Raw genomic sequence first — 461,373 nt, forward strand, 5'->3', positions numbered from 1 at the left:
TTGGTCTTTGAATTGTACTGTTGACGATAAGAAAAAGCAAGCTTGTTTTTTATCACAGCAGATTAATAATACTGTTAAAGGTAAAGAGCAAGAAGTTTTAGCTCTGTATCAAGTCGGTAATTTCGGTCAAGAAAAAGAAGTAAAAATAATTGAAACGTTACCTACAAATATTCTAATCGCTCCCGGTACTTCAATTATTAGCGGAACACAATTAATAGCATCCGGTAAATACGTTAATTGTACCTTAGGTAACTGTCAGGCTGTAGCCTCGATTTCTCAAAGTGATTTGAAAACTATTTTGTCAAATGATAATAACTTCGTTGGAGTAATGACGGCGGAAGGTAAGCAAGTAAATTTTCCGCTTTTCAAAGAGGGTTTAGAAGAAGGGTTGAAAGCTTTAAAAAGTAAAAATTAATTAAGTTTAGAGTTCTAAACTTAATTTTAAAATAGCAAAAATAAAAAGTGAGAAAAATAATTTTTCTCACTTTTTTTATGAGCATCGTCAAATTAAGTGAGTGTGTAATGTATAGCAAAGCTTATTAAGTCTATATATAAAATTTCGCGAGTCTTGATTGTACTTATGTACTATTTGCGGCGTTGTTGCATGGCTCTAAAAAAGTGCCGTATGTCATTCCCGCGCAGGCGGGAATCTAGAAAAAACAAAAAAGTCATCCTGAATTTATTTCAGGATCTACTAAAAAAAGATGCTGAAACAAGTTCAGCATGACAAAGCTAGAAAGCCTGGATTCTAGCCTTTAGCCATAACTGTCCGAAGTTACATAAAGAAGTAGAAAGAAATATAGATTTTTACTGTATTTAATGGCTATATATAGTAAAAATTCTTAATATTGATGCTCAAAAATACTATTTTTAACCTTAATTTTTTTAACTTCGGACAGTTATGGCCTTTAGCTAGAATGACATACTGCTGCTTTTATCGAGCCATGCAACAACGCCCAATGACGGTTTTTATAAGGATTTCGACCCATGCAACAACGCCCAAACTTTCTGAATTTAGCTGTATAAAAATTATTTGTTACCAAATGAAGATACTAACTTATTAATTAATGATTCCACATTAATGGCCGGCTGAGTATATTTTATTTGATCATTGGCGGCAAGGTTTTCGTCTTCGCTACCGGGAGTGATAGAAATATATTTCCCGCCGAGTAATCCGCTAGTAACCACCGATGCTCTTGAATCTTTAGGCAATTTTATATCATCATTTATACTTAAATATACTAGAGCAAAAAAATTATTCGGGTCTAAGGTAATTTCTTTTACCACACCTATTTTTATACCGGCGACCATTACGTCGCTTCCCATAACTATCCCCTCGACGCTTTGAAAGCTAGCGGTTACTTGATATCCGTTAGAGTTATTTAAAGAACTGCCGGTTTTATAAGCAAAAGTTAAAAATAATACTGCAATAATTAGTACCGTAAAACCGACCATAGTTTCTATAATATTTTGTTTCATTGTTTTAATTCGTTATTTTGTATTTAAAAATTTACTATGGTTTCCATCTATTATAGCTAGAATTTACTATTTTATCCTCAGCGGCAGTATTAAGTATATGATTTTTTTGCCATGGAAAGTTATTAATATGCGGCACTTCATTAATCATATGATGTAGCCAAGCATGCCACATGGGAGGAATTTTTGCAGGTTCACTTTCTCCTTTATAAACAATAAATCTTTTATTACGCCCTAGATAATTAGGCTTTTTGCTTTCATAATATTTATTAAAAAGCGCATCTTCTCCAACTTTTTTATAAAAAAAAGAGATAAAAAAACTATTCATCCTTGAACTATTCATTTTGAGCATTTGAGCATCTTTATAGCTAGTTCTTTTCCTTTCACGGCTAGTTTATCGGCGATAATATTACCTTGATTATCGGCATGTCCTTTTACCCATTTCCAGATAATAGTATGCTTATCGAGTTCGGCGTATAAATTTTGCCATAAATCGGCATTTTTAACTAGTTCATTGTTGTTTTTGTACCAGTTATTTTTTATCCATTTATAAATCCATTCGGTAATTCCCTGCTGGAGGTATTTACTATCGGTATGGATTTCAACAAAACACGATTTTTTCAACGACTTTAATGCTTCAATTGCGGCTTTCATCTCCATGCGATTATTAGTTGTATGTAACTCATAACCGGTTATTTCTTTATTAAGACCGTTAAATTGTAGTAAAGCTCCCCATCCTCCGGGACCGGGATTGCCTGAGCAAGCGCCATCGGTGTAGATAATTACGTGTGATTTATCTTTTGTCATTTACTAAAGGTTTAGTTACTTTGGCTTAGAGGGCTTAGCTTTTGAAGAATTCCGAAATTTATCTAAAATTATTACATTCGGTGATAAATTAGTTTCGTCATCATCTTTATTTCTTTCTTCTAAAAGTTGTTTTTTTATTTTTAATATTTCGTTTTGAGAATTATTATATGAATTTAGCTGCTGATTAAATGTTAAACTATAATTATTACTAGAATCAACAAAGCTAATAAGTGAATTAAACGGTATATAAATTGCCTCTTTTATTCCGTCAAAACTAACCGTTAAAGAAAATCCTTCATCTTTTACTAGCAAATTTTCAAATTGATGTTGCAAAACTATCGTTATTTCTTTCGGATAGAGTTGTTTCACTTTAAGCGGCAATACTACTAACGGGTTATCGGTTCTATATGAGATATATATTAGTTGATCCCAATATAAATTTTCGCTTTGAATTCTTGTAAGAATTTTTTTTACGAATTCTAACATAGATTCATTAAGAAATTTTTGATATTTAATATTCATATTTTAAATTAAGAATTTAAATTAGCTAAGTATACTGCAAGAAGATGTTGCCCGCATGGATCGGATTTTTGAGGTCATTCCCGCCTAGGCAAGGCGTTGTTGCATGGCTAATAATTTACCGTATTAATTATGGTTATTATAAGTACGGTGTCATACCGTGGCTTGACCCACTACTGTACGAACGTTGAAAAAAGGTTGTGTCATGCCGTGACTTGATCACGGCATCCAGGAAAATAAAGCCATATTAGACTTATTTTAGAATCTTTTTATGATATTATAAGCTGGACTGAAGTGGTCGTAGCCACGGAATGACAGAATTTTTACCTCTTTATTTAAACGTTCGTACAGTAGTGGGCTTGACCACGGTATCCAGAAAAATCTTAATAAAAAGACTGGATGCCGTGGTCAAGCCACGACATGACACCGGAACACTTTGCAAAAATTCGAGCCATGCAACAATGCTTTCTCGCAATGACGGTTTTCTTCTCTCCTATATAACTACTATAACTGTCGGTATATGGGGCTTTTTCTGTTGCCCGGTAAAACCCCAAACCGCGCAAGTTTAAGCTACAGCTAAAGCTGGGCTACTTGCGAAACGTTGATTATTATTTGCGTTTCTTTTGTTTGACCCAAACGGCAAAAGCCCGGCGGAATCATCCCGAGTAAAAGCAATTTTTTTATTAAGTACGTCGATCCTATTTCGCCCCCATAAATATACTACTTATAAATGGTGAGTTGTCATACTATGGCTTGTACCTGCGTTGTTGCATGGATCATAATTTACCGTATTATGGTTATTACAAGTACGATGTCATGCCGTGGCTTGACCACGGCATCCAGAAAAATCTTAGTAAAAAGACTGGATACCGTGGTCAAGCCCTCTAGTGTACGAACGTTTAAATAAAGAGGTAAAAATTCTGTCATTCCGTGGCTACGACCACGGAATCCAGCTTATAATATCATAAAAAGACTCTAAAATAAGTCTAATATGGCTTTATTTTCCTGGATGCCGTGATCAAGTCACGGCATGACACAGCCTTTTTTCAACGTTCGTACAGTAGTGGGTCAAGCCACGGTATGACACCGGCTTGCTTTGCAAAAATTCGAGCCATGCAACAAAGCTAGTCAAGTCACTAGGTGACACTTCCCAATTTTTAAAATACAAGCAGTATTTGCATTATATATTATTTCTGGTGGAAGCGCCGGGTACCGCCCCCGGGTCCGCAACTTCTATTCTAAATTACGTTTATTACTATAGCTATTACTAGCCCTACTATTATGCCTTAATTTTAATAAAATGTAAAGTTTACTTTTAAGAATCCTAGATTTATGTTTAAAATACTTTTATACTTTATACCAATGTCCGAAATTAAATGTACGGAAGTAATTTTGAATTCGACTCGCGTCCTCACCTATTAAGTTATAGGCTGCGGGTACTCGCCAATCAAATTACTTCCGTACAGTTTAATTTGGGAATTGGTATAACACATACATTAATAATAAAAACATTTTATGCTCCCAAGAATCGGAATTATAGCCGGCAAAGGTTTGTTACCTTTTTCAATAGCTGATAGCTACACAAAACAAGGCGGCGATTGTTATATAGCAGCATTAGAGGGTGAAGCTAACTTAAAATTAATCGAAAATTTTAAATATAAGACTTTTAAAATCGGTATGGCTGGTGCAGTAATTGAATATTTCCGGCAGAGTAACGTACAAAATTTAATTTTTGCCGGCGGTATTAATCGACCTAATATACGGTCTGTAGGAGTAGATAGAACCGGTAGCGTATTACTTGCTAGAATATTAAAACAGAAATTTTTAGGAGATGATAACGTTTTACGTATAATTGCTAATTTTTTTGAGGAAAGAGGTTTTAAGATAATTGCTAGTAATGAAATATTTAAAAATCATGATTTTGGAAGCGATGTTATAACAACTTTGTATCCTTCTGCTTCCGATATGATTGATATCGAACTCGGTATAAAAGTGCTGGAAAGTTTAAGTGACATGGATGTCGGTCAGTCGGTTATAATGGAAGATGGTTATGTGCTTGGTATTGAGGCAGCAGAAGGAACGGATAATTTAATAATTAGATGCGCCTCTTTACGCAAAAAAACTAAAGGAGGCGTACTAGTTAAAATTATGAAGCTCGGACAGGATAATAGAATGGATATCCCGACTATCGGTCCTGATACTATACTAAATCTTGCTAAATATAATTATAACGGTATAGCAATCGAAGATACGGTCATTATTATTGATCAGGAGCTTACTGTAAAACTTGCTAATAAACATAAAATTTTTATAATTAAGGCAAAATGTTAGCAATAGGCATCACGGGTAGTTACGCATCGGGAAAAACATTTGTTGTAGATTACTTAGCAAGTAAGGGGTATAAAACTTTTTCCGCCGATGAATGTGTAAAAAATTTGTATAAAAACATAGAAATACAAAACCAAATTTTAAACTTATTGCCTAGTTTAAAAATATTTGATCGAACAGAAATTAGTACATTAATTTATAATGACGATAAGGCCCGACAAAAATTACAGGATTTTATTTATCCGCTTTTAATAAAAGAATTAATCTTTTTTAAACAACAAAATAAAATTGCTGAATTTATTTTTGCAGAAATCCCTCTACTTTTTGAAGCCAATTTTAAAATATATTTCGATTTCGTAGTAACAATATTTTGCTCGGAAGAAACAAGAATAAAGCGCGCAATCGGTCGCCCGTCATTTGATCCGCAAATTTATAAAAAAATAGAAAAAATCCAATTATCTCAGGAAGATAAAATAACAAGAGCAGATTTTGCTATAAATAGTGACTGTGATATGTTAAAGTTAGAAAAACAAATAATGCAATTAATAAAGAAATTAGAGTGTCACAAGTAAGAGAAGTAATTTTAGATACCGAAACTACAGGCTTAGAGCCGCGAGACGGTCACCGGATCGTAGAAATCGGCGCTATCGAAATGATCAATAAAGTATTAACCGGCAAGCATTTTCATTTTTACATCAATCCTGAACGTAACATGCCGACGGAAGCATATAGGATACACGGTATCTCCGGAGAATTTCTTAAAGATAAACCGATTTTTCGAGATATTGCCGATGATTTTTTAGAATTTATTGCAGATAGCAAACTTGTCATTCATAATGCGCCTTTTGATATAAAATTTATTAATCACGAATTATCTTTTCTCAAAAAATCTACAGTTAAGCCCTTAGAGCTTTCAAGTGCTATCGATACCCTCATTATGGCAAGAAACATGTTCCCGGGAAAAGGTGCTAGCCTTGATGCCTTGTGTAAGAGATTTAAAGTTGATAATTCTTCTCGTCAATTACACGGTGCTTTGAAAGATGCAGCTTTACTTGCCGAGGTATATGTCGAATTAACGGGAGGCAGGCAAGCCGCCTTTAATCTCACTAAAGAGATATCTATAACAAATAGGTTAACAGTGAGTCCACTAAGTCATTCGGTAAACCGTACTAAAATAGTTGCACCCACTAAAGAAGAATTAAAAAAACATAAAGATTTTTTAGCTACAATTCTCTCCCCCGCTGCTGCTTCATAGGGCTTTGTTGCATGGCTACCAGAATCGTCATTGCGAGGAGGCATTTATGCCGACGCGGCAATCAAGTATAAACATATTTTTATACTAAACTTGTTTGTGAGCGTTCACGCCAATTTTAGTAAATGGCAGAAAGGGTTAATGCCTTGGAGTTTAGAAGTAGCATAAAGTGACTTAATCCTTTCTAAGAATCTGTCGCCCCTTAGAGGCTATCAGTAAATAAGTGTTAACAAATCAGTTTATTAAGGTGAGCGTTCACGGATATAAATAAATAAAAATAAAAGTTGAAAAAGGTTATAGAATTGTATAGAAATAGATAGGACAAGAATAAGTAGCAGCATCAATGAATAATGTTCTATCCGATCGAATTATAGAGTTAGAAAAGCTAGTAGAATTACTAGAAGTAACCAATCAACGGCTTTTACAAGAAAATAAAGAATTAAAGATTAAGCTAATAGAGTTGGAAGATAGGCTAAATAAGAATTCTAGCAACTCTGGTCTTCCTAGCTCTAAAGATATATACCGGATAGAGAAGAAGACTAGACCAAAGAGTGATAAAAATCCCGGGGGACAAGCAGGTCATAAATATAACGCTTATCAAATAAAAACGTCAGATATCAATGTTGATATTATGCCCGATGAAGAGATTTGTAAGTGCGGTGGTTCATTGTTATTAGAAGAAAAATATAGAACCCATCAAAAAATAGAAATTCCTGTTATCAAACCTGTTGTTACGGAATATAGGTTGTATAGGAAAGTATGCTCTTTATGTAATAGAAGATATAAAGCAAAACTAGATAATTACCGATTATTAGGGAAGAACGCTGAAAGTATAATTAGTTCTTTAAGTGGATTCTTTAATAATAGTAAGAGAGAAGTACAATCAATATTAAACCAAATATTTAACCTTGATATTAGTCTTGGCTTGATCTCAAATACGGAGAACAGAATATCAGTTAAGTTAGAAGATAAATATAATGAATTATTGAATAAAATTGAAGAAAGCAGTTACCTTCATTTAGACGAGACAAGTTCTAGTAATAAAGGTAGTAAACATTGGTGCTGGGTAGCTACGAACAAAGCTTTTACGGTATTTAAGCTAGCTAATTCAAGAGGACAAAAGATATTAGAAAGTTTTTTACCTGAATATGAAGGGAAAATAATAAGCGATAGATATGCGGCTTATAATATGTTTGACAGCAGCAATCGTCAAATATGTTTAGCTCATTTGCGTAGAGATTTTAAAAGATTCGCTCATAGTCACAATGCCTCTCTTGCTAAAATTGGTTCAGACCTTCTTTGCGTAACTGATACGATATTTAGGCTTTATAATTTACATAAAGAAAATAAGTTAGATAAACCTCGATATTTAACAGTAATGCAGAAAATTAAAAAGATTATGCTGTATTACTTGCAAGATGTCGCTAATACTGAATACTTACAAGCCCAAAGAGTAGCAAATAATATACTAAAATCATTCGATATGATATGGCTCTTTTTAGATGATTCACAAATAGAGCTAACTAATAACTTGGCAGAACGACAGATAAAGCATTTTGTTAAATATCGAAAGAATTCTTTTTTTACATGGTCACTAAGGGGCGACAGATTCTTAGAAAGGATTAAGTCACTTTATGCTACTTCTAAACTCCAAGGCATTAACCCTTTCTGCCATTTACTAAAATTGGCGTGAACGCTCACTTATTAAGCATTAACCGAATCATAGCAATATAAATCTGATTAGTAGCAGATTTGACAGTATGTTCGTAATGTTTACTTAACCTTCTGAAATTATTTAACCAACCAAAAGTACGCTCTACTATCCATCTAATCGGTAAGATTTCAAATTTTTCTGATTTTCTCTTTACTACAGATAACAATGATTTTGTATTCAAAAAACACCAATTTTGTAAATTACCACTATAGCCTCCATCTGCAAAAAATCTTTCAATTGATGGATATTTATTCTTTGCTACAAGCAAGCTTTCTTTAGCACCGTCCCTATCTTGTATACTTGCTGAATGTACATTAACAGCTAGTAATAAACCATTTGCATCTGTTACTATATGACGCTTTATTCCTTTTATCTTTTTACCGGCATCATACCCTTTTACTTCACTTCTTTGCGTATTCTTAATTGATTGCGAATCAATTATTCCAATTCTCGGATTTGCTTTTTTTCCCCATTGATTCTAGGCATCTTGAAACCAGTTCTTCATTTATCTTTTGCCATAATCCTCTACGATTCCATTTATTATAATATTCATTAACTATTTTATAATTTGGATATTCTTTTGGTAAATATTGCCACTGACACCCTGTACGGCTCTGATAAAATATTGCATTTACTATTGATCTTCTATCTATTTTTATTTTCCTGCCTTTCTTCTTATAGGCAAAATATTCTTTTATTATTTCCCACTCTTCATCCCGTAATTCACTTGGATAGCTCATAGTTCTTTTGCTTTTTTGCTACCTTATATAACATTTCTTCTTCTATTTTTCTACTCTTTATTCTTTAATTTTTATTTACTGATAGGCTCTAAAGAAGATTTAGTATTTATTGATGAATCCGGCATAGAAGATAACGCGTGCTTAGAATATGGTTATAGTCTAAAAGGTAAAAGATGTTACGACAAGAAAATTTACCAACACAAAACAAGAGTGAGTATGGTAGCAGGGCTTTGTAATGGCAAAATAATAGCGCCGGTAGTTTTTGAAGGGACTTGTGATACTCTAATTTTTAAGGCTTATATTGAAGATTTTTTGATCAAAGAGTTAAAGCAAGGTCAAGTAGTTGTGATGGATAATATTAATTTCCATAAAAATTCTAAGGTCAAAGAGCTAATAGAATCTGTAGGTTGTAGTATTTTATTTTTACCTACTTATTCTCCTGATTTAAACCCAATTGAGAATTATTGGTTTAAATTAAAAAACCAAATTAGAAAAACCGCAAAAGATTTTGAACATTTTTTTGACGCTGTTTGTTATAACATGTCAATATCTTAGTTAATTATGCTGTACCATAAGGCAGGAATTGATCCAGCCACTTTATGCTCAAGTGGAACAATTGTATAAAATCTTTTGTATGGGGAAAAAAGTCTTTGTTCTTTTATAAGTCTTTGAACCATAGACAATAGTGATTTACGAGAGGCATAAGCTTTAGTTGGAATTTCATCAAGGCTAAAACTATATTTTCCTCTCATCTGAAGAAATGCAATAAATTCTGGTAATGATAATTCAGTATTTTCCATACCAAGTAATATATCATAAAAGATAGTTTAAGCAATTAAAAATGCCTATTAATTATGATTTGATACTATTAGGATACCATTCAGAGAGTATTTTTTTAACTGTGTCATAGTAAAAAAGTCACTGTTTAAAATTTAGTCTATCCGGGAAGAAAATATCGAGTTGTGATATAGTCAAAGCCCAGTTTTGCAGAGGCTGACTCCATTTAGCAGTTATCTGTTTTATAGCACAAAAAACTAGCTTAAATAAAGCATTTTCTGAAGTAAAAGCTCCCTTGGTTTTGGTATATTTTCGTATCTGCCTATGGAATCCTTCCACTACATTAGTCGTATAAATTAGCCTCCTGATGTCGCTAGAATACTTAAAATAAGTAGATAAATTTCCCCAATTTTGTTGCCAAGATTTTATTACCATTGGGTATTTATTGCCCCATTTTTCATCCAATCTTAACAAGTTATATTCAGCTAAATCCTTTGTTTCCGCTTTGTAAATTGTCTTTAAATCAGCCATAAATTCTTTTTGGTTCTTACTTGCTACATACCTTAAAGAATTACGAATTTGATGTATAACACAAAGTTGTACTTCAGCCTCAGGAAAACAAGCATTTATTGCCTCAGGAAAACCCTTTAATCCATCAACACAGGCAATCAAAATATCCTTTACTCCTCTTGCTTTTAAATCATTTAATACTGATAACCAAAAGTGCGATGCTTCGCTTTCACAGCTATAAAACCCCAATATATCCTTATGTCCAAATTCGTTTATACCCATTACATTATATAACACTTTAGTACTTACCTTACCGTCCTGCCTTGCTTTAAAAAACATTGCATCTAAAAATAATATTGGATAAACAGATTCAAGCGGTCTATTACGCCACTCGGTTATTTGCGGTAATAACCTATCTGTTATCGCTGCAATGGTACTTGTTGATACGTCTACTCCATATATTTCCTGTAAATGAGCGGTAATATCATCATAGCTTGTGCCTAAACCATAAAGGGCTAATATCTTATTATCTAATTCTTCGTTTAATATTGTTTGACGCTTCTTAATGATTTGCGGTTCAAAACTCGAATTGCGATCCCTTGGTACTTCTAAATCAAATGAACCGCTACCGCTTCGAATTCTCTTACTGCTTATTCCATTACGCCTGTTCCCGCCTTCTTCTAAGCTATTCTCCTGAAGATGAGCAGACATCTCTCCTTGTAATGCTACTTTGGTTAAATCTTTTACCAAGTTTGTAAGTAAACCTTGATTCCCAAGTAATGGCTTCCCTTGATATATACCTTTTATTATTTCTTCTAATGCTCCGTTTTGTATCGATGGCAGCACTTTTACTTGCTGCTCTATCCTTTCTAATTTTCTTTCTTCTGTCATTGTCAAACCTTTTTTTATCTGTATTTTTTATTTATTCTAAATACTTTTTTTCAGTTTGACACAGTTTTTTAAACACTACCACAGATCTTTAGAATTAGCAAAAAAACACCTTGGGCAAGATTCTTCTTATTCTATTAGAATAAATACTAAACTAATAGAAAGCCATAATGACTAAGTTAGCTTCTATCTAATTAAAAGATACACCATCAATTTGATATTGCAAAGCTACTTCTTTACCACAAAAAGCCATAGCAATTTTGATAACTTTCTGAACATGGCTATGTTCTTTTATTTTAGTATCGTATTGTAGATTGTTAATTTGAGCAAGCCCTGATTCTGCAACCAACTCCAAATCTTCCTCTTTTTTTGCTATTTTATATTCTATAATAATCGCATTAGTCCCTAGGTTAAACCGAGATATTAATATATGATCACATCTTCCATAACCTGATTCCCTATTTGATTCTATCATGTACCTAGACGCAAGAGGCGATATTATCCCGCCTATTAAATTATGATAATCTTTCTCATTGATTAGATCGTGATAACTAGTTGAGTTTAATAAATATTCTTGAAATCTTATCTTAAAATTGTCTATTTTACCTTCTACTAACAAATTGATGAAACTATCATAATCGCTAACATCAATATTTAATTTTCTAGATACCCATTTTATTACTCTTGCAACATAAATTCCTCTTATTTCTCGATTCGGAATTGTTAAAAGGTAGCTAGGTTCTTCATTATCATTATTTGTTAAGATAGGATTTAAGTAACCTGCAAATACTAATAAACTATAAAATGTATTTTTATCGTTCTCTATTTCTTCAAAAGATATTTGCTTATATAATTTCTTAGTTATTCCCTTTCCTTCTAATAACTGCTGTAAATCTTCCTGTATTTCATCTGACAATAACACTTTATCAATAAGCCCTGTACCACCGCTATCTAGCCAATAATGATCAAGTGTTCCTTCGCTAGATAAGCAAAGCATTATTGACCATGGATTATAGATTATTTCACCGCCAAAATTATAACCGTTATACCAATCCTTGATTTTTTCCGGTTCTGTCTTTGTAGGGACTTTTGTCAATAGCTCATCAACTTCTTTTTGTGTAAAACCATAGAATTTAGAAAATGGCTTATCAAGTAATGTATATTCACGAACATTATTCAAATCTGAGAATAAATTAGCTTTAGCTACACGGAGTATTCCTGTTATAACTCCTTTTTCTAAATAAGGATTACTCTTTAGGCTGCTACCAAGAATACCACGAAATAGTTTTAATACATTATTAAACTCTTCTTGTTTATTACCAAATTCTACATAAGCACTATTAATTGGCGTATCATATTCATCAATTAGAATATACACTTTTTGGTTAAAGTGCTTGAATAGTAACTCACATAAAAAACGTAAACCATCTTTTATATCTTCTAGTGTAAGTTCTCCATTAAAATATCTCTCTAACTGTTTTTTTTGTACATTATCTAATAAATCATTATCGTTTATGATATAATACTTTTTTAAATAACGCTGATTAATGAATAAGTTTATTATCTGTTTTTCTATTCCTTTCTCAATTTCTTGATAACTACTACCTTTAACATCTTTTAAATTAAGTAGTATTACAGGAAATTGACCTTGTTGATCCATAGCATATTTTTCATTGCTAATTTTCAAAGGCTTTAATATTTTGTTTCCTTTAATTCCTAAATCAACCTCACCGCCAATAAAAAGCTTATGATTTACTTTATCCTCTTCAAATAAAACGACTCCATTCTCATCGGCTTCAATTTCAAAAAACTTCTGAAGCATACTCATATTTAGGCTTTTGCCCCAGCGTCTTGGTCTGGTAATCAAAATTACCTCTCCACTATCCTCCAGTAATTCATTGATCATTAAGCTCTTATCAACAAATATATCGCTATTTAGCAATAAGGTCTTAAAATCGTCTGTTCCAGTCCTCATTCTAGGTAACTTATTACCTTGCATAAACCTAATCTTTTTTTATTATTAAGTAGTTATTATAAATCATTTTGCTATTTATAAATATATAATTTAAACTTAAATTTAGCAAATTACTCCTTTTCAAAACATACTTTATTTTAAGAATTCGAGGGTGCTTGTCAATTTTTGTCAAAAATTTTATATATTATTATTTGTTATTTCTAATCTCTTAAAATAATAAAGTCCATATTTATACCCTAAAAGTACCGGAAAAATAATTAGTAATAAACCTAGGCTGCTCCAATAATTAGTCGCAATAATACTACCAAAAAAAGCAATTATATACATTAAAGTTCTAGCTAAATTAAAGATCAAATTAATTTGCTTATAACGCTGAAAAACCGAAAAGCTTCCGTAAAATATAGCAAATGCAGGAAACGATGTAGGAGCTAATAAACAAATAAATATTTGAAAAACTGCTAGCTCGTAAGGGGTTGAAATATAATTTGATCCAACACAAAAAATTGGAATAAAAATGCTAAATATAATTAGCTTTATTTGCAATAATCTTAGAGGCTTTATCCTATTAGCTAAACAAGTAATTATTACCACACCTAGAAACTCAATTATACTAATAATCAAATTATGAAATATTATTCGCTTAAAAGTATAGCTAAATAGATTCTTTAGAATATTCCCGCTATAAATATAAATTATATAAAACCATAATGGAGTAGCCCATTCAATTAAAAAATAAGCTATAGAGGTTTTCTTATTAACTATATTATTTTTTAGTAAATTATGTACTGCTTGGGAATTATCGTATTGTTTTACTTTTTTTTCTATTTCCGTAATTTCTAATCGTTGTTTAGAAACCATATTTAAAACGTTTCGTATTTCTCTTAATTTAATTCTTGCCGGTCTTCCGATAAAAGCAATCATTGCTCCTAACAAAAAAATTACACACCAATCAGGAAGAAAATAATTTGCAAAAGAAATTATTGCTAAAACAAATATACCGCCAAACATGCCGAAAATTAGCATTAATGCTACAATTTTATTACTAAACGGTAATGGTATCATTTCTGATAAAAATAATTCTGCTTCTATAGTTTGTCCTATTCCAAATATACCTTGTAAAATATAGCATATTGTTATTATTAAAAGTTGCTTTTATTCCTATTTCATCGTATGAAAGTAAAATTACAATCGTCATACATGAAGCAATTATAGCAATTGTTCTGATATCATAAAATGATTTAATACCTAATCTATCCTTTATTTTATTAGACAATAAAACACCTAAAGGTTTAACTAAATATATCGAACTAATTACTATAGCTAGATAAACTTCTACAAGCTTAAAATTAGTTTTTGAGAAAAAAATTTCATTTAAAAATGAAGCTGTATAAATATATAATAATAAATCAAAATATTCTAAGAAATTACCTATACATAATAAACTTATGATTTCTAGTTAATTTTATGTTATTCATTCAGAAAGAGCTTAGATAAAGAATAAAAAAATGCGAATTTATTTTTTTCCGGTAAAAGGAAATTCTATCCATATTCCATCATCAAAATCATCTTCATCGTCTTCATCATTATATTCTCTAATAAGCTTTGCATTTGGAGGAATCTCACCTATTAGTTTTTTTATTTCTTCTATTTGGTTTAAAATGTTTTGAAAATTTATATCTGTATTTTTTCCAAAACCTAATATTCTTGTTTCTAATGAATTCATAAAAATATTCTCCGTGTATTTACTTAATATTATATTTCTTTGGTGCTTTAGGTATGCCTTAAGTAAGAGCCTAAGTTACCTAAAGCATGATCTGTTAATCTCTAGACTTTTGGTATGATCTAGAAGAAAAACTAACTAAAAAGCATGATGCAAAATAATAAGGTAATATTATATGGGATAAAGCTAGTAGAGTACTTGAATGAAGATTGTATTGTTTTAAAACAAAATATACTTATACCTAAGGTATATTTTGGTATAATTATAATCTTGCCTTTTTTAAAGCATTTTGATATGTTCATAAATCGTACTATGTCTTATCCACATTACATTAAACCGGTAAATATATTAACTTTGGTCGGTGAAATATTTATCGGTTTTTTTATAGTTTGTTAAGTTTGCACTGTTAAGGTTATTATTATTTTGTAAAAATATAAAGAGGCTTGTTTATATTTTTACTTTATATATAAAATATATTGTTTATATATAAACAAGTCAACAGGTTATTTATTTTTATGACAAATTTAAAGACTAAAATTAATAAGATTATGACTCAAAGGAAGATAAGTGCTACGGATATTGAAAAAGCCACGGGATTAAGCAGGAATACTGTTACTAGCATACTAAACGGTAATTCCAAAAATCCAGGTATTTTAACTATTCAACAACTTGCAAAAGCTTTAAACGTTAAAGTAGAATCCTTAATTTCTGATGAAAAAGAAGTTCAATTAGATATTTTAGAACCTAATCAAATAAAGCTATTTGCTGAAGTTACAACTCTTATTGCAAATATTATTTTAGAGAAAAATGTACGTTTATCTATGCATAAAATTAGTTCTATTGTACAAGAAGTTTATGACTGTGCATTTAAAGGTAAGTCATTAGAAGTTCAAAAACATTTTGCAGAATATTTAATTGATAACCACATGTAGAATGCATTTTAGTATATTATTATGATTTACTAACTATAGTAATTTTCTATTGATTAGTTTTACTTTCTATATACGCTCTTCTCTTGGTTAAATGCATATCATGTGCGTCACAATACTTAAACATTTCAATTGTATTAGGGTTTTTTAAACCGAATTCCATAACTTGCGACTCGCCAAAAGCTTTATACATAAGTGTGTCTTTGTTCGTGCAAGCAACTTTTGCTCCTTTAAGATTTAAATCACTTACTTGTGCAACGTTCTTACGATTTTTTCTATATAAATTAAAATATATACTTTGAGCTTTCATATAACTTTCTAGAGCATTTTCAAGCTGATACATAGCAGCTAATATATCCCCTTGTACAACATATGCATGAGCTATCCTAGGGTTAGTTACAATAGGCATTTGCCCTTCTGCAAAATTTTTATCATTATTTTTAAAAATTTCTATTGACTTATTTATATATTCCAAAGCTTGGTTTTTTTCACCTAAACCAAATAAAGCCCATGCTTTTTGGGTATATATTCTGCCAAATATTTGGTTTGTTTCCTTTTTAACACGCTTTTGCATATTATATACTTGCTCTATTTGTGTTAAAGAATCTTTATAATGTTCCAAAGTATTTAATGCTTCAACTTTTACCAAATAATCTCCTGTAAGAAGTAACGCATCAGGAGATAATCCATTTAAAATAGCAGCTTGAATAGATTGATTAATTTGATCCAACGCTTCATTATATTTTCCCTCTATTAAAAATAATCTTGCTTTAGAGTGAAACAATATTGTTTGATCAGAACTATCAACTAATTTATCATCTAATTTTTTTTCAATAATTTTAATATTTTCTTGAGCTTCCTGCACATTACCTACTGAAATATATGCAAGTGTTAACCCATAAATTACATTAACTTTATATGTTTCATAACCTTTAATATCATTATATGCTTCTTTAGATTTAATAAAATATTCTATGGCTTTTTTATAATTAGCAGATTTGCTATAATACCATCCTATCATATTTAAATAACCGGCATATACTCTCTTTTCCTCACTATTCATTAACCATAATTTATATTTTCCTTTGTTATCATTATCCTCAAACCAATTAACCAATTTTTTTCCACCATCTAAATCGTAATAATTATCACATTGTACTAATTGTTGTAATTTTAATTCCGTCAATTTGTATAAATTTAAATTATATTTATCAGCATTTTTTAGCATTATTTCAATATTCTCAGGTACAGTTTTAGCGTTTCTATACATAAAACCTTTTAATAAGCTTTTCGGTTTAGCCTCTAAAAACTTAGTAACTAAATCTTCTAAATATTTACTATTATTTACACTATTTTGTTCTAATATTTTCAAAGCAATAACGTCATGCATTTCAAAAACAGGATTATCCTCACTAGAGTCTATATTTGTTATTAAGGCAAATTTTGATAATTGGAAAATATCATCATCAAGAGTGCTTTTGTTATCGGTAATAATATCAAGTAGATCTTTTGAAAAGCTTTGCGTATTTAACAAAGCTATTTTATTTAGAAGCTGCTTGGCAGATAGTTCTAATTGCTCGGTTACTAACGATATATTTAAGTTTATTTTGTCATTAGATTTTTGTATTTTATTTTTATATTCTTCTTTCTTTAAGCCAGGAACATTATTTAATATTTGAGCTCCTTGTACTATTAATACCGGATAGCCTTTAAACTCCTGCACAAGGAATTCTATTAAGCTATTATCCTTTTCTTCTAAAATAGCGTTAGCAAGTTCAACGGTTTCCTGTCTTTTAAAAGGTGTAACCTTTACTATATAAGGTAATAATTCGCTATCCTGTGAACAAAATATGACATTACCGTTATGCTCCCAATTAATAAATTCTTCTATCTTTTTGTTCTCACCTGCTTTCAGATTATCAAATACTAATAACCACTTATCATTTTGTCCTAAATATTCGATTAATTCTTTTTTTACAGTTGAGGCTTCTTCAGATATTATAGGCTGTTCTTCTGCTTTATTAATTGCTTTTGCAAGTTTTAAAAATTCATCGTTAATATTTAAATTACAATCAATAAACCAAATTAAATTATACTCATCTTTATTTTCATAAGCATACATTCTAGCAAGCTGTGTTTTACCCATGCCGCTAATGCCCACAATACTTGTTTGCCTATATTTATCTAAATTAGTCTTAATTTGATTTAATTGCTGGACATGGTTAATAAAATAACTTACCGGTGCAACAATGTTGTTTGCTTTAGGTTGGGCAAATAGATTGAGAGGTGTAATAAATACTAGAAGTAATAATAAAAATTTTCTCATTTCTTTCTCTTGAAATTATTATTAATTAATTAGTTAGCTGTTAATACATTTTATATTTAATGTCAAATAATTTTAATCAACTAATCAAGAAAGAGCTTAATTTTCTTATTATTATGGGAGGTAATTATAAATAATTCATTATATTTTTTTATTCTTGTTTATCCCAGTCAGCTAAATATATGAGATTATCTCCGTTATACTTTTCTACTTTATTTTTTTTCATTGTTTTCTCGCTTATTTCTATAATATTTGATTTATCATAACCTACTTTATAATTAAAACCGTGTAACTTTAGTAGCTTAAATACTTGTTCTATACTTAATATAAAAGGATTAGGATGTGTTCTTGCAAATTCGTTTGATATTTGAAATAAGTCTTTTTCCTTTTCTATAGGTACACCGCTATAGCTAAAGTTAAACACCAACTTACCTACCATATTAGTTATAACTAAATTGATATTATGTTTACCGGTAGAAAATTGCTTTTTGAGGAGAAAGAAGAGATAACTTATTATACTATATATAATTTGATAAAATGCTGCTATAGAAGAAAAGTGTACTTGTTTTTCAAGACATAATATGCTAAAGGAAATATTCTCATCTTCTTTTTCAAACCTACCAATAAAAATTTTAGTTAACTTTTGTACATTAACTTCTTCCTGAGTAAGCGGATTATATAAAGCGATAGAGCAATGTAATTTTTCTTGCAAATACTGCTTTTTAAAACTTATAACGTTATCCTTTTTATTAAGCAAATTATTTTCACTTAAAAACATTACCTTAGCTGCTTCTTGCCTAAACAAATAGTTAATCTCAGCATCTTGTGTTTTACTTAAATCACGATCCCAAAGCTTTATCATCCATAGTTTTTCAAAATTTTTAATCGCAGTTTCATGATTTTTAACTGCAATATCATATTTACCTTTATACTCTCTATCATACTTCTTTAGTAAAGCACTGTATAAATAGCATAGAACAATAAAACTAAACGATAAGAAAGCGATCATAAACCAAAAAGGTTTCATTATGTCTTTTACTACTTGTTTCCAGTAATTATTATCGATACTAGTACTTATTAATAATTTATTATCTTGATTTAAATAATATATTTTCTCTATTTCGTAATTTTCAGAAATAGAGTTTGAATAAAGTAAACTGTTATTTAGTTCTATTTTGAAATTATTAAAGTTAGGTATAGATTGCTCTAATAATGATTGAAATTTATGTAACCTATAATTTATACATTTTTCATTTTCACAAATTTTAATATAATTATTATTTAAAGAGATATGAGAAGTTTTTAAATTAGTATTTAATTTAAAAGTTAATGTTTGAAGTTTATTTAAACTAGTTTCTAATATTAACTTATAATTGTTATCTAAAAATAAAGATTTTGTATTTGTTATTTTTTGATCATAATAGTTAAAAAGTAATAACCCTATAACAAAATAACCAATAGCAATAGAGATAATAGTGGGAAATTTAATCCTTTGTACTTCAGATAAAAATTTAAAAAAATTGGAATACATTATTTTAAACTTATTTTTGGCATATATTAATGAGTACAGCACTTATTCTTTTATAAATCTTAAGTTAAATTATAGAAAGGAAAACTTGTACTAAAAAGAATTATAATTTTTCAATTAAAAGTCAATAGGAAATTTTGTAGTATATGAAAAAAGAATGAAGAGGATTAGAGGGATCAACATCATTAAAAATATTTATATTTTCCACTAAAAGTTCTGAAGTTAATATTTGATCTTTAGAATACTTGGTTGCATTAATCCTACAAATATTAGCATATTTGCATAAAATACTCTTTTAAATTGTGAAGTATCAATAGAAACGCTACAAAAAATAATTTTAAAAAAAGAGAGGATGTAGTAGATTATGTGGAATTGTGGGTAACTTGAAAAGTTATCCATCAAATCCACATAATACAAAACAATGATCAGTAAACTTCGTAAAATTAAAGCTCGTACTACTTGGATACAAACATATGAACAATTAGGTTCAATTAGTAAAACCGCAAGACGTTGTGGTATTCCTAGGTTATAACCCTATATCGTTGGATCACAAGGTATAAAACGCAAGGATTAGAAGGTTTAACAGATAAGTCACAAAGACCAAATAAGCTAGGTAAGTTAAAGGTTACTGCAGATATAGAAGAACTTTAGGTCCGCGTAATAAGTTTACGCCAGAAGCATAAATATTACACTAGTACGCAACCATAATATTAACTTATCACCATCTACTATTTGGCAACTTTTAAAAAAGCATAATATACCAGCAATAAAGAGATATAGAAAACGTGATGATTATAAAAGGTATAATAGACCAATTCCAGGCGATAGAGTGAGAGTATTTTTTTAACTGTGTCATAGTAAAAAAGTCACTGTTTAAAATTTAGTCTATCCGGGAAGAAAATATCGAGTTGTGATATAGTCAAAGCCCAGTTTTGCAGAGGCTGACTCCATTTAGCAGTTATCTGTTTTATAGCACAAAAAACTAGCTTAAATAAAGCATTTTCTGAAGTAAAAGCTCCCTTGGTTTTGGTATATTTTCGTATCTGCCTATGGAATCCTTCCACTACATTAGTCGTATAAATTAGCCTCCTGATGTCGCTAGAATACTTAAAATAAGTAGATAAATTTCCCCAATTTTGTTGCCAAGATTTTATTACCATTGGGTATTTATTGCCCCATTTTTCATCCAATCTTAACAAGTTATATTCAGCTAAATCCTTTGTTTCCGCTTTGTAAATTGTCTTTAAATCAGCCATAAATTCTTTTTGGTTCTTACTTGCTACATACCTTAAAGAATTACGAATTTGATGTATAACACAAAGTTGTACTTCAGCCTCAGGAAAACAAGCATTTATTGCCTCAGGAAAACCCTTTAATCCATCAACACAGGCAATCAAAATATCCTTTACTCCTCTTGCTTTTAAATCATTTAATACTGATAACCAAAAGTGCGATGCTTCGCTTTCACAGCTATAAAACCCCAATATATCCTTATGTCCAAATTCGTTTATACCCATTACATTATATAACACTTTAGTACTTACCTTACCGTCCTGCCTTGCTTTAAAAAACATTGCATCTAAAAATAATATTGGATAAACAGATTCAAGCGGTCTATTACGCCACTCGGTTATTTGCGGTAATAACCTATCTGTTATCGCTGCAATGGTACTTGTTGATACGTCTACTCCATATATTTCCTGTAAATGAGCGGTAATATCATCATAGCTTGTGCCTAAACCATAAAGGGCTAATATCTTATTATCTAATTCTTCGTTTAATATTGTTTGACGCTTCTTAATGATTTGCGGTTCAAAACTCGAATTGCGATCCCTTGGTACTTCTAAATCAAATGAACCGCTACCGCTTCGAATTCTCTTACTGCTTATTCCATTACGCCTGTTCCCGCCTTCTTCTAAGCTATTCTCCTGAAGATGAGCAGACATCTCTCCTTGTAATGCTACTTTGGTTAAATCTTTTACCAAGTTTGTAAGTAAACCTTGATTCCCAAGTAATGGCTTCCCTTGATATATACCTTTTATTATTTCTTCTAATGCTCCGTTTTGTATCGATGGCAGCACTTTTACTTGCTGCTCTATCCTTTCTAATTTTCTTTCTTCTGTCATTGTCAAACCTTTTTTTATCTGTATTTTTTATTTATTCTAAATACTTTTTTTCAGTTTGACACAGTTTTTTAAACACTACCGATAGAGTACAAATTGATGTAACCAAAATCCGTAAAATTTTAATTATGTCTTTCAAGAAGAATTAATGCAGCATTTTATAAAATTTAGACCTATTAAACCTAGAAGCCCCCACTTGAATAGAAAAGTAGAGCGGTCACAGCAAACGGATAAAGTAGAATTTTACAATCTTTTAAATTTAAAAGACTCTAAGCTTGAATTGACCAAGCTCTTAGCTGAATGAGAATATTTTTATAACCATAAAAGATTGCATTCAGCTTTAGAAGGTAAAACACCTTGGGGAAAATTTGAAGAATTAGAATCTAAAATACCTATTCAGCCAGAGGTAACCGGAAATTATTGGGACAGTAATGAAAAGATTTTACCTCGTTCTTCTAAATTCCTAAAATGGCAAAATAAATTGTCTCTAAAGAAAGCTCTACATTATTCTTTTTAAGATGCTCAGCATCTCTAATAAATTTTTCTTTTTCCAAAAACTCTATTAATTCTTTCATATTTTTCGCTACAGTTAAAAATTTTTATATTACTCCAATTTACATAAATGCACTATCCACACCCAATATAATTGCATCATAATTTATATTTTGGTAGTCTATCACTTCATTAAGCTGATCTGCTAAATCTATAATATTTCCTTTAGTAATTTTACTTTTACTTAAAAGTTCCTGCATATAATTTGTTATTTGTTCTATGCCGGCCTTATATATTAGAGCTTCACCTTTATATGCTACATTTTTTATTATATCTTGCATCATTGGTTTATCATTATCATTAATAGTTTTACTATCAACTATTTTAGTATTTATATCTTCTACTATTGTTTGAAATATATTTTGCTCCTCTCTGAAGCTTTTATTTCTTTGTAGATAACCTTCAATTATTTCTGTGTTTTCATGATCTATATTATTTTCTCCTAAATCTAAATCTGTAATATTAATATTTTTTTGCAGAGCCTCAATAACTGCTCTCGCTCCTTCATTGCTTATATTATTCATTGCGAGATCAAGATATATTAAACTAGTATTTGTTTTCAGGAGTTCAGCTATTAATCTTGCTCCTTCATCCCCCATCTTATTATTGTGAAGGTCAAGATACAAAAGTAATGGAATGGACCTCCCTATATACAGAATCAATAACAGTAGTTATAGTTCTAGAATAGGAAATTAATCCTAGACAACAATAAGGAGGTCCAAATGGAAGTTAACACAATTGGCATAGATATTGCAAAAAGAATTTTTCAAATACATGGAGTAGATAAAAACGGCAAGACAATATTAAAGAAAAAATTGATTAGGGATCAAGTATTAAGCTTTATAGCTAATTTACCAAAATGTTTAGTAGGAATGGAGGCATGCGGCGGAGCTAATTATTGGGGAAGAGAAATAACAAAATTAGGACATGAGGTTAAATTGATAGCACCACAATTTGTAAAACCATATGTTAAAACTAATAAGAACGACCAAGCTGATGCAGAAGCAATATGCGAAGCAGTAGCGAGACCAAATATGAGATTTGTACCAATCAAAAGTGTAGAGCAGCAGGATATTTTATCAATTCATAGAATAAGAGCAAGGCTAGTAAGAAATCGTACTGCACTAGCTAATGAGATTAGAGGATTATTGTATGAATTTGGCTTAATTATTCCACAAGGGATAAATAAAGTTATCAGTAAATTAACAGAGATTTTAGATAGTGAAACTTTAAGCCGTCTTAGTTATCAAACGTTTAGCGAGTTGAAAGAAGAATTTGTAGATAATGATAAAAAAATAATAGAGTTAGAAAAAAGATTAAAAATACTAGCAGGTGAGTTAGAAGAATATAAACGATTAACAGCTATACCCGGTATAGGTTTAATTACTGCTACAGCATTAATAGCTTCGATAGGTAATGCAAAAAATTTTAGTAATGGTAGACAATTATCAACTTGGCTTGGTTTAGTACCAAAACAATATTCGAGTGGAGGTAAAGAAAGGTTACTTAGTATAAGCAAGAGAGGTGATACTTATTTACGTACTTTATTAATTCAAGGAGCAAGAGCGGTATTAAATGCTAAGCTAAGGTTTACAACTGAAGCACAAAAAAATAAAAAAGATTTTAGTAAATTTACTAAATGGATGTTTAATTTATTAGAACGATGTGGGCATAATAAAACTACTGTTGCAATAGCGAATAAATTAGCACGAGTAGTATTTGCAGTATTACGCACCGGCAATGATTATAATGAAACTAAAGTTTGTAACTGATAAGTTAACAAAATTTAGTAAATAAAATATTAATAAGTATTACTCTAAAATAGAGACTAATATATTCCAACCTGAAATATGCGTGAGATAATAATATTGATGGTAAATAAGACAAACCTTAACCTACAAAAAAACTGATTACCGCACAGGCTCTAATGAAGCCGGAAAAGTGATAAGTAAAAGTTAGTAGGTAGCGAATTCCATCAGGGCTAATTGATAAATTTAAAGTGATAAATTTAAAGTAATTTATCAATTATAAGCCGAATACATGACTGCATTTGCTTGTTGACTATTAAATATTATTTTTTTCTTGCATTATTGGGGAGGTCCATACATGTGGTAGGATTTATTTTTAAAGCGTCACTTATTGCTTTTATTCCTATAGCTCCTATATTATTTTCGCTAATATAAAGATGAGTTAAATTAAGATTTACTTTTAAAACTTCAGCAATTAATCTTGCTTCTTTATCCTGTAGATTAGCTCCTCTCAAGTCAGCCCTGACTATAGTATTATTTATTTCTAAAGCTTCAATAATTAGCGTTAAATTTTCTTCACTTATTTGATTACCTGAAAGGCTAATACTAGTCAGTGTAGTACTAATTTTTATATTATTTGCAATGAGTTTTATATTCTTTGCAATAAAGTTTATTTGTTCCTCATTTAGATTTTGAAAGTTAAAATTAAGGGTAGTGCCTCCGTTCTCTAACTCATTAGCTTGTTGTATTAAGTCCTTATCTTTTAAAACATTTATTAACTTTTGTTTTTGTTGTTCTTCATATTTCTTTTTTGCCTTTTCGTGATTAGTAATATATAAAGGCTTACTATTTAACTCTATGGCTGCACTATATTTTTCTATTGCTTTTTTATATTCACCTTGATCTCTTAAACTATCACCTTCACTATTTAACTCAATTGCTTTTTTATTGTTTTCTTCTTCTAATATACGATTTCTTTGCAAAATTTCTTGAACTTTAGGCGGCTGATTTATAGAAAGGTTACAATAAGTAATATGAGTATTTTTGTTTAAATCTTCTATTATTGATTTTATGCCTTCTGGGCTTATATTGTTACCCATAAGCTCAAGAGAAGTAAGAGTAGTATTTTGTATTAAAGCTTTAACAATTGCTTTCAGCCCCTCATCTCCTATTTTATTATTCATAAGGTCGAGCACTTTAAGGGTATTATTTATTTGTAAAGCTTCTGCTATTGCTATTGCTCCTTTATCTCCTATTTCATTATTATGAAGATAAAGCTGAGTTAAAATTTTATTTGTTTTTAAATTTTGAGCAATTTTAATGGCTTGCTCATCATCTATTTTTTTAGCCTCAAAATTAATAATATTTTTTTGCGGAGATTCTTTTATTTGCAAGTCAATATTAAAATCAGCAATTCTATCATTAATATTTGTAGCGGTAGTATTAGCACTGTTAGGATTTAAATTAGCATTAGGCGAAGGAGTATGTTGTTGTGTATCAGCGGCTCTATGTGATGCGTGCTTTGACGTATGCTTCATAACACGATTTGCTTGACTTACAGGTCGTACTGAATTGTTTAGATGCTGTGTTGAATGATTTATAGTTTGATTTACTCCATGTTTCATCCCATGGTGTGCTATTGAGCTAGCTACTTGTCCCATATTTACCTTCCTAAATATTAAATTTTTGTTTTAATTATATTCTATTTCCGCTATTAACTTTTGTGCTTCTATTTGATTTTTTCTTTATCAGTTCTACTAATCTTAATATAAAGCGTTTGTATTAATTTTTTATAATCCTTAAGTCTTCATTAAGGAGAATAGCAAAATAAATAATTTAAAAACATCCGTAAAAATTACTAGGTTTGTAAAAATAAACTTTAATAAGCTTTTGGTAAAAATAAGGAATAAACACTGCTAATAAAATAGGTTATATGAAAAAAAGAATAAATAATTAAATAGTAATTTAAAAAATAGGTAAAAATTATGGGATTTCGTAAAGTAAAGTGATAGCGTGTAATTCTTTTTAGGAATGCAGAGGAGAATTGTTATGAAAGAAAAATCTAGAAAACATAAAACAAAATTATTATTTAAAAAGTGATGCAGGAGCGTTTTTAAGAAATTCACTAACTAATTGAGATTTATATAACAACCCTGTTTTTTGTTTAACATTATTAAGGTGATGTTCTACGGTTCTAGGAGATAGGTTTAAAATTCTTCCTATCTCTTTCATACTATTTCCTAAAGATAAATGATATAAACAATCAATTTCTCTAAGAGAGAGTTTACTATTATTATTAAATTTAGTATTTAAGGCGAATTGTTTAGATTGTTGTAAAATTAATTCTTCTTGTTCTACTATATTGAAATTAAGTTTTTGTTTAAAGTAAGCTAATTTTTTTTTATCACTAGTATCAATAAGATCTTTGGCTTTGCAATTAAAGTAATCTATTCCATGTTCTAATAAAGGCATATTATTTAAATAAAAATTAGTAGCTTGAGCCGTATTACCTTCTACACCAAACATATAACATTCTATAAACTCTAAATTAGTAAGTTTATATATCATTAATATGTTCTTCCAAAGGTTAAAATCATACATAAGGTACATAATTGGATCTTTTCTTTTGTCAAAACAATTTATATCATTTGAAAAAAATACGTAATTACATTTTGCATTAGTTGTTTGATTAATTATATTAGTATAAGTAAACCCGTTGTTCTTTATAGTGGAAAAATATATTTGTAGGAATTCTGCTGCAGTATTAGTTATAAGCGGTAAATATGTACCATTTTTAAAAATCTTTCCATATGCCATAAATGGAATTCCTAAATTCTGTAGATGATTATGTATTTGTAATAATCTCTCTTGAGTATACAAATAATATTGATAAGCAGATGCATTAATTTCAATTAAACTAGCCATAAATTTACTCGTCCTAATTATAAATGTTATTCATTATTTAAAAAGTGAAGGAGAAGCATTTTTAAGAAATTCACCAATTAATTGTGATTTATATAATAAGCCTGTTTTTTGTTTAACCTTATTAAGGTGATGTTCTACAGTTCTAGGAGATAGGTTTAAAATTCTTCCTATCTCTTTCATACTATTTCCTAAAGATAAATGATATAAACAATCAATTTCTCTAAGAGCCTATCAGTAAATAAAAATTAAAGAATAAATAGTAGAAAAATAGAAGAAGAAATGTTATACAAGGTAGCAAAAAAGCAAAAGAATTATGAGCTATCCAAGTGAATTAGGGGATGAAGAGTGGGAAATAATAAAAGAATATTTTGCCTATAAGAAGAAAGGAAGGAAAATAAAAATAGATAGAAGATCAATAGTAAATGCAATATTTTATCAGAGCCGTACAGGGTGTCAGTGGCAATATTTACCAAAAGAATATCCAAATTATAAAATAGTTAATGAATATTATAATAAATGGAATCGTAGAGGATTATGGCAAAAGATAAATGAAGAACTTGTTTCAAGATGCCGAGAATCAATGGGGAAAAAAAGCAAGTCCGAGAATTGGAATAATTGATTCGCAATCAATTAAGAATACGCAAAGAAGTGAAGTAAAAGGGTATGATGCCGGTAAAAAGATAAAAGGAATAAAGCGTCATATAGTAACAGATGCAAATGGTTTATTACTAGCTGTTAATGTACATTCAGCAAGTATACAAGATAGAGACGGTGCTAAAGAAAGCTTGCTTGTAGCAAAGAATAAATATCCATCAATTGAAAGATTTTTTGCAGATGGAGGCTATAGTGGTAATTTACAAAATTGGTGTTTTTTGAATACAAAATCATTGTTATCTGAAATTTTAAGTTTATCAAGAGTTTTATATATTTTTTGATGGTTAAAAAGTTATTAAATTTCCATTTTCACCTAATAAAGAATCTTCATATAATAAAGAATGCATTACTATAGCACTTTCTTGATCTACTCTATGACCTGTTGCCTCAAAAACAAGATTTTCAACTACTTCGGAACCGCAATTATTAGATTTTTGTAATTCTAAGACTTTTTCAGATAAAATAACCTCGCAATTAGGATATGCAGTAGCTATTTTTTCTGTTAAAGCATTTTTAAGTAAAACGGGTACTTTATTTTGTTCAGAATCTAGATAATTTATTTTTATTTCCTTATCGGTTTTATTTATTGATATTCCTACCCAATGCTTATTATGTAAGTTTAAAAATATTAGAACCTGTTTTGATACTTTCAATAGATCAGTTAGGATTTCTTTACTCAATTTTTCAGCTGTATTTTCATATCCATCCCATACATAATTAGGACTCATTATTTTAAAATTTTCTTTTTCTATACCAGTAGCTTCTAATCGAAGTTCTAATATTTTATCCATAGCTACTTTGCTATATTCATGCCAATAACTCTCATGCTCATGTACACCTAAAGAGCCACCTGTGATATTCTTCAGCAATTCAATAATTTTTGAGTAATCAGAATCTTTAGTAAGACTTAGTAGTTCAGCTAATATTAGTGGCTTATTATTATTGTGATCTTCAACACTGATTAAACTCGGATTCTTCTTTAGTAGGATCGCCACTATTTTTTCATTACACTTCTCAATAGCCCAATGTAAGACAGTTCTACCTTCTTTATCAACTTCATTTAATTCCTTTTCTGTCATTTGAATAATTAATCTTGCTGCACTTTTTGTATCCTCGGATTTAATTGCAAAAATTAGTTGCTGAAATTTAGAAATTTCAATTATTTTGTTAGGCAATTCTTTAATAATTTCTTCTTCAGTAATGCTACTAGGATTAATTGAAATTTCAGGTTTGGTGTTCCCTTTATCTTTATTACTTGTAAATTCCTTATTTTCGTATTCTTGAGGAGGCTTTATAATGGGTATTATTCTAATATAACCTTTTGAAATTGCTATATCCATAGCAGTATAACCTGCTTTGCCAAGGCAATTAATAGACTGTTCACTCATTCGAGGTATTAACAGCTCGCATATTCTTTCCAAACCTACACCATCACCTGCACCAACAGCCAAAATTAACGCTGTATTACCGTCTTTATTAACATGGTTTATAGCTTTTTCACTCATTCGAGGTATTAATAACTCGCATATTTTTTCCGAGTACTTGCCCTTACTAGCTGCTAAAATTAATGCTGTCTCACTGTTATAATTAATAGCACTAATAGCCTGCTCACTCATTCGAGGTATTAACAACTCACATATTTTATTTGAACCTGTATGTGCGGCTCTCATTAATGCTGTATAACCATCTTCAGCAATAACATTAATAGCTTTTTCATTCATTTTAGGTATTAATAGCTCACATATTTTTTCTGATCCTTTAGCGGCTGCCCAAGTTAAATTCGTATACCCATTGTTAGAAACAAAATTAATAGCCTCACTATTCATTTTAGGTAACAACAGCTCAAATATTTTCTCTGACCCTCTCGAAGCAGCTGGAGTTAAAGCTGTAAAACCTTGTGAACCCACAGAGTTAATAGATTGATCATTCATTTTAGGTAGCAATAGCTCACATATTTTCTCTAAGCCATTCATACTAGCGAATATTAGTGTTGTATTACCATTTGTTGCAATGGCACTAATAGTTTGCTCACTCATTCTAAAAATTAATGGCTCACATATTTTTATCCATCCTGCAGAAGCTGCCCAAGTTAATGCTGTATAACCATCTTTAGCAACAACATTAATAGCCAGGTTACTCATTTTAGATATCAATAATTCACTTACTTTTTCTAAGCCATTCCAATGAACCGAATTATTCTTAGTAATCCCACATGAGGCATTCTTACCTGCTAACATTAGTACTGTATTGCCATCTCTATCAACCTTACTTAACTCACTCTGATTTATAGATGTGATTAAATTTTGTGCTTCTGTTATGTTTTTTGCATTTATAGCTGCTGCTAATTGTTCCCACATAAATTCCCCTATAGTTTAAACCGCATTAATAAATTAAACTTTATAAACATATAGAAATAAGTCAACTAAAATAAAGTAATTTTAGTTATAAAGCTTAGCAATAAGACCTCATAATAACGTTAAGTAAGTTTCCAACTATGTGTGTCGTTCAAAAAAAATAGATGGGGACTATTGAAAAAGGTAGGAAGGTAGTAGAATTTAGGTAGTTGATGTTGTATAATGCTTTTAAGATTCTAGAAAGAGTAAGGCCTGCAAGGGTTTAAAATATATCAGCCTCAATTATTCTACTGTGTGGATATAGGAAAGGTTATACCGCAGAATCATATTTTACGAAAAATTGATAAGGTTTTTGATTTATCATTTGTGCGCAAATTAACGGAATCCAAATGTATACTGCAGATTTAGGAGATAAAAGGCTTAAAAAACGTTATCAATTAATAAATAACAAAATTGATACGATGTCCTTACGTTAGAAATTTAACAAAACTTATTACTTAACCAAAAATAGATAATTCAATTTGTATAAAGTAAATTATCTATTTCTATTATATTTTATAGCCTACTATTATTAATAATAAAATTATTACACTATATGCCACTAGAATGTAATCCTTCTGTAGCTTTATTTAAAAAGCTTCTAATTGAACCCTTAGCAACTCAAGAATTTCTTAAGGAGTATCTTGAGAACAATTGCACAAAAATATATAAAAGAAGGTAAAGCAGAACTAATAAAAATGATGTTAAGAAAACGTAATAGAATAAAAACTATTTCTAGAGTAACTGGGCTTAATAGAAAATCAATTTGTCAATTAATTGATTTTTGCCTGGATTATGATCTTATCCATGAAAGAAGTTAAGTAATAAATAAGAATATTTCATCAAAGGTTTCAAGGTATTCGTAAGGTTAAATGCATGTACTCAGAGATTTTTACAATTCTTCTTAAGATATATTTTTTTGTAATTTCTCTAAAATCTTTTTCCTCCTAAAAAGCAGTAATTTGCTAAATTTAAGTTTTGAGTGTATAATTACAAATAACAATATTATTAAAATGATAATTAGTTGTATCTTCTAATATTGATCCAAAAATAAAAAGATTAAATTTATGCAAGGTAATAAGTTACCTAGAATGATTGTAGGCACGGATGAATTCTATGATTTAGTAGTTAATAGTGATGTATTTGTTGATAAAAGTTTAATGATTCAAGAATTATTGGAAGATAATGGCAAGGTAATCTTAATTACTAGACCAAGGCGCTGGGGCAAAAGCCTAAATATGAATATGCTTCAGAAGTTTTTTGAAATAGAAATAGATCAAAATGGTGCGGTCTTACCTAAAGAAGATAAGGTAAATCGTAAACTTTTTATAGGTGGAGAAATTGATTTAGGCATTAAAGGCAAAAAGATACTAAAGCCTCTGAAGATTAGTAATCAAAAATATGCCATGGCTCAGCAAGGTAATTATCCTGTAATATTACTGAATTTAAAAGACGTTAAAGGTAGTAATTTTAAGGAAATTGAGAATGGAATAGAGAAGCAGATAGTAAAGTTATTTAGTAATCACCGCTATTTAAAGAAATATTATGTCATAAGTGATAATGGTTTACTGGATAGTGTACAAAAAAAACAGTTAGAGAGATATTTTACTGGAGAGCTTACAATAGAAGATATAAAAGATAGTTTACGTTTTTTAAGTGAATTACTTTTCAAACATTTTAACCAGAAAGTATATATATTGATCGACGAGTATGATACTCCGATCAATAGTTCTTACTTAGAATTTGGTAATAAATCAGAAGAGTTTGATAATGTATTAAAATTATTCCGTGGTATGCTTGGCAGTAGTTTAAAGAGCAATCCTTATTTAGAAAAAGGAGTCATAACTGGAATATTACGTATAGCTAAGGCTAATTTATTTTCGGATTTGAATAATGTCCGTGAATATACTTTACTAGATAAGCAATTTTCTAAATTCTATGGTTTTATACAAGAAGAAGTTGATGAATTACTAACAAAAGTGCCGACAAAAACTACTCCTGATCATATCAAGGATTGGTATAACGGTTATAATTTCGGTGGAGAGGTAATCTATAATCCATGGTCAATAATGCTATGCTTATCTAGCGAAGGTCAGCTGGATCATTACTGGCTCGATAGCGGCGGCACTTCGCTTATAGATAAAGCGTTATTATCGGATGAAATACAAATAGATCTACAACAATTAGCTGTCGGCAAGAGTATAGTGTCTCCTATTACTAAACAAATAAGTTTTTCCGATATAGATAAACCTATAGGGTTATTTAGCTTGTTATTATTTAGTGGATATTTGAATCCAGTTGTTAAAGAATCGGAAAAGAATATATATGAATTATCTGTGCCTAATAAAGAGGTAAAATATATATACGAAACAAGAGTACTGAGGTGGGTCACTGATAAGTTAAAAATTGATAGTTCTAGATATTATTCTTTCATTGGTTTACTGGCTAACTGTCAAATAGAGGAATTTAAAGAAGGGCTACAAAGATTACTACGGGGTGCAACTAGCTTTTACCAAACTGGCGAAACAAAAGCTGAAGTATTTTATAGTGGTTTTATGTTAGGTTTAATAAATATGCTAACAGTAAGCCATATAATAGATAGCGAAAAAGAAACAGGTAGTGGTAGAGCAGATATAGTTTTAATTCCTAAAGCAGGTAAGAATAATAACGCAATTATTATAGAATATAAAATAGCATCTAAGGAAGAGAATTTAGAAACCATTGCTAAAGCAGGACTTGAACAAATTAATAATAAGCAATATGACGTCAAAATAAAAGAATATACTCATGTTCAGAAAATTATCAAAATTGCCATGACTTTTTACGGTAAGGAAGTGTTCCTACAATATCAAATTGATCAGCTTACTAAATTTGATTAAATATAAACTAAAACTATGACAGCAATTTTAGATAATGAAAACCATAAAACTATAGTTTGTACTTCCACTTATGAACCTTTTATGTCTGTAAGATTATATTATAAACTTCATAGTCAAGAATTATTAATAGAAGCTTTGAACGAGCTTAAAAGTGTAGAGTTTATATCGAATAATGCGAAATTTATCGTTTCATACTGTAAAGAAGAACAACGTAAAGATTTTTTTACATTTAATAGTAAAATTTTTGAAAAACTTTTTAAAATAGATTTAACAACTATAAATTTAGGATGCGGCTCTATTAGGGGACACGCTGTGAAACGGATAATATCCTTGTATCTTGGTATTGTCTTTAGTTAATAACTATAAGATACTTAAGAACACTTAAGTAGAAGGCTAGTATACTGAGAATATCCTAAGGACTTATGATCCTGTAGCGTAGATCTTGATATATTTACTTATATTTATACTTTTTATAACCAAAAAAGACGGCATTCTACTTTGAATTATAAAACTCCAAATGAGTACGAGTTAAACTATAAAAAAATTAAAAACGCCTCTCTTTAATCTGTCCTCTTTTTTGTTGCAAGATCAGTATAACTAGGGTAAATATTCTATTATATTTTATTATGTAACTAATAATTTTAAAGAGCCATGAAAAAACAAGAATTTTTAGAAGTTTCTCCTAAGAGTACCAAGGAGCAAATTTTATCAGCTTATAATGCGGTATTAGCAAAATTTAATGAGAAACAAATAACAACGCCTCAAGACCGGAAGCAACAGGAAGAAAAAAGTGCGGTTGTAGTGAAAGCCTCAAATAATTCTGCCGATACAATTTTAACAGACCTTGGTGTTTTGAAATCAAAAACCATTAAACAGATTGATAATTTATCAGAGCAATTGCTTGATGAGTTTCAGAAGCTTGCTACTTTACGTGAAGCTATTACGTTAGAACAAAAGCATCTTCAGGAATTATATCAAATTAAAGAGACAGTACATACATTGTCGGTTTTACTACAAACGCAAGCGGAACAAAAAGAACAATTTAAGTTAGAGACGGATAAAACCAAACAGACTTTTGAACAAGAGATGTTAACGCAGAAATCTAATTGGCAACAACAAAGAGAACAACTCGAGAAAGATTATAAAGAACAAAAAGAAGAATTAGAGAAAACAAGAAAACGTGAAGAAGAAGACTATGCGTATAGCTTGGAATTAAATCGTCGCAAAGAAATGGATGAGTATAATCATAAAAAAGTAATTGCCGAGAAAGAATTAGCTGATTTACAGAATAGTTTACTAAAACGTGAGGCTGATTTAGTAGCAAAAGAAGAAATTTATCAGTCTTTAAAAATACAAGTTGAGCAGTTTCCGGTGATTATAGAAGAAAAAATAAAGAGTGCGGAAGAAAAACTGCATCTTCAAATGTCACAACAATATGATTTTGCCAGTCAGTTAAAGCAAAAAGAATATGACGGAATATTAACGCTAAAAGAACAGAATATTAAATATTTAGAAGAAAAAATAAAGCATTTGGAAGCTTTAATAAAAGATCTGACTGAAAAAGCAGATGCGGCAACGCATCAAGTACAATCAATAGCATGTCGAGCTTTAGATACGTCTGCCCAACGTTTTATGACTTTAACAAATAATGAGAAAGAAAAAAATAGTGCATAATAGTTGCTTTGCAAAAGGAGGTTTTAGCAATGAGAAATAATAAGGATAAACATACAGCTCAACCGTTTTTGTGTATTAAACAAGCTCCTTCTGCCAAGGCAGAAATGCTTATTCGCAAATCGGTTGAAGAAGTATTTGAAGCTTTTGTGAATCCCGCTATTACAGCCAAATTCTGGTTTACTAAAGGTAGTGATAGATTACAAGTAGGTAAACAAATTCGGTGGGATTGGGAGATGTACGGTCATTCCGTACAAGTTAACGTCAAAGAGATTGAAAAAAATAAGAGAATAGTTATTGAGTGGAGCTTATATAAGACTACATTGGTAGAGTGGCAGTTTACTTCTCTAGCAATTGACGAAACTTTTGTTAGTGTTACAAATACAGGATTTATCGGCGACGGTGATGAGATAATAGAGCAAGCCCTCTCTTCAACGGAAGGTTTTACTATAATGCTTGCCGGGGCAAAAGCTTTTCTTGAACACAATATTATTTTAAATCTGGTAGTAGATCGCTTTCCTGATAAAGTTAATAAACACTAAAGAAAATACCTAAAAATAGGAGAAAATAAAATGAAAAAAACCTTACTCAACCAGAATATAATTGCTTTAAAGTACTGCAGCAATCAAATAAGCCTTTAATATTATATATTACATCTGAAGTTTATAATACATCTGTACGTCTAAGAAATGAACTATATGATTTAATTTTTGCTTTTAATGATCTAAAAGATAAAGCTATACATAATAATAGAACATATTCACATAAAAATTATTATCGTAGATGAAGCTGATAGACTTCAATCAAAAAGCCTAGAAGAAGTAAGATATATATATGATAGATTATGCCCATTTTATTATGAAAACAACAAGGTAGCGCTAATCTTAATAGGAATGCCTAGTATAGAAGAAAAACTAGCACGTTTTCTACAATTATACTCACGTGTTGGGTTTATGCACATTTTCAATCCTCTAAGTCGAGAAGAAATAGGATTTATAATTAAAAAGCATTGTAAGACGTTAGATATAAGAGTTGATGAGAACGATTTTACAGATAACGAAGCTATATCTGTTATAAGCCGTATTACACAGGGAAATTTTAGGCTGATAAATAGATTACTCAAACAGAGTATAAGAATTATGAAGTTAAATAAACAATCTTATATATCTAAGGAAGTAATAGATACCGCAAGAGAATGTTTAGTTATTGGAAATGTCTAAAAGGCTAAAGTGCTATTTATTTCTGCAAGTGATAAATTATACGATAAGTTTATTATTAACACATCGCATAATTATAGTTATACGATTACTTTATAATCTGCTAAATTTTCAAAAAATGAAAAATTATATTAGCATTTTCTATAAAAATTCTATTTTTAATTAAAAATTATACAATAACCGTCCAAAATAAATCTCAAAATATCTAATCACCTTCATAATCACAGTTGTTAAATATCAAGTAACTAAAAAAGTTACAGTTTGTTAAATTATATTACTTTTTATTTATATTACATTTGAAAATATTTAATTTGAATGTTAACTTATTTAAATAATCCATGATTTATTTTCAAACTAAATACTCATCTAGCTTAGCTTCCTAGTAAAGTATGAAGTCAGGATAAATTATTATTTTTGTTGTTACATTATGATTAATTATAAATTGTAATAGTAGCAATATTTATAGTTATACCTGGCTTGTTAGTACTCAACGGGGAGTCTTATCATGAAAAATCAATTTTTAACAGTATTGCTACCTGAAACATATTTCTTATACATTACAAAATTAAAATTTTCATACAATTCTCAAAATATACTCAATAAATTATTTGAAGGTAATTAGGAGAAATTATTAGTATTATGTTGTAAAAATAAAACATAACTTGAAAAAAAGTTAAAAATTTAGTAATTTATTAGTAATCCTAAACCAATAATAATGATTTAGAAAAATATTATAAAATTAACATTAAGATAAGAGTTTAATATATGAGAGAAGATTTAAAACGTCCTTTGGAACAAACAACTTTACCAAATTATAATAGCAATAAAGGTAAGAAACAAAAGATTAATAACAATGATTTATTAGTTTTCAATGATTTTGACAGCGATAATTCAGATATTGATACAAATCCAACTAATTTAGTAGAAGGAGATACAACAATGGAATTAAAAAAACTTAATACTCGAATGATTATAGATGATATAAATAAGTTTAAAGAAGAATATGTTAAAGGAGAAGAAGCAGAGGAAAAATTTATCCAAGATTATGTAGAGGCACATAGACAAGATAATGTATCAACTAAAGATGATGTTTATAGTTTATTGCTTAGTCGTGCTATCCCAGCGGAAGATACCTTATTGATAAAGCATATTCTTAGTTTACCTCACGAAAGTAATATATTAACTAATGTTAACTTAATGAATCTCAGTCCTATCTCTGTCACTATTTACTCGAAAAATAAAGAAGTTCTGAATTTAATGGCAAAATATATAGAAAGCATATCTGGAACTATAGAAAAAGTTAACCTAACAGGATCGAATTATAATCATATATCGTCAATAACTCGTAATCCTCCTAATAATATGGATCCGATTAATTGTTTTAAGAAATTTCTAGCCCCGCTGTATACTGAGAAATCATTAGAAAAATTAGCGGATTTAATAGGTGTAAATGATATTGAAGAAAATTTTGATTTCACAGCATAGCTTCTTAAAAATAACTAAGAGAAAATTACATGAGCAAATATCAGCATTATGGTGTTCATCCCGAAAATCCTGCAAATCCTGCAGGTCGTACAGATCCTCGAGGTGCGAGAGGAACATATGGTCAAGAAATTACTGACCATACACAACAATTAGATGCTTTCGCAAGAATATTTTCTGAAATTCCTTATACGGCAATTATTGAATCTAGAAATAATAGTGATGATCTATATATTAGTTTTCCTGAGCATAGCGTTAACGATAATAACAATAGTATGGCGCAGCCTGAGGTTCAAAATTTACGCAATGATCTTCAGGCGGTACTGAATGCTAGAAATGGAAATGCAGATGAATTGATTCGTAGAAAAAAACAACTACTATTACGTGCGTGCGATGCTGACAATGAAATTTTAAAGAGTATTATAAGAAATGAATTGACTGAAAATTCGGATGCTTATTCAGATAGAGATATTGGCTATCTTAATGAATTAGTTGATAGACATCATAATCTTCAGGATTTCACTGGCCATGGTATTTCTACTGAACGTCGTAATTTTATAAACCGATTTGTTCAGGAGCATTTTGATGATTTTCTAAATGAAGAGGAATTAAATTGTATTCAGAACCTTAATGTTTCAGCTAAAACCTTAAGAATAGTTCCATATCAGAATAATTATAATGGAGTACATGTAGAAGCAAAAGGTGTACATTATATAACCACTCATATACCGGCACAAGGTCAAGAATTTTACACAGGTTTAGCAAAAAGTGATGGTAATAGGCAGGTAGGGTGTTGTGCTTGTTGTTGTCTAGAGTTTAATATCTTAGAAACTCGCAGACCTGATGAACAAAAAATAATTGTACACAGAACTGCCGATTATCCTGAAAACGCTCCTCCGGGATTGTATAATCCTTCTCCAAATATACACGGAAATGAGCGTGAGTTTTTTAGAAGAGCCATAATACAACAAAATAGTCAACCAGGCCAATTAATTGGTCTACCAATTGGAGCTGTTAGATATTACATTCAAGAAGAGAGAAGATTAAACGATGAGGTAATAAACCTTACCCAGACACGAGATAATTTACAGCAAGCAAATCAAGGCTTACAAGACCAGCTTAGTGACATTCAGCAGCAAAATACAGAACTTAGTACGCAGATAAAAGAACGAGATAGCATTATTGAACACGAACGTGCGCACAAAGAGAAATTACAAACGAAACTTACTGAAACAGAAAATGATCTTAATACTCAGATAGAAAATAATACAATACTGTCAAAAGAGTTTACTGAGGAAAAACAAAAATTCCATACCCAGATAAAAGAACTAGATAGCACCGTTGAACAAGAACGTACGAACAAAGAGAAATTACAAACAAAACTTACTGAAACAGAAAATAATCTTAATACTCAGATAGAAAAGAATACAATACTGTCAAAAGAGTTTACTGAGGAAAAACAAAAATTCCATACCCAGATAAAAGAACTAGATAGCACCGTTGAACACGAACGTGTGAATAAAGAGAAATTACAAACAAAACTTACCGAAACAGAAAATAATCTTAATGCTCAGGTAGAAAAGAATACAATACTGTCAAAAGAGTTTACTGAGGAAAAACAAAAATTCCACACCCAGATAAAAGAACAAGATAATATCATTGAACAACAGCGTGAGAACAATACACAATTACAAACAAAACTTACCGAAGTAAATAAGAATAATATAGAAAATTGTTTTACGGAATCATTAGTTACACAGTTATTAAATCGTAGTGATTTTGATATAAGTGAATTGATATATAATTTACAACAAAAACAAAGCTCTTTAATTACTCAAACGCAAACCCAAGAACAACAGTTATCTGAACCTGAAGCTACTGAACCACCAAGTAAAAAATTCAAATCTGATGATGAACATCTTAAACGCTCTGAAAAAGAAAAACTTATAAACATACTATTACAAGAAGAGCGTGAAGAAAATGGTAAATATAATTTAACAGAACGTTTTGCTGCCGTAAATGATAATCAAGAGCTACTGAATAAACTTGATAGGGAAGCAGTAATTACGGCAAATATCAATTTTAAAGCAATTGATGCAAAAAAAATCTGCAGAAACCGAAAAGACCGGTTCCGTAGAAATTAGACCGGAGCATAATCATTTAACCGACCATAATAATAACAATAAAGCTTTAATTGCAGAAATTCAAGCAGGTACAATTGATAAAAATACGGTAATAGCTATTGAGCGTAAGCAATATGGCGAAAATCTGGGTATGAAGGACGTAATTAAAATAGCTAATATACTAGAACATAACGAAAAAAATCCTGATAATCCTTTAAAACTACCTGAAGAGTTAGAGAATACTCCTATATTCCAAGATGCGCTTTTATATAAAGTAGCTAAAGAAAAAGGGATTAAGGTAATTAGTTTAGAAGGTAGGAATTTAGAGCATACAAAAGGTTCTGCTTTGTATAAGGAAAATCGTGAACAATATATGACTGAAGTAATTAGTGAAGTTCGCAGTAAAGGGTATAATATAGTTGCGAGTGTCGGCTCCAGCCACGTAGCTAATCTAGAAAACGCCTTAGAAATTACTAAACAAAACAACAACATTATTGGTTTCGATAAAATACCTAGAAAATTACAAAAAGAGGAAAGCATTATTGATAAGCAGACAGAAACAGGAACATCTATTGAGATATTACCAAAAGAAATAAAACAAACAGCTTTAAATATTGGTAACTCAATATCACAACAAATAGATAGTAATCCTTCAGTAAAACAAACTAAACCTTCAAAAACATGGGTAGAACAACTTACAGAATCAAGTAAAATTAACAAAAATAGTGTTGGGAGAGAGGCATAAAGCTTCTGACTAAATAAAAAAAGTAATATTTGGTTACAAATATATTAAAATCTCACGTAACTTAGTCATAATTTAGCTTTGTCCGATGAAAACCATATTTAGAGTTAAATCATACTATAAACGTCCAAATTAAACCTTAATAAGTATACGATAGTTACCCAGCTAAAAGGATCGTTTTTCTAAGATACTAAAATCTTGTAATTTGGGGTTACGTTGTAAAAAGGGTCATTAAAATAATCCTTTTTATATACGTAAGTAATATACTTAATATATACAATTACCATTTTAAGTTGAAATAATTAATTTTGATTTATATAGTAAACTCAATTAAACACAATTTTTAAAGGTAAACATGAAAGAAAAAAAGAGAAAAGACGATATAGAAAAATTGTTAAAAGAAAAAAAGAGTTGGTGTAATATTGTTTGGGGTAAGCCAGGTATTATAGAAACAATAGAAAGGCCTGAAGACGATTTTGTTTTTCCTGGAAAAAGTCCAGAAAAAACAATTCATATTCCTTTTACTGCAATACACTGTAAATTAGCTGAATCTAATTCAATTATGTTGAAAAATGTAGAAGATTCATCCTATCCAGATGCTAATCACTTAGTAGCTCATATAATGTTTGTTGTTTCAAAACAAACTTATATTAAGAATATGGGAAATGAGAAACAAGAATATAAGGGGGGCAGAATGTTTATAGATTTTCCTATAATAGGGGATTATAGAATTTTGCAAAAAATACAAGAAGGTAGTCAAAACTCAGCAAGTTATAATAATGTTATTAAAGAAAATAAAACTATTGGGATTGGGCAATATTATTACAATAGGTCTAAAACTTACGAGCAAAATGGATATAGAGGGCATAGTGAGGAGCGCTTAATCGACTTATTACAGAATAGGGAGGTAGGTAACAATGAATATATTAAAAATATGGTATCTTGTCTTAAAGGCAAGATAAAGAAATTACACCCTAACTATGATTCCTCATCTGGTCAAAAGTTCAAAATATATGCTGTTAATCTTTTTATTAACTCTGAAAATAATATATGTCGTGATTGTGAAAAAGATTTGTATTCTTTAATGACTTCACAGAAGGAAGACTCTTTTTTATATATATTAAAAAATGAACTCTGCAATGTAGATAATGCAATATTTGAAACTATAAAGAACAATAATAATTTTCCATATATGTTTGTAAGTGTTTCAGCTTCTAAACATACCGATAAAAAAGGATGTAAAACTTTTAACAAAATTGATGCAGAACTAGCATTTAATGGTACAGTGACATTGGCGGGTGGTATAAAAAAAGAATATAATGAAGAATTTCTCAATTTAAGTATAGATATAAAAGATTTTTCAAGTAATAAACTAATTTTGAGTACAACAGTAAAATGGTTGTATTCTTCTCCAGAAGAATATTCAGAAAAATATGAGAAAATTAATAGTACTAAAAATAGTACTAACTGTTTTTATGATATAAAACTTTCAAATTTTAGGAATTTAAATCTTAATGAGGTTAAAGCTCCTGATGATGTTGTTAGCACAACTACAACAACAAGAGAAGCTTTAGAAAATGAAAAATTAGTACAAAAATTAACTCAAGAAAATCATCAAACAGGTGACTTGACGGATTCACATTTTGATATATTAAGTTTACAACCTGTATTATTGCCAGCAAGTTCCCAACAATGTAATCTTCCTGAAAAAGAAGAAGTTTTTGTAACAGGAAGTAATCCTGACGTTGAATGATTATTATAGTGTATACTAAATTATAAATTCGTAGACACCTCAAAAAGTACCTAAAATACTGTATATTAAATCGATTTAATTATATTAATAGACAAAAGTGTCTATTAATTGATTTAGTATACAGTATTTTAGAAACGTTAAACTTACAACTTATTTATTCTTAATCATGCTCTCCAATTAATTGACAATTAAGATCACTAAATAATTGTCGTGCTACTATATTTTCTTCTGGAAGAGAAAATGTTGATTCCATTGTTTTTACAGCAAATTCATATAATCCGCTTTTTTCAACATTTTCTTCCAAATAGGTTTTTGCCTCTTTTATGCCTACTAAGACATTGTCTATGTTATTTCTATGATTAGCAAAAATCTCTCTAATAACTTTTAGCTCGGTATCTGTTATGCTTTTTCTTTTCATATAAGCCTCTTATATAATTATATATTCTAAATATTTAGTACTTTAAGATAATAAACAAGTCTTTAACATAATACTTTCTACCCCCGAAAGATCAATTTGTCCACTCATGTTAAAGTTCCTAATGTCATTAATAGCATCTAATACGTTCCAATTATCTGAATTAGTTGGTACTATTCCACATAATGAAGGTCCCATTTCATAATCAAATATATGAACCCGACCGTTAGTGCTGGAGGTTATTGAACACATATGACCTCTACCTATATTAATACGCTTTTAAATGATGCCAATGCTTTGGGAGAAACTACACAAATTAAGATCGGGCTTACCATGTATAATGAAAAAGAAGTAGAAATGGTAAATAAATTTTGTGAGTTTTTTGATAATCTATGTAATGAAGAAATAGGTGGAGAAGAGCCTGATATAGCTTATTACGGTCACCAGCAATGGCAAAAGATTATAGATGATGCAGCTGAGTTGGTTAAAATAATGGATAAAAATAATAAAGCCAATAATTTTAGCGATTGTTTAGCACAGTTCAACTATTTTGATGTAGATGGATACGAAGATTACGACGACTTTGCTGACGATGAAAATATCAAAAATGGTTATAATTTATGGTAAAATTTTAAAATATTACTTATATCGGAGTAAGTTTTAGAAAGAGTCCATATAGGTTTTGATCAAGAATATAACGTACACAACTTTGGCGGCGGCGGTGAGAGCGGTTATAAAAAAGCTGCTTGGACAAATCAGATAGCGAATATAATCGGTAAGCAAATAGTAAATATTACGGTTAAGGATACACTAGAGATAACAGGCGTGTTAATTGTCAATGCCGAAGAAAGAATAAGAGCGACAACGTTCCGTAACACCTCGCCAAGGAGGAAGAAGATACCACAGAAATAAACTTTGATCATGCACCGCTTAAAGTTCAGCTAAAAGATAAGCGTCGAGAAATATCAGCAACTATCGGGCAAGGAGCTATTGCGGTTGGTGAAATTACCGGATATCCGTTAAACCGTAACATTACAGCACAAACGAAGGTAATACATAACGAGGAAGGCAGTTTTGATAGTGTTATTCATGCGGATACGTTTGATAGGCTAAGCGGTAATCTGTCTAAGCGTCCAGTGAGCGTAAAGAAGATAGATACGGAAGCAGTACGTAGCGGGCTTGATCCTGATCCTAGCTTAATCACTCGCACTGGATATTATTTTAGCGATATAGCCGAGAATGTTAAAGATGCTGTAAAAGGTTTAGCTAGCGGCGGTACACATGCGTAAATTTCCTCGAAGCTGGAGTAGATATAGATAAGCTAAACGCTAGAATATATAAATTATTAGGCTAAGCTAAAATATTACTAGTAGTAAAAAATATGTTTAATCAAACAAATATTGTATATTCCGTATTATTTGCTGCTTTTCTTGCTACAATAATTAGCTTAATTATTCAATTATTGGGTTATAAAAAAGAGTTAACGGAATTCGAGAAGAAAGAGATGAGATTAATGGGTTTTTATATGGATAAAAAATTCCTGAACGCTAGTCTTGTTAAAAATTTCGAGTTTCAGGATTCAGAAAAATATTCTGATTCTTTTTTAGAAAGTGTTAAATTGTATTATAAATTAGAAGAGCTAAAAATAATTTCAATACAGGAATTAGAAGAGGATAAAGAATTAAATTTTTTATTTAAGGAATTATTAGATAATACTATTAAAGAGTTTTTATCTCATCCAATAGGAGATGTTGTTGGATTATACAAAGAATTAGACATGGGATTAAATACTGAGCTTACTCATGCTCATCGGTTATATGTATTTTTACCCAAAAATAAGATAAATCAGAAGAAGCAAAAAACTTTGATTTATGCTAAAATTCCATATACTATTTCCAAAGACGAGCTTGAAAGCTTAAGTGTATGCATGCATTTAATTAAATTACTTTCGGTTAAGAAATAGGATATACTCCTAATATAGCTGACTTGTAAGAGTGTCAGACATTTGCACGATCATAATTTTCATTGTCAATTCGGTTCTGAAATTGTCTGCTACGCCCCAACTACAAATATAAAAAAGTGGGAATAGTATTGAAGGTACCCCTGGGTTGGACTAGAGGACACCTCCAGAAGAGGGAAAAGCATATACTTCATTTATTATCTGAAAGCCCTTAGTGGGAATGATGGGTACCATCCTACTGCTATAACTGATAGCAAATTTGCTATTAGAACGCTAAAGATTATGCGAAATTTCTGGCATAAGGGAAGAAATCCCTCGCCCCGTTTTTCTTTGCTGCTAGGTACCTAGTACTTTCAGGTAGCCATTATTTGCATAAATTCTATATTTTTTAACAATTTTATAGTAGAATGTTTACTATAAAAAATAGTAGTTAAACATTAATAAAAATAAACTATGGTCGATAAAGAGATTAGTAATAGAGCTAATTTAGCAATTTTTGAAGATTATGCTATACGTCGTATATACGACAAAAAAACAAAAACTTGGTTTTTTGCTATAGTCGATGTGATTCGTGTACTTACGGGTGCGGCAGATCCTGGTAACTATTGGCGTGTGTTAAAAAATCGCATTAAGAAAGAAAATGGATATGAAACCATTACAAATTGTAATGGTTTCAAGTTGAAAGCTCCTGATGGAAAAATGCGTCAAACAGATTGTGCTAATACAGAAGCACTTTTGCGTATTATTCAGTCTATACCTTCACCAAAAGCAGAACCCTTTAAACTGTGGTTAGCTAAGACCGGCTATGAAAGGATTCAAGAAATTGCTGATCCAGAAAAATCAATTGATAGAGCAAGAGATAACTGGAAGCGACATGGTCGTAGTGATAAGTGGATACAGCAACGCATGATGGGGCAGGAAACTAGAAATAAATTGACTGATTACTGGAAAAGTCATGAAATAACAAAAGAGAAAGAATTTGCCATATTAACTAATATTATTCATGAAGAATGGGCTGGTATAAGTGTCAAAGAACATAAAAATATAAAAGGTTTAAAAAATCATAACTTACGTGATCATATGAATGAAGCAGAATTAATTTTTACTGCACTTGCTGAATTATCTACTCGACAAATAGCAGAAACTAGAGACGCTACGGGAATGACAGAAAATAAGATAGCAAGCAAAATAGGAGGAGATATAGCTAAAAAAGCTAAAATAGCTTTAGAACATAAAACAGGTAAAAAAGTAATTTCAACAGAAAATTATCTACCATTAAAAGATAAGCCTACAAAAAAGCTTACTCCCACAGTTAAATAAATTGCTTTCGTCTAATGTAGTAACACTAAAAGATAGATTAATCAGAACAAGCAGAAATGGTAGACCATTGCGCTTACAAACAAAGTGAGCGTTGTAAGTTAAAAATATGATATAACAAATTTTGAAGTCAGTATAAAAGAAGTTTATACTGGCATTAAGAGGGTTGAACTTACCTCTTATTTATGAGCAGAGGTAAGATAGGGGCGTGAGATACCGTGTGAGCGTAGGTTTTAACGACCGTGTGAATCAAGGTACTCTAGCCCTGACTCTCGAGACGTTTGAATAGTTGAAAGGGATAATGTTTTCATACTCCCGTTTACAATCGCAAATATAAAATCTCGAGGTAGTTATGTCCTTATTACTCTTACCCAGGCTTTACTGTTACAAAGCTCAGGTAAGTATCCGAAGCACAAGTGCTAAAACACAAGGCTTTGGACATGGTATGAGGATGGCTGAGTCGGTTGTAGTAGTGATGAAACTTCGTAATAGGAGTGGAGCGAAGGGCTGACAGAAAAGTAAGAACGTGAGAGGGAAACAATGACCGTACACAGCAAAGACGGAAAGACATGGTTAACAAAACTTGAGCGTATAAAGTTGTTATCATCGCAAAATGAAGAGATAAAGTTCAATAATCTTGGAGATATCATAGACTTAGGGATGTTAGAGGAACAGTATAAGGAACTCGATAGTAAGAAAGCTGTAGGAATAGATGGTATAACTAAAGCAGTTTATGGAAAGGATATAAAGGCAAATTTGCTTGTACTACTTACCAAAATCCGTCGAGGTCAATACCGAACTAAACCTGCAAGAATTACTATGATTTCAAAAGAAGATGGAGGCAAGAGACCGTTGGTAATATCATGCTTTGAAGATAAGATAATCGAGTCTGCAGTAAGCAAGATATTAAATGCGGTGTTTGAACCAATATTTCTAAAATGTTCTTATGGGTTCCGCCCTAAATTAAATGCCCATGATGCACTAAGAGAATTAAATAGACTTACGTATAACTTTAATAAAGGAGCAATAGTTGAAATTGATATAACAAAGTGTTTTAATACAATTGGACATAACGAGCTGATGGAGTTTCTAAGCAAGAAAATATCAGATAAGAAATTTCTAAAGCTAATGAAGAAATTGATAGAAACACCGATTATAGAAAATAATACTATAGCTCTTAACAAAGAAGGTTGTCGTCAAGGTTCGATGGTTTCACCAATTTTAGCTAATATATTCTTACATTACGTGATTGATAGCTGGTTTGCAAAAATCAGTAAAGAAAACATAGGAGGACAAGCAGGTATGGTGAGATATTGTGATGATATGGTATTTGTTTTTGAGAATGAAGAAGCTGCAAGAAAGTTTTATGAGGTTTTACCGACAAGACTAAACAAGTACGGATTGAATATCAATGAGGCAAAATCGCAAATGATCAAATCCGGCAGAAACCATGCTGAAAATTTAGCTAAACAAGGTAAGAAGATTGAAAGTTATAACTTTCTTGGATTTACTTGTTACTGGGGTAAATCAAGGTTTGGCACAACATGGAGACTAAAATATACCACAAGAAAAGATCGATTTACTGAGAAACTTAAAGGACTGAAAGAATACCTGAGAAGCAAACTAAACGAGCGAAACAAAACACAGGTATTAGTGCAAGTCATCAAAGTAGTTAAGGGATGGGTCAATTATCATGGTATATCGGATAACCAAAGACGAGTAAGTTCATTTATTTATCATAGTAGACGTGCAATATTCTGATTATTTAAGACTATTTTACTTTCTATTTTTTGCACTAGCTCACCGGAAGAATGCGGTACTGTTCCCCAATTTATATTACCGATAAAATTATTATTTTGTATTTTACTAGCTATTTCCTCTAATTGTTGCGGTGTTAAATGTAACTCCCTAAGGTCTAAATGAACAAAAGAAGGATCATTTTCTATTATTTTATTTAAAATATTTTGATAATTATCTTTAGAATTAAAAGAAGTAGTAGCAGTAGCTGTATATTGTGCTTTCATAAATATCCTATAAGTAATTAATTTTATACTTTAGGTTAGAATGCTTAAAAGATAAGGTTTATAATGAGCTTAAAATTAAAAATATTTACTTTTAAAAATATCAAACCAATGATTGCTAAAAAACTAATATATTAAATTTAGTTTTTCAACTAATATTTAATATATTTTCAACTATTACACATATAGTTAATTATTCTTTCAACAATTTAATAATTTATTTTGAGTAGTGCGGCAGAATTATAAAATTTGAGAAAAGATATAAACAAAATAATCTAGTTTAGAGGTTGTTAAATTATAGCGTCGAAAACAAAGGATCCTTTATTTGGCTCTGTTGCAAATAGCAAAATACTACTAAAATTTATATAAATTTTTATGACAGCATGCGGCTTCAGGATGAAATTTTTTAATTAAATTAGAAGATTTTGCTATTTGCAACAGAGCCGAAGATATTATAATTAAAAACTGATGGGCGGGGGGCAATAGTTCATTACAATTTACAATTTTTCTCGCAAGAGGTGTTTAACCATTTACTTATAAGGTTTTCAAATTAAAAGTTGCGATAGTGTAAAAAATTCTTTAGAATTGAAAAAATATTCAAATTATAAGTACTCGATAATAAAAAACCGGCAATAGCAAGTTTAGTAGAGCGTCAAGAAGTTGTAAACAGCTTACAAAATGTATTAAAAGAAAGCTGTTATCCTTATCAAAGTCTAGTGCCGGAAGTATTGGATTTTGTCAAAGCATCGGCGGAAGGCGGAAGAGTTAAAATCAGGTAAGGTTACGATAAACTGTTAAATGTAATCAGCTATTGACCCCTTTAGAGGTAAAATTGTAATAAAAATTTACTCTGCCTCTGATCACCTAACGAAAGGCTTTATAGTAAACAACGATTTAATTAATAGGAAAAGTAAAATTATGGTTACAGAATTGACCAAAGGTCTTTATGAGAAATATGAGTTACTTAAAAAGCGTTATAAAGACGTTTTTCAAGATAGTACAATGAGTCCACAAATTCGAGTAAAAAGCCTCAAGGATATTAATGATAAAAGCAGTAGTAGTAATGCAGATTTGGGGAGAAATATTAACGAATTACTAAGTGAAATAGCTCTAGCTGACAATGCTAAAGACTTACTTAAGGGGCAATATAGCAGGGTACAAGATTACTATAGGTATGTCCAATATTATACAAAAGAGCAGATATTCAATAAAGCAATAGAACTAAAGGGAAGTATAAATCTAGATATATATTTAGTTATTGCTTTAATGAATAAAGCTAATAAAATTGCTACTGGGTACGAATTAAGACCGGTACAAATTTTATCTACATTAGAATTTTTTAGAGAAAATGGTGCTTTAAATAAATTTTGTCAAGTTAATACTGGTGAAGGTAAGACTACGCTTACTTCGTTGATAGCTGTAATAAAAGCGTTACAGGGAGAAACTGTAGATATTATAACCAGCAATGAAGTATTAGCACAAGATGCTGTAAGAGATAGAGAGGATTTTTACTCTCTGTTTGGTCTTAGCGTTGCTCATAATAATGCAGACCATAGCCATGAGAAAGGTACTCGAGATTGTTACAAGCACGATATAGTGTATGGTACTATAGGCAACTTTGAATTTGATTACTTAAAAGATCGAATTAAATTATCTGAGGCGAAAGGAAGCAGAGGATTTGGTTCATTAATTATCGATGAAGCTGATAATGTTGTTTTAGATAATGCGGCTCATGTAGCTAAAATTTCTGGACCGATAGCCGGCATGGAATATTTGCAATATGTTTACCTTAATATATGGCAAGCACTGATTAAGGTGGAACAAATTTTAGGACTACAAGATATAGAAATCGATCAGGTTACTATCGAAGATAAAAGATTAATCCAAGAAGTAATGAGTATTTGTGTAAAGGCTAATATAAATAATAGTTTGATTCCTAAGTTTTTAGAAAGCTATGTTGATAGAAAGCTAGATGCCTGGATTAGCAATGCTGTACATGCAAGGTATGATTATTACCAATATCAACATTATCTTATTGGTAAGAAGGATACCGAGCGAAGTGATATAAGTGCGGAAGAGAATGTTATTCCTTTACTGGATATCTAGGAAAGGAATTAGAGATTTTTGAAGGATATTTAAGTTATAGAAGCGGGCTTGGGATAATAAATCGAGAAAAGGTAGAAGAAGATATAACCAATAAAAATTATAATGAAGCAATAAGGAAATTAGAGGAAGTTATAAACTTATATAAGATACTAAAAATAGATCCAACAAAATATAAAAGTGAGTATAAACCTGGCGTAAAAGAGTATAAAGAACTCACCTCAAAGGATATTTATAATCAAATAGAATGTAATGAGCAATTAGCAAAATGCTATGAGAAGCTAATTATGCTTACTGATGATAAAGTAAAACAGCAAGAATATCTACAAGAAATATTAAATCAGTATATAGGGACAAACGAATTACCTGGGATACTAAGTCACTTAAGCGAATTAGAACAAATATCCACTAAAAAGGTGGCTGTAATTTATAATAATTTAGGAGCTATATTATTAAAATTATACGATAAAAAAATTAGTTTTAATGAATTAAAATCTGAGTTGGTTAAAATTTGGAATGAAAACAAAGTAACAATTCACAGTGATCCTATTCAAGAGGAAGAAAATCTAGCAATTATACAAAAAATATTTATTTTAGCGAAGCAACATAATGAAGATAATAATTTTGCAATGGCAGATTCATATAATGGTCTAAAAAACGTATATGAAAGACAAATTCAATTAGTTACCGAAGAAACTCAAAAAGAAAACCTGCGTGAATGTATCTCTAAAAATAAAGAAGAGCGAGATAAAATAAACGAACGATTAAATAGAACAGTTAAATACGAAAATAGTTCTGAAGAAAACAACGTTGATAAAAGTAACGATATTCCTATTACACAACCGGAAATATTAGAGATCATGAAAGAGTCTCAAATTTTAGCTGAAAACCTAATATCTGATGAAATATCTATAAGCGGTAATTTTGCTGGATGGAATCCATTTAGTTGATTTTTGGTTTTAAAGAATCTTAGATCTAAAGAAAAATATGTCAAAAATAAAAAGCCTTGGTAATGTAAGTGAGTCAAGATGTAATAATGCTTTTAATAGATACGATGATTTAGAATATCAATACCAATACGATGATATTATATATATAGGAAATAAATTGATTGAAGAATACAATTTATCATCATCTACTAAACCTATTATATTTATAAGTCCTCTAGGACAGGATAGAGATTCAGAAGGTATTAAAATTGAAGCATCTAATCTCTTAAGAAAAGCACAAAGTAATTTAGAGAATGAGCAAAAAGCAGTAGGTATATTTAATACAGGCGGTAATCACTGGATAGCATATCTATTATTTAAGATAGAAGATTCGATTCAATGTCTTTATAAAGATTCTTTAGGAACTAAACGTAATGATTTTGAGCAAATTTTTGAAGAGGATTTTTATAAGGATAAAGATTATGTAGATAGTTCTATTCGATTAATAAATACTGAAGTTGAACAAATTTTAGAGTTTGAACCATTAATTGATAGTACTCACCAACATGTGAGCTGCGGAATATTTGCTTTAAAGAATATGCTAGTATTAGCAGGAATTAATTCTTCTATACAATTCGAAAGTGTTCTGCAATTTTTTACTCCAGGAAATACAGAAGAAAGTTATACTCATTCTATAGTTGTTGCACGAAAAGAATTAGCGAAAAAATATTTTGGGGCAAAAATTGAAGAACTTAAGGCGGATTATGTTAGAAAAATAGTAGTGGATCATCATAATACTGAGGCAAATAAGTTAGCAGAAGTTATTGATATCTCGGAGAGAGAAATCGATGTTCGTTCATTATTACAAAATCCTTTAGAATACAGTTATGGAATTAATTATCCTGTTGCTGATAAGAAATTTCTAATAAATAAATTACAAAAGCTAGGAATAAAATACAAAGAAATAGATAACGTATTTATAATAAAACCTATGGCATTTAGAATTGGTGCTAATGAAAAAATCAACAACCTAGTGACGATAATTCAATCTAATAATAGCGATTTTAATCCAGCTCAAGAGATTAATCATTCCTCGTTCACCACGTTAATTTTCTTGCAATGTAGTGTTGAATCAAAGCTAAAACCCTTAGCAATAGAGATTTTGCAAAATTATGATATTGCCGTACCTGATTCCTTTAAAGTAACACCATCTCTAGAAATACTACCTGAACCAATAATAGAAAATGTTAGCGGTAACATAGAGGAGATAAGAGCTATTGTAGAACAAGTGGTAAAATCAAAAGAATCAAATACTTATAAAATTGAAAAACTACAAGAAATAGAAAGCACTCAGTATAAGCCTTTAATAAAAGAATTAGCTTATAAGACAGATAGTAATGAAACAAGCAATTTGATTATTATACTAAGCGATTTAGGTAAATTACATATAGAACTAGGTGGTTTAAGTGGGGAAGTAAAGTACTATACAGATGCAGCTGTTCTTTATAATTACGTTATAACTATCATGAATGCAGATAAAAGTTTGCAAAAGTTTCCTACTGTACTAGCTTCTTTAGAGCAAGGGGTCTTTCCATATTCACAGCTAAATATTATACAAAGTAAACTATTGAAAGCAGTTAAAGGTATTGAAGTTGATAGTATAAAAGAGAAAAGAACCAAGATTATAGATAAGAATAGCATAGACCAAATATCGCATAAAGAGTTATTAGCGGAACTGCGAACTAAAATAAAAGCAAAAGTTACTGAAATAGAGGAAGTAAGATCAGCAAATTCTAAAGTAGAGACTAGAGAATATATAGAAATATCAAGAACTATATTTGAGGAAATAGCTACGGAGATGAAGCACTATCTTGCTTTACTATACAAAGAAGCAAAAGAAATATTAGAAGTGCCGCCATGTCAATATGCAATAATAGGATTGGGTTCAATGGCACTAAAGCAGATGACACCTTATTCTGATTTAGAGTTTGCAATTATCATTGAAAAATATACACCGGAAATAGTTACTTACTTTAGAAACTTAAGTCATTTAGTACATTTTAAGATGATCAATCTTGGGGAGACTATAATTCCTACTAGCAAGTATGGGGTTGACATGAGTCACTTAGTACATCAAGCAGTAAACTTTGATCTTGGAGGAAAGACTCCACTCGGTAGGGTTGACAAAGATAAACCGTATGATCTGATAGGTACAATTGATTGGTTAATACATTACGTACGTAATGATCAAAACAAAGCTATTCACATAGATAAAAACCTTCCTTATATTTTAGAGAAAGTCTGTTATATTTACGGGAATGAACAACTGGTTACAGCTTACAAAGCTGAAGTACAAAAGTTTTTACAACAAGACTATGAAACTACAGAAAAAGAATATCACGGCTTAAAGAATTATCAAGTTAGAGCACTGAAAGTACTTAAAGAAGGAGCTATAGAAATAAATTATCTACAAAAAGGAAATTCAGAGTTAAAGGATGTATCTTTTAAAGGAGATTTGCTGAAGTTAAATCCAGTTTTTAGTGATAGAGCGGAAGGAAAATTATTTGATGTCAAGCAGGAGATATATCGTTTACCGGACAGGATGCTTTATAATCTAGGAATGTATTATGGAATTGATGGAGATAGTGCCTGGGATACAGTTGATAAGTTGTATAAACAAGGTATTATCAATCTAGAAGCTGCTAATAATCTACAAATGGCAATAACCTTTGCTACTACGCTCAGGCTTACCACCTATAGTCATAATAACTGTCAAAGGGATGATATGTTTACATATCACCTAGCACTGGAACATTTGAGTGAAGAGGAAAGAGAAAGATATACAGAAAAGACGTTCTATATTGAGGATACGAAAGTATTACATGATTTTTACTATGTAATGCTGAGAGTAATAGAAATGGTAAAAGGCTTATGTGATGCTGAATCTCGTGAAAGCATAGAAGAGTTACTAAGACAGGATAAGCTATATGACGATAACAATTATAACAAAGCTATGGTTCATGCTAGATTCTTAGAATATGATAGAGCTCTAGAATGCATGGAAGCTGCTAAAGCAAACAATCCTGAAGATTTAATGTTATTATATGATTTATATTTTTTATATCGAAAAACATCAAAATTAGAAAAAATTGATGAAATTATGGAAAATATAATAAAAATACAACTTTATTCACGTATGCATGGTAATGGTAATATTGGCGGAGATGATCTTAGTATTGCTAATAGTTATGCTAATTTTGCTTTGGCAAACCAAGCTCAAGGAAAATTAGATCAAGCAATTAAGTGCCAAACTCTAGCATTAAATGTACAAAACAAAATTTACGAATCGAACCTAAATAATGCCGATATTGCTGCTAGCTATAATAATTTAGCTAATATGTACGAAGCTCAAGGAAAATATGAATTAGCAATTTTCTATCAAAAAAAATCACTAGATATACATTTAGAAATTTTCAATCATGATTCTAACCATTTTGAGATTGCAGGTAACTATGATAGTTTAGGAAATATTTATTTAGATATAGAAAAATCAGATAACGCAGTTGAATGTTATACTAAAGCACTTAATATCAGACTTAAGATTTATGGAAATCATCCTAATCATCCTGAAATAGCTGCTAGCTATAACAATTTAGGAAATGCATATCGCAGTCAAAGTAAATATGATTTAGCGTTGATTTACTTTCAGCATGCATTACAGATTCATCTTAAACTCTATGAATACAATCCAGAGCATCACGGAACTGCCATTATCTATAATAGCTTAGGAAATGTGTATACAACTCTAAAGCAATATGAAAAGGCAATAAATTGTTACAATAAGGCCTTAGAGATAGATCACAAGGTTTACAAATACATTCCAAACCATCCTCACCTTGCTTGTGATTACTATACTTTAGGAGCATATTATAAAGATATAGGAAATGTTTCTAAAGCAATTGAATGTCATTATACTGCTTTAAGGATGCGGCATGAAGCGTATCACACTAATCCTAATCATCCTGAGGTTGCAAGTAGCTATACCGCATTAGGATCAATGTTGGAATATACTGCTGCAATTCAATACCATAACAAAGCATTAACAATATATAAGGAATGTTATAAGCAAAATCTAAATCATCCTAATATTGCTGGAGTTTATCATGATTTAGGAATTGTATTTTCGCAAAATGGTGAGCATATTAAAGCTGCTGAATATTGCGAATTAGCACGAGAAATTTTCTTAAAAGCTTATGATACAAACCCAAACAATATAAATATTATTAATGTATGTAACAGTTTAGGTATTATATATGACGACATGGGTATGCAATATAAAGATAACACAAAATTTGACCAAGCAATTCGTTATTATCAAGAAGCATTAGATATAAGGCTTAACATTTATCAAGACACTCCACACCTTGATCTTGTAAGAAGTTATAGTAATTTAATGAGAGTATATAAAAATAGTGATCAGCGTGATAAAATGTCAGAGTGTATTAAGAAAGCATTAGATATTACTACTAAACTTCACAGCGATAATATAACTACACCTCAAGACACTTTTATTAACAATAATTTACCTTCTCCCTCTTTAAAACAAATTACAGATGAAGAAACAATAGCAACACCCTATAATCAGTTGCAGATGTTAGAACTGCCGGATGATAATACTAACACTGCTAATGATTACAATAATTTAGGAGCAGATTATTTTCAAAAAAATCAATATCAGGAAGCAATTATTTACTTTAACAAAGCATTAACGCTACCTACAACTTCTCCTCAAGAAAACTTACAGCAAGTGGTTAGTTGTAATTATTTAGGCATGGTATATCTAGCTACAAAGCAGTATGACAAGGCGTTAGAATGTTATGGTCGTGCATTAAACATACAAAATAATCATAATCAACCTCATACTGCCGCTAGTTATTGTGGTTTAGGAATGGCTTATTTTAGTCAGCATAAATATCAACAATCGATTGAATATTATCTAAAAGCATTAGACATACAACAGAAAATTCATACATCTTCCTCAGATTATATGCATATTGCAGGTACTTATCATAAATTAGGAGACGCATATGATCAGAGCGGGAATTATGCAGCAGCAATCGATTGTTTCCAAAAAGCAATTTTCCCTAACCCTTCGTTTCTTATATTCTATAAATTAGGATTATCATTATTACGTAATGGAAATTTTGAATTATCTAAAGATTACCTTGAGCAAGCTTTAGAAACCCCTAACATCTATATATTTCCCCAAAAAGTTCAGGACGTGCAAAAGCTGCTATCTTGCAATTTAGTACAATTAGGTAATATAGCATTACTAGAAGGCAATGTAGAGAAAGCAATAATGTATTATAATGAGATAAATGAGAAATATACAAATATTAATTCTAGTGATTTTATAAGTTTACAACTTTCACATTCAGCTGTGGCTTATGAAAATTATGCGTTATTAGCTGCAATAAATTGTCAGCTAGTACTACTAAAAGTTGATTCTAAATTGTGCCATGGAAATCATTATCATAATTTAGCTTGTTTTTATGCTGCCATAGATAATATAGAATTAGCCAATGAAACTTTTATTAAAGCTTTAAATCATCGTGAAGTAAAAGGAAGTTTGTATGCAGAATATGCTCAGTTCTTGATTATTAACAAAGAAAATAAAGCTTTAGATATTAAAACTCATCTTATATCAAAATATCTATATACAGCTATGAGCAGCGATAATACTGAGGGCTTAGAATATGGTATCTTAGAAAAAAACTCTATCTGTACTATATTAAAAAGTATTATAGAACAAGAAAATAAAGCTGTTAGGGTAAACCCTAAAATACTAGCGTATTATTTACTGATTAAGTACCCCGAATATATATTTGAAAATGATAATATAAATACTCTATTAAAATCACTGCATGATTATTGTGATAGGCTACAAGATGAAGTATCATTCAAACTTCTTGCGGATTGTTATAATAATATTGATAATGAAGAGAGTGTTATATTAGCCGGCTTAATAAGCTTAGAAAATAATTGGTAGACAATGTTGTACTTCTCATTGAAAGAGATCTATTTTCCATAAGGTAGATTATCTATTTTTAATAGAAAGATTATGCAAAACTCAAATTAATATTTAATATTATAGTAAAGTTTATGTTTGTAAGATACCATCTAAATTTTCTGTAATTTTTGTTGGTTCCTCTAAAATATTCAAAATTTCGGTAGCACAATAAATCTTATCTCTTTTTCCAGTAGAGGTTTGTAAAATAATTCCTAATTTTTCTAGTTTATTTATTGCTCGTTGAGCAGTTGTAAATGCCACTCCAAATTTTTTTGATGTATTGTTTATGGTGCAAAAAGGTGATACTGCCAAATTTTTTATGATTTCTTGACCTATACTGTTAAAACGATTATCGCCTACTTTAATCTGCCATTTTACAATTAATGCATTAATACGTTCAGCTCGTGACAATACATCTAAGCCTTGAACAATAACACCGTTTAAAAAATATATAAGCCATTCATTCCATGTACCTTTACTACTTAGGGTTTTACTGCATATCTGGGCCAAACTGGCAATGAGCTACAAATTACAAGTTTGAGGTAGGCACTTATAAGGTAATATATCTATAAAAGCTCGCTCTAGATATTTTCAAAGTTTCACAAATATCGCCTATACTCATACCATGATTTTTATGCATCTTCTTAGCAGTAAGCACCTTAGGATTAGTGTTTTCAATTTTCTTGCGTCCACCTTTTCTACCTCTCACTCTAGCTGCATCAAGTCCAGCTTTAGTTCTTTCCTGGATAAGTCTTCGTTCAAATTGAGCGAGTGATGAGAATATATTAAAAATTAGTTCTCCAGATGCGGTGGTAGTATCAATAGAGCCATCACAAATAGACTTAAAACCTATTTTTTTTTGTCTTAGATATTCAACAAGTAATACCAAATGATGCATAGAGCGACCTAATCGGGGTCTAGGGTGAGTAGGACGACTGGATCACTCCAGCCGAACCCTCCTCAGAACCGGACTTGCAGAACTACCGCATCCGGCTCCCGATAAATCAGCGTCCCCACGCATTTTCAGTGATTATTGAAACATCGATTTTGTAACCCACTTGGTAGGAAATCCCAACGCTTTTACCGTTCTTAGTACTACCTCCCATGTAATATGCTTCCTTCCACCTCTTCGATTTAGCCACTTGTAAATTAAGTATTTAGACTTTTCAAGAAATTGGCGTATGCTATGCTTATTGTCGGATATACCGTGATAGTTAACCCATCCTCTGACTCCACTAATAACTGCTAGAAGAACTTGATTCTTACTTTGCGCATTAAGGTTGTTCATTAGGAATATTCTCATGCCCTTGAGTTTTGCTGAGAAGCGGTCTTTGCGGCTTGTATATTTAAGCCTGTGTTTCCCACTCCTCGACTTACCCCAATAACATGTGAAGCCAAGAAAATCAAAAGTCTTTAACTTGGGTGTCTGACGGGAAACCCCAGATTTTTCCGATGGCTTTAAATGCCTGTTACCCTTAACCTTTAACCAGTTTACTGGTTGGCAAATTGCTTATAATTTGTTCTTTAATCTTCCTTTTATTTAAATATTTATTTAAAGATAGGGAATTCATATACCCCATATAATTTGCTATTTTACGTACAGACAAACTATAAGATAACAGTTCTTTAATTTTCTCTAAATCTTTATCAAATTTACTTTTCTGTATGGTACCTAAAGGTTTCCCAAGCCGAATACCACTAGCCTTTTTAGCTGCCAAAGCATCTTTTGTTCTTAGGCTTACCATGTCACGTTCCAACTCAGCAAATAAGGAGAAAAAGGTAACCATAATTTTAGACGTAATATCGTATTCAGTACCTTTAATTATAATATTTTGCTTTATAATTATTAGTTTGATTCTATTTTTTATCAGGTTATTTACCAAATCTATTACTTCTGAAGTGCTTCTACCTAATCTGCTAAGTTCAGTAACTATTAATGTATTGGCAGAACCTAATTTTTGGATTAGTTCATCTATGCGTCTTTGCTTTGGAGTTTTATGTGAAGATAGCTGAACCTCAATAAATTCATCAACTTTAAGATTATTCTGATTTGTATAAGATAAAATCTCGTGTCGTTGATTTGTTAAATCCTGTTTATTAGTTGAAGTTCTAATATAACCGATGGTTTTTGCTGTATTTTGAACCATAATTACTCTTAACCTTAAAAACGTCATAAATGGTATATAACATATAGTATTATATATTAATATTTAATATATTTAATTCCAGTATGTGATAACGAACGTTATCGGGCATAAATAATACAGGCTAAAATAAATTATGCCTACTAAAGATAGAAATTTGGTTCTTTTCTCAGAAACCGAAAAATTTGCGTTGTATGCAGTACCTGATTTTGATGACAAACAACGCCGTGAGTATTTTAGTTTTTCTGAAAATGAATTACATCTTATTATGCACGGTCAACATCTTCATGTTAATATTTATTGTGCACTACAAATAGGTTATTTCAAAGCCAAAAAAATATTCTTTCAACTATCTTGGAAAAAGATAATATCAGAAGATTTACAATTTATTCTAAGCCATTACTTTCCAGGAATGACCTTTACTGGGATGGATATAACCAGATACCAATACTATAATCAACGTAAAGAAATTGCCAACTTGTTTTGTTATAGACTGTGGTCTAAAGAATTCATGTCAATGCTCCACAAACAAGCCATTCAAATAATAAAACGTGATACTTCCCCTAACTTTATAGCACATGCTTTGGTAATTTTTCTGGATAATATTAAGGTTGTTCGACCTGCCTATACTACGCTGCAAGTTATAGTCACCAAAAGCCTTGTAGAGGAACGTAGGCGTATCAGTGCTATAATTGATAAGGAGCTTGGTACTGAGCATAAAACACAACTGGATCAGTTACTGATACATGAAGATAACGTCTCAAAGTTGGCTGGTTTTAAGCAGGATGCCAAGAATTTTGGCTTCAAAATGATGCTAAGGGAACGGCAGAAGCATAATACCCTGGAACCATTATACCAAATAGCTATAAAGCTCTTACCCAAACTGGAAATTTCAAGGCAGAATATAGATAACTATGTTAATCTTGCCAATCATTATACAATCCGCGACTTACGTGAATTAAAATATAATCAGGGTTACTTATACATTTTATGTTATGTTCTAAAACGTTATCAGCAATTAAATGATAATTTGATTGAAGCTTTTATCTATCATTTCAAGAAGATTAACAAAACCATTCAGGACAGGGTAAGTGTTCATTTTACCGATGACGTTACAGAATCTCAGGAAAAAATTGGCGATCTACTACTGCTTTACGTTGATGAGCAGTTTAACGATACAACCTTATTTACTGAAGTACAGGATTGTGCTTTTAAAATTATGCCCAAGGATATAATCCTGGATCTTGGGAACAAAATGTTAAATAAGCCTCGCCGGAAAAAAGAATTTAAATGGCAGGAAGTTGATAAATTACATAAAACCTGTAAAAAGAATTTACGTCCTTTATTTATGAAACTCGGTTTTTCCAGCGAAGACGCCAATAACCCATGGCTTAAATCAGCTTACTGGTTACAGGAAGTATTTGCAAATAACCAAAAGCTTCATGATCGGCCTTATCATGAATGCATTGAAGACACAATACCCAAGCATTTACAGCGTTATCTTCTGAACAATGATACTCCAGAAAACAGAAATCTTAATAGCGGACGTTATGAATATTGGATTTATTCTCAAATTAGCAAACAAATCTATAATGGCGGATTGTATATTGAGAATAGTTTTAATCACCGCTGTTTTAACCATGAATTAGTACCTGTTGACCAAAAGAGAGATATTTTAAATGACTTAAATATTCCATGGCTGCAACTGCCAATCCAGCAGCATTTAGATGATCTAACAAAAGAATTACATGATTTATGGCTGCTCTTTAATAAAAACCTCAAACAGAATAAATTTTCTCATTTAAAATACGATTACAGAAAACAAAAGCTTAACTGGAATAAAATTAAAGCTAATAAAAATGAAAAATTACAAAATAAATTCTTTAAACAACTACCATTCTGCGATATTAGCGACCTGTTGATCTTTGTTAATGATAACTGTCGATTTATGTCAGCTTTTACTCCCCTGCAACCTCGTTACTTTAAACACGATGCAGATAATAAGGAAAAACTAATAGCTACAATCCTTGCTCAGGCTTTTAACCATGGTAATTACAAGATGTCTCAAGTTAGCGATGTCTCTTACCGTTCGCTTGAGACAATTTATCAACAGTATTTACGTTTATCGACACTAAAAAAAGCAAACGACATAATAAGTAACTCTATTTCAAGGCTACCGATTTTTCCTTACTATTCTTTAGATTTAGAGCTGCTTTATAGTAGTGTTGACGGGCAAAAATTTGAACTAGATACACCAAATATCAAAGCTCGCTACTCACGTAAGTATTTGCGTGAAGGTCAAGGAGTTAGTGCTTATACTATCCTGGCAAACCACGTACCTTTGCAGTGTGAGCTTATTGGTAGCCACGAACATGAAAGTTATTATGCTTTTGATATCTGGTACAATAATACTTCAGACATAATCCCAGATACAATTACAGGGGATATGCACGTTACAAACAAAGCAAATTTTGCCATAACCAAGTGGTTTGGGGTACAGTTAAATCCAAGGTTTACAAACCTTAATGCTCAACTAAAGAACCTTTATTGTGCAGACAATATTGTAAAATATTCAAACTGTTTGGTTAAACCTGTATCCCAAATTAATCTTAAGGTTATTGTTGAGCAAAAAAGTAATATTGACCAGTTAGTTGCAACTTTAGCTCTTAAGGATATAAGCCAGGCCAATCTAATTAAAAAATTATGTCATTTACCATCAGAAAATCCATTAAGAAAAGCCGTGTTTGAATATGATAAACTAATACGAAGTATTTATACTTTAAAATATATGATGAATGTCCAACTACAAAAAAATATACATAAATCCCAAAATAGGATTGAGTCATACCATAAACTACGGGCTGCTATTGCAAAAGTCGGAGGGAAAAAGCAATTATACGGCAAAACCGATATTGATATAGAAATAAGTAATCAATGCGGTAGACTTATTGCTAATGCAATTATTTACTATAACTCTATAATTTTATCTGGAATTCTTGGGAAATATGGGATTCAACCCGGCAATAAAAAAGCATTAACAATCATTAGAAAAATATCGCCGGTTGCCTGGCATCAACATATTCACTTTCTTGGTCAATATACCTTTCAAAATAAAAGTAGCACCATAAATATAAAACAAATATTAGAAAATATTGATCTATTATGACTGCAAAGTATACTGGCTGCTCTAACTCAAGCATAGCTATAATAATAGATATGAAACGACAACCACCCCCTAGAAAAATATATACTAGTTAAACAGCAGAACCTTTGTACAAAACAATTCAAGGTAATCTAATACATAAAGATAAACTAGTAGCCGTTATAAACAACCGGCATTACCTATATTTGTGGTATGCTATATTATATTTTTGTGGGAGTCAATAATAGTAAGCCTAATCAACTAAGTTGTTCCGGCGATTATCAGAAAAACCTGAGGTCTCCCGTCAGATACCCTATAGCTAATAGAAAAGGAGGAGCTGGTAAAAGTACATGTGCAGCTCATCTTTCCCTTGAAGCAACTAAAAAAGGATTCAAAACTATTTTAATAGACCTTGATCCTCAAAAAACATTAGAAATTTGGTGGAAAAAAAGAGAAGAAGAAAACCCATTTTTGACTGATATTGATCCATTAAAAATAGAAGAATTAATAACAAATATCGATGAACATGGATTTGATTTATGTATAATAGATACACCAGGTGATACTAGTATTAATGCTATTAATGGAATAAAAGTAGCAGATTTGGTATTAATTCCCTCAAAACCTACTTCACCAGACTTAACTGCAATTGGTCGTACTATTTCTATGGTTAAAAATTTAGAAAAAAATTATGTATTTGTTATCACACAAGCCATTGCTAGAACTAAGCTTGCTTTACAAGGTGTAGCAGTTTTATCTGAATTTGGAGTTGTTGCTCCTTCTACTATAAGTAATAGAATTTCTTATGCTAATGCAATGAATATTGGTTCTTCTGCTTCTATAGAAGATAAACAAGCAGCAGAAGAATTAAAAGAAATTTGGAATTTTATAAGCTTAAAATTATTTGATTTAGGAGAAAAAGATGCAAAAGAAAAAATACGATTTAACCTCTGATTTAGTTAAAGTTAGTGAGGGAAAAAATGTTATTCAAGAAAAGAAAGAAGATGTTAAAATTATTCTTTTGACTATGTCTATCGAAGAAGAATTAAGAGCAGAATTTAAATCGTGGTGTGCTAGGCATCGTCTTAAAATGAACGAAGCTTTTATAAAAGGATTTAAATTATTAAAAGAAAAATATGGACCATAAATATATTTAACAAGAACTTTTTAATTACTCACTGTATATTAAATCGATTAGTAGACATTGCTGTCTACTAAATATATTTTTACGATTTAATATTCATTATATTATAATTTTGTAATCCAAGTAATATTTCTTGACTTAGCATTAATTAATACATTAAATTATAGAATATATTTTCAATTTTAATATTTTTAATATGAGGAACATTTGTGAGTAATTTAGATTTAGACCATAACCCTCAAGAGGGAATGCTTGAATTAAAAGATGATAATGAATTTAGTACGACTGCTTGTAAAGATTTAATTAATAAAAAGCTCCATAAAATTGATAGTAGTCTGCTAAAATTATTAGCAGAAACATTAAATCACAAAAAAGATTCTCATGAAAAAGGCTGGCAGAAAGCTTGGGCTAACGCTTTTGTAAAAGCGGGCTGGCATAAAGCTTTATAAATATAAGTCAATATGTTATTGGATAATTTAAAGTTATTTGTATTACAACCAACATCCTTCTGTAATTTAAATTGTAGATATTGTTATGTGCCTGATAGACAAGATAAAACCTATATGTCTAGAGAAATACTTGAACATGCAATTAAAAAATTATTTATAGACAAAACTGAAGGGGGAATAGATTTTCTTTATCACGCTGGTGAGCCCATGGTAGTAGGAAAGACATTTTATGAAAACACACTTGAGATAATTAACAAATATAAACCTAAAAATTTAGTGGTAAATAATGTAATACAAACAAATGGGGTGTTAATAAATGAGAATTGGGCTCAATTCTTTATTAAGAATAATTTTAAAGTTGGTATTAGTCTTGATGGACCAAAATCTTTACATGATGCTAATAGAAAAAATTGGAATAATAACGGTAGTTTTGATAAAACATTGAGAGGATTTAAGCTTTTAAAAGAATATGGTCTTACTGCTGGAATCTTGACAGTAATAACTTCATTACACTTGGAATATGCTAAGGAATTAATAGATTTTTATATCGAAAACGGGATTGAAGATGTAGGTTTTAACATTGAAGAAATAGAAAATACTAATACATCTTCTTCTTTGGGTACATTAGATAACTTGAATACTGATAAATATACTGTTTTTATGAAAGAGATATTTGATCTTTCTATGAAATATTCGGATAGGATTAGAATAAGAGAGCTGTCCGATGCATTAAATATACTATATAGTAGAAAAAAAGATTCATCTTATTGTGCAGTTTCTCTTGAAGCTCAAGATTTAGGGATACTGACAATCCAAAAAAATGGAGATATTACCACTTATTGCCCAGAATTTGCAGGCATGAAAAGTAAAGAATATAATAATTTCATTATAGGTAATGTATTAGCTTTAGATAAACTATCTGATATAGTAATAAATCCTAATTATATAAAAATAAAAAGTGAGTATGATAAACGAAAACAGAATTGCAAGAATAGTTGTGAATATTATTCTATTTGTGGAAGTTCTTACTTATCTAATGTATTTTCTGAGACCAAAACATTAACAGCTACTAAAAATTTAGCATGTATTTTACAGAAACAAAAGTTATTTGATTTAGTACTTGAGAAGCTTATAGAACATAGCTAAGTGTTTATTGTGATAAGTAATAGTATAATACCTGGTATTAAAGTCCTTAGTGACTATGATATAAATAATAGAGTATTTTTAAGTTCAGGTACTTATTGGGAAGTTTATGATTTTTCTATCAATGAGAATAAATCTCAATCTAGGTTTCAAGGATATATTCCAAAAGGAGATTGGAGAAACTGCAATCAAATAGAAACACAACATTTATTTAGTAAATCAAAATCCTTAAATCATAGTCAATATATTAGAATTTCTAAAATACCTTATGAACTTTTTAATAATAAAGAAATATTAAGATTAAACGATAAAGAACGTTTTAGCATTCAGTTAAGAGAATTATTTGTACAAGAAATTACTTTTAAAATTGAACAGTATTTTTATAAGAAATTTTTAAAGAAATCGCCTGCATATTCTTTAGGTCTAAGATTTATTGACAATATTAATTTACCGACTATCACTTTTGATGAAAATAGTAACCTTTTTATCGGTTTGCACATAGATTGTTGGGATAACGCAAATTCTTATCAAGATGAAAAGTACTTAAGAAATCGCGTTTGTATAAATTTAGGACAAAGCCCTAGATGTTTTCTTTTTATAAACCTTACTTTAAAACAATTAATGCAATGCCTTAAATATATAGATAAAATAGAGGAATTAAAAAATGCAATAGCTCAAAATTTTTGTAAATTTTTTCCTAATTATCCTGTAGTTAAAATAGTGTTATTGCCTGGGGAATATTACGTTGCACCTACTGAAAGTATAATACACGATGCAACAATTCCGTGAGCGTTCACGCCAATTTTAGTAAATGGCAGAAAGGGTTAATGCCTTGGAGTTTAGAAGTAGCATAAAGTGACTTAATCCTTTCTAAGAATCTGTCGCCCCTTAGTGACCATGTAAAAAAAGAATTCTTTCGATATTTAACAAAATGCTTTATCTGTCGTTCTGCCAAGTTATTAGTTAGCTCTATTTGTGAATCATCTAAAAAGAGCCATATCATATCGAATGATTTTAGTATATTATTTGCTACTCTGTGAGCGTTCACGGATATAAATAAAAAATAAATAAGGAGTTGAAAAAGGTTATAGAATTGTATAGAAATAGATAGGACAAGAATAAGTAGGAGCATCAATGAATAATGTTCTATCCGATCGAATTATAGAGTTAGAAAAGCTAGTAGAATTACTAGAAGTAACCAATCAACGGCTTTTACAAGAAAATAAAGAATTAAAGATTAAGCTAATAGAGTTGGAAGATAGGCTAAATAAGAATTCTAGCAACTCTGGTCTTCCTAGCTCTAAAGATATATACCGGATAGAGAAGAAGACAAGACCCAAGAGTGATAAAAATCCCGGGGGACAAGCAGGTCATAAATATAACGCTTATCAAATAAAAACGTCAGATATCAATGTTGATATTATGCCCGATGAAGAGATTTGTAAGTGCGGTGGTTCATTGTTATTAGAAGAAAAATATAGAACCCATCAAAAAATAGAAATTCCTATTATCAAGCCGGTTGTTACGGAATATAGGTTGTATAGGAAAGTATGCTCTTTATGTAATAGAAGATATAAAGCAAAACTAGATAATTACCGATTATTAGGGAAGAACGCTGAAAGTATAATTAGTTCTTTAAGTGGATTCTTTAATAATAGTAAGAGAGAAGTACAATCAATATTAAACCAAATATTTAACCTTGATATTAGTCTTGGCTTGATCTCAAATACGGAGAACAGAATATCAGTTAAGTTAGAAGATAAATATAATGAATTATTGAATAAAATTGAAGAAAGCAGTTACCTTCATTTAGACGAGACAAGTTCTAGTAATAAAGGTAGTAAACATTGGTGCTGGGTAGCTACGAACAAAGCTTTTACGGTATTTAAGCTAGCTAATTCAAGAGGACAAAAGATATTAGAAAGTTTTTTACCTGAATATGAAGGGAAAATAATAAGCGATAGATATGCGGCTTATAATATGTTTGACAGCAGCAATCGTCAAATATGTTTAGCTCATTTGCGTAGAGATTTTAAAAGATTCGCTCATAGTCACAATGCCTCTCTTGCTAAAATTGGTTCAGACCTTCTTTGCGTAACTGATACGATATTTAGGCTTTATAATTTACATAAAGAAAATAAGTTAGATAAACCTCGATATTTAACAGTAATGCAGAAAATTAAAAAGATTATGCTGTATTACTTGCAAGATGTCGCTAATACTGAATACTTACAAGCCCAAAGAGTAGCAAATAATATACTAAAATCATTCGATATGATATGGCTCTTTTTAGATGATTCACAAATAGAGCTAACTAATAACTTGGCAGAACGACAGATAAAGCATTTTGTTAAATATCGAAAGAATTCTTTTTTTACATGGTCACTAAGGGGCGACAGATTCTTAGAAAGGATTAAGTCACTTTATGCTACTTCTAAACTCCAAGGCATTAACCCTTTCTGCCATTTACTAAAATTGGCGTGAACGCTCACGCTACTCTTTGGGCTTGTAAGTATTCAGTATTAGCGACATCTTGCAAGTAATACAGCATAATCTTTTTAATTTTCTGCATTACTGTTAAATATCGAGGTTTATCTAACTTATTTTCTTTATGTAAATTATAAAGCCTAAATATCGTATCAGTTACGCAAAGAAGGTCTGAACCAATTTTAGCAAGAGAGGCATTGTGACTATGAGCGAATCTTTTAAAATCTCTACGCAAATGAGCTAAACATATTTGACGATTGCTGCTGTCAAACATATTATAAGCCGCATATCTATCGCTTATTACTTTGCCTTCATATTCAGGTAAAAAACTTTCTAATATCTTTTGTCCTCTTGAATTAGCTAGCTTAAATACCGTAAAAGCTTTGTTTGTAGCTACCCAGCACCAATGTCTACTGCCTTTATTATTAGAACTTGTCTCGTCTAAATGAAGGTAACTGCTTTCTTCAATTTTATTCAATAATTCATTATATTTATCTTCTAACTTAACTGATATTCTGTTCTCCGTATTTGAGATCAAGCCAAGACTAATATCAAGGTTAAATATTTGGTTTAATATTGATTGTACTTCTCTCTTACTATTATTAAAGAATCCACTTAAAGAACTAATTATACTTTCAGCGTTCTTCCCTAATAATCGGTAATTATCTAGTTTTGCTTTATATCTTCTATTACATAAAGAGCATACTTTCCTATACAACCTATATTCCGTAACAACAGGTTTGATAACAGGAATTTCTATTTTTTGATGGGTTCTATATTTTTCTTCTAATAACAATGAACCACCGCACTTACAAATCTCTTCATCGGGCATAATATCAACATTGATATCTGACGTTTTTATTTGATAAGCGTTATATTTATGACCTGCTTGTCCCCCGGGATTTTTATCACTCTTGGGTCTTGTCTTCTTCTCTATCAGGTATATATCTTTAGAGCTAGGAAGACCAGAATTGCTAGAATTCTTATTTAGCCTATCTTCCAACTCTATTAGCTTAATCTTTAATTCTTTATTTTCTTGTAAAAGCCGTTGATTGGTTACTTCTAGTACTTCTACTAGCTTTTCTAACTCTATAATTCGATCGGATAGAACATTATTCATTGATGCTGCTACTTATTCTTGTCCTATCTATTTCTATACAATTCTATAACCTTTTTCAACTCCTTATTTATTTTTTATTTATATCCGTGAACGCTCACACTTGTTTAGTATTCTAATTAAATCCCTCATTACATTCGGGATAGCCTGGATTGCCGCAGCCACTTCGTGGCTTCGCAATGACGAGTTTTTTATTAATTTTTGAGCCATGCAACAATGCCCCGCCTTTAGCTAGAATGACATCAAAAATTCGAGCTATGCAACAACTCCCGAAAGTGGGAATGATACCGGCGATAGACTACATTAAATAAATTTATCAGCTTAATTAGCTCCCGTATTTTCTTCCTCTTTATTTTCTCCAAATTTCAGCTCAAGCAAATTAATTGAACCGATATTTATTCCTTTATCGGAAAATTCTATATCAAATTTTGCTTTTTCAATTTTATTATATGATATATTTACTTCAGCTACCGTATCAGGATTTATAACGGGAGGCTCTAAAGCCGAAGATTCTGATGAGGTCGTACTAACGGCTTTTGCTATAATTGCTTTAATAATTTTTTTAGAAAGAATAATATTATTTGGCACTAACTTATCAATAATAGTATGATAATTTTCAAGTTCTAAAGATAGTTTACCCTGCGGTAGTCTACCGGTAAAAAACTGTAACCCTCCTTTTAAATCAATTTTTGAATCATTATCGCAAGTAAAAATAAGGCGTTCTATAGTAAAATTATTTAAAGTAGTTGCTTCATTATTATCCTGAACAAATTTTAAAGAGGTAGCTAAATCTAGACTAGCATTTTTAAAATTAAGGTGATTTTCCGGCGAATCATAATCTACGTTAAGTGATAAAAAGATATTCTCACCTTCTAAATTATTTGTTTTTCTTAATAAAAAACCTGAATTTTTAATATTAAAAATTTCTTGATCTTGACCATGATCTTGCTTAAATACCGATAATAGTTTATTACTTAATTGAATAGATTTAGTAATAGATTTTAAATCATCATCTTTAGCTATTTTATATAAAGGCTTATTCAGTTTGACTGTGCCTTTTATATCTTCATCTCCGCGCATTAGATAATCTAATGATTTATCGCCGTAATTCTCAATTTTCTTTATATAAGGCCCTAAATCAATAGTCGCTTTTTTAACGCTAAAATCCACGGTTAAAGTAATATTTTTACCGGAGAATTCCTTAGAATTCACATGATCGATAAGCTTTACTTTTGGTTCGGTTATAAGTATTTTCCAATTAAAGGGATAGCCGGAAATTTTAATATTATCATAAGATATTTTAATATTATCCGACTCGGAATTTTTAATTAAATTTACCACATTATCCTTTATGGTATAGGCAATCGCAAACCATATTACGGTAAAAATTAAAAAGGTAAAAAGAAGAGCTTTACGTATCACGGCTTAAATCCATTATAATTTGATATTACGGGTAGCAGAAGGAAGACGAACTTTTATACCGTCAAGTTCTTCGGTTATAATAATCTGACACCCTAATCTAGAAGTATCCGTAAGACCAAAAGCTAAGTCAAGCATATCTTCTTCTGCTTCGGAAGGTTTTTTTAATTTGTGGTAAAATTCTTCATCAAGGATAACGTGGCAAGTAGCACATGCTAAGGAACCTTCACAAGCTCCTTCAAGGTCAATGCCGTTTTGATGGGCAATTTCCAGGATTGAAAGCCCCAGCGGTGCCTCTACTATTTTTTCTGCTCCGCTATTATCTGTAATAAAAATTACTTTTGGCATTATTATGGTTCCTTTTTATATTTAATTTGATTGATATTTTGACCATTTTTACAACGCATTCCGGTGTCACGCCGTGGCTTGTACCTGCGTTGCCCGCATGGATCGAAAATTGCTATATTTTGGGTATTCTTTAAAAGTACCGCGATGTCATGCCGTGGCTTGACCACGGCATCCAGTCAGGCTTTTTAATTTTTTCTGGATACCGTGGTCAAGCCACGGTATGACAAGTTTTAAGCGATTTTAACCATCCATGCAACAAAACCGGTCAAGCCACGGTATGACACCATACCGTAATCCATAATACGATAATTACGTTCTACACAACAACGCTTTTGCGGGAATGACATACTGTCTTTAATATTCCAACCTTTTAACGAAATCTGAGCCTTTGCGCAATAAAATCTTTTGCAATAAATTCAAAATTTTTGGTTAATTTTATAATTAATTCACGATCTTTTAAAGCTATTGCGTTTTTTAAATCTTTCATTGCCTGATATATTTTTTGTATTTCATTTTCTGATAGCAAATCCGGTAGTTCTTTAATAGTATTTTCTACGCTAAAAATTAAAGATTCCGTATTAATTATCGTTTCTTGTAATAACCTAGTAGTATAGTCGTTTGCAGCATTTTTATAAGCATTTTCTAACGATTTAGTAATTTCTTCTTCATTTAAACCGTGAGTCGGTTTTACCTCTATAGCATGCGACTTGCCGCTAGTTTTTTCAAGTGCCGAAACCGATAATATCCCGTCGGCATCGATAGCAAAAGTTACTTCTACACGAATGCCGCCCGCCTTCATTAGCGGCAAATTAGTTAACTCAAATCTAGCAAGCGAGCGGCAATCTGCTACCGTTTCTCTCTCTCCTTGCAAAATATGAAATTGAATACCGGTTTGATTATCTGCATAGCTAGTGAATTCCTTAGTTATCGACATAGGTAACGGGCTATTTCGTAGGATAATTTTCTCAACTAATCCGCCGTATAACTCCATGCCGAGCGACAGCGGCACGACGTCGATTAATAAAGAATTTATACCTGCGGAAGTTAAATTTTCTGCCTGCAGAGCGGCGCCGAATACTACGGCTTTATCGGGATCGATGTCAGAAAAAATATTAATCGCAAATACTTCTTTTAGCTTATTAGTAATTAACGGAATGCGAGTCGTGCCGCCTACTAAAATAATTCCGTCAATATTGGGATTTTCTGCTTCTAGTAATGTATCTTTTACTATAGTAATCGTTCTCTCTATTAACGAAAAAATTAATTGCTCAAAAGTTTGTCTATTTAATGATAAAATACCTCTATTAAAATCATTTTGATAAGATAATATTTCCTTAGCCTCTTTTGCCGCCTTCAAGATTTGCTCCGAATACGGTACATTAAATTTATTACAAAAATATTCAGCAATTAAATTATCGATATCGTCACCGCCGAGCATATTATCGCCGCCGGTAGCAATAACCTGAAAAACACCTTCTTGCATATTAAGAATCGATACGTCAAAAGTTCCTCCTCCCAAATCATATATAAGATAGCAACCGCTTTGTTTTTTATTTAGTCCGTAAGCATAAGCGGCAGCGGTCGGCTCGGCGATTAATCTAAGAACTTCTAAACCGGCTATTTTAGCAGCCCACATAACTTCGCCTCTTGCCGCATCGTTAAAATGCGCGGGGACGGTTATTACGACCTTGGTAATTTCAGTCATTAACTCTTTTTCTGCTTGCTGTTTTAGATACGTAAAGATTTTGGCGGCAATATCGGCAATAGTCATTAGCTGCCCGGCGAAATCTAGTTTAAGCTCTTTGCTATCTACATCAATATAATCTTTAATCAGCGAAAAAAGTACTGCATTATTTAATATTTCTTTAAATGACTTGCCGAATAATCTTTTAATTGAGCGAATCCCTTTATTACTGCCTATAATAAAATTTTCATTCTTAAATTCTATAGTCGAAGGGATTAGTTCCTGATTATTTTCGGTCTTGATAATTTTGGTTATTCCACCGTTTGAAACAGCGATTAACGAATTAGTCGTACCGAAATCAATACCGACGGCAATTTGCTTGTCATTTTCATGAATAGACGAGTCCGGTTCTTGAATCTCTATTATTTGCATAATTTCATTTTATCTTGAAGATTAGTAAGTAAAGTTTTAAAATATTTAAGCTTGATAGTTATATCGCTTGCTTCCCTTAAATTTTGTTTTTGAAAAGCTTTAATTAACTGCTCAATTTCACTAATTTGCATTAATTTGTATTTATTATATATTTTTTCTAAAACGACAAATTCTTCCGTATTTTCTATGATTTCCAGCTCATCCCAAAACATGCTTAACTCCGCGCTACTTAGCCTTTTACGTGCCTCTTCGTCATTTAAATCTATATTGTTTAAGCTAAGCAGATATTCTGCGCGCTTTAGCTCGTCTTTAAGCGCGCCGTAAGCCTTATTTAACTCCATAGAAATAACAAGCTTACTCTGTTTTTCATCGATATTTTTTGCTCTATCGGGATGGTATTTTGCTTGCATAGCGAAATATTGCTTTTCTAATATTTTTAAATCAATATCATAAGCTTTTTTGATGCCTAGCAATTCAAAGTAATTTTGCATTTTTTCACTTTATTTTTGTATATTATACATTAAAAACTAAAAAGAAACAATTATGGAAAAAGACATACTGCACTTCGAGAAAAAATATAACCCGCTTATCATAGCCGGAGTAGATGAAGCGGGTAGAGGTCCCCTTGCCGGACCGGTGGTAGCTAGTGCCGTAATAATAGATCAAACAAATATTATAGCCGGTATTAAAGATTCCAAAAAACTTAGTTTTAACAAAAGAGAATTTTTATACAAACAAATTACCGAGAATTATATTTGGGCGGTTGCTATAGTATCCCATCTAGAGATAGATGAAATTAATATTCTTGAAGCTACAAAAAAAGCTTGCATAGAAGCAGTCGAAAAACTTGGTACTAGCCCCGATATAGTATTAGTTGACGGTAATATGAAATTTTTCGACGAACGATTTATTAGTATTATTGACGGTGATAATTTATCCTTATCAATTTCCGCCGCATCCATTATAGCCAAAGTAACCAGAGATCGTTTAATGCTAAAGCTTAGCGTCGAATTTCCGGAATATAATTGGCATAAAAATTTCGGTTACGGTACTAAAGAGCATATAAACGCCATAAATTTATACGGTCAGTCGCCGTATCATCGCAGAAGTTTTAAAGTAAAAATATCTACTAAGCCTGGAGAAAAATTAATAGAGAAATTATCAGGTAAAGCTACTGTACACATGTCTACCGATTCTATAATGAAGTTAACTAGATCATGATTTTAATAAATAACGCGAACTATGGATAAGTTTTTAAGCTAAAACTTATCCATAGTTGGGGTTAAATAGTAATATACTTCTTGCATAACTCTACTTCTAAGATAATTTGTACGTTAATCCTAGTTCCTCACCCTCACGTACTTTAAGTATGGTGCGGTTCACAGTTTCAGGTTTCCTTCAAATTCCTCTTTGTAAGCAATAAAAGTTATCGAATCATATAAATCATCTAGACAAATATAGATTAATCAATTATAAGAATTTAAACCATGTTCTATATGCTAACAATTCATTCAAACAAATGGCCGAATAGCTCAGTTGGTAGAGCAAAGGACTGAAAATCCTTGTGTCGCTGGTTCAATTCCAGCTTCGGCCACCACTTCTATATTAAATTTCCTTTAGGTTTTATGGTAGGTATACTGTTTGTATTTCGGAAATTGGATTTTATTTTGAGGGGCGAGTACACGAAGCTTATACTTAATAAGTGAGTACGCAAGTCCCCGATAAAATGAAAAAACAATTTTTGAAAGATGAACAGTATAATCGTTTTTATAAAAACCTAGGTCCCCATAAATTATCGGCAATTATTGAATTTTTGCAAGATAGTATAGAAGCGCCTGAAGTCAATTATGACGATATAATTATTCATGATATAAAAATCCTTGAAGAAGCTTCCCCCTGTGATATTACTTTTTTAAGTAACCCTAAATATGCAAGTTTGCTAAAAAATACTAAGGCTGCGGTTGCAATAATTCCCAAAGATTTTGCTGAAGAAGTCAATGATCAAACCATTTTATTAAAAGCTCAAAATTCATATTTTGCTTACGGCAAGTTAATTGATTTTTTTTATAGCCCGGTAAAATCTCGCTCGCCGAAAATAATGAAATCGGCATATGTTGCAGATTCAGCAATTATCGGCAAGAATTGTTATATAGGTCATAATGTTATTATTGAAGATAATGTTGTTATAGGCGATAATAGCGTAATAGAAGCCGGGACTTTTATAGGGGGCGGTGTAATAATCGGTAAAAACGCTTTAATATATTCAAATGTTTCGATAACTTATAGCATTATCGGCGATGATGCGGTAATCTTATCGGGGGCGCGAATCGGTCAAGACGGCTTTGGCTTTGCTACCGAGAAGGGAGTACATTATAAAATATTTCATACCGGAATAGTTAGAATCGGTAATAATGTTGAAATAGGCGCTAATACTACTATCGATAGAGGTTCGATAATTGATACGATAATAGAAGATTTATGCCGTATAGATAATTTAGTACAGATTGGGCATTGCGTAAAAATAGGCAAAGGATCGATTATTGTGGCGCAGGTAGGAATAGCCGGCAGTAGCGTAATCGGTCAATATTGCGCCCTTGGCGGACAAGTCGGTGTCGCCGGTCACTTAACGATAGGCGATAAGGTGCAGATAGCGGGGCAGAGCGGCGTAATTCAAAATATAGAATCCGGTCGCATTGTCGCCGGATCTCCGACGGTATCAATGAGAGATTGGCATAAACAAGCGATAATTATGAAACAATTAACAGAGCCTAAAAAAGAGAGAGTTAAATAATGACTATTGAGATTGTCGAAATTATGTCGATGCTACCGCATCGTTATCCTTTTTTGTTGATAGATAGAGTAAAGGGATTTGAGCTTGGTAAGTCAATTACCGGTATTAAAAATATTACGTTTAACGAACCGCAATTTATGGGACATTTTCCGACAAAACCGGTTATGCCGGGTGTTCTAATAATTGAAGCTATGGCGCAGCTAGCAGCTATTTTAGTAGCAAAATCTTTAGATTCAACTAAAGATAAAGAAGTTTTTTTAATGGCTATTGAAGATTCTAAATTCCGGAAAATTGTTCAGCCCGGCGATACCATGCATATTTATGCGCAGATTGACCAACAACGGGGAACGGTGTGGAAGTTCTATAGTAAAGTCACGGTTGACGGGGAGCTAGTCGCCGAAAGCAAATTTACCGCAATGGTTAGATCAAACCAGTTAAGTTAGCTAAAAATGAAGTAAGAAAAAATGATAACTAAAGGCTCACCGATGTTATTCCTGTGTGGCATTGGCGTTGTTGCATGGCTCGAATTTTCGATGTCCTTTTAGCTAAAGGCGGGAATCCAGAAAAGTATTTAAGCGAATTATATAGTAAATTTTTATATAAGTTTGTTTATTTTTAGTATTTTTTCTAGATTCCCGCTTTCGCGGGAATGACATACGGCACTTTTTTAGAGCCATGCAATAACGCCTGTGGCCAATTGCCCGCGTGGATCAAAAGCGTTGCAAAAAACACCGTCATTGCGAGGAGGCACATCGTGCCGACGCGGCAATCAAGTATAAACATATTTTTATGCTAAACTAGTTTAGCATTCTAATTAAATCCCTCATTACATTCGGGATAGCCTGGATTGCCACGCTGCTTGCAGCGGCTCGCAATGACGTAGAGTTTTCGAGCCATGCAACAATGCCTTCTCGCAATGACGGCTTACGTTTTTGCTCCTTAAATTGACACTCATGAGCGAAGGCGGGAATGACATTTTGGGGCGTTATAACTCTTAAAATAGGTTAGTAGTGGTAATATCTAATATACATCCTACCGCAATAGTCGCTAAAACAGCATCTCTTGGTAAGAATGTAAAAATCGGTCCTTACTGTATTGTCGGACCGGAAGTAATGCTTGCCGATAATGTAGAATTAAAATCTCATATAGTGATTGAAGGGATAACTAAAATCGGTGCAAATACGGTTATTTACCCTTTTGCATCTCTCGGTCAACCTCCTCAAATTTTAAAATATGCCCAAGAAAAATCAGAAACAATTATAGGCGTTAATAATGTTATTCGTGAGTATGTCACTATCCAGGCGGGTAGTAAAGACGGGGGAATGGTCACATCGGTAGGCGATAATTGTTTGTTTATGGTAGGTGTTCATATCGGTCATGATTGCCGAGTCGGTAATAATGTGGTATTTGCGAATTACGTAAGTTTAGCCGGGCATGTTAAGGTCGGTGATTATGCAATAATCGGCGGGCTTTCTGCAGTTCTTCAGCATGTGCGAATCGGTGCGCATTCGATGATAGGGGGCATATCGGCGGTAGTTGAGGATTTAATACCTTTCGGGCTTGCTAGCAGTGAAAGAGCAACGCTTGAAGGCATGAATTTAGTTGGAATGAAAAGACGGGGTTTTGAAAAAGAAGAAACTTTAAGAGCAATAAAAGCACTTGAAGAAATTTTTTCCGGTGAAGGAATATTTACCGATAGAGTTAAAAAAGTCTCGGAGAAATATAAAAACAACTCCATCGTGCAGCAAATTATTGAGTTTATTAATCAAGATAGTACCAGAGCTTTTTGTTTTCCTAGGAAGAAAAATTAATAGAATTACTTAAAAGCTAGGTTCTGTGAACAAAATTTAAATTATTTATATTTTAAGGTATTTTTATACGAAAATTAATAAGATTTTTGCCGGAAGAGCTACTCCTATTTCAAAAAAATCTTATAATTTGTAGTTAAAAATAAAATAGATTAATTTAAATTTTGTTCACAGAACCTAGCTAAAGAATCCCTGAAAAAAATAAACAAAACGATTAAAGTATTTCAAAAAATAGAAAATAGAAGTAATTAAAAATAATATTTGACTTTATACGTCAGTGACGTAATAATATACTCATGGAATATATAGAATCGCCTTTATTTAATAAATTATTAAATTCGTATTTTACAGATGACGAGTATGCAAGTTTTCAATGGCATTTAGCACTGTATCCTAAATCAGGCGATATTATACCAGGTAGCGATGGCCTTAGAAAAATAAGATGGACAGCTAAAGGACAAGGTAAGCGTAGCGGCGTTCGTATTATTTATTACTATAAAAATAAAGAAGAACAAATTTGGTTGTTAACTATTTATGCAAAAAATGAAGCTGACAACATACCGGCTTCTGTTTTAAAGAAAATTAAAGAGGAATTAGATTTATGAAAGCAAAGAGAAATATTGGAGCAGAAATTTTACAATCTATTCAAGATATAAAAATAGGAAAGGGAAATGTAAAAAAAATAGAAACAAGAGATGATATAATAGATATTAGAAAACATTTGCACCTTTCTCAAACAGATTTTGCTGTTCTTATGGGAATTAGTGTCCGAACGTTACAGGAATGGGAACAAGGAAGGCGTAAACCTAGAGGTCCTGCTATATCCTTATTAAAAATAGCATCTAAACATCCTGAAATCTTTATTAACCATTTTCATAATTAAGTGTAATAAGGTAAAAAATAAATAATAAATAATAGAAAAGAATAGAAGCAATTAACTAAGCTAAGAAAAGTATATTAGCACTACAAATCCTCCAAACTCCATCTTGCTCTTGGACAGAAATTTAAAGGACTGAATAAGTTATTATTAAAACGCTCAAGGCCGGCGTAAGCAATCATTGCCGCATTATCGGTACATAGCTGAGTAGGGGGGGCTATAAGCTGGTAACCGTACTCTGCTAGCTGCTTTGTAAGTAGTGTGCGTAAATACCCGTTAGCGGCAACTCCGCCGGCAATTACTATACTCTTCTGCTCTTCCAAATCGGCTCCGCAAAACTTCGGGGAATTCACGTACTCACCTAGTTTATCTAGGCTGCGCTCGCTCACCCCTTGTTTTACGTTCCAATTTGAAAGATCATTTGAGTATAATGAGTACTCGGCAATAATTTTCTCATATACTTTGATAGCTTCTAAGGTTTTTATAGTAAGGATTTCTCCGATCGTATATTGAAAGCTGGCGGCTATGTCGTTAATTTCCGTTTCCCCTATCTTTTTAAGCTTTATTATTAATGAACGCACAGCGGTTTTAAGACCGGAAAAAGACATATTACAATCACCGCTATTAATAATCGGCTTCGGTAAAACATATTTATACGGATCGCCGGATTTTGCCCTTTTTTCAATTTCCGCTCCTCCGGGAAAGGGAAGCCCTAGCATCTTAGCGACCTTGTCAAATGCTTCACCGACCGCGTCGTCGATAGTTTGCCCTAGAATTTTATATTTACCTAAAGCCCTAACTGCCACAAATTGACAATGTCCTCCTGAAACTAACAAGAGCAAATAAGGATATTTTACGCGGTGGGTTAGCCGAGCGGTCAGAGCGTGACCTTCTAAATGATTAATTGCAATAAAAGGTTTTTTTAAAACGGTTGCAAGAGCTTTGCCGAACATTGACCCCACTATAACGCCGCCTATTAATCCGGGACCGGAAGTTGCGGCAATGGCGTTAAGTTCTGCTAATGTAAGTTTGCTCTCATCTAATACCTGCCTCGTTGCTTTTTCCAAATTAGCTAAATGCGATCTTGCGGCAATCTCCGGCACTACTCCTTGAAAAGCTTCATGTTCTTTATTCTGCGAGATAACTATATTAGCAAGAATTTTATGATCCGAGGTAACTATTGCTACTGCCGTATCATCGCAACTTGATTCAATGCCTAATATTTTTATTGAATTATCCAAAAAATTTCCTGTTTGGTTATTTTGAACAGTAGAGTATTCCTACTTTCGAGCCATGCAACATGCCCCGCCTTTAGCTAGAATGACATTGAGTATTTTGAATATAACTTATACCGCGAATGAATTACCGCATCCGCATTTTGCTTTAGCGTTTGGGTTGCTAACGTTAAAATATGAACTGCCGAGTTCCTCTATAAAATCTAAAATACACTCGGCTATAATTTTTTTAGATATCGGATCAATAACGATCATAGCACCGTTTTTGGTAGCAATATAATCATCTTCCTCAATAGTTGCCTTTTCCACAAGTTCATAATTATACATAAGTCCGGAACAGCCGCCGCTATCAACAGAAACTCGGAGAGCTAAATTTTCATTTTGCTCTAGCTTAATTAATTCGTGAACTCGATTAAAAGCGTTATCGGTTATTGTTATGGTCACTAAAATACTCTTGTAAAAATCTATTTAGATTATATAGTGTATGCATGTTATACTCGGTTAACTTGAAAAACTGTCATACCGTGGCTTAACCATCCATGCAACAACGCCGACTTGACCACGGGGTGACACTTCAATCTTTCATTTATGAGTATATATACACTAATTTAACAGTTCTTTCAAGATGGAGGGCAAAATGCTTGCTTCATACGCTTGTGATCCGTTGAAAAGTAAGGGTAGGTTATACCCTGAATCTCCGACGTCTTATAGGAATGAGTTTGAACGTGATCGTGATCGCATCATTCATACCAATGCTTTCAGGCGTTTACAATATAAAACTCAAGTTTTTATAAATCATGAAGGGGATCACTATAGAAATAGGTTAACCCATTCTTTAGAAGTTGCAACGGTTGCAAGATCAATAGCGAATACTTTGAATTTGTCAAGTGATTTGGCGGAAGCGATCGCACTTGCTCACGATCTTGGGCATACGCCTTTCGGTCATGCAGGAGAGATTGCTTTGAACGAATGTATGAAGGAATATGGCGGTTTTTCCCATAATGCGCAATCTCTAAAAATTTTAACAATGCTAGAAAAAAGATATGCTACTTATAAAGGAGTAAATCTAACTTGGGAAGTTTTAGAAGGAATTGTTAAGCATAACGGGCCATTAATAAATAATATAAATGAATATATAGCAGAATATAATAAAGAAAATGACTTACGTCTTGGAACTTATGCAACCGCAGAAGCGCAAGTAGCTTCCCTTGCCGATGATATTAGTTATATTTCTCATGATTTAGAAGATAGTATCGGAGCGAAAATTATTGATTTTAACCATTTAGCGGAACTTAAATATCTTGATCAACATATTTTTGAACTCAAGGCTAAATTTAAAGATATAAATTCTTCGTGTTTAATATATGAAATAGTCCGCAGACTGATGAATGAATTAATTACCGATTTATTAGGGCAAACAAAAGATAATTTAAATAAAGAGCAAATCAAAAGCGTTGACGAAATACGTAACTTAAATTATCAAATAGTTGATTTTACCGATAATGCCAAGGAGCGTATTAGTGAAATCAAACAATTTTTATTTCAGAAAGTTTATAGAAATAATAGGATTACGGCGATTAGCCGTAAATGTCATAAAATCGTGGAAGGCTTGTTTAAGGTGTATATGGATGATATCAATTTATTACCTTTTAGTTGGAAAGAATTGATAAAATCGGAAGATACTAAATCTAAAGCCAGAATAGTTGCCGATTATATCGCCGGTATGACTGATCGCTTTGCGATCCAAGAGTATAACGAGCTTTGCTCGGTAAATTTTAACAATATTTGATTTATGCCAATTTTGACTTATGAATATATTTAACCAATTAAAACGCGACATAATTACTGCAGGTGAGCGGATATATAGCAATCACGATATATCGAAAATTGCTAATATTGAGATTCCTAAGGATAATTTTAACGGTGATTTATCAAGTAATATAGCAATGATTATTGCCGCTAACGAAAATATTTCCCCTCGCGAAGTAGCAATAAAATTTAAAGAAATCCTTATATCGCTGCCTTATATTGCTAGTATAGAAATAGCCGGTCCGGGCTTTATTAATTTTACTATTAAAGCCGAAAATTGGCATAGTGCTATTAAAGACATCTTGCAAAATGAAGAAAAGTTTTTTGCAATTGATATTGCCGATAACAAAAATATTAATATCGAATATGTTTCGGCAAATCCTACCGGTCCTATGCATATAGGTCATGCAAGGGGTGCGGTATACGGTGATGCGCTTGCCGGGATTTTACAAAAAGTCGGATATAACGTTACAAAAGAATATTACGTTAATGATGCCGGCTCGCAAATAGATGACTTGGTTAGTACCGTGATATTGCGTTACAAAGAAGCTTTGGGCGAAGAAATTCAAATAGCTGAAGGGATATATCCGGGAGAGTATTTAATTCCCCTCGGTCAAAAGCTGGCAAAAGAATATGGCGATAAATTACTTACCATGGATGAGGCGCAAAAATTTAAGCTAGTTAAAAATTTTGCCGTGCAGGAAATGTTGCTGTTAAATAAGGAAGATTTAAAAGAACTCGGCATTAAACATGACGTGTTTTTTTCGGAACAATTATTGCATGATAACGGTAAAATAGACGAGATCGTTAAGTTATTAACCGATATGGGGTTAATTTATGAAGGAGAATTGCCGGCTCCTAAGGGCAAAATTCATGAAGAATGGGAAAATAGAACGCAAAAATTATTTAAATCTACTGAGTTCGGCGATAATCAGGATCGACCTATAGAAAAAGCTGACGGTACTTGGTCATATTTTGCTGCCGATCTTGCTTATGCTAAGGATAAAATAGACCGAGGAGCTAATCACTTGATTTACGTACTCGGCGCTGATCATAGCGGTTACGTCAAAAGAATTGAAGCCGTGGTAAAAGCTTTAGGATGCGATAAAGTTAAAGTTGACGTAAAAATCTGTCAGCTAGTAAATTTCGTCGAAAATAACGTGCCGATAAAAATGTCGAAACGTTTAGGTAATTTTACCAGTGTTAGAGACGTGAATAGGGCAGTAGGAAAAGATATAATAAGATTCATGATGCTAACACGTAGGAATGACGCTACCATTGATTTTGATCTGATAAAAGTAAAGGAGCAGTCAAAAGAGAATCCTATATTTTACGTACAATATGCTTATGTACGAACGATTTCGATATTATCGAAAGCTAAAGAGATGATGCCCGAAGCTTATGATAATTTTAAAGCTAATGAATATGATTTATCGTTGCTTTCTTCGGAAGAGGAAATAGAAATAATTAAGCTTCTTGCATCCTGGCCGAAGACGCTCGAAAGTGCCGCAAAATATTTTGAACCGCATCGTATAGCGTTTTATTTAATAAATTTGGCTTCTAGATTTCATACTTTATGGAATTTCGGTAAAGAAAATAATGATTATAGATTTGTAATTGAAAGTAATAAAGAACTAACTAGCGCTCGGCTGGCACTGGCTAAATCTATTCAAAAAATTATAGCTAGCGGTTTAGAAGTTATAGGGGTAGAGCCTATGGATAGGATGTAGGTATACTCGATGAACTTCAAAAATTGGCTACGTCGTCTTACAAAAGCTCCGGTTCTCACGTATTAAGTATACGCTCCGATCCTCGCTTTGTAGACTCCTTGCTCTTTTTGAAGTTGATCTTCGTATACCAATACTTCAAAGCAGAAAAACATACTTCACGTATACTTTTTTTAAGGCTTCTTCGATGTCATTCCCGCGTAGGCGGGGCGTTGTTGCGTGGCTCAAATTTTTGATGTCATTCTAGCTAAAAGCGGGAATCCGGAAAAATACTTTTAAAGTCATCCTGAATTTATTTCAGGATATTTCTTTATAGATGCTGGAACAAGTTCAGCATGACAAGGTAAAAAAATCTGGATTCCTGCCTTCGCAGGAATGACATAAGGGGCAGCGGGAATAACATCAAAATTTTGCAAGCAATACCTAAATAAAAACCCTTCAACTCATGACTAACAATATTTTATTTAAAATTTTTATTATAGTTATAATATTGTTAACTACCGGCTATTTCACATATCATTACTATTATAACAACAAACCGGTAATTACTATTTATCCGGATGACTCGCCTGCGAAAATTAAACCTCAACAAATAGAAACTATAAAATCTTTCGGTATCGGCAGCACAATATATGAAAATCTTACCTCGAAAAAAACTTTAATCAAAGATGCCACGTTTCTTCCGGAACCGGAAAAACCTATCAATATAGAATCTCGCAAGCAAATTAAGGAAAAAATAGAAGATTTAATAATCGATTTTTCTAGTCTAGATCAGAAAATGGCTCGGCTTGATAAAATTTCTGATTTGATATCGTTAAATGATATGTCTAGTGATATTTCCGATTCTCCTAAAATAGAAGAAAATAAAACCGGCTTAAATATAATAAAAGTTAGCCGAGACGACGAAAAAGTCAAGAAGGCACAAAATTATGATGAGGTAGGAGGTTACAAAGTACAACTTGCTTCAGTAAAATCAGAAGCCGAGGCAATTGCAGAAGGGGAACGCATTAAAAAGAAGTTTATAAAAATTCTTAAAAATGCCGATATTACCACTAAAAAAGTTAAATATGATGACGGTAAATTTTTCTATTTAGTGTTAGCGGGTGACTATAAAAGTCTTGCTCAAGCTAAAGCGATTTGTAAAAAGCTATCCTATCAACAACAAAGCTGCGTCCTGAAATAGTAATAATATAGTGCTAGCGGGCATTGTCCGGCTGGGTCGATAAATAAAAGCGTTCTCTTATGTCATTCCCGCGCGGCATTGTTGTGTGGAATAATATCCGGAATCGTTATTGCGAGGAGGCGTAGGCGTTGTTGTGTGGCTACCGGAATCGTCATTGCGAGCGACCAAAGGGAGCGCGGCAATCTAGAAAATAATAATTTTCATAGCATTTTTTGCTATTTTTTCCTGGATTGCCACGTCGGGACTACGTCCCTCCTCGCAATGACGGGGTAAGCTCGAGCCATGCAACAACGCCTTACGCGGCTCGCAATGACGTTTTGACTATCTTGATCAATATAAATTCTTATTTTTATAGATTATTTTTAAAATAGTGTTTGACATGGTAGAGAATAATAGATATAAAAATCCTCACACAAGGTTTGCAAAAACTTTGCTAGCTGTTTAAAAAGTTGATAAAGCTGAAAAAAACTAAATACACACCGCGAATAAATAAAAATTTATATCGTGAGTAGATACTGAATATAGAATTAGTTCTGTATACATCGTGTAATCTCAAGTTATATAGCAAAGCTTTATTTGATATAGGCGTTAAATTTTAGAACTAGCTTGCGCAGCGTACACTTAGTACGTGAGCACAAGCGAAGTCTAAAATTTGATGTATATATCGAATAAAGGGAAGCTATAAAAGTAAATAAAATAAGAGCATTTGGTGAATGCCTTGGCACTAGAAGGCGATGAAGGACGTAATACGCTGCGATAAGCTTCGGGGAGCTGCGAATAAGCTTCGATCCGAAGATTTCCGAATGGGGCAACCCACCTACTTTGTAGGTATCATATAGTGAATACATAGCTATGTGAAGCAAACCCGGTGAACTGAAATATCTAAGTAGCCGGAGGAAAGGACATCAACCGAGACTCCGTTAGTAGTGACGAGCGAACGCGGACCAGGCCAGTGGCTTCAAAAAAATAACTAAAACAACATGGAAAGGTTGACCATAGAGGGTGATAGTCCCGTATAGGTAAAAAGTTTGAAGTCCTTGAGTAAGGCGGGACACGTGAAATCCTGTTTGAAAATAGGGGGACCACCCTCTAAGCCTAAGTACTCTCTAGTGACCGATAGTGAACAAGTACCGTGAGGGAAAGGTGAAAAGTACCCCTAACAGGGGAGTGAAATAGTATCTGAAACCAAATGCTTACAAGCAGTCGGAGCAAGCGTATTTATATGTCTTGTGACGGCGTACCTTTTGTATAATGGGTCAGCGACTTAGTTTATCTAGCAAGCTTAAGCCGTTAGGTGTAGGCGTAGCGAAAGCGAGTCTGAATAGGGCGTTTTTAGTTAGATGAATTAGACCCGAAACCGGGTGATCTAGCCATGGCCAGGCTGAAGGTGGAGTAAAATCCGCTGAAGGGCCGAACCCACTACTGTTGAAAAAGTAGGGGATGAGCTGTGGTTAGGGGTGAAAGGCCAATCAAACTCGGATATAGCTGGTTCTCCGCGAAATCTATTTAGGTAGAGCGTCATAGCATTACCATCGAAGGTAGAGCACTGAATGAGCTAGGGGGTCCTACAGACTTACCAAACTCAATCAAACTCCGAATGTCGATGAGTACAGCGTGGCAGACAGACTATGGGTGCTAAGGTCCATAGTCGAGAGGGAAAAAGCCCAGACCGCCATCTAAGGTCCCTAAATCATGACTAAGTGTGAAAGGATGTGAGAAGACCAAAACAACTAGGATGTTGGCTTAGAAGCAGCCATCATTTAAAGAAAGCGTAACAGCTCACTAGTCTAAATAAGTTTTCTTGCGCCAACAATGTAACGGGGCTCAAGTCATGTACCGAAGATGCGGATTCACGCTAAGCGTGAGTGGTAGCGGAGCGTTCCGTAAGCCTGTGAAGGTGAACCGTAAGGTTTGCTGGAGGTATCGGAAGTGAGAATGCTGACATAAGTAGCGATAAAGAATGTGAGAAACATTCTCGCCGAAAGTCCAAGGGTTCCTGCGTAAAGTTAATCTGCGCAGGTTTAGTCGGCCCCTAAGGTGAGGCTGAAAGGCGTAATCGATGGGAATCAGGTTAATATTCCTGAACCTGAGGGATGTGACGAAAATAGAAAGTTGTGCAGACTTATTGGATTGTTTGTGCAGCGAATATTTTCCAGGAAATAACACCCTCGCATAGGTCTCTTACATAGCTTGGCTTATTAAAGAGGAATTTGAAGGAGACACGGAGCGCAAAACCGCAGCGTACTTAAACGTACGTGAGGATTTGAGTACCGGATCGACGTACAAATTACCTTTAGAAGTAAGTTATGTAAGAGACCTATAAAGACCGTACCCCAAACCGACACAGGTGGACAGGTAGAGTATACCAAGGCGCTTGAGAGAACGATGCTGAAGGAACTAGGCAAATTGCATCTGTAACTTCGGGAGAAAGATGACCTATAGATGGGCAACCATTTGTAGGTGACACAAACTAGGGGGTAGCGACTGTTTATTAAAAACACAGGGCTCTGCAAAGTCAATAGACGACGTATAGGGCCTGACGCCTGCCCAGTGCTGGAAGATTAAGAGGAGGGGTGCAAGCTCTGAATTGAAGTCCCAGTGAACGGCGGCCGTAACTATGACGGTCCTAAGGTAGCGAAATTCCTTGTCGGGTAAGTTCCGACCCGCACGAATGGCGTAACGATTTCCCCACTGTCTCCAGTATCGACTCAGCGAAATTGAATTCTCCGTGAAGATGCGGAGTTCCCGCGGTCAGACGGAAAGACCCCGTGAACCTTTACTATAGCTTTGCACTGGTGTTAGGAATCAGATGTGCAGGATAGGTGGGAGACTATGAAATAGTGACGCTAGTCATTATGGAGTCATCCTTGAGATACCACCCTTCTGGTTCTTGACATCTAACCGCGATCCTTGAATCAGGATCCGAGACAATGCATGGTGGGTAGTTTGACTGGGGCGGTCGCCTCCCAAAGAGTAACGGAGGCGCGCGATGGTTAGCTCAGGTTGGTCGGAAATCAACTTTTAGAGTGCAATGGCATAAGCTAGCCTGACTGCGAGTCTGACAAGACGAGCAGAGACGAAAGTCGGTCATAGTGATCCGGTGGTCCCGCGTGGAAGGGCCATCGCTCAACGAATAAAAGGTACTCCGGGGATAACAGGCTGATGATTTCCAAGCGTCCATAGCGACGAAATCGTTTGGCACCTCGATGTCGGCTCATCACATCCTGGGGCTGGAGAAGGTCCCAAGGGTTCGGCTGTTCGCCGATTAAAGTGGTACGTGAGCTGGGTTTAGAACGTCGTGAGACAGTTCGGTCCCTATCTGCCGTGGGTGTAGGAAGTTTGAGAGGATCTGCCTTTAGTACGAGAGGACCGAGGTGGACGTACCCCTGGTGGACCAGTTGTCATGCCAATGGCATAGCTGGGTAGCTAAGTACGGAAGGGATAACCGCTGAATGCATCTAAGCAGGAAACCCACCTCAAAACTAGACTTCCCTATTAGAGCCGTGGAAGACCACCACGTTGATAGGTCAGGTGTGGAAGTGCGGTAACGCATGTAGCTAACTGATACTAATAGCTCGATTGATTTACTTTGCTGAGATTACACATGTATACAGTGTTAATTCTGTAGATACGGTAAGGATCTCACAAATAAATTTTTTAAGATATTGCTCAAAATTATTATTTTTAGTAAGTTATTGCTAAACTTTTTAATCTATCTATAATGGGTAAATTAAGAAGCAAAGCAATAATGATGAAATTACTAAAAACTAATTTTAAGTAGTTCTTTTATGGTACTGTTAACAAAATTTTTTAATTGATAATTAAATGGATTTTTTAGCGAAAATTAATAAGATTTTTGATGGAATAGTTATTCATATTTCAAAAAAATCTTATAATTTGCAGCAAAAAAGGCTTTAATTAGCTTTAAAATCAACTTTGTTAACAGTGCCAGAGGCAATTTTTCAGCTTTATCGACAAACAACCCAGCAAAAAAATTGTCATTGTTGCACTTCTTGTAGTCGGCAATGACGATTCTGATACTTTAAAAAAGTTTGTATTGCTGGCTTGGTGGTTATAGCATGAGTGAAACACACGATCCCATCCCGAACTCGAACGTGAAACCTCATAGCGCTAATGGTACTATGCCCTGAGGCATGGGAGAGTAAGTCGCTGCCAAGCTTGCAATACAAATTTTTTTTGATTATTTAAAACGCTAAACTTAAAACTTTATTTTTTTGAGTTGTATTCAACTAGTAATTCCCAATTTATTTTTCCATTATTGCAAAATTTTGAAATAAATCCTTTCACCAAATTATTTATAATTCTTGCATACTCAATATTAAATTCTTCATTTCTTTCTTTTGCTTTATGACCCAACGGCTCTATAATTTTTGTATATAACTCAAGGTCACCGGAAATTAATTCCCAAAATGCTTGACCACAATATTTAAAATAATAACCTTTGTCAGGTTGATTATCAATACCATAACAACAACCATTTATTGCTATTATATTTTCTGTTCTACTTCCGTTTGTTCTCAAAATACGTTGTGCTTTTTGAAAGTTATCTTTCATTTTTTTAATCTGACTACTATTACCCCAATTTGGACCAGATTTAATTGAAACAATATATTTTACATTATCTTTTATAAATTCAAGATCAATACCTTCAGCACTTGATTTAAAGCCATTATAAATTTTAGTGTTGATAAAAATTGCTAAGTTTCCAAGAAAGTTACCAAAGATAGTTTCCTCTTGAGAAGATAAATGAGCGTCTAGAATGAATTTAACCAATTCATCAGCAAGTAGTATATCTTTACATCTAAACAGGTATGGATTTTTTCTTTTTAGAAGTTTTTCTATTTTTAATAATTGTAAACTTTTTAATCTTGCATTATGAAAAAAGTTAATATTTTCTTCTATGAATTTTATAATTTCATTGTTTGTTATCATGAGCTTTCAAACTGTTAAATATTAGATCAATATAGTCTTCATTAGTATCAATTCCGATTGCCTTTCTTCCAAGTTTATTTGCAGCGATTAAAGTTGTCCCGCTTCCTGCAAAAGGATCAAGAACTAAATCATTTTTTTCAGTAAATAATTCTATAAACCAAATAGGCAGTGTTTCAGGAAAAGTTGCACTATGGTTCTTATTATTACATTCGGTTGCTAAGTGCAATACATTTGCCGGGTAAACTGTATCTTTTTCAAGCCAATTAGATATATTTTTTCCAAATCCACTTCCGACTTTTGATTCGTCTCTAATCATATCTTTTTCGCTTAAATTTTTAAGTCTTTGTTTAGCCCAGTTACCCATAGGAATTTTAACATTATCTTGAAACATTTTAAATTTTTTTTGTTTATTAAAATGAAGTAATCGCTCCCAAGAATCTCTAAATCTGTTAGGCCATTTTCCAGGGTAACAATTTTTTTTATGCCATATATATTCTTCTGTCCATAACCAACCTTGTTTACGCATTTCTAGTATTAATTCTAATACATATACATGTCTTTCTCCCTCTAATACGCGTTCTTTTATATTTAGAATGAATGAACCTGTTGGATTCAAAACTCTTTTGAATTCCTTTGATCGCAACAAAAACCATTCAACATATTTATTAGGATGTATTCCACCATAAGTGTTTTTTCTCTGATCTGCATATGGAGGAGATGTTATAATTAGATTAACAGAGTCATCTGGAATTTGTTTAAGAATATCAAGGCAATCACCAAAATATATATCAGAGTTTTGAGTAGAAAATTTTGACATGTTTGCTTTTTTACTATTTCTTTATGCTAAATAATATATTATACCTTAAAAACTAAAAAAAACATTTATTATTTTATGCAAAATATAAATATCACTTACCCCCTTCTTGTTATCACAATAATAACATCTTTATTTGTTAAAAACAAAAAACCGATTTATATATTACTCATTCTTACAAATCTATTAGCTTTATATCAAGGTGTAATAAATATTGTCGGTTTCTTTTCCTTAAGTATATTTGCCGCTCTAACTTATTCCTATTTTAATTTTCAAAACCTTCATAAAACCGTAAAGTTTTTATTATTTTTAGCAATTTCCATTTGTATAGCAGCCTTTGCTTTTCATAAAGTGCCGGGATTTTTTAATATATTGGCTATTAAATCGATGAAATTATCAGAATTATCAACCACGTTTTCAATGTATTTGAATTTTGATAAAGTTATGCCGGCTTTAATAGTTTTCTGCCTTAGTGATTTATATATTTTAGAAAAAAATAGCAAATCAACACATATAAAATATACAATTACTTCTTTATTATTATGTATTATAGTAATCCTAACTCCGGCTTTTATAAGCGGTTATGTATTATTTGATCCTAAATTACCCGCTATATTACCGATTTGGGCAATTAACAATTTCTTTTTTGTTTGTATGAGCGAAGAAGTATTTTTTCGTGGTTTTCTACAGAGAACATTACAGAATCTTCTAAAGAAACAGCAAATATTAGCTATTATTATAGCTTCTTTAATATTCGGCGTAGCTCATTTTCAGGGTGGGATTATATATATAGGTCTTGCTACTATTTGTGGTTTCTTCTATGGCTATGCTTATTATAAAACCGGTAAAATATTATGCTCTATGATAGTGCATTTCGGTTTGAATTTGTTTCATCTAATATTTTTTACCTATCCTGCGGCAATTATTATATAGCTTCGTTCATTAAGATATATGAGTAGTATAATTATTTTTATATAATATATAATAATTAACTAGTAATTGAATTAATTATAGTGTATGTTCGCATAAATTATAAAAGGTTGAATATTATGGGAGCTTACTTAACTACCGGGGTAGTACAAAATATTATTATTTATAAAAAGCAGTTGGTAAATTATGACATAACAATTGATAAAATTATTGCGAAATTAAGAGAAGAAGTAAATATTGATTATTATAGCTATAGTGAAGATTCAAACGGTTATTATTGGCACATTGATCCTAAAATGCTAGAAGGTAATTTTGTAGAATTTTTAGAAACTCAATTTCAAATGTATAGCAATAAAACGTCTAGTAGTAGAAAATATCAAGAGATAGAAGAAGCTATTGACAAAGTAAAAGAGGCTAAAACCGGCAATGAGTTAATAGAATTAGCTGCCAGTATAAGCCTTCAGTACTTCCAATTAGTTGATTATACAAATAAATATATAAGTGTATTGCATAATAATAATTTTAAGTTAGATATTTTAGTAAATTTCCATCTAATAGCTTTTTTTATTGACGGAAAAATAATTATGGAATGTTACTATGATATTTTAAGATATTTTTCTCAAAACATCCATCTTCAAAAAGAAAAGTATCCGGTAGCAGATTGTATAATAGTTCTGATTACTGATTGAAGATATAGGCGTTGTTGTATGGCTCGAAATCCTTATAAAAAAACACCGTCATTGCGAGGAGGGACGTAGTCCCAACGTGGCAATCCGGGAAAAAACACTTTTCTGTCATCATGAATTTATTTCAGGATCCACTACAAAGAGATGCTGAAACAAGTTCAGCATGACAAAAGAAAAAGCTGGATTCCCGCCTTTAACCATAACTGTCCGAAGTTAAAAAATTAAGATTATTAAATAGTACTTTTTTTGCCGTTAATGCTAAAAATACTACTATTTTGATATATAATAGAGTGAAAAACTCAAACAGTTTCTCTATTTATTTTTCAACTTCGGACAGTTATGGCCTTTAGCTAGAATGACATACGGCACTTTTTTAGAGCCATGCAACAAAGCTGCGACTGGAAGGAGTGCGGCAATCTAGAAAATAATAAGTTTCATAGCATTTTTTGCTATTTTTTCCTGGATTACCGCGTCGGCATAAATGCCTCCTCGCAATGACGATTCCGGTAGCCATGCAACAACGCCAAGCTTGATACAAGCGAATTTTTCTGAATTTGCCTGTACTCACGTATTATTAACGGCTAGCGCAGGCTTGTCTTTAAATTTATCTTGTCTAGACCTTTCTGAATTTAGCTGTAGTAAATAAAAATCATTTCTTTAACGGTAAAATTATTATCAACTATGTATAAGTTTTTAAGCTAAAACTTATACATAGTTGGGGTTAACTTAATAATCTTTGCTATATCTCACAATTCCCTTAAAAAAAAGTTTTATTATTAACACTATCTTTAAACTAATATTTAAGGATAAAGGTAAAAAACTTGCTTAATAAATAATGTTATCTTAATCTTTTATTAATTTATAGAATTATAAAGGTTATGAATCAGGTCTCTATCTTACTCTTTATATTACTATCGGTATCATTATTTAGTTGTCAATTAGCACCTAATTATAAAAAGCCGGCGATAGAATTACCCGATAGCTTTGATAAATCTTATATTGAAAAGAAAGAAGTTATAGTCCAACAAAGTCAGTGGTGGGCTAAATTCAATGATCCTGATCTAGAGGCTTTAATTACCGAATCGCTAAACGCCAATTCCGATATACTTATCGCCATGACGAATGTCGCGCAAGCTCAAGCACAATTAAATCTTAATAATGCTCAAAGATTTCCGCAAATTAATTTGCAAGGTTCGGCTAATAGGACAAAAAACAGTAAGCAAGTCAATTCTAAAAATAATAATATCAATCACAATATAGTTAATAATTTTAGCTTAGCTAGTGTATTAAACTATGAAATTGATTTATGGGGTGCAGCGGCAAATGCCGATAAAGCTGCGCAGGCTTTATTAGTTTCAGCCGAAGAGAATAAGCAGGCAGTACGGCAAAGCGTCGCTACCAACACGGCGATAGCCTATTTTAATTTGCTTGCTTTGCATAAACAAATATATCTAACGAGTCACTTAATTACTATACAAAAGAAAATATACGAACTAAATAACAAGCTTTTCTTAGCAGGAACTAGCAACGAAATAGATTTAAGTCAGGCACAATCGTTACTAACGGTTACCGAATCTGAATTACCGATTTTGCAGCAGCAATTACAGGAGCAAAAACACGCTCTGGAAATTCTATTAGGGAGAACTCCTAAAGATATAGTTAACGGTAGCTTTAATCATAATCAAACTATTGATAAATTAGTTGCTCCGATGGTTCCGGAAATACTACCGTCAAAGCTGTTAGAGCAGCGTCCCGATATACGAGCGGCTGAGCAGAATTTAATTGCGGCGAATAGCAATATCGGTGTAGTGCGGGCGACCTATTTTCCGAATTTATCATTAACGGGATTATTGGGGTTAGGGAGTAATAAAGCTGCTAAACTTTTTAACGATTCGGCGCATAGTTGGCAAATCGGGGGCAGTTCCGCTATGCCGATAATTGATTTCGGTCGAACTAAAGCAAATGTTCAAATTGCTAAGATAACGCAAGAACAATATGTAATCCAATATCGGAATATTGTCGCTGTTGCTTTTCGGGAAGTTATGGACGCTCTTTCGGCGCAGAAAACTTCGGAAGATAATTTTAATATTTGGCAAAGAAACGAGAAAGCCTTAGAGACTTCCGCAAGGCTGATAAAACAACGTCAACGCCGGGGTATTGCCAATTACTTAGATGTATTAAATGCCGAGCAAAGCGTGCTGCAAGCACAAATTAGCGGGGTAACTATTAAGCTTAATCGCTTAAATGCGGCAGTGAATCTTTTTCATGCGTTAGGAGGTGAGTGGTGATGGAGAAAAGCCGTGAGAGGTCGATCGTCATTGCGAGGAGGGCGTAGTCTAGAGCGGCAATCCAGGAAAAAATTAGTACAAAAATTTACTGTATTATGGTTATTACAAGTATGGTGTCATCTAGTTGCTTTGCAAAAATATTGAGCCATGCAACAAAGCCCGAAGGCGGGAATGACATACGGCACTTTTTTAGAGCCGTGCAACAAGGCTTTTGGTCGCTCGCAATGACGATTTTTATAGGGTATAATTATGATCAAACTAATAAAACAAAGTTTATTGCTAATCTTATTAGCTTTGCTAATACTGACCGTAATTATCTGGTTTATTCGTGATCATATCACCGGTAAAAAAATCATTTCGGCAGGGGCGCCGGTTGATATTGTGCTAGTCACAAAGAAAGATATGTTACATATGATAGAGCTAGCGGGTCTTACTGAAAGCTATAAAAGCGTAGAAGTAAAACCTTTAGTTACGGGGCAAATAATCAAAGTAAATTTTAAAGACGGGGAATTAGCACAAGCCGGAAAAATTTTATTTGAAATTGATCCGAGGAGTTTTCAATATAATTTAGAGGAAGCGGAAGCAAATTTATTGCGAGATCAAGCTCAATTTGAAAATGCCCAAAAAGAAGAGTTGCGTTATCGTAATTTATTTGCTGAAAACGCCGTATCTGAAGAGCAATATATGCAGATGCTAACCAATATGAATGTCTTTAAAGCTGCTACCGATGCCGATGAAGCCTTAATTGAGGATGCTAAATTACAAATTGAATATAGCAAAATAACTGCCCCTATTAGCGGGCGACTCGGTGAAATTCTGCTTGATGAGGGCAATTTAGTGCAAGCAAATATAACAAATTTGGTAGTAATTAATACAATTTCCCCGATCTATATAAGTTTTTCAGTACCGGCACAATATTTAAGCTTGCTGCAAAAATCCAAAGTGCCTATTACGCTTAAAACCGCACTAGGCGAAGAAATTACCGACGGCGAGATTGTATTTATCGACAATACTATCGATATTTTGAGCGGTACTATCAAGCTAAAAGCCCTATTTCCCAATAGTGAAGAGCTGCTATGGCCGGGTCAGTTTGTGCGGATATTGTTAAATATTAATAATAAAACCGATGCTTTAATAGTTCCGAATAAAGCCGTGCAAATAAACGACCAAGGGTCATATGTGTTTGTTGTCGGGGAGGATAATAAAGCTAATATCCGAGATGTAACAATAGATTTTGCCGACGATAATTATACGGTTATTTCGTCCGGACTAGCAGAAGGGGAACGGATAGTTATCAATGGGCAGTTACGTTTATTTGATGGTACGCAGGTGAATGCTAAAGTTATTCAGGAAGAAGAGGAGTAATGCCTGAAGATGCCATTCTCCGAGATGTTGGGCATTGTTGCATGGGTCAAATTTTCGATGTCATTCCCGTGAAAACGGGAATCCAGAAAAATACTTTTAAGTCATCCTGAATTTATTTCAGGATCTACTAAAGATGCTGAAACAAGTTCAGCATGACAAAGAAAAGCCTAGATTCCCGCTTTTAGCTAGAATGACACACGGCACTTTTTTAGAGCCATGCAACAACGCCTGCAGTTGCTCGCAATGACGATACCCATGCACCGTTACTAAGAACGACATCGTTTTTTAAAAAATTATTTGGTTATTGCTGTGAACATATCCGAGTTCTTTATCAAGCGTCCGGTATTTACTACTTTATTCATGTTCACAATTTTATTATTTGGCGTGTTTAGTTATAGGCTGCTGCCTATTAGCGTGCTACCGGATATTGATTTTCCGACGATTCAGGTTTCGGTAAGCTTGCCCGGTGCCGATCCGTCTACTATGGCTTCTTCTGTTGCGTTGCCTTTGGAAAAACAATTTTCCAATATTGCTAATATTGAGTCAATGAACTCAATTAACACCTCCGGCAATACGCAAATCACCTTACAATTTTCCTTAGATAGAAATATAGATGCTGCCGCGCAGGACGTGCAGGCGGCTATTTCATCGGCAGCAAAGCAATTACCTACCGATTTGCCTAACCCTCCTTCTTATCGCAAGGTAAATCCGGCTGATGCTCCCATATTTTACCTATCTTTAACTTCCGATACTATGCCGTTATACCAAGTTGATTATTATGCGGAAACAATCATTGCTCAACGATTTTCAATGTTGGCAGGTGTGGCGCAGGTACAAGTATACGGCTCGCAGCAATATGCAATAAGGGTACAGCTTGATCCGAGTAAACTAGCCGCTAATATGATAGGGATCGAGGAAGTAGCGAATGCGATTATGCAAGGTAATGTTAACCAGCCGACCGGAGCTTTATACGGGAAAGATATTTATTCGACGATTTTAGTCCCTGGGCAATTACAAAATGCTCAAGAATATAATGATTTGATATTAATGTATCGTAATGGCAATCCTTTATTTCTTAACAATATCGGCGTGGCAATAGATAGTGTTGCTAACAATAAAATAGCAGCTTGGTATAATGATAAACCCGGAATAATTTTGGCTATTCAGAAACAGCCTAACACTAATACTTTGGAGATTATCGATTCAATCAAAGAAATATTACCTTCATTACGTCAGCAGATTCCTGCCGGAGTTGATATAAATATTTTATTTGATCGATCAGACTCTATTAAAGAATCGGTACATGATGTACAATTTACGCTACTCCTAGCTCTTTTGCTGGTGATAATCGTTATATTCATTTTCCTCCATAATTTTTCTTCGACTATTATACCGGCCCTGACATTGCCTTTGTCGATAATAGGCAGCTTTTCGGTTATGTATATTCTAAATTTTAGTATAGATACCCTATCTCTTATGGCTATGACGTTAGCAGTCGGGTTTGTTGTCGATGATGCTATAGTAGTGCTAGAAAACATAACAAGGCATATAGAAAACGGGCAAAGTAAATTACAAGCGACGATAGACGGCACCAAAGAAATTGTTTTTACCGTAATATCCATGACTTTATCGCTAATAGCAGTTTTTATACCTTTATTATTAATGGGGGGAATTTTAGGCAGGTTATTAAATGAATTTGCGGTAACTATAACCTCGGCTATATTATTTTCAGGAATTATTTCTATCACAATTACCCCCGTATTATGTAATATGTTTTTAAAAGAAGGTAGGAATAACGAATCATCCGAGAAAACTGAAAGAATAAGTGAAAAAGCCTTTGAATATATCAAAGAGAAATATCAAAAAAGTCTGGTAACGGTTATAGATTACGGCAGAGCTACGATGCTGGCGTTTATTATCATGATTTTAGCAACTATTTATCTTTTTACTATCGTCTCTAAAGGCTTCTTACCGGATGAAGATTCAGGACAAGTATTAATTTCCACGGAAACCGCGCAAAGTATTTCTTTTGACGCGATGGTAAATCTACAAAAACAGGTTGCGGATATAGTGCTGCAAAATCCTTATATTGAGGCGCTTGCTTCTTCGGTCGGTGCATCGGGGAGAAATTCTTCGATGAATCAAGGAACGGTGTTTATAAGCCTCAAGCCGAGAGATCAAAGACCCGGCTCTAATAAGGTAATTAATGAACTTCGGGCAAAGCTCAATAATCTAACGGGCATAAAAGTTTATATACAAAATGTTCCGACGCTAAGTATTGGTGGGCAGTCAACAAAAAGTCAGTATCAATATACGATGCAAGGCATCGATCAAGATGAGTTATTTAATTTTGTGCCGAAGCTCCAAACAAAACTTAGCAAAATAACGGGTTTTCTTGACGTGACCTCGGATTTACAAATCGCGCAACCGCAAACTAAACTAGAAGTCGACAGGTATAAAGCGGCGCAGCTTGGAGTATCGTTGGAACAGATACAAACAACTTTATATAGTGCTTACGGCGCGCAACAAATTTCTACCCTCTATACTCCGACCGCTCAATATTTTGTGATTATAGAACTCGCGCCGGAATATCAGACGGATCCATCCATGCTATCTTTACTTTATGTTAAATCATCTAACGATGTCCTAGTGCCTTTAGCTTCTGTTGCCAAAATAATTAATACCGTCGGACCGCTTAGTATTTCTCATTTCGGGCAGTTACCTTCCGTTACGGTTTCTTTTAACCTCAAGCCGGGTTTTTCTTTAAGTTATGCGGTGCCGCAAGTGGAGGCGGTTATAAAGGAGTTGCAAATGCCCGCCAGCATAACGGGAGGCTTTCAAGGAACGGTTCAGGCTTTTCAGTCCTCTCTGTCTGATATGGGGCTATTGATGCTGCTTGCCGCTATATTAATTTATATAGTTCTTGGCATGTTATATGAGAATTTTTTGCACCCGATCACTATTCTTGCAGGCTTACCGACTGCAGGTTTCGGCGCTCTTCTCACATTAGTATTATTCCGTAAAGAACTTGATATTTACGGGTTTGTCGGTTTGATTATGTTAATCGGTATCGTCAAGAAAAACGCTATCATCATTATTGATTTTGCCCTAGAAATTCAAAAGACTAGTAATAAAACTTCTAAAGAAATTATTTATGAAGCGTGTTTAGTTAGATTTAGACCGATTATGATGACGACGCTTGCGGCTTTAATGGGGGCGTTACCGATCGCTTTAGGACTAGGAGCCACCGGCGGCGAGCGGCAATCTTTGGGTCTTGCGGTGGTTGGCGGATTACTAACCTCGCAATTATTAACTTTATATATTACGCCGGTAATCTTTTTATATTTAGAAGCGGCAAAAAACAAATGTAAATTTTATATTTTTAGCAAGTAGTATTTCGTTTAATATATAAGCTTTGTTGCATGGCTCGAATTTTTGCAAAGCGTTCGGGGTCATGCCACGGTATGACACCGTACTTGTAATAACTATAATGCGGTAAATTAGGAGCCATGCAACAACGCCACTAAAATCTTATCCGACAATATATTTTTACTTATAAAATTTAGCATAAAGTGAACAAAAAATTTAACAATTCAAGATTTAATTTTATAGATTTCTTTACTTTATGTACGGTTATTATATTGATAACGCTTGGCTTTTGGCAGCTTAGTCGTTTAAAAGAAAAAAAACTATTTCTAGAGGCTATGGATTATAATCTGACTAGCCCTGCCGTAGATTTAAATGCTTTAGAGGATAATTTAATTTATCGTAAAGTAAAAATTACCGGACATTTTTTAGCCGACGCAGATATGCATTTATACGGGCGTAGATCAATGTCGAAGGAAAAAGACGGTTATTATTTAGTGACGCCTTTTAAGACTATGAACGGTAAAATTATTTTAGTAGCTCGCGGCTGGTTTAGTAATCGCCATAAAAACGCTATTTCTAGTGCCGCGAATGAGCAAATGCACGAAATTATCGGTGTAACGTTGCCTAGCGAAAAAACACGCTCTTTTATCCCCGATAATGACATAAAAAATAATGTCTGGTTTACTTTGGATTTGGCAGGCGCTTCTAGCATTTTAGGGCTAAAGTTAGAAAATTTTTATGTAATTTTGGACGGCAAAGATATTAGTGATTTAGATATTCTTATTCCTTTATCGATGAATCATTTAGCAAATGTTAGAAACGATCATTTAGAATATGCTTTAACCTGGTTTGGACTCGCTATTTCTTTAATCGTGATTTATTATTTGCGTAAAGCTAAATTCAAATCTTGAAGTATACTGCTCTTGGGTGATATCTTTTGGGCGTTGTTGCATGGATGGTTAAAATCGCTTAAAACTTGTCATACCGTGGCTTGACCACGGTATCCAGAAAAAATTAAAAAGCCTGACTGGATGCCGTGGTCAAGCCACGGCATGACATCGCGGTACTTTTAAAGAATACCCAAAATATAGCAATTTTCGAGCCATGCAACAACGCCTATCTTTTGGGTTAATGTATTACCCTTGATTATTCAGCTTTTGAACCGAATTTAGGATAAGTTCTTATCCTAAATTCGCGTTATTATCACCGGTTATTTTAACAAAATTCAAGTCTCTCTCTGCTTTATCTATCTCAGCAACGTGAATATTACCATAATCAATTATAGGTGCGGGTTCTGTTTTAGATATCTCGAATTTTAGTATTTTAAGTGCTATATCATTCCGCTTAAATGAGTTATCTGTTATATCTTTAGCGGCAGAATAAGCCTTTAAAGCATCGCTATATATTTTTTTTGTAAGTAAATAATCTCCTTTTTGAATATATAAATCAGGGTCTTTCGGATTCTTTTTTATTAGTGCTTCAAAACATTTCAAAATGCCGGTATCATAGTCGGCAATTTTATAATATTTTATTGCTAAATTTAAAGTTACCTTATAGTAATCATCGTTTTTGTTAGGTTTTATTGCTAGTTGCTCTAATATATTACCGATTTCTTTGTACGGTAAAATTAGTTTTTTATTATAATTAAGAGCCTGATTAAAATTATCCCATGCGTTTCTAAGCTCTCCTTTCTTACTATAAATCGTGCCGATATTGAAACGGGCTAAAGCTTTAGTTTCGCTTATTTCTTCAGGAGGTTTATATTTATTTAACCACCATATAGCTTCTTCGTAATATTTATCATCTATAGATTTTTTTAGTTTTATGTCTTTAATAAAAGGCATGAAAATTTTATTTACTGTTGTTTTGCAATGCTTTATTACGCGGTTAAATAAATAATCTGAATCTGAAGGAGCGGCTTTTAAAATTTCTCCGAAAAATAATAAATATTCGGTTTGTTGTTTAAGAATATAGCTATAATTATGTATTTGCTCTTGCTGCTGCGGCTCTTCTGAAAATTTTTCGATAATATCTAAAAGCTCAATAACCAAGTTTTTAGGATTATCATTATTTTTTTCCATTAGCTCATGAAATTTAAATATCTGCTGTAACCCTTGAAAATATTTAGGTTTTGCGGAAGGCAGAAGAATATAATTTTTATCCGACGGTAATAAAATTTTTTTAATAAAACTGTCATAATCATCAAAAAATATACGACAATTGACAGGTTTATAATAATCAAAATTTTTTTCATCAAAAGTACGGGTTATGATACCACTTATTTGAGCAATATTAAGTTCTATTTTAGTGTATAGCTCACTTATAATATTTTGATGTCCGTTAAGGCTAAAATTTAAAGGTCTTAGTTTTACGTTAACGGCCTCCAACTTAAAATCTTCAAATTTTATTTTAGAAGTAAAAAGTCCGGTTTCTTGAGGAATTTTATGAAAAATTTTAATAAATGAAGACCCGGACAAAGACAAATTATTAAAAAACTTCTGAATAGTTGGATCGCTTTTGTTTATAATATTTCTTACTGATTCATTAATATTCTCTGATTCTGCTTCCCCTTTAGTTATAACTAACGCCACACTATTTTTTAATTTTTCTAGCTCTGACTTTAGAAAAATATTAGTAAATTTTTCAATTATGAGATAGAATCCGCCGCTTTCTTCCGTTATTGAAGATTCGGGAGTGACGATTATAAATTGCAACTCGTTAGTAACTTTAAACAATCTCTTTAGAGAAAAAAGATTAATTAATATTTGAGTTATATTTCTCGGTGAATACTTATTTATCTCAAAGCCCGGACAATCCCAAATTACAGTATCGCCAATTTTATATTTATTAAGAATATTGGGCGTTGTAGAAGGGTTGTTATGTATTTTTAAATCAGAATTACTAAAATTTTCTAATTGATAGACTTTTTTATCGGAATTATAAATAATTTTCAGTTCATGATTAATTAATGACGCTACCAAAGCGCTTTTGCCGCCGCCTATAGCTCCTAATACTAAAATCCCTTTTTCTGTTATTTCTTCAGTTTTGTTATAAATTTCCGTCAATGAGGTAAATATAGTATTAATTTGCTTTATTAATTGTAATCGTTCCTTTGTTATATGCTTCATGTTCTTAATCTTTAAAATTAATTCTTGCCGCATCGCTCTCACCGTTATTGTCAATAACCCTTATAATATATTCTCCGATTTTTGCTTGCCATAATAATGGTTCATCGGCTTTAACACTATTTATTAACTCATCGTTAACAAACCAAAAAATATCGGAAACGCCAGGATCAACGGTTGCCGCAAGGATTATCCTATCACTATTTTTAATTGAATAAACAGAATTTTTTATAGGAGAGGTAATTTTCGGTTTTTGATAGTGTTGATTTACCAAATTACTACAACAATTATCGCAATAGCTTTTGCCTAAAGGTTTCGGTAACAAATGAATACCGGCTTTTTTATATACCGACAGTAAATCGGTCGGCCAAAAATTTACTATTCTATATTCGGTTTGTCCTTCTATAAAGCTACAAGCCGGCATACCGGTATTGATATCTATTAAAATTTTCCTATATATTCCCGACGGTTTTATCGGTGATTTGCCTTTAATAAACCAAGTATCGGTTTTACTTGGACACATACCGTTATAAATATCACCGGTATCGGCACATACACTAACCTTAGTAATATCAAGCTCCTTTGCTTTATCAAGAATCAAATCTTTATCTTCGGTTTTATTTATTACCGCATTTATAATATTAAAAAATAAAGGAGCGGCAGTTTCTACTCCTGTAAACGATCCTCTAACTTGACCTTTAAAATCTCCGATCCACACGGCAAGCACATATTTGCCGAATATACCGACCGCTAAACCATCCCTAAACGAGCTAGAAGTACCGGTTTTCCAATATATCGGCAAGCTTGGTTCTATATTATTATAAGCATGCAGGCGGGCGGTATCTTTTAAAATATCGAGCGTTAAGTAGCTTGCTTCTTTGGACAACAGTATACTCTTCTGCTCCTCCAAATTGGCTCTGCAAAACTTCGGGGGATTCGCATGCTCACCTATTAAGGATAGGCTGTGCGTGTTCACCTCTTGTTTTACATTCCAATTTGAAGGATCATTTGAGTATATAAATTCCTGTCTCGGCGCTATTAACTTTTTTAACGGTTGATATGAACCTAAATTGCCGAGCATGGCATAAAGTGTAACTAGCTCTTCCATATTTACCTCTACTGCTCCGAGTACTATAGATAAGCCGTATATTTCCGGTTCTCGTAATTTAGCAATTTTTGCTTGTCGTAAAAATTCGTAGAAGTTAGGGTTTTTTAATTTAGAGGCAAGAAATATTACCGGTATATTACGGCTTTTTATTAACGACTCTCCGGCACTTACCCCGCCGGTAAAACTACTATCAAAATTTTCCGGCTTATAGCTATCGTAATTAATAGGAGAGTCTTTTAATAAAGTTAAAGGATGAATTAAGGATTGATCAAAAGCCAGAGCGTAGACGAAGGGCTTTAAAGTTGAGCCTGGGGATCGGTAGGATTTAGTACCGTTTATTTGCCCGCTTATATCAGTATTAAAAAAATCACCGGAGCCGACGCTTGCTAATACCTCCATATTAGTAAAGTCTACTAGCATAGCTGAGGCATTTGTTATGCCGTATTGCTTGTGAGCATTAATATATAGTCGAATTTGTGTTTCTAAAATAGTTTGTAAATTCTTATCTATAGTGGTGAAAATATCTTTAATGCTATTAGACCTCTTGCATAACTCTACTTCTAAAGGTAATTTGTACGTCGATCCTAACCCCTCATCCTCACGTACATTTAAGTACGCTGCGGTTCTGCGTTTCGTGTATCCTTCAAATTCCTCTTTATAAGCGAATTCTGCAAGAGGTCTATTATTTTGTGCTAATATATCTAAAGTAAAATGCGGTGCTATAAACGGTAAGTTTTTGGCTTGATTAAATTTTATGGGTAAGTTAAGTAATTTATCGTAAATAATATCTTGTGGATGAGTTTCTAGCCATTTAGAAAATAGATAGAGTCTAGCTCTTTTTATGTTATTTCTGCAATTCTTTATGTCATTCCCGTTGCCCTCTATATCCTTCCCGTTGCCCTCTATGTCATTCCCGCGAAGGCGGGAATCCAGGCTTTTTTTGTCATGCTGAACTTGTTTCAGCATCTCATTAATAGATCCTGAAATAAATTCAGGATGACTGTAATGTTCTGGATTCCCGTTTTTACGGGAATGACATAGAGGGTAAGGGGAAGGATATAGAACTTTTTGTGCCATCGATTGTAACAAATTACAGTTTCCTCCCCTTTTTACCGGATTTTGCGGTATAACGGCTAAACTTAAAATATCCAGTAAATTTAAATCTTTAAGTTCACGTCCGAAATAAATATAGCTAGCAGCTGCGACACCTTCAATATTACCGCCGTAAGGAATTAAATTAAGATACGCTTCTAAAATTTCGTTTTTTGAATAATGTAACTCCAAATGTATTGCTTTAATAATTTGGTATAATTTGCCGAGTATAGTGCCGGAATTTATCCCGAACCTTATACGCGCTACTTGCATGGTGATAGTGGAAGCGCCGATTTTTCGACCGTTTTTTAAATAGGTAAAGTAAAAAGCTTCAAATAAAGAAATAGGGTTAATTCCGGGATGGAAATAAAAATATTTATCTTCATATAATAATACCGCTTCTATGAATTGAGATGGTACAGCGTCAATCGATGTATATATTCTATATTTATCATCTTTTGAGAGAGAAATACGCATTAACTGCCCGTTCCGATCAAATACTTTTTGTGAAAAGCTGACCTTGTCAAGCAGCGGTATAGGGGGGACTATGAAATATATTATAACGCAGATTGTTAATAGCGTGATAATTAGCTTTATTTTAGAGAACAAAATATATACCGTTTGTTGTTATCTTTGTGTGGATAGGTTAGCATGCTCTGGTTATTACAAGTATAGTGTCATACCGTGGCTTGACCACGGTATCCAGAAAAAACTTAAAAAAAGACTGGATACCGTGGTCAAGCCACGGTATGACACCGAACGCACAACAATGTTTTTCTGCCTTGCAGGATTCATATACCAAAATAATACAATAAAAGCTCCCAGTATTAAATATATTAATAATATATTGACTATTTAATTTATCTTTTGTATAATGCATTTTAAGTTAGTTAATATGTTAACTTTATATAAATACAACTAACCCTCACTTCTTTCATTTACTTATGTAAATCATAAATAAATCCACAATATCCGGTATAAAGGCTGAAAAGTCTATCTAAATTACTTCATGCTACGATAAGTTTCTTGACTTTAATTTTTTATCCTGTATAATGGTCTCTAATTATATAATAATTTATTAACATTTTAAGGAAAAGGTTAAATTATGCAAAATAGTAAATCTAAGTTTGTTAGAAATTTAATGCTTGTCGGTGTTTCAACTATTGTGTTAAGTGGTGTGACATTAGAGGCTATGGCGAATGGGGCAGCAATAGCTCCGCAAATAGCCCCGCTTCCTCCGCCCCCACCACCGCCTACTGTTAGGGTAAACCCTGCACCTGTTGTTGCAGGTGGTCATAATGCTTTATTTGATCAAATTAGACAAGGAAAAGGTCTTAAAAAGGCCCAAGTTGCTATTAAGCAACAAGCACAACCCGTAAACCAAAATTTAGCTCGATTGAAAAAAACAGGTGTAAGTTTCGATGCTAACGGTAATATAATTATAGTAAAAAACAATGGTCCTGTGATGCGTACAGATCTTACGCCCGTGGAAATGCTTGCAGAAAAAAAGCGTTTAGCTGCAGAACAAAAGCTTAGAGATGCTGAAACAAAAAAGATAGAAGAGAAGCAGAGGATAAATAAAGAGAAAGCTGAAGCGTATTGGAATGATCCAGTTAACAAAGCCAGAAAAGAAGCAGAAGAAAGAAAAACTCGAGAAATAGTAGCAAAACGAGAAAAAGAAGTACGTGATAAACTAGCGGAAAAAGGAAAAGAAAAAAGAGCTGCGGAAAATGGTAATAACATTGGGACCGGTAATGGAAATAATACGGATAATTCTCATTATCAAATGTTAATAAGTAGTTTAAGGCAAGAAAAATTAGATTTTTTACAACGTATAAATTTATTACAAGAACAACTTAATAACAGTATCATTAATAATGGCGAAAATGGTGATGGTAATGGTAACTATTCCTTTGAGCGCGAGGAGATAACTCGTTTAAATAATGAAATATCTTCATTAAAAGCATCATTAGGAGAAAAACAACGGAACGAAGAATTTTTGGATGTAATCGAATTCCTAAAGCAGTATATTAGCGAAGGAGGGAGTATACAAGAAACTATTGAATTTTTAGAGGAGCAAAGGAAAAAGGGCTTGAGTCTTAGTGAGGCAATAGACTTTCTTGAAGAAAAAGAAAATATGGAAGCTATGTTAGAACTTCAAGAACAAGAGAAAGCTATTGATGCTCAACTTGAACAAAAAGCAGAAGAAAAAATAACTGATGCTGAAGAAATGCTATCTGCTACGTCCTCTATACCAATTGAGATAATGAATTCGGTAACTGATCTTATTAAAAGTAGAATATCTAGTACAGCCGGATTAGGAGCTGTAGCAGCAGGTGATGAGGATACTTCTATAACAAAAGGTGTTTGGATTGCCGGACTATACGGTGCTAACAAACAAGGTGTACAAAAAAATATGTCGGGGTATAAAGGTAATACATACGGTAGTACCATCGGGTTTGACGTAGAATTTAATGATAACGATCTAGTCGGAATAGCGTATACTAATATGCGGTCAAATTTTAAGGCTACTACCGCTACTAAAGGAAAGACTGCCGTTAATAGTCATGTGCTAGCTTTATACGGTCAGAAAGAATTACCGGAGAATTTTTCTTTGCAAGGAATGTTTGCGGCTGCTCGTAACTATATTAAAAATAAAAGCGTTTATTCGGGTAGTAATGTTATCGGTAAATATAAGAATGATAGTCTCAGCTTTGAAACATTATTAAATTATAAATATCCGACTAATTACGAATTAACTATTATACCGAATATCGGTATTAGATACGGGAGTTCTAAAGACGGAATTTATAAAGATAGTGATCTAGGTGTACAACATTTAACGGTTGCTGCGAAATCTCAAAACTTATGGACCGGTATTGTCGGTACTAAAATATTATTTACTCCGCAAAGAGTTGCTGAATCTATAACTTTAACTCCGGGCTTGCACGTCTCTATAGAAAACCACTTTAATAATAAAAACAAAAAAGTAGAAGCGCAAGTAAGCTGGGAAGGTAGACAGATTAAAGAAACTATTATTTTACCGAAACAACCTAAAGCCGGTTATAATATTGGTGCTAGTGTTCTTGCACAAAAAGGTAATGTTGATGTACTAGTTGAGTATAACTGTCATTTACAAAAGAAATATCAAAGCCATCAAGGTTTTGTTAAGTTAAAAATCAGTTTTTAAAAAAATCGTCATTGTGAGGAGATACGGGCATTGTTGCATGCCTCGATAAAGCAGCAGTATGTCATTCCCACGCAGGCGGGAATGACATTGATCCAAGCTCTTCAAGTTATATTTCTTAAAATAACGCGAACTATGGATAAGAATTATCCATAGTTGGGGTTAAACTAGCCTCCTTGATTATCTTCTACTATATTTCCCGTAATGGGCGTAACCTCCTTATCATTTAGAGTTTCTTGATGATGGTCTGTCATATAAATAGCAAGGGCAAAAAGTAACTTTATAGGTTCTACTATTTTCTCAAGCGTTGCGACAGTTTGCTGCAAATTTTTTATTGATTCAATTACTTTGAAAAGTAATTGTTTCAGAATATGAATATTATTTTGCTGTATTATATCTATATTAGCGTGAAATTTTTTGGCCATATTTTTTCCCTCATATTGTTATTCGATTTGTGTTGATAGTAAAGAAGAGATATACTACTCATAAATGAAGAATTGTCCTACGAGTCTCGCCAAGATATTTAGATTGTTATTTCCTAGGTTCCGTGGTCAAGCCGGCGTTGCTGCATGGCTCGAATTTTTGCAAAGTGTTTCGGTGTCATGCCGTGGTCAAGCCCACTACTGTACGAACGTTGAAAAAAGGCTGTGTCATGCCGTGACTTGATCACGGCATCCAGGAAAATAAAGCCATATTAGACTTATTTTAGAATCTTTTTATGATATTATAAAACTGGATTCCGTGGTCGTAGCCACGGAATGACAGAATTTTTACCTCTTTATTTAAACGTTCGTACAGTAGTGGGCTTGACTACGGTATGACACCGTACTTATAATAACCATAATACGGTAAATTATTAGCCATGCAACAACGCTGATCAAACCGTAGAGTGACAATTCCCAATTAAAGATTTTTTTGTCAAGTATGAAGAAGAGTTAAATAAATTAAACATACTTGTTTTTCGACATAATTTACTTTTAAATAAATTACTGCAATATTAATTTATATTAATAAAATAGAGAAATCAACATTAATTGTTGCTAATAAAAAATAAATAAATGAAAATTATTTATAAATACTTGCAAAGTTAAATTAGATAAATATCATATAAAAAAATACAATAGAGAAAAAATATATGCTTAATATAAGTTTTACTAAAGAAGAGTCGTTACACAATCAGGCAATAGTAGTTTTTATTAGCGATCAATTAAAGCTTGATAATAATTTGATGGCGCTTGATCAGCAACATCATGGTTTGATTTCTAAAACCATGCAAAATAAACTGAAATTTACCGGCAAATTCGGGCAGGTGAAAATCATTACTTCCGTTATTAAAACCGGGGAAATTAAATATTTAATTCTAGTCGGTTTAGGAGAAGAGAAAAAATTAAAGGATGCAAAGATTGAAGAACTAGGTGGTAAAATTTTATCGCAAAGCACTTGCGCAAAAATTAGCAGTATCGGGCTAAAATTAACCGATAAAATCGGGAATTACGAACCGCATATTTTTACTTCTCTGATAGCTAGCGGCGCTCTTCTTGCATCTTATCGGTTTGATAAATATCGTACCACTTTAAAAGAAGAAGAAAAATTTGCAGTTGAGACTTTTGAAATTGTTACTAACGATCAAGATGAAGCAGAAAAATTATTTGCCGAGAAAAATTTAATCGCTCAAGCAGTATTTTTTACCAGAGACATTAGTAATGAGCCGGCAAATATCAAAAGCCCACAAGTTTATGCCGATAGAGTAGCAGAATACCTTGAAGAATTAGGCGTAGACGTGGCTATTATCGGTGAGCGAGAAATGAAAAATCTCGGTATGGGGGCGCTTCTCGGCGTCGGTCAAGGCTCACAAAACGAATCTAAATTGGTAGTTATGGAATATTACGGCAGCGATAAAGATACCGCTCCTATTGCCTTAGTCGGTAAGGGGGTTACTTTTGACACTGGCGGTATTTCTATTAAGCCTGCCGGAAATATGGACTTAATGAAATATGACATGGCGGGATCGGCTGCGGTAGTCGGTGCTATTGCGGCACTTGCTTCTCGTAAAGCTAAAGTTAATGTAATCGGTGTTATTGGGCTTGTTGAAAATATGCCTTCAGGAAACGCGCAAAGACCCGGTGATGTGGTAACTACCATGTCGGGACAAACTGCCGAGGTACTCAATACCGATGCGGAAGGGCGGTTAGTTCTTGCCGATGCTATTTGGTATGCACAGGAAAAATTTAAACCCGAATGCGTAATAAATCTTGCCACGCTTACCGGTGCTATCGTGGTAGCTTTGGGGCATACATATGGCGGGTGTTTTTCAAATAACGATGAGTTAGCGGAAAGATTAATTAATACCGGCGATAAAGTTAACGAAAAATTATGGCGGATGCCTCTGCATAACGATTATGATGAAATGATTAATTCCGATATTGCCGATGTTGCAAATATCGGTAACGTACCGGGGGCAGCAGGCAGCTCGACGGCCGCGCATTTTATTAAGCGTTTCATAAAAGATGAAACGGCTTGGGCGCATTTGGATATTGCCGGCGTCGCTAACAGTAAAAAAGCTTCTTCTCTCGGTCCTAAAGGTGCTGTAGGGTACGGCGTAAGGCTAATTGAGCAATTTGTTAAGGATTATTATGAACAAAAGTAATTCTCCTTATATATTTATAGTCGGGAATGAAAAAGGCGGAGCAGGGAAAACTACCTGCTCCATGCATTTAATAATCGCTTTGCTTTATCAAGGATATAAGGTTGCAAGTATTGATATCGATTCACGCCAGGCCTCTTTAACAAATTACCTAAAAAATAGGGAGTTATATAATAAGCAAAATCCTGATCAACAAGTAGTGAGTCCTTGGCATTTTCATTTGTCTGAAACTCTTAAAGAAAATAAAGGCGACGAGGAAGAAGAGCAGAAAATACTATTTGAAAAAGCCCTAGTTGAAGCAAGTAGCACTGATTATATAATAATCGATACGCCCGGTAGTCATACATTTTTATCAAGGCTTGCTCATTCTTATGCCGATACGATCATTACGCCGATTAACGATAGTTTCCTTGATTTAGACGTAATAGCTAAAATTGACGATAAAGACGAAATTATCAGCCCGTCAATTTATAGCCAAATGATTTGGGAGCAGAAAATGCAGCGTGCTAGCCGTGACGGCGGTAGTATTGAATGGATTATTTTACGTAATCGTTTAAGCAATCTTGATGCAGTAAATAAACGTCGAGTCGGTAACGTTTTAAATAAACTTGCTAAAAGAATTAGCTTTAAATTAGCCGACGGTTTTAGCGAGCGAGTAATATTTAGGGAATTATTTTTGCAAGGTTTAACTTTACTTGATTTAAAGAATGCAAAATATGACAAAGTATTTAGTACGTCACATGTTTTAGGGCGTCAAGAATTACGAAATTTTTTAAGTTTTCTAGGTATAAAGCCTGTTTTCTAGTTTTTAATTGCAGAATCGTAGTATTTTGTATATATTACGTAGGTTAACTTGAAGACGTCATTGCGAGGAGACCTCGTTGTCATACCGTGGCTTGACCACGGTATCCAGAAAAACAACTTACGATGGTAATTGTTTTAGATTTTTAACTGGATGCCGTGATCAAGTCACGGCATGACATCAGTTTGGTTGATCCACGCAACAATGTCATTCCCGCACCTAAAGCAGGAATGACATAAAAGGTTGCTGGAATGGTATAAAGAGATGCAGGAATGACATAAATTACCATCATCATCAAATAAAATCAAAACAAAAAATGCATAAATATAGAACTCATAATTGCAATGAATTACAAATTACTCATGTTGAAACAGAAGTTAAATTATCCGGCTGGGTACATCGAAGAAGAGACCACGGTAATCTAGTTTTTATCGATTTACGAGATCATTTCGGCGTAACGCAATTAGTATTTACCGATCAAAACCCGGAACTGATGGATGAGGCAAGTCGTTTGCGTTATGAGTCGGTAATTACTGTCACCGGCAAAGTTGTAGCGCGGTCTGATGATACTGTCAATAATACGCTGACTACCGGGCAGATTGAAATATTAGTTAAAGAGTTTATTATTGAATCAGCGGCGGAGACTTTACCTTTTGTTATTAACATTGAAAAGGAAGCACCGGAAGATGCTAGACTTAAATATCGTTTTCTTGATTTAAGACGAGAAAAGCTACATAACAATATTATGCTTAGATCGCAAATTATTTCTCATATTCGTCATTTAATGGTGCAAAGAGGTTTTACGGAGTTTCAAACACCGATTTTAACGGCAAGCTCGCCCGAAGGTGCTAGAGACTTTTTAGTACCGAGTAGATTACATCCGGGTAAATTCTATGCGCTACCTCAAGCACCTCAGCAATTTAAACAGTTATTGATGGTTTCAGGGTTTGACCGCTATTTTCAGATCGCGCCGTGTTTTCGTGATGAAGATGCAAGAGCCGATAGATCACCGGGCGAGTTTTATCAATTAGATATTGAAATGTCGTTCGTCACGCAGGAAGACGTGTTTAACACGGTCGAACCCGTTATGTATGAATTATTTACTAAATTTTCCGATAAGAAAATATCATCATTGCCTTTTATCCGTATTCCTTACCATGAAGCGATGTTAAAATACGGCTCGGATAAACCGGATTTGCGTAACCCGATTATTATTGCCGACGTAACTGAAATATTTAAGGATTCTAATTTTACTATTTTTAGAGAAAATATTAAAAAAGGTTCGATAGTTCGAGCTGTACCGGCGCCCAAAGCTGCAAGTTTGCCTCGTAGCTTTTTCGATAAAATGATCGATTTTGCTATAGCGGAAGGTGCGGGCGGTCTTGGCTATATTCAATTTAGCGATAGCGGTGAAGCCAAAGGACCGGTAGCAAAATTTTTAACGAAGGAGCAACTAGAAACTTTAAAAACTACTGTTAATATTGAGAACGGTGATGCGGTGTTTTTCTCAAGCGATAAAAAAGATAAAGCAGCAAAATTAGCCGGAAAAGTTAGGATAAAACTTGCAGAGGAGTTAGATTTACTGAAAAAAGATTGTTTTGAATTCTGCTGGATTACCGATTTCCCGTTTTATGAGTTAAACGAGGATACCGGCAAAGTGGACTTTAGTCATAATCCGTTTTCTATGCCGCAAGGTGGCTTAGAAGCCTTAGAAAATGCTAAAACTATTGAAGAATTGCTCGCAATTACCGCCTATCAGTATGATATTGTTTGTAACGGCATAGAACTTTCTAGCGGTGCAATTAGGAATCACAAACCGGATATAATGTATAAAGCCTTTGCTATTGCCGGCTATAGCGAAGAGGAAGTAGATAAAAGATTCGGCGGCATGATTAGAGCGTTTAAATTCGGTGCGCCGCCGCATGGCGGAATAGCGCCGGGAATCGACCGGATTGTTATGTTATTAGCGGATGCAGCTAATATTAGAGAAATAATCGCCTTCCCGCTTAATCAACAAGCCGAAGATTTGCTAATGAATGCCCCGAATTATGTAGAAGAGAAAGCTTTAAAAGAGCTCAGCATAGCGTTATTGCCTTCTGCAAAAAATAATAAATAATTTATTTAGACAGAGAAATGGCTAAAAAACGATGTCATTCCTAGCTCAGCATTGTTGCATGGATAATTAAAGCACGCTCTATGTCATTCCCGCGCAGGCGGGGCGTTGTTGCATAGCTACCAGAATCGTCATTGCGAGGAGGCATTTATGCCGACGTGGCAATCCAGTTAAACATATTTTTATACTAAACTTGTTTAGTATTCTAATTAAATCCCTCATTACATTCGGGATAGCCTGGATTGCCGCAGCCACTTCGTGGCTTCGCAATGACGAGTTTTTTATTAATTTTCGAGCCGTGCAACAACGCCCGCAGGCGGGAATCCAGGCTTTTTTTGTCATGCTGAACTTGTTTCAGCATCTAATATAAAAAGATACTGAAATAAATTCAGGATGACTATTATTTTCTAGATTGCCGCGCTCCGCGCAAATGCTCGCAATGACGATTCCGGTAGCCATGCAACAACGCCTCGCCTGCGCGGGAATGACATCGAAAATTTGAGCTATGCAACAATGTCACTAAAAGCTAAAAAATAATAATTAAAGACGAGTCTGTAGTTTTTTCCCTCTTGTTCTATCTTCTAATTTGGTTTGAACCGTTTTTTTAACCGCTTCAAGCCTTTTTGTTTGGATTCCCTCTTTACCTCGATGTTTTAATAATGTATTACCAATTTTTACGCTTCCCTCTATAATACTTTCTGTTTTATAAAGCTTAGTTAAATTATCCGATGAAATTTTTTCTACAAAGTAATTTGATATGTTTGATAACCCTATTTTTTTACAAAAATTTGCCATCTTGTAATATACTTTATCTTTACCGATTAAATCGGGAGTGGTGAGGTTTATAAGTTTTGTGGTATCTTCGATATTCTTTTTATAATCTGGGTCACTTTTTATAATATTAATATCTTGATCGGTAAGATATTGTTCTTTTTTTAACTTACTCATGACTTTATCATAAAATTCTTCTACTTTTTTGTCGGATACTTCTTTACCTATCACCTGTTTTGTAAAATCATGAACTAAAGATTCTAATTTCTCTCCGACAACTTTATCTTGGGTACGCATTGCTGCTGCAGGATCAAGATTTTGTATAATTCTTGTGTTTTTTGTAACTGAAACTTCTTTTTGTTCCCATTCTCCTTTTGGATTTTTTTGCCATTGTTGTTCTTGCACTATTTCTTGTTTAGAACCCTTGGAAACTTTAATTTTATAATCATTTTCATAAGCCCAATCTAGTGCATTTTTTCCTTCGATTTGAATATTATTATGAGCTGCATATTCAACCGGGTCTTTAATAGGAGAATTCGCAAATACTTCTAACCAACCGCCTTGTTTAAATTCAGGTAGTACGTTACTAAACTTCGTTACTATTTCAGCACTTTTGGCAACTTCCTTCATGTTAGTAAGATTTTCCCTTATATTATCCTTATAGAATTTTCTTAAATCATCAAAGTTGTTAATTGTAATAGCTGCGTATTCGTTATCTTTAAATTTTGCGAGTCCGGTAATTCCTTTTGGATCAAATCCGGATTTTTTTAACTCATCAATTTTTTGATCAACTATCGCCTCCATCTGTTTTTCATCAAATTGCTTTATCATTTGATTTAGTGATTCACTATATTTATTAATACTAAATGATAAATTACCTGCTTTAATAGCAGCTCCATATCCAACACCGGGATACGAAAACATTGCGGATGTGGATTGAACCATAGCACCAAAATCTTGATGATATATTATAAAAGATCTGCCGTGATCAATTTTATTTACTGTTTTGCCGTCTTGTACCATTAAATTACCTGCGTGGTAATCTCCTTCTCCTAACATATGACAAGCCGCTATTACTTTTTCAAACCCTTCTAATTTCTTTAAATTTTTATCATCTGCTCTAACTCTAGTTGCACCTGCTAAACCTGAAAATTCGGCAAGTTGTACAACATTATTAAAGAATTTAGAACGTACATAAAGTGAATTTTGATGTTCTTTATCAGGTTTTACTAATTCTTCTTTAGGAGCTTGATCATACAATAAAAATTGATACATGGTAGAGCCTATTAACTCCTGCACACCATCTCTACGATCGTTAATAGCCTGTTTTCGTTGTTTCTGATCTTTTATTTTTAAGCACTCATTATGAGTTTTATAAAATTGTTTTAAGATAAAAATATTACCGGTTCCATCCTCTTGAGCGACATATCCCGCAGATATACCGGCTTGTTTAGCTCCTTTTTCTATAAATTCACTTTGCGAAGCAATTGTTTTATCGCGCAGCATATTTTCAACTTCATTAAATTTTGAGTTTTTAATATCTCTTTTTTTTAACTCATCTAACTCTGCTTGAAGTTCTCTTTGATTTTGCTCAATTAATTTTTGTGTAAGCAATTCTTCACGAGTTTTATTTTCAGCCATATGGATTAATATTTTATGTGATAATCTTAAGACCCTACCATAATAATTAACTCAATTCAAGTGCTGCTTCTTCTAGGGTTTTTAGTTGGTCACGTAATTTTGCCGCTTGTTCAAATTCTAGATTGCCGGCAGCGGCGTACATTTCTTTTTTAAGTTTTTCGATATGGGATTTTAATTTAGCCGGGTTGTCAAATAACAAATGGGTTTGTTTTTTATCTTGCAGTTTATTATCTACTTTCTCTAGCTCCATTAAGGCATGAATAGTGCGGTTAATAGTTTTCGGGATTATATTATTTTTCTTGTTATACTCTTCCTGAATATTCCTTCTACGTAAAGTTTCACTAAGAGCTTTGTCGATAGATTTAGTCATTTTATCGGCATAAAGTATTACTCTGCCTTCGCTATTTCTGGCAGCCCTGCCGATAGTTTGGATTAGCGACACTTCCGAGCGTAAAAATCCTTCTTTATCGGCATCCAAAATCGCCACTAACCCGCATTCAGGAATGTCAAGCCCTTCGCGGAGTAAATTTATCCCGACTAATACGTCTATCGTCCCTTGCCTTAAATCCCTTAAGATTTCAATACGCTCAAGCGTATGAACGTTAGAATGTAAATAAGATGTTTTGTAATTTAATTCCTGCAAATAGCTAGTTAAATCTTCTGCCATTTTTTTAGTAAGGGTAGTAACTAATACCCTAAAACCTTTCTGCAGGGTAGCCTGAATTTCTCCGACTAAATCCTCTACTTGATTACTTGCCGGTTTTACTATACATTCCGGATCGAGTAGACCGGTTGGTCTAATAATTTGCTCGATTAAATTGTCGCCTGACTCTTGGAGTTCAAAAGGCGACGGTGTCGCCGATACAAAAATAGTTTGCGGTCTAAAAGCTTCCCATTCTTCAAATTTTAAAGGTCTATTATCAAGAGCGGAAGGAAGGCGGAAGCCATGCTCGACTAATACTTCTTTTCGCGCCCTGTCACCGTTATACATCGCTCTAATTTGCGGTACCGATACATGACTTTCATCAACGAATAATAACGCATCTTTCGGAAGATACTCAAATAAAGTCGGCGGTGGGTCGCCGGGTTTTCTGCCGGTAAAGAGACGAGAATAATTTTCAATACCTTTGCAACTACCGGTTTCGGTTAACATTTCTAAATCATATTGCGTACGTTGATTAAGTCTTTGAAATTCTAACAATCTATCCTGGGATTTTAAGAAAGTTAAGCGTTGTCGTAATTCATCTTCAATTTGCAAGATAGCTTTTTGTACTGCTTCTTTCGGCATGACAAAATGCGAATTACCGTAAATTATAGCTTTATCAAGTTTTGCCAGCTTCTCACCGGTCAGCGGATCAAATTCGTGAATATGCTCCAACTCATTACCGAAAAATGACAAACGCCAAGCTCTCTCGCTATAGTGCGAAGGAAAAACATCAATATTATCGCCTTTTACCCTAAAAGCTCCGCGCTCAAAACCGATATCATTACGCTCATACTGCAAATTTACTAAATCATTCAGTAATTTATCTCGCGGATAGATTTCGCCGGGCTGTAAATTAATCGTCATTTGATAATAAAGATCGGGCGAGCCGAGACCGTAAATACAGGAAATAGAAGCGACGACTATTACATCCCGACGTTCAAGCAATGACCTAGTGGCGGAGTGACGGAGTAAATCTATCCGTTCGTTAATAGAAGAGTCTTTTTCAATGAAAGTATCCGTCCGTGCTATATAGGCTTCAGGCTGATAATAGTCGTAATATGAAACAAAATACTCGACGGCATTCTGCGGAAAAATCGATTTCATCTCTGAATAAATTTGTGCGGCAAGTGTTTTATTATGAGCCATAATAAGTGCCGGTCTGCCGGTTCTAGCAATGATATTTGCCATAGTAAAAGTTTTACCGGAGCCGGTAATGCCTAGTAGCATTTGAGAGCGTTCCTTAGCTGCCAGTCCTTTGACAATCTTATCTATCGCTTTCGGCTGATCACCCGCTGGTTTATATTCTGATATAATCGAAAAATTATTCATCTATTTACTTGATTTAAAAATTATCGTGCTAGATAATAACCTAAAATTATATAAAAAAATATACTATTATGAATAAAACTATTTTACATACCGTTATTATTTATACGCTTGCTCATTGCCCTTTTTGCATTAAGGCGAAAGCATTACTTGACGACAAGCATGTTGCTTATCAGGAAATAGCAGTTGAGGATTTTACCGAAGAACAACGTGAAATATTGATAAAAAAAGCCGGCGGCAAAAAAACCGTTCCGCAAATATTTATTGATAATGTGCATATCGGTGGATGTGACGATTTATTCGCTCTTGAAAAAGAGGGAAGGCTGGATAAGTTGTTAGAAGGTCAACCGAAAAAAGTTCCCTCCGCCGCTCTTGAGGGTTAATAGTTATTGTGGGAAGGCGCTGTTGCGTGGACCGGGATTAACACTTTTGATGTCATTCCCGCCTATGCGGGGCGTTGTTGCATGGCTACCAGAATCGTCATTGCGAGGAGGCATTTATGCCGACGTGGCAATCCAGTTAAACATATTTTTATACTAAACTTGTTTAGTATTCTAATTAAATCCCTCATTACATTCGGGATAGCCTGGATTGCCGCAGCCACTTCGTGGCTTCGCAATGACGAGTTTTTTATTAATTTTCGAGCCATGCAACAACGCCGCCTTTAGCTAGAAATGACACACGGCACTTTTTTAGAGCCACGCAACAATGCCCCACGTGGGAATGACATCCTAATATCTTTTTCCTTAAACCGATAAGCTCAAAAAATATAACAATAACAACCTAAATAATGACTGAAAAACCTTTAAAAAAGAATGCATTTTCTTCTCTTCTACCCTATCTATGGTCTAAAGATTTTAATATTCGCTTGCGTGTTATCGCCTCGCTTGTTTGCCTAATAATAGCTAAAATAGTCAATATATTAGTTCCGATTGTCTATAAATATGTAATAGACGGATTAAATAATAATATAGCTCTATCGGTAATTATCGGTCTGATTATTGCTTACGGCGGAACAAAAATATTTACGCAAATATTTAGTGAGTTACGTAATTTTATTTTTGCGAAAGTAGGGCATCAAGCCACACGTTTAATTGCTCTAAATGTGTTTAAGCATATGCATAATCTTAGTATGCGCTTTCATCTGGATCGTAAGACCGGCGGGCTTAGTAGATCGATAGAGAGGGGGACTAAGGGCATTGAGTCGGTGCTGCGTTATTCGTTGTTTAACATCATTCCGACAAGTGTAGAAGTGATATTAGTTTGTGCAATGCTATGGTATGTTTACGGTATTTGGTTTGCGATAACTATTTTAGTTACGATGATTGTTTATACTATTTATACTTTTTCAATTAGTCAGTGGCGGATTTCCTTTGCAAGAGAGATGAATCAGAGCGATAACGTAGCTAATAATAGAGCAATTGATAGTTTATTGAATTTTGAAACGGTTAAATATTTCGGTAATGAAGAATATGAAGCTAAAAAATTTGATGAAGCATTAGTAACATATGAAAAATCCGCTGTAAAAACTACTACGAGCCTGTCTATTTTAAATATCGGTCAAGATGTTATTATATCACTTGGTCTAGTTAGCCTTATGATGCTTTCCGCTATTGCCATCGAGCATAATAAAATGACGGTCGGCGATTTGATTATGGTTAATTCTTATCTTTTTCAATTATCTATTCCGCTGTCTATGCTCGGTTTTGCTTATCGAGAAATCAAGAATGCTATAATTAGTATGGAAGATATGTTTCAGTTACTGGATATCCCGGCTGAAATACAGGATCCTCCTACTAGTGCGATATTTGAAATATCAAACGGGGTGATAGCTTTTGAAAATGTAAGTTTTGCTTATAACTACGAGCGACCTATTTTGCATAACATAAATTTTACTATTGAAAGCGGTAAAACTTTGGCTATTGTGGGTAGCAGCGGGGCGGGTAAGTCAACAATCTCGCGGTTACTTTTTAGATTTTACGACGTAACAGACGGAAAAATTACTATTGACGGGCAGGATATAAGAGAAGTTACGCAACAATCACTGCGAGGAGCTATCGGGATCGTTCCGCAAGATACCGTTTTATTTAACGACACTATTTATTATAATATTGCTTACGGTAATAACTCCGCTTCATATGATGAGGTCTTAAAGGCTTCCGCCAATGCGCATATTCATGAATTTATTACCTCGTTGCCGGAAGGATATAATGCAATGGTAGGCGAGCGGGGGCTTAAACTTTCCGGCGGAGAGAAGCAACGCATTGCCATTGCTCGAACTATCCTTAAAAATCCGTCAATATATATTTTTGATGAAGCTACCTCTTCGCTTGATACTAAAACCGAGAAGTTAATTCAAGCTAGCCTTAAGGAAATCTCAAGCCACCGCACCACCTTAATCATTGCCCATAGATTATCGACAATTATCGATGCCGATGAAATTATCGTTATAGATAACGGCTATATAGTAGAGCGAGGGAATCACCGAACTTTATTAACACAAAAAGGTCGTTACGCCGAATTATGGTATAAGCAGCAGGAAGAGGATATATTGGACAGATAGTAAAGCGTCATAGCAAGGCGATATCAATATTATTGCGTGGATGGTTAAAATCACTTAAAATTGTCATACCGTGGTCAAGCCCACTACTGTACGAACGTTGAAAAAAGGCTGTGTCATGCCGTGACTTGATCACGGCATCCAGGAAAATAAAGCCATATTAGACTTATTTTAGAATCTTTTTATGATATTATAAGCTGGATTCCGTGGTCGTAGCCACGGAATGACAGAATTTTTACCTCTTTATTTAAACGTTCGTACAGTAGTGGGTCAAGCCACGGTATGACAGTTTCGCAGGAATAACATCGTTACTTATACTTCATAAATCATAGAGCCGTATTTGGTTGTTTTAGCGTAATTCTGCATTGATTTTGCTACAAGTTCATACCAACAATTTTCGGGTACAGTGTCATCTCGATCGCTTGATACAAGCGAATTTTTCTGGATTCGCCTGTACTCACGTACTCTAGTACGGTAGCTTAGCTCTCCCTTAAATTCATCTTGTCTGAAGCTTTCTGAATTTAGCTGTATTTTCCGTTTATTACTATAGCCGCAAATAATTAAACGGTCTTCCGCTCTAGTCATAGCAACGTAAAGTAGCCTAATATATTCTTGTATATCTTTTTGTCGTTCTTGTTCCTTTAAATTTTTGAAGAAATCAGGGCTATTACTAGTTTGCGTAGAAAAAAACATTTTTCCCTCCTCAGTCCAGATAAATTTGTTTTTGTTAATAGGCATTATAGTATTATCGCATAATATAACAATCGGGGATTGCAGACCCTTAGAGCCGTGGACGGTCATTATTCTTATTTTATCCGAATGCTCAATATCCCGTTTAATTTTAATGTCGTTATTTTCAAACCAAGCTACGAAGCCTTGTAAAGAATTATCAATTTTATGAGCATAATCAGCACTTAAAGAAAGCAATTCATTTATAGCGTCATCACTATCCGCTCCGTTGGTGATATTTAAAATTTCTCTTAAATTTAAATTATTAATTACTGAAATAAAAAAATTTCCGGCATTTGAAGTTTGATAGATGTCTATCAAGTAACTTAATTTTTCATATATATTTTTATAAAGTAAAATCTTATCAAATAAAGTTGCCCATAATGAATTATTACTGCGGCTTAAAGCAAGCTCGTATAATTGTTCTTCGCTCATACCGATTATCGGCGATTTAAGGAGGCTTGCCAGATTTAAATCGTCATCCGGTAATAAAACAAATTTAGCTATTGCCGTTAAATCCATTACCGATAAGTTTTCTTTTAGCGTTACCCTGTCACTGCCTTCTACCTTAAGCCCTGATTGTTTAAGGTGATTTATTAATCCATTACTAAACTCGTCTCTTTTTCTAACCAAAATCATAAAATCCCTTTCCGTTATTTCTTTACCGGTAGAGGGTAAAATCTTTCTACTCTCTATTTGCTCTTTTATGAAATCAGTTACCCTATGAATAAGTAGCTCGGCGGGTGATAGTGATTTATTATAATCTTGCGGGAGCGGCCAAAATAATTCTTCTTTTTTATCTGCGACAACTAACGGCCATAGTTCAACACTGCCGCTATGGGATTTATTAGCTTTACGGAATGAAGAAATAAAAGGATTATCCGAAATAAACAGCCTAGGGTTATCGATTTTTATTTGTTTTAAAACTTTGTGAACAACATATAAAATTTCTTCGGTTGACCTATATGACCATTCCAGCGTAATATTTTTAAATTTTTTATTAGCTGCAACTAGATTATTTTTTAAAATATCATTAACGCTATTAAAAACAGTAAGGTTAGACCCTTGAAAACTAAAAATTGATTGTTTTTCGTCTCCAACTATAAAAATACTGCTATTAGGTCCGGAAGCGGCATTAAATTCTGTTATGATTGCGCTAATAATTTCCCATTGCGAAGGGCTAGTATCTTGCGCCTCATCAACAAGTATATGATTTATTTCACCTTCTAGCTTATGTAATAACCATCCCTTATTATCACTATTAATTAATAATAATTTTGTATAATAAATTAAATCGTCATAATCGAGGAAGTTATTATCCAGCTTATATTTCTCATATTTTTTAAGGAAAATTTGCGCGAGTTTAGTAAGTAAATCGGAATAATAAGTTATTTCTTCTATTTTACTTAATTGATCTAACCTATAAACTTCAACGCTAATATTTTCAAGTTTTGCTAGCAACTCCGGATATTGCTTTTTTAATTCGCCTGATAAAATACTCTTCCGTTTACTGCCTTCTTTAGTAAAAAATAATTCTTTCGGGTTAATAGTTAAGGAATATTTTACCAATAAAGATTTCACAGTGTCATAAATAGTTGATAATTGCTTAAAGGCAGATAACTCATTATGTAGTTCACTGTTCGTAAATGAAGAGTTGTCATGCCGTGGCTTGACCACGGCGTCCAGTTTTTTAGAGTTTTTTCTGGACCTAGTTAGCAAGCCACGGGGTGACAACTCCAAGCCTTTTGTGTAAGAGCATACTTCCGCAGGCTCTAACGTAAATAATTTTTTAAATTTGATTTTCTGCGTTATTATTTCATCAAAAATATCTTGTATGGTCGTTTCATGAAAATTGGTAAGCAAAAAATTAATAAGAGAGTAATGTTTAGGGTTTAAATAAATCTCGCTTTTTATTTTCAGAAAAATATCTTGTAGTAAAGAGTCATCAAGAATTTGGAACTCCGGCGTTACACCGGCTTCAAGCGGAAAAGATTTAAGGATTTTTTGACAAAAGGCATGAATAGTATAAATATTTAGAGGCGATTCGGTATTTAATAATCTAGAATATAAAGTTTGAGCATTAGCTGTTTCATTAGCTGAAGGCTTTTCTCCCGTTATTAAAAAAAGCTCCTCCTCTAATTTACTTACATCTGCAAGGGCAAAATTTTTGAGTTTATTACTAATCCTTGTTTGCATCTCTAAAGCAGCAGCATTAGTAAAAGTAAGGCAGAGAATATTTTTAAATTCCGTTCCTTTAATTAATAACCGTAAAACACGATCGGTTAGGATTTTTGTTTTACCTGTACCGGCAGATGCCGCCACCCAAACAGAATATTCAGGGTCTGATGCTTGTCTTTGTAAATCACTCATATATACTCAGATAGAACTTCAAAAATTTGTATACTCTGGAGTTCATCTCTCAAAATACAAACAATTTCTATGTCATTCCTGCGAGGTGTTGTTGCGTGGATACCCCAAACGTCATGGCGAAGCCACGTAGTGGCTGTGGCCATCCAGGCTATCCCGAATGTAATGAGGGATTTAATTAGAATACTAAACAAGTTTAGTATTAAATTTATTTAACTGGATGGCCACGGCACCAAGAGGTGCCTCGCCATGACGATTTAGGCATCCACGCAACAATGCCTACAGCAACTCGCAATGACGATATCTATCTTTAATTAGCAATGCCAAATTTTTTATATTTCTTTGTTCCACCATTTTTCCCTTTCTTGTGGTAACTCTGAATTTAAGGCTTCTGTTATTTCTGTCGTTTCTGCAAGATATTTTTTGGATTTTTTCATAGCGGCAAAGCTTTTTATAATGCCGGCTTGTTCAGTTTGAAACTGAAAATTACTTAGCTCATGTATAACAGCCTGACGAATAAACTCGGTTCGAGATACTCCGAGCTTTTTAGCAGCTTCACTACTAGCTATTGCTATATTGTCCGGTAAAGTAATAGATAAATTTGTCATATTATATTCTAATATCAAATTACATATGAAATATAATACTAAATTTTTATAAAAAAGGCAACGCTAACCTTTTAAAATTTATTTTTTATATTTCATTGTTTTCTCATTTTTAATATTATATAATAATCATTATATTTATTTAAATTATATAAATCTAAAAATTATGTTACCGAAAAAAAGTTATATTGATACAAATGGTAAAATTTCTATTCCAATTAAAATTAGAAAAAAATTAAATCTTAAACCTGGTGATGAAGTTTTTATAAAATGTAAGGAACATGAGTTAGTAGTTACCACTTTTCAAGCACCTTTAGAAAAAGCCCGAAGCATAATAGAAAAATATACTAGTAAATCATTAGTTGATATACTTAATACTATGAGAAAAGAAGATGCAAGCAAAGAATAAAGTACTATTTGATGCTTCAGCACTTTTGGCTTTAATTAAAAAAGAACCGGGTTATAAACAGTTAGAAGATTTACTTGCTTCTTCGTGTATTTCTGCAGTTAATTTAAGTGAGGTTGTTAGTGTATTAATGCGAGTCGGGATACCTCAAAATAAAATTGAGGAAATAGTAACCGAAATAATTCCTGAAATAATACCGTTTACATATCAGACAGGGCTTGTTACCGGTAATTTAATTGCAAAAACTAAAGAATTTGGCTTATCTCTAGGAGATAGAGCTTGTATTGCTACAGGAATAGTTGAAAATATGGTAATTTATACTACTGACAAGATATGGCAAAAATTACAGTTAGATAATTTAACGATTGTTATAATACGTTAATTAGGCTCTGTGAACAAAATTTAAATTAATATATTTTAGTTCTTTTTATACTTCCAATTATAAGATTTTTTTGAAATAAGAATAACTATTCCTGCAAAAATCTTATTAATTATCGCACCTAAACACCTCAAAATATAAATAATTTAAATTTTGTTCACAGAGCCTAAATCTTCTTACTTAAATTAATGGAAATATGACAAATTAGCTTAACTATTTTGCTAATTACCGGTGCAAGGAAAGCTTTTTCGCTATCATTGATTATAGCAGTGTTTTTGTGCGCAATTTCGTCAGCTTGAAATTGTGTTATGTTATTTAGTAATTCCGTATCGATATTCTTTAAATAATCTATCTGCTGTTGATAATGCCCCTCTATTACTTCTTCAACCGCCTGAGTTATCAGCATTGCGGTTTTAGGACCGAATATAGCCGATCCCGCTCCTAGCAAATAACCGAATTGATGCCAGAAGAATATTAAAATTGTTGGTCTAATTTGCCGTTTTAGTAATTCATCGGTAAAATAATTTAAGTGTATTTCTTCTTGCTCAAGCATTTCTGTTATTAATGCATAATCAGTTGAGGATTTTGTATATTTTAATTGCCCTTGGTAAATTCTTTTTGCACCGTATTCGCCGGCGTGATTAACTCTAATAATTTCTTGTATACTCTTCTGCTTTGAAGAATTGGCTCCGTAAAACTTCGGGGGGTTTGCGTACTCACCTATTAAGTATAGGCTCCGTGCGCTCACTCCTTGTTTTACGTTCCAATTATCCAAATCATTTGAGTATAGTTTATTATAGGGTTCAGAAAAATCAGGTCTCGGCATATTAATAACCTCAATTACAAATTTGTCGGTATAGTTTTTGATGTCATTCCCGCGCGGCAATGGCGTTGGTTGCGTGGCTCAATATTTTTGCACAGCAATTCGATGTCATACCGAGGCCCCTCCCACGGTATGACATCGTACTTATAATAACCATAATACGGTAAATTATGAGCCATGCAACAACACTCCGCTTTTAGCTAGGATGTCATCACAACGCGCATTCTTCAAATTAATCGAGTATACAAATTTGTTGGTATAAGTCAAAACTAGCGGGTCTTAATTTAAAATCAACTTCGGCTTGCTGCAAGATTGCTAAAGTTTTTATACAATCTTGCAAACTAACTTGATTAGCGGTTTGTTTAAAGTCGTTAATATATTGGTAAAAAATCGGTGGCGAGAGCGATTTTATCGCTAAATCAAGCTTTTCGCCGTTTGCTACTTTTGATAATACTATATATAAATTTAAATAATATCTAATTAATGCCCGAATGATTAGGACTTCGTTAATATTTTGTTTTTTTAATATAGTAAGTTCATGCAAAAAATTATCGTAATCTTTTTTAGCAAAATAAATAGCTAAATCACTGCCGTTTGCCATAATCTCGCCACTAATTACAGCTTTTACGTCTTGTAAAGTAATTTCTTGTTTATCAAAAGCAAAATTTATTAATTTATCAATTTCATTACAAATTAATCCATGATCACCCTTTAAGTGAGTTTTTAAATAAATAAGTGCTTCTCCCTTGATAGTTTTCGCTGCCTTATTAAATTCATTTAATATTAGTTTTTCGATTTTCTGCTCGTTGTCATGGTAACAGGCAATAGCAGCTAATTGCTCTTCCGTTTCAAAAAATTTTTTAATAGTTGAACTAGCGGCAATTTCATCGCCGATAAATACCGGCAAATGAAAATAGTTGCCGGTAAGAACCGTTTTTAAACTTTTATCAATGGAGTTCGTTACCGATCTTATTTTGATTAATTCTTTTTGACCGAAAAAATTCCGTGAGTTAAGTAACATCTCTAAAGAAGAAACATTAAGATTTGCATACTCCATAGAGGTTTGTAACATAGCGAATTTTTTGATTAACAACTTACAAATTTTATCTATATAACCTTTATCGGGACCGTAAAGTAATATAGCTTTAATTTTACCGGTTAAGATTAACTCAAATAATTGATTCGTCTGAGAAATATATAGTTTCATGAAGCCCTTATATTCTTAGCAAAATATAAAATTAATCTACTACGAATTTCTTCGGCTGCTTGATGTGCTAGTTCTATTTGCGTTTCCTCTCTCTCGACATCAGAGGCATAAGGCATAAAAATTGTATTATATGAAGTAGTTTGATAAAATTTTTCTGAAATTAAAATTTTATTGGTTTTAATATCAATTAATTGATACTTAACGAATTGATTTATAGATTCCCGTAAAACATTAGAATTTTTTTCTATAGTTGCCGGCATACTTATATTGCTAAATTGGACTCTTAATAGATATTGTGCTTTTGTCGTTTGCGGTAGAATACTAACAAGTCGGTGATAAAATTCCGCTCCGTCAACAGATCTTATCGGCTCAACATCAATAGCATTTAATTCATTATGCAGAAATTGATTATTATAATATTTTTCGCTATATACGGGCTTTAAAGTGCAAGAACTCAAAAAAAATATTAAGCCGGAAAATATTAAGTTGATGATGACCGGTAAACAATGCATAAGTTTCAAATTATTTTTATATATATATTAATACTAGTTTCTTACGTCTACAACAATTTTCTCTATCAATATCTAAAGTTACGACAATATTATAAGAAATATTAATAATATTGTCATATATAATTAATATTTGTTGACATATGGATATATATAGCTCTATTTTGTGCATCTTAAATTAATAAGAATTTTAAATCGATAGGAAGGTGTATTAATATGTTATTTGATTCTTTACTTAATTCTCAAAGAATTAGTCGCAACAAAATTTTTAGTATTATTAAGGATGCTCCTAGGATTATTAGTAAATTGAAAGAGAAAGCTTCAAACTTATTCTCTGACAATAAAAATGAAACACCTCGTAATAAAATAGTTGATACTACCGCTACGGAATCACTTGGAAGTAAAGAGTCGGATTATTTAGTAGTGAATCACGATGATGAACCTATTTATGAGAAGATTATTGATCCTACTACGACATTACCGGCTAACACGGTAACAGGAATAGCGGTTGCCGATAATAGCTCATCTTGTGGAATAATTAATTATAGTAGACCTTCTAATTTTACTTTTTCTTTTTTTGCAGGTAACGCATATAAAAAGATTAAAGAAACATTTAGTTGGGTAAGTGATAAAATATTTCCTGATTCTAAAGCAAAAAAAGAAGTGAAGTTGTTTGAGGAAGAAGATAGTCTATTTAAAGGGTTTTTCCCGGAAGTTAAAATTGATAATGATGGATGTGTCTTAGCTGTTAATAATGATCGGGATTTTTTTGAATCACGTAATATTCCTACCGTAAAAGAAGATAAAGGCGTTAATTTAGGTACTATAGATAATGTCCTTAAAGAAGCAGAGATATTTATGTATAATAAGGGATATTATTTGATACATAACAATGATGAATTTCTAAAGCCTTTTGTACAAAACGATCTTAACAAATGTAAAAAGATTAATATAGTAGACGGTAAGATTACGGTAGTGCAGCAGGATTTAGATAATGTAAGGTATGTAGATGAGAAGATTGATATAATGCAAGCAAAATTAAATAATGTAAATGCTAAAAAGATTGCAATATATTTAGAAAGCGGCAGTAATAAATGGTATGCCTTAAGCAATTACGGTTTGAATAATAAAAATGTAAAAAAAGAGGAATTAACTAGTATTCTCAAGGAATGTGAGGTAATTGCTCACAATAATGAATTTTATATATTACCAAAAAGTATAAAAATGCCTTATGGATGTAAGAAAATTAATATGGTAAACGGTAAGATTAATATAGTACAAACGGATTTGGATAATGTTGAAAAGGTGGCAATATATTTTGAGAAGGAGACTGAAAAATGTTATGTCTTAAGTAACGGCGGCTCAAACGGCAAAAATATAAAAAAAGAAGAATTAAATATTATTCTTGAAGAATTTGAAATAATTGATGTTAATAATGCATTCTATATATTTCCAAAAAATGCAAAATTGCCTGAGGCATGTAAAAAAATCAGTATGGAAGGCGGTAAAATTAAAATAGTACCGGCAGCTTTAGATAATGTAACTGTTAAAGCCGTTCCCTCTATTGATATAAAGCAACAAGATGAAGAGGATAAAGGTTATGATTCAGATGTGGAAGAAAATGACGATCTAATAAATGAAGTTACCGCTCAACCGGTAAAATATGATAATACTCATGAAAATGAGGATAGCGATTATTTCTCTGATGATTGTGACTCTGAAAGAGAAACAATTTACTTTAATCATACTGAATATGAAGCTCCGATACAAGGCGACGTACCGATGTTGGTTACTGAACTTTAATAACGCGAACTATGGATAAGTTTTTAAGCTAAAACTTATCCATAGTTGAGGTTTTAATAATTTCCTTTCTTCTTATATTTATTCCTCTACGTCATTATTAATGCCCAGAAGTTCTAGAGCTTTCTCTTGTAGTTCTAAAAAATACTGTTCATTTATTTGATGATCGTTTGAATCCTTTCTATATTTGCCAAACCCTTCAATTCTACCTTGATCTAAAGCTGTCTTATTCCACTGATCCTTTGCATTAATTAATGTTGGCTTAGCTTCAAGTAGTATTTTAAACATTTCTAGGTCTGCTATACCTAACACTGCGGAATGTAATACTGTTAAATCTTTAATAGTTAATATGTCAATTAATTCCGGTTTCAATGTTAAAATCTTTTTAACAAATTCCTCTTTTCCCTGTTCCACTGCTATATGTAAAATATCAGGGTATTCTACAAATAATGATTCAATTGAATCTTTATTTGTTTCTTCGTTTTTAATTAAAGTACGAAATTTATCCAATATTTCATCATTATTTAATTGTTTATCTTCCGGTTTTTTAAATTCTAACACCTCATCATCTTCTGAACTTGGATAATTTAATGATTGCTTATTTTCCGGGCTTGCGGTCGATGGGTTTAAAGGTAGGATCGGTACGTGAGGTTGATTGCGCATTAATTCTCCTTAAATTTTAATTAATTATAGATACAGCGTCATCTCGATCGCTTAATACAAGCAAATTTTTCGACATTCGCCTGTACTCACGTATTCTAGTACGGTAGCTTAGCTCGTCTTTAAATTTATCTTGTCTGAAGCTTTCTGAAGTTAGCCGTATCTTAAAATTTAAGAGATTCTAAACTAAAGCAAAATACTATTATGATTAATTAGGTTGAATTTCTTATTTTAAAGTTGTTAATTTGACGCAGTTATTGCTCGCTAGGCAAATGGTGCTTGTATGTATTAGATTCTTGATGTCATTCCCGCGCAACAACGGTCTATGCCGGAATAACATCGACTACGACTTTTAAACAGCTTTGAGTTATACTAGGTTATTAACCCCTTCAATTTATATATTATTTCTAACGCCTCTTTAGGGGAAAGCGAGTCAGGATTAATATCTCTTATTTCTTCCTCTAATTTACTTAAAGGCTCTGCTTCTTTAATGGGAGGCGATAAAGTGAATAAGCTTAAATTATTTGATTCGGTAGATAAGATATTTTTTCCTTTGTTAGTTGCTGTTTTTTCAAATTTTGCTAAAATTTGATTAGCTCTATTGATAACACTTAGAGGTAAGCCGGCAATCGCAGCTACATGAATCCCGTATGATTTGTCGGCCGCTCCTTCTATAATATTATGCAAAAATAAAACATCCTTTCCCGATTCTTCAATAGCAATAGTATAATTTTGTAAAGCCGGCAGAAAATTATTCATAATAGTAAGCTCGTGGTAGTGAGTAGCAAAAAGACAGCGGCATTTTAGTTTATCGTGAATATATTCCAGCACCGACCAAGCAATCGATACCCCGTCGTAAGTAGATGTGCCTCTGCCTACTTCATCAAGTATAATTAAAGAATTCTTAGTTGATTGTGCAAGAATTGCCGAGGTTTCAAGCATTTCCGCCATAAAGGTTGATTGCCCTTTCAGTAAATCGTCCGCTGCACCTATCCTACTAAATATTTTATCTACAATGCCTATTTTAGCGCGGCTAGCGGGTACAAAACAGCCTATTTGGGCGATTACGGTAATGATTGCATTTTGTCGCAGAAAAGTACTTTTCCCTGCCATATTCGGACCGGTAATTAACCAAATTCGTTTATCTTCCGCTAAAGAGCAATTATTATTTACAAAATTCTTGCTATCGCGAAGTAGTGCTTGCTCTATTACGGGATGGCGTCCTTTGACGATCTCAAAACTTTGATCCTCGGTAAATTCCGGTTTAACGTAATTATATTCATCGGCGATATGCGCAAAATTGCAAAATACGTCGAGACCGCTTAAAGAACTTGCCAGCATTCGTAAAAATACGGTTTTATCAACTATTTGCCGACAAATATCAGCGTATAATTCTTGTTCTAAACTAATTGCTAAGCTTCGGGCATTTACCAAATCGCTCTCGAGTTTTTGTAGGTTGATAGTAGTATATCTGGCACTATTAGCCGTAGTTTGGCGATGAATAAATTTGGGGTCTAGTATTTTATTAATATTTTTGGTAGTGATATCAATGAAAAGCCCTATAACATTATTATGGGATATTTTAAGGGTGTCTATACCGGTTTCACGTCGATATTGCTCTTTTAATTTTTCTATATGTAATTTGCCGTTATTAATTAAATCGTATAATTCCTTTACGCGCGGGTGATATTCGTGTTTTATTATTCCGCCGTCATTTAAATTATTCGGCGCATCTTCCTTAATTGACTGATCTATTAAGTCATATAATTCTTCATCTCCCGATAAGGCTTTAATAATTTTTTCAATAAAGGGCGGTAAATTAAGACCGTAATGACTAAAAAATATTCCTTTAATTTGCAAAGCTGCATCTAACGTATATTTAATATTTAACAAATCACGTCCGGAGCTACGATTCATGGTAATCCGTGTTAGACAACGCTCTATATCACCGGTTTTTTTCAATATTCCCCTAATACCACTAGCTATTTCTAAGTTAGAGTGGAAAAATTCCGTAATATTAAGGCGATGATTTATTTTGGTAATGTTAGTTAGCGGGCTAGATAGAAAATTATATAATAAACGGCTACCGGGTTTAGTAACGGTGCGGTCAAGAGTGCTTAGTAAACTTCCCTTGACGTGACCTGACAGGTTAGAGACAATTTCAAGATTACGTCTTGTTGCAAAATCAATTGTCATATGTTCCGACAGATTGACGATTTTCGGCAGCGGCAAACGCGGGATATGTTCTTTTTGGGTTAAAGACAAATATTCTAAAATACTACCGATACTACTAACTTGTCGGTCGGATATTTCGCCGATGGCTTTAACATCCTTGATTTTATAAAAATCTAAAATAATTTTTTGACATTTGTTGAAGGCAAAAAAACTATCGACTTGGTAGGTGATTCTCAAACCTAATTGTTTAGAGATATTGCCGGCAAGCTCGGAAGACCTTAAATTTTCGCTAAGTAAAATTTCTTTCGGCTTTAGCCTCGCCAACTCATTTAAAATGTCATTTTGCGGGATATTAATTACGGAGATTTGCGAAGTAGAAAGATCAACGTAACAAATTGCCGCTAAATCCTTATTCTTGAGCAAAGCAAGGCTAGCCAAGTAATTCGGTTCGCTTGCTGAAATTAACGATTCTTCGATTATCGTGCCGGGCGTAATAATGCGCGTGACGTTTCTACTTACTACTGCTTTGTATCCGTCACGTTTTTTAGCTTCTTCCGGTGTTTCTAGCTGCTCGCAAATAGCAACGTTATAATTTTCTTCAATTAATTTTGTTAAATATGTCTCAAGCGAATGGTACGGCACGCCGCACATCGCAATATCTTCTTCACCGTTTTTACCTCTTTTTGTTAATGCAATGCCAAGCACGCCGCTTGCTAAAATTGCGTCTTCGTAAAACATTTCATAAAAATCACCCATTCTAAATAACAACAGACAATCCAAATGAGCAAATTTAATATCTAAATATTGCTGCATCATTTTGGTTGCAGCATCGTAATTATATTTTTGTTTAAAATCGAGAAGGTTCATTTTGTGTTGCCTGTAAGTGAAGAATTGATAAACGAAGATTAATTTGAAGAGTTGCCATACCGTGGCTTGACCCACTACTGTACGAACGTTGAAAAAAGGCTGTGTCATGCCGTGACTTGATCACGGCATCCAGGAAAATAAAGCCATATTAGACTTATTTTAGAATCTTTTTATGATATTATAAGCTGGACTGAAGTGGTCGTAGCCACGGAATGACAGAATTTTTACCTCTTTATTTAAACGTTCGTACAATAGTGGGCTTGACCACGGTATCCAGCGTTATCGTCATCCTGAATTTATTTCAGGATCTACTCAAAAAGATGCTGAAACAAGTTCAGCATGACTTTTTGTTTCTGGATGCCGTGGTCAAGCCACGGCATGACAACAAGGGTACTTTTACCTATTCACGCAATAATGATATTATATTTTGCATTCACTTTATCTTTGATAATCGCACGCTATGCCTGCCGCCTTCAAATTTAGTAGTTAAAAAATTATCGATCATCTCATAAATTATTTTAGGGTCTAATATTTTGCTTCCTAGAATTAATATATTAGCGTCATTATGAGATCGCGCTCTTTTTGCCGTAAATAGGTCAAAACAAAGTGCTGCTCTTATTTGGGAACTTCTATTAGCTGCAATCGACATACCGATGCCGGTGTCGCTAATTAGAATGCCAAGGGGAGCTAATTCCTCGATAATTCCGTCTACAACTTTTTTTGCATAATCAGGGTAATCAACTCTTTCCGTATTATTAGTACCGTAGTCATAAACAGATAAAGATTTTTTTTGTAAATAATTAATAATTTCACTTTTTAATTGATAACCTGAGTGATCGCTAGCTATTACAATATCGTAAGTTTTCATAATTGATTTTTTTGATGGAAAATAATGATAAAAATTATATACTATGCTTAATTTGTTGCCTAATAAATAATTTCGGTAAATATATGATATCTCGCGTTATATTGCTTTTTTTTGCGGTAATTTTTGTTATCGCCTGTGTTGATCAGCCTGCTGCACCTATTGAATACGGGGGAGAGGCAAGCGCATCCCGTAACCTTGTTAGTAGTAATAAGAATGAGTCTACTAGATTATCGGAAAGTGATGAAGGAATAATAGTCCGCAAAAATATTGATGAGGATATACAAGAAAAAACAGCAGGTGTTTTAAAAGAATCGGAGCAGGAGACTATAGAGGAAGCGGATGATATAATTACAGTGCCGCTCGCACGAGATGATAATAAAATAATTTATCATGAGGTTCAAGAAGGGGAAACATTAGAATCTATTGCGAGGGATTACGAACAAAATCTTAAAGCATTAGCAAGCTTTAATGATTTAACTTATCCGTATATTTTAGATGAATCACAGATTATTAAAATTAAAGTTAGTAATGAGCTGCTAAATAAAAAGAATAAAGAAAATACTGGCAATTTAAATGTGGATAATAAACTAAATTTTATCAAACCGGTGGAAGGTGAAATTATTACTAATTTTGGTGAAAACACGCAGCACGGTCAAAGTAAAGGGGTAGATATTGCGGCAAAAGAAGGTAGCAGCGTTAGATCGGTGGCTAGCGGCAAAGTAGTATATTCCGGTTATGATAAGCAATTCGGTAATTTACTGATAGTAAAACTAGATGCTAGTAATCTATATGCCGCATATGCCCATCTAAAAGAGGCGATACCTAAAAAAGGCGCTTCGGTGGTTAAAGGTGATGTAATCGGTTATGTAGGACATACCGGTAATGCTAAAACTGCTCAATTGCATTTTGCTATCCGCGCAGGTAAAATTGCCGTCGATCCGGCTAAATATGTACCGTTAAACTAAATGACGGAAAATTTTTTTACCCTTAATAGATACGGTAGCCCCCAAAGGATAGAAATAAGAAGAAGTAATAAAGCCCGAAATATCAGTATAAGGATTACTCATAAAGGGGCAGAGTTGGTTTTACCCTTTAAAGCAAATCCGGAAAAAGGTTATAAATTTTTGCTAAGTAAAGAATCTTGGATTAGGCAAAAATTACGAACAAAGGTAACTTTGGTCGATGCGGACAACGAAAATATTCCTATTTTAGGTAAAATTTACAAAGTGGTTTATACTTTATCAAATAATCATACTATAAAATTAAATTGTGATACGATAGAATTACATACTACAGAAACGCTTAAAAAAACAACTTTACAAATTTTTCTTAAAAAGAAATTATTAGAGGAAATAACTGAAATAGTAAATACCATATCTAGCAAACATAAATTAGCTTATTCCAACCTTAGAATTATGGATAATGTGACTAGGTGGGGGAGTTGTTCAAGTAAAGGCAACCTTGCTTTTAACTGGCGGATAGTTTTTGCGCCTTATGAGGTGCTGCAATATTTAGTCGTCCATGAGATGTCTCACTTGCAAGAAATGAATCACGGTAAAAATTTTTGGGACTTAGTAGCAAATATCTACCCGGAATATATAGCGGCAAAATTATGGTTAAAGAATAACGGTAAGAATTTATATAATTATTTGAAATGATGATATTGTTGCATGGCTTGATAAAGTAGCATTATGTCATTCTAGCTAAAAGCGGGAATCCAGACTTTTCTTTGTCATGCTGAACTTGTTTCAGCATCTACTAAAAGATATCCTGAAATAAATTCAGGATGACTATTATTTTCTGGATTCCCGCTTTTAGCTAGAATGACATCGAAAATTTGAGCCACGCAACAACGTCAGTCAAGCCACGGTATGACACCGAAACACTTTGCAAAAATTCGAGCCATGCAACAAAGCCCCGTTTTCACGGGAATGACATAGAACATTATAGAGGATAAAAATGAGTCAAACTAATCACACTAAAAGAGTAACTGTTCCTTCCCTAGAAGAAATATTATATGAGCCTATCAAAGTTTTAGACCACGGTTTTATCAGGGTTATAGATTATATGGGTGATGATAGTGCTATAGTGCAAGCGGCTCGCGTATCATACGGTAAGGGAACAAAACAGACTAATCAAGATAAGGGACTCATTAATTACCTAATTCGTCATCATCATACTACCCCGTTTGAAATGTGCGATATTAAATTTCATATAAAATTACCTATTTTTGTTGCAAGGCAATGGATACGTCACAGAACTGCCAGCGTAAATGAATATTCAGCGAGATATTCGATTTTAGGCAATGAATTTTACTTGCCGGAACGGGAAAATATTTCCACGCAGTCTAAAATTAATAAACAGGGTAGAGAAGAGGAAAATAGCGTACCGAAAGAAATAGCCGATAAAGTCTTGTTATTGCTTGAGCAGGATGCAAATAACTGCTATCGGCATTATACCGAAATGCTAAATATTGACGAAGAGGGTAATATTTTAGATGAAAATACTATCGGTATTACTAGGGAACTAGCGCGGATGAATTTAACTCTAAATTATTATACGGAATGGTACTGGAAAATTAATTTACATAATTTATTACATTTTCTAAGACTAAGAGCTGATTTCCATGCGCAATATGAAATAAGAGTATATGCCGAAAAAATGCTTGATATCGTAAAAGCTTGGGTACCTTTTACTTATGAAGCTTTTAATGAGCATTGCCTAGAAGGAAAAAGCATTTCTAAAAAAGGGTTTAGCGTTATAAAAAGGATGATTAACGGCGAAAACGTCACTCAGGAAACTAGCGAAATGACCAAAAGAGAATGGGAAGAGTTAAGAAGTATTTTGGGGATGAAATAAAGATAATTGTTTTGTGGATAGGTAAAGCATGCCCTATGTCATTCCCGCGTAGCATTGGCGTTGTTGCATGGATGGTTAAAATCGCTTAAAACTTGTCATACCGTGGCTTGACCACGGTATCCAGAAAAAATTAAAAAGCCTGACTGGATGCCGTGGTCAAGCCCACTACTGTACGAACGTTGAAAAAAGGCTGTGTCATGCCGTGACTTGATCACGGCATCCAGGAAAATAAAGCCATATTAGACTTATTTTAGAATTTTTTATGATATTATAAGCTGGATTCCGTGGTCGTAGCCACGGAATGACAGAATTTTTACCTCTTTATTTAAACGTTCGTACAGTAGTGGGTCAAGCCACGGCATGACATCGCGGTACTTTTAAAGAATACCCAAAATATAGCAATTTTCGATCCATGCAACAAAGCCCGTAGCATTGTTGCGTGGATACCCAAACCGTCATGGCGAGGCGCCTCTTGGCGCCGTGGCCATCTAAGTATAAATATATTTTTATACTAAACTTGCCACCTATATAAATTTTTTAGTATTCTAATTAAATCCCTCATTATATTCGGGGTAGTCTGGATGGCCACAGCCACTTCGTGGCTTCGCCATGACGGATTTTTATTAATTTTCGATCCACGCGGGCATTGCCTTCCCGCGCAGGCGGAAATCTAGAAAAAACACTTAAAATAAACAAAATTATATAAAAATTTACTATATAATTCGCTTAAATACTTTCTAGATTCCCGTTTTCACGGGAATGACATACAGACGCAGAGTAAGGTGATTTTCATAATTGATTTCCGAAATCGTTAATGAGGTACAGCTAAATTCAGAAAGCTTCAGACAAGATAAATTTAAAGACGAGCTAAGCTACCGTACTAGATAGAGTACGTGAACACAGGCGAATGTCGAAAAATTTGCTTGTATCAAGCGATCGAGATGACGCTGTAATTAACTCTCTGAATCGCTTAAATCTTCTGAATTTCCGAGAAGGGTAGCTAAGAATTCTTCTGTAACACAAATAAAGGTATTAATTATTTGTTCAAATAACGGTTTTTCATATTCTCTAGCTTTTGCAAAATATTCGTTACTTTTTTCTATTTCACCGAGCAGCTTATAACACAGTCCGATATTTGTTAAAAGTTTTTTTGCATCTCGGTCGAAGTTGTTACTGCCGAAGTCCATAAGTATTTCAAATTCAGATTTATTTATATCTAGTAAATTTTTGGCTTCTTCTTTTGTAATTTTAGTTTCTTCTTTATTGGTCATAATATAAGAGTATTCCGTAATTTAATTTTTTATTGTAATGCAAAATAAAGTTTAACCCAGAAATAAATTGAATATTTACTTTCCTAAATAATTGAGAAGAAAATAAAAAAATAGCAAAAGACTAGCTAAAAAGGGTAGAGAAAAAAAGAAATTTTTCCTAACCGGTCTTTTAATATTTTTAAAATTCGGTTGATTTTCTTCTTCAACCTTAATTACAAATAAATTTTCGTCTTTATCAACCATTTTTAACTCCCTACGGTAAATTTATGTGTTTTGTATATAAATCTGCTAGCAGTTGAAAGGTGCCAGGGGTTAAGCTCCGTCATTGAAAACAACAACCTTCCACTGCACTTCATGATTTTTGGTCACTTATAACAATGGACCCCTGGCATAACTCTAGTACCAGGCTTAACAGATTGGTTTTTGTAACAATGGAGCTTAAACATTATTAGCGGTTTTCTACATTAATGTAATAATTTAAAGAGTCAAGAGATTTTAGTTGCCGGCATAAAGAAAAATGTAATTACTAGTTACTGATTAGCTTCTAAAAATAAAAAACATGCCTAATATAACCCGAACTATGTATAATTCTTATCCATAGTTCGCATTAATATAATTAATTTTTGCCAAGATTTACTTTTAAATATATAATGAGTTAGTATTTTAAATTAGTTAGAAAACAAAGCTTAATATCATTAAAGTAAAATTATTAAATATGAGTCAGGAAATAATCTCTATTAATCAAAATTCTGAAATCAAGACCCATTTATTTCATCTTGTCGAACCGAGTCCTTGGCCCGTGCTTACCTCGTTTGCCTTACTTATTTTAGTCATAGGCGGCACAATGTTTATGCATGATTATAAATTTGGTGCTTATGTCCTAGCTTTAGGAAGCGCTTCGGTAATTTTTTGTTTATATTCTTGGTGGAGGGATGTAATAAAAGAAGGAATAATAGAACGGCAGCATACCACGCCGGTTAGAGCGGGCCTTAGAATCGGTATGGCATTATTTATTTTAACGGAAATAGTATTTTTCGGGGTATTTTTTGCTTCTTTTTTTAAATCTAGCTTGTCGCCGGTAGGTATTCTTGACGGTGTATGGGTAGTAAAAGAGGGAATTTGGCCCCCGCCTTCCATTAAAACCTTCGATCCTTTTGATATTCCTTTTATTAATACTTTGATATTGCTGTTATCCGGTAGTACCGTTACCTGGGCGCATTATGCTTTAGAAGAAAATAATCAAAAAGATTGTGCTACGGCTCTTGGTCTTACCGTATTACTCGGAATATTTTTCACCCTGATGCAAGCTTATGAATATCATCATGCGGCTTTTAAATTTACCGATGGAATATATGCGTCTAATTTTTACTTAGCAACCGGTTTCCACGGGGCGCATGTAATAATCGGTACGATATTCTTAACAGTCTGCTATTTTCGAGCAAAAAGAGGAGATTTTACTAGTAACGATAATGGTCATTTAGGGTTTGAATTTGCTGCGTGGTATTGGCATTTTGTCGATGTAGTATGGTTGTTTTTATTTACTTTTATATATGTATTCGGTAGGTGATATTTGATATTTTATTTCAGTCGTATAAAAAATTTTAATAAAAGTAGAATTAATTTAAAATTAATATTAATACTACTGTGATTATAATGTTACTTAAAAATATTTGTTTATTATAGTATTTTATTATATAAAATAAGTATGATTTGCATATATTAAGAAGTTGATTAATATAGAGATAGAGTGTAATATTAATCTTTAAAATAATTATCGAGGTAAATTTATGAATTTTAAACAGTTAAATATAGAATCGCTAGACCAAAATTTGGGGGTACGCTTATTACTTACCTTTCTTAGTATAGCTGCGATTATGATGTCGTTTGATGCATTTGCAAGTGGTGCTTCTGCTGACCCTGTCGGAGCTGCATTATGTAATATGATAAAAATATTTAGAGGTAATACGGCTAGAGGAATAGCGGTTGTCGGTATAATTGTTCTAGGAATTCAAACTCTTAGAGGTAAATTACAATGGGAAGTAGCTTTGGTTATAATAGCTGCTATTATAATATTATTTAAAGCTCCGGATATAGTAACCATGGTAGCCGGTAGTGATAATGCAACATGTGGAGAAAATAGTATTTAATAATTATTGCATTGTTGCATGGCTCGAATTTTTGCAAAGTGTTTCGCTGTCATCTAGTTGCTTGACCACGGCATCCAGTCCTTTTATTAAGGTTTTTCTGGATACCGTGGTCAAGCCCATTAGTGTACGAACGTTGAGAAAAAGGCTGTGTCATGCCGTGACTTGATCACGGCATCCAGGAAAATAAAGCCATATTAGACTTATTTTAGAGTCTTTTTTATGATATTATAAAACTGGATTCCGTGGTCGTAGCCAGCGTTGTTGCATGGATTAGAAATTGCCATAAAAAGGGTGTCATTCTAGCTAAAGGCCACAGCTGTCCGAAGTTAAAAAATTAAGATTATTAAATAGTACTTTTTTTGCCGTTAATGCTAAAAATACTACTATTTTGATATATAATAGAGTGAAAAACCCAAACAGTTTCTCTATTTATTTTTCAACTTCGGACAGCTGTGGCTAAAGGCGGGAATCCAGAAAAATTAAACTAAAGATGTAACGATAACTTACAATTATATAGAAAAAAGCCTTACAAGCTAAGGCTTTTTAGCCTGGATTCCCGCTTTCGCGGGAATGACATACTGCTTCTTTTATCGATCCATGCAACAACGCCGGTCAAGCCCACTACTGTACGAACGTTGAAAAAAGGCTGTGTCATGCCGTGACTTGATCACGGCATCCAGGAAAATAAAGCCATATTAGACTTATTTTAGAATCTTTTTATGATATTATAAGCTGGATTCCGTGGTCGTAGCCACGGAATGACAGAATTTTTACCTCTTTATTTAAACGTTCGTACAGTAGTGGGTCAAGCCACAGTATGACATTGGTGCCATTTCTCGCCTCATGTAGCAACACTATTAGCGTTTCGAGAGAAGTTTATATATCTTTGATTAACCTTGGAACTATATAGCTATGAAGCATTAATCCCTTATCGGTAAGATAGATATTGTTGTCTAATTTTATTAAATTCAATGTTTGATAATAGTTGAGCAGTTTAGTATCTAAGATATCCGTTAACTTCATACCGGTTTTTTGCTCTAAACTATTAATATTTATTCCGTCTTTAAGTCGTAGCCCCATCATTAATATTTCTTCAATCATTTCTTGCAGCGATAATTTAATTTTAGATTGAATTCCTACATTTAACTCATTAACGGCTTGAAGCCATTTTTCCGGTTTATGCCACATCATCATGCTATAAGAAGTTGCCTGTTTAGAGTCCTCAATAATTCTACTATGAGCACCGGGACCTATACCTAAATAATTATCATAATGCCAATAAGCTAAATTATGTATGCATTCGTGATTCGGCAGCGCATAATTAGATATCTCATATCTAAAATAGTTATTAGATTCTAAATAATAATTTGTCCATTCATACATTTCGGCTGCTTTATCGGAATTAGGAAGTATTAAACTACCCTCTTTGAATAATTTATAAAATAAAGTGCCTTTTTCAATAGTTAATTGATACAGAGAAATATGTCCGCTAGCTAGCTGCATTGCTTCCTTTAATTCTTGTTGCCAATCTTTTAAAGTTTGATCACTTCTTGCATATATTAAATCAAAAGATATTTTTGGAAAAATTTTACGAGCTGCTTCAATTGTTTTAATAGCTTGCGCGGCGTCATGTTGTCTGCCTAATTTTTTTAAGTCATCTTCTCTTAAGGATTGTACGCCGATGGAAACACGATTTACTCCGGCTAATTTAAATGATCGAAATTTATTAGCCTCAAAAGATGTCGGGTTAGTTTCTAAAGTTATTTCCGTCTGATCATCAATATTAGCTATTTCTTTTATTTTACTTATTATTCCTTCTACAACAAACGATTCCATTAAAGAGGGAGTACCGCCGCCGAAAAAAATAGATTTTATATATTTGTTTTGAATTATATCCGTAAAATGCTCAATTTCTTTTTCATAAGATTTAAGCCAAAGGTTATGATCTATTTTATTTGCAATATGAGAATTAAAATCGCAATAAGGACATTTTGACAAACAAAACGGCCAATGGATATAGATACTTAAATATTTCAAGGGAGTAATATATTATTTATAAATGAAAGGCGGTTAAAGGAAGGTTATTATAAACTGAGTGTTTCTTAGCATTCTGGATGTCATTCGCACGAAAGTGGGGCGTTGTTGCATGGCTCGAAAATTAATAAAAAACTCGTCATGGCGAAGCCGCGGAGTGGCTGTGGCCATCCAGGCTATCCCGAATATATGAGGGATTTAATTAGAATACCAAAAAATTTATATAGGTGGCAAGTTTAGTATAAAAATATGTTTATACTTAGATGGCCACGGCGCCAAAAAGCGCCTCGCCATGACGGTTTGGGTACCCACGCAACAATGCCTTCCCGCGTAGGCGGTAATCCAGGAAATACAAAAAAGTCCCCCTGAATTTATTTCAGGATCTACTACAAGAGATGCTGAAACAAGTTCAGCATGACAATACAAAGTCTAGATTCCCGCCTTCGCGGGAAGGCGTTGTTGCGTGAATACCCTAAACGTCATTGCGAGTGACCAAAGGCGTTAGTTGCATGGCTCTTAAAAAGACCTCAACTGTCATACCGTGGCTTGTCCACGGTATCCAGAAAAGCAACTTATAATGGTATTATTTATATATTTTCCTGGATTCCGTGAATAAATCACGGAATGACATCGTGAAATTTGCTATAAATTTGGAGCCATGCAACAAAACTGCGACCAAAGGCGTTAGTTGCATGGCTAATAATTATCGTATTATGGTTATTATAAGTACGGTATCCAGAAAAATCTTAATAAAAAGACTGGATGCCGTGGTCAAGCAACTAGATGACACCGAAACACTTTGCAAAAATTCGAGCCATGCAACAACGCCCCGTTTTCACGGGAATGACATACCTACATACAAATATGTCTGATCTAAAATCAAATCGATTCCGCAGTCGGTTTATTATTATCAACAATTTGTTTTAAAATGAATTTCTTTATTTTCTCAAAAGCGGTATTTTCGATTTGCCTAATACGCTCTTTAGAAATTTTATATTCAGTGCTTAAAATATCTAAAGTTTTAGGAGAATCTTTTAATTTACGTTCCGTTAAAATACATAGCTCTCGATCATTTAAAATTTTCATTGCTTTTGATAACAAACTTCTTTTATTAGTAAAATCTTGTTTATTAATAAGCAATGTCTCGGCACTTGGGCGAGTCTCGGGTAAAAGTTCAATTAGTTCTCCGCTGCTACTATCGTCATTATTTATAGAATTATTTAATGATAAATCAGCTCCTGAAAGTCGTGCATTCATTTCGGCCACTTCACTTGTCGTAACTCCGAGTTCAGTTGCGATTTGCGCAAAATCCTGAACTGTGATAGCTCTTGAATATAGATTAGTGATTTTATGCTTAATTTTACTAAGGCTAAAAAATAATTTTTTTTGTGCGGCGGTAGTACCCATCTTTACTAATGACCAAGATTTTAATATATATTCTTGAATCGAAGCTTTAATCCACCACATCGCATAAGTAGATAAACGAAAACCTAAATCGGGATTATATTTTTTTACTGCTTGCATTAAGCCGATATTTCCTTCTGAAACCAATTCTGTTAAAGGAAGTCCATAAGTTCTATAACTGCTAGCAATTTTTGCTACTAATTTAAGATGGCTAGTTACTAATTTATGAGCAGCTTGCAAATTATTTTCTTCAAGGTAAGATTTTGCCAGCGAAAATTCTTCTTCTTGAGAAAGAGAAGGTATTTTATTAATTTTTTGTAAGTAGCTATAAAAACCTGATTCGTTAGAAATTGCTAGTGCATTAACTTTATTAGCCATATATTATACCTATTATCATCAATATCATTAACTGTGTTGCCGTGTATATTAGCTAAAATAAACTAATTAAAGTTAAAGGTCAAGGTTGAAAAAATCTAATAAAAACTTAGCGGCTTCTTTGCTCGGACTAATGCTTAGCATGATATTACTAAGCTTTGCTTCCGTGCCGATTTATAATTTATTTTGTAAAGTTACGGGTTACGGCGGTACTACTAGCCGCGAGATAGTAAATATATATTCACCTGAAAAAGGTAGTCGTGCGATAACTATAGAATTTGATTCAAACGTCGATAAAAATTTGCCTTGGCGTTTTGTTCCTAAACAACGAAGAATTCAAATTACTCCAGGACAAAATACTTTAGTTTTTTATGAAACCGAAAATTTAAGTAATAATGATATAATAGGTACTTCCATTTATAACGTTACTCCTAATAAAGCAGGAAAATATTTTGTTAAAATCCATTGTTTTTGTTTTGAAGAACAATTATTAAAAGCCGGCGAAAAAATACTAATGCCCGTAACATTTTTTATAGATAAAGATTTTGAGCTTGATTCAGAAATGGAGGATGTTAAGGTAATTACCTTGTCTTATAGCTTTTTTAAAGTGCGAGATATTAAAACTAAATAAAAAATTTAGTATAATACTAATTTTTTTAAATAGCTTATTGTAATTTACCGAAAAATCTAATATAATGCACTGTTTATTTAGTCTATGCGTAATAAGTTTTTGAGTACACTAAATATTTTTTACTATGATGAACTTGATAAATAAGGACTCTACTATAGTTGTAGCAATGTCGGGAGGGGTTGATAGCTCTACCGTTGCCGCTATGCTGTGCGAACAGGGGTATAAGGTCATCGGTATTACTTTGCAATTATATGATCACGGTTTAGCCGTTAGTAAAAAAAACGCTTGTTGTGCGGGGCAAGATATTTATGATGCAAAAATGGTGGCGGCAAAGCTAGGTATCCCTCATTACGTGCTTGATTATGAAAGCAAATTTAAAGATTCGGTAATCGATAATTTCGTTGATAGTTATATGCAAGGGGAAACTCCTTTGCCTTGCGTGCAGTGTAACCAATCGGTGAAATTTAAAGATTTACTTAAAACGGCAAAAGAACTGGGAGCAGGGGGCTTAGCTACCGGTCATTACGTTCGGAAAGTTATGGGAGATAAAGGAGCAGAGCTACATACGGGGCTTGATCCGCTAAAAGATCAGAGTTATTTTTTATTTGCTACTACTAAAGATCAACTTGATTATTTGCATTTTCCTCTAGGCTATTTGACTAAAGAAGAAACGCGGCGTGCGGCAAATAAATTTGGATTAGGAGTAGCAGATAAACCGGATAGCCAAGATATTTGCTTTGTACCCGATGGCGATTATCGCACGGTAATTAGTAAAATTCGTCTCGATGCTAATGAAAAAGGTAAAATAGTTCATGTTAACGGTTTTGAACTCGGTACTCATGAGGGGATAATTAATTATACCGTCGGTCAGCGTCGCGGGCTTGGGATATCATTTCATGAGCCTCTATATGTGGTAAAAATCGATCCCGTAACAAAAACTATATATGCCGGACCGGAATCGGCCTTAAAAGCTTGCGAATTTATTATTAAAGACGTTAATTGGCTAGGGAAAGGGATTAAGGAAGGAGAAAAACTTGAAGTAACCGTTAAAATTCGCTCAATGAGACCGCCGACTCCTGCTTATGTAAGCAAAATAAGCGATTCCGAGATGAGAATAAAATTATTATCGCCGGAAAAAGCGGTAGCTCCGGGGCAGGCATGCGTTATATATGATAACGACAGGGTACTTGGCGGCGGCTGGATTACGAGAGAGATAGGGTAGTGTTATACTAGAATCGTCATTGCGAGGATATTCGTAGAATCGACGCGGCAATCTAGGGAAAAATAGTCATCCTGAATTTATTTCAGGATCTTTTCATGAGATGCTGAATCAAGTTCAGCATAACAAGAACTAGATTGCCACGTCGCTACGCTCCTCGCAATGACGATGTTTTTACAATGACACTATAGAATAACTAAAAATTTATCTTATAATAATTTGAGGAAATAATGAGTTTTTTAAAGAAGAAAAGTTTTGAATCGGTAAGAGAACTAGGAAGCAGCAGCGGTCTTAGTAAAACTCTTGGAGCATTTGATTTAGTACTGCTAGGGCTTGGGGCAATGATCGGTACCGGCGTATTTGTTACAACCGGCATGATTGCCGCAAAATATTCCGGTCCGGCCGTAATGGTATCTTATGCAATTGCCGGTGTTACTTGTATTTTTGTGGCTCTTGTTTATACAGAACTTGCTACGATGTTACCGACTTCGGGCAGTATTTATACTTATTCCTATGTTGCATTTGGTGAGATATTTGCTTGGTTAATAGGTAGTGTAATAATTCTTGAGCTTGGTGTGGCAGCCGGGATTGTTGCTGCCGGCTGGTCAGGTTATTTTCAAGGAATATTAGAAGCAGGCGGGGTATATTTACCGAAAATGTTAACGACCGTACCGGCGAACGGTGGAATAATAAACTTACCGGCTTTCTTAATTTCAGTATTTATTGGATTTATTTTATTTTTAGGTACTAAAGACAGCAAAAAACTAAATGCAATTTTAGTTTTCGTAAAAATGGGGGCAATATTTGCTTTTATACTAGCTGCTGCTCCGCATTTTGATGCCACGAATTGGGGAAATTTTATGCCGTTCGGCTTTAGTAATGTTTTGGTCGGTTCTTCAATATTATTCTTAGCATTTACAGGTTTTGGGACGATTGCAACTGCTGCTGAAGAATGTAAAAATCCGAAACGTGATATAATGATTGGCATTATAGGTTCACTGGTTTTGACAACTTTAGTTTATGTAGTGATGGCGGGACTTGTTACCGGTATAGCTCCGTTTGATCAACTAAATAATGATCAACCGCTTGCTTATGCTTTATCTCTTAATAATAGCAAAATCGGTTCGGCTATCGTTGCAACCGGTGCGGTTTGCGGAATGATGACCGTGCTGATGATGAATATTTACGGTACTTCTCGTATTTTTTATGCAATTGCTCGTGACGGTTTATTGCCAAAAAGTTTTGCCAAGCTCCACCCTAAATATGATAGTCCATATGTTACGATTATAATATTTTCAGCGCTTGCAGCATTGTTAGGAGGTTTTTGTCCTACCGAAATTACAATACAATTAACATCCATGGGTTCGCTAATCGATTATACTACCGTTGCTATAATAGTAATGCTTTTTAGAATTAAATTACCAAATGCGCAACGTCCCTTTAAATGTCCTATTGTATTTATTATTGCACCGTTTATTTTACTGGCTTGTTTGTATTTGTTGTTTATACAAATGTATGATGGGGAGTTTAATTTATTAATAGCAGGACGTGCCTTAATATATTGGTTTATTATAATATTTAGTTTGTATATTGTTAGATCATTCTTTGTGAAGAAAGAACGGGTGTAAGTGTACTGATTCAAATTGGATAGCTGAGATTTATGTCATTCCCGCGCAGGCGGGAATCCAGAAAATATATAGTCATCCTGAATTTATTTCAGGATCTATTATGAGATGCTGAAACAAGTTCAGCATGACAATAAAAAGTCTGGATTCCGCACCTAAAGGGCGTTGTTGCATGGCTACCAGAATCGTCATTGCGAGGAGGCATTTATGCCGACGTGGCAATCCAGTTAAACATATTTTTATACTAAACTTGTTTAGTATTCTAATTAAATCCCTCATTACATTCGGGATAGCCTGGATTGCCGCAGCCACTTCGTGGCTTCGCAATGACGGGTTTTTTATTAATTTTCGAGCCATGCAACAACGCCCACCTAAAGCAGGAATGACATACTGCTGCTTTTATCGATCCACGCAACAATGCTGTGCAGGGATACATAAAAAGTTGTGAGAATGCCATAAAATAAATTATAGATAAGCCAAAATGACCGATAAGCTTAGACCTTTACGCGGAATGAAAGACCTATTGCCGGATGATTATAAAGTGCATGACTTTATAATTAAAAAGGCAAGAGAGATTGGTGAGTTATACGGCTATGTGCCGATGAGTACGCCGATCCTTGAATATACTAAAGTCTTTAATCGCTCTATGGGCGAGAGTTCTGACGTTATCAGTAAAGAAATTTATAGTTTTTTAGATAAAAGCGATGAATCTATTGCGCTAAGACCGGAATTTACCGCGGGAATTATGAGAGCTGTTATCTCAAACGGCTTGCAACAAAAACTCCCTCTAAAGTTTTTCTCATACGGTCCTGTTTTTAGATATGACCGACCGCAAGCTGGTAGACAGCGACAATTTCACCAATTAAATTATGAGTATATCGGGGCTAACGGCTCTTATTCCGATGCTGAAGTTATAAAGCTTGCAGTAGATATCTTAACAAGTCTTGAAATCGAAAAGGACACAATTTTAGAGCTTAATTCTCTAGGATGCACGGAGTCTAGAGCAAATTATCAGCAGAAATTAGTAGAATATCTCAATGATTTTAAGGATGAATTATCAGAGGATAGCAAAATAAGGCTGCTTAAAAATCCTATGCGAATTCTTGATTCCAAAAATGAAAATGATCAAAAAATAATAGTAAACGCTCCGATTTTATCCGAATATTATACCGATGAATCTAAAAAATATTTTGCCGAACTGCTAAAATATCTAGATTTATTAAACGTCAAATATAATATAAATCCCCGTTTAGTGCGAGGTCTTGATTATTATTGCCATACTGCTTTTGAATTTACTAGTAAAAAACTCGGCGCGCAATCGACTATCCTTGCCGGTGGGCGTTATGACGGTCTTAGTAAAATTATGGGCGGGGAAAATGCCCCTGCTATCGGTTTTGCTGCCGGAATTGAAAGGCTTGCCTTAATGAAAGAATATAATATATCTTCAATAAGACCCGTATTTATTTTGCCTATCAAGGATAATAATATTGAGCATTGTTTAATAATTGCCGATAAGTTACGGGGGCAAAATATTCCCGTAATTATGGATGCTGCAGGAAAAATGACTAAAAGAATGCAGCGGGCAATTGCCGATAATGCCGGCTTTGTTATTTTTATCGGCGATACCGAGCAAGAAAATAATAACTTAAAAATAAAAGATTTAGATAAAGAAGAAGAGTATTTAATGAGTTTTGAGCAAGTAGTTAGCCTATTGCAATAAATTACCGTTGTGAGGAGGTAATGCCCATGTGGATGGTTAAAATCGTTTAAAACTTGTCATACCGAGGCCCCTCCCACGGTATCCGGAAAAACCTTAATAAAAAGACTGGATGCCGTGGTCAAGCCCACTACTGTACGAACGTTTAAATAAAGAGGTAAAAACTCTGTCATTCCGTGGCTACGACCACGGAATCCAGCTTATAATATCATAAAAAGATTCTAAAATAAGTCTAATATGACTTTATTTTCCTGGATGCCGTGATCAAGTCACGGCATGACACAGCCTTTTTTCAACGTTCGTACAGTAGTGGGTCAAGCAACTAGATGACACCGAAACACTTTGCAAAAATTCGAGCCATGCAACAACGCTATTCACAGAACCTAATGACAAAGTTAAAATAAATATATATAATTTATTAACGTAAATAACTAGTGTAATTCAATGAGTACAACTCCAAATATTCAAGAAACCTTAGAAGTCGTAACGCAAGATCATTTTTCAATTTTTGTTTTAATAAGCTCTTCCGATATTATAGGCAAATCCGTTATGCTAATGTTAGTAATTGCCTCTATTTGGTCATGGGCTATTATATTTGATAAAATTTTTCGCTTAATGCAGATAAGGAAAAAAATTACGGCTTTTGAAAGTATTTTTTGGTCCGGCGGGGTCTTGGATCATTTATATGAGAATATTAAAAGATCAGTTAACAATCCTCTTGCTTCAGTATTCGTATCGGCTATGGATGAATGTAAAAGCCTAAATACTAAGGGGCTTTCCGACGCTCTAAAAACTAGTCATAAGGAGAGAATAGTGCAATCGATGTATTTAGCGCAAAATAGAGAAATCGAAAAGTTAGAGAAAAATTTAAGTTTTTTAGCAACTGTCGGCTCTAGCGCACCTTTTATAGGCTTGTTCGGTACGGTTTGGGGAATTATGCATAGCTTCCAGTCTATTGCTACTTCAAAAAATACTTCCCTAGCGGTTGTAGCACCGGGTATTGCCGAGGCTTTGCTTGCCACTGCAATCGGTTTATTTGCCGCAATTCCGGCGGTAATTTTTTACAATTACCTTGCTGCTCGCATAACTTTTATGAACAACAAAATTGAAGATTTTATTAGTGAATTAAATTCTATACTTTCTAAAGCGATTGATCAGGAGAAAATGTAATGGCTATTAAGCTGGGAAATTCAGGCATTAGAAGAAATAAAAGGGCGTTGGTAAGCGAAATCAATGTTACGCCTCTAGTGGACGTAATGCTAGTGCTGTTAATTATTTTTATGGTTACGTCGCCGATGCTAGTATCGGGCATTAACGTTGATTTACCTGAAACAAATTCTAGTCCTATTTCAGGTCAGGATGAGCCGCTCGTTATTAGTATCAATAATAAAGGCGAGGTTTTTCTTCTTGAAACTCCAATAGAGAGAAAATCTTTAACAGCTAAGCTTGCAAATATTACTAAAGAAAAAAAAGACACAAGAATTTTTGTACGAGGTGATAAAAACGTATCTTATGGGGAAGTGGTGGAGGTAGTTGCCGAAATACATGCCGCCGGTTTTTCAAGAGTAGCTCTTATTTCAAATGTTAAGCATAATGAAAAATAAAGATATTCAAAAATCAGGTGATATACGTCAGTATAATAATTTCCTTATTTTTCTTAGTTGCTCGATTGCGCTCCATCTATTTGTGCTGTATTTTTTTCTATTCGGCGTACCTTCACTTTTTGAGAAATTACCGGAAGAGCAAATAATAACCTTTGAAATGTTGCCGATTAGTGATAAATCTAACATTATAACACAGAAAAAACAAAAAGAAAAACCTGTTGAAAATGAGGATGCTAAGAAATCAGAACAGAGTAAACCGAAAGTTAGCGAGGAGCAAAATTTACCTGATAAAAAATTAACGGAAGAGAAGCCGAAGGAAGAACCGCCTATAGAACCTAAAGTGCAAGAAGAAAAACCGATAGAGGAAGAGAAAAAACCGCTAGAAGAAAAAAAGGAAATTGAGAAACCGAAAGAGGAAAAATTGCCCGAAGAGAAAAAGCCGGAAGAAAAACCACCGGTAAAGGAAATTAAAAAAGAAGCTCAAATAAAAAAAGAAAAGCCGAAAGAAATAAAAAAGAAGGAAAAAAATACCGATGATTTAGATTCGCTGCTGAAAAATCTAGAGCAATCTTCTGAAGGAAATAATTTAAAATCAAGTAAATATTCGCGATCAAAGCAAGAGGATAAAGGAAAAGAATCTAAAGGAAACTATAGAGAAGGCTCACCGCTTTCTATTAGTGAAATGGCATTAATAAAAAAACAAATTGAAAGACAGTGGAATAATATTCCGGCAGGTGCGCGAAATAATAACAAAGTACAGGTAATCTTAAATATTACTTTAGATAAAATCGGCAATGTGGAACAAGTGAAAATTAAAGAAGCAATTTGCCCTAATATTGCCGGTAGTGTTTGCGAGGCATTAGTCGATAGTGCAGTTAGAGCGGTGTGGCAAGCAAGCCCTATCGAAAACCTTGAACCGGCACGTTTTAATTATTGGAAAGAAATTAATTTTAGTTTCGATCCGAGTAAGTTGTGAATGGATAAGTAAAAATACCTAGGGTGTCCTTCCCGTGAAAACGGGAATCCAGAAAAATACTTTTAAGTCATCCTGAATTTATTTCAGGATCTAATACAAGAGATGCTGAAACAAGTTCAGCATGACATAAATAAGGTTGGATTCCCGCCTACGCGGGAAGGCGTTGTTGCGTGGATACCCCAAACGTCATTGCGAGCGACTGCAAGGAGCGCGGCAATCTAGAAAATAATAAATTTCATAGCAGTTTTCGCTATTTTTTTTCCTGGATTGCCACGTCGGGACTACGTCCCTCCTCGCAATAACGGGGGATTTGGAACCACACAACAATGCCGCGCGGGAATGACATAAAAGATGCTTTTACTATCCAGGCATTGCCTCCTCGCAATGACGTTTTAGCTGTCCACTGTGTAGCTATTATTAAGATAAAATTACATTATAAAAATCGGAGTATTTTTAAGTGAAAAACATCATATATGGCATCGTATATTTTATATTATTACTATTTGGCTTAAATAGTTACGCTATTGAAACTATAAATATAGACCGTGGGCAAGCTAATCCGACGCCGGTGGCAGTCAATAAATTCGATGCGAATAATAGTGAAGATAATGAAATCGGGAATGAAATAGTTAAAGTTATTGCCAATGATTTAAAACTTTCGGGTCTATTTCGTCCAATTTCTTCTGTCTCTTTTATAGAAGAAAAGAGAGGGGTAGGGCATAAGCCGCTTTTTGCCGCATGGCGACAAATTAATGCTAGCCTGTTAATAAACGGTTCAGTTGAGAAGCTTTCTAACGGGAAGCTTAAAATTAGTTTTATATTATGGGATACAACGCTAGAAAAACAGCTTGTCGGTGAAATATTTGAGGTATCCGCAAATTTAAGCCGCAGAGTAGCGCATAAAATCGCCGATAAAATTTATGAAAAAATTACCGGCGATCAGGGCTATTTTGATACTAAAATAGTGTATGTTTCAGAAACCGGACCATATTTAAAGAGGGTAAAAAGAATAGCGTTAATGGATTATGACGGTGCTAACCATAGATATCTTACCGACGGTAAAACCCTTGCATTAACGCCGAGATTTTCATGTTCATCAGATAAGATTTTTTATGTCTCATACGCGAAAAAAAGAGCTCTTGTTTATGAACGAGATTTAAAAACAGGTAAAGAAAGCGTAGTAGGTGATTTTTCAGGCATGTCTTTTGCTCCGCGTTTTTCTCCTAATAGCAACAAAGCAGTGATGTCGATAGCAAAAAACGGTTCGACTCATATTTACGAAATTGACTTGGCAACTAAAAATCTTCGCCGGTTAACCGATGGTTTCGGTATTAATACTTCGCCGACCTATTCGCCGGACGGCAGCAAAATAGTATTTAATTCCGATAGAAGCGGCACGCGCCAATTATATATTATGAATTCCGACGGGACGAATGTACAGCGTATTAGCTTCGGCGGAGGATCTTATGCCGCACCGAGCTGGTCACCGAAAGGAGATCATATCGTATTTACTAAAATTACTAGAGGTGAAGGTTTTACTATCGGAGTTATGAAGCCGTACGGTGAAGCAGATGAAAATAGCGAAAGGATAATTACTAGCGGATATTTGGTAGAAGGACCTTGTTGGGCACCTAACGGTCGTGTTATTATGTTTGCTAAAGGATGGCCGTCAAGAGGTAAAGTTGCCGGTAAAAATAAGATTTACGCAATAGATATAACAGGCTATAATGAAAGGGAAATTATAACGCCGCAAGACGCTTCCGATCCTGAATGGTCGAATGTATTGAATTAATATACTGCTCGTCTTTCAAGAATTGTTTTTTTATTTTATCAGGGATTCGTGTACTCACGTACTAAGTGTACGCTCCGTGCACTCACCCTTCAAAATAAAATCCAATTCTCGAAATACTTCACGTATATTATTTTCCGATTCACGTGGCGTTGTTGCATGGCTCGAATTTTCGATGTCATTCCCGCGCGCCCTATGTCATTCTAGCTAAAGGCGGGAATCTAGAAAAAACATTTAAAATAAACAAAATTATATAAAAATTTACTATATAATTCGCTTAAATATTTTCTGGATTCCCGCTTTTAGCTAAAATGACATCAAAAATTTGAGCCATGCAACAAAGCCGGAGGTACAAAGTACCGACGTGGCAATCTAGAAAAAAATTAGCATTATATATTATGAACAATAATAAAATATCCGATATTCAAGTACTAAGAGATATATATAATACAATAAAGCCAGCTATAGGTATTAAAGCAACTCCAGTTAAAGATTATCGGCACTCAAAAAACATACAATTATATCAAAGTAAATTTGGTGGAGTACCTTATTTACCAAAAAACATAGAGTATCCTAGCACAAAGGAAGGTAAGCCTTTATATCTACTTGCACAGATTAATTTTGTAGATGCACCATTTTTAGAGCCATTTCCTAGAGATGGATTATTACAAATTTATATTGAAGATAATGAGTTATATGGAATGGGTTATGGAGGTGAAGAAAGCAGTTATAAAATTTTATATATACCTCATCCTGAAAATTATGATGATTACCAAGATTTAAGTTTTTTAAAGACACCTGAAGGTTTTCCTATAGAATATCCTCACATTTTAAATTTTTATAACACTCAAAAACCCGTCTCAGCCCTTAATCCTAATTTTTCAGAAATTTTTGAGAAGTATATCAAAGAAGATGATGAAGAACCAGATTTCTGCGATCTATATAGCTTATTAATTGATGACTTTAATTCTCATCAAATAGGAGGGTATCCTTCTTTTGTACAAGATGGTCCTTATCTAGAAAATGAAGGGAATTATGAAGTATTATTACAAATTGATTCAGATAATCATATTAACTTTGGAGATGCAGGTATTGCAACATTCTTAATATTGAAAGAAGATTTAAAAAAGTTAGATTTTTCAAAAGTAATCTATTACTGGGATTGCTGTTGATTTTTTGTTTGAAAAGTACTAATAAGAATAATATTTGCAGTTTTATAATTTACTATATTCTATAGAATTAAAATTATTTAAACATATAAATCTAACGTAGAAAAAAATATATGCCGATGTAGCTCAGCCGGTAGAGCGGCGCATTCGTAATGCGTAGGTCTGGGGTTCAAATCCCCACATTGGCACCATATATATATTTTGTTAATCTGAAGAGTTGTCGTACCGAGCCTACCACGTTATCCGGTTCTTACTTTTCCGGAGCTAGTTCCCAAGTCAGGGGCGTTGTTGCATGGCTCGAAAATTAATAAAAAACTCGTCATTGCGAAGCCGCGAAGTGGCTGTGGCAATCCAGGCTATCCCGAATGTAATGAGGAATTTAATTAGAATGCTAAACAAGTTTAGCATAAAAATATATTTAACTGGATTGCCGCGTCGGCATAAATGCCTCCTCGCAATGACGATTCCGGTAGCCATGCACCAAAGCACAAGTCGGGGGGTGACAATCTTCAATTCTCGAAATACGAGCAGTATAAAATTATAAAAATAATTTATTAATATGATATATATATTAATTGCCTTAAGTTTGACGGTTATAGTTTTAGCGATAGGTGTTATATCGATGGCTATCGGCGGGAAGTTTGGTAAAAAATTTAGCTCAAAGCTAATGTCTTTAAGGGTATTTTTTCAAGCAATTGCTATTTTACTGTTAGTTATTATATATCTTGCTGCCTGATAATATCAATTTAACGATATAGATACCTTAATAAAGATAATAAAGATGTTTTTTGACGTAAATATTATATTTTTAATCAGCATCTTCTTCGTTAAATCCTTCTCTTATTTCTTCCCATTTGTCGCGAATTTCTTCTAACGTAGCCCTTTGTACTTCTACTTCGTGATCTTCAAAATCGCTTAGAGATGTTATCATTTGCTGAAGGTCTAATAATTTCATATGCGGGACGTATTCATCATGATAATTTTCTTCTAACTGACTAGCAATTTCTTCAACATCAAGCCAATGCATTATTTTCTTCTCCATATATATTTTATGCCACTTCACTATTAGCATTTTATTTAATATTTGCCATGAAAATTTTAATGAAATATATTTAAGAAGGTAAATTATTAGCGTTGAGTGAGATTATTATGCAACTATTAAGCTATAAAATTTCGATAATTTTTTATTTAGTATCGATATTTCGCTTATTTAAAGCGACTAAATAAATTTCTGTAGATTCTTTTCTACTGGAAGAAGGTTTAAAATGTTTAACTAAAGAGAAATTGAGTTTAACTTTAGTTAAAAGCTCGGTTTCCGTACCTCCACGAAAAATTTTAGCAATAAAATGCCCGTGCGGCTTCAGAATTTTCAGAGCAAAATCAAAAGCTTGCTCGCATAAAAAAAGTGTCCTAGTGTGATCGGTAGCTTTATGTCCTGTAGTATTTGATGCCATGTCGCTCATTACTATATCGGCTTTGCCGCTCAAAGCTTCTATAATCATCTCTTCCGTTTCTTGATCAAAAAAATCTTTTTGAAAAAAATCTACCCCGGCAATCGGTTCAATCTCTAATAAATCTACGGAAATTATTTTACTATTTGAATCGCTATCTGTAGATTTTGTAAAATTTGCCGCAACTTGGCTCCAGCCGCCGGGGGCTGCGCCTAAATCAACTATTTTCATGTCGGATTTGAATAATTTAAACTTTTCATGAATCTCAAGCAATTTATATGCCGCTCTCGATCTATAACCGTCTAAGCGAGCTTTAGAAACATAAGGATCGTTTAATTGGCGTTTTAGCCATTTATTTGATGAGATTGTTCGTTTTTTAGAAGTTTTAACTCTAACGAACTTACTTCTATAACCTTTTAAATTGTCTGACATATGATTTTTTCTATTTTTCTTACTAGACCCTTACAGAACTCGCTTATAAAGAGGAATTTGAAGAATACACGGTGCGCAAAACCGTAGCGTACTTAACATATGTGAGGATTTGAGCCTAGGTGCGACGTATAAATTACCTTTAGAAGTAGAGTTATGTAAGAGGTCGAGTTTCTTTGGCTATGGTATCTAACATTGAATTAACAAAGCCTATTTCATGCTCATTTAACATATCGTTAGCGATATCCGTAAATTCATTAATTACTACTTTAGCCGGTATATCGGCAAAAAACAGTAATTCGCAGATACTAACACGTAATAATGACGAAAGTAAAATAGGCATATGAGTAATATCTTTAGTATTTGTTAGATGCGTAGAGATAATTTGCTCTATTTGTTCAGAATTTTCAATTACTAGCTTTACCAACATCTTAAAATGACTTATGTTTAACGTTATTTTTAAATGCTCATGTGAATTAGTTTCAGAATCATCGCTTGTTTTTTCATCTTGATAAAAAGCAATCATTTTTTCTACTATAGAATCTATATTTTGTTCCGAGCTTTGTAACATATATTGATAAATAGTTTGTACCGCTGCAATGCGCGCTATTGTTTTTTTATTGATTTTATTCGAGTTCATAATGTATAAAATAGATGAAGAAAAAGCAGAGATTTCGTAATGAAGTCGGTGTTGTTGCATGGCTCAAATTTTTGCAAAGTGTTTCGGTGTCATGCCGTGGCTTGACCACGGCATCCAGTCTTTTTATTAAGGTTTTTCTGGATACCGTGGTCAAGCCACGGTATGACACCGTACTTATAATAACCATAATACGGAAATTATTAGCCATGCAACAACGCCTCGTTTTCACGGGAAGGACATCGAACACGCTTCAGCCTATCCATGCAACGACGCCGATCAAATCACGAAATGACAAGATATAACAAAACTTCTTATTAGTAAACTTATAAAATTTATTTATGTTATCAATATTTGGATTTATTTTAACAATTAGTATTTTAGTATTTATCCATGAATTGGGGCATTACTTAGCAGCAAGGTTTTTTGAGGTAAAAGTTGAGGAGTTTTCTATAGGATTTGGGAAAGAACTAATAGGCATTACGGACAAAAGAGGGGTGAGGTGGAAAATTTGCCTCTTGCCGTTTGGCGGATATGTTAAGATTTACGGTTATGATCGATCAACGATTGATAAAACACAAGTTATTAATGAAAAAGTAGCTTTTTTTGCTAAATCATGTTTAGCGCGTTTCTTAATCGTGGCTGCCGGACCGATGATTAATTATTTGCTGGCCGTTATAATATTTACCGGCTTTTATTTTTGTTTAGGGAAGGTAGAAATTCCGGCGGTGATCGGGGAAGTAATAGCTTCATCTGCCGCAGAAAAAGCCGGCTTACGGGAAAATGATAAAATTATTAAAATTAATAATAAAATCGTTAAAGATTTTAGCGATTTACAAAATGAGATATTAATTACCCGCGATCAGCCTTTAAATTTACTAATCGAAAGGAAGGGAGAAGAAGTTACTATTGAGGTGACACCTGAAGAAATATTTTCTACATCTAACCAAGTAAGAAAAATAAAAAAAACTCGTATAGGGATTATAGCTAAAAATGAACCTATCCATGTTAAAATGAATATTTTTTCAAGTGGCGTAGAAGCTGTTAGCACTACTATAAATTTTTCAACTTTAACGTTGAAAGCTCTTACTCAAATGGTGATAGGGCAGCGATCTTTTGAGGAAATAGGTGGACCGTTAACTATCGCGAAGGAATCCGGCAAGTCACTAGCTCAAGGGTCAGGTGTGTTTTTATTGTTTATGGCTATGCTATCGATTAATTTAGGGCTGCTTAATCTTTTGCCCATTCCGGTTCTTGATGGAGGGCATTTAATATTTATAATTTATGAGGCAATTACCGGTAAATTACCGAATAATCGTATTAGAAATATTTTACTACAATTGGGAGCGGGAATGATAATTTTTCTTATGATAATTTCTGTTTCAAATGATATAAAAGGCTTGTTTTCTTAAGAGGATGTTATTGTTGTGTAGGGATGCCTACAACGTCATTGTGAGCGCCTGCAGGCATTGTTGCATGGCTACCGGAATCGTCATGGCGAGGCGCCTCCTTGGCGCCGTGGCCATCTAAGTATAAACATATTTTTATACTAAACTCGTTTAGTATTCTAATTAAATCCCGAATGTAATTCGGGATAGCCTGGATGGCCACAGCCACTTCGCGGCTTCGCCATGACGGATTTTTATTAATTTTCGATCCATGCAACAACGCCTACGGCTTCTTACCTCAGACGATTCCGGTAGCCATGCAACAATGCCTACTCATAATCACAATTTTCTTGTAGTAAATTATAAGTTAATGCACGATCTACTTGCTCTTATTAATATTATCTACTATAGTAGAACACGATTTTAAATTTTTATTAATTACAATCTAAAGAAGGTTTTAGGTGAAAATTCGATCAATTATTAAATTAACAATTATAGCAATAACTGTTTTCTACTGTCATTTTTTATTAGCCGACGGCACTATTCAAAAAGTAACGATAGAAGGGAATCATCGAGTAGAACGTTCTACTATCGAGAGCTATTTAAACCTTAAAGTCGGTGATGTTTATAATTCATCAAAAGAAGACGAAGCAGTTAAAAATTTATATGCTACTTCGCTTTTTAAAAATATAAATATTAAATTTTTAAACGGTGGTAATCTTGTTGTTACCGTTACGGAAACACCTTTTATAAGTAGCGTGGTATTTACCGGTAATTCTAAAATAAAAACGGGAATGCTAGCTAAAGAGATTTATACCGTGTCGGGTGAGTCACTCAGCCAGGCAAAAATTGAATTGGACCTAAAAAAAATACTGGAAATATATAAACGTTCAGGGCGTTTTTCCAGTACCGTAACACCTAAAATCGAGAATTTAGAAAATAATAGGGTTAAAGTTATATTTGATATCGCCGAAGGACCGAAAACCGGTATAAAATACATTTATTTTAGCGGTAATGAACATTATCGTGACGGTGAACTTAAAACCGTTATTTTAACTAGAGAATCTAGATGGTTTCGTTTTCTAGAAACTAACGACACTTATGATCCGGATCGCATAGAATACGATAAAGAGCTATTAAAAGAGTTTTACCAGTCAGTCGGATTTGCTGATTTTAGATTAATATCGGCAACAGCAACACTAAGCCCTACTAAAGAATATTTCACTCTTACCTATTCGCTAGATGAAGGAGATAAATATAAGTTCGGTGATATTACGATCGATAATAAGTTACCGAATATTAATATATCAGAAATTAATAAATTTATTACCGTCAAACAAGGTGATATTTTTAATATGAAAGCTTTAGATAATACGGCTGAAAAAATTGCCGGATATTTTGCTAGCATGGGCTATCCGGCTGTAAATGTTTATCCGGATATAGAAAATAAAAATTCAGATCACACTATTAACATTAAATTTATTATCGATAAAGCAGATAGAGTTTTTATAAATAAAATTAACATTAATAATAATTTAAAAACTGAAGATAAGGTTATAAGAAGAGAGTTTAAGGTTGAAGAAGGGGATATATTTAATCGCACCTATATAGAAAAAGGCGAACGTAATCTCCGAAACTTAGATTATTTTGAAAAAGTGGCTATTATCGTCACTCCGACAAAAGAAAAAGACAAATACGACCTTAATATTGACGTTGATGAAAAATCTACTTCTTCTGTCGGCTTTGACTTCGGGTATAATACCTCCGGCGGTATATTTGGGCGTTTATCCTTTTTAGAACGTAACCTAGTCGGCACCGGTAAATTACTAAATGCCGGCGTGCTAATGGGTAAAAAAAGCTCTAGTTTGTATGCCGGTATAACGGAGCCGCATTTTTTAGATAGAGATTTATCTCTTAGTGGTAATATATTTAGAGAGTATAGTGGTCGTGGTTCTACTTTTTTATCTCAAGGAGATCAAGGATATAAAAAACATTCTATTGGTTTTAAAACTTCGCTCGGTTATGAGATTATGGAAGATTTAAGCCATGAAATTGATTATTTGATTAAGCAAGATACTTTAAATGCTCCAAGTCCGTCAAATTCGATATTTTTAACCGAACAAATGGGGAAATTTACTACCTCGGCAATAGGTCAGACTATTACCTATGATCAAACGGATAGTAGAATTATTCCAAAAAACGGTTACTTAATAAGCGGTACGCAAGAATTTGCTGGCGTCGGCGGAAATAATAAATATTTAAAACATGAAGTTGACGGTAAATATTTTAAATCCTTCATAAATAATAAACTTACTTTAAAATTATCGGCATCAGGCGGTACTATCCTAGGAGTTGCAGGCAAAACTGTTCGTATTTCGGATCGTTTTAATCTTGGAGACTATACTTTAAGAGGATTCGCTAGCGGTGGAGTTGGACCTCGTGAAAAAACTACTGATGAAGGATTAGGCGGCGAAAAATATTATACCTTTTCTACAGAGCTTAATTTCCCTACTCCTTTACCTGAAGAATTTAATTTAACGGGTGCGGTCTTTATGGATTTAGGCAGTCTATGGGGCGTAGGTTTAAATAAGAAAAAATTTCAAACACCTTACGGCTTTTATAACGATAAGTCATTGCGAGCTTCAGTAGGTTTCGGCTTTATTTGGGTCACACGTTTTGCACCGATCAGAATGGATTGGGGCTTCCCGATTAAGAAAAAACCATATGATGATACTCAAACTTTTCACTTAAGATTTACAACACATTTTTAAGATTGTTGTTGATGTCATTCCCGTGAAAACGGGGCGTTGTTGCATGGCTAGAATTTTCGATGTCATTCCCGCGCAGGCGGGAATGACATACTGCTGCTTTTATCGAGCCATGCAACAACGCCTGAAAACGGGAATCCATGCTATGCGTCATCCTGAATAGATGCTGAAACGAGCTCAGCATAACTTTATCACTTTATTTGTATAACTATCCTAAAACCATGAGCAAAAAGCTTTTTATCAAAACCTACGGCTGTCAGATGAATGTCTACGACTCCATCAAAATGCAGGATTTGCTTTATCCGTTTGGTTATGAAGCTACCGAAAGCATGGCGGATGCCGATATTATTATCTTAAATACCTGTCATATTAGAGAAAAAGCTGCAGAAAAAACTTATTCAGAATTAGGACGTATTAAAAAACTTCAAGATCAACGAAAAGGGCAGGGTTTAAATCCGGCAATAATCGTGGTGGCCGGCTGCGTTGCGCAAGCGGAAGGGGAAGAAATTTTTCAAAGAACGCCGTATGTAGATATTGTTGTCGGACCGCAATCATATTATAATTTACCGGAGCTAATCGTAAAAGTCGTTAGACACGAAAAGCATTTGATTAATCTTGATTTTGTCGAAGAAACAAAATTTGATAAATTACCTGAGCAATTATACCCTCAGGGGGCTAGTGCTTTTATTTCCGTACAAGAGGGGTGTGATAAATTTTGCACTTTTTGTGTAGTGCCTTATACTAGGGGCGCAGAATTTTCAAGGAATCTAGAACAAATATATAGAGAAGCATTAAAGGTAACTGCAAGCGGTGCTAAAGAAATAACGTTACTTGGTCAGAATGTTAATGCCTATCACGGTAAAGGTCTCGATGATAAAATTTGTAGTTTGGCAGATTTAATAAAGCATTTGAGCGCCATACCTACCTTAGAGCGTATTCGCTACACTACTTCGCACCCGATCGATATGTCGGATGATTTAATAAAACTGCATGGCTTAGAACAAAAATTAATGCCTTTCTTGCATTTACCGGTACAATCCGGTTCAAATAAAATTTTAAAGGCAATGAACCGCAAGCATGAGCGGGATTATTATTTTGATGTTATTAACCGCCTGCGTGCGGAGCGTCCCGATATAGTTTTTTCTTCGGACTTTATCGTCGGCTTTCCGGGTGAAACCGATGAAGATTTTGCCGACACCTTGGATTTGGTTCGCAAAGTCGGTTACGGGCAATGCTATTCATTTAAATATAGCCCGCGTCCTGGTACGCCCGGTGCATTAAAAGAGCAATTACCGGAAAATATAAAATCGGAAAGGCTTAGCATATTACAAAAAGAACTGAGCGATCAGCAATTAGCTTTTAACGAAAATTGTGTCGGTAGTGTTATGAAAGTTTTATTTGACCGAAACGGTAAATTTGACGATCAGATAATCGGCAAAACACCGTACATGCAGTCGGTATATATAGCAAATCCCGATAAAAATTTACTTGGGAAAATTATCGACGTAAAAATTATTAAAGCAGCAAATAATAGCTTAGCCGGAGAAGTAATATAGGTAAGAGTTGTGTCATACCTGTACTCTTTTATGTCATTCCCGTGAAAACGGGGCGTTGTTGCATGGCTCGAATTTTCGATGTCATTCCCACACCCCATTCACTACTGTACGAACGTTGAAAAAAGGCTGTGTCATGCCGTGACTTGATCACGGCATCCAGGAAAATAAAGCCATATTAGACTTATTTTAGAATCTTTTTATGATATTATAAGCTGGACTGAAGTGGTCGTAGCCACGGAATGACAGAATTTTTACCTCTTTATTTAAACGTTCGTACAGTAGTGGGCTTGACCACGGTATCCAGTTCTTACTTTATAATTTCTTCGTATAAATCACACCATTCAGGCGTTGTTGCATGGATGGTTAAAAACGCCCTCGGTGTCATTCCCGCGCAGGCGGGAATCCAGAAAATTATAGTCATCCTGAATTTATTTCAGGATCTACTATAAGGGATGCTGAAACAAGTTCAGCATGACAAGGTAAAAAAGTCTGGATTCCCGCCTACGCGGGAATGACATAATGGGGTGTACTACTGTACGAACGTTTAAATAAAGAGGTAAAAATTCTGTCATTCCGTGGCTACGACCACGGAATCCAGCTTATAATATCATAAAAAGATTCAAAATAAGTCTAATATGGCTTTATTTTCCTGGATGCCGTGATCAAGTCACGGCATGACACAGCCTTTTTTCAACGTTCGTACAGTAGTGGGTCAAGCCACGGTATGACAAAACAGAACTATATGACCCGATAAATTCTATAACTTAGTTAAAATACCATAGCCTAATAAACATAAAATCATCTTAATGTACAAATCTTTATATTTTTACTTAAAAATTTTTAGCGTGCTGGCTTTAATAGGTTTTGGCGTAGTTGCCTATATAATCTATTATTATTCGAGAGATCTACCGGATTACTCACAGCTGACAAATTATTATCCTCCGTCAGTGACTCGTGTTTATTCGCGTGACGGGAAATTGATGGAAGAATATGCCTTTGAACGTCGAGTATTCGTGCCTATTAACAGTGTACCGAATTCATTGATCGAGGCATTTATTGCGGCAGAAGATAAGAATTTTTTTAGCCATCCCGGTGTGGATATTCCGGGTATAATCAGAGCGGCGATTCTTAATATCTCAAACCTTCTGCATCATCGCCGAATGGAGGGAGGCTCTACCATCACTCAGCAAGTAGTTAAAAATTTCTTGCTAACCAATGAAGTCTCAATAAAGCGTAAGATCAAAGAAGCCGTGCTATCTTATATGATTTCTAATACCTTCACCAAAGAGCAAATTTTAGAGTTGTATCTTAATCAAACATTTTTCGGTCATGGAGCATACGGCGTAGCTATGGCAGCACAGAATTATTTTAACAAATCAATCGAAGAGTTAACTATTGCCGAATCAGCCTTTATTGCCGGCTTGCCGAAAGCACCTTCAAATTTAAATCCCGATAAAAATTATGCTAGAGTAAAAGAGCGCCGCAATTATGTAATCCTTCGCATGCTAGAGGACGGTTATATAACTAAAGAAGCGGCAAAAGAGGCCATAGACACACCGATTATTTTACAAAAACGAGATCGCAATGAAACGATTACGGCAGATTACTACGCAGAGCAAGTAAGGGAAGAAGTAATTAAAATGCTAGGTAGCAAAGAAGAGTTTTATACGGCCGGTCTGACTATTATCACTTCTTTAGATGCAGAAATGCAAGGAATCGCTGAAAATTCGCTTAGAAAAGGTATAAGAGAATATGACCGGAAATACGGTTTCAGGAAACCGATCGCCAATATTACCCTTGAGAATTGGCAAGAAAATCTAAAAAATTTACCGCCTCCTCCCTCACTTCTTGAATATAAGCTAGCCGTGATATTGGACGCGGCAGATAATTACGCTGAAATTGGACTTGAAAATGGCAAAAAAGCTAAAATTCCTATTTCTGAAATGAACTGGGCGAGAAGCAATCTAAAATCCGTTAAAACTATACTAAAAAAAGGTGACGTAATAGCGGTTGAATCGGTAAAAGATCATTATGCACTTAGGCAAATTCCGGCGGTAAACGGTGCTATTATGGTTATGAATCCGAATACCGGTCAGGTACTGGCAAGTGTAGGAGGCTATGATTTTACCGCCAGTAAATTTGATAGAGTAACGCAAGCATTGCGGCAACCCGGGTCTTTAAGTAAAACTTTTGTTTATCTAGCGGCTTTAGAAAACGGCATAAAACCTAATCAAATTTTTGATGACGGACCGATAGAAATCTCTCAAGGTGAAGGTATGCCTAGCTGGCGACCAAAAAACTATGAGGGGAAATTTTTAGGTCCTATCACTATGCGCACCGGTCTTGAAAAATCTAGAAATCTTATAACTGTTCGAGTGGCTACTGCCGTGGGTCTTACAAAAATCGTTGATATAATTAAACGTTTCGGGATTAATAATGAGCCGAAAAAAGTTTACTCTATGGTACTCGGCTCTATTGAAACTACGCTTGAAAAAATGACTAATGCCTATGCAATTATAGCAAATTCCGGCAAAAAAATTTCACCGCACTTTGTGGAATTGATCAAAGATCGTAACGGCAAAATAATTTATCGCCGAGATAATAGAATTTGCTCATCTTGTAACGTCTTGGATTTTGACCTAGAAACGGCAACGCTAAACATACCGGCAGAGAATGTTTATATGGTTATAGACGAGGCTAGCAATTATCAAATTACTTCCTTTCTAACTGGAGCAGTAGATAGAGGAACGGCATACTCTGCCAAAAAGCTTGGGAAGATTATGGGGGGGAAAACCGGCACAAGTAATGATAGTAAAGATACGTGGTTTATAGGTTTTACTCCAAAAATAGTAGTCGGCAGTTATATTGGCTACGATACTCCTAAAAGTCTAGGGAAATCGGCAACAGGCTCTAACGTGGTGTTACCTATTTTTATAGATTTTATGCAAAATGCTTATAAAGATATTCCTTCGCTGCCGTTTAAAGTACCGGAGTCGATAAAATTATTAGCGGTAGATAGAGCAACCGGAAAAGTTACTCCGCAAGGTAGTGTTATAGAAGCATTTAAAGTAAATAACATTCGTATGCTCGAATCTGATGATTTTGTCGGTGATAATAATATTTTTGATTACGTCCCTACCGAAAAGGACAATTCTCAAGAAATATATTAAGTTTAAGGAATTAAAATAACGTGAACTAAGAATAAGGAATTATACATAGTTCGCGTTAGCTTTGTTGTATGGCTCATAATTAATAAAAAACCCGTCATTGCGAAGCCACGAAGTGGCTGCGGCAATCCAGAAAAACATAGTCCTCCTGAATTTATTTCAGGATCTACTAAAAAAAGATGCGCAAAACTTGTTCAGCATGACAAGGACTTGATTGCCGCGTCGGCATAAATGCCTCCTCGCAATGACGATTCCGGTAGCCATGCGACAACGCCGTTCGCGTTAAAATACTGCAATTGTATTGTTTATATAAGAGATAGCATTTTGTAAATCAGTTTGATCGACCGCAAACTCTCCCCTAAACGGTTTATCTAAGATAAATATTAAAAATATCATTGAAGCCGAAGTAATACAAACTAACATAACCAAAATTTTATGAAGATAGAGTTTAGTACCGAGCATACAAACAAGTATTAAATTAATGATTGTCATTATAAATATAATAGTCCAATATGGAATATTTAAGGAAAAATATGACATTTTAATTCTATTATATCGCACTGTATAAAGGTCTTGAATCTCGTTAAATATTTTTTGCTTAATAAATAATTGCATTGAGTCCTTTCCTTCATAAGCCTTAACTATTTTGATAATATTTTGTAGATAAGAAAGTACTTGATTATCAATTTTTTCTCCATTTTTCATTAATGTCCATTCATTTGTGATAATATCCTTTGTATAATTCTTAATATCCGGATAAATATCTGATTTTACTGAAGGCGGAAGCCAATTTATAGTATCTGCAAGCCTCATTAATATTATCGATTCAGATGCCACCGTATCTTTAGTTTTATTAAAATTACCCAGTAAAAACATTAGTACAAACCCTACCAATACTGCGTACATACTGCCGACCACTCCGGATAAAAGTCCTCCTAAACTGCCTAGCTCTTCTTTTTGAAAATTACTAGGAATGATAGATTTTGTAAAATGTAAACAAAGGGTACAAAAAATCATCAAAATAATATTTATTATTAAGAATAAAGTAATATTATGAATGCTATAGAGAAAATCAATTACGTGATCGAACATATATTACTCATTGTTGATAAATATCATTAAGTGCAGTAATGGGTTACGTATTCCAGTGTCCGCGAGGAGGTACAGCGTCATTCAGAAAGCTTGATACAAGCGAATTTTTCTGGATTCGCCTGTGCTCACGTATTATTATACGCTGCGCAGGCTCACCTTTAAATTCATCTTGTCTAAATCTTTCTGAATTTAGCTGTATTGTTGCGTGGATCGAATTTTCGATGTCATTCTAGCTAAAGGCGGGAATCCAGAAAATTATAGTCATCCTGAATTTATTTCAGGATATTTTTCAAGAGATGCTGAAATAAGTTCAGCATGACAAAAAAAAGGCTAGATTCCCGCTTTCGCGGGAATGACATAAAACACTTTTTTAGAGCCATGCAACAACGCTAGTGCCGCGCAAGAATAACACTGTCACAATATGACAACTCCAAACCTTATAATTCTATTTCTTCTAAAGTTACCGTAGAATCTGCAAGTTTAGTAATTTTTTCAATTTTTAAACGTGCCTCTTGGAGTTTTTTCTCGCAATAATTTTTTAGTAAAACTCCCCTTTCAAAACTATTAACTGCCGATTCTAAACTTTCCTGACCGTCATCTATTTTTTTTACGATATCCTCTAATTCGGCAAGTGCCGATTCAAAGCTTACATTTTCTTCTATAGATTTTATTGTTGCCATATTATTACCTAAAAATTTTAATTACATTTTTCAAATATATACTCCGTATTTTAACTCTTCATTTCACGGCAATATATTATACCTTAATTTAAGGGTTAGCGGCAGGATTTTTTACCGGAATTTCTGATATCTGAAATAATTTTTTTAACTCGCTACTATCAATAGTTTGTTTTGGACTAAAAATATTTCCTTGAAGTTTTATATTAAGATTTGTCAGAATATCCTTATTATTTGGGTCGTTTGCGTTTTGATCGTTTAGATCAGAGGTTATACGCGGAACATAAAAAGATAAAATAGAAGATAAATTCGTATCAAAATTATATATATTTATGGCCATAGACGCTCCGCCGGAACTATATTGGGTGTTAAAAGTTATATTCTTTAAGAGAGCTATACCTTTTTCTAGCTTAATATCGCCTTTTATAGTGCTAATTGTATTTTGCCCATATGATATAGTTTTTAAATCATAGTCAAGATTTTGTGGATTGTAATTTTGTGAGTTAATTTTTTCTATAAAAGAATCAATAGAAAAATTATTAACTTTTATATTATTTATTGCAAATTGCGACTCCGTAGTAAGGTTATATAATTGATTTTTTAATGTATTGCCGCTAGTTGAAAAATTGCCGTTTATACTAGCTTGACCGTTTAAAGAGAGGAATATTTTAGGTATAATAGTCGATAATCCTGTTAAATCAATCGTATTAAGGGCATAAACAAAGTTGATAGAATTAGAGTCTAGTAAAATATTCCCTGTTCCTTGAAGTTTACCTGCCAACATATTTGCTTCTATATTATTAATTTTGAATAAATTATCGTCATTTTCTATGTAAAATTTAAGATTTTCTATTATTAAATCATTTTGAGATAATTTGGTTAGTTTTCCGTAAATTTTTAAAGAAATTTTATCGATGCTATATTCGTTAAACAGCTTATTTCTTAAAGCAAGCAGTGATGCGGGAGATAAAAAATTAGCTTCAAAAACTCCGTCTTTTATTTCCGCGGTTAATATAGGCTTGAAATTCGACGCTTCTAAATCCCAACTAGTCGATAAATAATTATTACCTGCTCGAATATCTAAATTATTAATTTTGAGATGAGCCGGTGAGATATTGGCTAATAAATTTACTTTTTCAAATGAATTATCGGCAAAATTTATATTATCTATAGTAAAATCTAAATTAGCCAAACAATTTAATGTTCTGATCGGGATAAATTTATTTAGATAATCTGAATTTTTCATATCTTTCGTTAAGTCTTCAATAAATCCGATAATCGGTGAAATTATAGGGTAAGTTTGTTTAGTAAAATCCAGCAAAGAAAAATTAAGGGTGGCATTCACATGCGGAATAGACGCTATAAATTTAGTAGATAAATCACCCGTTACATTAAGATTATCGGTTTTCAATAAGAAATTTCTTAAATATAAATCTATTAAAGTTAATTTTAAATCTGAGGACAATACAAAGGGGATGGTTTCTTTCACGGTCGCGCTGCTAAACCCTAACATATCTAATAGAGAGTTTAAATCATTGTGAGTTAAGGAAATCTTGCCGTCAAACATACTTCTTACCGAATTTTGTGTTACGTCTCCCGTAAGCTTAAATTGTCCTCCCGTCCTAATGCTACCTGAAAACTCTTCTACTTTTAAAATTCCTTCCGTTAAGTTAGAAGAAAAGATTATTTTATCTAACGACTCATTATTACTTAAAACTATTTCATCAATTGTAATGTCGGTTTTTAATAATTTATCGGCAAAAATAAATCTCAAATTAGAAGGAATGCTATTAAATTGATCGGAAGTATTTGAAGTAAGAAGAGAATTTATATCTATTTTAGGAAAATGTAAGGTAATGAGGTTCGGAACTTTATTATTTTTACCGATATCCATTACCCCGTTTCCTAAAACAAAAGACGAATTTATCGTTATATCTTTTAATTGCAATATATCTTCTGCCGCTAAAATATTAAATTTAATATTTATAGGTTCAGTTTGTTTAAATTTGCTAAAAATATGATTTAACTCCGGTAAAATACTGTACAGAAAAGCGGCTAAATTTTTTATTTGATATTCGCCGGTCCCCTTTTCTAATTTAGTTCCTAGTTTAGAATTTTTATAAGCTTCCGATATCTTAAGGCTATAATTACTATTATTAATATTTAGATTGAAATCTATAAGGTCATTATTTTGCTTAACAGAACCCGAAATTTCTCCTATATTATGGTTTGCTTTAAATAAAATGTTGGACGATAAATTATTTTCTTGTCCTAAGGAACAATTAGTAAAATTCAAAATAGAATAATCTTGCTTATTAATAATATTTAAATTAGTAATATTGAGCTTTATATCTTTTAAGTTAGAATTCAGAAAAATATTTATTAATTGTTCATGATCGTAAATATTTAATTTATTGTCATTTGAATAGATTTTAGCATCTAATATATTAAGGCGGTTAATTTTAGGCTTGAAGCTTAAGAACGACCAAAATGAAAAATGAACTTCTATTTTTTCTAATTCTATTTTCCCTTCTTCGGTTATTGATTCAATAATTAAATAAGGAAAAGGAAATTTATTTACTGTTACTTTCTTGATATTCGGGGCAGTAATACCAAAATGAGCAACAAAATTTTTGTCTATAGAATTATAATTAATAAGAAATGAAGCGCTAAATATTATAAATATTAATAACGCAACGCTAATTATAGTAAAGGCAATTATTTTTTTTATCATGTTATGTAGTTTATAAAAGCTTTTTAAATATTATTACCTATAACTATTAGAATTCAAAGGCAAATTAATGACTTTATCGCAAAATTTAATTTTAGTTGGTGTAATAACATCGTCTCACGGTGTGCAAGGAAATGTTATTATAAAATCTTTTACTTATCCCGCGGCAAACATTGCCGAAATGAAATTAGTAAATAAATCGGGCGAAGATATTAATATTAAATTAATTAATCAAAATTCTCAAGGGAATTTAATTTGTAAATTTAATAAAATATCAAATAGGGAAGAGGCGGCAAGTCTAAAAGGCTATAAATTATTTTGTTTAAGAGAGGTTTTGCCGGAGTTAGAAGAAGATGAATTTTATATAACGGATTTAAATAATTTACCCGTATTTGATCAATCAATGAAGCCTTTAGGTAAAATAAAAAATATTTTTAATTTTGGCGCAGGCGATCTAATAGAAATAGAATTTCTAGACAAAAAAATAGAATTATTGCCTTTTACTAAAATTTTCTTTCCTATTATTACTAAAGATTATGTCGTTTACACTCCTGAGGTTATTTCTTCCTAAATTTAGGCGTTGTTGCATGGCTCAAATTTTCGATGTCATTCCCGCGCAGGCGAGAATGACATACGGCATTAATATCAATCATGACTATAATAAAATTTAGAGTGACAAAGCCCCTTAAATTTGTATTAATTAAGAATATGCATATATTTAGGAATAAAAGATGTCCAAAGCTTTAAAATACTCGATTTTTACGTTTGTAATTATAGTTGTTGCTTTAATTATCATACCTTTTTTTATACCTTTAAATAGTTATAAAGGAGTAATAATCAGTAAAGTTAAAGAAGCAACGGGACGTGATCTAATAATTAACGGTGATATAAAACTTAAGATACTGCCAAACCCTTCCGTGCAACTGCAAGAAGTTAAATTATCATCTATAGAAGGAGCGAAAGAGCCGGCTTTAGTTGAGGTAAAAGAAGCTAAAGCGGCTCTTAGCCTGTTCTCGCTTATTACCGGTTCAATTGAAATAGCGAGTATTGAGCTACAAGAACCGACTATTAATTTAGAGATATTAGCGGATGGACGAAAAAACTGGGAAATGACTAAGGCAGAAAGCAAAGTTGCCGCTCCCAAGAATGATATTATTGAGAATAATGTCATTGAGAATAATCCTGTAGAATTACCTATTTTTATTAAGCATATCAAAATCGTAAACGGGAAATTGACTTATATTACAGGTAAAGAGCGAAAAATATTTGATAATATAAATTTAGAAAGCAAAATCAATAGCATCAAAGGTCCGATAGATTTTACCTTGAGAGTGAACGCTTTAGGGCAACAAATTAATATTACAGGGAACATAGCAGAGCTTGCAAAAATCATCCCTATAGATGCTTTTATCGATATCGTCGGCACACAAATTAAAGTCGAGGGGAAATTTGATATCGATAATAATTCCTTTATAGCTACTGCCGCTATTAAAGGTAATAGCAAGAATTTTGGCGTTCCGTCTTTGTTGCAAGGTGATTATGAGTTAATAACCTCCCTAATAGCCGATGACAAACAAATAGTTATAAAAGATGCTAGGCTTAATTTTAAAGATATCGAGCTTACGGCTCAGGCTAATTACGATATCGGTCAAAATAATATCAAATCAAATATAGCTTTAAACCCCGGTAACATTGTAATTGATTTAACTTCTAATGTTGATAAGTCAGCTATTTTTAACGGTGATATCAAACTGCAAGCTCAAGCGATTCAACTGCTACTTACGGCTTTAAATATAAAACCGGCTAAATTCCCGCCTGTTACCAATCAAAAATTAACATTTACTACTAATTTAATTTATAATCCACAGGAAATAACTTTACAAAATATCAACTTCATTGCCGCAAATAGTAATCTGCAAGGCATGATTAAGATTAAAATGCAAAAGGATATATTAGTGTCTCATAACTTAAAAATTAATAATGCTGATTCTTTTATGAGTTTGTTTGGCGTTAACAGTTCCGGCTCTGTCGGATCGTTGCAAATTAGCGGTGAAGTGCAAAAAACCGGTGATATTTTTCAAGTAAATGATAAAATAGGCATTTTCAGCACTGACATATTAGTTAAAGGCAATGTTAACTTAAGCGGCACAAAACCAAATTTTACGCTAGATTTACAGAGTAAGTTAGTTAATTTAGATAAAATAATTGCTCCGACTCCAACGAGTTCATCAAATGTAAATGTCAGCGGTCAAAATGCTGCTAAAAATATTTCCGGTGACGCCGCGCCGTGGTCAAATAATCCAATAGATTTATCTTTTTTAAACTCAATTACCGGAAGTCTTACCGCTTCTATAGATAAGCTTACTCAAGATACTTTAGTTCTAGATAGTTTGAGAGTAAAATTAAATATAGAAAACGGCAAATTAAATATTAGTTCGATTACTTCTAATATTTACGGCGGACAGCTTAATATCAGCGGCTATGTACAAGCGAGTAAAGACCAAGAGGCTTCTTTTAAAATTGATTTAAAAAATGCTCATTTAAGAAATATCGTACCGCAAGGCGGTAAAATTAAAGTAACTGAAGGACAGTTAAGTCTAAAAGCCGATCTTAATTCTCGTGGAAATAGTAGCTATAAATATATAAGCAACCTAGGCGGAAAATTTAGTATGAATGCTTTAAACGGTAAAATAAGCGGCTTTGATTTAAATAAAATAGTTGATGCGGTAAATAACGTTAAAAATGCCGACGGGATTATCCTAGTAATTAATTCTTCTTTTGCCGGTGGAGAAACGGCTTTTAATAATTTAGCTGCTGCTGCCGATATTGAAAACGGTATCGTCAAATTAACCGAATGCCGGCTTGATGCTTCACCGGCTATTGCTACTGCTGCCGGTCAAATTAATTTACCGCAATATATGATGGATATAAATGCTAGTGTTACTATAGGAAGCTTACCGCCTTTAGGTGTTAAACTATACGGCTTTCTAAATAACCCGCAGCATAAATTAGATGCTAAAGCTCTACAAACGCATTTAGTTAAAAACGTCCTAAATAGTGTTGTTAAAGACTTAAAGAAAGGTGACGTTAAGCCTGAAAATATTATTAAGAATGCGCTAGGGATCGGTAAAAAGAAATCTACGGAAGCTCAAGATAATCAGCAAGAAAATAATCAAGAGAACAACGATAATAAAACTAACGATCCGGTTAATAAATTATTACAGAAGGGTTTGAAAAAGCTGTTTTAAGTGACGCTTGTCATTCCCGTGAAAACGGGAATCTAGAAAAATTATAGTCATCCTGAATTTATTTCAGGATCTACTAAAAAAGATGCTGAAACAAGTTCAGCATGACAAAAAAAGTCTGGATTCCTGCTTTCGCAGGAATGACATAAAAGGTTGTAGCAATTTACTACACTTTACAAAAATCCAATGCTAAGAATATGGCAAATAAATAAAATATTGAGTAAGCAAAAAGCCTTTTTGCTTGCTTATGATCAGACGTATCACGAAATAACGAAATAGAATAATATAAAAATATTATTCCCAGTATGCCGGCAATTATCAGATATGTAAAGTTACTCATTTTTATAAAAAAAGGCATAAGGGAAGTAATAAACAGGGCGATACTATAAATAAGAATTTGTTTTTTAGTATAATAAGCACCTTTCACCGCCGGCATCATCGGCACTTTACAATTTTTATAATCTTCATTACAGAAAAGAGCCAAGGCCCAAGAATGGGGAGGCGTCCAGATAAAAATAATTAAAAATAAAATAAATGATCCAAGCGATATCTTGTTAGTAACGGCAACCCAGCCGATCATAGGAGGAAGAGCACCGGCAACCCCGCCGATAACGATATTTTGCACGGTAGAGCGTTTTAACCACATCGTATAAATGAAAATATAGTAGCAAATAGTAAATAATAATAATGCGGCAGCAAGAAAATTAACGCACAAAGCCATAAAAAATACCGAAAAAAATGCCGTTATTATCCCAAAGGATAAAGCTTCGTCAGCTTCTATAGCTTTAGTTACTAACGGTCTTTTTTGCGTACGTTTCATTAGTCGGTCGATATCTCTATCATACCACATATTGATTGTTCCGGCACTTCCGGCACCAAGCGCAATACATAGCACCGCAATAAAAGCAATAAAAGGATGGATAGAAGAGGGCGCAAGCCACGCGCCTGAAAATCCCGTAAAAATTACCAAAGACATGACTCGTAGTTTCATAAGCGAAATATAGTCTTTAACGGTACCGCGGTTATGGCTATCCTTAGTAATAAGTGTTGTTGCATGGGCTATTGAATTCATAGGGATTTTTTAAAAATTTGTTTTCAATATAATCAATTGACTATAAAAATCAAGGATTGACTTTAATGTAAGAAATGTATATATTTTTTGTAATAAATAATATTGTTATAAATTACAAGGGAATACAATAGTGACAAAAATCGTTAGTTCTAAGTATAAAGCTAGTAGAAGATTGGGTGTTAGCCTATGGGGAGATAGTAAAGACGCCTTTAACACTAGAAATTATCGTCCCGGTCAGCACGGGCAAAATACCATGATTAAAACTTCCGATTATGGTTTACACTTAAAAGCAAAACAACGACTAAAATGTCATTACGGTCGTATTAATGAAAAGCAATTTAGGAATATTTTTGCTCTTGCCCAAAAAATGAAAGGTAATACCGGGGAGAATTTTATCGGGCTACTTGAAAGTCGACTTGATACCGTAGTATATAGGATGAATATCGTATCGACAATTTTTGCCGCCCGTCAATTAGTTTCACACGGTCATATCAAAGTAAACGGCAGGAAAGCCGATATTGCCAGTATGCGATTGAAAGAAGGGGATGTTGTCGAGCTTAAAGATTCTACTAAGCAAATGGCAGTTGTTTTGGAATCGGTATCAAAGCAAGGTCAGACCGCACCTAGCTATTTATCGTTCGATGCTACTTCGTTTTCCGGAAAATTTATCCGAGTACCGGTACTTTCCGATGTGCCTTATCCTTTTGAGCCTGAAGTTAATTTAGTAATCGAGTTATATTCTCGTTAATTGGTGAAAGGGGTTGCTACGTATTCGTCATTGCGAGGAGGTACAGCGTCATTCATAAAGCTTGATACAAGCGAATTTTTCTGGATTCGCCTGTGCTCACGTACTCCAGTACGCTCCGCAGGCTCACCATTAAATTCATCTTGTCTAAATCTTTCTGAATTTAGCTGTACGTAGTACCGACGTGGCAATCCAGTTTCTTTTTATTATGCTAAACTTGCTACCTATATAAATTTGGCATTCTAATTAAATCCCTCATTACATTCGGGATAGCCTGGATTGCCACGTCGGGACTTTGTCCCTCCTCACAATGACGGTGTTTTTTGTAATGATTCAGCGTTGTTGCGTGGCTCTAAAAAAGTGCCGTATGTCATTCTAGCTAAAAGCGGGAATCCAGGTTTTTTTTTGTCATGCTGAACTTGTTCAGTATCTATTAAAAAAGATCCTGAAATTATTTCAGGATGACTTTGTGATACTTTTTTCTGGATTCCCGCTTGCGCGGGAATGACATCGAAAATTCGAGCCATGCAACAACGCCTAATGATTCCGAGCCATGCAACAACGCCTCCTCGTAATGACGATTCCCCATTCCTCTCACTCAAAACTTCACATTTAATCTTCTTCATAAAATTCCGGTTTGAATAATTTAAAACTTTCACTAGGTGAATTCGGTAGTGAAATTAGATTATATTGTTCATCAAAAGCATTGCCGTATATTTTGGTAATATTATTAATATTTTCGGGATATTGAAAACCTAATAATATAGATTTTAGAATAGTAAATATTGCTATATACGGGTCGGTAATAGGTGAGGCGAGGCGATGCTCCAGGCGTTTCGGGTAAGAATCGGGTATGCGCACGGCAACTGTTCTATTATTTCCGCCGAATGATATATTAGTCGGTGCCATAAAATTTTTATCTAAACGCAAATAATCCTCTTCGTTAGGCATAAATATAAGAAAAGTATCGAGCATATAGTGGCATAAACTTTTAGCTATAGCGTCATCTCGATCGCTTGATACAAGCGAATTTCTCAGAACTCGTCTGTGCTCACGTACCTTTGGTACTGCTTGCGCAGACTCGTCTTTAAATTCATCAGCTCTTATGCTTTCTGAATTTAGCTGTACTATATAGTCAATTGATCCCCACTTGTCTACATTATCACCGGAAATAAAATTTATATGAAAATGCATACTATTACCGTAATCATTTAAAAACGGTTTAGGATAAAAATTTATATTTCCTCCCAATTTTTTAGCAATATTTTCTAAAGCAAGCTTAACATTAGATATTTCATTGATATAGTTTATTAAATCTTTTGAAGGAGGAAGATCGATTTCAAATTGATTATTGCCTTTTTCTTTTTTTATTTTTAAAATTTTTGCTCGTACTAAGTATTTGCTTGTAAGAGTTTCAAATTCAGATATATCAATATTAGAGCTTAAATAAAATTCTATTTCCGCTCCTATAACCGGAATTAAGTTATAATATTTTTGGAATTTTGCTATTATTTTCTCTAGTTGATTGTTTTTTTGTAAACTATTTGATAAGTTACTTACAAATTCATTATAGGATACTTGCATGGAAGAACTAATAAATGGATTAGTTTATTATAAAATTTTTGACAAAAGCTACAAGCATTCTAGCCATATTTACGTAAAAAAAAATGAATCTACTAATTTAGCAGAAATAGAAAAAAATAAAAAAGCTATTATTAATTATTTTTCGGTGGAGGATATTTTAATTTTACGCCAGGTTCACGGTAATAAAATTATTGACGCTGATATAAATATCAAGATTTCTGAACCTGAAGCAGATGGTGCTATCACTACTAAAAAAAATTTAATTTTAGCTATTCAAACGGCAGATTGCGTACCGGTACTACTCGCAAGTGAGGACGGAGCAGTTATCGGTGCAGCACATTGTGGGTGGAAGAGTAGCAAAGCTAATATTATTAGCAATTTAGTTGTTTCTATGAAAGAAAAAGGTGCAAAAAAATTAATCGCAGTAATAGGTCCTACTATTGCTCAAGCTTCATATGAAGTGGACGCAAAATATTACGCTGATTTTATGACTGACTCACCAAATAATTCGGTATTTTTTATCGAGTCGGATAAAAAGGGGCATTATATGTTTGATTTGCCTAAATATGTAGAGTCAAGACTTCAAGAAGCGGGAGTAGAAAATATTAAAAAAATAGAAGAAGACACCTATACTAATCCTTTAAAATATCCAAGCTGTAGGCGTTCCTGCCATTCAGGAGAGCCTTATAAGGAAAATATATTATCGGCTATTGTGATTAAATAATAAGATTAATATTGCTTTATATGGTTGACCGGTGTCAAGCCGGCATTGTTGCACGGCTCATAATTTACCGCATTATAGTTATTACAAGTATGGTGTTATACCGAGGCCCCTCCCACGGTATCCGGAAAAAGCCTTAATAAAAAGACTGGATGCCGTGGTCAAGCCCACTACTGTACGAACGTTGAAAAAAGGCTGTGTCATGCCGTGACTTGATCACGGCATCCAGGAAAATAAAGCCATATTAGACTTATTTTAGAGTCTTTTTATGATATTATAAGCTGGATTCCGTGGTCGTAGCCACGGAATGACAGAATTTTTACCTCTTTATTTAAACGTTCGTACAGTAGTGGGTCAAGCCACGGCATGACAGATAGCACTTTTAAAAAATACTCTATTTATAACTAAAATTTCACTTTAAATAAAATAAATCGTATGAATTCAAATTTATCCTTTTTTCCAATAATTTACGCGCCGAACGAAATTTTTAAAAAGCAAGCGGAGTATATAGATATCGTAGACGACAATATCCGTATTATCATCGATAAAATGCTTAAGACTATGCAGATAGAAAAAGCCGTCGGGCTTGGCGCTAATATGGTCGGTATATTAAAGCGTATAGCTATAGTTGATTTGCATGAAAATAATAAATCTTCGCCTATTATTTTGATCAATCCTGAAATAATTTATTTTTCCGAAGAGAAGCAAACTTTTATGGAAAGGTCTTTATCATTTCCTGGGATAGCAGCAAATATTACTCGCTCAAAAACGATAAAAGTGAAATATCTTGATTATGACGGAAATAAACAGGAACTAGACGCCGAAGGGTTTTTAGCTACGGTAATTCAGCATAAAGTAGATTATTTAAACGGCAAAACTTTTCTTGATTATTTATCAAAATTAAAACGCGATAATTTACTAAAAAAAATGGAGAAATACTTAAAGTTATATCCTCCGCATGTGCATGGAACAGGCTGTCGGCATTAGGGAATTTCTGGCGTTGTTGTATGGCTCGAAAAAAGTGCCGTATGTCATTCCCGCGTAAGCGGGAATCCAGAAAAAATCTTAGTAAAAGACTGGATGCCGTGGTCAAGCCCACTACTGTACGAACGTTTAAATAAAGAGGTAAAAATTCTGTCATTCCGTGGCTACGACCACTTCAGTCCAGCTTATAATATCATAAAAAGATTCTAAAATAAGTCTAATATGGCTTTATTTTCCTGGATGCCGTGATCAAGTCACGGCATGACACAGCCTTTTTTCAACGTTCGTACAGTAGTGGGTCAAGCCACGGTATGACAAGTTTTAAGCGATTTTAACCATCCATGCAACAACGCCGGTCAAGCCACGGCATGACACCATACTTGTAATAACCATAATACGGTAAATTATGAGCCATGCAACAACGCCTCCAGTCGCTCGCAATGACGATTCCGGTAGCCGTCCAACAACGCCGCGCCTGCGTGGGAATGACATCAGAGATATATTTTACAAATTAAATTAGTTTTCATATTATGCGTATTTTTCTTATTCTAATAACATTCTTCTTACTATCGGCATTTTCAAATACAAATTTCCAAAAAGATAATTTAAAATTTACTGAATTATTAAAAGATAAATCAATTACGGTTGTTGCTCCGGCTTCCGGTGCCGATAATACCGAATTATCCACTTTAAAAAATATTAGCTCGTTAAAATTAAATATACCGCATAAATGCTTTGATAATACAAAAGTGCTTTTTCACTCCAATAGCGATGAATTAAGATTTAAATGTTTAAAGGATGCACTATTTGACGACTCAAATCATATAATATGGACATTACGCGGAGGGTACGGTTCGGCAAAAATAATTCCGTATTTACAAAAATTAGCAAAACCTGCTAAAGAAAAATTTTTTATAGGGTTTAGCGATATAACAGTGCTGCATATTTTCCTTTCTCAAGAATGGGGATGGAAAACTATTCACGGTAACGGCATAGTTGAGATATTAAAGCCTGAGAAAGATCGTAATAATTTCATGAAAATAGCCCAGATAATTTCCGGCAAACTCAAGCAAGTTACGATTAGCGGCTTATCGGCAATTAACCCTACGGCAAAATCAGCTAAAGTTGTTACCGGTAAGCTTACCGGCGGTAATTTAACTATGGTGCAAACAAGTATCGGTACAAGCTGGCAAATAAAAACCTCTAATAAAATTCTTTTCTTGGAAGATGTTAATATAAAGCCTTACCAAATAGATCGTACTTTACTTCATTTTAAACAAGCGGGATTATTAAAAGACGTAAAAGCGATAATATTCGGTAGTTGCGGCTCTGGTGATAAAGATATTATGGCTATACTTAGTAACTTTGCATCTAACTTAGCTATTCCGGTCTTTAAAACGAATAGATTCGGGCATGAGAAAATTAACGATCCTATTATTTACAATACGGATAGTAAAATTATTGCTACCGATGAGGGTAATTTTAAATTAGTAATGGATATTTAATTTAGAACCGTACGAAAGAGGCATTTATGGCATATAGTATTCTTATTCCCAAGGACTTAAATAATGAACTAACGGCTTTATCTAAACTTGAAGGCAGACCAAAATCTTACTTAATAAAGGCAGCCATTAAAAATTATCTACCGGAACAAAAAGAAGATAGACAAGACGCAGAAATTGCGTTAGCAAGAAAAAATGATACAAATGACAAGATTTATACTTCAAAAGAAGCAGATGAATTCCTAAAAAAAATATATGATTTATAAAATACAATATAGATATGGTGATTATCGAATAATTTATGAAATAGATAGAGAAAATAAGTGTATTATAATAAAAGTCGGTCATAGGGGAGAAGAAATATATGACTGATCTTTTTATCTTCTTAAATGTAAATAATCGTTATATTTTAATAAATCAACATTATAAGGGAAAAATTTATTAGTTATATAATGCTCTAATAAGGATATTAATCCTTGTTTGTGTCGGCTTAAATCTTCTTTGCTTAACTTTATTTCCGTTAGTTGAAGATAAGGCTCGGAACTCGAAATTTTTACGTAAGCGATGGTTATATTATGATTAATATTAGGCGTAATCGCGAAGCCGTTTTCTAATATCATTAAGCTTTCAATAATAAGCTGCGGCGATAGCCCGGAATCAATTTCTTTTTTACTTGGAATAGCACCTGTCTTATAGTCTAGTATAGTTACTTGATTTAATTTGTTAATTTCAATTCGATCGGCTATGCCGATAATTTTTAAATTATGTCCCGCAATGTTCAGCCGTAATTCGCCTTTAAGCTCAAAATAAATATTTTTACAATTTTTTCTTTGCTCATCGTCAAATGCAATAAAAGCTTTAGCAAGCGGTAGGAGCTTTATTTGCCAGGTCTTTTTTGTGTATACCGGTAGAGCCGTGTTTTGCAAAATATTATTGCCGATATTTATTAGGAGTTGTTGCTTTATATTGGAATCGACATACTGATCATAATTTTGGGGGTCATAATTCTTTGAATATTTCTCTAATACTTTATGGATAAAATTACCGAAATCCGATATTTTAGGTTCTTCCCAGATCATATCTTTTTTGCGTAAATTTAGAATTTTTTTAGCGTAAAAACTATATGGGTTTCTTATTAGTATTTCTATATCGGTAACCGATAATATGTCCGGAAAACTATTACTATAAGCTCCTGTATCCTCGCTTAACCTGAAAAGTTTGTCATTCCGAGATCCCGCCACGGCATCCGGTTTTTTTATCGAGTCCCCTAAAATAAGCTGTAATTTCAATAAGAAGTTAGACGGGGTTGTAGATTTACCGTCCTGTTTTTTAGAGCGTAATATAATCACTTGTTTATTATGTAAAAACAAATAAAAATGATATAAAGATAAAGTAGTAGAGGTTTCATCATAATTTATTTCTAATTGTTTCCGTGCTTCCTTACTAAGCCATGGATGAATGGGGACGGGCGGCGGCCAGTTTTCACCGGTAAAGTTCGGTAAAATCACTAACTCAAATTTTGATAAGGCTAAATCTTCTGCGCAGCCGATTATTATATTAGCGGTGTCATTATTATTGGAATATCGCACGCTAGATATTAGAGAAGCAAAAACTTTCGGAAAATCTTGTTTGCTCTCAAGGGTTATATATCGGCTAAAATTCGTTAAATTAGCCAAGAATTCTAATATTTCTTTCCCTCCTTCTTCTTCCCGAATATTTGGATAAAGCTTTTCGGCGACTTCGCTAGTAGTTTTTAAAATATCCTGGATAGTATGAGCTTTAGCTTCAAATAAAATACTAATTAATTCCCTGCAATAGACTATTAGTTCTTCGTCCTCTGTTGCTTCTATTATTAATAATAAATATTTTGGAGATGAGATAAAGCGATTTTTATTTGATAACAATATCTCTAATTTTTGAATTTCCAAGGAATTTATTAAAGGATTTTTTAGCAATAAAAATAATGTTTTTAAGTCGAAGTTATTACATAATATTTTGCTGACAGTAACTAATAAATGGCTAATATTAGTAGTTGCTAAGTCATTACCGAGCAAGTCCTCGAATTTTAGCGAATATTTAAGTAAAGAATTAGCGTATATTTCTTTAGCTTGTTGATTATTTACGATAATTGCTATTTTTTTATCTATGTGCTGTTTGCATATTAAAGCTATTTGCTGCGCTTCTTCGTAAATATTTAAGGGTTCTGCATAATATATATTATCGGGTGAAGTAGCAGGGGCGGGAAAGCTTGCCTCAGGATTAATTATAGATACGGACGGAATAGGCGCTAATTCTTGTAAAAACTTTTTGGACATAGGATCCTTAGCAAATAATCCCGCTATTATCACCTCTTTATTACTATTTTTTATTTTTGTTATTTCTTCTTGTAATATTGCCAATTTATAGGCGGCTCTATTTTGCTTCCCTAGCTCCTTTATTTTTGTTTGCCATCCGTCAAAGCCATATTCTAAGAATTTATAGATTGTTTGCCAATATTTAGAATTATTATAAGTTTCAATAGATTTTATAGAAATATTATTGCTTATTAGTTCGTTAAATAATTTGCTTAAAAGCTCAGCTGCCTTTAGTGCTTCGCTCACGCTAAATTGCAACTTGTCGTAATTGATAATTATTTCCGCTAGAAAAAGTTTTTCTTCTAAAGGGGCTATTGGTTCATAATCTTCAGAAGTATTTTTTCTATCCGCAATAATAGCCGTGAAGGGGATAATGGTCGGTAAAGTTGTGATTTGATAATCTATGGTTAAAGTTTTTTTCAGCTCCGTGCAAGCAAAATTATTAGGTAATATTACCTTAAGCCGCGGCTGCAAATTTTGTTTACCGAATTCATCAACAATAAATTTAGCAACTACTTCTAAAAAAGAAAAATTAAGAGAAATTTTATATAAATTCATGGGGTTTATTTTTATAATGTGCATACTCCCAACGTCGTTGTGAGAAGCCGGAGGCGTTGTTGCATGGCTACTAGAATCGTCATTGCGAGGAGGCATTTATGCCGACGTGGCAATCCAGTTAAACATATTTTTATACTAAACTTGTTTAGTATTCTAATTAAATCCCTCATTACATTCGGGATAGCCTGGATTGCCGCAGCCACTTCGTGGCTTCGCAATGACGAGTTTTTTATTAATTTTCGATCCATGCAACAATGCCGGCTTGACCACGGTATCCAGTCTTTTTATTAAGGTTTTTTCTGGATGCCGTGGTCAAGCCCACTACTGTACGAACGTTTAAATAAAGAGGTAAAAATTCTGTCATTCCGTGGCTACGACCACTTCAGTCCAGCTTATAATATCATAAAAAGATTCTAAAATAAGTCTAATATGGCTTTATTTTCCTGGATGCCGTGATCAAGTCACGGCATGACACAGCCTTTTTTCAACGTTCGTACAGTAGTGGGTCAAGCCACGGCATGACACCGAACGCTTTGCAACGCTTTTGATCCCCACGACAATGCCGGCTCGCAATGACGTTGAGGTATCCACACAACAATCTAACTACTTGCTTTAATAAGCTCTTTAAATAAATTTAAATCTACATCGTTGTCATTTAAATATTCCGGGTGCCACTGCGCTCCTATGACGAATTTATGATTTTGTAATTCAATCGCCTCTATTATTCCGTCATTTGCCTTAGCCGATACAACAAGACCGTTCCCGACACGATCAATAGCTTGATGATGGGTTGAGTTAACCATTACCTGCGTTTTGTTATTTGTCATTTTTGCAAGTTTAGTACCCGACTCAATAGTAATTGAGTGAGAAACTATATTTTTTGGACTCGGTTGTTCGTGATTAATTATTATAGTTTGATTATTATTTTTCATATAATCCGGTATGTGCTGAATAAGACTACCGCCAAAGGCAACATTTAATAACTGCATCCCGCGGCATATCCCAAGGATAGGGATATTTCTTGCTAATGATTTTTTTAAAACCAGAATTTCAAACTCGTCACGTTCATTATTGGCAATAACAACGTCTTCTGCATATTCAGGTTCATAAAATTTAGGATGAATATCTTCGTCACCGCCCGGAATAACTACGCCGTCGATAATTGCCAATAACTCGTTGATCGTACTACTCTGATAAGGCAAAAGTAGCGGCACGCCGCCGGCTTTTATTATTGCATCGGCGTAGTTTTTGCGTAAAGCATACCACGGAAAAGCTGCATAACTATATTTTTCACAATTATTAGCCAAATCGAGAGTGAGGCCGATTATCGGTTTTTTCTGCGTCATATTAACTATTCATAAATGAAGAATTAGTTTTAATGTTATTATTTTCCTGCTTTTTCGATGTTATTTCCGCCTTTGCAGGAAGTTATTGTTGCATGGAACGTTAAACGTCATTGTGAGTATTTGCGGGCGTTGGTTGCATGGCTCGAATTTTCGATGTCATTCCCGCGCAGGCGAGAATCCAGAAAAAACAAAAAAGTCATCCTGAATTTATTTCAGGATATACTAAAAAAAGATGCTGAAACAAGTTCAGCATGACAAAGCTAGAAAGCCTAGATTCCCGCCTTTAGCTAGAATGACATACGGCACTTTTTAGAGCCATGCAACAACGCTCCGTTTTCGCGGGAATGACATCGAAAATTCGAGTCATGCAACAACGCCGGTCAAGCTACGGTATGACACTGTAGTTGTGATAACCGCAATAACGACAGAGTTTTCTTATGTTAATTTATCGCCTGACTACTCTAGTACCGCAAATCATATCCGGTATTGATGTTTTTTGCTTGGTAAAAACTATACAAAAAATATTTATTATTTCTACTATTCCAAATCCAAATATAATGATTAATATATTTACTAATAGTCTAAAAAATGACTTTAAAAAACTAATTTTTGTTTCGTTTTTGTTTATTATTTTCATATTTAATAGGTACTTTCCTGGAGTAGCTTGTAATTTAGAACTTTCAAATAAGACCCAATAAAGGATTATTTGTGCTGTAAAAAATATCATATTTATTATTATAAAAATAATAAAATTTTCTTCTATTGAAAACCAATCATAAAAACTTTTATTTAGATATGGTATTTTTAGAAAGAAATATAATATAAAAGAAATGCAAAATGTAGTAAATAGCAACGTCAATAAGTCAATAATATACGCCCCAAACCTTCGCCAAACACCGCAATATATGTAATCGCTCATAAATTAATCCTCAATCCTCGGCGGTGTTTCAAACGTATGGAACGGTGGCGGTGAGGTAAGCGTCCACTCTAAAGTGTCTGCACCTTCTCCCCAAGGATTAGCGGGGCAATTTTTACCGTATTTTAGCGTATAAAAAACGATAAACACAAAATAAAGGGCAGCTCCCATAGATATCCCTGCGCCTATGGATGAGACCATATTCCAGCCGGCAAAAGCTTCGGGATAATCGGGTATTCTTCTCGGCATGCCGGCAAGTCCTAAAAAATGCTGCGGAAAGAATGTTAAATTAACCCCGATAAAGGTAATCCAGAAATGGATTTTTCCAAGCATTTCGGGGTATTGCTTACCGGACATTTTCCCAAACCAGTAATAAAATCCTGCAAATGCCGTGAATAAAGCACCGAGCGACATCGTATAATGGAAATGTGCTACGACATAATAAGTATCGTGTAACACTCTATCAAGTGCCGAATTTGACAAAATTATACCGGTAACGCCGCCGATGGTAAATAATATAATAAAACCTATTGAGAATAACATTGGCGTCGGGAAGGTAATCGATCCTCCCCACATCGTTGCAATCCAGCTAAATATTTTTATTCCGGTCGGGACGGCGATAATCATCGTGCCGGCGGTAAAATATATTAGAGCATTATAAGAAAGTCCGACGGTAAACATATGATGCGCCCATACTATAAAGCCGACAAAGCCGATAATAACCATCGCGGCAACCATGCCTTGATAACCGAATATCGGTTTGCGGGAGAAGGTGGATATGACTTGGCTAACTATCCCAAAACCGGGCAATATTACTATATATACTTCAGGGTGACCGAAAAACCAAAATAGATGCTGGAATAATACCGGATCGCCGCCGCCGTCAGGCTTGAAAAAATTAGTGCCGAAATTACGATCCGTTAATAACATAGTGATAGCACCGCCAAGTACCGGCATAGCCAGAATTAACAGAAAGGCGGTAACTAAAATAGACCAGATGAATAACGGCATTTTAAAAAGACCCATGCCGGGGGCGCGCATATTAAAGATAGTAACGATTAAGTTAATCGAGCCGAGAATCGAGGAAAGCCCCGTTAAATGCAAGCTGAAAATAGCCATATCAACTGCTGCTCCCGGATGCCCCGTAAGGCTACTTAAAGGGGGGTATAGAGTCCAGCCCGTGCCGGGACCGCCGTCAACGAAAGCAGACAACATAAGTAATAGAAAAGCAGGGACTAATAGCCAGAAGCTGATATTGTTAAGACGTGGAAAAGCCATATCCGGTGCGCCTATTAGTAGCGGCACGAAATAATTGCCGAAGCCGCCGAATAAAGCCGGCATAATCATGAAGAACACCATAATTACTGCATGGGCAGTAATTAGCACGTTATATAATTGGAAATCATGATTTAAGAAATGACCGCCCGGCATAGCGAGCTCCAGCCTGAACAGCAGTGAGAACAACCCGCCGACAATCCCCGCAAAAATCGCAAATATGATATACATAATGCCGATATCTTTGTGATTGGTCGAGAAAAGCCACCGCCTCCAGCCGTAGGGGATGTGATGCTCATCGTGATTTAAGTCGTTAGTTGTTATATCCATAATTATTATTTTGCTTGTGTTAATTTTTCATTTTGTTTGTTTTTGTATAGCAATATATCATTCCCGCATATGGGTTTGTTGCATGGCTCTAAAAAAGTACCGTATGTCATTCCTGCGAAAGCAGGAATCCAGAAAATTACTTTATGTCATCCTGAATTTATTTCAGGATCTTTTGCAAGAGATGCTGAATCAAGTTCAGCATGACAAATAAAAAGTCTGGATTCCCGTTTTCACGGGAATGACATCGAGAGCAAGGAATGACATTAAAAATGTTGTATTATTTCCCTAAAAATCAGGAAGGTTATACTTAATCTTTTCTCTTTTAAGGTTATTTACATATAATTTTAGCATTTTCTCAAGCTTTATTTGATCCTTTTTTTTATTTTTAGTTATTATATAATTTATGAATCGTAAACCTAGGGAAAATATAGGTGATTTTTTTAAAAGAAAAATTACTTTCTTTCGCAACTTTGGTATTATAATTGCTATATCATCTAAAAGCGACTCAGCATATATATGCTCACACCCTACCGTAGAATATTTTGAAAATCTTCTAATAAATGGTAAAATAGCCTTAAAATCTATTTTTTTGAACCTAATAACTATATAGCTAAGCCCTTGAAAAGCTGCTATATTTATTTCCTCACTTTCATTTTTTTTAAGAAAATATAAACACACCTCTAAAGTTTCTTGATAATTTAAAGAATTTTGACAAAAGCTTAAAATAAACTCTATTTTTTCTTTCTCGTTTTCTAAGGAATTTATTAATGTTTTATCTGTAAGTATTTTTAATTTTTTTCCGGTAAAAAAATCAAAACCGTTTTTGAAATGTGCTAAGTAAATTTCTCTTTTTAACCTTGGTATTAAGTGGGAAATCTCTCCCAGTACCTCAGTAGTTTCTTCAAAAATACGTTTATTATTACTTTTTAAGTTTTTAAATAATAATGGTAATATTAAATCCTCTTTAATATTATAAAATCTACGTACTAAAATACCTAAAGCTTGACAAGTTGCAGCTTGTGACAATTCTTCAGGATTCCTTAAATTTTTAGCAAGATAATCTATTGCATCATCATAATCTTCATAACGCCCTACATCTATAAGATAAAAAAAGTTTTTTTTCCACTCAGGCCAATCACCTACATCAGGATGATTTTTATACTCTTCTTCACTCATTATCATATTTTTACTAAACTTCTTATTCTCATTCAGCCTGTTTTAATTTCTCAATATCTGCTCCGACTATTGCCGGGATATTTCTTGTTATCTTATCATAATCCCAATTCCACCATTTAATTTTAAGTAATTGCTTAATTATTTCGTCGGGAAATCTTTGGCGTACTATCTTTGCAGGATTGCCAGCAACAATACTATACGGAGGTACATCTTTCGTTATAACGGAGCAAGCACCGATAATTGCACCGTCACCTATATTAACTCCGGGCATGATAGTAGAGTTTGTGCCAAACCATACATCATTTCCGATAATGGTATCTCTTCTTTTATCAGGAGAAGGCGTATAATTATTCCAATTTTCAAAAATAAAGAAAGGATAAGTGGAAAAGCCGTCCATCGGATGATTCATATCATCGGTTATAAAGCTAGTATCCATAGCGATAGCACAAAATTTACCTATAATCAATTTAACTAAATAAGCCCCTCGGACATTTTTATATTCAAATTTCTCAGGATGATTAGGATCACTATAATAGGTATAATCACCTACTATTATGTTAGGATTATGAATAAAATGTTTTAAAAATATCGTTTCTTTCGCTTGCTTAGGAAAAAGATGAGGATAAGGGTTATTGTGGCTAGTCATATATTAGGATATAGTTTAATCAATTAATAAAATTTAATTTTTTAATCTGTTCTTTTGTTAAACCTGTAAGCTCAGATATTTCGTCTAAAGATTTATTCTTTTTTAGCATTGTTTTAGCTACTAAACCTATTCCTTTTTCAATTCCTTTCTCCAGCCCTTTTTCTATTCCCTTCTCCATTCCTAATTCTATACCTTGTTTCTCCCAATAATGAGCTAAGCTTGCCATAATTTTATCTCCTTTCTCTGCATTTAAGTGTGACTTTAACATTTTTTCGAGTTTTATTTTATCATTTTGATTAATTTTAGTCAAAGTATAGTATAATACTAATTCTATATAATCTTCACCTTTAATAACTTTATTTATTAGAGGTAAAAGATTTGTTATTTCTTCCCATCTTTTAAATAAATCACGTTCATGAATGTGTTTCATAAAAAATTGTAATATTCCAGACCAAGCGTTTTTCTTTAAGTCAGAATCTGAAATATTATGTACATTAATAACTTGATAATTGTTAGTCCAGATTTCTCTTGCTAAATTGTTATTTTCAAACAAATCCCATAAATTAAGAGGTACGTTATAATGCTGTTTGCCGTTATAAAATACTAGCGGATATATTAGAGGTAAGCGTTTAGATTTTGGTTTAACAGTAAGATAGTGATCAGCAATATTTAACATATACTTAAACAGGCGAAAAGCCATGTAATGGTCAGGGGTACTTTGATGTTCTAAAAGTAGATATATGAACCCATCAGTATTTTTAAATTTTGCTGAGAATAATACATCTGAAATTGAATTTTTAAGATTTTGTTCAATAAAACTCACTTTTTCCATCTTAAGTGTTGAGGGTAACAATAAAGTTTTAATTTTTTCTGGTAAATGTGTTTCTAAAAACTCTTTAGCAACAATTGGATACTCTAAAGCTTTTCGGAATAACTCATCATGTTTTAGTTTGTTTGGCATAAATTTTTATTCTTGTACCTTATTACAAGGGTTTACCCTTAGTTGCCACCCAATTATCAAAATCTTCTTTGCTTACTACTTCTATAGCAATCGGCATAAAGCCGTGATTAATGCCGCAAAGTTCGGAGCATTGCCCGTAATATACGCCTTTTTTAGCGATTCTTGTCCACGTTTCATTAACTCTTCCGGGTACGGCATCTATTTTAAAACCGAGCGACGGCACGGCAAAGCTATGTATTACGTCGCCGGCGGTAATCAGGAATCTTACGGTTGTATTTTCCGGTATCACTATTCGGTTATCGACGTCCAACAGTCTTTTCTGATCGGGTTTTAAGTTTTCGTCGGTAATCATATAGCTATCAAATTCCAGATTATTATGATCGGGATATATATAGTGCCAATACCACTGATAACCTACTACTTTAATAGTTAAGTCCGCTTCGGGTATTTTTTCGGCATGTCGCAAAATTCTAAAAGAAGGTACGGCAATTACGACTAAAATTATTATAGGTATTACAGTCCATATTATCTCTATCAAAATATTATGCGAAAATTTTGCCGGTACGGGATTATTTTTTGCCTTAAATCTGATACATACATAAATAAGCAAACCGGTAACAAATAAAACAATAGCAACAGAGATGTAAAGTAAGAAATCATGAAATTTATGTAATTCTTCCATAATCGGGCTTGCGGGGGGCTGAAAACCAATTTGCCAAGGTAACGGCTCAGAGGCAAAGCAGCTACTACTAACAATCAAAAAACAAATTAAAGCAATAATATTTTTCATAGCACATATATAGGTTATTTTTATTTAATATAAATGGATATGTATTTTTATTAAAGCAAAAATCGATATATTAATAAATTTTATATACTCTTAATGATGTTTGAGGTAGAAAGTATACCTATATGAGGATGTTGTATTAGATCTATAACTTCTATTACTTTTGCATTTATTAATTTGGCATGAGCTTGTTTATTTGTTAGCTGAGGATCGTGCTTTGTTACGGCAATTACGGAAGGACAAGTATTTCGTACTAACAATGCGTAATCATTAAAACCTTTTAGCTCAGGTAATATAAGTACTGTATCGACAAATGTAAGGGAACTTAAAATTTTTGCCCGTTGCAGTTGAGTATGAATAGGTTTACGTTTTTTATATTTAATAATCGTTTCATCCGGTTCTAAAGCAACGATTAAATATTTACCTTGCTTTTTAGCTTTACGTAAAAACTCTAGATGACCGTAATGTAACACATCAAAGCAACCACCCACTAAGACTATTTTGCTATTTATAGGACATTTTTTATCTAAAGAAACATTCTCATAATATTCTATTTTAGGCAATTTGACAGCATTATAGTTAGGTGAACAGGAGATAAGATTTGTAAAAATTAATAAAAATAGAAAAAGTCTAAGCATAATCTTTAATTATTAAGGTTAAGAAAAATTAACTTTAATAACACAAAAATTACAAAATAAAAACAAAATAATATTTTAAATGAAATAACTTAAACTAAATTATTTTATAATTTTTTATTGTAATTTGTTTTTATATAGTGCATATTAGTGGTATATAGTCAAAGTAATTTCTAAGTATAATCAATGAAAAATAACGCACTATCTTATGATCTTGATAATATATTATCAGTTCCTTATCTTAGTGTGCGATTAAAAAAAATTCTTACCCCCGCTTCCTTATTATTATTTGTAGGATTAGTTATCTTTATATCTTTTGCCGTTAATAATTATGTTAATGATACTTTATCAATAACATTGGTACATCCGGAAACCGATGAATCTCAAGAAGCACTATCCTTTAAAGAAATAACGGTTAAAAAAGGCGATACTATAAAATCGATTCTTATAGAGCAGAATATACAAAAAAATGATATAGAAAAAATTGTAAGTTTAGTAAAAGAGGGTAAATTATCTTCTACTCTTAAAATAGGGCAGCAAATTACTTTTGAATATGAAACAAAAATTACCGAAAATGATAATGAAGATTTAACTTCCGAATCGGTGTTTCTAAATAAAATTATTATAGCTATAGATAAGCTTAAGACTATTGAAGTAATAAGAGAAAACGACAATTTTAAAATTGAAGAAATTATAGTACCTTTAACAAAAACAGTTGTTAAATCATCGGTAAATATTGAATCAAATTTTATGTCCGCTCTTAAAAAGCTCGGTCTATCAAATAATAGCATAATAGAGCTAATTAATGCTTATGCTTATCAAATTGATTTTCAACGTCAAATAAAAAGCGGTGATACTGCAACCGTTATAACGGAAAAATACGTAACGGAAGACGGTAAATTTTCCCATCACGGTAAAATCCTTTATGTTTCATTAAATCTTTCAGGAAAAGAATATAATATTTATCGTTATTCACAGGATAATAATGCAAATAATCATGCATTTTTTTCTGAAGACGGTAAAAGTGTAAAAAGAAGTTTACTTAAAACCCCTCTAAAGGTTATAAAAATTTCTTCACAATACGGTAATAGAAAACATCCGATACTTGGTTATACCAAAATGCATAAAGGTGTTGATTTTGCAGCTCCGACCGGAACCCCTATATATTCTGCAGGAAACGGCGTTATAACCGAAATAGGCTGGAAATCGGGTTACGGGAAATTTATTCAGATAAAACATAGCGGTACATTATCTACGGCTTATGCTCATGCATCAAATTTTGCAAAAAATTTAAAAGTAGGAAGTATAGTAAAACAAGGACAAATTATAGCCTTTGTCGGAAGTACCGGCAGAGCTACGGGACCGCATTTACATTACGAAGTTAAAATTGACGGTAAACATGTTAATCCTGTGTCGGTTAAAACAACGCCGGGTGTAGAGTTAAACGGCAAAAAACTAGCAAGCTTTAATCAGTTTAAAAAAGAGATCAAAACGTTGAGTGTTAAGCTTGATAAGGGATTAAAGACTGACAGCAGGGCGGAAGTATCTTTGTGAGGTAGTTTTTGTAAGTATTGTCATACCGTGGCACTGCCGGTTGCATGGCTTGATAAAAGCGTCAATATGTCATTCCCGCGAAAGCGGGAATCCAGGCTTTTCATTGTCATGCTGAACTTGTTTCAGCATCTAATGCAAGAGATCCTGAAATAAATTCAGGATGACTATTATTTTCTAGATTGCCACGCCGCTTAGCAGCGGCTCGCAATGACGGTTTTGGTATCCACGCAACAATGCCTCCTCGCCATGACGAACAATGAAATCCTCTCCACAATAAAATATAGATATGCCATTATTTCAGAAATTAAAAAAATTATATCTAACATTGTGCCGCAGTAGCCGTATAATAATAACTTTAGCGATTATTGACCAAGTAACAAAATGGTGGTTCATTGATAATTTAAGGGGGATACCGGGGTTAACGTTAAAGCTCACTTCTTTTTTAGATATGGTTTATAGCTGGAATTATGGGATTAGTTTTGGATTACTGCGAAATTATTACCAATATAGTAACGGTTTTTTTATAGTAACTAATTCGGTTATCGTTTGTTATTTATATTATATGATGCTCCGCTCTGCTACTATGCTCGGTTTTGCCGGTTATAGTTTTGTAATCGGCGGTGCTATCGGGAATTTAATTGATAGATTTAGTCGCGGAGCGGTATTTGACTTTATACATTTTCATTATTACGATTATAGCTTTCCTATCTTCAATTTGGCAGATAGTTTTATTTCGCTTGGGGTGTTGGTGCTAATAAGAGATTTTTATAATAGTAAAAAAATTGTTGAAGAAAAAGCTAAGGCTGATTATGATAAAGCACAAATTGAAATTCTGGCAGAAGAAATCCGCCAAGCAAAGCATAACGATTCTAATTTATAATGTTAATTTAAAGGTAATTAAGTGCGTATAATTTTTTTATTATTTACAATTTTGATAATTACGTCTTCATGTAATAAAAAGTTTAAAGAAACTGTCGGGATATCAACGCCGGGACCGAATGAGTATCAAGTTCAGCGTAGCAAAATGCTAGAAGTCCCGCCGCATTACGATTTACCGCTTCCGGCTGTTCAGCAAATATCCGGTAATACAAGCACGAAAGCGTCAGGAGAATTTAATGACGGTGAGAAAGCTTTAATGCAAGAAATAGAGTGATTGTTTTGGGAGTTATTCCGAAAGCAAAGGGTTTAGCTTTCTGTCATACCGTGATCAAGCCGGCGTTGTTGCATGGCTCGAATAGGTTTGCTAAAAACTCGTTCCTTAAACTGACGCATATGCGTCATTGTAGGAATGACATCAAAGGGTAAAAAATAATAATATCAAATGATTACCTCATCGCAAAAACAAAATATAGGTATTTTCGGTCTTGGTAAAACCGGTCTATCAGTTTATGAAGTATTGAAAGAGGAAGCACAAATAATCGTTTATGACGATTCTAAAGATAGTAGGGATATATTTACCGATTTATACGGAGAAAAATATCTAACTAATTTAACAAATTCTAAATGGCAAAGCTGCGATAAAATCATACTAAGCCCGGGTATTCCGTTCGATCATGAAATAGTCGAGTTAGCAAGCCGTTATAACATACCGATTATTTCGGATATAGATTTATTATTTGAAAATTCTAAAAATTCCAATTTCATTGCCGTTACCGGTACGAACGGTAAAAGCACTAGCACTGCCTTAATCAGTCATATTTTAAATTTAAACGGTTTTGATTATCCCGCTGTCGGCAATATAGGGCTTCCTGCTTTAAAAGCCGGAACGGGTAGAGCGGGTTACGTGCTTGAATTATCTTCTTTCCAACTAGATTTAATAAAAATTTTTAAAGCCAATATAGCAATACTCCTTAATATTACGCCCGATCATTTAGATAGGCATAAAAATATGGATTCCTATATTGCCGCTAAATGTAAAATTTTTGACCGCATGGCTAAAGATGATTATGCAATAATTAACATTGATAACGATTATTCTAAAGAAATTTTTTTAAAACTGGAACAAGAACAAAATATAAATTTAATTCCTTTTTCGGTTACTAAAATCCTTGATAAAGGAATATCGATTGTAAAAGATAAAATTTATGATAAATTCCTTGCCGAGGCGAGTTTTACTTTGCCGTTTAACAAGAACCTTCAAGGGCTACATAATTACGAAAATATTGCAGCAAGCTATGCGGTCGCAAGAGCTATGAGCCTTGAGCCTTCGCAAATACTCTCATCCATAAAACAATTTCAAGGTTTACCGCATCGGATGCAGTATATCGGTAGTGTGGGGCGGGTTGGTTTTTATAATGATAGTAAAGCAACCAATGCCGAAGCTGCCTCTAAATCAATTAAAGCACTTGATAATATTTACTGGTTAGCGGGCGGAATAGCTAAAGAAGGGGGGATTGAAAAGATAATATCTTCGTTAGTTCACGTTAAAAAAGCCTATCTATTTGGACAAGCTAAGGAAAATTTTGAAAAAACTCTTAAAAACAAAGTAGATTTTGAAATATGTGAGAATTTAGAACAAGCTTTTAACAATGCTTATGAAGATGCTTGTAAAGATAAGGAGAAGATTAAAAATATATTACTTGCTCCCGCTTGTGCGTCTTACGATCAGTTTAAAGATTTTGAACAGCGCGGGGAGTTGTTTATTAAGTTGTGTTTGGAAAAAATAAATTAAAGTCTTAATTATGAAAAACAGTGAATTTAGAGCATATGCATTTATACAAAACTCTTTAAAAGAGCTTGGTTGGAATATAAAGAATCCAAGTATAAATAGTAATGGTCAAGTATATACTCAACATGAAGCTTTACAAAATGAAATATTAAAAAAGGCTTTAAAAAGAAAAGTACCAGAGAATGTAATTAAGCTTGCTAATAATTTATGGTGGATTATTGAAGCAAAAGCAGGTCATAAAGAATTAGAAACAGCAGTAAATGAAGCTAAAGATTATGCAACTATGCTTAATGATATTCAGGAAAATAGTTGTGTTTTTATTAGTGGAGTTGCCGGTAATAAAGAAGATTCATTCTTAGTTGAGACTTATTATTTATATAATCAGAATTGGTGCAGAATTCAAGTAAATGATTATAAAACAACAGGTTTTTTAACCCCAGAAATGATTGATAAAATTATTAATATTCAGCATTATTCAATTAATGAAGAAGTTATTGCTGATGAATTATTTTTGGAAAAAGCAAATAAGATTAATAATATATTACATAATGGGGCTATAAATAAAAGAAACCGTGCAAAAGTTATTGCTTCTATACTTTTAGCTTTAGCAGAAGATGAATATCTAAAAATTAGCAAAGAACCAACAATTTTAATAAAAGATATAAATGCAAGAGTGCATAGTATTTTAACAAAACATAATAAAGAAAATTTTGTACAAGAAATTGAATTAAAATTGCCGACTTCAAAAGATAATCATATAAAACATAGACAGGCTTTAGTCGACACAGTCCAAGAATTGAAAAATTTAAATATACGCTCTGCTATTAATAGTGGTAGAGATATTTTAGGACAATTTTATGAGATATTTTTAAAGTATGCTAATGATGCAAAAGAAATAGGAATTGTTTTAACGCCTAGGCATATAACAAAATTTGCTGTTGAATGTATTGATATTGGGTATAATGATTTTGTTTTTGATCCTACCTGTGGAACGGGAGGTTTTTTAGTTTCAGCTTTTGACTATGTGAAATCCAAAGCTTCAGAAGAGCAAATTAGTGAATTTAGAACAAAACATATTTATGGTATAGAGCAAGATGCTGAAATAGTGGGTTTAGCATTGGTTAATATGATATTTAGAGGTGATGGTAAAAGTAATGTATATGAGGGCAATACATTAAATAGTAAGTTTAGAAAAGTAAATGGAGAATATAGAAAAATAGATTTATTAACTACAAAAGACACAGGGGAAGCTTTTATGTCAAAAGTATTAATGAATCCTCCCTTTGCAATAGAAAACGAGGAAGAATATAAATTTATTGATCATGCGCTTTCTCAAATGGTTAAAGGGGGAATATTATTTGCTATAGTCCCAACCTCGACAATTACTTCAGCAAGTGATGGAAAAGGAGAAATAACATGGAGAAAGGAATTACTAAATAGGCATACGGTAAAAACGGTTATTAAATTATCTGATGAGCTATTTTACCCTGTTGCCTCAAAAGGAACTTATGCTATAATAATTGAAGCACATAAGCCACATGATTTTAATAAAGAAGTATTGTTTGCAATAATGGACGATGGCTATACCATGAGGAAAGCCAAAAGAGTTATATCAGATAATATACCTTCAAATATTGAATTAGTAAAGCAAAAAGTCAAAGAACATATTTTATTAAATAATAAAATTGATGCTATTGAAAAAGTAATAGGGCTATCAAAACTCAATATATATGATAATAGCTATGATTTAGCTCCTGAAAGTTATTTACAGGCTTTCAACGATTTTAATACTACTTTTGAAATTACTACAAATTTATTACAAGCTTTTATTAATCAAGAAAAACATAAATCTAAGCAAATCAATAAGCAAGATAAAAAAGACTTAAAAATATTTGATATTTCTGAATTCTTTATATCAATTAAACGCGGTAAATGTCCACCTATTAATTCTTTAAAAGAAGGTGATATCCCAGTTATAACTACAACTGAATCCAATAACGGTATAATCGGTTATTATGATGTTCCAAATAACATTACTCATATAGATTGTATTACAATTTCTGCTAATGGCTCTTCTTGTTGTGCATTTTATCAACCATATAAATTTACGGCAAATGCTGATGTTTTAGTGGGGAAATTGAAAGAAGAATATAATAATCTATATTTTAAAATATTTCTATGTACCGCAATAAGAAATAGTGCTTGGAAATTTACTTATTATAGAAAATGTAGTAATACAAAATTATTAAAAGATGTAAAAATTGCAATACCACTAAAAAATAACCAAATAGACTATAACTTTATTAGAGCAAAAATAGAAAATACTACCGGCTTTAATTTATTAAAAGATTACTTAAAGGAATAAAAATTTTTAAAAACTCCAAAATGTCACAAAATAATCAAATATCTAATAACTTTATTAAATCATGGTGGCGTAGTACCGATCAGCAAATCGTCATCTCGTTAATGATTTTATTTGCTTTTAGTCTAATGTTAGTTACTACGTCAGGTTCGGCGGTGGCGAACAGAATCGGCTTGGAAGAAAATTATTTTTCTTCACGACAAATATTTTATTTAAGCGTAGCTTCGGGTCTTATAGTATTATTTTCGTGTTTTAATAAAAAATGGCTTAAACGATTTGCCATATTGGGCTTTATTTTTAGTATAATATTACTAGTTTTGGTTAAATTTTTTGGCTATGAAGTAAAAGGGGCTACTCGCTGGATTAATATTGGGGGCTTATCGATTCAACCGTCGGAATTTATAAAACCGTTCTTTGCGGTGGTTATAGGTTGGATATTATCGTTAAAATTTGAAAAAGATTTTCCTAGCTTTTCTGTCGGTATTATACTCTATTTTATCGTGGCGTTATTATTAATTATTCAGCCGGATTTCGGCATGTTAGTCATGATTACGGCAGTTTTCGGCATTCAGCTTTTTATTGCCGGTATGCCGATATTCTGGATTATACTAACTAGCTTTATAGGGCTGATAGGGGTAAGTGTTGCCTATTTTTGGCTGCCTCACGTGACTCAAAGAATCAATTCTTTTTTAGACCCCGATAGTAGCGAAAATTATCAGGTTAGTAAGTCTCTTAGAGCCTTTGAGCATGGCGGTTTATATGGTCGCGGACCGGGAGAAGGTGCGGTAAAACAAGTGTTACCGGATTCACATACGGATTTTATTTTTGCGGTTGCAGGAGAAGAATTCGGGGCAATTATTTGTTTAATCGTCATTGGGATATTTGCCTTTATAGTGCTTAGAAGTTTTGTTAAAGTGGTGAATGAAAAAGATAAATTCATCCAATTTGCCGCAAGCGGGATAATTGCCCAGCTAGGTCTACAGTCAATTATTAATATCGGCGTCACACTGCATTTATTGCCGACAAAAGGTATGACGCTGCCGTTTATTAGCTATGGCGGGTCTTCAACACTTGCTATAGCGATTGCAACCGGTATGCTGCTTGGTTTTACCAAATATAAAACTCCTCTGACTTCATATAAAATTTTACAATACTGAAATAGACCTCTTGCGAAACTCTATTTCTTCTGGTAATTTGTACGTCGAGCCTAGACTCGAATCCTCACATAACGCGAACTATGGATAAGTTTTTATTTTAAAAACTTATCCATAGTTGGGATTCACGTGGCGTTGTTGCATGGCTCAAATTTTCGATGTCATTCTAGCTAAAGGCGGGAATCTAGAAAAAATACTTAAAATAAATAAAATTATATAAAAATTTACTATATAATTCGCTTAAATACTTTCTGGATTCCCGCCTTCGCGGGAATGACATACTGCTGCTTTTATCGAACCATGCAACAAAGTCGGTTCACGTACGAAAAAGTACGCTATGGTTCGAGGTAAAGTGTATCCTTCAAATTCCCGAGAATAAGCGAGTTTGGCAAAAGGTCTAATTATGAAAAAAATAATTTTAGTAGCAGGCGGCACAGGGGGGCATTTTTTTGCTGCCACGGCTATTGGCGAAGAATTAATAAGCAGAGGCTACGAAGTGCATCTTATTACTGATCTTAGATGTCAAAAATATATAATACCGCTTCCCAAATTAACATTTCATATAATAGACTTAAAAAGATATCCTACATCTTCTTTACAAAAAATTAGGTTTTTCATAGCTTTGCTAGCTAGTGTTTATAAATCTATCAGACTATTATATACTCTTAAAGCAAGTGTTGTTGTGGGATTTGGAGGGTATCCGGTTGTGTCTTCAATGTTTGCAGCTTTGTATTTAAGGATGCCGATCATAATTCATGAACAAAATTCTTATTTAGGAAAAGTTAATAAGTTTTTTGCAAAATTTGCTACAAAAATTGCTTTAGCTTATGAGCAAACAAAGAATTTACCTAATACCCTAAAAAACAAACCTGTAATTACCGGAGGAGTAGTTAGGGAAAGTATTAGAGATATAGACGAGTACGTCATTGCGAGGAGTGGCAAAGCCACGACGCGGCAATCCAGAGAAAAACTAGTATTATTAGATAATGTTTTTCCGGATAGCCACGGCGCTAAGGAGCGCCTCACTATGACGGATTCAAGAGCAGGGGATAACATCTTCAGAATATTTATTTTCGGTGGAAGCCAAGGAGCTAAAATATTTTCTGAATTACTACCTAGAAGCATAAAATTTTTAATACAAAAACATCCGGAATTAAAATTACATATTACCCAACAGGCGGCAAAGGATGATCAAGTAGAGATTAAAAAAATATATTCGCAATTAAATATTCGTTATGAGTTGGCAGAATTTTTTGAGGATATCGCTCACCGATATCAAAATACGGATTTAGTAATTTCACGAGCCGGAGCCTCTACTATAGAAGAATTAACCTATATAGGTATGCCGGCTATTTTTATCCCCCTTCCTATAGCGTCAGAAAATCATCAATTTTATAATGCAAAATTACTAGAGGATGCAGGGGCGGGGTGGTGCATGGAGCAGGTAGGCATTTCTGAAGTAAAATTAGCCGATAAAATATTAATGCTAATAAAAAACCGTAATATGTTAGCACGAGCGTCAAAAAATTTATTGAAAAGAAAAAAAGAAGGTCATAGACTTTTGAGTGATTTGATAGAAGAGGTAGTAAATTAGTATGTGATGTTATTTCCCTGCTGCATTGGCCGCGTGGATCAAAAATTGTCTCAAAGAATATGTCATTCCCGCCGTTGCTCAGCGTTGTTGTATGGCTCGAATTTTTGCAAAGCGTTCGGTGTCATCTAGTTGCTTGACCACGGCATCCAGTCTTTTTATTAAGGCTTTTTCCGGATACCGTGGAGGGGCCGGTATGACAAGTTTTAAGCGGTTTTAACCATCCACGCGGACATTGCCTCCTCGCAATGACGGACTTTATGGACCTTTACCGCTTAAATTAACATTTATGCGTGAAGGCGGGAATGAAAAATTACTATAAATAAAATACATAACTTATGACATTTTTACATTCCAATATAGATGTTATCATTTTTATCGGTTTTTTAGTCGTTAATATAGTAATAGGATTCCTTAATATTAAAGGAATAAAAAATATTCGGGAATATGCTATAGGAAAAAGAAATTTTTCCACAGGTACCATAGTTGCAACGCTTATTGCTACGTGGATCGGTAGCAGTAGTTTTTTAGTAGATAGCTCAAGAGTCTATACGGAAGGACTATTTTACCTAATACCGAGTATAGTTGGCGGCGTTGTTAGTTGGTTGTTGATTAGTTACTTTTTAGCTCCTCGCCTGGAAAGATTCCTAGGAGCGTTGTCAGTGGCAGAAATAATGGGTAATATCTACGGCAATAAAGCGCGAGTTATTACGGCTATATCGAGTATATTAACGGTTATCGGCAAGATTGCCATGCAATTCCATGTAGCTAGTCTAATATTGGAGTTATTTTTTAATATTTCAAATTTTTACGTAGATTTACTTATGGCTGCCGTAATAATAAGTTATTCGGCTTTTGGCGGTATAAGATCGGTGACTTTTACCGATGCCGTACAGTTTTTTACTTATAGTGCCGTTATACCGGTTATCGGGGTGATAGCTTGGAATGTTTTTAGTGATCCAAATATTACGGTTAACTCGGTTGTGCAAAGCCATATGGTTGATTTTCACGAGTTATTTAGTTATAAAAGTCCTAAATTTTGGATGTCACTAAGTATTTTTGTATATTTTTCTATTCCGTCCCTCGGTCCGTCAATTTTTCAACGAATTTTAATGGCAAAAGACACGAGGCAAATATCGAACTCTTTTTTCATTGCCGTTATAATATGTTTTTGCTTATCGGCACTGTTTATTTGGATTGCCATGTTATTATTGTCCCAAGCTCCGAATATTGAGCCGAATATATTATTTTTGCAAATTATTAAAAGCTATACGGGGTTTAAGGGGTTAATAGTCGGCGGAATTATGGCGATGATAATATCAAGTACTAATTCTTATATTAATGTTGCTACCGTGACTTTTTCAAACGATTTAGCTAAAAAATTTCCGCTAGCTTTTTCTTATATAACGGCAATTATTGTCGGTATATTAGGTTTTATTTTATCGCTTTATACGAAAAATTTAGTAAATCTATTTTTGATTGTAACCGGCTTTTATGCGCCGTTAGTTACTATGCCGTTAATTTTGTTAATATTCGGTTTTCGCTCGACTGCTAAATCCTTTTTTATCGGCATGGCTGCTGCAATAATAACTAACTTATTATGGTATTTATTTTCTTTAAGAGAATTTACCGGCATATATGCAATATTACCGGCAACGCTCGCGAATGTAATATTTTTTATCGGTAGTCATTATATTTTGAAGCAGCCCGGTGGATTTAATTCTTTCGAGTTGCCTTTAGCATTAAAAATATTAAGGTTGGAGCGAAAACGTCAATTAATAAAATTATATAGTTTAGCAAGAACATTTAACATTTTTAAATTTTGGCGAAATACGCTGCCTAAACAAGAAATTACTTATAGCTATGTCGGTGTATTTATTGTTGCGTCTATTTTTTCCTCTTTATATACCACTCCTGCCGGTAAAATAAAAAATCATTTAGAGATATATAATTTTATTTATCACTGTGTGCTTGCCGTTTCAACGATTCTTATAACTTATCCGTTATGGCCGGTAAGATTTAAAAAAGAAAATATTATAGCATTTTTCTGGTTTATCGGCATATTTGTTATCTTAATATTTTTTGCCGGTTTACTTGTTATCACTAGTAATTTCCATAAATTAGAAGTGATGATTTTTATGATTAATTTAATAATAGTCGCGACCCTATTTAGATGGCATATTACTTTAATTATGACTATAAGCGGTGTCTTTGCCGGCGTTGAATTTTATAAATATTTTATGAAAGAAAAGTTATTAATTGATGAGTATAATCTGCAAGCAGAGATAATATATTTGCTAACGTTATTTAGTAGTCTGTTAATAATTTTTTTAAAACCGAAACAGGAGCAGCATCAATTAATTGAGTCACAAAATACTCATTTAGAAAAACAGGTAAGTTATAGGGAAGAAGAATTAGAAAAATTATTAGATTTAAAACATGAATTTTTACGTAATATAAACCATGAAATCCATACACCTTTAACCGGCATTATTAGTTTAGGGGAAACTTTATGGGAAAAATATGACAAATTTGACGATAAGCAGCGGCGCAAGGCGATAGAAATAATTGCTAAAAGCTCTATTCGGTTAAATAGCTTAATGAATAATATCTTAGATTTTTCTAAATTATCGACGCTTAGTTATCATTTGCATAAGAAAAATTTAAATTTAAGCGAGCTTTTATATGAGAGAATTAAAGTTTGTCGAAAATTATATTTAAATAACAAAGAGTTAAATTTTGTTTTTGAGATTGATGATAATATTATATTTAAGGGTGACCTTCATTATATCAAACATACATTTGATAATTTAATTATTAATGCAATTACTTATAGTAATGAGGGTATTATAAAAATTACCTTAGAAAAAACAGAATTCGGCATTTTATTTAGCATAAAAGATAGTGGAATAGGAGTCCCTAAAGAAGAGTTGAAAAGTATATTCGGGGTGTTCGTCGTCAGCTCAAAGACTCGTACCACGGCAGGAGGAAGAGGAGTAGGGCTTGCGTTATGTAAGAAAGTAATAGAATTACACGGCGGTAAAATTTGGGCAGAAAATGATAGCAAAGGTAAGACGAGTTTTATTTTTACGTTGCCGTTTTAGCTGTTTTGCGTGTGCTGTCATACCGTGGTCAAGCCGGCGTTGTTGCATAGATACCCCAAACGTCATTGCGAGCGACCAAAGGGAGCGCGGCAATCTAGAAAATAATAAGTTTCATAGCATTTTTTGCTATTTTTTCTCTGGATTGCCACGTCGGGACTACGTCCCTCCTCGCAATGACGGTGCTTTTTTACAAGGATTTCGATCCATGCAACAACGCAGGCTTGACCCACTACTGTACGAACGTTTAAATAAAGAGGTAAAAATTCTGTCATTCCGTGGCTACGACCACGGAATCCGGCTTATAATATCATAAAAAGATTCTAAAATAAGTCTAATATGGCTTTATTTTCCTGGATGCCGTGATCAAGTCACGGCATGACACAGCCTTTTTTCAACGTTCGTACAGTAGTGGGCTTGACCGGCTTTGTTGCATGGATACCCCAAACGTCATTGCGAGCGACCAAAGGGAGCGCGGCAATCTAGAAAATAATAAGTTTCATAGCATTTTTTGCTATTTTTTCTCTGGATTGCCACGTCGGGACTACGTCCCTCCTCGCAATGACGGTGCTTTTTTACAAGGATTTCGATCCATGCAACAACGCAGGCTTGACCACGGCATGACAACGTTACTTAATGAGAGAATATTGGAATTATGATTACCTTTAACAAAGAAACAGACTTTATTTCTATTATAGCCCCTTCTTCCAGTTGTCGTGATGCTGAAAATAGATTAGAGGAAGCAAAAAAGATATTAGTAGAGCGAGGGTTTAAAGTTTTAGTAGATGATAAAATTTTTGCCGGAGATGAATTACCTTTTTTTGCTGCTCCTAAAACTGAACGGCTAAGAATGTTTAAGGAAGCAATGGAAAACTCTGAAGTTAAAATTATCTGGGCTTTTCGTGGAGGGTATAGCTGCGGCGAATTTGCCCAGGAGTGTTTTGATATAAAAATGGCAGGTGATAAAATCCTGATAGGTTATAGTGATATCACTGTTTTGCATTTATTACTGAATCAATATTATAATATGCCGAGTATTCACGGCTCGGTTTTAACATCCTTATTGCCTTCTACTAATCAAGATATTCAAGAGATAATAAATATAATTGAGGGCGAAGATAGTAAAATAGCAGTTATGCCGATTAATAAACCTAATGAAAATAATATAGTAGGAAAAGTTAGTGGCGGTAATTTAACTGTTTTAACTAAAATGATCGGTACAAAACTTTCTCCTAACCTTGATAAGAAAATTTTAATATTGGAAGATGTTAATGAAAAAGGTTATGCTATTCATCGTAATTTAATGCAGCTAAAAAATGCCGGAATGTTTGATAATGTCAAAGCTATAATTTTCGGTGATTTCACTAATAGCGATGGAAATGAAACAATTTCTATAGAAGCTTTTTGCCGTAATCATATCCCGCAACTGCCGACATATCATGCTCTAGGAATCGGTCACGGTCAAATAAATCATCCTTTTATAATGAATCATGAAGCGGTAATAGAAGGTAATTATCTTAATTTTACTAGCCCATTTCAGCTTATCGGTAGTTAAATGAAACAGCTTATTAAAATAGGGACAAGAAAGAGTCCGTTAGCCTTAATTCAAACTAATCTAGTGGTTGAGCAAATAAAGCTCAACTTTCCAGCTATTGATTGTGAAATAATCCATATCGTAACCGGCGGGGATTTAATTCAAGATAAAGCTCTGTATGACATTGGCGGTAAGGCTTTATTTTTAAAGGAAATAGAGCAAGCATTGTTAGATAAAAAAATAGATTTAGCCGTTCATTCTTTAAAAGACGTACCCGGAAGAATACCGCAAGGGTTAATAATTGCTGCCGTGTTAGAGCGAGAAGACCCAAGAGATGCTTTTATTTGCACGCGGTACAAATCAATTGAAGAGTTGCCGCAACATGCAATAGTAGGTACGTCGTCACCTCGAAGAAAAGCGTTTTTGCAAAAAATAAGACCGGATTTGCAGATAGTAACTTTTCGTGGAAATATAGATTCAAGAATCAGAAAATTAATGAATAAAGAAGTTGATGCAACGATTTTAGCCTATGCCGGGCTTGCAAGGTTTGAATGCTTTAATCCCGAATATTGTAATTTAATTGATATCAGGCAAATGCTCCCCGCTATAGGGCAAGGGGTTATTGCGGTAGAAACCCTAGAAGAAAATAACAAGATGCTTGAGATATGTAGGAAAATTAATCATTTGCCAACCTCGGAATTAATAAAGCCTGAGCGAGCATTTTTAGAGTATTTAGATGCAAATTGTCGCACGCCCGTAGCTGCTTATTCTACTTATCAAGGAGAAGAGAAAATTAAAACCGACTATATGTTAGGTAGTGTAGAGGGTAGTAAAATGGTTTTCCATACTGAAATTACTACTATAAAAAACTCTAGAGAATCAGGAATAAAAGCAGCAAAAATAATGTTGAAGAGGATAGGTTAAAGCATGTTCTATGTCATTCCCGTGCAAACGGGAATCCAGGCTTTTCTTTGTCATGCTGAACTTGTTTCAGCATCTCTTTAACAGATCCTGAAATAAATTCAGGATGACTATAATTTTTCTAGCTTCCCGTTTTCACGGGAATGACATACTGCCGCTTTATCGAGCCATGCAACAAAGCCGGCTTGACCACGGTATGACAAGTTTTAAGCGATTTTAACCATCCATGCAACAACGCCACGCGGGAATGACATTAATCTACTTTAATTCCTAGCTGCTTCCTATCCACATCCTTTTAAGAACGTTATCTTTCCTAATAAAATGATGATAAAGAGCAGCTAAAATATGAAGAATGATTAAAGCCGAGAATATAAGGGCGCAGCTTTCATGAATTTTTTTGAAGATTTTTGCTGTTTGTTTATCTTGCATGAATGATTTAATAGTAAATAATCCGTAAAAATCGATATCGTGATTTGCTAGGATCGTCATAAGAAAGCCGCTAACGGGCATAATCAACATCAAAATATATAATAAGTTAATATTGATTGTTGCGGCTTTTTTTTGCCAATTCGGTAAATCAAGAGGTAAGGCGACGGAAGCGTTATAAAACTTCCATAACAACCTTACTATTACTAACGATAATACTAATATGCCTGTTGCTTTATGAAGGGCATAAAGCTGTAGGTTCTGTTGTTGATCTGCAAGGTCACCCATCACAAACCCGACAATAATCATTATGATAATTATAACAGTCATTATCCAATGAAAGAGCTTGGTAATTAAGCCGTACGAATTTTCAGTATTTTTGATTATCATGATAGCCTCAAAATTTTAATGTCATTCCTGCGAAGGTGTTGCTTGCTTTGATATCATTCCCTGCGTCCTTTTATGTCATTCCCGCGTAGGCGGGAATCCAGTCTTTTCTTTGTCATGCTGAACTTGTTTCAGCATCTCTTTAACAGATCCTGAAATAAATTCAGGATGACTATAATTTTTCTGGATTCCCGCCTGCGCGGGAATGACACCGAGGGCGTTTTTAACCATCCATGCAACAAAGCCGCTACGACCACGGAATGACAGTACTAACGTTACTTACCTAATAGCCTCGTCAATAATTTTTTCTGCCGTCTCACCGCTAAAATTTTCTTTATCGTTTAATATTAGGTTAGAGCCTTTTAAATCTGTGCCTATATGCTCTTTTCTCCCTTTCAAAATTTTAGCTAAAAATTGTTCGGCTAAAGCATAATATGATAATCTATTTGCCGGTCTGGCAAAGCCGTGTCCTTCATCTTTATAAAGTGCATAAATCACCGGAATTTTTCTAGCCTGCATAGCTTTTACTATTTGATCGGATTCCGCTTGTACTACGCGTGGGTCGTGAGCTCCTTGAGCAATAAAAAGCGGTTTTTTAATATTGTCGATAAAGTTTATCGGTGATCTTTGTCTTAAAAATTCTTTTTCTTCTTCGGTATCCCATGGACCGATTCTTGTTTTATAAATACTAAGAAGAGGGATTACGTAAGGTGCTTTAGTTTCTACGTGAGTTAATAAATTAGACATGCCGACCACGTCGACACCGCAAGCAAATACGCTAGGCGTCATGGTCATACCGACGAGTGTGGCGTAGCCTCCGTAGCTTCCGCCCATAATAGCGATTTTATCGGGATCGGCTATATTATTTTTAATCGCCCAATTCACGCCGTCAATGAGATCGTCGTGCATTTTACGACCATATTCTAAATTGCCGGCATTAAGAAAATTTTTGCCGAAACCGGTAGAGCCTCGGTAATTTATGCTAAGCACCGCATAACCACGATTCGCCAGCCATTGATGTTCCGGATCATATCCCCAACTATCACGCGCCCATGGTCCGCCATGTACGTTAATTATTAACGGTAATGTTTTACCCGGTATATTATCTTTATCAAGCTGAACGTCATTCGGAAAAGTGATATAGCTAACTAAATCCAACTCGTCTCGTGACTTAATAATTACCGGTATCATCTTAGCTAAGTTATATTGTTCAAGGGCCTTACGGTTGGAAAATAAAAATTCGGCTTTTTTCTTTTCACGGTTATATTTGTAATATTTTACCGGGGCATTGTCGCTTAAATAAGCAACTAACCACATCTTATCGTCAAGTGTTCGGCTATTGATAATTAAGTCTCCACGATCGATATTTTGTAAATACTCAATATCTTCTTTAATTGAATTATCTAAAATTTTATAAGAAACTCTTTCATAATTAACTGCTACCGCTTGAGGAGTTCCTTTAGTCGGATGCACGGCGAATATTCCGACATCTGCTTTATCGTCTTCAGCGATTAACTCCGTCTTACCGGTAGTTAAGTTTAAAGATTTGAGTGCTGAGGTGTTACGATCGCGTCCGTCAAGTATGTAAAGAATATCGCCGCTAGCGTCAAAGCCAAGAAAAGAAGTATTAAAGGAATCTTCCATAGATATTTTAGTAAATAACTTCCATTCGCCGTTTTTCAGTTCGTGATATTCGGTATTGCTGTTTTCATCTAATAGCTCCCCGAATCTTATTTGTAAGTCATCGTCAACCGTGAAGCCGGTAAATTTTTCGTTTTTGAATATTAGTTCTTTTTCTAAACTATTAAGATTTAATTTATAAACATCGAAATATTTAGGGTCTCGATCATTTAAGGCAATTAATATCTCGTTAGGGAGCTTATGACTAATTCCTAAAATAAAGGCTAATACTTTACTTTTAGGCGTAATAAGCTTTGTTTCTTTGGTCTCGATATTATAGCTATAAATACGAAAATTTTCATCTCCCTTATAATCTTGGGAGTATAAAATATTTTTATTATTATAGGCTATGGAATATGATCTAATACCGCGTTCCTTATCATTGGTTATTACTTCTGCTTTACTTAAGTCATCTGAAGGTGCTAGCCAAATATTTAGTACGCCGTCTTTTGGCGCGATATAAGCAATATATTTACCGTCATGGGTTAAAGAAACTCTCATTTTATCAGGATTACCGAATAAAACTTGCCGGGGAATTAGTGTATTATTATCATTTTTAGCAATTATTTTAGCTTGAGCTTGGGTTTGAAACATAAAAATAATAGAAAATATTGTTAATATAGTACCGATAATACGGGAAAAATGCATAAAGACTAAATTATTTGTTATAAAAACACCGTCATTGAGAGGAGGCACAAAGTGCCGACGGTGGGGCTTTGTTGCACGGCTCTAAAAAAGTGTCGTATGTCATTCCCGCGTAGGCGGGAATCCAGGCTTTTCTTTGTCATGCTGAACTTGTTTCAGCATCTCTTTAACAGATCCTGAAATAAATTCAGGATGACTATAATTTTTCTGGATTCCCGCTTTCGCGGGAATGACATCAAAAATTTGATCCATGCAACAAAGCCGGTCAAGTCACGGCATGACACAGCCTTTTTCTTAACGTTCGTACACTAGTAGGCTTGACCACGGTATGACAGTCCTTTATGCTATACCAAATTACACTCTTTCAACGTTACTTAAAAACCAATCTACGTCGCTAGTGTTGGTGCTGCGGGTAAATGTCCATTCTTCTTTAAGGTTTTCAAGCTTATCAACAACATTTTTGCCTTGAAATAATAGCTTAATAAAAACATTATTACCGAACATATAAATCTCGGAAAATTGTGCGTTTAAACTAGTTGAATCTATAAAATCCCCGTAACTTGGTGCTATTTCTTCAAATTTTTCTAAAAATCTTTTATCTATTAACTGTGATAGCTCATCTTTTTGCTTATTAGTTACTGCTTCAATAATCATTTGAAACGCTGCTTTGGCATTATTTATAAAACTAACCGGTCTAAATGATCTAAGGCGTTTTTGTAGCATTTCCATACCGTCAACGACCGGCGTTAGATTTTGCTCGACTATCAAACCGTCTAAAGCTTTTAAATCTTCGGCAGTCGGTTCAGTTTTTTTAGCAGAATCATTTGAATTTTTTGAAGTATAAGTAACGTCTTTAACAGGCGGCTCGCCGAAATATGATTTGTTTTTAGTCGGATCGTCGTCGGAAGTAGAGCCAAGCGTAGTAATTAGCTTATTAATAATAAAAAAAGCGATACCTGCAAAAATTAATAACTCGATTATTTGAGCGGACATTGATGTTTTACTCTCAAAATATTTAAAAATGATAATAATATTCTATTACAAAAGAGAAGTTTTTAAAAGTTATTTATGTAATAGAGTCTATAATTTTAAAAAAATGATTCGAGGAAACATTGCTTGCGGAGGTTAAAATTGTTATAAAAAAGCTGTTTTGAATATATAGATAAAACAAAAAAAAATTTATTTTAGGACTTCTTTATATAATTCTAAATTTTTTCGGAGCATCAAATCAAGAGAAAAATCATTAATTACAGTATGTCTTGCTGCTTCTTCAATTTTTTTAGCTTCATCGGTATTAAGGATGGATAAACAATAATCAATTTTTTGGGCTAAATCATCGGCATCATTCGGTTTGACGTGAAAACCTGTTATATTATCGCTTATTGTTTCAACCGCTCCGCCGATATTAGTGGCAATAACAAGTTTTTCCATAGCCTGACCTTCAATAATAGTGCGACCAAAAGCTTCGGGTTCAATTGAGGCAGATATAATTATATCCGAAATGCCGTATAAATGTATTATATCGGAATCATTACCGAAAATTTGAATTTTATTTTGTAATTTTAAATTAGTGATAAGTTCTTTTACTCGATTGGTAAAATTAGGATGCCTAGACAAATCTCCAACCATTAAACAATAAAAATCTCGATGTTTTAATTTACTTAATGCCTCTACTAAAACAAGGTGACCTTTCCAGCTCGTCATACGAGAAGGTAATAATATTATAGGAACGTTGCTAGGGGCGCCGTATTTTTCTCGGCATTTCGTGAGCTTTTCTTGAGTAAGATTCGTCGGATCAAAATAATCGCAATTTACTCCGCGATCAATTACCTCAATTTTATCTTCATCAACTTTATAATTTTCTAATAAATGTTTTTTTACGAAATTAGAAACGGCGATAATTTTTTCGCCCTTAAGCATGATGCTATTATAATATTTTTTAAGCGAATTGGAAATATTATAAATACCGTGAAAAGTGGTTATGAATTTAGTATTAGTTGCTTTTGCCGCCAAGTAAGAACTCCAAGCCGGTGCTCGCGACCTAGTATGTATTAAATCCACCTTATATTTTTTAATTATGTCTGCTATTATTTTTGCATTACGCCAAATCATAAAAGGATTTTTAGTAGCGCTATTCACGTAAATATGCAAGATATCGTTATTGTCTAATTCTTTAACCAAGGTACCGCCGGCAGAAATAACGATCGGGGTATGACCGAGTAGCTTAAGATGTTTTGCGACTTCTATCGTACCTCTCTCCACTCCGCCTGAAACTAGAGCAGGAACTACTTGTAAAATAGTATATTTATTGTATCGTTTAGTTGAGTCTGATGAAGACATTAAACTATATTATTGTAATGAATAAATTATATTATACACCACAAGAGGGGTTTGTTGTCTATAATAATTATAAAATTACCGATAAAAATGTTCCGTCTGTAATTTTTTTACATGGATTAATGTCCAATATGAGCGGAGAAAAAGCTCTTTATTTAATGGATTATTGTAAAAAAAATAATTATAATTTTATCACCTTCGATAATTTCGGTCACGGCAATGCATCGGGAAATTTTGTAAATCAGACGATCGGCTCATGGCTTTCGGGGCTTGAGTTAGTGTTAGATAAATTGATAGACGATAAAGTTATTTTAATCGGTTCGAGCATGGGAGGATGGTTAGGCATACTTGCCGCTTTGAATTTTCCAAGCAAAATAAAAGCCAAGATAAAAGCTTTGATTTGTTTAGCGCCGGCGGCTGACTTTACCGAAGATATTTGGCAAAATTTATCGAAAGAAGATAAAACTAAAATGCAACAAGAAGGTTTGCTTGAAATAAGCGGGCGGAATTGCCGAGATAAATATCCGATAAGCTATAATTTAATATTAGAAGCAAAAAAGCATTTATTATTAACGCGTGATAATATTGATATAAATATTCCTATTCATTTAATTCACGGAATGCTTGATGAGGATGTGCCTTATAATATTTCTATTAAATTATTGGAAAAAATAGTAAGTAAAAAAATGGTAATGAAACTTATAAAAGACGGAAATCATAAACTTTCGAGAGAAGAAGACTTAAAAATAATCGTCAATTCCCTTGAGGAAGTAATTAAAATAACTAACTAAATTAAACTTAAAAATATTTTATGAATCAATCTAATTTTACAACAATAACCAAAATACATGATTTTAAAGAAATTATGGAAGAAGTTGAGCAAGCGAATCGTGAAAGCTTAGTACTATTTGACGTAGATGACGTCGTAGTTATGGATACGGATGAGTATAGATTAACACATAATTATAGAAAGGAATTATTGGCCGGTATTGAAAAACGACTATCAAAAGAGCAGTGTGAATTATTGCTTAGCATCATTTTAAAAGAGCGAAAAGCACGCTTTGTTAATCCCGATATTCTTGAGATATTTGAGAAATTAAAACAAAATAAAATTTCGACCATGGCTTTAACTAAACTACCGACCGGAAAATTCGGTGTTATTAAAGATATGGTAGAGTGGCGTATTAAAGAATTAAATGATCTAGAAGTGAATTTTATGGAATTAACGCCGATAACAGATGAAATTTTAATAAAAGAATTTGATGTAGGTTACGGCATTCCAACTTTAAAAGATGGAATAATATTTACGGCTGAATATGATAAAGGAAGCGTGCTTGAATATGTTTTACGTGAAAAGAATTATTACCCTAAATCAATAATATTTATCGATGATATTTTAGAAAATCTAGAATCATTACAAAAAACATGTAATGATTTACAAATTAATTATCACGGATTTGAATTTACCGGCTCGGCTATCGTGCCTGAACCTGATTTAGATGAACAGCTTGAAAAGATTAGATTTGAGATTTTGGAAAAAGAATATCGTTGGTTAACCGATAAGGAGCTAGCATTACATGTACAATAAATTTACTATTTTCTTAATTGTGACGGTGGTTTCTCTATCTGCTGCAGCTGCTAAGTCGGTAAAATCAAATGCGGTAGGAGTAATAGCTGCTAAGGTTCAAACGACTGATCTTTTTGACGTATTTAATGTGGTCGGACAATGCAAAAACGATAATAGTCGTGATTATTATGCGAATGTCGCCGGTAAGCTGGAAATAGTATCGTCAAGTCAAGGGAATAAGGTAAATAAAGGAGAAGTGTTATTTATAATCGATAAGAATATAGCGGAAACAACCAAAATGAATGCCGAAGCTTTGTTAAATACTAAACAAGATAATTATACTAGAAATAAAACATTATTTGCTAAAAAATTTATTAGTTCCGAAGAGTTAGAAAGATCTAAAAGTGATTTTGAGGATGCCAGATTTAATTATTCTAAAGCGGTAAAAACCTATAATGATATGTTAATTACGGCGCCTTTTGACGGTAAAATAGGAGTGATTAAACCAAAACCGGGAGACAATATAAAGCAAGGCGATTATCTTTTTAGTATCGTTGAAGGAGAGGGAACTCAAAGTATTTTTATTGAGTTGCCTGAATCGTTATACGGAAAAGTATCAAATGATACCGAAGCGACAATAACGGTCGGTAAAACAGACGGTAAAGACAACCAAGCTACTCCTCTTAGTGAAGAGATTAAAGGAAAAATTTCCTCGGTTTCCGGGTATTTATCCGATAACGGCACTATGGATGCTAAAATAATGTTACCGGCTAACAATAAAATGATGCATAATAGTTATGTAAATGTTACGCTTATTATCAACCCGCATAAAAATTTAGCCGTGCCGGAGCAATGTATACAAAGAAATAATCAAGGTAATTTTATTTACAAGATAGATAATAATATAGTAAAACAACTATATGTAGAAATCGGCTCGCGAACTAACGGCTTAATTGAAATCACTTCAAAAGATATTCATGAAGGGGATTTAATAGTAGCGGAAGGTATGACCAAAGTCGATGACGGGACGGAAGTCAAGTTGCCGGAAAGTGAGGGGTAGGGAGGTGTTGTTGCGTGGATTGGTTACAGCGTGTTCTATGTCATTCCCGTTTTTAGGCGTTGTTGCATGGCTCTAAAATAAGTGCCGTATGTCATTCCCGCGCAGGCGGGAATCCAGGCTTTTCTTTGTCATGCTGAACTTGTTTCAGCATCTCTTTAACAGATCCTGAAATAAATTCAGGATGACTATAATTTTTCTGGATTCCCGCCTGCGCGGGAATGACATCAAAAATTTGAGCCATGCAACAAAGCCGGCTTGGTCACGGCATGACAAGTTTTAAGCGATTTTAACCATCCACGCAACAATGCCTTGCGAGGAGCCGCGAGGCTCCTCGGCAATCTAGTTTTTGTCATGCTGAACTTGTTTCAGCATCTCTTGAAAAAGATCCTGAAATAAATTCAGTATGACTATTATTTTCTAGATTGCCGCGTCGGTACTACGTACCTCCTCGCAATGACGAAACAAAATTAACTTAAAAAGGATCATCAAATGGAATATTTATTATTAGTTTTTAGTATTATAGCTATTTTAGTTATAGTGCAAATGGTAAAAGTCGTTCCTCAACAACAAGCATGGGTTGTGGAAAAATTAGGGAAATTCGATAAAGTCTTGCAACCCGGTTTAAATCTTTTAATACCTGTAATTCAAAGAGTAGCTTATAAACATACTTTAAAAGAAGAAGCAATAGATGTTACGGCGCAAACGGCTATTTCCAATGATAACGTAACATTATCTATTGACGGGGTTTTGTATGTGAAAATTATTGATCCGATGGCGGCTTCTTACGGCGTTAATAATCCTTATTACGCAATCACCCAGCTTGCTCAAACTACTATGCGGTCGGAAATCGGTAAATTACCGTTAGATAGGACTTTTGAAGAGAGAGAAACCTTAAATGTTGCAATCGTTGCTGCCATTAATCAAGCTGCCGTAAATTGGGGAATACAATGTATGCGCTATGAGATTAAGGATATCCAACCGCCTCAAACGATACTTAAGGCTATGGAATTGCAAGTAGCTGCAGAGCGTCAGAAACGAGCGCAAATTTTAGATTCCGAAGGCAATAGACAAGCAAAAATTAACCATGCCGAAGGAGAGAAAGCGCAAATTGTTTTAAATTCCGAAGCTTCTTATATCGATCAAGTCAATAGGGCAAAAGGTGAAGCGGAAGCGATCGGATTGGTTGCTACCGCTACGGCAAAAAGTATTGAAATTGTTGCGTCTGCGGTGCAGAAAACCGGCGGCAGTGAAGCCGTATCGCTAAAGATAGCAGAGCAGTATATTAGCGCTTTTAGTAATTTAGCTAAAGATACTAATACCGTAATTTTACCGGCTAACCTTTCGGAGCCGAGCAGCTTTATAACCGGAGCATTAAGTATTTTTAATCAATTAAAAATACCCACCGAAAAGAAAGCGGATAAGTAAATCTTTATACTTGAAGAGATTGTAATTCCCGTGAAAACGGGAATGACATAGAACACGCTTTAGCCTATCCACGCGGGTATTGCTTCGGGTGTTGTTGCATGGCTCAAAAAGTAATAAAAATCCGTCATGGCGAAGCCACGAAGTGGCTGTGGCCATCCAGGTTATCCCGAATATAATGAGGGATTTAATTAGAATACTAAACGAGTTTAGTATAAAAATATGTTTATACTTAGATGGCCACGGCGCCAAGAGGCGCCTCGCCATGACGACTCTGGTAGCCATGCAACAACGCTCCGCCTGCGCGGGGCCTTGTTGCAGTAGACATCTCTCTATATTTAGTTAGAAGTCCATGTTAGGGTAAAAATTTACTGTTGTAATAATTAATTATCTTATATATCATACAAACGTATTTTATAACATTTATAAGGACATATAATATGCAAGTATTTATTGGTAAAACTGCTCCGGATTTTACGGCAAAAGCTATTATGCCGGATAATAATATAGAAAATGAATTTACCCTTAGCCATTATGCAAAAGGTCATAAATTAGTAATATTTTTTTATCCGCTTGATTTTACTTTTGTTTGTCCGTCGGAAATTATCGCATTCCACAATAGACTCGGTGATTTTACAGAACGACATACTAGAATAGTAGCGGTAAGCGTTGATTCCCATTTTGCTCATTTAGCTTGGAAAAACACCCCTCATAATAAAGGCGGAGTCGGACAGATTCAAATCCCTATGGTTTCCGATCTTAAGAAAAATATTTCTTCACTATATAATGTTTTGAATGAAGACGGTATTTCGCTGCGCGGAACTTTTTTAATTGACGAAGATTTTATAGTGCGTCATATGCTAGTTAACGACTTACCTCTCGGTCGTGATGTTGATGAAGTACTAAGAGTTATTGACGCTTTAACTCACTTCCAGCAACACGGTGAAGTTTGTCCTGCCGGATGGCGTAAAGGAGGGGAAGCAATTACTCCGTCACATCAAGGAATTGCGCATTATTTAGGTTCTCATGCGGAGAAGTTGTAACTATACTACTCATCTTTCGAGAATTGGATATATGTCATACCGTGGCTTGACCCACTACTGTACGAACGTTTAAATAAAGAGGTAAAAATTCTGTCATTCCGTGGCTACGACCACTTCAGTCCAGCTTATAATATCATAAAAAGATTCAAAATAAGTCTAATATGGCTTTATTTTCCTGGATGCCGTGATCAAGCCGGCTTTGTTGCATGGCTCTAAAAAAGTGTCCTATGTCATTCCCGCGTAGGCGGGAATCTAGAAAATACAAAAAAGTCATCCTGAATTTATTTCAGGAGCTACTATTTAAGAGATGCTGAAACAAGTTCAGCATGACAAAAGAAAAAGCTGGATTCCCGCTTTCGGGGGGGAATGACATCAAAAATTTGAGCCATGCAACAACGCCTACCGCGGCTCGCAATGACGGGATAAGATCGAGCCGTCGGCTTGACCACGGCATGACATCTAAACGCTTTGCTTAATATACCAATTAATTATCAATAAAGTTAAAGTATCGTTTAAATAATGCTTAAAGAGTTATTTTTTGGAGAAAAATCCCAAACACCTTACAGTTTTGAGACAATTAATATTTTACGGCTAATTAGAAGTGAAAATGTCGGTTCTAGAACTTTTTTCAGTTTGATAAAATTATTCGGTGATGCGAGTACTGCAATAGAAAATATTAAAGATTTTTCGGTTCGCGGCGGACGCTCAAAACCGATTAAAGTTTTTTCTCAAAGTGATGCAGAAAAAGAATTAGAACTTTTAGAGAAGAATAACGCGAAAATTATTACTTATAAATCTCCTGAATATTCAAAATTGTTACTTGAAATTTATGACCCCCCGCCGATACTAAGCTATAAAGGTAATATTGAATTACTTGGATATAAAAAATGTGTCTCTATTGTCGGAGCGCGTAACGCCTCCGTTAATGCTTAATAAACTGATTTGTTAACACTTATTTACTGATAGCCTCTTAGATATTTCAGCATATTTCGCTTGTTGATCTTGATTCTTAACTTTTTGGTCAAATTGCTCTCTTATCTTATCTTCTAATAACTTGCTATTGTTTGATATACCAACCATATCTTGTAAATATTTCTTAGCTTCTACAAAATCACAATTTTTTTCTCTTTGTACTAAGGTAAATAAATCTCCTCCCTCTCCTTTACTAAAATCATACCATCTGCCAGCTTTACTGCCACCTATCCTCATCACTATTTTGCCATCTTTCTCCCAGCGTAACACTTGACTATTTGATAAATGCTTGTTTGGACTGCCTAGCAAATTTCTACCTATTTCTTCCGCTTTAAATGATAATCGTTGCTTTAATTCTACTGCTTTTTGTTTATTAATAGAATTATAATCTATTTTATTCTTGGCCATAATATCCTCTTGTAACTTAACACTGATTGTTGTATCTTGTTTATTACAATTCGTAAGGTTATAAGAAGAGCTTTTTCGCTCTTCTTGGGCTTTATGGCTTGTGGCAAGATTTGTGCTAGTACTTCCTAGGATATCTGCTACTTTAGCAGGTGGCTCTAACTTCACTCTTAAGTGATAATAGTTATCATTACTGTGTAATCTATCCTTAATATCTTCTACTACCCCTTTAAACCAATTACCTACTTTATCTATAATATTAGGACTCTTATTTTTTTGATCTTGAATCGCTACTAATTCTTCTAAAGTTTTAAAATTAATGCTAGATAGCCTATTATCTATTTTGCTAAGTTGCGATATTAAACTGGCCATATTCCTGGTAGCCTTCCTATTATAGTAAAGTTTTACCTCTTCTATGTGCCTTGTCATGGCTACATAAGAATTTCTGCTATTTCCTGCTAGATTATGTAATACATAGACATCTTTAATTGAGGCTCCTTGAGCCTTATATACTGTAGATGCATAGCCATGTTTAAAGCTTACATCTTGAGGATTAAATTCTATTTCTTTGCCATTATCTGTTTTAGTGATAAATTTATCGTTACTTACTGAAGTAATTGTAGCAAATTCACCATTATCTATTTGTAAATCTTTATTAGTACTTTTAAACAAAATACGATCTCCTGCCATATAATCTTCGTACTTTTCAGATGATAGATAGTGTCTATATTCTTTACCGGTAAGCAAGCCTTTAGCTTTTAATAACTCCCTGATCCCTTGATTAATACTATCTACTTCAACATTACGCATGGTAATTATTAAACGCTCATTTAGAGCAAATTTGCTGTTACTCCAATCATTAATTAGTCTTGCCATTGATTCTTCTAGCGTATGATCAATCTTTAAACATTTATGCTGTGCAAGTAAACGCAGACCACCGGCAATATCTGATTTTGCAAAGCATGAAGCCATTTCTCTTGCCCATACTTTATTTTGTCTTCTAATGCTACTTAACTCATATGAGCCAAATTTACTAGCCAATACTGCAAACATTCCTCCTCGCTCAACGGAAGTGAGTTGTCTCTCATCTCCAGCCAGTATCAGATTACAATTGTTACTCCTTGCTACTTTTAGTAATTCTAAATAATCACTATTACCTACCATTCCTGCTTCATCTACTACTAGCGTAGTATTTCTTGGTAGATTAGCTTTACCATTATACAATTTAAATAAAAACCCTTTGACTGTATGACACTTCTGGTAGCCTTTACTTTTAAGCTCTGATGCTGCTTTATGAGTAGGAGCGAGTCCTATAATATTTTGCCCATGATTGGTGGCAATTTTATAAGCTTCAGCAAGTACTTGCGACTTACCGGTGCCGGCTCTACCTTGCAAGACCCTAATCCCTTGATTATTAATTAAAATATGCTGTAGACTTGCTCTTTGTGCTTCATTAACACTTGCAAGATTATCGATAGCACTTTTAAGCTTAATAACGTTATTAAAATGAATCTGGCTATTTACCTTATCTGCTATTCTTAGTATCCTTAATTCTTCATCCCGCACGCCTTTAGTAGTATAGTATTTAGTATCCGTGCCATCTTCATTATATAGTTTTATCAGCCTATCTGAATTTAATATTTCCCTTATTAGTTTTTGCTTTTCTGCTTCTTTTTTAATCTCTTTTACTGCTTTTTCTATATCCAATTTAGTAAAAATAGCTTGATGACGAATCATGCGATCAAGCACTCCATCTGCTCCTTTGATGATTTCAAGATGGGCAAGCCTGCATATGTTATTTTGCTCTGCTATTTCATTGATAATACTTCGCATTCTAGTAGGGCCGACATGCTGCTCAGGGCTAAAACTTATTGGGTCTACTCGGATTTCTAAACCTAACTTGGCAAAATATTTATTGATTACTTCTTTAGCTCTTTCATGAATAATTTTATCTTCAGGGATAATGAATGCTTTGCCCTTAACTTTGGCAAATTTAGGATTTAAATCTACTGCCTTAGCTCCTAATGTTTTACCATCTTCTGTAAATCTTCTGGTAGTCACAAGCACATGGGCATGCCAATTCTTTTCGTACGTCTGTGGCTGATGAATATCAACCTGAACTCCTAGGCCATTTCTTACCCACCCAATCTCTTCGATGATTTCATGAGTAATGGCTATTCTATCATCTAAATCCAATTCCTTATCATCAGGCAGTGCTATAACTATATCTTTTAATAATTGACTGTTTTTTCTTTTCTCTGTACGCTCTACCTCATTCATCAAGATCCTTGAGTCTTTGAATTTTTGATCTACGTGGCTAGGTAATAATACTGCATGGTAAACATTATCGCCTTTTTTGCTAAAATTATAAGTGATGTTAGTTCTCTCATCTTTAATAATCAGCCTGGCATTATAAGCAGCTTTCAAACAAGCATTTTTACCTTCACTCCTACTTACTATTTCTATTCTTGCAAACTGTATCGCCATGGTTTGTTAATTCTAACAATGTTCAATCCATCATTGACATTACCATGCAATCTTAAAATCATCCACTGAATCTCAAACATATGAACCAGCAAGCAAATAATAAACCTTTAGGTTTATATATTGCGTCTCTCCCTGTTTTTACAAACAAGGAGAGAACTCTCCTCTCTGCTACTTCTTTATAGGTCTTGAATAATGGTAATCATCTTTATTTGTTTTTATTGATCTTAGTTTGCTGGTTCGGGTAGGTATGGTGATATTTTGATTTTGAATGGCTTGCACAGCTTCATAACCAAATTGTTCTACATAAGATTTTGCATCTTTTACTATACTATTTGACTTTAGCAATAGAGTTAAATTATGTTTTAATAGTTCCTTTATCATAATTTATAAAATTAGAAAGAAAAATTTGTTATCCTTGGCATTAACTATATCTTCTTACTTGTATTATTCTTTTTTTTGTAACTCTCACACACAGCATTAACTTTTTGAACAAATGCTGCAAACTCATCAACTTTTAAGATTTGTTTTTCTTCCTTCTTATATTTAAGCCAAACCTCAATATATGGTAACGAGTTACAGTATTTATCTTCATAAATTTCTATAGGGTTTCTAGTAAGATCTTCTTCATGAAAAGATCCACGGCACACATAACAAAATTCAATTTCATACGGTATAGACGGTAAAAATAACGGTGCAGATGAGGAAGCCCTTTCGGAATTCATTATATCTAGTTCATGCATCTGAAAAAAGGCTTTACTAGAAAAATCTTCTGGGTTTTCTGCTCCCAGCATCACAAAGCTAGCTTTATCAAAATCCCATGCGTCTTCTGCTTCTAGACGTGCAAATCTGTCTTCATTTACATTTCCTTGCAATTCAGCTACCTTTTGCATCAACAACCATGTATGTTGATGATTTAGTAACTTAGAAAAATAGAGCACTCCATTTTTTATGTATACGTCACGTATATATGCCCATTCATCTTTAGCTTGGTTTAAAGGCTTTATAATTAGCTGATCACCGTCGTGCTTAAAATAAAATATTTCTAAATTAGTAGGCAAAGTGCTCCTACCATTATAAATCTCTTCATTGGCTATAGCAAATTGCTCTTTAGCAAAAGTTCCTATAAATTTTATCCGATAGCTTTCTTCAGAAGCAAGGCGACCATCTTCATATATCATACTCAGCGTTGTAACTCTTATTTCATTTGCATCACTGATTATTTCATATGGTTTTATTATTTCTCTTAGATTGTCATCTCTGATTTCTTCATAATATGCTCTTTTACTCTCTAGTTCTTTATGGCATTTTTCTAGGTCAATAATATTGCTTTTTCTTTCAATAATACAATGTGGAGATATAATTTTTCCTTTATATATAAAATCATTAGGAATTCCTAAATTTTCTTCGTTCTGCCTAGTATCTATGGTATCATTGGACACTTCTTTTGACTCTATGATAGCAAACATATCGTTAGTAATTAAAGTTACTGATACTGCAATAAGAAAAAACTTAAGCAAATTTTTATACATAATACTTCTTTAAACTTAGTGGTATAAACTTTATTTCATTATTATGCTGGACTTTGTAAGCTTAAAGGTTGTATCCAACATTGATCTGTTCAAGAAAAAATTTTGCAGAATTTCCTAGTACTTATAAATGAAGTTGACTTCCATAATTTATTGATGATTCATGATGATTATAATCATCATGAAAAAACTATCTATATGGATAATGTCATAAAACGTAGATTAAAATTAGAACAAAAAAAAGCTCAAATTATTACTGAAGAAGCAAGACTTAAAATTCAAGAAAGAAAAGCTCGTACCCGTCGTTTAATTGAAATCGGTAGCTTAGTTGTTAAAGCTAAACTTGATGATTTACCCACTAACAGTTTACTAGGTGCTTTTATTTCTTTAAAAGAAAAATTAATACAACATCCGAGTATCCAAGATCACTGGACTAAAATCGGCAAAAATATTTTTGATAATCACGAATTAAGATAATTTTATATTAATATCATATATAAAAATTTTTAATATTTAAATTAAGGAGTAGATAAATTGTATATCATCTGATACCATTATATAGTATTTAAAACAGTCAAGTAATGATAGAATATATTAAACATAATGAAGGAACATTTACTTCATTAACAACAGAACAAAAAAAAGCTGTAGGATTATTATCAATTGGAACATTTTTAGAATATTTTGATCTGATGCTATATGTTCATATGACAGTTTTATTGAATGAATTATTTTTTCCTAAGGAAGACCCTCATACTCAAGCTATTTACTTTGCTTTTGCATTTTGTTCCACTTATGTGATGAGACCTGTTGGAGCCATAATTTTTGGCTTAGTTGGTGACATAATTGGTCGTAAAGCAACTGTAATTATTACTACATTCTTAATGTCGTCTTCATGTCTTGCAATGGCCCTTGTCCCAACTTATGCTGAAAAAGGACTCATTGCTACTGTGATAGTTATAACATGTCGTATTATTCAAGGTCTATCTTCTATGGGTGAAATAGTTGGAGCACAACTATACTTACTAGAAATAACAAAACCTCCTATACAATATCCTATTGTTTTAATGACATCAGTATTTGCTAATTTAGGGGGAATGATAGCCTTAGCTGTTGCATCTTTAGTCACCTCATTTGGATTTAATTGGCGTATAGCGTTTTGGCTTGGAACTATAATAGCAATTGTTGGAGCAGTTGCCAGAACTGCTTTACGGGAAACTCCTGAATTTGCTGATGCAAAACGTCGTGTTAAGAAAAATATTACTTTAATACAAAAAACTACAGATAATCCATTAAAAGATAATCTTATTTACAATGAAAGGGTCAATCTAAAAACAGTCTCCTTTTTATTATTAATATCATGTGGTTGGCCAATATGTTTTTATTTTACTTATATTTATTGTGGTGAAATTTTAAAAAATTCTTTTAATTTTACAGCAGAAGCAGTTATTCATCACAATTTTATTGTAGCAATAGTAAATTTTTGTGCTTATTTAATATTAACTTATTTAAGTTATATTATATACCCATTAAGAATTCTTAAGATTAAATTAGTAATATTTTTTATTTTTGCTCTCATTTGTCCTTATTTACTAAATAATATTACTACTTCTGTTCATTTGTTCTTAATTCAATCATTTGTAATGTTATTTTTTCTTAGTGCCAATCCAGCTATGCCAATTTTTCTAAAACATTTTCCAGTTTTTAAACGCTTTAGAACAGCAAGTATAATTTTTGCTTTATCGACTGTTTCCATGAATATTATTATATCTTTTGGTCTTGTATATTTAACAAAATATTTTGGCCATTGGGGAATACAAATGATACTATTTCCAATAATAATAGGATTTACACTTGGATTAAATTATTTCAATAATTTAGAAAAAAATAAAACATCATGTTTATTTTAGAAACAAAAATAGAAGAATTTATTTTAAATAATTCAGATCTAAAAGATGTTCATGCTGCGACCGTATTTGTTTTTGATGATAAAAAATTAATAACATCATTTTTTGGTAAAACACGATCTGAATCAGGTAAGTCAGAAGAAAATAATAGCATTTGGATCAGTTTAGGATTTAAAAGTAATAATCATTATCAATGGACTACTCCAGAAAGAATCGTTTCACCGCAATATTTCCGTGATCATCATATCCCTCTAAAGCAAGATAATGGGATAATCAGTTGTGGAAATCCAGTAATTACTTTCTTTAATAATCAGTTACTCATTTTTAGTAAAATTGGACCTTATCCAAGAACATGGAGTGGAATATTATCTCGTTCTTATGATCAGGGATTAACATGGCAAAAACCAGAACTATTACATGGTATCCTAGGACCAGCACGTAATAAGCCACTAATTTATGAAAATAATATTTTATCTCCGTGTTCTCGAGAAAGTTGTATTGATGATTTTTCATATATAGAATATTCATCAGATTTACATACATGGAATTTAAGTAATCCTATATTACCATCCAACCCTCAAATTTTTCAAAAAGGTTACAGAGGTTTTATACAGCCAACTTTAGTTAGTAGTAATTTACCAAATAAAATCATAATGTTAGTAAGACCTAGAAAAACTGATTCCTTAATGTCTACTTACATACACAGATCAATATCCATAAATAATGGAATATATTGGAGTAATTTAGAACCAGTAAACTTATTAAACCCTGATAGTGCCATTGATGCCATTAATTTAGGTGATGATACATTACTACTTACATATAATCGAGTAATCAATAATCATAAATCACGAAATATATTAAGTGTAGCTACATCCTATGATGAGGGGTTAAATTGGCACCCTATCACTATTAGAAATTCTATCTATCCTGAAGGGGATATAGAATATAATAACATCCTGTCTGAAGAATATTCATATCCTGCTATTATTATGAGTCCTGATAACAATGAAATTCATGTAATATATACATTTAATAGAATTAACCTAAAGCATAAAGTATTTCAATTACTACCAAAATAATCTATTCTATAAATAATCAAGTAGTATGCTAAATTATATTTATAGCTTCAGTGTTGTGTTTAAAATAACTCCAAAAGTTATACTTAAGATTACTAGTTAATAATGTATTTTCCACTAATCTATTTTTATGTGTAATATTAAAACATAAACGATAAAAGTGTTTTTCTAATGATGAAATTCCAAGGTAAGGCATCAAAACAATAAAACTTATTAAAGTTTCATTTATAATTTTTTTAGCTTTTTCAGGAGATTTAGCACCTATTGTCTGTATATTATGCAGTCTATCAAATAACTTTATCAGAAGTACATCATGTTTCTTCTCTTTGTATAACATCTCTACCATTTCAGCAGAACTAATCTTTATACCATTCTCCTTAATCCTCGTCAAATCCATTACTTGATTGGCTATATTCTCTCCAAATTCTTGTAATATTTTCTCCTTGGTAAGTTCTGTATCCTCTATAGTATCATGCAATATACTAGTTACTAGTATATCTGTTCTAAATAAGTAATCTGATATCATATATGCTACTTCTATCGGATGTGAATAAAATGGTTCTCCTGATTGACGCATCTGACTACCATGATATTTCTTAGCATAGTATATAGCTTTCTTTACCTCCAATACACCCACTGGTGGTACTTTTACTACACTATTTAAATATATTACTTTATCTAATAACTTCTTAGCATAAATACATATCTCAAAATTTGTTTGATAACCTTCTATCTTTTTCATTAATGCTTATTAATTATTTTCAATACTTTTTACCTAAATTTTCCAAGTAATCCTATATCTTTTGATTATATGATTATATATATAACAGCTGTGATTTCTCCACCAGCATATGATCCAACAAAAAAGCCAGTTTTTCATACCTACCACTATGCTCGTTCAGCAACATTGTTATCAATCTCTATTTTACCATTATCTAAAAACCTCATTACAGAGTTGCCTCATTATTTAGAGAACATAAGCAATAGCTCTATTCTTGGCACTTTTTTAAGTAGTATATGATACAATATCTCCTGTTAACTCTGTTGGTTTTATAAAAAAGTTATCTTGTTGAACCGTAAAAACAAATTCATTATTAACAAAACAGTTATTTTATTGTTGTTTATCTTGTATACCAACATCATAATTATTGAGTCTTGTTAAACCATCTATTGGTATAACAGCATCAAAGGATTTTATTATTATTAGATCTCTTGCGAAACTGGAGTTTAAAGAATAAAAGTTAGTTGTAACTTCATATACTTTGATCTTACATTATAACTATGTCTATAAATCACACATTTTTTCCACTATATTCCACAATTTAACTGATACGTAAATCACCGCACAAATTGATTATACTGTCTGTCTGATCATCTGGTAACATTGTTTCTAAATTAATGTCTGCACCACCTAATATGAAAGATTTTAAAATATTACAATTGTTAAACTCCATAATACTGTTTAATACTGTTTCACCACTATTATTTTTAGTATTGACATCAGCACCATTGTGAATTAGCAATGATACTAAATCTAAGCTATCAAATATAACAGCATAGTGTAATGGTGTTTCACCACTATTATTTTTAGCATTGACATCAGCACCATAGACCATTAGCAATGATACTAACGCTAAGTTACCAGACTCAACAGCATAGTGTAATGCTGTTAGACCATCATCAGTTTTAGCATTGACATCAGCACCACGAACCATTAGCAAAGATACTAAATCTAAGCTACCCAAGCCAACAGCAAAGTGTAATATTGTTTCACCACTATTAGTTTTAGCATTAACATCAGTACCATTGTGAATTAGCAAAGATACTAAATTTAAGTTACCAGATTCAACAGCATAGTGTAATGCTGTTAGACCATCATCAGTTTTAGTATTGATATCAGTACCATTGTGAATTAGCAAAGATACTAAATTTAAGTTACCAGACTCAGCAGCAAAGTGTAATATTGTTTCGCCACTATTAGTTTTAGCATGAATATCAGCTTTATTTTTAATCAACCAATTTACTAAATTTAAGTTACCAGACTCAGCAGCAAAGTGTAATATTGTTTCGCCACTATTAGTTTTAGCATGAATATCAGCTTTATTTTTAATCAACCAATTTACTAAATTTAAGTTACCAGACTCAGCAGCAAAGTGTAATATTGTTTCGCCACTATTAGTTTTAGCATGAATATCAGCTTTATTTTTAATCAACCAATTTACTAAATTTAAGTTACCAGACTTAGCAGCAAAGTGTAATATTGTTTCGCCACTATTAGTTTTAGCATGAATATCAGCTTTATTTTTAATCAACCAATTTACTAAATTTAAGTTACCAGACTCAGCAGCAAAGTGTAATATTGTTTCGCCACTATTAGTTTTAGCATGAATATCAGCTTTATTTTTAATCAACCAATTTACTAAATTTAAGTTACCAGACTTAGCAGCAAAGTGTAATATTGTTTTAGCATTATTGACATTAGCACCATTGTGAATTAGCAAAGATACTAAATCTAAGTTACCAGACTCAACAGCATAGTGTAATGCTGTTAGACCATTATCGGTTTTAGCATTAACATCAGTACCATAGGCAATTAGTAAGTATACTAAATCTGGGCTACCATAATCAACTGCAGAACATAATATTGTTTCACCACTATTAGTTTTAGCATTAACATCAGCACCTTTATTTAATAAAAATTTTACAACATCTACATTTCCCATTGCTGCTGCATAATGTAATATTGTATAACCTCTTGTTGTTTTAGCATTAATATTAACACCATTAGTTAGTAAAGTATTAATAACAAATGTATTACCTGCCTTTGTTGCATCATATAATAATTTATATTTTTTATCACTACTATTGCTATCTGATTGATCAGTACCCTCAATACTGGGGCTAGATGCAGTACTATCACTATTAGAATGAAACTTAAAAGAATTAGGATCAAATTTTAATCCGATTTCTTTTCCTGGAATACGATAAAACTTGACCGCCTTATTATCACTCAAATTATTTACTGTATGTTTTATTGAATCGAAGTCTGGTATATATTTTTCAGGCTCAATAAATAATTTAAGAGTTCTTTGTGATAGTGCTTTTTTATTTTTTTCCCAATCTTCAGCATTATCTTTAGTGTATTCTTCTTCAGAACTAGTACTCTCATCTTGATCACTTTTTTGTTCTGAATCACTTTGTTTTTCATCCTCCTCTATATAGCCATGCTCAATTTGTGTATCATTATTGGTATTTGACTCGATATTATCTTCTTTAGTTGAGTCACTTAATAACCCATCATCTATATTCTTTAGTATTCTAGATGTTTCTTCATGATCACTAGAAGTTCTTTTCCTTTTCCGAGTTTCACTGTGAATTTTTTCTGCGTTTTCCGAAAAACTTTTTTCAGCATTTTTATCCATTTTTTTCTAATCTTGATTAATTTACATATCATTACTAACTGATCCTGTGGTATCAACACATTGATTTACCTGCTCAACACCAGTGGTATCACGAATATGAATTCCAGTAAACTGTTGTTCTAACGATACCATATTGATATCAACTGAATTTTCAACCATCATATTTTCTACATCTTGTATAACACTAGCCATTATCTTTAAATCTTTTTTCACTAAATATAAGCAACTTTTAAAGTATTCATTATATTCTTGTCCTTGCGTAAAGTAGTTTTGTGCTGCAATTAAACATTTTTCTGCTTCCTTATATTTTTCGACTGCCACGTTTATTACTTCATTTCCTACTGCTGTATTATTCTCTAATATAAGATTGTTAGCTTCATTTCCTAAAAAAATACCCTTATTAAACCATTCGTTTCCTTGTATTTTAAGTTTAACCATTGTAGATAATTTGATATATTCAGCATTATTAAACTGTAATGCTTCATCTAATTTATCTTTTGCTTCTTGAAAACATTTTTCTGCTTCTTTACATTTATTGTTATTTTTATCACTTTCATATTCCCATCCTTGCTCCCACAATCTTATAATATCTTTGTACAAAGTAATATTCTGTGGTGTTTGATTATCTACTTCTTCCATATTAATATATCCTATAATCAATTGTTTCCTATATCTTATTGTTTTATATTAAATACAAATATGACAAGTTGTAAATCAGTTTTTAATATTAGATGGAGAACTGTTATTAAAAAGTTTGGGGGTTTCCTCATAAACTACTATAACTTCTTTAACATGCCTCAAAATTTGCATAAAGGGACCGTTGAAAGATAAAAAATTGGTCTAATTTCAAAAAAAGAAAAAATCTTTTGTCCAAAAAATTACAAAAAAATCATCAACTCTGAGGTTTTTAAAAGATTGCAATTTTTTTCATAAATTTTAGCTTCTTGTTCTGCCAGATACGGAGTGTTGAAAAAGTACAGAGTGATTTAGATACTGTATAATAAAAAAACTAAAAGTTATATTTTATATATTTATTCATCAGAATTAAGGTAGTTTATACAAAGAATATGAGTATATGAAATACTTTTTCAACACTCCGGATACTTAATTTTACATAGCCAGAATGGTTAAGCGTTTCAAATTAAAACATATTGCATTCATAAATTCAGTAAATTGATTTTTTGCAATACACCTACATATCGCAGTCGCTTATTTTCTTGTGAAAACACCCTCTCAAACGGATATCTAATAAAAGTATAATATCGGTCAAGATCAAAATTCTTCTCTTTCATATTATTTTTCTTGATGGCACATAGATGAATTCCCCTACCAGCAGCAACGACCTTTGCTGTTGCAACACAATAACCTTTATCAGCATATACCGCTCCGCTAGTTGGTAAAACATGGGCTAAACCTTTTGCATCTGTAACGTTAGCAGGAGTTACAGCAACTTTATTAATCAATCCAGATTGAATATCTACACTCACATGTTTCTTGTAACCATACCAAAACTTATTGCCACCTTTGCAGCCAATCCTAGCTTGTTTATCATATGCAATTTTCGGCAGAGATTCATTGTTCAATTTCTCATATTTTTGCCTTCTAGCTTCATCTCGCTCTTCCCACAAGCTAGCTTTAGAAATTAAATGGCTTGCGTCAACAAAAGTAAATACTTCACTCATATAACCTTTTGAACGTAGTTGTTCTCTGAATAATCTAAAAATCTTAGATAACATATTTGTACCTATCTTGGTTCGAACTTTACTAAAAACACTATAGTCAGGTGTAGTTTCAGTAAGCTCAAAATCACAGAACCACTTAGCTGCATTGCTATCGTTTAAATATCTTTCTAGTTCACGATCTGATAAGTCTTCCATAAATTGTAACAGTAAGCATTTAAAAAGACGCAAAATTCCATAACCTTTATAATTAGCTCTGGATTCAATAGTTTTTAATTCTTTAGCTGCTACTTTAAAATCAAATAATTCTTTAAATTTACGATATTGATGATTTGCATTAACTAACTGATTTAGACTTACCATTGTCATTTGATTCGAGGACATTCTACTACTCTCTTTTTTCTTTTTTTCATTATACCATACCTATCTCTTCTTTCAACAGTGCCATAAATGAAATTATAAAGTTTATTGCTTTTTAAAACTAGAAATGATAATATAGTGCTTTGAATCTTTTTTAACGTTTTTACATTGAAAAGGCAAGAACTTTAATGTAGCATTATGGATAAAAAAAGTAAAAAGGAATCAAGTAGTATTATAAGTCAGCAGAGTATTATCTCCACTCAATCTTCAGGCTCATCGATAAATTTACCTAGCGGCAGCAGTGCTGAAGTATTACACTCTACACCTATAGCTTCTTCGCATATTATAAAAAAACATAAACCGTATGTTTATAAGTTTCTAGAGAATTTATTTAAAATAAACATGAGTGAAGATGCTCTAGTAGATATCATAATTAATGAGGATATAAATGATAATCAAATCTTAATAGTGGGACGCCCTAAACTATTAGGAAGTGCAACAAAACAAATGCGTCATGTAACTCCATACGCCTTCATAGAAAAAGCTATTAAGGAAAAAATTGCAACAACAGAAAAACCAAAAGGGTATAAATCTTATATAAATGATATACTAGAAACTGTAAAACCTATAATAAAAAGCAAAGATGGAATATGTTTAACCCATGATCAATATTCAAAACTAGTTACTAGTACCAGTTTACAAACTGAAGAACAAGAAGTTTTTAAATTATCTACTACCAGCAGAGAATATTACTTAATATACGATTATGCATTTATAACACAATTTAAAAATTGCAATGATTTTTCTCAAAATGAAAAAGATAAAGCCAAGTCAGATTTTAGTTCTAAATTTAGTAAGTATATTACTCATGGTATGGCATATCTTATTGAAGAAATATTAGATCCAAATGACCTTAATACTATAACAATGACCTGTGAAGGAATTGCAAGAATAATATTAACCCTATTCAATCAGGATAAGTACGCTGCGTTCCCTGAAGAAGGAAATTCTTTATTAGAGGAGATCCGTGTATATAAGAATAAAGATGAGGCAAAAAAAGCAGCAACACTAAAATTAGAACAACAGAAATATACTGTAAAAACTCATACTGAAATTACCAAAGATCCATTTCCAGAAATTAAAAAGAAATATGATGAATCTATTAGAATTGTCAATAATGAGGGAGCCATAGTCAAAAGAGCAGCAAAAGCGTTAGATATAATAAATACCTTAGTATCTGGTAAGCGAGATCCTCGCGATTTAACCGAAGAAATGTACAAGCATCAAGAGCAATATAACACTAAATATAATTTTAGTACTAAAATAGGAGGTGTAAACCTTACTAAGACAAAATATAATCCAAAAATTGATTTTGATAATAACTTATGTGACATTTTTCAATTTCACGTCGCAAAACATCTATACTCAGTATTTGATTTTAAACCATTAGAAACGAAATTATTGGCACCTAGACAAAAAACTGAGACTTATAATACTATTACAGTCTATCCTTCTGCCAGTGGTATGACAACAGCAAAATATTCAATACAAGAAGGAAATATGTATAGGGAATTACAATATAACTCCAGAAAAGGTTATAATGATAATGCAATATTTCGTTCAAATATGGAGAATAAAACCATAAAAGATATATTACAAAAAAAGATTATCAATCACATCACAATCTCATTAATTCCTTTCAAAGAGTTAAAAACAGGATGTACGGTAAATGATAGTCAAGAAGGAATGAAAGAAATATTTGATGCATTTCTAAATTTAGTACAAGATGATTATAAAGACTCTAAAGATTGCCATGGGAATGCAATAGTTCTAGACAAGCACTGGAAAAAACAAATCAATAGTGAATATGAAAAATATAATGAATCTATTAATATAACTGGTGCGTCTGAACCTATAATAGATAATTATGAGGTATAATATTAAATATGTACCTAAATTCACAATTAGCAATTATAAAATTAAAAAGTCTAATATATTTCATAACAAAAAATTATAGGAGAATATTGTATGCCTAAAAGTAATTTACAAATGGTTTTAGAGGAAAGCCATTCAAGATTTTTAATTCGTAATATTGATAACAACCTTGAAACTATTACTAAATGGGTAGAAGAAAATCTCATTAAGGATAATCCTAACACAAACGCTCAGTCAAAAATTGCATTTTATGAAGCAGAAAAAGACCTAATAATTGAGTATATTATGGAAAATAATTTTCAAACGTTAAAAAGTCTTATTAATGCCATAGATCATGAACAATTCCATAATAATCAAAAATTAAAGATAAATGAATGCAGAGTCTTAGCCAATGCCATAATAGAGGCACAAAAATACAGATGTGTACAGGAAAGTGGAAGTGCTATGCATAGTGATCTTAATAAGTTACTACGTACTAAATATCAAGAATTAACAGACGAAACTTATAAATCTAAAATATCAGGAATAGTAGAGCAAGCCTTATTAATTGTCTGTCATAAACCATCAACAGAAGTTACTACTATAGGAGATGATGGACCAAGTGGCAGTATGGTAGATACTTTATAACATTACAGCATACGGATACCTATACAGATTACAATTATTTTTATATTTTTAATAGTAACGGATAAAAAAGCCAAAAAATAATTTTAATTATCCGCTTAAAATTTTGTACTATTGCGGCCATTAAGTGTAGCGGCTTGATTTCGAAAAGACATTGGATTACTATTATATATGGGACTGTTGTGAGATGAATTTTTGTTTAAAATTTTCTAATTTTAGAACGAAAGTATCAGGGTTTCGGGGTATATATTTTATAATTTTATCAAAAATTTTTCATCTCGCAACAGTCCCATAAAATATTATTATTACTTACAACAGAATGCATAAATTGTTAACACCGGCCGAAAAATGATACAAATTATGCACCGGCTGAAAATTAATACAGGATCATAAAAAATTATTGGGTAAAATTATAATAGACTTCTTTCGAAACTAAAATTTAAAATTAAAATATGATCAAAAGATCTGAATACACTAACACGAAAGATTGATTTTTAGGATAAATCTAATAGTTGCTAGATATAATTTAAATCTCAAATATAATTAGTTTCGAAAGAAGTCTAATGCAAATATATCTCATAATTCCTAATTTTTAGTCTAGACAAATGGGACACCTCACCCCAAAAATGGTACTGTGTTATTATATAAATTTGATTTTTTGTAATTTGCAACTATATTTAAGCAATGTGTATATAATTGCCCTGCAACTCTCGGTACCTTGAGATAAGTAGCAATAGTTAAGAAAAATTGTAAAGTCTCTAAAATTATTGTCCATCCTTTCTTAGGATGTTTAGCTCCTACTGTTTGTATATTATGTAATCGGTCAAGTAATTTAATTAATAGCAACTCTTTTTTCTTCTGCTGATATAATATTTTAACTATTTCTGCTGAACTAATTTTTTTATCATTTTTAACTCGTGTTAAATCTTCAACCTGATTGGCAATTTTATAACCAAATTCTTTTATAATCATTTCTTTAGTAAGTAACGTATCTTCAATACAATCGTGCAATATGCTAGTTACTATGATATCTGTTCTAAATAAATAATCAGAAACCATATATGCTACTTCTAAAGGATGTGAATAATAAAATTCTCCTGTTTCTCGCTTTTGCCTGCCATGATACTTTTTAGCAAAATAAATTGCTTTTTTAATTTTATTAAGATCAACTTTGTGTCTAGAAATCTTATTAATAAGAATGATCTTGGTTAATAGTCTTTTACTGTATCGGCAATTTGATAGATCTATAATTTTTACTTTGTCTAGCTCAAGATCTATACCTTTAGGTAAATTTAACTTTCCTATAATAGGATCTATAGTTTTTTGATGATTTTCTTGATTTTTTGCCATCTATCTATCCCTAATATTATTTAAGTGTAGTAAGAATCATAGCATTAATCAAGAAAATCATACTTGTTAATTAATAGAGCACTTTCAAAACTTTACTTTTAGAGATAATTTGTGTGTGTATTATCATCAGAACCTTATAAGTATCAACATTATTTATCATAAATCAGATCATCAAGAAGAGGTAACTTAATTGGTATATTACAGACGATAGTAGTACTTTTACCTTTTTCACTTGTTACTTCAATCTCTCCATTTAGCTCACCAATTAGACGTTTTACAAAACTTAATCCTGATCCAAGTCCCTTATATTGCATAGCAACATCAAATTTATCAATCTTTTCATGAAGATGTTGCCTGATTTCTTTAGACAAACCAACACCACTATCATGCACCATAAGTTGGAATACCATTTCTCTGTGTTGTTGTTCTGATTCTGAAACGGCTGGACTAATAGCAAACATGTTCACTGTTACCACAACTTTACCTTCTTTAGTAAAGTTAATAGAATTATCTATTAACTGCTCTAATATTGCCCCTATTCGATAAGTATCACTAATTATAGCATTTGTTAAATCATACTGAAAATTACAAGATAAATTTAATCCCTTACGTTGAGCTATTGGCATCGCTTTATCAATAATCTTATTTACCAACTGTTTTGGATCAAACTTATTTAAAACTATAGGAGGTAGTCCAGAATTATTCTGTAGATAACTAAGTATATTGTTATAATAATCTAGTAATTCTTCAGCACAACTTACCACACTAGCTAAATAATCCTTTTTTTCAGGATTATCTTCTACTTCATAAAGAGCTGTTACTAATGAAAAAATCCCATTACATGGAATCTTTAATCCATGTACCATATTTTGAACCACATCTCTTTTAAATAACTCAGATTCTTTCAATTTATTATTTGCTTCTTGTAATTCTAATTTATATTTAATTATATCAGTATAATTTGTGATCGTCGAGTTAATGATATTCTCTTCTTGCTGATATGGTATTAATGTGACAGATATGGGAGATAATTGAAGATTCCAATTTGTTTTAGTAAGATTATGATTATCTTTTGGTTGATTTTGATTATTAATTGTCATAGCATTTCCTTGCTGTTAAAGTTAAGAAAACAGCTCAGAGGTTAAAGAGATAAAATTTTGTTGATTTGAATTTAACCTCTGAACTAGAGTTGCACCATGCAGCTCTCACAAGGACAGATATCACCACAATTCTACGAAGTACAGAGGATTTAAGAGCTTTTTTGACAGATTTTTGCACCATTAGGCAAAGAGCTGCATAAATGAGACACCGCTAAATTTCTATTGTGTGTTAGCTCAGCTCTTTGTCTATTAAACACAAATCAAAACTAGCATTAATTATGCTAGAGAAAACATCAAGAATTCCTTGAAAATCCCTTGTAATACAGCATTTTGCTGGCATTTAAGCCTATTTTATACTATAATTATAGTGTAAATATTTGAATAATAATTTCATGTCAGTAAATAACTCAAACAAAACACAACCATTTCTACAATGGGTTGGTGGTAAAAGAAAAATTGCCGATCAATTAATTAAGTTTTTTCCATCAACACTAAATAACTACTATGAACCATTCCTTGGTGGTGGGGCTTTATTTTTTCAAGTTAGAGATAAATTTAAACATTGCTTCCTATCTGATATTAATCTCGAGCTAGTGACGTCCTATAATGCGGTTAAGAAGAATCCAGATAAGGTTAGTAAACTATTAGACTCCCATAAAGAAAAACACTCCAAAGAACATTATTATCAAGTTAGAAGTAATAATGACAGTAATGACCCAGCGAAGATTACTGCAAGATTTATCTATCTTAATAGATATTCATTTAAAGGCATTTACCGGATTAATATTGATGGCAAACCAGCTCAAACTTTCTCTGGTAGGAATTATAGTAAATCTGATTTTGCCTTTAGATTAAAACAGTGTAGTCAGCTTTTAGCTGGCACATCTATTTATGCTATGGATTTTTCTTTCATTGAACCACAAAAAGGTGATTTTGTTTATTTTGATCCTCCTTATCATAAATCAGGTGAGAAATTTTATACCAGATTACCCTTTGATGAAAATGAGCAAACGAGACTTAAAGATTTTGCTACAGAACTCAATGATAAAAATGTTAAAATGATGATTTCTAATAGTGACACTCCTTTTATTAGAAACTTATACAAAAACTTTAATATTAGTACTATTAAGGTTAAATATTCCATGCCTGAACATAATAAAATATCTGATGAAGTAGTTATTACAAATTATCAATTACCACAATAGCTTAGTTATATTCAAACTTAATTAATTCAAAGCAATAATCTTGACTCTTAAAAGCTTCTTCTAGATCTTGCATATGACGATTTCTAATATAGTAATCATTAAAAGCCGTTGTTGATTTAAGGATTACCTTTTTGTTGACTATATCTTCCTCGTAAGCGTCTGGTAAAGGCGGTATAGATTTATAAGTTTAATCTAGTATAATATTCCAAGGGAGGAGGTCTGCAATTTTATTGGCTTTATAATCCTGAATGATTGCAAGAACTTTTTGCAGATATTTCCAAGGATTGATGTTATTTAACTTAGCAGTTTCGATAATGGAATAGATAATAGCGGCAGTATGACCGCCACTGTCTGATCCAGCAAAAAGCCAATTTTTTCGCCCTATGGCAATTGATCTCATAGCACGCTCTGCGGCATTGTTATCGATTTCTATTTTTCCATTATCCAAGAATCTCATCAGTGCTTTTTGATTATTTAAAGCATAAGAAATAGCTTTTGCTGTACTGCTTTTTTTGGGTAGTTGATCATATGCTTTCCTAAAACCGGTAAACAATTTTTCCACCAACACTTTAGATTTTTTCTGTCGTTCCTCTAGCCGCTTATCAGGTTCTAATCCTCTTATATCAGCTTCGATGCTATAAATTTCACCAATCTGCTCCAATATGGCAATAGCGATATTGGCTTTATCATTTGCTATTGTTACTTCATAAAACTTACGACGCATATGAGCCCAGCATGCTGCTTCTTCTATCTTGGTTGCTGATTTTTCATCATTAATATATAATTGATCATAACCAGTATAAGCATCTGCATGTAGAACTCCTGTAAAATCTTTTAAATGCTCAAGCGGTCTTGTGCCTTTCCGGTCAGGACTATAAAAATAACAAACTGCAGCTGGAGACTTATTTCCATGAGGTCTACCGTCTAATACATAGCTCCATATTCTCCCAGTTTTAGTTTTACCAATCCCAGGAGCTAACACTTTCACTGGCGTATCATCGCCATGAATTTGTGCACCTGAGAATACAAATCGTTGAATTGCTCCCGCTATCGGCTCTAGCAATCTAGCACATTGACCCACCCAGCTTGCCATTGTCGTCCTTGAAATCTCCACGCCTTCTCTATCGTAAATTTGTGATTGACGATAGAGCGGTAGATGATTGCAATATTTTTGAACTAGAATATATGCCAATAACCCAGCTCCAGCCTTACCTTTGTCAATGGCTTTTGATGGGGCATAGGCTTGAACTATCTTCTCACAATTAATACAGGCACAGCGTGGTCTTATATGACGTATCACCTTAAATGATGATGGAACATATTCTAACGTTTCTGAAATATCATCACTTATCTTGCGAAATTCTACTCCACCACAGGAGGGACATTTTTCGGCAGGATTTAATACCTCATCTTCTCTTGGTAAATAATCCGGTAATTTCCGCCGCTTTGCTAGCTGCTTGCTATCCTTATTATCTGAAACCTCTTGACTCTTATCTGAACCAAGGTTATCTTGCTCAGGTTTAAAACCTAAAATAATCTCATTTTCTTCTATTTTGAGCTCAAGCTCTTCTATTTGCTTACTTACCTTTTCTGATGACTTGCCATAACTCTTTGCTTTTAGTAACGCTAGCTGTTCTCTTAGTGATTGGTTTTCTTGATTCAATAACTCATTCTCATCGAATAGTACCTTAATTGTTTTATGTAATATAGATACATCACAAGATAAGTTGTTAAGGTCAAAAATCATATTTTAATCTTTATCCAGCATATTGAGGTCTATTAAACCATCTTGGATTACGCCAGTCAATAGCTTCTATCAACATTGCTAGCTGGGCCTTAGTAATTCCAATAGATTGCTTATTATCAACCTTGGGCCATACAAACTTGCCACTATCAAGACATTTATAATATAAACAAAAACCTTGCCCATCCCACCATAATATTTTTATTCTGTCAGCCTGTTTACCCCTAAAGACAAATAAGACACTCTTGTCAAACTGATCTGACAATATTGATTGTGCCAGTAACGATAAACCATTAATACCCTTACGCATGTCGGTATAACCAGTACAGAGATATATTCTGCTATCTGAAGCTATATCTAACATGATCCGTCCAATATTTTGACTATCTCCAAGAGCTTTGTGCTACTAATATTGCCCTCAATTAATAAAGAAAAATTACTAAAGGTTAATTCTGCTTTTTTTAATAGTGTATACTCTCTTTCTTGTACTAATAATTCTACAAATTTATTACCTGTATTATTAGATGTTTCTGCTTTTCTTCTGCTAAACTTCCCCCTACTACGCCACCCATATAATGTCTTCTCCGAAATTCCATAAGACCGTGCAACTTGTGATATAATGCACCCTGGAACACATGATTCACTAATTATTTGTGCCCTCTGTTCCGCTGTAATATTCTTCCTTCTAATATTCATCACACTATTATTCCTAATGTTATTAATACTATAGAATAATACTACAACCCTTTTGCTTTTATAGACCGCCTTTACCAGACGCTTACATTCAATATGGTATAAAGTGAGGAAATTTCTTATTGAACGTTATAACCAATATATTGATTTTGGGGTATTAAGTAAATTAGTAGTGGTAGAGGAAGATATAGTCAACAACAAGGTAATCCTTAAATCAACAACGGCTTTTAATGATTACTATGTTAGAAATCGTCATATGCAAGATCTAGAAGAAGCTTTTAAGACGCAAGATTATTGCTTTGAATTAATCAAGTTTGAATATAACTAAGCTATTGTGGTAATTGATAATTTGTAATAACTACTTCATCAGATATTTTATTGTGCTCAGGCATAGAATATTTAACCTTAATAGTACTAATATTAAAATTTTTGTATAAGTTTCTAATAAAGGGAGTATTACTATTAGAAACCATTATTTTAACATTTTTATCATTGAGTTCTGTAGCAAAATCTTTAAGTCTCGTTTGCTCATTTTCATCAAAGGGTAATCTGGTATAAAACTTCTCACCTGACTTATGATAAGGAGGATCAAAATAAACAAAATCATCTTGTTGTGGTTCAATGAAAGAAAAATCCATAGCACAAATAGATGTGCCAGCTAAAAGCTGACTACACTGTTTTAATCTAAAGGCAAGATCAGATTTACTATAATTCCTACCAGAAAAACTTTGAGCTGGTTTGCCATCAATATTAATCCGGTAAATGCCTTTAAATGAATATCTATTAAGATAGATAAATCTTGCAGTAATCTTCGCTGGGTCATTACTGTCATTATTACTTCTAACTTGGTAATAATGCTCTTTAGAATGTTTTTCTTTATGAGAGTCTAATAGTTTACTGACCTTATCTGGATTCTTCTTAACTGCGTTATAGGACGTTACTAGCTCGAGATTAATATCAGATAGGAAGCAATGTTTAAATTTATCTCTAACTTGAAAAAATAAAGCCCCACCACCAAGGAATGGTTCATAGTAGTTATTCAGTGTTGATGGAAGAAACTTAATTAATTGATCGGCAATTTTTCTTTTACCACCAACCCATTGCAAGAATGGTTGTGGTTTATCTAAGTTCTTTACTGACATAATTTGTTATTTATCTTTATTTTCTACTAAAGATTATATCAGAAAATAGGCTTAAATGCGAGAAAAACAGCATATCCAAAGGGATTTTAGTATTTATTATAGCATCACTTAGTGTTATTTTTATCTATGTATAATTGATAAAGAATAGGGCTAACAAATATTATATTTTAAGTCTGTCTCATTTATGCAGCTGTTTGCCTAATTGTATAAAAATCTGTCAAAAAAGCTCTTAAATCCTCTGTACTTCGCAGAATTGTGGTGATATCTGTCCTTACCATGAGCTGCATGGTGCAGTTCTGGTTCAGAGGTTAAGTTAAAACTGCAAAATTTAGTATTCTAACCTCTGAGCTGTTTTCTTAACTTTAACAGCAAGGAGATGCTATGATAATTAATAACACAAATCAACAACAAGATCACAATAAAGTTAAAAATATGATGCAGCAAGCTTGGATATTACAATTATCTCCCATATCTGTCACATTAATGCCATCTGACTCCGAATATAGTTTTACAGACAAACATCAAGAATTAGAGCAAGAATTACAAAAAGCAAAGCATGAACTAAAAGAATCTAATATATTTAAGATAGATTTAATTAAAAATATTAGTAATAAATTAGATATATCGTGTAATGAAATGCTCTTACAGCTGCTGACACTTTATGGAGCAGAAAAAGATCCTAATAAGAAGAACTCCTTATCTAATATTGTCATAGATTGTGCTAAGGGACTATTAGATTATTCTCATAATCTAGTGAGTTTTTTACAACAAGATACCAAATTAGTTCCCATAGATCTACAAGCTTTTGATCTAGAGCAATTAGTAAATGATACTGTTAATAAAATTATACCAGAAGCTAAGGATAAAGGTTTAGATCTTTTTTGTAATTTTCAGTACGATATAGCCAAAATTATTATTGGCGATAGTTACTGGATAAAGGCAATATTAGAACAATTAGTAGCTAATGCAGTTAAATTTACTGAAGAAGGTAAAGTTATTGTAACAGTAAATTTATTTCCTACTACTATAGAAGAAGATAATAAGGAGAGGGTGTTACAATTTATTATCCATGATACAGGTATTGGTATGTCTGAAGAAATACAGCGATATATTAGAGATAAGAATACTGAATTTGATTCTGCAACTGGGTATAAAGGATTAAAATTAGGACTTACCTTTGTTAAAAGACTTATCCATGAAATGCGTGGAGATATTAACGTCGAAAGCGAAGAAGGTAAGAGTACAACTGTTACATGTAATATACCAGTAAAATTACCTATATCTATTTATTAACAATCAATAAACAGTAATGTCTTGTAAAGTAAAATTTACAAGACTTTACTTAACTATCTATAAAACTATAGTCCTGGTAACCATGCTGTAGTAAAAATATCTTGACTATTATTAGTTTAGTTAACTAAACTTAAGAGAGGATAGTAAAGAATGACAAAATATGGTTAAAAATCTAGTAAATTATAAGTATGAAGAGTCTTTAAATTGTTATTATAGTAAAAGATTATTACACAAACTTTTACTACTAAACAAATATAAAACAAATAAGATAGATTTTAATCAAGTTACTAAGGCTATTTACTATGCCAAAAAATATCATAGTGGACAAAAACGAAAAACTGGAGAATTATTTTATACTCATACTTTAGAAGTTGCCTATATGGTTTCTGATTATTTATTTAGAACGGATATTATAGTAACTAGTATATTGCATGATTGTATTGAAGATACGTTACTTACTAAAGAAATTATTATAAAAGAATTTGGTCACAAAATTGCCAATCAAGTTGAAGATTTAACCAGAATTAAGAAAGATTATAAGATTAGTGCCGTAGAAATGGTTAAGATATTATATATGCAAAAGAAGGATGATTTATTATTAATTAAGCTATTTGATAGGTTGCATAATATGCAGACAGTTAGAGCTAAGTCTCTTGAAAAGATCTGGCAAACAACATTTGAAACTTTACAGATATTTTTAGCATTAGCTGTTTACTTAAAAATACCTAAGCTTGTAAAGCAATTAGAAAAACACTGCCTAAATGTAATCTTCAATTATGAAATCTTACCAAACAGAATGTTAGCAAATAATTAAAATAGTGAAGATTATAAGATAATCACAGTAAATAGTATACTAGATAAGTTAAGAGAGTATAAAATTTATGGCTTTATCAAGATTTCTTGATCCAAAAAATGATGTAGCGTTCGTGTGACATGAGGTCACCAATTAAATTGTTTAGCTGAGTTAAGTACATACTCTACAGAATTTTCCCTAGGTCTTGAATGCTATTCGAAACAGCTCCTCTTAGGATATCAGAGTTTTAGTATTTACGCTTTTAATCTGCGTTGCAAGTATTTTCAAAACTATCGACATATACCGGTGGTAGTTGAGAACTCGCTCTTCTCTGAATGAAGCTAAACGATTATATTCATGCATTTTCCACACATCATTGCAATACTTAGAAAGTTTGATCCTAACTTTAATGAATCTAAGATTAATAGTGCTATTACTTTTAGCCTAAAGTGTTCTAATAATAACATACCTCGGGAAATAGCAGAAATAATTACATCTATATATCCTGATAGCAATTCAGTTATTGTAGCTTTATGGTTTTTTACCATAGAAAATGCTAACTTAAAGTCAATAAAAATTGAACATTTTTTTAGTAAAGAAATATTTGACATATTTTATGCATTAACTAAATTATTTAAAATTGACAATATACATTCTGATGTTACATCACAAAAGACTATTCGGTTATTGTCATCATTAGATTCAAATATAAAAATTAAAGTATTATTAATCAGATTTGCTTACTTATTACATAAAATAATATTTAATTCTATATCACATATAGAATATGTTTGGATTAGTAAAGAGATTAGCAAGATTTATGTACCTTTATTTAAAGAAATCAAAGTAGAAAAAATTAAAGTAGCATTACAAAATGCTTGTTTTAAGAACTTACACCCAAGACTATATAAAACTATTATTTCTTTTTTGGATAGAGAATACCTGCATTATGAATTAGTTGCTCAAATAATTAATGCATTTCATAATATTTTACCTGCTACAAATATAGAATATACCATATCTGGAAGGATTAAGTCTCCTTATTCTATTGCAAAAAAGATAGTACATAAATCTAGTACCATACAGCAGTTATATGATATTATTGGTATTAGGCTAATAGTAGAGAAGGAACAAGAATGTTATGATATATTAAATGCTATCTATAAACATTATGTCTACATTCCAGAACGATATAAGAATTTAATTAAATTTCCTAGGAAGAATGGATATCAATCATTACATACAGTAATAATAAACAAAGATTTACGAAAGATAGAAGTACAAATACGTACTAAAATTATGCATTATATTGCTGAATATGGTACTGCATCACATTCGCAATATAAAATGGGATTAATAAATATATCTAATATTGCTTATAATATATTAAATAGATTAATATTAAACCAATTAACCATAATACCAATATTACATGGTAGAATTGGTGATAAAGTTTATGCACAATTGTTAACCAATGAAGTATCCAGGGATGTACTAGTACAACAATTATTAAATATAAATTTAGAAAATAAGACATTTATTAATGATAAAGTGCCAGATATAATAGATGAGTGGAATGATAATATGGTAGATAATATAACATTTAATCTAGGACAGTCTAAAGCAAGTACCCCGGTGAATACTGTAATCAATGAAGTATCTAGTAATCCATTAGAGTCATTAGACATAGCACAGGAAAGTAATATATATGCAAATGATAGTGGAATATTAGAAAGTGATGTTGATTATGTAGATAATACAACATTTAATCCAGGACAGTCTAAAGCAAGTACCCCGGTGAATACTGTAACCAATGAAGTATCCAGGGATGTACTAGTACAACAATTATTAAATATAAATTTAGAAAATAAGACATTTATTAATGATAAAGTGCCAGATATAATAGATGAGTGGAATGATAATATGGTAGATAATATAACATTTAATCTAGGACAGTCTAAAGCAAGTACCCCGGTGAATACTGTAATCAATGAAGTATCTAGTAATCCATTAGAGTCATTAGACATAGCACAGGAAAGTAATATATATGCAAATGATAGTGGAATATTAGAAAGTGATGTTGATTATGTAGATAATATAACATTTAATCTAGGACAGTCTAAAGCAAGTACCCCGGTGAATACTGTAATCAATGAAGTATCTAGTAATCCATTAGAGTCATTAGACATAGCACAGGAAAGTAATATATATGCAAATGATAGTGGAATATTAGAAAGTGATGTTGATTATGTAGATAATACAACATTTAATCCAGGACAGTCTAAAGCAAGTACCCCGGTGAATACTGTAACCAATGAAGTATCCAGGGATGTACTAGTACAACAATTATTAAATATAAATTTAGAAAATAAGACATTTATTAATGATAAAGTGCCAGATATAATAGATGAGTGGAATGATAATATGGTAGATAATATAACATTTAATCTAGGACAGTCTAAAGCAAGTACCCCGATGAATACTGTAATCAATGAAGTATCTAGTAATCCATTAGAGTCATTAGACATAGCACAGGAAAGTAATATATATGCAAATGATAGTGGAATATTAGAAAGTGATGTTGATTATGTAGATAATACAACATTTAATCCAGGACAGTCTAAAGCAAGTACCCCGGTGAATACTGTAACCAATGAAGTATCCAGGGATGTACTAGTACAACAATTATTAAATATAAATTTAGAAAATAAGACATTTATTAATGATAAAGTGCCAGATATAATAGATGAGTGGAATGATAATATGGTAGATAATATAACATTTAATCTAGGACAGTCTAAAGCAAGTACCCCGGTGAATACTGTAATCAATGAAGTATCTAGTAATCCATTAGAGTCATTAGACATAGCACAGGAAAGTAATATATATGCAAATGATAGTGGAATATTAGAAAGTGATGTTGATTATGTAGATAATACAACATTTAATCCAGGACAGTCTAAAGCAAGTACCCCGGTGAATACTGTAACCAATGAAGTATCCAGGGATGTACTAGTACAACAATTATTAAATATAAATTTAGAAAATAAGACATTTATTAATGATAAAGTGCCAGATATAATAGATGAGTGGAATGATAATATGGTAGATAATATAACATTTAATCTAGGACAGTCTAAAGCAAGTACCCCGGTGAATACTGTAATCAATGAAGTATCTAGTAATCCATTAGAGTCATTAGACATAGCACAGGAAAGTAATATATATGCAAATGATAGTGGAATATTAGAAAGTGATGTTGATTATGTAGATAATACAACATTTAATCCAGGACAGTCTAAAGCAAGTATCCCAATGAATGCTGTAACCAATGAAGTATCCAGGGATGTACTAGCACAACAATTATTAAATATAAATTTAGAAAATAAGACATTTGTTAATGATAAAGTGCCAGATATAATAGATGAGTGGGATGAGAACCTGCCTTTGCATGATGCTGTTAAGTTGAAACATAAGAGTACTGTAGAACTGTTACTATCTCAAGGTGCTGAAGTTAATCAAACTGATAAATATGGTAAGACTCCTTTGCATTATGCTGCTGAGTCGGGATGTAAGGATATTGTAGAACTGTTACTGCCTCAAGGTGTTGATGTTAATATCCTTGATCAACATTATAAAACTCCTTTGCATTATGCTGCTGAGTCGGGATGTAAGGATATTGTAGAATTGTTACTACCTCAAGGTGTTGATGTTAATATCCTTGATCAACATTATAAAACTCCTTTACATTATGCTGCTGAGTCGGGATGTAAGGATATTGTAGAATTGTTACTACCTCAATGTTTTAATATTAATCAAACTGATAACTACGGTAAGACTCCTTTGCATTATGCTGCTGAGTCGGGATGTAAGGATATTGTAGAACTGTTACTGCCTCAAGGTGTTGATGTTAATATCCTTGATCAACATTATAAAACTCCTTTGCATTATGCTGCTGAGTCGGGATGTAAGGATATTGTAGAATTGTTACTACCTCAAGGTGTTGATGTTAATATCCTTGATCAACATTATAAAACTCCTTTACATTATGCTGCTGAGTCGGGATGTAAGGATATTGTAGAATTGTTACTACCTCAATGTTTTAATATTAATCAAACTGATAACTACGGTAAGACTCCTTTGCATTATGCTGCTGAGTCGGGATGTAAGGATATTGTAGAATTGTTACTACCTCAATGTTTTAATATTAATCAAACTGATAACTACGGTAAGACTCCTTTGCATTATGCTGCTGAGTCGGGATGTAAGGATATTGTAGAACTGTTACTGCCTCAAGGTGTTGATGTTAATATCCTTGATCAACATTATAAAACTCCTTTACATTATGCTGCTGAGTCGAGATGTAAGGATATTGTAGAATTGTTACTACCTCAATGTCTTAATATTAATCAAACTGATAAATATGGTAAGACTCCTTTGCATTATGCTGCTAAGTCAGAATATAAGGATATTGTAGAACTGTTACTATCTCAAGGTGTTGATGTTAATATCCTTGATCAACATCATGAAACTCCTTTACATATTGCTGTTGTGCACAAACATAAAGATATTGTAGAGCTACTATTATCTCAAGGTGCTGATGTTAATATCCCTGATCAACATCATGAAACTCCTTTATATATTGCTGTTATACACAAACAGAGAGAGATTGTAGAACTACTTTTACAGTATCGAAGTGACCCCAACTTAATACAAAAAGGTCATACTCCTTTATCACAAGCAGCGGCAATTGAACATACAGAAATAGTAAAATACTTTATTGAACATAAAGATTCATATAAAATTTTAGTGAATAAAGTACCAATTATGAAATATTACTTACATGATATAGAAATGCAAAAATTCTTATTTAAAAATGGGGTAATACCTGAACCTGAGGAGGAGTATGACAAAGAAATACCAAAACTAATTAACGATCCGCAAGGTGTGCATAATTCTCATAGCATGAAGTATATAGGATTCTGTATTAAAAAGCTTAAAAAATTACAAAAAGATTGCATTAATGAAATAAATAACAAAGCTTTAGAGCTTAGTACAGAACTTAAAACACTATATAATTGTAAACATATAGAATCATTGAGTTTGTCAGAATCTGAGAAAAAGAATTTATTAATGCCACTACTGGAATCTGAGAAAAAGAATTTATTAATATTACTATCAGAACCTGAGATAGTTGATAATGCGTGTACTTCAACACAAGGAATAACAGAGAAGAATTATGATGATATAATGAGTTATACTCCTCAGAAATTGGTAGAAGAAATACTCTCAAAGGCTAGTAATATTCTAGATAAATGGTTAGAACAAGATGGAGAAGGCATATATATATTTCCAAAATCTACAATGCCATATAAATATAATCATAATGATGAAGTAATATTACCTGAGTTATTAGGACTTCTAAAGTTATTAATTGATCGAGAACCAAATTTAAAAGAAAAGCAAGAATTATGTGTTACACTCTTTGAAAGGAATAAAGATTCTGTACTAGCACAACTTACTAAAATCCAAGAACAATATCCATGGTTCACAGCCGATCAATTAATTAACAAACCGTCTGCCCATAGATTGTTATCATCTCTAGATGATGAACAAATAAGTAGATTATATAATATAGTAAGCAATGAGAATATAAATAAAACATTAAAAGAACAAAAATTATTTGTATTAGCAAAGGCAATATATAGTATATCAATAGTTTATGGTTATCATCAAGAAGGATGTCTCGTTGCAACTTTTAATCATTTAACAAATGCAATTCAAGAGATAGATTATACTTTTAGTGATCAATATCAAAACTATCTTATTAAAGAACAAAAAAAAATAAATGCTAATACAAGAATTGATAACAGTAATGTATGTAGTTTAGTAACAAGTATCGCAGAAGATATTCTTAAGGAAGTTGATGATAAGTCAGATAAAATTAAAGATGTATTACAAGACTATATTATCCACAATATACCTATATCAAGTACAATATCAGATACTACCAGTATAGGATTTGAACATCAGTTATTATTATCTCTTATAAATAAAAATATTTTAAAAAAAATACCTACAGTATTGCCTAATTATAGTGGTTACATACCTACAAATCAGGAATTAGCAATAATTATAGAAAACTTACATATGGATCGATCACTTCAAAAATGGACATCAGAATACTCAGGACCAGTTGAGGACAATGAAGTAGAATGCATTGGAAGCATTATGGTAAGTGACTAGGGGTTTGATTAATAAATGACCGGAATCTTGGATCCTACATTGGTATAAAAAGTTGCATTCTCTATTATCTAGTTCGTCCGCCAAAACTCTACAAGCCCCATAGGTAATAGGGTGGTCGAGTAGCCCAAGATTTGCACCTCAGGCTCTCACAGGTAGGGTCGAGCAATGGCGCGGTAGCTTTTGTTATCCCCGTTTCCATCACCCGCCTCGTCAAACGTAACGTACAGATTTCCCGTATTACGCTTTCCTGATAACTTCTTATCATTGCCTATGACCTATCCGCTGTTATTGCTTTCAAAGGTCTGTAATATCGAATTTGGTAATCGTTATATAATCCCATCTTCTCATACAAATCTCTCCTACTCCACCTTTCCCAGCCGAAGCCTTTCAATCCTCGTGATTTCATTAAATGGCGTCTTACTTTCTTCTCTACCCAGTCTCTTACATATCCAAAACAACGGCTAGAGTTACCAATCCTAAAGTAGTTTATCCAACCTCGTAATATCGGGTTGATAAGGTATGTTACTCTATCAACTGGTTGCGATATAAACTTGCGGAATATCTCTTTTAGTTTTGCTAGCAGGGCAGTTCGCGCTCTCATTCTAGGCGTCTTCTGGATTCCAATTTTACCTTGCTTAGTTTTCGCTCGTCTAAAATCAAATCCCAGAAAGCTAAATGTTTCACCATTCTTTAGATCAACTGTCTTTGTCTTCTCTTCGTTTAGTTCAACCTTTATTTTCAACAATTCTTGTCTTAGCCTTATATTGATCGCTCTCTCTAACCACTGCCATTTTCTATAGCCATCAATTAGTATGATCAGATCATCAGCCCATCTAACGTACTCTATATGGTCATAGCCATCTCTTAGCTTACTCACTTCCTTTGCTCTTTCTAGCATTTTATCTACTTCATTTAAGTAAATATTGCTTAAATGCGGTGATAGTGGCCCGCCTTGAGATATACCTCTTTTTCCACCTGCTTTGACTATCAATTTTAGTAGCTTCATAACATCTTTGTCATTTACACGCTCTGCTATTATGAAATAATGGTATGGACCTCCTGATATAGAGAATGAAAAGCAGTTGCTAATCTTCTAGGGTTAATATTTAATATATTAAAACAACAATCAAGGAGGTCCATATGGAGGTTACTACAATTGGTATAGATATTGCAAAAAGAATTTTTCAAATTCATGGTGTAGATAAAAATGGCAAGACAGTATTAAAGAAAAAATTGATGAGAGATCAGGTTTTGACATTTATGGCTAATTTACCAAAATGTTTAGTAGGGATGGAAGCTTGCGGTGGGTCTAGTTATTGGGCAAGAGAAATAACTAAATTAGGGCATGAAGTAAAACTAATGGCACCACAATTTGTCAAACCATATGTTAAAACTAATAAAAATGATCAAGCAGATGCTGAAGCGATATGTGAAGCCGTGACAAGACCTAATATGAGATTTGTTCCAATTAAAACTATAGAGCAACAAGAAATTTTATCAATACATAGGGTAAGAGAGAGATTGGTAAAAAATCGTACAGCACTTGCTAATGAAATTAGGGGGCTACTACATGAGTTTGGTTTTATTGTCCCTCAAGGCATCAATAAGGTTATCACAAAATTAATTGAGATTTTAGATGAAGGAAAATTAAGCCAGTTAAGTTATCAAACATTTAGTGAACTAAAAGAAGAATTCTTAGATAATGACAGAAAAATAAAAGAGATAGAAAAACGATTAACAATGATAGCAAGTAACCTAACTCAATATCAACGATTAAGAGCTATACCTGGTCTTGGGTTAATTACTGCTACTGCTTTAATAGCATCAATAGGTAATGCTACAAGTTTTGAGAATGGCAGGCAATTATCGGCATGGCTAGGATTAGTGCCAAGACAACATTCAAGTGGTGGGAAAGATAAGCTGCTGGGAATTAGCAAGCGAGGTGATGTATACTTACGCACTTTATTAATTCAAGGGGCTAGAGCTGTACTAAATGCCAAGATAAGATTTACATCGGAAGAACAGAAATCTAAAAAAGATTTTAGCAAATTTACGAAATGGATGTTTAATTTATCTGAGCGAAGTAGCCATAATAAAACAACAGTTGCCATAGCTAATAAATTGGCAAGAGTGGTGTTTGCTGTACTCAGATCAGGAGATGATTATGTAGAGAGTAAAGTTTGTAGATAAAGAGTGTGTAGCACAGCACTTATAAGTAAAATAAATGGTGATTTATATAATGAATAGGTAAAAGCAAAAGAATATGTAAGAGATTCCAACCCGAAATATGCTTGAGATAATAATATTGATGGTAAATAAGACAAACCTTAGCTTACAAAAAAACTGCGTTTTTCAGTGGCTCTTTTAGAAGCCGATGGACTGATAAGTATATAGTTTGTAAGCCAGCGAATTCCATCAGGGCTGTAGAATAAATTAGGTTGATTTATTAGCTATAAGCCGGATACATGACTGCATTTGTTTTTTATTATTGATGTTATTTTTTTTCTTGCATTCTACAGGAGGTCCATACATGACAGATATGATTGCCGCGGGGTGACAGGAATCTTTGCCGCTTTGGTGGTGAACAAATTATCATAAATAGTGCCTTTTGCTTATTGTTAGTTGCTATTAGTTGCTATTATTCGATTGTGTAAGTGCGTATTTTTTTCTGTAGCTTTCGGCGTTGATTTCTAAAATCGTAGAGTGATGAACCAATCGATCAATAGCTGCCACAGTCATAGAATTTGTCGCAAAAATACTATCCCATTCACTAAAAGGTTGATTAGAGGTGACAATAACACTACCGGATTCATAGCGTTGTGCAATCAGTTCAAACAAGACATGGGTTTCTGCTTCATCTTTACGAACATAGCCAATATCATCAAGAATAATCACCTCATATTTATCAAGTTTGGCAAGTTCTGCCGGAAGACAACAATCTCGGCGTGCTGCTTGTAAATGCTGGACAATTTTTGTTGTAGCAGTAAATAGTACGCTAATACTCTTCTCAACCAATGCATAGCCCAATGCGGCAACCAAATGACTTTTACCTACTCCTGATGGTCCAAAAACCAGTAAATTCTCAGCTCGCTTCACCCAAGCTATATTACAGGCCAGATCATCCACCTTAGCTTTATTCAAAGTTTGTACCTGGTTAAAATCAAAGGTTGCTAGAGACTTACCGGGTGGTAAATGTGCTTTCCTTAAGTAAGTTTGAATCCTTTTTCTATGACGTGCTTCTACTTCGTGTTCAAAAAGAACAGATAAGAATCTGGCATAATTCCATCCTTCAGTTTCTGCTTTTTGTAGCAAAGATTGCCATGACTCAAGTATGGTAAACAAACGTAACTCTTTTAAGAGTATCGGTAAGGTTGCAGTATCATGCATGGCTAGCCTCCATCGTTGTCAATGAAGGTAAAAGATGATCATATGTTTGCAGAGAATGTTGTGTTACTTGCACAGCTGGGGGCAATAATTTTGCACAAGGTTGATATTTGTTTTGTAACATACCCAAGCAAGGAATCTTAGCTTTATTTAGGGATGACAGTACAAATTCTCCTAATTGTTGCTCACAATTATGATCAGCTTGTCAACAGCGGTCGAAAAATGATACAGATTTTAGTCCACTGATCTTGGATATTAGGATTTTGTATTAATTTTTCTTTTAAAGAAATAAAAGCACCTAATAAGCTATTGCTTGGTAAATCATCAAGTTTAACTTTAGCAACTAAACCGCCGATTTCAATTAAATGATGCGTACGGGCTTTTCTTTCTTGAATTTTAAGTCTTGCTTCTTCAGTAATAATTTTAGCTTTTCTTTGCTGCAATTTTAATCTACGTTTTATGATATTATCCATATAGATAGTTTTATTTTTGATTATTATAATCATCATGAATCATCAATAAATTATGGAAGTCAACATCATAATTATAAGTGCTAAGAAATTCTACAAAATTTTTTCTAAAACAGATTAATGTTTGATACAACTTATAAGATTGCATGATCCAAATATAGTGGTAGAGTAACAAGCCATTCAAAATCAATATAATCCCCATACCTACCCGAACCAGCAAACTAAATCAATAAAAACAAATAAAGATGATTACCATTATTCAAAACCTATAAGAAGTAGTAGAGAGGAGAGTTCTCTCCTTGTTTGTAAAAACAGGGAGAGACGCAATATATAAACCTTACGGTTTATTTTTGCTTGCTGGTTCAAGTGGTTCTGGTTTCAGTGGATGATTTTAAGATTGCATGGTAATGTCAATGATGGATTGAACATTGTTAGAATTAACAAACCATGGCGATACAGTTTGCAAGAATAGAAATAGTAAGTAGGAGTGAAGGTAAAAATGCTTGCCTTAAAGCCGCCTATAATGCCAGGCTGATTATTAAAGATGAGAGAACTAACATCACTTATAATTTTAGCAAAAAAGGCGATAATGTTTATCATGCTGTTTTATTGCCTGCTCATGCAGATAAAAAATTCAAAGACTCAAGGATCTTGATGAATGAGGTAGAGCGTACAGAGAAAAGAAAAAATAGTCAATTATTAAAAGATATTGTGATTGCTTTACCAGATGATAAGGAATTGGATTTACAAGATAGGATAGCAATTACTCATGAAATCATCAAAGAGATGGGATGGGTAAAGAATGGGCTTGGAGTTCAGGTTGATATTCATAAGCCCCATGATGGAGAGAAGAATTGGCATGCCCATGTGCTTGTGACTACCAGAAGATTTACAGAAAACGGTAAAGCTTTAGGAGCTAAGGCAGTAGATTTAAATCCTAAATTTGCCAAAGTTAAGGGCAAAGCATTCATTATCCCTGAAGATAAAATTATTCATGAAAGAGCTAAAGAAGTAATCAATAAATATTTTGCCAAGTTAGGTTTAGAAATCAGAGTAGACCCAATAAGTTTTATGCCACAGCAGCATGTCGGCCCTACTAGAATGCGAAGTATTATCAATGAAATAGCAGAGCAAAATAACATATGCAGGCTTGCCCATCTTGAAATCATCAAAGGAGCAGATGGAGTGCTTGATCGCATGATTCGTCATCAAGCTATTTTTACTAAATTGGATATAGAAAAAGCAGTAAAAGAGATTCCAGAAGAAGCAGAAAAGCAAAAACTAATAAGGGAAATATTAAATTCAGATAGGCTGATAAAACTATATAATGAAGATGGCACGGATACTAAATACTATACTACTATAGATATACGGGATGAAGAATTAAGGATAGTTAGAATAGCAGATAAGGTAAATAGCCAGATTCATTTTAATAACGTTATTAAGCTTAAGAGTGCTATCGATAATCTTGCAAGTGTTAATGAAGCACAAAGAGCAAGTCTGCATCATATATTAATTAATAATCAAGGGATTAGGGTCTTGCAAGGTAGAGCCGGCACCGGTAAGTCGCAAGTACTTGCTGAAGCTTATAAAATTGCCACCAATCATGGGCAAAATATTATAGGACTCGCTCCTACTCATAAAGCAGCATCAGAGCTTAAAAGTAAAGGCTACCGGCAATGTCATACAGTCAAAGGGTTTTTATTTAAATTATATAATGGTAAAGCTGATCTACCAAGAGATACTACGCTAGTAGTAGATGAAGCAGGAATGGTAGGTAATAGTGATTATTTAGAATTATTAAAAGTAGCAAGGAGTAATAATTGTAATTTGATACTGGCTGGAGATGAGAGACAACTCACTTCTGTTGAGCGAGGAGGAATGTTTGCAGTATTGGCTAGTAAATTTGGCTCATATGAGTTAAGTAGCATTAGAAGACAAAATAAAGTATGGGCAAGAGAAATGGCTTCATGCTTTGCAAAATCAGATATTGCCGGTGGTCTGCGTTTACTTGCACAGCATAAATGTTTAAAGATTGATCATACACTAGAAGAATCAATGGCAAGATTAATTAATGATTGGAGTAACAGCAAATTTGCTCTAAATGAGCGTTTAATAATTACCATGCGTAATGCTGAAGTAGATAGTATTAATCAAGGGATCAGGGAGTTATTAAAAGCTAAAGGCTTGCTTACCGGTAAAGAATATAGACACTATCTATCATCTAAAAAGCACGAAGATTATATGGCAGGAGATCGTATTTTGTTTAAAAGTACTAATAAAGATTTACAAATAGAAAATGGGGAATTTGCAACGATAACTTCAGTAAGTAACGATAAGTTTGTTACTAAAACAGATAGCGGGAAAGAAATAGAATTTAATCCTCAAGATGTAAGCTTTAAACATGGCTATGCTTCTACAGTGTATAAAGCACAAGGAGCCTCAATTAAAGATGTCTATGTATTACATAATCTAGCAGGAAATAGCAGAAATTCTTATGTAGCCATGACTAGACATATAGAAGAGGTAAAACTCTATTATAATAGGGAGGCTACCAGGAATATGGCCAATTTAATATCGCAACTTAGTAAAATAGATAATAGGCTATCTAGCATTAATTTTAAAACTTTAGAAGAATTAGTAGCGATTCAAGATCAAGAAAATAAGAGTCCTAATATTATAGATAAAGTAGGTGATTGGTTTAAAGGGGTAGTAGAAGATATTAAGGATAGATTACACAGTAATGATAACTATTACCACTTAAGAGTGAAGTTAGAGCCACCTGCTAAAGTAGCAGAAATCCTAAGAAGCACTAGCACAAATCTTGCCACAAGCCATAAAGCCCAAGAAGAGCGGAAAAGCTCTTCTTATAACCTTACGAATTGTAATAAACAAGATACAACAATCAGTGTTAAGTTACAAGAGGATATTATGGCAAAGAATAAAATAGATTATAATGCTATTAATAAACAAAAAGCACTGGAATTAAAACAAAAATTATCATTTAAAGCGGAAGAAATAGGTAGAAATTTGCTAGGCAGTCCAAACAAGCATTTATCAAATAGTCAAGTGTTACGCTGGGAGAAAGATGGTAAAATAGCGATGAAGATAAATGGCAGTAAAGCCGGCAGATGGTATGATTTTAGTAAAGGAGAGGGAGGAGATTTATTTACCTTAGTACAAAGAGAAAAAAATTGTGATTTTGTAGAAGCTAAGAAATATTTACAAGATATGGTTGGTATGTCAACAAGCAGTAAATATCTAGCAGCAAATTTAGCAGCAAACAAAAATCAACAAATTAAAACTCAAACAGAGCAAGAGGCTGAAATAGTAAAAATTAAGAGAGCTATAAGCTTATATGAAAAATCAGACTCTATAAAATATTCTATGCCCAATAATGTAGCAAAAAGATATTTATCAGAACATCGTGGGATTAAAGAAGTATTAACAAGATACCAACTAAGTAACGATCTTAGAACCAATATAATGTGGGATAATAATAGTAAACAATATTATCCTGCATTAATTGCTTTTGCTAGAAATAAAGATGGTAATATTACCGGTGGACAATCAATTTATTTAAACAAAGAAACAAATAATAAAGCTGATATTGAGGTTAATAAACGTTCATTTGGTAGAATTAAAGGTTCTTTTGTTGAGATTAATAAAAATAACGCACAGCAGAACGTACAAAGCAGGAACGTACAAATCAGTAAAGATGGCAATAATTCAGTTAGTAATATAACAATTATAGCAGAAGGGGTAGAGACGGCTTTAAGCATTGGGGAAGTTGGTATTAAAGGCAAAATACTTTGTAGTTTAGGTGTAAGTAACATCCGAAACTATGAGCCTATCAAAGGAGAAAGAATAATAATTGCTGCTGATAATGATGGCAAAGACGCAGTATCAGTTAATACTGTAATGAAAGCTCAGGAAGAATTAATTAGCAAAGGAGCTGTGGTATCAATAATACGACCACCAGAAAAAGGCGATTTTAACGATATGTTAAAATCCCAAGGAGCAGAATCTATAAACAAGCTTATAGAGCCTGAAATAGCAAAATTAACAGTAGCTAGTAAAATAACTAAACAGTCATCCTTAAAAGCAAGTGATGATAGCAAATCACAATTTCAGTCTATAGAATTATTATTGTCAAAATTGGCAAATAACGATAATAACGAACTAAATAATTTGCAGCAACAGCAAATAACAGCTCTAGCAAAGTTTGGCACAGCAGAAAATATCGATACTGCTTTACAAATCTACAGAGAAAAAGGTATAGATTCTTGTACTGCTTATAGTAACAAGATTTGCATAGCAGCAATAGAGCAGAAGATACAGAAAGATTTACAAATTATGAAGAATAAATTTGATCCTAATTATAATCTTGGTGATAAAAAATTTTGTGATATAGTAGTACATGATTTTCAAGGCAAAAGCCATCTCGTCCCTGAAGATTACTTAAATGCCATAGGAAGAGATAAACAAATAATGCAATATATAAGTCCAAGCTCAGAAATAGCTAAAGAAATAAGAAGTAATGGAATGGACCTCCCTATATACAGAATCAATAACAGTAGTTATAGTTCTAGAATAGGAAATTAATCCTAGACAACAATAAGGAGGTCCAAATGGAAGTTAACACAATTGGCATAGATATTGCAAAAAGAATTTTTCAAATACATGGAGTAGATAAAAACGGCAAGACAATATTAAAGAAAAAATTGATTAGGGATCAAGTATTAAGCTTTATAGCTAATTTACCAAAATGTTTAGTAGGAATGGAGGCATGCGGCGGAGCTAATTATTGGGGAAGAGAAATAACAAAATTAGGACATGAGGTTAAATTGATAGCACCACAATTTGTAAAACCATATGTTAAAACTAATAAGAACGACCAAGCTGATGCAGAAGCAATATGCGAAGCAGTAGCGAGACCAAATATGAGATTTGTACCAATCAAAAGTGTAGAGCAGCAGGATATTTTATCAATTCATAGAATAAGAGCAAGGCTAGTAAGAAATCGTACTGCACTAGCTAATGAGATTAGAGGATTATTGTATGAATTTGGCTTAATTATTCCACAAGGGATAAATAAAGTTATCAGTAAATTAACAGAGATTTTAGATAGTGAAACTTTAAGCCGTCTTAGTTATCAAACGTTTAGCGAGTTGAAAGAAGAATTTGTAGATAATGATAAAAAAATAATAGAGTTAGAAAAAAGATTAAAAATACTAGCAGGTGAGTTAGAAGAATATAAACGATTAACAGCTATACCCGGTATAGGTTTAATTACTGCTACAGCATTAATAGCTTCGATAGGTAATGCAAAAAATTTTAGTAATGGTAGACAATTATCAACTTGGCTTGGTTTAGTACCAAAACAATATTCGAGTGGAGGTAAAGAAAGGTTACTTAGTATAAGCAAGAGAGGTGATACTTATTTACGTACTTTATTAATTCAAGGAGCAAGAGCGGTATTAAATGCTAAGCTAAGGTTTACAACTGAAGCACAAAAAAATAAAAAAGATTTTAGTAAATTTACTAAATGGATGTTTAATTTATTAGAACGATGTGGGCATAATAAAACTACTGTTGCAATAGCGAATAAATTAGCACGAGTAGTATTTGCAGTATTACGCACCGGCAATGATTATAATGAAACTAAAGTTTGTAACTGATAAGTTAACAAAATTTAGTAAATAAAATATTAATAAGTATTACTCTAAAATAGAGACTAATATATTCCAACCTGAAATATGCGTGAGATAATAATATTGATGGTAAATAAGACAAACCTTAACCTACAAAAAAACTGATTACCGCACAGGCTCTAATGAAGCCGGAAAAGTGATAAGTAAAAGTTAGTAGGTAGCGAATTCCATCAGGGCTAATTGATAAATTTAAAGTGATAAATTTAAAGTAATTTATCAATTATAAGCCGAATACATGACTGCATTTGCTTGTTGACTATTAAATATTATTTTTTTCTTGCATTATTGGGGAGGTCCATACATGCGGTAAAGCAAGTATCTGAGATCAAGCTAAATCAAGGAATAAGAGTTTAGAGTGTAGTGTAATAATATTTTATCAAGTTAAAAAATATAAATATATGAGTGAACAAGGAAACCTACTGGGTGATCCAGATAAAGGCACAAAGAAAGCTAAGCATGATAAGATATTTCGTAAGGCACTAGAGAATCCTCTAGTTGCCCATGAATTCTTTAATGCACATTTACCTAAGGAGATAAAAGCTTTAATAGATTTTCCTAGTTTAGCAATGGAAAATACCACATTTGTAGAAAGCTCTTTAAAAGATTCTATCTCTGATGTTTTATTCTCATGCAAATTTGATAAACAAGACGGATATTTATTTTTGCTTGTAGAACATCAATCAAAAGCAGATCATTTCATGGCCTTTAGGCTATTTAAATATATGATTAATATTTGTGAGCGATATTTAATACAAAATCCTAAAGCTAAGACTTTACCATTAATATACCCGATGATATTTTTCAATGGTCAGGAAAAATATAATGTTGCAAGGAATTTGTGGGATTTATTTACTAATAACAAATTAGCAAAAGAATTATGGATTAATGATTACCAATTGGTGAATGTCCATGAAATACCAGATGAAGAGTTTAAGCAAAGGATATGGTCAGGAATATTAGAATTTTTTCTCAAGCATATACATGAGAGGGAATTATTAAAAAGATGGCAAGAAATATCAGATATATTACCGGAATTAACAAAAATAACGATAGGCTATGATTATCTAGAAATGATATTATATTATACATTGACGAAGATAGAGCAAGATGATAAAATAAAACTAGAGAATTTATTATCAACAAAGTTGAATCCGGAAATAGGGACAAGGCTTATGAGAAGTTTAGCACAGCATTGGCAACAAGAAGGAAAAGAAATAGGTATTCTTGAAGGCTTACAAGTTGGTGAAGCTAAAGGTATCCAAATTGGAAAAGCTGAAGGAAAAGCTGAAGGAAAAGCTGAAGGAAAAGCTGAAGGAAAAGCTGAAGGGGAATATAATAAAGCAGTAGAGGTAGCAAAGAAAATGTTAGCTCAAGGTTGTAATATTGCTTTAATTTCTAGTGTAACCGGTCTTGATGAAGCTTTTATTAGTTCTTTAGAGTAAACATATTTCTTGTAAAATTTACTCTGCTGTTTGAAAAATCATTTATAAAAATTCTGAAATAACAAAAAAGTTTTTTATACGCAGCTTACCTCTAAAACTCGTAATACTAAATTAGCGATTTAAAGGGGCATTATAATAGAATATTTCTTTATAAGGTATTCCCCTCCATCAAACAATTGAAATCTTTTAAAAATGCCATTAAAATGGTTTGATATTTTTAGATTTAAATCAAGTTTGTAAATTCATTGGTAATTTAGTAATAGGGAAATTACCCACAAGTTTTACATAACAGGTAAGATCTGGTAGATTCATGATTTCAGATGGCATTACTAATAATTTCCTTTTTTCTAAGCTGTGCATATTTACTCCATCACGCATAGAGTTAGCACCATAAGAGAGATTCTCTTGAGTTTCAATAATTTCTTGCTCACCAAGCATTAAAGCTGATTTATGTGCTGTCTGCTGATCACTTACTCGAAAAATAAATTTACTGCCAAATAGATCAAGCATTGAAGCTGCTCCTGCAGAACCATATATCTCCTCTAATTGATAAATGTTTTGCATACCTGCAACAACGCAGCCACCATATTTCCTGCTTTCAGCTAAAGCTATAGGGAGTGAAGATATCTTGTGTAAAGCTGGCAGCTCATCAATCACAAACCACATATTACTATGAGTATTATTGATGTTCCTATTCATTAATGCTTTTATCGCTATGCTAATCCATGCAGCAATAAGTGGTCGAAGCATTACTCTTTGATTAGGAGTACTAGTTATAAATAACCAACCTTTGTCCGCAGTAAACCACTTTCTAATACTAAAACTACCATCAGGCTTTAAATGTTGCAGAGCTTCAATATTTTTACTAACAGTTGCTTGAATACCTGAAGAAGTCTCAGGTGCACTACTGCTAATTATACCGGCTACTGCACTATTTTTAAAGATCCTAACAAATTCTTTATTATTTGCATAAAGAATAGTATTTATTAGCTTTTTGATGTCTTTGCTATCATGATATAATCTTAATCCTTCAGCTAATACTAGCTCAGCACTTTTAGCAAAAAAATCATCTAATTTTGGATTATAATTACTAAAGTAAGCGTCTGGTAAAGGCGGTCTATAAAAGCAAAAGGGTTGTAGTATTATTCTATAGTATTAATAACATTAGGAATAATAGTGTGATGAATATTAGAAGGAAGAATATTACAGCGGAACAGAGGGCACAAATAATTAGTGAATCATGTGTTCCAGGGTGCATTATATCACAAGTTGCACGGTCTTATGGAATTTCGGAGAAGACATTATATGGGTGGCGTAGTAGGGGGAAGTTTAGCAGAAGAAAAGCAGAAACATCTAATAATACAGGTAATAAATTTGTAGAATTATTAGTACAAGAAAGAGAGTATACACTATTAAAAAAAGCAGAATTAACCTTTAGTAATTTTTCTTTATTAATTGAGGGCAATATTAGTAGCACAAAGCTCTTGGAGATAGTCAAAATATTGGACGGATCATGTTAGATATAGCTTCAGATAGCAGAATATATCTCTGTACTGGTTATACCGACATGCGTAAGGGTATTAATGGTTTATCGTTACTGGCACAATCAATATTGTCAGATCAGTTTGACAAGAGTGTCTTATTTGTCTTTAGGGGTAAACAGGCTGACAGAATAAAAATATTATGGTGGGATGGGCAAGGTTTTTGTTTATATTATAAATGTCTTGATAGTGGCAAGTTTGTATGGCCCAAGGTTGATAATAAGCAATCTATTGGAATTACTAAGGCCCAGCTAGCAATGTTGATAGAAGCTATTGACTGGCGTAATCCAAGATGGTTTAATAGACCTCAATATGCTGGATAAAGATTAAAATATGATTTTTGACCTTAACAACTTATCTTGTGATGTATCTATATTACATAAAACAATTAAGGTACTATTCGATGAGAATGAGTTATTGAATCAAGAAAACCAATCACTAAGAGAACAGCTAGCGTTACTAAAAGCAAAGAGTTATGGCAAGTCATCAGAAAAGGTAAGTAAGCAAATAGAAGAGCTTGAGCTCAAAATAGAAGAAAATGAGATTATTTTAGGTTTTAAACCTGAGCAAGATAACCTTGGTTCAGATAAGAGTCAAGAGGTTTCAGATAATAAGGATAGCAAGCAGCTAGCAAAGCGGCGGAAATTACCGGATTATTTACCAAGAGAAGATGAGGTATTAAATCCTGCCGAAAAATGTCCCTCCTGTGGTGGAGTAGAATTTCGCAAGATAAGTGATGATATTTCAGAAACGTTAGAATATGTTCCATCATCATTTAAGGTGATACGTCATATAAGACCACGCTGTGCCTGTATTAATTGTGAGAAGATAGTTCAAGCCTATGCCCCATCAAAAGCCATTGACAAAGGTAAGGCTGGAGCTGGGTTATTGGCATATATTCTAGTTCAAAAATATTGCAATCATCTACCGCTCTATCGTCAATCACAAATTTACGATAGAGAAGGCGTGGAGATTTCAAGGACGACAATGGCAAGCTGGGTGGGTCAATGTGCTAGATTGCTAGAGCCGATAGCGGGAGCAATTCAACGATTTGTATTCTCAGGTGCACAAATTCATGGCGATGATACGCCAGTGAAAGTGTTAGCTCCTGGGATTGGTAAAACTAAAACTGGGAGAATATGGAGCTATGTATTAGACGGTAGACCTCATGGAAATAAGTCTCCAGCTGCAGTTTGTTATTTTTATAGTCCTGACCGGAAAGGCACAAGACCGCTTGAGCATTTAAAAGATTTTACAGGAGTTCTACATGCAGATGCTTATACTGGTTATGATCAATTATATATTAATGATGAAAAATCAGCAACCAAGATAGAAGAAGCAGCATGCTGGGCTCATATGCGTCGTAAGTTTTATGAAGTAACAATAGCAAATGATAAAGCCAATATCGCTATTGCCATATTGGAGCAGATTGGTGAAATTTATAGCATCGAAGCTGATATAAGAGGATTAGAACCTGATAAGCGGCTAGAGGAACGACAGAAAAAATCTAAAGTGTTGGTGGAAAAATTGTTTACCGGTTTTAGGAAAGCATATGATCAACTACCCAAAAAAAGCAGTACAGCAAAAGCTATTTCTTATGCTTTAAATAATCAAAAAGCACTGATGAGATTCTTGGATAATGGAAAAATAGAAATCGATAACAATGCCGCAGAGCGTGCTATGAGATCAATTGCCATAGGGCGAAAAAATTGGCTTTTTGCTGGATCAGACAGTGGCGGTCATACTGCCGCTATTATCTATTCCATTATCGAAACTGCTAAGTTAAATAACATCAATCCTTGGAAATATCTGCAAAAAGTTCTTGCAATCATTCAGGATTATAAAGCCAATAAAATTGCAGACCTCCTCCCTTGGAATATTATACTAGATTAAACTTATAAATCTATACCGCCTTTACCAGACGCTTACATAATAAAGCTGATATTGAGGTTAATAAACGTTCATTTGGTAGAATCAGAGGTTCTTTTGTTGAGATTAATAAAAATAACGAACAGCAGAACGTACAAAGCAGGAACGTACAAAGCAGTAAAGATGGCAATAATTCAGTTAGTAATATAACGATTATAGCAGAAGGGGTAGAGACGGCTTTAAGTATTAGGGAAGCTGGTATTAAGGGCAAAATTCTTTGTAGTTTAGGTGTAAGTAACATTAGGAACTATGAGCCTATCAAAGGAGAAAGAATAATAATTGCTGCTGATAATGATGGCAAAGACGCAGTATCAGTTAATACTGTAATTAAAGCACAGGAAGAATTAATTAGGCAAGGAGCTGTAGTATCAATAATACGACCACCGGAAAAAGGTGATTTTAATGATATGTTAAAATCCCAAGGAGCAGAATCTATAAACAAGCTTATAGAGCCTGAAATAGCAAAATTAACAGCAGCTAGCAAAGTAACAGAACTTAAATCATCCTTAAAAGCAAGTGATGATAGAAAATCACAATTTCAGTCTATAGAATTACTATTGTCAAAAATGGTAAATAACGATAATAACGAACTAAATAATTTGCAACAACAGCAAATAACAGCTCTGGCAAAATTTGGCACAGCAGAGAATATCAATACTGCTATGCAAATCTACAGAGAAAAAGGCTTGGATTCTTGTACTGCTTATAGTAACAAGATTTGCATAGCAGCAATAGAGCAGAAGATACAGAAAGATTTACAAATTATGCAGAATAAATTTGATCCTAATTATAATCTTGGTGATAAAAAATTTTGTGATATAGTAGTACATGATTTTCAAGGCAAAAGTCATTTAGTGCCTGAAGATTACTTAAATGCCATAGGAAGAGATAAACAAGTAATGCAATATATAAGTCCAAGCTCAGAAATAGCTAAAGAAATAAGAAGTAATGGAATGGACCTCCCTATATACAGAATCAATAACAGTAGTTATAGTTCTAGAATAGGAAATTAATCCTAGACAACAATAAGGAGGTCCAAATGGAAGTTAACACAATTGGCATAGATATTGCAAAAAGAATTTTTCAAATACATGGAGTAGATAAAAACGGCAAGACAATATTAAAGAAAAAATTGATTAGGGATCAAGTATTAAGCTTTATAGCTAATTTACCAAAATGTTTAGTAGGAATGGAGGCATGCGGCGGAGCTAATTATTGGGGAAGAGAAATAACAAAATTAGGACATGAGGTTAAATTGATAGCACCACAATTTGTAAAACCATATGTTAAAACTAATAAGAACGACCAAGCTGATGCAGAAGCAATATGCGAAGCAGTAGCGAGACCAAATATGAGATTTGTACCAATCAAAAGTGTAGAGCAGCAGGATATTTTATCAATTCATAGAATAAGAGCAAGGCTAGTAAGAAATCGTACTGCACTAGCTAATGAGATTAGAGGATTATTGTATGAATTTGGCTTAATTATTCCACAAGGGATAAATAAAGTTATCAGTAAATTAACAGAGATTTTAGATAGTGAAACTTTAAGCCGTCTTAGTTATCAAACGTTTAGCGAGTTGAAAGAAGAATTTGTAGATAATGATAAAAAAATAATAGAGTTAGAAAAAAGATTAAAAATACTAGCAGGTGAGTTAGAAGAATATAAACGATTAACAGCTATACCCGGTATAGGTTTAATTACTGCTACAGCATTAATAGCTTCGATAGGTAATGCAAAAAATTTTAGTAATGGTAGACAATTATCAACTTGGCTTGGTTTAGTACCAAAACAATATTCGAGTGGAGGTAAAGAAAGGTTACTTAGTATAAGCAAGAGAGGTGATACTTATTTACGTACTTTATTAATTCAAGGAGCAAGAGCGGTATTAAATGCTAAGCTAAGGTTTACAACTGAAGCACAAAAAAATAAAAAAGATTTTAGTAAATTTACTAAATGGATGTTTAATTTATTAGAACGATGTGGGCATAATAAAACTACTGTTGCAATAGCGAATAAATTAGCACGAGTAGTATTTGCAGTATTACGCACCGGCAATGATTATAATGAAACTAAAGTTTGTAACTGATAAGTTAACAAAATTTAGTAAATAAAATATTAATAAGTATTACTCTAAAATAGAGACTAATATATTCCAACCTGAAATATGCGTGAGATAATAATATTGATGGTAAATAAGACAAACCTTAACCTACAAAAAAACTGATTACCGCACAGGCTCTAATGAAGCCGGAAAAGTGATAAGTAAAAGTTAGTAGGTAGCGAATTCCATCAGGGCTAATTGATAAATTTAAAGTGATAAATTTAAAGTAATTTATCAATTATAAGCCGAATACATGACTGCATTTGCTTGTTGACTATTAAATATTATTTTTTTCTTGCATTATTGGGGAGGTCCATACATGCGGTAAAGCAAGTATCTGAGATCAAGCTAAATCAAGGAATAAGAGTTTAGAGTGTAGTGTAATAATATTTTATCAAGTTAAAAAATATAAATATATGAGTGAACAGGGAAACCTGCTGGGTGATCCAGATAAAGGCACAAAGAAAGCTAAGCATGATAAGATATTTCGTAAGGCACTAGAGAATCCTCTAGTTGCCCATGAGTTCTTTAATGCACATTTGCCCCCAAATATTAAAAGTTTAATAGATTTTCCTAGTTTAGCAATGGAAAATACCACTTTTGTAGAAAGCTCTTTAAAAGATTCTATCTCTGATGTTTTATTCTCATGCAAATTTGATAAACAAGACGGATATTTATTTTTACTTGTCGAGCATCAATCAAAAGCAGATCATTTTATGGCTTTTAGGCTATTTAAATATATGATTAATATTTGTGAGCGATATTTAATACAAAATCCTAAAGCTAAGACTTTACCATTAATATACCCGATGATATTTTACAATGGTCAGGAGAAATACAATGTTGCAAGGAATTTGTGGGATTTATTTGCCAATAACAAATTAGCAAGAGAATTATGGATTAATGATTATCAGTTAGTGAATGTCCATGAAATTCCTGATGAAGAGTTTAAACAAAGGATATGGTCAGGGATATTAGAATTTTTTCTCAAGCATATAAATGAGAGGGAATTATTAAAAAGATGGCAAGAAATATCAGATATATTACCGGAATTAACCAAAATAACGATAGGCTATGATTATCTAGAAATGATATTATATTATACATTGACGAAGATAGAGCAAGCTGATAGAATAAAGCTAGAGAATTTATTATCAACAAAGTTGAATCCAGAAATAGGAACAAGGCTTATGAGAAGTTTAGCACAGCATTGGCAACAAGAAGGTAAAGAAGTAGGTATTCTTGAAGGTTTACAAGTTGGTGAAGCTAAAGGTATCCAAATTGGTGAAGCTAAAGGTATCCAAATTGGTGAAGCTAAAGGTATCCAAATTGGTGAAGCTAGAGGAAAAGCTGAAGAAAGAGTTGAGATAGCAAAAAAAATGTTAGCTCAAGGTTGTAATGTTTCTTTAATTTCTAGTGTAACCGGTCTTGATGAAGCTTTTATTAGTTCTTTAGAGTAAACATATTTCTTGTAAAATTTACTCTGCTGTTTGAAAAATCATTTATAAAAATTCTGAAATAACAAAAAAGTTTTTTATACACATCTTACCTCTAAAACTCGTAATACTAAATTAGTGATTTAAAGGGGGATTATAATAGGATTTTCTTTATAAGGTATTCCCCCTCCATCAAATAATTGAAATCTTTTAAAAATACCATTAAAATGGTTTTATATTTTTAGATTTAAATCAAGTTTGTAAATTCATTTGTAATTTAGTAATAGGGGAATTACCCGCAAGTTTTACATAACAGGTAAGATCTGGTAGATTCATAATTTCAGATGGCATTACTAATAACTTCCTTTTCTCTAAGCTATGCATATTTACTCCATCACGCATGGAGTTAGCACCATAAGAGAGATTCTCTTGAGTTTCAATAATTTCTTGCTCACCAAGCATTAAAGCTGATTTATGTGCTGTTTGCCAGTCACTTACTCGAAAAATAAATTTGCTGCCAAATAGATCAAGCATTGAAGCTGCTCCTGCATGACCATATATTTCCTCTAATTGATGAATATTCTGCATGCCTGCAACAACGCAGCCACCATATTTCCTGCTTTCAGCTAAAGCTATAGGGAGTGAAGATATCTTGTGTAAAGCTGGCAGCTCATCAATCACAAACCACATATTACTATGAGTATTATTGATGTTCCTATTCATTAATGCTTTTATCGCTATGCTAATCCATGCAGCAATAAGTGGTCGAAGCATTACTCTTTGATTAGGAGTACTAGTTATAAATAACCAACCTTTGTCCGCAGTAAACCACTTTCTAATACTAAAACTACCATCAGGCTTTAAATGTTGCAGAGCTTCAATATTTTTACTAACAGTTGCTTGAATACCTGAAGAAGTCTCAGGTGCACTACTGCTAATTATACCGGCTACTGCACTATTTTTAAAGACTCTTGCAAATTCTTTATTATTTGCATAAAGAATAGTATTTATTAGCTTTTTGATGTCTTTACTATCCTGATATAATCTTAATCCTTCAGCTAATACTAACTCAGCACTTTTAGCAAAAAAATCATCTAATTTTGGATTATAATTACTAAAACTACTGGCTATATCATTATAATCCCAAATTTCATGACAATCATTCCATGGTAACCATGCTGAACTATTCTCTTGCAAAGGATTAAGTATCTTATCACATTTGGGATCAAAAAATCGATCAGTAAAGCTACCTGTTAAATCAACAATAATTGCTCTACCTCGCTCTTTTCTAATCTGAGGTAATAGCTCATTTATCATATTGGTTTTACCGCTACCTGTAGTACCGGTAATAAGAATATGTCTTCTCTCACTATCTTTAACCAATGGTAATCCAGAAAAGCAAATATTAGCAGCTTGTTTGTTTTTATAAAGCATTTTTGCTAAAATACCTGCTTCGACAAAATCTGCTCCCCTAATCTTATCTTGAATAACAGCTTTTTTACCTCGATACATAAAAAAGATGATAGCAGTAAATATTCCAACAGTAAAAGTAATAATACCTTCTTGCCAAGCTGAATGCAATAAAAATTGCCCAAATTGATTGATATTATGCGAATGCTGTGTAACATGCCAAAATTTATGCACAAATTCTTCAGCATTACGGTAAACCCAAGCTTTTTGCTCTAAATAATAGAATTTAATACCTATTTGATCTATAGGATAAAAATGTTCTCCTATAGCAAGTTTTAATTGTACGTATCTCTCTATGATAAAATAATATAGACTTATCAAGGATAATTTCTGATATATACGCCACATTAGCCAAACTATAGTAAATATTAGCCCAGCTGTTAAAGCATTGATACTTCCTTGACTAAGCATTCGTAGCTGATGAGCAAAGATTTGTGAACCACGAGTAAAATTATTTTGATTTTGTGGTTGCATAGAATTACAAATTATCTTGCATTATCTTTAATTTTTCTTCAAACTCATTAGCCATAAGATCATTACCTAATTGCCTTAAAGCTTTAATTATTGCTTCATATTCTTCTATCAGATTAGATTTGTATTTAAGAGCTAAGTTAAAATTTTCTTTAGCTTCTTTATGTTTACCTAAATTAACTAAAGCAATACCTTTTTCTAAGTAACTTTCAGCATAATCAGATTTATACTTAATAGCTAAATCATAGCTCTTAATTGCATCTTGATATTTACCTAATTTTCTAAAAGATGTACCTTTGTTACAATATACCGATGCAAAATTTGGTTTGTATTTAATAGCTAAGTCATAATTTTTAATAGCTTCTTGCTGTTTACCTAATATACTGAATATACACCCTTTTAAATTATATGCATCTTCATTGTCACATTGATATTTGATAACTGAGTCAAAATTTTTAATGGCTTCCTGATACTTTCCTAGCTGCATTAAAGATGTCGCTTTATTATAATAGGCATTTGCATAATCCGGTTTATATTTTAGAGATATATCATAGTTTTTGATAGCTTCCTGGTGCTGTCCTAAGTTTATCAGAGATATCCCTTTATTATAATAAGCTTCTGGGTATCTCGGAGCATATTTAAGAGCAAGATCAAAATTTTCAATTGCTTCTTGGTATTTACCTAAGCTATTCAATGCATCTCCTTTATTGTTATATGCTGCTGCAAAACTTGGTTTGTACTTTATAGCTATATTATATAATCTAATTGCTTCTTGGTATTTACCTAATTTTTTATATGATACTCCTTTGTTATTATATGCTTCTGCAAAATCAATATCATATTTTATAGCTAAATCATAATTTGTAATGGCTTCTTGATGATTTTCTAACTCATTGAAAGCCTTACTTCTTGTTCTAAATCAAACTTAATAAGTCTAATTGGTGTTGGTTTAGTTTTAGTAAAATTCAGCATTAAATCTTGAATCGTACCATTTTCTCCAATTAGAGTTAGGTAAAGTTTACTGCTATTTTGCTGTGGTAAAATAAATAAACAGCCTGAATCATGTACTACTACTTCTGCAGCTTCCTCCGGATGGATAAAGATATCATTAATCTTTTCTCCTTCGATATTAATCCTAGTTGGAGCGTCTTTTGCTATTTGCAGCTCTAACAAAGAATCAGCATGTAACATATAGCTTATCCCATAAGCATTACTACTAAAGCTTGCAAGCATTATGCCAACAAAAACTACTAATATCTGCAATTCTGACTTCAAACTCTTCATTGCTTATTTACCTCTTCTTCTTTAATACCAGTAAGTAACAACAAATGATTAGCTCCTCGCTTGTAAGTTAATAAATAAGTTTTATCAGCTGCGACATGCTTATTCTCTCCAAACCAATAACGAAATGTTCCATTAATTAATACTCCATCCGCAATGACTTTTACTTTTTTAGGAAAAAATACCGATGAAATATTAGAACCGTTAACAAAATCTAAATGTTCTTTAAAAAACTTATCTAATTGCTCTGTATTACTAGATACCACCTTCATATCCGCTATTTGCCTCTCTACTCCTTCTGGCGAAGTAGTAAATAATTCCTTCATTACAAAAACTGCCCATTCTTTAAGATAGGTCTCATGATAGCTCTTGGACGATACTATCATCCGACGATCCGGCTCTATTGCCGGAATTAATAACCATTTTTCTTCCGTGCTAACTGTTTTAATCATCCCAAGAAGACTCGTAACTGCAAGCAGCAATGTGATAAACAATAATCTCTGATTATACTTAACTAGCTGCTGAATAGAGCTTTGCTTAAATAAATGATCCATTACTTACCTACCTTTTTCCCAAGTAAATTAGGATAAGAAGTAGGAGCATATAGCCATTTCTTAGCGACTAAATAACTCTTAAGTATAAAATATTCTGATATTTTCTTAAACTTCTTAAATGCATAACAAAGTACAATACCAGCTATAATGCATATCATCCCAAGCTTAGCATGTCCGCTATTTAGTAACACTATCCCAGGTACTATACCAAGTAAGATAACTAACCACTCATCTAAGCTTAAGGCCATATATTTTAGTGGAGTAGAGAGTGACCAATATAATCTTTGATTAGCACAATTATTATCCATATTAGTAAGTGATGTTTCCATTACAGATAAGTTCTCTAGTGATGACATTAACATCCTAATTTTTACATTGCCAGTGGAGTTTTAAGCCATCACAAAAAAAGCTGTAATTCATCTAAAACTGTGCCTATCTGGAGATAGAATCTATAGCTATATAAATGCATTTGTTGATAATTAGTAGTAAATTTGCTAATATTAATGAAATAAATTATTGGTGAGTTGTGTATGTTGAGAAGTGATGTAGAGTTAAAATTAGAATGTTTAAAACTTGCTATTCAGTCCTGCTGTAGTTATAATGCTGTGGATCTTGCAAAACAATATTATCATTTCCTTATAGAAAATAGTGAAAATGTGCCGATGCAATTTTCTATCAATAAGGTAAGTTTAAATTAGTATTCACAGAATATGAACATCTTTGTTACTGATATTTCTCCTATTGTATCTGCCCAAGCATTAGATGATAAGCGTGTTGTTAAAATGATACTTGAATCTGCACAATTATTAAGTTCGGCAATTTTCATCAACAGTCAATCCATTTATAATGACATATATAAACCAACTCATTTAAAACATCCTTGTACTATTTGGACTTCTGTGAATATTGCTAATTGGAATTGGCTGTTTAAACACTTCGAAGCTTTATGTTTAGAGTATAAATTTCGTTTTAATAAGTTACATAAAACAGAAATATTGTTATCCACCTTACCAAAATATAATTATTATCTTCCTAATAGTACAATAACTACATTTATTAATTGTACTAGATCAAAAATCTTAAACTTAGATTTTACTAGTGTATCTAATGTATGTATAGCTTATCAAAAATACCTTAGTGCTAAATGGTATCATGATAAGATAAAACCTCGATGGTCTAAAAGAAATATGCCATATTGGTTTACATATCATGAATCGGTAAATCTCACTACATTAATTTGAAGATAGAATACCATAATACTCTATGTGTTATTTATGAACCTGTCCTGATTTGCGTAGGTTCTTCTAGAATATTTGATATTTCAGTACACGGTAAATTTTGTCCTACTTGTTAGTATTTATCTTTTGAATAATACTAGCAATATTACTATTATCGAAAAAGTTATAATAGTAAGGATCTTTCTTATTACTAATTTATGAGAATAAGAATCTAAACTTACACATGAATTGTCATAAAACAAGATTTTAAAGTTTGGGCTAAAAATGCACCCTATGAAACTAAGGATTTATTAAAGTCTAGAGGATATCGTTGGTCTACCCATCGACAGGAAAATTATAAAGCATGGATGGTTGAAATTATTGAGAATAATATGGAATCAGAACTAAATTTTTTACAATCTTGTATTTATCATAAAAATTACGCTATCCCTATACAAACTATTTTGCCATATAATAGATTTACTTAATGATATTCAAATATTAGACCTATTTTGAAACTGGAATTTAAGATCAAAATATGATATAAATATCTTAGCAAAATAGATGACAAAGATTTATCCTTTGCTTGGCACACTGGCGGATGGACTTCTTACTGTTTAACCGTAGAGATCATTTCATTAATGGCTTTTTGCATATATTCTCGAGCAGTATCAGTGGCAAGTCTAGTATAAATTGCTGTTGATCTTGGATCTCTATGATTTAGAAGCTGTCCTATTACATATTGATTTGCTCCGGTCATTGCCATCCAGCTTGGTATTGTTCTCCTTAAATCATGGATTCTTAAATTTTCTATTCCTGCCTTTTTACAAATTCTTTTCCATGCTTTCTTTGGTTCCTGCAGGTGGCCACTATTGCTTGTCTCACTTGGAAATACCCACATGCTAGTAGATTGCTCTTTTCTTGCTTTTAATATTTCTACTACTTGATCTAGTAAAGGTAAACGGTGAGGATCGCCATTCTTAGTATCTGGAAGATATAATTGTTTATCAGCAAAACTAATCTGTTCCCACCGCATAGTAAGTATATTATCCTTACGAACTGATGTATACAAAGCTATTAAGAAAAAATCTTTCATTACTTGATTTTTCTCTTCTGCTATTGCTGTAAAAAATCGTGGTATTTCTTCTCTAGTTAAATACCTGTCTCTAGATTGTTCCTTATGCTTCTTTATTCCAATAACTGGATTTACTGTTAATAATTCCCATTCTATTGCTTTACTAAATACAGGACTTAAAACTTCAAGAAATCTATTAGCTCCATATTTACCGGTTTTAGTTAAATTATTAAATAATTCTTGAATATCTGTTTTTTGAATGGTGGATATTTTTTTGTGATATAAATGTTTTGCATATCTATCTACCGAGGCAGCATAATCCCTCCATCTTTTATTATTAATTTTACTATATTCATTAAGGTATTTGTCATAAAGCTCTTTAAATGTCAGTTCCTTAGCTAATCTAACCTTTTCTTCGACGGGATTATATCCTTTTGCAATCTCACCTTTTAATTCAGATGCTTTGGCTCTAGCATCAATAATTGATAGATCAGGGAACACACCTATTTTGATTCTATGATACTTTTTACTCAGTACTGTGCCCAAGTAAAATATTTTACTACCACCATATGAGACAATTAATAATAACCCTTTTTCTTTGGTATCTTTATATACGTCTCTTTTTTCTTGTGGAACTTTAATGTCATGTAATACTTCTTTAGTAAAAACTAGTGATTTAACTGACATAAATCCTCCCACAGCCTAATTCATATATAATTAAACTGTAGTATGCTTTACTCAGAAAAACAAATCTTATGTTAAACAGGATTATACTTTAAAACATGATAATTTATCCTAACTATATACAATTAAATAACCAATAGTTGCTATAATTTCTTATCAAATTCAAAAGGTCTAATATATTTACAAGATAAAAATTGCTCATGAATTTGCACTCACTATATGCTCATCATATCCACATGTTATTTTCAAATTTGCAATATTTTTTAGACATTGACAAATCACTGCAACTCTACTACAGTTGAGCTATAACTATTTGGTAATAGAGAAAAAGCCCTAAATACAGAGGATTGTAAGCTACAAATTAGTATATGAAAAAAGAACAAAAAAATAAGGCAAAAGAGGCTTTTAGGTTGACCTCGTAAAGGTCGGGGGTTCGATCCCCCCATCGCCCACCACCTTATCTCCAGGCTTTTCACAGTTTAGTATTGTTATCAAAAAATTTATATGCTCCTTATATTCTCCTTTGAGATTGCATTATAAGCACTATAGTTGCTTTCAAATCTCTTCTATAACTGAGATTCAGGAGAAATATTATGCATAATATATTCTCCTCTTTTTCCACCTCTAACTCTAATAATAAGTTAAATATTAACAATAGTGATAATAGCTCTGTTATATTCTACAATTTTGTCGGTAATTTTATCCCTCCTGAATGGAATAATCTGACCTCTAATAATGGTAAAATCTTAAGTAAAACCTCAAGACAGCTCTTATCCCTGATAGTCTTCCGCTTACAAATCTATTATAACAATTCTATCGACGAACTCCAGGAAACCTATCATTTCTTTGAAGAATCTCTAGGAGTTTGTCAACGAAGAGTAAGACAATGTCTACTCGAACTAGAACAATCCGGGTTCATCAATCTTTCTACCACAACAGTAATTAAATATGGTATCAAATGTCGTAACACTCCTTGTATAAAATTAGCAAAAGATTTCCAGCCTTATAATCATACATCTTCAGCTGAAAACGAAAAAATTTTCAGCCATACACAAAAAATTTTTCGCTCCAACCCGAAAGAAATTTCAGGTCAACCTGAAAAAAATTTCGCCAACTACTTATATATAGATAATAATAAAAATATATCTAATAAGTAAGCGTCTGGTAAAGGCGGTCTATAAAAGCAAAAGGGTTGTAGTATTATTCTATAGTATTAATAACATTAGGAATAATAGTGTGATGAATATTAGAAGGAAGAATATTACAGCGGAACAGAGGGCACAAATAATTAGTGAATCATGTGTTCCAGGGTGCATTATATCACAAGTTGCACGGTCTTATGGAATTTCGGAGAAGACATTATATGGGTGGCGTAGTAGGGGGAAGTTTAGCAGAAGAAAAGCAGAAACATCTAATAATACAGGTAATAAATTTGTAGAATTATTAGTACAAGAAAGAGAGTATACACTATTAAAAAAAGCAGAATTAACCTTTAGTAATTTTTCTTTATTAATTGAGGGCAATATTAGTAGCACAAAGCTCTTGGAGATAGTCAAAATATTGGACGGATCATGTTAGATATAGCTTCAGATAGCAGAATATATCTCTGTACTGGTTATACCGACATGCGTAAGGGTATTAATGGTTTATCGTTACTGGCACAATCAATATTGTCAGATCAGTTTGACAAGAGTGTCTTATTTGTCTTTAGGGGTAAACAGGCTGACAGAATAAAAATATTATGGTGGGATGGGCAAGGTTTTTGTTTATATTATAAATGTCTTGATAGTGGCAAGTTTGTATGGCCCAAGGTTGATAATAAGCAATCTATTGGAATTACTAAGGCCCAGCTAGCAATGTTGATAGAAGCTATTGACTGGCGTAATCCAAGATGGTTTAATAGACCTCAATATGCTGGATAAAGATTAAAATATGATTTTTGACCTTAACAACTTATCTTGTGATGTATCTATATTACATAAAACAATTAAGGTACTATTCGATGAGAATGAGTTATTGAATCAAGAAAACCAATCACTAAGAGAACAGCTAGCGTTACTAAAAGCAAAGAGTTATGGCAAGTCATCAGAAAAGGTAAGTAAGCAAATAGAAGAGCTTGAGCTCAAAATAGAAGAAAATGAGATTATTTTAGGTTTTAAACCTGAGCAAGATAACCTTGGTTCAGATAAGAGTCAAGAGGTTTCAGATAATAAGGATAGCAAGCAGCTAGCAAAGCGGCGGAAATTACCGGATTATTTACCAAGAGAAGATGAGGTATTAAATCCTGCCGAAAAATGTCCCTCCTGTGGTGGAGTAGAATTTCGCAAGATAAGTGATGATATTTCAGAAACGTTAGAATATGTTCCATCATCATTTAAGGTGATACGTCATATAAGACCACGCTGTGCCTGTATTAATTGTGAGAAGATAGTTCAAGCCTATGCCCCATCAAAAGCCATTGACAAAGGTAAGGCTGGAGCTGGGTTATTGGCATATATTCTAGTTCAAAAATATTGCAATCATCTACCGCTCTATCGTCAATCACAAATTTACGATAGAGAAGGCGTGGAGATTTCAAGGACGACAATGGCAAGCTGGGTGGGTCAATGTGCTAGATTGCTAGAGCCGATAGCGGGAGCAATTCAACGATTTGTATTCTCAGGTGCACAAATTCATGGCGATGATACGCCAGTGAAAGTGTTAGCTCCTGGGATTGGTAAAACTAAAACTGGGAGAATATGGAGCTATGTATTAGACGGTAGACCTCATGGAAATAAGTCTCCAGCTGCAGTTTGTTATTTTTATAGTCCTGACCGGAAAGGCACAAGACCGCTTGAGCATTTAAAAGATTTTACAGGAGTTCTACATGCAGATGCTTATACTGGTTATGATCAATTATATATTAATGATGAAAAATCAGCAACCAAGATAGAAGAAGCAGCATGCTGGGCTCATATGCGTCGTAAGTTTTATGAAGTAACAATAGCAAATGATAAAGCCAATATCGCTATTGCCATATTGGAGCAGATTGGTGAAATTTATAGCATCGAAGCTGATATAAGAGGATTAGAACCTGATAAGCGGCTAGAGGAACGACAGAAAAAATCTAAAGTGTTGGTGGAAAAATTGTTTACCGGTTTTAGGAAAGCATATGATCAACTACCCAAAAAAAGCAGTACAGCAAAAGCTATTTCTTATGCTTTAAATAATCAAAAAGCACTGATGAGATTCTTGGATAATGGAAAAATAGAAATCGATAACAATGCCGCAGAGCGTGCTATGAGATCAATTGCCATAGGGCGAAAAAATTGGCTTTTTGCTGGATCAGACAGTGGCGGTCATACTGCCGCTATTATCTATTCCATTATCGAAACTGCTAAGTTAAATAACATCAATCCTTGGAAATATCTGCAAAAAGTTCTTGCAATCATTCAGGATTATAAAGCCAATAAAATTGCAGACCTCCTCCCTTGGAATATTATACTAGATTAAACTTATAAATCTATACCGCCTTTACCAGACGCTTACTATTGAATCAGTATTTAATTGCTTGCTAAGCTGCAGTAGGTAATTTTGTTTTTCATCTTCAGTATTATTCTGCTTCGCTTTAAGTTCAGCAAATGGTATGATTTGTAACTGCCTAATATTACTGCCATAGATCATTTGTACTTGCTGTAGTATTTTATCTTTGCTATGTTCTGAAAGCGTAATAGTTTTAAGCAGTTTTATTTGATAGCTATTACCTACTACCCCAATAAATAAGCAGGAGCTTAGTAATTTATAAGCTGAATCAGGATCAAAACTACCAACAATTTTACGTTTTAGCTGAGCTTGTTTGCTAGTATCAGTACTACGTTCTATTTTATCTAGATATTGCTCCTTAACTTTATGAACATTGCTAGATTTAAACTGAAACTGCTGACAATTAGCTTGAGTAGTTTCTCTCAGTTCATGAGCTAAAGCTTTAGCCATGTAATTTAAAAACACTTTTTTATGACCAAAATGATGTTCTGGGTATTGTTCTGCTAATTTCAATAAGAGCTTGTTAATAAAAGTGAGATTAAATTCTCGATTTGATTTTACCTGTAATAAATCAGCCTCTTCTTGGGTTAAGGGATGGAAATCTGTTAATTTTTTTCTTTTGAACCAGCTTTTATGATTAACGGCATTCATTGCTACATTATTGCTATTTGATGGTGTAGAGTCATATTTTTTAGAGATTTTATTAATAACTGCTTGTAGTGCAGTATTAATCCGTGTAGCACCTGTTGTGATATTAGTACTAGATGAACTGGTATTATCAGCTTGTTGTTGATCATTGATAGAGCTTGTTGTTTTGAATTGTAAATTTGTTTCAAGTTGTTGTTCTTGTAACTGAGTTTGGTTATTATGATTAAATATATTTTTTTCATTTTGAAAAATGATAGATTCGCTATATCTAGATTTATTAGATATATTTTTATTATTATCTATATATATTGTCTCATCCAAACTTTTTTGGGGTTGAGGCAAAATTTCTTTGGGTTTCACCCCAAAGTTTTTTGGAGTTGATGCAAAATTTTTTTCATTTTCGCTGTGGATTTTCTGAGAAAATGGTCGGAAATTTCTAGCCAGCTTAATACAAGGAGTATTGCGGCATTTAATACCATATTTCACGATTGTTGCATTATAAACTTTAATAAAGCTACTTTTTTGTAATTCAAGTAAGCATTGTCGTACTCGTTCTTGACACACGCCTAGGGACTCTTGAAAGAAGTGATAAGTTTCCTGAAGTTCATCAATGCTATTATTATGATAGATTTGCAAGCGGAAGACTATTAGAGATAGTAGATGCCTTGCAGTTTTGCTTAAGATTTTACCATTATTAGAGGTAAGAGTACTCCATTCAGGTGGAATAAAATTACCAACAAAATTGTAGAAGATAGTGGGATTTTTATCACCGTCATCATGGATTACACAATCAGGAGTGAAATGTGAGCAGCATATAGTGTGCATAAGACCTCAACTTAAACATTAGGTTTAATCGAGGTAATAGAGCAATTAAGACACCATTTTTAAAAATGCGAGGAGCATATAAGCAGCATACAGAGTAGGGAGGTCAAATTAGTAGATTATGAAAAGCTAGGAGGTAAGGTGGTGGGCGATGGGGGGCTCGAACCCCCGACCTTTACGAAGTCAACCTAAAAGCCACTTCTACCCTGCTTCTTTGCTTTTTTCTCATACACTAATTTGTAGCTCATAACCCTTGTATTTAAGGCTTTTCCTTATTACCAAATAGTTATAGCTTAACTGTAGTAGAGTTGCAATTATTTGTCAATATTAAAAAAATATTGCAAATTTAAAAATAACATGTGGATATGATGAGCATATAGTTAGTTCAAATTCATGAGCAATTTTTATCTGGTAATTATATTTAGACCTTTTGAATTTGCTAAGAAATTATAGCAACTATTAATTGTTAAATTGTATATAGTCGAGATAAATCATTATTTTTTAAAGTATAATCCTATTTAACATAAGATTTGTTTTTCTGAGTAAAGCATATTACAGTTTAATTATATATGAATTAAGCTGTGGTAGGATTTATGTCAGTTAAATCACTATTGTTTACTAAAGAAGCATTACATGAAATTAAAGCTCCACAGGCAAAACGAGATGTATATAAAGATACCAAAGAAAAAGGATTATTGCTAATTGTATCATATGGTGGTAGTAAAATATTTTATTTGGGCACAGTACTTGATAAGAAATATCATAGAATTAAAATAGGTGTGTTCCCTGATCTATCAATTATTGATGCTAGAGCCAAAGCATCTGAATTAAAAGGTGAGATCGCCAAAGGATATAATCCTGTAGAAGAAAAAGCTAGATTATCAAAAGAACTGACCTTTAAGGAGCTTTATGATAAATACCTTAATGAATATAGTAAAATTAATAATAAAAGATGGAAAGATTATGCCGCTTCTGTAGATAGATATGCAAAACATTTATATCCTAGAAAAATATCTACTATTCAAAAAACAGATATTCAAGAATTATTTAATAATTTAACTAAAACCGGTAAATATGGAGCTAATAGATTTCTTGAAGTTTTAAGTCCTGTATTTAGTAAAGCAATAGAATGGGAATTATTAACAGTAAATCCAGTTATTGGAATAAAGAAGCATAAGGAACAATCTAGAGATAGGTATTTAACTAGGGAAGAAATACCACGATTTTTTACAGCAATAGCAGAAGAGAAAAATCAAGTAATGAAAGATTTTTTCTTAATAGCTTTGTATACATCAGTTCGTAAGGATAATTTACTTACTATGCGTTGGGAACAGGTAAGTTTTGCTGATAAACAATTATATATTCCAGAAACTAAAAATGATGATCCTCACCGTTTACCTTTACTAGATCAGGCAGTAGAAATATTAAAAGCCAGGAAAGAGCAATCTACTAGTATGTGGGTATTTCCAAGTGAGACCAGCAGTAGTGGTCACCTGCAGGAACCAAAGAAAGCGTGGAAGAGGATTTGTAAAAAGGCAGGAATAGAAAATTTAAGGATCCATGATTTAAGGAGAACAATACCAAGCTGGATGGCAATGACCGGAGCAAATCAATATGTAATAGGACAGCTTCTAAATCATAGAGATCCAAGATCAACAGCAGTGTATACTAGACTTGCCAATGATACTGCTCGAGAATATATGCAAAGAGCCGTAAATACTATTATAAATATAAAATCTTAAATATATGTTAATTAATATATTTATGTTATAATAACTCCTGTAAGTGAGTTCTATGAGAACAGAAAGACCAGAAGAGGAAAGTGGTAAAGCAATTATTACAATGGCTTAGAAGTTCCTCTTTTGTTTCTTCTATACTCTTAAGAGTTATTAAGTCTTTAAACGCGAGCATCTGTAATGCAAGTCAATAGTCAATTACGCAAGGTCACTAAAAATAAAAGAGTTTTTCCAAATGATAATGCTGTTTTTAGGCTCTGTTGGGCTCTGTTGAATTTATTTACACACTTATTTGGACCATACGCATCAAGTTAAGCCATAATTGTTAATAATTTTAGTGTATTTAAGGAAGATAATCTGGTTTTACGATATTTATCTTTCAAAGAAAATTTCCCCCAATCTATAATTAATTTCTTAAGGAACTGCTCTAAATCATTAAGACGTCCAGTAATAGACAGGAATAATTCTCTTGACCTTTTCTGTAGTTCAATAAATGCTTTGGTTAAACTAATTTCTCTATCATTTGCTAATTCTACACAATTCGATAATCCATGAAAAATAAGCACACTACATAATTTACCATATAATTCACACAAAACTCTTGCAGGTTTACTTCTCCCTTTAAGATTCTCAATTTTTGCATGACTTTTATATAATTTAAATAATAATTCAATTTGCCATCTTGCTCGATAAATTATCATTATATGCTCAGCATTAACCATATCCTCTGATATATTAGTGATAAATATTGACCAATCTAGTAATCTCTGGTTTCTTGAAGAAGATTTATATTTATGAGACTTAGCTAATAAATTAGCCTTCCTTCTTCTACCAATAGCCTGTTCATCAGTCAATTTATGACATATAATCCGTAGCTTAACTTTTGCTTGTTTACCTAAAAGTACATCTTTTGATAAAAAGAATTTATTATCTAATAAGTTTAATAAATCAATTTTTTCCTCAGTGATATGGTCATATATATTAGTATCTGCTTTATAACGACTAATAAAATATGCACCAAGTTCGATAATTTGAATAAATGAAGCTGGGACAAAATAACCTAAATCAGATATTAATAAGTCCTTAGTAGATATGTTTGATAAATGTTCTCTATATCCTTGATCAGCCCTTATACCTTTTGTTATATCGACTTTATCTAACGATTGATTTAAATAATCAAATACTACCTGTAATTTAAGAGAAGATTGCACTGTACTACTACGCCCCTTATAGCAAGCACCGCAACCCTTATACATATCCGCCATATTGGCAGGTAGAATAATATGGCTACTATCCAATAATTTAACGCTATGAAATTGCTGCAAAATGTTGCAATCAAGCGGCATAGTATTTCTAAATAATTTCAAGCATTGTTCATACATTGACTGCATAAATTTTACTGCTACCTTAGTAAACCTAAAGTCTAAGCCTTGGGCAGAAATATCTATAGTTTCTTCACTTAAAAAGTTACTCATTCCATCAAGACTACAATTACTATCGCTCATATTACCAAACACTATAGCTTTTAGAAAAGCTGAACCAGTTATTTTTCGTTGTCTCTTAATAAATCCTGTTGTAATGGATAAATTATTGGCTGTCTCTCCAAAAAACTCTTGGCATAGTTTTGCTAAGTTTACTATTTTCCCCATAGTACAAATTCTCACAATTTAGTTGTTAATCTTGCAAAAATTTATACCATATATTAGCTTCTTTTTAATTCATAATTTACTACCGTAATACCAGTATAACCTACTTGCTTTTCTTAACTTGATGCGTATGGTTTGTTGAACACTCCCAATTATGGCTTAACTTGATGCGTATGCTTATTTGGACAGAGCCCCTATTAACTCAAAAATTTATAAATCGAATCTTACCGTAATTGTTCCTGAGTGTGTGCTATATTTCTTGTGCATGTAGTAGTTGTAATCAAACTGTAATTTAATATTATTATTTTGAGCTATTACTCCGGCACCTATGTTATACCCTAGTCTTGAATTTCTTGTCATATCTACTTTTTTGATCTCTTTAGGAATATCCTGGTTACTTGTAAATGTAGCTGTTATTGCCTTATGACTTGCAAAAAAATTTCTTTCTATACTGCCTTGTAATGATGGAATTAGTTTAAGATGCGAATTAATATCTGTAGAATTTAATATTATCTTACTGCCTATAGTACAGTTGAACACCTTTCTAGATTTCCTTGAAATCTTTAACAAATAATCATATGCTCCTTGTTCCTTGTATAAATTATTCAGCATATTATAATATTTTAGACTAATGTTCGGAACTAATTGCATACCACTTGTAAAATTGTGATAATAGCTTAAATTACCTTCAATGCCCATACCACGAATATAGGATTTACCATGTCTCTGGGCATTGATTACATTTTTGATATTGCTACCTGATAGTGAACCAATTAATTGTAGAGAAACATTTCTATCTAAATCTTTTTGGTAATAAGCACTGACCATGTGTGAATTAATACGGCTTTTGCCTAGTGTTTCACTAAATCGTAAGTATGAATGAATATTGCCGTAGGCAATGCCTAATATATAGCTATCATTAAATGATATTTCTCCTCCTAGTATTATGGCTAGCATTCTTCCTGTGTAAGATGATATGCTGCTACCACTGTCTTGTTTACTAATAGCGTAACCACTATTATCCCAAATACTAAAACCTCTATTCTGCTCATCGCCCCCTGATATTGGTTGTGATTTACCATTTAATCCTATTAATCTGTTTTGGATTATTTGATAAAACATCTTTAACGCTAACATTACCTCATTATTACTTGCTCTGAACTGACTGATGCGGTCTAATATCCTGCTGCTTGGTTCTTTTAATTCATCTTTTAGATTAAGATCCTCAATGTTATTATTCCTATCAGATGATTCTAAGTTTTGATTACTGTTGTAACTACTATTTGGAGTATTATGATTATTCTGATTACCACCACTACCATCTACTGCATCTAGTTCATCTTTTAGGTTAAGACCCTCAATATCATTATTTCTATCAGATGATTCTAAGTTTTGATTACTGTTGTAACTACTATTTGGAGTATTATGATTATTCTGATTACCACCACTACCATCTACTGCATCTAGTTCATCTTTTAGGTTAAGACCCTCAATATCATTATTTCTATCAGATGGTTCTAAGTTTTGGTTACTGTTGTAACTACTATTTGGAGTATTATGATTATTCTGATTACCACCACTACCATCTACTGCATCTAGTTCATCTTTTAGGTTAAGACCCTCAATATCATTATTTCTATCAGATGGTTCTAAGTTTTGGTTACTGTTGTAACTACTATTTGGAGTATTATGATTATTCTGATTACCACCACTACCATCTACTGCATCTAGTTCATCTTTTAGGTTAAGACCCTCAATATCATTATTTCTATCAGATGGTTCTAAGTTTTGATTACTGTTGTAACTACTATTTGGAGTATTATGATTATTCTGATTACCACCACTACCATCTACTGCATCTAGTTCATCTTTTAGGTTAAGACCCTCAATATCATTATTTCTATCAGATGGTTCTAAGTTTTGGTTACTGTTGTAACTACTATTTGGAGTATTATGATTATTCTGATTACCACCACTACCATCTACTGCATCTAGTTCATCTTTTAGGTTAAGACCCTCAATATCATTATTTCTATCAGATGGTTCTAAGTTTTGGTTACTGTTGTAACTACTATTTGGAGTATTATGATTAGCGCCACTACTTACTGCATCCAATTCTAGGTTACAATCATTAAAAATATTAATTCCATTGTCTGATGATAAGTCTAAGGATGAGGTTAAAGCATCTAAATTATCTGATCTACTAGATTGAGATTTTTTAGGAGTTGAAGTAACAATATGACCTTCATCAAAATTACTACGTTTTGATATCATATCATTGATTTTTTTTAATTCTTTCTCTAATAATTCGTTTGAAGATTCATCAGAGCTTATAAGGCTTTGTTGGGATTTTTTATATAGTTTTTTTCTATCATTTAATTTTCTTAGTTCTGAATCTTCATATTCAATATCTTCCAACTCTTCTTTCCTTTTTTCTATAGCATGATTGATTGATCGTATTTTTTTATTAATGTTCTCCAGATGTGACATCCTATAATCTTTACGATCGTTTGACGTCTTTATTAAATCTTGCCTTTTTTCCGAAAGTGCTTCTATTATTCCAGTATGATCACTAAGGATATTTGTTGGGAGTGTATTGGAAGCAGCTATAACATTATTGCCAATGAATATTATAGTAATACTATAATTTGTGTATCTAAAAAATAGATATATTATTTTTTTTGAGCATAAGAGTAAATATGCATAGCTTAGAGAAAAGAAAATTATTAGTAATGCCATCTGAAATTATGAATCTAGAAGATCTTACCTGTTATGTAAAACTTGTGGGTAATTTCCCTATTACTAAACTTAAAATGAATTTACAAACTTGATTTAAATCTAAAAATATCAAACCATTTTAATGGCATTTTTAAAAGATTTCAATTATTTGATGGAGGGGAATACCTTATAAAGAAAAATCCTATTATAATGCCCCTTTAAATCGCTAATTTAGTATTACGAGTTTTAGAGGTAAGCTGTGTATAAAAAACTTTTTTGTTATTTCAGAATTTTTATAAATGATTTTTCAAACAGCAGAGTAAATTTTACAAGAAATATGTTTACTCTAAAGAACTAATAAAAGCTTCATCAAGACCGGTTACACTAGAAATTAAAGAAACATTACAACCTTGAGCTAACATTTTCTTTGCTACCTCTACTGCTTTATTATATTCCCCTTCAGCTTTTCCTTCAGCTTTTCCTTCAGCTTTTCCTTCAGCTTTTCCAATCTGGATACCTTTAGCTTCACCAATTTGGATACCTTTAGCTTCACCAACTTGTAAGCCTTCAAGAATACCTATTTCTTTCCCTTCTTGTTGCCAATGCTCTGCTAAACTTCTCATAAGCCTTGTTCCTATTTCCGGATTCAACTTTGTTGATAATAAATTCTCTAGTTTTATTTTATCATCTTGCTCTATCTTCGTCAATGTATAATATAATATCATTTCTAGATAATCATAACCTATCGTTATTTTGGTTAATTCCGGTAATATATCTGATATTTCTTGCCATCTTTTTAATAACTCCCGCTCATGTATATGCTTGAGAAAAAATTCTAATATCCCTGACCATATCCTTTGTTTAAACTCTTCATCTGGTATTTCATGGACATTCACTAATTGGTAATCATTAATCCATAATTCTCTTGCTAATTTGTTATTGGCAAATAAATCCCACAAATTCCTTGCAACATTGTATTTCTCCTGACCATTGAAAAATATCATCGGGTATATTAATGGTAAAGTCTTAGCTTTAGGATTTTGTATTAAATATCGCTCACAAATATTAATCATATATTTAAATAGCCTAAAGGCCATGAAATGATCTGCTTTTGATTGATGCTCGACAAGTAAAAATAAGTAGCCATCTTGTTTATCAAATTTGCATGAGAATAAAACATCAGAGATAGAATCTTTTAAAGAGCTTTCTACAAAAGTGGTATTTTCCATTGCTAAACTAGGAAAATCTATTAAACTTTTAATATTTGGGGGCAAATGTGCATTAAAGAATTCATGGGCAACTAGAGGATTCTCTAGTGCCTTACGAAATATCTTATCATGCTTAGCTTTCTTCTTATCCTTATCTGGATCACCCAGCAGGTTTCCTTGTTCACTCATATATTTATATTTTTTAACTTGATAAAATATTATTACACTATACTCTAAACTCTTATTCCTTGATTTAGCTTGATCTCAGATACTTGCTTTACTGCACTTCTTATTTCTTTAGCTATTTCTGAGCGTGGACTTATATACTGCATTACTTGTTTATCCCTTCCTATAGCATTTAAGTAATCTTCAGGCACTAAATGGCTTTTGCCTTGAAAATCATGTACTACTATATCACAAAATTTTTTATCACCAAGATTATAATTAGGATCAAATTTATTCTTCATTATTTGTAAATCTTTCTGTATCTTCTGCTCTATTGCTGCTATGCAAATCTTGTTACTATAAGCAGTACAAGAATCTATACCTTTTTCTCTGTAGATTTGCATAGCAGTATTGATATTTTCTGCTGTGCCAAACTTGGCTAGAGCTGTTATTTGCTGTTGCTGCAAATTATTTAGTTTATTATTATCGTTATTTGCAAATTTTGAAAATAATAATTCTATAGATTTAATTTGTGATTTGCTATCATCACTTGCTTTTAAGGATGATTTAAGTTCTGTTGCCTTACTAGTTGCTGTTAATTTTGCTATTTCAGGCTCTATAAGCTTGTCTATAGATTCTGCCCCTTGGGATTTTAACATATCGTTAAAATCACCTTTTTCTGGTGGTCGTATTATTGCTACCGTCGCTCCTTGCCTAATTAATTCTTCCTGAGCCTTAATTACAGTATTAACTGATACTGCGTCTTTGCCGTCATTATCGGCAGCAATTATTATTCTTTCTCCTTTGATAGGCTCATAGTTTCGGATGTTACTTACACCTAAACTACAAAGTATTTTGCCCTTAATACCAGCTTCTGCAATGCTTAAAGCCGTTTCTACCCCTTCTGCTATAATCGTTATATTACTAACTGAATTATTGCCATCTTTACTGATTTGTACGTTCCTGCTTTGTACGTTCTGCTGTTCGTTATTTTTATTAATCTCAACAAAAGAACCTCTGATTCTGCCAAAAGAACGTTTATTAACCTCAATATCAGCTTTATTATTTGTGTCTTTGTTTAAATAAATTGATTGTCCACCGGTAATATTACCATCTTTATTTCTAGCAAAAGCAATTAATGCAGGATAATATTGTTTGCTATTATTATCCCACATCATATTGGTTCTAAGATCGTTACTTAGTTGGTATCTTGTTAATACTTCTTTAATTCCACGATGTTCTGATAAATATCTTTTTGCTACATTATTTGGCATGACATATTTTATAGAATCTGATTTTTCATATAATTCTTCAGCTCTCTTTATCTTAGAGCCTATCAGTAAATAAAAGTTAAAGAATAAATAGTAGAAAAATAGAAGAAGAAATGTTATACAAGGTAGCAAAAAAGCAAAAGAATTATGAGCTATCCAAGTGAATTACGGGACGAAGAGTGGGAAATAATAAAAGAATATTTTGCCTATAAGAAGAAAGGAAGGAAAATAAAAATAGATAGAAGATCAATAGTAAATGCAATATTTTATCAGAGCCGTACAGGGTGTCAGTGGCGATATTTACCAAAAGAATATCCAAATTATAAAATAGTTAATGAATATTATAATAAATGGAATCGTAGAGGATTATGGCAAAAGATAAATGAAGAACTTGTTTCAAGATGCCGAGAATCAATGGGGAAAAAAAGCAAGTCCGAGAATTGGAATAATTGATTCGCAATCAATTAAGAATACGCAAAGAAGTGAAGTAAAAGGGTATGATGCCGGTAAAAAGATAAAAGGAATAAAGCGTCATATAGTAACAGATGCAAATGGTTTATTACTAGCTGTTAATGTACATTCAGCAAGTATACAAGATAGAGACGGTGCTAAAGAAAGCTTGCTTGTAGCAAAGAATAAATATCCATCAATTGAAAGATTTTTTGCAGATGGAGGCTATAGTGGTAATTTACAAAATTGGTGTTTTTTGAATACAAAATCATTGTTATCTGTAGTAAAGAGAAAATCAGAAAAATTTGAAATCTTACCGATTAGATGGATAGTAGAGCGTACTTTTGGTTGGTTAAATAATTTCAGAAGGTTAAGTAAACATTACGAACATACTGTCAAATCTGCTACTAATCAGATTTATATTGCTATGATTCGGTTAATGCTTAATAAACTGATTTGTTAACACTTATTTACTGATAGCCTCTTAGATATTTCAGCATATTTCGCTTGTTGATCTTGATTCTTAACTTTTTGGTCAAATTGCTCTCTTATCTTATCTTCTAATAACTTGCTATTGTTTGATATACCAACCATATCTTGTAAATATTTCTTAGCTTCTACAAAATCACAATTTTTTTCTCTTTGTACTAAGGTAAATAAATCTCCTCCCTCTCCTTTACTAAAATCATACCATCTGCCAGCTTTACTGCCACCTATCCTCATCACTATTTTGCCATCTTTCTCCCAGCGTAACACTTGACTATTTGATAAATGCTTGTTTGGACTGCCTAGCAAATTTCTACCTATTTCTTCCGCTTTAAATGATAATCGTTGCTTTAATTCTACTGCTTTTTGTTTATTAATAGAATTATAATCTATTTTATTCTTGGCCATAATATCCTCTTGTAACTTAACACTGATTGTTGTATCTTGTTTATTACAATTCGTAAGGTTATAAGAAGAGCTTTTTCGCTCTTCTTGGGCTTTATGGCTTGTGGCAAGATTTGTGCTAGTACTTCCTAGGATATCTGCTACTTTAGCAGGTGGCTCTAACTTCACTCTTAAGTGATAATAGTTATCATTACTGTGTAATCTATCCTTAATATCTTCTACTACCCCTTTAAACCAATTACCTACTTTATCTATAATATTAGGACTCTTATTTTTTTGATCTTGAATCGCTACTAATTCTTCTAAAGTTTTAAAATTAATGCTAGATAGCCTATTATCTATTTTGCTAAGTTGCGATATTAAACTGGCCATATTCCTGGTAGCCTTCCTATTATAGTAAAGTTTTACCTCTTCTATGTGCCTTGTCATGGCTACATAAGAATTTCTGCTATTTCCTGCTAGATTATGTAATACATAGACATCTTTAATTGAGGCTCCTTGAGCCTTATATACTGTAGATGCATAGCCATGTTTAAAGCTTACATCTTGAGGATTAAATTCTATTTCTTTGCCATTATCTGTTTTAGTGATAAATTTATCGTTACTTACTGAAGTAATTGTAGCAAATTCACCATTATCTATTTGTAAATCTTTATTAGTACTTTTAAACAAAATACGATCTCCTGCCATATAATCTTCGTACTTTTCAGATGATAGATAGTGTCTATATTCTTTACCGGTAAGCAAGCCTTTAGCTTTTAATAACTCCCTGATCCCTTGATTAATACTATCTACTTCAACATTACGCATGGTAATTATTAAACGCTCATTTAGAGCAAATTTGCTGTTACTCCAATCATTAATTAGTCTTGCCATTGATTCTTCTAGCGTATGATCAATCTTTAAACATTTATGCTGTGCAAGTAAACGCAGACCACCGGCAATATCTGATTTTGCAAAGCATGAAGCCATTTCTCTTGCCCATACTTTATTTTGTCTTCTAATGCTACTTAACTCATATGAGCCAAATTTACTAGCCAATACTGCAAACATTCCTCCTCGCTCAACGGAAGTGAGTTGTCTCTCATCTCCAGCCAGTATCAGATTACAATTGTTACTCCTTGCTACTTTTAGTAATTCTAAATAATCACTATTACCTACCATTCCTGCTTCATCTACTACTAGCGTAGTATTTCTTGGTAGATTAGCTTTACCATTATACAATTTAAATAAAAACCCTTTGACTGTATGACACTTCTGGTAGCCTTTACTTTTAAGCTCTGATGCTGCTTTATGAGTAGGAGCGAGTCCTATAATATTTTGCCCATGATTGGTGGCAATTTTATAAGCTTCAGCAAGTACTTGCGACTTACCGGTGCCGGCTCTACCTTGCAAGACCCTAATCCCTTGATTATTAATTAAAATATGCTGTAGACTTGCTCTTTGTGCTTCATTAACACTTGCAAGATTATCGATAGCACTTTTAAGCTTAATAACGTTATTAAAATGAATCTGGCTATTTACCTTATCTGCTATTCTTAGTATCCTTAATTCTTCATCCCGCACGCCTTTAGTAGTATAGTATTTAGTATCCGTGCCATCTTCATTATATAGTTTTATCAGCCTATCTGAATTTAATATTTCCCTTATTAGTTTTTGCTTTTCTGCTTCTTTTTTAATCTCTTTTACTGCTTTTTCTATATCCAATTTAGTAAAAATAGCTTGATGACGAATCATGCGATCAAGCACTCCATCTGCTCCTTTGATGATTTCAAGATGGGCAAGCCTGCATATGTTATTTTGCTCTGCTATTTCATTGATAATACTTCGCATTCTAGTAGGGCCGACATGCTGCTCAGGGCTAAAACTTATTGGGTCTACTCGGATTTCTAAACCTAACTTGGCAAAATATTTATTGATTACTTCTTTAGCTCTTTCATGAATAATTTTATCTTCAGGGATAATGAATGCTTTGCCCTTAACTTTGGCAAATTTAGGATTTAAATCTACTGCCTTAGCTCCTAATGTTTTACCATCTTCTGTAAATCTTCTGGTAGTCACAAGCACATGGGCATGCCAATTCTTTTCGTACGTCTGTGGCTGATGAATATCAACCTGAACTCCTAGGCCATTTCTTACCCACCCAATCTCTTCGATGATTTCATGAGTAATGGCTATTCTATCATCTAAATCCAATTCCTTATCATCAGGCAGTGCTATAACTATATCTTTTAATAATTGACTGTTTTTTCTTTTCTCTGTACGCTCTACCTCATTCATCAAGATCCTTGAGTCTTTGAATTTTTGATCTACGTGGCTAGGTAATAATACTGCATGGTAAACATTATCGCCTTTTTTGCTAAAATTATAAGTGATGTTAGTTCTCTCATCTTTAATAATCAGCCTGGCATTATAAGCAGCTTTCAAACAAGCATTTTTACCTTCACTCCTACTTACTATTTCTATTCTTGCAAACTGTATCGCCATGGTTTGTTAATTCTAACAATGTTCAATCCATCATTGACATTACCATGCAATCTTAAAATCATCCACTGAATCTCAAACATATGAACCAGCAAGCAAATAATAAACCTTTAGGTTTATATATTGCGTCTCTCTTTTGTTTTTGCAAACCAAGAGCTAACCTACCTCTGATGTTTTTAAATCGATCTTAACTAATAACAATTATTCTTGTTTATACTTATTTATTCTAGGTTTTGCTGGTTCAGATAGGCATGGGGAATTATTGTGATTTTTACTATGTATTTACTCTTGCACTTATGTTGAACTTTAAAAATTTAGACCTGTATCTATCAATTAGCTGATTCAGAGAAAAATTTTATCAAATTTTATTGATAACTATAAACAATTTGACTTCTCAAATTTTTTGAGCATTCATGACATGTGAGTAATTAATATGCTAATCTGATAATTACAAAATGAGGTTTACATCTATGGAAAATATGACCAAACAAAGACTAAAATTAGAACAAAAAAAAGCTAAAATTATTACTGCAGAAGCGAAGCTTAAGATTAAGGAAAGAAAAGCTAGAACACGCCACTTAATCCAAATTGGTGGCTTGATCGCCAAAGCTAAACTTGATTATTTACCTACTAACACTTTATTTGGTGCTTTACTTTCTTTAAAAAATGAATTAGTAAAATATCCAAGTAACCAAGATCAATGGACTAAAATCGGTAAAAGCGCCTTTGATAGTTCTAACTCTTAGTGCGTATGTACATAAAGCATTATATTAAATACTCTAAGAATGTCCCTAGCCAAGAGCAACTTTATATTTTTTTGTTCTTTTGTAAGTAAAGAAAATATACTTTCATCATGTTTATATATTTTCTTTTATCTTTTAAATTATCACTGAGTTTTTAAATTGTTCCCTCAGCGTTTGTAGGTTTTGTTACATGGCTCAAAAAATACTACAATTGAATTCTTACGTTAAACACAATTTTAAAATACAGGTAAAATACAATTTTTAATCATGTTCTCTTGGACCATGCAGCAAAGCTACATTTATACAGAGTGACTAAAACTAACTCATATCCATACTATCTCCAATTAGCTGTTGGATAACGTGCATTGAACTATGCACTACTGGGAAAGTATCAAACTCACTTCGTACTTCGATTAGTGATTCAGGAGTCGTTGCCTTTTTATGGAATACTGCCCAAAGCATTGCGGCTTCATCACCATCTGTTAAAGACTTAATGTTATTTGGTTGTTCTTTATAACGTGCTAATTGCTTTTCAGCATCGTTAGCTTTTGCTGTTATTGCTGTGTTCTTTAACATCTTTGGCTTTTGTGTGCCTTGGGTTTCATCAAATTTGAGTTCTATTCCTACAAACACCTTTTTACCAACTATTCCTATATCAACACGACATCCTCCACCAGATTGCATTTCTGGAACAACACTAATGCGTTCATTATTACCACCGCCGAATTGTACATCACTATAGTGGGTAAATATCCCTTGTACTATAGCTTGAAAATTATCCTCATTATTAATGGATTCCTTAAAGTCAAATAAATGTTTACTTATTTCTTTAAATAAATTTACATAATGTTGTGCATCTTTTGGTTCTATGTTAGGCTTCTTCATTACGTCTACTGCTCTACTTAATACGGTATTTAAAGACTCTGTATCAATATTTAACTCTGAAAATTGTCCTAGTAAATCCTGAGTCTTCTTGCTATTATATTCTTGTAAGTTACTATAAGAATTTACCTTAATATTTTGCCAATTTTCAAAACTACCTTTAACTGCTTTTTTGGTATTAAGTTTTAAATATATTTCTTCTATTTTTACATTTCTATGTCCTCCAATTATATTATCTATATTGGTTTTGTTAGTTTCTGGTATAGGATGTCTTACATCACCCCTAGCTACATTGAGTAATACTAATATCTTTTGTTCTGGATTCATAAATCCAAATGTTGCTATATCTCCAGATATATCTGATGCCCCTATTCTTGCATATTTAAACACATGCTTTTCCCACGATTCTTCTTTTGGTGTTGTAGCAATTAACTGCCCTAATAACAATTTCGTAGTATAATTATAGTAATTTGGAACTTCATTTGGTATAGCATAATAAATGTACTTTAATTGCTCTTCTATTTTTGTTTTGTCAGTAGTTTGTAGCGTAAAACGTAAAAAAGGTTGATGATCAATCTTTTTTGTACTTGCCTCAACCCATACTCTTTTGTCTTCTTCCAAATCACAATTTAATACTGAATAGACAACATCTTTATTGTTTGTTATCATTCTCTGTGGTCCATACCAAAATGCATCAGCATATTTTTTAGCCTGATCCTTATCTTGTTGAGAAATATCGCCTTTCCTACCTTTTTTAAGTTCAACAATCACAGGAATAGTATTGAGTGATCGCTCAGGTGAGCGTACTAATATAACAATGTCAGCAAAGCCTTCTCCTAGAGATAATTCAGTAGGCTTTGTTCGGAAGGGTATCTGTTGTTTTTTTTGACGTAATTATCCTATTTTTAGGGAAGCACATTTACCGAATGAATTCCATAAATTTATAATGTTGGAAATAATAATTGCTTCACGTTTTTGTGATGATATTTTTTTAGTTAATAGAGATGAACCAATACATCGCTTAATTCTTGAAATTTGAGCTTCAATTCGTGCCCTAATTCCATAACAGTATTTTTTATAAAATGCATAAATATTACCTTTCTTACTAATATAACCTACAACCTTATCATGCCATATGGTATTATCTTGACCATATATCTTAGCATTACGTGGAGGAGGAATTACTGGTGTAATACCACGATTACTTAATGTCTCAACTCCTTCAATACTATAGTAAGCACCATCAGCAATTACTCTATCTACCGATATATTCTCTGGTATTAAAGACTCTAACATCTCTATATCAGAAGTATGGCAATCAGTAATCTCAACATCATGAATATTTATTTCAGAATCCATAGCAATATGCATTTTCTGCCATGGCTTATTCTTACAGATTTTATTATATTTCATTGCGTACCAGCTACTAGCTGTATTGAATCGGCTTTGTTCGGAAGGGTAATAAATAGGTGTGAAGTATAGGGAGAATGATATATAATATTCTGGAATAGATAAGTTGTAAATTGAGAATGCCATACAAAGAAAGAGCAAAAACAGGTTTGCCAAGAAAAATAGATAAGCCGAAATATAAAATAACCAATTGGTCACAATATAACGAGAGTTTAAGAAAAAGAGGGATGATCAGCCTGTATTTCCCTGCAGGGGATCTAGAGTCTTTATTCATTAATACCAAACCTTACGTAGAGGGAGAATCTGGAAGGACAACGACATACCAAGTACCCTATATACAACTAATTTATACATTATATCGTTTATTTGGTTTCGGGCAGCGTCAAATAACAGGTTACTTTGAGGATCTATGGCGGAGCAAGGGTCTTGAGATTCCAGTTCCAAGTTTTGGTCATTTATGTAATTTATTTTCACAGATACCATTAGAGGTGAAACAGTTTTGCAATAAACTTGCTGGGCGTGTCAAGAATGGCGAAGCTATATCTCTGATACTAGATAGCACAGGTCTTAGATTCAATACAGCTAGTAGCTGGTACGCAATGAAATATAATAAAATCTGTAAGAATAAGCCATGGCAGAAAATGCATATTGCTATGGATTCTGAAATAAATATTCATGATGTTGAGATTACTGATTGCCATACTTCTGATATAGAGATGTTAGAGTCTTTAATACCAGAGAATATATCGGTAGATAGAGTAATTGCTGATGGTGCTTACTATAGTATTGAAGGAGTTGAGACATTAAGTAATCGTGGTATTACACCAGTAATTCCTCCTCCACGTAATGCTAAGATATATGGTCAAGATAATACCATATGGCATGATAAGGTTGTAGGTTATATTAGTAAGAAAGGTAATATTTATGCATTTTATAAAAAATACTGTTATGGAATTAGGGCACGAATTGAAGCTCAAATTTCAAGAATTAAGCGATGTATTGGTTCATCTCTATTAACTAAAAAAATATCATCACAAAAACGTGAAGCAATTATTATTTCCAACATTATAAATTTATGGAATTCATTCGGTAAATGTGCTTCCCTAAAAATAGGATAATTACGTCAAAAAAAACAACAGATACCCTTCCGAACAAAGCCACTTGAACTATGGCAATCGATTTTACAAAAAGCAGAGCATGAGGGATGGAATTATACTAAGTTTTTATCTATCCTTTTTGAACACGAAGTAGAAGCTCGTCATAGGAAAAAGATTCAAACTTATTTAAGAAAAGCTCATCTACCAGTAGGTAAATCTTTAGCTACTTTTGATTTTAGTCAGGTTCAAACTTTAAATAAAGCAAAAGTAGATGATCTAGCTTGTAATATTAGTTGGGTTAAGCGAGCCGAAAATTTATTAGTTTTTGGTCCATCCGGGGTAGGAAAAAGTCATTTAGTTGCTGCACTAGGGTATGCATTGGTAGAAAAAAATATCAGAGTACTCTTTACTTCCACCACTAAGCTTGTTCAAAATCTGCAAGCCTCTCGTCGAGATTGTCGCCTTCCGGCAGAACTTGCTAAACTTGATAAATATGATGTTATTATCCTTGATGATATAGGATATGTACGTAAGGATGAAGCTGAAACGCATGTTTTGTTCGAACTGATTGCTCAGCGATACGAATCAGGGAGTCTTATTGTTACATCTAATCAGCCTTTTAGTGAATGGGATAGTATTTTTGCTACAAACTCTATGACTGTAGCTGCTATCGATAGGCTAATTCATCATTCTACGATTCTAGAAATTAATTCTGAAAGTTATAGGAGAAAACATGCTTTTAAACAAACTTAATACTTACAGAAAAACAATTATAAAATCAAGTATGACACAAATTTAACGTTGTTATATCTAGAATTTAAACCCAAGTAAATATTCTAATATTATAAAACATTAACAAAAAGGAGGCTTATTTATGCAAACTTATCCACCCTCTTACCGGCAAACTTAGCTGTCATCCCCAGGCAATAAATTTTGTCGTTGCATAACTATCACCGCATTTAAGCAATATTTACTTAAATGAAGTAGATAAAATGCTAGAAAGAGCAAAGGAAGTGAGTAAGCTAAGAGATGGCTATGACCATATAGAGTACGTTAGATGGGCTGATGATCTGATCATACTAATTGATGGCTATAGAAAATGGCAGTGGTTAGAGAGAGCGATCAATATAAGGCTAAGACAAGAATTGTTGAAAATAAAGGTTGAACTAAACGAAGAGAAAACAAAGACAGTTGATCTAAAGAATGGTGAAACATTTAGCTTTCTGGGATTTGATTTTAGACGAGCGAAAACTAAGCAAGGTAAAATTGGAATCCAGAAGACGCCTAGAATGAGAGCACGAACTGCCCTGCTAGCAAAACTAAAAGAGATATTCCGCAAGTTTATATCGCAACCAGTTGATAGAGTAACATACCTTATCAACCCGATATTACGAGGTTGGATAAACTACTTTAGGATTGGTAACTCTAGCCGTTGTTTTGGATATGTAAGAGACTGGGTAGAGAAGAAAGTAAGACGCCATTTAATGAAATCACGAGGATTGAAAGGCTTCGGCTGGGAAAGGTGGAGTAGGAGAGATTTGTATGAGAAGATGGGATTATATAACGATTACCAAATTCGATATTACAGACCTTTGAAAGCAATAACAGCGGATAGGTCATAGGCAATGATAAGAAGTTATCAGGAAAGCGTAATACGGGAAATCTGTACGTTACGTTTGACGAGGCGGGTGATGGAAACGGGGATAACAAAAGCTACCGTGCCATTGCTCGACCCTACCTTTGGGAGGAAAGCACGCTAAGTGCCTACCTACCCGCTCTTCTTTGTTTATGCAACAAGTACCAACCTCCTTATTTATTCCTTTTTTACATAGCTGATAAATAACGATCATCTTTATTTGTTTTTATTGATCTTAGTTTGCTGGTTCAGTTAGGTATGGGGATATTTTGATTTTGAATGGTTTTCTATTTCAGCACTATGCCAAGACTTTGCAAGCTTAAAAATTGTATCCAACATTGATCTATTCAAGAAAAAATTTGCAGAATTTCTGAGCACTTAATAATTATAAAGTTGACTTCCATAATTTATTGATGATTCATGATTATTATAACAATCAAAAATGAAAACTATTTATATGGATAACGTCATAAAACGTAGATTAAAATTGCAGCAAAAAAAAGCTAAAATTATTACTGAAGAAGCAAGACTTAAAATTCAAGAAAGAAAAGCTCGTACCCGTCGTTTGATAGAAATGGGTGGGTTAGTTGTTAAAGCCAAGCTCGACTGTTTACCACCTAATAGTTTACTAGGGGCATTGGTTTTTCTAAAAAACGAATTAATGCAACATCCAAATATTCAAGATCAATGGACCAAAACTGGCAAAAATGTTTTTGATAACCAAATGCCTTAATCTTTGCTCATTTCACTAAAGAAATAGGGAAAAATTTAATAATCTGTTTGCTAATAAGATGCTAAAATTATAATTGCAAAATTTGTGTTGATAAAATCTAAATTGTATTTATTGCTTTTTGGAATAATTCTAAATTTACTTAACGTAGCATTAAATTCAGAATATTTATAAAGATTAATGGTGTTAGGGTGTTTATATAATTAATAGTGAAGATTCTTAATTTACTACTATGAAATTAATGATAATACTGAATAAGTATAGTATAGTAATTGAGTAGGTTTTAAAAACTACAGAAAAAATAAATAAAAAAAGTCATTGTGTTAAAGTTTAAGAATAACTAAAGTAATAATAGAGGTTTTTGTATTTACTGTAAGCTAATACAAAAATCCATAAGATGTCATGTAGTTTTATGATCAAAAAAATGAATAGGAGAAAATTTTATGCGTTCTGATCAAGTTAAAGAAGGGTTAGTGGCTTCTGTTAATCCGAATGATCCTTATAAAGGGTCTAAACAGCTACAAATAGAGAATTGGTGTCATTTATATGGTGCTCCTTTACTGAAGACAAGTTTTTCAAATAAGTTAGATTTTATTGCCCAAGTAATTAATGATGATGCTTGTTGGGAAAAAGTAGATAGTTTAGAACAAGTAAAACTCAATAGAAATGAAGTAGGTAGGAGATTACTTGCAGAAAAGACTCCAGATGGTAAAGAAAACCCTTTTGATAATTTTCAAAAATATAGGGTAGCCTGCTGGTGCTGTTTTGAAGATGATATTCGCAAGTTATTTGATGAGGCTCAATCTGATCGTGCTTGGCCGGCATCTATAGAATCTATACTAGATAGTACATATTCACGTGCGGGAGGGTTAGTATCCTTTTGGTCACATTTTATTACTGGTTATACAGACAAGTTTAAAAATAAGTTAAAACTTGCAGGAGATAATTTAGATATGCATGGTTATGAATGTGCAATGATGGGGAAACATGTACAAGCATTAGAGTTTTTTTGGAATAAATTGCAACCGGTATTATCTGCAGAGCAAAAAGAAGAACTATTAATAAACACGGCTATTTACTATGAGCTATTTAGTGGCAGAGCTAATGTAGATATGATTGATTTTTGTCTGCATCGTCTTGATGTCGATAAATATCCTGAGTTGTTAAAAAGGGACATTGAAAAGAATGGTCATTATTCTATTTTTACAGAACTAAGAGGTAATTATTATTTTGACCGTGCTCAAAAATTATTTACATATTTAAAACCAGAAGATTTATCCAATGATCAATATGATACATTAATATCCGTATCATTAACCAGAATCTCTTCAGCACCTGATAGTAGTTTTGTAAAAGCTGGCTATGATATGCTGAGTGTTATGTGGAATATGCCCGGATTTGAAGAGCATAAACAAAAGTTTTTACATGAACTAAGCTATAGTTTTGTTGCTGCAGGTAGTATAGCAAAACTCATTACAGCAGATAAATACTCAGAGATATTATCAGAAATAGTTGGCTCTCTTAACTTAGAACAAGTACAAAATCTTAAAAAACACCAATGGATTTATGATATTTTCATAAAAAATAATCTATTTAACAGTAGTTTTAATTACTTAGTTGATACTAAGCAACAAGAAGAAGGGACAGGAGATGTTGCTGTATTAGGGGCTAATTCTACTGGCATATTTACATTATTAGATGAGCATGGAGCAGGAGAATTAAGTTAATAAAGTATAAAGAAATTTTTAGTCAATCAATAAAGATAAAAGTTTATGTAATAAGTATTTATGAGGTTTATTATGCCTAATATAAATCCTTTAAAGGAAAAACCACAAGAATTTGAGTTAATAGAACTACTTTTTCCAGATATTGCTAAAAGTAGTATACCTCAAAATCCACCACTTGATTATTCTTTTCAAGCAAGATTTCAGTCATTTATAAATCAGATTCCTTCTTACTTACATTCTAGTATAAAAGAAGGTTTTTTTCCTCATTTTTTCTTAGGAAGTTTTTCTACATTATTAGATACTCGACTTGGTGTACAAAAAATTGGAATAACAAGTCTTTATTTCCGTTTTGATAGTGCAAAAACTTTAAAGGTAGTGGTAGAAATAGAAAAAAAAGTAAATGTTTTTATCTTTACTGAAGAAGGCAACAAAAAATATACATCTGAACAATTACGTACACGGAAACTTGAATTTACTACAGATGAATTAGACGAGATAAATAATTTAAGAGCAAACAATAAACAAAGTAAACTAAAAGAAAAAGACATTAAAATTCAATTAATAAAGATTAATAAATCCACAGGAGAAAACAAAATCACAGTCGAAATAGATAATAATATACCAATAAAACATGATGCAGGTCCTGCTCCTGTTAAGTTTCCATTTCAAAAAATAACTAAGAAAAGAGCAGGAGACGATTATCTAGAAAATGATATAGCTAAGCTTGCTAGTTCAGATACAGATCAAGTAAGAAATATCTTTGAAAAAATCTTAACCCACATTAAAGATACCCACACTGCTTTAAGTTTGTCAAAAGATGTTTATGGGAGTCAAGCACGAGAAGCTGATCATCATGGGTTTGTAGCTGGTGTATTTGATAATTTTAGGTATCGCGAAAATACCCGTATCTATTTAGAACAATTTGCAGGTAGAGGATATGCTGATATAATTTTATTAGTTCGTGGTCCTGATCGAGCAACAAATTCTATTCCTATCATTATTGAACTTAAGGCAGGAATTACAGGACAAATAGGATCTAGTGATGCTCTTAAACAAGCAAAAGATTACACTAAGGGATTCCAACCTAATACTATGAGGATTCTAACTATTCCAGATAATATTCTTTGTGCTGGTATGAACTTGGATAGTACAGCCTCATCATTTATACAAATGGAATTGGTAAAACGTGATGTAGAAATAACTCCTTTAGTACAGGGAATACTAGATTCTACACGAGAATGGGAAGTTAGGGATCAAATTACTCGAGAAAAAGATAAGAGCGTTTTTCAAGATAAAATCAAAGAGTACTTAGAAAATACTTATCATACCTTTCCAGGCACAGGAGAAAAAAGTGAGAATCATTACTTTAGCAGGTTTCTACTTGGACAATCGATATTATTAGAAGACGATAAATATACAAAACATATTTTTATCTATAATAAGGATGATATTGTAGCAACTGAAGAACTAAAAGTGTTGGATTCTCAGGCAACAAGAGTGCAACCTGGACGTATAGCCAAAGATAAGACTAAAGATAGTCAACAAACTGATCTCAAAGGAGATAAGAGTCATGCCATTACAACAGTGTTGTTTATCCCATCTAGTCAAAAAGACTCTGTTATTTTATTAAATATTATAGAAACTAATAGAGATGTGCAGCTAAAAAAGATTCCATTAAATCAAGCATTAATTGGTGATAGGAAAATTATTCAACTGGATTTACATTTTAGAATAGATAAAAAGCAATTTGAAGAATATTGTAATATAAAAATAATTGATCTTTATCCTTCTCTAAAATCATATAATGATGCTTATAATGAAGAATCTAAGGGAGATTTTACAAAGATTACTTACCCTGATAAGCTAAAAGAAAAGTTCGTTGATGCTCTAAATTCTCAGTTACAGGCTAATATTTCATCAGATAAATATAATAATTTATTAAAGAAAATCGGGGAAGGGATTAATCCTATTAAATCATTCATTAGTAAAGAAGCACATTTTCAAGCAATATTACATGGAGCATTTAGTCATTATAGTGATATAAAATTAGCAGGAGAAGAAAAAACCAGAGAGTTAGTATTAACAGAATTTCAAACAGGAGCTGGTGGTAGAATAGACATGTTAATTCAAGGTATTGGAGCTTCTGTTCAAGGTACTAAAGAGTACACGCCTGTAGGACTAGAATTAAAATATGATGACTCAATTAAATTAACTCACACACAGGAAAATAATCTATTAAAAATAACAGACATAGCAGAAAAAATACAAAAAGAACAAGAATTTTTAAATGATAAAGGAAAAAAAGTAGTAAAAAACTTAGTTGACGAACAAGTCAACAGATACTCCCAAGGAGCAGCTTTAAAGGCGATAACAGATAGTGATAAAATAGTTATAATGGGAGCTGTGTTTAATGCTCAAGCTAGGAATGCTGATTCTTTGTTATTAACAAGTGATTCATTTACTTCTGCTATAGTAGTGCATAGTTCTACTACTGTTGCTGATCCTAATGTAGTAGCTGGGCTGTCAAAATTATGTTTAGGTGCTGGAAGAACAAAAAGGAGTATTAATGATTGTTTGTATTCATGGGATGATGTAGATAATTTTAATGTAAACAAAAAAGCACCAAGAGATTTAGATCAGATTATGATTGATAGTAAGAAATTTCTGGAGTATACCAAAAATATTCAAGATAATAATAAAAATTCTCAACTATTAGAATTAGCTAAAGAAAGAATTGCAGCAGGTGATAACAATATTAATATTATTGGTGAGTACAAGTATTTATTGAATGATGTTATTCAAGATGGAGGATATAATAGTTATATTCAAAATGAGCGCATTAAAGATTTATCACATGATTTTTCAAAGAGTGATGCTCCAAAAATCAATCCTAAATTAAAGCAAGGGCTATTAAATGCTGCAGGTAAAGTTCAATTAATAAGAGGAATACATAGTACTATTGCTACTTGTCAAGATGGAAGTGAAGGATATTGTGCATTAAGTGTGACTGGGTTGAGTTATTCTTTTCTATCACAACCAATTGAGCATATAATGGTAAAGATTACACCTAAAATTGTCAATACAGCTGCAAATACTGCTGGCAAGTTTGTACCACGTGTTTTAGGTTATAATACAAAGTTCGTTATCCAAATAGGAGGAATGAAATATGGTGCAAAAATAGCAAAAGGTACAGCAGGAGCATTAGCAGGAGTATTTGATATTATTGATATAGCAATGTCATCCAATACTTTAGTACAATGTGCTAATAAAAAAGGCAGTAATGATCCGTGTAGTGATAAAGACATAAGAGATAACATAGCATCTATAACTTTTTCTAGCGTTTCTTTTTTTTCTGGTATTGGATTAACTGTTGCGGGTGCTGGACCATTAGCTATAGGAGTTGGTTTTGGATTAATGGTAGGTTATGGAATATATAGTGGCATTAGTAATATTATAGAATATGAAGAAAAGTATGATACTACACATTCGGAGAATTGGAGTATCTTTTGGCGTACTATGTTGTTGCAAGATATGGCACAAGACATAAAAAATTTAAAATTTAGAACAGAAGCAGTTAACAATATAGTTCAAAATGCTTGGAAAACTTTATCAGCTAGTCCTAATGATGTGGTTGCTTATGCTACAGGATTAGGAAAGATAGAATATCAACCTAAAAACTGCAAAAATAAAGAAGTATGTCATGCGTATTATATTGCAATATCATGCCATACAATATCTTACTGTGACTATATATCTACTATTAGTGGTAGTTCTGCAACTATTCATATGCATGAGAAAAACGCTAATACAAAACATCTTTCGCGTGTCTTACCTCACCCTATACAGAATTCTACAATGATTTGTTTACCAGAAATTACTGATGCAGATTATGAGAAAGGTGTTACAAAATCAGTTCCAACAGCTGTACATCATTGTGATAATGCGGTAGTTATGGTTCATAATCAGAGGAAAGCATCAAAAAACAATGATCAATGGATTATCTATGATCTAAGATATATAAATACAGGAACAATAATTGGAAGTGATAAATTACACAATGTTTTTTTGCTTTCTGAGGGGAATACAAAAATACTTGGTGGAAATGACACAACTAATCAGTTTATTTTTATAAGTGATAAATTTTTAGGTCCGCTTTCTTTGGGTAGCAATTCTACTAATATACTTAGTACAGAACAACTAACAAATGAAGTTACAGATTTTAAGATCACTAACACTTACTCATTGAATACAGGATTCTCGCAAGTAATATTAAATGATCGTAGTTTTGCAGTACACTATTTTAGATATGATGATGCTAGACTTCACTATATTGGAAGAAAAAATAAAGTAGATAATATTGTTTGTGAACCATTTCATCTTACAAACATTCATTATTCAGGAGAATATCATATACCTGCTCCTCATATTTTTATAGATAGTGGTGGAGGTTATAGTCATGGCAAAGAAGATTTAATCACTGGTTGTAATAAAGTAAATATTTATCCATATACTAAGGTTGCAGGTTATTATAGTACTTATACCTTTTTTGTCAAGACTCAGGGATATGAAAACCAGGTTTCAAGTTCAACAATTAATGTACATGGAAACGGTACTATCATTTTTTCCAAAATTAGTTTGTTAAAAGATTGTGATCAAATAACTTATTCTCCAATAAATAATACCATATCCTTCAGGATACCGTTGAGTCAAAATGGTACATTCACTCTTGACGTTAAAAACTATCTTGATAGGAACAACAATACTAACTTTGTATTGATAGATAAGCATGGTAGTAATATTGTTCCTAAGCTAGATAGTAATTCTACTATTGTTAGTAAATTTGAACTGCATGCAGGACACTCTCTTGATAATTTAAGCATTGCTAAAGATTACTATAGAAACATTTCATATACAGAAAAAGATTATAAAATTTTCGGTGTTATTAGTAGTGCATTAGAAAATGATCATAAAGTATCCTATAAGATGGTTATTGGTTCTTCTGGAGTTGATGTTATTAATCTTGATAAACAAACTGTATTTGCTGAAGGTGGAGAAGGACAGGATGTGTATATAGCCAGTAATGCACCAGGTGAAACTGCAGTAAATATTGATAATAGATCAGAAGATAAAAAACTCGATATTTTAAGTGTACAATCTATTGATGATGTTTCATTAGAACAAAAAGATGATAATTTAAGTTTATTAATTGAGAAAAAAGTTAATCATACTACTACTGAAAGAGATAATATTATAATAGAGAATTACTTTTTAGGTAATGAGTATAAACATTTAATATTAGTGGATCAAAGTAAAAATTCTTTTATACCTTTTGATGAGGATGTTAGATTGGTACCTTTTTATCATGCTAGCAGTAATAGAAATGTATTTATACTGCCAGTCAGTATTAAGCAAGTTGTAGTGGATAGTAATTTAGAAAATATAGAATTCTGCAGAAATAATAATGATCTATTATTATTAGAAAAAGACATAGGTGAAAATCCTAATCCTTTGGTTGTAATACTTAAAGATTTTTATTCTGATACTCTTAAATGGCAAGATTTTAAACTATATTCATATAGCAATGGTAGTATAAATTATAAATATAGTACTAATTTATTACAAGAATACCCTAAAGCTTTAGATTATAAAAAATATAATTATGAAAAAATTGTAAAAGAATATGTTGTAGATTTTGGTAAATCCCTTGAAATTAATCATAATCAGAAATTAGTAAATAACACCTTAATTTCTATAGAATCAGATGCACAACGTATAGGGGTGATGTTATTAAAAAATGTGCTACCTGAACAAATTAAAGTTCATATTATAGATCAAGATTTAATATTTACTGATAAAAATTCTAATAATTTTATTAAAATAAAAAATTGGTGTATTAATGAAAATTATAGAATATCTACACTAGAATTTGATTTAGGTTTAGATCCAATAAAAATTCAAAGGTTAGATAAAAACAACTGTTCTACCTCGTATTTAGAGAATAACATTTCTAACGCTTCGCAATTATATAAATTAAATAAAGAACTAGAATCTGTGATAGATTATGATATAGAACATGTTTTAAGATGTGTAATGTCAATTAATAGCTTCGATATCACCGAAGCTTACGCGATCCTAGGCTTTACTTCAGTGCAAGATGAGATTAATTTTATTGAAGATTGTGATTTTAAAGAATTTACTAGATTAAAAAGTCATATTAATAATAGTTTATTGTCTAAATATCAAGATAAATTATTATATAACGTACAATTACAAAACTATTCTTTAGATAAGACAACACAATATAGTAATATAATAAATCAGCAACTTTTTCCTGATAACGTTGTTAATAGAATAATGAAAACAATCAATCATGTTCAGAATCCAGTCGAATATGTAAAAAATAGAGATGGTTATAACATTACGATTAATAAAGTTGAGGATAATACTATTATAGATTTATGTTCTTTATCAAAACAAATAAAAGAAAGTTTATATAAAGAATTACAATCTGAGATTGTGGAGTCTGGTAATGATATATTAATGAAATTATTCTATTATAAAGATGGGGGAAGAGTATCTCCACTTACAAATGGAGAAATATATCTTTTTCCACCAGATAAAAACTATATAGCAACAATAAAATTAAAAGAAGCATTAAACCAAGATTGGTATAAGAGATTGGAAATATATTTAAATGATATAGCTATAAGGATCAGTTATAATAGCGAAGGACTATTTTTTGTTCAAGTGCCTTTGATTATGAATGCTAATAAGAATGTTATTATTATTACAGAAAAGGAGATAGAATGGAAAATGCAGTGGACCATGCTACAGACTGCTCAAAATAGCATTATAGATTATGTATCTAATTCTAGCACAGAAAACAGTGTAATATATGATCGTTATCGTCGTGAGATTGCTGAGGGAAACGAAACAGAAAATATCAGTGATCATGTAATAAGTAATGCCGCTAGTAGTATGTTATCACCAATAAATAATATGATTAATTGGCTAAAAAGTAAAAGCACTGGGATATTATTAAGCGTGCTAAATCCAATTAATAAAATAAACTGGTTTACTGCAAAAAATATTAAGACTGCATCTATAGATGCAGAACAGACAGCTGATAGTAGTACAAATAGTACCACTAAGAATTCAGCATCAATTAAATGATAGTTTAACATTAGCTGATTTAATAATAAGAAAAATTACAAAAGTAAAACCTTATATTACAAAAGAAGAACCGCTTAATTTATTAGAAGTACAAGCTCATGTCCTTAATATTATAGCAGGATTTGAGGAAATATTAGAGGAATATGCCCAAGAAAAAGATATCTTAATGGCAGAATTAGAATTTGACCCTATAACTCTACAAACGCAATTAATCAGCGAAATAGTCAATGGTAATCATAGTAATATAGTGGAAATATTATCTAAATCTTTAGAAAAAACTCAGCTAGCTACTAAGGCTACTGAACTAAAAAACCACTTGCAAGATAAAATCACAGTAATGCTAAAAAAACAACAAGATATGTTGTTAGCAAATGAGCCATTAATTGACAATAGGCAAAATAATCAATTCAATAATCAATCAAAGATAGAAAACACAGATATAGTGTATAATATTGCCGAGATAGAAAATTATGCTAATGTAACTACTAACTGTCAGCCGGATGTTGGCTTGATTGGATAAGGGAAAAGCTTGGTAACTGATAGTCAAAAATTCAAGCAAAAATTGAAATCCTACTGTTACTTTTTAAGAGAAAGGATAAAGGGTTCATCAAGACCAGTGATGGCAGCAATTAAAGAAATATTACAATCCTCAGATAACATTTTTTTTGCTATTTCAACGGTTTTGCTATATTCTCCCTCAGCTTTTCCTTCAGTTTTTCCGATCTGGATTCCTTCTTCTTTAGCATGCTGCAGTTTATATTCTTCTACAGCCCTATTATCCCAGATACGCTTTAGCTCTTGTTCATAGCTTATTAACTCCTCTTCACTCCAATTAAATTGATCAAGTGCTTCATATGCTCTTCTTATAACTAGGTCTGTACCTATTATCTTTTGTAACTCTTCTTCTGTCGTCTCTTTTGCATGCTTGAAAAAATAACACCATTTCTCTGTTATATTATTTAGTTCTTCTACCTTATCTTTCTTAAATTTTGGTAATTCTATAAAGGTAAAAGAAAAATCCTTTAAATCATGCTCATAACTATTCTTATCTAATATTACATGACGTGATATATATTCTCTCTTCTGTGGAAATAATATGCATCCTGCTATTGCTATAAAGATGATTTCTTTGAGATTAGAATATTTCCCATCTTCTTCTCTCCCCCTATTAGTCTGTCGACAATATGCCTTTGCTGCATAATATTGGGCTCTTTTCTCAAAACCAATAGAAGGATCTACCTGCATTTCTATAATATACTGCACCCCGCTCTTATCTTTACATAAAACATCCACTATTGATTGTTTCTTAGATGCTATATCAGGATCTTGAATGGTATTTAAAAATTCTATCTCTGTTATTTGATTATTACCTTTAAACAATAACATATCATTTAAGAAATGTATTAAGATATCCTTATTTTTTTCAGAACCAAAAATCTTTTTAAACGCCACATCATTTTTTGGATCAAGAAATCTTGATAAAGCCATAAATTTTATACTCTCTTAACTTATCCTATGATACTATTTACTGTAACTACCCTATAATTATATAACAAAAATCTTTGATTAACAATAAGTTACTAACTATATTATTTTTATATGTAAAAGTATACTCCTTTTCAAAGAAGTTTTAAATAATGAGTATCCAAGGTGAAAAGAGGTTTCCACCTTGAATACAATTTTAATTTATCTATTATTAGAGGTGTATATTATCAACATTTTAATAGTTCTTGTGTAATAAGTTTATTTACAGAATTATCTGATAATCTTCACTGTTTTAATTATTTGCTAACATCCTGCTTGGTAAGATTTCATAATTGAAGATTACATTTAGGCAGTGTTTTTCTAATCGCCCCGCAATCTCAGGTATTTTTAAGTAAGCAGCTAATGCTAAAAATATTTGCAGAGTTTCAGATGTTGTTTGCCAGATCTTGTCAAGAGACTTCGCTCTAACCGTTTGTATATTATGTAATCTATCAAACAGCTTAATTAGTAATAAATCATCCTTCTTTTGTATATATAACATCTTAACCATTTCTACAGCACTAATCTTATGATCTTTTTTAATTCTAGTTAAATCTTCAACATAACTTGCTATCTTATCACTAAATGCTTCTGCTATCATTTCTTGAGTCAACTCTGTATCCTCAATCGCATCATGTAATATGGCAGTAACAATAAGATCAGTTTTAAATGAGTAATCAGAAATCATATATGCCACTTCTAAAGTATGAGTGTAAAATAATTCTCCAGTTTTGCGTTTTTGCCCACCATGATATTTTTTGGCATAGTAAATAGCCTTAGTAACTTGATTAAGATTTATCTTATTTGTTGCATATTTATTTAGTAGTAAAAGTTTTTTTAATAATCTTTTACTATAACAACAATTTAAAGACTCCTCATACTTACAATTAATTTGATTTTTAACCATATTTTGTCATGCTGTACTCATCTATTCAGTTTAGTTTAGTTAACTGAACTGTCAATAATATTTTTACTATAGTAGATTACTTTTATAGATATTGAAGTAAAGTCTTGTAAATTTTACTTTACAAGACTTTACTGTTTATTGATTGTTAATAAATAGATATAGGTAATTTTACTGGTATATTACATGTAACAGTTGTACTCTTACCTTCTTCGCTTTCGACGTTAATATCTCCACGCATTTCATGGATAAGTCTTTTAACAAAGGTAAGTCCTAATTTTAATCCTTTATACCCAGTTGCAGAATCAAATTCAATATTCTTACCTCTAATATATTGCTGTATTTCTTCAGACATGCCAATACCTGTATCATGGATGATAAGTTGTAGCACCATCTCCTTATTATCTTCTTCTATAGTAGTAGGAAATAGATTGATTGTCACAATAACTTTGCCTTCTTCAGTAAATTTAACTGCATTAGCTACTAATTGTTCTAATATTGCCTTTATCCAGTAACTATCGCCAATAATAATCTTGGCTATATCGTACTGAAAATTACAAAAAAGATCTAAACCTTTATCCTTAGCTTCTGGTATAATTTTATTAACAGTTTCATTTACTAATTGCTCTAGATCAAAAGCTTGTAGATCTATGGGAACTAATTTAGCATCTTTATGCAGCAAATTAACCAGATTATGAGCATAATCTAATAGTCCCTTAGCACAATCTATGACAATATTAGATAAGGAGTTCTTCTTGTTAGAATCTGTTTCTGCTCCATAAAGTGTCAGCAGCTGTAAGAGCATTTCATTACATGATATATCTAATTTATTACTAATATTTTTAATTAAATCTATCTTAAATATATTAGATTCTTTTAGTTCATGCTTTGCCTTTTGTAATTCTTGCTCTAATTCTTGATGCTTATCTGTAAAACTATATTCTGGGTCAGATGGCATTAATGTGACAGATATAGGAGATAATTGCAATATCCAAGCTTGCTGCACCATATTTTTAACTTTATTGTGATCTTGTTGTTGATTTGTGTTATTAATTATCATAGCATCTCCTTGCTGTTAAAGTTAAGAAAACAGCTCAGAGGTTAAAGTGTTAGAATGTTGAAGTCTTGAATTTAACCTCTGAACCAGAACTGCACCATGCAGCTCATGGTAAGGACAGATATCACCACAATTCTGCGAAGTACAGAGGATTTAAGAGCTTTTTTGACAGATTTTTATACAATTGGGCAAAGAGCTGCATAAATGAGACATAGCTAAATTGTATTATTTGTTAGCTCAGCTCTTTATCTATTACATGCAAATCAAAATCAGCATTAATGATGCTACAGCAAGCATCAAGAATTCCTTTGAATACAGCATTTTGCTGGCATTTAAGCCTACTTTATACTATAATTATAGTATAAATATTTTAATCATAATTTCATGTCAGTAAATAACTCAAACAAAACACAACCATTTCTACAATGGGTTGGCGGTAAAAGAAAAATAGTTGATCAATTAATTAAATTTATTCCTGCGAAATTAAACAACTACTATGAACCATTTCTTGGTGGTGGGGCTTTATTTTTTCAAGTTAGAGATAAATTTAAACATTGCTTCCTATCTGATATTAATCTAGAGCTAGTGACGTCCTATAATGCGGTTAAGAAGAATCCAGATAAGGTCAGTAAGCTATTAGACTCTCATAAAGAAAAACATTCTAAAGAGCATTATTACCAAGTTAGAAGTAATAATGACAGTAACGATCCAGCGAAGATTACTGCAAGATTTATCTATCTTAATAGATATTCATTTAAAGGCATTTACCGGATTAATATTGATGGCAAACCAGCTCAAACTTTCTCTGGTAGAAATTATAGTAAATCTGATATTGCCTTTAGATTAAAACAGTGTAGTCAGCTTTTATCTGGCACATCTATTTGTGCTATGGATTTTTCTTTCATTGAACCACAACAAGATGATTTTGTTTATTTTGATCCTCCTTATCATAAGTCAGGTGAGAAATTTTATACCAGATTACCCTTTGATGAAAATGAGCAAACGAGACTTCGAGATTTTGCTACAGAACTCAATGATAAAAATGTTAACATAATGATTTCTAATAGTGACACTCCTTTTATTAGAAACTTATACAAGAATTTTAATATTAGTACTATTAAGGTTAAATATTCCATGCCTGAACATAATAAAATATCTGACGAAGTAGTTATTACAAATTATCAATTACCACAATAATTTAGTTATATTCAAACTTGATTAATTCAAAGTAATAATCTTGAGTCTTAAAAGCTTCTTCTAGATCTTGCATATGACGATTTCTAACATAGTAATCATTAAAAGCCGTTGTTGATTTGAGGATTACCTTTTTGTTGACTATATCTTCCTGTACCACCACTAATTTACTTAATACCCCAAAATCAATATATTGGTTATAACGTTCAATGAGAAATTTCCGTACCCTGTACCATACTGAATCACGATTTAATTGTTTGCTTAGCTGCAATAGATAATTTTGTTTTTCATCTTCAGTATTATTCTGCTTCGCTTCAAGCTCAGCAAATTGTATGATTTGCAACTGTCCAATATTACTGCCATAGATCATTTGTACTTGCTGTAGTATTTTATCTTGTGCATTTTCTGAAAGCGTAATAGTTTTAAGCAGTTTTATTTGATAGCTATTACCTACTACCCCAATAAATAAGCAGGAGCTTAGTAATTTATAAGCTGAATCAGGATCAAAACTACCAACAATTTTACGTTTTAGCTGAGCTTGCAAGCTAGTATCAAGGCTACTTTCTATCTTATCTAGATATTGTTCTTTAGTGTTGTTTAAGTCACTAGATTTAAACTGAAATGTAGCATTATTAGCTTTAGTAGTTTCACGTAACTCATGAGCTAAAGCTTTAGCCATATAGTTTAGTAACACTTTCTTATGGCCAAAATGGTGATTGGAATATTCTCCTGCAAGCTTTAAGAGTAATTTATTAATAAATTCCAGATTAAATTCACGATTTGATTTTACTTGCAGTAAATCAGCATCTTCTTGGCTTAATGGATAAAAATCTGCTAATTTCTTTCTTTTGAACCAGCTTTTATGATTAATAGCACTAATTGCAGCATTATTGCTACTTGATTCTGTAGGATTATATTTTTTAGAAATGTTATCAATAACTGCTTGCAGTGCAGTATTAATCGGTGTAGCACCTGTTGTGATATTAGCACTAGAGAAATTAGTATTATCAGTTTGTTGTTGAGTGTTGCTTGAGCTTGCTGTTTTGAATTGTAAATTTGTTTCAAGTTGTTGTTCTTGTAACTGAGTTTGGTTATTGTAATTAGATTCATTTTTTTCATTTTGAAAAATTGTAGATTCGGTAGATCTAGATTTATTAGATATATTTTTATTATTATCTATATATATTGTCTTATCCAAACTTTTTTGGGGTTGAGGCAAAATTTCTTTGGGTTTGACCCCAAAGTTTTTTGGAGTAGGTACAAAATTTTTTTCATTTTCAGATGGTATTTTGCTAGAAGTAGGTTGGAAATTTCTAGCTAGCTTAATACAAGGAGTATTACGGCATTTAATGCCATATTTCACGATTGTTGCATTATAAACTTTAATAAAGCTACTTTTTTGTAATTCAAGTAAGCATTGTCGTACTCGTTCTTGACACACACCTAGGGACTCTTGAAAGAAGTGATAAGTTTCCTGAAGTTCATCGAAATTAAAGCTCCACAGGCAAAACGAGATGTATATAAAGATACCAAAGAAAAAGGATTATTGCTAATTGTATCATATGGTGGTAGTAAAATATTTTATTTGGGCACAGTACTTGATAAGAAATATCATAGAATTAAAATAGGTGTGTTCCCTGATCTATCAATTATTGATGCTAGAGCCAAAGCATCTGAATTAAAAGGTGAGATCGCCAAAGGATATAATCCTGTAGAAGAAAAAGCTAGATTCTCAAAAGAACTGACCTTTAAGGAGCTTTATGATAAATACCTTAATGAATATAGTAAAATTAATAATAAAAGATGGAAAGATTATGCTGCTTCTGTAGATAGATATGCAAAACATTTATATCCTAGAAAAATATCTACTATTCAAAAAACAGATATTCAAGAATTATTTAATAATTTAACTAAAACCGGTAAATATGGAGCTAATAGATTTCTTGAAGTTTTAAGTCCTGTATTTAGTAAAGCAATAGAATGGGAATTATTAACAGTAAATCCAGTTATTGGAATAAAGAAGCATAAGGAACAATCTAGAGATAGGTATTTAACTAGGGAAGAAATACCACGATTTTTTACAGCAATAGCAGAAGAGAAAAATCAAGTAATGAAAGATTTTTTCTTAATAGCTTTGTATACATCAGTTCGTAAGGATAATTTACTTACTATGCGTTGGGAACAGGTAAGTTTTGCTGATAAACAATTATATATTCCAGAAACTAAAAATGATGATCCTCACCGTTTACCTTTACTAGATCAGGCAGTAGAAATATTAAAAGCCAGGAAAGAGCAATCTACGTAAGCGTCTGGTAAAGGCGGTATAGATTTATAAGTTTAATCTAGTATAATATTCCAAGGGAGGAGGTCTGCAATTTTATTGGCTTTATAATCCTGAATGATTGCAAGAACTTTTTGCAGATATTTCCAAGGATTGATGTTATTTAACTTAGCAGTTTCGATAATGGAATAGATAATAGCGGCAGTATGACCGCCACTGTCTGATCCAGCAAAAAGCCAATTTTTTCGCCCTATGGCAATTGATCTCATAGCACGCTCTGCGGCATTGTTATCGATTTCTATTTTTCCATTATCCAAGAATCTCATCAGTGCTTTTTGATTATTTAAAGCATAAGAAATAGCTTTTGCTGTACTGCTTTTTTTGGGTAGTTGATCATATGCTTTCCTAAAACCGGTAAACAATTTTTCCACCAACACTTTAGATTTTTTCTGTCGTTCCTCTAGCCGCTTATCAGGTTCTAATCCTCTTATATCAGCTTCGATGCTATAAATTTCACCAATCTGCTCCAATATGGCAATAGCGATATTGGCTTTATCATTTGCTATTGTTACTTCATAAAACTTACGACGCATATGAGCCCAGCATGCTGCTTCTTCTATCTTGGTTGCTGATTTTTCATCATTAATATATAATTGATCATAACCAGTATAAGCATCTGCATGTAGAACTCCTGTAAAATCTTTTAAATGCTCAAGCGGTCTTGTGCCTTTCCGGTCAGGACTATAAAAATAACAAACTGCAGCTGGAGACTTATTTCCATGAGGTCTACCGTCTAATACATAGCTCCATATTCTCCCAGTTTTAGTTTTACCAATCCCAGGAGCTAACACTTTCACTGGCGTATCATCGCCATGAATTTGTGCACCTGAGAATACAAATCGTTGAATTGCTCCCGCTATCGGCTCTAGCAATCTAGCACATTGACCCACCCAGCTTGCCATTGTCGTCCTTGAAATCTCCACGCCTTCTCTATCGTAAATTTGTGATTGACGATAGAGCGGTAGATGATTGCAATATTTTTGAACTAGAATATATGCCAATAACCCAGCTCCAGCCTTACCTTTGTCAATGGCTTTTGATGGGGCATAGGCTTGAACTATCTTCTCACAATTAATACAGGCACAGCGTGGTCTTATATGACGTATCACCTTAAATGATGATGGAACATATTCTAACGTTTCTGAAATATCATCACTTATCTTGCGAAATTCTACTCCACCACAGGAGGGACATTTTTCGGCAGGATTTAATACCTCATCTTCTCTTGGTAAATAATCCGGTAATTTCCGCCGCTTTGCTAGCTGCTTGCTATCCTTATTATCTGAAACCTCTTGACTCTTATCTGAACCAAGGTTATCTTGCTCAGGTTTAAAACCTAAAATAATCTCATTTTCTTCTATTTTGAGCTCAAGCTCTTCTATTTGCTTACTTACCTTTTCTGATGACTTGCCATAACTCTTTGCTTTTAGTAACGCTAGCTGTTCTCTTAGTGATTGGTTTTCTTGATTCAATAACTCATTCTCATCGAATAGTACCTTAATTGTTTTATGTAATATAGATACATCACAAGATAAGTTGTTAAGGTCAAAAATCATATTTTAATCTTTATCCAGCATATTGAGGTCTATTAAACCATCTTGGATTACGCCAGTCAATAGCTTCTATCAACATTGCTAGCTGGGCCTTAGTAATTCCAATAGATTGCTTATTATCAACCTTGGGCCATACAAACTTGCCACTATCAAGACATTTATAATATAAACAAAAACCTTGCCCATCCCACCATAATATTTTTATTCTGTCAGCCTGTTTACCCCTAAAGACAAATAAGACACTCTTGTCAAACTGATCTGACAATATTGATTGTGCCAGTAACGATAAACCATTAATACCCTTACGCATGTCGGTATAACCAGTACAGAGATATATTCTGCTATCTGAAGCTATATCTAACATGATCCGTCCAATATTTTGACTATCTCCAAGAGCTTTGTGCTACTAATATTGCCCTCAATTAATAAAGAAAAATTACTAAAGGTTAATTCTGCTTTTTTTAATAGTGTATACTCTCTTTCTTGTACTAATAATTCTACAAATTTATTACCTGTATTATTAGATGTTTCTGCTTTTCTTCTGCTAAACTTCCCCCTACTACGCCACCCATATAATGTCTTCTCCGAAATTCCATAAGACCGTGCAACTTGTGATATAATGCACCCTGGAACACATGATTCACTAATTATTTGTGCCCTCTGTTCCGCTGTAATATTCTTCCTTCTAATATTCATCACACTATTATTCCTAATGTTATTAATACTATAGAATAATACTACAACCCTTTTGCTTTTATAGACCGCCTTTACCAGACGCTTACGTTTTAAGTCCTGTATTTAGTAAAGCAATAGAATGGGAATTATTAACAGTAAATCCAGTTATTGGAATAAAGAAGCATAAGGAACAATCTAGAGATAGGTATTTAACTAGGGAAGAAATACCACGATTTTTTACAGCAATAGCAGAAGAGAAAAATCAAGTAATGAAAGATTTTTTCTTAATAGCTTTGTATACATCAGTTCGTAAGGATAATTTACTTACTATGCGTTGGGAACAGGTAAGTTTTGCTGATAAACAATTATATATTCCAGAAACTAAAAATGATGATCCTCACCGTTTACCTTTACTAGATCAGGCAGTAGAAATATTAAAAGCCAGGAAAGAGCAATCTACTAGTATGTGGGTATTTCCAAGTGAGACCAGCAGTAGTGGTCACCTGCAGGAACCAAAGAAAGCGTGGAAGAGGATTTGTAAAAAGGCAGGAATAGAAAATTTAAGGATCCATGATTTAAGGAGAACAATACCAAGCTGGATGGCAATGACCGGAGCAAATCAATATGTAATAGGACAGCTTCTAAATCATAGAGATCCAAGATCAACAGCAGTGTATACTAGACTTGCCAATGATACTGCTCGAGAATATATGCAAAGAGCCGTAAATACTATTATAAATATAAAATCTTAAATATATGTTAATTAATATATTTATGTTATAATAACTCCTGTAAGTGAGTTCTATGAGAACAGAAAGACCAGAAGAGGAAAGTGGTAAAGCAATTATTACAATGGCTTAGAAGTTCCTCTTTTGTTTCTTCTATACTCTTAAGAGTTATTAAGTCTTTAAACGCGAGCATCTGTAATGCAAGTCAATAGTCAATTACGCAAGGTCACTAAAAATAAAAGAGTTTTTCCAAATGATAATGCTGTTTTTAGGCTCTGTTGGGCTCTGTTGAATTTATTTACACACTTATTTGGACCATACGCATCAAGTTAAGCCATAATTGTTAATAATTTTAGTGTATTTAAGGAAGATAATCTGGTTTTACGATATTTATCTTTCAAAGAAAATTTCCCCCAATCTATAATTAATTTCTTAAGGAACTGCTCTAAATCATTAAGACGTCCAGTAATAGACAGGAATAATTCTCTTGACCTTTTCTGTAGTTCAATAAATGCTTTGGTTAAACTAATTTCTCTATCATTTGCTAATTCTACACAATTCGATAATCCATGAAAAATAAGCACACTACATAATTTACCATATAATTCACACAAAACTCTTGCAGGTTTACTTCTCCCTTTAAGATTCTCAATTTTTGCATGACTTTTATATAATTTAAATAATAATTCAATTTGCCATCTTGCTCGATAAATTATCATTATATGCTCAGCATTAACCATATCCTCTGATATATTAGTGATAAATATTGACCAATCTAGTAATCTCTGGTTTCTTGAAGAAGATTTATATTTATGAGACTTAGCTAATAAATTAGCCTTCCTTCTTCTACCAATAGCCTGTTCATCAGTCAATTTATGACATATAATCCGTAGCTTAACTTTTGCTTGTTTACCTAAAAGTACATCTTTTGATAAAAAGAATTTATTATCTAATAAGTTTAATAAATCAATTTTTTCCTCAGTGATATGGTCATATATATTAGTATCTGCTTTATAACGACTAATAAAATATGCACCAAGTTCGATAATTTGAATAAATGAAGCTGGGACAAAATAACCTAAATCAGATATTAATAAGTCCTTAGTAGATATGTTTGATAAATGTTCTCTATATCCTTGATCAGCCCTTATACCTTTTGTTATATCGACTTTATCTAACGATTGATTTAAATAATCAAATACTACCTGTAATTTAAGAGAAGATTGCACTGTACTACTACGCCCCTTATAGCAAGCACCGCAACCCTTATACATATCCGCCATATTGGCAGGTAGAATAATATGGCTACTATCCAATAATTTAACGCTATGAAATTGCTGCAAAATGTTGCAATCAAGCGGCATAGTATTTCTAAATAATTTCAAGCATTGTTCATACATTGACTGCATAAATTTTACTGCTACCTTAGTAAACCTAAAGTCTAAGCCTTGGGCAGAAATATCTATAGTTTCTTCACTTAAAAAGTTACTCATTCCATCAAGACTACAATTACTATCGCTCATATTACCAAACACTATAGCTTTTAGAAAAGCTGAACCAGTTATTTTTCGTTGTCTCTTAATAAATCCTGTTGTAATGGATAAATTATTGGCTGTCTCTCCAAAAAACTCTTGGCATAGTTTTGCTAAGTTTACTATTTTCCCCATAGTACAAATTCTCACAATTTAGTTGTTAATCTTGCAAAAATTTATACCATATATTAGCTTCTTTTTAATTCATAATTTACTACCGTAATACCAGTATAACCTACTTGCTTTTCTTAACTTGATGCGTATGGTTTGTTGAACACTCCCAATTATGGCTTAACTTGATGCGTATGCTTATTTGGACAGAGCCCCTATTAACTCAAAAATTTATAAATCGAATCTTACCGTAATTGTTCCTGAGTGTGTGCTATATTTCTTGTGCATGTAGTAGTTGTAATCAAACTGTAATTTAATATTATTATTTTGAGCTATTACTCCGGCACCTATGTTATACCCTAGTCTTGAATTTCTTGTCATATCTACTTTTTTGATCTCTTTAGGAATATCCTGGTTACTTGTAAATGTAGCTGTTATTGCCTTATGACTTGCAAAAAAATTTCTTTCTATACTGCCTTGTAATGATGGAATTAGTTTAAGATGCGAATTAATATCTGTAGAATTTAATATTATCTTACTGCCTATAGTACAGTTGAACACCTTTCTAGATTTCCTTGAAATCTTTAACAAATAATCATATGCTCCTTGTTCCTTGTATAAATTATTCAGCATATTATAATATTTTAGACTAATGTTCGGAACTAATTGCATACCACTTGTAAAATTGTGATAATAGCTTAAATTACCTTCAATGCCCATACCACGAATATAGGATTTACCATGTCTCTGGGCATTGATTACATTTTTGATATTGCTACCTGATAGTGAACCAATTAATTGTAGAGAAACATTTCTATCTAAATCTTTTTGGTAATAAGCACTGACCATGTGTGAATTAATACGGCTTTTGCCTAGTGTTTCACTAAATCGTAAGTATGAATGAATATTGCCGTAGGCAATGCCTAATATATAGCTATCATTAAATGATATTTCTCCTCCTAGTATTATGGCTAGCATTCTTCCTGTGTAAGATGATATGCTGCTACCACTGTCTTGTTTACTAATAGCGTAACCACTATTATCCCAAATACTAAAACCTCTATTCTGCTCATCGCCCCCTGATATTGGTTGTGATTTACCATTTAATCCTATTAATCTGTTTTGGATTATTTGATAAAACATCTTTAACGCTAACATTACCTCATTATTACTTGCTCTGAACTGACTGATGCGGTCTAATATCCTGCTGCTTGGTTCTTTTAATTCATCTTTTAGATTAAGATCCTCAATGTTATTATTCCTATCAGATGATTCTAAGTTTTGATTACTGTTGTAACTACTATTTGGAGTATTATGATTATTCTGATTACCACCACTACCATCTACTGCATCTAGTTCATCTTTTAGGTTAAGACCCTCAATATCATTATTTCTATCAGATGATTCTAAGTTTTGATTACTGTTGTAACTACTATTTGGAGTATTATGATTATTCTGATTACCACCACTACCATCTACTGCATCTAGTTCATCTTTTAGGTTAAGACCCTCAATATCATTATTTCTATCAGATGGTTCTAAGTTTTGGTTACTGTTGTAACTACTATTTGGAGTATTATGATTATTCTGATTACCACCACTACCATCTACTGCATCTAGTTCATCTTTTAGGTTAAGACCCTCAATATCATTATTTCTATCAGATGGTTCTAAGTTTTGGTTACTGTTGTAACTACTATTTGGAGTATTATGATTATTCTGATTACCACCACTACCATCTACTGCATCTAGTTCATCTTTTAGGTTAAGACCCTCAATATCATTATTTCTATCAGATGGTTCTAAGTTTTGATTACTGTTGTAACTACTATTTGGAGTATTATGATTATTCTGATTACCACCACTACCATCTACTGCATCTAGTTCATCTTTTAGGTTAAGACCCTCAATATCATTATTTCTATCAGATGGTTCTAAGTTTTGGTTACTGTTGTAACTACTATTTGGAGTATTATGATTATTCTGATTACCACCACTACCATCTACTGCATCTAGTTCATCTTTTAGGTTAAGACCCTCAATATCATTATTTCTATCAGATGGTTCTAAGTTTTGGTTACTGTTGTAACTACTATTTGGAGTATTATGATTAGCGCCACTACTTACTGCATCCAATTCTAGGTTACAATCATTAAAAATATTAATTCCATTGTCTGATGATAAGTCTAAGGATGAGGTTAAAGCATCTAAATTATCTGATCTACTAGATTGAGATTTTTTAGGAGTTGAAGTAACAATATGACCTTCATCAAAATTACTACGTTTTGATATCATATCATTGATTTTTTTTAATTCTTTCTCTAATAATTCGTTTGAAGATTCATCAGAGCTTATAAGGCTTTGTTGGGATTTTTTATATAGTTTTTTTCTATCATTTAATTTTCTTAGTTCTGAATCTTCATATTCAATATCTTCCAACTCTTCTTTCCTTTTTTCTATAGCATGATTGATTGATCGTATTTTTTTATTAATGTTCTCCAGATGTGACATCCTATAATCTTTACGATCGTTTGACGTCTTTATTAAATCTTGCCTTTTTTCCGAAAGTGCTTCTATTATTCCAGTATGATCACTAAGGATATTTGTTGGGAGTGTATTGGAAGCAGCTATAACATTATTGCCAATGAATATTATAGTAATACTATAATTTGTGTATCTAAAAAATAGATATATTATTTTTTTTGAGCATAAGAGTAAATATGCATAGCTTAGAGAAAAGAAAATTATTAGTAATGCCATCTGAAATTATGAATCTAGAAGATCTTACCTGTTATGTAAAACTTGTGGGTAATTTCCCTATTACTAAACTTAAAATGAATTTACAAACTTGATTTAAATCTAAAAATATCAAACCATTTTAATGGCATTTTTAAAAGATTTCAATTATTTGATGGAGGGGAATACCTTATAAAGAAAAATCCTATTATAATGCCCCTTTAAATCGCTAATTTAGTATTACGAGTTTTAGAGGTAAGCTGTGTATAAAAAACTTTTTTGTTATTTCAGAATTTTTATAAATGATTTTTCAAACAGCAGAGTAAATTTTACAAGAAATATGTTTACTCTAAAGAACTAATAAAAGCTTCATCAAGACCGGTTACACTAGAAATTAAAGAAACATTACAACCTTGAGCTAACATTTTCTTTGCTACCTCTACTGCTTTATTATATTCCCCTTCAGCTTTTCCTTCAGCTTTTCCTTCAGCTTTTCCTTCAGCTTTTCCTTCAGCTTTTCCAATCTGGATACCTTTAGCTTCACCAATTTGGATACCTTTAGCTTCACCAACTTGTAAGCCTTCAAGAATACCTATTTCTTTCCCTTCTTGTTGCCAATGCTCTGCTAAACTTCTCATAAGCCTTGTTCCTATTTCCGGATTCAACTTTGTTGATAATAAATTCTCTAGTTTTATTTTATCATCTTGCTCTATCTTCGTCAATGTATAATATAATATCATTTCTAGATAATCATAACCTATCGTTATTTTGGTTAATTCCGGTAATATATCTGATATTTCTTGCCATCTTTTTAATAACTCCCGCTCATGTATATGCTTGAGAAAAAATTCTAATATCCCTGACCATATCCTTTGTTTAAACTCTTCATCTGGTATTTCATGGACATTCACTAATTGGTAATCATTAATCCATAATTCTCTTGCTAATTTGTTATTGGCAAATAAATCCCACAAATTCCTTGCAACATTGTATTTCTCCTGACCATTGAAAAATATCATCGGGTATATTAATGGTAAAGTCTTAGCTTTAGGATTTTGTATTAAATATCGCTCACAAATATTAATCATATATTTAAATAGCCTAAAGGCCATGAAATGATCTGCTTTTGATTGATGCTCGACAAGTAAAAATAAGTAGCCATCTTGTTTATCAAATTTGCATGAGAATAAAACATCAGAGATAGAATCTTTTAAAGAGCTTTCTACAAAAGTGGTATTTTCCATTGCTAAACTAGGAAAATCTATTAAACTTTTAATATTTGGGGGCAAATGTGCATTAAAGAATTCATGGGCAACTAGAGGATTCTCTAGTGCCTTACGAAATATCTTATCATGCTTAGCTTTCTTCTTATCCTTATCTGGATCACCCAGCAGGTTTCCTTGTTCACTCATATATTTATATTTTTTAACTTGATAAAATATTATTACACTATACTCTAAACTCTTATTCCTTGATTTAGCTTGATCTCAGATACTTGCTTTACTGCACTTCTTATTTCTTTAGCTATTTCTGAGCGTGGACTTATATACTGCATTACTTGTTTATCCCTTCCTATAGCATTTAAGTAATCTTCAGGCACTAAATGGCTTTTGCCTTGAAAATCATGTACTACTATATCACAAAATTTTTTATCACCAAGATTATAATTAGGATCAAATTTATTCTTCATTATTTGTAAATCTTTCTGTATCTTCTGCTCTATTGCTGCTATGCAAATCTTGTTACTATAAGCAGTACAAGAATCTATACCTTTTTCTCTGTAGATTTGCATAGCAGTATTGATATTTTCTGCTGTGCCAAACTTGGCTAGAGCTGTTATTTGCTGTTGCTGCAAATTATTTAGTTTATTATTATCGTTATTTGCAAATTTTGAAAATAATAATTCTATAGATTTAATTTGTGATTTGCTATCATCACTTGCTTTTAAGGATGATTTAAGTTCTGTTGCCTTACTAGTTGCTGTTAATTTTGCTATTTCAGGCTCTATAAGCTTGTCTATAGATTCTGCCCCTTGGGATTTTAACATATCGTTAAAATCACCTTTTTCTGGTGGTCGTATTATTGCTACCGTCGCTCCTTGCCTAATTAATTCTTCCTGAGCCTTAATTACAGTATTAACTGATACTGCGTCTTTGCCGTCATTATCGGCAGCAATTATTATTCTTTCTCCTTTGATAGGCTCATAGTTTCGGATGTTACTTACACCTAAACTACAAAGTATTTTGCCCTTAATACCAGCTTCTGCAATGCTTAAAGCCGTTTCTACCCCTTCTGCTATAATCGTTATATTACTAACTGAATTATTGCCATCTTTACTGATTTGTACGTTCCTGCTTTGTACGTTCTGCTGTTCGTTATTTTTATTAATCTCAACAAAAGAACCTCTGATTCTGCCAAAAGAACGTTTATTAACCTCAATATCAGCTTTATTATTTGTGTCTTTGTTTAAATAAATTGATTGTCCACCGGTAATATTACCATCTTTATTTCTAGCAAAAGCAATTAATGCAGGATAATATTGTTTGCTATTATTATCCCACATCATATTGGTTCTAAGATCGTTACTTAGTTGGTATCTTGTTAATACTTCTTTAATTCCACGATGTTCTGATAAATATCTTTTTGCTACATTATTTGGCATGACATATTTTATAGAATCTGATTTTTCATATAATTCTTCAGCTCTCTTTATCTTAGAGCCTATCAGTAAATAAAAGTTAAAGAATAAATAGTAGAAAAATAGAAGAAGAAATGTTATACAAGGTAGCAAAAAAGCAAAAGAATTATGAGCTATCCAAGTGAATTACGGGACGAAGAGTGGGAAATAATAAAAGAATATTTTGCCTATAAGAAGAAAGGAAGGAAAATAAAAATAGATAGAAGATCAATAGTAAATGCAATATTTTATCAGAGCCGTACAGGGTGTCAGTGGCGATATTTACCAAAAGAATATCCAAATTATAAAATAGTTAATGAATATTATAATAAATGGAATCGTAGAGGATTATGGCAAAAGATAAATGAAGAACTTGTTTCAAGATGCCGAGAATCAATGGGGAAAAAAAGCAAGTCCGAGAATTGGAATAATTGATTCGCAATCAATTAAGAATACGCAAAGAAGTGAAGTAAAAGGGTATGATGCCGGTAAAAAGATAAAAGGAATAAAGCGTCATATAGTAACAGATGCAAATGGTTTATTACTAGCTGTTAATGTACATTCAGCAAGTATACAAGATAGAGACGGTGCTAAAGAAAGCTTGCTTGTAGCAAAGAATAAATATCCATCAATTGAAAGATTTTTTGCAGATGGAGGCTATAGTGGTAATTTACAAAATTGGTGTTTTTTGAATACAAAATCATTGTTATCTGTAGTAAAGAGAAAATCAGAAAAATTTGAAATCTTACCGATTAGATGGATAGTAGAGCGTACTTTTGGTTGGTTAAATAATTTCAGAAGGTTAAGTAAACATTACGAACATACTGTCAAATCTGCTACTAATCAGATTTATATTGCTATGATTCGGTTAATGCGGTCGCGTCTTTGCTCATAAAATTGCCGAAGGGTTAGTTAATAATGATTATGTAACAGTCTCAGGACTTGCTCGTGGTATCGATAGCGCCGTTCATCAAGCGAACACTTTAAGAACTATCGGTGTTATTGCCGGCGGAATTGATCATATTTATCCCGTAGAAAATAAAAAATTATTTGAAGCATTAGAGGCAGAAGGGTTAATAATAGCCGAATTACCTATCGGCTCTATTCCTTTAGGGCAGCATTTCCCACAACGTAACAGGTTAATCTCCGGTATATCTCTTGGCACCGTCGTAATTGAGGCTAGTTTAAAATCCGGCTCACTAATAACCGCAAGGCTTGCTCTTGAGCAAAATAAAGAAGTATTTGCCGTGCCTGGATTTCCGTTAGACCCTAGATGTCAGGGTACCAATAAGCTAATCAAAGAGGGAGCGCATTTGGTGGAAAATATAGATGATATAGTAGCTAATTTACCACGATATGAAAATATTATAAGAAAAAAAGACGACTCAGTAAAAGATTTTATTGATGTTAATGCAAATTTCAAAACACTAGATACCAAATATATAAAGCAAGTAACAGAAACCCATCGTACGCAAATTGTTGAATTATTATCAGCAGTGTCGCTCGATTTTGATTATTTACAAGAAGCAACAAATTTACCATTACCCATTATATATACGGTAATATTGGAGTTAGAGCTAGCCGGCAGAGTTATTCGTCATCACGGTAACAAAATCTCATTAATTTATAAATAAACATGAAATTAGTAATAGTAGAGTCGCCCGCAAAGGCAAAAACGATAAATAAATATCTCGGCGATGAATTTAAAGTTATTGCCTCATTCGGTCATATTAGAGATTTACCTTCTAAAAAAGGTTCGGTATTGCCTGATGAAAATTTTTCGATGAAATATGACATATCGGACAAAGCTAATAAATATGTCGATGCAATAACTAAGGATGCCAAAAAAGCTAAAGCAGTTTATTTAGCAACCGATCCGGATCGTGAAGGAGAAGCAATTTCTTGGCATGTGGCGGAAGTGATTAAAGAAAAAAACGGTGTTAAATCCGATGATTTTTTTAAGAGAGTGGCTTTCAATGAAATTACCAAAAAAGCAATTATCCATGCAGTTGAAAACCCTAGGAAACTTGATATTAACTTAGTTAATTCTCAGCAAGCAAGAAGGGCGTTAGATTACTTAGTCGGCTTTACTTTATCTCCCCTTTTATGGCGGAAACTCCCAGGCTGTAAATCAGCCGGTAGGGTACAGTCGGTGGCACTTCGTCTTGTGTGTGAGCGAGAAGATGAAATAGAGCGTTTTAAGACCGAAGAATATTGGGATATTAGTCTTAAAATGCAAAATAGTAATAAAGAGTCTTTTTTAGCTAAATTAACTCATGTGGAAGGTAAGAAGTTAGAAAAATTTTCGATTACTAACGAGAAAGACGCTAAAGATTTAGTAGAGGCGCTTGAATCAAAAAAATTTCATATTGAAAAAATAGAGAAAAAACAGCAAAAACGCCAACCGCAACCACCCTTTATTACCTCTTCATTGCAACAGGAAGCTGCAAGGAAATTAGGTTTTAGTGCTAAAAAAACTATGCAGATAGCCCAAAAACTTTATGAAGGCGTGGATATAGGCAAAGAAACAGTCGGGCTTATTACCTATATGAGAACGGACGGCGTTACTTTAGCGAGTGAGGCGGTTACGGAAATACGTAAGTTAATCCATAAAAATTTCGGTGATAAATATCTGCCGAACGCTCCAAGAGTCTATAAATCGAAAGTAAAGAATGCACAGGAAGCTCATGAAGCAATAAGACCGACGACAATTACTTATACCCCTGAGAGTTTAAAAGAAAAATTAGATAAAGATTATTATCGATTATATGAATTAATTTGGAAAAGAACAATAGCCTGCCAAATGGAAAATGTTATTATGAATTTGGTAGCAGCTAGCTTAGAATCTGAAAATAAAGAATTTTCAGCAAAAGCAACGGGATCGACCATAGCATTTGACGGTTTTTATAAAGTGTATCGTGAAAGTGTTGACGATGAAGCGGAAGAAGAAAATAAAATGCTACCGCCTTTAAAAGAAGAGGAAAAATTATTAACCGAAGAGATAAAACCCAATCAGCATTTTACGGAACCACCGCCAAGATATTCCGAGGCTAGCTTAGTTAAAAAACTTGAGGAATTGGGAATCGGTAGACCGTCAACTTATGCATCTATTTTATCGGTATTACAAGAGAGGAAATACGTAAGCTTGGGGAAAAAGCGTTTTATACCGGAAGAGCTTGGGCGTTTGGTTACGGTATTTTTAGTCGGCTTCTTTAAAAAATATGTCGAATATGATTTTACCGCTAGTTTAGAAAATGAATTAGATGAAATAGCTGCCGGAAAACTTGAGTGGAAGACATCGCTAAGCAATTTTTGGGGCGGTTTTAATAATAATGTAGAATCGGTTAGTGAACAAAAAATAACCGACGTAATTAGTTATGTGCAAAAAGCTTTAGATTATCATTTATTCGGCGAGAATAAAGATTCAAAAAAATGTCCTTCCTGTGCTACGGGTGAGTTGAGTTTAAAATTAGGTAAGTTCGGCGCATTTTTAGCATGTAGTAATTACCCCGATTGTACTTTTAAAAAGCCTATTACTACCGGTAACGGTAATAGTGAAACTGACGGCGATAATTATGCGGTTAATGAGAATAAAATTTTAGGTACTGATCCGGAAGGGGTAGAAATTTATTTGAAAAAAGGTCCGTACGGTCCTTATATTCAACGCGGGGAAAAAGATGCCGCTAATGAAAAGCAAAAACCCAAGCGTGTTCCCGTGCCTCCTGCGCTGCAGAAGGATATTACTTTTGAGACGGCTTTGAAATTGTTAAGTTTACCTCTTAAATTAGGTACTCATTCAGAAACGGGAGAAGAAATTTTAGTAGGATTCGGCAGATTTGGTCCTTACTTAAAATATAGCGGCAAATTTATTTCTATTCCTAAAAAATACGATTTTTTAACTATTACGCCGGAACAGGCAATAGAGCTAATTAAGGAAAATAGTAATAAGTTACAGAAGAAGGTAGAAGCTAAGGATAATAAAGATACTTATCCCGTCATTGCGAGCGAAGCTAAGCAATCTAGGAAAAAAACTAGCAAAAGTTAAAAATATTATTTTCTGGATTGCAGCGTCGGCACTTTGTGCCTCCTCGCAATGACGTTTAACGTTCCACGCAACAACACTGCGAGCGTTGTTGCATGGCTCAAATTTTCGATGTCATTCCCGCGAAAGCGGGAATCCAGACTTTCTTTTGTCATGCTGAACTTGTTTCAGCATCTCTTGAGAAATATCCTGAAATAAATTCAGGATGACTATAATTTTTCTGGATTCCTGCCTTTAGCTAGAATGACATACTGTTGCTTTTATCGAGCCATGCCACAAGGCCCCTATGTGGGAAGGCGTTATTGCGTGGATACCAGAATCGTCATTGCGAGGAGGGACGAAGTCCAGACGCGGCAATCCAGGCTATCCCGAATGTAATGAGGGATTTTATGAGAATGCCAGAAAGTTTATAAGATGGCAAGTTTAGCATGAAAATATGTTTATACTTAGATTGTCACGGCGGCACTTTGTGCCTCCTCGCAATGACGTTTAACGTTCCATGCAACAACACTGCGAGCGTTGTTGCATGGCTCAAATTTTCGATGTCATTCTAGCTAAAGGCAGGAATCCAGACTTTCTTTTGTCATGCTGAACTTGTTTCAGCATCTCTTGAGAAATATCCTGAAATAAATTCAGGATGACTATAATTTTTCTGGATTCCTGCTTTTGCAGGAATGACATACTGCTGCTTTTATCGAGCCATGCCACAAGGCCCCTATGTGGGAAGGCGTATTGCGTGGATACCAGAATCGTCATTGCGAGGAGGGACGAAGTCCAGACGCGGCAATCCAGGCTATCCCGAATGTAATGAGGGATTTTATGAGAATGCTAGAAAGTTTATAAGATGGCAAGTTTAGCATGAAAATATGTTTATACTTAGATTGCCGCGTCGGCACGATGTGCCTCCTCGCAATGACGTTTAACGTTCCATGCAACAACACTGTGAGCGTTGTTGCATGGCTCAAATTTTCGATGTCATTCTAGCTAAAGGCAGGAATCCAGACTTTCTTTTGTCATGCTGAACTTGTTTCAGCATCTCTTGAGAAATATCCTGAAATAAATTCAGGATGAATATAATTTTTCTGGATTCCTGCTTTTGCAGGAATGACATACTGCTGCTTTTATCGAGCCATGCCACAAGGCCCCTATGTGGGAAGGCCTATTGCGTGGATACCAGAATCGTCATTGCGAGGAGGGACGAAGTCCAGACGCGGCAATCCAGGCTATCCCGAATGTAATGAGGGATTTTATGAGAATGCCAGAAAGTTTATAAGATGGCAAGTTTAGCATGAAAATATGTTTATACTTAGATTGCCGCGTCGGCACTTTGTGCCTCCTCGCAATGACGTTTAACGTTCCACGCAACAACACTGCGAGCGTTGTTGCATGGCTCAAATTTTCGATGTCATTCTAGCTAAAGGCGGGAATCCAGACTTTCTTTTGTCATGCTGAACTTGTTTCAGCATCTCTTGAGAAATATCCTGAAATAAATTCAGGATGACTATAATTTTTCTGGATTCCTGCCTTTAGCTAGAATGACATACTGTTGCTTTTATCGAGCCATGCCACAAGGCCCCTATGTGGGAAGGCGTTATTGCGTGGATACCAGAATCGTCATTGCGAGGAGGGACGAAGTCCAGACGCGGCAATCCAGGCTATCCCGAATGTAATGAGGGATTTTATGAGAATGCCAGAAAGTTTATAAGATGGCAAGTTTAGCATGAAAATATGTTTATACTTAGATTGCCGCGTCGGCACTTTGTGCCTCCTCGCAATGACGTTTAACGTTCCATGCAACAACACTGTGAGCGTTGTTGCATGGCTCAAATTTTCGATGTCATTCTAGCTAAAGGCAGGAATCCAGACTTTCTTTTGTCATGCTGAACTTGTTTCAGCATCTCTTGAGAAATATCCTGAAATAAATTCAGGATGACTATAATTTTTCTGGATTCCTGCCTTTAGCTAGAATGACATACTGTTGCTTTTATCGAGCCATGCAACAAGGCCCCTATGTGGGAAGGCGTATTGCGTGGATACCAGAATCGTCATTGCGAGGAGGGACGAAGTCCCGACGCGGCAATCCAGGCTATCCCGAATGTAATGAGGGATTTTATGAGAATGCCAGAAAGTTTATAAGATGGCAAGTTTAACATGAAAATATGTTTATACTTAGATTGCCGCGTCGGCACTTTGTGCCTCCTCGCAATGACGTTTAACGTTCTATGCAACAACACTGCGCGGGAATGACATCGCTATACTTATTATAATTAAAACAAAGTTAAAACATTAAACATGAAAAAAGTTATCACACGTTTTGCTCCGTCTCCGACCGGTATGTTACATGTCGGTAATAGTAGAGCTGTCCTTATTAACTGGCTTTATGCTAGAAAAAATAACGGGCAATTTATTTTAAGATTTGACGATACCGATCTTGAGCGTAGCCGCCGGGAATATAAGGATGCTATTATAAAAGATTTAAAATTTTTAAATATCGATTGGGATCAAACATTTAATCAGTCAAGCCGGTTAGATAGATATGACGAAATAAAAAAAACACTGTTAGAAAAAAAGCGATTATACCCTTGTTTTGAAACTCCTGAAGAACTGGAATTAAAGCGTAAATTTCAGTTATCAAAAGGTATGCCGCCGATTTATGACCGTGCCGCTTTAAATTTAACCAAAGAACAAATCGAGAAATATCAAGCACAGGGCAGGAAACCGCACTATAGATTTTTAATAAATCATACGCCGATAAGTTGGCATGATATGGTGAAAGGTGAAGTTAAATATGAAGGTAAAAGTTTAAGCGATCCGATAGTTATCAGAGCGGACTCTAGCATGACTTATATGTTATGTTCAGTTATCGACGATATTGATTATGATATTAGTCATATTATCAGAGGAGAAGATCATGTAAGCAATACCGCTATTCAAATTCAGATGTTTGAAGCCTTAGGCGCAATTCCGCCGGTATTCGGTCATTTAAGTTTAATTATCAATCGCGATGAGAAAATCTCTAAAAGAGTAGGGGGATTTGAAATCGCCTCTCTTCGAGATAAAGAAGGTTTTGAGTCAATGGCTATCGCTAGTTTTTTTAGCTTGCTCGGTTCATCGACTCAAGTTTTGCCGTTTAAAACTATGAAAGAGTTGGTGGAGCAATTTGATATAAATAATTTTTCCAAAAGCCCGACTATTTATCAGCCGGAGGATTTAGAGCGATTAAATCATAAATTACTTATATCGCTAAGTTTTAATGAGATAAAAGACCGTCTTGGAGAAATCGGGGCAGGTCATATTGACGAAAATTTTTGGTTATCGGTGCGTCCTAATTTACAAAAACTTTTTGATGTAAAAGAATGGTGGGATATTTGTCATGAATCGCCAAAAATGCAAAATTTAGATAAGCAATATTTAAAACAAGCAGCGGAATTATTGCCTGCCGGAGAACTAACTAGTAATAGCTGGAGTATTTGGACAAAAAAAATTGCCGAAATAACAGGCAGAAAGGGTAAAGAGTTATTTTTGCCGCTGCGCCTCGCTCTAACCGGTAAAGAATCAGGTCCCGAAATGGCAAATATTTTACCGTTAATTGAACGTGCGGAGATTGTTCGGCGGTTAAGTTAGTATAGTAATTAAGAAGTTATAGTAAATTGATTTGAACTTTGTGCTGCGTTGCTCGTCGTCTCGCCTATTAATATATAGGCTTCGCTCTTCGCGCCTGTCACAAAATTCAACTGAATTCACTATATTTATCCGTATTTGTTCAACCTATCCGATGTCATTCCCGCGCAACACCGCCCGCGGTGGGATATCGGAATCGTCATTGCGAGGAGGCAATGCCCGCGTGGATGGTTAAAATCGCTTAAAACTTGTCATACCGTGGCTTGACCACGGTATCCAGAAAAATCTTAGTAAAAGACTGGATGCCGTGGTCAAGCCACGGCATGACACCATAGTAATAACCATAATACAGAATACAGTAAATTATGAGCCATGCAACAACGCCTTTGGTCGCTCGCAATGATGATTCCGGTATCCACGCAACAATCTATCCTCGCAATGACGGAATTTAGAAGCCTTTACAGGGAGTGACATTGAGAGTGTTTACCAAATCAACAAAAAGAATAAAAACATGACGACTAAAAAATCGGTTAACGGTAAAATATGGCAGCAAAAACTTATTAATGAAAGTAATATTTCAGAGCTAAGCCGTAATCTAGGAGTAAGTGATTTTTTAGCTAGGTTATTATCTTGTCGAGTGAGTAATTTAGATCAGGCAGAAAATTTTTTGTCACCGAAAATTAAAAATCTGCTCCCCGATCCTTTCCATTTGCTTGACATGCGAAAAGCAGTCGATAGAGTTATTGCGGCGATTTTAAATAAACAAAAAATATGCGTATTTGCCGATTACGATGTTGACGGGGCAACTTCTGCGGCACTTCTTAAAAATATATTTAGGGATTTAAGGCATAGTTGTGATATTTACGTACCTGATCGTATAGCGGAAGGCTATGGTCCGACGCCGAGCGCTATGCAAAAAATCAAAGATACCGGCGTAAAGCTGCTTATTACGGTTGATTGCGGAGCTATGGCTCATGAAGCTTTAGAATATGCTAAAGAGGTGGGGCTTGAGGTGATAGTAATCGATCATCATATAAGTGCGGAAATACTACCTGAGGCTATAGCTATAGTAAACCCTAACCGTATTGATGAAAAAAGTGAATATAAGTATTTAGCAGCTGTAGGGGTATCGTTTTTATTTGTTACTGCTTTATTGTCGGAATTAAAAAAGCAAAATTATTTTGCAGATATTCCTGTTCCCAATTTAATGCAATATTTGGATTTGGTGGCACTCGGTACTGTTTGTGACGTAATGAAATTGGTGCAGTTAAACCGCGCCTTTGTTGCCACCGGTTTAAAAATAATGATGCAAAGGCAAAATATCGGCATCAAAACTTTATATGATATTGCGGGGCTTAGCGAAGTGCCGCGCTGTTATCATTTAGGGTTTATTTTAGGTCCTAGAATTAATGCCGGCGGCAGAGTCGGAAGATCGAGCTTAGGAGCTACTTTATTATCAACGGAATGTGCAATAGAAGCAGGTAGTTTAGCAACAGAGCTTGAGAAGCATAATAATGAGAGGAAAGTAATCGAGCTAATGATGATTGAGGAAGCAACTAAAATTGCTTTAACTCAAGAAAATAATAGTTTATTATTTATTGTAAAAGAAGGCTGGCATCCCGGAGTTATCGGTATTGTTGCGGGAAGACTTAAAGATAAATTCACTAAGCCCGTAGCAATTATAGCTTTAAATGACGGGATCGGTAAAGCCTCGTGCCGATCTATCACGGGTATTGATTTAGGCGCTAAAATTATTAACGCTAAAATTAAAGATTTGCTAGTAGCGGGCGGTGGGCATGCTATGGCTGCGGGCTTTACCGTAAAAGCCGAAAAATTGCAGGAATTACAAGAATTCTTGAATGAGGATATTAAAATTGATATAAGCAAATTAGGAGATTATACGCAAGCAGAATATGATGCTGAATTAACTACCTCAAGTGTTAATATGCTGTTAATGGAAGAGCTTAATAAGTTAGAGCCTTTTGGTCAAGGTAATCCGGAACCGATATTTAAATTTGATAATCTTTTTATTATCAAAGCGGATATCGTCGGCAGTAAACATATTCGGTGTTTGCTTGCACCCACTCTTAAGGCTTACGGTAATAAAGCATTACAGGCAATTACTTTTAATGCGGTCGAAACGCCGCTTGAAGACGCAATATTTAATGTTCGAGGGAAAAATAATATTTCGGTTATAGGTTCACTCAAAACAAATAATTGGCAAGATAATTATACTATTCAGCTACATATAAAAGACATAATATTAACTTAATATACTGCTCGTATTTCAAGAATTGTTTTTTCATTTTATCAGGGGTTCGTGTGTTCGCCTATTAAGTATAGGCTGTGCGCACTCACCCTTCAAAATAAAATCCAATTCTCGAAATACGAGCAGTATACTCGTTGAACTTGAAAAATTGGCAACAACGCTTCTCGCTTTCGATCCCAACGTTACTTGCGTGTACGCTGCGGTCAAAAGCTGCGTTATTGCATGGCTCAATAAAAGAAATAATATGTCATTCTAGCTAAAGGCGGGAATCCGGAAAAATACTTTTAAAGTCATCCTGAATTTATTTCAGGATATTTTTCAGGAGATGCTGAACCAAGTTCAGCATGACATAAATAAGGCTGGATTCCCGCCTTGAGCTAGGAATGACATCGAAAATTTGGGCCGTGCAACAACGCTGTCGAAAGCTCCGAGGCGTCTTGCTCTTTTTCAAGTTGAACTTCGTATTTCAACTTTTCACTTTTAACAGGAATATATAATGACCGATTTAAAGAAAACAAAAACAAAAATTACTAATACGGCAATTTCAAAAGATTTAGCTGAAGTGAAAGATCATTATCAAGATTATCCTTATCCATATAGAAATCCTGAAGAGGAAAGAACGCGCCTGCTTTCTATTGTTGGTGAAAGTTTAGGGGAATTAAATCATTCTTTATATAAAGGAAAAGAGAATTTTAACAATGGTTTTCGTTGTTTGATAGCCGGTGGCGGTACGGGTGACTCTACTATCTATTTAGCGGAGCAGCTTAAAGATAAAAAGGTAGAAATAATATATTTAGACTTTAGCAAACCAAGCATGGAAGTAGCGCAAAAACGTGCTGAAGTTAGGGGGCTTACAAATATTAAATGGATTAATGACTCTATATTAAATATTCCGAATTTGAAACTCGGAAAATTTGATTATATAAATTGTACCGGTGTGTTACATCACTTGCAAAACCCGCCTGAAGGTCTAAAAAATTTAAAAGATTCTTTAACTCCCAAGGGCGGTATGGGATTAATGGTTTATGCTAAATACGGTCGCACCGGTGTTTATCATATTCAAGAAATCATGAAAATGGTGAATAGCGAGGCACAAAGCCGAGTCGAAGAAGTTATGAACGGTAAAATTATTATCGATAATCTTCCTGCAACTAACTGGCATAAAAGAGGATGGGAGTTATTTTCGGATTACCAAAATTTCGGTGACGTGGGACTGTATGATATGTTCTTGCATAAGCAAGATCGTGCTTATTCCATTCCTGAATTATATGAATTTGTCCAAGATGCGGGTTTAAATTTTGTCGATTATCTTGATCCGGTGGAGAAGTTATTACTAAGACCTGAAAATTATATTAAAGACTTCTCGTTATTACAAAAAATTAAGAAGATGAATAAAGTAACCCAGCAGGCAATTAGTGAGATAATTACCGGAAATATTATAAAGCATTCTTTTTACGTATCTAATCAAAAAGATAGCGTAGCAACAATTGATGATCTTGATAACGTGCCGTATTTCCATAATATTGCCAATTTTGCCAAGCAAGTTTTTGATTATATAGAGGCTAATCCAACGCTTGTAAATAACGGCGTTAATTTCACGGTGAATAACGGCATATTAAAAAACGTCAATATATCGGTTCCCGTATTTGCTTATACTAAGTATATTTTTAAATATATAGCAGAAGAAAAAAGTTTAGGGGAAATATTTGATGCTATCCGTGAAGAATTAAAGCAAGAAATAACTAATGAAGCATTATTAAATGAGGTTAGAAGTATTTTTACCCCATTATTTGAAGCAAGTATTTTATTGTTAAAGTCAAAGAAAGTGTAGTAAATTGCAGTATTGTTGCGTGGACGGTTAAAATCGCTTAAAACTTGTCATATCGAGGCCCTTCCCACCGTATCCAGTAGGCTTTTTAATTTTTTCTGGATACCGTGGGAAGGGCCACTAGTGTACGAACGTTAAGAAAAAGGCTGTGTCATGCCGTGACTTGATCACGGCATCCAGGAAAATAAAGCCATATTAGACTTATTTTAGAGTCTTTTTTATGATATTATAAAACTGGATACCGTGGTCAAGCCACGGTATGACAGAATTTTACCTATCCTCTTTTCAACGTTCGTACAGTAGTGGGTCAAGCCACGGCATGACATCGCGGTACTTTTAAAGAATACCCAAAATATAGCAATTTCTTATCCATGCAACAACGTCGGTCAAGTCACGGAATGACTCAAGTTAATCTAATATGAAAATGATAAAAAAGCGTATTGAGTCTTTACGAAAATTATTTATAGAACTCGGTATAAACGGCTACATTATCCCCTCTAACGATAAATATATGAGCGAATACGTACCCGAATATGCTAAAAGGCTTGAGTATATAACGGGCTTTACCGGCTCAAACGGACTCACGGTAATATGCGAAGATACGGCGTTATTTTTTACCGACGGTAGGTATTTAGAGCAAAGTGCTAGAGAGCTTGATTTAAGTATTTTTCAAATTTTCGATCTCAAAGACATATATTTATTTCCTTGGGGAAGTTATATAAAAGAAAATGCTATAATAGGCTATGATCCTGAATTGTTTACTTATCCGATAAAATCCAGATTTTTTGGGTCTTTAAAATCACCTTTACATAAAATTCCCGGGAATTTAGTTGATCAAATTTGGAAAGATCAGCCACAAGAACCTGCTTCTAAAGTCTATTTACACGATATTGCCTTTGCCGGTAGTTCGCATAGTGACAAAATAAAAGAATGTCGGAAAATTTTAACAGAAAATTCGGCCGGTGCAATTATTATTACAGATGCAAGTTCTATATGTTGGTTGTTAAATCTTCGAGCGAGTGACGTTGCTTATTCTCCTTTAATGTTTTCGTTAGTAATACTGACTCATTCGCAACTATATTTATTTATAAATCCATCAAGAATCGGCAAGGAAATTATTGCTGCCCGTCCCGAAATAACAATTTTCCAAGAAGCGGAATTTGAAAATATCTTATTAAAAAATAGCCAAAAAATCCTAGTTGACGATAGCTTTTTATCGATTCGTATAATGGATTTAATAGCAGATAAAGAAGAATACTCAAAGCAGAATAGTATAAAGAAAATTACCGATCCTTGTCAGCTACTTAAAGCTTGTAAAAATGAGATAGAAATCCGACATGCAATTAATTTTCATGTTAGCGATGCGGTGGCGTTATGCGAGTTTTTTGCCGAGCTTGACGGCATGAATAATTTACATGAGCTTACGGAGTATGATTTAGCGGAAAAATTGACCAACTATAGAAGTAAGCAAAACGGCTATATAAGTGATAGCTTTCCGACCATTTGCGGCTTTAAAGAAAATAGTGCAATTATTCATTATCGTGCCGATCAAAAACACGCAAAGAAAATTGCAGGTGAGGGCATTTTACTAATTGATTCCGGCGGGCAGTATCAAGGTTGTACGACCGATATAACTCGGACTATTGCAATAGGTATGCCGACAAGCGAACAAAAGAAACGTTACACGCAAGTTTTGAAAGGACATATTGCGCTAGCAAATGCAAAATTTCCCAAAGATAAAATTACCGGCGCAAATCTTGACATATTAGCACGGCAATATTTATGGCAGGATAATATTGATTATCCGCACGGCACCGGTCACGGCGTCGGTAGTTTCCTAAGCGTTCATGAAGGACCGCAAAGTATTAATCTCAGAAGTCAAATTATTTTGCAGCCCGGAATGATTTTGTCTAATGAACCGGGTTACTATATACCGGGTGAATTCGGTATCAGAATAGAAAATTTGATGTATGTTAAAGAAAATAATAATTGGCTAGAGTTTGAAACTTTAAGCTTAGTACCTTACGCTAACGAATTAGTTGAGTTCTCTATATTAAATATCGACGAAATAAATTATATAAAACAATATTACCGAAAAATTAAATCTAAAATTTATTCTTTATTGTCTATAAAGGCTAAGATATGGTTAGATAAACAAATAAAATTTTTCTTAGAATAATAATTATTATATTTGACTGTAACCGTGTTTATTGCTATAAACCTTTATACTACTCAATCTTTTAAGAGCTGGATTCCACTTTAAGGATAGTAAAAGTATTTAGGATGTCATTCCTGTGAAACGGGGCGTTGTTGTGTGGCTAATAATTTACCGTATTATGGTTATTATAAGTACGGTGTCATACCGTGGTTTGACCACGGTATCCAGAAAAGCCTTAATAAAAAGACTGGATGCCGTGGTCAAGCCACGGCATGACACCGAAACACTTTGCAAAAATTCGAGCCACACAACAACGCCCCGTTTCACGGGAATGACATCAAACACGCTTTAATCTATTCAAGCAACCAATCTGCTTGTTACACAAAGGCGAGCTTTTGTAACAACTTTAAAATGGGGCGTAGCCAAGCGGTAAGGCAACGGTTTTTGATATCGTCATTCGGAGGTTCGATCCCTCCCGCCCCAGCCATTCGCCATTTTTTGGCAAATTCACGACTGTATCGAACGGCGGACGTAGATTATAATCAAGTTTCTTGCTGTTTAATTCCAGGTTAGCAAATACCAAATTTACTAAATCCCCCAATCAAATCTTTGAATATTTTAAATATTAGAATCTAATTAGATGAAGCTTTCTGAATGATGCTGTACAAACAAGAGTTATTGCATGGCTCAATATTTTTGCACAGCAATTCGGTGTCATACCGTGGCTTGACCCACTACTGTACGAACGTTGAAAAAAGGCTGTGTCATGCCGTGACTTGATCACGGCATCCAGGAAAATAAAGCCATATTAGACTTATTTTAGAATCTTTTTATGATATTATAAGCTGGATTCCGTGGTCGTAGCCACGGAATGACAGAATTTTTACCTCTTTATTTAAACGTTCGTACAATAGTGGGCTTGACCACGGTATCCAGAAAAAATCTTAGTAAAAGACTGGATGCCATGGGAGGGGCGGTGTTGTTGCACGGCTCGAATTTTCGATGTCATTCTAGCTAAAGGCGGAAATCCAGAAAAAACACTTAAAATAAACAAAATTATATAAAAATTTACTATATAATTCGCTTAAACATTTTCCGGATTCCCGCCTTTAGCTAGAATGACATCGAAAATTCGAGCCGTGCAACAACGCTGTACAAACAAGGCTCATGAAATCTAATGTATAGACCTTAATTAAGTGAGTCATAATTGTCATTTATAAGAATTCTCTATGCCATTTAATTCAAATTCTTCTCGTTTTTTAATAATTTACTAAAATACTAACAAACTAATTATTGAAAACTATTTGACAGAATATAGAAACTAATATAACTTCTTTCTTTATTTTTTAATAAATCTTAATTATATAACTTAATATTATATTCAAATGAAAAAACTTTTTTGCCAATGTATAATTTTTATTACTTTAACTTCTTTACTTACCGGTTGTGCGCGTGATCTTTCGAGTAACGTGTATACTAGCGATTCAACATTAAATCTAACATTGGAGGGAGAAGTTCTTTCCATACGTCCCGTTATAATAAAAGAATCAGATAGATTATCTGATAATAGCGGTGGAATGCTTGCCGGCGGAGTAATGGGAGGCGTATTAGGTAGTGGAGTAGGACAAGGAACCGGTAATGCTGCAGCTATTGTAGGCGGAGCTATTGTAGGGGCAGCTCTCGGCTCTGGATTACAAGGAAAATTAGGTGAGAAAAAAGGATATGAATATTTAGTTAAAGTTGATACCTCTAAAATAAAAAGTGATTATTACGAAGGTAATTCGGCTATGAGAAACGTTATTTCTACTGCTGTTACCAGCGGCTTAATTACAGTTGTCCAAGCTACGGATTCTAATATTAAGATAGGTCAAAAAGTATATATAATTTTTTCCGAAAAACGTACGCGTGTAATTCCTGCTTAATAATGAATTAATTAATAGAGTATTCTAATGTATTTCAAAAATTTTGTATCTTTATTCTTCGTAATTTTAATAACTTCTGGCTGTGCAAAAGTAACTTCAATACGTCATGTTGCAGGATATAATAATAACATGATTCAACCTAAAGAAATATTAATTTTGCCCCCGCAGGTTGAAGTGTATACTTTAGATATATCTAGCCGTAAAGAACGTATGTATAATTATGAAGATCATTTAGAAGAACTTATTAGGAGAGAAATACCGTTAGCTATTCAAGAGAACGGTTTTAGAGTTAAATTATTACATAGAAGGGATATTAGAGATCAAAAACTGGATAATGTTGTTTCTCGTCTTCGCGACTCTTATAATTCGGCTCATAAAACACTTTATATCCCTCTATTATGGGAAGAAAGCAAAGCATTTTCAATTACGCAAAATGTCGGAGAAGCAGCGGTAACTTTAGGGCAACAAACTAATAGTGATATATTGTTATTAATTGATTATGCGCAAATAATTAAGACTAACGGAGCCCGTGCGCGTGATTTTGCCATGAGTCTTATTTTCAATAATTCTAGTGTTACGGAGAATGCAGATAATTCAGTTCTGGCTGTCGGAATTGTAGATACAAAAACCGGTAATATATTATGGACAAATATGAGTTCTACTTCTCAGGATCTTTATAGTTGTGCTATAAGTAATTTCTCTTCCCGTGATAAGGTAGAAATTGCCAATTTGCATAAACTTATAAAGGCTATTTTGATGCCGTTACGGAATAAGAACTAAAGCTTTTCACTATCCTACAATCTTTAAAATTTAGGAATTTGTGTATACTGTTCGTATTTTGAATTTGGATTTTTTATTTTGAAGAATGAGGGCGTACAGCTTATTAAAAATATAAGCGAGTACGTGAATCTTAGGATATAAATAAAAAAAATTCTTGAAAGATGAGTAGTATATTATTGATCTATTTATAAAATCTCTCAGTAACTTCCTTTATTTAATAACAGCTTTTCAAAAAATAAATAAAAACTCCTATTGACTTTCAATAGAAAAAGCATATCGTATTTGCAATTTAATTAAAAAATCGCAAAAAATGTTAGGTTATCGAGATGAGCAGAGAAGTTTAACCAGGCAACAAAAGGAAGCTATCGGGTTACTGTCTATAGGTACTTTTCTAGAATATTTTGACCTAATGCTTTATGTCCATATGGCAGTGGTGCTAAATGATTTATTTTTTCCTAAAACTGACCCCAAAGTTGCTTCACTTTTATCGGCAGCGGCTTTCTGCTCTACTTATGTGTTAAGACCGTTTGCTGCTATTACAATAGGATGGATCGGCGATAATATCGGGCGTAAAGCTACCGTAATTATCACTACTTTTATAATGGCAGTATCATGCGTTGTTATGGCTACTTTATCAACTTATGAGGAAAAAGGTATTATAGTTTCGTGTATTATGATAATCTGCCGTATGTCGCAAGGTATATCTTCAATGGGAGAAATAATAGGGGCAGAATTATATGCAACGGAAACTACAAAACCTCCTGCTCAATATTTGTGTGTAGGTATAATAGCTATATCTTCTCTTCTAGGAGGGATAAGTGCATTAGTTTTTGGTATTATTAGTACTACATACCTTTTAAACTGGCGTTACGCTTTTTGGGGCGGGGCTATAATAGCTTTAGTAGGATTTTTAGCAAGAACTAGACTCCGAGAATCAACCGAATTTGTTGACGCAAAACGTCGAATAAAAAAAACTTTAGAGGATTTTGGCATAAATACTGACAAATTACCTTATAAAGAATATGTCGATGAAAAAGTGAATAAAAAAACATGTTTAGCCTATTTTCTAATTTTAACTTTATGGCCTGCTTGTTTTTATTTGATTTACATTCATTGTGCCAATTTACTAAAAACAAATTTTAATTATTCAGCTTCTGAAATTATAAAAAATAGCTTATGTATTTCTGTCGTGCAGTTAATTTTAATGGTTATATTAGTTTTCTTAACATTAAAATTTCATCCACTTAAAATATTAAAAATAAAAGGGATAGTATTTTTATTGTTTATGCCTATTAGTATTTATTTTTTAAATAATATAATTACTGCCGCTGATCTATTTAAAGTACAATTGTTATTAGCTATAATTAGTACTAATCCCCCTACTTCTCCTATAATTTTTAAAAATTTTCCTATATTTAAGAGATTTACTTTTACTAGTCTTTTATACGCATTCTCAAAAATTTTTATATATGTAATTACCTCTTTTGGCATGGCTTATTTAGTAACTATATTAGGAAATTACGGTATTCTTCTTATTATGATGCCTGTTGGAATAGTGTTTTATTATGGATTGACGCATTTTGAATCGCTTGAAAGACTTCAAGGTAATTATCAGCATTAAGAATTTTTTCTTTTAAAGCCATTTTTTTAAAATTAGTTTGTTGTTCAATCATTTCACGGCAAAGTTTGACTAATTCGTGTTCGATGTTGTATATTTCAAAATATGCACAAACATATAGGAAATGCTCTAACGTTTCTTTTATAATCTTCTGAATTTTTTCAGGAGATTTTGCTCCTAATGTTTGTAAATTATGCACTCGATCAAAGATTTTTATAAGTGCCGTATCATGGCGTTTTTGCTGAATTAATAAATTTAAATTTTCCTCAGTATTAATTTTGCCGTATGGTTTAATTCTAGTTAAACCTTCCACATGACTTGCAATGTTTCTATCAAAAATAGCGGCAATATCCTCTTCCGTAAGCAGCGTGTCTTCTATAGTATCGTGTAATAAGGCAGCATTTAACATACTAGGGATAAAAAGTTTAGGTACTTCATAAGCCGTAAATTCTGCCACCATATAAGCAACTGCTACCGGATGGGAATAATAAGGCTCGCCTGATTGCCGCATTTGAGGACCGTGATATTTTCGTGCATAATAAAGACCCTTCTTAACTTCTCTAATATCTATCGGGTGCTTTACTAACCTGTTTAAATAGGTAATTTTATTCAATAGTTTTTTAGCATAATCGCAAATTTCAAACTTTTCTTCCCAGCAATTAATGTCTTCCATAATATAGAGTATTTAATTTTATATTCTTATACAACTTTTGATTAAAGAATTAAATATAAATATTAAAAATGAGTAGATTTTTTGTGTTTTCAATCCTCACAACAATAACATCAACACAATTTTTTATTTTAAACAGTCTTTATCTTCATTTGATTCTTGCAACTTTTGTAGTTCTATGGCATTAATTAACGATATAGAAAGATTACTTAGGTTATATTATGTTAAAAAAGTGTATTATTTTATTTTTAGGATTGTTTCTTCTTTCAGGTTGTACTGACGGATTTAGAGACTATTTTAAAAAATCTGCAAATAATAAATTAGTTGATAGTAAAGGATTTGAAGGCGGTAAACGTAGACCTTTATATAACGGTAAATATATTAATTTGGCTAAAAAGAATATTGTCGAAGATAATCTTGATGAGGATAATGACGACGACGATAATGATAATCCTTTAAGTAGCGAAACGATTAATCCATCAAAAAGAAATCGTGATATGTATCTTAAAATGATCAAGAGAGATATGACCCGTCAAAAAGCTCAAAAAAATATCGATGCTAACTATATTGATGATTCCTCCCTAACTCAAGCAAATAAAAAAGTTAGAAAAAATAATAGCGATAAAGAAGAAAAATTGCAGCAGGAACTAGCGCAGATTAAGGCCATGCTTAAGGAAACCAGGCAAGATTTATCAAAATATTCCTGTCCGGGTGCCGCGCAAGAGCGAAATTATGCTCCGCCGGTTACAAATTACGCGCCTTCGACCTATTCTCCCGTAAATGATAATAGTAAGACATATAACCGGAAATCTAAGGTAAAGCAGAAATTTATCAGAGAAGACGAGGATGATACGAGCAAAAAAGATAATGAATGTGCTATATAAATACGAGTGGTAAAAACACTCGATGTTATTTGTTGCGTGGACGGTAAAAAGTGCCTAAAGCTTTTATACCGTAGCTTGAGCGGCGTTGTTGCATGGCTCGAAAATTGCTATATTTTGGGTATTCTTTAAAAGTACCGCGATGTCATGCCGTGGCTTGACCACGGCATCCAGTCAGGCTTTTTAATTTTTTCTGGATACCGTGGTCAAGCCCACTACTGTACGAACGTTGCAAAATCGTCATTGCGAAGCCACGAAGTGGCTGTGGCAATCCATAAAACATAATAAAATTATGCTAAAATTAGCATTTTTACTGGATTGCTTCGTCAATTTACTATAGTAAATTTCCTCGCAATGACGGAAAAACAACCTGAAAGCCAACGTTCGTACAGTAGTGGGTCAAGCCACGGTATGACAAGTTTTAAGCGATTTTAACCATCCATGCAACAACGCCTGACTTAACCACGGCATGATACCGACGCATTTTTAAAAATACTCAAAATATAGTAATTTCTGATTCATACAAAAATGACATACGAACAGTATAACTTCTATGGTTCATGGTAATGATTAATAATAGTTTACTTACACTTAGTTCCGCAATTCAAACCGTTATGACTAATAAAAATGTAAGAAAAAAAATACTTGATAATATTAACCTTACTTTAAAATCTAATGAAATAGTTGCTATTCTTGGAAAATCGGGAGCCGGTAAGTCAACATTGCTTAGAATAATTGCCGGCTTAAGCAGCCCTGCTAGCGGTAAGCTAATTTACCATAACCAAGAAAAAGCTAATGATTGTTTTGAAATAGGTATGATATTTCAAACATTTGCCCTTTTTCCGTGGCTTACGGTTCTTGAAAATGTTGAACTCGGTTTAAAAGCTTTAGAAATTTCTGAACAGGAACGTCGAACTAGAGCATTAGCCGCTATAGATTTAATAGGGCTTGACGGTTTTGAATCGGCATATCCAAGAGAGTTATCCGGAGGGATGAAACAAAGAGTAGGCTTTGCTAGAGCCTTAGTTTTAAGACCGGAAATTTTGCTTATGGATGAGCCTTTTTCCGCTCTTGATGTGTTAACGGCAAATAACTTAAAGAATGACTTTCTTGATTTATGGAGTAACGGTAAAACTCAAATGAAATCGGTAGTTATTATTACTCATTCTATTGAGGAAGCTATAACTATGGCGGATAAAGTATTAATTTTTTCATCCAATCCCGGGCGTATTGTGTCGGAGTTACCTATTACGCTGCCGCGTCCAAGAGATAACCAAACTGCCGAATTTCGCGTTATGGCCGACAAAATTTATGGACTGATGGTATCCGCTTCCGATAAATCTTCAGTTAGTGATAAGAAAATTGATATTTCTAATATTAATCAAAAAATTCACTTAACTCAAATAAATCAATTAATCGGTAGTGTGGAAGCTTTATTTGCTCCTCCTTATAAAGGCACTGCTAGTCTTGCCGAATTATCTAAAATTTTTCATATTAATAATACCGAAGAAATCCTTCGTATAGTCGGGGCATTAGATATATTAAAGTTTGCAATCCTAACATACGATAATATTAAATTAAATAAAGCCGGGAAAGAGTTTGCCGCCGGTGATTCCGAAACGCGTAAAAAAATGCTAGCAAAACACTTGCTTGATAATATATCCATTGCGTCTTATATATGTGAAATTCTACATCAGCGTTTTGATCATAAAGCTCCATTATCTCGTTTTCAAATGCAACTTGAAGATAAATTATCTAAAGAAGATGCCGCTATGACTTTAAAATCTATAATAGCCTGGGGAAGATACGCGGAAATTTTTTCATATGACGATAATAAGAAAATTTTTAGTTTAGATAATCCGACCGGATAATAAATTAAATCTAAAATGATTTGGATAAATAACCTTTTTAATAGCATAACTAAAGTTATTAAAAGTTTTTATTCAAAAAAAGACAAATATAAACCAATAAGTGCCTTTTTATTTTATAGAGCAACTTAAATACTTGACTATATTTTTATTTTCATTATTTTTTAATTAGAATAATGTGATGTTTAGCTTCCATCATTATATAAAAAAACAATTTTATTACTTCAAATTAACCGGTATATTTACGTATTAAGAAAATTTATCTTAGATTAGTAAAATCGTTATATTAAAATAGTGGAAGCCGGTTTATAATTTTAGCAAAATTGTTGGTTGATTTATCTTAATAACCATATAAACGAGGAAAAAAATGAGTAATGAAGAAGAAAAAAAGTTATTAACTCCTCTGCACGAAGAGGAAGAAACAGAAGAAGAAAAAAGGCAAAAAGCTGAGGATTCAAAAAAGCAGCTCAAAGCAATATTATTTACTTTTGTTCCTTTGCTAATTGGCTTTTTAGTGTTTACTTATTATTTCCTTAATTCTATAGAAGAAAAAGCAAAAGAACAAAGAAGGCTTGAAGCTCGAGAAGCAAAGAAAATAGAAAGACAAAATAGAATTCAGCAGAACCAACAGACTCCACAGCTTCAGCAGAATCAGCAGACACAACAGTAAATAAATGTTGTTATACCTATCGATTCTATGTCATTCCCATGAAAACGGGAAAGCATTGTTGTGTGGATGGTTAAAATCGCTTAAAACTTGTCATACCGAGGCTTGACCCACTACTGTACGAACGTTGAAAAAAGGCTGTGTCATGCCGTGACTTGATCACGGCATCCAGGAAAATAAAGCCATATTAGACTTATTTTAGAATCTTTTTATGATATTATAAGCTGGACTGAAGTGGTCGTAGCCACGGAATGACAGAATTTTTACCTCTTTATTTAAACGTTCGTACAGTAGTGGGCTTGACCACGGTATCCGGAAAAATCTTAATAAAAAGACTGGATGCCGTGGTCAAGCAACTAGATGACACCGAAACACTTTGCAAAAATTCGAGCCATGCAACAAGGTCCCGCCTTTAGCTAGAATGATATACGGCACTTTTTTAGGGCCATGCAACAACTTAATCCTATCAATTTTCCTCCAATAATATACCCTAAATATATATTGTGACAAAAATGTTATAAAAAACTATTGATTTCTTTTATATTCAGCACTAACGTATATATTTACATTAATATTTTAAGGTAAACCAATGTCGCTAATCGATGTTCTTGTAGTAGATGATGAAGAAGATATAAGAAATATAGTTGCCGCAATTTTAAAAGATGAAGGATTTAATCCTAAAGTGGCGGCTAATAGTACCCAGGCTTTGAGAATACTTGCCGAAAAACCCGTATCGGCGGTTATCTTGGATATTTGGCTTCAGGGGAGTGAAATTGACGGGCTCGGAATTTTAGAGATAATAAAAAAACGTTATCCGTTAATGCCGGTAATAATAATTAGTGGACACGGTACAATTGAAACTGCGGTAAATGCTATAAAAATAGGTGCCTATGATTATATAGAAAAGCCGTTTAGTAATGATAAGCTAGTTATTTTACTTAAAAGAGCATGCGAAGTAACAAAATTAAAACGCGAAAATATTGATCTTAAATCAAAAGTTATAGATAAAACCGAACTAATAGGCGAATCTTCCGTTAGTGTAAAACATAAAATAGAAATTGAAAAAGCAGCTTTTGCTACTAGCCGTGTTATGATTCACGGTAAAGTCGGTAGCGGTAAGGAACTTGCTGCAAGATTAATTCATAAAAAGTCTAAGCGAGTAAATAATCCTTTCATTATTTTTAGCCCGATGTGTATGAGTACCGAAAAGATTCATCAAGAATTATTCGGGGAGGTAGATAAAGTAGAAAACGGTAATAAACGCCCTACCTTACTGGAATTTGCTAATAACGGTACGTTATATATTGATGAAGTTAGTAATATTCCTATACCTATCCAAATAAAATTTCTTAAATTTTTAAAGGACCAATCAATAAAAAAACCTTGCGGGAAAAATATCAAACTTGATATAAAAATAATAACCGGTACTTCTAAAAACATGCAAGAAGAAGTAAATAACGGTAAATTTTTAGAAGATCTTTATTATCGTTTTAACGTTGCTTCTTTAAAAGTGCCTTCATTATATGAACGGAAAGAAGATATACCTCTGTTAGTCAAGTATTTTGTAAAACAGCTTTCTAAATTTTCAGGGTTAAAAGAGCGTAATTTTGCCGATGAAACTATCGCCGCTCTTCAATCTTACGAGTGGCCGGGTAATATCAGACAGTTACGTAACGTAGTTGAATGGACTTTAATTATGAACCCGTTAACCTCCGGCAATAATGAAGTAATCAAGCCTTATATGATACCCTCCGAGATTTTAACGAATAGTGCTAATCTTACTAAATTGGAAGATAGCTTTGATATGTTATCTATGCCGCTTAGAGAAGCTAGAGAAGTTTTTGAACGGCAATATTTATCGGCTCAAATGAGTCGTTTTAATAACAATATTTCTAAAACTTCATCCTTTGTGGGGATGGAACGCTCGGCCCTACATCGTAAATTAAAATTGTTAAGTTTACATGTTCCTCTAAATAGACTAAATGATGAAGAGTATGAGGAAGTTAATGCTTAATAAAATCCAATTCCTGAAATATAAGCAGTATATATATTTATTATGTATAGCAAGTTTATTATTTTTAACCGCTTGTTCAGAACCGACTCGTGATGCAAACGGTTTGCTGACTGATAAGCAAAGTCTAGTAATTAAAAATTATATAGCTGCTCAAAATACTAAAAAACTTAAAGTTAATATTAAAGATAAATTCGGTTCAAATTTAAGAGGATTGAAATTAATTGGCGTAAAACTAACTAATGAAGATTTATCGGGAATAGATTTAAGTTTCTGTGAAATATTACGTGTTGATTTTTCCGGTACAAATTTACAACAAGCAATTTTAACAAATGCGATAATACAAGAAAGCGATTTCTCAAATTCAGTAATACAAAATGTATCTGCTTATAGCTCTGATTTTCAAGGTTCTATTTTTGAAGGGGCAACATTAAGAGATACAAATTTTATCCAAGCAAATTTTACCGATACCGCATTTAATAAAACCCTTGTTAAAAATGTAAATTTTGAAAATGCAAAATTCACTTCCACGCTTTGGAATAATAATAATATAGAAAATGTTAATTTTCAAAAAGCTAGCCTTAGAAGTAGTAGTTTTAAAAATACGACAATATTAAACTCTATTTTTTACGGTGCTGATTTACAGGGGATATCGGCAAGTAACAGCAATCTAAGTAATAATTATTTTGAATCAGTCGACTTAAGTAAAGCTAAGTTAAATTCGTTAGTTATTAAAGATTCAAATTTTACTCAAAGCATTTTTAATGAAGCAAGTTTTAATAATATTCAAGCTAATAACTCCATATTTTCATTTTCTTCATTTCAATCTACTATCTTTAAAAATGTTAATATTGTCGGGTGTGATTTTCAAAATGCCGCTTTTAGTAGTTCTAGTTTAGAACAGGTAAGAGTTGAAAATAGTTTGCTAAATAATACAAATTTTAATGATAACAAAATAAGCAATTTATCAATAAAAAATAGCAATATTAATTTTGCAAAATTTAATAAAATACAAGCGACAAATATTACCTCGGAAAACTCTACTTATGTTAATACGTTTTTTAATAATAATGATATCAAACAGTTAGCGTTTATTAGCAGTGACTTAACCAATAGTGGAATAATAAACTCGAATATTTCAAATAGTCAATTTACTAAAGTCAATTTTGCTAAAGCTTTAATACAAAATGTTAACTTTTTAGAAGGTAAGTTTACTTTAAGCAATTTGTCTCAAATAGCTTTAATTAATTCCACTTTAACAAATACGGTATTCGATACTTCCCCTATTACAAATTCGCAAATAAATAATACGACTTATGTAAATTCTAGCTTTGTGAATGCTCTATTCACTAAAAATATTATTTTAAATAGTAACGATTTTAATAAATTCCAGACAGGAATAATAATAAGCTCAGTTAAGGACTTACAAAAAATCAATGATTTAACGAATATGAATTTTCAAAGCCTTGATTTTAGTAATGTAACATTTGATAAAACAGATTTTTCCGGCTCAATTTTTAAAAATGCAAATTTATCAAATGCCGTAATCAAAAATTCTATTTTAGAAAATACTGATTTTACTATGGCAACACTTAATAAAACAAATTTTTCCGGCTCAATATTAACTAATAGTGTATTAGAGTCAGCAAAGATTTATCAAACGAATTTTAGTAATACCGATTTAACAAATGCCAATTTTAGTAAGGCTTTTATTGAAAATATTTTGTTGGATAATGCAAAAACCGCTAAGGTTACAGGTCTTAATCTTATCCCGTCAAATGCTAAATAATTATTCTTAAATTAACTATATTAATATTATTTATCTTTTATATTTGCTTTGTTTTGAAAGTTAAATTTCCACGGTTTAAGGTTGCCGACTTTAAAATAGACTGCTTTATTTTTTAATTTAGACGATACGGGAATTATATTAGGACTGCGTTCTAATAAAATAAAATGTTCATTATTGCCATGAGAATATATGAATTGTTGAGTAGAAAAATTACCTCTGATCATTTCTTGAATTTGGTAGGTATGAGTATCTAGTTTTTGCCATTTTTGAAATTTAATAATTTCCTGACCCCAAATTGCTAAATTCCAATCATTAATTACAATATCCTCAAAATTTTTACAGCTAATAATAAGCTTGGATATCGTATCGACCGTTACAATATTAATATTTGCGGCATTGTCAAAATTAACTACCGACCCTATATAAGTGCGTTTAGTTAAATTAGCTATTTTAACATAGTCATCGCCGGATTCGGAAATATATAAAAATTGATTGATATTGCTTTGTAAATAAACAGCTAAATAAGGTCGGTCGCCGGTACTGACAATATTAAAAGGTAAATCAAGAATAATACATTTAGCCTCATCTAAGCTGATTGATTCTACCACAGCAGTAGTACTTGCTGCCGGTAAATAATAAGAATCTGCCTCATCAATAATACCGGTAATTAGAGAAGTAAGGTTTAATAATTCAATACTCACTACTCTCACTTGATACCGGTAACTAAAATAATGTAATATTACAAAATCGCCCGGCTCATAACCATGAAATATGGATAATATTACGAATTTTATTATTTTGCTCTCTAAAGCGGCATTCTTTAGGATTAATTGCCCTAATCTCTCTGCCTCTATAGGAGATAAAATAATAGGTATTTTTAGAGCTAGCGGTGGGTTATTTGAAGAATTTTCATTATTTACGTAACAATAATAATTATTATAATTATTGAAACGATCAATAAAATTAATCGCCAGTTTACTGATAATATTTTCTTTCGGTATCTCGGTTTGTTTTAAATAACTATTATCCGATAATTTTATTAATGCTTGTTGATTTAAATTATGTAAAGAGCCGTAACCGCGTTTAATAAATTTGATTTGATCACGCTCATTTGCCAAGATATCAAAAAAATAAAATATTCTTAAAGAATTGATAATATCTATTGTTGATAAAACTTTATTTAGCACTAATCCCTCTACTGTCTCATCGATAGTAGAAATATCGATTTTGTGCATTGAGATACCGCATTTATTAGATAATTCCAAAATTATTGCCGCCAAGCTACAGCTACCGAATTTACCGTTAACCCAATGTCCCTTTTCCCATAAATGATTATCGCGCCAAATATTACCGTGCGGCCAAGCAGGATAGGGCCTAGCGTCCCAACACCATAAAAACATTTCTTCAATATATTCCTCTGCTTGCCAATATTCTAAAAAACCTTTTATCGCTGTACGTTGTACTGTAAAATCCGTAGCACCGGAAGAATATTTAGGTACTCCGCCGTCTTGACAAAAGGGATCAAAAAATACATTCGGTTGATTCGGTGCTTTATCGATTGAAGGAAAGCCAAATTCGGTAAACCATATTTTTTTCATTTTCGGCTGCCAATTTGTAACTAAGCCGTTAGGATTATAATGATGATTCTCCCACCAATATCTTAAATTCTTCCAAGCATAAGCGGCAGATAGAGGTTGCTTTTGCCCGTCGGAGTCTAGATAGTAATCATAACCTTCACTTGAATGACAACCTTTTATAATTTCTTCACCTGTTATTTGTGAGTTTAAAGTTCTAGTTATAGGAAAATAAGCATCTATACCGACAAAATCGATGTCGGGAGAGGCAAATAACGGGTCTAAATTATACCAGCCGCCGCTTGTATGATGATATTCCGACCAATCAGCGGCGTAAGTGACTAATACCCGCACGCCGACTATTTCTTTGACTAATTTAGCAAGCTTGATAAGTTCATTAACTCCGGGGAAGTTATCGGCAGAATCTTTAATACTCGTAATACCGATAAGTTCCGAACCGATAACAAAAGCGTCAACATAATCTTTAACAAGCCTTGCATAATGAAGAATAAAATTATTATATCCTTCTGCTTTATTAAAAAATTGATGGATAGAATCAGGCGAACCGGTAACGTAGCCACGCCACAGTTTGCCCGGTACATCCATAAAAAACATCGGATAAAACATAATTTTTAGATTACGCTTTTTAAGTTCCTGCAGATAACGAAGTAAACTAGCATCGTTAACGCTGCCGCCGTAATTAGGATTATTGTTATTATCTTTAGAAATAATTTTAGCGGTCGCACGGCTATAATGGCTTACTCGCCATTCCGCCGAATATTTAGTATGAGGATCGTTAAATTCTATCGCCGGTTTTATACTACATAGTTCAGTGTTTAGGTTATCGGCAAACCAAGAAACTACCGGTGCTATCCATTTTATATTTGGACAAATAGTTTGTAATTGATTAAGGCTAAATACGCTATCGGCAATATTAAGCTGATTATGTGAGTTAATTGCCGTATGGCTGATAACGCTGCCGTAAGAGCTTTCTATCGTTTTGTATTGTACTATCGTATCATAAACATATTCGCCCGATCCCGGAATCATATTTATAGCACTTATTAAATTCTCGACTATTGAATAATTAGCCTCCATAGGGATATTAGCTTTTCTTGTTACCTCAAATGCAAAATTTGGAATAGAATCGTTAAAATCTTCTAGCGGTAAATCTTCAAATACCAGATAGCTAAGAGAGCGAAAAGCGGGAGTTTTACCGAGTCCTAAGCAGCTTTCAATTAAAGGATCGGGAGTTTGAGTTTCCGAACCTAAATATAATCTAAAATTATATTTACCCAAATTTATTAATTCATCATTTGCCCAGACTCTAGTAATTTCGGTAATTTCTCCTTCACATATGCTGATAGCGCAAGATAAGTAATATTTGCATTCCGTTAAACTACCGATAGATTTAACTTGATGAAAATAAGGGAAATATTCTTTGTAGCTAGTCGTATTTTCTACTTCTTTAATTTGATTTGCCCAGATTATTTTGCCGCTAACTCTGGCAAGACCAAAAACTAGAGCTATCGGTTCGCCGTAACGAGCTGTGGATAAATGAAAACTTTCCTTAATATTTTTAAAGCGATGATATTCTTCCGGTTCATGATTTAATCGGTCTAAATAATCGCCGAAAGCCTTGCCGGCAAATCTACCTATAGTTGATAATATGCCTCCGCCGAAAGTGCTACCGAGCGTACCCCCTAACGAGCTAAAAATCTTACCGAACATATTTTTCTATATTTTGATTGATATTATTTGATATTAACACAACAATATGCTACCACTAAATATACGAGAATGACGTCAAAAAAATATAAAAAAATTATTAATTATTATGTTATTTTTGAAATTAAAATTATTTATTAAGAAATATTTTATTGCTTTAATATTGTTCGGTACCGGCATTGCGACAGCAGAAATTATTGAAGTTGATAGCTTAGATAAAATAAATCAAGATTTTGAAGAAATTTATAATAAAGACTATTTACCGCAGGATATGCTAGTAGTTATAGGACTCGATAAGCTAATATTTAAGTCCTTATTGCCTTCAGCGTCTGCGCTTGGTCAAGAGGGCTATTCTAAATTATTGCCGATTTTTAAAAAGATTAAACCACAATCAAAGCAAGTTTATATAGATCAATTACTTCTTGTTGATTATAAACAAGAGTTAGCAGATACCGCTTTACCGAACTTTATAAAAATAATTAGTAATAACAATATAGCTATAATAGCGGTTAGTAAAAATTTCACCGGTAATTTTAATAACATCCCTACGCTTGAAATATGGTTAGCCGATTATTTAAAGAAGAATTTTGATATTGATTTTTCTCGAAGTTTCTCACAAAGTAACTATATAATCTTTAATAATTTACGAAGTTTTGATAATACTTATCCGGTATTTTATAAAGGTATATTAAGCAGCAATAACACTCCGCAGGCTGAGCTAATACTTAATTTTTTAATTGAAGTAAAATTTATGCCGAAAATTCTTATAGCAATCAGTAGCGATGAAGAGCTATTAGGCTCTATGCAGGCGCAGCTTAGTAGTTATAACTCTAACATCGCTTATACCGGCTATCATTATGTTACTGCCGATCAAGAAAATGATAATGAAAAGAATTTAGCGTATTATACTAAATTTTTTAATAATTTGGTAAACAAAGTAAATAAAGTACAAAGAACCAATTCACCGACCAAAACCAACAAGCAAAATAATAAAAATCCTTATGACGGTACACTCAATTAATCTAAATATCTTGTCATATGGCTCGAATTTTCGATGTCATTCCCGCGAAGGCGGGAATCCGGAAAAGTATTTAAGCGAATTATATAGTAAACTTTTATATAATTTTGTTTATTTTAAGTATTTTTTTTGGATTCCCGCCTTCGCGGGAATGACAACTATGATTTTATCGAGCCATGCAACAACGCCTACCAAGCCACGCGGTGACATTTTTAACTCTTCATTTATGAGCAGTATACACAACAAATTATTATTATTATTTTTCTTGGTCATGCCTTTTATAAGTTACGGTCAAATAATTCCTACTTATTCCATTGATTCAATAACAATTAAAAAATTATTGCCGCAAATTGATGCTGCTACACTGGTATTAGTTAATATAGATAATACGATTATCACGCCGCAATCGAAAATGTTTCGCTATAATAATAATCCTTATATAGCTTTTGTAGATAATTTATATAACTTGGCAAAGTCTAACTATGCAATTAACGGGATAATAGCTTCGTTAATGGTGCAAAGGCAGATGATGTTAGTAGAACCGAATTGGTCTGATTTTATAAATAAGATGAAATCGCAAGGTGCAATGGTTTTTGGTTTTACTGAAGTAACTCCGCCATGTAAGTTAATTAATAATTTTGAAGGGTGGAAATATAGTCAGCTTCGAGCATTTAATATTAATTTTACGGATAAGGTTAATAATAAAGAAATGTTTAGGTTTGACGATCATGATGCAGATGCTCCTGTTTTTTATGAAGGTATATTATTTACCGGTACTGCAAGCAAACTCCAAACTCTTATTAAGTTTTTAAAAATTATACCTTCCGCTCCCCTTAAAATTGTAATTTTTGAAAATAATAAGACGGAACTAAAAAAAATAGATTCTTTTTTGAGAATGGTCGATGTAGAATATTACGGTATAGAATATTTGGGGTGGCAAAGAATAATAGGCTATCCTGATGAACATACAGCCAAATTACAGCAAGATACGCTTCTGAAGACCGGTAAGTGGTTAGAAGACGCGGAAGCAGAAAATTTTTTAAAAAGCCAACAAGAGAATGAATAAATATTAGCTATGAGTAATCTAATTAATGCCCTAAAAGATTTAATTATTAAAACCGGAGAAATTGCTTTAGATATCAAGAAAGTTGGATTAGTAGTTGAGGATAAGCTTGACGGTTCTCCTGTATCCAATGCAGATAAAGAAATCAGCGAGCTTATTTATCGAGATTTACAAATTTTAACCCCTAGCGTAACAATAATTTGTGAGGAACAACCGCTGCCGCTATTAAATAGCGATACATTTTGGCTAATTGATCCGATTGATGGAACAAAAAGTTATATAAGCGGTAAAGATACTTATACTATAAATATGGGTCTTATAAAAAACGGCATTCCGACTATCGGCTTAATATATCAGCCTTCAAATGCTAAATTATATTATACCGATGCGAACGGTAACTTAAAAATTGAACAAAATTCAGTAGAAATTCCCTTGCTTGGGGCGGCTAACCAAGAATCTAAGAAAAACGGTTTTAATGCGGTGATTAGTTTCCATCATCAAAATAAAGCAACAACGAATTTTTTGGATAAATATTTAATAAATAAGATAGAAAGTATAGCAAGTTCTATTAAATTATGCTTAATCGCGGAAGGAGAGGCTGATCTATATCCTAAACTCGGCGGGCAAACTATGGAATGGGATATCGCTGCCGGTCATGCTTTAATCAAAGCTAGCGGCGGTAATATTTTCGATCTTGACGGCAAGGAAATTAGTTACGGTAAAAAGAACTTTGCTAACCCCGATTTTTTTGCCTGTAGTTCTTATTGGTTACAAAAAAACATTGCATAATATCCTCTTTCTCTATATTTTTGTGATTTAGAGGATATTGTTGCGTAGATTGATAAAAGCAGCAATAGGTCATTCCCGTTTTCACGGGGCTTTGTTGCATGGTTTGGTTTTATCCCGTCATTGCGAGGAGAAACGTAGTTTCGACGCGGCAATCTAGAGAAAAAATAGTAAAAAATGCTATGAAATTTATATTTTTTAGATTGCCGCAGCCACTTCGTGGCTTCGCAATGACGATTTTGTTGTTAATTTTCGAGCCATGCAACAATGCTCCGTTTGAACTAGAATGACATCGAGTAAAAATCATAGTAGTATAGCTTAGATTGCCACAGCCACTTCGTGGCTTCGCAATGACGGTGTACATTACCAACTCTCCACAAATAACAAAAACACAACAAAATTTATGTTAAAAAAACTAGGTTTTTGGTCGGTTTTCGCTTTGGTAACCGGTAGCCAAATCGGCACGGGAATTTTTATATTACCGGCCAGTTTAGCCCCTTTCGGTATATATAGTATTTGGGGCTGGATATTATCCTCCTGCGGTGCTATTAGCATTGCGTTGTTATTTGCCGCTTTATGTGCAAAATTCCCGAAAACCGGTGGTCCGCATGTATATGTTCAAGAGGCATTCGGTAATTTTGCCGCTTTTTTTACCGGTTGGACTTATTGGATTATTTCCTTTGTTAGTACCGGTGCGGTGATTATTTCGGCAATAGGTTATTTAACTCCTTTAATCGGTGATCAAACTAATATGGTTTATTTGATTCTCGAAATATCATTATTAATTGCTATTGCCGCTTTAAATTTTAAAGGTCCGGGAATAGCGGCGCGTGCCGAGTTTTTTCTTACTATTTTAAAGTTTATTCCTTTATTGATAGTGGCAATATGCGCATTATATCGGTTTGACCTTAATAATTTTGTTACCGATGAAAAAGTGGTTAACTTAAGACTGCCGGAGCTTATGGGACGAGTAGCGTTACTAACTTTCTGGTGCTTTATCGGCATAGAATGCGCTACTACTTCGGCGGGTTCGGTAATTAATCCTTCAAAGACGATCCCAAGGGCTATAGTGTTCGGTACTATTTGCGTAGCGACTCTATATCTTATCAATAGCATCGGGATAATGGGTTTAATTTCCGGCACGCAATTAATGCATTCTAAAGCGCCGTATGTTGATGCGGCTCGGTTACTTTTCGGCGGGGGATGGCATTTATTAATCTCTTTGATAGCGTCGGTTATCTGTATCGGTACGTTAAATGCTTGGGTGTTAACAAGCGGGCAAATCGCATTAGGGCTTGCGGAAGACGGGCTAATGCCTCGCTTATTTGCTAAGAAAAATGCCGACGACGCACCTATATGGGGGCTTATAATAAGTTGCGGGGGGATCGTACCTTTATTGATTTTTACGGCTAATGAGAGTTTCTTTGATCAAATCACTCAAATAATGGAGATGTCGGTAGTTGCTTTTTTATTCGTTTATTTGATTTGCGGTATAGCATTTTTAAAAATACTTTTTACTTCCAAAGAAAAAGCGGCTTATTATTATCCGCTAATCGGCATTTTATCGATTATTTTTTGTGGTTGGATTATTTACGAAACACCTTTAAAAACTTTAATTATCGCTAGTATGTTTACCTTTAGCGGTTTGCCGGTATATTTCTTTTGGTATCGGCGTTGTTGCACGGCTCAATAAAAGCAGCAGTATGTCATTCCCGCGAAAGCGGGAATCCAGAAAATAATAGTCATCCTGAATTTATTTCAGTATCTACTAAAAAGATGCGCAAAACTTGTTCAGCATGACATAAATAAGACTGGATTCCCGTTTTCAGGCCATGCAACAACGTTTTTGGTATCGGAAGCAAGATACGGCATTAAATAGATTCACAAAATGCAACTAGTTTTTTAGAAACGATGTTAATATCATAATTTTCTTTTAATTTTAAATAGGCAGTTTGAGAAAATTTTTGCGCTTTATTTGGGTGATCAATAAGATACATAATTTTTTCGGCTAAATCTTCACTTGAGGCATTTTCGCAAAGTAATCCTTCTTGCATATGGGTTAAAATTTCGCTAGGACCTTCGGTGTTAGAGCTGACTATCGGTAAACTAGCCTCCATAGCTTCAAGTAATATAATACCGAAAGGTTCATGCAATGACGGAAGGCAAAAAATATCAAGCCCTGCAAAAAATTTATCCTTGTCTTTAACCCAGCCCGTAAATAATATATAATCTTTAAGTCCCAATTTGTCCGTTAAGGATAATAATTTTTTTGCCTCTTCGCCGTTCCCGCCGATAATTGCTTTAAATTCATATCTTTTTTCTCTTAAAATATGCATCGCTTCTATAAAAACATTCGCTCCTTTTTTAGGTACTAATCTAGCAATCATGCCGATCACTATAGGATTTGTATATAGTTTATGCGGAATAAAATCCTTTTTAATATTTATCATATTCGGTAGAAGGAAAATTTTTGAATCAGTAAAATTATGTGTTAACAAATGCTTTTTCATATGCTTAGTTAAAGCAATCACATAATCACATTTTTTTAAGCCTTTTAAGCTATAATTATGAGCAATCCCGATTAGTTTTATGTGTTTAGATTTAGCAAATTTACTAAAATTTATTGCCCTATTGCCGTGGGCGATAATTATATTAGGTTTGGTTTTATAGATTATATATTTAAGAATAAGGCTTGAAAAAAAATCTATGGGTGCTAAATTCGGTAATTTATAGCCCAATATAAAATTTTTTGAAGGTAAGAAGGCATTTATTTTTGCTCTAAAGCTAGTTACATTAATAACTTCAACTTTTTGCAGCCGCAGGGCGCTACTATAATCTAAAAAAGCCTGCTGAATACCGCCAAGGTCACGGCTTAGCATAATGTTCAGAATTTTCATTTATACTCTTTTATTTTTCTATGTCATTCCTAGCTGCGGCGGGGCGTTGTTGCATGGCTCGAATTTTTGCAAAGTGTTTCGGTGTCATGCCGTGGCTTGACCCACTACTGTACGAACGTTTAAATAAAGAGGTAAAAATTCTGTCATTCCGTGGCTACGACCACGGAATCCAGCTTTATAATATCATAAAAAGATTCTAAAATAAGTCTAATATGGCTTTATTTTCCTGGATGCCGTGATCAAGTCACGGCATGACACAGCCTTTTTTCAACGTTCGTACAGTAGTGGGCTTGACCACGGCATCCAGTCTTTTATTAAGGTTTTTTCTGGATACCGTGGTCAAGCCACGGTATGACACTGTACTTATAATAACCATAATACAGTAAATTATTATCCACGCAACAACGCCCCGCCTTTAAGCTAGAATGACATCGAACTTTTTATATTTTTGACACTACAACAAACAATATAGTATAATTCAAAGAAATTTGCTATAATAATGAATTCAAAATATTAGAATCCATAAAATGATAAAGAAAATTAAGTTTGTAAAAATGCATGGATTGGGGAATGATTTTGTTATCGTTGATGCAAATGATTTGCCGAAGCAATGTAACTTAGTACGGCTCGCTAAAGATATAGCCGATCACCGTCTAGGGATCGGCTGTGATCAGTTTATTATTTATGATAAACATCTCGATTATTATGAAATGGTCATTTACAATATAGACGGCTCTAGTGCTAAATTATGCGGTAATGCTTCAAGATGTCTTGCTAAGTTATTATATCTTAAATCGGGCGAAAAGAATATCACTATAACAATAGTTGATAAAAAACTATTATGTAGTGTTGATAATAACGATCAAATTAGCGTTAATGTAGGAGTAGTTAGCTTCAATGAATCTTGGATGCCTGAGCGTGAAAAGATTTGGGCGGTTGCTGAGCGTTATATGATTGATTTAAAAGAAACTATTTGTGTTGATATCGGTAATCCGCATTTGGTTATTTTTAGTAAAGTTGAGCCTCAAGATCAAAATATAATTAGTGAGAAATTACAAGATAAAGAATTATTTAAGGACGGCGTAAATGTTAATTTTGCCGAAGTTAAGGATAATAAAATTTACTTATCGGTTTGGGAGAGAGGGGCAGGGCTGACGCTTGCCTGCGGTAGCGGTGCTTGTGCAAGTTTTGCGGCAAGTTTAAAACTGGGCTTTATGCACTCTCCAAGTGAAGTAGTATTTAAACTAGGTAGCCTTATTATGTCCGAGCAGAAGGGGCATATAATAATGACGGGTCCTGCTAGCTTAGTTGCTAGCGGAGAGTTTTATTATGACTAACTCACAAGAAGTAGTGACGTTTGGCTGTCGGTTAAATATCTATGAAAGTGAAGTAATTAGGAAAAATCTAGTATTATCGGGTCTTGAGAATGTAACGGTGTTTAATACCTGTGCAGTGACTAGTGAAGCCGAAAAGCAAGCAAGGCAAGCTATCCGTAAAGCAAAAAAAAACAATCCTGATTTAAAAATTATCGTCACCGGTTGCTCGGCTCAAAATAAGCCTAAAATATTTGCCGATATGCCGGAAGTCGATAAAGTTATCGGTAATGAGGAAAAACTTTTTGCCGAGCATTACCGATTGACGGACGAAAAAATCGCGGTTAACGATATAATGTCGGTTAAAGAAACGGCGAATCACTTAGTAAGCAGTTTTGACGGCAAGTCAAGGGCATTTATTCAAGTACAAAACGGCTGTAATCATCGTTGTACTTTTTGTATAATACCTTACGGTAGAGGTAATAGTAGGTCCACCCCTATCGGTGCTATAGCAAATCAGGTCAAACATTTAGTACGGAACGGCTTTAAAGAAGTTGTTTTTACCGGCGTGGACGTTACCGCTTACGGTCCCGATCTTCCTGGGTCGCCGACATTTGCACAAATGATTAAGCGCGTGCTTGGGTTAATACCGGAACTCACCAGGCTTAGGTTATCCTCGATTGATGTGGCGGAAATTGATGACGAACTTTTTAATCTTATAGCATATTCGCCAAAAATAATGCCGCATTTTCATATTAGTTTGCAAGCCGGTGATGATATGATATTAAAGCGAATGAAGCGTCGCCATAATCGTCAAAATGTTATTGATTTTTGCCGTAAGTTACGGGCTATTAGACCGGAGGTATCTTTCGGTGCCGATATTATAGCCGGCTTTCCTACAGAAACTTCAGAGATGTTTGAGAATAGTAGGGCATTAATCGAGGAAGCCGGTTTGCAATATTTGCATGTGTTTCCTTATTCAGAGCGAGAGGGAACGCCGGCCGCTAAAATGCCGCAAGTGCTAAAGTCAGTTAGAAAAGAAAGAGCCGAAATTTTACGCCAAGAAGGGCAAAAACAATTGCATGAATTTTATAAAAGGCATATCGGGCAAAAAGTAGAATTATTGATAGAAAATAATCAACTAGCCCACACGGAAAATTTTATTCCGGTAAAGCTTGCGAGTCCCGTGGAAGTAGGACAAATTATTAAAGCTAGGTTAATTGGAATAGAAGGGGATCATATGTTGTGTGATATAAGTTAATTTGTCAGTTGGGATTATTATATGATAGGTTAAAGCGTGTTCGATGTCATTCCCGCGAAAGCTGGAATCCAGGCTTTTCTTTGTCATGCTGAACTTGTTTCAGCATCTATTTGTAGTAGATCCTGAAATAAATTCAGGATGACTATTAACTTTCTAGATTCCCGCCTTTAGCTAGAATGACACCCTTTTTATGGCAATTTCTTATCCACGCAACAACGCCCCGTTTTCACGGGAATGACATAGAGTAAAAAATCATAGGGTATTATAATTCTTAGGTTCACTAAATTCTTTTAATGTTACTGCTTTATTATCAAAAGTTATAGTAGAAATACATCCATACACCTTATTAATTTTACCCAGTAAAATATCTGAAAAATCAGCATTATATTTTTCGTAATCATTGAGAGAGAGCCACAATGTCTCAGGTTGTTCAAATACGAATTCTGTAGTTGATAATATAGCTCTTACTGCATCAGTTATTTCTTTTTTAGAATATTTGTAGCCTCGTTCCAAAACCCAAATAAGTTCACATATTACTATATTATTAATAAATATTGATTGTGCTTGATTTTCATATTGACTTATTACTTTATTTACAATAGTTGCTTGCTTTTCATCATCTTGAGTTAAATATCTAACCAAAACGTTAGTATCAATACCTATCATACCGGCCTCTAATAACTTCATCCATTTCTTCACAATTAATAATATTTTGAGGTTTTGGTAGGATACCTTGTAATTTCCTTACTGAATTATTAATAGGTATAAGTATTATATAATTATCTTGAATAATGAATTCAACTTTAACACCTGAAGATAAATCTAACTTTTCTCTTATAAAGGTAGGAATAGTTAATTGCCCTTTACTAGTAAGTGTAGAATAGTAATTTTTCATAATTACCTTACTTTAATTTATATAACATATATATTATATTATAATAAGGAAAAATATTATTCAACTTATTTTATTATTAAATGCAAGAATAAACTATTAAACTGTTAGATTAGGTTATCCAAGGGCTAGTCTAATCCGGTTTAAATGTATTGACAAAGTACTTACATAATGTAATATATTATACATTAAAACAGGTATTTATATGAAATATAAATTAGACGCTTACGAACAAGACATTGAAGATAATTATGAAAAGATGGAAATACGTAATGATGCAAAAGAGCGTGAAATGATAATGCAAGCCGCTAAGGAACATGTTGTTAGAAAAAAATCAATTACCATTAGGGTTGCCGAACATGATATTGAAGCAATGAAATTTAAGGCTTCTAAGAAAGGTATCCCTTACCAGACATATATTAATATGCTTATTCATTTAGACGCCGCAAAACTGTAATTCCTTTTATGTTCAAAAACATTGCAGTTTATGGAGGCGGTAGTTTCGGTACGGCACTTGCTTGCCAAGTTGCTAGATGCTGTAATAATGCTACCTTATTCTTGCGTGATAGTGAAATTGCTAATGAAATTTCAATAAAGAAAACTAATAGTAAATATTTAGACGAAATTATATTGCCGAATAATATAATAGCTACTACGGATTTAACTACCGTCAAGGATTTTGAAGTAATTATTATTGCTACACCCTCTATAGCTTTTGATAGTGCAATAAAGCTATTAAAAACTTCCGGTATTTCACCGACCGGTATTTTATTAATTGCAACAAAAGGCTTTGCAAATAACCCTACCGAGCTATTATCGGCTAGAGTGAAATCTATATTGCCTGATAACCCGATAGCTTTTATTGCCGGACCGAATTTAGCTAAAGAAATAGCAAATGGGTTATTAACCGGGGTAACTATTGCAAGTTCTGATAAGGATTTAGCCGATAAGCTGGCAATCAGTTTAGCCTCGGAATTTTTTGTTACCACTAGTAGTGATGACATTATAACACTACAAATAGCCGGAGCCGTAAAAAACATCATTGCCATTAAAAGCGGTTTGTATGAAGCAAGCGGACAGGGAGAAAACGCTAGGGCTTTGCTTATTACGGATGCTTTAAAAGAAATAAAAATTTTATCAAAAGCTCTTGGGGGCATGCAAAGCGATCCGAATATTTTGTTTGAGCCTTGTATTCTTGGAGATTTGATTCTTACCTGTTATTCCAAAATATCACGTAACGCAAGATTTGGCTATGAACTCGGAATTCAAGAGGATAAAAAGAAATTTTTACAAGAATATAAAGGGCTAGTAGAAGGAAGAGAAGCGGTAAAATTGGTTTTAGATTTTATACGAAAATATAATCTATTGATGCCGCTTATTTCCTCGGTAGCTTTGGAACTTGGATTATTATAATGTTCAAAATATCCTCGAAGGCAGCTCCGGAAATATTTAAAGAAGTAGCGCAAATAGTATTAAAGCTATTATTTATTTTAATATGCTTTTTTATACTATTATTTCCGGTAACGAACTTTAAAATTAATATGGAAAGCGCTATTTTTCCTGCTTGTGAAATAATCCTTATTTATTATTTTACTTCTTTTTATAATTTAAGCTTGTGGATGATATTTTTAGCCGGCATGCTGCTTGATCCGCTATATTCAATGCCTTTGGGGACAAATTCTTTAGTTTTTTTATTAGCTCATTTATTTTTTAAATTAGCCTCACGGTTTTTTCTTGCTAAAAATTATCTCACAAATTTTATTATTTTTTGTACCTATTGCTTTATTATATTAAATCTTAGATATTTATTGATATCTATAAAGAATTTTCACTCGGACGGTTATATTACAATATTATTTCAATATTTAACGACTATATTTTCATATAATTTAATTCGTCTTTTACTTGACTATCCATTAGATTATTTCAAAAAAAATGCTAAACAAAAAAATATTACATGATCAATTAGTATCGCGTCGAGCCTTTTTAATCGGCATAGGCAAGCTAGGGCTTTTATCGTTTTTAGGGGTGCGTATGTTTTATTTGCAGCTCATTAAAAGTGAAGAATATAAAACGTTATCCGATAAAAATCGTATTAATTTTGTGGTTATTCCTCCGGCAAGAGGACGAATTTATGATTTGGAAGGTAATATCCTAGCAACAAATCAAGCATGTTTTCAGTTATTAATAGATAGAAATAGCAACGTTAAGTATTTAGATGAATTAGCTTTGATAAGCCAAATTTTGAATTTGTCGTTAGAAAAACAAAGTTATATTAAGCAAAAAATCAAAAAATCCGGTAGGCATACACCTTTAATGATACTCGACCAGCTTGATTGGCAACAAGTATCTTTAATTGAAGAGCAAAAACAAAAATTAACCTCAATGTTTATTGATATAGGATATTCAAGATTTTATCCGTTCTCAGAAGTTACTTGTCATTTAATCGGCTATACCGGTCGTGTGAATGAACAAGAGAAAAAAGAGCAAGAATTAAATATTTATAATTTAAGTGATTTTAATATCGGTAAATCCGGAGTTGAAAAATATTACGAACACAAATTACGCGGTGAATTCGGTTATAAAAAAGTCGAGGTTAATGCCTTTGGTAAACAGGTAAGGGAGATTACTAACGTAGCTAGTAAATCAGGGATAGATATCCATTTAAATATTGATGCTAAGCTGCAAAAACAGATACAACCATACCTAAATCAACAAGGTTGTTCGGCAATAGTTATGGATACTACAAACGGTAATATATTAATTCTTGCTGCTTCTCCCGTATTTGAATCAAATAATTTTAGTAAATTATCGGATGATTATTGGAGTAGCTTAACTAACGATCCTTATAAGCCGTTAATCAACAAAACGGTACAAAATTGTTATCCTCCCGGTTCCGTCTTTAAGATAATTACCGTATTAGCTGCTTTAGAATCAGGCATAAAACCTGATAAAACTTTTTTCTGTAACGGCGCGTCGGTGCTAGGTACTAATAGTTTTAGATGTTGGAACCATCACGGTCACGGTACTTTAGATATGCTTGGGGCTATAAAACATTCTTGTAATATTTATATGTATGAATTATCAAGGATAATAGGGGGTGATAAGATATTAGAAACTGCTAGAAAATTCGGCTTCGGTTCAAAAACCGGTATTGATTTAACCTCGGAAAGTTCAGGATTTATTCCTTCCAAAGAATGGAAAAAACAAAAATTAAAAGCTCCGTGGACAATCGGTGATACTTTTAATTTAGCAATAGGGCAGGGCTTTACCACCGTTACGCCTATTCAATTAGCAAGATTTATCACGGCTATAGCCGGCGGTAAATTATATACCCCGCAGATAGTTAAGAATGATTCCGAGTTTCAACCCAAATTTCAACAAATTGATATTGATCCCCAAAATATTAAAATAATACAAGAAGGGTTATATAATACAGTGAATATAACCGGTGGCACTGCTTACTATAATAGAATATTAGGCGAAAATCGTCAATTAGCCGGTAAAACCGGTACTTCGCAAGTACAAGCAAAAGCAAGTGCAAAAGATGATTTAAGCCGTGAATCTATCGCTTGGGAACGACGTAACCACGGTCTATTTATAGGATTTGCCCCGTATCATAACCCCAAATATTCGGTTACTATTTTTGTCGACCACGGAGGCGGTGGCAGCAGAGCAGCAGCTCCTATCGCTCGGAAAATTATGTCCGATGTTTTAGATAAATATATGTAGTTAACGCGAACTATGGATAATTCTTATCTATAGTTGGGGTTAGTTAAGTTTTGAGATTAACGCCGCCGTTGCAAGGAGGTATTGTTGCATGGAACGTTAAACGTCATTGCGAGGCGGCTTTGACCTTGTTGCATGGCTCGATCTTACCCCGTCATTGCAAGGAGGGACGTAGTCCCGACGTGGCAACCCAGGAAAAAATAGCAAAAAAATAGCAAAAAATGTTATGAAAATTATTATTTTCTAGATTGCCGCGCTCCCTTTGGTCGCTCGCAATGACGATTCCGGTAGCCATGCAACAACGCCTCTTAACTAAAGAACACATTTAGCTGTATAAAAAATCATAAAAGTAAAAAAAATGTATATAACTCATAATTATGTTATTATATGAGTTATAACTTAAGCATTTATAACTCATGATATGGAATTGGCAACATAAGGATTGGCCTAACTTTAAATATGATCAAAAACTTATATTTGAATTAGAGAAACGTTTTATTAACAATAGCGGTATTCTTTTAGGATCAACTAAATATCTTTCAGAATCCGATCAAAATAATTTAATTGTTATGCTTGCAAGTAATGAAGCATTAAATACTTCTGAAATTGAGGGAGAATACCTAAACAGAGATAGTGTACAATCTTCTATAAAACGCTATTTTAATGTAGCAATAGATAATAGAAAAGCAACCCCTGCCGAAACCGGTATATCGGAAATGCTAGCTAATATGTATTATTCATATGCGAGGCCGTTAAGCCATAATTATTTGTTTAGTTGGCATGCAATGCTAACTAACGGTAGAAGAGATTTGGGTTCTATAGGAAAATATCGTATTCATGAAGAAGCTATACAAGTAATTTCAGGTAAGTATCATGAACCTAACATTCATTTTGAAGCTCCTCCATCTAATATTGTTCAGAAAGAAATGGATAAGTTCATAAAATGGTATAATGATAATACAGATTATATCCTTCCTCTTACTAAAGCTGCTATAGCTCATCTTTATTTTGAATCTATACATCCATTTGAAGACGGTAACGGAAGAATAGGTAGAATTATTACTATAAAAATGTTATGTCAAAATATAGGACAACCGATATTAATAGCTTTATCACATGTAATAAATCAAGAAAAAAAATTATATTATAACGCTTTAGAGCGCAATAACAAGAGCCTTGAGATTACTGATTGGATATTATATTTTGTTGAAATAATAGTTAAGGCTCAGGATTATACTTTGCGTAATATTGAGTTTTTAATAAACAAAACAAAATTTTATGATAGATTTAAAAAGATATTAAATATAAGGCAAGAAAAAGTAATTAAAAGAATTTTTGAAGAGGGAGTAGAAGGCTTTAAGGGGGGCTTAAGTGCTGAAAATTACATAAATATTACTAAAACTTCTAAAGCTACTGCTACAAGGGATCTTCAGGAATTAGTAGAAATGCAAGCATTTACTAAAATTGGAGTACTTAAGGGAACAAGATACAATATTAATTTAGAATCAAAATAATTTTTTAACTACAAAAAAGCTGCTAACTGTAGTTAAGTATAAGCAGGGGCATTGTTGCATGGCTCGAATTTTCGATGTCATTCTAGCTAAAGGCGGGAATCTAGAAAAAACACTTTTAAGTCATCCTGAATTTATTTCAGGATATCTTTTAATAGATGCTGAAACAAGTTCAGCATGACATAAGCAAGGCTGGATTCCCGCCTTTAGCTAGGAATGACACCGAGAGCGTTTTTAACCATCCATGCAACAACACCGGCTTGACCACGGCATCCAGTCAGGCTTTTTAATTTTTTCCGGACCTAGTTAGCAAGCCACGGGGTGACAGTTTTAGACACTTTTTACCATCCACGCGATAACATCTCTTCGCAATGACGAGCTTAGAGATATTACCGCTTAAATCAACACTAATAAGCTGTTGCTGAAAGAACATTATACTAAAGTAAAAGATAAAAATATTATTTATTTTTTACTATCAGCGTCTGTTGCTTCTGCTTTTTTAGGCAACATTATTTTTACATCGGCCTTGCTTTCCAATTCAGCTATATATTGCTTTAATACATCGCCCGCTAGCTTGTTGTTTATCATTGTTTTAGCTTCTTCTATAGTCGGTACGCGTACCGGTCTTTTTTCAAGCACGGTAATAACATGCCAGCCGAAATCGGTTTTTATAGGTGCCGAAACTTCATTTACTTTTAGAGCAAATGCTTTTTTCTCAAATTCCGGTACTAGCTGTCCTTGTTGATTTAAAATAATATATCCGATATCTCCACCGTTTGCTTTTGTAGAAGTGTCTGTAGAGTAAGTTTGCGCTAATTTAGCAAAATTCTGTCCTTTGCTTAATTTAGTTTTAATTTCATTAGCTTCTTTTTGGGTCTTAACTAAAATATGAGCAACTTTTATTTCTTCCTTACCTTTAAGCGACGCTGCATATTTATTATATTCTTCGTCAATCATCTTGTCGGTAATATGTGATTTTACGTAATTTGATAATAATTCCTGCTGTGCCAGTTGATTTTTAGCATTATCGAGTTTTTCTTGAAATTCTTTAGAAGATTCAATACCTGACTTTTCTGCTTCTTGCTTTAACAAAATATTATTAACAAAAATTTTTATTAATTGTTCTTGTTGTTCAGGGGCAAAATCTGCAAATGTTTTGTCCTTTAATTCGGGTTGCATACTAAGTTGTGGGGCAAGCTCCTTCATAATTTGTGATTCTCTCACTTCTCCGCCTTTATAAGTAGCAATTACTTTATCATCAGCAAACGCTACGCTAGATAACATACTGATAGATAAGAATATAACAGATAATTTTTTCATTAGATATGGCTCATAATTGTTAAATATAAGTTAAATTCTATAAAAACTAAATCCTTGCGTCAACAGCTATTTATAATATTGTTTGATAATTTTATAACAATGCCTTATTTTAGTAAAAAAGTAATAATTAGGAAGTATTACTTTTTATAAAAGGTGATACTTCTTGCTGCTAATATTTAATTTAATTCAGGATTTTAATGTTTTCTTTATTTAAAAAACTTTTCGGGACGGCAAATGATCGAGTCGTTAAAAAACTATTTTCGGAGGTCGGTAAAATTAATTCATTCGAGCCGATAATTCAAAAGCTTTCGGACGATGAGCTTAAAAATAAAACAGAAGAGTTTAAACAGAAGCTAAAAGACGGTGCCACACTAAATGAAATTGCCTATGAGGCGTTTGCGGTCGTACGGGAAGCGGCAAAAAGAGTCCACGGTACGCGGCATTTTGACGTTCAGCTTATCGGTGGCTTGATATTGCATCGCGGTATGATTACGGAGATGCGTACGGGGGAGGGTAAAACTTTGACTTCCACGCTGCCGGTATATTTAAATGCTTTACGCGGGAAAGGCGTACATGTCGTAACGGTTAATGATTATTTAGCAAAACGTGACTCCGAATGGATGGGGAAAATTTATAATTTTCTAGGGGTATCGGTCGGTTGTATTATTAGCGGTATAAGTGATAATTTAAGGCGTGAAGCTTATAATGCCGATGTTACTTATGCCACTAATAATGAGCTTGGTTTTGATTATTTAAGGGATAATATGAAGTATAGTATGCAAGAAAAAGTACTTCGTCCCTTTGAATTTGCGGTTATTGACGAAGTCGATTCAATTTTAATAGATGAGGCCAGAACTCCGCTTGTTATATCAGGTCCTGTTGATGATAATTCGGAGTTATATAGTAAAATTGATAAAATAATACGTAAGCTAGACGCCGCCGATTATGAAAAAGATGAAAAATTAAAAACAATTAATTTAACGGAAAACGGTATTACTCATACGGAAGCTTTGCTAGCTCAAGAGAATATTATAAAGCCCGAATCCGGCTTATATGATTTTGAGAATTTAAGCTTAGTTCATTATGTTAATCAAGCATTAAAAGCTCACAACTTGTTTACGATCGATGTGGATTATTTAGTACGTGACGGTAAAGTAATGATTATTGATGAATTTACCGGACGCGTTATGGAAGGACGTCGCTACTCCGAAGGACTGCATCAAGCATTAGAAGCCAAAGAATCGGTAAAAATTCAAAATGAAAATCAAACGCTTGCCTCTATTACTTTTCAAAATTATTTCCGTAATTATCCTAAATTATCGGGTATGACCGGTACGGCTATGACTGAAGCGTCAGAGTTAAAAGATATTTATAATCTTGACGTGGTTGCCGTGCCGACTAATAACAAAATCAGTAGAATTGACCTTGACGATGAAATTTACGGGACTAAACAAGATAAATACGATGCTATTTTAAAGCTTATCAAAGAGTGTTACGAGCGCGGGCAGCCGGTATTAGTCGGTACGGTCAGTATAGAAAAATCGGAAGAAATTTCTAATTTGTTAAATAAACATAAAATTATCCATAAAGTATTAAATGCCAAATTTCATGAACAGGAAGCTTTTATTATTGCCCAAGCCGGTCGGTTTAAGGCAATAACTATTGCTACAAATATGGCCGGTCGCGGTACCGATATTATGCTAGGAGGTAATCCGGAAATGCTAATAGAGCAGTTAATCAAGGAGAATGAGACTCCTGAAAATTATGAAAGCAAAATAGCCGAAATAAAGCAGCAAATAGCCGATGAAAAACAACAAGTTATCAATGTCGGCGGGTTGTTTGTGATCGGTACGGAAAGGCATGAAAGCCGTCGAATCGATAACCAATTAAGAGGTAGATCAGGCAGACAAGGCGACCCCGGTACTACTAAATTTTTTCTCTCCTTAGAAGATGATTTAATGAGGATTTTTGCCTCTGATCGTATTTCAGGAATTTTAAGGACTTTGGGGCTTAAAGACGGTGAAGCAATCCATCACCCGATGATTAGCCGCTCCTTAGAAAAAGCTCAGCAAAAAGTTGAAGGACATAACTATGAAATACGTAAAAATTTATTGCGTTTTGATGACGTAATGAATGATCAACGTAAAATAATATATGAACAACGAAACGAGATTATTAAATCTAAAGATAGTTACGGTTTCTTACGGACGACCACCGAAGAATTAATCAAAAAAATAATTTTAATATTTATGCCGACAGGTTCTTATCGTGAAGATTGGGATTTAGAAAATTTGAGCTTAGAATTACATCGTATTTTTGCTATAAAATTTGACCGGAGTCTAGTAAGCAAAAACGACGTAACCGAGGAAGACGTTATAAAAATAGTTACGCAAACGGCAAATGAATTATATAAATCAAAAGAAGAAACATATAGTACCGATTTAATGCATAATGCAGTAAAATATATTTTATTAACTACTCTTGATCAAGTTTGGAAAGATCATTTACATAGTTTAGATCATTTAAGGCAAGGTATATCCCTGCGTGCTTATGCTCAAAAAGACCCGCTTAGCGAGTATAAAAGAGAGGCGTTTAATCTGTTTGAACAGATGTTAAATAATTTAAAAGAGTTATTTGTTCAAACCGTCTATCACTTTCATATCGATACTAGCCATATTCAGAAAGAGGATTTATCGCTTGAGCATAAGAAACTACAAAAAAATATGCGTGAGAGTAGGGAAGACCCGGCATTTAGTAAATATAATGCCGGCAGTAGCGTAGAAACGGAGCTTAAACCCGTCATCTCCCGCATCGATCCGGAAGATAGAATAGAATCCGATCCGACCACTTGGGGTAAAGTATCGCGTAATGAATTATGCCCTTGCGGTTCGGGTAAAAAATATAAATATTGCCATGGGAATAATGAGTAAATAAATAATATTATATTTATGAAAACTACTTTGCCTGAGCGTCCGCTTGAAGTTCGAGACAGATTTGATTATAGATTCGGTGTCATTTTCACGCTCCTTTATGTCATTCTAGCTAAAGGCGGGAATCTAGAAAATACTTTTTAAGTCATCCTGAATTTATTTCAGGATCTACTAAAAAAGATGCGCAAAACTTGTTCAGCATGACAAAGAAAAGTTTAGATTCCAGCCTTTAGCTAGAATGACATCAAAAATTCGAGCCATGCAACAACGCCTTCGGTCGCTCGCAATGACGATTCCGGTAGCCATGCAACAAGGCTCGCCGCAGCTAGGAACGACATCGGGAACGTTTGTATCAATCGCAACAATGTTTCCTTGCGCTGATCTTTCTGAATTTACTACTCCTTCTTATTGACAAATATGTAAAAAGATTTTATATTATCTTTTAAGTTTAAACAAATATTATTCAGTATGTCAAAAGCAAAAACCGCTTCAAAAAATAACCCGACTTCTAGGGAGCAAGCTAAAGAATATTTTTATAACGGTCAGAAAATTAAGCCGGTAAAGCTTATATCTGTTCAAACTTCTTTTTTGGCAGCGGAATATGAAGGTTCCGGCGATCTAGTTTTAGGAAATAACGGCAAAGCATTAGCTTGGGGATTAGTAAAAAGTTTATCTTAATTTCTCACCTCACAAATCTCATTAATAAATAATAGGGGACATAGCTCAGGGGTAGAGCATCTGCTTTGCACGCAGAGGGTCAAGGGTTCGATTCCCTTTGTCTCCACCATTCGACATTTTCGGACAAATTTACGAAGGTATTAAACGGCGAACGTAGCTTATAATCAAGCTTCTCGCCATTCAAAGAAAGGTTAGACAATGTTAAATTTACTAAATTGCGTTTTTCTGCAATAGTCGAACTTTTAAATGACTCATAGGCGTTAGAAGCCAATATAAGATAGGAGCAAGTCATCGATCTTGATTCGGCTGTAAGAGAACGTATGAAAGAGCTGATTATTACTGATAAAAGTGGTAAGATTACTGGAATACATAATTGTGCGGATCATCATGTTGTCCATAAAGGAATTCCAGGTGCTAAAAAATTATTTGAAGATATAGGGATAGATATCGATAAATCTAAAGAAAACAGAATTACCCTTCCAGCTGATGAAGAGCTAACAAAACGTGATATTACTGATATGACTCAACATATTGGGCGGCATGATGATAAAGCAATAAGGGAAATACTTACAGAAATCAATGATATAATTGAAGCTTTAGAAAATAATACTATTTCTAAGGAGCAAGCCAAAAATGACCTATTAAAATTTATTCAAAAAGAAAAGCAAAAGCTTATTGGTGGTACAAAATCTTTAAATAAAATAGGAAGATATTAATGTCAGTACCAATAGAAAAAGCACAAAAATACTTACAACGTTTTGAAGGAAATAAGCCTTTAGTAATTTATCCTCATGGTTTTTATCCTAGTAAATGTAATCCAGATTTAGTTGAAACAGACATAAACTTAAGAAGAGGTCTCTATCAAATTCAAAATATTGGGCCTAATAAAACATATAAAATTATTGCAGGTTTTAAAAGAGCTAAATTAGAAGATTTTATCCATTTTGATTGGTTATATGGAGGTGATGGAGTACCTGATCTTTTTAATAAACGACTAGTAGAGAAAATTCTACAAATATGTCCTAACGATTTTATAGCTTTACCTGTTACTTTAATTAATTTATCAGCTCAAGTAGAACCTTACGAAAATAAAGATTTTTATGTGGTCAATGCCTTAAACACTATAGATGCTATTGATAGGAAAAAATCAATTATTGATGTTTATCCTAGTGGGAGAGAGAGAGTAGAAAAAAGAGTATATAAAGAAAGTTTATGGCATGATCATCTATTAGTTTTTGAAATTAATATTAAAGGTATGATTTGGCATCCAAGGCTTGCTAAAGCTTTATATCCAAGCAAACAATTTGATTTCCTAACTCCTGAGGAAGATAGTTATTTTATTCAATGGCAAATCCCAGAAGGATATAATAAAAAAAGCTGGTTTGAGTGGTTAAATGTAATGAAAAAAATGATGTACCCAAGCAAACGTTTGCTAAAATCTGTAGGCTTCAAAAATGATTAATTAAGAGCTTTATTAGCGTAATAGTCTAAAATAATCAATAAATACGTTGAATTATTAAGTGTTTTTGTATAGAAAAGATAAACTTTAAATACTAAAGATATATTAACATTATGCAAGAATCAGATAAACATTACGATGACGTATTACTAGATATTTTAGTACAGATATCAGAGCAGAATAAAGCAGTAGAAGCTTATTTATTACAGAAAAACTATGAAATGGCTTTAACCGAGTTGTCACAAGTAAACGAAAAGTTAGCAGAATATACCGGTATGGTAACTTTGCTTATACATATTAAAAATCATTATTCTGATAAAGAACCCAATTAACCTTAAAAATACTGAAAAAACAGGTTGAGTTTTAAATATATGTTACTATTATAAGGTTCAAGTGCATATCGCTCAATACTTCTTAATGATATTAAGTTTTACTTTAAATTAGATGAAATTAGAGTAACGCCATTGCAAGAACTTGAGGGTGATGAAGAGATAAGCTTTATGTTTAAAGATTCATTAACTTCATCTATTAATGTGTTTTACCCCTAAATACGAGCTTCCCACATCCTATAAAGCTCTTCAGTATGGTAGCGTTGAACCTAATTATAGCCATAAATTATATGTATTTCTAACAAAAGATATAATAAATAATAAGCAGGAAAAAGCCCTTATCTATATCAAAGTTCCGTATATTATGAACCGCGACGTAGAAGAAACTCTAAGTATTTTTATGCATTTAATTAAATTACTTTCGGATAAGAAATAATATACTTCTAATATAGCTGATTTGTAAGAGTACCGGACATTTGCACGATCATCATTTTCATTGTTAATTCGGTTCTGAAATTGTCCACAACGCCCCGCCAGTCTGGACAGTTAGCCAATTTTTCGAGTTCTGTGAACGGGAAAGCCGGTTGGTAATGCACCTTCTAGCCTCTCAAGCTTAGGTTAGAGAATATAAAATTTAAAAATTCCCTTTTTTCGTTAATTGTCGAACCTTTAAAAATTTCGTATGCATTTGTCGTTACATTTATAAAATCTAAAAGCTTCTTAGAAAGCTTATCATCTATGCCATCATAGCTTTTAATTAGTTCGCTAAGCTCATATTGACGCTCTTTTAATTGCGATTTCTTACATAAAAACTCCTCTCTAGTTAAGCACCGTCTGCTACTAAATCTACTAACGAATCAAGCTTATTTTGGATTTTCGTATGTTCTTCTTTTAATGCGCCGACTTCTTGATTAAACTCGTGTGCCTTACCTCGGTTAACGCATTTTAAATAATCCATAGTTTGCTTTAAAATTTCAGGGTCTTTAATCTTTAAGCTCTTAAGTATATCCTCAACTTGCTTTATTACTTCGTCCTCTCTAACCAACTGTACAGCGTCATCTCGATCGCTTGATACAAGCGAATTTTCTGGATTCGCCTGTACTCACGTACTTTTGTACGGTAGCTTAGCTCGTCTTTAAATTTATTTTGTCTAAAGCTTTCTGAATTTAGCTGTATTTACTTTTTATAACAAATTTTCGTTGATACTTACTCTCGTGTTGCTATTTGCAAGCTTTATACCGACAAAACTTCAATTACTTCATTGGAGTTATTATCATATTAAAGCTTTTCTAAAAGAGATACAAGCCGATATAATCCTATCGCCTCAACTTCCTTATTTATTGAATATTGATCGCCCTCCGAATAAACTACAAATGATTTATCAGGTTTTAAATCCGCTATAGCAGTATAAAACCCCTTTGTCGGTCTTGCGGCTAGTCCTCGTTTTATTTCGATAGCCCATAGACCATGATTATTCGGTAACTCTAACAACAAATCTATTTCTCCACCTGCTCTTGTCCGATAAAAACTAGCTTTAGTACGATTGGGAACTACCGATAAAATGTTTTCTATTGCAAATCCTTCAAAACTAGCCCCTACTACCGGATGACCGGCTAAATCATTATAAGTTTCTATACCTAATAGTGCATGTGTTAACCCACTATCTCTAATATAAATCTTTGGTGATTTTACAAGTCTTTTTCCAATGTTTAAATGAAAAGGGCTTAACCTTCTGACAAGCAATAAATCCACTAAAAGGTCAATATATTTTGTAATAGTAGGAGCACTAACAGATAACCCCGCTGCTAATCTTGATGCATTTAACATCGTACCTTGGTTGTGAGCTAACATTATCCAAAAACGCTCTAATGTGTGAGCCGGTATACGTGGTCCAAATTGGGGGACATCTCTTTCTAAATAAGTTTGAATAAAATTTTCTCTAAAAGCAAAACTATCAGAATCGCTATTTGCTAAAAAGCTATCAGGCAACCCACCTCTTAACCACAAAACGGTAAGCCCTCTTTGCTGTTCAGGAATTTCTAATATGTCTAAAGGATTCAAATTTATATATTCTATCCGTCCTGCCAAGCTTTCACTGGATTGTCTTAAAAGATCAATTGATGCTGAACCCAAAATTAAAAATCGTCCTGTGCGTTTGCCACTACGCCTTCCTTGATCAATAAGGCTACGTAAGCTTTGAAATAACTCCGGAAATCTATGAATTTCATCAAATATAACCAGCGTATTCTCATATTCTCTTAAAAATAATTCCGGATCATATAACTTATCTCTATCAGTTCGTGATTCGAGGTCTAAGTATAAAGCTTGAAATTCTTTTGCTATTTCTAAAGCTAAGGTAGTTTTCCCTACTTGCCTTGGACCGATTATTCCTACAGCAGCTTGTCGAGATAATGCTGTTTGGATAAATTTATATATGCGACGTTTTATCATCCTTCTATATTAAAAGGATTGGTTATAATATGCAAGGATAAAATGTATTTTTATGAATTTGATTTTAAACGACGGCATTTATATAATTTTATATCGAGCGTGTGTAGAATCAAACAAAGCCTTAGTAAGCTTCTACTAAATTCATATTATCACTTCCTAGCAAATCATGTTCTTGATATTTATTTAAGTTGTCAAGGGCGGTAGAATATTCATAGCAGCAATTATTTTCTGTAGAGTGTGATAATTCATTCACTAGAGGTTGCACCATCTCAATGAAGCATTTTACTTAATACTTCATTTTTTACCCCACCGCATAAAATTTCTATTGACTTTCGGTAGAAAAAATATATATCTTTTCTACATAAAACATTTACTTCTTACAGTTTAACTTAAAATTTAAAGCCTAGATATAAGTATTGATGACAAGGAATTACATGAAGGAATAGGTTTTATACTATTATATTATCATAATAATAAGTTAAAGACATGAGGTTAAAACTTATATTTTAGGCTATGTATTCTAATTTTTTTAAATCATCATCTGAAACAAAAAGGATTAAACATCCTATAATTATTTTTATTGTAATTGGTTATATTGCTACTGCAGTATTAATTTTTAAGTATTATGATGAAAAAGTAAAAAACACAAAATTTTTGCTTTTAGATAATAATTATAAATTAATATTGGAAACTAGCTTAAATAAATTTCAGTCATTAACTTCTAAGCCGAATATTAATCTGCAAGCTTCTCATATCTCTTTAGACGGTAAGAGCAATTATATTGAAATTTGTGAAAATGAAAAATGTATAAATTATAATTTGCACAAATTTCAATCATTATTAGCTAAGTCTATACCTAATTTTAATAATTTTAAAATAGAGTTAGATAATAACTTACTTTATTCAAATTTTACTGCCGATAATTATGAAATAGAGAAAATACATTATTTAAATCAAGATAATAAATTAGTAATAGGAATTAGTGTTGACAATAATTATTGGAATCAAGTAGCAAAAAATATAAGGCAACCTTTTTGGGTTATAATTACTTTTCTATCGTTTAGTTTTATCATTGTATGTTGTTTATATAGGGTTTTATTTAAGAAATTTGAAAAAGAATATCAAAATAAATATGATATTGCAGTTAAAAATTGTGAAAAGCTATGGATGACAAAAATTTGGAATATTGAATTTAATAAATCTCAAGATATCGAAATTAACTATTTATTTAGTCAAGAGGCAGCTAAAATAACATTTTTAAGTGAAAATAATCTACTGGATCAAAAAGATAATACTATAAGCTTTAAACCATATTCAGAAGAAAAATTATACTGTTCTATTGCTTTATATAATCCGAACCATAAAGAAGAAGTCGATATACCAAGATTAATTAAAATTTTTACTAATAGGTTTGATAAAGAAGACGATAATATTTCTTTTACTATATCCGGTTTTGAGAAAAAAGTATACTTCTCTTCTACCGCAGCATTTTACCAAATTATATATAGCATAATAAGTTATCTTTTTTTTATTGTTAAAAAGCAATTTTTTAATGGTCAACATCATATTGATTTATTTATAAACAATATATCAGGGAAATTATTGTTTAGTTTTAACTATAGTGGTGTGCCTATAGAAAAGGAAAAAGATTTATTTAGGATGTCAAACGAATTTGCGAAAGCACATGCTAATCCTTTTATACTTAGTATAGAACAAGTATTTAAGCTGTTAAGGTTAAATGGTTTTAATTTTAAAGTAAGTTATGATAAGTCAAATATTATAGAAATAAGTGAGAAAGTGATCAGAAGAAACAAACTAGTAAGAAATAGCCGAGAGAATATCATATATTTAACTGATTGGGATAAAGGAAGATGAGAAAGACAATAATTATAATAAATAAGAAAAAAGTTACATTAAATTATGTATAATTAATTTTTAATTTCTTCTTAATAAGAAAAATAAGCTCTTTCTTGATTAGTTGATTAAAATAATTTGACATCAAATATAAATCGTATTAACAGCTAAATACCTAATTAATAGGTAATAAATTCAAGGAAAAGAAATGAGAAAATTTTTATTATTGTTGATAGTATTTATCACGCCGTTAAGTTTATTTGCTCAAGACAAAGTAAATAATATCGTTGCGCCGGTTAGTTATTTTATTAATCATGTGCAACAATTAAATCAAATCAAGAACAATTTAAGTAAATATAGGCAAGCTAGCATAGTAGGCATTAGCGGGATGGGTAAAACTCAACTTGCTAGAATGTATGCATATGAAAATAAAGATAATTATGATTTAATTTGGTTTATTGATTGTAATTTAAATATTAACGATGAACTTTTAAAACTAGCAAGAGCTATTAATAAAGCAAAAGAACAACCTGTAATCTCGGAAGAGGCAGCAACTGTAAAAAAACAATTAATGGAATATTTAGGACAAAGTGATAAGTGGTTGCTAATATTTGATAATTTGAAGATTAATGAAAATAAAAAGATAGAAGAATTTATTAATTGGGAACATAACGGTAATATTATATTTTGTTCGCAAGATAGTGAAATCCTACCTTATATAATAAAAGTTACGCCTTTTAAGAAACAAGAAACCGTTGAGCTTGCTAATAATATTTTAGAAGAGAAAGATAATAGCTTAGTAGAATTTTTGGTACAAGAGTTTAAAGGATATCCGGTGCTGACGGTACAAGGAGCGCAAATATTAAATAATGTTAAAGGTCTAAATAAGGAAGAATATAAAAATAAAATACACAAATCTACCGATAAAATTAGTTTTAATATATCTTTAGTAATCGAACAATTAAAACCGACTGCCAAACAACTTCTGAATAAAATAGCTCTCTTAAATACGCAAAGTTTTTCAAAAGATTTACTCGGTATTATCACCGATAGTAAAAACACTCTAGATGATGATATTTTTCAGCTATCAAAATTTGCTTTAATATCAAATATAGACCCTGATGAAGCTAATCCTATTTTTGAAATGCATGATGTCATTACTCAAAAAATATTAGAAAAAAACAGCACAAGTAATAATAAGTATTTAGAAGAACTTGTTATTAAGTTTGTTGATGCTGTACCGAAAAGTTCAGTCAAATCATTTAGTTTTAGGAATGCTAAAACAATTCCAGAAAATATTGAGATGATTACTAAAAATGCAGAGAAATATAATATTGGTATTTATAAATTATTGGAATTAAAGCTACAGCAAATAACACAATGCGATAATTATTACGATTTAGTTGAAGGGAAGAAATTAGTTGATTGGTTTGATGAAAACGATAAAGCAGGAAAATATAAATTATGGTTAATGAATAATGAAGAAAAGCGAGTATATGCCGATTATTTGAATATAATAGGATGGTATTACCTAAAATCTTCTAATTATCGGATGTCTACAGAATATTTTATTAGAGCCAAAAAGACATTTGATGATGTTAAGGGGTATGAAACATTGAAAGTCGATGTAATATCTGGTTTAACCGATTTGTATATTTCAGTAGGTGATATTCAGGAGGCACAAAAAAATATACAAATTTTAGAGCAAAAGTTAGATAAAGGATTAGTAGATAATTCTGAGCAAACAATGGTATATGCCTGTAAAGCAAGATTGTTTTTTTTAAAAGGAAAATATAATGAAGCATTAGAGCAGGTTAATCAATCTATTCAGGCTGCTATTTCAAGTGGATTATCCCCTGATGCCCTATTTTTGACCGGCGATTATTTAATTAAATCTGAAACATTAAGTAAGTTAGGTAATTATAAAGAAGCTCTTGCTCAAGCAGAGCAAGTATATAATATGCAAAAGCATGTTAAAAAGGAAACTCACCCAATATTCGGTAGAATATATACTCAGATGGCAATGCCATTATTTGGTTTAGGAGAAGGATACAAAGCTTTAGATTATGTGAATAAAGCCTTAGATATTTTTAAAAATAACGATAAAAATTTTGCTGCAGGAAAAATGGTTATTGTAACTAATCCGAGGATAGCTAATGCATATGTAGTTCAAGGTGATATATTATTTGCTATGGATAAACTTGAAGAAGCTTTGAGCAGTTATAGGCAAGCGCAAGGTATATATTTTAACTTATATAAAGAAAATAGTAAGAATGTTGCACAGGTAAGTTACTTAAATCTTCAAGGAGCAAAAGCTGCTTGCAAGAAAAAAGACACACGTATGTATAAAGGTTTTGGTGAGCCACAAGTTATGCAATTCGGTTTAGAAAATCCTAATACAATCGAAATGTTTAAATATTGTGAATCTTACGATATGCACTTAAGTAAGAAAAAAACTTATATAAAAGATAAATCCAATTAGTAGAAAATAATTATAATTTATAATTATATATCAAAATTTTTTCTTTTTTTAGGGGCAGTTCTTAGTGTTTTTATAATTGTTAATTACGTTATATAAGCCTATCGATTAAATATTCTGCAAAATGTTCTTGAACTTCTATAGAATTACCTTTTAAAGCACACTGATACACTTCTTGAATTAATGAAATCATCTTATTCATGGATAAATCTATATTTTTTATAAGAATAAGTTTAGTAGTGATACTTGTCGCCCCAGAGAATGCTGTTATTTGTTCTTTATTTAAAATATCAAATTGTATTTCTTCTTCATCAATAATTAAAGATTCAACTTTAACTCCAAGTGCTTTAGCGATTTGCTGAATAGTTTGAATGCCGGGATTTTTTGAACTCCCTCCTATAATACTATAGATAGTATTTCTACTTAACCCTGTTATTTTTTCTATATCTGTCGGATTGATATCTTTTTGAGTCATTAACTCATTAAGTTTAGCTGATAAAGTTGCCATAAAATAACACTAAAATTTTATAAATAATAATAAATTTGTAATATTGTAAAAATTATGAGCAAATATCTTTATATTTTTGTCTAAAATATAAAGATATTACTTTGCATTTCTAAAAAGTAAGCATAATCTTATTAAACAAATTTAAAAATTATAAAACAGCCAGTAAATACTTCACCGACCAAAGTTAATATATTTACCGGCATAATACTAATGCAATCAAGACATAGTACGCCTATGAACATATCAAAACAGCTTGTAAAAGGCAAGGAAAGAATCGTACCTAAAAAAAGTATGTTAAGGAGAAGAAACCTCATACTTTATTCAAGGTATTACATAATCAATATATCTGTTAAATCTTATATATGGAAAAATTATTGCATTAATGCAATTAAGAAAATTCTTCAAGCTATTAATCCTTTTAAAATAATTGAATTATTTTTCTTACGAAATTATCTACTCAAATATTCCATTAACTTTATATTTCAAAATATTACCTTATTATTTTTCATCCTATTTTTTAGCTAGTTTCTCTTCTAGATAACATCAATATTACAAAAATTTTTTAAATATCGATTAAAGCACACTTTAAGTAGACATATAACAGATTATGCCTTAGGTAATTTAAACTCTTACTTAAGGTACCAACTAAAAACAAGGAGAATATTTTTATGAATAGGGTAGAAACAAGAATTTTTAACTATGGAAAAAATATAGATACAAATTTAAAAAACATTTCTAAACAAGTAGATGAAATAAAGGAATTGCTAGATGTATTTCCGGCAGAGAAAGAGTTTATAAGTGAATGGGATGATGAAGATTACTTAGATGATAAAGGATGGGTAAAATTTCCGCCGGTAAAATCAGAATGAATATATATTTTTTCATGCTTTACAAGTGCTTTTATTGAGATGAGGAATAATAGAATTAACTAGAAATCATAGCTTTATTATTCATAGGTAATTTTTTAGAATATTTTGATTTATTGTTATATATTTATATGGCTTCATTTTTGAATGAAGCGTTTTTTCCAAAGGTTGATTCATATTTATCAGAGGTTTATTTGTTATAGCAATTTGTTCAACATATTTATTTAAACCTTTAGGAGTTTTATTATCTAACTGATGTTACGCAGTAAAGTTATAAAATAGCATAATGTGATTATGAATTCTTATTTTGTAGCATCTTGAAATTATCAAAGTGGTCTTATATACCAACCTATAGACCTATCAGTAACATAGCTGCGAAAAAGATATATAAGGAATTATACGAACAATGTTCTGTAGAGGTGTATATCTATTGAATATTAATTCTAGAAGATTAGCAACTACTTTTCATTCTATAAATCGGAAAGTCCATACCATTAAGTTTAAAGAAGTATATTTATGTATAAAAATTTTCTTAAGTTTTTTCTTACTGTAATAGCAGTAACTTTAATTACTAATGATACGTTTGCCACCGTAGAACCGAAAAAAGGGAGCCATAATACTATAAATACTCAGCAGAACAGAGGAAATTTAGGAATTCCTAATGATTTTATATATAAAGGAAAAATTATATCTCCACATTGTATTATTAAAAGGAAAAGTGATATTATTGACCTAGCAAAATGCCATAAAGAACTAGAGAGCAATATAACACCAATATATGAAATAAGCAGTAATGCAAATGAAATAAGAGCTATGGTACGGTATGAAGAACGAGATGAAAATGATAATAGTACTGAAGGCTATTGGATAAAATTTATAGGAGCTTTTGCCAAAGAACAATTGGCTATAGCCAATTACGAGGTTTATAACGGCAGGCACTTTTGGCCTCCTTGTTTAGAAATATTTTATTTTAAGCGCAATGGTGATCAGCTAATTATAAAGCCTTTATTAAACCAAGAAGATGATAGTATACATGACGCATACATAAAAAATGGTGTACTCTATTTTTCTAAGTTACTAAATAATCAAGAGACATGGTTGTTGATGAAAGAGGGGGCTAAATTGCAAGGAGATGTAAATGATGTGATACTGGGAGCAGAAGGCCCAATGAATTATTCCAGTAAAGCCTTTTTTCAGATACATGAACTAGATATAATGAATTCCAGAGGAATTTTCTCATCTGCACCATTATTTTTACCCTCTATACCATATAAAATAGAGTTTTGTTATGTGTGCCGTGGATCTTTTCATGCAGAAGACCTTATCCGAAATGAACCTGTAGAAATTTGGGAAGGTAAATACTGTAGCTCGTTACCATATATTGAGGTTTGGCTTAAATATGAGAAGAAAGGAAAACAAATCTTAAAGGTTGATGAGTTTGCATCATTTGTTCAAGCAGTTAAAGCTGTGTGTGACAGTTACAAAAAAAAGACTGGTACTGAAGTAAGAAAATAAATTAATGCCAAAGATAACAGATTTTTCCTCTCTAATCAAAGTGACTTATTAGAGCTTGCAACACAAGTAGGTAGTGTTAGCCAAGCATGTAAAATTATGGGCTATTCAAGAGATAGCTTTTATCGTTTTAAAGACTTGTATGAAACAGGCGGCGAAGCAGTGCTTGCTGACATGAACACACCAAATGAGTAGGAGATAAACTACAAAAAACTAAAAAACGGATCTATTAATTTGTCCACTTTTTTATTGCAAGATCAAAAACATAAATAAATTGTAATTTAAATGAAAATGTCATATTGTAATAAATAGCAATATAATATAATAATCATAAGAGATAAAATATGGAAAGAATAATAACAAGTATAGATCAACATGGTAGAATGCTTATACCTTCCTCTATTAGAGAAAAGTTTAATATGCATCCAGGTGAAAAGATAACTATAGAAATTGATAATAAGGAAATTAAAATTATTAATGCTGATCATATAATTGAGGAAATACATGAACTTTTTATGAAAAATCAAAGTAATAGGAAAATTTCTGTGGTAGATGATTTTATTGCTAGAAAACGTCAAGAATATTTAATTGAAGAAGCAAGAAGTAGTAAAAATGTCTAAAATAGTATTTGATGCATCAGCGCTAATCGCTTTATTTGCCAAAGAAGACGGATACCAATTTATTAAGAAGTATATGAAAGACGGAATTATCTCAAGTGTGAATATTGCTGAAGTTTATAAGTATTGTATCGAAGTACAAGGTTTAACAGAGGATGATGCAAAAACCCTTATTAAATTATCAGATATCAAAATTGTAGATTTTTGTCCTAAGCAAGCACTAATTAGTGCAAAGATCATTAATAAAACTTATGGTTTATCGCTTGGAGATAGAGCTTGTGTTGCACTTGCTATGCTTAAAAATTATCCAATTCTTACTTGTGATAAAATCTGGCAGAAACTAGATTTAGATATCCGGTTTATTATGGTAAGATAATGCCTAATGGACTTACAGATAATTTATTCTATAATATTTCTTATAGCAAGATTTGCAATTGTTATTAAATTTTCATAGTTTTTCAGCTTCTAATAATAAGAATATATTAGATTTTTTTATAATACTTAGTTCTTTATCCGTAAAAGCTTGTAAGGCGATTTCATCTAGAAATAGATCACATTTTCTAACATTGGTAAAACCAATTTGTTCCATTAATTGTTTTATGGTCTCAAAATTTCTTTGGTAGGAGGTTACAATATAATTTTCTGTAATTTCTATTTGTATAGGGCAACCATCAATATATTTATTATTCTTAGTTAAAGATTTTTGTTGCATGGCTCGAATTTTTGATGTCATTCCCGTGAGGCATTGTTGCGTGGATACCTAAACCGTCATGGCGAGGCGCTTCTTGGCGCCGTGGCCATCTAAGTATAAACATATTTTTATACTAAACTTGTTTAGTATTCTAATTAAATCCCTCATATATTCGGGATAGCCTGGATGGCTACAGCCACTTTGTGGTTTCGCCATGACGGATTTTTATTAATTTTTGAGCCATGCAACAACGCCTTTCTACTTAGACCTTATCCATTATGACATATAGTATAGATTTTTACTATAATCTTAAAGTCTTAAACTTTAGTTGCTTTTTTAAACAAGTCTCCTATGGAAACAAGTACCATTGGATGTGAAAAAGTAACCATTATAGAAACTATAAATAGATAACGTGCATCACATGCCATACTCAAAGGTATAAATACTAAAACCATACATAAAGCAGAAAGATTCATAAAAATTAATGATATGCCCAGTTTATTGATATTTTTTCTCAAAATCACAAACCCTAACGCAATATATAAAGGTATAAACCAGATATAGTATTGTGCTTTTGTTAAAAACTGTCCCTTGCTAATATATTTTAAAGTAAAGGCAGTTTGCCTGCTTTCTTCGTTGTACCCTTCCGGTGCAAGTTGTCCAATAGCATTGGAAGGAGCAGAATTTTCTGCATTTACTATATTCTTCCATAACAAAAGCCTATGTTTTAAGTACGACTTTGGATATTTTAATACAGTTTCAAACCAAAATTGCCAAAGCTCATTAAGTAGAACTGAATCGGTAGTATCATTTAATATTTTATCTTCACGAAACCATAAACTGTTTATAGAATAGTTATTATATGATTCCTTAATTTTTTCTAAAGTTAAATTCGGATTATCCATAATATATTGAGGAAAGAGTAATTGATCCTGATAATATGATATACCTGCTAAATCATATAGCTTTACCATTTGCCATGAGTGTCTATTACCAGTTTTTTTATCAGTAATCAAATAGTTATTTATACTTTCCTGAAGAGAAAATATAACGGTAAAAATGACTGTAGCGGTTATAATTTTTTTTATAACGCTATCGCTTTTTATAATGATTAAGCTAATCCATAAAGCCATAACAGGCAATATAAACCGTGCTTGAAACTTTACTGCAGTTCCATAAAATAAAATTACCGAAATTAATCCAAGCCGGAAAATATTTGGTTTTTTTTCAGTAACAGTAATGTATGTTAACAAAGAAGCAACATATATATAACTATATACAAATGATATGTCTTTCCATATTGCTATTGAATAAGATAATACCCAAGGTAAAAATGGGATAATAAAATATAAAAACTTGAACTTACTAATTAGATGATTAAATGTTCTATAAAAATTATAAACAGCTCCCCATAAAAGCGCTAAATGCCATAAAAGCATAGTGCCGGGGTTATTCCATAATTTCATCATGAAATGCCAACAAAATGCCATAAAAGGTGGGTGATGATAAATATAGTTAGCTGCTATAGCTTGATTATATTGGTCCCACGTATCGGGCGTAAATCCACCCGGATACAATAACCAAAAGTTGATAGCGCCTAATAGTAAACACAAAAATAATGCTAAATTATTTGAAATAGGATTTTTTTCTTTTATTAATTCTGTCATATTTTACTTAAACCGACGTTATTGCATGGCTACCGGAATCGTCATTGCGAGGAGGCATTTATGCCGACGCGGCAATCTAGTCCTTGTCATGCTGAACAAGTTTTGCGCATCTTTTTTTAATAGATCCTGAAATAAATTCAGGATGACTATGTTTTTCTGGATTGCCGCAGCCACTTCGTGGCTTCGCAATGACGAGTTTTTTATTAATTTCCGAGCCACGCAATAACGCTACTTAAACCTGTTAATTACTATTTAGAATATATAGAATTTGCCGGGAAGTAAAATAAAAATTTTAGGTTTAGAATATGGTGTGCTAAGCACAAATCCCCGCCGATAAACCGGAACAGTCTGTAAGATATGGGCAGCTTTACCTATCACTTGGCAGAATACCCATTTTTGCGGCTTTATTTTTTCATCTTCCAACGAGAGCAAGCCGCAGGCTGGAACTTGAACAAATTGCAAGCGACGGGAATTTATCTAAAAAATGCCTCATTTTTTGGATACTTTCCGTATCCTGCATCACTTATATATTTATTATAAAAAAATTCTTCAAATCTTTAAACGCGTCAAAGGCGTTAGACTTTAAATATTTTATAATATCAAAGGTTAATCTTGTAGTTTTTAATTTTGATATGTATTTATTTAAAGTATTTTGATTGATGCTCTTAATTGTTCTATCAATTTTTCCATTGTTTTACGTAAATCATCTATTGTTAAACCTTTAAGTCTTGCTTTTTCAACAATTCTATCCCACGCTGGCTGCGGTTGCACCAAATGACCGGTTTCACTCTTAAGGCTTGGAAATACCCACGGGTTTTTACTTTTTTGCTTTCTTCTATACAATATTTCAATTGCCTCATCAGTAAGAAATAAAGAGCGTGATTTTCCGTTTTTGATATCGGGTATATTCCATATTTTATTTCGCCAATCAATATCCTCCCATGCCATTGATAATAAAGGAGCTAAGTTTTCAGCCGTATGAATAGCAGTAGAAAAAAATCTTGCATTTGAGGAGCAGCTCTTTTTTTTAATGCTGTAAGAACGAGTTTTAAATTACTTACCTTAATCCTTTTAAATAAATATAAATTATATTATAATCCATGAAATCGTTGGATAAGGGCGTTGCATGGCTCGATAAAAGCAATAGTATGTCATTCCTGCTTTAGGTGAGGAATCCAGAAAAATATACTCATACTCGTCATTGCGAGCGACTGTTAAGGAGCGTGGCAATCCAGAAAATAATAAATCTCATAGCATTTTTTGCTATTTTTTTTCCTAGATTGCCACGTCGGGACTACGTCCCTCCTCGCAATGACGGGTAATGGATTCCCGTTTTCACGGGAATGACATAGAACATGCTTTAACCTATCCATGCAACAATGCTTTGAATAAGTGGCGATGAGACATAAATTTTAAGATAACATAAATTATAAAATAATGATTAATATTACCTTTCCCGATGGGAATTCTAAGCAATTTGCAAAAAATATTAGTGCTTTTGAAATAGCAAACAAAATTTCTACTTCTTTAGCAAAACAAGCAATAATTGTAGAAATAGACAATGAGCTAAAAGATTTAAGCACTATAATCAATACTGACTGTAAATTAAGAATTTTAACCGCTAAGGATACTGAATGCCTTGAGATAATAAGGCATGATGCAGCACATTTAACAGCCGAAGCGGTGAAAGAATTATTTCCGGAAACCGAAGTAACTATCGGTCCTGCCATAGAGAACGGTTTTTATTACGATTTTGCTAGAGATAAGCCGTTTATCACGGAAGATTTGGTAAAAATAGAAGCTAAAATGCAGGAAATTGTCAAAAGAAACGAACAGATTACTAGAGAGTTATGGGATCGTGATAAGGCTGTAGAGTTTTTTAAGTCAATAGGCGAGCATTATAAAGCAGAAATTATTGCCTCAATACCGGTGGGTGAGCCTATAACCCTCTACAGGCAAGGTAATTTTATTGATTTATGTCGTGGTCCGCATGCTCCTTCAACGGGCTTTGTCAAGCATTTTAAGTTAATGAAGGTAGCAGGAGCTTATTGGCGAGGTGATAGCCGTAACCCTATGTTGCAGCGTATTTACGGCACGGCATGGGCAACGAAAGAACAGTTAGATAGCTATCTTTATATGCTGGAAGAAGCAGAAAAACGTGATCACCGAAAGCTAGGGCGAGAGTTAGATTTATTCCATTTCCAAGAGGAAGCTCAAGGGATGGTATTCTGGCATGATAAAGGCTACGGTATTTATAATATTATTGAGCAATATATCAGAAGAAAGATTAAAAAAGTCGGCTACACAGAGGTTAAAACTCCGGTTTTAGTCGATAAAAGCCTATGGGAAGCGTCAGGACATTGGGAGAAGTTTAGAGAAGATATGTTCGCTCTAGAGACGGAAGATAAAATTTTAGCTTTAAAGCCGATGAATTGCCCTTGCCATGTGCAAATTTTTAAGCAAGGCATTAAAAGCTACCGCGATTTGCCTTTGCGTATGTCCGAGTTCGGCTTATGTCATAGAAATGAAGCATCGGGTGCATTGCACGGCCTTATGAGAGTTAGAAGCTTTGCTCAGGATGATGCTCATATTTTTTGTACCGAGGAACAAGTTACTAGTGAAACAGTAAGTTTTTGTAAGTTACTGACAGAGATATATAAAGATTTCGGTTTTACTAACTTTAAAATTAAATTTTCGGATCGTCCTTTAATTCGAGCCGGCAGCGATGAAGTTTGGGACAAAGCGGAAAATGCTTTAAAAGAAGCGGTAGAGGAGGCGGGTTATTCTTATACTCTAAATCCTGGAGACGGAGCATTTTACGGTCCGAAGCTTGAATTTGTTTTAACTGATGCAATAGGACGCGAATGGCAATGCGGTACGCTTCAGGTTGATTTTGTCATGCCTGAGCGTTTAGACGCTAATTATATCGCGGCAAGCGGTGAGAAAAAAAGACCTGTTATGCTTCATCGAGCTATTATCGGTACTTTTGAGCGATTTATCGGGATTTTAATCGAGGAATATGCCGGTCGTTTTCCGCTCTGGCTTGCGCCTGTTCAGGTAGCAATTGCCACCATTACTAGTGATTTAAACGATTATGCTCTTGAAGTGCAAAAAACTTTAATTAACCGTAATATAAGAGCTGATATTAATATTTCGCCTGATAAGATTAACTATAAGATTCGAGAATTTTCTAATCAAAAAGTGCCGTTAATCGCCGTAATAGGTAAACAAGAAATGGAAAATAACACCGTAACAATCAGAAAGCTTGGCGTAGAAGCGCAGGAAGTTTTGACTATAGAGCAATTAGTACAGTTAGTAAAAGAAGAGAATGCTAAATATTTGGGTTAGATATATTGGCATGAAGCGGTAGAAGCGTCACAATGTTATTCCCGCTTTTGCAGGCATTGTTGCGTGGATCGAATTTTCGATGTCATCATTCTAGCTAAAGGCGGGAATCCAGTCTTAGCTTATGTCATGCTGAACTTGTTTCAGCATCTAATTCAACAGATCCTGAAATAAATTCAGGATGACTTAAAAGATTTTTTCTAGATTCCCCTTTTCATGGGAATGACATATAACACTTTTTTAGAGCCATGCAGCAACACCTCCAGTTGCTCGCAATGACGGACTTTATAGACTCTAATAAGCGAAGCTATACTTTTTTGAGACAATTTTTGATCCACGCGGGTAATGCCGTGTGGGTAAACATCAATGGAAAGAAAAGCAATAACATGGCTTCAGAATTAAAGCAACTTATAGGAAGTAGGTTAATAAAATCTCGTCTTGAAGATGCTCCGGCGAGTGCGGGGGTTTACCGCATGTTTGATATTAGCAAACAAATTATTTATGTCGGTAAAGCTAAAAACCTAAAAAAACGTCTTACTAATTATATTAAAACTGACTTAGATACCAAAACCATTCGGATGGTAGCGGCTACTCATTTTTTGGAATATAGTGTTACAAATTCCGAGGTGGAGGCTCTGCTTTTAGAAGCACAGTTAATTAAAAAATTCCAACCGAAATTTAATATATTACTAAAAGACGATAAATCATTTCCTTTTATCAAATTACGTTTAGATCACGATTATCCTCAATTACTGAAATTTAGAGGGAGAAATTTAACAAACGGTAAATTTTTCGGTCCTTTTGCTTCTCCTGCTCATGTAATTACTACCTTAAAAGAATTACAAAAAATTTTTAAGTTACGTTCCTGCACCGATAATTATTTTAATACTCGTAAACGCCCATGCTTACAATATGAAATTAAGCGTTGTTATGCTCCTTGCGTTGGGAAAATTAATAAAGAACATTATGCCGAGCTAGTAACGCAAGTGAAAGATTTTTTGCAAGGTCGCACTAAAGAGCTGCAAGAAAATTTATCTAGCAAAATGGAAGAATTAAGCCGGCAAATGCGTTTTGAAGAAGCAGCGGAAATTAGGGATCGTATTAAAGCTTTAAGTTACGTGCAGCTGAAAGCCGGTATATTTAACGCCGTTAAAGATGCCGATGTGATTGCTATTATAGAAAAAAACGGTCATTATTGCGTAGAGGTGTTCCTCTACCGTATCGGTCAAGCGTGCGGTAATATTCCTTATTTTCCGATTCATACGGAGAATAGTAGCAAAGAAGAAGTTTTAGAATATTTTTTAACTCAATTCTATCAAAAACAACAGGCCCCACCGGAAATTATTCTCAATTGTTCTATAAATAATAAAGAGAATATAATAGAAGCTATAAAAAAATTTAATGATATAAGCAAGCTTAATATTACTGTACCCGTTAGCGGCGGTAAAGCCAAATTAGTAGAAAATGCTGAAGCAAATGCGGCTTTATCTTTAGATCAGTATTTAAAAAGATTTGCTAAAAATCAAACAGTTATGGCAGAAATCAAAGATTTATTTGATCTGCCGGAATTACCTGAACGTATTGAGGTATATGATAATAGCCATATTATGGGCAAGTTTGCAGTAGGAGCGATGATTATCGTCGGTAAATCCGGTTTCGATAAGAAAGAATATAGAATTTTTAATGTTGATAATACTATAGGCGATGATTTTGAGATGTTAAGGCAGGTGTTAACAAGAAGGCTTACAAGGCTAAAGCAAGAGCTGCATAAAACCCCAAGCTTAATGATTATCGACGGCGGGAAAGGACATTTAAGTGTAGTGAAAGAGGTAATGAATAAATTAGATATAAACTTGCCGTTTGTTTGTATGTCAAAAGGTCCAGATAGAAATGCCGGTCTTGAGCAGTTTCATATGGTAAATAGAGAGGTTTTTACTATAGATAAGAATCAGCCGCTGATGAAATATTTACAAATTCTGCGAGATGAGGCGCATAATTTCGCTATAAAAAATCATAGGCTCAGTAGGTCAAGAGCTATAAAAATCTCTAGTCTTGATCAAATAGAAAATATCGGAGAAACGCGCAAAAAAGCATTACTACATTATTTCGGTTCATACAAAGCAATATGTGAGGCTAGTATTGCCGAACTATCAAAAGTAAAAGGCATCAGCACCCCCTTAGCACAAATAATTTTTCAAGCGTTGAGGGAGGAGAGGTAGCGGTTCGGGGTTTTGATGTCATTTCTAGCGGCAGTTGGCAATGCCCGCGTGGATATCCTAAACGTCATTTTATCATACGGAGGACCTTCCATGCGATTTATGAAAATGTTATTTAATAAGGTCCCTAGCTTTTTATTATTTATATTTAGAAGATCTTTCGTACAAAATTCTGCTGCTTTTTCACAAGCCTTGTTATACCCCAAAATCATAGCAGATTGTAAATATTGCAGGGCCTTTATATAGTCATCATCACTTTTAGGTTTGTTATATAACTCTAAACCTTTGTTATATAATTCTTCCTTATTCAACGGAGCATAAAAATCTTGCACGGATTTTTTAAACTCACGCCAATAGCTTTTACCCATAACTAACCTCTAATTTTAACTTAAGAATTAAATCTAATATTATTTACTTAAAAAGAAAGCTCGCCCGCTGTAAAAGAAGATATTTTTTTTGTAGGGAGTTGTATAATTATTTTGCCGACTTCGTCGATGCCTTTAAATATACCGGTAATAGTGTTATTTCCGTCGTTAATCGTAACTGATTCATTTAGTTTATAAGCCTTTTCAAGCCATATTTTTCTAATCTCAATAAATCCTTTTTGTTCCCAAATTTGATAATATTTTTCAAAATTTACTATAAAAATATCAAGTAAAGCTTCCGGCCGGTGAATCTCCATATTTTCGGCAGATAAACTAGTGGTTAATTGATCTATGTTTAATGGATTACGGACTATATTAATTCCGACTCCGACAATAAGATAGTTATTATTTGCCACGGTAAGAGATTCAAGAAGTATACCGGAAATTTTTTTATCGTTGATCAGGATATCATTAGGCCATTTAAGTTTAATATTTTTAATGTTATTTTCTTCTCCAATGTCATTCTTGCGCTCTTTTATGTCATTCCCGCAAAGGCGGGAATCCGGTTCGTCATGCTGAACTTGTTTCAGCATCTTATTGTTAATAGATCCTGAAATAAATTCAGGATGACCGGAAGCCTTTCCTGGATTCCCGTTTTCACGGGAATGACACTGAAAAATAAGAGACTCTATAGTCTCATAGACGGCAAGCCCGGTTACAAACGATAATTGCGGAAAAAGAGTTAGTTCTTTATTTGGCTTTAATAATAAACTGGTATGTAAATTGCCGAGCAGGGATTGCCATTTTTTACCTTTCCGAGTGCGTCCTTGCGTTTGAGTTTTTGCAAGTATAGCATAATTTAAAGAAGGATTAGTTTTTGCGATTCTAATAGCCTCTAGGTTGGTACTGTCTATTTCATCGAAGATTAGTAATTTATAGTTATTCATATGTTAAGTATATGTTGTAATACCGTGGCGGCATATTGCGTGGATCGGAATTAACACAAAAACCCCGTCATTGCGAACGAGCGTTGTTGCGTGGCTTGATAAAAGTGCCGTGTGTCATTCCCGCGAAGGCGGGAACCCAGACTTTTTCTTGTCATGCTGAATAAGTTTTTCGCATCTTTTTTAGTAGATCCTGAAATAAATTCAAGATGACTTTTATACTTTTTTCTGGATTCCCGCTTTCGCGGGAATGACATCAAATAGGCTTTTTCTTTAAACTATAAGCCTATAATAGCAAGCTTTATTTCAAAATTTAATAAAAAAAGAGGCAAAAAGTAAAAAACCTATAACAATGGAATTAATTAATAATAATCCATATTGCGTCGGTATTTTTTTCTCGATTAGCTCAATATTTTCGACAAAATACATGGTTTTAATAATTTTGAGATAATAATAAGCGGCGATAATACTAGTAAAAATACCAACAAAAGCTAATAAATATTCCCCTTTATTAATTGCTTGATAAAAAAGATAATATTTTCCTAAAAAGCCGGCTAACGGCGGGATGCCTATCATGGAAAACATAATAATTGTTATGGCACCTGCTATTGCTTTGTGGTTTGCCGATATTCCTTGTATACTGTCAAAAGTTGCTTTATCTGCTTCACTCCCGAGCAGTGCTATTAAACATGCAAAAAACCCTATTGTGCCGGTGGCATATATCAGCATATAAAGCATAGCGGCAAAATTTCCTTCTGAGTTATGCAAGGCTACCCCGACCAACACATAGCCGATATTTAAAATAGTACTATAGGCCATTAATCTTTTTAAAGATGTTTGCCTAATCGCTCCCAAAGCTCCGAAAATCATTGATAATACGGCAATTATTTTTATTAAATTAATGCTAATAGGGTGATAATCACCGACCACTAAGTTCATTATATTTAACAAGATTGCAACCATGCCGATTTTTGAAGCGGTAGCAAAATAAGTAACCGAGCTTACGGGTGAGCCTTCATATACCTCCGGTACCCATGAATGCATAGGAACGCTAGAGAGTTTAAAGAATAAGCTGCTTAAAAAAAGTACAATTCCGACTACTAAACCGATATTTGCATTAGAAGTATTTAATTTATATAAAATATCGCTAAACTCTAAACTTCCGCCGAAGCCGTATATAAAAGAAATACCGAATAACGATAAACAGCTAACTAAGCTTCCTAAAATAAAATATTTAAGCGCCCCTTCCGATGATTTAATATCGTTTAATTTAAAGCCGGCGAGAACATAAGCTATTAAAGCCGGCAACTCCATAGCACAAAATAATAGCAAAAAATTCCGTGCCGAGATTGCAACAAAAATTCCTGCAGTTGATAATAACACTAAGGTAAAGAATTCATTTTTTAATTCTTCGGAGCTAGTAGCACAGTAATCGCGGTAAATTATCATAGTCATTATCGTAAATATTAAGACTATAGCTTTATAGCTACCCGTAACCGAGTTAGTAACGAAGGAATCGTTAAATGCCGTAGCTTCTTGAGCAGAAATTTTTAGAGTCACAAAAACTAATATTATCGATAGTAAAATAGTGAGATTAACAATAATTTTATTTTTACTGCTAAAAAATATTGCAAATATTTGCGTAAAAAGTGCTATTAGCGTAAGTGATAATTCAGGAATTATAATATTAAATTGTTCGAGCATGAGATTATTCATAAAAAAATAGATATTAGTAACGCCGGTTTAGGATAAGATTTTTAAAAAAATCTTATCCTAATACTGATAGAAATAAGGAAAAATGATAGCTTAAGGCGGCTTAGCGCTATCATTTTGCCCTATAATCCTGCTAATTATATTTAGAATTAAATATAATTAGCAGTAAATATTAATTTTATAATCAAGGGTGAAGCCGCCTTTACCCTTGATTATTCAGCTTTTGAACCGAATTTAGGATAAGAACTTATCCTAAATTCGCGTTAGTAAATAAATAATGCTTAATCAATAAGCTTCATTATTTTATATATTATAACATATTACTCTATCATATTTTCGTTCTTTTTTCTTCCTCTTTATGCTATATTCGTATAATCTACAGTTAATAAAATTTATGTTTAAATATTTTAGTTAAAAATGCATTTAGTATCATTTATATTAGTATGGTTAAATACATTATTCCGTCAATGGTGGCTATCCGTTAGCTCGATAAATTTTTATAAAGATGTTTATAGGAATTACCAAGGATACGGTATTAGATATTTATTTGTCGTTTCTTTTATCCCTTCAATAATTTATTGTATTTTTGTATTAAATTATATAGTAACGTTGAAAGATTATTTTAACGGCAAGCATTTATCAAAAGCTACCGAAAGCATTGAATATATTATAAATCAGCTGCCGGATATTCAATATAACGGTATAAAAATTTCCTTAGAAGAGGAAGGGCCTTTATATTTATATAGCAAAAATAAAAATAAAATAGTAGCTATTGATATTAATAACCAGCTACCGCTTAACGAAAAAAGTAAGATACCTATTATTTTAACCGCAAATAAGCTTATAATAAATTTAGTAGAAGCCACTACTAAGAAAAAGTTAACTACCGATATTGAATATTCTAAAATATTTGATCCAAGTCAAAAAGCTTTAACTCCTGAGATAATAAAAAAATATTGTGCAGATAGTTTAGCTAGCATTCCGACCGTCTTTATTTATATAGGGATGCCGATTATAATTCTTTTTTGGTTTGTTACTTTTTTATTTGAAAAAAGTTTTATAATTTTATTAGTTTACGTTTTAACTAATTTATTCGGTCCTAAATCCCCAATGAAAACCTGTGTAAGATTAGTGATGTTTGCTAGTGGCGTGCCGGTATTACTTCAACCTATTATTACGTTACTCTCTCCTGCGCTTGGTGAGGCGATACTTTTCCTCCAAATGTTTACTGTTGGATTGTTGTTTGCGGCACTTTGGCAAATAAAAAATAAAGAAATGTTCGGTAAATATAGTTAGAGAGAGGTTGGATAGAATTTTCCTACTCTTTAAACGCCGATTTAGGATAAGAATTTATCCTAAATTCGTGTTTTAAGATATGCGTCTTTTTAGCGGTGTTGTTGCATGGCTCTAAAAAAGTGCCGTATGTCATTCCCGCGCAGGCGGGAATCTAGAAAAATTATAGTCATCCTGAATTTATTTCAGGATCTATTAATGAGATGCTGAAACAAGTTCAGCATGACAAGACTAGATTCCGCCTTCGCGGGAATATGACATATAGCACTTTTTTAGAGCCATGCAACAACGCCCTTTTTAGCTAGGAATGATATTCTGAAAAACAATTAAATTCCCCTATAGTGCTACTTTAAATTCTGCTTCGGTTTTTGCTTTAATCTCGTCGAGCGTTACTTCCGGTGCTATTGTGGTTAGTAACATTTCATCTTTATCAACATCAAAAATTCCAAGGTCGGTTATTACTCTGCTAACTACCTTGGTCCCCGTCAAGGGAAAACTGCATTCTTTTAGTAATTTAATGCCGCCGTCTCTTGCCGTATGCTCCATTATCACGACGACCCTTTTGGTATTAGCCACCAAATCCATAGCACCGCCCATGCCTTTTACCATTTTGCCGGGGATAGTCCAATTAGCGATATCGCCTTTTTGTGACACTTGCATTGCTCCCAAAATAGTTAAGTCAACGTGAGAGCCTCTAATCATGCCGAATGAAAACGCGCTATCAAAATAACTACTTTCCGGCAAAGCAGTAATAGTTTGTTTGCCGGCATTAATTAAGTCAGGATCTTCTTCACCTGCATAAGGAAACGGTCCCATACCTAGCATGCCGTTTTCGCTTTGAAATACAACATTTACCCCTTTAGGGATATAGTTGGCGACGTAGGTCGGCATACCTATTCCGAGATTAACATATAAGCCTTCTTTAAGTTCAAGTTCGGCGGTTATTTGATAAATTTGTTCTTTACTCCAAGCCATTTTTATCCCTATTTTGATCGAGTTGTTAATTGTTCTATACGCTTCTCATATTTTTCTCCTAAAACCAATCTCTGTACGAAAATATTGGGGGTATGAATATTATTGGGATCAAGTTCGCCTATTTCAACTATTTCTTCTACTTCACAAACAGTGACTTTAGCGGCTCCTGCCATTATAGGATTAAAATTTCTTGCCGTCTTATTATATATTACGTTACCGCTTTTATCGGCTTTAAAGCCTTTGATAATAGCAAGATCGGCAAAAAGCGCGGTTTCCATCAAGTATTTTTCACCGTTAAACTCACCTACTTTTTTGTTTTCTTCTACTATTGTCCCGATACCGGTTTTGGTGTAAAAAGCCGGAATACCGTTGCCGCCGGCTCTAATTCTTTCGGCTAGCGTTCCTTGCGGGTTAAGTTCAAGCTCTAATGTCTTATCTAAATATTGTTGTTCAAAAATTTTATTCTCGCCGACATACGAGGAAATCATTTTTTTTATCTGTCTAGTTTGGAGTAACAGCCCAAGACCGAAATTATCCACCCCGCAATTATTGCTAATAACGGTTAAATTCTGCACTTTGCTTTTAAGCAACGCATTTATCAAATTTTCCGGAATACCGCAAAGGCCGAAGCCTCCTGCCATAATCGTCATACCGTCGTAAAGCAAGCCTTCTAGCGCTAACTCGGAAGAGGGATAAATTTTATTCATAAATTGTAATTAATTTAAAAGTTGTTTGTGGTAGGTTTTCGTAATTTCTGATGTCATTCCGGCACGGCATTAGCTTTGTTGCATGGCTCGAATTTTCGATGTCATTCCCGCGAAAGCGGGAATCCATTCTATACGTCATCCTGAATTTATTTCAGGATATATTAAAAGAGATGCTGAAACAAGTTCAGCATGACTATTATTTTTCTAGATTCCCGCCTACGCGGGAATGACATCTTCTGATATTACTCCTTAAATTCTTACCTAACAGAATATAAACAAATTTAAAGATCGCTACCTTAGTTGTCAAGTATTTAACTAAAGCTACTGGAAATAATTTTAAAATTATCTTATATTCTTATATGATTTATAGGAAGATGTTTTAGAATTATGTTAACCAGCATAGAAAAGTTTTTATTTGCTTCAGTCGGCTCATTGCTTAACATTAATGAGGATGTAATCAAAGCTTTTAAAAGGCTCGGTATAATAACCGTGCGGGATTTATTATTTTATCGTCCGATTTCATGGCAGGTGAAAATAATCTCGCCGAATTTATACGAGGTGAAAGAAGGACAGTTAATTCAAACTAAGGTAACAATCGAAAAAATATTTTTACCGATAAAAAAACATCAGCCGTTAAAGATTACGGCAGCTAATGATACCGGTTCTTTATTAATGGTATTTTTTCATAAATTACCGCCTTTTATTTTTAATAAATTAAAAGTCGGTACTACTCACACAATTAGCGGTAAGGTACAGTTTTTTGATCATTATGTGCAAATTTCCCATCCAGAATTTATTTATAATCCTAAATTTGAAGGAGCAATAGAACCGATTTATCCCTTAACGTTCGGGATTAATAATAAACAAATTTATTCTTACATATTAAAGTTAATTGATATATTTGAAGAGAAATGCACTAAGCTAAAGCTAGGAACTAATACGGAAATAGTAGAATATATAGAATCATTATTGACGGATTTAAAAACTCTTCATGTTCAATATTCCTTTGATGCCTCATTATGTAATTCCTACGCTTCATTATGTCATTCCCGCGAAGGCGGGAATCCGGAAAACGCTTCTAGTCATCCTAAATTTACTTCAGAATCTAATGAGATGCTGAAACAAGTTCAGCATGACGGACTGGATTCCCGCCTTCGCAGGAATGACATAACGGGGCGCGGGGATGACACTGAAGTAAACGGAAATGAAAATGAAACAAATATTATAGAAAAAGCTATAAAAAGATTAGCCGCTAAAGAGCTTATCGCTAATCAAATATCTCTCTACAATATCCGTAAACAAATTCAGTTAAAGCGCGGCAATAGTTTTAGCAAAGCTGCAGTTATACAGCAATCCGTATTAGACGAATTAGGATTTGAATTAACACAGGGGCAACAAAAAGTTATAGAAGAAATAGAGCAAGATCAAAGTTCTTCATTTGAAATGATGAGACTATTACAAGGCGACGTCGGAGCGGGTAAGACCTTAGTAGCTCTGCTTACTATCGTAAATGCGGTAGGAGCAAAGTTTCAAGCAACTCTTATGGCGCCAACAGATTTGCTTGCTAATCAGCATTATGAGTTTTTTGTTAAAGCTTTAAAAAATACTGATATAAAAGTTGCTCTTTTGACCGGTAAAATATTAGGTGTTACCAGAAAAAATGTTATGTCTCAGCTTGAAAATGGTGAGATTGACATATTAATCGGTACGCATGCTTTATTTCAAGAAAAGGTAAGTTTTAAAAATCTTGGCTATATCGTTATAGACGAACAACATAAGTTCGGGGTGCAGCAGCGTTTGAATCTAATAAATAAAGGCGCAAATCCCGACGTGTTAGTTATGACGGCAACGCCGATCCCTCGAAGCCTTGCGCTGACGGTCTTTGGTGATATGGCTATCTCAAAATTGACTAGCAAGCCCAAAAATCGGCTAGCTATTACCACTAATGTTATGCCGACTAGTAGAATAGAAAATATAATAGAAGTATTAAATAAAAAACTTACCCTAGGTGAAAGAATTTACTGGATATGTCCTTTAATCGATCAAAACGATAAAGAGCTTAAAATAGAAGAAAATATTATCCCGCTTACCGATGTGATGAGTCGTTTCGCTGCGATTGATTTGGTCTATCCTAAAATAGCCGGCATTATTCACGGTAAAATGAAAAATGATCAAAAAGATGCGGTAATGAGGCAATTTAAAGAAGGGCAAATTAAATTATTAGTGGCAACTACCGTTATCGAAGTAGGGATTGACGTACCGGAAGCCACTTTAATTGTTATAGAAAATGCTGAGCAATTCGGTTTAGCCCAGCTTCATCAATTAAGAGGAAGAGTAGGGCGGGGATCAATCCTCTCTTACTGTATATTATTATATAATCCAAAAAGATTAAGTAAAGTAGCACGCGAAAGATTTGAAATAATGAAGTCAACTAACGATGGATTTTATATAGCGGAACAGGACTTAAAACTTCGTGGCGGCGGTGAAATTCTCGGCATGAAGCAAAGCGGGGAAATACAGTTTTTCTTTGCCGATTTAGCACGCGATCTAGAGTTATTAATCAAAGCGAACAAATTTGCCGCTGCAAACCCTAACGTTAATTACGATTTTGTTAATTTTCAAATTAAATTATTTGCAAGAGGAGAATTAAGTGAATTGAATTGAATATTATTTGTGCAGCATTATTGTAGGGTTCAAATTTTCGATGTCATTCCCGCGAAAGCGGGAATCTAGACTTTTTTTGTCATGCTGAACTTGTTTCAGCATCTTTTTGTAATAGATAATAGATCCTGAAATAAATTCAGGATGACTATAATTTTTCTGGATTCCCGCCTGCGCGGGAATGACATAGAACATGCTGTAACCTATCCACGCAACAATTCTATTTCTCTTATAGATTGGTTTAAACGCTTAGCATTTTTAGGGCTTGCCATTAAATAAGCAGTTTCTTCGTATGATTTAAAATCCTCTAAAGATATTATTACTGCAGGCTTTCCCTTTTGCCGAGTTATAGTTATAGGAGTATGATCGTCATTTACCTTATCTAGAATTTTTGCAAGATTACTACGAAGCTCCGAATAATTTATAATGTCCATAAACATATGTAATTAGATATATATATACTTATATAAGTACGCAAGTTATTTAAGACGTCTTGCATAACTTGCTTCTAAAGGTAATTTGTACGTCAATCCGATGCTCGGATCCTCACGTTACTTGCGTGTACGCTGTGGTTCTGCGCTTCGTGTTTCCTTCAAATTCCTCTTTATTAGCTACGTTATGCAAGAGGTCTATTTTCTCAAAAACCGGTTTTTTATTTTTAATGCCGCTAATAAGGAAGGAATAGTAATAATAGTAGTAAAAGCAAAGAAATTTTGCCAACCGAAATTTACTACTATATAGCCTGAAATAGTCGGGAAGATTGCTCTTGAGAATCCCATCATCGCAGAAAAAAATGAGTATTGAGTAGCTCTAAACTTACCGTGACAAAGAGAAGAAATAAAAGCAATATATGCCGTCATTGCCATGCCGCCCGTGATACTTTCTATTGCTATCGTAATAAATAATAAGGAAAGATTTTTGCCGTATATTTCTAATGCAATAAACAAAATATGAGCCAGCGAGTGAATAACACCGAATAGAAATATACTATCTAAGATATTCTTTTTTTGCATTATAAAACTTGCTATTAATCCCCCAATTATAGCCCCTATTACTCCTAGAAATTTGCCGGCGCTAGCTATTTCAAGGTTATTATAACCTAGGTGAATCAAGAATGGATTGATCATAACGTTAATAAAATTATCGGGTAACCTATATAAGATTAGAAAGATTATTATTAAAGTAATAAAAGAAAGTGACCCGATAGGTTTTAATATGCTCAATATAAAATTACCAACGCCAGTAGAATAATTTGTTGAAGGAATGGAAATATTATTTGCTATAACGTTAAAATATTTAGTAAAGAAAATAAGAGGAACTAAATAAATAACTATTGATACGGCAAAAATTTTATATATTTCATTGAATGTTAAATAACTAGATAAATAAATAGCTCCCGACCCTGAGAATAACATCCCGATTCGATAACCGAATATATATATTCCTGAAGCAGTTCCTTGAGCTTCTTTTATTATTATTTCCGTTCTGAATGCACTCAAAATAGTATCTTGCGCTGAACTTAAAAAAGAAATGATCAACGCTACTAAGGCAAATAATAGTAAATTTTTAGTAGGATTTAGAAAACTTAAAATAAATATAGCAAATGCTAAAAGAATCCCGATAAGATAAATCCATGATAACCGATGACCTAATATTTTATTTAATCGCCCCAGTTTTACGGTATCAAAAATCGGCGCCCATAGAAAATTAATAGAATAAGGAAGGAGTATAAAAGAAAGTATACCGATGGTTTGTAAATCGATATTTTCTTTAGCAAGCCAATAATTCAAAGTATTGCCGCTAATCATTATAGCAAAACCGCTGATAAACCCAAATAACCAGGCAAGGAATAATCGAGAATTGCTTAACATAAGTAAATTTAGATATATAAAAAAAGTCACAATATAATAATAAAGTTACCCCGGCAAGAAGATTGCTTTATTATTTATTAGTTGCTATATTTTATTTTTTATTATGAAAATATTTTGATGAGCCTAATTATAAGCCTTAAAAAAATTTTTAGTTATAAATTCCTTACTCTGCTGTTATTAGTAACGGTGTTTATTTTAATAATAATAGTAATTGGTTTCTTCGTAAGTAATATTAAAATGCATCGAGATTTTAGTCATGCACGGGATATTACTAGCTATAGCTATATGAAATTTTATAGCCTTATCCGTGAAAATCAATTAAATTTTGATTTTTCTCTTGAGCAATTAGCTAATAAAACTTTAAGTAAGCCAGAGAGAGAAAAACTAGAAAAGATATGTTTTTTTCATGTAGAAGACGGAATAGACAGGTTAGAAGTAGCCAAAGGATATGACTGTTTACTTCGTTTATATGCAAATGAAAACTCTACCTTAGTAGAGATATATAAAGCCATAAAAAACGGTAGTTACGGTTTAGATGTTATTTATACGGAAACGGGGGCAATTAATTTAGTAAAACTAATCGTTAAAGGATATGAAAAAGAAGTAAAAGAGTTATTAGGTTTAGAAAGTGATCTTGATTTTACAAAATATTATACAGGTTATGCAAAAGATGAAATTCCTTTTTTAAATAGTCTAATTTCGCTTGATATTCCGCCTCTTACGGCAAAATGTTTATATAGGCTTAGCTTAATTCATTTATTCGGTAGATCATCGTTTAATGAGGAAATTCCCGATCATAATTATATGCTTGCTACGGAAGAATTACAAAAAACTATTAAAATCACGAAAATTAAACAAGATAACGTTCTTGATATAGCATTAACTATTAATGATAAATTTGCATCTCATGCAGGTGTGGTTATTGCCTCCGCTCTACTTAATTCAGATTTAGATAGTTTTTATAGATTTCATATAGTTATGGGTCCTAACGATCAGGTTTCTACAGAATCAAAAGCAAAATTATCTGCTATGCAATACATAAAAAATTATTCAATAGATTTTATTAATTTTCCGGAAAACTTAATAAATAAAGATTGGATACAAAAGAAGATAAAATTCTCCTCTGATTGGCCGTTGCTGGTAATTTACCGTTTGTATCTTGATCAAATTTTTCCGGATTTAGATTCTATATTGTATCTTGATGCCGATATAGTAGTGTTGCATGACTTAAATTCTCTTAAAAAAATAGATATGGATAATTATATTGCTGCCGGAGCTATGGACTTAAGTTTAGCTCATTGTAAAAGTAATATTAATCTTAAATGTCATAACAATATGATTTATTCTTATAAAAATAGCGGTGTCATATTTTTAAATTTAAAAAACATGAAAAAGAAAAAAGTCGGTGTTTTTTTATCAAAAACTTTAAATGACTCAAAATGTAATTTTTCTTTTCCTGATCAAGATTTATTTAATATTGCATTTCATGGTTATATTTATCCTTTGTCGATAAGATGGAATTTTTCTACCTATTTTGATGATGTAAATCCTTATTTTTCGTATTTTATAACACATTATGCAGGTCCGAAGCCGTGGACTCCTAAAATGCAAGAATTATGGAAAACTAACCGAGATAAATTAAGTGAAAATGTAAAAAATTACTGGCAATATAGAGAAATAACCCCATGGAAAGATATTTCAGTATAACAACCTGGCTATTTTTATTGACTTTACCCATTAGGCGATTTAAAAGTTTATTCTATTTTATGCAAAGGTCTCAGTATAAATAATGTTACTGCCAAAAACCGCTTTTAATAAAATTCAAGAAATTATTTGGCCGATAGAGAAAGAAGAGCTAAAGCTTTTTTTGCCTATGGCCTTAATGATGCTTTGTATACTTTTTAATTTCGGCGCACTTCGCTCCATTAAAGATGCGCTGGTAGTTCCCGCTATGGGTGCGGAAGTTATCAGCTTCCTAAAATTATGGTTAGTTCTACCTTCATGTGTTATTTTTACTATTGCTTATGTTAAGCTTAGTAATAAGTTTAATTTCGAGTATATCTTTTATCTTATAGTTAGTTGTTTTTTATTATTTTTCTTAATATTTGCTTATATTATTTTCCCCAATCAAGATTTTTATCATCCAAATCCTGAATTAATAAATCGCTTAATTCTTTCTTACCCTAATTTTCAATGGTTTATCAAAATAGCCGGTAAGTGGAGCTATGCCGTAATGTATATTTTCTCCGAGTTATGGAGTGCGGTAGTTATTAATTTAATGTTTTGGCAATTTGCTAATCATATTTTTGATACCGGTAAAGCAAAAAGATTTTATCCGGTCCTTGGAATGGTTGGAAATATCGGTCTTATACTTGCAGGAAATGTCTTAATTGCTTTCTCGGAGATAAAAGAAGTAATAGATTTTGATCTATTACCTGATCCTTTTACTTTAGAGTACCGATCGGAAGCAATGTTAAAACCCGTCATGTCGATAATCGTCGTAGCCGGCATAACGGCAATGATATTATTTAAGGTAATTAATCGGTTTATTTTAACCGATGCTATAAGTACACTTGATTTAAAAAAAGTAACAGCTAAAACAAAAACCTCACTTTCGGTAAGAGAAAGTATAAAATTAATAATTCATTCAAAATATATCGGGCGTATAGCATTATTGATAATTTGTTACGGATTGCTCATTAACATTGTAGAGGGTCCTTGGAAAGCCAAAGTAAAGGAACTCTATCCGAATACGATAGATTACGTTCATTTTATGGGCAGATTTAATATTTGGATGGGATTATCCTGCGTTACTTTTATGGTAATCGGTAGTAATATCCTAAGACGGCTTAGCTGGCTTATCGCCGCTTTATTAACGCCGCTGATGTTATTCGTCACCGGTTTTTTATTTTTTATCTTTATAATCTTCTTAGAGGAAATAGGCTCGGTTGTAGAAAATATTAATCTTTTATATGCGGCAGTATTGGTCGGCGGAATACAAAATATATTAAGTAAATCGGCAAAATATTCGTTATTCGATTCCACAAAAGAGATGGCTTATATTCCCTTATCTTTAGAGCTTAGGACTAAAGGAAAAGCTGCCGTTGAAGTAATTGGGACTAAATTCGGTAAGTCTCTCGGGGCATTCACTCAATCCTTAATATTTATAATAATTCCAAGTGCTACTTTTGACTCAATAATATTCTATTTATTAATAGTGTTTATTGTTATAGTCGCCTTATGGGTATGGGATATAGTAAAGCTAAATCAAGAATATATGAAATTGTGTAAGTAATATTGTTACGTGGCTTGATTAAAAGCGTCAATATGTCATTCCTGTGAGGCATTGTTGCGTGGATCAAATTTTTGCAAAGCGTGCGGTGTCATGCCGTGACTTGATCACGGCATCCAGTCTTTTGATTAAGGTTTTTTCTGGATACCGTGGACAAGCCACGGTATGACACTGAATGCGTTTTTTGATCTACGCAACAATGCCTTCCCGCGAAAGCGGGGAATGACATACGGTTACTTTATCAAGCCATGCAACAACGCCTATAGTCGCTTGTAATGACGAGTATGAGCATTATATATAAAATGTTATATCAATGAAAAAAAAACTTAAGTTAGTATTAATTATAGCTGCGACGATTATATTAATATATAGCGGGATATGGTTTGCTATTCTTATTTCTTTATCAAATTCGATCAATCAACAATATTCTAACCGCTATATTGATGCAAAAATATTTAATAATAATGAGCAGTATTTTATTAAATTTTCTAAAGTTAGACCGTACGGTTTTCCTTTTAAATTTGCTATTGCTATAATTAATTTGTCGGAAGAAAGTAGTACCAGAAAAGTTGAATTTAATTCTCCTATTCATATTGGGTATGATTTACTAGCGCAGCATTTATTCCTGTCTTTTAGAGGGGAGGCAATAGGACGGCATAAACCGGTAGAAAGAGGTTTCGGCGTAAAATTTAATAATAAAGAGAGTATTTTATCGGCTAAAATTCCATTAAATTTAAAATTATTTAAAATACTTTGGCAAAAAAAAGATCTATTTGAAATTATTAATTTAATAGAAATTTTTAAATTTCGCTCTAATAAAGTAGAGATATTTGATTTAATCGATAATCAAAAGCTTTATGATGAAGATTATACGTTATTTTCTTTAGCGTTTGATAAAAGTAAATATTATTTAGATAAAGAAGATTTTTTGGAGAACCTACCGCAAAAGCTAGATATTACTTATGCAACTAAGATATCTGAAAGTAACCTTGAGAATAGAACCATACCCGCCGGATTGTTATTATATAGATTTGCCTGGCCTGAAAAATTTACTTTTGATAGTAAATTTTATATTGAGACTAAAGCAACAAATTTTAATGATTTAGCTAAAGATTTAGAAATTAAAATAGATTACGCTAAAATTGTAAGCGATAGTTACGAAGGTTCTGCAAGCTTATTATATAAGGGTAAACTGGAGGATTTAGGTAATAATAACATTGCTCTTAAAATTGATTCAAAAATTAAATTAAATCAAGGTTTTATAGAAAGATTATTAAATACTATAAAAACCTATAATAATAAGCAGGCATATTTGTTAAAGCTTGCCAAACTCGACAATACCAACGAAGAACTAGTATATATTATTAACAATAAAGATAAGTTTGATTTTACCCCTCTTGAAAATCGAGTATATACATTTACCTTAGATGTGGATTTAGTTACGGAATTAAATCGAGTAACTAGAGCACAAATAAATAATTTAAGTTTATTTTCTGGTAGTTCTGGTTTTAATTTAACTAATGAAACTACGGTAAATATACTTAAAAAATCTGCAAGTAAAGGTATAATAATATTTAATAATTACCTCAAAATAATAGATATTATAGGTCCATATTTTTACAATTTAGGAAGATTTAAGGATTTTTCTGATGAAAGCAGAGCGGTATATAAAGATGCTTTAAAAGCCTTTTTAAGAACTATCTCGGATCATCCAAATTCAAACTCAACTGATATAAGCTTTGAGTATGAATTAGATTTAGCTAATTCAAATAATTCTAAAATAGGAAAGATTGACGATATAAACAACATTATGCCGTTATATTATTTATCTTTATACAAAAGTGCGGTGGAAAAAGTTGAGCCGGGAGATAATATAAAAGAAAAAATGCAGGAGTTAATACCTGATTTTAATAAACATCAAAAGATATTAGAACAATTAATGCTGCCGGAGTTTCAAGAAATTGATAAAAATCTTTGGCAAGAAATTATAAAATAAAGCATCTTCGATGTCATTCTAGTTCAGCATTGTTGCATGGATACCCCAAACGTCATTGCGAACGACTGAAAACCTTGTTGTATGAATCGAATTTTTTGGTGTCATACCAGCGAAAGCTGGTATCTAACTTTTGTTATATTGTTAAGTAGATTCCCTCTTTCGAGGGAATGACACCGAGGATGTTTAGGGTACCCACGCAACAACGCCGGCTTGACACCGGTTTGCTTTGCAAAAATGGTCAAAAATCACTATTTTCTTGAGCCATGCAACAACGCCTGAAAACGGGAATAACATAACAAGAAATTATAAAATAAGGTTTGAAAATTGGATATTATAGAAAAAATACAGCATGATTTAAAAGATGAGATCGTTAAATTAAATAACCTTATTATTAATTGCTTAAAAAGTGATGAGGAGTTAATTGAATGCGTCGGAAAATATTTATTAGAGGCAGGAGGAAAAAGAATACGTCCGCTTCTGACTATTTTAACTAGTAAAATATTTGATTATCAAGGCGAGGATCATATAAAACTCGCCAGTGCCGTGGAGTTTATCCATACTGCGACGTTGCTACACGATGATGTAGTTGATGATAGTACTATGAGAAGATTTAAGCCTACGGCAAATGTTATTTGGGGAAGCAAAACGAGTATTTTAGTCGGTGACTTTCTTTTTAGTCAATCTTTTAAGCTAATGGTAGCTTCTGGCTCTATCCCCGCCATGGAAATTTTGGCAAAAGCTTCGGCAATTATTTCCGAAGGAGAAGTAGCGCAGCTGGTAAAACTGAATGAGCACCGAATTATTACAAAAGAAGAATATCATGAAATAGTCCGCTCAAAAACTGCAGAGTTATTCGGTGCTTCTTGTGCTGTCGGGGCTATTATTGCAGGGCAATCTGTTTCTGTCTATACCGTAATGCAAAATTTCGGTAAATTGTTAGGTAATATATTCCAAATCATCGATGATTTACTTGATTATTTAGGCAATAGTAAGCAGGTCGGGAAAAATATCGGTGATGATTTTTTAGAAGGAAAAGTTACGCTGCCGCTGATTTTTTTATATGAAAAATTAGATGAAGCGGGAAAGCTAAAACTTGAAAATATGATTAAAGCGGATAAACGCACCAATGATGAATTTAAAGAAATACAAGATTTAATAATAAAAAATAATATCAAACAGCAAATTTTAGATTATTTAAATATTTTAGAGGAAGAGGCTAATAAATTATTAACACAAATCACACAGCAAAATATTTATAAAGATTACCTTTCTTCACTTATTAAATTTATTTCAAGTAGATCGTATTAGATTTTGTGAAGGAAATTAAACACCTAGGGTTAAAAAGAAATTAGATTAAAGAAATATTTAACCTCATTCCTAACGCTATAGCAGCACGATCAAGGGTATCAAGAGTAACATTTGGGTTATTAGGATTTAAAAGCCTATCTATAGCTGTTCTGCTGGTTTCCATTTTTTTAGCCATTTCCAGTTTTGTTATATGCTTTTGCTCCATCACTTGCTTTATTTGATTAGCAAGAATACGTTTATGAGCTATTGCTGTAACTTCTTCTAATATTCCAATTTCGTTGAGAAAATCATCAAAATTAGAACCAATACCGTTCTGATTAAGTGTATTCATAATTCTATCTCTTTTTTTCTTTTATATGCTAAATCTAGTTCTTTATCAGGTATTTTTTGAGTTTTTTTGATAAATCCATGTAAAAGGATCATCTTATTACTTACTATACAAAAAATTACTCTTCCTATCTTGCCATCCGTTAAATTTGATCTTACTTCGTACATTCCTTTGCCTAGAGGTTTACATATAGGCATTCCAATTGGCCAAGAATACTCGATAGTTTTGATGTCTGTACCGATAGTTTTACAATCATTAGGTTCTAGTTCAAGTAACCAATCACGCACCGGTTCTTTTTTAGTTATAGATTGATAAAATTTTACAACAAGAGTTTTTGGTATATTAAGCATTATAACAGTGTACCATATGTGGTACTATTTGACAACTGATATAATAAAAAAATTTAATAAGGAATGTTCCCAGAAGCTAGAATTAAAAAATGTCACCTTTCCATAATCTCTTTAAAAATTCTTTGATAGGTAATATATTAATTTCCTGAGTTTCTAAATATATTTTTCTTGGCGTTTCTTCTAAGCAGATAATATAACCTTTATCAAGCTTGTGTTCTTCCATAAAAGCTTTCATTCCTCGAAGTTCGCTTTTATGTAAATTTGAAGATATTTTTACTTCAATCGGTAGCGGTTTGCCTTTTATAGTGCTAATTATAAAATCAACTTCTAAACCTGTTTTAGTACGCCAGTAATTTATACGATGATCTAGATCATTTAAATTTATATACGCTTTTAATTCCGTAAACACATAATGTTCGAGTGCTTTACCTGCTGCTGCACCTTTTAGATCATCAAAATTATTTTCCGTGATATTACTTGCTATTCCTACATCAAAAAAATAAAATTTAGGCGTTGACGATATAATTTCTCGATTAACTTTTTTTGTGTATGGGTAAATCAAATATCCAACCAACGTATCAATAAGTATTTGATAATATTCTTTAACCGTTTTGGCATCAATATAGCAATCACGAGCAATATTAGAATAATTCAATAACTCTCCGTGAGAAAAGGCCGTGCTATCCATAAATCTACTAAATGCGGTAATATTGCGTACTAATCCTTCAGCACGTATTTCATTAGTTAGATAGTCTTCTACATATGCTTTAAGTAATTTACGTGGGTTATTATTGATAAAATGTAATGGGATTAAACCATGATTAAATATCCTTAAAAGATTAAATTCTTCTTTTATTTCCGGATATACTAACGGATAAAAATTATATTTTATAGCTCTACCGCCAAGTAAATTTGTCCCGTATGATCGTAATTTTCTACTACTTGAACCGCACAAAATGAAATAGCTATCCGTATTTTCTATAAGCCAATGAATTTCATCAAGTAGGGCTGGTACTTTTTGTACTTCATCAACTATTATAGGAAAAGTAAGTTTTTGTGTATCTAATGCTAAGATTTCTTCCCGAAACATGGATGGTTGTTTTAGATATTTGAATTGCAAATCAGTTTTTAATAAATCATAATATACTGATTCAGGATATAGATTTTTTAAATAAGTTGATTTTCCTACTTTCCTTGCTCCCCACAGAAAAGCTGTTTGTTTCTTTTCTAAATGTAATTTTAAATATCTATTATACATATTATGCTCACTAATCAGGAGTTAATTCCTAATTAGTATAACTTATTAGGAGTTAAGTCTAGAATTTTCTTAAATCAAGAGGTTCTTTAATAACGTAACGCCATAATTTATCTATGCCTTTAGTAATCCCGATACGGGGGGTTATAGAAAAGGAAGTTTTGAGTCCTATATCACTAACAAAAAATTCATTATTATTGATAATATCACATTTATTATGAGAAATATTTATCCCTAAATATCGACATAATTTACCCGGACCGTTCAGATATTGATTTTCAGGAGAAATAACATGTGTTCCTCTTATTAATACTGCAGCAGGGAAGCCTTCTATTTCAGTTACGAAATTTAGGCAGTAATACATGCCGTAAATTAGATATACATAACTAAATCCGGCAGAGCCAAACATTATATCGGTTCTTTTCGTGCGTCCTCTTGCAGCATGACAAGCAGGGTCATCCTGACCGATATAGCTTTCCGTTTCGGTAATAATAGCTTTTTTTCCTTGAAAATATAATAATTTCCCAAGTAATTCTTGGCTTACTATATTAGTATCACGAGCGAAAAAATCTCGAGTTAAGGGGATTAGATTGTTATTCATGAGATATCGTCATTGCCCAGAGGTACAGGATCATAACCGCCTTGACAAAAAGGATGGCATTTAATTATTCTTTTGAAAACTAGCCATAACCCTTTGAAATTTCCGTGTATTATTATTGCATCTTTGGCATATTCCGAGCAAGAAGGGTAAAAACGACAATTATTACCGAGTAACGGCGATATAAAATATTGATAAAATTTGATTATTAATAGTAAAATACTAGTCACTATCTTTCATTTTATTAATTATTTCAACTATGCTTTCGTTTGTTAAATCCTCAAAATAGTCATCGTTAATTTGCACGACAGGGGCATTTACGCAAGCACCTAAACATTCTATTTCTACTAAACTAAATTTTTTATCGCTACTTACTTCACCGCATTTAATTTTTAGTGTTTGCTCACAAGCTTTAACTATTTCATCGCTACCGCGAAGCCAGCAGGGCGTAGTAGTACATATTTGAATATGATACTTACCTACAGGCTTTAAATTAAACATAGTATAGAAGCTTGCTACCTCATAAGCTCGCATATATGGCATATCCAGTAAGTTTGCTACATATTCTATAGTAGCCGTCGGAAGCCAGCCGCCCATTTGACGTTGTGCAAGGTCAAGCAGCGGTAGAATGGCGCTTCTTTTGCCTTCCGCCGGATATTTTTTAATAATATCCGCTGCCAGCTTCGAGTTTTTCTTATCGAATGTAAAATTTGTAATTTTTGTAGTCATATTTTTAAATAAATGCATTTGATGTCATACCGTGGCCCCGCCGGCATTGTTGTATGGATCGATATTTCTTCTGTCATCCCGTGACTTGATCCATAGTACCGGACAGTTTTTGAAAGTTAGTCAAAACGTCATTGCGAGCAGCCATATAGGCTGCGCGGCAATCCAGAAAAATAATAAAAAAATGCTATAAATTAGCATTTTTTACTGGATTGCTTCGTCAATTACTATGTAATTTCCTCGCAATGACGATGATTTTTCAAAAACTGTCCGGTACTATAGACTTGATCGCGGGATCTCGTGAAATATACTATCACAGATTGCTTTACGAGATACCGTGGTCAAGCCACGGTATGACATTTTGCTATTTTTCGATCCATGCAACAACGCTGGCCCCGCCACGGTATGACAAGGTTATCTGTCAATTTCTCCAAACACAATATCAAGCGTGGCGATAATAGCCACTATATCAGCCATTAAATGACCTTTTGCCATAAAATCAAGTCCTTGTAGATGTGCAAAGCCGGGTGCTTTAATTCGGCATCGATAAGGTTTGTTACTACCGTCGGAATATAAATATACGCCAAACTCGCCTTTCGGAGCTTCTACTGCTTTGTAAGTTTCTCCCTTCGGTACGTCATAGCCTTCGGTATAAAGCTTAAAATGATGGATCATTGCTTCCATAGATTCTTTCATTTTTGCGCGCGTCGGCGGGGTGATTTTATGATCGGTAGTTTTAACTTCACCTTGCGGCATTTTTTCAATGCATTGCTTAATTATTCTTAACGATTGATATATTTCTTCAACACGAACTAAATATCGATCATAACAATCACCGGACTTGCCTACCGGTACGTCAAAATCCATTTCATCATAAACATCGTAAGAATTTGATTTTCGTAAATCCCAAGCAATTCCTGACCCTCTAAGCATTGGACCGGAAAACCCCCAATCCATAGCTTCTTTCTGTGAAACAACGCCGATATCGACTAATCTTTGCTTCCATAATCTATTATTATTTAGCAATGTTTCTACGTCTTGCAAGTGGGTAGGGAACTGTTCTATAAAAATGGCGATATCCTCTAATAAGCCATCCGGTAAATCCTGCGCAACGCCGCCCGGTCTAAAATAATTGGCATGCATGCGAGAACCTGAAACACGCTCGTAAAATTCCATAATTTTCTCACGTTCTTCAAACAGCCATAATAAAGGGGTAGTAGCGCCAACGTCTAACGCTTGACTACCGATATTTAAAGTATGGTTTAGAATTCTGGTAAGCTCCGAAAACATAACTCTAATAAACTGTGCACGCCGTGGTACATCACAGCCTAGCAATGACTCAACAGCTAGAGCAAAAGCGTGCTCCTGACACATCGGGGATACATAATCCAGCCGATCAAAATAAGGTATGGCTTGCAGATATGTTTTATGCTCGATTAACTTTTCGGTACCGCGATGTAGCAAACCGATATGTGGATCGGCTAAATTTACTACTTCGCCGTCCATTTCTAAAATTAGCCGCAATACTCCATGAGTCGCTGGATGCTGCGGACCGAGATTTAGAGTTATAGTTTTAGAGTTGTTAGTCATAGTAGCCGTCATTGCGAGGAGCCGTAGGCGACGCGGCAATCCAGTTAAATAATTTCATCATATAAATCTTTCCAATTTACATTCATTTGCTCAATTAAATTAAGCTTTTTTTCTCTTGAGCCTGATTTAATTTGTTTTTCTCTAGTTATTGCAGAGTCCATAGTTTCATGAATTTCATAAAATACTAGTATTTTACAATCATATTTTTTACTAAACCCATTAGTTGTATTATTTTTGTGTTCATATATACGTTTGATAAGATTAGAAGTTACTCCTACGTAAATAGTACCATTTCGTTTATTAGCAATAATATATACAGTCGGTTGTTTCATAATTTTTCCTGGATTGCCACGTCGGGACTATGTCCCTCCTCGCAATGACGTTGCAGGCACCACATTACTTCCCAGCCTTCTCATCACCCGGTAACACGTAACTCGGACCTTGCCAAGGTGAAGAAAAATCAAATTCTCGATATTCTATATCAAGCTTGACGGGTTCGTATACCACTTTTTGTAAAGCTTCATCATATTTAACTTGTGTATAACCTGTTAATGGGAAATCTTTACGTAACGGATGTCCTTCAAACCCGTAATCGGTTAAGATGCGTCGCATATCATGGCTATCCGTGAAATTTATCCCGAACATATCGTAAGCTTCACGCTCATACCAACAAGCAGCATTAAACACCCCGGTTATAGAGGGCAAAGTTTCATTCTCGCTAACGGCAATTTTTAACAATAAACGCTTATTTAATTTCAAACTTAGTAAACTATAAACTACTTCAAATCTTCTATCACGCTCCGGAAAATCTGCACCGAATAAATCAGTTAAGATAGTAAAACGTAAATCTTCCGACTCCTTTAAAAAAGTAAGAAATAATAATAAATTATCCGCTTCTATTTGATAACTAATAAAACCCGTTATCTCTATGGGAGTTGCTTTAATATTATGTGCAGATATAAATTTATTGATAATTTTTGCCGGATCACTCATATTTCCTGCCGTCATATTTAAAGCCTGTGGAACGCTTAATTTTCTTTTGTAATTGCAATAATCCGTAAATTAAAGCTTCAGCGGTCGGCGGGCAACCCGGAACATATACATCAACCGGTACGATTCGATCACAACCGCGCACTACCGCATATGAAAAATGATAATACCCGCCGCCGTTAGCGCAGCTTCCCATAGATAAAACCCATTTAGGTTCAGCCATTTGATCATATACTTTGCGTAATGCCGGTGCCATTTTGTTAGTTAGCGTGCCTGCTACTATCATTAAATCGGATTGGCGAGGGCTTGGTCTAAATAACATCCCGAAACGATCCATATCGTAGCGGCTCGCTGCTGCCTGCATCATCTCAACCGCGCAGCATGCAAGCCCGAAAGTCATCGGCCATAAAGAATTTGCCCTTGCCCAGCCGACTAAATCATCAACTGTAGTTAACAAAAAACCTCGATTAGAAAGCTCATCATTAATTAATTCGTTCTCTGCTTGAAAATTATTTTTCATATAATTATATCTACTTTATATACGTTCGTATTTCAAGGATTAAGGACTGTCGCCCCGTGACTTGACCACGGTATAACAACGCTTCATTTATGAGTATAATCATTCCCACTCCAGAGCGCCTTTCTTCCACTCATATATAAAACCGATAATAAGGACAAAGAGAAAAAACATCATTGAAAAGAAGCCTATTTTACCGATTTTTCCGAGAGTAATAGCCCAGGGGATTAAAAACGTAACTTCAAGATCAAAAATAATAAATAAAATGGCGACTAAATAAAAACGTATATCAAATTTAGCTCTCGCGTCGCTAAAAGGCTCAAAGCCGCATTCATAAGGTTCTAATTTGTCTTTATTATACTTCTTAGTAGCTAATAAATTCGGCAAAATCATTATTAAGCTAGATATTAATACCGCAATGCCGAAAAAAACACTAATCGGTAAATATTCCTGTAAAATTTTTGATTCTTGCCACATTATGTTTGTATTTTTTTGATGTTGTTCCTATAAAAGTATAAAGTAGGAGCAATTAAAGCCGGTTTTATGTCATTCCCTCTTTCGAGTGTTGTTGTATGGCTCGAAAATTAACAACAAAATCGTCATTGCGAAGCCACGAAGTGGCTGCGGCAATCTAAAAAATATAAATTTCATAGCATTTTTTACTATTTTTTCTCTAGATTGCCGCGTCGAAACTACGTTTCTCCTCGCAATGACGGAATAAAACCGAGCCATGCAACAACGCTCCGCCTACGCGGGAATGACATCTATGAATTCTTTATTTTCCTAGATTATATCAACCAAAATTAATTATCAATTATTATATCGGATTTAACTAATAACTTCATTAAAATCAATGCCCAAATACCAACTGCTACCCACCATACTTGCCAAATACTATAAGAAACCATTCCGATAAAATAATAATTTATAAAGCAGGCATAAGAAATAGATTGATAATTTTGACAATTATTATTTTGCCGTGTTAAATTACTAATTTGTTTAAGATATTTATAAATTAAAGCTAAAAATAATATTAGTCCGATTAAACCCGTCTCAAGAATAACTTGTAGTATGTTATTATGAGGGTGCAAAGGTAGGGGATGCCATTCTATCCCATTATGTTTAATTATTTCACTATCTTTTACTTCTATATATTTTGAAGATGCAAAACCGTAACCGAAAATCGGTTTTTCTGCAATTTTATTTGCAACAAAATGCCAAATAAACAGACGATGTTGTGCTGACTCCTGAATAGACGATGCATATTTTTCTGATATATATCTAGGATTTATATTGCCGGCAATTATCGGAATTGATAATGAACCGGCTATTAAGCCTATACTTATCAATCTAAAAAATATTTCTCCGGTTAATATTTTTTGGGTTATTTTGCTAACCGAAAATGTTAACCCGCCGATTAGAAAACCTAAAAAACTTGCTAAGCTGTCGGAAATAAATAATAAATACAGCACTAATACATAAAATAATAAAGAAATAATAGGCTTTTTATAATAAATTAAGATTGTTATTATTATCCACGCGGTAATTGATAGTAACGCACAACCGCGATCTAACATATAAAGGTTAAAAAATTGTGAGGAAGAAGATTGAAAAATAGCACGGAAAGCTTTAGTTAGCAGGCCGTTAGTCAGATATTCAATAAAAAATAAAATTATTGCGACAATAACTCCGCTTATAAGATAGCATTTAATATTTCGGTCATTTTGAAAAAATATAGACGTATCTATGTAATTACTAGTCGTAAAGCCTAGCAGTAAAACCGAAAAAACTTGTAAAAAAGTAAGTAAGCTGTTTATAGGGTTAATTGCGAATATACATGATAATAAACACCAACTAGCAAATAATAATTCTGTTTTGTAAGTAGAAAATAAAAAGCGTAAAGTGATCCTATCTTTTATAGAAAATAAGAAAATCATTAACAAAATCGGTATGGTAGCAGCTACGGATAATCCGCCTATCATACCGATAACGGGAATTAAAAATATTAGACCGGAAATTAAATAATAATGCATATCAAATACTTATAGACAATTTTTGGCGAAAATTTCATAAATCGGATGTTCAAAGGTAGAGAGTGAAATACTTGCAGAAGTCATCCATCCTTGAAAAAGTAATATCGGGTCTTCATCAATTTTATATTCGGTAATTGTTAATAATAAATAATTATCTTCCTTATACGGATCAAGATTTTTTAGGCATTTATGGAGCTTGATTTTTATATTACCGAAATATTGTTCTTCACCGACTTTAAAAATTAATTCACGAGAAGTAGCGGTAATTTTGTTTAAGGCAATAATTTTGCCCTGCCGATAATTTTTTAATTCAGCACTATTATTAAGCTCAATATTCTCAAAACTAGCCGAGTTATTTTTGATAATAGGGAGGAAATCACTATCTCTGTCATTATTTTCGATGTCTTCGGTGGTAGAAAACGATTCTATGTCAATATTTGTATTTTCTGCCTGTGATAAGCTAGTAAAGCCTAGCAGGATAGCAAAAACTAAAATAATTTTAGGTAATATCATAGGTCGCAATATATTTTTTAAGAATTATATAGCATTGCCGATTAATCACAACAAAGTTTTATGTTAATCTGCTTCAGAGTAATTTAAAATTAGTAATCAATGTTACATATTGTATGTCATTCCCGCCTGCGCGGGAATGACATCGACACGACTTTAAATATACTTAATCTTGTACTTGCAAATATAAATAAAACATAAATATCAATGGCTTACTCAAAGGAATTACTATATGCTATTTTACGTCAAGATTTTCATAGTTTCATAATTAAGGTTTTTAATACTATCAATCCCGGTATAGATTATCGATTAAATTGGCATATCGAATTGATAAGCGATTATTTGCTAGCGGTGCAAAACGGTGATATTAACCGTTTAATAATTAATATACCGCCAAGGTCTTTGAAATCTGTATGCGTAAGTGTTGCTTGGCCGGCTTGGATATTAGGACACGATCCTACTAAAAGGATTATGGTTGCTAGCTATTCCCAGATATTAAGCATCAAGCATTCTTTAGATTGTCGGTTTATTTTATCTGCCGATTGGTATAAACAGCTTTTCCCCGATACTGTTTTAAGTAAAGAACATAATCAAAAAAGTAAATTTTTAACGAATGCAAACGGTTTTAGATTTGCTACTTCCGTCGGTGGTTCGGCTACGGGTGAGGGCGGCGATATATTAATTATTGATGACCCTCATAATCCTAGCCAAATAAATTCTTATAAAATACGTAAAAAAGTAATTGAATGGTTTGAACAGGTTTTTGTAAGTAGATTAAATAATAGAAGTACCGGCTCGATAGTGTTAGTTATGCAAAGATTACATGAGGAGGATTTAGTCGGGCATCTCCTTATGAATTCTGATTCCTGGCATCATTTAAAAATTCCGGCTATTGCCGATAAAGATTATTTTTTTAAATTACTAGTTAATGGTCAAATAAAAGAATATCAATATCTTAACGGGGGTTTATTAGATAATTTTAAAGATTCTCGTAATCTTTTAAGTGGGTTAGAGCAGGAAATAGGTAGCTATAATTATTCAGCGCAATATTTGCAGCGACCGCTTCCTAAAAATTCTTCATTACTCAATATTGAAGATGTTAGTTTTTATGAAAATTTGCCGGAAAAATTTGATTATTTTATTCAAAGTTGGGATACGGCAATTAAAATTTCAGAAAATTCCGATTATAGTGTTTGCACTATCTGGGGGATTTTAGATAAAAAATATTACCTTATTTCAATGACCAGAAAAAAACTTACCTATCCTGAACTTAAAAAATTAGTAGAGAGATTAGCAGAGCAATATAGCCCAAGATTTATATTAATTGAAGATAAAGCCAGCGGGCAGCAGATCATTCAAGACTTACGCCTCAATAACGATAATATGCGCATAATCGGCATAAAACCACGACTCGATAAAATTACCAGATTCGCGTCAATAGTGTCGTTATTTCAATCTTCTAAGGTTTTACTACCTAAACAATCAGCGCTTAATAATATAATTTTAAAAGAATTATTATATTTCCCGCATGTAAAAAATGACGATATAGTAGATTCCGTTAGTCAGTTCTTAAATTTTGTCAAAGAATTATCATTAAAACCGCCGGCAAGGATTAGAGAGTTTTAGCTGGTATACTCGTTGAACTTGAAAAATTGGCTACGTTACTTCTCGCTTTTGATCCTCACGTATTTAGTATACGCTGCGGTCAAAAGCTCCGAGGCGCCTTGCTCTTTTTCAAGTTGAACTTCGTCTACCCACTCTGGCATTGTTGCGTGGATCGTTAAACGTCCTTGCGAGGAGGGGCCTCGGTATGACAAGTTTTAAGCGATTTTAACCATCTCGCAATGACGGCTTACGTTTTTGCTCCTTAAGTTGACACCCATGCGCAGGCGGGTATGGCATCAAGGATTTTGTTTATCAGTATAACCACAAAATTGTTGCTTTTTTACTCAAAACTGTCTAAAATTCCAAGGACTTTAGGCTAGGTAGCAAAGTGGTAATGCGGTTGACTGCAAATCTTCTATGCGCCGGTTCGATTCCGGCCCTGGCCTCCATACGAAGATAAATATATACTGTCGGTAAATGAAGGGTTGGTTTTAATGTTATTACTTTCCTACTTTTTGATGTCATTCCCGCATATGCGCGCACTACTGTACGAACGTTGAAAAAAGGCTGTGTCATGCCGTGACTTGATCACGGCATCCAGGAAAATAAAGCCATATTAGACTTATTTTAGAATCTTTTTATGATATTATAAGCTGGATTCCGTGGTCGTAGCCACGGAATGACAGAATTTTTACCTCTTTATTTAAACGTTCGTACAGTAGTGCATATGCGCGGCGTTTTGCATGGATAAGAAATTGCCATAAAAAGGGTGTCATTCCCGCGCAGGGGGGAATCAAGACTTTTCTTTGTCATGCTGAACTTGTTTCAGCATCTATTGAAAAAGATCCTGAAATAAATTCAGGATGACTTAAAAAGTATTTTCTAGATTCCCGCCTACGCGGGAATGACATAATGGGGTTTGGGGAATGACATCGAAAATTCGAGCCATGCAACAATGCCTGCCGCAGCTAGGAATGGCATCAAGGATGCAGGCATGACATAAACCACAACTCTTCCGGTTAATTGAGTAGTATATTATGGAATTTATCGAGCAGTTTCTCGAAATGATGTTAGCCGAGCGGGGAATATCAAAAAATTCCTTACTTAGCTATAAACGTGATTTACTGGATTTTCAAGCCTTTTTGTCTCAGCAAAAAATATTAGAATTAAATACTAGTATCGAGAATGTTAGGGATTGGATTGAATATTTAGCAACTAACGGCTTGCAAGCTCGGTCAATTAATAGAAAAATATCCACTATCAAAAGCTATTACGAATTTTTAATTAGTGAAAACCATACAAATTATAATCCTGTTTTGATGGTAGACTTACCGAAATATCAGGATAAACTCCCTTCTACCTTATCAATTCTAGAGATCAAAACTTTACTTGACTATTGCGAAAACAATCAAACTCCCGAAGGCTTACGGCTTAAGGCAATGATTCATTTGCTATATGCAAGCGGTCTACGTGTTTCCGAACTTGTTAGCCTTAAATTAAATGATATTTTAATTAACAAACTTTCCTCTAACGTGAAAAAAATATTTTCGGTGTTGGGGAAAGGTAACAAGGAAAGAATGATAGTAATAAACGAGCAAGCTATTGCAAGTATTACAGAATATTTGAAAATTAGAGATATTTTTATCAATAAAAAATATCCTAAAAATATAGTTTATTTATTTCCTTCGGCGTCTAGTAGCGGCTATATGACTAGGCAAAATTTTGCTATTCTTCTAAAACAAGCGGCAATAAAAGCAGGGCTTAACCCTGAGAATATTTCTCCCCATGTTTTACGCCATAGTTTTGCCAGTCACCTACTTGAAGGCGGAGCAGATCTCCGAGTTATTCAAGAATTGCTCGGTCATGCCGATATCAGCACCACGCAAATATATACTCACATCCAAACCAATCATCTAAAAAAGGCTCTTATGCGCCATCCTCTGCAAATTTCTCCACAAGATTAAATTATTTTTTAAGAAACATTATAAAAAAGTTGTTAATTTTTTTTAACCTTATATAGTGCAAAATTCTATTTTAATAAAAAACGAGGAAATGGTGGTGTTAACACGAAATATAATTAGTAACATAGTTGCAGGAGAGGCAACTAAAGAGGATTTAATAGAGTTTAAAAATGTTTTTGGTACAAAACCAAAAGAAAAAGAAAGAAAAGCTTTTGTTAAGGCTTTAAATGAAATTCTAGATGATGATATTTTGTACAAGTTAAATCATGCCGTAATGGAAAATGCCCATATTCTTGTACCTGATCATGACCATGTTTTTTACTGTCGTGAAACTCAGGATAAAATTTTTCAGGAATTATTAGTGTTGGAAGCAAAACGTCATGGTATGATAGCAAAATTTGATGTAAATAGTAAATTAGAACCGTTAAAGCCGGAAGATATACCGCCTGCTATTTTGGATCATTATGCTACATTAAAAGAAAATTTTTATAATAAAAGAGATGCAAAAGATTCATTAGATAGCAGAATAGCGCAAAGTATTAATTTTATGATGTACGGTCCTATTGTAAGAGAAAATACTAATTATACAAAGCTATTAAACCCAGCAGCTCAAGCTATTTTGGAGAAAGAAATTCAAAAAATCGATGGTAGTTATATTCAAGAGTTAAGCAAATCAAGAATTTCACAGTATATAGAGAAAGCCCCAAGAAAAACTGTTTTTCAAATTAATACAATAAATAAAGATAAGACAGAAATTAAATCTATAACTGATAAAATTATTAAAGGAATCGGAAATGAACTTAAAATAACTCCTGAATCAATAATTGTGGACTCAATAGAAAAATTAGAAGAAAAGTTTCTTGTAGATAATCAACAGAAAGAAAAAATTCTTATTAAATTGTCTTCTTGTTTAGCAAAGATTGATAACCTTCAGTTAATAGAAGAAAAAGAAAAATTAACAAGTATAATCTCCCGGGAATTAGAAGATAATAAAACTAATTTTTCAAAAAAAATTAATATATTTTCGTCAAAATATTATAAAATTGCTACCAAAAAACTAGAAGATATAGAAACGGAAATTATTAATTATACTAAACAGGTGGAAGTTTCTGAAGAAGTCTATAAGGAAGCTGCTGAAGGAGTTCCTAAAGTATTACCTGATAAGGTAATTGAGGGATTAATGCAACGTGTTATAAGAGGAAAGACATTAGAAGAGTATAGGGAGCAAGGTAAGAAGGAGAAAGTTTCTAAAGAGTTGCCTGATTCGGTAACCGGTAGCATAGAACAAAATCTGAATGATAGTGGAATAGTAATGTTAGGAGAAGATGATTTTATTTACTTCGGAAGCGAAGGAGCTTAAATACTTGTTTTTATATAAGATATAGAAGTAAGAAAGTTTATTGAAAAATTTTTCTTTATTATATTTTAGCTATTTTCTTTAATTTATGTAAGGATTAAGTTATTTTGAAATACTAAAGCTTAAAACTATGCAAATAAAAGGTGAGTAAAAGTTATGATAGAAAAAGAAATAATAAATAGAATAGTTGCAGGAGAAGTAACGGACAATGATTTAATAAAGCTTAAAAATACTTTCGGTGTAAAAGCAAAAGAAAGAAAAGTTTTTATTGAAGTTTTAACTGCAAATTTAAGTGATGATGCTTTGCATAAGTTAAATCATGCAGTAATGGTAAATGCTGCTACGCTTGCGTCTAATAATGATCCGAATTTTGTATGTCGTACCCCTGATACTAAAATTTTTCAGGAATTATTAGCATTTGAAGCAATGCGTTCCGGCATGAAAGCTAAATTTGATGCCAAAGGTAACTTAGAACCGTTAAAGCCGGAAGATATACCGCCTGCTATTTTGGATCATTATGCTACACTACAAAAAAATTTTTATAATAAAAGAGATTCAAAAGATTCATTAGATAGCAGAATAGCACAAAGTATTAATTTTATATTATATGCTCCTATAGTAAGAGAAGATGAAGCATATAAGAAACTAGACCTGTCAGAAGCTGCTCAAATAGAAGGGGAAATAGCAGAGCCTAAAGGAAAATATACTAAGCAGTTAATCGAGTCTGAAGTTTCAAAGAAGGCTGTACGGCAAACTAATGAACAAATGAATATTAAGGAAGATTCTATAATTGACAAATCAATAAAAAAATTAAAAGCAGAAAATGAAATATTTATAGATGATAAGCAGCGTAAGAAAATTATTAATAATCTATCTTCTCTATTAGAAAATATTTCTTCTAATAACTTGGAAAAAAATAAAGCCGAATTAATAAATAAAATTTCTCAAGAATTAAATAATAAAAAAACCTTTTTTACAAAAATAGCTAATTTTATCGGGATAAAACGGTATAAAATTTCTACAAAAAGCTTAAAAGAGATAGGAAAAGAAATAACTAATAAGTATAAAAATATAGAAGGAGATGAATTTACTGCTAATATACCGACAGAAGTGCAATTAAAAGCAAAAGATGTTGGGGAAAAGTTAATAAATACTACCGGTAATAAATATACACCGGCAAGTGAAGGATTAAAATCAATAAGTAAGCTTAAAAAGTTACTAAAAACTCTTGATATACCGGAAGATAAAAAATCAAAAATATTTATTATTACAGAGGAGCTAACAAGTTATATAGAAAACGGTTCTATGCTTCCTTCAGCTATTAAAGCACAGCCGAAACAAAAAAGACAGCAAAGTAAATAGTGTTGTATATAGGTATAAGTTGAAGAGTTGTCTACCGTCATTGCGAGGCGGCAATGCCAGCGTGGATACCTTAAACGTCATTGCGAGCGACCAAAGGCGTTGTTGCATGGCTCGATAAAAGCAGCAGTATGTCATTCTAGCTAAAGGCCACAGCTGTCCGAAGTTGAAAAATAAATAGAGAAACTGTTTGGGTTTTTCACTCTATTATATATCAAAATAGTAGTATTTTTAGCATTAACGGCAAAAAAAGTACTATTTAATAATCTTAATTTTTCAACTTCGGACAGTTATGGCTAAAGGCGGGAATCCGGAAAAATTATAGAGTCATCCTGAATTTATTTCAGGATATTTCTCAAAAGATGCGCAAAACTTGTTCAGCATGACAAAGACCGGATTGCCGCGTCGGTACGATGTGCCTCCTCGCAATGACGATGTTTTTTTTTGCAACGCTTTTGAGCCATGCAACAACGCTCCGCGTCGATGCTAAAGCATCTCCTCGTAATAATGATTTTTAATATATAATTATTTATAATTATATATGAGCTTTTACTTGCTCAACGATATGAGCGAAACCTTCACTGTTATTTACGGCTAGTTCTGCAAGTACTTTACGGTCAATATCAATTTCGGCCTTTTTAAGACCTCCGACAAACTGCGAATATACCAAACCATGCTCACGAACTGCTGCATTTATTCTTTGAATCCATAAGCCTCTAAAATCACGCTTACGATTTCTACGATCTCTATAAGCATAACTAAGGGCTTTTTCTACTTTTTCAACGGCTACTCTAAAACAACTATTAGCTCGACCTCTATAGCCTTTTGCAAGTTTGAGGATTTTTTTATGACGATTTTTTGAAATTTTTCCTGATTTTGCGCGTGTCATTTTTTAGCTCCTAATTAATTAATGCCGTATGGAAGAAAATATTTTTTTACATTATATCCATCTTGAGCACAAAGAATTGTAGTACCTCGAAGGTTACGAAGTTGAGCTTTAGTACGACGACGCATAAAATGTTTTTTACCTGCTTGGGATGCGATAACTTTACCGCTAGCAGTAAGTTTAAAACGCTTTTTTACAGCGGATTTTGTTTTTAATTTAGGCATGATTATTCCTTTAAATTGGTATTTTAAGATTTTGTCGGTAAATATAGGCATACCAAAGCCACGTTACCGATGATACTACTTAATCTTTCAAAAATTGCTCTTTACATTTTATTAGGGATTCGTGTACTCACGTACTATTTGTACGCTCCCATCCTTTGGTTATCCATTGGCTCACCCTTCAAAATAAAATTCAATTTTCAAAATACGAGCAGTATAGTAACGTGAACAATAATATTATTCATCAATTATTGCAAGATATTTTTTAAGTTTTGTGCTATAATGTAGCTCATAAATCATTTATTCATAAGAGACAAATGTTTGGAGAAAATCCTAAAAGAGGAATTTTACACGGTGACGGGACAAAATTAGAAGTTAAGGCAATTTTTAAAACTATTCAAGGGGAAGGGATTTTTGTCGGGGTTCCGGCTATCTTTATAAGACTCGGAGGATGCAACCTTGCTTGCAATTTTTGTGATACGGACTTTGAGGAATATAGCTTAATAAATACCGATGATATTATAAATGAGGTTATCTCTCTTAGTAAAAATTCATACGCAAAAAAATCAATTAAGCTAACGGTGATTACCGGCGGGGAGCCGCTTCGTCAACCTATTGAATTATTATGTCGAAAATTGTTAGAAGAGAGTTTTCAAGTGCAAATTGAGACTAACGGTACGTTATACCGTCCTTTGCCGAAAGAAATATCGGTAGTTTGTTCGCCGAAAGCCGGAAAAAACGGCTATTCTAAAATAAGAGAAGATTTATTACCCTCTATTAGTGCAATGAAATTTATAGTTGCTAAAAATATTATGGAATATAATCATATAGAGGAAGTCGGTCAAACTAGTTATAACATACCGGTTTTTATCCAACCGATGGACCAAAACGACCCAAAACTTAATGCCGATAATAATAAGTTAGCCGTTGAGCTTGCTTTAGAATCAGGACATCGCTTATCCTTGCAGACGCATAAATATTTAGGTATAGAATAGATTATCGGCTACTACCGATGTCATTCCCGCGCAGGCGGGAATCCAGGCTTTCTAACTTTGTCAAGCTGAACTTGTTTCAGCATATTTTTTAGTAGATCCTGAAATAAATTCAGGATGACTATAATTTTTCTGGATTCCTGCCTGCGCAGGAATGACATACTGCTGCTTTATCGAGCCATGCAACAACGCTCCATTTTCACTGGAATGACATCTAAAAAGTAAAAAATAATAATTAGAACTTGAATTTTTAGGAATTTGAGGTTAATATTACTTGCTTTAAAGTTTAAAGGCTTAAGGAGAGTATATTAAGATGAGTGAGATACTAGAACTTGCCGCAGAAGTTCGAGCAGAATTCGGTACAGGCGCAGCAAGAGCATTAAGAAGAACAGGCAGAGTCCCTGCTATTATTTACGGCGCAAATAAAACGCCCGTTGCTATTTCAATTGAAGAGAAAGAAATAACAAAATATTATAGAAAACCGGCTTTTATATCCGGGTTAATCAATATTGTATTAGGAAAAACAAAATATAAAGTACTGCCAAAGGCTATAGAGTTGCATCCTGTTACGGATATAGTACGCCATGTTGATTTTGTGTTTTTAGAAGAAAAAACTCAAAAAATGGCAGTACCGGTAATATATGAAGGGAAAGAAAGAGCACTTGGAGTTAAAAGGGGAGGGTATTTTAATATAATAAAAAGAACCGTTCCTATGTTATGTGACGTTAATAATATTCCGCGAAGTATAACTATTGACGTAACTAATATGCCGATTGCTACTTCTATAAAATCTTCAAGCGTAAATTTGCCTGAAGGATGCCGATTTGCTACTAAAAAAGAATTTGTCCTTGCAACGATAATAGGGCGTAGAGGAAAAGCCGACGCAGAAGAGGCTACTACTGAAGCTGCGGCGAAGTAATATATGGTGTCATACCGTGGCTTGACCCACTACTGTACGAACGTTCTCGATGTCATTCCCGCGAAAGCGGGAATCTAGGAAAATATAGTCATCCTGAATTTATTTCAGGATCTACTACAAGAGATGCTGAAACAAGTTCAGCATGACATAAGTAAGGCTGGATTCCTGCTTTTGCAGGAATGACATCGAGGGCTTTTTAAGAGTCATGTAACAACGTTCATACACTTCCGGGCTTGACCCACTACTGTACGAACGTTTAAATAAAGAGGTAAAAATTCTGTCATTCCGTGGCTACGACCACGGAATCCAGCTTATAATATCATAAAAAGATTCAAAATAAGTCTAATATGGCTTTATTTTCCTGGATGCCGTGATCAAGTCACGGCATGACACAGCCTTTTTTCAACGTTCGTACAGTAGTGGGCTTGACCACGGCATGACATTGAGACCATTTCTCTATCCACGCAATAAACTTTATTATATTTCCTTTATCAACCCCGCATAGATTCACATCAATCAAATTATAGTCTCTTTTTATTCAAGGTAATATTATGATTCTTGTTATAGGTCTTGGTAATCCGGGAATAAAATATCAAAATACAAGACATAATATCGGGTTTATAGCTATTGATGAATTAGCAAAATATTATCAATTATCATTTTCTTTGAAGAAAAAATTTAATGCCGAAATTGCCGAAGGAAATGTAGGAATTCACAAGTTATTGCTGATAAAGCCGATGACTTATATGAATTTGTCCGGTAATGCGGCGGCACTAATTAAATCTTACTATAATATAAAACTTGAAAATATTTATGTTATTCATGACGATATAGATTTAGTCGTCGGGAGAGTGAAATGTAAACAAGGTGGAGGTAACGGCGGGCATAACGGCTTAAAATCGTTAGACCAAGCTATAGGTAATAATTACCATCGTATAAGAATCGGGATAGGCAGACCGGAAAATAGTGAAGAAGTAGCCGATTATGTGCTTCATAATTTTTTTAAGGCTGAGTATAATATAGTCGAACAAGCGATAGATAAAATAACTAATAATTTTGATTTGCTGTTAGAAGGTAAATTAGAAGAATTTAAAACTAAAATATGATGTCATTCCTGCGCGGGAATGACATAGAGTACGCTTTAACTTATCCACGCAATAATGCCATGTGAAAATAACGTTGAAGCATCTAATTTTTAAAAAACATAGGGACTATGAAAAAAGAATTACCGTTTGAAATTGTCTATGCCGATGAAATGGATAAAAATCATGAATCTATAATTATTGAGGCTTTTAACAAAGATGCTAGAGAGAAAAAGGGTTTAGAAGGAGATATTAAATCTTTTTCCTTTTCGTGTTTTGATAAGGATAAAAACTTTATTGCAGGAATTAGCGGTATGAGTTCTTGGGGACGGTTTTATATTCGTTCACTCTTTGTAAATGAAGATATAAGGGATCGGAATTATGGTACTTTACTAATAGAAAAAGCTGAGGATTTAGCACGTGAACGAGGCTGTAATTTTATTCATTTGATCACTATGGACTGGCAGGCAAAACCATTTTATGAAAAATTAGGCTATAAAGTTGAATTTACCAGACATGGCTATGAGAAAGATTCTATACTATATTCTTTAAGGAAAGATTTATGACACTAAAATGTGGAATTGTTGGGTTGCCGAATGTCGGTAAGTCGACGTTATTTAATGCACTAACGGCGAGCAAAGCAGCAGATGCGGCGAATTATCCGTTTTGTACTATTGAGCCGAATAGCGGTATAGTTTCAGTACCGGATGACCGTCTACAGAAATTGGCAAGTCTTGCCGGTTCTGCAAAACTTATCCCGTCTTATATAGAATTCGTCGATATTGCAGGGCTTGTCAAGGGAGCAAGCAAAGGTGAGGGACTCGGCAATAAATTTCTAGCTCACATAAGGGAAGTAGATGCAATTTTGCATGTGCTGCGCTGTTTTGAGGACGAGGATATTACGCATATTCATGATAAAATAGACCCGATACATGATTTGGAAATAATAGAAACGGAGTTAATACTTGCCGATATAGAATCGGTAGAAAAGCGTTTAACTAGTAGTGAGAAGCGCTTAAAAACAGGCGATAAGGCACTAAAAGATCAAGTAGAATTATTAAAAGAAATATATAAGGTATTAGCTGACGGTAAACCTGCTCGCATACTTAATAATATTTATGATCAAGAAAATATAAAACAGTTGCAATTACTGACATCTAAGCCGGTTTTATATATTTGCAATGTTCTTGAAAAAGATGCGTCTAGAGGTAACGCACTAACAAAATTAGTTTTAGATAGAGCAGCAAAGGAAAATGCCAAATGCGTCGTTATTTCATCAAAAATAGAAGCGGATATTGCACTTCTTGAAAGCATTGAGGAAAAGACTGAATTTTTAAAAGATATCGGGCTTGATGAAACGGGGTTAAGTAAAGTAATTAAAGAAGGATATAATCTGCTAAATCTTAACAGCTTTTTTACAATCGGCCCTAAAGAGGCTCATAGCTGGACTTTCAAAAATGGAACTCTTGCACCTAGAGGGGCCGGGATAATTCATACGGATTTTGAAAAAGGTTTTATCAGAGCAGAAGTTATCGGCTATGAAGATTATATAAATTTAGGTAGTGAAGCAAAAGCCAAGGAAGTAGGAAGAATGCGATTAGAAGGAAAGGAATATAAAATGCAGGACGGTGATATAGTACATTTTAGGTTTAACGTGTAAATACTCGTCGTCTTTTATGTCATTCCTAGCTCAAGGCAGCGTTGTTGCTAGGCTTCAGAAAATGCCAAATTTGTCATACCGAGGCCCCGCCACGGTATCTAGAAAAGCAATTTATAATGGTATTATTTATATATTTTCCTGGATTCCGTGAATAAATCTATAGTACCGGACAGTTTTTGAAAGTTAGTCAAAACGTCATTGCGAGCAGCCATATAGGCTGCGCGGCAATCCAGAAAAATAATAAAAAAATGCTATAAATTAGCATTTTTTACTGGATTGCTTCGTCAATTACTATGTAATTTCCTCGCAATGACGATGATTTTTCAAAAACTGTCCGGTACTATGGAATAAATCACGGAATGACATAGTGGGATTTGCTATAAATTTGGAGCCATACAACAACACTGCTCAAGGCGGGAATCCAGGCTTTTCTTCGTCATTGCGAGAAGGTATTTATGCGTGGATACTTCAAACGCCTCGGTGTCATTCCCTCGAAAGAGGGAATCTCACTTAACAATATAACAAAAGTTAGATACCAGCTTTCGCTGGTATGACACCAAAAATTCGATCCATACAACAAGGCCGCGACTGAAAGGAGCGCGGCAATCTAGAAAATGATAAAAACTTTGTCATTGCGAGCAAAGCGAAGCAATCCAGCTAATTTCATAAGATTGCTGCGTCGGCACTTTGTGCCTCCTCGCAATGACGAGGTTTTTTACAATGACCTAGAAATAAAAAATAAAGTTTATGAAAATAATCGCGCAAATTCCGCCTTGGATGCTTCTTTGTTTATTTGTTCTATCTCCTACCACGGAAACAATGTATACCGCAGGGCTGCCTAGTCTTTCGGCATTTTTTAATATTAGCGGTAATACGGCACAAATTACGTCTACCTTATATTTTTTAGGTTTCGCTTTCGGTATATTATCCTTAGGTAGATTATCGGACATTTACGGTAGAAGACCTATAGTTCTCTTCGGACTATTTATTTACATTATATCCTCTATTGCCTGTATCTTAGCAGTTAATATAGAGATGCTAATGATTGCACGTTTTGCTCAAGCTTTCGGGGCAAGTGTCGGCTCCGTAATAGGGCAGGCGATGGCAAGAGATTCATATCAAGGAAGTAGATTATCTTATGTTTATGCTAGCTTATCGGTATGGCTGGCATTTATTCCGTCACTCGGTTCATCGGTCGGCGGTTATATTGTTGAATATTCCGACTGGCGCTATGTTTTCGTCTTTTCAAGTTTTTTAGTTACTTTATTACTTATTTTATATTGTAAAATTTTACCTGAAACAAATCCGTATATGGATATCTCTCACACTAGTAAATATTTTGAAGTTTTTAAAATAGTAGTAAAGGATAAAATTATCTGGCTTTATGCTTTTATTATCGGGGCATTTAACGGCATGACTTACGGTTTTTTTATCGAAGCCCCCTTTATTTTTATTGAGAATATGAGGTTGTCGCCTTCTTTCTACGGTAAATTAACGTTCTTATTATGTTTAGCTAATATTTTTGGCGGCTTATTTGGCAGATATTTAATAAAAAAACGCCGTGTAGATGAAAAAAAAATAATGATTTTGGGACTCGGATTTAGCTTGCTGGGTTGTACGATGTTAGTAATAGCTGCTTTTTTATTAAAGGATAATCAAATTAATAATAATATCGTCATAGGAATAATATTCATTCCGATAATGTTGCATATGATTGGACATAATCTTCTAATTCCGATGACGCTGCGTTATGCTTTAGAAGATTATGCCAAAGTTACCGGCACTGCCGGCTCAATTTTCGGCTCATTATATTATATATTAATAGCCTTAATAACTTTTATCGTTTCAAAATTACACAGTGAAACAATAAATAATTTTGCTTTATTATTCTTGTTCTTAAGTATCGGCTGCGCTGTATCATTTTATTTGATTAGGGTTTTGTCGTGTTCTAAGACAACTATTATCCTTGTAGTTCAAGAAAGACAGTAGAAAAAGCAATGTCGAAATCTATGTAACCCGACCTTGTTGCATGGCTCGAATTTTTGCAAAGTGTTTCGGTGTCATCTAGTTGCTTGACCACGGCATCCGGAAAAACCTTAATAAAAAGACTAGATACCGTGGTCAAGTCGGCATTGTTGCATGGATAATTAAAGCACGCTCTATGTCATTCCCGCGCAGGCGGGAATCTAGGAAAGTATCAAAAAGTCATCCTGAATTTATTTCAGGATATTTTTCAATAGATGCTGAAACAAGTTCAGCATGACAAAAGAAAAATTCGGATTCTCGTTTGCACGGGAATGACATCGAAAATTCGAGCCATGCAATAACGCCACGTAACCCCAATATGGATAAGTTTTTAAGCTAAAACTTATCCATATATTATTATGCTCGACTACTACTGCGTTGAGGTAGGCGAGAAGTAGGGGGGTTTAAATTTTGAGCAGAATTATCAGATTTTAATTGATTTGTTGCTTCTTTTGCTTGTTTTTGCAAAGCCGGGTTGATGCCGTGCTTTGCTTTATCCTCGTCTCTCTCTCTTTTGGCTTTTAAAGATTTCTTTTTATTGCTGCTAGTATCGCTTTCCCAATCACTATCACTATCACTTTCAGTTTCCGATTCTGAATCGGAAACTGAAAGTGCAATTCTTCTTGCTAGTATCGCTGCAACATCTACGTTACTATTCGTTTGTGGCTTTTTAGGTAATATTTGTGCTTTTACCTCCTTTAATTTTATCCCTTGTTGTATTTGTGATAATAATGCATCTCTATCCGACTCCTGCCTTTCTGACGGTTTCGGTTCATTGTGTTCTGTTTCTTTTGCTACTCCTGAAGGTGGAGGAGGCGGCGGAGGAGGAGGAACAATAGCAGTGGGGAGTAGCGGAGGAGGCGGTGGCGGCGGCAGTGGGATATTAAAGTTAGGCGTATTCTTTATATCCTCCGGGATTACAGTCGGAGGAGTTACTTGATCCGGTACTTTTAGCTCATCATTTTGTAGTGGATATATAGATATAGGTTTAGTTAACTTTTCTTCTATCTCCGTTATTTGAGTAAGGACAAATTCCGGTTTTCTTAATTTATTTAATTCACTATCTAATTTTGCTTTATTTTCTAATATTGTATTTAAACTACTTTTTATCTTCCCTAATGCTGTATCAATATGTCCTAATTTTTCAATAGTTTTTTGTTTATTTCCTTGAAAAGCCTGTTCCGGAGTATTAACAAAAATATATTTTATTTTTTGAAAAGATTTGCTTAATTTTTCTAAGAAGGTAGAAGGTAATTCTGATTTAATATTTTCTAGCTCGTATTTTAATTCTGCAAGTTTTGTAACATGTTTGTTTTCTTTTAAAAGTGTAGCTATATTATTTTTTACATTATTTAAAGATATTAATTGGCTTGCTAGGTTGTTATTATCACGAGTTTTTAGAGCTTCTGTTAAATGCACGGTTGCTGATTCTTTGTAACTTTCTGCTAATTTATTTAGCTTTTCTTGCTGCTCTATTGATAAATCCTTTCTTGATGATAAAGTTTCAAAGTTCTTTCTGAACTCTTCTTGCATAACTTCTTTTAAGGGAGCGGATTTTTCAGCTATTCGGTGTAATATATTATCAACGCGTCTTAATATCTCATTACTATGCCGGATTGCTTCTTTTGTTAATTGCTCTTCATTTTTGACAAATACATATTTTACGTTAGAAACAACTTCTATAAACTTTTTAAACCAAGGAAGAGAGTGAAATTGCTCTTTTTTTAAAATATTTACTTCTTTTTGTATCTTACTTAAATCATTAAGTTGTCTATTAGTTTCTAGAAGCTCATTTACCTTGTTTAATGCGACTACTAAATTTGCTTTCTCTGTCGTTAAAGCTTTTTTTATAATCTCTTCTTTTTCCATATAAAAACCTATTTATAAACTTTAATATAATAAGTAAGCCTTATAACATTTTTTTATAGATAATCAAGGAATATTAATATATTTTTAATATTAATAATTTTAATTATTAACGTAATTTTAATGAAGATAAGCCGATAAGGGCAAATATGACGGCAATAATCCAAAATCTTATTACTACTTTTGATTCAGCCCAACCGTTTTTTTCAAAATGATGATGCAGCGGTGCCATTTTAAAAATTCGCTTGCCGTTAGTAGTCTTAAAGTAATATACTTGCAAAATCACCGAGATTGTTTCAATAACAAACAATCCGCCAATGATACCGAGTACTAATTCATGCTTAGTAATGATACTTATAACGCCAAGAACACCGCCAAGGCTTAAACTGCCGGTATCTCCCATAAAAACTTCTGCCGGCTGTGCATTAAACCATAAAAACCCAAGACTCGCTCCCGCAATGGAAGCGCAAAAAATAGTTAGTTCTCCGCTATTTGGAATATACATTATCTGCAAATAATTTGCATAAATATGGTTGCCGGCTAAATAACTTATTAAGGCAAAAGAACTAGCGGTAAGTGCTATCGGAACGGTAGCAAGACCGTCAAGACCGTCGGTTAGGTTAACTGCATTAGAGGCTCCGACTATGACAAACATCGCAAACGGTATATAAAAATATCCGAGATTAAGAAGTAAATTTTTAAAAAATGGAATAGCAAGCTGATTATCTCCGGGGTTATCGGTATATTGTAATGAAATGCATATAATTAAACTGATAAGTATTTGCAGTAAAAATTTGTTTTTGCTCCTGATTCCCTTATGATTATTTTTGGTTATTTTTGCATAATCGTCTATAAAGCCGATAATACCGAAGCTAATAAAGCCAAATATAGATATCCAAATATATTTATTAGTAAGATCGGCAAGTAATAGAGTGGAGAAGCAGACGGATAAAATAATCATTATCCCGCCCATAGTAGGAGTGCCGGCTTTCATCTGATGAGATTCAGGACCGTCGCTACGAATCGGTTGCCCGTGTTTTTGCAAAGTATGTAAAAATCTAATAAGCCTTGGACCTATTAGAAAGCAGAAAATTAGGCTAATCAGAATAGCTAAGCTACTTCGGAAAGTAATATAGTGAAATAAATTGGCAATGTGCGAATTATGCACATACGGTAGTAAAAGATTATATAACATGGTTATCCTTTAAAATATGTATTATATTAGGTTAACATGAAAAATTGTCATCCCGTCTTTTTATTAAGGCTTTTTCTGGATACCGTGGTCAAGCCCACTACTGTACGAACGTTTAAATAAAGAGGTAAAAATTCTGTCATTCCGTGGCTACGACCACTTCAGTCCAGCTTATAATATCATAAAAAGATTCTAAAATAAGTCTAATATGGCTTTATTTTCCTGGATGCCGTGATCAAGTCACGGCATGACACAGCCTTTTTTCAACGTTCGTACAGTAGTGGGTCAAGCCACGGTATGACACTGTACTTATAATAACCATAATACGGTAAATTATGAGCCGTGCAACAAACGCCTCGCCTGCGCGGGAATGACATAGAATATGCCGCACGGTACTTGTCTAATTACAGATTTCATTAACAATCCTATCAAGCCTAACACCTCTTGAGCCTTTTATTAATATAAGTTCGTCTTTACCTAATAAATTCGGTAAATCTTTTATTAAGGCATCAACATTTTCAAAATAAGCTTTGGTTATTTCTTTTGGTAATAAGTCGTAAATACATTTAGTATGAGTGCCGACTAAAAAAACTTTAGAGCAACGAGCATCAGTAATATAAGGTATTAAATCTTTATGTAGCCGCTCAGAATTTTGCCCAAGCTCTAGCATTTCCCCTATTATAGCTACCTTATTAGCATTTTTAAATAGTTTTAAATATCTTAAGGAAGCTTTCATAGATTCGGGGCTAGCATTATAATAATCACAAATTACTCGATAATTATTTGTACCGATTTTTACGGTCACTATTTCCCCGCGACCTTTAGTTAACGGAATATTGCCAAGCTGCTGTGAGGCATTTTCTAAATTTTTACCAAGCAGATAAGATACTAAAAGAATTGCGGTAAAATTTTCTGCATAATGCTTAGGTATAAAAGGTATGGTTACCTCTATATTATTATTATTTATTAAATATACTAAATGAACTTTATTATCATCATGTTTGTATGATATTAGTTTTGCATTTGTGTTATTAGAATTACCGAAGCTATATATGTTACTAATAGATAGTTTCGTAAGATTTGATAAAATATTATGATAATATTGAGTGTCCTTATTAACAATCGCTATTCCGTCCTTTACTAAATCTTCAAAAATCTCGCATTTAGCATTAGTAATTTCCTCTAAAGAATCAAAAAACTCTAAATGTGCTTCCGAGATATTAGTGATAATTGCGATATCAGGCTTTATTATTTTACTAAGTTCTTTTATCTCTCCTTTATGATTCATGCCCAGTTCAAAAATAGCATATCTTACCGTATCAGGTAGAGAAGCAAGGTTTAGAAGTATGCCGAGATAGTTGTTAAAGTTACCTCTACTAGCAAAAACATCATCAAAAGCACTTAAAACAATTTTAAGAGCTTCTTTAGTAGAAGTTTTACCGACGCTGCCGGTAATAGCGATAAATACAGCCTTAGAATTTTGCCTTTTATATTCAGCCATCTTTTTCAAAGCATCAAACGTGTCATCTACTATAATAGTTTTATGGTTTGGTACTCCTGGGATATTTCTGTTAACAATGACCGCAGTTGCGCCTTGCGTAATCGCATGAGCTACGTAATCATGCCCGTCTCTATTGCCTTTTAGGGCAATGAATAAATCGCCTTGTTGTACGTCATTAGAATTAAATTGCACTTCATTAGCCTCAATAGAGGAGGGGGCTATTATACCGAGTGCTTTACTTAGAGTTTCAGAGTTCCATATCATATATTAGTTCTATTATGTGTTATTGTACGGCTTTTAAAAAGCATTCAGTGTCATACCGTGGCTTGTCCACGGTATCTAGAAAAAAATTATAAAATAATTTTTTCATATAAATCGTCCCAGTCTGGATTTTGAGACTCAATTAAATTTAATTTCCACTGTCTTTTATATTCTTTTAATAATTTTTCACGACTAATTGCAGCTATAATATCGTCATATTGTTCAAAATAAACTAATTTATTTATGTTATACTTAGAAGAAAATCCTTTGATTATTTTATGCTTATGCTCATAAGTACGTTTTATAATATTTGAAGTTACTCCAATATATAATGTACCATTACGTCTGCTAGCTAATATATATACATAATATTGTTTCATTATATTATTAAATTTCTGGATCCCGTGGACAAGCCACGGGATGACACCGAATGTTTTTTCAAATTCCGCGGGAATGACATCGAGGAGCGTACTTTTTTGCAATTTCAGCATCATCAAAAGGTATTTTTTTATCGCCGATTATTTGATAATTTTCGTGACCTTTGCCGGCTATTAATAAAATATCATCTGTTTGCAAATTGTTTATTCCATATTTAATTGCTTCTTCTCTGTCAGCTATTTCAATATAGTTTGCTTTACTCATACCGCTTATAATTTCTTTTCTAATAGAAGCGGGGTTTTCATTACGAGGATTATCGTCGGTAATAATTACGTTATCGGCAATTCTTGCTGCTATCTCACCCATTAAGCTCCTTTTAGATTTGTCCCTATTACCGCCGCAGCCAAAAACTACAATTAGTTGGCTGCCTTTTAATTTAATATTTTTTAGCTCACTTAAGGCTTTCTCTAACGCATCGGGAGTATGAGCATAATCAACAAGGATGTTAGTACGTTCAATTCGCTCCATTCTACCCTTTACTGCCCTAATTTTCATTAAGCTCATGATAGTTTCTCTAAAATTAAAACCGGTATGATGAACAGCTAGAGTAGCAATGAGCAGATTACTTGCTTGAAAACTACCGATTATATGTGTATTAAAAGCATAATTTAATCCATTAAAGTCAAAAGAAACAATTTGATTATATAAAGCTTGAAGAGTCTTAATAATTTGTAAATTTCCTTTTTTTGAGGCTTTTTTACCAACAGTTATAAATTTAACATCATGTTTGTTTAAATAATCTTTAATAAACTCTATTTCTGCTATATCAGAATTTAACACAGCTAACCCTGAAGGTAGTAGGTTGTCGGTAAATAATTTTAGTTTTGCAAGTAAATAAGCATCTTTTGTCTGATGATAATCTAAATGATCTTGGCTGAAGCTTGTAAAGCAAGCAACATTAACTTTTATTCCATATAGCCTTTCCTGATCGAGTCCGTGGCTAGAAGCTTCAAATGCTAAATACTCTATTTCATTCTCGGCTAGGTTATGAATGATTTTTCTAAAATTTATAGGATCAGGGGTAGTTAAAGAGGAGGTATCCTCTAAAATTTCAGGGGATTTAATATCACCAAAATACTCGACGCCGAGAGTGCCGAGAGTGGCGGCATTTTTTCCGAGCAAAGAATATAATTGTGCAATATATGATACTACCGAACTTTTGCCGTTAGTACCGGTTACGGCTATTAAATATGGCGGTTCTTTCGGATAAAAGATTTTTGCCGCCAAACTTAAAGCTATCCGCGCATTTTTTACATATATTATTTTTGCGGGGTTTAATTCTACGCTTTCATTATTATCGGTGATAATAATCCCTGCTTTTTGATTTAAAGCATCGAGAATAAATTTATTACCGTCGTAATTTTTTCCCTTAATAGCAAAGAAAGCCTCATTTTCTTTGATGCTAGTGGAATTAACGGATAAGCCGGTAATATTATGCTGCCGGAATAATATTTGCAGCTTTTTTAATAATGAAGAGTAGGGCATATAGTAAATAAATTATTGTTTATTGAAATTGTCATACCGTGGCTTGACCGGCGTTGTTGCATGGCTCGAATTTTCGATGTCCATTCCCGCGCAGGCGGAAATCCAGCCTTGCTTATGTTATGCTGAACTTGTTTCAGCATCTCTTTGTAGATCCTGAAATAAATTCAGGACGACTTAAAAGTGTTTTTTCTGGATTCCCGCGCAGGCGGGAATGACATCGTTTTCTATCCATACAGGCAATGTCTTACAAGCAATGACGGGTTAGCCTATCCAGCAATTGACCCGTTTCCGTAATAATATTTTCATCGGTTAATTTTTTGGTAAATACTAATTTATTATCGGGTTTAACTTTAGCTTGCTGCGAGTATTGGCTTACGAATTTTATAATCTTCTCTGCCATATCAGCATTTTTATAAAATCTTATTACAAAGCCGCGTTCGCCGGAATCTAAATTTTCAATATTCAGTTTAAGGCATACTAATTTTATTTTTACTATATCGAGTAAATTATTAAATTCGGCAGGGATTGGACCGAATCTATCAATCATTTCATCTTTAAATTTTTCTACTTCCGCATTATCGTTTAAGCTGCCTATTCTTCTATACAACCCAAGTTTAAGCATGCAGTCCGATATGTAAGCATCGGGGATAAAGACCGGTAACCCTAAATTTATCGTCGGTACGAAATTTTGTTCTAAATTCTGCGGTTCATTTTTCAAAATAGCTATTTGCTCTTCTAGCATTTCCTGATAAAGCTCCGTGCCGACTTCCTTAATTTGACCGGATTGCTCTTCGCCGATTAAATTACCGAATCCTCGCAAATCCATATCATGGCTAGCGATCGTAAAGCCTGAACCCAGCGTGCAGCTATTTTGGATAATCTCCAAACGCCTTAGACTATGCTTGGTTATTTTCTTATTACCCGCTATCGTTAAATATGCATATCCCCTAGCTTTACTTCGACCGATTCTTCCCCTTAATTGATATAGTTGACTAAGCCCTAGCATATCTGCTTTATGAATAATCATAGTGTTTGCGTCGGCTATATCAATACCAGATTCAATTATTGTTGTTGAGACTAATATATCAAATTTACCGGCATAAAATTCACTCATAGTCTCATCGATTTTATTCGGCGTCATTTTACCGTGAGCTATTTTATATCTTAATTCCGGCACAATTTGCTTTAATTGCTTTTCTACCTCAGGAATGTCGTTAATTCGCGGTACTACGTAAAAGCTTCTTCCCCCTCGGAAATGCTCACGTAGCAAGGCATCTCTAACAATAACGGGATCAAAAGGCATAATTGTAGTGCGAACTTCCAACCTGTTCATCGGCGGTGTGGCTATGATGCTCAGCTCTTTAAGCCCGTTCATCGACATTTGCAAAGTTCGCGGAATCGGCGTTGCCGACATTGCCAAAATATGTACGGAAGACTTTAACTCTTTTAAAAATTCTTTTTGACTAACGCCGAAATGTTGTTCTTCATCAATTATTAATAATTTGAGGTTATGATATTTTATATTTTTATGTAATAATGAATGAGTACCGATTATTATATTTATCTCACCGTTTTCGATTTGCTGCCTGACAATTTTAGCTTCCTTTGTGTTAATAACACTAGATAACTGCTTGATATTCAGTCTTAAATCTTTAAATCTCTCGACAAATCTTAAATAATGTTGGCTGCATAAAATAGTTGTCGGCACTATTATCGCAATTTGCGGCAAATGTTCATTTAAGGATTTCGCGACCATAAAGGCAGCACGCATTGCCACTTCCGTTTTACCGAAACCGACATCGCCGCATATTAGCCTATCCATTAACATTCCTGAGCTTAAATCAGCTTTAACGTCGTTAATGGCATTTAGTTGATCTTCGGTTTCGGTAAAAGGAAATTTATTACAAAATTTATTGTATTCATCAAGATCAAATTCTACCGCAGCGGAAAGGTTAAGTTTCCTTTTAGCGGCTATTTGCAATAATTGCAGGGCAATTTCTTTGATACGATTTTTTAATTTAGCTTTATTTCTTTGCCATGAAGAACTTCCAAGCTTATCAAGCTCGGCATTGCTATTGCCGTATTTTTTTATTACTTCAATATTTTCAACCGGAATATATAGTTTATCGTTACCGGCATATAAAATTTTTAGGAAATCATGCGCCTTGCCTCTAACCTCTAAGGTCTCGACTTTTAAAAACTGCCCTATTCCGTGATCTCGGTGAACAACAAATTCCTCTTCGTTTAAATTATCCAGTTCCAGCAAAATATTTTTAAGCTTACGATTTGCATCTGACGGGGAATTATTAACTAATTTTTCTTCCAAGATGTCGCTAGCTGCAATAAATAAATATTCCTCGGTATAAAAGCTTTGGTTAAGCGGAATACGGGCAAGGTTTATAACGCCGATTTTTGCTTCGTGTAGTTTGTTTATTTCATTATATTGATATTCGTAACTCCCTATAATACTTTTTAATCTTTCTAGCCCGCTTAGAGAAGGACAGCATATTATCGGCATTTTAGAGTGATTAGCGGTTATTATTTCAAATAATTTATCAAAAACCGTTTTTTTCTCGGTAAAACTAGCAGCGCTTATATTTTCAATTAAGACGGCCTGCTCGGAATTTTCCGAAACAACAAAAATATTATCTTCGTGTTCTAATAACCTTGTTATCTCTAGACTAGTAAAATACAAATATTTAGGAGAGAGAGCAGGGTAGAAATTATTAAATTTAATCTTATTTGACTCACTTCTTGCTTGATAGAAATCATTATAACTATGTTCAAATTCTAAAATAGCTTGTTTAGATAGATTATCAAAAATAATGACAGGGTCACTTAAATAATCGATTAAATTATAGCATGAATCATAGAATAACGGTAATAACTGTTCATAACCGGGAAATTTCCTCCCCTCCATTATTGCTTCGTATAAAGGCGTATTAGTATGATTCACGCCGAAATTTCGTAAGTAATTATCTTTAAAATTACTTATCGTATCTCGATTTAATATTATTTCACTAGCCGGGCTAATCATTAATTCCGTGTGTGCCGTATGAGATATAGTAGAGATTTGGCTATCAATATTAAATTCCTTAATCGATTCAATATAATCCCAGCTAAAGTTAATCCTGTAAGCTATCGGTCCCGGTAAAATGATATCAACAATTTCTCCCCTAACCGCAAATTCACCGCTATCGATAGCACTAGCATTTCTAGTAAAACTATTGCGTACTAAGAAATCGGCAAGTGAAGTAGCGGTAAGTTTCATCTTAAGATAAAGTTTTAAAGATGATTTGACAAAAAATTCCGGAGGAGGTAATTTATTTAAGAGATTAGTAGCATGAGTAATAACTATATTCTTTTGCTTATTGTTATTACCGTTTGTTATCAGTTTAGTTAAAATATTTGCTCTTGCCGATAAAATATTTTGATTGGGTGATACATGGTCATAAGGGACGGTATCCACAGAAGGAAAATATAGTAGATTGTTTGTAGGAGAGAAAAATAAAGCTTGTTTATATAGTTTTATTGCGTCTTCTTCGTTACTTGCAAGTAAAATAACATTTTTGTGTGAATTACTTATAGAATATCGATTAGCAAAGAAGCTTTTTGCTACCGACGGAAATTTTTGCGTCAACATTATTTAGTTTCTAATTTTTTGAGAATTCGCGTAACTTATTCATTATTTCAGCATTTAAATAAGAGGGAATAGGGGATTTTTCGGTAAGCCAATTATAAAGATCATTATCATTTTGATCAAGTATTAAAGCAAATTCGTTAAGTTTTTTTTCGTTTAGTTCAAATAAAAGTTGCTCGGCAAATTTGCTAAGTATATAATCCGTTTCCCTACAACCGCGATTTTTACTTCGGTAATAGAGTTTTTTTTGAAAGTCTTTTTTATTTAATTTATTCATAAACTAATCTTGCAAAAATTTTTTATAATAATATTATAAAAACTATTAAATACCAAGATAATTCTCGATGACATTTTTGCAAAGACATTGTTGCGTAGATCGTGTTTTTAATGTCATTCCCGTGAAAACGGGAATCCATCATTCGTCATTGCGAGGATATGCGTTAGCATCGACGCCGCAATCTAGGAAAAAATAGCAAAAAATGCTATGGAAATTATTATTTTCTAGATTGCCGCACTCCTTGCAGTCGCTCGCAATGACAATTCTGGTAGCCATGCAACAAGGCCTGCAGCGCCTCGCAATGACGATCTATGTTTTTGCTTATTAGGCTGACATTCATAAAATTATAAAAACTAACAGCATATCATTATGAACGTTAAAAATGTAAGTTCTTTAGATGCTTATAGCTTACTTATGGTGGATGAAGATGCTATGCTTATAGACGTTAGAACTCCGCAGGAGTGGGAAAAAATAGGTGTCCCTTATCTAGAGGATCGAAATAAGGTCGTTTTTTTAAGTTGGCAATTACCTCCTAATATGTCGTTAAATAAAAACTTTAAAACCCGGTTTATATCGTGTATTAAAAATAAGATGAGTAATATATTTTTTCTATGTCGCTCCGGACATAGGTCGTTTTCGGCAGCAACTTTCATAGCCCAAATGAATTATGAAAATTGTTATAATATTATTGACGGGTTTGAAGGAAATAACCGTAATATCGGATGGAAACAAAATAATTTACCGTGGCAATTTTAAGTGAATACTAATCAAAATCAGATAATTTTAGGAAAACAACCAGATGTTTTTATAGATGTTTGGGGACATGTAGCCCAAGATCTTTATAAATATTACGGAGAGGCTTTATATAATAGTTGGTTTAGCAAAATCAATTTTATAGAATTTTCCGTAAATAACGTCATACTTTGCGCGCCGACAAATTTTATCCGAGATTGGGTAAAATCAAAATATTCTATTGTTATATTACAATTATTTCAGCATTATAACGAAGGGATTAAATCAATAGAAATAATTACCAAAGAATTACCGTTATCCGAACAAACTATTTTGGAGTTACCTGCCAAGTCTTTTGCGGATTTGGAAGCAACCGACCTTAATTCAGAAAATATTTTTTCAACGCTAGATATTCGTTTTACATTTGATAATTTTGTCGTCGGAGCGCCGAACGAACTGGCATATGCAGCAGCAAGGGCGGTTGCCGAGTCCGGTAATGTGGTATCCGAATCGAATCCGCTTTTTTTATACGGTGGGGTGGGTCTTGGAAAAACGCATTTAATGCATGCAATTAGTTGGTATATAAAACAAAATAATCCGAACCGTAAAGTAATATACATGTCGGCGGAAAAATTTATGTATCAATTTGTTAAGGCACTCCGTAATAAAGACGTTATGGCTTTCAAAGAAAGATTCCGCTCGGTTGACGTATTAATGATCGATGATATTCAATTTATCTGCGGTAAAGATAGTACGCAAGAGGAATTTTTTCATACCTTTAATACTTTGATCGATAATAATCGGCAAATGGTGATATCTTGCGATAGATCGCCGTCTGACCTGGATAATATTGAAGATAGAATTAAATCACGCCTAGGATGGGGGCTTGTTGCCGACGTTCACAGCACCACTTATGAGCTGCGCCTCGGTATTTTAGAGTCCAAGCTTGAACAAATGAATATTCATATCCCAAAAAATGTTATCGAGTTTTTAGCTGCTAAAATAATCTCAAATGTCAGAGAGTTAGAGGGAGCTTTAAATAAAGTTATTGCTCATTCTAATCTTGTCGGCAGGGAAGTAACTTTAGAAAATACCCAAAATATTTTACGAGATTTACTGCGTTCTAACGAAAGGATAATTACCATTGAAGATATTCAAAAAAAGGTGGCGAATCGTTATAATATTAAATTTTCCGATATGTCTTCGGTAACACGGCAACGCGCGGTAGCTAGACCTCGGCAAATTGCTATGTATCTTAGTAAGGCACTTACACCTAAAAGCCTTGCCGATATCGGTAAGAAATTCGGTAAAAAAGATCATACGACTGTTATGCACGCCATCAAGAAAGTAGAAGAATTATCGGAAACCGATATAGAGCTGCGTGAAGAAATTAATTTGCTAATGAAAATATTACAGAATTGATATTATACAACGCTATTATCTTTTAAATTTTATTAATATAATGTGATATAATTCTATCAATGTCGTTCTAGTTTAGTATTGTTGCGTGGATCATAATTATCGTATTATGGTTATTACAAGTATGGTGTCATACCGTGGCTTGACCCACTAGTGTACGAACGTTGAAAAAAGGCTGTGTCATGCCGTGACTTGATCACGGCATCCAGGAAAATAAAGCCATATTAGACTTATTTTAGAATCTTTTTATGATATTATAAGCTGGACTGAAGTGGTCGTAGCCACGGAATGACAGAATTTTTACCTCTTTATTTAAACGTTCGTACAGTAGTGGGTCAAGCCGCGGTATGACACCGGCCGCTTTGCAAAAATTCGAGCCACCCAACAATGCCTAGTTCAAATGAAATGACACATAACCTAAACCACGAAACCGAATAATTCTTTTATTTCCGTAACTGTTTTTGTTGCCCTAGCTCTTGCTTTATCTGCTCCTTTCTGCAGTATGCTTAGCAAATAATCTTGATTATTCATTAAATCTAAATATTTGCTATGAATCGGCTGTAATCTTGTAATAATAATTTCTGCCAAATCCTCTTTGAAGTTAGCGAAACCTTTATTTTGATAATTTTGGGTTATTGTCTCGCTACTAATTTCCGATAAGCTAGCATAAATATCAATTAAATTGCTAATTTCCGGGCGGTTTTCCTTATCATAACTAATTTCGGTTAAATGATCGGTTTTAGCTTTTTTTATTTTTTGCTGAATAAGATCGGCACTATCTTTTAAATTAATCCGTGAAGAATCAGAAGAATCGGACTTACTCATTTTTTTTCGACCGTCTCGCAAGCTCATTATTCTAGTGGCGGAACCGCCGATTAACGGCTCCGGTACTTTCAAAACTTCTTTATTAAATTTCCTGTTAATTACTCCGGCAATATCTCGCGTCAGCTCTAAATGTTGTTTTTGATCTTCGCCGACCGGTACTATATCGGTTTGATATAATAATATATCCGCTGCCATAAGCACGGGATATGACAATAACCCAAGGCAAGCTTTTTCTGGGGTCTTGCCGGCTTTATCTTTAAATTGAGTCATACGCTTAAGCCAGCCAAGAGGCGTAACGCAATTTAATATCCAAGCAAGTTCGCTATGTTCTTTGACCATACTCTGTGCAAAAATAGCGACTTTGTCAGGAGAGAGTCCGGCGGCTATATAAATAGCTAAAGTTTGCATAATCGAATTTCTAAGCTCTTCAGGGGGTTGATCTATAGTAATAGCATGTAAATCTGCTAGAAAGAAAAAACAATTATATTCTTCCTGCATTTTAACCCAAGTTTTAATAGCGCCTAAGTAATTACCAAGATGTAAAGAGCCTGTTGTTTGAACTCCGGAAAGGATAGTTTTTTTCATTTAGTACCTTTTTATTTTATTAGTCATGAATTTTATGTTATATACTGTATTTTTAACGAATTAATTATTTATTTATGCTTTGGCGTTTCAGGATTTTACTATTTTATGGGTTACTTGCTACATTTACTTTTGTTTTTTTTCTTATATGTTACATACCAGTAACGTTTTTCAATGTCAACTATCAAATAAGATATAAAATAGCCATTATTTTTTCCTGTGCTTTTGTCTGGTTGGCAAGACTTTGTTGCGGTCTAAAATATCAAGTTTCCGGTCTTGAGAAGCTGCCGAAAATACCTTCGATAGTTGTCTCTAATCATCAATCTTTTTGGGATCAGATATTTATGCAACTAATTATTCCGGAGCATTCCTGGGTATTAAAACGTGAGTTATTTAATATACCTTTGCTCGGATGGGGGCTTAGAATGGTTAATCCTATTGCGGTAGATCGTAACGTTAATATCTCGGTTACTCAAATTTTAAGAGAAGGGCAAGAAAAAATACGCCAAGGGTTATGGTTAATTATTTTTCCTGAATCAACTAGAGTACTGCCTGAAAAAACAGTAAAATTTAAACCGAGTGCGGTAAAATTAGCTTCCATCGCAAAAGTGCCTATCGTTATGATGGCTCATAATGCAGGGCTTTACTGGCCTAAAGGCTTTTGGTTTAAAAAACCGGGGACGATTCAAGTGAAAATTATCGGTGTTATAAGCGTAGAAGAAGTAGAGCAATCTGACGTGCGCATACTCAATGAGAAGATAGAGGGAATAATTAATAAGGAAAAACAACAATTACTAAATTAATATTATTTTGATAGATTTAATTTTAATTATAGTTATCATTAAGTTACATAGGGCTTTGTTGCATGGCTCGAATTTTTGGTGTCATACCAGCGAAAGCCGGTATCTAACTTACTAATTTTGTTATATTGTTAAGTAGATTCCCTCTTTCGAGGGAATGACACAAAGTGTAAAACCGAGCCATGCAACAAAGCTGTTACATAGATAAAAATATTTAAGAGGTATTTATGAAAAATGGAACACAATTAAAACTAATTGCCGTTATTGATAGCCTGCGTATGATGCTTTACGAGGCGCAGGGAATAAAAATTACCGGTAAGCCCGAAGAAATATTGTTGATGTCGGAAGAGCATCACCATCATCGAGAAAAAAGTCAAAGTTATTATCAAAATAAATCAAATCCTGGGTCTTTATTTGAACCGCGTACTTCACTTAAAGATATAGAGCATAAAGAAGCGGCAAGAAGCGTTGCTAAGAATTTAGATAAGATAATGCAGATTCCTCATAAATACAAAGAATTAATTATTGTTGCCGAACCGCAAATGCTTGGTTGTGTACGGCATGAGTTAAATAATAATTTAAAGAAAATGATCACAAAAGAGGTGGCTAAGGATTTAGTTAATCATAATGCGGAGGCAATTGAGCGCGTAGTGTTTTCTTGATTTATGGTTCAGAAATTAATAAAAACCCGTCATGGCGAGCCGCTGCAAGCGGCGTGGCCATCCAGGCTATCCCGAATATAATGAGGGATTTAATTAGAATACTAAACAAGTTTAGTATAAAAATATGTTTAACTGGATGGCCACGGCACCAAAAGGTGCCTCGCCATGACGAATGGAGTATCCACGCAACAATGCCGCCTCGCCATGACGAATTGATATTCACCCAAATAAGAGGATTAATTTATGCAAAATAATATACAAAAAATATGCGTTATCGGTTCGGGAGTTATGGGGGCAGGGATTGCCGCTTTAATTGCTAATTCTTCTCATCAAGTCGTGTTATTGGATATTGTAGCGAGTGACCCAAACGATAAAAATAAAATCGTTAAAAGCGCGATAGAAAATTTGCATAAACAACAACCTCCCGCTTTATCTTTTCCCGATAAGGCAAATCTTATTACTATCGGTAATTTAGAAGATAATCTAGACTTACTTAAGGATTGTGATTTAGTTATTGAAGTTATTATTGAGAAGCTAGAAATAAAACATCAATTATATAATAAAATTACTCCTTATTTGAAGAAAGAGGCAATTATTGCCTCTAATACTTCCACTTTGCCGTTAAAAAGGCTGAAAGAAAATTTGAGTGGCGAGCTGAAATCTCGGTTTGTAATTACGCATTTTTTTAATCCGCCGCGCTATATGGAGCTACTTGAATTAATTACGGATAATGAAGTAGAACCGGAAGTAATCGCCCGTGTTTCCAAGTTTTTAACAAAAATTCTCGGTAAAACTATAGTCAAATGTAACGATACTCCGGGCTTTATTGCTAACAGAGTCGGTTGTTTTTTACTTGAGTTAGTTGTTAGAAAAGCAGTAAAAGAAAATTTAGATTTAGTAATTATCGATAAGATATTTACTACTCAATTTGGTTTGCCGAGTACCGGAATTTTCGGCTTATATGATTTAATAGGTCATGACGTAATGAAATTAATATCCGGTTCGTTGCTTGCTAGCCTGCCGGAAACTGATTATTACCACAAAATTTATTTAAACACTCCTGTCCTTGATAAGATGATTGAAAATAAATTAATCGGTCGTAAAGGAGGAGGGGGATTTTATCGCCTCTCTTCAGTAAACGGGAAAAAAATAAAAGAAGTTATAAATTTAGCCGATTTATCTTATAAACCGGTAGCGAAAGTAGAAAATGAATTTGCAGATATTAATGAGCTATTAACAAGCGATTCTATTTACGGCAAGTTTTTTGCTGAAGTTATAACGGAATTTTATGTTTATTTAACAAGTTTAATCCCTGAAGTCACTAGCAATATTTATGATATTGATTTAGCCATGAAGCTTGGTTATAGCTGGAAATTCGGACCTTTTGAATTGCTTACACTTCATGTAAGAGACAGTTGGCAATGGTTAACTTATCAAGCTAATTTTATGAAATTGCCTCTGTCTGATTATTTAGCAAAAGGCTTATATAAAGATATTGATAAAGAAAAATTTAGATCGAGAAAAGATATAATAAAATTAAGTGAAATAGTAGCGGAGAATGATTCCGCTAAATTATTACTTTATCAAGGTCAATTAGTTTTTGTTATTAATACTAAAATGAACTGCCTAAATAAAGAGGTGTTTAATTTACTGCAAAAATCCGTCGAGATAGCCGAGAATAAAGAGCAAAATCTTTATATTTGGTCGCAAGGCAATAATTTTTCTGCCGGTGCCGATTTAAAATTAATTCTTTCTTATATAGAAAATAAGGATTTTCAAGGCTTAGAAGAGTTTTTAAAGCTAGGTCAGCAAACTATGCGAAAGCTAAAATATTCAACCTCTCATGTTATTAGCTGCGCACTGGGAGCAGCACTCGGAGGCGGGTGCGAGTTATTACTACATTCGAGTTTTATAGTAGCTAATCAGGAATTAAATGCCGGTCTTGTTGAGGCTTCGGTCGGTTTAATCCCAGGGTGGGGCGGTGTTACCGAGATGCTTTTAAGAAGCGAGGGCGATAAAGATAAATTAGTTAAAAATATCAAAAATATTTTGACCCAAAATAAATCAAGTTCTGCCGATTATTTCGCAGCCGATTATAATATCGCTCACTTACAAATAAATATGAATAAGAATTATATCTTAGATGAGGCATTACAGTTAGAATTACCTAAAAAACGTTATTTTACCGGCGTAAATGCGCTGTATACCGATAAAATAACCCTACCGAAAATAACTTTAGCAAATGAGTTAGATACCTCCAAATATAATGACGTACAAAATAAAATATTATCAAAACTACAGGATTTTATAAATCACCACTCGGAGATAAGCGAAGAAGAAATATTGCCGTTTGAGCGAGAATTATTTTTAGAATTAGCTAAAGATTCCAAGATTATAGATAAGTTAAGGTCGGTATAAAGCTGATTAATATCACTTCTTAGTTGTCATTCCCGTGAAAACGGGAATCCAGAAAAAGTATCAAAGTCATCCTGAATTTATTTCAGGATCTACTAAAAAGATGCGCAAAACTTGTTCAGCATGACAAAAAAAACCTGGATTCCCGCTTTTAGCTAGAATGACATCGAAAATTCGAGCCATGCAACAAAGTTCCGTTTCCACGGGAATGACATGCATTACAATTAACTTTAGTATCCTCCTTAGTGGAGTAATTAATTACTGATATACTATAAAAAATAAATTTTGGTATATTTATGATTACTTTACTTGCAACAATAATAGGTTTTATTAGCTCTATATTGCCTGAGATTTTAAAAATATTAAAAGACCTTAACGATAAAAAGCATGAATTACATATTTTAGATCGGCAGATTGAAAATAATAAACTTAATCACTCTAAAACTTTTACGGAACTAACTATCTCTAAAGAAATGGCAGAACAATACTCGCTTTACTCGACTTATAAATCAGGAATAAGTTGGGTTGATGCCTTAAATAGTTCGGTACGCCCCGTTTTAGCTTACAGCTTTTTTGCTATGTATGGGGGAATCAAATATATCCAATATAAAGCTATAAAAAACACGGCTATTTTAGCAGAGTATCTGGATGTTTTATGGAGCATAGAAGATCAAACAATCTTTGCTGGTATTATTAGTTTTTACTTCGGTCAACGCACTTTTAGTAAGTTTTGGAAGCAAAAAAATATTATGTAAAGCATTCCGGTGTCATCTAGTTGCTTGTACCTGCGTTGTTGTATGGCTCGAATTTTCGATGTCATTCCCGTGCAGGCGGGAATCTAGGCTTTTTTTGTCATGCTGAACAAGTTTTGCGCATCTCATTAATAGATCCTGAAATAAATTCAGGATGACATAAAAGTGTTTTTTCTGAATTCCCGTTTTCACGGGAATGACATCGAGCACGCTTAACCTATACACTCAACAATACTTGCGTAGGAGTGACATCAAATAATCAAATATTCTGCAAATTTAATACCTCTTTAACTAAAGGAATCGTTACTTTACGTTTGGAGGTTAGAGCGAAGTGATTAATTTGCTCTAATATTTCTATAATTTCTTTATGTTGCCTTGGTAGGTTTACTAATAAAAAATCTACGACGCTCTCGGGGATTGTTATAGAAGAAGTAGCAAAATGTTTGAAGATCAATATCCTCATTAATTCATCGTCCGGCGGCTCTATTTCAATAGTTAATACGGATTTTACTCTTGAAGATAAATCAGGCAATATAAAATTTTTATTTATCTTACCGGTAAGCAATAAATATTTTTGCCGCTCATTAATTAGGTTAAATAAATGCAATAAAATTACCTCTTGCCAATTTTCAATATCTTCAATAATGAAACTATTATATTTAGCTAAAATTTCTTCATCAAAAAAAATATCTTTAATGATAAAGCTGTTAGCTAGGTTTTGCCATATTTTTGCAAGATAGGTTTTGCCTGAAGCAGGTGCTCCTTTAATTAATAAAGTAAATTTATAAGGATTTACTCCCCAATTTGTTTGCCAGTTTTTTAACGCATTATGAGCGAGTTTATTAGAGTTAGAAACAATAAACTCATCGGGATGATATTGTGTATTGTAGGATAAGGGAAATATAAGTTGTTGCATATACTTAGATAGAACTTCAAAAATTGGCTAGGACGGCGTTGTTGTATGGCTCGATAAAGCGGCAGTATGTCATTCCTGCGCAGGCGGGAATCCAGGCTTTTTTTGTCATGCTGAACAAGTTTTGCGCATCTCATTAATAGATCCTGAAATAAATTCAGGATGACATAAAAGTGTTTTTTCTGGATTCCCGCCTGCGCGGGAATGACATCAAAAATTTGATCCACGCAACAACGCCTCCTCGCAATGACGGTATTTTTTTGCAACGTTTTTGTTCCGCGCAACAATACCATCTCTACTCTTTACCGCTCTTGACTATAAAACTTACTAGCTTTGTAAAAGTCAATGACGTTAAAAAGTAGAATTTTGGTAATGCCTGCGATCGGTATAGCAAAAAATATGCCGACAAAGCCGAATAAACTCCCGCAAGCCAAAATTGAGAATATTATCCAACCCGGATGAAGACCTATTTTATCACCGATAATTTTAGGCGTTAAAATATACGATTCGCCGATATTACCGATAAGATAAATCATTACTATATATAACAATTTTATTTTCATACCGAAAGTTAAATAGCCGACAATTAGTGCCAGAGAAAAAGATATTAAAGTGCCGATAAAAGGGATGATAACAAGAAACCCGCTTAAGATACCTAGTAAAATGGCTAAATCTATACCGACAATAGATAATGAAATACTATAAAAAATCGATAATAATAAGCAGATATTTAGCTGCCCCCTGATATAAGCCGATAGTAAATTATTAATGGAAAATAATACTTCTAATATTTTCTTTTTACTTTGCATCGGTAATAATGATTTCATATTTGCTATAATTTTTGGCCAGTCCCGTAGGAAATAAAATAATATTATAGGTATTAATAACAATAATATAAATATATTGATTGTAACTATCGTATAGTGCCAGAAATTATTAGCAAGGCTAGTTAATATAGTAAATATATTATTTATAAAATTACTTAGCGAATCTTTAATTTTATCGGCAATATTCGGTTCTATTGAGTAAATTTTTGCCGAAAGATGCGGCATTATTTCCGCTTGAAAATAATTTTTATATTTAGGAACATTATTTATAAAAATAGAAATTTGTTGATAAATTATCGGTAATAATATAATAAGTGCTACAAAAAACACTCCTAAAAAAATAAGGAATATTATAGATGCCGCTAGGTTTCTCGGTAGCTTGAGCCGTGATACAATAAAATCAATAGTCGGCTGTAATAAGTAAGCAATTATAAAAGCAATAAAGAAAGGTTTTATAGCACCTGAAATTAACGCTGAGGCAGTTATAAAAATCCCTAGAAGGAGAAACCAAAATATAGCTGTTTTATTCAAAATATTTCTCTTTTTAACAGGTTTATATTATTAATATGTAGATATCAGAATCGTCATTGCGAAGCCCCGAAGGGGCTGCGGCAATCCAGAAAATAGATATTTCAGCGTAATATAATATAATTTTTTTCTAGATTGCCACGTCGTTGCTACCGCAACTCCTCGCAATGACGATGGAGCAGCAATACTTCTTCCCAAATAACACGACTACCTAGCCACCTGAACAGTTGCAGGGCGTAATAGTCGATCTTTAAGCTTATAACCCACTTGCATTATGGCAACTATACTCCCAGACTTATACTCATCACTATCGATTTGCGAGATTGCATTATGTATATTATGGTCAAACAACTCACCTATTATCGGCTCTATTAACTCTATATTATGTTTTTTAAATATTTTTGCAAGCTCTAGCGCTGTCATTTCCACCCCTGAAATAACACCGGTGACAATATTAGCTGCTTCTCCTTCAAGATTTTGTGGCTTATACTCTAAGGCTCTTGATAAATTATCACTAACGGTTAGAATATCTTTGGCAAAAGAAACTATAGAATAATCACGTGCTTCATCACGAGACTTTTCTAAACGCTTTCTGGTATTTTCAGCCTCCGCTACGCTTCTAAGTAATTTATCCTGTAATATTTCGATTCGGCCCTTTAAATTAGTTACTTCTTCTGCTTCAGGTTGCAGAGTTTCTTCTAGCTGTGTTTCTTCTTCATTTTTTTCTTTACTGTTATTATCCATTTTATTATCTATCTTTATTTGAAGTTTAATGCTAACTATATAATGAAAAATTATAGATTTTCAAGTATACTCTGCTGATTTCAAAAATTACTCTTTCATTTTATCAGGGACTCCTGTACTCACGTACTAAGTATACGCTGCGTGCAGTCGCCCCTCAAAATAAAATTTAATTTCTGAAATCATTTGAGTATATACTACTTAATCTTTCAAGAATTATTACAGATAAATTACAATTATGAGACCATCAGGCAGAAAAAACAACCAAATACGTCAAATATCGATAGAATTATCTCCTCTTGTTAATGCAGAAGGTTCTTGTTTGATTAAAATAGGCAATACTCACGTTATGTGTAGTGCTACTTATGAGACAAGCATACCGCCTTTCTTACGTGGGCAAGGTCAAGGATGGATTACTGCAGAATACGGTATGCTGCCCGGTTCTACCAATCAGCGTATTAAAAGAGAAGCGGCATTAGGCAAACAAGGCGGTAGAACGCAGGAAATCCAGCGGCTAATAGGTAGATCAATGCGTGCGATAATTAACCTTAAAGCCTTAGGAGAGCGTCAAATTATTATTGATTGCGACGTGATAAACGCAGACGGCGGTACTAGAACGGCAGCCATTACGGGAAGTTATATAGCTCTGCATTTAGCCGTTCGGTCGTTAATGAACAGGAAAGCGTTAAAAGTGAATCCGTTAATTACTCAAATTGCCGCCGTTTCTTGCGGTATATATAAAGGTGAGCCGATAGTTGATTTAGATTATCTAGAAGACAGCAACGCCGAAGTGGATGCGAATTTTGTTTTTGCCGGGAACGGCAATTTAATTGAAGTACAAAGTACAGCCGAGCAGAAACCGTTTTCCGAAGAGCAATTTTTGGCAATGCTAAGCTTAGCAAGGTCGGCAACCTCGGAATTGTTTAAGTTGCAAAATCAAGTGTTGCCGGAAGAGTGATATTATACTGTCCGACTTGACTTGACCGGCATTATTGTATGACTCGAAAATTAATAAAAAACTCGTCATTGCGAAGCCACGAAGTGGCTGTGGCAATCCAGAAAAACATAGTCATCCTGAATTTATTTCAGGATCTATTAAAAAAAGATGCTGAAACAAGTTCAGCATGACAAGGACTAGATTGCCGCGTCGGCACTTTGTGCCTTCTCGCAATGACGATTCCGGTAGCCACGCAACAACGCTCATGCAGGCGGGAAGGCGTTGTTGCATGGCTCTAAAAAAGTACCCTATGTCATTCCTAGCTCAAGGCGAGAATCCAGCTTTGTCATGCTGAACTTGTTTCAGCATCTCTTGTAGTATATCCTGAAATAAATTCAGGATGACTATTTTTTTCTGGATTCCCGTTTTCACGGGAATGACATAACACGCTTTGAACCTATCCACGCAACAATGCTGCGCGGGAATGTCATCGAGAGTATATAGAAAATTTTTATTTATTCCGCCGTTTCTTCTGCTCCTTCTCCTAAAGGTAAAACATTAGATAATGTGCGTTCACTACTATTTGCTAATGAATTTGCACCGTTTGCATCGTTATAGCCGGTAATATTTGCTTCTGAAATAAAATTAATTGTACCGATTCTAGTAGCTGAAATAGGCTCTTCTTTAGATTTAGACATACACATATCCTTATAAATTATTAAAATTTTCTTAATATAAAAATACTTATTCAAGTATTCTCAAGTACAAATACAATAAAATATTTAATGTTTCAATTTAAATTTCATTAAAAACTTCATTTAATACTTTATTCAACTATAAATTGTATTATAATACCGTATTTTGATTTATGCGGCTTGTTATGATAAATATATTTCGGCGTTTTATTTTAGTTTTTGTTTTTGTTATTTTAAGCGCTAATAAAGTTAACGCTTCCGCTTGGCTGTTAGAGGAGGGTAGGTATCGGTATAGTATAAATATCAATAATGTCGATAAAGCCTCAAAGAAGGAGAAGAAAAAACGAGAAATTTTTGCTCAAGATTTAGAAGAAAAATTGCAGCAGCTAGAGGCACCTAACCGGCAATTAAACCCAAATTCTCGCCGTTATAAGAGGCTATCAAAACGCATAAAAAAATTGTGGCAAGGGATAGCGGAATTGTCCTCATATCAAGATGAACGGCTTACAAGCGGTAGTGTTGAATACGGCATTAGCGACAATCAAAATTTCGGTATTCATTTTTTATTTAAGGAAGATAAGTTTATCGGTAGAAAAAGCTTTACCGAGGAAGCCGGTTTATTTTATAAGCTTAAATTGTTTCAGGAAAATGATTTTGTTATATCGCTCCAGCCTAAAATCTTTGTTAGTAAAGATAAAGGCTGCAGAGAGGAATTTTTTGCAGAATTTTCATTATTATCCGGCATGTCAAAACAAATTTATTCTGCCACCGTGTTTAATCAAAATACGGTAAGTATCGGTCATTATCTTAACTATCTTGGCTATAAAAAAAGATATTATAATGTTTCTACTTCTGAAGGGATTAAATTTGAGAACGGTTTTATGTTGGTGAGTTTTACCAAATATCATAATCGTCAGGATTACGGTTATATTTATGAAAAAACCGTCTATGAACAACTTTCAGTTGCAAAAATAATAAAATTTGATAATGTAGGGAAAAATTTTTTAACAACTCAAATCGGCTATTTTTGGGATCGTAGCCTTTCAAATAAAAAATATAAAATATCGGGTATAACATTTTCAGTATGGTTAGATGTATAAATATAGATGAAGATAATATTTTAAAAGTAATTAAGAATAGAGAATTACTAAATGAGTTCCAAATTGCTAACTTAAAATTGATTCAAAAAACTACTAAAGAGAATTTAGGCGAAATTATAATTCGGGAAGAGCTTATTGATAATGAATTAATGATAGATCTATTACATAACAGTAATTCATTACCATTAATAGATAATAAAAGTCATGATATAAAGATTTACGATTATTCTCGTATTAAGGAATATATAGTAAAGGGATATTTTGTTTATGAAGATATCCAAAATAACAAGGTCATTGCAATAAATGACTTAAGAGTTTTATCGTTGCTAGCAAATGCCGGAAACCATATATACTTGATTAAAAAACCTGATTTTTATAAGGTTCTAGAAGCAAATTTTGCTCACCTAAATATTGTTAAGTCAAAATATTTCCTGGAATTTACGAGCGAGGCGGTCATCGCTAAAAATATTAACTATAGCGATAAAGTAATAATTTTCTTCTTAATTTTTTTAGGGATGCTTGTATATTTTCCCGCTTTATTTCATATTGCCAATAATGCCGGTTATTTTTTACAAAATTTTTTGAAAATATTGTTATTCTCGCGTGTTGTTTTGCCTGATAATTTGCCCTGTAAGGTTGCCTCAAATCAAGCTCAAATATCTCATTTTAATCAAGAATCTAAAGAATTTCCAATTTATACGATTTTAATACCTTTATATAAAGAAACAGGCAAATTAAAATCGATAATCAAAAATATCTCTCTTCTAAATTATCCTAAAAATAAATTAGACGTTAAGATTATTATTGAAGCCGATGATTATTTAATGATCAAAGAAATCGCCATATATAATTTACCTTCATATATTCACGTGTTACAAGTGCCTGTCGCTTTACCGAGAACCAAACCGAAAGCCTTGAATTACGCTATAGAATATTCGCGAGGGGAATATTTAGTCGTATATGATGCGGAAGATATGCCTGATCCCGATCAGCTACTTACGGCATTAAAAGTATTTAAGGATTTACCGCCTGAATATGCTTGCTTGCAGGCTAAACTTAACTTTTACAATAAAGACGAGAATTTACTGACCAAAATGTTTAACATCGAATATAGCTTATGGTTCGAGTATATTTTAAAGGGTTTGAGTTTACTAAATTTACCGGTGACGCTCGGCGGTACTAGTAACCATTTCAAAACAAATATACTATATGAAATAGGCGGCTGGGATGCCTATAACGTTACGGAAGATGCCGAACTTGGTATAAGGCTTTATTCAAAAGGCTATAAAGTATATATGATTGATTCGTATACTTTAGAGGAATCGCCTATTAGTATCGGGAATTGGTTAAATCAAAGATCACGTTGGATTAAAGGTTTCCTGCAAACTTTTTTTGTTTTTAAAGCATGCAAAGATAAATGTAAAAAATTTAATTTACGGCAAATAGCTACTATTTATATTTTTATCGGCTTATCTTCTTACTGTTTTTGGTGCTTACCTTTTGTAATATTTACCATTATCATAAACAAAAATCCTATAATTAATTATTTATGGCTGATTAACGGATTTTTTGCATTCTTATATTTATACGGAAGTGCTTGTTATATATTAAGAATTTATAGGCAATCGTCAAAATTACGTTTCCTTGATATTATTGCCTTAATTCTCTGGCCTAGTTATTTTATATTACATACGCTAGCGTCCTATAAAGCAATTTGGGAAATTATTTTTCAGCCGTTTAAATGGAATAAAACAAAACACGGAGTTAGTACTAAATATTTTGATAAATAATTTAAAATTTTTTAGTAGTTACCTCTTGAACTACTAGAAATAAATTATATATAGTAGTATACATTTAAAATATTTATTTTGGAGGTTAGAAATGTCTTTTAAACCGTTATATGACAGAATTGCCATAAAACCGATTCAGCAAGAAGAAAAAACAGCGGGCGGAATTATTATCCCCGATACCGCAAAAGAAAAACCGATGCAAGGGGAAGTAGTTGCGGTAGGTAAAGGCAGTAGAGGAGAAAAAGGAGAGTTTCATCCGTTAGAGCTTAAAGTTGGGGATAAAGTCCTATACGGTAAATGGGCCGGTACTGAAGTTAAAGTAGCCGGTCAGGATTTGATCATCATGAAAGAAAGTGATGTTATGGGTATAATTAATTAATGAGCAAGGAAATCCTTGTCATCCCGTGACTTGATCGGCGTTGTTGTATAGCTCGATTAACACTGCGTCATTGCGAGGAGGGACGTAGTCCCGACGTGGCAATCCAGAAAAAATTAGCAAAAAATGCTATGAAAATTATTATTTTTCTGGATTGCCACCCTCCTTACAGTCGCTCGCAATGACGGTGTTTTTGTTAGTAGATATGACATCTAAAAAATTAATAATTTTTTTATTTTAAGGAGAATTTAATATGGAAGCAAAAATAATTAAGCACGGTTCAAAAGCACGTGAACAATTGTTAGAAGGCATTGATATCTTAGCCGATGCGGTAAAAGTTACCTTAGGTCCGAAAGGCAGAAACGTACTTATTGAGCAATCATTCGGAGCGCCGAAAATTACTAAAGACGGTGTTACGGTGGCAAAATCAATTGAAATAAAAGATAAAATTAGAAATGCCGGAGCTCGTTTAGTTAGGTCTGTTGCGACCAAAACGGCTGAAACAGCCGGTGACGGTACTACTACCGCAACCGTTTTAGCACGTGCTTTAGCTAGAGAAGGTAATAAACTCGTTGCAGCGGGCTATAATCCGATGGATTTAAAACGCGGTATGGATTTAGCAGTTAGCGCCGTGGTAGAAGAAATTAAAAAATCGAGTAAAAAAATTAATAGTCAGGAAGAAATCGCTCAAGTAGGCACTATTTCATCAAACGGCGATAAAGAAATCGGCGAAAAAATTGCTAAAGCAATGGAAGAAGTCGGCAAAGAAGGAGTAATTACCGTTGAAGAAGCTAAAAACTTTAGCTTTGACGTGGAAGTAGTTAAAGGCATGATGTTTGATAGAGGTTATCTATCACCGTATTTCGTTACTAATTCCGAGAAGATGATTGCGGAACTTGAAAATCCTTACATTTTGTTATTTGAAAAAAAACTATCAACTTTACAACCAATGTTACCGGTACTTGAGGCGGTACACCAATCAGCTCGTCCTTTACTTATCATTGCCGAAGATATAGAAGGTGAGGCTCTTGCAACTTTAGTCGTCAATAAATTACGCGGTGGTTTGAAAGTTGCAGCAGTTAAAGCTCCGGGTTTCGGCGATAGAAGAAAAGCCATGATGGAAGATATTGCCGTTTTAACAAAAGGTGAGTTAATAACTGACGATCTTGGCATGAAACTTGAGAATGTAAATATTAAAATGCTTGGTACTGCTAAGAAAGTTACTATCTCTAAAGAAAATACCGTAATCGTCGATGGTGCAGGCAGCAAAGAAGATATAGAAAAAAGAGCTTCGCAAATTCGTAAACAAATTGAAGAAACTACTTCCGATTACGATAAAGAAAAACTACAAGAGCGTTTAGCTAAGCTTTCCGGCGGTGTTGCCGTCTTAAAAGTCGGCGGTGCTACCGAAATAGAAGTAAAAGAGCGTAAAGATCGTGTTGAGGATGCGCTTCATGCGACTAGAGCGGCGGTAGAAGAAGGAGTTGTTGCCGGAGGCGGCGTTACTCTGCTACACGCAGCCGGAGTTTTAAGGTCATTAAAAGGAGCTAACAAGGATCAACAAGCCGGTATAGAGTTGGTAGCAGCAGCCTTACAAGATCCGGTAAGACAAATTGCCGAAAATGCCGGTGAGAATGGCGGCGTCGTAGTCGGTAAACTTCTAGAAAGCAAGGACAAAAATTTCGGCTTTAATGCTCAAGATATGACTTATGTTGACATGATTAAAGCAGGAATTATTGATCCGGCGAAAGTAGTTCGTACGGCACTACAAGATGCGGCTTCCGTTGCTTCATTGATTATTACTACCGAAACGTTAATTGTTGATGAGCCTTCCGATAAAGAAGATTCAGCACCGCGCGGTGGCGGTATGGGCGGCATGGGTGGCATGGACGGTATGGGTTTTTAATCTAATCCGAGTCATTCTTGCGTGGATCAAAAATTGCTATATTTCGGGGATTTTTTAAAAGTACCGCGGTGTCATCTAGTTGCTTGACCGGCGTTGTTGCATGGCTCGAATTTTCGATGTCATTCCCGCGTTTTCGATGTCATTCCCGCGCAGGCGGGAATCCAGAAAAGTATTTAAGCGAATTATATAGTAAATTTTTATATAAGTTTGTTTATTTTAAGTATTTTTTCTGGATTCTCGCCTTTAGTTAGAATGACATACGGCACTTTTTTAGAGCCATGCAACAACGCCGCATTGCCGCGGGAATGACATTGGACCGGCTTAATTTCATCTTAAGTTGACACCCAAGTACCCGCGGGAATGATATTGAAAACTCTTATCTAAGCTATCACCTTGCCGTAACAAGTTTAATTTTATGATCCTCATACCGATATTAACTATTTTTGGGTTTTCATATTTATTTTCTAACTGCTTAAAAACAAAATTTATTTTTGCTGTTCCGGTAGTTACTTCCCTTTTAGTATCACTTTTATATTGTGCTGCTACGGTAAATCTTTTACCTGCAGCCACTTATTTATTTTATTTTCTAGGTACGATATATTTTGCTTATTATTATACTCAAATCTCAAAAGATGATTTTTTAAAAAATATAAAACCATGCGTTAATGAAATTATCTCATTAAGTATAATTATCATCGCGTTTTTTATTTATACAAGTGGCTCGTATTTACATGCCTACGATGATTTTTGCCATTGGGGGGTATTTACTAAAGAATTATTACATTTCGGTTTTTTTGAAAATCAAAATTCCGCCTCTTCTATTATAACTACCCATGCTCACTATCCAAGAGGTAGTGCCGTTTATCATTATTTTATGTTATTACTTTCAGGTTATTCTGAAGGTAATGTATTATTTGCTCATTTTTTATTACATCTGATTTTTTTAGCACCATTAACGGCAAATAGAAAATTTTGGTCAACGATTTTTTTTATTTCTGTAATATTGGCTATAGTCGTGCTTTACACAACGGGCCTACGATCAATATATAACGACAGCACCATCGGCTTAATGTTCGGCTGTATATTTGCTATCTACATACTTGAAGAAGACAAACATAAAGCCATGCTTCTTGCCTTACCGATTGTGATACTGCTTACTTTTTTCAGAGAAGTTGGATTATGGCTAGCTAGTTTTGCCTCTATAATTATAATATCCCATCATATAAAATTTTATAAAGGCGGTAGAAATAAAAAAGATTATATTATTTATTTTCTATTATTGACGTTACCGATTATGTGTAATTTTATTTGGCTGAGTTACTTTAAAAATACTCATGATTTTTTTGGTAGAAGAGAGCATAGCTTTAGTAATATCGTCGTAATTATAGAAAATTTTAATGAGCAGCATAAATTATTACTCCTTAATTACGGCAAGTTTTTTCTTAAGTTTTTAGTGAAAGAGGGGAGCATCGCGCTATATATTATCGGCGGATTAGCTTGGTACTCGGTGCGCAAATATAAGCCTTCCTTATTAAGAGAATATAAATTTTTGCTAGTTGCTACCTTTATTTGTTATCTAATATTTGCCTTATGGCGATTATATTTGTATTTTTTCACTTTCACTTATGCAGAAGCAATTAAAGGAGCCTCATTACTTAGATATTTAGGATGCTATAGTCTAGCATTCGGTATAATTTCT

At 33.1% G+C, this 461,373-nt stretch carries 477 protein-coding genes, 5 tRNA genes, 2 rRNA genes, 1 other RNA gene and 19 pseudogenes (2 of these 504 only partly in view); 272 read left to right on the plus strand and 232 right to left on the minus strand.

Annotated features, from left to right (window positions below; genetic code table 11):
• Window positions 1–415: the 3' portion of an invasion associated locus B family protein gene (locus tag AAGD64_RS02090; protein WP_253307994.1), read on the plus strand. Its footprint begins 128 nt before the window's first position; only the last 415 of its 543 coding nucleotides appear in the window; its start codon lies beyond the left edge, outside the window; its stop codon occupies window positions 413–415.
• Window positions 416–580: 165 nt separating this feature from the next.
• Window positions 581–727 (plus strand): hypothetical protein, encoded by a 147-nt coding sequence (locus tag AAGD64_RS02095; RefSeq protein ID WP_341793670.1) that lies wholly within the window; start codon window positions 581–583, stop codon window positions 725–727.
• Between the two features lie 181 nt (window positions 728–908).
• Here the strand turns inward: AAGD64_RS02095 and AAGD64_RS02100 are convergent, their stop codons facing one another.
• From AAGD64_RS02100 to AAGD64_RS02120, 5 genes are read right to left on the minus strand one after another with little or no spacing between them, the layout of a single operon-like run.
• Window positions 909–1,043, minus strand: a complete 135-nt coding sequence (locus tag AAGD64_RS02100) for a hypothetical protein (protein WP_341793671.1) — start codon at window positions 1,041–1,043, stop codon at window positions 909–911.
• Window positions 1,030–1,479: an outer membrane lipid asymmetry maintenance protein MlaD gene (gene mlaD / locus AAGD64_RS02105; protein ID WP_253307993.1), complete on the minus strand. Its 450-nt coding sequence runs from the start codon at window positions 1,477–1,479 to the stop codon at window positions 1,030–1,032. The genes AAGD64_RS02100 and mlaD overlap by 14 nt, the downstream gene beginning before the upstream one ends.
• Window positions 1,480–1,513: 34 nt before the next feature.
• Window positions 1,514–1,804: an NADH-ubiquinone oxidoreductase subunit NDUFA12 family protein gene (locus AAGD64_RS02110; protein WP_253307992.1), complete on the minus strand. Its 291-nt coding sequence runs from the start codon at window positions 1,802–1,804 to the stop codon at window positions 1,514–1,516.
• Between the two features lie 11 nt (window positions 1,805–1,815).
• Entirely contained in the window at window positions 1,816–2,283 is a 468-nt protein-coding gene (gene rnhA / locus AAGD64_RS02115) for a ribonuclease HI (RefSeq protein ID WP_253307991.1), read from the minus strand.
• Window positions 2,284–2,298: 15 nt separating this feature from the next.
• The gene (locus AAGD64_RS02120; RefSeq protein WP_253307990.1) at window positions 2,299–2,805 is read right to left on the minus strand and encodes a ClpXP protease specificity-enhancing factor SspB; all 507 of its coding nucleotides are present in this window, start codon (window positions 2,803–2,805) and stop codon (window positions 2,299–2,301) included.
• Between the two features lie 47 nt (window positions 2,806–2,852).
• On the opposite strand from AAGD64_RS02120, the gene AAGD64_RS02125 reads away from it, so the two are divergent.
• Both AAGD64_RS02125 and AAGD64_RS02130 read left to right on the plus strand, forming a co-directional pair.
• On the plus strand, window positions 2,853–2,993 hold the full coding sequence (locus tag AAGD64_RS02125) for a hypothetical protein (protein WP_341793672.1): 141 nt from the start codon (window positions 2,853–2,855) through the stop codon (window positions 2,991–2,993).
• A 120-nt stretch (window positions 2,994–3,113) separates the two neighbouring features.
• The gene (locus AAGD64_RS02130) at window positions 3,114–3,371 is read left to right on the plus strand and encodes a hypothetical protein (RefSeq protein ID WP_341793673.1); all 258 of its coding nucleotides are present in this window, start codon (window positions 3,114–3,116) and stop codon (window positions 3,369–3,371) included.
• Here AAGD64_RS02130 and ssrA read toward each other — a convergent pair.
• Window positions 3,323–4,113: a transfer-messenger RNA gene (gene ssrA, locus AAGD64_RS02135) on the minus strand. The two genes, AAGD64_RS02130 and ssrA, sit on opposite strands and share 49 nt — an antisense overlap.
• Window positions 4,114–4,317: 204 nt before the next feature.
• Here ssrA and AAGD64_RS02140 point away from each other — a divergent pair.
• The 4 genes from AAGD64_RS02140 (at window position 4,318) to tnpC (AAGD64_RS02155) (ending at window position 8,075) form a co-directional block, all read left to right on the plus strand.
• Complete coding sequence (locus AAGD64_RS02140; RefSeq protein WP_341793674.1) at window positions 4,318–5,133, plus strand: LpxI family protein; 816 nt, start codon at window positions 4,318–4,320, stop codon at window positions 5,131–5,133.
• Complete coding sequence (gene coaE / locus AAGD64_RS02145) at window positions 5,127–5,702, plus strand: dephospho-CoA kinase (protein WP_253307988.1); 576 nt, start codon at window positions 5,127–5,129, stop codon at window positions 5,700–5,702. The genes AAGD64_RS02140 and coaE overlap by 7 nt, the downstream gene beginning before the upstream one ends.
• Complete coding sequence (dnaQ, locus tag AAGD64_RS02150) at window positions 5,690–6,385, plus strand: DNA polymerase III subunit epsilon (protein WP_253307987.1); 696 nt, start codon at window positions 5,690–5,692, stop codon at window positions 6,383–6,385. Before coaE ends, dnaQ begins: the two co-directional genes overlap by 13 nt.
• A gap of 340 nt (window positions 6,386–6,725) precedes the next feature.
• Window positions 6,726–8,075 carry an IS66 family transposase gene (tnpC, locus tag AAGD64_RS02155; RefSeq protein WP_341793675.1) on the plus strand — a complete coding sequence of 450 codons (1,350 nt, stop codon included), beginning with the start codon at window positions 6,726–6,728 and terminating at the stop codon, window positions 8,073–8,075.
• Window positions 8,076–8,079: 4 nt separating this feature from the next.
• On the opposite strand, the gene AAGD64_RS02160 is transcribed toward tnpC (AAGD64_RS02155), so the two are convergent.
• Both AAGD64_RS02160 and AAGD64_RS02165 read right to left on the minus strand, forming a co-directional pair.
• Window positions 8,080–8,544, minus strand: a complete 465-nt coding sequence (locus AAGD64_RS02160; RefSeq protein ID WP_341794133.1) for an IS5 family transposase — start codon at window positions 8,542–8,544, stop codon at window positions 8,080–8,082.
• Window positions 8,531–8,836, minus strand: a complete 306-nt coding sequence (locus tag AAGD64_RS02165) for a transposase (protein WP_341793676.1) — start codon at window positions 8,834–8,836, stop codon at window positions 8,531–8,533. Before AAGD64_RS02165 ends, AAGD64_RS02160 begins: the two co-directional genes overlap by 14 nt.
• 87 nt (window positions 8,837–8,923) lie before the next feature.
• On the opposite strand from AAGD64_RS02165, the pseudogene AAGD64_RS02170 reads away from it, so the two are divergent.
• A pseudogene (locus tag AAGD64_RS02170) lies at window positions 8,924–9,391 on the plus strand (IS630 family transposase); the annotation flags it as partial.
• On the opposite strand, the gene AAGD64_RS02175 reads toward AAGD64_RS02170, so the two are convergent.
• The 5 genes from AAGD64_RS02175 to AAGD64_RS02195 all read right to left on the minus strand — a co-directional run bounded on the left by AAGD64_RS02175 (window position 9,388) and on the right by AAGD64_RS02195 (window position 14,709).
• Window positions 9,388–9,636, minus strand: a complete 249-nt coding sequence (locus AAGD64_RS02175) for a hypothetical protein (RefSeq protein ID WP_341793677.1) — start codon at window positions 9,634–9,636, stop codon at window positions 9,388–9,390. The pseudogene AAGD64_RS02170 and the gene AAGD64_RS02175 sit on opposite strands and share 4 nt — an antisense overlap.
• Before the next feature lie 118 nt (window positions 9,637–9,754).
• Window positions 9,755–11,014 (minus strand): IS256 family transposase, encoded by a 1,260-nt coding sequence (locus AAGD64_RS02180; protein WP_341793331.1) that lies wholly within the window; start codon window positions 11,012–11,014, stop codon window positions 9,755–9,757.
• 187 nt (window positions 11,015–11,201) lie between these two features.
• Window positions 11,202–13,010, minus strand: coding sequence for an AAA family ATPase (locus AAGD64_RS02185; RefSeq protein ID WP_341793678.1), 1,809 nt, complete (start codon window positions 13,008–13,010; stop codon window positions 11,202–11,204).
• A 153-nt stretch (window positions 13,011–13,163) separates the two neighbouring features.
• A complete protein-coding gene (locus tag AAGD64_RS02190; RefSeq protein WP_341793679.1) occupies window positions 13,164–13,994 on the minus strand; it encodes a hypothetical protein in 831 nt (276 codons plus the stop codon).
• 505 nt (window positions 13,995–14,499) lie between these two features.
• A complete protein-coding gene (locus AAGD64_RS02195) occupies window positions 14,500–14,709 on the minus strand; it encodes a hypothetical protein (protein WP_341793680.1) in 210 nt (69 codons plus the stop codon).
• Between the two features lie 144 nt (window positions 14,710–14,853).
• Between AAGD64_RS02195 and AAGD64_RS02200 the strand changes: the two genes are divergently transcribed.
• Complete coding sequence (locus AAGD64_RS02200) at window positions 14,854–15,102, plus strand: hypothetical protein (RefSeq protein ID WP_341793681.1); 249 nt, start codon at window positions 14,854–14,856, stop codon at window positions 15,100–15,102.
• A 152-nt stretch (window positions 15,103–15,254) separates the two neighbouring features.
• On the plus strand, window positions 15,255–15,638 hold the full coding sequence (locus tag AAGD64_RS02205; protein WP_341793682.1) for a helix-turn-helix transcriptional regulator: 384 nt from the start codon (window positions 15,255–15,257) through the stop codon (window positions 15,636–15,638).
• Window positions 15,639–15,684: 46 nt separating this feature from the next.
• Here the strand turns inward: AAGD64_RS02205 and AAGD64_RS02210 are convergent, their stop codons facing one another.
• Together AAGD64_RS02210 and AAGD64_RS02215 are read right to left on the minus strand one after the other, a co-directional pair.
• Window positions 15,685–17,961 (minus strand): tetratricopeptide repeat protein, encoded by a 2,277-nt coding sequence (locus tag AAGD64_RS02210; RefSeq protein WP_341793683.1) that lies wholly within the window; start codon window positions 17,959–17,961, stop codon window positions 15,685–15,687.
• A 148-nt stretch (window positions 17,962–18,109) separates the two neighbouring features.
• A complete protein-coding gene (locus AAGD64_RS02215) occupies window positions 18,110–19,489 on the minus strand; it encodes a hypothetical protein (RefSeq protein ID WP_341793684.1) in 1,380 nt (459 codons plus the stop codon).
• Between the two features lie 543 nt (window positions 19,490–20,032).
• Between AAGD64_RS02215 and AAGD64_RS10555 the strand changes: the two genes are divergently transcribed.
• Entirely contained in the window at window positions 20,033–20,137 is a 105-nt protein-coding gene (locus AAGD64_RS10555; protein WP_410526085.1) for a hypothetical protein, read from the plus strand.
• A gap of 215 nt (window positions 20,138–20,352) precedes the next feature.
• Here AAGD64_RS10555 and AAGD64_RS02220 read toward each other — a convergent pair whose 3' ends face one another.
• Window positions 20,353–21,612: an IS256 family transposase gene (locus AAGD64_RS02220; protein WP_341793331.1), complete on the minus strand. Its 1,260-nt coding sequence runs from the start codon at window positions 21,610–21,612 to the stop codon at window positions 20,353–20,355.
• 611 nt (window positions 21,613–22,223) lie between these two features.
• Window positions 22,224–22,823 (minus strand): hypothetical protein, encoded by a 600-nt coding sequence (locus tag AAGD64_RS02225; RefSeq protein ID WP_341793685.1) that lies wholly within the window; start codon window positions 22,821–22,823, stop codon window positions 22,224–22,226.
• 60 nt (window positions 22,824–22,883) lie between these two features.
• Between AAGD64_RS02225 and AAGD64_RS02230 the strand changes: the two genes are divergently transcribed.
• Window positions 22,884–23,933 (plus strand): IS110 family transposase, encoded by a 1,050-nt coding sequence (locus tag AAGD64_RS02230; protein WP_341792650.1) that lies wholly within the window; start codon window positions 22,884–22,886, stop codon window positions 23,931–23,933.
• Window positions 23,934–24,232: 299 nt separating this feature from the next.
• Here AAGD64_RS02230 and AAGD64_RS02235 read toward each other — a convergent pair whose 3' ends face one another.
• The 3 genes from AAGD64_RS02235 to AAGD64_RS02245 all read right to left on the minus strand — a co-directional run bounded on the left by AAGD64_RS02235 (window position 24,233) and on the right by AAGD64_RS02245 (window position 27,014).
• Window positions 24,233–25,570 (minus strand): hypothetical protein, encoded by a 1,338-nt coding sequence (locus tag AAGD64_RS02235; protein WP_341793686.1) that lies wholly within the window; start codon window positions 25,568–25,570, stop codon window positions 24,233–24,235.
• A gap of 424 nt (window positions 25,571–25,994) precedes the next feature.
• Window positions 25,995–26,834 carry a helix-turn-helix transcriptional regulator gene (locus tag AAGD64_RS02240; protein ID WP_341793687.1) on the minus strand — a complete coding sequence of 280 codons (840 nt, stop codon included), beginning with the start codon at window positions 26,832–26,834 and terminating at the stop codon, window positions 25,995–25,997.
• 33 nt (window positions 26,835–26,867) lie between these two features.
• On the minus strand, window positions 26,868–27,014 hold the full coding sequence (locus AAGD64_RS02245) for a helix-turn-helix transcriptional regulator (protein WP_341793688.1): 147 nt from the start codon (window positions 27,012–27,014) through the stop codon (window positions 26,868–26,870).
• A 133-nt stretch (window positions 27,015–27,147) separates the two neighbouring features.
• Here AAGD64_RS02245 and AAGD64_RS02250 point away from each other — a divergent pair, with 133 nt between their 5' ends.
• Both AAGD64_RS02250 and AAGD64_RS02255 read left to right on the plus strand, forming a co-directional pair.
• The gene (locus tag AAGD64_RS02250) at window positions 27,148–27,453 is read left to right on the plus strand and encodes a transposase (RefSeq protein WP_341793689.1); all 306 of its coding nucleotides are present in this window, start codon (window positions 27,148–27,150) and stop codon (window positions 27,451–27,453) included.
• Window positions 27,383–27,769, plus strand: a complete 387-nt coding sequence (locus AAGD64_RS02255) for a transposase (protein ID WP_341793690.1) — start codon at window positions 27,383–27,385, stop codon at window positions 27,767–27,769. The genes AAGD64_RS02250 and AAGD64_RS02255 overlap by 71 nt, the downstream gene beginning before the upstream one ends.
• A gap of 3 nt (window positions 27,770–27,772) precedes the next feature.
• Here AAGD64_RS02255 and AAGD64_RS02260 read toward each other — a convergent pair whose 3' ends face one another.
• Window positions 27,773–29,845 (minus strand): ankyrin repeat domain-containing protein, encoded by a 2,073-nt coding sequence (locus tag AAGD64_RS02260; protein ID WP_341793691.1) that lies wholly within the window; start codon window positions 29,843–29,845, stop codon window positions 27,773–27,775.
• A 680-nt stretch (window positions 29,846–30,525) separates the two neighbouring features.
• On the opposite strand from AAGD64_RS02260, the gene AAGD64_RS02265 reads away from it, so the two are divergent.
• From AAGD64_RS02265 to AAGD64_RS02310, 12 genes and pseudogenes are all read left to right on the plus strand, one after another.
• Window positions 30,526–30,702 carry a hypothetical protein gene (locus AAGD64_RS02265; RefSeq protein ID WP_341793692.1) on the plus strand — a complete coding sequence of 59 codons (177 nt, stop codon included), beginning with the start codon at window positions 30,526–30,528 and terminating at the stop codon, window positions 30,700–30,702.
• A 246-nt stretch (window positions 30,703–30,948) separates the two neighbouring features.
• Window positions 30,949–32,760 (plus strand): AAA family ATPase, encoded by a 1,812-nt coding sequence (locus tag AAGD64_RS02270; protein ID WP_341793693.1) that lies wholly within the window; start codon window positions 30,949–30,951, stop codon window positions 32,758–32,760.
• A gap of 15 nt (window positions 32,761–32,775) precedes the next feature.
• Window positions 32,776–33,117, plus strand: a complete 342-nt coding sequence (locus tag AAGD64_RS02275; protein WP_341793695.1) for a hypothetical protein — start codon at window positions 32,776–32,778, stop codon at window positions 33,115–33,117.
• A gap of 102 nt (window positions 33,118–33,219) precedes the next feature.
• A complete protein-coding gene (locus tag AAGD64_RS10560; RefSeq protein WP_410526086.1) occupies window positions 33,220–33,324 on the plus strand; it encodes a hypothetical protein in 105 nt (34 codons plus the stop codon).
• 87 nt (window positions 33,325–33,411) lie between these two features.
• Window positions 33,412–34,434, plus strand: coding sequence for a hypothetical protein (locus AAGD64_RS02280; protein ID WP_341793696.1), 1,023 nt, complete (start codon window positions 33,412–33,414; stop codon window positions 34,432–34,434).
• 29 nt (window positions 34,435–34,463) lie between these two features.
• Window positions 34,464–34,973, plus strand: coding sequence for an SRPBCC family protein (locus AAGD64_RS02285; protein WP_341793697.1), 510 nt, complete (start codon window positions 34,464–34,466; stop codon window positions 34,971–34,973).
• Window positions 34,974–35,207: 234 nt separating this feature from the next.
• A pseudogene (locus AAGD64_RS10565) lies at window positions 35,208–35,288 on the plus strand (hypothetical protein); the annotation flags it as partial.
• 36 nt (window positions 35,289–35,324) lie between these two features.
• Entirely contained in the window at window positions 35,325–35,651 is a 327-nt protein-coding gene (locus tag AAGD64_RS02290) for a hypothetical protein (RefSeq protein WP_341793698.1), read from the plus strand.
• Between the two features lie 762 nt (window positions 35,652–36,413).
• Window positions 36,414–37,133: a hypothetical protein gene (locus tag AAGD64_RS02295; protein ID WP_341793699.1), complete on the plus strand. Its 720-nt coding sequence runs from the start codon at window positions 36,414–36,416 to the stop codon at window positions 37,131–37,133.
• Between the two features lie 29 nt (window positions 37,134–37,162).
• Entirely contained in the window at window positions 37,163–39,274 is a 2,112-nt protein-coding gene (locus AAGD64_RS02300; RefSeq protein ID WP_341793700.1) for a hypothetical protein, read from the plus strand.
• On the plus strand, window positions 39,225–39,998 hold the full coding sequence (locus AAGD64_RS02305) for a hypothetical protein (protein WP_341793701.1): 774 nt from the start codon (window positions 39,225–39,227) through the stop codon (window positions 39,996–39,998). The genes AAGD64_RS02300 and AAGD64_RS02305 overlap by 50 nt, the downstream gene beginning before the upstream one ends.
• Window positions 39,999–40,350: 352 nt before the next feature.
• On the plus strand, window positions 40,351–41,748 hold the full coding sequence (locus AAGD64_RS02310; RefSeq protein ID WP_341793702.1) for a hypothetical protein: 1,398 nt from the start codon (window positions 40,351–40,353) through the stop codon (window positions 41,746–41,748).
• Between the two features lie 160 nt (window positions 41,749–41,908).
• On the opposite strand, the gene AAGD64_RS02315 is transcribed toward AAGD64_RS02310, so the two are convergent.
• The gene (locus AAGD64_RS02315; protein ID WP_341793703.1) at window positions 41,909–42,166 is read right to left on the minus strand and encodes a hypothetical protein; all 258 of its coding nucleotides are present in this window, start codon (window positions 42,164–42,166) and stop codon (window positions 41,909–41,911) included.
• A 249-nt stretch (window positions 42,167–42,415) separates the two neighbouring features.
• Between AAGD64_RS02315 and AAGD64_RS02320 the strand changes: the two genes are divergently transcribed.
• The 5 genes from AAGD64_RS02320 to AAGD64_RS02340 all read left to right on the plus strand — a co-directional run bounded on the left by AAGD64_RS02320 (window position 42,416) and on the right by AAGD64_RS02340 (window position 47,201).
• A complete protein-coding gene (locus AAGD64_RS02320; RefSeq protein ID WP_341793704.1) occupies window positions 42,416–42,790 on the plus strand; it encodes a hypothetical protein in 375 nt (124 codons plus the stop codon).
• 509 nt (window positions 42,791–43,299) lie between these two features.
• Window positions 43,300–43,452 carry a hypothetical protein gene (locus AAGD64_RS02325; RefSeq protein ID WP_341793705.1) on the plus strand — a complete coding sequence of 51 codons (153 nt, stop codon included), beginning with the start codon at window positions 43,300–43,302 and terminating at the stop codon, window positions 43,450–43,452.
• 92 nt (window positions 43,453–43,544) lie between these two features.
• Complete coding sequence (locus AAGD64_RS02330; protein ID WP_341793706.1) at window positions 43,545–44,126, plus strand: hypothetical protein; 582 nt, start codon at window positions 43,545–43,547, stop codon at window positions 44,124–44,126.
• Between the two features lie 450 nt (window positions 44,127–44,576).
• Window positions 44,577–45,443 carry a Bro-N domain-containing protein gene (locus AAGD64_RS02335; RefSeq protein ID WP_341793707.1) on the plus strand — a complete coding sequence of 289 codons (867 nt, stop codon included), beginning with the start codon at window positions 44,577–44,579 and terminating at the stop codon, window positions 45,441–45,443.
• Window positions 45,444–45,980: 537 nt separating this feature from the next.
• Entirely contained in the window at window positions 45,981–47,201 is a 1,221-nt protein-coding gene (locus tag AAGD64_RS02340; protein WP_341793708.1) for a reverse transcriptase domain-containing protein, read from the plus strand.
• Here AAGD64_RS02340 and AAGD64_RS02345 read toward each other — a convergent pair.
• Entirely contained in the window at window positions 47,177–47,464 is a 288-nt protein-coding gene (locus AAGD64_RS02345; protein ID WP_341793709.1) for a hypothetical protein, read from the minus strand. The two genes, AAGD64_RS02340 and AAGD64_RS02345, sit on opposite strands and share 25 nt — an antisense overlap.
• A 915-nt stretch (window positions 47,465–48,379) precedes the next feature.
• Between AAGD64_RS02345 and AAGD64_RS02350 the strand changes: the two genes are divergently transcribed.
• The 3 genes from AAGD64_RS02350 (at window position 48,380) to AAGD64_RS02360 (ending at window position 56,542) form a co-directional block, all read left to right on the plus strand.
• Window positions 48,380–49,567 carry a DEAD/DEAH box helicase gene (locus tag AAGD64_RS02350; protein WP_341793710.1) on the plus strand — a complete coding sequence of 396 codons (1,188 nt, stop codon included), beginning with the start codon at window positions 48,380–48,382 and terminating at the stop codon, window positions 49,565–49,567.
• 284 nt (window positions 49,568–49,851) lie between these two features.
• Window positions 49,852–50,514 carry a hypothetical protein gene (locus AAGD64_RS02355; protein ID WP_341793711.1) on the plus strand — a complete coding sequence of 221 codons (663 nt, stop codon included), beginning with the start codon at window positions 49,852–49,854 and terminating at the stop codon, window positions 50,512–50,514.
• 37 nt (window positions 50,515–50,551) lie between these two features.
• Window positions 50,552–56,542 (plus strand): tetratricopeptide repeat protein, encoded by a 5,991-nt coding sequence (locus tag AAGD64_RS02360; protein ID WP_341793712.1) that lies wholly within the window; start codon window positions 50,552–50,554, stop codon window positions 56,540–56,542.
• A gap of 111 nt (window positions 56,543–56,653) precedes the next feature.
• Here AAGD64_RS02360 and AAGD64_RS02365 read toward each other — a convergent pair whose 3' ends face one another.
• From AAGD64_RS02365 to AAGD64_RS02380, 4 genes are all read right to left on the minus strand, one after another.
• Window positions 56,654–56,974: a DeoR family transcriptional regulator gene (locus AAGD64_RS02365; protein ID WP_341793713.1), complete on the minus strand. Its 321-nt coding sequence runs from the start codon at window positions 56,972–56,974 to the stop codon at window positions 56,654–56,656.
• A 139-nt stretch (window positions 56,975–57,113) separates the two neighbouring features.
• A complete protein-coding gene (locus tag AAGD64_RS02370; protein WP_341793714.1) occupies window positions 57,114–57,461 on the minus strand; it encodes a recombinase family protein in 348 nt (115 codons plus the stop codon).
• A gap of 106 nt (window positions 57,462–57,567) precedes the next feature.
• Window positions 57,568–57,705 (minus strand): hypothetical protein, encoded by a 138-nt coding sequence (locus tag AAGD64_RS02375; RefSeq protein WP_341793715.1) that lies wholly within the window; start codon window positions 57,703–57,705, stop codon window positions 57,568–57,570.
• A 333-nt stretch (window positions 57,706–58,038) separates the two neighbouring features.
• Window positions 58,039–58,710, minus strand: a complete 672-nt coding sequence (locus AAGD64_RS02380) for a recombinase family protein (protein ID WP_341793716.1) — start codon at window positions 58,708–58,710, stop codon at window positions 58,039–58,041.
• Between the two features lie 133 nt (window positions 58,711–58,843).
• On the opposite strand from AAGD64_RS02380, the gene AAGD64_RS02385 reads away from it, so the two are divergent.
• From AAGD64_RS02385 to AAGD64_RS02410, 6 genes are all read left to right on the plus strand, one after another.
• On the plus strand, window positions 58,844–61,873 hold the full coding sequence (locus AAGD64_RS02385) for a Tn3 family transposase (protein ID WP_341793717.1): 3,030 nt from the start codon (window positions 58,844–58,846) through the stop codon (window positions 61,871–61,873).
• 207 nt (window positions 61,874–62,080) lie between these two features.
• Complete coding sequence (locus AAGD64_RS02390) at window positions 62,081–62,803, plus strand: ParA family protein (RefSeq protein ID WP_341793719.1); 723 nt, start codon at window positions 62,081–62,083, stop codon at window positions 62,801–62,803.
• Window positions 62,772–62,996 (plus strand): hypothetical protein, encoded by a 225-nt coding sequence (locus tag AAGD64_RS02395; protein ID WP_341793720.1) that lies wholly within the window; start codon window positions 62,772–62,774, stop codon window positions 62,994–62,996. The genes AAGD64_RS02390 and AAGD64_RS02395 overlap by 32 nt, the downstream gene beginning before the upstream one ends.
• Window positions 62,997–63,202: 206 nt before the next feature.
• Entirely contained in the window at window positions 63,203–63,442 is a 240-nt protein-coding gene (locus AAGD64_RS02400; protein WP_341793721.1) for a hypothetical protein, read from the plus strand.
• A gap of 87 nt (window positions 63,443–63,529) precedes the next feature.
• Complete coding sequence (locus tag AAGD64_RS02405; RefSeq protein ID WP_341793722.1) at window positions 63,530–64,588, plus strand: radical SAM protein; 1,059 nt, start codon at window positions 63,530–63,532, stop codon at window positions 64,586–64,588.
• A gap of 9 nt (window positions 64,589–64,597) precedes the next feature.
• Window positions 64,598–65,374, plus strand: coding sequence for a hypothetical protein (locus tag AAGD64_RS02410; protein ID WP_341793723.1), 777 nt, complete (start codon window positions 64,598–64,600; stop codon window positions 65,372–65,374).
• A 4-nt stretch (window positions 65,375–65,378) separates the two neighbouring features.
• On the opposite strand, the pseudogene AAGD64_RS02415 reads toward AAGD64_RS02410, so the two are convergent.
• A pseudogene (locus tag AAGD64_RS02415) lies at window positions 65,379–65,636 on the minus strand (IS66 family transposase); the annotation flags it as partial.
• 83 nt (window positions 65,637–65,719) lie between these two features.
• On the opposite strand from AAGD64_RS02415, the gene tnpC (AAGD64_RS02420) reads away from it, so the two are divergent.
• A complete protein-coding gene (gene tnpC / locus AAGD64_RS02420) occupies window positions 65,720–67,069 on the plus strand; it encodes an IS66 family transposase (RefSeq protein WP_341793724.1) in 1,350 nt (449 codons plus the stop codon).
• A gap of 4 nt (window positions 67,070–67,073) precedes the next feature.
• Here tnpC (AAGD64_RS02420) and AAGD64_RS02425 read toward each other — a convergent pair whose 3' ends face one another.
• From AAGD64_RS02425 to hscB, 7 genes are all read right to left on the minus strand, one after another.
• A complete protein-coding gene (locus AAGD64_RS02425) occupies window positions 67,074–68,192 on the minus strand; it encodes an IS66 family transposase (protein WP_341793725.1) in 1,119 nt (372 codons plus the stop codon).
• A gap of 78 nt (window positions 68,193–68,270) precedes the next feature.
• The gene (locus tag AAGD64_RS02430) at window positions 68,271–68,399 is read right to left on the minus strand and encodes a hypothetical protein (RefSeq protein ID WP_341793726.1); all 129 of its coding nucleotides are present in this window, start codon (window positions 68,397–68,399) and stop codon (window positions 68,271–68,273) included.
• Window positions 68,400–68,510: 111 nt separating this feature from the next.
• On the minus strand, window positions 68,511–69,611 hold the full coding sequence (locus AAGD64_RS02435; protein WP_253307986.1) for a hypothetical protein: 1,101 nt from the start codon (window positions 69,609–69,611) through the stop codon (window positions 68,511–68,513).
• Window positions 69,612–69,623: 12 nt separating this feature from the next.
• A complete protein-coding gene (locus tag AAGD64_RS02440) occupies window positions 69,624–69,956 on the minus strand; it encodes a ferredoxin family 2Fe-2S iron-sulfur cluster binding protein (protein WP_253307985.1) in 333 nt (110 codons plus the stop codon).
• A 2-nt stretch (window positions 69,957–69,958) separates the two neighbouring features.
• A complete protein-coding gene (locus AAGD64_RS02445) occupies window positions 69,959–70,123 on the minus strand; it encodes a hypothetical protein (RefSeq protein ID WP_341793727.1) in 165 nt (54 codons plus the stop codon).
• 203 nt (window positions 70,124–70,326) lie between these two features.
• A complete protein-coding gene (gene hscA, locus AAGD64_RS02450; RefSeq protein ID WP_341793728.1) occupies window positions 70,327–72,072 on the minus strand; it encodes a Fe-S protein assembly chaperone HscA in 1,746 nt (581 codons plus the stop codon).
• Complete coding sequence (hscB, locus tag AAGD64_RS02455; protein ID WP_341793729.1) at window positions 72,063–72,563, minus strand: Fe-S protein assembly co-chaperone HscB; 501 nt, start codon at window positions 72,561–72,563, stop codon at window positions 72,063–72,065. Before hscB ends, hscA begins: the two co-directional genes overlap by 10 nt.
• A gap of 52 nt (window positions 72,564–72,615) precedes the next feature.
• On the opposite strand from hscB, the pseudogene AAGD64_RS02460 reads away from it, so the two are divergent.
• The 4 genes and pseudogenes from AAGD64_RS02460 to fabZ all read left to right on the plus strand — a co-directional run.
• A pseudogene (locus AAGD64_RS02460) lies at window positions 72,616–73,188 on the plus strand (ribonuclease HII); the annotation flags it as partial.
• A gap of 405 nt (window positions 73,189–73,593) precedes the next feature.
• Window positions 73,594–73,669 (plus strand) — tRNA-Phe (locus AAGD64_RS02465).
• Between the two features lie 129 nt (window positions 73,670–73,798).
• Window positions 73,799–74,863, plus strand: coding sequence for a UDP-3-O-(3-hydroxymyristoyl)glucosamine N-acyltransferase (gene lpxD, locus AAGD64_RS02470; RefSeq protein ID WP_341793730.1), 1,065 nt, complete (start codon window positions 73,799–73,801; stop codon window positions 74,861–74,863).
• Complete coding sequence (fabZ, locus tag AAGD64_RS02475) at window positions 74,863–75,306, plus strand: 3-hydroxyacyl-ACP dehydratase FabZ (protein WP_253307980.1); 444 nt, start codon at window positions 74,863–74,865, stop codon at window positions 75,304–75,306. The genes lpxD and fabZ overlap by 1 nt, the downstream gene beginning before the upstream one ends.
• A gap of 184 nt (window positions 75,307–75,490) precedes the next feature.
• Here fabZ and AAGD64_RS02480 read toward each other — a convergent pair whose 3' ends face one another.
• Window positions 75,491–75,646, minus strand: a complete 156-nt coding sequence (locus AAGD64_RS02480) for a hypothetical protein (protein ID WP_341793731.1) — start codon at window positions 75,644–75,646, stop codon at window positions 75,491–75,493.
• Between the two features lie 227 nt (window positions 75,647–75,873).
• Here AAGD64_RS02480 and lpxA point away from each other — a divergent pair, with 227 nt between their 5' ends.
• The 3 genes from lpxA to AAGD64_RS02495 all read left to right on the plus strand — a co-directional run bounded on the left by lpxA (window position 75,874) and on the right by AAGD64_RS02495 (window position 77,554).
• Entirely contained in the window at window positions 75,874–76,674 is an 801-nt protein-coding gene (gene lpxA / locus AAGD64_RS02485) for an acyl-ACP--UDP-N-acetylglucosamine O-acyltransferase (RefSeq protein WP_253307979.1), read from the plus strand.
• A 293-nt stretch (window positions 76,675–76,967) separates the two neighbouring features.
• Entirely contained in the window at window positions 76,968–77,276 is a 309-nt protein-coding gene (locus tag AAGD64_RS02490; protein WP_341793732.1) for a transcriptional regulator, read from the plus strand.
• Window positions 77,273–77,554 (plus strand): helix-turn-helix domain-containing protein, encoded by a 282-nt coding sequence (locus tag AAGD64_RS02495; RefSeq protein ID WP_341793733.1) that lies wholly within the window; start codon window positions 77,273–77,275, stop codon window positions 77,552–77,554. Before AAGD64_RS02490 ends, AAGD64_RS02495 begins: the two co-directional genes overlap by 4 nt.
• 80 nt (window positions 77,555–77,634) lie before the next feature.
• On the opposite strand, the gene tsaD is transcribed toward AAGD64_RS02495, so the two are convergent.
• On the minus strand, window positions 77,635–78,777 hold the full coding sequence (gene tsaD / locus AAGD64_RS02500) for a tRNA (adenosine(37)-N6)-threonylcarbamoyltransferase complex transferase subunit TsaD (RefSeq protein ID WP_253310060.1): 1,143 nt from the start codon (window positions 78,775–78,777) through the stop codon (window positions 77,635–77,637).
• 117 nt (window positions 78,778–78,894) lie between these two features.
• Entirely contained in the window at window positions 78,895–79,227 is a 333-nt protein-coding gene (locus AAGD64_RS02505) for an iron-sulfur cluster assembly accessory protein (RefSeq protein ID WP_253307976.1), read from the minus strand.
• A 193-nt stretch (window positions 79,228–79,420) separates the two neighbouring features.
• Between AAGD64_RS02505 and AAGD64_RS02510 the strand changes: the two genes are divergently transcribed.
• A complete protein-coding gene (locus tag AAGD64_RS02510; protein WP_341793734.1) occupies window positions 79,421–80,572 on the plus strand; it encodes a deoxyguanosinetriphosphate triphosphohydrolase in 1,152 nt (383 codons plus the stop codon).
• A gap of 19 nt (window positions 80,573–80,591) precedes the next feature.
• Window positions 80,592–82,322 carry an arginine--tRNA ligase gene (argS, locus tag AAGD64_RS02515; protein WP_341793735.1) on the plus strand — a complete coding sequence of 577 codons (1,731 nt, stop codon included), beginning with the start codon at window positions 80,592–80,594 and terminating at the stop codon, window positions 82,320–82,322.
• A 278-nt stretch (window positions 82,323–82,600) separates the two neighbouring features.
• On the opposite strand, the gene AAGD64_RS02520 is transcribed toward argS, so the two are convergent.
• Window positions 82,601–82,735 carry a hypothetical protein gene (locus AAGD64_RS02520; protein ID WP_341793736.1) on the minus strand — a complete coding sequence of 45 codons (135 nt, stop codon included), beginning with the start codon at window positions 82,733–82,735 and terminating at the stop codon, window positions 82,601–82,603.
• Window positions 82,736–82,764: 29 nt separating this feature from the next.
• Here AAGD64_RS02520 and AAGD64_RS02525 point away from each other — a divergent pair, with 29 nt between their 5' ends.
• The 4 genes from AAGD64_RS02525 (at window position 82,765) to rrf (ending at window position 87,681) form a co-directional block, all read left to right on the plus strand.
• Window positions 82,765–83,502, plus strand: a complete 738-nt coding sequence (locus AAGD64_RS02525; RefSeq protein WP_253307973.1) for an SPOR domain-containing protein — start codon at window positions 82,765–82,767, stop codon at window positions 83,500–83,502.
• A gap of 212 nt (window positions 83,503–83,714) precedes the next feature.
• Window positions 83,715–83,873 (plus strand): hypothetical protein, encoded by a 159-nt coding sequence (locus AAGD64_RS02530; RefSeq protein WP_341793737.1) that lies wholly within the window; start codon window positions 83,715–83,717, stop codon window positions 83,871–83,873.
• 314 nt (window positions 83,874–84,187) lie between these two features.
• Window positions 84,188–87,094 (plus strand): 23S ribosomal RNA (locus tag AAGD64_RS02535).
• Window positions 87,095–87,566: 472 nt separating this feature from the next.
• Window positions 87,567–87,681, plus strand: a 5S ribosomal RNA gene (gene rrf / locus AAGD64_RS02540).
• A gap of 48 nt (window positions 87,682–87,729) precedes the next feature.
• Here rrf and AAGD64_RS02545 read toward each other — a convergent pair.
• On the minus strand, window positions 87,730–88,455 hold the full coding sequence (locus AAGD64_RS02545) for a PmeII family type II restriction endonuclease (RefSeq protein ID WP_341793738.1): 726 nt from the start codon (window positions 88,453–88,455) through the stop codon (window positions 87,730–87,732).
• On the minus strand, window positions 88,439–89,272 hold the full coding sequence (locus AAGD64_RS02550) for a site-specific DNA-methyltransferase (protein ID WP_341793739.1): 834 nt from the start codon (window positions 89,270–89,272) through the stop codon (window positions 88,439–88,441). Before AAGD64_RS02550 ends, AAGD64_RS02545 begins: the two co-directional genes overlap by 17 nt.
• Before the next feature lie 75 nt (window positions 89,273–89,347).
• Here AAGD64_RS02550 and AAGD64_RS02555 point away from each other — a divergent pair, with 75 nt between their 5' ends.
• Window positions 89,348–90,202 (plus strand): CPBP family intramembrane glutamic endopeptidase, encoded by an 855-nt coding sequence (locus tag AAGD64_RS02555; protein WP_341793740.1) that lies wholly within the window; start codon window positions 89,348–89,350, stop codon window positions 90,200–90,202.
• A gap of 116 nt (window positions 90,203–90,318) precedes the next feature.
• On the plus strand, window positions 90,319–90,888 hold the full coding sequence (locus AAGD64_RS02560; protein WP_341793741.1) for a hypothetical protein: 570 nt from the start codon (window positions 90,319–90,321) through the stop codon (window positions 90,886–90,888).
• 370 nt (window positions 90,889–91,258) lie between these two features.
• Here the strand turns inward: AAGD64_RS02560 and AAGD64_RS02565 are convergent, their stop codons facing one another.
• Window positions 91,259–91,453 carry a hypothetical protein gene (locus AAGD64_RS02565; RefSeq protein WP_341793742.1) on the minus strand — a complete coding sequence of 65 codons (195 nt, stop codon included), beginning with the start codon at window positions 91,451–91,453 and terminating at the stop codon, window positions 91,259–91,261.
• Between the two features lie 310 nt (window positions 91,454–91,763).
• Here AAGD64_RS02565 and AAGD64_RS02570 point away from each other — a divergent pair, with 310 nt between their 5' ends.
• The 5 genes from AAGD64_RS02570 (at window position 91,764) to AAGD64_RS02590 (ending at window position 97,931) form a co-directional block, all read left to right on the plus strand.
• Window positions 91,764–93,173 (plus strand): efflux transporter outer membrane subunit, encoded by a 1,410-nt coding sequence (locus tag AAGD64_RS02570; protein ID WP_341793743.1) that lies wholly within the window; start codon window positions 91,764–91,766, stop codon window positions 93,171–93,173.
• Window positions 93,174–93,185: 12 nt separating this feature from the next.
• Entirely contained in the window at window positions 93,186–93,317 is a 132-nt protein-coding gene (locus AAGD64_RS02575; RefSeq protein WP_341793744.1) for a hypothetical protein, read from the plus strand.
• Window positions 93,269–93,505: a hypothetical protein gene (locus tag AAGD64_RS02580; RefSeq protein ID WP_341793745.1), complete on the plus strand. Its 237-nt coding sequence runs from the start codon at window positions 93,269–93,271 to the stop codon at window positions 93,503–93,505. The genes AAGD64_RS02575 and AAGD64_RS02580 overlap by 49 nt, the downstream gene beginning before the upstream one ends.
• On the plus strand, window positions 93,423–94,538 hold the full coding sequence (locus tag AAGD64_RS02585; protein ID WP_341793746.1) for an efflux RND transporter periplasmic adaptor subunit: 1,116 nt from the start codon (window positions 93,423–93,425) through the stop codon (window positions 94,536–94,538). The genes AAGD64_RS02580 and AAGD64_RS02585 overlap by 83 nt, the downstream gene beginning before the upstream one ends.
• Window positions 94,539–94,898: 360 nt before the next feature.
• On the plus strand, window positions 94,899–97,931 hold the full coding sequence (locus AAGD64_RS02590; RefSeq protein ID WP_341793747.1) for an efflux RND transporter permease subunit: 3,033 nt from the start codon (window positions 94,899–94,901) through the stop codon (window positions 97,929–97,931).
• Here the strand turns inward: AAGD64_RS02590 and AAGD64_RS02595 are convergent.
• Window positions 97,921–98,049 (minus strand): hypothetical protein, encoded by a 129-nt coding sequence (locus AAGD64_RS02595; RefSeq protein ID WP_341793748.1) that lies wholly within the window; start codon window positions 98,047–98,049, stop codon window positions 97,921–97,923. The two genes, AAGD64_RS02590 and AAGD64_RS02595, sit on opposite strands and share 11 nt — an antisense overlap.
• Window positions 98,050–98,146: 97 nt before the next feature.
• Between AAGD64_RS02595 and AAGD64_RS02600 the strand changes: the two genes are divergently transcribed.
• Complete coding sequence (locus AAGD64_RS02600; RefSeq protein WP_253310059.1) at window positions 98,147–98,818, plus strand: SURF1 family protein; 672 nt, start codon at window positions 98,147–98,149, stop codon at window positions 98,816–98,818.
• A gap of 270 nt (window positions 98,819–99,088) precedes the next feature.
• Here AAGD64_RS02600 and AAGD64_RS02605 read toward each other — a convergent pair whose 3' ends face one another.
• Together AAGD64_RS02605 and AAGD64_RS02610 are read right to left on the minus strand one after the other, a co-directional pair.
• Window positions 99,089–101,035, minus strand: coding sequence for a hypothetical protein (locus AAGD64_RS02605; protein ID WP_341793749.1), 1,947 nt, complete (start codon window positions 101,033–101,035; stop codon window positions 99,089–99,091).
• Window positions 101,036–101,039: 4 nt separating this feature from the next.
• Window positions 101,040–103,709: a transglycosylase domain-containing protein gene (locus AAGD64_RS02610; protein ID WP_410526079.1), complete on the minus strand. Its 2,670-nt coding sequence runs from the start codon at window positions 103,707–103,709 to the stop codon at window positions 101,040–101,042.
• Between the two features lie 70 nt (window positions 103,710–103,779).
• Here AAGD64_RS02610 and AAGD64_RS02615 point away from each other — a divergent pair, with 70 nt between their 5' ends.
• Both AAGD64_RS02615 and AAGD64_RS02620 read left to right on the plus strand, forming a co-directional pair.
• The gene (locus AAGD64_RS02615; RefSeq protein ID WP_341794223.1) at window positions 103,780–104,091 is read left to right on the plus strand and encodes a hypothetical protein; all 312 of its coding nucleotides are present in this window, start codon (window positions 103,780–103,782) and stop codon (window positions 104,089–104,091) included.
• 246 nt (window positions 104,092–104,337) lie between these two features.
• The gene (locus tag AAGD64_RS02620; protein WP_341793751.1) at window positions 104,338–106,422 is read left to right on the plus strand and encodes an autotransporter outer membrane beta-barrel domain-containing protein; all 2,085 of its coding nucleotides are present in this window, start codon (window positions 104,338–104,340) and stop codon (window positions 106,420–106,422) included.
• On the opposite strand, the gene AAGD64_RS02625 is transcribed toward AAGD64_RS02620, so the two are convergent.
• The 3 genes from AAGD64_RS02625 to AAGD64_RS02635 all read right to left on the minus strand — a co-directional run bounded on the left by AAGD64_RS02625 (window position 106,405) and on the right by AAGD64_RS02635 (window position 107,089).
• Window positions 106,405–106,527, minus strand: coding sequence for a hypothetical protein (locus AAGD64_RS02625; RefSeq protein ID WP_341793752.1), 123 nt, complete (start codon window positions 106,525–106,527; stop codon window positions 106,405–106,407). The genes AAGD64_RS02620 and AAGD64_RS02625 overlap by 18 nt on opposite strands.
• A 59-nt stretch (window positions 106,528–106,586) precedes the next feature.
• The gene (locus AAGD64_RS02630) at window positions 106,587–106,844 is read right to left on the minus strand and encodes a hypothetical protein (RefSeq protein WP_253307963.1); all 258 of its coding nucleotides are present in this window, start codon (window positions 106,842–106,844) and stop codon (window positions 106,587–106,589) included.
• A 113-nt stretch (window positions 106,845–106,957) separates the two neighbouring features.
• Window positions 106,958–107,089, minus strand: coding sequence for a hypothetical protein (locus AAGD64_RS02635; RefSeq protein ID WP_341793753.1), 132 nt, complete (start codon window positions 107,087–107,089; stop codon window positions 106,958–106,960).
• Window positions 107,090–107,554: 465 nt separating this feature from the next.
• Between AAGD64_RS02635 and AAGD64_RS02640 the strand changes: the two genes are divergently transcribed.
• The 3 genes from AAGD64_RS02640 (at window position 107,555) to aspS (ending at window position 111,981) form a co-directional block, all read left to right on the plus strand.
• Window positions 107,555–109,066, plus strand: coding sequence for a leucyl aminopeptidase (locus AAGD64_RS02640; protein WP_341793754.1), 1,512 nt, complete (start codon window positions 107,555–107,557; stop codon window positions 109,064–109,066).
• Window positions 109,053–109,868, plus strand: coding sequence for a division plane positioning ATPase MipZ (locus AAGD64_RS02645; RefSeq protein ID WP_253307961.1), 816 nt, complete (start codon window positions 109,053–109,055; stop codon window positions 109,866–109,868). Before AAGD64_RS02640 ends, AAGD64_RS02645 begins: the two co-directional genes overlap by 14 nt.
• 313 nt (window positions 109,869–110,181) lie before the next feature.
• Window positions 110,182–111,981, plus strand: a complete 1,800-nt coding sequence (aspS, locus tag AAGD64_RS02650; RefSeq protein WP_341793755.1) for an aspartate--tRNA ligase — start codon at window positions 110,182–110,184, stop codon at window positions 111,979–111,981.
• 78 nt (window positions 111,982–112,059) lie between these two features.
• Here aspS and AAGD64_RS02655 read toward each other — a convergent pair whose 3' ends face one another.
• The 3 genes and pseudogenes from AAGD64_RS02655 to uvrB form a co-directional block, all read right to left on the minus strand.
• A complete protein-coding gene (locus AAGD64_RS02655; protein ID WP_341793756.1) occupies window positions 112,060–112,320 on the minus strand; it encodes a hypothetical protein in 261 nt (86 codons plus the stop codon).
• 198 nt (window positions 112,321–112,518) lie between these two features.
• Window positions 112,519–114,384: pseudogene (locus AAGD64_RS02660) on the minus strand (hypothetical protein); the annotation flags it as partial.
• Window positions 114,385–114,436: 52 nt separating this feature from the next.
• A complete protein-coding gene (gene uvrB / locus AAGD64_RS02665) occupies window positions 114,437–116,425 on the minus strand; it encodes an excinuclease ABC subunit UvrB (RefSeq protein WP_341793757.1) in 1,989 nt (662 codons plus the stop codon).
• A gap of 68 nt (window positions 116,426–116,493) precedes the next feature.
• Here uvrB and grxC point away from each other — a divergent pair, with 68 nt between their 5' ends.
• Entirely contained in the window at window positions 116,494–116,805 is a 312-nt protein-coding gene (gene grxC, locus AAGD64_RS02670) for a glutaredoxin 3 (RefSeq protein ID WP_341793758.1), read from the plus strand.
• 62 nt (window positions 116,806–116,867) lie between these two features.
• On the opposite strand, the gene AAGD64_RS02675 is transcribed toward grxC, so the two are convergent.
• Entirely contained in the window at window positions 116,868–117,071 is a 204-nt protein-coding gene (locus AAGD64_RS02675) for a hypothetical protein (protein ID WP_341793759.1), read from the minus strand.
• Between the two features lie 141 nt (window positions 117,072–117,212).
• Here AAGD64_RS02675 and AAGD64_RS02680 point away from each other — a divergent pair, with 141 nt between their 5' ends.
• Complete coding sequence (locus AAGD64_RS02680; protein WP_341793760.1) at window positions 117,213–118,985, plus strand: ABC transporter ATP-binding protein/permease; 1,773 nt, start codon at window positions 117,213–117,215, stop codon at window positions 118,983–118,985.
• Between the two features lie 7 nt (window positions 118,986–118,992).
• On the opposite strand, the gene AAGD64_RS02685 is transcribed toward AAGD64_RS02680, so the two are convergent.
• Both AAGD64_RS02685 and AAGD64_RS02690 read right to left on the minus strand, forming a co-directional pair.
• On the minus strand, window positions 118,993–119,118 hold the full coding sequence (locus AAGD64_RS02685) for a hypothetical protein (RefSeq protein WP_341793761.1): 126 nt from the start codon (window positions 119,116–119,118) through the stop codon (window positions 118,993–118,995).
• A gap of 401 nt (window positions 119,119–119,519) precedes the next feature.
• A pseudogene (locus AAGD64_RS02690) lies at window positions 119,520–122,081 on the minus strand (UvrD-helicase domain-containing protein); the annotation flags it as partial.
• Between the two features lie 69 nt (window positions 122,082–122,150).
• On the opposite strand from AAGD64_RS02690, the gene AAGD64_RS02695 reads away from it, so the two are divergent.
• The gene (locus tag AAGD64_RS02695; protein ID WP_341793763.1) at window positions 122,151–122,294 is read left to right on the plus strand and encodes a hypothetical protein; all 144 of its coding nucleotides are present in this window, start codon (window positions 122,151–122,153) and stop codon (window positions 122,292–122,294) included.
• A gap of 116 nt (window positions 122,295–122,410) precedes the next feature.
• Here the strand turns inward: AAGD64_RS02695 and AAGD64_RS02700 are convergent, their stop codons facing one another.
• Complete coding sequence (locus tag AAGD64_RS02700) at window positions 122,411–122,686, minus strand: ribbon-helix-helix domain-containing protein (protein WP_341793764.1); 276 nt, start codon at window positions 122,684–122,686, stop codon at window positions 122,411–122,413.
• Window positions 122,687–122,849: 163 nt separating this feature from the next.
• On the opposite strand from AAGD64_RS02700, the gene AAGD64_RS02705 reads away from it, so the two are divergent.
• Together AAGD64_RS02705 and AAGD64_RS02710 are read left to right on the plus strand one after the other, a co-directional pair.
• Window positions 122,850–123,092 (plus strand): AbrB/MazE/SpoVT family DNA-binding domain-containing protein, encoded by a 243-nt coding sequence (locus tag AAGD64_RS02705; protein WP_341793765.1) that lies wholly within the window; start codon window positions 122,850–122,852, stop codon window positions 123,090–123,092.
• Window positions 123,076–123,471 carry a type II toxin-antitoxin system VapC family toxin gene (locus AAGD64_RS02710; RefSeq protein ID WP_341793766.1) on the plus strand — a complete coding sequence of 132 codons (396 nt, stop codon included), beginning with the start codon at window positions 123,076–123,078 and terminating at the stop codon, window positions 123,469–123,471. The genes AAGD64_RS02705 and AAGD64_RS02710 overlap by 17 nt, the downstream gene beginning before the upstream one ends.
• A gap of 163 nt (window positions 123,472–123,634) precedes the next feature.
• Here AAGD64_RS02710 and AAGD64_RS02715 read toward each other — a convergent pair whose 3' ends face one another.
• The 4 genes from AAGD64_RS02715 to AAGD64_RS02730 are packed head-to-tail and all read right to left on the minus strand — an operon-like array spanning window position 123,635 to window position 126,010.
• The gene (locus AAGD64_RS02715; RefSeq protein ID WP_253307953.1) at window positions 123,635–124,294 is read right to left on the minus strand and encodes a demethoxyubiquinone hydroxylase family protein; all 660 of its coding nucleotides are present in this window, start codon (window positions 124,292–124,294) and stop codon (window positions 123,635–123,637) included.
• Window positions 124,295–124,308: 14 nt separating this feature from the next.
• Window positions 124,309–124,470 carry a hypothetical protein gene (locus tag AAGD64_RS02720; RefSeq protein ID WP_341793767.1) on the minus strand — a complete coding sequence of 54 codons (162 nt, stop codon included), beginning with the start codon at window positions 124,468–124,470 and terminating at the stop codon, window positions 124,309–124,311.
• Between the two features lie 53 nt (window positions 124,471–124,523).
• Window positions 124,524–125,498 (minus strand): DNA polymerase III subunit delta, encoded by a 975-nt coding sequence (gene holA, locus AAGD64_RS02725; protein WP_341793768.1) that lies wholly within the window; start codon window positions 125,496–125,498, stop codon window positions 124,524–124,526.
• Window positions 125,495–126,010 carry a hypothetical protein gene (locus AAGD64_RS02730; protein ID WP_410526080.1) on the minus strand — a complete coding sequence of 172 codons (516 nt, stop codon included), beginning with the start codon at window positions 126,008–126,010 and terminating at the stop codon, window positions 125,495–125,497. The genes holA and AAGD64_RS02730 overlap by 4 nt, the downstream gene beginning before the upstream one ends.
• Before the next feature lie 213 nt (window positions 126,011–126,223).
• Between AAGD64_RS02730 and AAGD64_RS02735 the strand changes: the two genes are divergently transcribed.
• Window positions 126,224–127,810: a hypothetical protein gene (locus AAGD64_RS02735; RefSeq protein WP_341793769.1), complete on the plus strand. Its 1,587-nt coding sequence runs from the start codon at window positions 126,224–126,226 to the stop codon at window positions 127,808–127,810.
• 78 nt (window positions 127,811–127,888) lie between these two features.
• On the opposite strand, the gene AAGD64_RS02740 is transcribed toward AAGD64_RS02735, so the two are convergent.
• From AAGD64_RS02740 to AAGD64_RS02750, 3 genes are all read right to left on the minus strand, one after another.
• Window positions 127,889–128,470, minus strand: coding sequence for a hypothetical protein (locus AAGD64_RS02740; protein ID WP_341793770.1), 582 nt, complete (start codon window positions 128,468–128,470; stop codon window positions 127,889–127,891).
• Window positions 128,471–128,839: 369 nt separating this feature from the next.
• On the minus strand, window positions 128,840–131,509 hold the full coding sequence (gene mutS / locus AAGD64_RS02745) for a DNA mismatch repair protein MutS (protein ID WP_341793771.1): 2,670 nt from the start codon (window positions 131,507–131,509) through the stop codon (window positions 128,840–128,842).
• Window positions 131,490–131,633, minus strand: coding sequence for a hypothetical protein (locus AAGD64_RS02750; protein ID WP_341793772.1), 144 nt, complete (start codon window positions 131,631–131,633; stop codon window positions 131,490–131,492). Before AAGD64_RS02750 ends, mutS begins: the two co-directional genes overlap by 20 nt.
• 88 nt (window positions 131,634–131,721) lie before the next feature.
• Here AAGD64_RS02750 and AAGD64_RS02755 point away from each other — a divergent pair, with 88 nt between their 5' ends.
• Entirely contained in the window at window positions 131,722–132,021 is a 300-nt protein-coding gene (locus AAGD64_RS02755; RefSeq protein WP_341793773.1) for a hypothetical protein, read from the plus strand.
• Here AAGD64_RS02755 and rpiB read toward each other — a convergent pair.
• Entirely contained in the window at window positions 131,943–132,377 is a 435-nt protein-coding gene (gene rpiB / locus AAGD64_RS02760) for a ribose 5-phosphate isomerase B (RefSeq protein ID WP_253307947.1), read from the minus strand. The two genes, AAGD64_RS02755 and rpiB, sit on opposite strands and share 79 nt — an antisense overlap.
• 83 nt (window positions 132,378–132,460) lie before the next feature.
• Between rpiB and AAGD64_RS02765 the strand changes: the two genes are divergently transcribed.
• From AAGD64_RS02765 to thyX, 3 genes are all read left to right on the plus strand, one after another.
• Window positions 132,461–133,342: a LysM peptidoglycan-binding domain-containing M23 family metallopeptidase gene (locus AAGD64_RS02765; protein ID WP_341793775.1), complete on the plus strand. Its 882-nt coding sequence runs from the start codon at window positions 132,461–132,463 to the stop codon at window positions 133,340–133,342.
• Window positions 133,343–134,035 (plus strand): SprT family zinc-dependent metalloprotease, encoded by a 693-nt coding sequence (locus AAGD64_RS02770; protein ID WP_341793776.1) that lies wholly within the window; start codon window positions 133,343–133,345, stop codon window positions 134,033–134,035.
• 301 nt (window positions 134,036–134,336) lie between these two features.
• The gene (gene thyX, locus AAGD64_RS02775; RefSeq protein ID WP_253307944.1) at window positions 134,337–135,236 is read left to right on the plus strand and encodes an FAD-dependent thymidylate synthase; all 900 of its coding nucleotides are present in this window, start codon (window positions 134,337–134,339) and stop codon (window positions 135,234–135,236) included.
• 953 nt (window positions 135,237–136,189) lie between these two features.
• Here the strand turns inward: thyX and AAGD64_RS02785 are convergent.
• Entirely contained in the window at window positions 136,190–136,507 is a 318-nt protein-coding gene (locus tag AAGD64_RS02785; RefSeq protein ID WP_341793778.1) for a hypothetical protein, read from the minus strand.
• Between the two features lie 715 nt (window positions 136,508–137,222).
• Between AAGD64_RS02785 and AAGD64_RS02790 the strand changes: the two genes are divergently transcribed.
• Complete coding sequence (locus AAGD64_RS02790; protein ID WP_253307940.1) at window positions 137,223–138,074, plus strand: cytochrome c oxidase subunit 3; 852 nt, start codon at window positions 137,223–137,225, stop codon at window positions 138,072–138,074.
• A gap of 220 nt (window positions 138,075–138,294) precedes the next feature.
• Complete coding sequence (locus AAGD64_RS02795) at window positions 138,295–138,654, plus strand: TrbC/VirB2 family protein (protein ID WP_341793779.1); 360 nt, start codon at window positions 138,295–138,297, stop codon at window positions 138,652–138,654.
• 526 nt (window positions 138,655–139,180) lie between these two features.
• Here AAGD64_RS02795 and AAGD64_RS02800 read toward each other — a convergent pair.
• From AAGD64_RS02800 to hemW, 3 genes are all read right to left on the minus strand, one after another.
• Window positions 139,181–139,309, minus strand: a complete 129-nt coding sequence (locus AAGD64_RS02800; RefSeq protein WP_341793780.1) for a hypothetical protein — start codon at window positions 139,307–139,309, stop codon at window positions 139,181–139,183.
• 62 nt (window positions 139,310–139,371) lie between these two features.
• On the minus strand, window positions 139,372–139,506 hold the full coding sequence (locus AAGD64_RS02805) for a hypothetical protein (RefSeq protein ID WP_341793781.1): 135 nt from the start codon (window positions 139,504–139,506) through the stop codon (window positions 139,372–139,374).
• Window positions 139,507–139,530: 24 nt separating this feature from the next.
• Entirely contained in the window at window positions 139,531–140,700 is a 1,170-nt protein-coding gene (gene hemW, locus AAGD64_RS02810) for a radical SAM family heme chaperone HemW (protein ID WP_341794135.1), read from the minus strand.
• A gap of 49 nt (window positions 140,701–140,749) precedes the next feature.
• On the opposite strand from hemW, the gene AAGD64_RS02815 reads away from it, so the two are divergent.
• Both AAGD64_RS02815 and AAGD64_RS02820 read left to right on the plus strand, forming a co-directional pair.
• Window positions 140,750–140,881 (plus strand): hypothetical protein, encoded by a 132-nt coding sequence (locus AAGD64_RS02815; RefSeq protein WP_341793782.1) that lies wholly within the window; start codon window positions 140,750–140,752, stop codon window positions 140,879–140,881.
• Window positions 140,882–141,296: 415 nt separating this feature from the next.
• Complete coding sequence (locus AAGD64_RS02820) at window positions 141,297–141,560, plus strand: hypothetical protein (protein WP_341793783.1); 264 nt, start codon at window positions 141,297–141,299, stop codon at window positions 141,558–141,560.
• A gap of 7 nt (window positions 141,561–141,567) precedes the next feature.
• On the opposite strand, the gene rpoH is transcribed toward AAGD64_RS02820, so the two are convergent.
• Window positions 141,568–142,470 carry an RNA polymerase sigma factor RpoH gene (gene rpoH, locus AAGD64_RS02825; protein ID WP_253307938.1) on the minus strand — a complete coding sequence of 301 codons (903 nt, stop codon included), beginning with the start codon at window positions 142,468–142,470 and terminating at the stop codon, window positions 141,568–141,570.
• A 130-nt stretch (window positions 142,471–142,600) separates the two neighbouring features.
• Between rpoH and AAGD64_RS02830 the strand changes: the two genes are divergently transcribed.
• The 3 genes from AAGD64_RS02830 to AAGD64_RS02840 all read left to right on the plus strand — a co-directional run bounded on the left by AAGD64_RS02830 (window position 142,601) and on the right by AAGD64_RS02840 (window position 145,945).
• Complete coding sequence (locus tag AAGD64_RS02830) at window positions 142,601–143,098, plus strand: cytochrome c oxidase assembly protein (protein ID WP_253310056.1); 498 nt, start codon at window positions 142,601–142,603, stop codon at window positions 143,096–143,098.
• A 124-nt stretch (window positions 143,099–143,222) separates the two neighbouring features.
• Window positions 143,223–144,320, plus strand: coding sequence for a tRNA 2-thiouridine(34) synthase MnmA (gene mnmA / locus AAGD64_RS02835; RefSeq protein ID WP_341793784.1), 1,098 nt, complete (start codon window positions 143,223–143,225; stop codon window positions 144,318–144,320).
• A 227-nt stretch (window positions 144,321–144,547) separates the two neighbouring features.
• Window positions 144,548–145,945 (plus strand): amino acid permease, encoded by a 1,398-nt coding sequence (locus AAGD64_RS02840; protein ID WP_341793785.1) that lies wholly within the window; start codon window positions 144,548–144,550, stop codon window positions 145,943–145,945.
• A 72-nt stretch (window positions 145,946–146,017) separates the two neighbouring features.
• Here AAGD64_RS02840 and AAGD64_RS02845 read toward each other — a convergent pair whose 3' ends face one another.
• Entirely contained in the window at window positions 146,018–146,299 is a 282-nt protein-coding gene (locus tag AAGD64_RS02845) for a hypothetical protein (RefSeq protein ID WP_341793786.1), read from the minus strand.
• Window positions 146,205–146,399, minus strand: coding sequence for a hypothetical protein (locus AAGD64_RS02850; RefSeq protein ID WP_341793787.1), 195 nt, complete (start codon window positions 146,397–146,399; stop codon window positions 146,205–146,207). The genes AAGD64_RS02845 and AAGD64_RS02850 overlap by 95 nt, the downstream gene beginning before the upstream one ends.
• 24 nt (window positions 146,400–146,423) lie before the next feature.
• Here AAGD64_RS02850 and hisS point away from each other — a divergent pair, with 24 nt between their 5' ends.
• On the plus strand, window positions 146,424–147,662 hold the full coding sequence (gene hisS, locus AAGD64_RS02855) for a histidine--tRNA ligase (protein WP_341793788.1): 1,239 nt from the start codon (window positions 146,424–146,426) through the stop codon (window positions 147,660–147,662).
• A gap of 261 nt (window positions 147,663–147,923) precedes the next feature.
• On the opposite strand, the gene AAGD64_RS02860 is transcribed toward hisS, so the two are convergent.
• The gene (locus tag AAGD64_RS02860) at window positions 147,924–148,052 is read right to left on the minus strand and encodes a hypothetical protein (RefSeq protein ID WP_341793789.1); all 129 of its coding nucleotides are present in this window, start codon (window positions 148,050–148,052) and stop codon (window positions 147,924–147,926) included.
• A 51-nt stretch (window positions 148,053–148,103) separates the two neighbouring features.
• Here AAGD64_RS02860 and tolQ point away from each other — a divergent pair, with 51 nt between their 5' ends.
• From tolQ to AAGD64_RS02900, 8 genes are all read left to right on the plus strand, one after another.
• Complete coding sequence (tolQ, locus tag AAGD64_RS02865) at window positions 148,104–148,829, plus strand: protein TolQ (RefSeq protein ID WP_341793790.1); 726 nt, start codon at window positions 148,104–148,106, stop codon at window positions 148,827–148,829.
• On the plus strand, window positions 148,829–149,263 hold the full coding sequence (gene tolR, locus AAGD64_RS02870) for a protein TolR (protein WP_253307933.1): 435 nt from the start codon (window positions 148,829–148,831) through the stop codon (window positions 149,261–149,263). The genes tolQ and tolR overlap by 1 nt, the downstream gene beginning before the upstream one ends.
• The gene (locus tag AAGD64_RS02875) at window positions 149,253–150,239 is read left to right on the plus strand and encodes an energy transducer TonB (protein WP_341793791.1); all 987 of its coding nucleotides are present in this window, start codon (window positions 149,253–149,255) and stop codon (window positions 150,237–150,239) included. The genes tolR and AAGD64_RS02875 overlap by 11 nt, the downstream gene beginning before the upstream one ends.
• A 469-nt stretch (window positions 150,240–150,708) precedes the next feature.
• Window positions 150,709–152,031: a Tol-Pal system beta propeller repeat protein TolB gene (gene tolB, locus AAGD64_RS02880; protein WP_341794136.1), complete on the plus strand. Its 1,323-nt coding sequence runs from the start codon at window positions 150,709–150,711 to the stop codon at window positions 152,029–152,031.
• 329 nt (window positions 152,032–152,360) lie between these two features.
• On the plus strand, window positions 152,361–153,200 hold the full coding sequence (locus AAGD64_RS02885) for a YwqG family protein (protein ID WP_341793792.1): 840 nt from the start codon (window positions 152,361–152,363) through the stop codon (window positions 153,198–153,200).
• A 112-nt stretch (window positions 153,201–153,312) separates the two neighbouring features.
• Window positions 153,313–153,388, plus strand: a tRNA-Thr gene (locus AAGD64_RS02890).
• 101 nt (window positions 153,389–153,489) lie between these two features.
• On the plus strand, window positions 153,490–153,741 hold the full coding sequence (locus AAGD64_RS02895) for a hypothetical protein (RefSeq protein WP_341793793.1): 252 nt from the start codon (window positions 153,490–153,492) through the stop codon (window positions 153,739–153,741).
• Window positions 153,742–153,756: 15 nt separating this feature from the next.
• The gene (locus AAGD64_RS02900; RefSeq protein ID WP_341793794.1) at window positions 153,757–153,933 is read left to right on the plus strand and encodes a twin transmembrane helix small protein; all 177 of its coding nucleotides are present in this window, start codon (window positions 153,757–153,759) and stop codon (window positions 153,931–153,933) included.
• A gap of 72 nt (window positions 153,934–154,005) precedes the next feature.
• Here AAGD64_RS02900 and iscX read toward each other — a convergent pair whose 3' ends face one another.
• The 4 genes from iscX to AAGD64_RS02920 all read right to left on the minus strand — a co-directional run bounded on the left by iscX (window position 154,006) and on the right by AAGD64_RS02920 (window position 155,925).
• Window positions 154,006–154,239, minus strand: coding sequence for a Fe-S cluster assembly protein IscX (iscX, locus tag AAGD64_RS02905; protein WP_341793795.1), 234 nt, complete (start codon window positions 154,237–154,239; stop codon window positions 154,006–154,008).
• A 142-nt stretch (window positions 154,240–154,381) separates the two neighbouring features.
• Window positions 154,382–155,080 (minus strand): RlmE family RNA methyltransferase, encoded by a 699-nt coding sequence (locus AAGD64_RS02910; RefSeq protein WP_341793796.1) that lies wholly within the window; start codon window positions 155,078–155,080, stop codon window positions 154,382–154,384.
• 151 nt (window positions 155,081–155,231) lie between these two features.
• Entirely contained in the window at window positions 155,232–155,717 is a 486-nt protein-coding gene (gene nusB, locus AAGD64_RS02915; protein ID WP_341794137.1) for a transcription antitermination factor NusB, read from the minus strand.
• Window positions 155,704–155,925, minus strand: coding sequence for a palindromic element RPE4 domain-containing protein (locus AAGD64_RS02920; RefSeq protein ID WP_341793797.1), 222 nt, complete (start codon window positions 155,923–155,925; stop codon window positions 155,704–155,706). Before AAGD64_RS02920 ends, nusB begins: the two co-directional genes overlap by 14 nt.
• A gap of 130 nt (window positions 155,926–156,055) precedes the next feature.
• Between AAGD64_RS02920 and rseP the strand changes: the two genes are divergently transcribed.
• Complete coding sequence (gene rseP, locus AAGD64_RS02925; protein ID WP_341793798.1) at window positions 156,056–157,126, plus strand: RIP metalloprotease RseP; 1,071 nt, start codon at window positions 156,056–156,058, stop codon at window positions 157,124–157,126.
• A gap of 7 nt (window positions 157,127–157,133) precedes the next feature.
• Here rseP and AAGD64_RS02930 read toward each other — a convergent pair whose 3' ends face one another.
• Window positions 157,134–157,379, minus strand: a complete 246-nt coding sequence (locus tag AAGD64_RS02930) for a hypothetical protein (RefSeq protein ID WP_341793799.1) — start codon at window positions 157,377–157,379, stop codon at window positions 157,134–157,136.
• Between AAGD64_RS02930 and AAGD64_RS02935 the strand changes: the two genes are divergently transcribed.
• The gene (locus AAGD64_RS02935) at window positions 157,374–157,529 is read left to right on the plus strand and encodes a hypothetical protein (protein WP_341793800.1); all 156 of its coding nucleotides are present in this window, start codon (window positions 157,374–157,376) and stop codon (window positions 157,527–157,529) included. The genes AAGD64_RS02930 and AAGD64_RS02935 overlap by 6 nt on opposite strands.
• Window positions 157,530–157,563: 34 nt before the next feature.
• On the plus strand, window positions 157,564–159,873 hold the full coding sequence (gene bamA / locus AAGD64_RS02940; protein ID WP_341793801.1) for an outer membrane protein assembly factor BamA: 2,310 nt from the start codon (window positions 157,564–157,566) through the stop codon (window positions 159,871–159,873).
• Here the strand turns inward: bamA and AAGD64_RS02945 are convergent.
• Window positions 159,857–160,054 (minus strand): hypothetical protein, encoded by a 198-nt coding sequence (locus tag AAGD64_RS02945; protein WP_341793802.1) that lies wholly within the window; start codon window positions 160,052–160,054, stop codon window positions 159,857–159,859. The two genes, bamA and AAGD64_RS02945, sit on opposite strands and share 17 nt — an antisense overlap.
• Before the next feature lie 37 nt (window positions 160,055–160,091).
• Between AAGD64_RS02945 and miaB the strand changes: the two genes are divergently transcribed.
• Window positions 160,092–161,426, plus strand: a complete 1,335-nt coding sequence (gene miaB, locus AAGD64_RS02950; RefSeq protein WP_341793803.1) for a tRNA (N6-isopentenyl adenosine(37)-C2)-methylthiotransferase MiaB — start codon at window positions 160,092–160,094, stop codon at window positions 161,424–161,426.
• 28 nt (window positions 161,427–161,454) lie between these two features.
• On the opposite strand, the gene AAGD64_RS02955 is transcribed toward miaB, so the two are convergent.
• Window positions 161,455–161,577 carry a hypothetical protein gene (locus AAGD64_RS02955; RefSeq protein WP_341793804.1) on the minus strand — a complete coding sequence of 41 codons (123 nt, stop codon included), beginning with the start codon at window positions 161,575–161,577 and terminating at the stop codon, window positions 161,455–161,457.
• 88 nt (window positions 161,578–161,665) lie between these two features.
• Between AAGD64_RS02955 and AAGD64_RS02960 the strand changes: the two genes are divergently transcribed.
• Entirely contained in the window at window positions 161,666–161,875 is a 210-nt protein-coding gene (locus AAGD64_RS02960; protein ID WP_341793805.1) for a hypothetical protein, read from the plus strand.
• On the opposite strand, the gene AAGD64_RS02965 is transcribed toward AAGD64_RS02960, so the two are convergent.
• Window positions 161,870–161,998, minus strand: a complete 129-nt coding sequence (locus AAGD64_RS02965; RefSeq protein WP_341793806.1) for a hypothetical protein — start codon at window positions 161,996–161,998, stop codon at window positions 161,870–161,872. The two genes, AAGD64_RS02960 and AAGD64_RS02965, sit on opposite strands and share 6 nt — an antisense overlap.
• A 234-nt stretch (window positions 161,999–162,232) precedes the next feature.
• On the opposite strand from AAGD64_RS02965, the gene AAGD64_RS02970 reads away from it, so the two are divergent.
• Window positions 162,233–164,596 (plus strand): penicillin-binding protein 1A, encoded by a 2,364-nt coding sequence (locus AAGD64_RS02970; RefSeq protein WP_341793807.1) that lies wholly within the window; start codon window positions 162,233–162,235, stop codon window positions 164,594–164,596.
• A gap of 2 nt (window positions 164,597–164,598) precedes the next feature.
• Here AAGD64_RS02970 and AAGD64_RS02975 read toward each other — a convergent pair whose 3' ends face one another.
• The 5 genes and pseudogenes from AAGD64_RS02975 to AAGD64_RS02995 all read right to left on the minus strand — a co-directional run bounded on the left by AAGD64_RS02975 (window position 164,599) and on the right by AAGD64_RS02995 (window position 169,096).
• A complete protein-coding gene (locus AAGD64_RS02975; protein ID WP_341793808.1) occupies window positions 164,599–164,721 on the minus strand; it encodes a hypothetical protein in 123 nt (40 codons plus the stop codon).
• A gap of 154 nt (window positions 164,722–164,875) precedes the next feature.
• Window positions 164,876–165,610 carry a DUF4239 domain-containing protein gene (locus tag AAGD64_RS02980; RefSeq protein ID WP_341794138.1) on the minus strand — a complete coding sequence of 245 codons (735 nt, stop codon included), beginning with the start codon at window positions 165,608–165,610 and terminating at the stop codon, window positions 164,876–164,878.
• A gap of 142 nt (window positions 165,611–165,752) precedes the next feature.
• A pseudogene (locus tag AAGD64_RS02985) lies at window positions 165,753–165,896 on the minus strand (palindromic element RPE3 domain-containing protein); the annotation flags it as partial.
• Between the two features lie 226 nt (window positions 165,897–166,122).
• On the minus strand, window positions 166,123–166,365 hold the full coding sequence (locus tag AAGD64_RS02990; RefSeq protein ID WP_341793809.1) for an exodeoxyribonuclease VII small subunit: 243 nt from the start codon (window positions 166,363–166,365) through the stop codon (window positions 166,123–166,125).
• An 88-nt stretch (window positions 166,366–166,453) separates the two neighbouring features.
• Window positions 166,454–169,096 carry an AsmA-like C-terminal region-containing protein gene (locus tag AAGD64_RS02995; protein ID WP_341793810.1) on the minus strand — a complete coding sequence of 881 codons (2,643 nt, stop codon included), beginning with the start codon at window positions 169,094–169,096 and terminating at the stop codon, window positions 166,454–166,456.
• A gap of 67 nt (window positions 169,097–169,163) precedes the next feature.
• Between AAGD64_RS02995 and rimM the strand changes: the two genes are divergently transcribed.
• Entirely contained in the window at window positions 169,164–169,664 is a 501-nt protein-coding gene (gene rimM, locus AAGD64_RS03000; protein ID WP_341793811.1) for a ribosome maturation factor RimM, read from the plus strand.
• A gap of 160 nt (window positions 169,665–169,824) precedes the next feature.
• A complete protein-coding gene (locus AAGD64_RS03005; RefSeq protein WP_341793812.1) occupies window positions 169,825–172,341 on the plus strand; it encodes an AsmA family protein in 2,517 nt (838 codons plus the stop codon).
• A gap of 163 nt (window positions 172,342–172,504) precedes the next feature.
• On the opposite strand, the gene cyoE is transcribed toward AAGD64_RS03005, so the two are convergent.
• Window positions 172,505–173,410, minus strand: coding sequence for a heme o synthase (cyoE, locus tag AAGD64_RS03010; protein ID WP_341793813.1), 906 nt, complete (start codon window positions 173,408–173,410; stop codon window positions 172,505–172,507).
• Between the two features lie 130 nt (window positions 173,411–173,540).
• Between cyoE and rpsD the strand changes: the two genes are divergently transcribed.
• Window positions 173,541–174,158: a 30S ribosomal protein S4 gene (rpsD, locus tag AAGD64_RS03015; RefSeq protein WP_253307917.1), complete on the plus strand. Its 618-nt coding sequence runs from the start codon at window positions 173,541–173,543 to the stop codon at window positions 174,156–174,158.
• Here the strand turns inward: rpsD and AAGD64_RS03020 are convergent.
• From AAGD64_RS03020 to AAGD64_RS03030, 3 genes are all read right to left on the minus strand, one after another.
• The gene (locus AAGD64_RS03020; protein WP_341793814.1) at window positions 174,155–174,346 is read right to left on the minus strand and encodes a palindromic element RPE3 domain-containing protein; all 192 of its coding nucleotides are present in this window, start codon (window positions 174,344–174,346) and stop codon (window positions 174,155–174,157) included. The two genes, rpsD and AAGD64_RS03020, sit on opposite strands and share 4 nt — an antisense overlap.
• A 114-nt stretch (window positions 174,347–174,460) precedes the next feature.
• Complete coding sequence (locus tag AAGD64_RS03025) at window positions 174,461–174,682, minus strand: hypothetical protein (protein WP_341793815.1); 222 nt, start codon at window positions 174,680–174,682, stop codon at window positions 174,461–174,463.
• 85 nt (window positions 174,683–174,767) lie between these two features.
• On the minus strand, window positions 174,768–175,739 hold the full coding sequence (locus AAGD64_RS03030; protein WP_341793816.1) for a palindromic element RPE3 domain-containing protein: 972 nt from the start codon (window positions 175,737–175,739) through the stop codon (window positions 174,768–174,770).
• On the opposite strand from AAGD64_RS03030, the gene pgeF reads away from it, so the two are divergent.
• Window positions 175,738–176,463 (plus strand): peptidoglycan editing factor PgeF, encoded by a 726-nt coding sequence (gene pgeF, locus AAGD64_RS03035; protein WP_341793817.1) that lies wholly within the window; start codon window positions 175,738–175,740, stop codon window positions 176,461–176,463. The genes AAGD64_RS03030 and pgeF overlap by 2 nt on opposite strands.
• Window positions 176,464–176,895: 432 nt before the next feature.
• Window positions 176,896–177,447, plus strand: coding sequence for a peptide deformylase (gene def / locus AAGD64_RS03040; protein ID WP_341793818.1), 552 nt, complete (start codon window positions 176,896–176,898; stop codon window positions 177,445–177,447).
• Between the two features lie 318 nt (window positions 177,448–177,765).
• Here the strand turns inward: def and AAGD64_RS03045 are convergent, their stop codons facing one another.
• Entirely contained in the window at window positions 177,766–177,936 is a 171-nt protein-coding gene (locus AAGD64_RS03045) for a hypothetical protein (protein WP_341793819.1), read from the minus strand.
• A gap of 38 nt (window positions 177,937–177,974) precedes the next feature.
• Between AAGD64_RS03045 and AAGD64_RS03050 the strand changes: the two genes are divergently transcribed.
• From AAGD64_RS03050 to AAGD64_RS10570, 3 genes are read left to right on the plus strand one after another with little or no spacing between them, the layout of a single operon-like run.
• Window positions 177,975–178,949 (plus strand): LD-carboxypeptidase, encoded by a 975-nt coding sequence (locus tag AAGD64_RS03050; RefSeq protein WP_341793820.1) that lies wholly within the window; start codon window positions 177,975–177,977, stop codon window positions 178,947–178,949.
• Window positions 178,950–178,975: 26 nt separating this feature from the next.
• On the plus strand, window positions 178,976–179,212 hold the full coding sequence (locus AAGD64_RS03055; protein ID WP_253307912.1) for a hypothetical protein: 237 nt from the start codon (window positions 178,976–178,978) through the stop codon (window positions 179,210–179,212).
• Entirely contained in the window at window positions 179,202–179,318 is a 117-nt protein-coding gene (locus tag AAGD64_RS10570; protein ID WP_253307911.1) for a type II toxin-antitoxin system RelE family toxin, read from the plus strand. Before AAGD64_RS03055 ends, AAGD64_RS10570 begins: the two co-directional genes overlap by 11 nt.
• 5 nt (window positions 179,319–179,323) lie before the next feature.
• Here the strand turns inward: AAGD64_RS10570 and AAGD64_RS03060 are convergent, their stop codons facing one another.
• The 3 genes from AAGD64_RS03060 to AAGD64_RS03070 form a co-directional block, all read right to left on the minus strand.
• Window positions 179,324–181,843 carry a PD-(D/E)XK nuclease family protein gene (locus tag AAGD64_RS03060; protein ID WP_341794140.1) on the minus strand — a complete coding sequence of 840 codons (2,520 nt, stop codon included), beginning with the start codon at window positions 181,841–181,843 and terminating at the stop codon, window positions 179,324–179,326.
• Window positions 181,844–181,869: 26 nt separating this feature from the next.
• A complete protein-coding gene (locus AAGD64_RS03065; RefSeq protein WP_341793821.1) occupies window positions 181,870–182,106 on the minus strand; it encodes a hypothetical protein in 237 nt (78 codons plus the stop codon).
• 351 nt (window positions 182,107–182,457) lie between these two features.
• Entirely contained in the window at window positions 182,458–183,204 is a 747-nt protein-coding gene (locus AAGD64_RS03070; RefSeq protein ID WP_341793822.1) for a gamma-glutamyl-gamma-aminobutyrate hydrolase family protein, read from the minus strand.
• Between the two features lie 57 nt (window positions 183,205–183,261).
• On the opposite strand from AAGD64_RS03070, the gene AAGD64_RS03075 reads away from it, so the two are divergent.
• The gene (locus AAGD64_RS03075; RefSeq protein ID WP_341793823.1) at window positions 183,262–183,459 is read left to right on the plus strand and encodes a hypothetical protein; all 198 of its coding nucleotides are present in this window, start codon (window positions 183,262–183,264) and stop codon (window positions 183,457–183,459) included.
• Between the two features lie 190 nt (window positions 183,460–183,649).
• Here AAGD64_RS03075 and AAGD64_RS03080 read toward each other — a convergent pair whose 3' ends face one another.
• Window positions 183,650–184,123 carry an RDD family protein gene (locus tag AAGD64_RS03080; protein WP_341793824.1) on the minus strand — a complete coding sequence of 158 codons (474 nt, stop codon included), beginning with the start codon at window positions 184,121–184,123 and terminating at the stop codon, window positions 183,650–183,652.
• A 3-nt stretch (window positions 184,124–184,126) separates the two neighbouring features.
• Complete coding sequence (gene ctaD / locus AAGD64_RS03085; RefSeq protein ID WP_341793825.1) at window positions 184,127–185,725, minus strand: cytochrome c oxidase subunit I; 1,599 nt, start codon at window positions 185,723–185,725, stop codon at window positions 184,127–184,129.
• Between the two features lie 42 nt (window positions 185,726–185,767).
• Between ctaD and AAGD64_RS03090 the strand changes: the two genes are divergently transcribed.
• Window positions 185,768–185,929, plus strand: a complete 162-nt coding sequence (locus AAGD64_RS03090; protein WP_341793826.1) for a hypothetical protein — start codon at window positions 185,768–185,770, stop codon at window positions 185,927–185,929.
• Between the two features lie 81 nt (window positions 185,930–186,010).
• On the opposite strand, the gene AAGD64_RS03095 is transcribed toward AAGD64_RS03090, so the two are convergent.
• From AAGD64_RS03095 to AAGD64_RS03120, 5 genes are all read right to left on the minus strand, one after another.
• Window positions 186,011–186,901 (minus strand): hypothetical protein, encoded by an 891-nt coding sequence (locus AAGD64_RS03095; protein WP_341793827.1) that lies wholly within the window; start codon window positions 186,899–186,901, stop codon window positions 186,011–186,013.
• Between the two features lie 28 nt (window positions 186,902–186,929).
• A complete protein-coding gene (locus AAGD64_RS03100) occupies window positions 186,930–187,547 on the minus strand; it encodes a CatB-related O-acetyltransferase (RefSeq protein ID WP_410526081.1) in 618 nt (205 codons plus the stop codon).
• 19 nt (window positions 187,548–187,566) lie between these two features.
• Complete coding sequence (locus tag AAGD64_RS03110) at window positions 187,567–188,508, minus strand: Rpn family recombination-promoting nuclease/putative transposase (RefSeq protein WP_341793828.1); 942 nt, start codon at window positions 188,506–188,508, stop codon at window positions 187,567–187,569.
• Window positions 188,509–188,530: 22 nt separating this feature from the next.
• On the minus strand, window positions 188,531–189,298 hold the full coding sequence (gene coxB, locus AAGD64_RS03115) for a cytochrome c oxidase subunit II (RefSeq protein WP_341793829.1): 768 nt from the start codon (window positions 189,296–189,298) through the stop codon (window positions 188,531–188,533).
• An 80-nt stretch (window positions 189,299–189,378) separates the two neighbouring features.
• Entirely contained in the window at window positions 189,379–189,891 is a 513-nt protein-coding gene (locus tag AAGD64_RS03120) for an adenylyltransferase/cytidyltransferase family protein (protein ID WP_341794142.1), read from the minus strand.
• Window positions 189,892–190,116: 225 nt separating this feature from the next.
• Between AAGD64_RS03120 and AAGD64_RS03125 the strand changes: the two genes are divergently transcribed.
• Window positions 190,117–191,484 (plus strand): M23 family metallopeptidase, encoded by a 1,368-nt coding sequence (locus tag AAGD64_RS03125; protein WP_341793830.1) that lies wholly within the window; start codon window positions 190,117–190,119, stop codon window positions 191,482–191,484.
• Window positions 191,485–191,590: 106 nt separating this feature from the next.
• Here AAGD64_RS03125 and AAGD64_RS03130 read toward each other — a convergent pair whose 3' ends face one another.
• Window positions 191,591–191,758, minus strand: a complete 168-nt coding sequence (locus AAGD64_RS03130) for a hypothetical protein (RefSeq protein WP_341793831.1) — start codon at window positions 191,756–191,758, stop codon at window positions 191,591–191,593.
• 12 nt (window positions 191,759–191,770) lie between these two features.
• Here AAGD64_RS03130 and lspA point away from each other — a divergent pair, with 12 nt between their 5' ends.
• The 5 genes from lspA to ftsW all read left to right on the plus strand — a co-directional run bounded on the left by lspA (window position 191,771) and on the right by ftsW (window position 197,671).
• A complete protein-coding gene (gene lspA, locus AAGD64_RS03135; RefSeq protein WP_341793832.1) occupies window positions 191,771–192,364 on the plus strand; it encodes a signal peptidase II in 594 nt (197 codons plus the stop codon).
• 21 nt (window positions 192,365–192,385) lie between these two features.
• Window positions 192,386–192,637 carry a DUF3035 domain-containing protein gene (locus AAGD64_RS03140; RefSeq protein WP_341793833.1) on the plus strand — a complete coding sequence of 84 codons (252 nt, stop codon included), beginning with the start codon at window positions 192,386–192,388 and terminating at the stop codon, window positions 192,635–192,637.
• A gap of 171 nt (window positions 192,638–192,808) precedes the next feature.
• On the plus strand, window positions 192,809–194,155 hold the full coding sequence (gene murD / locus AAGD64_RS03145; RefSeq protein ID WP_341794143.1) for a UDP-N-acetylmuramoyl-L-alanine--D-glutamate ligase: 1,347 nt from the start codon (window positions 192,809–192,811) through the stop codon (window positions 194,153–194,155).
• 10 nt (window positions 194,156–194,165) lie between these two features.
• Complete coding sequence (locus AAGD64_RS03150) at window positions 194,166–196,517, plus strand: N-6 DNA methylase (RefSeq protein WP_341793834.1); 2,352 nt, start codon at window positions 194,166–194,168, stop codon at window positions 196,515–196,517.
• 20 nt (window positions 196,518–196,537) lie between these two features.
• The gene (ftsW, locus tag AAGD64_RS03155) at window positions 196,538–197,671 is read left to right on the plus strand and encodes a putative lipid II flippase FtsW (protein WP_341793835.1); all 1,134 of its coding nucleotides are present in this window, start codon (window positions 196,538–196,540) and stop codon (window positions 197,669–197,671) included.
• 237 nt (window positions 197,672–197,908) lie between these two features.
• On the opposite strand, the gene AAGD64_RS03160 is transcribed toward ftsW, so the two are convergent.
• Window positions 197,909–198,103, minus strand: coding sequence for a hypothetical protein (locus AAGD64_RS03160; RefSeq protein WP_341793836.1), 195 nt, complete (start codon window positions 198,101–198,103; stop codon window positions 197,909–197,911).
• Between AAGD64_RS03160 and murG the strand changes: the two genes are divergently transcribed.
• The 7 genes from murG to hemC all read left to right on the plus strand — a co-directional run bounded on the left by murG (window position 198,072) and on the right by hemC (window position 204,818).
• Entirely contained in the window at window positions 198,072–199,262 is a 1,191-nt protein-coding gene (gene murG / locus AAGD64_RS03165; protein WP_341793837.1) for an undecaprenyldiphospho-muramoylpentapeptide beta-N-acetylglucosaminyltransferase, read from the plus strand. The two genes, AAGD64_RS03160 and murG, sit on opposite strands and share 32 nt — an antisense overlap.
• 91 nt (window positions 199,263–199,353) lie before the next feature.
• Complete coding sequence (locus tag AAGD64_RS03170) at window positions 199,354–199,479, plus strand: hypothetical protein (RefSeq protein WP_341793838.1); 126 nt, start codon at window positions 199,354–199,356, stop codon at window positions 199,477–199,479.
• A gap of 118 nt (window positions 199,480–199,597) precedes the next feature.
• Window positions 199,598–202,363, plus strand: coding sequence for a sodium:solute symporter family transporter (locus tag AAGD64_RS03175; protein WP_341793839.1), 2,766 nt, complete (start codon window positions 199,598–199,600; stop codon window positions 202,361–202,363).
• On the plus strand, window positions 202,317–202,676 hold the full coding sequence (locus AAGD64_RS03180) for a hypothetical protein (RefSeq protein WP_341793840.1): 360 nt from the start codon (window positions 202,317–202,319) through the stop codon (window positions 202,674–202,676). Before AAGD64_RS03175 ends, AAGD64_RS03180 begins: the two co-directional genes overlap by 47 nt.
• A 46-nt stretch (window positions 202,677–202,722) precedes the next feature.
• Window positions 202,723–203,019 (plus strand): hypothetical protein, encoded by a 297-nt coding sequence (locus AAGD64_RS03185; RefSeq protein WP_341793841.1) that lies wholly within the window; start codon window positions 202,723–202,725, stop codon window positions 203,017–203,019.
• The gene (locus AAGD64_RS03190; RefSeq protein ID WP_253307897.1) at window positions 203,016–203,915 is read left to right on the plus strand and encodes an LD-carboxypeptidase; all 900 of its coding nucleotides are present in this window, start codon (window positions 203,016–203,018) and stop codon (window positions 203,913–203,915) included. The genes AAGD64_RS03185 and AAGD64_RS03190 overlap by 4 nt, the downstream gene beginning before the upstream one ends.
• A complete protein-coding gene (hemC, locus tag AAGD64_RS03195) occupies window positions 203,916–204,818 on the plus strand; it encodes a hydroxymethylbilane synthase (RefSeq protein ID WP_341793842.1) in 903 nt (300 codons plus the stop codon).
• Window positions 204,819–205,085: 267 nt separating this feature from the next.
• On the opposite strand, the gene AAGD64_RS03200 is transcribed toward hemC, so the two are convergent.
• From AAGD64_RS03200 to AAGD64_RS03230, 7 genes are all read right to left on the minus strand, one after another.
• Window positions 205,086–205,631, minus strand: coding sequence for a cytochrome b (locus tag AAGD64_RS03200; protein ID WP_341793843.1), 546 nt, complete (start codon window positions 205,629–205,631; stop codon window positions 205,086–205,088).
• A gap of 75 nt (window positions 205,632–205,706) precedes the next feature.
• Complete coding sequence (locus AAGD64_RS03205) at window positions 205,707–205,859, minus strand: hypothetical protein (RefSeq protein WP_341793844.1); 153 nt, start codon at window positions 205,857–205,859, stop codon at window positions 205,707–205,709.
• 48 nt (window positions 205,860–205,907) lie between these two features.
• Window positions 205,908–207,956, minus strand: coding sequence for a S9 family peptidase (locus AAGD64_RS03210; protein WP_341794144.1), 2,049 nt, complete (start codon window positions 207,954–207,956; stop codon window positions 205,908–205,910).
• A 17-nt stretch (window positions 207,957–207,973) separates the two neighbouring features.
• On the minus strand, window positions 207,974–208,096 hold the full coding sequence (locus tag AAGD64_RS03215) for a hypothetical protein (protein ID WP_341793845.1): 123 nt from the start codon (window positions 208,094–208,096) through the stop codon (window positions 207,974–207,976).
• The gene (locus AAGD64_RS03220; protein WP_253307894.1) at window positions 208,056–208,205 is read right to left on the minus strand and encodes a hypothetical protein; all 150 of its coding nucleotides are present in this window, start codon (window positions 208,203–208,205) and stop codon (window positions 208,056–208,058) included. Before AAGD64_RS03220 ends, AAGD64_RS03215 begins: the two co-directional genes overlap by 41 nt.
• A 102-nt stretch (window positions 208,206–208,307) precedes the next feature.
• A complete protein-coding gene (locus AAGD64_RS03225) occupies window positions 208,308–208,946 on the minus strand; it encodes a Tim44 domain-containing protein (RefSeq protein WP_253307893.1) in 639 nt (212 codons plus the stop codon).
• A gap of 186 nt (window positions 208,947–209,132) precedes the next feature.
• On the minus strand, window positions 209,133–210,293 hold the full coding sequence (locus tag AAGD64_RS03230; protein WP_253307892.1) for a glycosyltransferase family 4 protein: 1,161 nt from the start codon (window positions 210,291–210,293) through the stop codon (window positions 209,133–209,135).
• 17 nt (window positions 210,294–210,310) lie between these two features.
• Here AAGD64_RS03230 and AAGD64_RS03235 point away from each other — a divergent pair, with 17 nt between their 5' ends.
• The 3 genes from AAGD64_RS03235 to AAGD64_RS03245 are packed head-to-tail and all read left to right on the plus strand — an operon-like array spanning window position 210,311 to window position 212,917.
• Complete coding sequence (locus tag AAGD64_RS03235) at window positions 210,311–211,081, plus strand: alpha/beta hydrolase (protein ID WP_253307891.1); 771 nt, start codon at window positions 210,311–210,313, stop codon at window positions 211,079–211,081.
• Window positions 211,082–211,101: 20 nt separating this feature from the next.
• Window positions 211,102–211,878 carry a DUF2608 domain-containing protein gene (locus tag AAGD64_RS03240; protein WP_341793846.1) on the plus strand — a complete coding sequence of 259 codons (777 nt, stop codon included), beginning with the start codon at window positions 211,102–211,104 and terminating at the stop codon, window positions 211,876–211,878.
• Window positions 211,868–212,917, plus strand: coding sequence for an efflux RND transporter periplasmic adaptor subunit (locus AAGD64_RS03245; protein WP_341793847.1), 1,050 nt, complete (start codon window positions 211,868–211,870; stop codon window positions 212,915–212,917). The genes AAGD64_RS03240 and AAGD64_RS03245 overlap by 11 nt, the downstream gene beginning before the upstream one ends.
• A gap of 91 nt (window positions 212,918–213,008) precedes the next feature.
• Here AAGD64_RS03245 and AAGD64_RS03250 read toward each other — a convergent pair whose 3' ends face one another.
• Together AAGD64_RS03250 and AAGD64_RS03255 are read right to left on the minus strand one after the other, a co-directional pair.
• On the minus strand, window positions 213,009–213,158 hold the full coding sequence (locus AAGD64_RS03250; protein ID WP_341793848.1) for a hypothetical protein: 150 nt from the start codon (window positions 213,156–213,158) through the stop codon (window positions 213,009–213,011).
• A complete protein-coding gene (locus tag AAGD64_RS03255) occupies window positions 213,142–213,270 on the minus strand; it encodes a hypothetical protein (protein ID WP_341793849.1) in 129 nt (42 codons plus the stop codon). The genes AAGD64_RS03250 and AAGD64_RS03255 overlap by 17 nt, the downstream gene beginning before the upstream one ends.
• Before the next feature lie 136 nt (window positions 213,271–213,406).
• On the opposite strand from AAGD64_RS03255, the gene AAGD64_RS03260 reads away from it, so the two are divergent.
• The 3 genes from AAGD64_RS03260 (at window position 213,407) to AAGD64_RS03270 (ending at window position 215,382) form a co-directional block, all read left to right on the plus strand.
• A complete protein-coding gene (locus AAGD64_RS03260) occupies window positions 213,407–214,342 on the plus strand; it encodes a stomatin-like protein (protein ID WP_341793850.1) in 936 nt (311 codons plus the stop codon).
• A 94-nt stretch (window positions 214,343–214,436) separates the two neighbouring features.
• Window positions 214,437–214,685 carry a hypothetical protein gene (locus AAGD64_RS03265; protein WP_341793851.1) on the plus strand — a complete coding sequence of 83 codons (249 nt, stop codon included), beginning with the start codon at window positions 214,437–214,439 and terminating at the stop codon, window positions 214,683–214,685.
• A gap of 94 nt (window positions 214,686–214,779) precedes the next feature.
• Window positions 214,780–215,382: a peroxiredoxin gene (locus AAGD64_RS03270; RefSeq protein WP_253307886.1), complete on the plus strand. Its 603-nt coding sequence runs from the start codon at window positions 214,780–214,782 to the stop codon at window positions 215,380–215,382.
• A gap of 145 nt (window positions 215,383–215,527) precedes the next feature.
• Here AAGD64_RS03270 and AAGD64_RS03275 read toward each other — a convergent pair whose 3' ends face one another.
• Window positions 215,528–215,656 carry a hypothetical protein gene (locus AAGD64_RS03275; RefSeq protein WP_341793852.1) on the minus strand — a complete coding sequence of 43 codons (129 nt, stop codon included), beginning with the start codon at window positions 215,654–215,656 and terminating at the stop codon, window positions 215,528–215,530.
• A 52-nt stretch (window positions 215,657–215,708) separates the two neighbouring features.
• Between AAGD64_RS03275 and AAGD64_RS03280 the strand changes: the two genes are divergently transcribed.
• On the plus strand, window positions 215,709–215,858 hold the full coding sequence (locus tag AAGD64_RS03280; RefSeq protein ID WP_341793853.1) for a hypothetical protein: 150 nt from the start codon (window positions 215,709–215,711) through the stop codon (window positions 215,856–215,858).
• A gap of 43 nt (window positions 215,859–215,901) precedes the next feature.
• Window positions 215,902–216,315, plus strand: coding sequence for a DNA-processing protein DprA (locus tag AAGD64_RS03285; protein ID WP_341793854.1), 414 nt, complete (start codon window positions 215,902–215,904; stop codon window positions 216,313–216,315).
• A gap of 12 nt (window positions 216,316–216,327) precedes the next feature.
• Here AAGD64_RS03285 and AAGD64_RS03290 read toward each other — a convergent pair whose 3' ends face one another.
• From AAGD64_RS03290 to AAGD64_RS03300, 3 genes are all read right to left on the minus strand, one after another.
• Complete coding sequence (locus AAGD64_RS03290; RefSeq protein ID WP_341793885.1) at window positions 216,328–219,246, minus strand: AAA family ATPase; 2,919 nt, start codon at window positions 219,244–219,246, stop codon at window positions 216,328–216,330.
• 168 nt (window positions 219,247–219,414) lie between these two features.
• Window positions 219,415–219,591, minus strand: coding sequence for a hypothetical protein (locus AAGD64_RS03295; RefSeq protein WP_341793855.1), 177 nt, complete (start codon window positions 219,589–219,591; stop codon window positions 219,415–219,417).
• A gap of 80 nt (window positions 219,592–219,671) precedes the next feature.
• On the minus strand, window positions 219,672–220,775 hold the full coding sequence (locus AAGD64_RS03300; RefSeq protein WP_341793856.1) for a hypothetical protein: 1,104 nt from the start codon (window positions 220,773–220,775) through the stop codon (window positions 219,672–219,674).
• Window positions 220,776–220,970: 195 nt separating this feature from the next.
• On the opposite strand from AAGD64_RS03300, the gene AAGD64_RS03305 reads away from it, so the two are divergent.
• The 3 genes from AAGD64_RS03305 to AAGD64_RS03315 all read left to right on the plus strand — a co-directional run bounded on the left by AAGD64_RS03305 (window position 220,971) and on the right by AAGD64_RS03315 (window position 223,761).
• Window positions 220,971–221,249 (plus strand): conjugal transfer protein TraD, encoded by a 279-nt coding sequence (locus AAGD64_RS03305; RefSeq protein WP_341794145.1) that lies wholly within the window; start codon window positions 220,971–220,973, stop codon window positions 221,247–221,249.
• 104 nt (window positions 221,250–221,353) lie between these two features.
• The gene (locus AAGD64_RS03310) at window positions 221,354–222,682 is read left to right on the plus strand and encodes an MFS transporter (RefSeq protein ID WP_341793857.1); all 1,329 of its coding nucleotides are present in this window, start codon (window positions 221,354–221,356) and stop codon (window positions 222,680–222,682) included.
• On the plus strand, window positions 222,670–223,761 hold the full coding sequence (locus AAGD64_RS03315) for an exo-alpha-sialidase (RefSeq protein ID WP_341793858.1): 1,092 nt from the start codon (window positions 222,670–222,672) through the stop codon (window positions 223,759–223,761). Before AAGD64_RS03310 ends, AAGD64_RS03315 begins: the two co-directional genes overlap by 13 nt.
• A 28-nt stretch (window positions 223,762–223,789) precedes the next feature.
• Here AAGD64_RS03315 and AAGD64_RS03320 read toward each other — a convergent pair whose 3' ends face one another.
• The 5 genes from AAGD64_RS03320 to AAGD64_RS03335 form a co-directional block, all read right to left on the minus strand.
• Window positions 223,790–224,500: an HD domain-containing protein gene (locus AAGD64_RS03320; protein ID WP_341793859.1), complete on the minus strand. Its 711-nt coding sequence runs from the start codon at window positions 224,498–224,500 to the stop codon at window positions 223,790–223,792.
• 146 nt (window positions 224,501–224,646) lie between these two features.
• A complete protein-coding gene (locus AAGD64_RS10575; protein ID WP_134820363.1) occupies window positions 224,647–224,706 on the minus strand; it encodes a hypothetical protein in 60 nt (19 codons plus the stop codon).
• A 374-nt stretch (window positions 224,707–225,080) separates the two neighbouring features.
• Window positions 225,081–227,180: an ankyrin repeat domain-containing protein gene (locus AAGD64_RS03325; protein ID WP_341793860.1), complete on the minus strand. Its 2,100-nt coding sequence runs from the start codon at window positions 227,178–227,180 to the stop codon at window positions 225,081–225,083.
• Window positions 227,181–227,201: 21 nt separating this feature from the next.
• Window positions 227,202–227,819 carry a hypothetical protein gene (locus AAGD64_RS03330; RefSeq protein ID WP_341793861.1) on the minus strand — a complete coding sequence of 206 codons (618 nt, stop codon included), beginning with the start codon at window positions 227,817–227,819 and terminating at the stop codon, window positions 227,202–227,204.
• A gap of 518 nt (window positions 227,820–228,337) precedes the next feature.
• Complete coding sequence (locus tag AAGD64_RS03335) at window positions 228,338–229,228, minus strand: transposase (RefSeq protein ID WP_341793862.1); 891 nt, start codon at window positions 229,226–229,228, stop codon at window positions 228,338–228,340.
• Between the two features lie 189 nt (window positions 229,229–229,417).
• On the opposite strand from AAGD64_RS03335, the gene AAGD64_RS03340 reads away from it, so the two are divergent.
• Both AAGD64_RS03340 and AAGD64_RS03345 read left to right on the plus strand, forming a co-directional pair.
• On the plus strand, window positions 229,418–231,157 hold the full coding sequence (locus AAGD64_RS03340) for a hypothetical protein (protein ID WP_341793863.1): 1,740 nt from the start codon (window positions 229,418–229,420) through the stop codon (window positions 231,155–231,157).
• Between the two features lie 90 nt (window positions 231,158–231,247).
• Window positions 231,248–231,781 carry a hypothetical protein gene (locus tag AAGD64_RS03345; protein WP_341793864.1) on the plus strand — a complete coding sequence of 178 codons (534 nt, stop codon included), beginning with the start codon at window positions 231,248–231,250 and terminating at the stop codon, window positions 231,779–231,781.
• A 612-nt stretch (window positions 231,782–232,393) separates the two neighbouring features.
• Here the strand turns inward: AAGD64_RS03345 and AAGD64_RS03350 are convergent.
• The gene (locus tag AAGD64_RS03350; protein ID WP_341793865.1) at window positions 232,394–233,128 is read right to left on the minus strand and encodes an HD domain-containing protein; all 735 of its coding nucleotides are present in this window, start codon (window positions 233,126–233,128) and stop codon (window positions 232,394–232,396) included.
• Between the two features lie 149 nt (window positions 233,129–233,277).
• Window positions 233,278–234,228, minus strand: coding sequence for a HAMP domain-containing sensor histidine kinase (locus AAGD64_RS03355; protein WP_341793866.1), 951 nt, complete (start codon window positions 234,226–234,228; stop codon window positions 233,278–233,280).
• Between the two features lie 392 nt (window positions 234,229–234,620).
• On the opposite strand from AAGD64_RS03355, the gene AAGD64_RS03360 reads away from it, so the two are divergent.
• Window positions 234,621–235,433: a Dam family site-specific DNA-(adenine-N6)-methyltransferase gene (locus AAGD64_RS03360; protein WP_341794146.1), complete on the plus strand. Its 813-nt coding sequence runs from the start codon at window positions 234,621–234,623 to the stop codon at window positions 235,431–235,433.
• Between the two features lie 187 nt (window positions 235,434–235,620).
• Here the strand turns inward: AAGD64_RS03360 and tnpC (AAGD64_RS03365) are convergent, their stop codons facing one another.
• The 3 genes from tnpC (AAGD64_RS03365) to AAGD64_RS03375 are packed head-to-tail and all read right to left on the minus strand — an operon-like array spanning window position 235,621 to window position 237,873.
• Window positions 235,621–237,180 (minus strand): IS66 family transposase, encoded by a 1,560-nt coding sequence (gene tnpC / locus AAGD64_RS03365; RefSeq protein ID WP_341793867.1) that lies wholly within the window; start codon window positions 237,178–237,180, stop codon window positions 235,621–235,623.
• Between the two features lie 10 nt (window positions 237,181–237,190).
• On the minus strand, window positions 237,191–237,541 hold the full coding sequence (gene tnpB, locus AAGD64_RS03370; protein ID WP_253307395.1) for an IS66 family insertion sequence element accessory protein TnpB: 351 nt from the start codon (window positions 237,539–237,541) through the stop codon (window positions 237,191–237,193).
• On the minus strand, window positions 237,535–237,873 hold the full coding sequence (locus AAGD64_RS03375; RefSeq protein ID WP_253310017.1) for a transposase: 339 nt from the start codon (window positions 237,871–237,873) through the stop codon (window positions 237,535–237,537). The genes tnpB (AAGD64_RS03370) and AAGD64_RS03375 overlap by 7 nt, the downstream gene beginning before the upstream one ends.
• Window positions 237,874–237,961: 88 nt before the next feature.
• Here AAGD64_RS03375 and AAGD64_RS03380 point away from each other — a divergent pair.
• Window positions 237,962–238,198: pseudogene (locus AAGD64_RS03380) on the plus strand (hypothetical protein); the annotation flags it as partial.
• A 1-nt stretch (window position 238,199) separates the two neighbouring features.
• Here the strand turns inward: AAGD64_RS03380 and AAGD64_RS03385 are convergent.
• The gene (locus AAGD64_RS03385) at window positions 238,200–239,012 is read right to left on the minus strand and encodes a DNA adenine methylase (protein WP_253307396.1); all 813 of its coding nucleotides are present in this window, start codon (window positions 239,010–239,012) and stop codon (window positions 238,200–238,202) included.
• A 381-nt stretch (window positions 239,013–239,393) separates the two neighbouring features.
• Between AAGD64_RS03385 and AAGD64_RS03390 the strand changes: the two genes are divergently transcribed.
• The 3 genes from AAGD64_RS03390 to AAGD64_RS03400 all read left to right on the plus strand — a co-directional run bounded on the left by AAGD64_RS03390 (window position 239,394) and on the right by AAGD64_RS03400 (window position 247,344).
• Entirely contained in the window at window positions 239,394–240,305 is a 912-nt protein-coding gene (locus tag AAGD64_RS03390; protein WP_341793868.1) for a sensor histidine kinase, read from the plus strand.
• Between the two features lie 160 nt (window positions 240,306–240,465).
• A complete protein-coding gene (locus AAGD64_RS03395) occupies window positions 240,466–241,119 on the plus strand; it encodes an HD domain-containing protein (protein WP_253307399.1) in 654 nt (217 codons plus the stop codon).
• Between the two features lie 336 nt (window positions 241,120–241,455).
• Window positions 241,456–247,344 carry an ankyrin repeat domain-containing protein gene (locus AAGD64_RS03400; RefSeq protein ID WP_341793869.1) on the plus strand — a complete coding sequence of 1,963 codons (5,889 nt, stop codon included), beginning with the start codon at window positions 241,456–241,458 and terminating at the stop codon, window positions 247,342–247,344.
• 268 nt (window positions 247,345–247,612) lie between these two features.
• On the opposite strand, the gene AAGD64_RS03405 is transcribed toward AAGD64_RS03400, so the two are convergent.
• Entirely contained in the window at window positions 247,613–248,350 is a 738-nt protein-coding gene (locus AAGD64_RS03405) for a group II intron maturase-specific domain-containing protein (protein ID WP_253307392.1), read from the minus strand.
• A gap of 134 nt (window positions 248,351–248,484) precedes the next feature.
• On the opposite strand from AAGD64_RS03405, the gene AAGD64_RS03410 reads away from it, so the two are divergent.
• Window positions 248,485–249,534, plus strand: coding sequence for an IS110 family transposase (locus AAGD64_RS03410; RefSeq protein ID WP_253307391.1), 1,050 nt, complete (start codon window positions 248,485–248,487; stop codon window positions 249,532–249,534).
• Window positions 249,535–249,972: 438 nt separating this feature from the next.
• On the opposite strand, the gene istB (AAGD64_RS03415) is transcribed toward AAGD64_RS03410, so the two are convergent.
• The 3 genes from istB (AAGD64_RS03415) to AAGD64_RS03425 form a co-directional block, all read right to left on the minus strand.
• Window positions 249,973–250,731 carry an IS21-like element helper ATPase IstB gene (istB, locus tag AAGD64_RS03415; protein ID WP_253307390.1) on the minus strand — a complete coding sequence of 253 codons (759 nt, stop codon included), beginning with the start codon at window positions 250,729–250,731 and terminating at the stop codon, window positions 249,973–249,975.
• Window positions 250,724–250,852, minus strand: a complete 129-nt coding sequence (locus tag AAGD64_RS03420; RefSeq protein WP_341793870.1) for a hypothetical protein — start codon at window positions 250,850–250,852, stop codon at window positions 250,724–250,726. The genes istB (AAGD64_RS03415) and AAGD64_RS03420 overlap by 8 nt, the downstream gene beginning before the upstream one ends.
• 73 nt (window positions 250,853–250,925) lie before the next feature.
• Window positions 250,926–251,201 (minus strand): conjugal transfer protein TraD, encoded by a 276-nt coding sequence (locus AAGD64_RS03425; protein WP_253310016.1) that lies wholly within the window; start codon window positions 251,199–251,201, stop codon window positions 250,926–250,928.
• Between the two features lie 444 nt (window positions 251,202–251,645).
• Between AAGD64_RS03425 and AAGD64_RS03430 the strand changes: the two genes are divergently transcribed.
• The 3 genes from AAGD64_RS03430 to AAGD64_RS03440 all read left to right on the plus strand — a co-directional run bounded on the left by AAGD64_RS03430 (window position 251,646) and on the right by AAGD64_RS03440 (window position 258,354).
• Entirely contained in the window at window positions 251,646–255,803 is a 4,158-nt protein-coding gene (locus AAGD64_RS03430) for an AAA family ATPase (RefSeq protein WP_341793871.1), read from the plus strand.
• A 26-nt stretch (window positions 255,804–255,829) separates the two neighbouring features.
• The gene (locus AAGD64_RS03435; RefSeq protein ID WP_341792650.1) at window positions 255,830–256,879 is read left to right on the plus strand and encodes an IS110 family transposase; all 1,050 of its coding nucleotides are present in this window, start codon (window positions 255,830–255,832) and stop codon (window positions 256,877–256,879) included.
• 431 nt (window positions 256,880–257,310) lie between these two features.
• The gene (locus tag AAGD64_RS03440) at window positions 257,311–258,354 is read left to right on the plus strand and encodes an Rpn family recombination-promoting nuclease/putative transposase (protein ID WP_341793872.1); all 1,044 of its coding nucleotides are present in this window, start codon (window positions 257,311–257,313) and stop codon (window positions 258,352–258,354) included.
• A 228-nt stretch (window positions 258,355–258,582) separates the two neighbouring features.
• On the opposite strand, the pseudogene AAGD64_RS03445 reads toward AAGD64_RS03440, so the two are convergent.
• Window positions 258,583–259,449 (minus strand): annotated as a pseudogene (locus tag AAGD64_RS03445) (type IV secretion system DNA-binding domain-containing protein); the annotation flags it as partial.
• A gap of 86 nt (window positions 259,450–259,535) precedes the next feature.
• Here AAGD64_RS03445 and AAGD64_RS03450 point away from each other — a divergent pair.
• From AAGD64_RS03450 to AAGD64_RS03475, 6 genes and pseudogenes are all read left to right on the plus strand, one after another.
• The gene (locus AAGD64_RS03450) at window positions 259,536–259,874 is read left to right on the plus strand and encodes a transposase (RefSeq protein ID WP_253310017.1); all 339 of its coding nucleotides are present in this window, start codon (window positions 259,536–259,538) and stop codon (window positions 259,872–259,874) included.
• Window positions 259,868–260,218 carry an IS66 family insertion sequence element accessory protein TnpB gene (gene tnpB, locus AAGD64_RS03455; protein WP_253307395.1) on the plus strand — a complete coding sequence of 117 codons (351 nt, stop codon included), beginning with the start codon at window positions 259,868–259,870 and terminating at the stop codon, window positions 260,216–260,218. The genes AAGD64_RS03450 and tnpB (AAGD64_RS03455) overlap by 7 nt, the downstream gene beginning before the upstream one ends.
• A gap of 10 nt (window positions 260,219–260,228) precedes the next feature.
• Window positions 260,229–261,788 (plus strand): IS66 family transposase, encoded by a 1,560-nt coding sequence (gene tnpC / locus AAGD64_RS03460; RefSeq protein WP_341793867.1) that lies wholly within the window; start codon window positions 260,229–260,231, stop codon window positions 261,786–261,788.
• A 35-nt stretch (window positions 261,789–261,823) separates the two neighbouring features.
• Window positions 261,824–262,837: pseudogene (locus AAGD64_RS03465) on the plus strand (toprim domain-containing protein); the annotation flags it as partial.
• Window positions 262,838–262,863: 26 nt separating this feature from the next.
• Window positions 262,864–263,913, plus strand: a complete 1,050-nt coding sequence (locus AAGD64_RS03470; RefSeq protein ID WP_341792650.1) for an IS110 family transposase — start codon at window positions 262,864–262,866, stop codon at window positions 263,911–263,913.
• A 431-nt stretch (window positions 263,914–264,344) separates the two neighbouring features.
• A complete protein-coding gene (locus AAGD64_RS03475) occupies window positions 264,345–265,388 on the plus strand; it encodes an Rpn family recombination-promoting nuclease/putative transposase (protein ID WP_341793873.1) in 1,044 nt (347 codons plus the stop codon).
• 228 nt (window positions 265,389–265,616) lie between these two features.
• Here the strand turns inward: AAGD64_RS03475 and AAGD64_RS03480 are convergent, their stop codons facing one another.
• Genes AAGD64_RS03480 through AAGD64_RS03500 form a run of 5 tightly spaced genes read right to left on the minus strand, consistent with a single transcriptional unit; the run spans window position 265,617 to window position 269,448 of the window.
• Window positions 265,617–267,308 carry a type IV secretion system DNA-binding domain-containing protein gene (locus AAGD64_RS03480; RefSeq protein WP_341793874.1) on the minus strand — a complete coding sequence of 564 codons (1,692 nt, stop codon included), beginning with the start codon at window positions 267,306–267,308 and terminating at the stop codon, window positions 265,617–265,619.
• Window positions 267,309–267,312: 4 nt separating this feature from the next.
• Window positions 267,313–268,173 (minus strand): tetratricopeptide repeat protein, encoded by an 861-nt coding sequence (locus tag AAGD64_RS03485; protein ID WP_341794147.1) that lies wholly within the window; start codon window positions 268,171–268,173, stop codon window positions 267,313–267,315.
• A 17-nt stretch (window positions 268,174–268,190) separates the two neighbouring features.
• The gene (locus AAGD64_RS03490; RefSeq protein WP_341793875.1) at window positions 268,191–268,589 is read right to left on the minus strand and encodes a hypothetical protein; all 399 of its coding nucleotides are present in this window, start codon (window positions 268,587–268,589) and stop codon (window positions 268,191–268,193) included.
• On the minus strand, window positions 268,586–269,140 hold the full coding sequence (locus AAGD64_RS03495; RefSeq protein WP_341793876.1) for a TraE/TraK family type IV conjugative transfer system protein: 555 nt from the start codon (window positions 269,138–269,140) through the stop codon (window positions 268,586–268,588). The genes AAGD64_RS03490 and AAGD64_RS03495 overlap by 4 nt, the downstream gene beginning before the upstream one ends.
• Window positions 269,140–269,448, minus strand: coding sequence for a hypothetical protein (locus AAGD64_RS03500; RefSeq protein WP_341794148.1), 309 nt, complete (start codon window positions 269,446–269,448; stop codon window positions 269,140–269,142). Before AAGD64_RS03500 ends, AAGD64_RS03495 begins: the two co-directional genes overlap by 1 nt.
• Window positions 269,449–269,670: 222 nt before the next feature.
• On the opposite strand from AAGD64_RS03500, the gene AAGD64_RS03505 reads away from it, so the two are divergent.
• Together AAGD64_RS03505 and AAGD64_RS10580 are read left to right on the plus strand one after the other, a co-directional pair.
• Entirely contained in the window at window positions 269,671–269,838 is a 168-nt protein-coding gene (locus AAGD64_RS03505; protein ID WP_341793877.1) for a hypothetical protein, read from the plus strand.
• A 12-nt stretch (window positions 269,839–269,850) separates the two neighbouring features.
• Entirely contained in the window at window positions 269,851–270,381 is a 531-nt protein-coding gene (locus AAGD64_RS10580; RefSeq protein ID WP_395477344.1) for a pyrimidine dimer DNA glycosylase/endonuclease V, read from the plus strand.
• Window positions 270,382–270,967: 586 nt separating this feature from the next.
• Here the strand turns inward: AAGD64_RS10580 and AAGD64_RS03510 are convergent.
• Window positions 270,968–272,119, minus strand: a complete 1,152-nt coding sequence (locus AAGD64_RS03510; RefSeq protein WP_341793878.1) for a site-specific integrase — start codon at window positions 272,117–272,119, stop codon at window positions 270,968–270,970.
• A gap of 590 nt (window positions 272,120–272,709) precedes the next feature.
• On the opposite strand from AAGD64_RS03510, the gene AAGD64_RS03515 reads away from it, so the two are divergent.
• The 4 genes from AAGD64_RS03515 to tnpC (AAGD64_RS03530) all read left to right on the plus strand — a co-directional run bounded on the left by AAGD64_RS03515 (window position 272,710) and on the right by tnpC (AAGD64_RS03530) (window position 275,608).
• Complete coding sequence (locus tag AAGD64_RS03515) at window positions 272,710–273,273, plus strand: hypothetical protein (RefSeq protein ID WP_341793879.1); 564 nt, start codon at window positions 272,710–272,712, stop codon at window positions 273,271–273,273.
• Between the two features lie 82 nt (window positions 273,274–273,355).
• Window positions 273,356–273,694, plus strand: coding sequence for a transposase (locus AAGD64_RS03520; RefSeq protein WP_253310017.1), 339 nt, complete (start codon window positions 273,356–273,358; stop codon window positions 273,692–273,694).
• Complete coding sequence (gene tnpB / locus AAGD64_RS03525) at window positions 273,688–274,038, plus strand: IS66 family insertion sequence element accessory protein TnpB (RefSeq protein ID WP_253307395.1); 351 nt, start codon at window positions 273,688–273,690, stop codon at window positions 274,036–274,038. The genes AAGD64_RS03520 and tnpB (AAGD64_RS03525) overlap by 7 nt, the downstream gene beginning before the upstream one ends.
• Before the next feature lie 10 nt (window positions 274,039–274,048).
• Entirely contained in the window at window positions 274,049–275,608 is a 1,560-nt protein-coding gene (tnpC, locus tag AAGD64_RS03530) for an IS66 family transposase (RefSeq protein WP_341793867.1), read from the plus strand.
• 21 nt (window positions 275,609–275,629) lie between these two features.
• Here tnpC (AAGD64_RS03530) and AAGD64_RS03535 read toward each other — a convergent pair whose 3' ends face one another.
• A complete protein-coding gene (locus AAGD64_RS03535) occupies window positions 275,630–277,111 on the minus strand; it encodes a hypothetical protein (protein WP_341793880.1) in 1,482 nt (493 codons plus the stop codon).
• A gap of 590 nt (window positions 277,112–277,701) precedes the next feature.
• On the opposite strand from AAGD64_RS03535, the gene AAGD64_RS03540 reads away from it, so the two are divergent.
• The gene (locus tag AAGD64_RS03540; RefSeq protein ID WP_341793881.1) at window positions 277,702–278,850 is read left to right on the plus strand and encodes a tyrosine-type recombinase/integrase; all 1,149 of its coding nucleotides are present in this window, start codon (window positions 277,702–277,704) and stop codon (window positions 278,848–278,850) included.
• Window positions 278,851–279,155: 305 nt separating this feature from the next.
• Here the strand turns inward: AAGD64_RS03540 and AAGD64_RS03545 are convergent, their stop codons facing one another.
• Window positions 279,156–280,493, minus strand: a complete 1,338-nt coding sequence (locus AAGD64_RS03545) for an IS4 family transposase (RefSeq protein ID WP_341793882.1) — start codon at window positions 280,491–280,493, stop codon at window positions 279,156–279,158.
• 207 nt (window positions 280,494–280,700) lie between these two features.
• A complete protein-coding gene (locus tag AAGD64_RS03550; RefSeq protein WP_341793883.1) occupies window positions 280,701–282,980 on the minus strand; it encodes an autotransporter domain-containing protein in 2,280 nt (759 codons plus the stop codon).
• A gap of 203 nt (window positions 282,981–283,183) precedes the next feature.
• Between AAGD64_RS03550 and AAGD64_RS03555 the strand changes: the two are divergent.
• Window positions 283,184–283,321 (plus strand): annotated as a pseudogene (locus tag AAGD64_RS03555) (type IV secretion system DNA-binding domain-containing protein); the annotation flags it as partial.
• A gap of 228 nt (window positions 283,322–283,549) precedes the next feature.
• Here the strand turns inward: AAGD64_RS03555 and AAGD64_RS03560 are convergent.
• Window positions 283,550–284,605 carry an Rpn family recombination-promoting nuclease/putative transposase gene (locus AAGD64_RS03560; protein WP_341793884.1) on the minus strand — a complete coding sequence of 352 codons (1,056 nt, stop codon included), beginning with the start codon at window positions 284,603–284,605 and terminating at the stop codon, window positions 283,550–283,552.
• Window positions 284,606–284,649: 44 nt separating this feature from the next.
• Window positions 284,650–285,912: pseudogene (locus AAGD64_RS03565) on the minus strand (toprim domain-containing protein); the annotation flags it as partial.
• A gap of 87 nt (window positions 285,913–285,999) precedes the next feature.
• Between AAGD64_RS03565 and AAGD64_RS03570 the strand changes: the two are divergent.
• Complete coding sequence (locus AAGD64_RS03570) at window positions 286,000–286,305, plus strand: transposase (RefSeq protein WP_341793514.1); 306 nt, start codon at window positions 286,000–286,002, stop codon at window positions 286,303–286,305.
• On the plus strand, window positions 286,235–286,765 hold the full coding sequence (locus tag AAGD64_RS03575; RefSeq protein WP_341793515.1) for an IS5 family transposase: 531 nt from the start codon (window positions 286,235–286,237) through the stop codon (window positions 286,763–286,765). The genes AAGD64_RS03570 and AAGD64_RS03575 overlap by 71 nt, the downstream gene beginning before the upstream one ends.
• On the opposite strand, the gene AAGD64_RS03580 is transcribed toward AAGD64_RS03575, so the two are convergent.
• Window positions 286,762–289,680, minus strand: coding sequence for an AAA family ATPase (locus tag AAGD64_RS03580; protein ID WP_341793885.1), 2,919 nt, complete (start codon window positions 289,678–289,680; stop codon window positions 286,762–286,764). The two genes, AAGD64_RS03575 and AAGD64_RS03580, sit on opposite strands and share 4 nt — an antisense overlap.
• Window positions 289,681–290,147: 467 nt before the next feature.
• Between AAGD64_RS03580 and AAGD64_RS03585 the strand changes: the two genes are divergently transcribed.
• Window positions 290,148–290,423, plus strand: coding sequence for a conjugal transfer protein TraD (locus AAGD64_RS03585; RefSeq protein ID WP_341793886.1), 276 nt, complete (start codon window positions 290,148–290,150; stop codon window positions 290,421–290,423).
• Between the two features lie 315 nt (window positions 290,424–290,738).
• On the opposite strand, the gene AAGD64_RS03590 is transcribed toward AAGD64_RS03585, so the two are convergent.
• Both AAGD64_RS03590 and AAGD64_RS03595 read right to left on the minus strand, forming a co-directional pair.
• A complete protein-coding gene (locus tag AAGD64_RS03590) occupies window positions 290,739–292,073 on the minus strand; it encodes a hypothetical protein (RefSeq protein ID WP_341793887.1) in 1,335 nt (444 codons plus the stop codon).
• Between the two features lie 123 nt (window positions 292,074–292,196).
• Window positions 292,197–292,715 (minus strand): transposase, encoded by a 519-nt coding sequence (locus AAGD64_RS03595; protein ID WP_341793888.1) that lies wholly within the window; start codon window positions 292,713–292,715, stop codon window positions 292,197–292,199.
• A 116-nt stretch (window positions 292,716–292,831) separates the two neighbouring features.
• Here AAGD64_RS03595 and AAGD64_RS03600 point away from each other — a divergent pair, with 116 nt between their 5' ends.
• The 7 genes from AAGD64_RS03600 to AAGD64_RS03630 all read left to right on the plus strand — a co-directional run bounded on the left by AAGD64_RS03600 (window position 292,832) and on the right by AAGD64_RS03630 (window position 305,595).
• Window positions 292,832–293,830 carry an IS5 family transposase gene (locus AAGD64_RS03600; protein ID WP_341793889.1) on the plus strand — a complete coding sequence of 333 codons (999 nt, stop codon included), beginning with the start codon at window positions 292,832–292,834 and terminating at the stop codon, window positions 293,828–293,830.
• A gap of 60 nt (window positions 293,831–293,890) precedes the next feature.
• The gene (istB, locus tag AAGD64_RS03605) at window positions 293,891–294,562 is read left to right on the plus strand and encodes an IS21-like element helper ATPase IstB (RefSeq protein WP_341794149.1); all 672 of its coding nucleotides are present in this window, start codon (window positions 293,891–293,893) and stop codon (window positions 294,560–294,562) included.
• A 239-nt stretch (window positions 294,563–294,801) separates the two neighbouring features.
• Window positions 294,802–295,431 (plus strand): group II intron maturase-specific domain-containing protein, encoded by a 630-nt coding sequence (locus AAGD64_RS03610; RefSeq protein ID WP_341793890.1) that lies wholly within the window; start codon window positions 294,802–294,804, stop codon window positions 295,429–295,431.
• 471 nt (window positions 295,432–295,902) lie between these two features.
• Window positions 295,903–296,178 carry a conjugal transfer protein TraD gene (locus AAGD64_RS03615; protein ID WP_341793891.1) on the plus strand — a complete coding sequence of 92 codons (276 nt, stop codon included), beginning with the start codon at window positions 295,903–295,905 and terminating at the stop codon, window positions 296,176–296,178.
• A 440-nt stretch (window positions 296,179–296,618) separates the two neighbouring features.
• The gene (locus AAGD64_RS03620; protein WP_341793892.1) at window positions 296,619–297,902 is read left to right on the plus strand and encodes a hypothetical protein; all 1,284 of its coding nucleotides are present in this window, start codon (window positions 296,619–296,621) and stop codon (window positions 297,900–297,902) included.
• A gap of 72 nt (window positions 297,903–297,974) precedes the next feature.
• The gene (locus tag AAGD64_RS03625) at window positions 297,975–305,075 is read left to right on the plus strand and encodes a hypothetical protein (protein ID WP_341793893.1); all 7,101 of its coding nucleotides are present in this window, start codon (window positions 297,975–297,977) and stop codon (window positions 305,073–305,075) included.
• Window positions 305,011–305,595 (plus strand): hypothetical protein, encoded by a 585-nt coding sequence (locus AAGD64_RS03630; protein ID WP_341793894.1) that lies wholly within the window; start codon window positions 305,011–305,013, stop codon window positions 305,593–305,595. Before AAGD64_RS03625 ends, AAGD64_RS03630 begins: the two co-directional genes overlap by 65 nt.
• Window positions 305,596–305,651: 56 nt before the next feature.
• On the opposite strand, the gene AAGD64_RS03635 is transcribed toward AAGD64_RS03630, so the two are convergent.
• The 3 genes from AAGD64_RS03635 to AAGD64_RS03645 all read right to left on the minus strand — a co-directional run bounded on the left by AAGD64_RS03635 (window position 305,652) and on the right by AAGD64_RS03645 (window position 308,563).
• On the minus strand, window positions 305,652–306,563 hold the full coding sequence (locus AAGD64_RS03635; RefSeq protein WP_341793895.1) for an Rpn family recombination-promoting nuclease/putative transposase: 912 nt from the start codon (window positions 306,561–306,563) through the stop codon (window positions 305,652–305,654).
• A 289-nt stretch (window positions 306,564–306,852) separates the two neighbouring features.
• Complete coding sequence (locus tag AAGD64_RS03640; protein ID WP_341793896.1) at window positions 306,853–307,506, minus strand: HD domain-containing protein; 654 nt, start codon at window positions 307,504–307,506, stop codon at window positions 306,853–306,855.
• A gap of 145 nt (window positions 307,507–307,651) precedes the next feature.
• Complete coding sequence (locus tag AAGD64_RS03645) at window positions 307,652–308,563, minus strand: sensor histidine kinase (RefSeq protein ID WP_341793897.1); 912 nt, start codon at window positions 308,561–308,563, stop codon at window positions 307,652–307,654.
• A gap of 381 nt (window positions 308,564–308,944) precedes the next feature.
• On the opposite strand from AAGD64_RS03645, the gene AAGD64_RS03650 reads away from it, so the two are divergent.
• Complete coding sequence (locus AAGD64_RS03650) at window positions 308,945–309,757, plus strand: Dam family site-specific DNA-(adenine-N6)-methyltransferase (RefSeq protein ID WP_341793898.1); 813 nt, start codon at window positions 308,945–308,947, stop codon at window positions 309,755–309,757.
• A 1-nt stretch (window position 309,758) separates the two neighbouring features.
• On the opposite strand, the pseudogene AAGD64_RS03655 reads toward AAGD64_RS03650, so the two are convergent.
• Window positions 309,759–311,246: pseudogene (locus tag AAGD64_RS03655) on the minus strand (hypothetical protein); the annotation flags it as partial.
• On the opposite strand from AAGD64_RS03655, the pseudogene AAGD64_RS03660 reads away from it, so the two are divergent.
• A pseudogene (locus AAGD64_RS03660) lies at window positions 311,208–312,053 on the plus strand (tyrosine-type recombinase/integrase); the annotation flags it as partial. The pseudogenes AAGD64_RS03655 and AAGD64_RS03660 overlap by 39 nt on opposite strands.
• A gap of 38 nt (window positions 312,054–312,091) precedes the next feature.
• Here AAGD64_RS03660 and tnpC (AAGD64_RS03665) read toward each other — a convergent pair.
• Genes tnpC (AAGD64_RS03665) through AAGD64_RS03675 form a run of 3 tightly spaced genes read right to left on the minus strand, consistent with a single transcriptional unit; the run spans window position 312,092 to window position 314,344 of the window.
• Window positions 312,092–313,651: an IS66 family transposase gene (gene tnpC, locus AAGD64_RS03665; RefSeq protein ID WP_341793867.1), complete on the minus strand. Its 1,560-nt coding sequence runs from the start codon at window positions 313,649–313,651 to the stop codon at window positions 312,092–312,094.
• A gap of 10 nt (window positions 313,652–313,661) precedes the next feature.
• Window positions 313,662–314,012 carry an IS66 family insertion sequence element accessory protein TnpB gene (tnpB, locus tag AAGD64_RS03670; protein WP_253307395.1) on the minus strand — a complete coding sequence of 117 codons (351 nt, stop codon included), beginning with the start codon at window positions 314,010–314,012 and terminating at the stop codon, window positions 313,662–313,664.
• Window positions 314,006–314,344, minus strand: coding sequence for a transposase (locus tag AAGD64_RS03675; protein ID WP_253310017.1), 339 nt, complete (start codon window positions 314,342–314,344; stop codon window positions 314,006–314,008). The genes tnpB (AAGD64_RS03670) and AAGD64_RS03675 overlap by 7 nt, the downstream gene beginning before the upstream one ends.
• A gap of 86 nt (window positions 314,345–314,430) precedes the next feature.
• Between AAGD64_RS03675 and AAGD64_RS03680 the strand changes: the two are divergent.
• Window positions 314,431–315,075: pseudogene (locus AAGD64_RS03680) on the plus strand (site-specific integrase); the annotation flags it as partial.
• A 305-nt stretch (window positions 315,076–315,380) separates the two neighbouring features.
• Here the strand turns inward: AAGD64_RS03680 and AAGD64_RS03685 are convergent.
• Together AAGD64_RS03685 and AAGD64_RS03690 are read right to left on the minus strand one after the other, a co-directional pair.
• Window positions 315,381–316,718: an IS4 family transposase gene (locus AAGD64_RS03685; protein ID WP_341793882.1), complete on the minus strand. Its 1,338-nt coding sequence runs from the start codon at window positions 316,716–316,718 to the stop codon at window positions 315,381–315,383.
• Between the two features lie 207 nt (window positions 316,719–316,925).
• Window positions 316,926–319,205 carry an autotransporter domain-containing protein gene (locus tag AAGD64_RS03690; RefSeq protein WP_341793883.1) on the minus strand — a complete coding sequence of 760 codons (2,280 nt, stop codon included), beginning with the start codon at window positions 319,203–319,205 and terminating at the stop codon, window positions 316,926–316,928.
• A 203-nt stretch (window positions 319,206–319,408) separates the two neighbouring features.
• On the opposite strand from AAGD64_RS03690, the pseudogene AAGD64_RS03695 reads away from it, so the two are divergent.
• Window positions 319,409–319,546 (plus strand): annotated as a pseudogene (locus AAGD64_RS03695) (type IV secretion system DNA-binding domain-containing protein); the annotation flags it as partial.
• 228 nt (window positions 319,547–319,774) lie between these two features.
• Here the strand turns inward: AAGD64_RS03695 and AAGD64_RS03700 are convergent.
• Entirely contained in the window at window positions 319,775–320,842 is a 1,068-nt protein-coding gene (locus tag AAGD64_RS03700) for an Rpn family recombination-promoting nuclease/putative transposase (RefSeq protein WP_341793901.1), read from the minus strand.
• A 44-nt stretch (window positions 320,843–320,886) separates the two neighbouring features.
• Window positions 320,887–322,149: pseudogene (locus AAGD64_RS03705) on the minus strand (toprim domain-containing protein); the annotation flags it as partial.
• Window positions 322,150–322,236: 87 nt separating this feature from the next.
• Here AAGD64_RS03705 and AAGD64_RS03710 point away from each other — a divergent pair.
• Genes AAGD64_RS03710 through topA form a run of 4 tightly spaced genes read left to right on the plus strand, consistent with a single transcriptional unit; the run spans window position 322,237 to window position 326,152 of the window.
• A complete protein-coding gene (locus AAGD64_RS03710) occupies window positions 322,237–322,542 on the plus strand; it encodes a transposase (RefSeq protein ID WP_341793514.1) in 306 nt (101 codons plus the stop codon).
• The gene (locus AAGD64_RS03715) at window positions 322,472–323,002 is read left to right on the plus strand and encodes an IS5 family transposase (protein WP_341793902.1); all 531 of its coding nucleotides are present in this window, start codon (window positions 322,472–322,474) and stop codon (window positions 323,000–323,002) included. Before AAGD64_RS03710 ends, AAGD64_RS03715 begins: the two co-directional genes overlap by 71 nt.
• A 1-nt stretch (window position 323,003) precedes the next feature.
• On the plus strand, window positions 323,004–323,741 hold the full coding sequence (locus AAGD64_RS03720; protein WP_341794150.1) for a DNA-processing protein DprA: 738 nt from the start codon (window positions 323,004–323,006) through the stop codon (window positions 323,739–323,741).
• 2 nt (window positions 323,742–323,743) lie between these two features.
• Window positions 323,744–326,152, plus strand: a complete 2,409-nt coding sequence (topA, locus tag AAGD64_RS03725) for a type I DNA topoisomerase (protein ID WP_341793903.1) — start codon at window positions 323,744–323,746, stop codon at window positions 326,150–326,152.
• A 5-nt stretch (window positions 326,153–326,157) separates the two neighbouring features.
• Here topA and AAGD64_RS03730 read toward each other — a convergent pair whose 3' ends face one another.
• Window positions 326,158–326,304, minus strand: a complete 147-nt coding sequence (locus AAGD64_RS03730; protein WP_341793904.1) for a hypothetical protein — start codon at window positions 326,302–326,304, stop codon at window positions 326,158–326,160.
• 273 nt (window positions 326,305–326,577) lie between these two features.
• Here AAGD64_RS03730 and AAGD64_RS03735 point away from each other — a divergent pair, with 273 nt between their 5' ends.
• Window positions 326,578–326,703 carry a hypothetical protein gene (locus tag AAGD64_RS03735; protein ID WP_341793905.1) on the plus strand — a complete coding sequence of 42 codons (126 nt, stop codon included), beginning with the start codon at window positions 326,578–326,580 and terminating at the stop codon, window positions 326,701–326,703.
• Here AAGD64_RS03735 and AAGD64_RS03740 read toward each other — a convergent pair.
• Window positions 326,681–326,857 carry a hypothetical protein gene (locus AAGD64_RS03740; RefSeq protein WP_341793906.1) on the minus strand — a complete coding sequence of 59 codons (177 nt, stop codon included), beginning with the start codon at window positions 326,855–326,857 and terminating at the stop codon, window positions 326,681–326,683. The genes AAGD64_RS03735 and AAGD64_RS03740 overlap by 23 nt on opposite strands.
• 9 nt (window positions 326,858–326,866) lie before the next feature.
• Here AAGD64_RS03740 and AAGD64_RS03745 point away from each other — a divergent pair, with 9 nt between their 5' ends.
• A complete protein-coding gene (locus tag AAGD64_RS03745; protein ID WP_341793907.1) occupies window positions 326,867–326,992 on the plus strand; it encodes a hypothetical protein in 126 nt (41 codons plus the stop codon).
• A 15-nt stretch (window positions 326,993–327,007) separates the two neighbouring features.
• Window positions 327,008–327,133 (plus strand): hypothetical protein, encoded by a 126-nt coding sequence (locus AAGD64_RS03750; protein WP_341793908.1) that lies wholly within the window; start codon window positions 327,008–327,010, stop codon window positions 327,131–327,133.
• Here the strand turns inward: AAGD64_RS03750 and AAGD64_RS03755 are convergent.
• A complete protein-coding gene (locus tag AAGD64_RS03755) occupies window positions 327,111–327,287 on the minus strand; it encodes a hypothetical protein (protein ID WP_341793909.1) in 177 nt (58 codons plus the stop codon). The two genes, AAGD64_RS03750 and AAGD64_RS03755, sit on opposite strands and share 23 nt — an antisense overlap.
• 9 nt (window positions 327,288–327,296) lie before the next feature.
• Between AAGD64_RS03755 and AAGD64_RS03760 the strand changes: the two genes are divergently transcribed.
• The 6 genes from AAGD64_RS03760 to AAGD64_RS03785 all read left to right on the plus strand — a co-directional run bounded on the left by AAGD64_RS03760 (window position 327,297) and on the right by AAGD64_RS03785 (window position 330,037).
• Window positions 327,297–327,422: a hypothetical protein gene (locus tag AAGD64_RS03760; protein ID WP_341793910.1), complete on the plus strand. Its 126-nt coding sequence runs from the start codon at window positions 327,297–327,299 to the stop codon at window positions 327,420–327,422.
• A gap of 15 nt (window positions 327,423–327,437) precedes the next feature.
• Window positions 327,438–327,563 (plus strand): hypothetical protein, encoded by a 126-nt coding sequence (locus AAGD64_RS03765; protein ID WP_341793911.1) that lies wholly within the window; start codon window positions 327,438–327,440, stop codon window positions 327,561–327,563.
• A gap of 306 nt (window positions 327,564–327,869) precedes the next feature.
• Window positions 327,870–327,995: a hypothetical protein gene (locus AAGD64_RS03770; RefSeq protein ID WP_341793912.1), complete on the plus strand. Its 126-nt coding sequence runs from the start codon at window positions 327,870–327,872 to the stop codon at window positions 327,993–327,995.
• 164 nt (window positions 327,996–328,159) lie between these two features.
• Complete coding sequence (locus tag AAGD64_RS03775) at window positions 328,160–328,285, plus strand: hypothetical protein (protein ID WP_341793913.1); 126 nt, start codon at window positions 328,160–328,162, stop codon at window positions 328,283–328,285.
• Window positions 328,286–328,441: 156 nt separating this feature from the next.
• The gene (gene gltX, locus AAGD64_RS03780; protein ID WP_253307882.1) at window positions 328,442–329,773 is read left to right on the plus strand and encodes a glutamate--tRNA ligase; all 1,332 of its coding nucleotides are present in this window, start codon (window positions 328,442–328,444) and stop codon (window positions 329,771–329,773) included.
• A 135-nt stretch (window positions 329,774–329,908) separates the two neighbouring features.
• Window positions 329,909–330,037 carry a hypothetical protein gene (locus AAGD64_RS03785; RefSeq protein WP_341793914.1) on the plus strand — a complete coding sequence of 43 codons (129 nt, stop codon included), beginning with the start codon at window positions 329,909–329,911 and terminating at the stop codon, window positions 330,035–330,037.
• Here AAGD64_RS03785 and AAGD64_RS03790 read toward each other — a convergent pair.
• Window positions 330,012–330,170, minus strand: a complete 159-nt coding sequence (locus tag AAGD64_RS03790; RefSeq protein WP_341793915.1) for a palindromic element RPE4 domain-containing protein — start codon at window positions 330,168–330,170, stop codon at window positions 330,012–330,014. The two genes, AAGD64_RS03785 and AAGD64_RS03790, sit on opposite strands and share 26 nt — an antisense overlap.
• Window positions 330,171–330,281: 111 nt before the next feature.
• Here AAGD64_RS03790 and recJ point away from each other — a divergent pair, with 111 nt between their 5' ends.
• Window positions 330,282–332,042: a single-stranded-DNA-specific exonuclease RecJ gene (recJ, locus tag AAGD64_RS03795; protein WP_253307881.1), complete on the plus strand. Its 1,761-nt coding sequence runs from the start codon at window positions 330,282–330,284 to the stop codon at window positions 332,040–332,042.
• 298 nt (window positions 332,043–332,340) lie between these two features.
• Here recJ and AAGD64_RS03800 read toward each other — a convergent pair whose 3' ends face one another.
• Window positions 332,341–332,490, minus strand: coding sequence for a hypothetical protein (locus AAGD64_RS03800; RefSeq protein ID WP_341793916.1), 150 nt, complete (start codon window positions 332,488–332,490; stop codon window positions 332,341–332,343).
• A gap of 45 nt (window positions 332,491–332,535) precedes the next feature.
• On the opposite strand from AAGD64_RS03800, the gene AAGD64_RS03805 reads away from it, so the two are divergent.
• From AAGD64_RS03805 to AAGD64_RS03820, 4 genes are all read left to right on the plus strand, one after another.
• Entirely contained in the window at window positions 332,536–333,870 is a 1,335-nt protein-coding gene (locus AAGD64_RS03805) for a class I SAM-dependent methyltransferase (RefSeq protein WP_341793917.1), read from the plus strand.
• 421 nt (window positions 333,871–334,291) lie between these two features.
• The gene (locus AAGD64_RS03810) at window positions 334,292–336,046 is read left to right on the plus strand and encodes a M24B family metallopeptidase (RefSeq protein ID WP_341794151.1); all 1,755 of its coding nucleotides are present in this window, start codon (window positions 334,292–334,294) and stop codon (window positions 336,044–336,046) included.
• A 133-nt stretch (window positions 336,047–336,179) separates the two neighbouring features.
• Complete coding sequence (locus AAGD64_RS03815) at window positions 336,180–336,377, plus strand: palindromic element RPE4 domain-containing protein (protein ID WP_341793918.1); 198 nt, start codon at window positions 336,180–336,182, stop codon at window positions 336,375–336,377.
• A 60-nt stretch (window positions 336,378–336,437) separates the two neighbouring features.
• Window positions 336,438–336,512, plus strand: a tRNA-Gln gene (locus AAGD64_RS03820).
• A 138-nt stretch (window positions 336,513–336,650) separates the two neighbouring features.
• On the opposite strand, the gene AAGD64_RS03825 is transcribed toward AAGD64_RS03820, so the two are convergent.
• Window positions 336,651–336,809 carry a hypothetical protein gene (locus tag AAGD64_RS03825; protein ID WP_341793919.1) on the minus strand — a complete coding sequence of 53 codons (159 nt, stop codon included), beginning with the start codon at window positions 336,807–336,809 and terminating at the stop codon, window positions 336,651–336,653.
• A gap of 87 nt (window positions 336,810–336,896) precedes the next feature.
• Between AAGD64_RS03825 and AAGD64_RS03830 the strand changes: the two genes are divergently transcribed.
• From AAGD64_RS03830 to AAGD64_RS03845, 4 genes are all read left to right on the plus strand, one after another.
• Window positions 336,897–337,043 carry a hypothetical protein gene (locus AAGD64_RS03830; protein WP_341793920.1) on the plus strand — a complete coding sequence of 49 codons (147 nt, stop codon included), beginning with the start codon at window positions 336,897–336,899 and terminating at the stop codon, window positions 337,041–337,043.
• A 367-nt stretch (window positions 337,044–337,410) separates the two neighbouring features.
• The gene (locus tag AAGD64_RS03835) at window positions 337,411–337,947 is read left to right on the plus strand and encodes a hypothetical protein (RefSeq protein WP_341793921.1); all 537 of its coding nucleotides are present in this window, start codon (window positions 337,411–337,413) and stop codon (window positions 337,945–337,947) included.
• 27 nt (window positions 337,948–337,974) lie between these two features.
• Window positions 337,975–338,727 (plus strand): hypothetical protein, encoded by a 753-nt coding sequence (locus tag AAGD64_RS03840; RefSeq protein WP_341793922.1) that lies wholly within the window; start codon window positions 337,975–337,977, stop codon window positions 338,725–338,727.
• Between the two features lie 310 nt (window positions 338,728–339,037).
• Window positions 339,038–340,348 (plus strand): MFS transporter, encoded by a 1,311-nt coding sequence (locus tag AAGD64_RS03845; RefSeq protein ID WP_341793923.1) that lies wholly within the window; start codon window positions 339,038–339,040, stop codon window positions 340,346–340,348.
• On the opposite strand, the gene AAGD64_RS03850 is transcribed toward AAGD64_RS03845, so the two are convergent.
• Window positions 340,263–341,018, minus strand: coding sequence for an HD domain-containing protein (locus AAGD64_RS03850; protein WP_341793924.1), 756 nt, complete (start codon window positions 341,016–341,018; stop codon window positions 340,263–340,265). The genes AAGD64_RS03845 and AAGD64_RS03850 overlap by 86 nt on opposite strands.
• A 218-nt stretch (window positions 341,019–341,236) precedes the next feature.
• On the opposite strand from AAGD64_RS03850, the gene AAGD64_RS03855 reads away from it, so the two are divergent.
• Entirely contained in the window at window positions 341,237–341,899 is a 663-nt protein-coding gene (locus AAGD64_RS03855) for a hypothetical protein (protein ID WP_341793925.1), read from the plus strand.
• A gap of 142 nt (window positions 341,900–342,041) precedes the next feature.
• Here AAGD64_RS03855 and AAGD64_RS03860 read toward each other — a convergent pair whose 3' ends face one another.
• On the minus strand, window positions 342,042–342,167 hold the full coding sequence (locus AAGD64_RS03860) for a hypothetical protein (protein WP_341793926.1): 126 nt from the start codon (window positions 342,165–342,167) through the stop codon (window positions 342,042–342,044).
• Between the two features lie 295 nt (window positions 342,168–342,462).
• On the opposite strand from AAGD64_RS03860, the gene AAGD64_RS03865 reads away from it, so the two are divergent.
• The 5 genes from AAGD64_RS03865 to AAGD64_RS03885 all read left to right on the plus strand — a co-directional run bounded on the left by AAGD64_RS03865 (window position 342,463) and on the right by AAGD64_RS03885 (window position 348,231).
• Window positions 342,463–343,767 carry a nitrate/sulfonate/bicarbonate ABC transporter ATP-binding protein gene (locus AAGD64_RS03865; RefSeq protein WP_341793927.1) on the plus strand — a complete coding sequence of 435 codons (1,305 nt, stop codon included), beginning with the start codon at window positions 342,463–342,465 and terminating at the stop codon, window positions 343,765–343,767.
• A 364-nt stretch (window positions 343,768–344,131) separates the two neighbouring features.
• Entirely contained in the window at window positions 344,132–344,434 is a 303-nt protein-coding gene (locus tag AAGD64_RS03870; RefSeq protein ID WP_410525862.1) for a hypothetical protein, read from the plus strand.
• Between the two features lie 248 nt (window positions 344,435–344,682).
• On the plus strand, window positions 344,683–344,847 hold the full coding sequence (locus AAGD64_RS03875) for a hypothetical protein (RefSeq protein WP_341793928.1): 165 nt from the start codon (window positions 344,683–344,685) through the stop codon (window positions 344,845–344,847).
• A 173-nt stretch (window positions 344,848–345,020) separates the two neighbouring features.
• Window positions 345,021–346,445: a sigma-54-dependent transcriptional regulator gene (locus AAGD64_RS03880; RefSeq protein ID WP_253307872.1), complete on the plus strand. Its 1,425-nt coding sequence runs from the start codon at window positions 345,021–345,023 to the stop codon at window positions 346,443–346,445.
• Entirely contained in the window at window positions 346,438–348,231 is a 1,794-nt protein-coding gene (locus tag AAGD64_RS03885; RefSeq protein ID WP_341793929.1) for a pentapeptide repeat-containing protein, read from the plus strand. The genes AAGD64_RS03880 and AAGD64_RS03885 overlap by 8 nt, the downstream gene beginning before the upstream one ends.
• 26 nt (window positions 348,232–348,257) lie before the next feature.
• Here the strand turns inward: AAGD64_RS03885 and AAGD64_RS03890 are convergent, their stop codons facing one another.
• Entirely contained in the window at window positions 348,258–351,536 is a 3,279-nt protein-coding gene (locus tag AAGD64_RS03890) for a glycoside hydrolase TIM-barrel-like domain-containing protein (protein ID WP_341793930.1), read from the minus strand.
• 106 nt (window positions 351,537–351,642) lie between these two features.
• Here AAGD64_RS03890 and AAGD64_RS03895 point away from each other — a divergent pair, with 106 nt between their 5' ends.
• From AAGD64_RS03895 to AAGD64_RS03905, 3 genes are all read left to right on the plus strand, one after another.
• Entirely contained in the window at window positions 351,643–352,554 is a 912-nt protein-coding gene (locus tag AAGD64_RS03895; RefSeq protein WP_253307870.1) for a DUF2608 domain-containing protein, read from the plus strand.
• Window positions 352,555–352,777: 223 nt separating this feature from the next.
• Window positions 352,778–353,617, plus strand: coding sequence for a DUF2608 domain-containing protein (locus AAGD64_RS03900; RefSeq protein WP_341794152.1), 840 nt, complete (start codon window positions 352,778–352,780; stop codon window positions 353,615–353,617).
• A 9-nt stretch (window positions 353,618–353,626) separates the two neighbouring features.
• Window positions 353,627–354,403 carry a 3'(2'),5'-bisphosphate nucleotidase CysQ gene (locus AAGD64_RS03905; protein ID WP_341793931.1) on the plus strand — a complete coding sequence of 259 codons (777 nt, stop codon included), beginning with the start codon at window positions 353,627–353,629 and terminating at the stop codon, window positions 354,401–354,403.
• Window positions 354,404–354,512: 109 nt separating this feature from the next.
• On the opposite strand, the gene AAGD64_RS03910 is transcribed toward AAGD64_RS03905, so the two are convergent.
• Window positions 354,513–354,764 carry a hypothetical protein gene (locus AAGD64_RS03910; protein ID WP_341793932.1) on the minus strand — a complete coding sequence of 84 codons (252 nt, stop codon included), beginning with the start codon at window positions 354,762–354,764 and terminating at the stop codon, window positions 354,513–354,515.
• Between the two features lie 39 nt (window positions 354,765–354,803).
• Here AAGD64_RS03910 and AAGD64_RS03915 point away from each other — a divergent pair, with 39 nt between their 5' ends.
• Together AAGD64_RS03915 and AAGD64_RS03920 are read left to right on the plus strand one after the other, a co-directional pair.
• Window positions 354,804–356,093 (plus strand): APC family permease, encoded by a 1,290-nt coding sequence (locus AAGD64_RS03915; protein WP_341793933.1) that lies wholly within the window; start codon window positions 354,804–354,806, stop codon window positions 356,091–356,093.
• On the plus strand, window positions 356,078–356,200 hold the full coding sequence (locus AAGD64_RS03920; protein ID WP_341793934.1) for a hypothetical protein: 123 nt from the start codon (window positions 356,078–356,080) through the stop codon (window positions 356,198–356,200). Before AAGD64_RS03915 ends, AAGD64_RS03920 begins: the two co-directional genes overlap by 16 nt.
• Before the next feature lie 71 nt (window positions 356,201–356,271).
• Here AAGD64_RS03920 and AAGD64_RS03925 read toward each other — a convergent pair whose 3' ends face one another.
• Window positions 356,272–357,297: a glycosyltransferase family 4 protein gene (locus tag AAGD64_RS03925; RefSeq protein WP_253307866.1), complete on the minus strand. Its 1,026-nt coding sequence runs from the start codon at window positions 357,295–357,297 to the stop codon at window positions 356,272–356,274.
• Between the two features lie 53 nt (window positions 357,298–357,350).
• Between AAGD64_RS03925 and AAGD64_RS03930 the strand changes: the two genes are divergently transcribed.
• The 3 genes from AAGD64_RS03930 to mtaB all read left to right on the plus strand — a co-directional run bounded on the left by AAGD64_RS03930 (window position 357,351) and on the right by mtaB (window position 359,871).
• A complete protein-coding gene (locus AAGD64_RS03930; RefSeq protein WP_341793935.1) occupies window positions 357,351–357,497 on the plus strand; it encodes a hypothetical protein in 147 nt (48 codons plus the stop codon).
• A gap of 327 nt (window positions 357,498–357,824) precedes the next feature.
• Window positions 357,825–358,634: a diaminopimelate epimerase gene (gene dapF, locus AAGD64_RS03935; protein WP_341793936.1), complete on the plus strand. Its 810-nt coding sequence runs from the start codon at window positions 357,825–357,827 to the stop codon at window positions 358,632–358,634.
• The gene (mtaB, locus tag AAGD64_RS03940; RefSeq protein WP_341793937.1) at window positions 358,627–359,871 is read left to right on the plus strand and encodes a tRNA (N(6)-L-threonylcarbamoyladenosine(37)-C(2))-methylthiotransferase MtaB; all 1,245 of its coding nucleotides are present in this window, start codon (window positions 358,627–358,629) and stop codon (window positions 359,869–359,871) included. The genes dapF and mtaB overlap by 8 nt, the downstream gene beginning before the upstream one ends.
• 252 nt (window positions 359,872–360,123) lie before the next feature.
• On the opposite strand, the gene AAGD64_RS03945 is transcribed toward mtaB, so the two are convergent.
• Both AAGD64_RS03945 and AAGD64_RS03950 read right to left on the minus strand, forming a co-directional pair.
• Entirely contained in the window at window positions 360,124–360,537 is a 414-nt protein-coding gene (locus AAGD64_RS03945; RefSeq protein ID WP_341793938.1) for a type II toxin-antitoxin system VapC family toxin, read from the minus strand.
• Window positions 360,524–360,766, minus strand: a complete 243-nt coding sequence (locus AAGD64_RS03950) for an AbrB/MazE/SpoVT family DNA-binding domain-containing protein (RefSeq protein ID WP_253307862.1) — start codon at window positions 360,764–360,766, stop codon at window positions 360,524–360,526. Before AAGD64_RS03950 ends, AAGD64_RS03945 begins: the two co-directional genes overlap by 14 nt.
• Before the next feature lie 202 nt (window positions 360,767–360,968).
• Here AAGD64_RS03950 and AAGD64_RS03955 point away from each other — a divergent pair, with 202 nt between their 5' ends.
• Genes AAGD64_RS03955 through mrdA form a run of 4 tightly spaced genes read left to right on the plus strand, consistent with a single transcriptional unit; the run spans window position 360,969 to window position 364,495 of the window.
• A complete protein-coding gene (locus AAGD64_RS03955; protein ID WP_341793939.1) occupies window positions 360,969–361,220 on the plus strand; it encodes a CopG family antitoxin in 252 nt (83 codons plus the stop codon).
• Window positions 361,221–361,228: 8 nt separating this feature from the next.
• The gene (locus AAGD64_RS03960; protein WP_341793940.1) at window positions 361,229–362,176 is read left to right on the plus strand and encodes an NAD(P)H-dependent glycerol-3-phosphate dehydrogenase; all 948 of its coding nucleotides are present in this window, start codon (window positions 361,229–361,231) and stop codon (window positions 362,174–362,176) included.
• The gene (locus AAGD64_RS03965; RefSeq protein WP_253307859.1) at window positions 362,176–362,724 is read left to right on the plus strand and encodes a hypothetical protein; all 549 of its coding nucleotides are present in this window, start codon (window positions 362,176–362,178) and stop codon (window positions 362,722–362,724) included. Before AAGD64_RS03960 ends, AAGD64_RS03965 begins: the two co-directional genes overlap by 1 nt.
• Window positions 362,699–364,495: a penicillin-binding protein 2 gene (gene mrdA, locus AAGD64_RS03970; RefSeq protein WP_341793941.1), complete on the plus strand. Its 1,797-nt coding sequence runs from the start codon at window positions 362,699–362,701 to the stop codon at window positions 364,493–364,495. Before AAGD64_RS03965 ends, mrdA begins: the two co-directional genes overlap by 26 nt.
• 151 nt (window positions 364,496–364,646) lie before the next feature.
• On the opposite strand, the gene AAGD64_RS03975 is transcribed toward mrdA, so the two are convergent.
• The gene (locus AAGD64_RS03975) at window positions 364,647–364,787 is read right to left on the minus strand and encodes a hypothetical protein (RefSeq protein ID WP_341793942.1); all 141 of its coding nucleotides are present in this window, start codon (window positions 364,785–364,787) and stop codon (window positions 364,647–364,649) included.
• Window positions 364,788–364,908: 121 nt separating this feature from the next.
• Between AAGD64_RS03975 and AAGD64_RS03980 the strand changes: the two genes are divergently transcribed.
• On the plus strand, window positions 364,909–366,006 hold the full coding sequence (locus AAGD64_RS03980; RefSeq protein ID WP_341793943.1) for a Fic family protein: 1,098 nt from the start codon (window positions 364,909–364,911) through the stop codon (window positions 366,004–366,006).
• A gap of 155 nt (window positions 366,007–366,161) precedes the next feature.
• Entirely contained in the window at window positions 366,162–366,293 is a 132-nt protein-coding gene (locus AAGD64_RS03985; RefSeq protein WP_341793944.1) for a hypothetical protein, read from the plus strand.
• Between the two features lie 172 nt (window positions 366,294–366,465).
• Here AAGD64_RS03985 and AAGD64_RS03990 read toward each other — a convergent pair whose 3' ends face one another.
• On the minus strand, window positions 366,466–367,323 hold the full coding sequence (locus tag AAGD64_RS03990; protein WP_253307856.1) for a peptidylprolyl isomerase: 858 nt from the start codon (window positions 367,321–367,323) through the stop codon (window positions 366,466–366,468).
• A 197-nt stretch (window positions 367,324–367,520) separates the two neighbouring features.
• Here AAGD64_RS03990 and secA point away from each other — a divergent pair, with 197 nt between their 5' ends.
• The 8 genes from secA to AAGD64_RS04030 all read left to right on the plus strand — a co-directional run bounded on the left by secA (window position 367,521) and on the right by AAGD64_RS04030 (window position 372,722).
• Window positions 367,521–370,253 (plus strand): preprotein translocase subunit SecA, encoded by a 2,733-nt coding sequence (secA, locus tag AAGD64_RS03995; RefSeq protein WP_341793945.1) that lies wholly within the window; start codon window positions 367,521–367,523, stop codon window positions 370,251–370,253.
• An 18-nt stretch (window positions 370,254–370,271) separates the two neighbouring features.
• Window positions 370,272–370,397 carry a hypothetical protein gene (locus tag AAGD64_RS04000; protein WP_341793946.1) on the plus strand — a complete coding sequence of 42 codons (126 nt, stop codon included), beginning with the start codon at window positions 370,272–370,274 and terminating at the stop codon, window positions 370,395–370,397.
• Window positions 370,398–370,491: 94 nt separating this feature from the next.
• Window positions 370,492–370,665, plus strand: coding sequence for a hypothetical protein (locus AAGD64_RS04005; protein WP_341793947.1), 174 nt, complete (start codon window positions 370,492–370,494; stop codon window positions 370,663–370,665).
• A gap of 56 nt (window positions 370,666–370,721) precedes the next feature.
• Window positions 370,722–370,931, plus strand: coding sequence for a hypothetical protein (locus AAGD64_RS04010; protein WP_253307853.1), 210 nt, complete (start codon window positions 370,722–370,724; stop codon window positions 370,929–370,931).
• A gap of 34 nt (window positions 370,932–370,965) precedes the next feature.
• Window positions 370,966–371,040: transfer RNA gene (locus AAGD64_RS04015), tRNA-Ala, on the plus strand.
• Between the two features lie 211 nt (window positions 371,041–371,251).
• Entirely contained in the window at window positions 371,252–371,647 is a 396-nt protein-coding gene (locus AAGD64_RS04020) for an AHH domain-containing protein (protein WP_341793948.1), read from the plus strand.
• Window positions 371,647–372,393, plus strand: a complete 747-nt coding sequence (locus AAGD64_RS04025; RefSeq protein ID WP_341793949.1) for a hypothetical protein — start codon at window positions 371,647–371,649, stop codon at window positions 372,391–372,393. The genes AAGD64_RS04020 and AAGD64_RS04025 overlap by 1 nt, the downstream gene beginning before the upstream one ends.
• Before the next feature lie 110 nt (window positions 372,394–372,503).
• Entirely contained in the window at window positions 372,504–372,722 is a 219-nt protein-coding gene (locus tag AAGD64_RS04030; RefSeq protein ID WP_341793950.1) for a hypothetical protein, read from the plus strand.
• Window positions 372,723–373,542: 820 nt separating this feature from the next.
• Here AAGD64_RS04030 and AAGD64_RS04035 read toward each other — a convergent pair.
• From AAGD64_RS04035 to AAGD64_RS04045, 3 genes are all read right to left on the minus strand, one after another.
• Window positions 373,543–373,764 carry a hypothetical protein gene (locus tag AAGD64_RS04035; protein ID WP_341793951.1) on the minus strand — a complete coding sequence of 74 codons (222 nt, stop codon included), beginning with the start codon at window positions 373,762–373,764 and terminating at the stop codon, window positions 373,543–373,545.
• 233 nt (window positions 373,765–373,997) lie between these two features.
• Window positions 373,998–375,170 (minus strand): ATP-binding protein, encoded by a 1,173-nt coding sequence (locus AAGD64_RS04040; protein WP_341793952.1) that lies wholly within the window; start codon window positions 375,168–375,170, stop codon window positions 373,998–374,000.
• 121 nt (window positions 375,171–375,291) lie between these two features.
• A complete protein-coding gene (locus AAGD64_RS04045; RefSeq protein WP_341793953.1) occupies window positions 375,292–375,438 on the minus strand; it encodes a hypothetical protein in 147 nt (48 codons plus the stop codon).
• A gap of 245 nt (window positions 375,439–375,683) precedes the next feature.
• Between AAGD64_RS04045 and AAGD64_RS04050 the strand changes: the two genes are divergently transcribed.
• Window positions 375,684–377,045 (plus strand): hypothetical protein, encoded by a 1,362-nt coding sequence (locus tag AAGD64_RS04050; RefSeq protein ID WP_341793954.1) that lies wholly within the window; start codon window positions 375,684–375,686, stop codon window positions 377,043–377,045.
• Between the two features lie 187 nt (window positions 377,046–377,232).
• Window positions 377,233–379,506 carry a tetratricopeptide repeat protein gene (locus tag AAGD64_RS04055; protein WP_341793955.1) on the plus strand — a complete coding sequence of 758 codons (2,274 nt, stop codon included), beginning with the start codon at window positions 377,233–377,235 and terminating at the stop codon, window positions 379,504–379,506.
• An 88-nt stretch (window positions 379,507–379,594) separates the two neighbouring features.
• On the opposite strand, the gene AAGD64_RS04060 is transcribed toward AAGD64_RS04055, so the two are convergent.
• Entirely contained in the window at window positions 379,595–380,011 is a 417-nt protein-coding gene (locus AAGD64_RS04060) for a helix-turn-helix domain-containing protein (protein ID WP_253307842.1), read from the minus strand.
• A 668-nt stretch (window positions 380,012–380,679) separates the two neighbouring features.
• Here AAGD64_RS04060 and AAGD64_RS04065 point away from each other — a divergent pair.
• The 5 genes and pseudogenes from AAGD64_RS04065 to AAGD64_RS04085 all read left to right on the plus strand — a co-directional run bounded on the left by AAGD64_RS04065 (window position 380,680) and on the right by AAGD64_RS04085 (window position 383,382).
• Window positions 380,680–380,880, plus strand: coding sequence for a hypothetical protein (locus AAGD64_RS04065; protein ID WP_341793956.1), 201 nt, complete (start codon window positions 380,680–380,682; stop codon window positions 380,878–380,880).
• 513 nt (window positions 380,881–381,393) lie between these two features.
• Window positions 381,394–382,392, plus strand: coding sequence for a hypothetical protein (locus tag AAGD64_RS04070; RefSeq protein WP_341793957.1), 999 nt, complete (start codon window positions 381,394–381,396; stop codon window positions 382,390–382,392).
• Window positions 382,393–382,569 (plus strand): annotated as a pseudogene (locus AAGD64_RS04075) (helix-turn-helix domain-containing protein); the annotation flags it as partial. It lies immediately after the preceding gene.
• A gap of 203 nt (window positions 382,570–382,772) precedes the next feature.
• The gene (locus AAGD64_RS04080; protein ID WP_341793958.1) at window positions 382,773–383,009 is read left to right on the plus strand and encodes an AbrB/MazE/SpoVT family DNA-binding domain-containing protein; all 237 of its coding nucleotides are present in this window, start codon (window positions 382,773–382,775) and stop codon (window positions 383,007–383,009) included.
• Entirely contained in the window at window positions 382,978–383,382 is a 405-nt protein-coding gene (locus AAGD64_RS04085) for a type II toxin-antitoxin system VapC family toxin (protein WP_341793959.1), read from the plus strand. The genes AAGD64_RS04080 and AAGD64_RS04085 overlap by 32 nt, the downstream gene beginning before the upstream one ends.
• A 72-nt stretch (window positions 383,383–383,454) precedes the next feature.
• On the opposite strand, the gene AAGD64_RS04090 is transcribed toward AAGD64_RS04085, so the two are convergent.
• From AAGD64_RS04090 to AAGD64_RS04130, 9 genes are all read right to left on the minus strand, one after another.
• Complete coding sequence (locus tag AAGD64_RS04090) at window positions 383,455–383,739, minus strand: hypothetical protein (RefSeq protein WP_341793960.1); 285 nt, start codon at window positions 383,737–383,739, stop codon at window positions 383,455–383,457.
• Window positions 383,696–383,821 (minus strand): hypothetical protein, encoded by a 126-nt coding sequence (locus tag AAGD64_RS04095; protein ID WP_341793961.1) that lies wholly within the window; start codon window positions 383,819–383,821, stop codon window positions 383,696–383,698. Before AAGD64_RS04095 ends, AAGD64_RS04090 begins: the two co-directional genes overlap by 44 nt.
• Window positions 383,767–383,913, minus strand: coding sequence for a hypothetical protein (locus AAGD64_RS04100; RefSeq protein ID WP_341793962.1), 147 nt, complete (start codon window positions 383,911–383,913; stop codon window positions 383,767–383,769). Before AAGD64_RS04100 ends, AAGD64_RS04095 begins: the two co-directional genes overlap by 55 nt.
• A 101-nt stretch (window positions 383,914–384,014) precedes the next feature.
• Window positions 384,015–385,364: a hypothetical protein gene (locus AAGD64_RS04105; protein WP_341793964.1), complete on the minus strand. Its 1,350-nt coding sequence runs from the start codon at window positions 385,362–385,364 to the stop codon at window positions 384,015–384,017.
• Between the two features lie 18 nt (window positions 385,365–385,382).
• Entirely contained in the window at window positions 385,383–385,583 is a 201-nt protein-coding gene (locus AAGD64_RS04110; protein WP_341793965.1) for a hypothetical protein, read from the minus strand.
• 33 nt (window positions 385,584–385,616) lie between these two features.
• Window positions 385,617–385,787, minus strand: coding sequence for a hypothetical protein (locus tag AAGD64_RS04115; protein ID WP_341793966.1), 171 nt, complete (start codon window positions 385,785–385,787; stop codon window positions 385,617–385,619).
• Window positions 385,788–386,006: 219 nt separating this feature from the next.
• A complete protein-coding gene (locus AAGD64_RS04120) occupies window positions 386,007–386,312 on the minus strand; it encodes a tyrosine-type recombinase/integrase (protein ID WP_341793967.1) in 306 nt (101 codons plus the stop codon).
• A gap of 138 nt (window positions 386,313–386,450) precedes the next feature.
• On the minus strand, window positions 386,451–386,594 hold the full coding sequence (locus tag AAGD64_RS04125) for a hypothetical protein (protein ID WP_341793968.1): 144 nt from the start codon (window positions 386,592–386,594) through the stop codon (window positions 386,451–386,453).
• Window positions 386,579–386,737 (minus strand): hypothetical protein, encoded by a 159-nt coding sequence (locus tag AAGD64_RS04130; RefSeq protein WP_341793969.1) that lies wholly within the window; start codon window positions 386,735–386,737, stop codon window positions 386,579–386,581. The genes AAGD64_RS04125 and AAGD64_RS04130 overlap by 16 nt, the downstream gene beginning before the upstream one ends.
• Before the next feature lie 64 nt (window positions 386,738–386,801).
• Here AAGD64_RS04130 and thrS point away from each other — a divergent pair, with 64 nt between their 5' ends.
• Entirely contained in the window at window positions 386,802–388,712 is a 1,911-nt protein-coding gene (gene thrS / locus AAGD64_RS04135; RefSeq protein ID WP_341793970.1) for a threonine--tRNA ligase, read from the plus strand.
• A 383-nt stretch (window positions 388,713–389,095) separates the two neighbouring features.
• Window positions 389,096–390,928 (plus strand): excinuclease ABC subunit UvrC, encoded by a 1,833-nt coding sequence (gene uvrC, locus AAGD64_RS04140; protein WP_341794153.1) that lies wholly within the window; start codon window positions 389,096–389,098, stop codon window positions 390,926–390,928.
• Here uvrC and AAGD64_RS04145 read toward each other — a convergent pair.
• Genes AAGD64_RS04145 through nuoN form a run of 4 tightly spaced genes read right to left on the minus strand, consistent with a single transcriptional unit; the run spans window position 390,904 to window position 393,938 of the window.
• Window positions 390,904–391,293 carry a hypothetical protein gene (locus tag AAGD64_RS04145; RefSeq protein ID WP_341793971.1) on the minus strand — a complete coding sequence of 130 codons (390 nt, stop codon included), beginning with the start codon at window positions 391,291–391,293 and terminating at the stop codon, window positions 390,904–390,906. The two genes, uvrC and AAGD64_RS04145, sit on opposite strands and share 25 nt — an antisense overlap.
• Before the next feature lie 47 nt (window positions 391,294–391,340).
• Window positions 391,341–392,237, minus strand: coding sequence for a biotin--[acetyl-CoA-carboxylase] ligase (locus tag AAGD64_RS04150; RefSeq protein WP_253307797.1), 897 nt, complete (start codon window positions 392,235–392,237; stop codon window positions 391,341–391,343).
• Window positions 392,238–392,287: 50 nt separating this feature from the next.
• Window positions 392,288–392,491: a hypothetical protein gene (locus AAGD64_RS04155; protein WP_341793972.1), complete on the minus strand. Its 204-nt coding sequence runs from the start codon at window positions 392,489–392,491 to the stop codon at window positions 392,288–392,290.
• 49 nt (window positions 392,492–392,540) lie between these two features.
• Entirely contained in the window at window positions 392,541–393,938 is a 1,398-nt protein-coding gene (nuoN, locus tag AAGD64_RS04160) for an NADH-quinone oxidoreductase subunit NuoN (RefSeq protein WP_341793973.1), read from the minus strand.
• 426 nt (window positions 393,939–394,364) lie between these two features.
• Here nuoN and AAGD64_RS04165 point away from each other — a divergent pair, with 426 nt between their 5' ends.
• Complete coding sequence (locus AAGD64_RS04165; protein WP_341793974.1) at window positions 394,365–395,243, plus strand: DUF1189 family protein; 879 nt, start codon at window positions 394,365–394,367, stop codon at window positions 395,241–395,243.
• A 333-nt stretch (window positions 395,244–395,576) separates the two neighbouring features.
• On the opposite strand, the gene AAGD64_RS04170 is transcribed toward AAGD64_RS04165, so the two are convergent.
• Complete coding sequence (locus tag AAGD64_RS04170) at window positions 395,577–396,215, minus strand: 3-oxoacid CoA-transferase subunit B (RefSeq protein WP_341793975.1); 639 nt, start codon at window positions 396,213–396,215, stop codon at window positions 395,577–395,579.
• An 8-nt stretch (window positions 396,216–396,223) separates the two neighbouring features.
• Window positions 396,224–396,922 (minus strand): CoA transferase subunit A, encoded by a 699-nt coding sequence (locus AAGD64_RS04175; protein WP_253307794.1) that lies wholly within the window; start codon window positions 396,920–396,922, stop codon window positions 396,224–396,226.
• Window positions 396,923–397,309: 387 nt separating this feature from the next.
• Between AAGD64_RS04175 and AAGD64_RS04180 the strand changes: the two genes are divergently transcribed.
• Window positions 397,310–399,586, plus strand: coding sequence for an ATP-dependent DNA helicase RecG (locus tag AAGD64_RS04180; RefSeq protein ID WP_341793976.1), 2,277 nt, complete (start codon window positions 397,310–397,312; stop codon window positions 399,584–399,586).
• 3 nt (window positions 399,587–399,589) lie between these two features.
• Here the strand turns inward: AAGD64_RS04180 and AAGD64_RS04185 are convergent, their stop codons facing one another.
• From AAGD64_RS04185 to AAGD64_RS04200, 4 genes and pseudogenes are all read right to left on the minus strand, one after another.
• Window positions 399,590–399,778: a hypothetical protein gene (locus AAGD64_RS04185; protein WP_341793977.1), complete on the minus strand. Its 189-nt coding sequence runs from the start codon at window positions 399,776–399,778 to the stop codon at window positions 399,590–399,592.
• A gap of 8 nt (window positions 399,779–399,786) precedes the next feature.
• Entirely contained in the window at window positions 399,787–400,023 is a 237-nt protein-coding gene (locus AAGD64_RS04190; protein ID WP_341793978.1) for a type II toxin-antitoxin system prevent-host-death family antitoxin, read from the minus strand.
• A gap of 45 nt (window positions 400,024–400,068) precedes the next feature.
• Window positions 400,069–400,255 (minus strand): annotated as a pseudogene (locus AAGD64_RS04195) (palindromic element RPE1 domain-containing protein); the annotation flags it as partial.
• Window positions 400,213–401,454, minus strand: a complete 1,242-nt coding sequence (locus AAGD64_RS04200; RefSeq protein ID WP_341793979.1) for an AmpG family muropeptide MFS transporter — start codon at window positions 401,452–401,454, stop codon at window positions 400,213–400,215. The gene AAGD64_RS04200 and the pseudogene AAGD64_RS04195, both read right to left, overlap by 43 nt.
• Window positions 401,455–401,691: 237 nt before the next feature.
• Between AAGD64_RS04200 and AAGD64_RS04205 the strand changes: the two genes are divergently transcribed.
• Together AAGD64_RS04205 and AAGD64_RS04210 are read left to right on the plus strand one after the other, a co-directional pair.
• On the plus strand, window positions 401,692–403,161 hold the full coding sequence (locus AAGD64_RS04205; protein WP_341793980.1) for a glycosyltransferase family 8 protein: 1,470 nt from the start codon (window positions 401,692–401,694) through the stop codon (window positions 403,159–403,161).
• 82 nt (window positions 403,162–403,243) lie between these two features.
• Window positions 403,244–404,749 carry an Npt1/Npt2 family nucleotide transporter gene (locus AAGD64_RS04210; RefSeq protein WP_341793981.1) on the plus strand — a complete coding sequence of 502 codons (1,506 nt, stop codon included), beginning with the start codon at window positions 403,244–403,246 and terminating at the stop codon, window positions 404,747–404,749.
• An 88-nt stretch (window positions 404,750–404,837) separates the two neighbouring features.
• Here the strand turns inward: AAGD64_RS04210 and AAGD64_RS04215 are convergent, their stop codons facing one another.
• Entirely contained in the window at window positions 404,838–404,975 is a 138-nt protein-coding gene (locus AAGD64_RS04215) for a hypothetical protein (RefSeq protein ID WP_341793982.1), read from the minus strand.
• 84 nt (window positions 404,976–405,059) lie between these two features.
• On the opposite strand from AAGD64_RS04215, the gene AAGD64_RS04220 reads away from it, so the two are divergent.
• The 3 genes from AAGD64_RS04220 to AAGD64_RS04230 all read left to right on the plus strand — a co-directional run bounded on the left by AAGD64_RS04220 (window position 405,060) and on the right by AAGD64_RS04230 (window position 408,050).
• The gene (locus AAGD64_RS04220) at window positions 405,060–406,742 is read left to right on the plus strand and encodes a hypothetical protein (RefSeq protein ID WP_341793983.1); all 1,683 of its coding nucleotides are present in this window, start codon (window positions 405,060–405,062) and stop codon (window positions 406,740–406,742) included.
• Complete coding sequence (locus AAGD64_RS04225; protein WP_341793984.1) at window positions 406,721–406,891, plus strand: hypothetical protein; 171 nt, start codon at window positions 406,721–406,723, stop codon at window positions 406,889–406,891. Before AAGD64_RS04220 ends, AAGD64_RS04225 begins: the two co-directional genes overlap by 22 nt.
• Window positions 406,892–407,066: 175 nt before the next feature.
• Window positions 407,067–408,050: a polyprenyl synthetase family protein gene (locus AAGD64_RS04230; protein WP_341793985.1), complete on the plus strand. Its 984-nt coding sequence runs from the start codon at window positions 407,067–407,069 to the stop codon at window positions 408,048–408,050.
• A 40-nt stretch (window positions 408,051–408,090) separates the two neighbouring features.
• Here the strand turns inward: AAGD64_RS04230 and AAGD64_RS04235 are convergent, their stop codons facing one another.
• The 6 genes from AAGD64_RS04235 to nuoE form a co-directional block, all read right to left on the minus strand.
• The gene (locus tag AAGD64_RS04235; RefSeq protein WP_341793986.1) at window positions 408,091–408,381 is read right to left on the minus strand and encodes a helix-turn-helix transcriptional regulator; all 291 of its coding nucleotides are present in this window, start codon (window positions 408,379–408,381) and stop codon (window positions 408,091–408,093) included.
• On the minus strand, window positions 408,378–408,728 hold the full coding sequence (locus tag AAGD64_RS04240) for a type II toxin-antitoxin system RelE/ParE family toxin (RefSeq protein ID WP_341793987.1): 351 nt from the start codon (window positions 408,726–408,728) through the stop codon (window positions 408,378–408,380). Before AAGD64_RS04240 ends, AAGD64_RS04235 begins: the two co-directional genes overlap by 4 nt.
• 82 nt (window positions 408,729–408,810) lie before the next feature.
• Window positions 408,811–409,986, minus strand: a complete 1,176-nt coding sequence (locus tag AAGD64_RS04245; RefSeq protein ID WP_341793988.1) for an ATP-binding protein — start codon at window positions 409,984–409,986, stop codon at window positions 408,811–408,813.
• Window positions 409,987–410,044: 58 nt separating this feature from the next.
• Entirely contained in the window at window positions 410,045–410,584 is a 540-nt protein-coding gene (locus tag AAGD64_RS04250) for a DNA-3-methyladenine glycosylase (protein ID WP_341793989.1), read from the minus strand.
• On the minus strand, window positions 410,581–410,811 hold the full coding sequence (yidD, locus tag AAGD64_RS04255; RefSeq protein ID WP_341793990.1) for a membrane protein insertion efficiency factor YidD: 231 nt from the start codon (window positions 410,809–410,811) through the stop codon (window positions 410,581–410,583). The genes AAGD64_RS04250 and yidD overlap by 4 nt, the downstream gene beginning before the upstream one ends.
• Entirely contained in the window at window positions 410,804–411,310 is a 507-nt protein-coding gene (gene nuoE / locus AAGD64_RS04260; protein WP_341793991.1) for an NADH-quinone oxidoreductase subunit NuoE, read from the minus strand. Before nuoE ends, yidD begins: the two co-directional genes overlap by 8 nt.
• Window positions 411,311–411,341: 31 nt before the next feature.
• Between nuoE and AAGD64_RS04265 the strand changes: the two genes are divergently transcribed.
• Window positions 411,342–411,500 carry a hypothetical protein gene (locus AAGD64_RS04265; RefSeq protein WP_341793992.1) on the plus strand — a complete coding sequence of 53 codons (159 nt, stop codon included), beginning with the start codon at window positions 411,342–411,344 and terminating at the stop codon, window positions 411,498–411,500.
• 19 nt (window positions 411,501–411,519) lie between these two features.
• Window positions 411,520–411,765 (plus strand): hypothetical protein, encoded by a 246-nt coding sequence (locus AAGD64_RS04270; RefSeq protein ID WP_341793993.1) that lies wholly within the window; start codon window positions 411,520–411,522, stop codon window positions 411,763–411,765.
• Here AAGD64_RS04270 and nuoD read toward each other — a convergent pair.
• The 8 genes from nuoD to AAGD64_RS04310 form a co-directional block, all read right to left on the minus strand.
• Window positions 411,722–412,897 (minus strand): NADH dehydrogenase (quinone) subunit D, encoded by a 1,176-nt coding sequence (gene nuoD / locus AAGD64_RS04275; RefSeq protein ID WP_341794154.1) that lies wholly within the window; start codon window positions 412,895–412,897, stop codon window positions 411,722–411,724. The genes AAGD64_RS04270 and nuoD overlap by 44 nt on opposite strands.
• 44 nt (window positions 412,898–412,941) lie before the next feature.
• The gene (locus AAGD64_RS04280; protein WP_341793994.1) at window positions 412,942–413,229 is read right to left on the minus strand and encodes a GIY-YIG nuclease family protein; all 288 of its coding nucleotides are present in this window, start codon (window positions 413,227–413,229) and stop codon (window positions 412,942–412,944) included.
• 64 nt (window positions 413,230–413,293) lie between these two features.
• The gene (locus tag AAGD64_RS04285; RefSeq protein ID WP_341793995.1) at window positions 413,294–413,905 is read right to left on the minus strand and encodes an NADH-quinone oxidoreductase subunit C; all 612 of its coding nucleotides are present in this window, start codon (window positions 413,903–413,905) and stop codon (window positions 413,294–413,296) included.
• Window positions 413,883–414,407, minus strand: a complete 525-nt coding sequence (locus AAGD64_RS04290) for an NADH-quinone oxidoreductase subunit B family protein (protein ID WP_341793996.1) — start codon at window positions 414,405–414,407, stop codon at window positions 413,883–413,885. Before AAGD64_RS04290 ends, AAGD64_RS04285 begins: the two co-directional genes overlap by 23 nt.
• A gap of 99 nt (window positions 414,408–414,506) precedes the next feature.
• On the minus strand, window positions 414,507–414,881 hold the full coding sequence (locus AAGD64_RS04295; RefSeq protein ID WP_253307775.1) for an NADH-quinone oxidoreductase subunit A: 375 nt from the start codon (window positions 414,879–414,881) through the stop codon (window positions 414,507–414,509).
• 69 nt (window positions 414,882–414,950) lie between these two features.
• Window positions 414,951–415,136: a hypothetical protein gene (locus tag AAGD64_RS04300; RefSeq protein WP_341793997.1), complete on the minus strand. Its 186-nt coding sequence runs from the start codon at window positions 415,134–415,136 to the stop codon at window positions 414,951–414,953.
• Between the two features lie 71 nt (window positions 415,137–415,207).
• The gene (locus AAGD64_RS04305) at window positions 415,208–416,437 is read right to left on the minus strand and encodes an O-antigen ligase family protein (RefSeq protein ID WP_410526082.1); all 1,230 of its coding nucleotides are present in this window, start codon (window positions 416,435–416,437) and stop codon (window positions 415,208–415,210) included.
• A 9-nt stretch (window positions 416,438–416,446) separates the two neighbouring features.
• Window positions 416,447–416,950: a DUF2155 domain-containing protein gene (locus AAGD64_RS04310; RefSeq protein WP_253307774.1), complete on the minus strand. Its 504-nt coding sequence runs from the start codon at window positions 416,948–416,950 to the stop codon at window positions 416,447–416,449.
• A gap of 204 nt (window positions 416,951–417,154) precedes the next feature.
• Here AAGD64_RS04310 and terL point away from each other — a divergent pair, with 204 nt between their 5' ends.
• A complete protein-coding gene (terL, locus tag AAGD64_RS04315) occupies window positions 417,155–418,573 on the plus strand; it encodes a phage terminase large subunit (RefSeq protein ID WP_341793998.1) in 1,419 nt (472 codons plus the stop codon).
• Window positions 418,574–418,926: 353 nt separating this feature from the next.
• Window positions 418,927–419,001 (plus strand) — tRNA-Cys (locus AAGD64_RS04320).
• A 189-nt stretch (window positions 419,002–419,190) separates the two neighbouring features.
• On the opposite strand, the gene AAGD64_RS04325 is transcribed toward AAGD64_RS04320, so the two are convergent.
• Complete coding sequence (locus AAGD64_RS04325; RefSeq protein ID WP_341793999.1) at window positions 419,191–419,328, minus strand: hypothetical protein; 138 nt, start codon at window positions 419,326–419,328, stop codon at window positions 419,191–419,193.
• Window positions 419,329–419,361: 33 nt separating this feature from the next.
• Complete coding sequence (locus tag AAGD64_RS04330) at window positions 419,362–419,505, minus strand: hypothetical protein (protein WP_341794000.1); 144 nt, start codon at window positions 419,503–419,505, stop codon at window positions 419,362–419,364.
• An 84-nt stretch (window positions 419,506–419,589) separates the two neighbouring features.
• Between AAGD64_RS04330 and xerD the strand changes: the two genes are divergently transcribed.
• The 3 genes from xerD (at window position 419,590) to AAGD64_RS04345 (ending at window position 423,232) form a co-directional block, all read left to right on the plus strand.
• Entirely contained in the window at window positions 419,590–420,516 is a 927-nt protein-coding gene (gene xerD / locus AAGD64_RS04335; RefSeq protein WP_341794001.1) for a site-specific tyrosine recombinase XerD, read from the plus strand.
• Between the two features lie 55 nt (window positions 420,517–420,571).
• Window positions 420,572–421,873 (plus strand): DUF5410 family protein, encoded by a 1,302-nt coding sequence (locus tag AAGD64_RS04340; protein ID WP_341794002.1) that lies wholly within the window; start codon window positions 420,572–420,574, stop codon window positions 421,871–421,873.
• Between the two features lie 153 nt (window positions 421,874–422,026).
• Window positions 422,027–423,232, plus strand: a complete 1,206-nt coding sequence (locus tag AAGD64_RS04345) for a DUF5410 family protein (protein WP_341794003.1) — start codon at window positions 422,027–422,029, stop codon at window positions 423,230–423,232.
• Window positions 423,233–423,764: 532 nt separating this feature from the next.
• On the opposite strand, the gene rplT is transcribed toward AAGD64_RS04345, so the two are convergent.
• On the minus strand, window positions 423,765–424,118 hold the full coding sequence (gene rplT, locus AAGD64_RS04350) for a 50S ribosomal protein L20 (RefSeq protein ID WP_253307769.1): 354 nt from the start codon (window positions 424,116–424,118) through the stop codon (window positions 423,765–423,767).
• Window positions 424,119–424,132: 14 nt separating this feature from the next.
• The gene (rpmI, locus tag AAGD64_RS04355; RefSeq protein WP_341794004.1) at window positions 424,133–424,339 is read right to left on the minus strand and encodes a 50S ribosomal protein L35; all 207 of its coding nucleotides are present in this window, start codon (window positions 424,337–424,339) and stop codon (window positions 424,133–424,135) included.
• Between the two features lie 314 nt (window positions 424,340–424,653).
• Here rpmI and AAGD64_RS04360 point away from each other — a divergent pair, with 314 nt between their 5' ends.
• Window positions 424,654–425,331 (plus strand): 7-carboxy-7-deazaguanine synthase QueE, encoded by a 678-nt coding sequence (locus AAGD64_RS04360; protein ID WP_253307767.1) that lies wholly within the window; start codon window positions 424,654–424,656, stop codon window positions 425,329–425,331.
• A 60-nt stretch (window positions 425,332–425,391) separates the two neighbouring features.
• Here the strand turns inward: AAGD64_RS04360 and AAGD64_RS04365 are convergent, their stop codons facing one another.
• Complete coding sequence (locus AAGD64_RS04365) at window positions 425,392–425,514, minus strand: hypothetical protein (RefSeq protein ID WP_341794005.1); 123 nt, start codon at window positions 425,512–425,514, stop codon at window positions 425,392–425,394.
• A gap of 127 nt (window positions 425,515–425,641) precedes the next feature.
• Here AAGD64_RS04365 and AAGD64_RS04370 point away from each other — a divergent pair, with 127 nt between their 5' ends.
• The 8 genes from AAGD64_RS04370 (at window position 425,642) to AAGD64_RS04405 (ending at window position 431,252) form a co-directional block, all read left to right on the plus strand.
• Window positions 425,642–426,247 (plus strand): 50S ribosomal protein L25/general stress protein Ctc, encoded by a 606-nt coding sequence (locus AAGD64_RS04370; RefSeq protein WP_341794006.1) that lies wholly within the window; start codon window positions 425,642–425,644, stop codon window positions 426,245–426,247.
• A gap of 370 nt (window positions 426,248–426,617) precedes the next feature.
• On the plus strand, window positions 426,618–426,752 hold the full coding sequence (locus AAGD64_RS04375; protein ID WP_341794007.1) for a hypothetical protein: 135 nt from the start codon (window positions 426,618–426,620) through the stop codon (window positions 426,750–426,752).
• Between the two features lie 46 nt (window positions 426,753–426,798).
• On the plus strand, window positions 426,799–427,353 hold the full coding sequence (gene pth, locus AAGD64_RS04380) for an aminoacyl-tRNA hydrolase (protein ID WP_341794008.1): 555 nt from the start codon (window positions 426,799–426,801) through the stop codon (window positions 427,351–427,353).
• Between the two features lie 107 nt (window positions 427,354–427,460).
• Window positions 427,461–427,895: a GNAT family N-acetyltransferase gene (locus AAGD64_RS04385; protein WP_342257043.1), complete on the plus strand. Its 435-nt coding sequence runs from the start codon at window positions 427,461–427,463 to the stop codon at window positions 427,893–427,895.
• Entirely contained in the window at window positions 427,892–428,989 is a 1,098-nt protein-coding gene (gene ychF, locus AAGD64_RS04390) for a redox-regulated ATPase YchF (protein ID WP_341794009.1), read from the plus strand. The genes AAGD64_RS04385 and ychF overlap by 4 nt, the downstream gene beginning before the upstream one ends.
• A 16-nt stretch (window positions 428,990–429,005) precedes the next feature.
• The gene (locus tag AAGD64_RS04395) at window positions 429,006–429,140 is read left to right on the plus strand and encodes a hypothetical protein (protein WP_341794010.1); all 135 of its coding nucleotides are present in this window, start codon (window positions 429,006–429,008) and stop codon (window positions 429,138–429,140) included.
• Window positions 429,141–429,736: 596 nt separating this feature from the next.
• A complete protein-coding gene (locus AAGD64_RS04400) occupies window positions 429,737–430,978 on the plus strand; it encodes a Bcr/CflA family efflux MFS transporter (protein ID WP_341794011.1) in 1,242 nt (413 codons plus the stop codon).
• Window positions 430,979–431,057: 79 nt separating this feature from the next.
• Window positions 431,058–431,252 (plus strand): hypothetical protein, encoded by a 195-nt coding sequence (locus AAGD64_RS04405; RefSeq protein ID WP_341794012.1) that lies wholly within the window; start codon window positions 431,058–431,060, stop codon window positions 431,250–431,252.
• A gap of 119 nt (window positions 431,253–431,371) precedes the next feature.
• Here the strand turns inward: AAGD64_RS04405 and AAGD64_RS04410 are convergent, their stop codons facing one another.
• From AAGD64_RS04410 to AAGD64_RS04445, 8 genes are all read right to left on the minus strand, one after another.
• Window positions 431,372–432,883, minus strand: a complete 1,512-nt coding sequence (locus AAGD64_RS04410) for a WH2 domain-containing protein (RefSeq protein WP_341794013.1) — start codon at window positions 432,881–432,883, stop codon at window positions 431,372–431,374.
• Window positions 432,884–432,989: 106 nt separating this feature from the next.
• Window positions 432,990–434,075 (minus strand): phospho-N-acetylmuramoyl-pentapeptide-transferase, encoded by a 1,086-nt coding sequence (mraY, locus tag AAGD64_RS04415; protein ID WP_341794014.1) that lies wholly within the window; start codon window positions 434,073–434,075, stop codon window positions 432,990–432,992.
• A 397-nt stretch (window positions 434,076–434,472) separates the two neighbouring features.
• The gene (locus AAGD64_RS04420) at window positions 434,473–435,837 is read right to left on the minus strand and encodes a UDP-N-acetylmuramoyl-tripeptide--D-alanyl-D-alanine ligase (RefSeq protein ID WP_341794015.1); all 1,365 of its coding nucleotides are present in this window, start codon (window positions 435,835–435,837) and stop codon (window positions 434,473–434,475) included.
• 86 nt (window positions 435,838–435,923) lie between these two features.
• Window positions 435,924–436,214, minus strand: coding sequence for a GIY-YIG nuclease family protein (locus AAGD64_RS04425; RefSeq protein WP_253307758.1), 291 nt, complete (start codon window positions 436,212–436,214; stop codon window positions 435,924–435,926).
• A 58-nt stretch (window positions 436,215–436,272) separates the two neighbouring features.
• Entirely contained in the window at window positions 436,273–437,757 is a 1,485-nt protein-coding gene (locus tag AAGD64_RS04430) for a UDP-N-acetylmuramoyl-L-alanyl-D-glutamate--2,6-diaminopimelate ligase (RefSeq protein ID WP_341794016.1), read from the minus strand.
• Window positions 437,736–437,897: a hypothetical protein gene (locus AAGD64_RS04435; RefSeq protein ID WP_341794017.1), complete on the minus strand. Its 162-nt coding sequence runs from the start codon at window positions 437,895–437,897 to the stop codon at window positions 437,736–437,738. Before AAGD64_RS04435 ends, AAGD64_RS04430 begins: the two co-directional genes overlap by 22 nt.
• 104 nt (window positions 437,898–438,001) lie before the next feature.
• Window positions 438,002–441,400, minus strand: a complete 3,399-nt coding sequence (mfd, locus tag AAGD64_RS04440) for a transcription-repair coupling factor (RefSeq protein WP_341794018.1) — start codon at window positions 441,398–441,400, stop codon at window positions 438,002–438,004.
• A gap of 10 nt (window positions 441,401–441,410) precedes the next feature.
• Window positions 441,411–441,674, minus strand: coding sequence for a succinate dehydrogenase assembly factor 2 (locus tag AAGD64_RS04445; RefSeq protein ID WP_341794019.1), 264 nt, complete (start codon window positions 441,672–441,674; stop codon window positions 441,411–441,413).
• 67 nt (window positions 441,675–441,741) lie between these two features.
• Here AAGD64_RS04445 and AAGD64_RS04450 point away from each other — a divergent pair, with 67 nt between their 5' ends.
• Genes AAGD64_RS04450 through dnaA form a run of 4 tightly spaced genes read left to right on the plus strand, consistent with a single transcriptional unit; the run spans window position 441,742 to window position 443,828 of the window.
• Window positions 441,742–441,870: a hypothetical protein gene (locus AAGD64_RS04450; protein WP_341794020.1), complete on the plus strand. Its 129-nt coding sequence runs from the start codon at window positions 441,742–441,744 to the stop codon at window positions 441,868–441,870.
• A 6-nt stretch (window positions 441,871–441,876) separates the two neighbouring features.
• Window positions 441,877–442,002 (plus strand): hypothetical protein, encoded by a 126-nt coding sequence (locus AAGD64_RS04455; RefSeq protein ID WP_341794021.1) that lies wholly within the window; start codon window positions 441,877–441,879, stop codon window positions 442,000–442,002.
• Window positions 442,003–442,043: 41 nt separating this feature from the next.
• Window positions 442,044–442,430: a rhodanese-like domain-containing protein gene (locus tag AAGD64_RS04460; RefSeq protein WP_253307754.1), complete on the plus strand. Its 387-nt coding sequence runs from the start codon at window positions 442,044–442,046 to the stop codon at window positions 442,428–442,430.
• On the plus strand, window positions 442,431–443,828 hold the full coding sequence (dnaA, locus tag AAGD64_RS04465; protein WP_410525860.1) for a chromosomal replication initiator protein DnaA: 1,398 nt from the start codon (window positions 442,431–442,433) through the stop codon (window positions 443,826–443,828).
• Window positions 443,829–444,060: 232 nt separating this feature from the next.
• On the opposite strand, the gene AAGD64_RS04470 is transcribed toward dnaA, so the two are convergent.
• Entirely contained in the window at window positions 444,061–444,210 is a 150-nt protein-coding gene (locus tag AAGD64_RS04470; protein WP_341794022.1) for a hypothetical protein, read from the minus strand.
• Between the two features lie 32 nt (window positions 444,211–444,242).
• Window positions 444,243–445,235 carry a tryptophan--tRNA ligase gene (trpS, locus tag AAGD64_RS04475; protein ID WP_341794023.1) on the minus strand — a complete coding sequence of 331 codons (993 nt, stop codon included), beginning with the start codon at window positions 445,233–445,235 and terminating at the stop codon, window positions 444,243–444,245.
• Between the two features lie 74 nt (window positions 445,236–445,309).
• On the opposite strand from trpS, the gene AAGD64_RS04480 reads away from it, so the two are divergent.
• The 5 genes from AAGD64_RS04480 (at window position 445,310) to AAGD64_RS04500 (ending at window position 449,864) form a co-directional block, all read left to right on the plus strand.
• Window positions 445,310–446,035, plus strand: coding sequence for a lysophospholipid acyltransferase family protein (locus AAGD64_RS04480; RefSeq protein WP_253307752.1), 726 nt, complete (start codon window positions 445,310–445,312; stop codon window positions 446,033–446,035).
• A 224-nt stretch (window positions 446,036–446,259) separates the two neighbouring features.
• Entirely contained in the window at window positions 446,260–446,694 is a 435-nt protein-coding gene (locus AAGD64_RS04485; protein WP_253307751.1) for a host attachment protein, read from the plus strand.
• Window positions 446,691–446,948, plus strand: coding sequence for a hypothetical protein (locus AAGD64_RS04490; RefSeq protein WP_341794024.1), 258 nt, complete (start codon window positions 446,691–446,693; stop codon window positions 446,946–446,948). Before AAGD64_RS04485 ends, AAGD64_RS04490 begins: the two co-directional genes overlap by 4 nt.
• The gene (locus AAGD64_RS04495; protein ID WP_341794025.1) at window positions 446,938–449,112 is read left to right on the plus strand and encodes a 3-hydroxyacyl-CoA dehydrogenase/enoyl-CoA hydratase family protein; all 2,175 of its coding nucleotides are present in this window, start codon (window positions 446,938–446,940) and stop codon (window positions 449,110–449,112) included. Before AAGD64_RS04490 ends, AAGD64_RS04495 begins: the two co-directional genes overlap by 11 nt.
• 293 nt (window positions 449,113–449,405) lie before the next feature.
• Window positions 449,406–449,864 carry a hypothetical protein gene (locus AAGD64_RS04500; RefSeq protein WP_341794026.1) on the plus strand — a complete coding sequence of 153 codons (459 nt, stop codon included), beginning with the start codon at window positions 449,406–449,408 and terminating at the stop codon, window positions 449,862–449,864.
• Window positions 449,865–449,876: 12 nt separating this feature from the next.
• Here the strand turns inward: AAGD64_RS04500 and AAGD64_RS04505 are convergent, their stop codons facing one another.
• From AAGD64_RS04505 to grpE, 6 genes are read right to left on the minus strand one after another with little or no spacing between them, the layout of a single operon-like run.
• Window positions 449,877–450,071, minus strand: coding sequence for a hypothetical protein (locus AAGD64_RS04505; protein WP_341794027.1), 195 nt, complete (start codon window positions 450,069–450,071; stop codon window positions 449,877–449,879).
• 49 nt (window positions 450,072–450,120) lie between these two features.
• Entirely contained in the window at window positions 450,121–450,777 is a 657-nt protein-coding gene (locus AAGD64_RS04510; RefSeq protein WP_253307748.1) for an HdaA/DnaA family protein, read from the minus strand.
• A complete protein-coding gene (locus tag AAGD64_RS04515) occupies window positions 450,681–451,067 on the minus strand; it encodes a hypothetical protein (protein ID WP_341794028.1) in 387 nt (128 codons plus the stop codon). The genes AAGD64_RS04510 and AAGD64_RS04515 overlap by 97 nt, the downstream gene beginning before the upstream one ends.
• Before the next feature lie 9 nt (window positions 451,068–451,076).
• Complete coding sequence (locus AAGD64_RS04520) at window positions 451,077–452,132, minus strand: AI-2E family transporter (RefSeq protein ID WP_253307747.1); 1,056 nt, start codon at window positions 452,130–452,132, stop codon at window positions 451,077–451,079.
• Window positions 452,133–452,162: 30 nt separating this feature from the next.
• A complete protein-coding gene (locus AAGD64_RS04525; RefSeq protein WP_341794029.1) occupies window positions 452,163–452,327 on the minus strand; it encodes a hypothetical protein in 165 nt (54 codons plus the stop codon).
• A 9-nt stretch (window positions 452,328–452,336) separates the two neighbouring features.
• The gene (gene grpE / locus AAGD64_RS04530; RefSeq protein ID WP_341794030.1) at window positions 452,337–452,873 is read right to left on the minus strand and encodes a nucleotide exchange factor GrpE; all 537 of its coding nucleotides are present in this window, start codon (window positions 452,871–452,873) and stop codon (window positions 452,337–452,339) included.
• Window positions 452,874–453,108: 235 nt separating this feature from the next.
• Here grpE and rph point away from each other — a divergent pair, with 235 nt between their 5' ends.
• The 3 genes from rph to AAGD64_RS04545 are packed head-to-tail and all read left to right on the plus strand — an operon-like array spanning window position 453,109 to window position 454,162.
• On the plus strand, window positions 453,109–453,828 hold the full coding sequence (rph, locus tag AAGD64_RS04535) for a ribonuclease PH (RefSeq protein WP_341794031.1): 720 nt from the start codon (window positions 453,109–453,111) through the stop codon (window positions 453,826–453,828).
• A 38-nt stretch (window positions 453,829–453,866) separates the two neighbouring features.
• On the plus strand, window positions 453,867–453,998 hold the full coding sequence (locus tag AAGD64_RS04540) for a hypothetical protein (protein WP_341794032.1): 132 nt from the start codon (window positions 453,867–453,869) through the stop codon (window positions 453,996–453,998).
• Window positions 453,995–454,162, plus strand: coding sequence for a hypothetical protein (locus tag AAGD64_RS04545; protein ID WP_341794033.1), 168 nt, complete (start codon window positions 453,995–453,997; stop codon window positions 454,160–454,162). The genes AAGD64_RS04540 and AAGD64_RS04545 overlap by 4 nt, the downstream gene beginning before the upstream one ends.
• Here the strand turns inward: AAGD64_RS04545 and AAGD64_RS04550 are convergent.
• Both AAGD64_RS04550 and AAGD64_RS04555 read right to left on the minus strand, forming a co-directional pair.
• Entirely contained in the window at window positions 454,132–454,272 is a 141-nt protein-coding gene (locus tag AAGD64_RS04550) for a hypothetical protein (protein ID WP_341794034.1), read from the minus strand. The two genes, AAGD64_RS04545 and AAGD64_RS04550, sit on opposite strands and share 31 nt — an antisense overlap.
• Window positions 454,273–454,322: 50 nt before the next feature.
• Entirely contained in the window at window positions 454,323–454,505 is a 183-nt protein-coding gene (locus tag AAGD64_RS04555; RefSeq protein ID WP_341794035.1) for a hypothetical protein, read from the minus strand.
• 182 nt (window positions 454,506–454,687) lie between these two features.
• Here AAGD64_RS04555 and AAGD64_RS04560 point away from each other — a divergent pair, with 182 nt between their 5' ends.
• From AAGD64_RS04560 to groL, 4 genes are all read left to right on the plus strand, one after another.
• Window positions 454,688–455,602: a hypothetical protein gene (locus tag AAGD64_RS04560; RefSeq protein ID WP_341794036.1), complete on the plus strand. Its 915-nt coding sequence runs from the start codon at window positions 454,688–454,690 to the stop codon at window positions 455,600–455,602.
• Window positions 455,587–457,392 (plus strand): glycosyltransferase family 2 protein, encoded by a 1,806-nt coding sequence (locus AAGD64_RS04565; RefSeq protein WP_341794037.1) that lies wholly within the window; start codon window positions 455,587–455,589, stop codon window positions 457,390–457,392. Before AAGD64_RS04560 ends, AAGD64_RS04565 begins: the two co-directional genes overlap by 16 nt.
• Window positions 457,393–457,483: 91 nt before the next feature.
• Window positions 457,484–457,771, plus strand: a complete 288-nt coding sequence (locus AAGD64_RS04570; RefSeq protein ID WP_253307741.1) for a co-chaperone GroES — start codon at window positions 457,484–457,486, stop codon at window positions 457,769–457,771.
• A gap of 250 nt (window positions 457,772–458,021) precedes the next feature.
• The gene (groL, locus tag AAGD64_RS04575) at window positions 458,022–459,674 is read left to right on the plus strand and encodes a chaperonin GroEL (protein WP_341794038.1); all 1,653 of its coding nucleotides are present in this window, start codon (window positions 458,022–458,024) and stop codon (window positions 459,672–459,674) included.
• Between the two features lie 327 nt (window positions 459,675–460,001).
• On the opposite strand, the gene AAGD64_RS04580 is transcribed toward groL, so the two are convergent.
• Window positions 460,002–460,244 carry a hypothetical protein gene (locus AAGD64_RS04580; protein ID WP_341794224.1) on the minus strand — a complete coding sequence of 81 codons (243 nt, stop codon included), beginning with the start codon at window positions 460,242–460,244 and terminating at the stop codon, window positions 460,002–460,004.
• 136 nt (window positions 460,245–460,380) lie between these two features.
• On the opposite strand from AAGD64_RS04580, the gene AAGD64_RS04585 reads away from it, so the two are divergent.
• On the plus strand, window positions 460,381–461,373 hold the 5' portion of the coding sequence (locus AAGD64_RS04585) for a hypothetical protein (protein ID WP_341794157.1). 393 nt of this gene lie beyond the right edge of the window; only the first 993 of its 1,386 coding nucleotides appear in the window; its start codon is at window positions 460,381–460,383; the stop codon falls past the right edge of the window.

The organism is Rickettsia endosymbiont of Ceutorhynchus obstrictus (assembly GCF_964026565.1).
Taxonomy (GTDB): domain Bacteria; phylum Pseudomonadota; class Alphaproteobacteria; order Rickettsiales; family Rickettsiaceae; genus Rickettsia.

Coding starts and splice junctions, on each gene's coding strand:
- AAGD64_RS02095 (WP_341793670.1), top strand. CDS start 581: ATGTACTATTTGCGGCGTTGTTGCATGGCTCTAAAAAAGTGCCGTATG.
- mlaD (WP_253307993.1), bottom strand. CDS start 1,479: ATGAAACAAAATATTATAGAAACTATGGTCGGTTTTACGGTACTAATT.
- AAGD64_RS02110 (WP_253307992.1), bottom strand. CDS start 1,804: ATGAATAGTTTTTTTATCTCTTTTTTTTATAAAAAAGTTGGAGAAGAT.
- rnhA (WP_253307991.1), bottom strand. CDS start 2,283: ATGACAAAAGATAAATCACACGTAATTATCTACACCGATGGCGCTTGC.
- AAGD64_RS02120 (WP_253307990.1), bottom strand. CDS start 2,805: ATGAATATTAAATATCAAAAATTTCTTAATGAATCTATGTTAGAATTC.
- AAGD64_RS02130 (WP_341793673.1), top strand. CDS start 3,114: ATGACAGAATTTTTACCTCTTTATTTAAACGTTCGTACAGTAGTGGGC.
- AAGD64_RS02140 (WP_341793674.1), top strand. CDS start 4,318: ATGCTCCCAAGAATCGGAATTATAGCCGGCAAAGGTTTGTTACCTTTT.
- coaE (WP_253307988.1), top strand. CDS start 5,127: ATGTTAGCAATAGGCATCACGGGTAGTTACGCATCGGGAAAAACATTT.
- tnpC (WP_341793675.1), top strand. CDS start 6,726: ATGAATAATGTTCTATCCGATCGAATTATAGAGTTAGAAAAGCTAGTA.
- AAGD64_RS02165 (WP_341793676.1), bottom strand. CDS start 8,836: ATGAGCTATCCAAGTGAATTACGGGATGAAGAGTGGGAAATAATAAAA.
- AAGD64_RS02175 (WP_341793677.1), bottom strand. CDS start 9,636: ATGGAAAATACTGAATTATCATTACCAGAATTTATTGCATTTCTTCAG.
- AAGD64_RS02180 (WP_341793331.1), bottom strand. CDS start 11,014: ATGACAGAAGAAAGAAAATTAGAAAGGATAGAGCAGCAAGTAAAAGTG.
- AAGD64_RS02185 (WP_341793678.1), bottom strand. CDS start 13,010: ATGCAAGGTAATAAGTTACCTAGAATGAGGACTGGAACAGACGATTTT.
- AAGD64_RS02190 (WP_341793679.1), bottom strand. CDS start 13,994: ATGTTTGGCGGTATATTTGTTTTAGCAATAATTTCTTTTGCAAATTAT.
- AAGD64_RS02195 (WP_341793680.1), bottom strand. CDS start 14,709: ATGAATTCATTAGAAACAAGAATATTAGGTTTTGGAAAAAATACAGAT.
- AAGD64_RS02200 (WP_341793681.1), top strand. CDS start 14,854: ATGATGCAAAATAATAAGGTAATATTATATGGGATAAAGCTAGTAGAG.
- AAGD64_RS02205 (WP_341793682.1), top strand. CDS start 15,255: ATGACTCAAAGGAAGATAAGTGCTACGGATATTGAAAAAGCCACGGGA.
- AAGD64_RS02210 (WP_341793683.1), bottom strand. CDS start 17,961: ATGAGAAAATTTTTATTATTACTTCTAGTATTTATTACACCTCTCAAT.
- AAGD64_RS02215 (WP_341793684.1), bottom strand. CDS start 19,489: ATGTATTCCAATTTTTTTAAATTTTTATCTGAAGTACAAAGGATTAAA.
- AAGD64_RS02220 (WP_341793331.1), bottom strand. CDS start 21,612: ATGACAGAAGAAAGAAAATTAGAAAGGATAGAGCAGCAAGTAAAAGTG.
- AAGD64_RS02230 (WP_341792650.1), top strand. CDS start 22,884: ATGGAAGTTAACACAATTGGCATAGATATTGCAAAAAGAATTTTTCAA.
- AAGD64_RS02235 (WP_341793686.1), bottom strand. CDS start 25,570: ATGGGACAAGTAGCTAGCTCAATAGCACACCATGGGATGAAACATGGA.
- AAGD64_RS02240 (WP_341793687.1), bottom strand. CDS start 26,834: ATGGCTAGTTTAATTGAAATTAATGCATCTGCTTATCAATATTATTTG.
- AAGD64_RS02245 (WP_341793688.1), bottom strand. CDS start 27,014: ATGAAAGAGATAGGAAGAATTTTAAACCTATCTCCTAGAACTGTAGAA.
- AAGD64_RS02250 (WP_341793689.1), top strand. CDS start 27,148: ATGAGCTATCCAAGTGAATTAGGGGATGAAGAGTGGGAAATAATAAAA.
- AAGD64_RS02255 (WP_341793690.1), top strand. CDS start 27,383: ATGAAGAACTTGTTTCAAGATGCCGAGAATCAATGGGGAAAAAAAGCA.
- AAGD64_RS02260 (WP_341793691.1), bottom strand. CDS start 29,845: ATGTGGGAACAATTAGCAGCAGCTATAAATGCAAAAAACATAACAGAA.
- AAGD64_RS02270 (WP_341793693.1), top strand. CDS start 30,949: ATGCAAGGTAATAAGTTACCTAGAATGATTGTAGGCACGGATGAATTC.
- AAGD64_RS02275 (WP_341793695.1), top strand. CDS start 32,776: ATGACAGCAATTTTAGATAATGAAAACCATAAAACTATAGTTTGTACT.
- AAGD64_RS02280 (WP_341793696.1), top strand. CDS start 33,412: ATGAAAAAACAAGAATTTTTAGAAGTTTCTCCTAAGAGTACCAAGGAG.
- AAGD64_RS02285 (WP_341793697.1), top strand. CDS start 34,464: ATGAGAAATAATAAGGATAAACATACAGCTCAACCGTTTTTGTGTATT.
- AAGD64_RS02290 (WP_341793698.1), top strand. CDS start 35,325: ATGCCTAGTATAGAAGAAAAACTAGCACGTTTTCTACAATTATACTCA.
- AAGD64_RS02295 (WP_341793699.1), top strand. CDS start 36,414: ATGAGAGAAGATTTAAAACGTCCTTTGGAACAAACAACTTTACCAAAT.
- AAGD64_RS02300 (WP_341793700.1), top strand. CDS start 37,163: ATGAGCAAATATCAGCATTATGGTGTTCATCCCGAAAATCCTGCAAAT.
- AAGD64_RS02305 (WP_341793701.1), top strand. CDS start 39,225: ATGCAAAAAAAATCTGCAGAAACCGAAAAGACCGGTTCCGTAGAAATT.
- AAGD64_RS02310 (WP_341793702.1), top strand. CDS start 40,351: ATGAAAGAAAAAAAGAGAAAAGACGATATAGAAAAATTGTTAAAAGAA.
- AAGD64_RS02315 (WP_341793703.1), bottom strand. CDS start 42,166: ATGAAAAGAAAAAGCATAACAGATACCGAGCTAAAAGTTATTAGAGAG.
- AAGD64_RS02320 (WP_341793704.1), top strand. CDS start 42,416: ATGACCTCTACCTATATTAATACGCTTTTAAATGATGCCAATGCTTTG.
- AAGD64_RS02330 (WP_341793706.1), top strand. CDS start 43,545: ATGTTTAATCAAACAAATATTGTATATTCCGTATTATTTGCTGCTTTT.
- AAGD64_RS02335 (WP_341793707.1), top strand. CDS start 44,577: ATGGTCGATAAAGAGATTAGTAATAGAGCTAATTTAGCAATTTTTGAA.
- AAGD64_RS02340 (WP_341793708.1), top strand. CDS start 45,981: ATGACCGTACACAGCAAAGACGGAAAGACATGGTTAACAAAACTTGAG.
- AAGD64_RS02345 (WP_341793709.1), bottom strand. CDS start 47,464: ATGAAAGCACAATATACAGCTACTGCTACTACTTCTTTTAATTCTAAA.
- AAGD64_RS02350 (WP_341793710.1), top strand. CDS start 48,380: ATGGTTACAGAATTGACCAAAGGTCTTTATGAGAAATATGAGTTACTT.
- AAGD64_RS02355 (WP_341793711.1), top strand. CDS start 49,852: ATGCTTACTGATGATAAAGTAAAACAGCAAGAATATCTACAAGAAATA.
- AAGD64_RS02360 (WP_341793712.1), top strand. CDS start 50,552: ATGTCAAAAATAAAAAGCCTTGGTAATGTAAGTGAGTCAAGATGTAAT.
- AAGD64_RS02370 (WP_341793714.1), bottom strand. CDS start 57,461: ATGCATCATTTGGTATTACTTGTTGAATATCTAAGACAAAAAAAAATA.
- AAGD64_RS02380 (WP_341793716.1), bottom strand. CDS start 58,710: ATGGTTCAAAATACAGCAAAAACCATCGGTTATATTAGAACTTCAACT.
- AAGD64_RS02385 (WP_341793717.1), top strand. CDS start 58,844: ATGCCTACTAAAGATAGAAATTTGGTTCTTTTCTCAGAAACCGAAAAA.
- AAGD64_RS02395 (WP_341793720.1), top strand. CDS start 62,772: ATGCAAAAGAAAAAATACGATTTAACCTCTGATTTAGTTAAAGTTAGT.
- tnpC (WP_341793724.1), top strand. CDS start 65,720: ATGAATAATGTTCTATCCGATCGAATTATAGAGTTAGAAAAGCTAGTA.
- AAGD64_RS02425 (WP_341793725.1), bottom strand. CDS start 68,192: ATGAATAATGTTCTATCCGATCGAATTATAGAGTTAGAAAAGCTAGTA.
- AAGD64_RS02430 (WP_341793726.1), bottom strand. CDS start 68,399: ATGGCTCAAAAATTAATAAAAAACTCGTCATTGCGAAGCCACGAAGTG.
- AAGD64_RS02440 (WP_253307985.1), bottom strand. CDS start 69,956: ATGCCAAAAGTAATTTTTATTACAGATAATAGCGGAGCAGAAAAAATA.
- hscA (WP_341793728.1), bottom strand. CDS start 72,072: ATGCAAATAATAGAGATTCAAGAACCGGACTCGTCTATTCATGAAAAT.
- hscB (WP_341793729.1), bottom strand. CDS start 72,563: ATGCAAAATTACTTTGAATTGCTAGGCATCAAAAAAGCTTATGATATT.
- lpxD (WP_341793730.1), top strand. CDS start 73,799: ATGAAAAAACAATTTTTGAAAGATGAACAGTATAATCGTTTTTATAAA.
- fabZ (WP_253307980.1), top strand. CDS start 74,863: ATGACTATTGAGATTGTCGAAATTATGTCGATGCTACCGCATCGTTAT.
- AAGD64_RS02480 (WP_341793731.1), bottom strand. CDS start 75,646: ATGTTTATACTTGATTGCCGCGTCGGCACGATGTGCCTCCTCGCAATG.
- AAGD64_RS02490 (WP_341793732.1), top strand. CDS start 76,968: ATGGAATATATAGAATCGCCTTTATTTAATAAATTATTAAATTCGTAT.
- AAGD64_RS02495 (WP_341793733.1), top strand. CDS start 77,273: ATGAAAGCAAAGAGAAATATTGGAGCAGAAATTTTACAATCTATTCAA.
- AAGD64_RS02510 (WP_341793734.1), top strand. CDS start 79,421: ATGCTTGCTTCATACGCTTGTGATCCGTTGAAAAGTAAGGGTAGGTTA.
- argS (WP_341793735.1), top strand. CDS start 80,592: ATGAATATATTTAACCAATTAAAACGCGACATAATTACTGCAGGTGAG.
- AAGD64_RS02525 (WP_253307973.1), top strand. CDS start 82,765: ATGACTAACAATATTTTATTTAAAATTTTTATTATAGTTATAATATTG.
- AAGD64_RS02545 (WP_341793738.1), bottom strand. CDS start 88,455: ATGATAACAAACAATGAAATTATAAAATTCATAGAAGAAAATATTAAC.
- AAGD64_RS02550 (WP_341793739.1), bottom strand. CDS start 89,272: ATGTCAAAATTTTCTACTCAAAACTCTGATATATATTTTGGTGATTGC.
- AAGD64_RS02555 (WP_341793740.1), top strand. CDS start 89,348: ATGCAAAATATAAATATCACTTACCCCCTTCTTGTTATCACAATAATA.
- AAGD64_RS02560 (WP_341793741.1), top strand. CDS start 90,319: ATGGGAGCTTACTTAACTACCGGGGTAGTACAAAATATTATTATTTAT.
- AAGD64_RS02570 (WP_341793743.1), top strand. CDS start 91,764: ATGAATCAGGTCTCTATCTTACTCTTTATATTACTATCGGTATCATTA.
- AAGD64_RS02580 (WP_341793745.1), top strand. CDS start 93,269: ATGGTTATTACAAGTATGGTGTCATCTAGTTGCTTTGCAAAAATATTG.
- AAGD64_RS02585 (WP_341793746.1), top strand. CDS start 93,423: ATGATCAAACTAATAAAACAAAGTTTATTGCTAATCTTATTAGCTTTG.
- AAGD64_RS02590 (WP_341793747.1), top strand. CDS start 94,899: ATGTTCACAATTTTATTATTTGGCGTGTTTAGTTATAGGCTGCTGCCT.
- AAGD64_RS02595 (WP_341793748.1), bottom strand. CDS start 98,049: ATGGCTCCTAATTTACCGCATTATAGTTATTACAAGTACGGTGTCATA.
- AAGD64_RS02605 (WP_341793749.1), bottom strand. CDS start 101,035: ATGAAGCATATAACAAAGGAACGATTACAATTAATAAAGCAAATTAAT.
- AAGD64_RS02610 (WP_410526079.1), bottom strand. CDS start 103,709: ATGCGTATTTCTCTCTCAAAAGATGATAAATATAGAATATATACATCG.
- AAGD64_RS02615 (WP_341794223.1), top strand. CDS start 103,780: ATGAAATATATTATAACGCAGATTGTTAATAGCGTGATAATTAGCTTT.
- AAGD64_RS02620 (WP_341793751.1), top strand. CDS start 104,338: ATGCAAAATAGTAAATCTAAGTTTGTTAGAAATTTAATGCTTGTCGGT.
- AAGD64_RS02630 (WP_253307963.1), bottom strand. CDS start 106,844: ATGGCCAAAAAATTTCACGCTAATATAGATATAATACAGCAAAATAAT.
- AAGD64_RS02640 (WP_341793754.1), top strand. CDS start 107,555: ATGCTTAATATAAGTTTTACTAAAGAAGAGTCGTTACACAATCAGGCA.
- AAGD64_RS02645 (WP_253307961.1), top strand. CDS start 109,053: ATGAACAAAAGTAATTCTCCTTATATATTTATAGTCGGGAATGAAAAA.
- aspS (WP_341793755.1), top strand. CDS start 110,182: ATGCATAAATATAGAACTCATAATTGCAATGAATTACAAATTACTCAT.
- AAGD64_RS02655 (WP_341793756.1), bottom strand. CDS start 112,320: ATGACAAAAAAAGCCTGGATTCCCGCCTGCGGGCGTTGTTGCACGGCT.
- uvrB (WP_341793757.1), bottom strand. CDS start 116,425: ATGAATAATTTTTCGATTATATCAGAATATAAACCAGCGGGTGATCAG.
- grxC (WP_341793758.1), top strand. CDS start 116,494: ATGAATAAAACTATTTTACATACCGTTATTATTTATACGCTTGCTCAT.
- AAGD64_RS02675 (WP_341793759.1), bottom strand. CDS start 117,071: ATGGCTCGAAAATTAATAAAAAACTCGTCATTGCGAAGCCACGAAGTG.
- AAGD64_RS02680 (WP_341793760.1), top strand. CDS start 117,213: ATGACTGAAAAACCTTTAAAAAAGAATGCATTTTCTTCTCTTCTACCC.
- AAGD64_RS02695 (WP_341793763.1), top strand. CDS start 122,151: ATGTCATTCCTGCGAGGTGTTGTTGCGTGGATACCCCAAACGTCATGG.
- AAGD64_RS02700 (WP_341793764.1), bottom strand. CDS start 122,686: ATGACAAATTTATCTATTACTTTACCGGACAATATAGCAATAGCTAGT.
- AAGD64_RS02705 (WP_341793765.1), top strand. CDS start 122,850: ATGTTACCGAAAAAAAGTTATATTGATACAAATGGTAAAATTTCTATT.
- AAGD64_RS02710 (WP_341793766.1), top strand. CDS start 123,076: ATGCAAGCAAAGAATAAAGTACTATTTGATGCTTCAGCACTTTTGGCT.
- AAGD64_RS02715 (WP_253307953.1), bottom strand. CDS start 124,294: ATGCCGAGACCTGATTTTTCTGAACCCTATAATAAACTATACTCAAAT.
- AAGD64_RS02720 (WP_341793767.1), bottom strand. CDS start 124,470: ATGGCTCATAATTTACCGTATTATGGTTATTATAAGTACGATGTCATA.
- holA (WP_341793768.1), bottom strand. CDS start 125,498: ATGAAACTATATATTTCTCAGACGAATCAATTATTTGAGTTAATCTTA.
- AAGD64_RS02730 (WP_410526080.1), bottom strand. CDS start 126,010: ATGCATTGTTTACCGGTCATCATCAACTTAATATTTTCCGGCTTAATA.
- AAGD64_RS02735 (WP_341793769.1), top strand. CDS start 126,224: ATGTTATTTGATTCTTTACTTAATTCTCAAAGAATTAGTCGCAACAAA.
- AAGD64_RS02740 (WP_341793770.1), bottom strand. CDS start 128,470: ATGCGCAATCAACCTCACGTACCGATCCTACCTTTAAACCCATCGACC.
- mutS (WP_341793771.1), bottom strand. CDS start 131,509: ATGAACCTTCTCGATTTTAAACAAAAATATAATTACGATGCTGCAACC.
- AAGD64_RS02755 (WP_341793773.1), top strand. CDS start 131,722: ATGACAGAATTTTTACCTCTTTATTTAAACGTTCGTACAATAGTGGGC.
- rpiB (WP_253307947.1), bottom strand. CDS start 132,377: ATGAAAACTTACGATATTGTAATAGCTAGCGATCACTCAGGTTATCAA.
- AAGD64_RS02765 (WP_341793775.1), top strand. CDS start 132,461: ATGATATCTCGCGTTATATTGCTTTTTTTTGCGGTAATTTTTGTTATC.
- AAGD64_RS02770 (WP_341793776.1), top strand. CDS start 133,343: ATGACGGAAAATTTTTTTACCCTTAATAGATACGGTAGCCCCCAAAGG.
- thyX (WP_253307944.1), top strand. CDS start 134,337: ATGAGTCAAACTAATCACACTAAAAGAGTAACTGTTCCTTCCCTAGAA.
- AAGD64_RS02785 (WP_341793778.1), bottom strand. CDS start 136,507: ATGACCAATAAAGAAGAAACTAAAATTACAAAAGAAGAAGCCAAAAAT.
- AAGD64_RS02790 (WP_253307940.1), top strand. CDS start 137,223: ATGAGTCAGGAAATAATCTCTATTAATCAAAATTCTGAAATCAAGACC.
- AAGD64_RS02795 (WP_341793779.1), top strand. CDS start 138,295: ATGAATTTTAAACAGTTAAATATAGAATCGCTAGACCAAAATTTGGGG.
- AAGD64_RS02800 (WP_341793780.1), bottom strand. CDS start 139,309: ATGACACAGCCTTTTTTCAACGTTCGTACAGTAGTGGGCTTGACCGGC.
- rpoH (WP_253307938.1), bottom strand. CDS start 142,470: ATGGCTAATAAAGTTAATGCACTAGCAATTTCTAACGAATCAGGTTTT.
- AAGD64_RS02830 (WP_253310056.1), top strand. CDS start 142,601: ATGCTTAGCATGATATTACTAAGCTTTGCTTCCGTGCCGATTTATAAT.
- mnmA (WP_341793784.1), top strand. CDS start 143,223: ATGATGAACTTGATAAATAAGGACTCTACTATAGTTGTAGCAATGTCG.
- AAGD64_RS02840 (WP_341793785.1), top strand. CDS start 144,548: ATGAGTTTTTTAAAGAAGAAAAGTTTTGAATCGGTAAGAGAACTAGGA.
- AAGD64_RS02845 (WP_341793786.1), bottom strand. CDS start 146,299: ATGGCTCGAAAATTAATAAAAAACCCGTCATTGCGAAGCCACGAAGTG.
- AAGD64_RS02850 (WP_341793787.1), bottom strand. CDS start 146,399: ATGGCATTCTCACAACTTTTTATGTATCCCTGCACAGCATTGTTGCGT.
- hisS (WP_341793788.1), top strand. CDS start 146,424: ATGACCGATAAGCTTAGACCTTTACGCGGAATGAAAGACCTATTGCCG.
- tolQ (WP_341793790.1), top strand. CDS start 148,104: ATGAGTACAACTCCAAATATTCAAGAAACCTTAGAAGTCGTAACGCAA.
- tolR (WP_253307933.1), top strand. CDS start 148,829: ATGGCTATTAAGCTGGGAAATTCAGGCATTAGAAGAAATAAAAGGGCG.
- AAGD64_RS02875 (WP_341793791.1), top strand. CDS start 149,253: ATGAAAAATAAAGATATTCAAAAATCAGGTGATATACGTCAGTATAAT.
- AAGD64_RS02885 (WP_341793792.1), top strand. CDS start 152,361: ATGCAACAAAGCCGGAGGTACAAAGTACCGACGTGGCAATCTAGAAAA.
- AAGD64_RS02895 (WP_341793793.1), top strand. CDS start 153,490: ATGGCTCGAAAATTAATAAAAAACTCGTCATTGCGAAGCCGCGAAGTG.
- AAGD64_RS02900 (WP_341793794.1), top strand. CDS start 153,757: ATGATATATATATTAATTGCCTTAAGTTTGACGGTTATAGTTTTAGCG.
- iscX (WP_341793795.1), bottom strand. CDS start 154,239: ATGGAGAAGAAAATAATGCATTGGCTTGATGTTGAAGAAATTGCTAGT.
- AAGD64_RS02910 (WP_341793796.1), bottom strand. CDS start 155,080: ATGTCAGACAATTTAAAAGGTTATAGAAGTAAGTTCGTTAGAGTTAAA.
- nusB (WP_341794137.1), bottom strand. CDS start 155,717: ATGAACTCGAATAAAATCAATAAAAAAACAATAGCGCGCATTGCAGCG.
- AAGD64_RS02920 (WP_341793797.1), bottom strand. CDS start 155,925: ATGGCTAATAATTTCCGTATTATGGTTATTATAAGTACGGTGTCATAC.
- rseP (WP_341793798.1), top strand. CDS start 156,056: ATGTTATCAATATTTGGATTTATTTTAACAATTAGTATTTTAGTATTT.
- AAGD64_RS02935 (WP_341793800.1), top strand. CDS start 157,374: ATGCAACAACGCCTACGGCTTCTTACCTCAGACGATTCCGGTAGCCAT.
- AAGD64_RS02945 (WP_341793802.1), bottom strand. CDS start 160,054: ATGCTGAGCTCGTTTCAGCATCTATTCAGGATGACGCATAGCATGGAT.
- miaB (WP_341793803.1), top strand. CDS start 160,092: ATGAGCAAAAAGCTTTTTATCAAAACCTACGGCTGTCAGATGAATGTC.
- AAGD64_RS02960 (WP_341793805.1), top strand. CDS start 161,666: ATGACAGAATTTTTACCTCTTTATTTAAACGTTCGTACAGTAGTGGGC.
- AAGD64_RS02965 (WP_341793806.1), bottom strand. CDS start 161,998: ATGACAGAATTTTTACCTCTTTATTTAAACGTTCGTACAGTAGTACAC.
- AAGD64_RS02970 (WP_341793807.1), top strand. CDS start 162,233: ATGTACAAATCTTTATATTTTTACTTAAAAATTTTTAGCGTGCTGGCT.
- AAGD64_RS02980 (WP_341794138.1), bottom strand. CDS start 165,610: ATGATTTTTTGTACCCTTTGTTTACATTTTACAAAATCTATCATTCCT.
- AAGD64_RS02990 (WP_341793809.1), bottom strand. CDS start 166,365: ATGGCAACAATAAAATCTATAGAAGAAAATGTAAGCTTTGAATCGGCA.
- AAGD64_RS02995 (WP_341793810.1), bottom strand. CDS start 169,096: ATGATAAAAAAAATAATTGCCTTTACTATAATTAGCGTTGCGTTATTA.
- rimM (WP_341793811.1), top strand. CDS start 169,164: ATGACTTTATCGCAAAATTTAATTTTAGTTGGTGTAATAACATCGTCT.
- AAGD64_RS03005 (WP_341793812.1), top strand. CDS start 169,825: ATGTCCAAAGCTTTAAAATACTCGATTTTTACGTTTGTAATTATAGTT.
- cyoE (WP_341793813.1), bottom strand. CDS start 173,410: ATGAATTCAATAGCCCATGCAACAACACTTATTACTAAGGATAGCCAT.
- AAGD64_RS03025 (WP_341793815.1), bottom strand. CDS start 174,682: ATGGCTCGAATTTTCGATGTCATTCCCGCGCAAGCGGGAATCCAGAAA.
- pgeF (WP_341793817.1), top strand. CDS start 175,738: ATGGAAGAACTAATAAATGGATTAGTTTATTATAAAATTTTTGACAAA.
- AAGD64_RS03030 (WP_341793816.1), bottom strand. CDS start 175,739: ATGCAAGTATCCTATAATGAATTTGTAAGTAACTTATCAAATAGTTTA.
- def (WP_341793818.1), top strand. CDS start 176,896: ATGAATTCAAATTTATCCTTTTTTCCAATAATTTACGCGCCGAACGAA.
- AAGD64_RS03045 (WP_341793819.1), bottom strand. CDS start 177,936: ATGTCATTCCCACGCAGGCGCGGCGTTGTTGGACGGCTACCGGAATCG.
- AAGD64_RS03050 (WP_341793820.1), top strand. CDS start 177,975: ATGCGTATTTTTCTTATTCTAATAACATTCTTCTTACTATCGGCATTT.
- AAGD64_RS03055 (WP_253307912.1), top strand. CDS start 178,976: ATGGCATATAGTATTCTTATTCCCAAGGACTTAAATAATGAACTAACG.
- AAGD64_RS10570 (WP_253307911.1), top strand. CDS start 179,202: ATGATTTATAAAATACAATATAGATATGGTGATTATCGAATAATTTAT.
- AAGD64_RS03065 (WP_341793821.1), bottom strand. CDS start 182,106: ATGGATCGAAAATTAATAAAAAACTCGTCATTGCGAAGCCACGAAGTG.
- AAGD64_RS03070 (WP_341793822.1), bottom strand. CDS start 183,204: ATGACGCAGAAAAAACCGATAATCGGCCTCACTCTCGATTTGGCTAAT.
- AAGD64_RS03075 (WP_341793823.1), top strand. CDS start 183,262: ATGTTATTTCCGCCTTTGCAGGAAGTTATTGTTGCATGGAACGTTAAA.
- AAGD64_RS03080 (WP_341793824.1), bottom strand. CDS start 184,123: ATGAGCGATTACATATATTGCGGTGTTTGGCGAAGGTTTGGGGCGTAT.
- ctaD (WP_341793825.1), bottom strand. CDS start 185,725: ATGGATATAACAACTAACGACTTAAATCACGATGAGCATCACATCCCC.
- AAGD64_RS03095 (WP_341793827.1), bottom strand. CDS start 186,901: ATGAGTGAAGAAGAGTATAAAAATCATCCTGATGTAGGTGATTGGCCT.
- AAGD64_RS03100 (WP_410526081.1), bottom strand. CDS start 187,547: ATGACTAGCCACAATAACCCTTATCCTCATCTTTTTCCTAAGCAAGCG.
- AAGD64_RS03110 (WP_341793828.1), bottom strand. CDS start 188,508: ATGCCAAACAAACTAAAACATGATGAGTTATTCCGAAAAGCTTTAGAG.
- coxB (WP_341793829.1), bottom strand. CDS start 189,298: ATGAAAAATATTATTGCTTTAATTTGTTTTTTGATTGTTAGTAGTAGC.
- AAGD64_RS03125 (WP_341793830.1), top strand. CDS start 190,117: ATGAAAAATAACGCACTATCTTATGATCTTGATAATATATTATCAGTT.
- lspA (WP_341793832.1), top strand. CDS start 191,771: ATGCCATTATTTCAGAAATTAAAAAAATTATATCTAACATTGTGCCGC.
- AAGD64_RS03150 (WP_341793834.1), top strand. CDS start 194,166: ATGAAAAACAGTGAATTTAGAGCATATGCATTTATACAAAACTCTTTA.
- ftsW (WP_341793835.1), top strand. CDS start 196,538: ATGTCACAAAATAATCAAATATCTAATAACTTTATTAAATCATGGTGG.
- murG (WP_341793837.1), top strand. CDS start 198,072: ATGAAAAAAATAATTTTAGTAGCAGGCGGCACAGGGGGGCATTTTTTT.
- AAGD64_RS03170 (WP_341793838.1), top strand. CDS start 199,354: ATGGCTCGAATTTTTGCAAAGCGTTCGGTGTCATCTAGTTGCTTGACC.
- AAGD64_RS03175 (WP_341793839.1), top strand. CDS start 199,598: ATGACATTTTTACATTCCAATATAGATGTTATCATTTTTATCGGTTTT.
- AAGD64_RS03180 (WP_341793840.1), top strand. CDS start 202,317: ATGATAGCAAAGGTAAGACGAGTTTTATTTTTACGTTGCCGTTTTAGC.
- AAGD64_RS03190 (WP_253307897.1), top strand. CDS start 203,016: ATGATTACCTTTAACAAAGAAACAGACTTTATTTCTATTATAGCCCCT.
- hemC (WP_341793842.1), top strand. CDS start 203,916: ATGAAACAGCTTATTAAAATAGGGACAAGAAAGAGTCCGTTAGCCTTA.
- AAGD64_RS03200 (WP_341793843.1), bottom strand. CDS start 205,631: ATGATAATCAAAAATACTGAAAATTCGTACGGCTTAATTACCAAGCTC.
- AAGD64_RS03205 (WP_341793844.1), bottom strand. CDS start 205,859: ATGGTTAAAAACGCCCTCGGTGTCATTCCCGCGCAGGCGGGAATCCAG.
- AAGD64_RS03210 (WP_341794144.1), bottom strand. CDS start 207,956: ATGCATTTTTCCCGTATTATCGGTACTATATTAACAATATTTTCTATT.
- AAGD64_RS03215 (WP_341793845.1), bottom strand. CDS start 208,096: ATGACAAAGAAAAGCCTGGATTCCCGCCTACGCGGGAATGACATACGA.
- AAGD64_RS03220 (WP_253307894.1), bottom strand. CDS start 208,205: ATGGATCAAATTTTTGATGTCATTCCCGCGAAAGCGGGAATCCAGAAA.
- AAGD64_RS03225 (WP_253307893.1), bottom strand. CDS start 208,946: ATGTCCGCTCAAATAATCGAGTTATTAATTTTTGCAGGTATCGCTTTT.
- AAGD64_RS03230 (WP_253307892.1), bottom strand. CDS start 210,293: ATGTCTTCATCAGACTCAACTAAACGATACAATAAATATACTATTTTA.
- AAGD64_RS03235 (WP_253307891.1), top strand. CDS start 210,311: ATGAATAAATTATATTATACACCACAAGAGGGGTTTGTTGTCTATAAT.
- AAGD64_RS03240 (WP_341793846.1), top strand. CDS start 211,102: ATGAATCAATCTAATTTTACAACAATAACCAAAATACATGATTTTAAA.
- AAGD64_RS03245 (WP_341793847.1), top strand. CDS start 211,868: ATGTACAATAAATTTACTATTTTCTTAATTGTGACGGTGGTTTCTCTA.
- AAGD64_RS03250 (WP_341793848.1), bottom strand. CDS start 213,158: ATGGCTCAAATTTTTGATGTCATTCCCGCGCAGGCGGGAATCCAGAAA.
- AAGD64_RS03255 (WP_341793849.1), bottom strand. CDS start 213,270: ATGACAAAAACTAGATTGCCGAGGAGCCTCGCGGCTCCTCGCAAGGCA.
- AAGD64_RS03260 (WP_341793850.1), top strand. CDS start 213,407: ATGGAATATTTATTATTAGTTTTTAGTATTATAGCTATTTTAGTTATA.
- AAGD64_RS03270 (WP_253307886.1), top strand. CDS start 214,780: ATGCAAGTATTTATTGGTAAAACTGCTCCGGATTTTACGGCAAAAGCT.
- AAGD64_RS03275 (WP_341793852.1), bottom strand. CDS start 215,656: ATGACTTTTTTGTATTTTCTAGATTCCCGCCTACGCGGGAATGACATA.
- AAGD64_RS03280 (WP_341793853.1), top strand. CDS start 215,709: ATGACAAAAGAAAAAGCTGGATTCCCGCTTTCGGGGGGGAATGACATC.
- AAGD64_RS03285 (WP_341793854.1), top strand. CDS start 215,902: ATGCTTAAAGAGTTATTTTTTGGAGAAAAATCCCAAACACCTTACAGT.
- AAGD64_RS03290 (WP_341793885.1), bottom strand. CDS start 219,246: ATGGCGATACAGTTTGCAAGAATAGAAATAGTAAGTAGGAGTGAAGGT.
- AAGD64_RS03300 (WP_341793856.1), bottom strand. CDS start 220,775: ATGTATAAAAATTTGCTTAAGTTTTTTCTTATTGCAGTATCAGTAACT.
- AAGD64_RS03305 (WP_341794145.1), top strand. CDS start 220,971: ATGGATAATGTCATAAAACGTAGATTAAAATTAGAACAAAAAAAAGCT.
- AAGD64_RS03310 (WP_341793857.1), top strand. CDS start 221,354: ATGATAGAATATATTAAACATAATGAAGGAACATTTACTTCATTAACA.
- AAGD64_RS03315 (WP_341793858.1), top strand. CDS start 222,670: ATGTTTATTTTAGAAACAAAAATAGAAGAATTTATTTTAAATAATTCA.
- AAGD64_RS03320 (WP_341793859.1), bottom strand. CDS start 224,500: ATGAAAAAGATAGAAGGTTATCAAACAAATTTTGAGATATGTATTTAT.
- AAGD64_RS03325 (WP_341793860.1), bottom strand. CDS start 227,180: ATGGATAAAAATGCTGAAAAAAGTTTTTCGGAAAACGCAGAAAAAATT.
- AAGD64_RS03330 (WP_341793861.1), bottom strand. CDS start 227,819: ATGGAAGAAGTAGATAATCAAACACCACAGAATATTACTTTGTACAAA.
- AAGD64_RS03335 (WP_341793862.1), bottom strand. CDS start 229,228: ATGACAATGGTAAGTCTAAATCAGTTAGTTAATGCAAATCATCAATAT.
- AAGD64_RS03340 (WP_341793863.1), top strand. CDS start 229,418: ATGGATAAAAAAAGTAAAAAGGAATCAAGTAGTATTATAAGTCAGCAG.
- AAGD64_RS03345 (WP_341793864.1), top strand. CDS start 231,248: ATGCCTAAAAGTAATTTACAAATGGTTTTAGAGGAAAGCCATTCAAGA.
- AAGD64_RS03350 (WP_341793865.1), bottom strand. CDS start 233,128: ATGGCAAAAAATCAAGAAAATCATCAAAAAACTATAGATCCTATTATA.
- AAGD64_RS03355 (WP_341793866.1), bottom strand. CDS start 234,228: ATGACAATTAATAATCAAAATCAACCAAAAGATAATCATAATCTTACT.
- AAGD64_RS03360 (WP_341794146.1), top strand. CDS start 234,621: ATGTCAGTAAATAACTCAAACAAAACACAACCATTTCTACAATGGGTT.
- tnpC (WP_341793867.1), bottom strand. CDS start 237,180: ATGATTTTTGACCTTAACAACTTATCTTGTGATGTATCTATATTACAT.
- tnpB (WP_253307395.1), bottom strand. CDS start 237,541: ATGTTAGATATAGCTTCAGATAGCAGAATATATCTCTGTACTGGTTAT.
- AAGD64_RS03375 (WP_253310017.1), bottom strand. CDS start 237,873: ATGAATATTAGAAGGAAGAATATTACAGCGGAACAGAGGGCACAAATA.
- AAGD64_RS03385 (WP_253307396.1), bottom strand. CDS start 239,012: ATGTCAGTAAAGAACTTAGATAAACCACAACCATTCTTGCAATGGGTT.
- AAGD64_RS03390 (WP_341793868.1), top strand. CDS start 239,394: ATGATAATTAATAACACAAATCAACAACAAGATCACAATAAAGTTAAA.
- AAGD64_RS03395 (WP_253307399.1), top strand. CDS start 240,466: ATGGTTAAAAATCTAGTAAATTATAAGTATGAAGAGTCTTTAAATTGT.
- AAGD64_RS03400 (WP_341793869.1), top strand. CDS start 241,456: ATGCATTTTCCACACATCATTGCAATACTTAGAAAGTTTGATCCTAAC.
- AAGD64_RS03405 (WP_253307392.1), bottom strand. CDS start 248,350: ATGAAGCTACTAAAATTGATAGTCAAAGCAGGTGGAAAAAGAGGTATA.
- AAGD64_RS03410 (WP_253307391.1), top strand. CDS start 248,485: ATGGAGGTTACTACAATTGGTATAGATATTGCAAAAAGAATTTTTCAA.
- istB (WP_253307390.1), bottom strand. CDS start 250,731: ATGCATGATACTGCAACCTTACCGATACTCTTAAAAGAGTTACGTTTG.
- AAGD64_RS03420 (WP_341793870.1), bottom strand. CDS start 250,852: ATGTTACAAAACAAATATCAACCTTGTGCAAAATTATTGCCCCCAGCT.
- AAGD64_RS03425 (WP_253310016.1), bottom strand. CDS start 251,201: ATGGATAATATCATAAAACGTAGATTAAAATTGCAGCAAAGAAAAGCT.
- AAGD64_RS03430 (WP_341793871.1), top strand. CDS start 251,646: ATGGCGATACAGTTTGCAAGAATAGAAATAGTAAGTAGGAGTGAAGGT.
- AAGD64_RS03435 (WP_341792650.1), top strand. CDS start 255,830: ATGGAAGTTAACACAATTGGCATAGATATTGCAAAAAGAATTTTTCAA.
- AAGD64_RS03440 (WP_341793872.1), top strand. CDS start 257,311: ATGAGTGAACAAGGAAACCTACTGGGTGATCCAGATAAAGGCACAAAG.
- AAGD64_RS03450 (WP_253310017.1), top strand. CDS start 259,536: ATGAATATTAGAAGGAAGAATATTACAGCGGAACAGAGGGCACAAATA.
- tnpB (WP_253307395.1), top strand. CDS start 259,868: ATGTTAGATATAGCTTCAGATAGCAGAATATATCTCTGTACTGGTTAT.
- tnpC (WP_341793867.1), top strand. CDS start 260,229: ATGATTTTTGACCTTAACAACTTATCTTGTGATGTATCTATATTACAT.
- AAGD64_RS03470 (WP_341792650.1), top strand. CDS start 262,864: ATGGAAGTTAACACAATTGGCATAGATATTGCAAAAAGAATTTTTCAA.
- AAGD64_RS03475 (WP_341793873.1), top strand. CDS start 264,345: ATGAGTGAACAGGGAAACCTGCTGGGTGATCCAGATAAAGGCACAAAG.
- AAGD64_RS03480 (WP_341793874.1), bottom strand. CDS start 267,308: ATGCAACCACAAAATCAAAATAATTTTACTCGTGGTTCACAAATCTTT.
- AAGD64_RS03490 (WP_341793875.1), bottom strand. CDS start 268,589: ATGAAGAGTTTGAAGTCAGAATTGCAGATATTAGTAGTTTTTGTTGGC.
- AAGD64_RS03495 (WP_341793876.1), bottom strand. CDS start 269,140: ATGGATCATTTATTTAAGCAAAGCTCTATTCAGCAGCTAGTTAAGTAT.
- AAGD64_RS03500 (WP_341794148.1), bottom strand. CDS start 269,448: ATGGATAATAATTGTGCTAATCAAAGATTATATTGGTCACTCTCTACT.
- AAGD64_RS03505 (WP_341793877.1), top strand. CDS start 269,671: ATGTTGAGAAGTGATGTAGAGTTAAAATTAGAATGTTTAAAACTTGCT.
- AAGD64_RS10580 (WP_395477344.1), top strand. CDS start 269,851: ATGAACATCTTTGTTACTGATATTTCTCCTATTGTATCTGCCCAAGCA.
- AAGD64_RS03510 (WP_341793878.1), bottom strand. CDS start 272,119: ATGTCAGTTAAATCACTAGTTTTTACTAAAGAAGTATTACATGACATT.
- AAGD64_RS03515 (WP_341793879.1), top strand. CDS start 272,710: ATGCATAATATATTCTCCTCTTTTTCCACCTCTAACTCTAATAATAAG.
- AAGD64_RS03520 (WP_253310017.1), top strand. CDS start 273,356: ATGAATATTAGAAGGAAGAATATTACAGCGGAACAGAGGGCACAAATA.
- tnpB (WP_253307395.1), top strand. CDS start 273,688: ATGTTAGATATAGCTTCAGATAGCAGAATATATCTCTGTACTGGTTAT.
- tnpC (WP_341793867.1), top strand. CDS start 274,049: ATGATTTTTGACCTTAACAACTTATCTTGTGATGTATCTATATTACAT.
- AAGD64_RS03535 (WP_341793880.1), bottom strand. CDS start 277,111: ATGCACACTATATGCTGCTCACATTTCACTCCTGATTGTGTAATCCAT.
- AAGD64_RS03540 (WP_341793881.1), top strand. CDS start 277,702: ATGTCAGTTAAATCACTATTGTTTACTAAAGAAGCATTACATGAAATT.
- AAGD64_RS03545 (WP_341793882.1), bottom strand. CDS start 280,493: ATGGGGAAAATAGTAAACTTAGCAAAACTATGCCAAGAGTTTTTTGGA.
- AAGD64_RS03550 (WP_341793883.1), bottom strand. CDS start 282,980: ATGTCACATCTGGAGAACATTAATAAAAAAATACGATCAATCAATCAT.
- AAGD64_RS03560 (WP_341793884.1), bottom strand. CDS start 284,605: ATGAGTGAACAAGGAAACCTGCTGGGTGATCCAGATAAGGATAAGAAG.
- AAGD64_RS03570 (WP_341793514.1), top strand. CDS start 286,000: ATGAGCTATCCAAGTGAATTACGGGACGAAGAGTGGGAAATAATAAAA.
- AAGD64_RS03575 (WP_341793515.1), top strand. CDS start 286,235: ATGAAGAACTTGTTTCAAGATGCCGAGAATCAATGGGGAAAAAAAGCA.
- AAGD64_RS03580 (WP_341793885.1), bottom strand. CDS start 289,680: ATGGCGATACAGTTTGCAAGAATAGAAATAGTAAGTAGGAGTGAAGGT.
- AAGD64_RS03585 (WP_341793886.1), top strand. CDS start 290,148: ATGGAAAATATGACCAAACAAAGACTAAAATTAGAACAAAAAAAAGCT.
- AAGD64_RS03595 (WP_341793888.1), bottom strand. CDS start 292,715: ATGAAATATAATAAAATCTGTAAGAATAAGCCATGGCAGAAAATGCAT.
- AAGD64_RS03600 (WP_341793889.1), top strand. CDS start 292,832: ATGCCATACAAAGAAAGAGCAAAAACAGGTTTGCCAAGAAAAATAGAT.
- AAGD64_RS03610 (WP_341793890.1), top strand. CDS start 294,802: ATGCTAGAAAGAGCAAAGGAAGTGAGTAAGCTAAGAGATGGCTATGAC.
- AAGD64_RS03615 (WP_341793891.1), top strand. CDS start 295,903: ATGGATAACGTCATAAAACGTAGATTAAAATTGCAGCAAAAAAAAGCT.
- AAGD64_RS03620 (WP_341793892.1), top strand. CDS start 296,619: ATGCGTTCTGATCAAGTTAAAGAAGGGTTAGTGGCTTCTGTTAATCCG.
- AAGD64_RS03625 (WP_341793893.1), top strand. CDS start 297,975: ATGCCTAATATAAATCCTTTAAAGGAAAAACCACAAGAATTTGAGTTA.
- AAGD64_RS03630 (WP_341793894.1), top strand. CDS start 305,011: ATGCAGAACAGACAGCTGATAGTAGTACAAATAGTACCACTAAGAATT.
- AAGD64_RS03635 (WP_341793895.1), bottom strand. CDS start 306,563: ATGGCTTTATCAAGATTTCTTGATCCAAAAAATGATGTGGCGTTTAAA.
- AAGD64_RS03640 (WP_341793896.1), bottom strand. CDS start 307,506: ATGGTTAAAAATCAAATTAATTGTAAGTATGAGGAGTCTTTAAATTGT.
- AAGD64_RS03645 (WP_341793897.1), bottom strand. CDS start 308,563: ATGATAATTAATAACACAAATCAACAACAAGATCACAATAAAGTTAAA.
- AAGD64_RS03650 (WP_341793898.1), top strand. CDS start 308,945: ATGTCAGTAAATAACTCAAACAAAACACAACCATTTCTACAATGGGTT.
- tnpC (WP_341793867.1), bottom strand. CDS start 313,651: ATGATTTTTGACCTTAACAACTTATCTTGTGATGTATCTATATTACAT.
- tnpB (WP_253307395.1), bottom strand. CDS start 314,012: ATGTTAGATATAGCTTCAGATAGCAGAATATATCTCTGTACTGGTTAT.
- AAGD64_RS03675 (WP_253310017.1), bottom strand. CDS start 314,344: ATGAATATTAGAAGGAAGAATATTACAGCGGAACAGAGGGCACAAATA.
- AAGD64_RS03685 (WP_341793882.1), bottom strand. CDS start 316,718: ATGGGGAAAATAGTAAACTTAGCAAAACTATGCCAAGAGTTTTTTGGA.
- AAGD64_RS03690 (WP_341793883.1), bottom strand. CDS start 319,205: ATGTCACATCTGGAGAACATTAATAAAAAAATACGATCAATCAATCAT.
- AAGD64_RS03700 (WP_341793901.1), bottom strand. CDS start 320,842: ATGAGTGAACAAGGAAACCTGCTGGGTGATCCAGATAAGGATAAGAAG.
- AAGD64_RS03710 (WP_341793514.1), top strand. CDS start 322,237: ATGAGCTATCCAAGTGAATTACGGGACGAAGAGTGGGAAATAATAAAA.
- AAGD64_RS03715 (WP_341793902.1), top strand. CDS start 322,472: ATGAAGAACTTGTTTCAAGATGCCGAGAATCAATGGGGAAAAAAAGCA.
- topA (WP_341793903.1), top strand. CDS start 323,744: ATGAAATTAGTAATAGTAGAGTCGCCCGCAAAGGCAAAAACGATAAAT.
- AAGD64_RS03730 (WP_341793904.1), bottom strand. CDS start 326,304: ATGACAAAAGAAAGTCTGGATTCCCGCTTTCGCGGGAATGACATCGAA.
- AAGD64_RS03735 (WP_341793905.1), top strand. CDS start 326,578: ATGAAAATATGTTTATACTTAGATTGTCACGGCGGCACTTTGTGCCTC.
- AAGD64_RS03745 (WP_341793907.1), top strand. CDS start 326,867: ATGTGGGAAGGCGTATTGCGTGGATACCAGAATCGTCATTGCGAGGAG.
- AAGD64_RS03750 (WP_341793908.1), top strand. CDS start 327,008: ATGAAAATATGTTTATACTTAGATTGCCGCGTCGGCACGATGTGCCTC.
- AAGD64_RS03760 (WP_341793910.1), top strand. CDS start 327,297: ATGTGGGAAGGCCTATTGCGTGGATACCAGAATCGTCATTGCGAGGAG.
- AAGD64_RS03765 (WP_341793911.1), top strand. CDS start 327,438: ATGAAAATATGTTTATACTTAGATTGCCGCGTCGGCACTTTGTGCCTC.
- AAGD64_RS03770 (WP_341793912.1), top strand. CDS start 327,870: ATGAAAATATGTTTATACTTAGATTGCCGCGTCGGCACTTTGTGCCTC.
- AAGD64_RS03775 (WP_341793913.1), top strand. CDS start 328,160: ATGTGGGAAGGCGTATTGCGTGGATACCAGAATCGTCATTGCGAGGAG.
- gltX (WP_253307882.1), top strand. CDS start 328,442: ATGAAAAAAGTTATCACACGTTTTGCTCCGTCTCCGACCGGTATGTTA.
- recJ (WP_253307881.1), top strand. CDS start 330,282: ATGACGACTAAAAAATCGGTTAACGGTAAAATATGGCAGCAAAAACTT.
- AAGD64_RS03805 (WP_341793917.1), top strand. CDS start 332,536: ATGACCGATTTAAAGAAAACAAAAACAAAAATTACTAATACGGCAATT.
- AAGD64_RS03810 (WP_341794151.1), top strand. CDS start 334,292: ATGATAAAAAAGCGTATTGAGTCTTTACGAAAATTATTTATAGAACTC.
- AAGD64_RS03830 (WP_341793920.1), top strand. CDS start 336,897: ATGACAGAATTTTTACCTCTTTATTTAAACGTTCGTACAATAGTGGGC.
- AAGD64_RS03835 (WP_341793921.1), top strand. CDS start 337,411: ATGAAAAAACTTTTTTGCCAATGTATAATTTTTATTACTTTAACTTCT.
- AAGD64_RS03840 (WP_341793922.1), top strand. CDS start 337,975: ATGTATTTCAAAAATTTTGTATCTTTATTCTTCGTAATTTTAATAACT.
- AAGD64_RS03845 (WP_341793923.1), top strand. CDS start 339,038: ATGTTAGGTTATCGAGATGAGCAGAGAAGTTTAACCAGGCAACAAAAG.
- AAGD64_RS03850 (WP_341793924.1), bottom strand. CDS start 341,018: ATGGAAGACATTAATTGCTGGGAAGAAAAGTTTGAAATTTGCGATTAT.
- AAGD64_RS03855 (WP_341793925.1), top strand. CDS start 341,237: ATGTTAAAAAAGTGTATTATTTTATTTTTAGGATTGTTTCTTCTTTCA.
- AAGD64_RS03865 (WP_341793927.1), top strand. CDS start 342,463: ATGATTAATAATAGTTTACTTACACTTAGTTCCGCAATTCAAACCGTT.
- AAGD64_RS03870 (WP_410525862.1), top strand. CDS start 344,132: ATGAGTAATGAAGAAGAAAAAAAGTTATTAACTCCTCTGCACGAAGAG.
- AAGD64_RS03875 (WP_341793928.1), top strand. CDS start 344,683: ATGACAGAATTTTTACCTCTTTATTTAAACGTTCGTACAGTAGTGGGC.
- AAGD64_RS03880 (WP_253307872.1), top strand. CDS start 345,021: ATGTCGCTAATCGATGTTCTTGTAGTAGATGATGAAGAAGATATAAGA.
- AAGD64_RS03885 (WP_341793929.1), top strand. CDS start 346,438: ATGCTTAATAAAATCCAATTCCTGAAATATAAGCAGTATATATATTTA.
- AAGD64_RS03890 (WP_341793930.1), bottom strand. CDS start 351,536: ATGTTCGGTAAGATTTTTAGCTCGTTAGGGGGTACGCTCGGTAGCACT.
- AAGD64_RS03895 (WP_253307870.1), top strand. CDS start 351,643: ATGTTATTTTTGAAATTAAAATTATTTATTAAGAAATATTTTATTGCT.
- AAGD64_RS03900 (WP_341794152.1), top strand. CDS start 352,778: ATGAGCAGTATACACAACAAATTATTATTATTATTTTTCTTGGTCATG.
- AAGD64_RS03905 (WP_341793931.1), top strand. CDS start 353,627: ATGAGTAATCTAATTAATGCCCTAAAAGATTTAATTATTAAAACCGGA.
- AAGD64_RS03910 (WP_341793932.1), bottom strand. CDS start 354,764: ATGTACACCGTCATTGCGAAGCCACGAAGTGGCTGTGGCAATCTAAGC.
- AAGD64_RS03915 (WP_341793933.1), top strand. CDS start 354,804: ATGTTAAAAAAACTAGGTTTTTGGTCGGTTTTCGCTTTGGTAACCGGT.
- AAGD64_RS03925 (WP_253307866.1), bottom strand. CDS start 357,297: ATGAAAATTCTGAACATTATGCTAAGCCGTGACCTTGGCGGTATTCAG.
- AAGD64_RS03930 (WP_341793935.1), top strand. CDS start 357,351: ATGGCTCGAATTTTTGCAAAGTGTTTCGGTGTCATGCCGTGGCTTGAC.
- dapF (WP_341793936.1), top strand. CDS start 357,825: ATGATAAAGAAAATTAAGTTTGTAAAAATGCATGGATTGGGGAATGAT.
- mtaB (WP_341793937.1), top strand. CDS start 358,627: ATGACTAACTCACAAGAAGTAGTGACGTTTGGCTGTCGGTTAAATATC.
- AAGD64_RS03945 (WP_341793938.1), bottom strand. CDS start 360,537: ATGATAGGTATTGATACTAACGTTTTGGTTAGATATTTAACTCAAGAT.
- AAGD64_RS03950 (WP_253307862.1), bottom strand. CDS start 360,766: ATGAAAAATTACTATTCTACACTTACTAGTAAAGGGCAATTAACTATT.
- AAGD64_RS03955 (WP_341793939.1), top strand. CDS start 360,969: ATGAAATATAAATTAGACGCTTACGAACAAGACATTGAAGATAATTAT.
- AAGD64_RS03960 (WP_341793940.1), top strand. CDS start 361,229: ATGTTCAAAAACATTGCAGTTTATGGAGGCGGTAGTTTCGGTACGGCA.
- AAGD64_RS03965 (WP_253307859.1), top strand. CDS start 362,176: ATGTTCAAAATATCCTCGAAGGCAGCTCCGGAAATATTTAAAGAAGTA.
- mrdA (WP_341793941.1), top strand. CDS start 362,699: ATGCTAAACAAAAAAATATTACATGATCAATTAGTATCGCGTCGAGCC.
- AAGD64_RS03975 (WP_341793942.1), bottom strand. CDS start 364,787: ATGGCTACCGGAATCGTCATTGCGAGCGACCAAAGGGAGCGCGGCAAT.
- AAGD64_RS03980 (WP_341793943.1), top strand. CDS start 364,909: ATGATATGGAATTGGCAACATAAGGATTGGCCTAACTTTAAATATGAT.
- AAGD64_RS03985 (WP_341793944.1), top strand. CDS start 366,162: ATGCTGAAACAAGTTCAGCATGACATAAGCAAGGCTGGATTCCCGCCT.
- AAGD64_RS03990 (WP_253307856.1), bottom strand. CDS start 367,323: ATGAAAAAATTATCTGTTATATTCTTATCTATCAGTATGTTATCTAGC.
- secA (WP_341793945.1), top strand. CDS start 367,521: ATGTTTTCTTTATTTAAAAAACTTTTCGGGACGGCAAATGATCGAGTC.
- AAGD64_RS04000 (WP_341793946.1), top strand. CDS start 370,272: ATGAAAACTACTTTGCCTGAGCGTCCGCTTGAAGTTCGAGACAGATTT.
- AAGD64_RS04005 (WP_341793947.1), top strand. CDS start 370,492: ATGACATCAAAAATTCGAGCCATGCAACAACGCCTTCGGTCGCTCGCA.
- AAGD64_RS04010 (WP_253307853.1), top strand. CDS start 370,722: ATGTCAAAAGCAAAAACCGCTTCAAAAAATAACCCGACTTCTAGGGAG.
- AAGD64_RS04020 (WP_341793948.1), top strand. CDS start 371,252: ATGAAAGAGCTGATTATTACTGATAAAAGTGGTAAGATTACTGGAATA.
- AAGD64_RS04025 (WP_341793949.1), top strand. CDS start 371,647: ATGTCAGTACCAATAGAAAAAGCACAAAAATACTTACAACGTTTTGAA.
- AAGD64_RS04030 (WP_341793950.1), top strand. CDS start 372,504: ATGCAAGAATCAGATAAACATTACGATGACGTATTACTAGATATTTTA.
- AAGD64_RS04040 (WP_341793952.1), bottom strand. CDS start 375,170: ATGATAAAACGTCGCATATATAAATTTATCCAAACAGCATTATCTCGA.
- AAGD64_RS04045 (WP_341793953.1), bottom strand. CDS start 375,438: ATGGTGCAACCTCTAGTGAATGAATTATCACACTCTACAGAAAATAAT.
- AAGD64_RS04050 (WP_341793954.1), top strand. CDS start 375,684: ATGTATTCTAATTTTTTTAAATCATCATCTGAAACAAAAAGGATTAAA.
- AAGD64_RS04055 (WP_341793955.1), top strand. CDS start 377,233: ATGAGAAAATTTTTATTATTGTTGATAGTATTTATCACGCCGTTAAGT.
- AAGD64_RS04060 (WP_253307842.1), bottom strand. CDS start 380,011: ATGGCAACTTTATCAGCTAAACTTAATGAGTTAATGACTCAAAAAGAT.
- AAGD64_RS04065 (WP_341793956.1), top strand. CDS start 380,680: ATGAATAGGGTAGAAACAAGAATTTTTAACTATGGAAAAAATATAGAT.
- AAGD64_RS04070 (WP_341793957.1), top strand. CDS start 381,394: ATGTATAAAAATTTTCTTAAGTTTTTTCTTACTGTAATAGCAGTAACT.
- AAGD64_RS04080 (WP_341793958.1), top strand. CDS start 382,773: ATGCTTATACCTTCCTCTATTAGAGAAAAGTTTAATATGCATCCAGGT.
- AAGD64_RS04090 (WP_341793960.1), bottom strand. CDS start 383,739: ATGACATCAAAAATTCGAGCCATGCAACAAAAATCTTTAACTAAGAAT.
- AAGD64_RS04095 (WP_341793961.1), bottom strand. CDS start 383,821: ATGTTTATACTTAGATGGCCACGGCGCCAAGAAGCGCCTCGCCATGAC.
- AAGD64_RS04100 (WP_341793962.1), bottom strand. CDS start 383,913: ATGGCGAAACCACAAAGTGGCTGTAGCCATCCAGGCTATCCCGAATAT.
- AAGD64_RS04105 (WP_341793964.1), bottom strand. CDS start 385,364: ATGACAGAATTAATAAAAGAAAAAAATCCTATTTCAAATAATTTAGCA.
- AAGD64_RS04120 (WP_341793967.1), bottom strand. CDS start 386,312: ATGGCATGGGAGGATATTGATTGGCGAAATAAAATATGGAATATACCC.
- AAGD64_RS04130 (WP_341793969.1), bottom strand. CDS start 386,737: ATGGATAGGTTAAAGCATGTTCTATGTCATTCCCGTGAAAACGGGAAT.
- thrS (WP_341793970.1), top strand. CDS start 386,802: ATGATTAATATTACCTTTCCCGATGGGAATTCTAAGCAATTTGCAAAA.
- uvrC (WP_341794153.1), top strand. CDS start 389,096: ATGGCTTCAGAATTAAAGCAACTTATAGGAAGTAGGTTAATAAAATCT.
- AAGD64_RS04145 (WP_341793971.1), bottom strand. CDS start 391,293: ATGGGTAAAAGCTATTGGCGTGAGTTTAAAAAATCCGTGCAAGATTTT.
- AAGD64_RS04150 (WP_253307797.1), bottom strand. CDS start 392,237: ATGAATAACTATAAATTACTAATCTTCGATGAAATAGACAGTACCAAC.
- AAGD64_RS04155 (WP_341793972.1), bottom strand. CDS start 392,491: ATGTCATTCCCGCGAAAGCGGGAATCCAGAAAAAAGTATAAAAGTCAT.
- nuoN (WP_341793973.1), bottom strand. CDS start 393,938: ATGCTCGAACAATTTAATATTATAATTCCTGAATTATCACTTACGCTA.
- AAGD64_RS04165 (WP_341793974.1), top strand. CDS start 394,365: ATGCATTTAGTATCATTTATATTAGTATGGTTAAATACATTATTCCGT.
- AAGD64_RS04170 (WP_341793975.1), bottom strand. CDS start 396,215: ATGGCTTGGAGTAAAGAACAAATTTATCAAATAACCGCCGAACTTGAA.
- AAGD64_RS04175 (WP_253307794.1), bottom strand. CDS start 396,922: ATGAATAAAATTTATCCCTCTTCCGAGTTAGCGCTAGAAGGCTTGCTT.
- AAGD64_RS04180 (WP_341793976.1), top strand. CDS start 397,310: ATGTTAACCAGCATAGAAAAGTTTTTATTTGCTTCAGTCGGCTCATTG.
- AAGD64_RS04185 (WP_341793977.1), bottom strand. CDS start 399,778: ATGTTCTATGTCATTCCCGCGCAGGCGGGAATCCAGAAAAATTATAGT.
- AAGD64_RS04190 (WP_341793978.1), bottom strand. CDS start 400,023: ATGTTTATGGACATTATAAATTATTCGGAGCTTCGTAGTAATCTTGCA.
- AAGD64_RS04200 (WP_341793979.1), bottom strand. CDS start 401,454: ATGTTAAGCAATTCTCGATTATTCCTTGCCTGGTTATTTGGGTTTATC.
- AAGD64_RS04205 (WP_341793980.1), top strand. CDS start 401,692: ATGCATCGAGATTTTAGTCATGCACGGGATATTACTAGCTATAGCTAT.
- AAGD64_RS04210 (WP_341793981.1), top strand. CDS start 403,244: ATGTTACTGCCAAAAACCGCTTTTAATAAAATTCAAGAAATTATTTGG.
- AAGD64_RS04215 (WP_341793982.1), bottom strand. CDS start 404,975: ATGTCATTCCCCGCTTTCGCGGGAAGGCATTGTTGCGTAGATCAAAAA.
- AAGD64_RS04220 (WP_341793983.1), top strand. CDS start 405,060: ATGAAAAAAAAACTTAAGTTAGTATTAATTATAGCTGCGACGATTATA.
- AAGD64_RS04235 (WP_341793986.1), bottom strand. CDS start 408,381: ATGAATACACTTAATCAGAACGGTATTGGTTCTAATTTTGATGATTTT.
- AAGD64_RS04240 (WP_341793987.1), bottom strand. CDS start 408,728: ATGCTTAATATACCAAAAACTCTTGTTGTAAAATTTTATCAATCTATA.
- AAGD64_RS04245 (WP_341793988.1), bottom strand. CDS start 409,986: ATGTATAATAGATATTTAAAATTACATTTAGAAAAGAAACAAACAGCT.
- AAGD64_RS04250 (WP_341793989.1), bottom strand. CDS start 410,584: ATGAATAACAATCTAATCCCCTTAACTCGAGATTTTTTCGCTCGTGAT.
- nuoE (WP_341793991.1), bottom strand. CDS start 411,310: ATGACTACAAAAATTACAAATTTTACATTCGATAAGAAAAACTCGAAG.
- nuoD (WP_341794154.1), bottom strand. CDS start 412,897: ATGACTAACAACTCTAAAACTATAACTCTAAATCTCGGTCCGCAGCAT.
- AAGD64_RS04280 (WP_341793994.1), bottom strand. CDS start 413,229: ATGAAACAACCGACTGTATATATTATTGCTAATAAACGAAATGGTACT.
- AAGD64_RS04285 (WP_341793995.1), bottom strand. CDS start 413,905: ATGACGGCAGGAAATATGAGTGATCCGGCAAAAATTATCAATAAATTT.
- AAGD64_RS04290 (WP_341793996.1), bottom strand. CDS start 414,407: ATGAAAAATAATTTTCAAGCAGAGAACGAATTAATTAATGATGAGCTT.
- AAGD64_RS04295 (WP_253307775.1), bottom strand. CDS start 414,881: ATGTGGCAAGAATCAAAAATTTTACAGGAATATTTACCGATTAGTGTT.
- AAGD64_RS04300 (WP_341793997.1), bottom strand. CDS start 415,136: ATGGCTCGGTTTTATTCCGTCATTGCGAGGAGAAACGTAGTTTCGACG.
- AAGD64_RS04305 (WP_410526082.1), bottom strand. CDS start 416,437: ATGCATTATTATTTAATTTCCGGTCTAATATTTTTAATTCCCGTTATC.
- AAGD64_RS04310 (WP_253307774.1), bottom strand. CDS start 416,950: ATGATATTACCTAAAATTATTTTAGTTTTTGCTATCCTGCTAGGCTTT.
- terL (WP_341793998.1), top strand. CDS start 417,155: ATGGCTTACTCAAAGGAATTACTATATGCTATTTTACGTCAAGATTTT.
- AAGD64_RS04325 (WP_341793999.1), bottom strand. CDS start 419,328: ATGACACCCTTTTTATGGCAATTTCTTATCCATGCAAAACGCCGCGCA.
- xerD (WP_341794001.1), top strand. CDS start 419,590: ATGGAATTTATCGAGCAGTTTCTCGAAATGATGTTAGCCGAGCGGGGA.
- AAGD64_RS04345 (WP_341794003.1), top strand. CDS start 422,027: ATGATAGAAAAAGAAATAATAAATAGAATAGTTGCAGGAGAAGTAACG.
- rplT (WP_253307769.1), bottom strand. CDS start 424,118: ATGACACGCGCAAAATCAGGAAAAATTTCAAAAAATCGTCATAAAAAA.
- rpmI (WP_341794004.1), bottom strand. CDS start 424,339: ATGCCTAAATTAAAAACAAAATCCGCTGTAAAAAAGCGTTTTAAACTT.
- AAGD64_RS04360 (WP_253307767.1), top strand. CDS start 424,654: ATGTTTGGAGAAAATCCTAAAAGAGGAATTTTACACGGTGACGGGACA.
- AAGD64_RS04370 (WP_341794006.1), top strand. CDS start 425,642: ATGAGTGAGATACTAGAACTTGCCGCAGAAGTTCGAGCAGAATTCGGT.
- pth (WP_341794008.1), top strand. CDS start 426,799: ATGATTCTTGTTATAGGTCTTGGTAATCCGGGAATAAAATATCAAAAT.
- AAGD64_RS04385 (WP_342257043.1), top strand. CDS start 427,461: ATGAAAAAAGAATTACCGTTTGAAATTGTCTATGCCGATGAAATGGAT.
- ychF (WP_341794009.1), top strand. CDS start 427,892: ATGACACTAAAATGTGGAATTGTTGGGTTGCCGAATGTCGGTAAGTCG.
- AAGD64_RS04395 (WP_341794010.1), top strand. CDS start 429,006: ATGTCATTCCTAGCTCAAGGCAGCGTTGTTGCTAGGCTTCAGAAAATG.
- AAGD64_RS04400 (WP_341794011.1), top strand. CDS start 429,737: ATGAAAATAATCGCGCAAATTCCGCCTTGGATGCTTCTTTGTTTATTT.
- AAGD64_RS04410 (WP_341794013.1), bottom strand. CDS start 432,883: ATGGAAAAAGAAGAGATTATAAAAAAAGCTTTAACGACAGAGAAAGCA.
- mraY (WP_341794014.1), bottom strand. CDS start 434,075: ATGTTATATAATCTTTTACTACCGTATGTGCATAATTCGCACATTGCC.
- AAGD64_RS04420 (WP_341794015.1), bottom strand. CDS start 435,837: ATGATATGGAACTCTGAAACTCTAAGTAAAGCACTCGGTATAATAGCC.
- AAGD64_RS04425 (WP_253307758.1), bottom strand. CDS start 436,214: ATGAAACAATATTATGTATATATATTAGCTAGCAGACGTAATGGTACA.
- AAGD64_RS04430 (WP_341794016.1), bottom strand. CDS start 437,757: ATGCCCTACTCTTCATTATTAAAAAAGCTGCAAATATTATTCCGGCAG.
- AAGD64_RS04435 (WP_341794017.1), bottom strand. CDS start 437,897: ATGCTGAAACAAGTTCAGCATAACATAAGCAAGGCTGGATTTCCGCCT.
- mfd (WP_341794018.1), bottom strand. CDS start 441,400: ATGTTGACGCAAAAATTTCCGTCGGTAGCAAAAAGCTTCTTTGCTAAT.
- AAGD64_RS04445 (WP_341794019.1), bottom strand. CDS start 441,674: ATGAATAAATTAAATAAAAAAGACTTTCAAAAAAAACTCTATTACCGA.
- AAGD64_RS04450 (WP_341794020.1), top strand. CDS start 441,742: ATGACATTTTTGCAAAGACATTGTTGCGTAGATCGTGTTTTTAATGTC.
- AAGD64_RS04455 (WP_341794021.1), top strand. CDS start 441,877: ATGCTATGGAAATTATTATTTTCTAGATTGCCGCACTCCTTGCAGTCG.
- AAGD64_RS04460 (WP_253307754.1), top strand. CDS start 442,044: ATGAACGTTAAAAATGTAAGTTCTTTAGATGCTTATAGCTTACTTATG.
- trpS (WP_341794023.1), bottom strand. CDS start 445,235: ATGAAAAAAACTATCCTTTCCGGAGTTCAAACAACAGGCTCTTTACAT.
- AAGD64_RS04480 (WP_253307752.1), top strand. CDS start 445,310: ATGCTTTGGCGTTTCAGGATTTTACTATTTTATGGGTTACTTGCTACA.
- AAGD64_RS04485 (WP_253307751.1), top strand. CDS start 446,260: ATGAAAAATGGAACACAATTAAAACTAATTGCCGTTATTGATAGCCTG.
- AAGD64_RS04495 (WP_341794025.1), top strand. CDS start 446,938: ATGCAAAATAATATACAAAAAATATGCGTTATCGGTTCGGGAGTTATG.
- AAGD64_RS04500 (WP_341794026.1), top strand. CDS start 449,406: ATGATTACTTTACTTGCAACAATAATAGGTTTTATTAGCTCTATATTG.
- AAGD64_RS04510 (WP_253307748.1), bottom strand. CDS start 450,777: ATGCAACAACTTATATTTCCCTTATCCTACAATACACAATATCATCCC.
- AAGD64_RS04515 (WP_341794028.1), bottom strand. CDS start 451,067: ATGGTATTGTTGCGCGGAACAAAAACGTTGCAAAAAAATACCGTCATT.
- grpE (WP_341794030.1), bottom strand. CDS start 452,873: ATGGATAATAACAGTAAAGAAAAAAATGAAGAAGAAACACAGCTAGAA.
- rph (WP_341794031.1), top strand. CDS start 453,109: ATGAGACCATCAGGCAGAAAAAACAACCAAATACGTCAAATATCGATA.
- AAGD64_RS04540 (WP_341794032.1), top strand. CDS start 453,867: ATGACTCGAAAATTAATAAAAAACTCGTCATTGCGAAGCCACGAAGTG.
- AAGD64_RS04545 (WP_341794033.1), top strand. CDS start 453,995: ATGACAAGGACTAGATTGCCGCGTCGGCACTTTGTGCCTTCTCGCAAT.
- AAGD64_RS04555 (WP_341794035.1), bottom strand. CDS start 454,505: ATGTCTAAATCTAAAGAAGAGCCTATTTCAGCTACTAGAATCGGTACA.
- AAGD64_RS04560 (WP_341794036.1), top strand. CDS start 454,688: ATGATAAATATATTTCGGCGTTTTATTTTAGTTTTTGTTTTTGTTATT.
- AAGD64_RS04565 (WP_341794037.1), top strand. CDS start 455,587: ATGGTTAGATGTATAAATATAGATGAAGATAATATTTTAAAAGTAATT.
- AAGD64_RS04570 (WP_253307741.1), top strand. CDS start 457,484: ATGTCTTTTAAACCGTTATATGACAGAATTGCCATAAAACCGATTCAG.
- groL (WP_341794038.1), top strand. CDS start 458,022: ATGGAAGCAAAAATAATTAAGCACGGTTCAAAAGCACGTGAACAATTG.